This window comes from Actinomadura coerulea (genome assembly GCF_014208105.1).
Lineage (GTDB): Bacteria > Actinomycetota > Actinomycetes > Streptosporangiales > Streptosporangiaceae > Spirillospora > Spirillospora coerulea.
Genome location: NZ_JACHMQ010000001.1, coordinates 2,145,911 through 2,598,604, shown reverse-complemented (window position 1 = coordinate 2,598,604; position 452,694 = coordinate 2,145,911). Strand labels below are relative to the sequence as shown.

Sequence of the window (452,694 nt, the reverse complement as noted above, 5' to 3'; positions counted from 1 at the left end):
CCGAGGGTCGCGTGGAAGGCGCGCGACGGCTCGAACGGGACGCTGTGGATCTGCTTCCACGGCCCGCCGAAGTCGCGGTCCACGCCCGCCCGCGCGGCGCCCTCGTCCACGGCGGCGTCGGTGACGTGGCTGTGCCGCCCGTTGCCGGGGACCGGTGTGGCGCGCAGGGCGGCGGCCAGGACGCCGCGGAGCGGATCGTCCGGCCGGGCGGCGTCCCCGTCGTGGCGGTGGTCGGCGATGCGGGCGAGCGTGATGCGGCCCTCGGTCAGGGTGCCGGTCTTGTCGAAGCACAGCACGTCGACCCGTCCGAGCGTCTCGATGGTCCGCGGGTCGCGGACGAAGACGCCCCGGTCGGCGAGCCGCTTGATCGCGGCCACCTGGGCGGCGCTGACCAGCAGCGGAAGCCCTTCCGGGACGGACGCGACGGCCAGGTTGACGCCTTCGGACAGCGCTCGGCGCAGCGGGCCGCCGCGCAGCAGGCCCGAGGTGACGACGCCGACGGCCGCGCCGACCGCCATCGGCGTCGTGGCCTCGGTGATCTGCTTGAGGCGGGCCTCCACGCCGCTGGAGGGGGAGCCCGAGGCCAGTGCCGCGGCCATGGCCCGCCCGGTCTCGGTCGCGTCGCCGAGCGCGACGACCGCGGCGGTGCAGTTCCCGGCGGCGATCGTGGTGCCCTCGTAGAGCATGCAGCCGCGCTCGGCGACGTGCCGGGCCAGCGTCGGCGCCGTGCCCTTGGGCGTCGGCAGGGACTCGCCGGTGAGCGAGGACTCGTCGGCCTCCAGCCCGTTCGCGGTGACGATCCGGCAGTCGGCCGGGACCGCGTCTCCCGCGGCGAGCACCAGGACGTCGCCGCGGAGGAGCCGGTCCGCCGGCACCCGCGTCTCCTCGCCGTCCCGCAGGACCCCGACCGGCTCGCCGGACCTGGCCGAGATCCTCGCGATGACCTCGTCGGCGGAGACCCGCTGCCGGCCGCCGACCAGGCCCGACAGGCCGATGGTCGCGGCGACGAGCGCGGCGTCGACCGGTGAGCCGACCGCCGCCGCACCGGCCGCGCCCGCGGCCAGCACCGCCGTCAGCGGGTTGGCCAGCTCCTGGACCACGGCCCGCGCCAGCGTCCGGCGGTCTCCGCCGCGGTCCGCGCGGTCCGCGCCGCGCGCGCCGCGGTCGCGCGCCTCGGCGTCGGACAGGCCCCCGGCACGGCTGCCGAGCCGCTCCAGGACCGCCTCCACGGGCATGGAATGCCACGGCGTGGACGGTAGAGTCGGCGCGGCAACGCGCCGCATCACCTCGCGGGCCGACCAGGCGCCGTAGGCCATCCCCAGGGCCGCCGCGCCGTTGACGGCGGACAGGGCGCGGTCCGCCGCCTTTCCGGGCGGCCCGGTGAGGGCGAGCAGAGCGGCCACTCCGGTGCCCGACCATGCGAGCGTGACGCCCCGCTCGCTGACGCGGCGGGCGGCGGCGACCGCCTGGAGGACGTGCGCGGCCGCCGCCGGATCCCGCAGGACCAGCAGGTGCGCGCCCCATGGCGGCGTCCCGCCCGTGCCGTCCGCCCAGGCCGCCACACCGACATCGGCGGCGGCGAGCGCCACCGGATCGAGCGAGACCAGCAGGACGCCCGCGCCGTCCTCCTGCAGCGCGCGGACGGAGGCGGCGAGATCCGGGCCGCCGGGGGCGGTCTCGTCCGGAGGCAGCGGCAGGTCGACGCCGGAGCCGGCGAGTACGAGCTTCACGCCGGCCTCCCGCGCGGCGGTCACCCAGGCGTTCGTCTCCTCCCGCAGGGAGCGGCGCATGCGGATCAGGGCGCGGGGCCGTCCTCCCTCGGCCAGGGCCAGCACCGGCCCCGAACCGCGGAGGTCCCGGCCCTCGGCCGGCACCTCCCCGCCGGGCAGCACGCTCGCGGCGGGACCGAGGGACCACCCGTCGGCCTCCCTGACCTCCTCCAGCGCCCCGGGCGCCGACAGCGCGTGAACGCGCTCGGCCACCTCGGCCTCCGACGCGTCCCCGAGCACGGCGACCTCGTCCACCACCAGGTCTGCGGCCTGCAGGACGTCGGCGTCCAGCACCACCGTGTCGATCCGGTCCAGGTGGCGCAGCGCCGCCGGGTCCAGCGGCAGCACTCCCCGTTCCGCCAGCCGGGTGGAGAGCTCGGCCGCGAAGATCTCGCGGGCGGCGTGGGGCGCCTTCGGCACCGCCGCGACCCCGACGTCCAGCGCGCGGCGCGCGCTGCCGGTCAGCAGCCCCCCGAGGACGAGGCCGCCGAGGCCGACGGAGAGCATCCGGCCCGCGTGCCGTTCCGGCGGCCCGTCGCGCAGGTCGTGGGAGCGCCCGCCGGAGACGCCGGTGCAGCCGGCTCGCTCGGGCGCGCCGGTCAGGTCCGCTTCGGCGACCCGCCACAGCCGGCCGGTGGCGGCGGCCTCGCGGCGCTGCCAGAGCCGCTGCGCCACGTCGACGACGAGCCCCGTCCCGCCGGGCGCGAACGCCTGCGCGGCCGCCTGCGTCAGGGGCAGCCACCGCTCCACCGGCGCGCCCGGGACCACCCCGGCCAGAACGCCGCGCAGGACGGGCACCGCGTCCGCGAACGCGACCAGCCCCGCGACCTCGGACGGCAGCAGGGCCCGCCCGAGCATCCACTGCGCCCCCGTGATCGTGAGCCCCACCAGGTCGGCGCCGAGGGCCAGCGCCGTCGGCGGCGCGGCGAACCGGCCCGCCTCCGGCTCCTCGCCCTCCAGGACCGCGTCCAGCGCCTCCACGACCTCCAGGACGGCCTCCGGCGGGACCTCCTCGGACACGTGGACGATCAACCGTCCCAGAGCGGCGTTGACGCGCGCCCAGCGGACGGCGGGAAGTCCTTCGATGGCGCGCTCCAAGGCTTGCGCCTCGGACCGCCTCCCCGCCTTGTGCAGGTGACGCAGCTCTATGTGCAGCCGCTCCGGGTACCGGTGGACGGTCCGCGCCGGGCGCAGGGCCCGCGCCGCCGCGCTTCCGACTCCGCCGAGGACGCGTCCCGTCCGCCGGACCGGCACGGCGGCCGCCCGGACGCCCGAGGCCCCCGCGTGGCCCGCCGCGCGGACGACGGTTCCCCCGCCCGGGAGACCACCGGCCGCCGCCGCGCCGCGCCGCAGGAGTTCAAGGACCATGAAGCTGCCCTAACCCCTCAAGCAGGGCCTAAGCGCGTGTCGAACCCTGTTTGCGGAAGTCGGCCGCTCGCATGACCTGGCGGCGGGCGGACCGGCCGGGTCATCCGCCGTCGGTCCCGCGGACGATCCAGACGTGGCCGAACGGGTCGCGGAGCCGGCCCATGCGGCCGTACGGGTGGTCCTCGACAGGGAAGATCACCGTCGCTCCTCCCGCCTCCATGCGGGCACCGACCGCGTCGGGGTCGGGCGCCTCGAGATTGATGATCACGGGTGGACCGTCGAGGCCCGGGGCGGCGTCGACGGAGTCCTCGTCCTTGAGTGTGAAGTCGAGGTCCCCGAGGACCAGCCGGACGTTGACGATCTTCCCGTCCGGGGTCTCGAAGAGCTCGCTCTCCTTGACGCCGAACGCCGTCGTGTAGAACTCGATGGCACGGCGCGCGTCGTTGACGACGAGTTTCGGAAAGAGGTTCATGACCCCATCGTGCGGGCCGCCCGCGCGCCCCGTATTGGACGAATTTCCCTCAGAGCGGCACGTGGTTGGGCTGGTCGGGGGAGCGGGGCCGGTACTCGGTCGGCCGTAGCCCGGCGAAGTCGCGAAAGTCCCGGATCAGATGCGACTGGTCGGCGTATCCGCAGGTGACCGCGAGTTCCGCCCAATCGACCGGCCGGTCGTACGGTATCCGCCGGAGCGTGCGCTGGAACCGCCGCACGCGGGCGAAGCGCTTGGGCGTCAGGCCGACGCGATCGTGGAAGAGCCCGATGAGGCGCTTGCGGGTGAAGCCGAGCCGGTCGGTCACCTCGCCGACGGGGACGCCCCGGTCGAGCGCCGAGATCGCGGCCTCCAGAGCGAGGTCGCGGTCCAGGTCGCCCGCCTCGAGAAGGACCGACTCCAGCGCGTCCAGGATCTCGGCGGGACCGCCGGCCTCCAGGAGCCGTTCCCGTACGACCGCCCCGCCGCGGCCCCAGAGGTCCTTCAGGACGACCAGCCCGCCCACCGGCGGGAAGAAGGGAAACGCGCCGCCCGGCTTGAACGCGACCCAGGCGATGGCACGCTGGTCCGCCGTGTCGATCACGGAGGGCCGGGACGCGGCGCCGAGGAAGGCGGCCCCGTCGGCGCCGCCGGTGAACGCGTCGGCGTGCAGGTTGACGAACAGTTGGGCGCAGCCGGTCGGGATGGACTGCTCGCGAACGGACGGGCCGTGCGACTCGGAATAGCCGAGGCACGCGACGAACGGATCGAGGGCCGGGTGGAGAGGCCCGCGCTGGAACAGCACACCTCCAGCCTAAGGCGTACGTCGCGGCGCCCCAACTGGGCCGCCCGTGGGCGTCACAGCATGACCGCTCCGGCGACGGCCGCCGACGCGGCGGCGAGAAGGCCCACGACGTTCACCGCGATGTCCGATTTCAGGGAGCGCTGCCGGGCCGCGCGGTCCAGGGTGAAGACGGCCGGGTCGGCCGGTGTGTAGTGGACCGTGACCTCCCGGCCGTGCGCGCCGGACGGGTCCGGCAGTTCCTGGGGGCAGTGGGCGGTGACGGCCGCGCCCTCCCTCGTGGTGAACGCCACGACCGGCGTGATGGTGGTGGCGGTGCTGCCTTCCTCGTCGGTGGTGACGTCCTTGAGCACCGCGATGATCCTGCCCGGGACGGCGACCATGGAGGCCGGCGTCTCGCGGCGGCGGCGCGTGTCGCGGATGTTCCCGGGCAGGTGGAAGGCGCCGAAGACGGCCCACGGTCCGCAGAAGCCGACCAGCGCCCAGGGCCAGCCCCGGTCGATCGCGGCGACGACCACCACCCCGGCGTAGACGAGGAAGAGCGCGAGATTCGGCCATCCCAGTCCGCGGCCGCCCTGCTCCGGGCGGTCGGTGAGCCGGAAGGCGTGCGGCCGCCCGCGCGGGTGGTGGACCCCTATCTCCCGGCCCGGCCACGCGGCGGTGATCATCTCGCCCCGGTCACCGTCGTTCGTCACGATGACCTCCTGCCCGCTGGACGGGTCGCGGTAGGAGACGACGACCGACACCCCGCCCTTCCGGGAGCCGCCGTGCCGGGGCTCCCGCACCTGCTCGATCCGCCCCGTGAGCCGGACCGTCCGCTGCGCCCGGGTCATCCCGGCCAGCGACAGCCCGTAGCCGACCAGCGCGAACGTCCCCAGCACCGCGCACCACAGCGCGAGATATCCGTGCCAGCCCATATGCCCTCCTTCTGCTGTTTCGGACCGGTCTGCCGGGCACTACGGCGCCCGGTGTCACCGCACCGGACTGCGCCGCACCACCCTGCCGCGTCCGTCCGCCTCCAACGAGGCCGTGCCTTCGGAGCCGGCCACGGTGACCCTGAGCGTGAGGGCGCCGGTGACGCGATGGGCAGTGAGATGCCAGGTCCGTGGGGACTTGACGCCGAGGGTGGTCCTGGCCGCCTCGACCAGGCCGGGGACGCGGTCGTAGGGCAGGGAGCGCAGGTCGAAGTGCGGGACAGCGGACGCGCTGGAGACGAAGATGACCGTCAGCCGGCGTTCCTGCGCGACGAGGGTGACCGCATGGTGCGTCTTCCTGCCCTTCAGGAGCAGGTCGACGGCTCGGCGCAGCTCTCCCTCGTCGAGCATCGACCGGTCCGAGCCGAGGGCGACCGTGCCGGACGCCGACGTCACGGTGGTGGTGGACGACGTCGAGGAGACGGACGGCTTCGCGGAGGGCCGCCGCACTTCGCCGCCCTGGTCGAACAGTTCGGCGCGGAAGAGCAGGACCACGGCGGCGGCCCCGAGCAGCAGGCCGAGGAGGGTGAGGAAACCGGCGGCGCTCCCCTCGGGAGGATCGCTCACCAGAGCCGGCCCCGGTGCGGAGTCGATGCGGGCCTCGGCCGCCCTTTCCTCCCACTCGGGGGTCGGCCGCTTCACGATCCTCACCTGCGTCGGCCGGTCCGGCGGGTACTGGACCACCAGGACGCCCTGCGGCCGATGGTCGGGGAGGTCGGAGACGTGGACATGCTGCGTGGTCTCGACGCGGTACGCCGGCGCGCCGTCCGGCGCGACGGTGAGATCGAACCGCACCGGGACGTCGGTGTCCTCACTCCTGATGACCTTCCGGCTCTCGATCACCGCCAGAGCCGTGCGGGGCGCGACCGCCGCCTCCCGGAGCCGTCGCGGCACACCGGCGAGGAAGACGAGCAGGCCGTAGACCGAGGCCAGCCCCAGCCCCGTGACGACCGGCGGCATCCTTCCGATCACGATGCCGACGACGACGGCGGCCAGCGACGTCCCCAGAACGCCGCCCGTCAGGAACCCCCGTGCGAGGTCGACGGAAGCCCGTCGCGCCGGCGGCGTCGCCGTCGTGATCGTCATGGGGGAATTGTGTCGGCCCCGGCCGACGACCGACAGGCCCACAGCCGATCTTCGACAACGCCGGCACCGCCCACGCCGCCGCGACTGCGAGCACGGGCGCGCAATGGAAAGAGCGCGGCCGGAGGCCGCGCTCAGCTCAGGCTCCGGCCGGCGTCAGCCGGCCGAGGTCAGAGTGTGCCGTTGTCGATGTCCTCCGCCACGCTCCTGTAGGCGCCGGCGGCGATCTCGGCCTCCTCGGCCGCTTCCGGGGTCTCCGCCCGCTCGGCGTTCTGCGCCGACAGGTCAGCGGCTCCCCGGAACATGTCGCGGGCGAACGCCCTCTCCTGTGGGGTCGGGTCAGCCATCATGGCTCCTTCGCTCAGGTTGTCCCTGCACTCGCAGGGTCCCCCCTTCCATAGGGGGACAAGGAAACCGTTCACGAGGCGGCCGGGTTGGCAACTCTCGATGAGGCCCAGCGCCGTCCGGGTCAGAGCGGGCGGCTCCTGCTCGTGTGCTTAGCCAGGACTTGACGGATTCGGCGACTGGTCGAGAGCCCCGGGTGCCGCTTTCCATGGCCGCCCGGATGGAGAATTCCTTTTGTCGCCAGGCTGTGACGGCAAGCGGCCCTGGAGGAACGGACGCCCCGGCTCGGGGGTGGCACCCGCGAGATGGAGGAGACCGAATGCCGGACCACGGCGGCCTTCCGGCGCCGAGCCAGGGGCTCGTGCTGACGCATTTCCTGACCGTCCGGGACGTGGCCGTCTCCAGGGAGTTCTATGCGAATGTCCTTGGCGGCCAGGTGGTGCTCCCGGAGAACCCGGCCATCGTGCAGGTGGCCAACACCTGGATCATCATGAACCCCGGCGGCGGCCCCACACCGGACAAGCCCGGCATCGTTCTCAGGCCGCCCGAACCCGGCGATCCGGTGTCGACGTTCCTCAACGTCCGGGTGGCCGACATCGAGGCGTTCTACGCGGCGGCCACCGCCCAGGGTGCGGAATTCCTGACCGAGCCCCTGGACCGCAAGGCGGAGATCCGCTGCTACATGCGCGACCCGGACGGCTATCTCATCGAGGTCGGGCAGGCCACGGGCATGCTCCACGGCGTCTTCGCCGACCGTCCCGCACCCGGCTAGGAGCGGCGGCCGGGCGTCACGGCGCGGAGGCGCCCCTTGCCCGCGCGGGGGACAGAAGACGGCGGATGCGCTCGTACTCGGCGGCCATCTCGGGGGCGGCGAGGAAGTCGCCGAGATCGGCGGAGACCTCGTGGTCGACGTCCTCGACGGAGCGGATGGCGAGTTCGTAGAGCTCGCCGCGGCGGCCCTGCTCCAGGTAGCTCTGCCAATGCCCGAGCGCCCTGATGACGGTGAGGACGCCGGTGTCCAGATCGTCGTCGACCAGGATGCCGTCATGGATAGTCGCGAGCTCGTCCTGCAACTCGGCGGCGCTGATCGTCAGGACGTTCGCGGAGGCGGAGGCGAGTGCCGCCCGGGCGTCCCCGGTGAGTTCGTCGTCGGCGGCACCGCGCAGCAGCTCGGGCCGGACCAGACGGGTGACCGTATCCTCTCCGAAAGCGCGAACGTCGTCCTCGGCGGCTTCGATGACCATGCGGAGGATGTCCGCCTCAAGTTCGCTGTAGTTCACGGCCGCAGCCTATGGCCGCCGGAGATCGGGGAGGGGCGGTGTCGTCAGAGGTCGAGGCACGGTCCCACGGGTGGCGGATCGAGCCCCGGGAGTATGCCCGCCACGAACGCCGCAGAGGTCGCCGTTTCGCGTTCACGCGTCTCGTTCCCGCCCGCACGGCGCTGGTGGTGATCGACATGGTCCCGTTCTTCGTGGGCGGCAACCCCTACTGCCTGGGGATCGTGCCCAACATCCACCGCCTTGCCGAGGCTCTGCGGGCGGCGGGCGGAACGGTCGCCTGGGTACTGCCCGCGGTGGGCGAGCGCACGGCGGTCGCCGACGAGTTCTTCGGACCGGAGGCGGCCGAGACGTACCGCACGTCCGGCGGTACCGGGACGATGACCGAGCGCCTGTGGCGCGACCTCGAGGTCCATGCCGACGATCTGCTGGTGGAGAAGTCGGCGGCCAGCGCCTTCTTCCCGGGGCGGTGTCCCCTTCCGGAACTGCTGGAACGGCGCGGGATCGACACCGTGCTGATCACCGGCACCGTCACCAACGTGTGCTGCGAGTCGTCGGCACGCGATGCGAGCACCCTCGGGTTCCGGGTCATCATGGTCGCCGACGCGAACGCGGCACGCCGCGACCAGGACCACAACGCCACCCTGCACACCGTCTACCGGTCCTTCGGCGACGTGCGCCCGACGTCCGAGGTGCTCACGATGATCGGGTCCTGATCCGCGCCCGCGGGCGGCCGCGAAGGCGGCCGGTTCGCCCGCGGGACCGCGCTTTCCGAAGTGCGCGTTGCCCCTCTCGTTCCACCCCGGACAGTACTTAGTGTCCAGATCAATTCCGTTCTTGGACCGTTCGTGACCAGGTCACGGGCGTATGCAAACGGAGGAAAAATGAATAAAGATCAAACTGACCACGCAGCTCATGTGGGTTCGCACACCAATCTGCTAACGGACTTATCCGAGGTCGTCGGCAGCGCGAAAAGCGGCACGGTGGACGCCATTGTCGTCCCCACGATCGCTCCACAACGGGTGGGGTCCGCAATCGCCTTGGCTGAGGCGCTGAAGTGCACGATCGTCCTGTTGTGCAGCACATCTTCGCAGGTACGGGACATTGGTAAGAGCTACGATCTTCCCTCGAACGCACTCTGCCTGGAAGCCCCGCCAGGGTACGGTCACCCGCTGCTCGACTTCGAGCAGCGGGCGATGGAGAAGCATACGGACATCGCGATGAAGAGGAACATCGGGCTTCTGCTGGCCCGCCTGTGCGGCTGGCGGACGATCCTGTTCCTCGACGACGACATCCGGGGCATGAAGCCTTCTCTGATCCTGAGGGCCGCCGCCCTGACCGAGCAGTATCGGGTGGTCGGATTCCAGATTCCCGATTTCCCTGATAACTCGGTCGTCTGTCACGCCAACCGGGTTTCCGGGGGAGCCCAGTCGACCTTCGTGGGGGGTAATGCGATCCTCGTCGACACGAGTCGCGCGGATACGTACTTCCCCGCCATCTACAATGAGGACTGGCTGTTCCTCTACGATGCGGTCGCCGATCGCTCGGTGGGCGTCGCGGGCAGGCTGCGGCAGTTGGCGTACGACCCGTTCGCCCGGAACGCCGCACCGGAGGAGTTCGGCGAACTCGTCGCCGAAGGCCTGGTCCGGGCGCTGCATTTTGGATCGGATGTGTCCACGCTCTCCTTCTGGGCGGACGCGATCAAGAAGCGCTCGCGTTTCATCGATGAAGTGGCGGACCGGCTGCACGGGTCCGCTCGCGCGAAGGACGAGCGGATTCCGGATCGCGACCGGATCCTGCTGCGCCTCGACGAGGCGAAGAAGCGTCTGCTGGAGATCTCCCCGGTCACCTGCCTGTCGTTCTACCGAACATGGCGAAAGAACGTGGACATCTGGCAGCGGCAGCTTCTGGACCTTCCCACCTCCCTCACCCCTCAACAGGCGGTGCGTTACCTGCGGCTTTCTAGCGAGTAGGGCTCGCCAGCGGGGGAGAGGCGAAGTCTCCAATGGCGGTCAGGGCCCGGCCGAGTAGGCCGGGCCCATCCGCAACGGTCCGACCGGTCCCGGGGCTCAGGGCCCCGGGACCACTGACTACGGCTCGACCGCGCGACACTGCGATTCGTGGTGCTCTGCCTGTCGGTGGTCGCTGGGGGAGGTCCCGTAGGCGGCGCGGAACGCTCGGGTGAAGGCCGAATGGTGGGTGAAACCCCAGCGGGCGGCGATCTCATGGACCGGGACCCCGTGCTGGGCCGGATCGGCCAGGTCCCGGCGTGCGCGGTCCAGGCGTTCGCGGCGGATCAGTGCGCCGACGGTGGCGTCCTCCTCCTGGAAGAGGCGGTACAGGTGGCTGGTGGAGATGTGGTGCGCGGCCGCGACGACTGACGGGGTCAGCTCCGGGTCGTGCAGGTTCCGGGCGATGAAGGAGCGGATGCTCAGAGTCAGCGTCCGCCGGTGGGCTTCGGGGGAGAGGTCGCGGGCGGACTCGAGGGCGTGGGCGAACAGGGCCGAGACCAGATCGGTCAGGACGGCGCCGAGCCGGGGACCGTCGGTGGCACGGTAGGCGGCGGTGTCGCTGCTGAGGCGGACGAGGAAGTCGCCCAGCAGCGCCCCCACGCCCTCCCGCGCCGACAGCGGCCGGCCGATCGCGCGATCGGCGCTCCTCCGCGGGAGCGCGAGGAGGTCCCTGGGGATCTCGACTCCCACGCACCTGACGGATTGGTCATGCTGCCCCACCTGGACCGCGCAGGGCCGCCAGGAATTCTGGCTGTGCAGGTCGTAGGGACGGTATTCCGCGTCCCGGTCGCCCCAGTCGGCGTGTGCCGTCCCTTCGAGGACGAGTGTGAGGTTGTAGGTCTCGGGGTCGGAGCGTCTGATGAGTTTCGCCGTCCGCCGGGAAAGCAGAGGCTGGACGGTCGACGGCCACACGGTCACCGCACCGAGCATCAGGGTGCGCTGGCGGGCGCGGAAATCCGCGGCATATTCGCTGCTCAGCTCCACGGGAGCGTGCGTACGCCCCATCCATTCCCGCCAGCGGTCGAATCTCTCGGCCGGGGGGAAGTCCTCGGTTCTGTGCACCGTTTCGATCATTGGCTTCCCCAAGTCCGCTCGTTATGCCCAGGAGATTACTAGGACCTTCCCGGGCGGGCCCTTCGAAGCCCTTCGGCGCCGTGCTCGGGCACCGCCGCACGGACGGGCGAGCGAGGTATGGCACTGGAAGCACTGTCAAGGGATCGTGGAGGCATCGTCAAAGACGCGCGGGCGTGTCCCGTGATCGTGTACGGACGACGAACAACGGAAGATGAGGAGTGCGGTGGACGCTCTACGGCCCGGTGACCCTCGTGCGATCGGCCGGTACACCCTTTCGGCCCGCCTCGGCGCCGGCGGAATGGGGCAGGTGTTCCTCGGCTCGTCTCCCGGCGGCCGGCCGGTCGCCGTGAAGCTGGTCCATCCGGGTTTCGCCGCCGACGCCGAGTTCCGCCGGCGCTTCAAACGCGAGGTGGAGGCCGCACGCCAGGTGGGCGGCTTCCACACCGCGCCCGTCGTCGACGCGGATCCCGAGGCGGAGATCCCCTGGCTGGTCACGGCATACGTGGCCGGGCCCTCGCTCGCCGCCGCGGTCGCCGAGCACGGGCCGTTCCCGCCGGTCTCGGCGCTCGCGCTGGGAGCGGGGCTGGCGGAGGCGCTGGATGCCGTCCACGGTGCCGGCGTCGTTCACCGCGATCTCAAGCCCTCGAACGTGCTGCTCGCCGCCGACGGGCCGCGCGTCATCGATTTCGGCATCGCCCGGGCGGTCGACGCCTCCGGGGTCACCGCGCTCGCCGGGACCCCCGGCTTCATGGCACCGGAGTTGATCTCCGAAGGATCGATCACCCCGGCGTGCGACGTGTTCGCCCTCGGCGCCGTCCTCGCCTACTCCCTGGGAGTCCGCCCGTTCGGGGAAGGGCCGGCGGCTGCGCTGACCTACCGGGTGGTGCACAAGTCCCCGGCTCTGGACGCTCTGCCGCCCCCCTTGAAAGGCGTGGTCGCGGACTGCCTCGCCAAAGATCCCGCTGCCCGGCCGAGTCCGGCGGAACTGGTGGAGGTGCTCTCCTCGGCCGGCGACACCGGTGCGTGGCTTCCCTCGCCCGTGCAGGACATGCTGACGCGGTTCCACGTCACCGGCGCCACCACCACCGGCACCACCACCACCACCACCGGCACGCCGATCGACTACCCGACGAGCACCTTCGAGGACCACCGGGCGCGACCGGCGTCGCTGCCCGGCCGCCACCAGACCGTGCGGTTCGAGGCCAGCGCCGGGCCCGTGGTCCTCGCGCTCGTCGGGCACACTCTCCGCCTCCTCACGGGGATCGCATTCGCCATGTTGACCGTGGCCACCGCGGCCGGGTCGGGGGACTCGACCGGCGCGTTCTTCGCTCTGGTGCTCGCGGTGATGTCCGTGCTGAGCTTCTGGCTCGTGCGTGAACCGGTGAAATGGATGCTTCCGCTCCTCAACGCGCTCTGGAAGCCGTGCGAACTGCAGGTCGGCGCCGAAGGCCTCGAACTGCGGTACGGCGGCCGCCGGGTCCACTACGGATGGCACGAGATCAGCAGGGTCGTGGTGCGCCGCGCGAAGGAGGCCGGGTGGGCGGTCAGCGTCTTCCCGCTGCCGGGTACGCCCCTGCCTGCGGCTCGGGGAGCGCGGACGCCGCTGTGCTATCTGGAGAAAGGAACCGGCTGGATCACGGTCGTGCCCGTCCACCGGCTCAAAGGCTCCCGCAAGGAGATCGAGATGACTCTCGCCCGGTACGCGGGCGCCCGCTGGGGAGGCAACGCCTGACCGCCGCGGCGCAACGGCTTCGCGCGGTGACCTGCGTCCGCACCACCAAGGGATACGCCCCCCGGCCGCCTCCAGGCCACCCGCCCGGCGAGGGCCCGGGCGGGTGGCCTGGTGCCCGCCCTTGAGCCGGGAACGGCCGAGCGCGGTGATGCTTCACGCCCGCCGTTCCCGGCCGGTCAGGCGATCAGTCTCAGACCGGGGGTCGCCAGCGTCAGGGGGCCGTCGTAGGACTCGCGAGCCTCCCGCAGAGCGGTCATGGGGTCCGCCCAGGGGCGCAGGTGGGTGAGGACGAGGTGGGCGGCGCCCGCTTCCTCGGCCAGGTGCGCCGCCTGCGTCGGGGTGAGGTGGGCGGCGGCGGAGCCGGGGGTGTCGACGGCCGCCGCCGCCTCGCAGAGGAGGACGTCCGTCCCCCGGGCCAGTTCCAGGAGCTCGGCGCATTCGCCGGAGTCGCCGGAGTAGGTGAGGCTCGCGGATCCGGCGGTGACCCGGACGGCCTGCGCCGGCACCGAGTGCCGCACCGGAGCCGTCTCGATCGTCAGCGGCCCGAGCCCGGACGGCCCCGCGGGCGGCTCCCGCCAGTCGAGGGCCCGTGCGTAGCCGGACGGGGCGGCGACGTGCGCCTCGGTGCCCGCCGGGGCGATCACGGGCAGCGGGGCGGTGACGCCCCTGCGGTCCCGCAGGTAGGCGAGGGGCACCAGGTCCGAGCAGTGGTCGCGGTGCCGGTGGCTGATGACCACGGCGTCGATCGCGCACGGGTCGGCGAAGCGCTGCAGCGGTCCGAGCGCGCCCGTCCCGGCGTCCAGCAGGAGCCGGAAGCCGCCGTGTTCCAGCAGGTAGCAGGAGCAGGCGGCCTCCGGCCCCGGGACGGTGCCCGCGCAGCCGACGACGGTCAGGATCACGGCAGGACGCGGGCCACGAGGTCGGCGACGGCGCCCTCGACGCAGGGGCCCACCACCACGTCGGCGGCGGCCCGGACGGCCTCGGCGCCGTCCCCGACGGCGGCGCCGAGGCCGGCGGCCTGGATCATGTCCAGGTCGTTGGGGTTGTCGCCGATCGCCGCGACGGCGCTCAGGGCCACGCCCTGGGACGAGGCCAGCTCGCGCAGCGCCGTGCCCTTGGTCGCGCCCTCGGGCAGCGCCTCCAGGTAGGTGCTCTCGGACCTGACGAGGGTGACGCCGGGCACGGCCGCCGACACCGCCTCCTCGGTCGGATCCATCAGCTCGGGGCCGTCGCAGACGAACATGACCTTGACGATGTCGTCCAGCGGCAGGTCGCCCCAGGAGCTGATCTCCTCGACCTCGATCCCGTCGCGGCGGGCGTACTCCAGCAGCGCCGGCGACGATCGCGCGGCGTGGGCGCGGCCCTTGGCGAAGGCGACCGGCCAGACACCGGCGGGCAGCTCGGCGAACAGCAGGGTGAGCTTCGCCCAGGCGGCGACGCCGAGGCAGCGCCGGTAGAGGACGGCGCCGGTGCTGAGGTCGACCACGCGCGCCCCGTTGTACAGGATCGCGGGGGTGGTCAGGCCGAGCGTCCGGTAGTACGGAAGCGCGGCCTCCTCGCTGCGCCCGGTGGCGATGACGACGGTGCCGCCGGAGGCCATGAAGCGGCGCAGCGCGGTCAGGCTCGGCTCGACGATCTTCAGGTCGCGCCCGACGAGGGTCCCGTCGAGGTCGGTGACGATCCAGTCGGCGGTCCGCGGTCCGGTCGCGCTCATGCGGGCTCACCGGCGTTCACGAGCCCCGCGACGTCGGCGATGACGGAGCCGTCCAGATCGAAGCCGCCCACGCACGCCAGGTAGCCGGGGGCCTCCCAGTCGTGGCCGCCGGGCTCCCCGTTCAGCGGCAGGTAGGTGCCGCCGGCCTGCCGGACCAGCAGCACGGCCGCCGCGACGTCCCACGCGTTGACGGACGTCCCGTAGGCCACGTCCGCCCAGCCGGCGGCGACGTGCGCGAGGGTGAGGGCCGCGCTGCCCGGGCGGCGCACGGTGGCGAACGCGTTCACCAGCGAGCCGAACCGCCGCAGCGACTCCTCTCCGCGGCGGTGCATCTCCCGCGCGTTGGGGTAGCCGGTGACGAGCACCGCGGTCTCGTCGCAGGTCGCCCCGCGGCTGCGCATCGGCTCGCCGTTGCAGGTGGCGCCGTCGAGCGAGGCGGTGAACATGTCGTCGCGCACCGGGTCGTAGACCACGCCCGCGACCAGCTCATCGCCCACGGCCGCGCCGATGGACACGCAGAAGAACGGAAGGCCGACGGCGAAGTTGGCCGTGCCGTCGATGGGGTCGACGAACCAGCGCAGGTCGCCGTCGCCGCCGCCCACGCCGCCCTCCTCACCGACGACCACGCTGCCGGGGGTGTGTTCGGCGAGCACCGCCCGGATCGTCTCCTCCGCCGCCCGGTCGTGCTCGGTGACCGGGTCGTGGAAGTCGCGCTTGAGATCGACCTCGGGACGCGACCGGAACGCCGTCCGCAGACGGTCCCCGGTGGCGCGGGCGGCGAGCTCGGCGATCCCGGCGAGCTCGCGCGAGGCGGGGACAGCGACGCTCATTGTTCTCCTTCGATCGTGGCGGTGAGCAGGTCGAGCAGTCCGTGCCCGTCGTCGACGACGGCGTCGGGACGGCATCGCACCTCGTACGGGACGTCGTGGGTGCCCTTGGCCACCATCAGCACGTTCCCGCCGACGCCGGCGCGGTGCCCGCACAGGACGTCCCGGTCGAAGTTGTCGCCGACGTACCAGGCGTCCGACGGCTCGACCCCGAGTGCGCGGGTCGCGATCCAGATCATCTCCGGGTTGGGTTTGCGGATCCCGACCTCGTCGCTGTAGACCTCCAGGGCCAGCCTGCCCGCCAGCCCCGTCGAGGCCGTGTAGTCCCGGTGCACCGCACCGGACAGCGCGTTGCTGACGACCGCGCAGGGGATGCCGAGCCCGGCGGCGGCGTCGAGCAGTTCGGGGATGCCCGGACGGGTGCGGCGGTCCTGCCGCAGTTCGCCCATCCGTTTGCACAGCGGGGTGGCGTGGGCGACGACGAGCTGCCGCGCGGGCGCGGGCCAGTCCGCCGCCACGTAGTCGCCCCAGAACGCGGCGTGGGTCATCTCGCGCGGCGCGTACGGGCGGGACATCGCGTCCTTCCAGCACTTGTCCGCGGCCGCGCCCGCTCTGATGTCGGTCTCGACCGCGGCGGCGTCCAGCTCGCGGGAGCCGGCGCCGGAGAGGAGGGCGTGCACCTCCTTGGCCATGGCCGCCTGCCAGCCGTCCCGCTTGGAGGTCTCGACCAGCACGCCGCCGAAGTCCAGCAGCAGCGCCCGCGGCCGGCGCAGGGACGCGGTCACAGGGCGGCCTTCCCGGCGGGCGCGACGGCGTCGTCCCAGGCGCCCGTCCGGGAGCCGTCCTCGGCGAACACGTGCAGCCGCCCGGGAGGCGCCCAGCAGTGGAGCCGGTCGCCCGGCGCCGCCTCCGGGTCCTCGTGGGTGACGGCGAACAGGTCGGTGTCCAGGACGCGCAGCTGCACGGTCCAGCTCGACCCGGTCGGCAGGACGGTCTCGACGACGGCCTCGTCCGTCCAGGCCGTGCCCGGGACCTCGTCCCGCGACCGCGCCAGCTTCAGCGCCTCGGGCCGGACGCCCGCGCACGCGCACGCGGACCCGCTCAGGCCGGCGTGCTTCTCCACGAAGCGCAGCAGCGACCCGGCCAGCCCGCCGGGCTCGTCGCCGAGGGGGACGATGTTCATCGGCGGGCTTCCCACGAACTCGGCGACGAACCGGTTCGCCGGCCGCTCGTACATCTCCATCGGCGGCGCCACCTGCTGGAGCTCCCCGTCCGCCATGACGGCGATGTGGGTGGCCATCGTCATGGCCTCCATCTGGTCGTGGGTGACGAACACGACCGTGGCGCCCGTCTCGTCGTGGATGCGCTTCAGCTCCGTCCGCATCTCCAGGCGCAGCCGCGCGTCGAGGTTGGACAGCGGCTCGTCCAGCAGCAGGACGTCGGGGTCGACCGCGAGCATCCGCGCCAGCGCGACGCGCTGCTGCTGGCCGCCGGACAGCTGGGACGGGTACCGGTCCATGCAGTCGGCGACGCGCACCTTCTCCAGTGCCTCCTGAGCGCGGGCCCTGCGGCGCTCGGCCGGCACCCTGCGCATCCGGAGCCCGAACTCGGTGTTGCCGCGGACGGTGAGGTGCGGCCAGAGCGCGTAGTTCTGGAACACCAGGCCCATGTCGCGCTTCTCCGGCGGGACGTAGACGCCGCGCTCGACCGAGTCCAGGACCCGGTCGCCCACCCTGATCTCGCCCAGGGTCGGCTGCTCCAGCCCGGCGATCATGCGCAGGGTGGTGGTCTTGCCGCAGCCGGACGGCCCGAGCAGGCAGGTGAAGGACCCGTCCGGGATGACGAGGTCGAGGTCCTTCACCGCGGCGCGGCCGCCGCTGACGTAGTTCTTGACCACTCCGCTGAGGGTGATGGCCGGCATGGTCAACCTCCGATGCCCGAGGCCAGGCTGCTCTTGGTGAGCCGCTGGGCCAGGTAGGTCATGGTGAACGAGAGCAGGGCGATGACGAGCACGACGCCGTTGGCGAGCTGGGTGTAGCCGTAGTCGACGAGCCCGATGGACAGGGTGGTGAGCAGCTGCGTCCCGGACGTGGTCAGCATGATGACGATGCTGAGCTCCTTCAGCCCGGAGATGAACGGCAGGACGACGCCGGTGACGAGCGCGCCCCGCTGGATCGGGATGATGATGCGGACCATCCGGGTCGGCCAGCGCGCCCCGCTGATCTGCGCGGCCTCCTCCGGCTCCCGGCCGAGCTGCATCATCGCCGAGATCCCCGACCGGGACGAGTACGGCAGGTGCGTCACCACCATCACCAGGACGAGCAGCGTGATCGTCCCGTAGAGGGCGGGCACGGGGCCGCGCCGGACGGCGAACAGCGACAGGCACGCGGCGGCGAACGCGATGCCGGGCACCAGGTACGGCAGGAACGACACCTGCCGCAGGAAGGCCGAGACGCGGCTCCCGGCGCCGCGCACCACCACGTAGCCGATGAGGAGCCCGGCGAAGCCGCAGACCAGCGCGGCCAGCCCGACGATCCGCACGCTGTTCCAGGCCGCCTCCCACAGCTCGCCTCCGCGCAGCACGCCGTGCGGGAACCCGACCGCGCCCTCGATGTCGGAGCCGAACCAGTACCTCAGCGTGAAGTTGCCGGGGCTGAACACGCCGGGCGTCTTGGTGATCGTGGACAGCAGCAGCGTCAGGACCGGGATGACGACGCTCGCGGCGAACACCGCCATCGCCAGCCCGAACGCGGGCCACCGCCAGCGGCGCAGGTCGCCGCGGCGGTCCATGGCGCCCTTCCCGCCGACGGTGACGAACTTGCGCTGCTCGCGCACCAGCCGGGTGTCGACCAGGACGACGAGCACTCCGATGAGCACGATCACGCTGGCGATCGTCGAGGCGACGCCGGTGCTGCGGTCGCGGATCGCGTGGTACAGGCTCGTGGACAGGACGTTGTAGTCGCTCGGCAGCCCGAGGATGTAGGGGGTGCCGAACGTGCCGAGGACGCGGCCGAGGACGAGCAGCACCGCCGACGACAGCGCCGGCAGCATCAGCGGCAGCGTGATGCGGCGCAGGACCGTCCGGCCGCCGGCGCCGAGGATGCGCGCCGAGTCCTCCAGCTGCGAGTCGATGCGGCGCAGCGCGTTGCCGAACAGCAGCAGCACGAAGGGGTAGTAGTGCAGGCCGAGCGTCACGATGATCGGCACCGGCCCGTAGGCGAGCCAGTCGGGGGTGTGCATCCCGGCCCCCTGCAGGTAGCCGACCTGCCCGCCGGATCGCTCGTTCTTGAACAGCGACAGCCACGCCAGCGCGAACGTCCAGGACGGCAGCATGTACGGCACGACCAGCGCGCCGGCCAGGAACGTGCGGCCCGGGACGTTCGTGCGGGTCACGAGCCACGCCATCGACCCGCCGACGGCGAGCGCGAACGCGATGACGCCGACCGCGACCGTGAGGGTGTGCAGAAGCGGTTCCCAGAACAGCAGCCTGCTGACCGGGGAGCGGAACACCCGCCACAGGTAGTAGCTCGTCCACGAGCCGGCGCCCTGGCCGGAGCGGGCCTCGTCGCCGTACTGGACGCGGCCGGCGTCCGAGACGACCGAGACGAGGGGGGCGATGACGAGGTAGAGCAGCGCGGCGCTCAGCACGAGGCCGAGCAGCACGGTGGGGTTGCGCAGCAGGACGCGGGACCGGTACAGCACGCGCCGGCCGCGTGACACGGGCCGTGCGGAGGCGGCGACCGCCATGGGTTCTTCCTCCGGGGTGGAGCCCGGCGGGCCGCTCGTGCGGCCCGCCGGGGGTCGGGCAGTGCTCAGGAGTGGTTGACGCGCCAGAAGTCCTTGATGTCCTGGCGGTTGCGGAAGTCGGCGAGCAGCTTGTCGGAGGAGAACCAGTACAGCTGGGTGTTCCAGTCGGTGAGGCCGGGCGGGTTGTGCGGGCTCACCCCGACCGCGTCGTTGCCGGACACGCCGCCGGAGTGGGCCTCGAGGTCGAAGCCCTCCTTCGACATGGCGAAGTGGACGAACAGCTTGGCGGCGTTGGGGTGCTTGGACTTCGCCGCGATCGTCGCGAACTTGGGGTAGGCGAAGCCGGTCCAGGGGTTCAGGCCCTCGCAGACCTTCATGTTGAAGCCCTTGCCCTCCAGGTCGCGGAACTTCGCGATCGAGAACAGCCCGATCGTCGTCCGGGTCTGGTTGGGGGCCCCGACGGCGGTCGCGACGTCCTCGTCCTCGGTGGTCAGCACCGGGTCGTTCTTCGCCAGCCGCTTCACCCACTCGTGGGCGGCGTCGTCCTCCCCGGTCTTGAGCTTGCCCTTGCCGAGCTGCTCGTAGGCGGCCGCGAGCTTGTCGGAGCTCCGCTCCGACAGCTGGGTGAACCACTGGGTGAAGACCTCCTTGCCCAGCGGGTCCTGCATCATGACCTTGCCCTTCCACTGGGGATCGGTCAGGTCCCAGACGTTCTTCACCGGGCAGCCGCCGGGGTTGAGCTTGGGGTTGTAGGCGAACACGTACGCCTTCGAGATCATCATCAGCGGGTTCCGGTTCTTCTCACCGATGGTCTTGGCGAGGTCCGGCGGGATCCAGGTGGTGACGATCTTCTGGGGGAGGAGCTGGCCGACGAGCATCGGGCCGTCCTCGAACAGGCTGACGTCGATGGTGACGTTGCCGGCCTGCGCCTCGCGCGTCATCTTCTCCGCGGTCGCGGCGGCCTTGGACTTCTCGCCCTCGGCCTTGATGCCGTACTTCTTCTCGAACGCGGCGGCCATGTCCTTGACGTCGCCGCTGCCGTCGTAGGCGAGGACGCTCCCCTCCTTCTTCGCCGCGGCGATCAGCGCGTTCAGGTCGAAGGACGCCGCGTCCTCCACGGTCACGGAGGGCAGGGGCTGGTCGGCCCCCGCCTGGCCCTCGCTGGACGGCGCGCAGGCGCTCAGCGCCGCGGTGGCGAGGGCGGCCGCGACGGCGGCCCCGGCCCGTGCCCGGCGCCCGGTCATCATGGTGCGGATCATGTCGGTCTCTCTCCTTGCGCTGTGCCCGCAGCCCCGACCTGCGGCTTCATGGTTCGATCAGTGACTGCGTTTGAGCATCGCGTCCGACAGCGCGTCGGCCGCCTCGCCGAGCCGCCGCCCCACCGCGTCCAGGCGGTCGAGCAGCTCGCGCCTGCGCAGGACGTCGATGTCCAGCGGGCCGGCGAACAGGCGGGTCAGCGCCGCCTGCCGGGTCTCCCGGACGCGGTTTCCGGCCTTGCGCGCGCCGAGCGCCGCGACGGTGACCGCGGCGGGCTCGGCGAGGACCTTCCGGACGGCGGTGTCGAGGGAGGTCAGCCCCTCCAGCACCGCGTCCAGCGGCGGGACGGCGAAGCCGAGTCCGGGCGGCCCGAACAGGTCGGCCTCGCGGACGAAGTCGCGGAGGTTGTCCAGGACGTCGTCGACGGAGCGGGAGAGCCGGTACAGGTCCTCCCGGTCGATGGGGGTGGCGAGGACGCCGCGCAGCATCGCGGCGAGCGCCGCGCGCTCGGCGTCCCCGGCGTGCTCGATCTCGGCCATCCGGGCGCGGGCCTCCCCGGAGGGGACGCGACCGGCGGCCATCTCCCGGGCCAGCTCGGCGCCGTCGCGGACGGCCCGGATCTGCCGGGCGACCTGCCCGACGACCCGGTCCCCGGAGCGTCCTCGCAGGTCGTCCCAGATGAGCCGGACGCGGCGGACGGGCCGCACGGCGGCGCTCACAGGGTCCTCACCGCGACGCCGCCGAGCGTCCCGGCGGCGAACGCGAACGGCAGCGTGAACAGCCACGCGGCGCCGATGCCGACGACGTTCTGCCAGCGCACCCGGGAGGCGCCCTCGCTGGCGGCGACGCCGACGACCCCGGCGGTGACCGACTGCGTCATGCTGACCGGCGCGCCCGCGAGGGAGCTGGCCGCGACCGACGCGGCCGCCGCCGCCTCCGTGGACACCACGTGCAGCGGCCTGGCCAGCACGAGCCCGCGCCCCAGCCGCTCGCCGACCCGGTTGACGGCGCTCAGCGCGCCGGCGCAGAAGACGACGGCGATCGCGATGAGCACGAGCGGGGTCGGCTGGACGGGGCCGACCCCGCCGAGCCGCCGCGTGGACACCACGTGCCGCGCCACGCTGACGACGGCGAGCATCTTCTGCCCGTCGTTGGCGGCGTAGGCGGCGCACTGGGCGGTGTAGGCGAGGACGTGGGCGGTCCGGACGGCTCCGGGCATCCCGGTGAAGGACGGCACGCGCCGCGACGCGAGCCCGAGCCCGAACCCGACGGACGTGCCGACCAGCGGGGCGGCGGCGCCGACGGCCAGGACGAGGCCGAGCCCGCCCCAGGCCACGTCCAGGCCCATGCCGAGCCCCGCGCCGCCGATGCCGCCGACGATCGCGAGGGTCAGGCTGGTCGGCAGCCCGCGCCTGGTGAGCCCGGCGACGACGGCGAGCGCGACGGTCACGCCGAGCAGGAAGGCGAGCGCGCCGCGCCGGTCGCCGAGGTCGGTGAGGCCCTCGGTGAACGTCCGCGCGACCGTGACCGTCACCTGCGGGACCAGGACGAGGGGGACGAGCACCAGCGCGGTCAGCAGCAGCCCGGACGAGCGGGGGTAGCGTCCGCTGAGGCCGAGCAGAGCCGCCCCGTCGTTGACGCCGGTCACCCAGACGAAGGCGAGCGCGACGGTGCCGAACGCCACCGCCCAGATCATCGGATCTCCGCGAGCGGGACGCGGCGGCCCTCGCGCAGCGAGAGCGTGGCGGCCTCGGCGACGAGGAACGCCTCCAGCGCGTCGTCGATGGTGCAGGGGCTGCCGGTGCGGCCCCTGGCCATTTCCAGGAACGTTCCAATCTCGTTCGCGTACGCGGGCTCGAAGCGTTCCTGGAAGTCCGTCCACGGATCGCCGGGAGGCCAGTCCACGCCGGGCTCGGCCGACCGGAGCGGGGCGCGCTCGTCGAGCCCGACCACCCAGGTGCCGGCGGTGCCCGACAGCTCCATGCGCACGTCGTACCCGGCGCCGTTGTACCGCGAGCCCTGCAGCGTGGCGAGCGTCCCGTCGTCCATGACCAGGACGGCGGCGCTGGTGTCCACGTCCCCGGCGGCCGAGAAGTAGGCGTCGCCCCGGTTGGCGCCGACGGCGGTGACCGAGTCGACCTCCCGCCCGGTGACCCAGCGCAGGATGTCGAAGTCGTGGATGTGGCAGTCGCGGAAGATGCCGCCGGACGAGCGGACGTACTCGGCCGGCGGCGGCGCCGGGTCGGCGGTGACCAGGTGGACGCGGTGGAGCGCTCCAATACGTCCGTCGAGGACGGCCTGCCGCGCCGCCGAGTATCCCGCGTCGAACCGGCGCTGGAAGCCCACGTGCACGGGCACGCCCGTCTTGGCGGCCCGGTCGCGGACCTCCAGCGTCGTGCGCAGGTCGGGGGCGACCGGCTTCTCGCAGAACACCGGGACGCCCGCGTCGCAGGCGCGGACGAGCAGCTCGGCGTGCGTGGACGTCGGCGTGGCGATGACGACCGCGTCGAGCCCGGCGGCGAGCACGGTCTCCGGGTCCCCGGCCCGGGCGCCGATCGGCCCCGCCAGCGCCGCGGCGCGGCGGACGTCGGCGTCTCCGATCAGCAGGGTGTCGACCTGGGGATGGCCGCCCAGGAACCGGGCGTGCGACGCCCCGATCCGCCCCGCGCCCAACAGTCCGACCCGCATGGTGCCTCCCATGGCTGTCCGATCGGATGGCGAGTTCATCTGATGGACCGGCGGCGGACACCGGTTGTTCATCTGCTCGTCATCTTCGTGTGGCTTGCGGCACATTTGTAGCCCGAGCCCGAACGGCAGTCAAGACTTTGTACTTACATCTTGACGTTCTTACTTGGACTGGAGTCTTCCTCGCGCCGGCCGAGGGGCGGGCGGAGCTGCGGGAACGGCGGGGCGCGACCCGGCCACGATCGGCCGCCTCCGGCCAGAAGCGGCGCGCGAGGGGCGGCACGACGGATCCGCGTGCCGCGGGCAGGGCGGATCAGCCGTGCCGCGGGCATGGCTGAAGGGCGTGCCGCGCGATCGGCCGGAGCCGGGAGGGCACGCCCGTCGAGGGCCGCTTCCGGGGCCGGGCTACCGGGTGGTGCCGCGCTCGTCGAGGACGGGCGGGACGGTGACGCGCCGGGTCGCCGCCGGCGCGCCGTCCCCGATCCGGTCCAGCAGGAGCGCCGCGGCCTCGCGGCCCATCTCCGCGGGCGGCGAGGCGACGGTCGTCACCCCCGCGGCCCGCGCCCCCGGCGGGTCGCCGTGGACGATCAGCGAGACGTCGTCCGGCACGCGCCTCCCGGCGCGCAGCAGCGCGGTGAGCGCGGCGGTGCCCGTCGCGTCGCCGAGCGCGAGGACGGCCGCCGGCGGTTCGGGCCGCCGCCACAGCTCGTCCGGATGGGCGGCGACGGACCCGGGCGGGCACGCGCGGCGCAGGGGCGAGGGGCGGGGCCCGAGGTCGAGGCAGGCGACGCGGTGGTGGCCGAGGTCCGCCAGGTGCCCGAGCGCCCGCTCGACGGCCGCGGCCCCGTCGCCGGTCACGCAGTCGACGCGGTCGGAGCGCACGGAGCGCCCGACCACGGACACGGCGCATCCGGCGGCGGCGCGCTCGATGTCGGCGGCGGCCAGCCTCGGCCCGGCCAGGACGACACCGTCCGGACGCAGGTCGAGCAGGTCGTCCAGGGCGGCCCGCTCGCGCGCCGGGCCGCCGCGCCCGGTGGCCAGCAGGAGCCGGACGCCGCGCCGGGCGGCCTCGTCGGCGAGCCCGTCGTAGACCGCGCCGGACCAGGGGTCGTGGAGGTCGGAGAGGAGGACGCCGATCATGCCCGTCCGGCCGGCCGCGAGGCCCCGCGCCATCATGTTGGGCCGGTAGCCGAGCTCCCGGGCCGCCCGGAGCACCGCCTCGCGGCGCTCCTTGCCGACCTTGGGGGAGCCGCGCATCACCAGCGACACGAGCGCGCGCGACACTCCGGCTCGCGCGGCCACGTCCTCCAGGGTCGGGTGGGTCATGCGGTGTTCTCCCGGGTACGGCGAGTCGCCGCCATGGGGGCATGGCGGCGACTGGCGTCGGTGCGGTCCGTGCTGTGGTCGCTAGTCGCGCGGGTCCCAGTCGCCGGGCGTGACGTCCAGGTCGAGCGGGTCCGCCACATCCTCCCAGTCGACGAGCTTGAAGTTGGTGTTCTCCCGGACCTCGCCGTTGCCGTCCGTGACGGTGGGGGTGTTGACGCCGTCGTGGACGACGAGGAGGCCGTTCTCGAATCCGCCGATGGGGGCGCTGGTCACCATCGCCCCGTCGCAGACCTCCGAGCCGTCGACCGTGGTGCCGGGGGCGACGCGGAAGTGGCCGAGGTACTGGGCCGGGTTCTCGCGGTCGTAGACCACGAAGGTGTTGTCGCCCTGGCTGGAGGCGAGCAGGTAGCCCTCGCCGTCGTCCTGCCGGTAGATGGACAGGCCCTCGGCGTCGGCGGTGAGGTGCCTGCCTCCGACACCGGGGTCGGGTCCGCTCGGAGCGCACTCCTCTGTCTCGGGGTCGTAGGCGGCGGGCACGCCGTACTCCCTGACCTTGTCGACGAGCTGCGGCGTACCGCTGCCCAGCGGGATGCGCCAGATGCCGACGTCCTCCTGGGCGGCGAAGAGCACCCCGTTCTCGGGGTCGGCGACCATGCCCTCGACCTGCGGTCCCTCGCCGGGGTCCTCGCAGGGCGCCCAGGTGCCGCCGCCCGGCAGGGCGAACGAGGTGGGCAGGTCGACGTCGCGGACGTGCCGGTAGGTGACGGTGCCCGCGGCGGTGGCCTCCAGCCGGACGGTGCCGATCCGGGAGGTGTGCCGGCGGCTGAGCGCGACGTAGGAGGTGCCGCGGGCATCCTTCCAGGACGCCAGCCCGTACGCCGTCGCCTGCTCGTTGATCTCGTCGAGCGAGGACGAGAAGACGGGCGGGGCCGCGGGGTCGGTGACGTCGGTGAGCGGGGCCCGGTGGTCCTCGGCCTTCGCCGGGTCGATCGCGTAGGTGCGGACGGTGTCGCGGCCGCGGTCGGACACGACGGCCAGGTCGACCTTGCGGCGGCCGAGCTGGAAGCCGTAGATCAGGTCGACGTTGTTGAAGCGTCCGGCCTCGTCGCCGGGCCGGGGCGGGGTGGGGGCGGCGAGCCGCTGGATCTCCCGGCCGGCGGTGTCGTACACCGCGAGGCCGCCCTTCTTCAGGGTCGCGACGATCAGGTCGCCGTCGCGGTCGTCCGGGTGGCTCCAGATGGCCGGGTCGTCGGCGTTGGCGTTGCCGCCCGCGTCGTCGTCGAGGTTCGCGGGCGTCTCCAGCGCGGCGCGGACCTGGGCGAGCTCGTCGCCGTCGGCGGCCGCGGGGGCGGCCGACAGGAAGGCCGCGGCGAGCGCGGCGGTCGTCGCCGCGGCCGCCAGGCGGACGCCCTGGGGGGTGGGTCGCAACTGCATCGGGTTCCTCCTGATGCGTGGGGGATGCCTGAACCGTAAGCATTAGAGCGCTCTAATTCAATAGAGCGCTCTAATTGATCACGAGGATTTCCCCGGGCGTTCGCCGCCCGGCCCCGGGGCCGGGCGGCTAGCGCTCGACGAGGGTCAGGGCGAAGGAGTACCGGTCGGCGCGGTAGACGTGGCAGCCGTACTCGATCGCGCCGCCCTTGTCGTCGTAGGCGGTGCGGGTCATGGTCAGCAGCGGGACGCCGCGCCGCTCGTCCAGCAGCCGGGCCTCGGCCGCCGTCGCGCCGCGGGCGCCGATCGTCTGGTTCGCGATGCGCAGGTTGATGCCCGTCGCGCGCAGCAGCTCGTACAGGCCGTGCTCGACGAGGTCGGCCTCGCTGATCCTGAGCAGGTCGGGCGGCAGGTAGTTGGTGAGCAGGGCGAGCGGCTCGTCGCCGGTGAACCGGATGCGGCGCATCCTCGTGACCTCGGTGCCGGGCGTGACGCCGAGCTCCTTGGCCACCTGGTCCTCGGCGGGGACGGGCCCGAGCTCCAGGACCTCGGTGCGCGGCTCGCGCCCCGCCGCCGCGAGGTCGTCGTGCAGGCTGGTGAGCTCGATCGGGCGGCGGATCTCCGACTGGACCACCTGGGTGCCGACGCCGCGCTTGCGCACCAGCAGTCCCCGGTCCACCAGGTGCTGGATCGCCTGCCGGACGGTCGGGCGCGACAGCCCGCACCGGTCGGCCAGCTCGACCTCGTTCTCCAGGCGGGTGCCCGGGGACAGCTCGCCCTCCCGTATCGCCGCCTCCAGCTGCTGTGCGAGCTGGTAGTACAGCGGGACGGGGCTACTGCGGTCCACGGTCACGCGCGGTCGGTACACCCGGCGCCTCCTCTCGTCGGGACGATCGTACCCGCCGCCGTCCTTTAGCTTATTACCTCATAATGTCATAACAAACTATTGACATACCTTCCCGGCCTTCAGCAGACTCGGCGAGGCCGATGCCGAGTACGGAGCCGGGCCCGTCCCAGGGAGATGGTGAGCCGATGATCAACGACCGCGTCGCGGGAGCCCCGATCTCGTGGGGGGTGTGCGAGGTGCCCGGCTGGGGGCACCAGATGGACCCCGGACGGGTGCTGGGGGAGATGCGCGGCCTCGGGCTGGCCGCCACGGAGTTCGGGCCGGACGGCTTCCTGCCGGCCGGGGCCGGGGAGCGCGCCGCCCTGCTGGCCGAGTACGGACTCCGCGCGGTGGGCGGCTTCGCGCCCGTCGTGCTGCACGACCCGGACCGCGACCCGCTGCCCGAGGTGCGGCGGGTCCTGGCCGGCTTTGGGGTGGAACGCTCCAAGTCGGAACTGACGCTGGTGCTGGCCGCCGTGCACGGGCTGGAGGGCTACGACGAGCGTCCCTCGCTCGGCGCGGCCGGGTGGACGGCGCTGCTGACCAATCTCGACCGGATCGCCTCGCTGGCCGCGGAGGCCGGCGTGCGGGCCGTGCTCCACCCGCATGTCGGGACCATGGTGGAACGATCCAACGAGGTGCGGCGCGTCCTCGACGGGTCGGGGGTGCCCCTGTGCCTGGACACCGGCCACCTGCTGATCGGCGGCACCGACCCGGTCGAGCTGGCGGCGGACGCCGCCGGGCGGATCGCGCACGTCCACCTGAAGGACGTCGACGCCGAGCTCGCCGAGAGCGTCCGGCAGGGCCGGACGCCCTACACCGAGGCCGTCCGCGCGGGCCTCTACCGCTCCCTCGGCGCGGGGGACGTCGACATCGCCGCGATCGTCGGTTCCCTCGAAGGCGCCGGGTACGACGGCTGGTACGTCCTGGAGCAGGACACCGTCCTCGACCGCGAACCCGACCCCGGCGCCGGTCCGCTGGCCGACGTCCGCGCCTGCGTCGAGTACCTCACCGGGATCGGCTCATGAGCGGCGCCGCGTCCTTCGACGTCATCACCATGGGCCGCGTCGGCGTCGACCTCTACCCGCTGGCCTCCGGTGTCGGGCTGGAGGAGGTCGAGACGTTCGCGCGGTTCCTCGGCGGAAGCGCCACCAACGTCGCGGTCGCCGCCGCCCGGCACGGCCGCCGCGCCGCCGTGGTCACCCGGACCGGCGCCGACCCGTTCGGCCGCTTCGTCCGCCGCGCGCTCGCCGAGTACGGCGTCGACGACCGGTACGTCGCCGACGTCCCCGGCCTGCCGACGCCGGTGACCTTCTGCGAGCTGTTCCCGCCCGACGACTTCCCGCTGTACTTCTACCGCTTCCCGAAGGCGCCCGACCTGGAGATCCGCGCGGACGAGCTCGACCGGTCCGCGATCGAGGGCGCCGGGGTGCTGTGGGTCACGATGACGGGGCTGTGCGCCGAACCGTCCCGGACGGCGACGCTCGCGGCGCTCGGCGCCCGCCGCCGGTCCGCTCTCACCGTCCTCGACCTCGACCACCGGCCCATGTTCTGGGAGTCGCGGGAGGAGGCGCGGCGCTGGGCGGGCGAGGCCCTCGAACACGCCACCGTCGCGGTCGGCAACATCGCCGAATGCGAGGTGGCCGTGGGGGAGGGCGACCCTCTCCTGGCCGCCCGCGCGCTCCTCGACCGGGGCGTCCGGCTCGCCGTCGTGAAGCGCGGACCGGACGGCGTCCTCGCCGTCGACGCCGAGGGGCGGACCGCCGAGGCGCCGCCGGTGCCGGTCGAGGTCGTCAACGGCCTCGGCGCGGGCGACGCGTTCGGCGGTGCCCTCTGCCACGGGCTGCTGTCCGGCTGGGACCTGCCGCGCGTCCTGGGCTTCGCCAACGCGGCCGGCGCGATCGTCGCGTCCCGGCTGGCGTGCTCCGCGGCGATGCCCGCGACGGACGAGGTACTGGCACTGGCTGAGCAGGTGGCCGCATGACGCTCGACATTCCGGTGCCGCCCGCCGACGCGCGGGCGGAGAGGATCGCGGGGCTGACCGAGACGCGGGTGATGCGTCCGGAGGCGATCGCCGAGGCGGCGGAGCGCAGGACCAGGCAGGACTCGCTGGTCGGGGAGTCGGGGCGGTTGATGCTGCTGGCCGCCGATCACCCGGCGCGTGGCGCCCTGGCGGCCGGTGGCGATCCACTGGCGATGGGCGATCGGGGTGAGCTGCTGGACCGGTTGTGCGTCGCCTTGGAGCGGCCGGGTGTGGACGGCGTGATGGGTACGGCGGATGTGATCGAGGATCTGCTGCTGCTGGGCGTGCTGGAGGGCAAGGTCGTGATCGGTTCGATGAACCGGGGCGGCCTGATGGGTTCGGCGTTTGAGATCGATGACCGCTTCACCGCCTACAGCGCGGATGCGATCGCGGCGTCGGGACTGGACGGCGGCAAGATGCTGGTTCGGGTGGACGATGACGACCCGGCGACTGTGCGCACGTTGGAGGCGTGCGCTCGGGCGGTGTCGGAGCTGGCCGGGCATGGGCTGATGGCGATGGTGGAGCCGTTCATCTCCCGGCGGGTGGACGGGCGGGTCCGCAATGACCTGTCGCCGGAGGCGATGACGCGTGCGGTCGCGATCGCGTCGGGGTTGGGGACGACGTCGGCGTACACGTGGCTGAAGGTGCCGGTGGTGGCGGACATGGAGCGGGTGATGGCCGCGTCCACGCTGCCCGCGCTGCTGCTGGGCGGGGAGGTGGCCGCCGATCCCGTCGCCGCGCGGGAGGGCTGGCGCCGTGCCCTGCGGCTGCCGACCGTGCGGGGTCTGGTGGTGGGCCGGTCCCTGCTGTATCCGCCGGATGGCGATGTCGCCGCGGCCGTCGACGCCGCGGTGGAACTGCTGTGAACGTGGTGGCCGGACCGTCGCGGGAGCGCGCGTGGCGCATCTGCGGTGACCCGGCGCACACCTGGATCCGGAAGAGCCGGGGAGGGCGGCCGGTCGGTTCGCGGCCGCCCCTGCCCCGGGCACGTGGTGTGGAGGAGCGGTCATGAGGTTGACGGTGGCGCAGGCGCTGGTGCGTTTCCTGGCTGCGCAGTACAGCGAGCGGGATGGTGAGGAGCGGCGGTTCTTCGCGGGGTGTTTCGGGATTTTCGGGCATGGCAATGTGGCGGGGATGGGGCAGGCGCTGCTGGAGCATGGTGGTGAGCTGCCGTATTTCATGGCGCGTAATGAGCAGGCGATGGTGCATGCGGCTGCCGGGTTCGCGCGGATGAGTGATCGGTTGTCGACGTTGGCGTGTACGACGTCGATCGGGCCGGGTGCGACGAACATGGTGACGGGTGCGGCGTTGGCGACGGTGAACCGGTTGCCGGTGCTGCTGCTGCCGGGTGACATCTTCGCGACGCGGGCGGCCAGTCCGGTGTTGCAGGAGTTGGAGGATTCGCGGTCGCTGGATGTGTCGGTGAACGACTGCTTCAAGCCGGTGTCGCGGTACTGGGATCGGGTCAATCGGGCGGAGCAGTTGCCGGGGGCGTTGCTGGCGGCGATGCGGGTGCTGACCGATCCCGCTGAGACGGGTGCGGTGACGTTGGCGTTGCCGCAGGATGTGCAGGCCGAGGCGTTCGATTGGCCGGAGGAGTTGTTCGCGCGGCGGGTGTGGCGGGTCGCGCGTGCGGTGCCCGAGCCGGCCGCGCTGGGGGAGGCGGTGGAGCTGCTGCGGGGGGCGGAGCGTCCGTTGATCGTGGCGGGTGGCGGGGTGATCTACTCGGGTGCGGCGGCGGAGTTGGGGGTGCTGGCGGGGCGGACGGGGGTTCCGGTCGCCGAGACCCAGGCGGGTAAGGGTTCGCTGCCGTGGGATCACCCTTCGTCGGTGGGGGCGGTCGGTGCGACGGGGACCACGGCGGCCAACGCGTTGGCGCGTGAGGCCGATGTGGTGGTGGGGATCGGGACCCGGTACAGCGATTTCACGACCGCGTCGCACAGTTTGTTCGCTCATCCGTCGGTGAGGTTCGTCAACATCAATGTCGCTCGTGCCGATGCGGTGAAGCTGGGGGGAGTGCCGGTCGTGGCCGACGCCCGCGAGGCGATCCGGGCGCTGGACGAGGCGCTGGACGGCTGGTCGGTGCCCGAGTCGTATCGCGGTGAGGCGCGCGAGCGGACCGAGCACTGGAACGGTGTCGTCGACGCCGCGTTCGAGGAGCGGCAGGGGACGCCGCCGGCGCAGACCGAGATCATCGGGATCGTCAACGCCGAGGCCGGGCCGCGGGACGTGGTGGTGTGCGCGGCGGGGTCGATGCCCGGTGACCTGCACAAGCTGTGGCGGACCCGGGACCCCAAGGGCTACCACGTGGAGTACGGGTACTCCTGCATGGGGTACGAGATCGCCGGGGGTCTCGGCGTGAAGATGGCCGCGCCCGACCGGGAGGTGTTCGTCCTGGTCGGTGACGGGTCCTACCTGATGATGGCCCAGGAGCTCACCACGGCCGCCGCCGAGGGGGTCAAGCTGGTGGTGGTCCTGGTCCAGAACCACGGGTACGCCTCCATCGGCAACCTCTCCGAGAGCGTGGGCGCCCAGCGGTTCGGCACCCGCCACCGCCTGCGCACCCCCACCGGCCTGGACGGCGACCCCATCCCGGTCGACCTGGCCGCCAACGCCGCCAGCCTCGGCGCCGACGTCATCCGCGCGGAAGGCGCCGACGGCTTCAGGAAGGCGCTCCGCCAGGCGATCGCGTCGCCCCGCACGACGGTCGTGCACGTGGAGACCGACCCCCTCGCCGCGGGCCCGGGCAGCGAGGCGTGGTGGGACGTCCCGGTCGCCGAGGTCTCCGAACTGGACGACACCCGGCGGGCGCGCGCCCACTACGACGACAGCAAGAAGTCCCAGCGCCGTTACCTCTGAACCCGCCGGCTGGCCACCAACCCAGGAGTCTGCCGGATGGCTTACTCCCAGAACTGATTAGGAACCCGATGCGTTCTATCCAGCACTGGATCGGTGGTGTCCCGGTGGGCGGGAGCACCTCGGCCGCCGTCCACGACCCGGCGACGGGCCTTCAGTCGGGCGAGGTCGTCCTCGGGCGGCGCGCCGAGGTGGACCTGGCGGTGGGGACCGCCGCGCGGGCGTTCGAGTCGTGGTCGGAGGTGTCGCTGAGCCGGCGGGCGCGGATCATGTTCGCGCTGCGCGACCTGCTGGAGCGGCACGAGGACGAGCTGGCCCGCCTGGTCACCGCCGAGCACGGCAAGGTCCTGGACGACGCGCGCGGCGAGGTCGTGCGGGGGCGGGAGGTCGTCGAGTTCGCCTGCGGGATCGCGCAGGTGCTCAAGGGCGAGTACTCCGACCAGGTGTCGTCCGGGGTGGACGCCTTCTCGTTCCGGCAGCCGCTCGGCGTGTGCGCGGGCGTCGTCCCGTTCAACTTCCCGGTCATGGTCCCGCTGTGGATGCACCCGATCGCCATCGCGTGCGGCAACACGTTCGTGCTGAAGCCGAGCGAGCGAGTGCCGTCGGCGTCCAACCTCGTCGCCGAGCTGTACGCGCAGGCCGGGCTGCCGGACGGGGTGTTCAACGTGCTGCACGGCGACCGCGAGACCGCCGACGCGCTGATCACGCACCCGGGCGTGGCGGCGGTGTCGTTCGTCGGGTCCACGCCCGTCGCGCGGCACGTCCACGAGGCGGCGGGCTCCGCCGGGAAGCGGGTGCAGGCCCTCGGCGGCGCGAAGAACCACGCGGTGGTCCTGCCCGACGCCGACCTCGACCTGGCCGCGGACCAGATCACGGCGGCGGCGTACGGCTCGGCGGGCCAGCGCTGCATGGCGGTCTCCGTCGCGGTCGCCGTCGGGGCCGCCGCGGACCCGCTGATCGAGCGGCTCGCCGTCCGGGCGCGCGCGATCAAGGTCGGGCCGGGCGCCGACCCGGCGAGCGAGATGGGGCCGCTGATCAGCGAGGCGGCGCGGGAGCGCGTCACCGGCCACGTCGGGGACGCCGAGCGGGCCGGCGCCAAGCTCGTCGTGGACGGCCGCGGAGCCGCCGGCCCCGGGTTCTTCGTCGGCCCCTGCCTGCTCGACGGCGTCGCCACCGAGATGGCGGCCTACCAGGAGGAGATCTTCGGGCCGGTCCTGCTGGTGCTGCGCGCCGAGACCCTCGACGAGGCGATCGAGCTGATCAACGCCAACCCCTACGGCAACGGGACGGCGATCTTCACCTCGTCCGGGGAGGCCGCGCGGCGGTTCCAGCGCGCCGTGCACGTCGGGATGATCGGGGTGAACGTCCCCATCCCGGTGCCGATGGCGTTCTACTCCTTCGGCGGCTGGAAGGCGTCCCTGTTCGGCGACACCCACATCCATGGGGCCGAAGGGGTGCGCTTCTACACACGCGCCAAGGCCGTCACGTCCCGCTGGCCCGCTCCCGTCGCGGCCGACGGGGCGTCCTCAATGGCCTTCCCCACGGCCCAATGAGGATTCGCGCACGGTCCTGAGCGCCTCGTCGAGGGACAAGGACGTCGGCGGCGTACTGCTCGGTCACCCGGTCTCACCGGGGCCGGGGGGCCGCCCCCTCGGCGAAGTCGCCGAGGGGGCCGCCCTCCTCGAACACGCGGAGCGCGGGGATCTTGCGGCGGAACAGGCCGCCGTCCGCGCCTCCCGGCTGGTACCTGACCCGGGTGAACAGCACGGGCAGTCCGGCCGCCCGGGTGGACGCCGTCTTGGCGCGGTGGCTGACGCCGGTCCGCTCGTCGACCAGCAGCACGTCGGTGAACACGCCGCCCGCGTCGACGCCCAGTCGAGAACCCATCCGCTCTCCCGGTAGCTGGGCTCAGATGACGCCGCGCTGCGCCAGCGCGGCGATCCCGTCTTCTGGTAGGTCCAGGAGGCCGCCGTAGACCTCCCGGTTGTGCTCGCCGAGCCCGGGTCCGGGCCGGCGGACCGATCCCGGGGTCTCGCTGAGCCGGGGGAACGCGTTGTGCATCGGGAGCTCGCCGAAGTCCGGGTGGACGAGGCGCACGATCGCCTCGCGGGCGGCGAAGTGGGGATCGTCGAACATGTCCTTGGCGGTGTAGATGCGGCCGGCCGGGACGCCGCCGGCGTGCAGCCGCTCCAGCAGGTCCGCGGTCTCGATCCGGGCCGACCAGGCCGAGATGATGTCGTCCAGCTCGGCCATGTTCCGGCCCCGGTCGGCGTGCCCGGCGAACCGGGGGTCGGCGCCCAGTCCGGGCCGCCCCATCGCCGCGGCGAGCCGTCCGAAGACGGTGTCCTGGTTGGCGGCGATGAGGATCATCTCGCCCGAGGCGGTCGGGTAGACGTTGCTGGGCGAGACGTTGGGCAGCACGGACCCGGTCCGCTCGCGCTGGTACCCGGCGACCGCCCACTCGGGCAGCAGCGACTCCATCATCGCCAGCACCGCCTCGTAGATCGCCGAGTCGACGACCTGGCCGCGTCCGGTGGAGTGCCGGTGGTGGACGGCGACGAGCGCGCCGATGGTGGCGAACACCGCCGCCAGCGAGTCGCCCAGCGAGATCCCGGCGCGGGCGGGAGCGCCGCCCGGGTCGCCGGTGACGTGGCGGATGCCGCCCATCGCCTCGCCGATCGACCCGTACCCGGCCCGGGGCGCGTAGGGGCCGGTCTGCCCGAACCCGGACACGCGCACGAGGATCAGGCCGGGGTTCGTCTCACGGAGCCGGTCGAAGTCCATCCCCCAGCGCTCCAGCGTGCCGGGCCGGAAGTTCTCGACCACGATGTCCGCGCGCTCGATGACGCGCCGGGCCAGGTCCTGCCCCTCGGCGGTGCGCAGGTCGCAGGTGACCGACTTCTTGTTGCGGGCGACCACGGGCCACCACAGGGACTTGCCGTGCGGCTTCTCGCGTCCCCACTGGCGCATCGGGTCGCCGGCGCCGGGCGGCTCCAGCTTGATGACCTCCGCGCCGAAGTCGCCGAGCAGCTGCCCGCAGAACGGTCCGGCGAGCAGCTGCCCCATCTCCACGACGCGCAGGTCGGCAAGGGGGCCCCTGGCGTCCGGCGCGGCGCCGTCGTGCGTTGACATCTAGCCGGTCCTCGTTTCCGTGTGGTCGTTCCGCTCGCCCGGGGTACGGGCGGCGCGCAGCAGGACCGCCTTCGCGGCGAGCACGTGCGCCCGCATCACCGACTCGGCCCACGTTCCGTCGCGGGCGCGCAGCGCGGCGGCCAGCTCCCGGTGGTGGGCGGAGCTGCGGGCCAGGTCGGCGGGGGAGTAGCGATTGAATGTGCGCATCACGAGCGGGAGCTGCACCACCGCGTTCAGCATGGACACGAGCCGGCCGCTGGCGGCGGCGGCGCGGACGATGTCGTGGAACTCGGCGTTGAGCGCCGCGACGCGGTCCAGGTCCTGGCCGGCGCCGGGCTCGACGGCCGCCTCCATCAGGCGGCACAGCTCGTCCATCCGGTCCAGGTCCGCGGTGGTGGCGCGGGTGGCGGCGCGCCGCGCGGCGGCGCTCTCCAGCAGCATCCGCAGGTCGTAGATCTCCTCCAGGTCCTCGGCCGTCCAGTCCGGGACCCGCGCGCCGCGGTGCGGCAGCACCTCCACCAGCCCCTCGACCTCCAGCCGCCGCAGCGCCTCCCGGACGGGTGTCCGGCTGGAGCCGGTGGCCTCGGCCAGCTCGGCCTCGCCGAGCCGGGCCCCGGGCGGGTGGACGCCGTCCAGGATGTCGGCGCGCAGCCGTGTGTAGACACGGTCCACGGCACGGACCATCCGAACCCCCTCGGTCGATTGCATGCAAGATAGACAGACGTGAGCCTTGACACAAGAGACTTACCAGGGCAACCCTGCATTCGGCTCTGGATTGCATACAAAGGATGCTCATGGTCGAAGTCATCGAGGTGGCGCCCCGGGACGGGCTGCAGAACGAGTCCGCGATCCTCTCCACCGCCGACAAGGTGCGGCTCATCGGACGCAGCGTCGCGGCGGGCCTGCGGCGGATCGAGGCGGTCAGCTTCGTGAACCCGAGGCGGGTCCCGCAGATGGCCGACGCCGAGGCGGTGATGGAGCGGCTCCCGAGGCCGGACGGCGTCGGCTACGCGGGGCTCGTCCTCAACCGGCGCGGGCTCGACCGCGCGCTCGCCGCCGGAGTGGACGAGGTCAACGTCGTCGTGGTCGCCACCGACGAGTTCAGCCGCCGCAACCAGGGCTGCACGACCGAGGAGGGGGCCGCCGCCTGGGCGGCCGTCGCCGCGGACGCCCGCGCCGCCGGCGTCCGCCGCACCGTCACGATCGCCGCCGCCTTCGGCTGCCCCTTCGAGGGCGAGGTCGCCGAGGCCCGCGTGCTGGACCTCGTCCGGCGGGTCGCCGAGAGCGAACCCGACGAGATCGCCCTGGCCGACACGATAGGTGTCGGCGTCCCCGCCCAGGTCCGCGCGCTGCTCGCGGGCGCCGCCGGGATCGCCCCGGGCGTCCCGCTGCGCTGCCACTTCCACAACACCCGCAACACCGGCTACGCCAACGCCCTGACCGCGCTCGACTGCGGGGCGAGCGCGCTGGACGCCAGCACCGGCGGCTTCGGCGGCTGCCCGTTCGCACCCGCCGCCACCGGCAACATCGCCACCGAGGACCTGCTGTACGCCCTGGACCGCTCGGGCGCCGGCACCGGCGTCCGGATGTCCGCGGTCGCCGAGACGGCGGCCTGGCTCGGCGAACGGCTCGGCAGGCCGGTCCCGGCCCTCCTCGGCCGCGCCGGCCCGTTCCCGGCCCTCCTCGGCCGCGCCGGCCCGTTCCCGGCCGCCCCCTGATCCGCCGCGCGGGACGGAGCCCGGCCCCGCGGAGCCGCGCGGGGCGAGGTCCTCCGGGCGGGCGTCACAGCGATTCGATGAGGCGCAGGGACGCCTTGATCTCCTCGTCGGTGGGCGCGACGTCGACGGTCTCTCCGGCCAGGTGGCTCTCGTAGGCGCCGAGGTCCAGGAGGCCATGGCCGCTGAGACCCACCAGGATGACCCGCTCCGCGCCCTCTTCGCGCGCTCGTGCCGCCTCGTCGATCGCGGCGGCGACGGCGTGGGCCGACTCGGGGGCGGGAACGAGCCCCTCGGCCTTCGCGAACGCGGCGCCGCTTTCGAAGACGCGGGTCTGCGAGTAGGAGGTCGCCTCCACCATCCCGTGGTCGTACATGGCGCTGACGATCGGAGCGGCGCCGTGGTAGCGCAGCCCCCCGGCGTGGATGTGGTACGCCGTGAACGTGTGCCCCAGGGTGTACATCTTGACCGCGGGGGTCACACCGGAGTAGTCGGTGTAGTCCAGCATGTAGCTGCCCCTGGTCATCTTTGGGCACGCGTCGGGCTCCACCGCCAGGAAGCGCGTACCGGTGTTCTCTGCCAGCGCCGCCCGGTAGAAGGGGAAGGTCAGTCCGGCGAAGTTGCTGCCCGCTCCCATCGCGCCGATCACGACATCGGGGAACTCGCCGGCCAGCTCCATCTGCAGCAGGGCCTCCTCGCCGATGACCGTCTGGTGCATGAGGACGTGGTTCTCCCCGCTGCCGATCGAGAACCGCGCCTCCTTCCGGCCGTTCGCGTACTCGATCGCCTCGGCGTTCGCGATCCCGAGAGTGCCCGGCGAGTCGGGGTCGGCGCGCAGGGCGGCCCTGCCCACCTCCGTCCTCGTGCTGGGACTCGGGACGACCTCCGCCCCGTTCAACCGCATCAGCGTGCCCCGGTACGGCTTCTGCTCGTAGCTGGACCGCACCATGAAGACGGTGCACGCCATGCCGTACGGGTGGCATGCCATCGCCAGCGCGGTGCCCCACTGGCCGGCGCCGGTTCCCGTCACCATCTCCCTGACGCCGGACCTGGCGTAGTAATAGGCCTGTGCCAGCGCGGTGTTTATCTTGTGGCTGCCGGACGGGCTGGTGCCTTCGTACTTGAAATAGATGTGCGCCGGGGTGTCGAGGGCGCTCTCCAGTCTGGATGCGCGGAAAAGGGGCGTCGGGCGCCAGCGCTGGTACTCCGATCGGACGGGACCGGGAATCTCGACGTAGCGCTCGCGGCCGATGCTCTGGCGGTACATCGACAACGGCAGTTGCGGCTGGAGCGGTTCCGCGTCGCCGTTCCTCGGCGGTGCCGGCCGCGCCGGGGGCACCTCGACCGGAAGGTCCGCGAGGATGTTGTACCAGTGCGTGGGAACCCGGTCCCTGTCCAGCTCGAAAACCTCGCGCATGTTACGCTTATCCGTCCTCCGCGCCGATGATTCCGCTGATCATTTCGACAAGGCTTCCCACGTTCCTCAGTTCCGCGAGCATCACGTCCTCGTCGTCGATCTCGATGTCGAACTCTTTCTCGATCTCCACGAGGGTGTGCAGCAGGCTCAGCGAGTCCATGCCCACGACCGGCGAGTAGAGCGAGACCTTCTCGTCGAGTCGCCCGGGGGCGATGTCCAAATCGAGAACGCGGATCATGATGCTTTTGATCTGCGCCGCCAGGTCCACGTTGCTGGCACGATCCATGGCATGCACCTCGTCTGCGGCGTCGGCCGGGGAAAGGCGAAGGGGGATTCGGCTCGGCGGGAAATGGATACCCGCGGATCGGGGGCGCCCGTTACGGGGAACGGCGCATCGCTTACCGGCGCCTGGCCGTCCGAGCCCCGGTTCTCGCCGACGAACCGGTGGCGGGCCGTCCATGGCCGGAACGTTTTCCGCTTCGATTGGTTGACGGTCCGTACCGTACGACAGGCGTCCGGGGGGCGCAAGAGGCCGTACGGAGCCCTCCGCCGGCGCCCATTTGGCAGAAGTTGGGCTTCTCAAGATCGCTTCACGGATGCACAATGGCAGCGATCGGTGCGGCGCGGCCGGGTTTCCCGTGGCCGCCTGGCGGACCGGAAGGGTGACGCTTGCGATTCCGCGCGGTGGTGGCACCGTCCCACCGCCGGTGATTCTCGATATGGCATGACATCCCGCTCGGGGGATTGGAGAGCCATGCGGTTCGAATGGGACGGCGACCGGGACGGCCTGTACCGCGTTTTCCGCGCGTTCGGCGAAGAGGCGCTGAGCAAGGACGTGACCGAGCGGGACAGGGCCGGGGTCTTCGGCCGCGACGACTGGTCGCGCTGCGCCGAACAGGGCGTGCTCGGCCTGATCCTGCCGTCCGAGTACGGGGGATCCGGGTGCGGTCCCGTCGACTACGCGCACGCGATGGAGGGGCTCGGCCACGGCTGCCTCGACAACGGCCTCATGATGGCGATCGGCGCCCACGTCCTCGCCGTCGAGGTGCCGGTCTGGAAGTTCGGCGACGAGCGTCAGCGGCGCGCGTACCTGCCCGGGCTCGCCGCGGGCCGCCTCGTCGGGGCCAACGCGATGACCGAGCCGGAAAGCGGGTCGGACGCGCTGTCGCTCGCCACCACGGCCGAACGCGACGGCGACTCCTACGTCCTGACCGGGCGCAAGCGCTACGTGACGAACGCGCCGGTCGCCGACGTGTTCGTCGTCTACGCGACCGTCGACCCGGAGCTCGGGTTCACCGGGGTCACCGCCTTCCTGGTGGAGCGGGACGATCCCGGCGTCTCGGTGAAGGAGCAGGCCGAGAAGATGGGCCTTCGCACCGCCCGCTGGGGTGAGGTCGAACTGGACGCGTGCCGCGTTCCCGCCTCCCGGCGGCTCGGTGCCGAGAAGCAGGGATCGGCCGTGTTCGCGCGGACGATGGCGTGGGAGCGGGCGCTTCTCCTGGCGCCGTGGCTCGGCGTCATGGAGCGGGAGATCGAGGAGTGCACGCGCTTCTGCCGGCGGCGCCGCCAGTTCGGCAGGCACATCGGGCGTTACCAGTCGGTCTCCAACCGGATCGTCGACATGCGGATCCGCTGGGAGATCTCCCGCATGCTCCTGCGCCGCGCCGCGGCGGAACTCGACGGCCCGGAGGCGAGCATCTTCCCCGAGGTCGGCAAGTTGTACGTGAGCGAGGCGGCGGCGGAGATCTTCACCAGCGCGATGCAGGTGTACGGGGCGCTCGGCTACTCCTCCGACGGGCGCGCCGAACGCAACCTCCGGGACGCCCTCGGCATGACGATCTCGTCGGGCACCTCGGACATGCAGCGTGTGATCATCTCCGGGAAGCTCGGCCTCGCCTGGCCGGACACCGGGGGGAGCGGGGAGGGAAGGTGAACGGTCCGAGCGACTGCCTGCGCCACTGGGCCGCGAAGCGTCCGGAGGCCCCGGCCGTGGAGTTCCAGGGCGAGGCGATGACCTACGGCGAGCTGGATCGGCGCAGTTCGGCCCTGGCCCGCACGCTGGTCGAAGGCGGTGTCGTCCCCGGCGACAGGGTCGTTCTGTGGCTGCACAAGTCGATCGAGGCGGTCATCGCCGTGCACGGGGTGCTGAAGGCCGGCGCGGCGTACGTGCCCATCGACCCGAGCGCGCCCTTCAGAAGGGCCGGCCACATCATCGCCCACTGCGAGGCCGCCTGTGTGATCGCCCAGGACGACCGGGTCGCATGGCTGCGGAAGAACTCCTCCTGCCGGATCGTGTCCGTCGGTCCCGCCGCGGACGCGTCCGTCACAAGCTGGGAGGAGGCGCTCGCCGCCGCTCCGGCGGACGACGGGCCAGGTCCTCTCTCCGACCTCGGCAGCCCGGCCTTCATCCTGCACACCTCGGGATCGAAGGGCGTCCCCAAGGGGGTCGTGCTCTCCCACGGCAATGCTCGCGCGTTCGTGGAGTGGGCGGTCGCCGAGTTCGGTCTGGGTCCGGCCGACAGGGTCTCCAGCCATGCGCCCTTCCACTTCGACCTCTCCGTGCTCGACCTGTTCGCGACGTGCATGGCGGGCGGCTGCGTGGTGCTCGTCCCGGAGAGCCAGGTCGGCCTTGGAGGCGCGCTCAACAAGTTCGTCGCCGAGAAGCGCATCACCGTCTGGTACTCGGTCCCCGGCGCGCTGACCCGGATGCTCGCCGCGAAGAACAGCGGACTGCTGGCCGGGTCGCGGCTGCGGGTCGTCCTGTTCGCCGGTGAGACGTTCCCGATCGCCCCGCTCCGGCGACTGCGCTCGCTCGTCCCCGAGGCCGACTTCTACAACCTCTACGGCCCGACGGAGACCAACGTCTGCGTCTTCCACCGCGTCCGCGAGCCGGACGTCGCGGACCACCGCCGGCACCCGGTGCCGATCGGACGCGCCTGCCCGTACGCGGCGACGTTCATCATCGACGGGGCCGGGCGTCCGGTGGAGCACCGGCCGGGGGCATCCGGGGAGCTGTGCGTCGCCGGGGACTCGGTGATGCTCGGCTACTGGCGCGACGACGACTTCACGGCGTCGCGAACGGTGTCGATCGCGCAGGCCGACGGGAAGACGCTGGACGCGTACCGGACCGGGGACCTGGTCCGGCTCGACGACGAGCTGAACTACGTGTTCTGCGGGCGTGAGGACGACATGGTGAAGATACGGGGCCACCGTGTCGAGATCGGCGAGATCGAGGCGGTCCTGTCGGCCGCGGACAACGTCAGGGAGGCCGCGTGCGTGGCGGTCGACGACGGAACGGGGGAACGGGTCGTCGAGGCGTACGTGGTGCCCGAGGCGCACCCGCTCGACATCTCCGGGCTGCGCCGGCACTGCCTGGCCGAGATCCCGCGCTACATGGTCCCCGAGCGGTTCCACGTCAGGACCGCGTTCCCGGTCACCGGTACCGGGAAGATCGACCGGAGGCGGCTGGGCGAGACCGGGGCGGATCCGGAATGAAGGTCCTGACCGAGACCTGGCGGAGCGCGTCGATCGGCCGGGAGAAGTCGGTGAACGTCCTTCTGCCGTCCAGGTACTCGCCGACCGGCCGCGCCTTTCCAGTGCTGTACCTCCTGCACGGCTTCGGCGGCAACCGGAACACCTGGCTCCAGTGCGCCGAACTCTCCACACTCGTGGACTCGGCCGGGCTCGTCGTGGTCCTCCCCGAGTCCGGACGCTCATGGTTCATCAACGACGCCCGGGGGCGGCGCTACGAGGACTACCTCGTGGGAGAGGTCGTCGGCCGTGTCGATGACGCCTTCAACACCGTGGCGTCCCGGGACGGGCGAGGCATCGGCGGGTTCTCCATGGGCGGGGCCGCCGCCCTCTACCAGGCGTTGCGGCACGGCGAAGTGTTCTCGGTCGTGTGCAGCAGCGCCGGCGCGTTCGAGGCGCCCTTGCGCGAAGGCGACCCCTACGAGCACCTGCGGGACGGGCAGAGGCTGGCCATGCCGACCACGAGGGACCACGAGCGCGTCTGGGGGCCGGTCGGCAGCGAGGTCCGGCGCGAGTACGACCCCTACCGCGCGGTCCGGGACCGGGACGCGAAGTACCCGATCGAAGTGCATCTCGACGTCGGGCTGGACGACCATCCCCGGATGATCGGCATGAACCGGAGAATGCGCGAGGCGCTCGCGGCCGGCTCCGTCCCCCACCGTTACCGGGAACGGCCCGGCGGGCACGACTGGGAGTTCGTCGACGCCGGTCTCCCCGATCTCTTCGCGTTCGCGCGGAGCCGTCTCCTTTCCGCCTGACCTGCGCGCACCCCCAAGAGGACGACCGAAGGAGCCCACGTGTGCGGCATAACCGGATGGGCCGACTGGACGCGGGACCTCTCCCGGCAGGGTCCCGTCGTGACCGCGATGACGCGGACGCAGGCGCTGCGGGGCCCGGACGACGAGGGGACGTGGCTCTCCCGCCACGCCGCACTGGGCCACCGGCGGCTCGCCGTCATCGACATCGAGGGCGGGCGGCAGCCCATGCTGCGGAACGGGCACGACGGCGATCCGGTCGTCATCACGTTCAGCGGAGAGATCTACAACTTCCACGAGCTCCGGGCGGAGCTGCGCTCGGCCGGCTGGTCGTTCAGCACCCGGTCGGACACCGAGGTGCTGCTGACGGCCTACCTCCAGTGGGGCGCGGATCTCGTTACGCGGCTCAACGGGATGTACGCCTTCGCCATCTGGGACGAAGGGGCGCGGCAACTGCTCCTGGTGAGGGACCGGCTCGGCATCAAGCCGCTCTACTATGCCCGGCTGGGCGACGGGATCATCTTCGGCTCGGAGCCCAAGGCGCTGCTGGCCCACCCCGAGATGGAGGCGGAGGTGGATCTGGAGGGCCTCGCCGAGCTGACGGCCGTCCCGCGCGCGAGGACGCCCGGCCACGCCGTCTACCGCGGGATGCGGGAGCTGAGGCCGGGGTGCCTCCTCGTCGCCGACGCCTCCGGATGTCGCGAGAGCCGGTACTGGCAGGTGGAGGCCCGCCCCCACACCGAGGACTTCCGCGCGACGACGGCCCGGGTGCGCTCCCTGCTCACCGACGTCGTCCGGCGCCAGATCGTGGCGGACGTGCCGGTCGGCACGCTGCTGTCCGGGGGGATCGACTCCAGCGCGATCACGGCCCTGGCCGCCCGGGAGTTCGCGGGGGAGCTGACCAGCTATTCGGTGAGCGTCCCGGCGCCGGCCGCGCCGGGCAGCGACCTGTGGCGGCCCAGCCCGGACGAGCCGTACGCGCGCCTGGTCGCCGAACGGCTGGGGCTCGATCACTCGGTGGTCCAGGTCGGCACCGACAGCCTCGTCGCGGGGCTCGACCGCGGTCTGCGAGCGCGGGACCTCCCCGGATGGGGCGATCTCGACGTCTCGATGTACCACCTGTTCCGCGGGGTCCGGGAGGACTGCACGGTGGCGCTGTCGGGGGAGTCGGCCGACGAGATGTTCGGCGGCTACACCTGGCAGGTCGACGACCGGTACGTCCGGCACACGTCGTTTCCCTGGATGTACGCGCGGCGCCAGCCGCAGTCCCTGCTCCGCGAGGAGGTGAGGCGCGCGATCCGGCCGGCGGACTACGAGGCCGACCGCTACCGGGAGGCGCTGGCGGAGGTCCCGCACCTGGACGGCGAGGACCGCGCCGCGCGCAGGCAGCGGGAGGTCTTCCACCTCGGGCTGACCCGCTGGCTGGGCGCGCTGCTGGACCGCAAGGACCGGATGAGCATGGCCGTCGGCCTGGAGGTGCGGGTGCCCTTCGCCGACCACCGGCTCGCCGAGTACCTGTTCAACGTGCCCGCGGGCATGAAGGCCGACGGGGGGACGGAGAAGGCGCTGCTGCGCCGGGCCTGCGCCGACCTGCTCCCGGAGGAGATCGTGAACAGGCCCAAGAGCGCCTACCCGGCCAGCCGGGACCCCGGCTACGTCGAGACGCTGAAGAACCTGGTCGTCGACATGATCGGCGAGCCGGGCGCCCCGCTCTTCGACCTCATGGACCGGGAGCGGGTCCGCCGGGCGGTCACCTCCGAGCTCGACTCGCTGCCGGGCCCGATCACCGCCCGGACCTCGGCGATCGGCCTGTCCTACCTCCTCGAACTGAACCGGTGGCTCACCCGGGTCCGCGTCGTGGCGTGACCCCGCGCGGCCCCCGTCACCGCCGCGTGCCCTCCGGTCGCGCGTAGCGCCGGCGCAGGTCCTCTTTCCGGATCTTCCCCGTCGCGGTCGTGGGCAGGACCTCCAGGAGTTCCAGCCGCCGGGGCCAGTACGCCTTGGTCATCCCGGCTTCGTCCAGCGAGCTCTGCAGCTCCTCGAGCGTGACGGGCGAGGACGCGGAGACCGGCGCCACCACGGCGCAGATCGTCTCGTCCTCGTGCTCGTCGGGGAGGCCGATGACCGCGACGTCGCGCACGCCGGGATGCCGGCCGATGATCGACTCCAGGTCGGCGACCGGCGCGATGTTCGCGTTGCGCAGGATCATGTCCTTGGCCCGGCCAGTGATCCGGATGCCGCCGCGGCCGTCCGGCCGGGCCAGGTCGCCGGTGTCGAACCACCCGTCCTCGTCGAGGTCGGCCGCGTACAGCTCGTCCCGCCGGTAGTAGCCGAGACACTGGGTCGGCCCCCGCACCCACAGCACGCCCTCGCCCCCGGTCCGGTCCGACACGGGGTCGATCCGCAGCTCCATGTCCGCGATGGGGCTCCCGTCGCTGTGGGCGGCCCAGTCCTCCGGGTCGTCCGGACGGGTGATCGTAACCGGGCCGTTCTCGGTCATGCCCCACAGCGAGTGCAGCCGGAGCCCGAAGACGCTCGCGGTCTCGCCGATGAAGTACGGGGGGATCGGCGCCGAGCCGCTGACCAGCCACTTCAGTGCGGGCAGCGCGCGCGGCGCGGACCGCTGCTCCTTGATCAGGCTCAGCAGGTAGAAGGGTGCGCAGTAGAAGAACGTGACTCCGTGCCGGGCCATGAGATCGAGGGCGTCGCCGGGGTCCTTGGCGTCCTGGAACGCCATGGTGCCGCCCAGGGCCAGCGGCATCAGCATGCCCTGCACGACACCGGTGTAATGCGTGTAGAGGGCGGTGGTGTACATGACGAGCGTCTCGTCGAGGCCGAAGGTCTCCGCCTCCCCGCGAATGGCGGCGTAAAGCGTGTTCTGGCTGTGCAGGACCCCTTTGGGATCGCTCGTCGTACCCGAGGTGAACAGCACCAGATACGGGTCGTCGGGGCCGAGTTCCCGCTCGTCCAGCAGATGGCCGTGCCGTTCCTCCCAGGCGGTTCCGAAGAAGAACGACTCGAATTCCTCGGTGCCTTCCGGCCCTTGGCCGTCCGCGACGAACACGCGCTCCAGGGACGGCAGTTCCGCGGCCAGGTCGGCGCCCAGTTCGCCCAGCCGGTCGCCGTTGTCCTCCCGCATGGTGACGAGGACCCGCGCCTCGGTGACGCGCAGCATGACGTCGAGCTCGCGGCGCCGGTAGGTCTTCATGAGGGGGCAGTACACGACCCCGGCCCGGATGCAGCCGAGCGTGATCGCGGCGAGTTCCCACCGGTCGGTGAGCTGGGCCGCGAACACGTCCCCGGGACGCAGCCCGAGCTCGACCAGGGCGCCGGCGCACCTGTCGGCGGCGGCGGCGAGCCGCTCGTAGTCGAGCCGGTGCGTCCGCCCGTCGGACTGGCGCCTGGTGACCACCGCCGCCTTTCCCGGCCTTTCGCGCACGTGCCGCCGGAGGTCGTCGGCAAAGGTCTCGTCCCGCCACCAGCCGCGGTCACGGTAGTTCGCAGAGGTCGGGGTCATGCCTGCACCACCATCACATCTTCGGGAAGGGTGGACCGGTCCGCGCGGAATTGGAGATCAACATAACCCGGATTCCTCCTCCGGTCACCACCCTCGAAGCCGCGCCTGAATTCCGGTCAGGCGCGGTCGCGGACCAATGAGCACCGGTGCTCGACGGACCCTAGGGGAAGGCGCGGGAGCCGAGCCCGCCTCGACGCGAGGTGACCGCCGACGAGAGTGATGTTCGGGGTTTCCTCGACCGAGCGGCACCATCCGGCCACCGGAAGTAGTGGTTGCCGCGATGTAGTTCCGCGACTACTCAGCGCACTCCGCGGTGAGTTCCGCGAGATGCCCGCCCTCGTCGACCGCTGGCGGGCCGAGTATCCCCACCGGCGGGCGGAGGGCCGGTAGTACCCCCGTTAAGGACGCGTTAAGCGCCGCTTCCCGGGCGCTAAGAACGCGTCAACGCCTCGTGGATATGCCAGGTAAGTGACATTTACTGCCTGATGCACCCCCGAAGCGGGTGCGGGTGCGACGAGCACCCGGCGCTCCGTGGCGGCCTTCGACCGCCCTAAGGAATCGAGAAATGTCAGATCTGGCGTTCATCCTGCTGACGGTGGCGGTCTTCGCCCTGTTCGCGCTGGTCGTGAAGGCGGTCGAGCGACTGTGACCGCAGAGAACGGAATCGGCCTGGCGCTGGCCGTGCTCCTGGTCGCCTTCCTGGTCGCGGCCCTTCTTTTCCCGGAGCGTTTCTAGTGGGCCCGACGTCCGCCGGGATCCTTTTCCTCGGCTCGCTTCTGCTCGCCCTCGTCCTGACCCACAGGCCGCTGGGCGACTACATGTACAAGGTCTATTCCGGGACGCGGCATTCGCGCGTGGAGAGGGTGCTCTACCGGCTCATCGGGGTCGATCCCGGGGGCGAGCAGCGCTGGGGCGTGTACGCGCGCAGCGTCCTGGCGTTCTCGGTCGTCAGCGTGCTGTTCCTCTACGGCTTCCAGCGGGTGCAGGACCGCCTCCTTCTCAGCCTGGGGTTCGACCCGGTCAAGCCCGACCAGGCCTGGAACACCGCGGTCAGCTTCGTGACCAACACCAACTGGCAGTCGTACGCGGGCGAGTCGACGATGGGCCATCTGGTGCAGATGGCCGGGCTCGCGGTGCAGAACTTCGTTTCGGCCGCCGTGGGCATGGCCGTGGCCGTCGCGCTCGTCCGCGGGTTCGCGCGCCGCAAGAGCGATCACCTCGGCAACTTCTGGGTCGACCTGACCAGGGGATCGCTGCGGATCCTGCTGCCCATCGCCTTCGCCGGCGCGGTCGTGCTGGTGTCCGGCGGGCTGGTGCAGAACTTCTGGGACCCCGCCCACCACACGGTGGACACGGTCGCGGGCGGCACCCAGACGCTGACGGGCGGCCCGGTGGCGTCCCAGGAAGCGATCAAGGAACTCGGGACGAACGGCGGCGGCTTCTTCAACGCCAACTCCGCGCACCCCTTCGAGAACGCCGCGGCGTGGACGAACTGGCTGGAGATCTTCCTGATCCTTCTCATCCCGTTCGCGCTGCCCCGGACCTTCGGCCGCATGGTGGACCAGGTGCGGCAGGGGTACGCGATCACCGCGGTGATGGGCGTCCTCGCCCTGGTGAGCGTCTCGCTCACGATGATCTTCCAGGGCATGCACCACGGCACGGTGCCGACCGCGGTCGGCGCTGCGACGGAGGGCACCGAAGCGCGCTTCGGGGTGCTGAACTCGGCGGTGTTCGCCGCGGCGACCACGCTGACGTCGACCGGCGCCGTGGACTCCTTCCACGACTCCTACACGAGCCTCGGCGGCATGATGACGATGGTCGACATGATGCTCGGCGAGGTGGCGCCCGGCGGCGTCGGCTCGGGCCTGTACGGGATGCTGGTCCTCGCCGTGATCACGGTGTTCGTGGCCGGGCTGATGGTGGGCCGCACGCCCGAGTACCTCGGCAAGAGGATCGGCGCGCGGGAGATCAAGTTCGCGGCGATGTACTTCCTCGTCACGCCCGCGCTCGTGCTGGCCGGCAGCGCCGCGGCGATGGCGACCGGGAGCGGCCGCGCGGGCCTGCTGAACTCCGGCCCGCACGGCCTGTCGGAGGTCCTGTACGCGTTCACCTCGGCGTCCAACAACAACGGCTCGGCGTTCGCCGGCCTCACGGTCGACACGGTCTGGTACGACACGGCGCTGGGGCTGTGCATGGCCTTCGGCCGGTTCCTGCCGATCATCTTCGTGCTCGCCCTGGCCGGCTCCCTGGCCCGCCAGGGGCACACCCCCGAATCGGACGGCACGCTGCCCACGCACCGGCCCCTGTTCGTCGGGCTGGTCGCGGGCGTCACCGTCGTCCTCGTCGCGCTCACGTTCCTGCCCGCGCTCGCGCTCGGGCCGCTGGCAGAGGGAATCCACTGATGTCCACGACGCATACCGCGCGGGGGCCCGCGCAGTCACCCGCCTCCGAACCCTCGGACCGCGGCCGGGGCGCCCTGCTCGACCCGCGGCAGATGCTGCGGTCCCTGCCGGACGCGCTCCGGAAACTCGACCCCCGGACGCTGTGGCGGAACCCGGTCATGCTGATCGTCGAGATCGGCGCCGTGTGGTCCACGGTCCTGGCGGTCACCGATCCGACCTGGTTCGCCTGGCTGGTCGTCGTCTGGCTGTGGCTCACGGTGGTCTTCGCCAACCTGGCCGAGGCGGTGGCCGAGGGCCGCGGCAAGGCCCAGGCGGACACGCTCCGGCGGGCCAGACGCGACATGACGGCCCGGCGCCTGGTCGGCTGGCGGCCCGGGGCGGTGGACGTCCGGGAGGAGCCGGTCCCCGCGCCGCGGCTCGCGCCGGGCGACGTCGTGGTCGTCGAGGCGGGGCAGACCATCCCGGCGGACGGCGACGTCGTGGACGGCATCGCGAGCGTGGACGAGTCGGCGATCACGGGGGAGTCGGCCCCGGTGATCCGGGAGTCCGGCGGCGACCGCAGCGCGGTGACCGGCGGCACCCGGGTGCTGTCGGACCGGATCGTGGTGCGGGTGACCCAGCGGCCGGGGGAGTCGTTCATCGACCGGATGATCGCGCTGGTGGAGGGGTCGAGCCGGCAGCGGACGCCGAACGAGATCGCGCTGAACATCCTGCTCGCCGCGCTGACGATCGTCTTCCTGCTCGCCACCGCGACGCTCCAGCCCCTGGCGATCTACTCCCGGGACACCAGTCCCGGAGTACCGGACTCGCCGGCCCTGGGCGCGGACGGTGTCACGGGGATCGTGCTGGTGTCGCTGCTGGTGTGCCTGATCCCGACGACGATCGGGGCGCTGCTGTCGGCGATCGGCATCGCGGGGATGGACCGGCTCGTCCAGCGCAACGTCCTGGCGATGTCAGGGCGCGCCGTCGAAGCCGCGGGCGACGTGAGCACCCTGCTGCTGGACAAGACCGGCACGATCACCCTCGGCAACCGGCAGGCGGCCGAGTTCCTCCCGCTCGGCGGGGTGCCTGAGGAAGAGCTGGCCGACGCGGCGCAGCTGTCCAGCCTCGCCGACGAGACGCCCGAGGGCCGCTCGGTGGTGGTCCTGGCCAAGCAGCGGTACGGACTCCGCGAGCGCGCGCCCGGGGAACTCTCCCACGCCGAGTGGGTTCCGTTCACCGCCCAGACCCGCATGTCGGGCGTCGACCTGGACGAGAGGACGAAGCGGTCGCTGCGCAAGGGCGCGGCCGGCGCGGTCACCGACTGGGTCCGCGGGGAGGGCGGCAGCGTGCCGCCGATGCTCGGCCAGATCGTGGACGGCATCTCCGCGTCCGGCGGGACACCGCTCGTGGTCGGCGAGTCCGGCGGCGGGGAAGCGCGCGTCCTGGGGGTGATCCATCTCAAGGACGTGGTCAAGCAGGGCATGCGCGAGCGGTTCGCCGCGATGCGGGCGATGGGCATCCGCACCGTGATGATCACCGGTGACAACCCGCTGACCGCCAGGGCGATCGCCGACGAGGCGGGGGTCGACGACTTCCTCGCCGAGGCCAGGCCGGAGGACAAGCTCGCCCTGATCAAGAAGGAGCAGGAGGGGGGACGGCTCGTCGCCATGACCGGGGACGGCACCAACGACGCCCCGGCGCTCGCCCAGGCCGACGTCGGAGTGGCGATGAACACCGGCACCTCCGCCGCCAAGGAGGCCGGGAACATGGTGGACCTGGACTCCGACCCCACCAAGCTCATCGAGATCGTCAAGATCGGCAAGCAACTTCTCATCACGCGCGGGGCGCTGACCACGTTCTCCATCGCCAACGACATCGCCAAGTACTTCGCCATCATCCCGGCGCTGTTCGTGACGCTCTTCCCGGGCCTGGACGCGCTCAACGTCATGCGGCTGTCCAGCCCGCAGTCGGCGGTCCTGTCGGCCGTGGTGTTCAACGCGCTGATCATCGTCGCGCTGATCCCGCTGGCACTGCGCGGGGTGAAGTACCGGCCGAGCAACGCCTCCCGGCTGCTGTCGCGCAACCTCGGCGTCTACGGACTCGGCGGCATCGTCGCGCCGTTCGCCGGCATCAAGCTCATCGACCTCATCGTCCAGTTCCTTCCAGGGATGTCTTGACATGCGTATGCCCACCTGGATCCGCCGGCACCTGGCCGCGGTCCGAGCGCTGCTCGTCCTCACCGCCGTGCTCGGCGTCGCCTACCCGCTCGTCGTCTTCGCGGTCGCCCAGCTCCCGGGACTGGAGGGCAGGGCCGGCGGGAGCATCGTGAGGACCGCCGCCGGCAGGGCCGCGGGCAGCGCGCTCATCGGCCAGTCCTTCACCGGCGAGGACGGGACGCCGCTCAGGTGGTACTTCCAGAGCCGCCCGTCCGAGGCCGGCGACGGATACGACCCGACCTCGACGGGCGCGAGCAACCTCGGGCCCGAGGACGTCCTGGACACTCTCGCCGACCCGGCGACCGGGGGCGGGGCCGAGCAGAGCCTCCTCACCCGGGTCTGCTCCCGGAGCAAGGCCGTCGGCGATCTCGAGGGCGTGGACGGCGGACGGCCGTACTGCACGCCCGACGGGGTGGGCGCGGTGCTCAAGGTGTTCGGGACGCGGGCGCCCGGCGGCACCGTCCCGAAGCCCTCCCGGGTCGTCAGCGCCAACCAGGCCTGCCCCGCCGTGCCCTTCGTGGCGGCCTACAGGGGAGTCCGGGTCGAGTGCGCCCGGCCGGGCGAGGACCTCGCCTCGGGCCTGACCGTCCCGGTCAGGGGCGACGCGCCCGCGGAACCGCGGGTGCCGGCCGACGCGGTCACCGCGAGCGGCAGCGGCCTGGACCCGCACATCACGCCCGCCTACGCGAGGCTCCAGGCGCCGCGCGTCGCCAAGGCGCGCGGCGTCTCCGAGGCGCGGGTGCTGGCGGCCGTCCGGCACAACCAGACCGGCCGGGCGCTCGGGTTCATGGGGGAGCCGGTGGTGAACGTCGTCCGACTCAACCTCGAACTGGACCGCGACCACCCGCTCGGCGCCGGAAGGAGCTGATCATGAAGCGCGGGCGGCTCCGCGTCTACCTGGGGGCCGCCCCGGGCGTGGGCAAGACGTACGCGATGCTCGCCGAGGCGCACCGGCGGCGGGCCCGCGGCACCGACGTCGTCGTGGGGTACGTGGAGACGCACGGCCGGCCCCTGACCGTGGAGCGGCTCGCCGGGCTGGAGACGGTGCCCCGCAGGACGGTGGAGTACCGCGGGACGGCGTTCACCGAGCTCGACACCGGGGCGGTGATCGCCCGGCGCCCGCTGGTCGTGCTGGTCGACGAGCTCGCGCACACCAATGTGCCCGGCTCCCGCCACGCCAGGCGGTGGCAGGACGTCGAAGAGATCCTTGACGCCGGGATCGACGTCATCTCCACCGTCAACGTCCAGCACCTGGAGTCGGTGAACGACGTCGTCGAGCAGATCACCGGCGTGCCGCAGCGCGAGACCGTCCCGGACGAGGTGGTCCGCCGCGCCGACCAGGTCGAGCTGGTCGACATGACGCCCGAGGCCCTGCGCCGCCGGATGGCGCACGGCAACGTGTACGCCCCCGAGAAGATCGACGCCGCGCTCGGCAACTACTTCCGCGTCGGCAACCTGACCGCGCTCCGTGAGCTGGCGCTGCTGTGGCTGGCCGGCAAGGTCGACGACCAGCTCGACCGCTACCGCGCCGACCACGGCATCCACGGCGCCTGGGAGACGCGGGAACGCGTCGTGGTCGCGCTCACCGGCGGCCCCGAAGGCGACACGCTCGTGCGCAGGGCCGCCCGCGTCGCCGCCAAGTCCAAGGGCGCCGACCTGCTGGCCGTCCACGTCCTTCCCGGCGACGGCCTCACCGGCACCGACCCCGCGCACCTCGTGCGGCAGAGGGCCCTCGTGGAGGACCTCGGCGGCACCTACCACCAGGTCGTCGGCGACGACATCCCGACCGCCCTGCTGGACTTCGCCCGCGGCGTCAACGCGACCCAGCTGGTGCTGGGCGCCTCCCGCCGGGGCCGGGCCGCCCAGATCTTCTCCCGGGGCGTCGGCGTGACGACGACCGCCCTCTCCGGCCCCATCGACGTCCACCTGGTCACGCACGAGGAGGTCAGCAAGGGGCGCCGGGCCCGGCCGGCGCGCGGCGGCCTCACCCGGTGGCGGCGCGCCGCGGGCTTCGCGCTGGCCGCAGCGCTCCTTCCGCTGCTCACCCTGGTGCTCCACCATCTGCAGGGGGAGTTCTCCCTGCCCAGCGACATCCTGCTGTTCCTCGTCGTGGTCATCGGCGTGGCGCTGGTCGGAGGCCTGTACCCCGCGCTGCCCACCGCGGTGTCCGGGTCCCTCCTGCTGAACTTCTACTTCACGCCGCCGCTCGAAAGGTTCACGATCTCCGAGCGGGAGAACCTGCTGGCCCTGGTGGTCTACGTCGTCGTGGCCGTCGTGGTCAGCGCCGTGGTCGACCTGAACTACCGGCGCAGCCGCGAGGCGGCCCGGACCCGGACCGAGGCCGAGGTCCTGTCCGCCCTCGCGGGCGGGGTGCTGCGAGGCCACAGCACGCCGCGCGACATCCTGGACGACCTGCGGCGGACCTTCGGCCTCACTGCGGTGACCCTGCTGGAGCGCGGGCCGGAGGCCGCCGGGACGCTCGGAACGCACGGCGATCCGGATCGCTGGCGCATCGTGTCGACGGCCGGGGGCCCGCCCTGCACGGCCCCGAAGGCGGGGGAGACGGAGATCCCGCTCGACGAGCACCTCGTCCTGGTGCTGCGCGGCCGGACGCTGCGGGCCGAGGACCGCCGGGTGCTGGAGGCCTTCGCGGCCCATGCCGCGGTGGCGCTGCGGCAGCAGCGGCTGACCGCCGAGGCCGAGCGGGCGCGCCCGCTGGCCGAGGCGGACCGTGTCCGCACCGCCCTGCTCAACGCGGTCGGCCACGACCTGCGGACGCCGCTGTCCTCGGCCAAGGCGGCCGTCGACAGCCTGCGCAGCCCCGACGTCACCTGGATCGAGGAGGACCGGAACGAACTGGTCGACACCGCCGCCGAGTCCCTGACGCGGCTCGACCGGCTCGTGACCGACCTCCTCGACCTCAGCCGGTTGCAGGCCGGCGCGCTCGGCGTCGCGTCGCGGCCCCTGGCGGTCGAGGACGTCGTGCCCCGCGCCCTGGCCTCTCTCGAACACCTCGACGCGGCCGGCGTGCGCGTCCGGATCTCCGGCGGACTGCCCGAGGTGTCGGCCGATCCGGCCCTGCTCCAGCGGGTGGTGGCGAACCTGGTCGCCAACGCCGTCCGCCACAACCCGCCCGGGGAGCCCGTCACGGTGACCGCGAGCGTCCACGCGGACCGGGTCGAGCTGCGCGTGATCGACCGCGGCCCGGGGATCCCCGCGTCCGAGAGGGACGCGGTCTTCGCGCCCTTCCAGCGGCTGGACGACCGCGACAACACCACGGGCGTCGGCCTCGGCCTGGCGCTGTCGCGGGGGCTGACCGAGGCGATGGGCGGGACCCTCCTCCCCGAGGAGACCCCCGGCGGCGGCCTGACCATGGTGGTCACCCTGCGGACCGGCGGGTCGCGCGATCCGGAGCCGCGTCGAAGCGTTCTCGAAGGACACGGAAAGCCCGGCGGCCGTTAAGAAAACGTCAATTCTCGATTCGCGGGGCCGGACCGTACAGGGGCTCTCACCAGGCTTTGCTAGATTTCGCCACGCCCCATAAAGGGACGATTCAGGCGAGGGGAGGCGGCGCTCGGCATGGGCAGGCGGGGCACATGGCGCATCTATCTGGGCGCGGCGCCCGGGGTCGGCAAGACCTACGCCATGCTGAACGAGGGCCGGAGGCGCGCCGCGCGCGGCACGGACGTGGTCGTCGGACTCGTCGAGACCCACGGGCGCTCCCGGACCGCCGAGCAGATCGGCGACCTGGAGGTCGTCCCGGCGCGCCGGACGCACCACCGGGGGGAGCCGTCCGCCGAGCTGGACGTGGACGCCCTGCTGGCCCGCCGCCCGGAGGTGGCGCTGGTCGACGAACCGGCCCGCGCCAACGCGCCGGGAAGCCGCAACGCCCACCGGTGGCAGGACATCGAGGAACTCCTGCGGGCGGGCATCGACGTGATCTCCACTCTCAACGTCCAGCACCTGGAGTCGCTCAGCGACGTCGTGGAGAGCATCACCGGGGTCCGGCAGGGCGAGACCGTCCCGGACGCGGTCGTCCGGCGGGCGGACCAGATCGAGCTGGTCGACATGACCGCCGAGGCGCTCCGCAGGCGGCTCGCGCACGGGAACGTCCACGCACCCGACGAGGCCGGCGCCGAACCGGCCGGCTATTTCAGGACCGGGAACCTCAGCGCCCTCCGTGAGGTGGCGCTGCTGTGGGTGGCGGACCGCGTCGACGAGGGACTGGCCCGCTACCGCGACCAGCACGGCATCACCGAGCCCTGGGAGGCGCGCGAGCGCATCGTGGTGGCGCTGGGCGGCGGCCCGGAGGGCGACGCGCTGATCCGCCGCGCGGCCCGCATGGGGGCCCGGACCGGGCGCGCGGACCTGCTGGCCGTCCGGGTGGTGCGCAGTGACGGCCTCGACGGGGGCTCCACCGGCGCGCCGGCCCGCCAGCGCGCCCTGGTGGAGAGCATGAACGGGACGTTCCACCAGGTGGTGGGCGACGATGTGGCGACGGCGCTGCTGGAGTTCGCCCGCGGTGTCAACGCCACGCAGCTCGTCGTGGGGGCCGGGCGCCCCTCCGGCCGCAGGCGGATCCTCGGAACCGGCGTCGGGACCTCCGTGACCCGGCGGTCCGGCGACTTCGACGTCCACATCGTCGGGCACCAGCACGCCGGGGAGCGCGCCGGCGCCGCCCGCGCGAGCGGCCCGGCGCTCAGCCGCCGGCGCAGGGCGGCCGGCTGGGCGCTCGCCGTCGCGGGCCCGCCGGCCCTGACCGGTCTGCTGGCCGGTACGGGTCTGGAGTTCGGCCTGGTCATCGACATCCTGTCCTACCTGGCGCTGACCGTCGGCGTCGCCCTCGCGGGAGGGCTGTGGCCGGCCGTCGTCGCCGCGGTGCTGGGCAGCCTGCTCGCCAACTGGTTCTTCACCCCTCCCTTCCACACCCTCACCATCGGCGACCGCGACAACGCCCTCGCGCTTGTGATCTTCGTCGGGGTGGCGGCGGCGGTCGCCTCGGTGGTCGACCTGGCCGCCCGCCGCTCCCGGCAGGCGGCGCAGAGCGGCGCGGAGGCCGAGACGCTGAGCATGCTGGCGACCAGCGTGCTGCGCGGCGAGAAGGCGCTGCCCGCCCTGCTGGAACGCGTCCGCGAGACCTTCGGCGTGACCTCGGTCGCGCTGCTGGAGAGGACGGGCGACGGCTGGACGGTCCTGGGCTCGACCGGCTCCGGCGCGTGCACCGACCCCGACCGGGCCGACGCTCAGGCCAGGGTGGGGGCGGGCGAGGGGGCGGAGCGGCGCGGCGAGACCGTGCTGGCCCTGCGCGGACGCGTCCTGCCCGCCGCGGACCGCCGGGTGCTGTCGGCCTTCGCGGCCCAGGCCGCCGCCGCGCTGGAGTGGCGGCGGCTGGCCGAGGAGGCGGGGCGGGCCCGGCGGCTCGCCGAGGGCAACAGGATCCGCACCGCCCTGCTCGCCGCCGTCTCGCACGACCTGCGCACCCCGCTCGCCTCGATCAAGGCCGGCGTGAGCAGTCTGCGCCAGACCGACGTCGACTGGGATCCGCGCGACGAGGCCGAACTGCTGGCCACCGTCGAGGAGTCGGCCGACAGGCTCGACGGCCTCATCGGCAACCTGCTCGACATGAGCCGCCTGCAGACGGGCGCCGTCTCCCCGCTGACCCAGCCGGTGTCCCTGGAGCAGGTGGTGGCACCCGCCCTCCAGGGCGTCCCGGCCGGCCGGGTCGAGGTGGACGTCCCGGAGACGCTCCCGCCGGTCCTGGCCGACCCCGGGCTGCTGGAGCGGGCGCTGGCCAACGTGGTCGAGAACGCCGTCCGGCACGGGGCCGGCGCCGTCACCCTGTCGGCCGCCGGCCTGCGGAGGGACCGGCTCGAGATCAGGGTCGCGGACCGGGGTCCCGGAGTGCCGGAGGCGGCCAAGGCACAGATCTTCGCGCCGTTCCAGCGCCTCGGGGACTCCCCCCGGGGCGCCGGGGTGGGGCTGGGCCTGGCCGTGGCCCGGGGCTTCACCGAGGCGATGGGCGGCACCCTGCGGGCCGAGGACACCCCGGGAGGCGGTCTCACCATGGTCTTCGCGCTGCCCGCCGCCGCCGCGCGCGGGGACGGTCCCGCGCCCGGCGACGAGGGCGGGGGACCGCTGTGACCCGCGTCCTCCTCGTCGAGGACGAGGAGCAGCTCGTCCGGGCCCTGCGGATCAACCTGAGGACGCGCGGCTACGAGGTGGACACCGCGCCCGACGGCCGCACCGCCCTGGACCTGGCCGCCCGGCACCGGCCGGACGTGGTGGTGCTCGACCTCGGGCTGCCGGACATGGACGGGGTCGAGGTGATCCAGGGGCTGCGCGGCTGGCTGAACGCCCCCATCATCGTCCTCTCCGCGCGGCACGCCTCCCAGGAGAAGGTCCGGGCCCTGGACACCGGGGCCGACGACTACGTCACCAAGCCGTTCGGCATGGACGAGCTCCTGGCCCGGCTGCGCGCGGCCGTCCGGCGGGCCGCCCCTGCGGAGCAGGCCTCCGCCGTGGTGGAGACGGCGGCCTTCACGATCGACCTGGGGGCCAAGCGGGTGACGCGGGCGGGGCAGGAGATCCGCCTGACCCCCACCGAGTGGAACATCCTGGAGGTCCTGGTCCGCAACACCGGCGCCCTCGTCGGCCAGCGGCAGCTCCTCCAGGAGGTGTGGGGCCCCGCCTACGACAAGGAGACGAACTACCTGCGCGTCTACCTCGCCCACCTGCGCCGCAAGCTGGAGCCGGACCCGTCCCGCCCCCGGCACCTGATCACCGAGCCGGGCATGGGCTACCGCTTCGAGCCCTGACCCGCGCCGCCGCCGCGATCCGGCTCCCTCCGCTCCTCACTCCCGCTGCCTGCCGACGGCCCTGCGGATCGCGTCCCGGGTGCGGTCGGCGACGGCGGCGAACGGCCCGGCGACCAGGTTGGCGGGGGCGGACTCGAACCCGACGTGCGGGCGGGTGGGGGCCACGGCCTCGGCGGCCTTCACCGCGGTGGCCATCCTGCGCAGATCCTTCTCGCCGGCATGCCGCCGGATCTCGGGGAACTCCTCTTCCTCCTCGTGCCGGGCGTGGTCCAAGACGGACAGGCGCAGGTCGCCGAGCCGCTGGAGGAAGTCGGAACTCCTCGGGCCGAAGTAGTCGGCGTCCGACAGGAGCTGCTTGGCCTGGTTCTCCTCGGCCAGGCGAGCGTCGACCACCTCCTGGCCCCGGTCGATGTGACGGCGGGCGTAGGGGTGCAGGACCTCCTCCTCGGCGGTCTCGTGCACGGCCAGCAACCGGCGCAGCCGGTCGAAGGCCTCGGCCCGCTCGTGCCCGGCGGCGGCCTCGACCCGGTCGAACAGCTGCCGGATCTCCGCGTGCTGCCTCAGCAGGAGGTCGACGACGTCGCCGGGCGCGGCTTCTGATCGCTCACTCATCTTCCCCCCCGGGAGAGTCGACAGCGATGGTTGGCTCCTGCCCCTCCTGCGCTGCCGAAACATCCTCCCCGGTGCGCCGGGCGCCGAGCGCGCACGGTCAGAGAGCAGGGCCGGGCGGGGTCCAGCGGGCGTTCTTCGAGGGCACCCCGAAGTCGGACTTGAGTTCCTGGGGGATGGCGTAGTGCATGACGCGCCCCCGCGTCAGGGACGACAGTTCCAGCATGGTGACCAGGTGGCCGAGCCGGTCGGAGATGTACTCGGCCCACGGCCCGCGGTCCTCGACCCATTCCAGCGCGCCCAGCAGGGCCGGGGCGAGCCCGATGAGGGAGTCGAACCGCGTGCGCGGCACCTGGAGCCAGTCCGCGGACGTGTCGCCGACGAGGTAGCGGATGAGCGCGGGCACGATCGGGTCGAGCAGCGTCCCGGGCACGACCTGCTCATACATGTCGATCAGCTGCCGCGTCAGGTGCGCCCCCTCGGGGGAGGGGCCCATGTGGCGCACCATGTACCGGTCGGAGAACTCCCGGGCCGCCGGGAGGTCCGGGGGGATGGTGCCGAGGTCGATCCCGAGGATGGTGCCGACGACGCGCCAGGCGTAGTAGTAGGCGTCCGCGCCTTCGGCGGTGATGTGGACGCCCATGCGGTGCAGGGCGTCCAGGACCTGGATGCTGAACATCATCAGCCCGCCGAGCATGTCCTCCTGGCAGATCGCGACGGGCTCGGGCCAGCGGCCCTCCTCCTTCAGGTGCCGGCGGATGGAGGCGTGCAGCAGCCGGACCTTCTGCGCCGCGGGGAGGAACCGCCCGCCGGCCTGGAACGCGTCGGGCTGCATGAGGTAGACGGTGAACTGCCCCGTCTCGGCCATCCGGCGCGAGGGGTAGGCCAGCGAGTGCGTGGCCGACAGCAGCTTGGCCACGTGCGGGACGACGTAGCAGGCCGGCATCGCCGCGAACGACAGGGCGGTGGAGACGTGGACGTCGTTGTCGAGGAAGAACTGCCGCGCCTGTTCCATGACGCCCCAGTCGATCCAGTCCGGCGGGGTCGCGGTGGCGTGCAGGTAGTCGCGCGCCGCGTCGGGCAGGCCCTCGGGGAGCGCCTGCCCGGAGGTCGTGAACCAGCGCATGAGGGTGTTGTACCTGCCCACCTCCCCCGTGCCGAACAGGGCTTCGACGGTCGCGTCGGCGAGCGGGTCGCCCTTCAGCCGCAGAGCGTCCATGTACCGGTCGGTGTACTCAGTCATCGGCGGTCACCTCGCAGATCAGTCGGGCCAGGGCGTCGGCGGCGTCCGGCCGGGTGCCGGCGAGGGCCGCGTGCGCGGCGTGCGCGCGCTCGTCGATCATCTGCCGGACGCGGGCCGGCGCCCGGGCGCGGAGCATGATCTCCCGGATCTCCGCGGCGCCGTCCGGGGTGAGCGGTCCGTCCAGCAGGTCCCGCAGGCGCCGGCGGTCGGGCTCGGCGGCGTCGGTCAGGGTCAGCGCGAGCAGGGCGGTGGGCTTGCGGCCCGCCAGGTCGTCCAGGGACGACTTGCCCGTCCGGCCCGGGTCGCCGAACACGCCCCACAGGTCGTCCCGCAACTGGAAGGCCTCTCCGAGCGGACGGGCGTAGGCGGCCAGCGCGTCCAGGGTCGGCGCGGCGGCCCCGCCCAGCACCGCGCCGATCCGCAGGGGCCCCTCGACGGTGTAGGAGCCGGTCTTGAACCGCACGATCGCCAGCGACCGGGCCACGTCCGGCGCCGCCCCGGTCCGCAGGATCTCCAGGCACTCGCCCGCCACGAGCTCGCGCCCCATCGCCGTCCACAGCGGCATCGCCCGGCCGAGGAAGGTGCGCGGCAGGCCGCAGGAGTGGAACAGCTCCGCGGCCCACGCCACCAGCAGGTCGCCGACCATGATGGCGAGGGCGTCGCCGAGCCGCTCGTGCGCGCTCGGCCGCCCGCGCCGCATCGGGCTGCGGTCGATGACGTCGTCGTGGACGATCGCCGCGGCGTGCACCAGTTCCAGCGCCGCCGCCGCGCGGACCACGGCGTCGGTGTCGGGCTGCCCCGCCGCGCGCCACCCCCAGTAGCAGAACGCCGGGCGGATCCGCTTCCCGCCGCCGACCGAGATCCGCAACTGGTCGGCGACGGGCGCGAGCTCGCCGTCCAGGGCCAGCAGCTCGGCGGTCTCCGCCTCGACGAACTCCTCCAGCGCCCGGTCGACCCGGGTCCGCAGGTCAGCCATCGCGGAGCCGCGCGGCGGCCCGGCGGGCCAGGACCTCCATGTGCGCCTCCGGGGCCGCGCCGCTGCGCCGCAGCGCCAGCTCACCGCGTGCGCGGAGCTCCTGCCGCACCTCGGCCGGGCCGGGCACGCGCCGGGTCAGGCCCCGCAGCCCCTCCGCCACCACGTCGGCGAACCCGGCGGCCAGGCAGAGCACTTCACTCCGTGAGCCGACTCTTCCGTCAGACTGCCCCATCATCACTTTCCGCTCCTTTGTCGTCGCAGTCAGTGATATCAGGAAAGCGGCGGTTCACAACTGAAACGGGGTGGCAGGTCTGCCTCGCCGCCGCACGACGGAATAGTCACTCTCCGACTGTTGCGGGCGATGCGCGGCAGCATGGACGGGCGCCGTCTGGTTATGAGTGACCAGGTGACGTCCTTGCGGAGTGGACCTCGTGGTCGCGTAGCGGGCCGACGGCCAGGCCGGTGGCGCGGCAGGCCGCCACCACGCCGGGGAGGGCGCCGAGAGACGCTTTCCACGCGCCCGGCGCCGAGGTGGCGTCGCTGTCGTGCAGGAGGAGCGTCGCGCCCCCGTCCAGGCCCGGGGAAAGCGTGGCCAGCACCGAACGGGGCGTCGCGGATGCCGTCCAGTCCTTGCCCCACGCCGTCCACAGAACGGGCCTCAGATCGTCGCGGTGGGCCGCGAAGAGGGCTTCGGCGGTGAGGACACCGTACGGGGGGCGGTACCAGGCGGGGGTCGTGCCGCAGACGTCCTCGATGAGGCGGACGGTGCGGCGCACCTCGGCCGAGACGCGGCCGGGGCGGGCCAACAGGGCGTTGCCGTGGTGCCACCCATGGACGGCGATCTCGTGGCCGTCGGCGACGATGCGCCGGCCGAGGGACGGGTCGCGCTGGAGCATCGCGCCGAGGACGAAGAAGGTCGCATGGCAGCCGAGCCGGGCCAGCTCGTCCAGGAAGAGGGGCGTGGAGCGCGGGTCGGGCCCGTCGTCCAGCGTGAGCGCGACATGGCGGGCCCCGCCGCGGCCGGCGAGGCGGGGCGTCAGGAGGCGGACGGGCGGAAGCCAGGTCGCGGCGGGCAGGGCGTGCGCCAGCAGGACCCCGGCGAGAGCCCGCGTCAGATGCGACATGGGACCAGTTTCACAGGGGGATCGATCGCATGGGCAAACGACTCCTCATCCTCTCGGCCGCGATGGGGGCGGGCCATGACGCCGTCGCCGGGGAGCTGGCGCGCCGGATCGCGCCGCGGGGCGTGGAGGTGTGCGTCGTCGACGTGCTGGACCTGGTGCCGCTGCGCCTCGGGCACGGACTCCGGCGGATGTACGGGGCGATGCTCCGCGGGGCGCCGTGGCTGTACGAGTGGGTCTACCAGGAGTTCTTCGTGGCGCCGGGCCCGCCGCCGGCCTCGCCGCTCACCGTCCTGATCGCCAGGGGGCTGGAGCGGCGGACGGGGGAGCTGCCGCCGGACGCGGTGGTGTCCACCTTCCATGTCGCGGCGCAGGCCGCGGGGTGGATGCGCCTGCGCGGGCGGCTGGAGGCGCCGTCGCTCGTGCTGGTGACCGACTTCGCCGCCCACCGGATGTGGGCCCACCCGGGCAACGACCGCTACCTGTGCCCGGACGAGGCCTCGGCGCGCGCGGTCGCGGAGCGGACGGGACGTCCGGCCGCCCGCGTGGCGCCCGTGGTGCGGCCCGGGTTCCGGCGCGCCGGCGACGGCGGACGGCTGCGCCGCGCGGTCGGCGCGCGGCCCGGGGAGCGGATCGTGCTGGTCTCCGCGGGCGCCTGGGGCATCGGCGGGGTGACCGAGACGGCCCGCGGGCTCGCGGCGTCCGGCCGGTACGTGCCGGTCGTGCTGTGCGGGCGGAACGGGCGGCTGCGCGCCCGGCTCCGCGAGGACGGGATCGGGCACGCCCTCGGCTGGCGGGACGACATGCCCGCCCTGATGCCGGGCGCGTACGCCCTGGTCGACAACGCGGCGGGGCAGACGTGCCGGGAGGCGTTCGCGTGCGGGCTGCCGGTCGTCTCCCACCGCCCCATCCCCGGCCACGGACGCGACGGAGCCGAGGCGATGGCGCGGGCGGGCCTGAGCGCCCTCGCGCGGTCGCCCGCCGAACTCCTCGAGATCCTGGACGGGCTCGGGGGCGAGCGGGCGCGCAGGGCCCGGCAACGCCGGGTGGACCTGCTGTTCGACGCAGCTCAGGCCGACCACGTCATTCGCGCCGCGCTGGGGTGACGGCGCGCTCGTCGTGCAGCAGGGGGGACCGGGCGATGACGGCGCTGCCGAGCAGGATCAGCACGATGCCCAGGACCTCCGCGGCGATCCACGGACCGGTCCGGATGCTCTCGTCGAAGAGGCCGACGCCCAGCAGGATGCTGGCGGCCGGGTCCGTGACCGTCAGGGCGGGCTGCACCGCCACCAGGCTGCCGCTCTGGAGCGCGTTCTGGAGCAGGAAGAGGCTCGCCGTCCCCGCCACGGCCATCGCGTAGAGCTCCCAGGAGGTCAGGACGGCGACGAACCCGTCGGAGAAGGCGCGCGTGGCCGTCCTCATGAACGCCGCCGTCAGCGCGAAGCCCAGGGACGTCGTCACTCCCAGCAGCACGCCGCGGAAGGGTCCGCGGATGGACCACGCCGCCGCGACCAGGGCGGCGGCGCATCCCACCGTGGCGGCCGTCGCGATGATCCACTCGCCGGCCCCCGGCGTGCCCAGGCCCTCGCTGGGGGAGGCGGCGACGAGCAGCGCGGCCAGGCCCACGGTGAGGACGACGACGCCCGTCCACGGCACCTGGCGCAGCCCGCGCGGCGGAAACCAGGCGATGAGGATCATGGTGAACGGCAGTTCGGAGGCCAGCAGCGGCTGGACGAGCGCGAGGCCCGCCATCGACAGCGCCGCGGCCTGCAGGGCGAACGCGGCGATGAGAGCGCCCACCCCGCCGAGCCAGAGCGGCTGCCGCAGCAGGTCGAGGATGAGGGACGGCTTGAAGGCGTCGGCCTCGGGCGCGCCCCGGGCGGCCCGGCGCTGGAGCACCGAGGCCAGGGCGTTGGCGGCTCCGCCCAGCAGGCCGAGGATGACGGCGATCACTGGCCCCCGCCCCCGTCCCGGGACGCCAGCTCGCCCGGCTTGCCGAGATACGGCGACCGGCCGAGGACGACGATGCCCGCCACCATGCCCGCCAGCCCCAGCGCCTCGAGGGCCAGGTCACGGGGGGACAGCCGGATCCGCTCGCCGAAGATCGCGACACCCAGCGCGATCGCGGTCAGCGGCTCGGCCGCCGTGCTGGCGGGCAGCGAGATGCGCAGCGGCGCCGCGTCGAAGGCGCTCTGCGCGAAGAGCAGGGCGAGCGCCCCGATGCACACCAGGCCGTAGGGCTGCCAGGTCCTGAAGGCGTCGGCCACGCCCGTGCCGAACAGCAGCACGACGCTGCGGGTCAGCGTGTCCTGGAGCCCGAACAGCAGCCCGGCGGCCGAGGCGAGCAGCATCGCGCGGACGCGCAGGTCCCGATGGCCTCCCGCCACCCCGACCAGCGCGGCGAGGACCAGCACGACCGCTCCGCTCAACCAGCGGAACGACAGCGTGCCGGGCGGTGCGCCTCCGTGCGGCTGCCCGACCCCGAGGAACAGCGCCACCCCGCCGGTCAGCATCAGCGATCCCAGCAGCGCCCTGGCGCCGAACGGCTCCCGGTAGATCACGTGCGCGGCGATCAGAGCGAAGACGAGGTTGACGGTGAGCACCGGCGTGGCCTGGGAGACGCCGACGAGGTCGAGCGCGAACGCGAAGACGAGCTGGCCGGCGACCATCAGGGCTATGCCGGCCAGCCACAGCCGGCTGTGCAGCAGGTCCAGCAGCAGGCGCGGATGCAGAATCCGTCCCAACGGCTCCTGGAACGCCGCGTGCTGCTGGGCCACGAACCCCAGGCCGATGAGGCAGGCCGCCACCACCGCGACGCCCATCCCGAGAAGGCTCATCCTCGTCCACGATTTCCCGCCGTGACTCTCGCGCCGGACCCCTACCCGGGTCCGGGTGCCCGAATCCGACCCATAGGGATGACCGAAAGGCGGGGAGGTGGCCCCTCCCGATGCGGGCGGCCACCGGCGGGCGCGACATCGCCGCACGTCACGGCCATCGCGGCGGAACTGTGGGGATCCCCACAAGGATTAATAGGACTTTGAGATTCCGATTCAAATTATGATCAAGTCGTGCACCTGACCCAGTCGACCGACCTGGCCCTGCGCGTGCTCATGCTGCTGGGGGCGCGCGACGAGCGGCGCTCCGCCGCCGAACTGGCCGAGAGCCTGCGGGTGGCGCCGCAGCACATGGCCAAGATCGTCCAGCGGCTCCGCAGGGACGGGTTCGTCAGCACGACCCGTGGCCGCGGGGGCGGCGTCGTCCTCGCCGGCGGGGTGACCGACCTCCCGGTCGGTGAGATCGTCCGCGTGCTGGAAGGCCCCGGCGAAGCGGTCGAATGCGACAGCCCGCCCTGCCCGCTGCGCGGCGACTGCCGCCTGCGCGGAGCGCTGCGGGCGGCGCAGGAGGGCTTCCTGGCGTCGCTGAACCGGGTGCGGCTGCGCGAACTGGTGGCCGATCCGACCGGACCGGTCCTGCTGTCCCTGGCGCCGCCGGCGTCCGCCGGCGCGCCGTCCCCCGTAGAGGAGGGTCTCTGATGCTCTCGACCGACCACGCCGAGACCGTGCGGGCCACGCTGCCCGCCGTCGCCGCCAACGGCACCGCGATCACCGGCGAGTTCTACGCCGCGATGTTCGCCGCGCACCCCGAGCTGCGGCACCTGTTCAACCAGGGCAACCAGGCCAACGGCGAGCAGCGCCGCGCCCTGGCCGGCTCGGTGGCCGCGTTCGCCGGGCACCTGGTGACGGAGCGGTCGTCCATTCCCTTCCAGCAGATCCTCTCGCGGATCGCGCACAAGCACGCCTCGCTCGGCATCCGCCCCGAGCAGTACACGATCGTGGGCCGGCACCTGATGGACGCGGTCGCCAAGGTGCTCGGCGACGCGGTGACGCCGCAGGTGCACGCGGCCTGGTCCGAGGTGTACTGGCTCTTCGCGACGCTGCTGATCGCGGAGGAGGCCCGCCTGTACCAGGACGCCTCCTGCGACCCGGCGGCGCCGTTCCGGCCGTGGCACGTCACCGAGCGGCGGGACGAGGCCGAGGACACCGTCTCCCTCGTTCTCGCCCCCGCCGACGGCGGCACGGTGCCCGCGCACCGGCCGGGCCAGTACGTCTCCCTCGCGGTCACGCTGCCGGACGGGTTGCGCCAGCCCCGCCAGTACACGCTGTCGCGAGCGGCCGGGGGCACCGTGCAGATCACGCTGCGGCGGGTGCGGGGCGACGGCGCGGCCCCCGACGGCGCCGTCTCGACGTTCCTGTTCGAGCACGTCGGCGCCGGCGACGTGGTGGAGCTCTCCCCGCCCTTCGGTGACGTGGTGGTGGAGGACGACGACGCCCCTCTCGTCCTGGTCAGCGCGGGGATCGGCATCACCCCGGTCGCCGCGATGATCGACCACCTGGCCGCCGAGCGGCCGGACCGCCCCGTCCTCGCCGTGCACGCCGACCGGAGCGTCCGCACCCACGCCCTGCGGCGCCAGATCGCGGAGGCGGGCGCCAGGATGACCGACTTCCGGCAGCTGACCTGGTACGAGGACGTGGACGGGAGCCGGGACGCCAGGCCAGGCCGGATCGAGGTCGCTCGGCTGCCGCTGCCGCCCAAGGCCCGTGTCTTCATGTGCGGTCCGATCCCGTTCATGCGCGAGGTCCGGCGCGGACTGGCCGAAGCCGGAGTCTCGGACGAACGCGTCCACTACGAGGTCTTCGGGCCCGACCTGTGGAACACAGGCGGCTGAAAGCGGCTTGCCAAGACGGCTTATTGATAGGAAACTTAACTATCAATAGTCCCCCCGCCCCAAGGACTCCCCATGTCCGTAGAGACCCCCCTGCGGCCCCCGTCGGCCGTGGCGACCGAACACCCGGCCCGTTACGCCCTCGCGACAGGACGGCTCTTTCTGGGCTGGACCTTTCTCTGGGCCTTCGTCGACAAGCTCTTCGGTCTCGGCAAGCCCACGGAGAAGGGCTGGCTGGCCGGCGTCTCGCCGTCCGAGGGCTTTCTCAGCCACGCCGAGGGCCCGTTCAAGGAGGTCTTCCACGCGATGGCGGGGAAGGTCTGGGTCGACGCCCTGTTCATGTTCGGGCTCGGCGGCCTCGGCGCCGCGCTGCTCCTCGGGATCTGCCTCCGCCTCGCCGCGATCGGCGGCACCGTCCTCCTCGTCATGCTGTGGGCGGCGTCCCTGTGGCCGGACGCCAATCCCTTCATGGACATGCACTGGATCTACGCCGCCATGCTGATCTCCGCCGCGCTCGCCGACGCCGGAAGGACGTTCGGGCTCGGACGGCTCTGGGAACGGCTGCCGGTGATCCGACGCCATCCCCTCCTCCGCTGAAGGCGGAGGACGTGCCAGGAGCGCCTTTCGAGGGACCGGTCCGTTCCGGCCCCTCGGAAGGCGCCCGCGTGTGCCCCACCCGGGCCTTCTGGGAGACCTGACCCGCATCGCGTGAGGACCCCCGTGCCGGCCGCGGCGCCGGCGCCACATTCTCTGAAAGGGGTTCCGGCCGTGGTCGGGCCCCCTTTTCTCCGGTGCCCAGGGCGACGGTCACGCCGGCCATCAGGGCGCAGACGGCGGCGATGCCCGCGACGACCGGGACGGTACCGGCCCGCGGCGCCGCGAGCGGCAGGAGCAGGACGGCGGCGGCCCCGCACAGCGCCACCGCCGGACGCGGGACCGGCTCGGCCAGCAGGGGCCTGTGGACGATCCAGAGCAGCAGGACGAACACCGCGGTCGGGACCGCCACGGCGTAGCAGATCGCGAGGGGCGACGCCCGTAGACCGTGCCCCGTCTGCTCGACGGCCACCTCCAGCCCGGCGCCGAGGACGGCCAGGCCGGCGAAGATCCCGTAGTGGCCGTAGCCCCAGAGGTAGGAGAGGTGGCGGCGGCCGTCGAGCCCGTCGCCCGCGGGCGCGAGGAAGTACAGCCACCAGAGGGAGAACAGCAGGACGAGGCCCGATCCGGCGACGACGATGAGAGGCCGGCCGGGCCCGGCCTCGTCGAGCGCACTGCCGACGCCGCTGGACGCGGCGAGGACGCTCTCCCCGAAGAGGATGAGCGTGAACAGGCCGTAGCGCTCGGCGATGTGGTGCGGGTGCCAGGCGGTGGGCGCGGCCCGTTCCGCCCACCGCGGCACCGCGAGCTCCAGGACGGCCAGGAGAGCGAAGCACGACACCTGCGCCGAGGAGGGCAGGGCGCCCGCCTCCGCCGCGACGATCCAGAGGATCCATCCCGCCTGCGCGACGGCGATGCCGAGGGCGTAGCGCAGCGCGGTGCGGCGGCCAGCCGGGTCCTCGGCCCCCGCCCGCAGCCACTGCGCGACGAGGGCGGTCCGCATGACCAGGTAGCCGATCGCGACGGCGCGGTAGTCGGAGCGGCCGTCCGCCGCCGGCACGCCCGCGGCGATGACCAGGACCCCGGCCATCTGCACCATGGTCAGCAGCCGGTAGGGGACGTCGTCGGTGTCGTACGACGAGGCGAACCAGGTGAAGTTCATCCACGCCCACCACACCGCGAAGAAGACCTGGAGGAACGGCACGAGCCCGGTGAGGGCGTGCCCGTCGGCCACGTGGTGGGCGTACCGCGCCGTGACGGCCGCCACCGCCACCACGAACGTCAGGTCGAACAGCAGCTCCAGCGGGCTCGCGGAACGGTGCGGCTCGTCGATCGCCCGAGCGGTCATCCGGACCCGGATCCGGCACCGAGCACCTTCTGGGGGCACTGTCTCTCTCCCGTCTCTCCATGAGTCCGTTTCCGCTGAGAAAGACAAGCGAGACGGTCCGGCCGTGACAGTGATCGCGATATTCGGCCGGTTCCGCCGTTTCTCCCGGAGCTGTCACAGGCCGGACGAGTTCCCTGTCTTAGCTGGTGACCGGGCGGAACCGGCGTCCGGGGATAAGGAAGGCATTCCATGAAGATCGTGATCGTTGGCGGTACCGGACTGATCGGGGCCAAGGTCGTGGCGAGACCCCGCGAGGTGCTCGCCGACCCGCCCGCGCACTACTTCGGGGCCGAGATGCGGGAGCGCGACCTCGTCCCGGACGACGGCGCCGCGACCCTCGGCGAGATCGAGTACGCCGACCGGCCGGCCGGCGACGCCGCGTGAACCGCCCGAGGGCGACGCGCTGACCTGGCAGACCGGCGACGCCATGGCCACCGAGGACACCTACGCGCTGTGCCGCTGCGGCCGTTCGGCGGCCAAGCCGCTGTGCGACGGAACCCACCGAGAGATCGGCTTCCGTGAGGCCGGGCCCGGCGCAGAGCCCCGCCCGGCCGGTGACGGGGGCACCACCGAGAAGGGGAGGAAAGCATGAGCAGGCACGTTCTGGAACCGGCGGCGCAGGAGTTCGCCGAAGCCGCCGCCAAGCCGCCGCTGCTGTACGAGCGGGGTGTGGAGGGCGCGCGCAAGCTGCTGGACGACGTCCAGTCCGGCCCGGTCGAGATGCCCGAAGTGCAAGAGAAGTGGCTGACGGTCCCAGCCGGGGCGGGGGACGTGCGGGTGCGCCTGGTCAGGCCGCCTGACACGCCCGGGACGCTGCCGGTGGTCCTTTACGTCCATGGTGGCGGATGGGTCCTGGGCAATGCGGGCACCCACGACCGCCTGGTCCGCGAACTGGCGACCGGCGCCGGTGTCGCTGTGGCGTTCGTGGAGTACGACCGCTCGCCCGAGGCCCGCTACCCGGTGGCGATCGAGCAGGCCTACGCCGCCGCGCAGTGGATCACCGGCGACGGCGCGGCCGAAGGACTCGACGCGTCCCGCATGGCGGTGGCGGGTGACTCGGTGGGCGGCAACATGGCCGCCGCCCTGGCGATCCTGGCCAAACGGCGCCGCGACGTCCACTTCGTGCACCAGTCGCTGTACTACCCGGTCACCGACGCCGCCCAGGACACCGCCAGCTACCGCGAGTTCGCGGACGGACCGCACCTGACCGCCAAGGCCATGGCCTGGTTCTGGGACGCCTACACCACCAGCCCGGAGGAGCGCGACGAGATCACAGCCTCACCTCTGCGCGCCACCCTGGGCGACCTGGCCGGCCTGCCGCCCGCCCTGGTCATCGTGGACGAGAACGACGTCCTGCGCGACGAGGGCGAGGCCTACGCCCGCCGCCTCACCGAGGCGGGCGTCCCCACCACCAGCGTCCGCTACAACGGCACGCTCCACGACTTCATGATGCTCGACCCCGTCCGCGATACCCACGCCGCCCGGGCGGCCACCGCCCAAGCCATCGCGGTCGTCAGGACCGCTGTGCACACCGGAAAGGGAACATCATGAGCACCTCCGAGAAGCCCGTCGTCGTCCTCGTCCACGGAGCCTTCGCCGAGTCGGCCAGCTGGAACCGCGTCATCCAGCGCCTGCACGGCCGCGGGCTGCGCGCCGTCGCGGCGGCCAACCCGCTGCGCGACCTGGCGGGCGACGCCGTCTATGTCCGGGACGTGATCCGCGCCGTCGACCGGCCGGTCGTCCTCGTCGGCCACTCCTACGCCGGCATGGTGATCAGCCAGGCGGCGGCCGGCGAGCCGGCCGTCCGCTCCCTGGTCTACGTCGGCGCCTTCACCCCCGACCCCGGTGAGAGCGCCCTCCAGCTGTCGGGCAAGTTCGAGGGCAGCACGCTCGGTGAGGCGCTGGTGGCCTACCCGGTCGGGTCCGGCGGCAACGAGTTCCGGATCGACGAGGAGAAGTACCACCACCAGTTCTGCGCCGACCTGGACGCCGACGAGGCCGCCCTGATGGCGGCGACCCAGCGCCCGGTGACCGAGAAGGCGCTGACCGACGGGCTGGAGACGGACGAGCCGGCCTGGCGGACCCGGCCGTCGTGGTTCGTCTTCGGCGGGAGCGACCGCAACATCCCGGCCGAGGCGATCCGGTTCATGGCCGACCGCGCCTCCTCGCGCGGCACCCGGGAGATCCCCGGCGCGTCGCACGCCGTCGCCGCCTCCCAGCCCGACGCCGTGGCCGCCACCATCATCGAGGCCGCCGACCACGAGCAGGGCTGAGCGCCGGCCCGCGAGGGAGCCGCGCGGCGCCGGGCCGCCCCCGGTGCCGCGCGGCGGCTCGGCGAAGCCCGGCAGGCGGCGACGACCTGCCATTCCAGAAACTAAAAAGCGGAACTGTTGCACAGTGCAGGTCCGGCCTTTTCGGCTAACTGGGAATCTCCGCTGCCGTTACCCGTGATTTAGGTGCCTGGCTGGGCTTTCCTAGTATCGTTCCGTGGTGTCATGCACTGTTAGACGCGACACGCGAGATGGTGAATGCATGAGAACCGCGCGGCACGGCGATCACCCGCCTGACCGGGGATCGGCGCGCGAAATGCCGCCACCGCTTGGGCTGGAATGAGCATTCTTCTTGGAGAACGAGACCGGGCGGGCTCGCTCGACCGGGCCGCCGCCGCGTTCGTCGAGGTGAGGGGACGCCTGTTCGGCATCGCCCACCGGACGCTCGCCGACCCCGCCGAGGCCGAGGACGTCGTCCAGGAGACCTGGCTGCGCTGGCAGCGGACCGAGCGTTCGGAGATCGGCAACCCGGCGGCCTTCCTGGCTCTGATCACGACCCGGCTGGCCCTCAACATCGCGCGGTCCGCCCGCGTCCGCAGCGTGACGCCCCTGGGGGCCGGGCTGCCCGAGCCCGTCGACCCCGGCGCCGATCCCGCCGTCGGGGTCGAACGGGAGGAGGCGCTCGGACACGCCCTGCTGATGCTGGTGGAGAAGCTCACCCCGGCTCAGCGGGCGGCCTACGTCCTGCGCGAGGCCTTCGTCTACCCCTACGAGCGGATCGCCGAGATCATCCAGGTCAGCCCGGTCTGCGTCCGCCAGTTGGTGAGCCGCGGCCGCAGGCACCTGGGCACCGCCCGGCACGAGCCGATCGGCGCCGGCGAGCACCGGCGGCTCCTCGCGGCCTTCCTCGACGCCGCCCGGAAGGGGAACCTGGTGGTGCTGGAAGAGCTCCTCGCGGCGGACGTCGCAGGCGCCTCGGACCATCCCGCCGGCTCCAGGGCGGCCTGAACCCGGAGGCGGGGCCGCGCGGACCTGACGGTCGCTCATCGTGATCGACCGATCACTTCTTGTGTGACGGCGTGGAGGGGACTCGTCCTGCGAAGGGGGCACCCGGCCGTGTCGGCTCGCGACGCCTTCACCGGGGATGAGGGGACCGAGCGGGCGAGTCCAGGGTGAGGCACGGTGCCAGCACTCCACGACCTTCTCCAGCGCTTCCGCCCTGCCGGGGCGTCGCGGCCGCCGTCCCCTCGGAGCACCGGGCCGCGGAGGACGAGCTGGAACCGGTCTTCGCCCGGCTGGAGGAGGCGGAGCAGGAGCGGCGGCGCACCGTGGCGGCGGCGCACGACCTGGCGCGGACCCTCACGGGGTCGGCTCGCGAGCAGGCGGTCGGCCTGGCTCGGGCGGGTCTGCGACGGGATGGGGCAGCCGCTCGACGGCGGCCCGCCGGTGCTGGGCGGCGCCGCCGCCCCCGTCGCCGGGGTCCCCCTCAACCCGTGCACCGCGAGCCGCCCGCCGAGCCGGTGCTGACCGGGATCTCCGCCATCGACGCGCTCACCACGCTCGCCCGGGGCCAGAAGCTGCAGGTCTTCTCCCGCGCGGGCCTCCCGCACCTGGAAACCTCTACAGCGACCTGGCCTCCCTCTACGAGCGCCGCGGCCGCGTCCGCGGACGCCCCGGATCGGTCACCCTCGTCCCCGTGCTGACCATGCCCGGCGGCGACATCACCCGCCCCGTGCCCGACCTCACGTGCTACATCACCGAGGGGCAGATCGTCCTGTCCGCCGACCTGCACGCGCTCGGCGCCTACCCGCCCGTCGACGCGCTGGAGTCGCTGTCGCGGCTCATGCGCAAGGCCGCCGGGCCCGGCCGCACGCGCGCCGACCACCTCGACGTCGCCGCGCAGACGACGGCCGCGCTCGCCGGAGCCCGCCGCGCCCGCGAACTCGGCGAGTTCATCGGGGCCGGCGCCTCGGGCGGCACCGACCGCCTCTACCTCGACTTCGAGCGCGCCTGCCGGCAACCCCTCATCTCCAGGGCAGGACGGAGTCCCGCCTGTTGAGCAGACCTTGGACTGAGCAGACCTTGGACAGGGCCTGGCAGGCGCTCGCGACGTCAAGTTCCGCCAAAACTCCCCGAGCAGGCGCTTTGCTCCATGCGCTCCTGGAAGGAAGACGACCATGGGCGACGTCGCTTTCGTTCTGCTGACGGTGGCGGTCTTCGTCCTGCTCGCCCTCGTGGTGAAGGGGCTGGAGAAGCTGTGACGGCCGAGAACGCGATCGGTCTCGTGCTGGCCGCGCTGCTGACCGTTCTCCTGATCATCGCCCTGCTTTTTCCGGAGCGTTTCTAGATGAGCCCGACCGCCGCCGGAATCATCTTCCTCGCCTCCCTCCTCCTCGCCCTGGCGGCGGTGCACCGGCCGCTGGGCGACTACATGTACCGGGTCTACACGGGCACGGGGCACGCACGCGTCGAGCGGATCATCTACCGGCTGACCGGGGTCGCGCCGGACGCCGAGCAGACCTGGCCCGTCTACGCGCGCAGCGTCCTGGCGTTCTCGGTCGTCAGCGTGCTGTTCCTCTACGGGCTCCAGCGGGTGCAGGACCGCCTCCTTCTCAGCCTGGGGTTCGACCCGGTCAAGCCCGGCCAGGCCTGGAACACCGCGGTCAGCTTCGTGACCAACACCAACTGGCAGTCGTACGCGGGCGGGTCGACGATGGGCGACCTGGTGCAGATGGCCGGCCTGGCGGTGCAGAACTTCGCGTCCGCCTCCGTCGGCATGGCGGTCGCCGTCGCGCTGGTGCGTGGCTTCGCCCGCAGGCGGACCGGCCACCTCGGCAACTTCTGGGTCGACCTGGTCCGCGGCACCCTGCGCATCCTGCTGCCCGCCGCGTTCGCCGCCGCCCTCGTGCTGGTGGCGGGCGGGGCGGTGCAGAACTTCTGGGATCCGGCCCACCACGTGGTGCGCACGATCGCCGGCGGCGCCCAGACGCTGACGGGCGGGCCGGTGGCGAGCCAGGAGGCGATCAAGCTGCTCGGGACGAACGGCGGCGGCTTCACCAACGTCAACTCCGCGCATCCGTTCGAGAACCCCGCCGCCTGGACGAACTGGCTGGAGATCCTCCTGCTCCTGGTCATCGCGTTCTCGCTGCCGCGCACCTTCGGCCGGATGGTCGGCGACAACGGGCAGGGCCACGCCCTCGTCGCGGTGATGGCGACGCTGGCGATCGTCAGCGCCGTGCTGATGCAGGTCTTCCAGCTCATGCACCACGGCACGGTCCCGACGGCGGTCGGCGTCGCGACGGAGGGGGTGGAGACCCGGTTCGGGGTGCCGGACTCCGGCGCGTTCGCCACCGGCACGACGATGACGTCGGCGGGCGCGACGGACTCCTCGCACGACTCCTACACCAGTCTCGGCGGCATGGTGGCGATGGTCGGCATGATGCTCGGCGAGGTGGCGCCCGGCGGCGTCGGCTCGGGCCTGTACGGGATCCTGATCCTGGCGGTCGTCACCGTGTTCGTGGCGGGGCTGATGGTGGGCCGCACCCCCGAGTACCTGGGCAAGAAGATCGGATCCCGGGAGATCAGGTTCGCCGCGCTGTACTTCCTGAGCACACCGATCCTGGTACTGGCCGGGACGGGAGCGGCGATGGCGACCGGCGACGGCAGGGCCGCGATCCTGAACCCCGGGCCCCACGGCCTGTCGGAGGTGCTGTACGCGTTCACCTCGGCGTCCAACAACAACGGCTCGGCGTTCGCCGGCCTGACGTCCGGCACCCTCTGGTACGAGACGGCGCTGGGACTGTGCATGGCCTTCGGCCGGTTCCTCCCCATGATCTTCGTACTGGCGCTGGCGGGGTCGCTGGCACGCCAGGGCCGCGCCCCCGTCTCGGAGGGCACGCTGCCCACGCACCGGCCGCAGTTCGTCGGGCTGGTCGTCGGCGTCACCGTCGTCCTCGTCGCCCTGACCTTCCTGCCCGCGCTGGCGCTGGGACCGCTCGCCGAAGGCCTCCACACATGACCGCGCGGGTCCGCCGATCGGCAGGCCCCCCGCCGCGGGCGCCGGAACGGCGCGGCGGCAGGGACCGGGGCGGCCTGCTCGACTGGAGGCAGGTGCTGAGGTCCCTCCCGGGCGCCGCGGCCAAGCTCGACCCGCGCACGCTGTGGCGCAACCCCGTCATGCTGATCGTCGAGGTCGGCGCGGTGTGGACCACGGTCCTGGCGGGCCTGCGCCCGAGCGCCTTCGCCTGGCTGACCGCGGTGTGGCTGTGGCTGACCGTGCTCTTCGCCAACCTCGCGGAGGCGGTGGCCGAGGGCCGCGGCAAGGCGCAGGCGGATTCGCTGCGCAGGGCGAAGACCGACGCCGTGGCCCGCCGCCTGCTCGACTGGACGCCCGGTCAGGAGCGGGTCAGGGAGGAGGCGGTCACCGCCCCGGAGCTGAGGGAGGGCGACCACGTCGTCGTCGAGGCGGGGCAGGTCGTTCCCGGCGACGGGGACGTGGTCGAGGGCATCGCGAGCGTGGACGAGTCGGCGATCACCGGGGAGTCGGCGCCGGTGATCCGGGAGTCGGGCGGGGACCGCTCGGCGGTGACGGGCGGGACGAGGGTGCTGTCGGACCGCGTCGTCGTGAGGATCACCCAGCGGCCGGGGGAGTCGTTCATCGACCGGATGATCGCGCTGGTGGAGGGGTCGAGCCGGCAGCGGACGCCGAACGAGATCGCGCTGAACATCCTGCTCGCCGCGCTGACGATCGTCTTCCTGCTGGCGGTGGCGACGCTCCAGCCTCTGGCGATCTTCTCCAAGGCCGTCAACCCCGGCGTCGCCGACACCCTCGCCCTGGACGCCCACGGTGTCACGGGGATCGTGCTGGTGTCGCTGCTGGTGTGCCTGATCCCGACGACGATCGGGGCGCTGCTGTCGGCGATCGGCATCGCGGGGATGGACCGGCTCGTCCAGCGCAACGTCCTGGCGATGTCAGGGCGCGCCGTCGAAGCCGCGGGCGACGTGAGCACCCTGCTGCTGGACAAGACCGGCACGATCACCCTCGGGAACCGGGAGGCGGCGGCGTTCCTGCCCGTCCAGGGCGTCGGCGAGGACGAGCTGGCCGACGCGGCGCAGCTGTCGAGCCTCGCCGACCAGACCCCCGAGGGCCGCTCGGTGGTCGTGCTGGCGAAGCGGCGCTACGGCCTGCGGGAGCGCTCGCCGGGGGAGCTGTCGCAGGCGCGGTGGGTCCCGTTCTCGGCCCAGACCCGGATGAGCGGCGTCGATCTGGGCGAGCCGGGGGACCGGGGGCCGGACCGGATGCTGCGCAAGGGCGCGGCCGGGGCGGTCGCCGACTGGGTCCGCCGGCGGGGCGGGACCGTGCCCGCCGAGCTGAGCCGCGTCGTGGACGGAATCTCCGCCTCCGGCGGCACTCCGCTGGTCGTCGGCGAGGTCGCCGTCGGCGCGGCGAGGGTCCTCGGCGTCATCCACCTCAAGGACGTGGTCAAGGCGGGGATGCGGGAGCGGTTCGAGGAGATGCGCCGGATGGGCATCCGGACGGTCATGATCACCGGTGACAACCCGCTGACCGCCAGGGCGATCGCCGACGAGGCCGGCGTGGACGACTTCCTCGCCGAGGCCAGGCCGGAGGACAAGCTCGCCTTGATCAAGAAGGAGCAGGAGGGGGGACGGCTCGTCGCCATGACCGGGGACGGCACCAACGACGCCCCGGCGCTCGCCCAGGCCGACGTCGGAGTGGCGATGAACACCGGCACCTCCGCCGCCAAGGAGGCCGGGAACATGGTGGACCTGGACTCCGACCCCACCAAGCTCATCGAGATCGTGATGATCGGCAAGCAGTTGCTGATCACGCGCGGGGCGCTGACCACGTTCTCCATCGCCAACGACATCGCCAAGTACTTCGCGATCATCCCGGCGATGTTCGCCGGGCTCTACCCGGGACTGGAGGCGCTCAACGTCATGCGGCTGCCCAGCCCGCAGTCGGCGGTCCTGTCGGCCGTGGTGTTCAACGCGCTGATCATCCTCGCGCTGATCCCGCTGGCACTGCGCGGGGTGAAGTACCGGCCGAGCAGCGCCTCCCGGCTGCTGTCGCGCAACCTCCGCGTCTACGGACTCGGCGGCATCGTCGCGCCGTTCGCCGGCATCAAGCTCATCGACCTCGTCATACGGCTACTACCGGGGATGGCGTGACATGTCATATCCGACCTGGGCCCGGCAGCACCTGGCCGCGCTGCGCGCCTTGCTCGTCCTGACGGCCGTGTGCGGCGTCGCCTACCCGCTCGCGGTGTTCGCGGTCGCGCAGGCGCCCGGCCTCCGGAGCCGCGCCGGCGGCTCGACCGTCACCCTGCGCGGCCGGACGGTCGGCAGCGCCCTGATCGGCCAGTCCTTCACCGGCAAGGACGGGACACCGCTCAGGTGGTACTTCCAGAGCCGCCCGTCCGAGGCCGGCGACGGATACGACCCGACCTCGACGGCCGCGAGTAACCTGGGTCCCGAGGACATCGTGGACACCCTGCCCGGCCCGGAGGCGGCCACGGCGGGGGAGAGCGGCAGGCGGAGCCTGCTCACCCGGGTCTGCTCGCGCAGCAAGGCGGTCGGCGACCTCGAAGGCGTCAGCGGTGCCCGCCCGTTCTGCACTCCGGGCGGGGTCGGAGCGGTGCTGGCGGTGTTCGGGCGCCGTACGGCCGACGGCACCGTCCCGCGCCCGACCCGGGTGGTCAGCCTGAACGAGGAGCAGGGCGTGGTGAAGACGCCGTTCATCGCCGCCTACAAGGGCGTTCCCGTGCGGCCGGCCCGGTCTGGCGAAGACTACGCCGACGGCCTGGTCGTCCCCGTGAGGGGAGGCGCCCCCGCCGATCCGCCCGTCCCGGCCGACGCGGTCACCGCCAGTGGCAGCGGCCTGGACCCGCACATCTCGCCCGCCTACGCCGCCCTCCAGACCGGCAGGGTCGCCCGGGCCCGCGGCGTCGACTCCGGCCAGGTGAGGTGGCTGGTCGAGGACAGCACCGACGGCCGCGACCTCGGCTTCATGGGCGAGCCCCGGGTGAACGTCCTCAGGCTGAACATCGCGCTGGACCGGCGGTACCCGGTCCGCGGCTGACCCCGCGAGGGGCCCCGGCGACTGGAGGTGTGATGGGACGCGGCAGGTTGCGCGTCTACCTGGGCTCGGCGCCCGGGGTGGGCAAGACCTACGCGATGCTCGCCGAAGGCGGCCGCCGCGCCGGTCGCGGGACCGACGTGGTGGTCGGCTTCGTGGAGACCCACGGCCGGCCCCGCACCGCCGCGCTCCTGGAGGGGCTGGAGATCGTCCCGCGCGCCGCCGTCTCCTACCGCGGCGCGAGCTTCACCGAGATGGACACCGGCGCCGTCATCGCCCGGCGCCCGCAGGTCGCGCTCATCGACGAGCTGGCCCACACCAACGTGCCCGGCTCCCGGCACGCCAAGCGCTGGCAGGACATCGAGGGGATCCTGGACGCCGGCATCGACGTGGTCACCAACGTCAACATCCAGCATCTGGAGTCGGTGAACGACGTCGTCGAGCAGATCACCGGCGTGCCGCAGCGCGAGACCGTCCCGGACGAGGTGGTCCGCCGCGCCGACCAGGTCGAACTCGTCGACATGACGCCCGAGGCCCTGCGCCGCAGGATGGCCCACGGCAACATCTACCCGCCCGAGAAGATCGACGCCGCGCTCGGCAACTACTTCCGGGCAGGCAACCTCATCGCCCTGCGCGAGCTGGCGCTGCTGTGGCTGGCCGGCAAGGTCGACGACCAGCTCGACCGCTACCGCGCCGACCACGGCATCGCCGGCACGTGGGAGACGCGCGAACGCGTCGTCGTGGCGCTCACCGGCGGGCCGGAGGGCGACACCCTGATCCGCCGCGCCGCCCGCGTCGCGGCCCGCACCAAGGGCGCCGACCTGCTGGCCGTCCACGTCGCCCGCAGCGACGGGCTGGCCGGCGTGAGCCCGGCGAACCTGACCCGGCAGCGCGCCCTGGTGGAGAGCCTCGGCGGCGGCTACCACCAGGTCGTCGGCGCGAACGTGCCGGACGCGCTGCTGGACTTCGCCCGCGGCGTCAACGCCACCCAGCTCGTCCTCGGCGCGTCCCGGCGCGGAAGGATCGCGCAGCTGTTCTCGCCGGGCGTCGGCGTCACGACGACGGCGCGGTCCGGGTCCATCGACGTGCACCTCGTCACGCACGAGGAGATCGGCCAGGGGCGCCGCTGGAGGGCGCTGCGGGCGGCGGGCCTTCCGTCCGTCCGCCGCTACGCCGGGTTCGCGCTGGCCGCGGCCGGGCTGCCGCTGATGGCGCTCCTGCTGGTGCGGCTGCGCGGGCAGGTGCCGCTGGCCAGCGACATCCTGCTCTTCCAGGCCGCGGTGGTCGGGGTGGCGCTGGTGGGCGGGCTGTATCCCGCGCTGTTCGCCGCGATCGGCGGCTCCCTGCTGCTGAACTACCTCTTCACCCCGCCGACCGGGCATTTCACCGTCGACCGGCCCCAGGGTCTGCTCCAGCTCGTCGTCTTCGTCGTGGTGGGAGTGACGGTCAGCACGGTCGTGGACGTCACCGCCCGCCGCGGCAGGGAGGTGGCCGGGGCCCGCGCCGACGCGGAGGTGCTGTCCACCCTCGCGGGGGACATCCTGCGCGGGGAGCGCGGCGCGGTCACCGCCCGCGGGGGCCCCTATGACGCGCTCGGCGGCATCCTCGAACGGCTCCGCGAGACGTTCGCGCTGACCACGGTCACGCTGCTGGAGCGCGACCCCGCCGCGCCGGTGACCCCCGACAGCCTCCGCGACCCGGACTGCTGGGACATCGTCGCCAGCACCGGCGGCGAGCCCTGCGCCTGCCCGGACGCCGGAGAGGCCGACATCCTGGTCGAGGACGGCACGCTCGCCCTCGTCCTGCGGGGACGGACCATGCCCGCCTCGGACCGGCGCGTCCTGGAGGCGTTCGCCGCCCAGGCCGCCGTCGCGCTGCACCACGGGCGGCTCGCCGAGCGGGCCCGGCGGGTCCGGCCGCTGGAGGCCGCCGAGGAGATGCGCACCGCGCTGCTCACCACCGTCAGCCGCGACCTGCGCGCCCAGCTCGCGTCCGCGAGGGCCGCCGTCGAGAGCCTGCGCGGCCCGGACGCGTCCCGGGCCGGCGGGCGCCGCGGCGAAGCGGCCGACACGGCCGCCGACTCCCTGGCCCGGCTCGACCATCTGGTGGCCGACCTGCTGGACATGAGCCGCCTGCGATCCGGCTCGCTCGGCATCTCCCCGCGCCGGGTCGCCGCCGGGGAGGCCGTCCCCGGCGCCGTCGGCGGCGGCGACCGGGAGGCCGTCGAACTCCGCATCCCCGAGGGCCTGCCCGAGATGGTCGCCGACCCGGCCCTGCTGCGACGCGTCCTGGCCAACGTCATCGCGAACGCCGTCCGTTTCAACCCGCCGGGCGCGCCCGTACTCGTCACCGCCAGCGCCCTCGGCGACCGCCTGGAGATCCGCGTCGTCGACCGCGGGCCCGGCGTCCGGCCCGGCGACCGCGACCGCCTCTTCCAGCCGCTCCAGCGCGCCGGCGGCCGGGACGACGAGGCCGGCGTCGACCTGGCCCTCGCCCGCGGCCTCGCCGAGGCCATGGGCGGCGACCTCACCCCCGAGGAGACCCCGGGCGGGGGCCTGACCATGGTCCTCACCATGCCGACCCGCCCGCCGCGGCCGTCCGGGCGGCCACCCGGTGAGCCGGTAGATGAGCGGGCCGGGGACGTCTCCGGATCCGACCTGGCCGACCCTGTGATCGTCGACCGGGTCGCCGCCTGGCGCGACCGCATCGGCCACGGCAAGGACCGCCCGCCCCCACCGGACGGTCCCCGGCAGGGCTGACGGCGCGGCCCTACAGGCCAGGACCCGCCGATCTGGGGGGTCGCACCCGATGGCAAGGCAGCTCGCTGGCTGAGCGGCGAGGCCGCCCGCTGACCACGGCCGCCACCATGACGATCGCGGTGGCTCCGCCCAGCATCATGACCGCCGAGGGGGAGGTGCGGTCCATGACGACTCCTCCGGCCAGGGCACCGGTCGACAGCGTCGCCTGGAACGAGGCCGTGAACAGGACGGAGGCCGCCTCCGGGGCATGGGGGGCCGCTCTGGCGAACCAGGCCTGCGAGCAGACCGGGACGGCGCCGTAGCCGGCACCCCACAGGACGAGCAGCGCGACGGCGCCCAGGTCCCATCGCCCCAGGAAGGGAAGCGCCAGGGTGGCGAAGGCGATCAGGCCTCCGGCCACGCCGACGGCGGCCCGCGGATGGCGGGCCAGAGCCGTCCCCGCCAGGAAGTTGCCCAGGATGCCCGCGGCGCCGTAGGCCAGCAGGAACACCGTGATCAGCCCCGAGGACACGTGCGTCACGCGTTCGAGGAAGGGCGTGACGTAGGTGTAGGCGCCGAAATGCGCGAGGACGACCAGGACGGTCACCAGGAGCGCGAATCGCGTGTCGGGGCTCCGCGCCATGCCGCGCAGCGCGGTCAGGCGGGTGGCGTTCTCGGCGGGCAGCGGGGGAACGAGCACGGCGAGCGCGACGAGCACCGCCACCGACAGCAGGCCCATGACCGCGAAGCTGGTCCGCCAGCCCGCGAGGTCTCCGACCAGCGTCCCCAGCGGCACGCCGAGGACCGACCCCAGCGGGACGGCCGAGAAGACCACCGCCGTCGCCCGGCGCGTCGACCGTGCCGGGACCAGCCGGTCGGCCAGCCCCGCGCCGATCGACCAGAAGCCGCCGATGACCAGCCCCACGAGGACGCGCGAGACGAGCATCGCCCAGTAACCCGGAGCCGCGGCGGCGATGAAGTTCGCCGACGCCAGAAGGATCATGCAGGCGCACAGCATGAACCGCCGGTCGACCCGCGCCGTCGCGACGGTGACCGTGGGCGCGGCGGCGGCCGCGAGGTATCCGGGCATGGTCATCATCAGCCCGGCGGTCCCGTCGGAGACGGTGAAGCTGGTGCCGACGGACGTCAGCAGTCCGATCGGCAGGATCTCGGTGGTGACGATCGCGAAGATCCCCATCATCACCGAGACCACCGCAGGCCAGTTGGTCGCGGCCGACCGCGCTGACGTGGGAGAGCCGCCGGCCGAAGTGGCCACTGTGGACATCGGGTTCCGTCCTGTGAGGGGCATTCGTCGTGTGCGCCCACTCAACAGGCGTCATCCGCGCAGGTCTGGCAGGTTCGCGACGCCATGGTCCCGCCGCCGCTGGCCGACGACATCGTCTCCGGCCGGTCCACGCGGAGAACGGTCGCGGCGGACGGAGGGGGCGTCCAGGGCGTCGGTGCCGACGACCTTCCATCGCGGACGGCGGCGCGGACGCTTCTGTACCTATCGGTATGTACACTGGCCGGGTGAGTGCGAGGGAACGGCTGGTCGAGAGCGCGCGCGAACTGCTGTGGGAGCGCGGCTACGTGGGGACCAGCCCCAAGACGATCCAGCAGCGGGCCGAGGCCGGCCAGGGCAGCATGTACCACCACTTCGCGGGCAAGGAGGAACTCGCTCGCGCCGCCATCGACCGGACCGCCGAGGAGATGCGCGCCTCCGCCGAAGCGCGGTTGGCCGGTCCGGGCACGGCCGTCGAGCGCATCGCCGCCTACCTGCGCCGCGAGCGGGACGTCCTACGGGGCTGCCCCATCGGAAGGCTCACCCAGGACCCCGACGTCATCGCCGCGCCCGCGCTGCGCGAGCCCGTCGAGGAGACCTTCGCCTGGCTGAGCGCCCGGCTCGCGGCGGTGGTGCGGGAGGGAGTGGAGCGCGGAGAGCTGGAGCGTTCGGTCGACCCCGCCTCCACCGCGGCCGCGATCGTCGCCGCGCTCCAAGGCGGCTACGTCCTCGCCCGCGCCGCGGACGCCACGGAGCCCTTCGACCAGGCGATCGCGGGAATCATCGCGCTGCTGGACGCGCGCACCGTCCGCTGACCATCGGAGAAACGCATGCAGATATCCCGCGGACCCTTCGATGGCGTCCCTGCTCCGCCTGAGTGGTTCACCGGTGACGCCTGGATCGCGCCGGTGGTCGAACCCGGGGGAGGGGCGCGGACCCAGGTCGACAGTGTCCGCTTCGCTCCGGGGTGCCGCACCGTGTGGCACCGCCATCCGCTCGGGCAGGTACTGGTCGTCACCGAAGGCGCCGGGCGCGTTCAGCGTCGCGGCGGGCCGGTCGAGGCGATCCGGGCCGGAGACACCGTGCACATCGCGCCCGGTGAATGGCACTGGCACGGCGCTGCTCCCGACCGTCCCATGACGCATCTGGCCATCGAGCCGGTGCCGGACGACGGGAGTTCCACCGAGGCCGGCGAACCGGTCGGCGACGGTGAGTATCACGGGGGTCACGTGGAGGACGTCCAGCCGGTCGCCCGTAGGGTGCTGCTCGACCAGCTGCTGTCGCCACCCCGCGGCACGCACCGGGTCGAGGTCCGTCGCATCACCATCGCGCCCCGCCACGCGGCCGGACCCCATGTGCACAACGGGCCGGTGTTCGGCAGCATCGAGGCCGGGTCGGCCGTCTACCAGGTCGAAGGCGAAGCGGCGGCCGTCCTGCGGCCCGGCGACGTGTTCCACGAGCCCGAGGGCGTCCGGATCGCGCGCTTCGACGCCGAGGGGGACGGCGTGACGTTCCTCGGCTACTTCCTGCTCGGCGCCGGCGAGGCCGCCGAGATCGAGTTCCCCGGCCGCTGAGCGAGGGGCTCAGGCGTCCAGGCGCCTCAGCGCGGCGGCGAGCCGCTCCGCCGCCTCGTCGGCGACGGGCCCGAGGTCGGGGCGGTCGCTGACCGACACCATGACCTGCGGGTCCAGCGCCTCCACGACGGTGTCGTCGCCGTCGCCGCGCACCACGACGTTGCAGGGCAGCAGCAGGCCGATCCGCCGGTCGACGCCGAGCGCCCGGTGCGCGAGCCGCGGGTTGCAGGCTCCCAGGATGAGGTAGTCCTCCATCGTCTCGCCGAGCTTCTCGCGCAGGGTGGCCCGCACGTCGATCTCGGTCAGCACGCCGAAGCCCTGGTCCTTCAGGACGGCGCGCACCTGCTCGACCGTCTCGCCGAACGGCCGGCGCAGCCGGACGCTGATCGCGTAACCCATGATGCTCCCCCCTTGAAAATGCCTTCCCCCGGGCGGCACGGCCGACGCATCGACCCTCTGTATGCCCCTACCCGTATGACTCTCGGTCACGTTCGCAAGATGATCGAGGAGGGGCGGGACTGCGCCGATCTGGTCACCCAGCTGGCCGCGGTCTCCCGGGCCCTCGACCGGGCCGGCTTCAAGATCATCGCTACCGGGCTGGAACGCTGCGCCGCGCCGGAGAGGGCGGGCACCGCGCAGGCCGCCGCGGACCGCGCGCAGCTGGAGAGGCTGTTCCTCGCGCTCGCGTGAGACCGGCCGGCGCGCCGGGAGCGGTACCCGCCGGCGGGCCGTCAGTCCTCGATGGTGATGCCGAGTTCCGCGGCGAACGCGTCCAGGAGGCTCATGGCGTCGCCGCTCGCGACGATCGCCCCCTGGAAGGAGTCCAGGCCGGCGACGCCGCGCAGGTCGCAGCCGCGGAAGCGGACCGTCCTCATCGTGGCCCCGGAGAACTGGGCGCCGCCGAGCCGGCAGTTCTCGAACCGCACGTCGGTCATCTCGGCGGACTGGAACGTCGCCTCGGCCAGGTTGCAGTCGCGGAACACCACGTCCCGCAGGTGCGCGAACCTGAAGCCGGTGAGGTCGGCGCGGCATCCGTCGACCAGTACGTCCCGTAGCCCGCACTCGGCGAGCTGCATCCCCGTCATGCGCGCGTTGACGATCCGCGAGTTGAACATCCGCGAGTTGAACGCCCGCAGGTTCGCCAGGTCCGCGTCGCCGAACGCGCAGTCGGCGAACCCCGCCCGGTGCAGGACCAGCCCGGAGAAGCCGGTCTGAGTGAACCGGCAGCGCTCGAACTCGACGTCCTCGACACCGTCCGGGTCGTCCATGGAAAGGGCTTCCGGGCCGTACTCCAGCGACAGGTACTTCCCGTCGTGCCGGATATGCCGCTCCACCTTCCCCGCAGGCGTGAGCCTGCGGGGGATCTGCGGTGGCTTGGGCTCTCTCAACGGCGAGGCGGGGGTACGAGCGGGCATGCGGCCGACCCTACTAGCCGACGGCGCCGCGAATACGCCCGCCGGTGACGGCGGCCGGGTCCGGGCGGCCGCGCGTCAGCCCTGGGCGGTGGGACGATGATCAGCTCGTTGACGTCGACGCCGGCCGGCCCTCGGCGGGGTCGCCCGTGCACTGCACCATCGGCCACTCGGCGGTCGACTGGCAGATCACCACACTGCTTCGGTACGTGGCAGGCCGGACCATGGGGACGTTTCGGGCGGAGCGTGCGGGTAGCAGAGCGGCGGCAAGATCTGGATCCCGACGCCGGCGTGCGCGCGGCGGACGTGGTCGGAGGGGAGAACCGTGCAGGGAGCGTTGCAGGCCGGAGGATGGGGCCTGCTGGCCGGGTCGGCGCTGGTGATGGGGGCCCTGGTCGGCTTCCTCGTGCCGGTACCGGCCCCCATCGTGGCGAGTGTGATGGCGTTCGGCAGCGGCGTGCTGCTGTCGGCGGTCTCGTTCGATCTCATCGCCGAGGCGCACGAGAAGGGCGGGCTGACCCCGACGGCGATCGGTGCGGTGATCGGTGCGGTGCTCTACGCCGGCGCCAACGCCGTCCTGGCCTGGAGGGGCGCGCGGCACCGCAAGCGCTCGGGCGGGCAGCAGCCGTCGGAGGAGCAGCAGCCCGGATCGGGGAGTGCGATCGCGCTGGGCGCGCTGCTGGACGGCGTGCCCGAGTCCATCGTGATCGGCACGAGCCTGCTGGGCGGCGGCGCGGTCAGCCTGGTCACCGTGGTCGCGGTGTTCATCAGCAACGTGCCCGAGGGCCTCTCCAGCGCCTCGGGGATGCGCCGCGCGGGCCGCGGCCGCGGGTACGTCTTCGGGCTGTGGACCGGGATCGCGGTGATCAGCGCCCTGGCGGCGGTCTCGGGCTACACGGTGCTCGGCGGCGCCTCCGCCGGCGTCCTGGCCGGCATCACCGCGCTGGCCGGCGGCGCCATCCTCACCATGATCGCCGACACGATGATCCCCGAGGCCTACGAGGACACCCACCTGCTCACCGGCCTGATCATGGTGGTGGGGTTCCTGGCGGCGTTCGCCCTGTCGCACGCCTGACCCGCGCGGCCGCCTCAGGCCGCCGCGAGGGGACCGCCGGGCGCCTCCTCGGGCGGCCCGGCGGAGGCGTCCTCGGGCGGCCCGGCGGCCGGGGCCTCGTCGTGGACGACGACCTCGACCCCCGGCGCCAGGACCGCCGACCGCCCGGCGGCCAGGGCGCGGGCCGCGCGGTGGGAGGAGGCGACGTTCAGCCCCGCGCCGTGGAGGCGGACCATCAGCGCGGCCACGCGGACCTCCTCGGCGCTGTAGTCGCGGGCGTGGCCGGCGCCTTCGCCCGCCTGCGTCGCGCGCAGGTAGCCGGCGCTGGTCCACCGGTCGAGCTGCCGGTACGTCAGCCCGGGGAGCCGGTCGAGCAGTTCACCTGCGTTCACATGGACCTCCTGCAAGGGAGGTGTTCCCGCCCGGCGGGGTTCATGCGCGGCGGTGTTTCACGGGCGGCGGGGCCGGGTGTGAGGGGCCCCGCCTCGTGACCGGCGGTGTCGGGAGGCCCGGCCGCGGACGGGCATGTCGAGCGTCCCGGCCAGCGTGAGCAGGTCGGTGTCGCCGGCCACCGCGTAGTCACCCCCGGTCAGCAGCTCGCGCATGGCGGCCGGTGTCCAGGCGGACCGCCACGGTTCGTGCGCCATCGGGTCGGGCTGCCGGGACAGCCGCCTCAGCGCACGGGCTTCGGGTGCCAGGCGGCCGTGCGCGAAGGCCCGGGCCTGGCAGACCAGCACGGCGGTACGGCTTCCCTCGGTCCTGTCCACGTCGAGCGTCCCTCCGTTCACCGGCCGCCTGGCCGCCTGGACGACCGCGGTGCGCCGTACCCTCATGACGGTGCTGATCGATCTCATCACGATCGTCGTGGACGATTACGACGAAGCCGTCGAATTCTTCACCGGGGCCCTCGGGTTCGACCTGGTCGAGGACTCGCCCTCCCTCACGAACGACGGGCGCCCCAAGCGGTGGGTGGTCGTCCGGCCGCCGGGCGCCCGGACGGGCGTCCTGCTCGCCCGCGCCGACGGCCCGCGGCAGGCCGCCGTGGTCGGCGAGCAGGTCGCCGGGCGCGTGGGGTTCTTCCTGCGGGTGGCGGACTTCGACGCCGCCCGCGAACGCATGACGGCCGCGGGCGTCGAGTTCGTCACGCCGCCCCGCTCCGAGCCCTACGGACGGGTCGCCGTGTTCCTCGACATCGCCGGCAACCGCTGGGACCTGCTCGGTCCCGTGGAGGACCCGCCGCGGACCTAGCGGCCGGAACCGCGGGTGCGGAGGGCCGACAGCTCCTCGTTCATCGCGCGGAGGAAGCGCAGGACGAGCCGCAGCTCCTCCTCGCTGAACCCGCTCCGCGCCGCGTCGGTGCTCTCCGCCAGGGGGCGGAAGTACTCGCGTCCCATGGCCATCGCGGACGGCTCGTAGCGCAGGTGGACGACCCGCCGGTCGGCCGGGTCGCGCGTCCGGGTGATGTGGCCGAGGCGTTCGAGGCGGTCGAGGCAGGCGGTGACCGCGCCGGAGGTGACGTTCAGCTCCTCGCGCAGCCGCCCCGGCGTCATCGGCCGGCCGGGGGCGCGCAGCGGCGCGTCCATGATCGCGACCAGGGCCTGGACGTCGGTGGGGTGCAGGCCGCTGGCGTGGGCGAACTCGTGCGCGATCCGGTTGAACTCGGCGTTCATCCGGCGCAGCTCGACGGCGAACGTCCGGAGGCCGGCGGGACCCTCCGTCTCCTCCGCTCCCTCGGACATGCGGATAGATTACATTAACTCAATCATTGAGATAGTTAATGATTGAGCTATTTGTGGGTATGGCCGCCGCAGGCCGAACTCGCTGGAGGAACCGATGCGTACACCGCCGCGCCCCGTCCGCTGGGCGATCCCGGCCGTGCTGCTCCTGGTCTGGCTCGCCGTCGGTGGCGCCTTCGGCCCCTACGCGGGGAAGCTCGGCGAGGTCTCCACCAACGACCAGGCCGCCTTCCTGCCGCGCAGCGCCGAGTCCACCCAGGTCCTGCGGGCCCAGCAGGCCTTCGCCGAGAAGGAGACCATCCCCGCCATCGTCGTGTGGACGGTGAACGGCCGGGTCTCCGACGCCCAGCGGGACGCGGCGACCCGCGCGCTCGCCGGCCTGCGGGGCGCGCCCGGCACGCTCGGGACGCCGTCGCCGGCCCTGCGATCGGACGACGGCCGGGCGCTGGAGGGCGTGGTCCCGCTCAGGCCCGACCTCGGCGACGAGCTGCCGGCCGTGCTGGACGACGTCCGCGCGGCGGCGAAGACCGTCCCCGGGACGAAGGCGCAGATCAGCGGGCCCGCCGCCACCCAGGCCGACCTGTCGGACGCGTTCGCCGGGATCGACGGGCTGCTGCTGGGCGTCGCGCTCGTCGCCGTCCTGCTCATCCTCCTGCTGGTCTACCGCAGCGTTCTGCTCCCACTGGTGATCATCCTCGGGGCGGTGTTCGCGCTGGGCCTGGCATGCGCGGTGGTCTACGCCCTCGCCAAGAACGACATCGTCAGGGTCGACGGGCAGGTCCAGGGCATCCTGTCGATCCTGGTCATCGGCGCCGCCACCGACTACGCGCTGCTGCTGGCGGCCCGCTTCCGGGAGGAGGCGGCGGCGGGCCGGGACCGCTTCGCCGCCGGATGGGCGGCCGTGCGCGGATCGTTCGGCGCCATCGTCGCGAGCGGCGCCACCGTCGCGCTCGGACTGCTCGCGCTGCTGCTCAGCAACCTCACCAACAACCGGGCCCTCGGGCCGGTCGGCGCGATCGGCATCGCCTGCGCCGTCCTCAGCGCGCTGACGTTCCTCCCGGCGGTCCTCGTCGTGCTCGGCCGGGTCGCGTTCTGGCCCGCGAAGCCGAGGCCCCCGGCCGAAGGCGCCCATGGGGGGAGGGGCCTGTGGGCCCGCGTCGCCCGCCTGGTCGACCTGCACCCGCGCCGCGTCGTCGCCGCGACGGGCATCGCCCTCGTCGCCTGCGCCGCGTTCGCGCCGGGGCTGCGCGCCCACGGCGTCCCCCTGGACGAGACGTTCATCAACGACGCGCCCTCGGTCGCCGCGCAGCGGACGCTGTCCCAGCACTTCCCCGGCGGGTCCGGCCAGCCGGCGATCATCATCGCCGACGCGGCGCGGGCCCGGGCCGTGACCGAGGCCGCCGCCCGCACCGAGGGCGTCGCGGACGCCGCGCCCGTAGGCGCGTCCGGCCGCCCCGGCGGGCCGCCGAAGGTCGTGGACGGGCGGATCCGGATCGACGCGACGCTGAAGGCGGCCGCCGACAGCGACGCCGCGAAGGCCGCCCTCAAGCGCCTGCGCGCCGCCGTGCACGGCGTCCCCGGGGCGGACGCGCTGGTCGGCGGCTACACCGCGCAGCAGTACGACACCCAGCAGACCGCCGCCCACGACCGGACCGTCATCATCCCGGTCGTACTGGCGATCATTCTGGTCATCCTGGTGGTGCTGCTGCGCTCGCTGCCGCTGCCCGTCCTGCTCATCGCGACCGTCGCGCTCAACTACGTCGCCACGCTCGGCGTCGCGGCCCTGGTGTTCCGCCATGTGTTCGGCTTCACCGGCCTGGACGCCTCGGTGCCCCTCTACGGTTTCGTCTTCCTGGTGGCGCTCGGCGTCGACTACAACATCTTCCTGATGTCGCGGGTCCGGGAGGAGACGCGGCGCTGGGGCGTGCGCGAGGGCGTCCTGCGCGGTCTGACGGCGACCGGCGGAGTGATCACCTCGGCGGGAGTCGTGCTGGCCGCCACGTTCGCCGCCCTGGTCGTCATCCCGTTGTCGTTCCTGGCGCAGATCGCGTTCATCGTCGCGTTCGGCGTGCTGCTGGACACGCTCGTGGTGCGGTCCCTGCTGGTCCCGGCGCTCGTCCGTATGATCGGTCCCAAGGTGTGGTGGCCCGCCCGTTTCGCGCACCATCCGCAGGACGCGGGAACGGCCGAGACCGTGCGCTCCACCCCGGGAGACAGGTGACGAGGCGTGAGCAACACCTTCAAAGCCCTGGGGACGCCGGTGGGAAATCTCAACCTGTCCAACGGCGGGACCGACGTCTTCTTCGACGTGCTCACTCTCGCCGGGTGCGCCCTCGCGGAATCCGCCTGGGAGAGCAATCTCGTGCTGCTCTTCGCGGATGGGCATCGCATCGGCCGCGGTACGGACGGGTTCGATCTGAACGAGCTGCCGTGGACGGCGAACTGGCCGGCCGAGAAGGCGTTCCTGCTGCGCGTCGTCGACCTGGCGATGACACGTCACGGCTGGGACCTCCTCGCCTACCAGCCTCCGTTCGCGCCCGACTACCTGCGCCGGTACCGCGCGATGGTGGACGGATGGCGCGCGCCCATCCCGGTGAGGACTCCGGCGACGCGGCCCGACTGGACCGTCCCGCCGCCCCCCGAATACCTTGAGCGCTGCCCGAAGCACGCCCTCTACAACGGCATGCTGGGCTGCCGCCTCTGCGACCTGACCATCCAGCCCCTGCCCGAGTGACGGCCGGGGGAGTGGTCGGCGGAAACCGCCCGTTCAGTCGTCGGCGGGCCCGGGAGCGCCTGGCGAAGGAGTACAGGAAGGCCTTGGACGCCGCGTACCCGCCGGTCCGCCTGGACCGCCTCGGCCAGCGCCACCACCCCCGGGCGGTGCGCCAGCACGCCCCGGGCGAGCGTCGGGACGAACACCGCCGCGCCGATCCGGAGCGTGTCGGCGACCGTGGCCCTGGCCGGCGGCGCCTCGGTGGCCTGCGAACTCAGCTGGACAGCCGGCACATCGCTCCCTTCCGCCCCCGCGAGGCTCCCCGCCGAGGCACGGAGGACACCGGATCCGGGTACTTCTCAGGACTCGGTGAAGTCGTCCCGCGACAGCCCCTTCTCCGCCATCTTGTCCTCAAGCTCGGCGCCCAACTCGGTGCGCACGTCAGGCTTCGTCTTGCGCTCCTGCTCGGGCTTCACCTGGTCGGTGTCCTCGGTCTTCGGAGCGTTCTCCTCCGGCGTGGTCAACTCCGCCCCCTCGGTGTCGATCGAGTCGCCGGCTCCTCCGGCCACCGCATACGGCTACCCGGCCACACCCGGCTCTAACGACCACGGCCGCCGACCCTCGTCACAGGGCGGCGCCCAGGCGGCGCCAGGCGGCTCCCGCGAGCCGGGCGTGTTCGCCGCCCCGGCGCACCGGCGGCGGAGGAAGTGTCACGGCCGGACGCCACGATGGGCCGGACAGTCGAAGAGGAGGCCGGAATGTCGTACCCGAAAGAGCTCTACCACGGTGACGAGGGCGAGGTCAGCGGCACGATGTGGAAGGGCGGCTCCGCGCCCGACCTGCTGATCGGCACGCGCTCGAAGGTGCACTACCTGGCCACGGGCGAATCCACCGGCGGCCAGTACGGGCTCTACCGGTGGGACATGGCGGCCGAGCCCGGTCGCGGCGCGGGCGCGCACTTCCACAGGACGATGTCGGAGTCGTTCTTCGTCCTGTCCGGCACCGTCGCCCTCTACGACGGGGACCGCTGGGCCGACGCCTCGCCCGGCGACTTCCTGTTCGTCCCTCCGGGCGGTATCCACGCGTTCGACAACCCGCACGGGGCGGCTTCGATGCTGGTCCTGTTCGCCCCGGGTGCTCCGCGCGAGGCCTACTTCGAGGAACTGGCGGAGATCGTGGGGAGCGGGCGGCGGCTCAGCGAGGAGGAGTGGGCCGACCTCTACCACCGCCACGACCAGTACATGGTCTGAGGCGGGAGGCGAATCCGGGGAGGGGCGCGGAGGGCGGAAAGACTTCCCCCTCCATTCTCAACGTATAGCGCACCGGGGGGCTTGCGGCAAGACCCGGGTCGTGCCGCAGAATCGTCGGCCGAGGCCGGAACCTGCGGAGACCGGGGGCGCAGCGCGGGGGCCGTCGTCGTCGTGCGAGTGGCGCGGGGACGGCGGTCCGCCGGCCGGCCCCCGGCGTCCGCGGGAACCGGCCGCGAAGACGACCAGCGACCACGAGCCGGAGCCGATACGTGAATCCTCTGACCGCCAGCGTGTTCGACCTGCCCGAACGGCTGTCCGCCAAGGCCGACCCGGTGCTGATCGAGCGTGACGAGCGGCATTTCGCGGCCATCGCGGAGAGCCTCGACCAGACCGTCTCCGAGCTGTCCGACCGCCTCGAAGCCGAGCGCAGGGCGCCGGGCGGGATCGGCCAGGGGGCGATGGACCGGGACATGGAGATCCATCGCCTGACCTCCCGCCTGCGCACGCTGCGCCGCTTCGGCCTGGACCTCTGCCTCGGGCACATGGTCGGCGCGGACGGCTCCGACCCCGTGTACATCGGGCGGCTCGGTCTCACCGACAGCGCGGGCCGCCGGCTGCTGCTCGACTGGCGCTCGCCGGCGGCCGAACCGTTCTTCGGGGCGACCCACGCCAACCCGATGGGGCTCGCGAGCCGCCGCAGGTACCGCTGGACCCGCGGCCGGATCAGCGACTACTGGGACGAGGTGTTCACCGCGGACGGGTTCGCCGGGCACGCGGCGCTGGACGACCAGTCCGCGTTCATCGCGAGCCTGGGGAGCGACCGCTCGGACCGGATGCGCGACGTGCTCGGCACCATCCAGGCCGACCAGGACGCGATCATCCGCGCGGGGTCGCGCGGCGCCCTCGTCGTCGACGGCGGACCGGGGACGGGCAAGACGGTCGTCGCCCTGCACCGCTCCGCCTACCTGCTGTACTCCGACCCCCGCCTCGGCCGCCACCGGGGCGGCGTCCTGTTCGTCGGCCCGCACCAGCCCTACCTGGCCTACGTGTCCGACGTGCTCCCCAGCCTCGGGGAGGAGGGCGTGCAGATCTGCACCCTGCGCGACCTCGTCGCCGAGGGGGCCGGCGCGGGGGCCGAGGCCGACCCGGAGGTGGCCCGGCTGAAGTCGTCCGCGGACCTGGTGAAGGCGATCGAGAAGGCCGTCGCGTTCTACGAGAACCCGCCCGCGGAGGGCATGGAGGTCACCACCCACTGGGGCGACGTGTGGCTGAGCCCCGCCGACTGGGCCGAGGCGTTCCAGGCGCCGGAGCCCGGCACGCCGCACAACGAGGCGCGCGACCAGATCTGGGAGGAGCTGCTCACGATCCTCGCGGACAAGCACGCGGGGCCGGACGAGGGCGAGGGCGCGGCGTCGCCCGACCTGCTCCGCAGGTCGCTCCGGCAGGACCGGGAGCTGCGCACCGCCTTCAACCGGGCGTGGCCGCTGATCGAGGCGGCCGACCTCGTCGCGGACCTGTGGTCGGTGCCCGCCTACCTGCGGCTGTGCGCTCCCTGGCTCGGCCGGGACGAGATCCGCAGGCTGCAGCGCGAGGACGCCCAGGCCTGGACGGTCGCGGACCTGCCGCTCCTGGACGCGGCGCGGCAGTGCCTCGGCGACCCGGGGGCCTCGCTGCGCAGGCGCCGCCACGAGGCCGCCGTCGCCGCCGAGCGCGAGCGCATGGAGAGGGTCGTGGACGACCTCATCGAGGTGGCCGACGACGAGTACGGGACGGGGCTGGTGACGATGCTGCGCGGCGAGGACTTCCACGACGCCCTCGTCGACGAGAGCGCACTGACCGGTGCCGACCCCGACATGCTCGCCGGCCCGTTCGCGCACGTCGTCGTGGACGAGGCGCAGGAGCTGACCGACGCGGAATGGCAGATGCTGCTGCTGCGCTGCCCGTCGCGGAGCTTCACCGTCGTCGGGGACCGCGCGCAGGCCAGGCACGGGTTCACCGAGTCGTGGCGCGAGCGGCTCGAACGGGTCGGGCTCGACCGGATCGAGGAGGCGTCCCTCGGCGTCAACTACCGGACGCCGGAGGAGATCATGGCGGAGGCCGAGCCGGTCATCCGGGCCGCCCTCCCGGACGCCAACGTGCCGGCCTCGATCCGCCGCACCGGTGTTCCCGTCGTCCGCGGACCGCTCGCGGACCTGGACCGGGTCCTCGACGCCTGGCTCGACGCCCACGACGACGGAGTCGCCTGCGTCATCGGCGACCCCGCGTTCCCGGGAAGGCCCCGCGTCCGGTCGCTGACCCCCGAGCTGGCCAAGGGGCTGGAGTTCGACCTCGTCGTGCTCGTGGACCCGGACGGGTTCGGCGAGGGCATCGAAGGAGCGGTCGACCGCTATGTCGCGATGACCCGGGCGACCCAGGAGCTCGTCATCCTCACGAGTCCCTGACGCCGGCCGGGCGGACGCCCCGGCCGGCCGGGCCCCGAGGGGTCAGTCCCCGACCTGCCCCGCCATGCTCGGGCCGCCGAGCCCGGCGAGCAGTTCGCGCAGGAGGCCGGCGAGCTGATCGCGGCGGTCGGGGGCGAGGTGGCCGATGAGCCGGTCCTCGGCCGCGAGCAGGTCGGCGACGACGCGGTCGAGCAGGGCGCGGCCCTCCCCGGTGAGGGCGACCGCGCGCGCGTGGTACCCGGAGCCGGCGGTGGTCCGCTCGACCAGCCCGGCCCCGGCGGCGCGCTCCACCCGCTGGGTGATCGCCCCGCGCGTCACCATGCAGGCGTCGGCCAGCTCGCCGGGGCTCATCCGGTACGGCGGGCCGGAGCGCCGCAGGGTGGACAGCAGGTCCAGCGTCGCGACGTCCACCCCGAGGCCCGCCAGGAGGCGGCGGCGCTCGTCGCCGAAGATCTTGGCTGCCCACCAGATCCGGGTGACGACCCCGATCGACTCCACCGGGACGCCCGGCAGCTCCCGCCGCCAGGCGTCCTGGATGGCGTCGGCGCCGTCGCGCGGCGGCTCAGCGGCCACGCTCGGCACCGCCGTTGACCTGGACGATCTGCGCGGTGACGTGCCCGGCGCCGGGTGAGGCGAGCCAGTGCACGGTCTCGGCGACGTCCCCCGGCGTCCCGGCCCGCCCGGTGTGGGTCTGCGCGACCAGCGCCGCGCGGCGCTCGTCGCTCATGGAGCCGCCGAAGAACTCGGTGTCCTCGATGTATCCCGGTGCGACCACGTTGACCGTGATGCCGCGCGGCCCGAGGGCGGCGGCGAGATCGAAGGCGTACGGGTGCAGGGCGGCCTTCATCGGGCCGTAGGACGTGCCGCGGGAGCCGCGCAGCGCCGCGACCGAGGAGATGAACACGACCCGCCCCGATGGGTTCAGCAGGTCGCGCAGCGCCTCGGTCGGCAGGACCGACGTCAGCACGTTGGTGCGGAAGTTGCTCGTCCACTGTTCCAGGACGCCGCCGGGGCCGCCGTGGTACTCGGCGTTGCCGCCCGCGGCGTTGACCAGCACGTCGATCCCTCCGAAGCGCTCGGCCAGCCCGGCGCGGACGCGCTCGACCTCGGCGGGGTCGGCCAGGTCCGCCGGCAGCGCCGTGCCGCCGATCTCCCCGGCCGCCTTCTCCAGCACCCCGGCGCGGCGGCCGACGACGGCCACCCGGTCCCCGCCGGCCGCGAAGCGCGCCGCCACCGCCCTGCCGATGCCGGTGCCGCCGCCGCTGACCACGATCGTGCGCGCCATGTCGGAACCCTCCTTGAGTTTAGGTCTAAACTCAGGCTAGCAGGCCCCGGGGCGCCGCCCGCCGCGCCCTCAGCCCGCGGCCCGCCCCACCAGCTCGGCGATGCGCTCCTCGCCCTCGGCGGTCAGCTCCGGCAGGGCGAAGGAGGTCGGCCACATGGCGCTCTCGTCGAGGGCCGCCACGTCGCTGAACCCGAGGGTCGGGTACCTCGTCTTGAACTTGGCCCTGGCCTGGAAGAAGCACAGCACCTTGCCGTCCTTGGAGTAGGCCGGCTGGCCGTACCAGAGCCTCGGCACGAGGTCCGGCGCGGCGGCCCGGACGATCTCGTGCAGCCGCCCGGCGATGGCGCGGTCCGCCTCCTCCATCTCGGCGATCTTGGCGAGGACGTCGCTCTCCCCGTCGGCCGTGGCCCTGGCCGGGCCGCGGCGCGCGGCCTTCTTCAGCTCCTGGGCGTGGTCCTTCATCGCCGCCCGCTCCTCGGCGGTGAAGCCGTCGAACTTCTCGCCGGACGCCGTGGTCCCGCTGGTCTTCTTCGTCTCGCTCATGGCTGGATCCTCCTGGTCGGTGAGGGGTCGTCGCTGGACCGGGCCTGCTCAGCCCCACGCGCCGGCGATCTGCCGGGTCGTGGCGTTGAGCCGGTTGAACAGGTTGGTGACGCCGATCATGAGGACGATCGCGGCCAGCTGCTTCTCGTCGAAGTAGGTGGCGGCCGTGTCCCAGACGTCGTCACTCACGGCGTCGGCGCGGTCGGCCAGCCGCGTCGCGGCCTCGGCCAGGGCCAACGCCGCGCGCTCCTCGTCGGTGAAGTAGGGGGCCTCCCTCCAGGCGGCGACGGTGGCCAGCCGCTCGTCGGTCACCCCCGCCTTGCGCGCCGTCTTGGCGCCGGCGTCGACGCAGGCGCTGCAGCCGTTGATCTGGCTGACCCGCAGGTGCACCAGCTCCAGGGTCTCCTCCGGGACTCCGCCGGTGTGCACGGCCTTGAAGAGCTCCTGGATCGGCTGCATCGCGCCGGACAGGACCATGGCGGGGTTCTTCATACGGGACTGCATCTGCGTTCTCCTCCGCGGTCGTGCCCCCGTCCCTCGGGGGCATGTCCCGATTCCAGCCCGGACGGCCTACGATGACGACGTCGATGGGACGCCGTGGGACAGCCGCAACGCCTCTGAGCAGCGGCGACGCGCCCGCGGGAGTTTCGCCGCGGTGGGACGGGAGGCGGGGGGACGGTGGTCGTGCAGCGGCGTCGGGCGGAGAAGGCCGATCCCCAGGACGAGCTCGCGGCCCGGCTGCGCATGCTCCAGGAGCTGTCCGGACGCGGCGTCCGGGCCCTCGCGCGGGACGCCGGGCTCAGCTCGTCCTCGCTGTCGCGGTACCTCAGCGGCCAGACGGTGCCGCCGTGGACGGCGGTGATCGCGCTCTGCCGGCTCCTCAAGCGCGACCCCCGCCCGCTGCGCCCCCTCTGGGAGCGGGCCTCCAGCCCGCTGCCCGCGCCGCCGAAGACCAGCCGGCAGGTCCAGCCCCCGGCGCCGCCCGCCGGCGCGCCGCGCCCGCCCCGCAACGACCTGCCGCGCGACGTCCCCGACTTCACCGGACGCGAGGCCGAGCTCGCGGCCGTGCTCGCCGCGGTGGGCGCCGGCGGCGTGGTCGCCGTGGACGGCATGGCGGGCGTCGGCAAGACGTGCCTCGCGGTGCACGCCGCGCACCGGCTCGCCGCCGCGTATCCCGACGCCCAGCTCTACATCGACCTGCACGGCTTCACCGCCGGGCGGGAGCCGCTCGGCCCCGACCCCGCGCTGCGGGCCCTGCTCGCCGCCCTGGACGTGCCGTCGGAGAAGATCCCGCAGGAGGGCGGCATCGAGCCGCTGGCCGCCTGCTGGCGCTCGGAACTGGCGCACCGGCGGGCCGTGGTGGTGCTCGACAACGCCGCGGACGCCGACCAGGTCCGCCCGCTGCTGCCCGGCGCCGGCCCGTCCGTCGCGCTGGTCACCAGCCGCAACCGGCTGCTGGGCCTGGAGGAGGTGCCCCCGGTGTCGCTGGACGTGCTGACGCCGCTGGAGGGCGCCGAGCTGCTGGCCCGCGCCAGCGGCGACCCGGGCGGACCCGACGGCCGGCTGGCCCGCGAGCCGGAGGCCGCCGCCGAGGTGCTGCGGCGGTGCGGCCACCTGCCGCTGGCGCTGCGGCTGGCGGCGGCGCGGCTGCGGCACCGGCCGGGCTGGACCGTGGGCATCCTCGTCGAGCGGATGGCCGAGGGGGCCACGGAGTTCGACACGGCGTTCGCGATGTCCGTGAGGCAGCTGGACCGGGGGCGGCGCCGCTTCTTCCGCCTGCTGGGCCTGGTGCCCGGATCGACCTTCGACGAGCACGTGGCCGCGGCGCTGGCGGACGTGCCGCCGCGCGCCGCCCGGGCGATGCTGGAGGACCTTCTCGACGCGCACCTCGTCCAGCAGCCGGCGGCCGGGCGCTACCGGCTGCACGACCTGGTGCGCCAGCACGCGCGCCGGGCCGCCGCCGAGCAGGACCCGCCCGCCGAGCGGGAGCGGGCGCTCGGCCGGGTGCTCGACTACTACGTGCACGCGGCGGCCGCCGCCGACGCCGCGGTGTCGTACCTGTCCCCGGCCCTGGAGACCTCCGCGGGCCGGCCGCCGGCCGACCTGCCCGAGTTCACGGGCAAGCACGCGGCGCTCCTCTGGTTCGCCACCGAGTACACCAACCTGATGGCCGTCTTCGATGCGGCGGTCGCCGCCGGAGCCGACGCGCACGTGTGCGAGCTTCCCCGCCGCATGCGGGCCTTCTTCGCCCGGCGCTGCGGCACGACGCACCTGAACGTCCTCTTCGAGCATTCGCTGGCCGCCGCGCGGCGCCTGGACGACCCGCTGCGACTGGCGGAGGCGCACAGCGACCTCGGCTTCGCCCGCTACAACGCGGGACGGATGGCGGAGGCGGACGCCGCGTACGAGGCGGCGGAACCGCTGGTGTCCCGGGCCGGGAACGTCAGGACCGAGGCCGAGCTGACCATGCGCCGGGGCTACCTGAAGTGGGACGAGGGCCGGGTCGAGGAGCCCCTCGACCTCTTCCGGCGGGCGGGCGGGCTGTACCGCGACGCGGGCTGCCCGACGGGCACCGCCCACGCGACCGCGTACGAGGCGTGGGCGATGCTCCAGCTCGGGCACCGCGAGGAGGCGGCGCGGCTCGCCCGCACCGTGCTGGAGATCCCGCACGCCGACCCGGCCTGGCCGCCCGCGCTGACGGCCCGGATCACCCTCGGCGTCGCCATCGCCGCCGAGGAGCCCGGTGAGGCGACGGGGCACCTGGAAGGGGCGCTCGCGCTGGCCCGCGAGGACGGCCACCGGCACAACGAGGCCTGGTGCCTGAACTGCCTGGGCGTCGCCCTGCGGCAGGCGGGCCGGTACGAGGAGGCGCTGGACGCGCACCGCCGGGCCTTCGCCCTGCTGGACGAGCTGTTCGAGGAGCACTGGAAGATCCACTTCCTCTACGGCCATGCCGAGACGTGCCGGCTGGCGGGTCAGCCGGAGGAGGCCCTGCGCCTGCACCGGCAGGCGCTGGAACTGGCCCCGAGGCTGGGGTACCGCCACGCCGAGGCGCTGGCCCGCGAGGGGATCGCCGCCGTCCTCGACGGGACGGACCCGGCCGCGGCCGCCGAGCACCGCGCGGCCGCGCTGGCCGTCCGGCGGGACCTCGATCCCGGCGCCCGACCGGACTGACGCCCCCGCGGCCACCGCCGCGGCCCCCCGAGGCTCGATGCGGAACGTCCCGTCCCGCACTGTTGCGGAAGCCCGATCCGGGGCATGACCCGGATGTTCCGGCTGGAAGGGGGGCCTGGTGGAACAGCAGCCCTGGCCGCGGCTGCGCGTCGCCGACTGGACGGCGACGCGCGACACGCTGCACATGTGGACGCAGATCGTCGGCAAGGTGCGTCTGGCCCACGCGCCGCTGGTGAACCACTGGTGGAACGTGACGCTGTACGTCAGCCCGCGCGGGCTGACCACGTCCGCGATCCCGTACGGGGGCGGCGCGTTCGACGTCGAGTTCGACTTCGTCGACCACCGGCTGCGGCTGCGCACGTCGGACGGCAGCCTCCGGGAGTTCGAGCTCGCGCCCATGCCGGTGTCGCGGTTCTACACCCGGACGATGGCCGCCCTGCACGAGCTGGGGATCGAGACGCACATCCAGGCACGCCCGAACGAGGTCGAACCGGCGATCCCGTTCGAGGAGGACGACCAGCACGCCTCCTACGATCCCGAGGCGGCTCACCTGTTCTGGCGCCAACTGCTCCAGGCCGCGCGCGTGCTGGGGGAGTTCCGGTCCCAGTACATCGGCAAGGTCAGCCCCGTGCACTTCTTCTGGGGCGCCATGGACCTCGCCTGCACGCGCTTCTCCGGGCGGGACGCGCCCGAGCACCCCGGAGGCGCCCCGAACTGCGGAGACTGGGTGATGGTCGAGGGCTACTCGCGGGAGCTCAGCAGCTGCGGGTTCTGGCCCGGCGGCGGCGAGGAGGGAGCCTTCTACGCCTACGCCTACCCCGAGCCCGACGGGTTCGCCGACCGCCCGGTGGGCCCGTCCGCCGCCTTCTACAGCAGGGAGAACGGCCAGTTCCTGCTCCCGTACGAGGCGGTGCGGGAGGATCCCGACCCCGACCGGGCCCTACTGGAGTTCCTGCAGGGCACCTACGAGGCGGCGGCCGACCTCGCAGGCTGGGACCGCTCCGCGCTGGAGGCCGACCCGGCGCGATGGGACCACAAGACCCGCGAAGGGTCCTGAGCCGAGGCGCCGCCGCGGACGCGTGACCGGGATGTCGGACGCCGCCGCTAGCTTGCGGTGCCATGGGCGAGACGGTGGAGATCCCGGTCGAGTGGCGCGAGCACATCCATCCGAGGCGCGGCGGCATCCCCGGCCCGCCGGTCGCCGTGGACGAGGGCGCGGCGCGGAGCGCCCGCGCGTGGGACCTCGCGGCCCGGCCGATCGCCGGAGAGATGCTGGAGCACGAGCGCACCGACCCGGAGCTCGGCCGGGCCCTGCGGGCATGGCTGGGCGGGGAGGCCGATCCGGCGGGCGCGGCGGCCGCGGCCGCCGTCGCGGTCAAGTACCTCGAAGAGGTCGACGGCACGGCGTTCCTGGACGCATGGGTGCTGGACCACGGCCTCGCCTTCGCCGCCTGCGCGGTCACCGAGGCGTTCTCGGTCGAGCCCGGCCCGGTGCCGCGGCCCGCGACGCCCGGTTCCGGCTTCGTCGCCCGGCTCGTCGCCTACGGCGACGGCGCCCCCGGAGGATGGCGCGGCGAGATCCGGCGCGTCACCTTCCACGACCACTTCCCGGTCGGCCGGTGGGTCGCCGGGGACGCGGCGGCCAAACGGCTCCGCACGCTGCTGGCCGCCGCGCCCGACGACGGGTACGCCGACGCCGTCGCGCGCCTGTCGAACCATCGCGGCGACGCCTGGAGGCAGCGCGTGGCGTCCTACCTCGCGCCCACGGAGACGGCCTGGCTGGACGGTTCCCCCGGCAGCTCCTTCGGGTCCGCGGACCTCGACTACGAGTTCCTGCTCTGCTCCCTGTCCAGCGCGGCGCAGATCGGGAAGGTGAGGTGGGTGCCGGTCACCCCCGCGGTGATCGGGACGCTGCTCGACGGGCTGGGCACCGACGCGCTTCCCCTGCTCGACCTCGCCTTCCGGCACGGTCACGACGCCGAGGCGACGCGCGCGGTCGTGCTGCGGGCGCTCGCGGGGATCGCCGACGAGGCGGTCTTCCCGCTCCTGCTCGACCACCTGGGCGAGAAGGGGGTGCCCGCCGCCTTGCAGGAGGCGGCGGACCGGTACCCGGAGCACGCGCTCCGGGCGCTGGCCCCGTTGATCGACGAGGGCACGACCAGGGGCCTGCAAGCCGCGGGCACGGTGCGCCGGCTGCTGCACGCCAGGCCCGGCCTGGCCGAGGCGGTGCCTGCGGGGAGTGTCGAGGCGCTCCTGCCGCGTCCGGCCGTTCCGGACTGCGCCGACCTGCCCGAGGTGCTCACCGGCAGGCCCGCCCGCGGCGCGAAGTCCGACTGGGCCGATCCGGCGCTGCTTCCGCGGATCCTCACGCGCGACCGCGACCGGGCCCTTCCCGCGGGCGCGACCCGGCACCTGCTGGGCCTGCTCGCCAGGAAGGCGCCCGAGGCCGCGCGGGTCCGCGCGTTCTGCGACCCGCACTCGCTGGCCGAGTTCTCCTGGGCGGTGTTCGAACGCTGGCAGGCGCTCGGCGCGCCGACCCGGCACAACTGGGCGCTGGCGCAGCTCGGCCTGGTCGGCGACGACACGACGGTGCGGCGGCTCAGCCCGCTGATCAAGGCCTGGCCGGGCCAGGGGCTCGCCGCCCGGGCCGCGGCCGCGCTGGACGTCCTGGCCGCGATCGGCTCCGACGTGGCCCTCACCCACCTGTTCGAGCTGACACGCCGCGGCAGGTACAAGGGGCTGAAGGCCCGGGCCGCCCTCAAGATCGACGAGATCGCCGCGGCGCGCGGCATGACGCGCGACGCCCTCGCCGACCGGGCCGTCCCCGGCTTCGGGCTGGACGAGCGGGGCACGCTCGTCCTGGACTACGGCCCCCGCCGGTTCACCGTGGCCTTCGACGAGCAGCTCGTCCCGCTGGTGCGGGAGCCGGGCGGCAGGGTGCGCAGGAGCGCGCCGAAGCCCGGCCCGAAGGACGACCCCGCCCTCGCCCCGGCCGCGCACGCCCTGTTCACCGGCCTCAGGAAGGACCTGAGGACGATCGCCGACCAGGAGATCAGGCGCCTGGAGCTCGCCATGACCACCCGGCGGAGCTGGACGCCGGAGGACTTCCGGACCCTGTTCGTCGCCCACCCGCTGCTGGGGCACATCGTCCGCCGGCTGGTGTGGACCACCGCCTCCGGGACGGCCTTCCGCGTGGACGAGGGCCGCGACTACGCCGACGTCCGCGACGATCCGTTCACCCCCGCGCCGGGCGACCGCGTCGGCGTCGCCCATCCGGTCCTGCTGGGCGACGAGCTGCGCGCCTGGGCCGAGCTGTTCGCCGACTACGAGATCCTCCAGCCGTTCGAGCAGCTCGGGCGGCCCGTCCACCGGCTCACCGAAGGCGAGCGCGCCGCGCACCGGCTCGCCCGGGTCGAGGGGCTCGTGCTGCCCTACGGCAAGGCCAAGGGCCACTCGCAGGGGCGCTGGGAGTCCGTGGACGCCGACGGCGGCTTCGCGGGCGGGTGGCTCGCCCGGCGCGACCCGGCCGGCCTGTACGTCGTGGCCGTCCTGAGCCCCGGCCTGGGCCACTACATGTACGGGGAGGGCGAGGACCAGAAGATCACCGCTCTGTGGGCGGGCCCGGCCCCGGGGCGCGCGCCCGAGGACACGGTCCCGCTGGGCCGGGTCGATCCGGTCACCATGAGCGAGGCCGTCCACGACCTCGTCCGCAGCGCGTACTAGCCGGACGGGGCGGGGATGCCGGGCTCGGGATCCGGCCGGTCCCGAGCCCGGCGACGACGCGGTGCGCGCGGCCCGCGAGGGCGCCGCCGGCGCCCCGGCTCAGTAGTGCGGGTTGTTGGTCTGCGGGATCTCGATGCTGATCGGCGTCGTGAACCCGGACAGGTAGAGCAGGGCGCCCTGGCGGAGGATCTCGTCGAAGGCCCAGTAGAGCTGCCGCAGCTCCTTCGGCGCCTTCGTGAGGTCGAGCAGGCCTTCGCGGACGGCGACGAAGGGCGGCCACAGGGTCCGGATGAGCGGGTCCCACAGCGGGTCCCGCGGGATCTTCAGCCATCCGGCGATCTCGTCGCCGAGCATGAAGCGGGTGAGCGAGCCGAGGATGGGCTTGGTGAGGATCCCGCCGTCGATCGTGGAGCCGAGGTTGAGCAGGATGTCGGCCAGCTTGACCCCCTCGGGGGTCGGCGCGAGCACCGGGGTCAGCACCTGCTCGGCCTGGGAGTTCGCCTCGGCCCACGACTTCGGGATGTACTCGTCCCGGATCCCGAGCATGTGGCCGGCGAGCTGCCAGGACAGCAGGAACGCCTCGGACTCGGCGTCCGGGATCGGCACCTTCCACCTGACCAGGTTCTGCATGACGGTCGTGGGCAGGCTGTGCCAGGTGACCATCATGTCCGCCTGGCTGATCGGGATCTTCTCGTCGGCCGCCTTGGTCCAGTACGGGGACTTCGGCAGCAGGTGGCGCACGGCGGCGTGCACCAGCCGCGTCTTGACGCAGGTGACGATCATCTCGCCGTCGGGCTCGAAGGCCTTCTCGGAGCCGATGTCGTAGCCGAGCTTGGCGGTCTTGGTGATGCGGTCCCTCATGTCCGCGCCGCCCTTGGAGTAGTAGACCGCGCGCGCCTCCTTGGGGATGGCCGTGCTCATCATCCCGCTGGCGAAGCCGTAGGTGACGCCGAGGTAGAGGCCGCGCTTCTCGTTGAACTCGAACGCGGTGGCCAGCTTGCCCGGGTCGGCCCAAGGAGGCAGCCGGCGGGCGCGTTCCATGAAGTCGCGCAGGTCGGTCGGCAGCCCGTCCGGCAGCGGCTGGCCGTTCTTGGTCCACGTGCGGAGCAGCTCGTTGACCCTGGGGACGTCTCCCCGGTCGATCAGCGAGGCGACCAGCGCGTCGGCCTCCGGGTCCCACACCCACCGCGGGTCGGCGCCCCTGCCCGCTCCCGCCACCGAGCCCTCGGGCGACCACGTCCACCGAGGGGACGCCTGCGCGGGCGAGGCGACGCCGAGGGCGCCGAGCGCTCCGAGCGCCCCACCGGTCATCAACACGTTGCGTCTGCTGGGTCTGTCCATGCCCTGCTCCTCCTGGGGGCCGGAGGCGTCCGCCGGTCGCGGCGCCGGGCACCCCCGGGTTTCCTGAGCTGACCGGAACACTAGACCCTTATTGGCGCTCTGCCAATAGCCGTCGGCGCGTTCGGGACGGCCCGGCGGCGCGGCGGTGCGGTGGGCCGCGGGGGCCGGGGCCGTCAGCGGAGCGGGAAGCCGAGCTCGCGGCCCTGCTCGCGCAGCTCGTCGCGGGCGGAGGGGTGGGCGACGTTGTCGATGATCTGCTGGGCCTGGGAGGCGGCGTCGTTCCCCCACACGGTGGCGGCGCCCCGCTCGCTGACGATGTAGCTGTGCTGGAACGAGGTGACCGGGCCGGCGAGGCGCGGGATGACGGTCGAGACGTCCGCGCGCGGATGCCACGACGGCAGGGCGATGACGGCGTGCCCGCCGGGGGAGTGCAGCGCGCCGACGACGAAGTCGGTCTGCCCGCCGAAGCCGGAGTAGATGACCCCGCGGACGCGGCTGGCGTTGGCCTGGGCGAACAGGTCGACCTGGAGCGCCGAGTTCACCGAGACCATCCGGGGCCGGCGGGCGATGAGGCTCGGGTCGTTGGTCTTCTCGGTGCGCAGCATCCGGATCCGCTCGTTGCGGTCGGCCCAGGCGTACAGCTCAGGGCTTCCGAAGGCGAAGGACGCGGTGATCGGGGTGTCGGCGTCGAGCGCGCCCGCCTTCTCCAGCGCCAGCACCCCGTCGCTGAACATCTCCGACCACACGCGCAGCCCCCGCCGGTCGAGGAGCGAGGAGAGCACGGCGTCCGGTATGGCGCCGATGCCGAGCTGGAGGGTGGCGTCCTGCGGGACGAGCCGGGCCACCCGCTCGCCGATCTCGTGGGCGACCTCGCCGGGCGGCCGGGGGACCGGGGTGGCGAGCGCCTCGTCGTCCTCGATCGCCAGGTCGATCTCGTCGGTCGCGAGGACGGCGTCGCCGAACGTGTAGGGCATGCGGGGGTTGATCTGGGCGACGACCAGGCCGCCGCGCGCGCGGACCGCCTCGATGGCAGCGGGCAGGATGTTGACCTCGATGCCGAGGGAGACGGTCCCGGCGACCGGCGTGGAGGTCTGCACGATCACCACGTCCGGCGGCAGCGAGTCCTTCAGCAGGTTCGGCACCAGTGACAGCCGCGACGGGAAGTAGCGCAGGTTCGCGCGGCCGCGCATCCCGGCGCCGACGAAGGGCGTCTCCAGGTCGACCCCCTCGCGCTCCGGCAGCTCCGTCTGGGCGTTGAGCATGAACAGGCGGTACTCGCCGACCGCCGCGTCCAGGATCTGCAGGGCCCGGCGGGGCGCGGCGAAGTTGCCGCCGGCCACGATCCGGGGCCGCCCCGGCAGTCCGGCCAGCACCCGTGCCAGATCCTCCTGGGAGACAACGCGCATCGAGAGCCCTTTCCGAAAGACGTGGGTGACCAGGTCGCGGTGGTCCGCGTGGCCAGTCTGCCCGACTGGCCGCAACGGAGCCGACGCCGAGGGCGGAGCGCCGGGGGGCGATGAGTTCGCGGCCCCGCCGGGGTCATCATCTGTGACGCATCCTGACGCACGAGGAGCGACATGTCACTCGATCTCTTCGCCGGCATCCCCGTCACCGACTACGGGGAGGCGCTGCCGTGGTACGAGCGGTTCTTCGGCGCGAAGCCGTCGTTCCTGCCCAACGACATCGAGGCCGTGTGGGAGGTGGCCGAGCACCGCTACGTCTACATCGTGCAGGACCCGGAGCGGGCGGGCCGCGCTCTGGTCCTCGCGTTCGTCGACGATCTCGCCGACCGGGTCGCGGGGGTCGCGCGGCGGGGCATCCCGCCGGCGGGACGCGAGGAGTACGGCAACGGCGTGACCAAGGTGGTCTTCCGCGACCCGGAGGGCAACGAGATCGCCTTCGGCGGCGCCGGCCCGGCCCGCTAGGCCGCCCGCCTCCCGGCGAGGTGCCGCAGCTCGGCGGCGCACATCATGAGCCTGCGCACCGGAAGGTGCCGCGCGTAGTGGTCCAGGTCGGCGCCCAGCGCGAACACGTGGACCGGCGCGCCGGCGCCGCGTCCGGACTCGACGGCCTGGCGCAGCGCGGCCAGGACCGCCGGATGCCGTGTCTGGTAGGCGGCCGAGACCAGGTGGTTGCCGCGGTCGGCGGCGAGGTAGAACTGGATCAGGTCCTTGGTGCCGACGAACAGCTCGCCCGCCCCGGAGGCGCAGAAGTCGGCCGCCGAATGCACCGCGGCCGGCGTCTCGACGAAGACGGCGAGCGGCGTCTCGTCCCCGAGTCCGAGGTGCCGCCGCAGCCGCACGTACTCGTCGCGGTCGTTGATGAACGGAACGGCGAAGCGCACCCGGTCCGCGTCCGCGCCGAGCCGGTCCCGCAGGTGGACGCGCAGCGCCCGGAAGGCGTGCGGGTAGCCGCGCTCCCGCAGCAGCCACCGGGCGCCGTGCCGGCCGAGCTCGGGGTTCGGCTCGTCGTCGACGTGGGCGCCTGAGGTGATCTTGGCGGCGTCGTCGGAGCGCAGGTCGAGCAGTCTCATGATCAGGCGCTGGCCGGGAAGGAGCTCGCGCACCATCGGGCACAGCCGCGACGCCACCGCGGCGCCGTAGCGCTCGGCTTCAGCGACGCCCTCCCGGAGCGAGTCGATCGGGCTCAGCCCGGCGGAGAAGCAGACGAACTCCTCGCGGATGAAGAACGAGTCGGCGTGCTCGACGCGGGGTGCGAGGGCGTTGGTCGCCCGGATGTCGGCGGTGCCGGCGACGACGACGCAGATCGACTCGATGTCGCCGAAGGCGGCGGCCCGCCGCCGGCGGGCGGGCGCCGCCGGTGCGGCCTCGCCGAGGACGACCGACGCGCGGTCGAGCAGGACCGTGGCCTGCCCGGCGAGCGAGTCCAGTTCGGACGGGGCGACGCGCAGCACGGGTATTCCGCGCGAGCGGCAAAGGGATTGCATGTGGCCGGTCCGGCCGCCTTTCGCGCAGATCACGGCGGCGCAGGAGACGATGGCGTCGTAGAGTTCGGGGCCGAGTGCATCGACGACGAGAATGGCGCCCTCGACCGGTTTCCTGCTGCGGTTGCAGGTCCCCTGGACGGATCGCTTGTGCGAATCGACGAGCACGACCCCTGGTACTTCGCGAGGGCTCACGGATGTCCTCTCTCTCGCCGGTCCCGGTTGGCGACGCGGGCCCGGCCGCGCCAAGGCGATCCGCGGTCCGGCCCGTCCCGGGCAGAGCATGAATAGAGAGTGCAACCGCGGATGAGAAAACGCACCTTTCCGAATGCCGATATGGCTTTTCGGACTATGCCGGCTCCGGTGATCCGTCGAGTTCGAGCAGCGCACGGAGCTCCCGCGGCGTTACGGACAGGTCGTTGAGCCTCGCCGTGGCGGCGGCGTTCACGACGAAGCGCAGCGCCCCGTCCGGCACGGGGGCCTCGCCGCCGGCGGTCATGGCGCCGCGCAGGGCGCGCAGTCCGCTCGCGAGGCTCGCCGCGCGGGCCCGGCGTTCCCGGCGGCGCCGGGCGGCCATCCGGTGCACGTCGAGGCGGACCGCGCGGGCGAACGCCGCGCGCACCTCGTCGTCCGCGCCGTGGGCCACGGCCTTGGACACGGTCTCGGCCGGCTCGTCGTAGCAGGATTCGAGGTCGCGCAGCACGGCCGCGGCGACGCCGACCGAGTGGTTCTTGATAGCGGCGAGGTTGAACGTGAACGCGCCCATCCGCCCGTACCGGGTGATCTCGTCGCCCTCCCGGGGGCAGCCGACCACGGTGACCGGAGCGGTGCGCACGCCGGCCGCTCCGAGCAGGAAGCCGTGGCCGTCCACCTCGACGCCGCGCCCGGTCCGCCGGTGCGGTACTGCGGTCCCCCTGCGCAGCAGGTTCCTCCAGAGCGCCGAACCGACTCGCCCGTAGTCGGTCTCCCGTCCGAAGTTGGAGATCACCAGGTCGGCCTCGATGGTCCGCGCCGGCACGGGCCCGGACACCGCCACCCGCAGGGTGCCGGCCTCGGTGGCGGTGATCCCGCCGACGGTGCCGGTGGTGAGGGCGACGGGCCCGCCCTCCGCCATCGCGGCGTCGACGAACTCGGTGATGTAGGGGACGGCGCTCACGCGCAGCGTGGCCAGCAGGCTCCCGTACCGGTCGAGGAGCGCGCGGAGATCGGCCGAGGGGATCCGGGCCAGGACCTCGGGCAGGCGGGGCTCCCAGGACTTGGCGATGCGCTCGCTCACGACCGCGGGCGCCACGCCGGGATGCCGGCGGGCGAGGTGGGCGCAGGCGCGTTCCCACTCGTCCCTGAAGCGCCGGACGAGCTCGTCGCACCCCTCGTAGCCGTCGGTGTGCAGCCGCGGAGCCGGCAGGTCGAGGACGTGGTGGCGGTGGCCGGAGGGATAGGTGCGCGGCGTCAGCCCGGAGCGCGAGATCATGTGGATCTTGCCGGTGTGGCCGTGCCGCAGCAGGAGCGACGCCGAGTCGTACGCGCTGAGCAGCGTGCCGATGACGGCGACCTCGGCGTCGCGCCGCACGCCGAGGATCCGCTCGATCCCCTGCTCGGAGTAGGGGTGCCGTACGAAGCAGGGGTGGTCCTCCACACCGGCCGCGAACGGGAGTTTCCGTTCCTCCAGCCCCGTGGCGAGGACGGCGTGGTCGGCGTCGATCGTCATGGGGCCAGGCGCGGCGCCGGGCCGCTTCGATGAGCGCTCCTCGACGACGACGCGCACGCGGCCGGTTCCGCCCGCGGTGCGGGCCGTCATGTCGACCGCCTCGCCGTCGACTCCGAGCAGCTCCACGCCGTCGGGCGCCTCCTGCGCGGCTTCGGCCAGGCGGGCCCGGAGGTAGTCGGCGTAGAGCCTGCGGGGCGCCGGCCCGGACTCGGTGAAGGTGAAGCCGCTCCACCCGGGAGGCCAGCCGGTCCGGTCGGCCTCGGTGTTGGCCCAGTCCACGAAATCGTCGACGTCCTCGCGGAACATCGACATGCGGCCCGCCTGAATATTGAAGACGTGGTGCCAGTGGTTGCCCGAAGGATGATAGGCGACGCCCGCACTGCGATATTCGGGTCGCCGCTCTATGAGCACTACTTGTAAAGGTTCCCGGGCGAACTGCATGAGCCGTATGGCGGTGGCGGTTCCGGCTAAGCCCGCTCCGACGATGACGACCCGTCGGGTCTCTGGAAAGCCCACGTGACGACCCCTGCCCGCACCGAACGGCTACAAAGCAATCACTGTTGAGCGTAGCGCATTGCCAACCACACTCAATGGTTCTGCGGCCGGGCGGTGGCGCATTCTCGTGCGGCGGCGGCCTGTCCGGGGCCGGGGCCGATGCGCCGGTGTCCAAGCCGGGAAGTCGGCCCCGTGAATGGCCTTCGGAAGCAATTCGCTATATGAATTGTTAGCAATTGCCCGAGGGGTGGGCGGCGTGCCGCGCGTCCGGGAGCAGTCTCACGTGGGCAGGTCCCTCCCTGCCCGCGCCCGTCCCGGCTTCAGGGCGCTATCGGTTTTCAGCCCGGCCGCGCCGCCCGCGTCTCAGACGGTGAGGGGGCGCCAGACCTCGTCGAGGTCCAGGTGCAGGTGAGCGCCTACGGCGCTCCGGCCGGGTGACGGATCAGGGCTTGCGCCCGACGCCCCCGACGCTCCAGATCGGCCTGGACGACTCGATCGTCTCGTGCTCGGGACGCCACAGGGGGAGGTAGACGACGCCGGGCTCGATCAGGTCCCAGCCGGAGAAGAGCTTCTCCACCTCGGCCCTGCTGCGGATGTTCGAGCGCGGCGTGCCGCGGATCGCGTGGGTCTCCTGCTGGTAGAGGAAGGCGAGCCTGGCGGTGACCTCCGGGCACAGGTCGCTGACCGGATGCGAGATCGCGACATGGCTGCCCGGCGCCATCAGGTCGCTCAGCCGCCGGACGGTCCGCGCCGCTTCCTCGTCGTCGGGGACGGTGTAGAGCACGTGGAAGAACAGCAGCGCCGTCGGCTGGTCGAGGTCGATCAGGCGGCGCAGGTTGGGGTGGCTCGCGATGCCCTCGGCGTCCCGCATGTCGGCCTCGACGACCGTGGTGCGGGGGTCCCCTCCCAGCAGCGCCTGCGCGTGGACGCGGACCACCGGGTCGTTGTCCACGTAGACGACCCGGCAGTCGGGCGCCACCGCCTGGGCGATCTGGTGGACGCTTCCCTGGGTGGGCAGGCCGGTCCCGATGTCGAGGAACTGGCGTATCCCGGCGGCGGCGAGGAAACGCACGACGCGGTCCAGGAACTTGCGCCCCTCGCGCGCCAGGACCGGCAGTTCCGGCGCCAGTTCGATCGCCTGGAGCGCCGCCTGCCGGTCCGCGGCGTAGTTGTCCTTGCCGCCGAGGAAGTAGTCGTGCATCCGGCTCTCGTTGGGCGCCGTCGGATCGAAAGCCTGCGGCTCGTGCCCCGCGGGGAAGGGCATGGCTTCTCCATTCAGCCGACGTCCGAGCGGTGACGCGCGGTCGCCGCGAGGAATCGCCCAGTATGGCACGCTACTTTCTGGTACGTCCGACGTACCGGAGGCGGGCGCCGCCACCGGGCGAGCCGATCGTCAGCGCCGCGCGGCGGCGCGGAGGGCGTCCAGTCCCCGCGCGATCGGCGGCTGCGTCTCGCTGCCCCGGCGGACGATCGCGATGATGCGCCGGGACGGTGCCGCCGCGCCCCGCAGCGGCACCCGGACGACGTCGTCCTCCGGCGGCAGCGGCGCCAGCCGGGGCACCAGGCCGATGCCGAAACCGCGGGCGACGAGCGCCGAGACGGCGAACCACTCGTTGGCCTCGTGGGCGAGGCGCGGCGTGAACCCGGCGGCGGCGCAGGCGGCGAGCATGAGCTGGTGCTGGTCGAACCGGTCCGGCGAGCCGATCCACGGCTCGCCGGCGGCGTCGGCGAGCCGGGCCGGCCCGCGCGAGGCGAGCGGGTGCCCGGCCGGGACCAGCAGGTCCTGCGGCTCGTCGAGCACGGGCCACTGCGCGAACCGCGCGTCGTCCGGGGCCGGGGTCTGCTCGCTGGGGATGACCACGGCGATGTCGCACCGCCGGGCGAGGAGCAGGTGGGCGGCGTCCTCGCTCTCCTTCTCGCTCATGTGGACGGCGAGCGCCGGATGGTCCTCGCGCAGCCGCGCGGCGGCCGGCGCCACCAGAGCGGCGAGGGCGCTGGAGACGGCGCAGAACCGCACCTGCCCGGCCGTCCCGGCGCGGTGCCCGGCGAGGTCGGCGCGGGCCCGCTCCCACTGCGCGGCCAGGACGTCGGCGTGCCGCAGCACCGTGTGCGCCGCGGCGGTGAGCCGCACCCGCCGCCCCTGCGCCTCCAGGAGGTCGACGCCGAGGTCGTGCCCGAGCCGCCGGAGCTGCTGCGACACCGTCGAGGGCGTCAGGTGCAGCGCCTCGGCGGTCGCGGTGACCGTGCCCCGCTCCCGCAGCACCCGCAGCGTCTCCAGGCGATGGTCGATCATGTGGCAATTCAACACGATGATGTGCGGAATCTTTCGATAGACCCGAAAGGTCGCCGCTTCCCAGACTGTCCCCATGGCGATCAGAACGACCGGCCCCGGCGTCCCCGCGCCGCTGCTGGTCCTCGGCAGCGTGACGTCGGTCCAGTCCGGCCAGGCCTGCGGCAAGGCGATGCTGGCGGTGGCCGGGCCCGCCGGCGTGGTCGCGCTCCGGCTGACGTTCGCGGCCCTCGTCCTGCTGCTCGCCCGCCGCCCCGGCCCGCCGGCCCGGGACTCGCTGGGCCTGGTCGCGGCCCTCGGGACCGCGATCGCCGGGATGCACCTGATCTACCCGGCGATGGCGCTGCTGCCGGTCGGCGTCGCCTCCACGCTGCAGTTCCTCGGCCCGCTCACGCTGGCCCTCGTCGGGGCGCGCGGTCCCGCCGACCTGCTGTGGGCCGCCCTCGCGGGCACCGGCGTGATCCTGCTGGCCGCCCCGTCCGGCTCGCCGATGCCCGCGGCCGGGGTCCTGCTCGCGCTGGCCTCCGGCGCCTGCATGGCCGCCTACCTGGTCCTCAACCAGCGGGCCGGGACGCGGGACGGCGCTCCGCTGGCCTGGGCGGTGGCGTTAGCGGCGCTGCTCGTCCTGCCCCTCGCGCCCCTGGCCGGCGGGGCGGCGCTGCGGCCGCGGGTGCTGCTCGCGGGCCTCGGCCTCGCGCTGCTGTCCGCCGTCATCCCGTGGTCGCTGGACATGGCGGCCCTGCGCCGGCTCCCCGCCCGCGCGGTCGCCGTGATGGTCAGCCTGGAGCCGGCCGCCGGGGCGCTCGCCGGGCTCGTCCTCCTGCACGAGCACCTGACCTGGCGCGCCTGGCTCGCCATCGCCTGCGTCTCCGCGGCGGCCGCCGGCGCGGCCCTGGGCCGCGCCGGCGGGAGCGCGCCCTCAGGGCCGCCCCGGGCGGGACCGCCCGCCGGACCGAATCGTGATCGGTCGTTCTCGTGGACCGGTCCGGCGGCGCGATCCCAGCCCGTAGAGTGGGACGCGAAGATGATCAGCGTGGGCGGCCGGCAGGGAGGCACGGTGGCAGACGAGCGGTTTGGGCCAGGCGGATTCGACCCGAGCGTGCCGAACATCGCTCGCATGTACGACTACTACCTCGGCGGCAAGGACCATTACGAGGCCGACCGCCTCCGCGCCGAGGAGGCCAAGGCCGCCGACCCCACCCTGATCACTCTGATCAAGGAGAACCGGGCGTTCATGGGGCGCGCCGTCCGGTACATGGCCGAGCAGGGCATCGACCAGTTCCTCGACATCGGCACCGGGCTTCCCACCCAGCAGAACGTCCACCAGATCGCCCAGGCGGTGAACCCCGCCGCCCGCGTCGCCTACGCCGACTACGACGGCCAGGTCGTCGCGCACGGACGGGCGATCCTCGCGGACTCGCCCGGCACCCGGATGGTCCAGGCCGACATCCGCCGCCCCCGCGAGATCCTGGAGCATCCCGAGATCACCCGCCTGCTGGACTTCGGGAAGCCGATCGCGCTGCTGACGATCGCCACCCTGCACTTCATCCCGGACGAGGACGACCCGCCCGGCGTCATGGCCGAGCTGCGCGAGGCGCTCGCCCCCGGCAGCCACATGGCGATCACCCACGCCTCCGCCGACGGCGTCCCCGACATCGTGGCGAAGGTCGTCGAGGTCTACAAGAGGACGAACGCGCCCGGCACCCCGCGCACCCTGGACCAGGTGACGGGCCTGTTCGGCGACTTCGAACTGGTCGATCCCGGCCTGGTGTGGGCACCGCTGTGGCGGCCCGAACGCCCGGTCACCCTGGAGGAGGCCCTGCCGATCTGGTTCTACGCCGGAGTCGGCCGCAAGCTCTGAGGTGTGCGTGCACGACCGCTCCCTGACGAATGCCACCGGAACGAGGGAAGGCGACATGCGGGCAGTGACGGTCGGAGGGGCGCTCGAGGCCGCGGCGACGCGGGACGAGGCGTTCCTCCACGACGGCGACGACACCATCACGTTCTCCGGTTTCGACGAGCTGGCGGACCGTGTCGCGGCGGGCCTGCTCGCCCGCGGCGTGGAACGGGGCGACCGGATCGGCCTGCTCGGCCCCAACACCGCGCAGTGGCTCGCGGTGTTCTTCGGCGCGGCCCGGATCGGCGCCGTCGTCGTCCCGCTCAACGTCCGCTACCGGGAGCGGGAGCTGTCCTTCATGCTCGGACAGAGCGGCGCCCGGCTGGTCGTCGGCGTCGACTCCGTGCCCGGCTTCGACTTCGCCGCGTACTTCGAGTCGGCCGGAGTCCCCGCCGTGTACTTCGGCGCGGGCTTCGACGCCCTGGCCTCGGCCCCGGCCCCGCCGTCCCCGGCCGCGGCCCGTGCCGCGGTGGACCCGGACGACCCGCTGATGATCCTCTACACGTCCGGCACCACGGGGCGCCCCAAGGGCGCCGTCATCACCCACCGGAGCATCCTGGCCTCGGCCTCCGCCCAGGCCGGCCACTTCGGGATGACCCGCGACGACGTCCTGCTCGGCCATCTCCCGTTCAACCACGTCGGCGGCATCACCTGCACGATCATGGCCGCCCTGGTCAGCGGCGGCTCGGTCGCGCTGCTGCCCGCCTTCTCCCCGGACGCCGCGCTGCGCGCCGTCGAACGCCACCGGGTGACCTTCCTCGGCGCCGTCCCCACGATGTACGTGCTGATGCTCGGCCGCCCCGACTTCGCCGAGCACGACGTCTCGTCCGTCCGGCTGTGCATGGCGGGCGGCTCCAACGTGGAGCCGGCGCTCGCCGACGCGGTCCGCCGCGGCTTCCCCGGAGCGCCTCTCTACGGTCTCTACGGCCTGTCCGAATCCTCGGGCGCCTGCGTGCTGTCCCCGGTGGACGACGACCCCGAGACCGTCTCCCGGACCCTCGGCGCGGTCATCGGCGACTTCGAGGCGCGCGTGACGGCCCCGGACGGGACCGTGCTGCCACCGGGCGAGACCGGCGAGCTCCAGATCCGCGGCGCCTGCGTCGCCGCCGGCTACTGGAACATGCCGGAAGAGACCGCCGAGGTCTTCCTGCCGGACGGCTGGCTCGCCACCGGGGACATGGTCGCCATGGAGCCCGACGGGCACCTCGTCCTGCGCGGACGCAAGAAGGAGATGTACATCCAGGGCGGCTTCAACGTCTACCCGGTGGAGATCGAGAACGTCCTGACCGCCCACCCGAAGGTCGCGATGGCCGCCGGGATCGGCGTCCCCGACGCGGTCCTCGGCGAGGTCGGCCGCTTCTACGTCGTCCCGCGCCCGGACGCCGAGCCCCCCACCGCCGACGAACTGACCGCCTACTGCCGCGACCGCCTGGCCGACTACAAGGTGCCCCGCCAGTTCGTCATCACCCAGGACGTGCCCCTGACGCCGGTAGGCAAGATTCACAAAGCCCTCCTCAAGGAGCGCGACGACTCCGTGGCTCGCTGAGCCCGGCCGCGGGGGAGGAGGGGCCTCACCCGCGGCCGGGATCTAGCTGTGCGCGTGGACGTCGAGGATGGCCTGGGCGAGGGTCTCCGAGGCGGGCGCGTTGACGAGCCTCCACTGCGCGGCGCAGGGGATGAGGGCCCACCATTCCTTGGTGTGGGTGCCCCACCAGCACAGGACACCGAATCGGGCATGGAGGTAGGCGATCGTGTCCGTGTCGGGCGCGCCGGGGCCGGGCGGCGGGATCGGGAGCGCGGTGCCGTCCCTCACCGGCCGCCGCGCCCGCGCGGCGAGCGCGGCCGCCACGTAGGGGGTGAGGATCCGGGTGATCCTCTCCGCCGCGCGCACCGGGTCGGTGTGCGGGGCCAGATCCTCGCCGGTGCTCGACCGGTACCACCAGGCGTCGGTGGCCGATTCGGAGGCGAGTGTGACGCTCTCCCCGAATCCCGGGACGGCCGGGTCGAAGACGCGCAGGAGCGGCAGGGGCCCGCCGTAGTGCGGCACGGCCTTCCAGCCCTCCCGGACGACTTCCTGTGCAAGTCGGTCAAGAAGGCTTGTAATGGAGGAAGTCGAGGCTCCGGCGTGCAGATTCTTCGGTTCGATCCATCCCATTACCGGCGCACCCACTTACGCGGGTCGGGCGTCGGGCGGCAGGCCGCGCGACTGAGCTCGTTCGTGAGGGCCTTGCGGAGCTCGTCGGCGGTGCTGCATATAACGGTCGGGTCAATGCCGGCCTTTGGGTCGTGCAGGGTGGCGACCCAGTCGCCGAGCCTCCCGTCGTAGCGCGTGGCGCGCCAGATTCGGTGGCCTTGGAAGTCCTCGCGGAGTCGGGCTAACGCCTGGTCAGCGGGGTTGACGGGCGTGTCCATGATCAGTTCAAGCTTCCGTTGGTGTGGTTGCTCTTCGTTACCTTCCCCAATCCTCCCGTGACCGGGTCGGCTTTTGGAAGAGCGGGGAGGCCGACAGATGGAAAGCTCTCGGCGCCGTTAGAAAACACTTCGCTTTCGGGGTGCCCGGGTTTCCTGTCCCCGCCGTCCCGCAACGCAGGGGTTCCGCGTACCTCCGACTGCTTTGGCGGTGAACGCCTGTTTGCCGAACCGACTCCATCTCGTTTCCCTCCGTTCCGTGCAATCCGGTGCAACCGGACAATTCCCCGTCGGACGTCGGCGCGTTGACGATCACGGGAGTGGGGCCGGGGGTCGGACTGGATCCGCAATGGAACGCCTCCTCCGCTCGTGCGACCGGCTTCCGGCAGCGCCATGAACCAGGGAACGCGAGGTCGCGCGGAATGTGAGGCGAACGGCCACAAGCGGCCATTCTCAGGTTTCGGAATGGCGCATTACGGTCATTCCCCATTCCGGAGTGAAACTTGCGCGGCAAGTGTTGGTGTCACGATCGATGATTATTAACCGGCATCAAGGATCTGCTTCCGGGGGAACGAATGGGCGGCGAATGACGCTTCCCGTATTGGGCCTTGAGGCCGTGCGGCTTCGCGTACTTGCGTCCACGACCGCTGCCCTGGTACGGGGAACCGTGAAAACCGATTGATCTGCACATGCGAAACCGATGCGAACTCAGAGGTGGGGGATTGGACGGTGCCTTTGGGGCATGCTGATGCGGCCGGCCTGCGGAGGTGGGGGGCGATTCGCCGGGCGGGAAACATGATGACCGCTGGTCAAGCCCTTTCAGTCGAGGCTCGGTGCGAGGAGTTCGGTGCTTGGAGGTGCGGCGCCTCTTTCGCCGTCCGGGCCGCGGTCGACCGGGGTCCCCGCCGCTCGCCGAGGCGCCCTGGGGTGGGCGCGAGGGCCGCGTTGCATGTTCATGCAAGAGCGTGCATACTTGTGCTCATGTCCAAAGTGCTGACCTCCCTGCCCGTCGGTGAGCGCGTCGGGATCGCCTTCTCCGGTGGCCTCGACACTTCGGTGGCGGTCGCGTGGATGCGCGACAAGGGCGCGGTGCCCTGCGCCTACACCGCCGACATCGGGCAGTACGACGAGCCCGACATCGCCTCCGTGCCCGGCCGCGCCGCCAAGTACGGGGCGGAGGTCGCGCGCCTGGTCGACTGCCGCGCCGCCCTCGTGGAGGAGGGGCTCGCCGCCCTGGCGTGTGGCGCGTTCCACATCCGGTCCGGCGGCCGCAGCTACTTCAACACCACCCCGCTCGGACGGGCCGTGACGGGAACGCTCCTGGTCCGCGCCATGCTGGAGGACGACGTCCAGATCTGGGGCGACGGCTCGACGTTCAAGGGCAACGACATCGAGCGGTTCTACCGCTACGGGCTGCTGGCCAACCCGTCCCTGCTGGTCTACAAGCCCTGGCTCGACGCCGACTTCGTCACCGAGCTCGGCGGCCGCACGGAGATGTCGCAGTGGCTGCTGGCCCGCGGCCTGCCGTACCGGGACAGCACGGAGAAGGCCTACTCCACCGACGCCAACATCTGGGGCGCGACCCACGAGGCCAAGGCGCTGGAGCACCTCGACGCCGGCATCGAGACCGTCGAGCCGATCATGGGCGTGCGGTTCTGGGACCCCGCCGTGGAGATCCCCGCCGAGGACGTCACGATCGGCTTCGAGCAGGGCCGCCCGGTGACGATCAACGGGAAGGAGTTCGGGTCCGCCGTCGACCTGGTGCTGGAGGCCAACGCCATCGGCGGGCGGCACGGCCTCGGGATGTCCGACCAGATCGAGAACCGCGTCATCGAGGCCAAGAGCCGCGGCATCTACGAGGCGCCCGGCATGGCGCTGCTGCACGCGGCCTACGAGCGGCTCGTCAACGCGATCCACAACGAGGACACCCTCGCCACCTACCACAGCGAGGGCCGGCGGCTCGGCCGGCTCATGTACGAGGGGCGCTGGCTGGACCCGCAGGCGCTGATGCTGCGCGAGTCGCTGCAGCGCTGGGTCGGCACGGCCGTCACCGGCGAGGTGACCCTGCGGCTGCGGCGCGGCGAGGACTACTCCGTCCTCGACACCTCCGGTCCCGCCTTCAGCTACCACCCCGACAAGCTGTCCATGGAGCGCACCGAGGACTCCGCCTTCGGCCCCGTGGACCGGATCGGCCAGCTGACCATGCGCAACCTCGACATCGCCGACTCGCGCGCCAAGCTGGAGCAGTACGCCGGGCTCGGCATGGTCGGCAGCTCGCACCCGGCCCTGATCGGCGCCGCGCAGGCGGCCTCGACCGGGCTGATCGGCGCGATGCCGGCGGGCGGCGCCGAGGCGATCGCCTCCCGCGGCAAGGACTCCCGGGACGCCGAGGTCCTCGACCGCGCCGCCATGGAGTTCGGCACCGACTGAGGCGCGCCTGCCGGGAGGCCCCCGAGAGCTAGGGGGCCTCCTCCTCCACGGGCGGGAGCGGGGTCTCCTTCTCCGGCGGCCCGACGAAGCCGTGCAGCGCCGCGGCGACCACGGCCCCCACCAGGGGCGCGACGATGAACAGCCACACCTGCGAGAGGGCGGTCCCGCCCAGGACGACGGCGGGACCGAGGCTGCGGGCCGGGTTGACCGACGTCCCCGTGATCGGGATGCCGATCAGGTGCACGGTCGTGAGGGCGAGGCCGATGCCGACCCCGGCGACCGACGGGATGGCCGCCGTGCTCGTCATGGACAGCACGATGAACACGAACAGCGCGGTCAGCACGACCTCCGTGAGGAACGCGCCGCCCATGTCGATGCGGATGAGGCTGGCGGCGCCCCACCCGTCGGCGCCGAGCCCGGTCACGGAGCGGGCGTACAGCGGCGAACCGGAGAAGGTCGCCCACAGCAGGAGCGCGCCCAGGATGCCGCCGGCGAACTGGGCGATCCAGTAGCCGACGGCGTCGAGCGGCGGGATCCGGCGGGCGAGCAGCACGCCGAGCGTGACGGCCGGGTTGACGTGGCAGCCCGAGATCGGCCCGATCGCGTAGACCAGGACGAGGAGCACGAGGCCGAAGGCCAGCGCCGTCGCGACGACGCCCGCCGACAGGCTGCGCCCGGCGACGCCGAACCCGAACGACAGGGTCGCCACGCCCACCGCGAAGTAGACCAGGAGCAGCGTGCCCACGAGCTCCGCCGCGATCCTCCTGAACACACGCGCCCCTTCCCCCGAGGACCTGATGCCCTCGGCCTACCCCCGGGGCCCGGGAAGATCGTCTCGGCGTGGTCGCCGTTACCCGGAAATGGGGGCGGCTTGGGGAGCCGATCAGGCGTGCTGGGCCAGGCTCGTCCAGCTCTCGTCCCAGTGGGCGGCGCGGCGGCGGTCGCAGCGGCGGCGGACCAGGAGGTAGCCGGTCAGCAGGGGGATCCCCACGGCGACGGCGGCGGTCGCCGCGGCCACGGCGGTGGTGGCCAGGGTGGCGGCCCGGGTCTGGGGGTGCTGGATCGGGTTGCCCGCCGTGTCCACCCAGATGCGCTGCTCCATGCCCGGCCTGACGGACTTGTCGGCCGGGACGACGGTGGTCCGCGTCCGGCCGTCGCGGGACGTCCAGGCCAGCTCGGCGTAGGTGTGCCGCACGCCGGCGCCGCCCTGCGAGTCGGTGTGGACGACCTGCGCCGTGACGCGGTGGACGTTGCGGTGCTCGGCCCGGACGCCGCTGCGGTAGGCGTCGACGGCCAGGAGCGCGGACGCGGGCGGGGCGAGCACCGTGAACAGCACGGCGGCGGCGACGCCGACAGCCCACTGGCGGCGGTCGACGGCGCGTCGCAGGTCGTTGCGGTCGAAGCCGAAACGGCGGCGGACCCGTCCTAGCCTTCTCATTGCCTCCTCCTTCGTCCGTGACAGTAATCGCTCCGGGAAGCGGTCGGGCACGCGCCTCTTCTGGTGCGCCGGCAAAGCGCGCAAACTGGCAGGAGGAGGGCAGCACATGACGGGAGCGGAGAGCGGCGAGCAGGCGCACGTCCTGTTCGGCTACGACGGGACGGCGGAGAACGACACGGCGCTGCGCTGGGCGATCGAGGAGGCCCGGCTGCGCGGCCTCGACCTGGTGATGTGCCACTGCTGGCACTGGCCCTACCCCGAAGGGCACGAAGACCCGCGCGGCGAGACGGTCATGAGGCGGGCGGGATGGAACCTGCTGGAGCGCGGCAGGCGGCGCGCCCGCGAACTGGGGGCGACCGGCGCGGTGCGCGGCCGCCTGGTCCGCGGTCCGGCCCGCGACGCGCTGCTGCGCGAGTCCGGCGGGGCGGAGCTGATGGTGGTCGGGGCCCCCGAGCGGCTGGCCGAGGGCGCGGGGGTGCTGGAACTCGCCGCGGGCGCCGACCGCCCGGTGGTCGTCGTGAAGGACGGCATGGGCCCCCGCCGGGTCGTGGCGGGCGCCGACGGGTCGACCTGGTGCGACCCGGCGCTGGGCTTCGCCGCCGCCGAGGCGGCGCTGCGCCGGTGGGAGCTGCGCGTGGTGTACGCGTGCTGGGAGCCCGCCGCGGTCGACGCCGACGAGCTGGCGCTGTTCCACGACAGGGAGCTGCTGGAGAAGACGCGCGCCGCCGAGCTGGAGGCGGCCGTGGCGCCGTGGCGCGAGCGGTACCCGACGCTCGACATCCGGGTCTCGCTGCTGCTGGAGCGCCCCTTGGAGGCGTTGTTCGACGCCGCGGACGACGCCGGGCTGCTGGTGCTGGGCGACCGGGGCGGCGGGATCGCGGCGCTGGGCTCGACCAGCACGGCGGTGCTCCGGCATGCCCGCCGCGCCGTCGCGATCGTCCCCGCGCGTCCGGACTGAGCGCCGGTCAGGGCTCCCCGGCCCAGGCCTCGGTCGCGTGCAGGGCGGGGTCGGCCGGAAGGTCGGGGTCGAGGATCAGCTGGAGCATCAGGCCGTCCAGCACCGCGGTGAAGAGCATGGCGGTCCCCTCCCGGCGCTCGGCGGGCCACCCGGGGCGCAGGTGCTCCAGCCGCGCGGCGACGCGGGCCCGCACGTCCCGCGACCAGTCCCGCCGCTCGGCGCCCATCCGCGGGTCGCGCAGCGCCCGGACCAGGAGTTCGGCGGCGAGCCTGAGGTTGCGCTCCCCGGCGAGCATGTCCAGGACGCGCTCGCGCAGCGCCCGCAGCGCGGCCGCCGTGTCCGGCGCGGCGACCAGCGCGTCCACCACCGGGTCGACGATCGTCTCGCTGGCCCGCTGCGCGACGGCCACGTGCAGCCCCGGCAGCCCGTTGAAGTAGTGGTGCAGCAGCCCCGGCCGGATCCGGGCCCGGTCCGCGACGGCCCGGGCCGTGAGCGCGGCCCACCCGCCCTCGGCGAGCAGGTCGAGACCGATCGCCACGAGCTGCTCCCGGCGTGCCCGGCCGCGGGGGGTCGACGCGCGGGGCTCCTCGTGGGTCATCACGCCACGCTATCCCAACGCTTGCACCGTGCAACCGATCGCGATCATCGCGGGCCCCGGTTCCCGCGGCGCGGACGGGGTAGGGCCGCCGCATGATCGATGCGGTCCTCTTCGACGTCGACGGCACATTGGTCGACACCAACTACCTGCACGCGGCCACCTGGTGGCAGGCGTTCCTCCAGCACGGGCACACCGTCCCCATGGCGGACGTGCACCGGGCGGTCGGCATGGGCTCGGACAAGCTGCTCGACCACCTGCTGCCCGGCGACCGGGACCGGGACGCCGACGACGGGATCCGCACCGCGCACACGGCCCTGTACGCCCAGTACTGGTCGCGCCTCCAGGCCTTCGACGGCGCCGCCGACCTGCTGCGGGCGTGCTCCGGGCGAGAGAACCGCGTCGTGCTCGCCAGCTCCGCCGCCGAGCCCGAGCTCAAGGCGCTGCGCGCGGCGCTGGACGCCGACGACGCCATCGACGAGGCCACCTCCGGCTCGGAGGTGGACGCGACCAAGCCGGCACCGGACCTCGTCGAACTCGCCCTGGAACGCGCCGCGGTGCCCGCGGCCCGGGCCGTGTTCGTCGGCGACACCCGCTGGGACGTCGAGGCCGCCCGGCGCGCGGGCATGCCGTGCGTGTGCGTGCTCACCGGCGGCTGGAGCCGCGCCGAGCTGGAGGACGCGGGCGCGGCGGCCGTCTACGACGACCTCCGCGCCCTCCTGGACGACCTGGACCGCGGCCCGCTCGCGCTATGAGGCGCGGTCGCGCTCGGCGGCGAGTTGGAGCGCCACGTCGATGATCATGTCCTCCTGGCCGCCCACGTAGCCGGCCTCGCCGACCTTCTGCAGGATCTCGTGCGCCGGGACGCCGTAGCGCTCGGCGGCCCGCTCGGCGTGCAGCAGGAAGCTGGAGTACACGCCCGCGTACCCCTGCGTGATCGCGCCGCGGTCGGCGAACGGCAGCCGGTGAAGGAACGGCTTCACCACGTCGTCGGCCGCCGCCAGCGCGCCCTGGACGTCCACGCCCGTCGGGACGCCGAGCCGCTCGAACGTCGCGACCAGCACCTCGGTGGGGGAGTTGCCCGCCCCCGCGCCGAGCGCGCACAGCGCGCCGTCGATCTGCCGGGCGCCGTTCTGCTGCGCCAGGACGGAGTTGGCGACTCCGAGGGAGAGGTTCTGGTGGCCGTGGAAACCGACCTGCGCCTCGTGGCCGATCTCCTTGACCAGCGCGCTGATCCGCTCCTGCGCCTCGCCGAGGACGAGGGCGCCGGCGGAGTCGACGACGTAGACGCACTGCGCGCCGCCGTCCACCATGATCCGGGCCTGCCGCGCCAGCTCGTCCGGGCCCACCCGGTGCGACAGCATGAGGAACCCGACGGTCTCCATGCCGAGGTCGCGGGCGGCGGCGAAGTGCTGGAGCGACACGTCCGCCTCGGTGCAGTGCGTGGCGACCCGGGCGACGGACGCGCCCGCGTCGTGCGCCATCTTCAGGTCGTGGACCGTGCCGAGGCCCGGCAGCAGCAGGACGGCGATCTTGGCCCGGGTCGCCTCGTCCACGGCGGCGGCGACGAGCTTGACGTCGTCCTCCAGCGAGAAGCCGTAGTTGAAGGACGACCCGCCGAGGCCGTCGCCGTGGGTGACCTCGATGACCTCGACCCCGGCGGAGTCCAGGGCGTGCACGACGCCGCGGACCTGCTCCTCGGTGAAGCGGTGCGCCATCGCGTGGCTGCCGTCCCGCAGCGTGGAGTCGGTGATCCGGATCTTCTCGTTGACGTCGCTCATACCTGTTCCCTGTCGGGGGGCGGCCCCCCGCACCCCCCGGTTCGCTTCGCTCATTTCGAGGCCTTCCTGCGCGCGATCTGCTCGCCCACCCGGGCGGCGGCCGCGGTCATGATGTCGAGGTTGCCGGCCCAGGGCGGCAGGTAGTCGCCGTTGCCGCGGACCTCCAGGAACACCGCGACGCGGGCCATCCCGTTCCAGATGTCGCGGGGCTCGTCGAACTGCGGCTCGACCCGCAGCGTGTAGCCGGGGACGTAGGCGGCGACCTCCGCCACCATCTTCTCGATCGACTCCGAGATCGCCCCGGTGTCGGCGTCGGACGGGATCGCGCAGAACACCGTGTCCCGCATGATCATCGGCGGGTCCACCGGGTTGAGGATGATGATCGCCTTGCCCCGCCCGGCGCCGCCGACCTGCTCGATCGCGCGCGCCGTGGTCTCGGTGAACTCGTCGATGTTCGCGCGGGTGCCGGGCCCGGCCGAGCGGGACGCGATCGACGCGACGATCTCGGCGTACGGCACCGGCACCACCGAGGACACCGCGTGCACGATCGGGATCGTCGCCTGCCCGCCGCAGGTGATCATGTTCAGGTTGGGGGCGTCCGACAGCGAGTCCAGGTTCACCGGCGGGCACACCAGGGGGCCCGTCGCGGCCGGCGTCAGGTCGATCGCCGTGATCCCCGCCTCCTCGTAGCGGGGCGCGTTGGCCAGGTGCGCCTTCGCCGACGTCGCCTCGAACACCAGGTCGGGCAGCGTGGGCTGCTTCAGCAGCCAGTCCACGCCCTCCGCCGACGCCTCGACGCCCATCCTGCGGGCGCGCTCCAGGCCGTCGGACTCCGGCACCACCCCGACCATCGAGTGGACGTCGATCAGCTCGCTGCGCCGGAGCTTGACCAGCAGGTCGGTGCCGATGTTGCCCGGCCCGACGATCGCCGCCGTCAACTTGCTCATGCCTGTTCCCTGCGAGGGGGCGACCCCCCGCGCCCCCCGGTTCGCTTCGCTCATGCCTGTTCCCTGCGAGGGGGCGACCCCCCGCGCCCCCCGGTTCGCTTCGCTCATGCCTGTTCCCTGCGAGGGGGCGACCCCCCGCGCCCCCCGGTTCGCTTCGCTCATGCCTGTTCCCTGCGAGGGGGCGACCCCCCGCGCCCCCCGGTTCGCTTCGCTCATGCCGAGTCCTCCCTTCCGAACCGAGCGGTAACGGAACCGATCCCGGCGAACGTCGCCGTCAGTGTCTCCCCGGGCGCGACCGGCACGGCCGCGGTGATCGAGCCGGGCAGCACCACGTGCCCGGCCTCCAGGCTCACGCCGCGCTCGCCGAGGACGTTGGCCAGCCAGACCAGCGCGTTGATCGGCGATCCGAGGACCGCGCCGCCCGCGCCGGTGTCGATCAGGTCGCCGTCGCGGCGCAGCAGGCAGCCCATCAGCGACAGGTCCTGGTCGTCGAGCCGGACCGGGCGGGTGCCGAGCACGACGCCGCCGCTGGAGGCGTTGTCCGCGATCGTGTCCGGCAGGGTGATCTTCCAGTCCGCGATGCGGGAGTCGATCACCTCCAGCGCGGGCAGCACGTACTCGACGGCCGCGACGGCGTCCGCCGTCGTGGCGCCGGGACCGGCCAGCGGGCGGCCCAGCACGAACGCGATCTCCGGCTCGATCCGGGGCTGCAGGAACCGCCCGGTGTCGATCGGGGCGCTCTCCGGCAGGAACATCGTGTCCAGCAGCACGCCGAAGTCCGGCTGGTCCACGCCCATCTGGCGCTGCATCGCGGCCGAGGTCAGGCCGACCTTGTGGCCCTTGATCCGCGCGCCGGCGGACGTCCACGCCTCGACCTGGGCGAGCTGGACCGCGTAGGCGTCGGCCACCGACATGTTCGGATGGTCCTTCGTCAGCGGCGAGATGGGAGTGCCGGTGGCGTACGCGTCGAGCAGCGCGGCCGCGGCCTTCTCCACGGAACCCGGGTCCATGGGGCCGTCCTTTCGTTCGTGGGCAGACCGAGCCTCTCCCGCTGCGCCCCCCGCGGGCAACGAGGCCGTCCCGCGTGGTGGGACACTTCTTCCATGGCGTCCGTCCCGTCCGAGGAGAGCTTCCTGCGCCGCGTCGTCGCGGTGCTGTCGGCGTTCCGCCCGGAGGACGACGGCCTGGGCGCGGCCGAGCTGGCCCGCCGCAGCGGCCTGCCGAAGTCGACCGCGCACCGCATCGCCCTGGACCTGGTGGACGCCGGGCTGCTGGAGCGCCGGGGCCCGCGGGTGCGGCTCGGGCTGCGGCTGTTCGAGATCGGGCAGCGGGTGCCGCGCCAGCGGGTGCTGCGGGACGCCGCCGTCCCGTACATGTCGGACCTGCGGGAGGCGACCCGGCAGACCGTCCACCTCGCGGTGCTGGAGGGCGGCGAGGTCGTCTACGTGGAGATCCTCGGCTCCGCCGGCGGGCCGCGGCTGCCGTCGCAGGTGGGCGGGCGGCTGCCCGCGCACGTGACCGGGGTGGGCAAGGCGATCCTCGCGTTCTCCCCGCCGGAGGTGGTCAAGGGCGTGCTGGAGTCGGAGCTGGTGAAGGTCGGCGAGCGCAGCGTGACCGCGCCGGGCCTGCTCGCCCGGGAGCTGGAGACGATCAGGCGCGAGGGCGTCGCCTACGACCGGGAGGAGTCCGGGCACGGGATCGTCTGCGCCGCCAGCCCCGTCCTCGGCCCGGACGGCCTGGTCCTCGGCGCGCTGTCGGTGTCGGGCTGGGCCACCCGGATGCGGCTCGCCGCGGTCGCCCCGGCCGTCCACACCGCGGCGCTCACCCTCTCGCGCACGCTGGGCGGTTAGCCGCGCCGGGCGTTCACCGCCCCGGCAGGCGGCGGGCCAGGAGCTGGGCGAGGTGCTCGCCGTCGCGGTGCGCCAGCTCGCGCAGCTGCGTGCGGCAGCTGAACCCGTCGGCCAGGACCACCGCGTCCTCCCCGGCCGCGCGGACCGCCGGGAGCAGCCGGTGCTCGGCGACGGCGACCGACACCTCGTGGTGGCCCTTCTCGACGCCGAAGTTGCCGGCCAGGCCGCAGCAGTCGCCGAGCCGCCCGACGTCCGCGCCCGCCTTCCGCAGCAGCTCGGCGTCCTTCGCCCAGCCCATGACGGCGTGGTGGTGGCAGTGCGGCTGCGCGATCCCGGTGACGCCGGACAGGTCGGGCGGCGTCCAGTCCGGGGTCTCGGCGAGCAGCTCGGCCAGGGTGCGGGTCGCGGCGGCGACCTCGCGGGCGGCGGCCGCGTCCACGCCCCTCAGCAGCTCCTCGGCGTCGGACCGCAGCACCCCGGTGCAGGACGGCTCCATCCCGACGACCCTCGCGCCGCGCCGGACGTGGGGGAGCAGCGCGCGGACGGCGCGGCGCGCCTGCGCCCGCGCCCCGTCCAGCTGCCCGGTGGAGATCCACGTGATCCCGCAGCACACGGGGCGCTCGGTCACCGTGACGCGGTAGCCGGCGTGCTCCAGCACCCGTACGGTCGCCCGGCCCACCTCCGGGGAGAACGCGTCGGTGAAGCTGTCCACGAACAGCACGACGTCGCCGTTGCGGCCCTCCGGGCTGCGGTGGGAGGCGAACCAGCGCCGGAACGTCACGGGCGCGAGCGCGGGGAGCGTGCGCCGCCGGTCGATGCCCGCGCCCCAGGCCAGCAGCGGCTTCAGCGCGCGCGACCGCATCGCCGCGTTGACCACCCTGATCATCGCGGGCGCCCGGGCGGCGAGCCGGGTCCAGCGCGGGAGCCGGCCGAGCGCGTAGTGGGAGCGCGGCCGGATCCGCCCCCGGTACCGCCGGTGCAGCGCCTCCGCCTTGTAGGAGGCCATGTCGACGCCGGTCGGGCAGTCGGACGCGCAGCCCTTGCAGGCCAGGCAGAGGTCGAGGACGTCGTGCAGGGCCTCGGACTTCCAGCCGTCCGGGCCGAGCTTGCCGCTGACGACCTCCTGCAGGACCCGGGCCCGTCCGCGCGTGGAGTCCTTCTCCTCCCGGGTCGCCAGGTAGGACGGGCACATCACGCCGCCCGTCCCGGTGTTGTCGGCGCGGCACTTGCCCACGCCGGTGCAGCGGTGCACGGCCCGGGACAGGTCGCCGCGGTCGTCCCGGTAGGCGAGACCGAGCCCCCGGTTCAGCGGGATCGTCTGCACGGCGCGCAGGTCGGCGTCCACGGCGGCCGGGCGGACGATGATGCCGGGGTTGAGCACGTCGTCGGGATCGAGGACGTCCTTGACGGCCGAGCACAGCGCCAGCGCCTCGGCCGAGTACATGTGCGGCAGCAGTTCGCCGCGGGCCCGCCCGTCGCCGTGCTCGCCGGACATGGTGCCGCCGTGCCGGGCCGCCAGCGCGGCCGCTTCGTTCAGGAAGTCGCGGAAGACGCGCGTCCCGCCGGCCCGCCCGAAGGGGAAGTCGATCCGGACGTGGATGCACCCGTCGCCGAAATGCCCGTACGGCACGCCGAACAGGTCGTAGCCGGCCAGCAGCGCCTCGAACTCCCGCAGGTACGCGCCGAGCCGCTCGGGCGGGACGGCCGCGTCCTCCCACCCGGCGTGCGCCTGCTCGCCGGCGGGCGTGCGGGCGACGAGCCCGGAGCCGTCCTCGCGGATCCGCCACAGCGCGTCGGCGAGCGCCACGTCATCCACGAGCGCCGAGTCGGCGCAGCCGGACGCGGCGACGAGCCCGCGCGCCGCGGAACGCAGCGCCCCGGCCTCGGGCCCGGCGAGTTCCACCAGCAGCCATCCCGACCCGGACGGCAGCGGCGGCACCGCCCCGGCGCCCCGCCGCTCCCGCACGACGTTCACGATCCGCGAGTCGAGCCCCTCGCAGGCGACCGGGCCGTGCGGCAGGATCGCCGGGACGGCGTCGGCGGCCTCGGCCATCGACCCGTACCCGAGGACGACCAGCACCCGGTGCGCGGGTTCCCGGACCATCCGCACCCGCGCCGCGAGGGTCACCGCGAGCGTCCCCTCGCTTCCCACCAGCGCGCGGGCGACGTCGAAGCCCTTCTCCGGCAGGAGGTGCTCCAGCGAGTAGCCGGAGACCTGCCGGCCGAACCGCCCGAACTCCGTCCGGACGAGGGCCAGGTTCTCGCCGACCAGCCCCCGGAGCCGCTCCAGCAGGACGCTGCCGGTCCGCGCCCCCGGCACGTCGCCGAGCCGCAGCCGCTCCCCGGATCCGGCGACGACGTCGAGGCCGAGCACGTTGTCGCTCGTGCGCCCGTAGCCGAGCGCCCGCGACCCGCACGCGTTGTTGCCGATCATCCCGCCGAGCGTGGCCCGCGTCCGGGTGGACGGGTCGGGCCCGAACCGCAGCCCGTGCCCGGCCGCCCTGCGGTGCAGGTGCTCCTGCACGATGCCGGGCTCGACCAGCGCCGTCCCCGCCTCCGGGTCGATCTCCAGGACGCGGTTCAGATGCCGGCTCACGTCCACGACGACGCCGGGCCCGACCGCGTTGCCCGCGATGGACGTCCCGGCGCCCCGCATCGTGAGCGGCACCCCGGCCTCCCGGCACACCGCGAGGACGGCGGGCAGCTCGCCCGCCTCACGGGGCGTCACCACGACCCGCGGCGGCACCCGGTACAGGGAGGCGTCCGAGGAGTACAGGGACCGCGCGAGCGCCGAGTCGTCCACCCCGCTGACCCCGGCCGCCCGCAGCGCCTCCACCAGTTCGCCGTGCTCACGATGGTCGGTCACGGTGACCACGGTAGGTCATGGCGCGGCCCGCCGGCCGCCCGGCGGCCCGCGGCCTCGCGGGGCCTCCGTCGGGACCAAGGTCCCTACCGCGCGTCACCGTGCTCCGCGAGGGTGGTGCGGCGGAAACCGATCATGGTTACCGCGGGACGTACCGGGAAGGGCCCTCGAAACGGGCTGACGGAGGCAGAGGCACGGTGACTGGGACACGTCGGGCGGCGGAAGCGACGCCCGCAGAGACCGGGGCGGGCGGCGCGCGGCCGATGGTCATGCTGGCGGTGGCCACGATCGGGTTCGCGGTGAACTTCTGGGCGTGGGCGCTGCTGAGCCCGCTCGGCCCGCGGTTCAAGGACTCGCTGGAGCTGTCGTCGTTCGAGCAGTCCCTGCTCGTGGCCGTGCCCGTGGTCGTGGGCTCGCTGGGACGCATCCCCGTCGGCGCGCTGACCGACCGGTTCGGCGGCCGCGTGATGTTCCCCGCGGTCTCGCTGTTCACCATCGTGCCCGTCCTCTACCTGGGCCTGGCCGGGCACTCCTCGCTGGCGTCGCTGCTGGCGGGCGGGTTCTTCCTCGGCATCGCCGGGACGACGTTCGCCGTCGGGGTCCCCTTCGTCAACGCCTGGTTCCCGCCCCGGCGGCGCGGGCTGGCGGTCGGGGTCTTCGGCGCCGGGATGGGCGGCACCGCGATCAGCGCGCTGACGACCGTCAAGGAGGTCGACAGGTACGGGATGCGGTTCCCGTTCGTGGTGATGGCCGTGCTGCTCGCCGTGTACGCGGCCGTCGCGTGGCTCGTCCTGCGGGAGGCCCCGGGGCGGACGGCGCCGACCGAGCCGCTCGCGAAGCGGCTGGCCGCGACGGCCCGGATGGGCGTGACGTGGCAGATGTCGGCGCTGTACGCGGTCGCCTTCGGCGGCTACGTCGCCTTCTCGGTGTACCTGCCCACGTATCTGAAGACGGAGTACGGGCTTTCGCAGTCGGACGCCGCGAACCGGATGGCGGGATTCGTCCTGCTGGCCGTCGTGATGCGCCCGATCGGCGGATGGCTGTCGGACCGGGTGGGCGCCCCCCGGGTGATGGTGACGGTCCTGGCGGTGACGGTGGCGGGCGCGGCGGCGCAGGCGTTCTCGCCGCCGCTGATGCCGCTCGGGACGATCGCGTTCCTCGCCATGGCCGCCGCGCTCGGCGCCGGCAGCGGGGCGACGTTCGCGCTGGTCGCGCAGCTCACCCCGGTGAGCAAGGTCGGCGCGGTCACCGGCGTCGTCGGTGCCGCGGGCGGCCTCGGCGGGTTCGTCCCTCCGCTGGTCATGGGCTTCGTCTACGGCGCCTACGGCTCCTACGCCGCCGGACTGGTGCTGCTCGCGCTCGTGGCCGCGGCCGCCGCGCTGTTCACCGCCACGGTCGTCCGGCGCGCCGCGCTGGACCGCCAAGCCGCATAGGGAAGGAAATCTCGTGAGCTCGACCGATGGCCGGCCCGGACTGGACGGCCCGCTGGAAGACGCACTGGTGAGCACGCGGAGGTACTTCACCCGCGCGCGGGTCTCCCCGGATCTGCGGACCATGACCAAGAAGGGCGGGCGGCAGGCGGACGCCTTCTACCGGGACCGCTGGTCGCACGACAAGGTCGTGCGCTCCACGCACGGCGTGAACTGCACCGGCTCGTGCTCCTGGAAGGTGTACGTCAAGGACGGCATCATCACCTGGGAGGCGCAGCAGACCGACTACCCATCGGTGGGCCCGGACCGCCCCGAGTACGAGCCGCGCGGCTGCCCCCGGGGCGCGTCGTTCTCCTGGTACACCTACTCGCCGACCCGCGTGCGGTACCCGTACGTGCGCGGCGTCCTGCTGGAGATGTACCGGGAGGCCAAGGCCCGCACGGGCGACCCGGTGACCGCGTGGCGCGAGATCGTCTCCGACCCGGAGAGGGCCCGCGCCTACAAGGGCGCGCGGGGGCGGGGCGGCCTGGTGCGGGCGTCGTGGGACGAGGCGACCGAGATGATCGCCGCCGCCCACGTCCACACGATCGCCGAGTACGGCCCCGACCGGGTCGCCGGGTTCTCCCCGATCCCGGCGATGTCGATGGTGTCGCACGCGTCGGGGGCCCGGTTCGTGTCACTGATCGGCGGGACGATGCTGTCGTTCTACGACTGGTACGCCGACCTGCCGGTGGCGTCCCCGCAGGTGTTCGGCGACCAGACCGACGTCCCGGAGTCGGGCGACTGGTGGGACGCCGGCTACCTGATCATGTGGGGCTCGAACCTGCCGGTGACCCGCACCCCGGACGCGCACTGGATGACCGAGGCCCGCTACCGGGGCCAGAAGGTCGTGGCCGTCTCCCCGGACTACGCCGACAACGTCAAGTTCGCCGACGAGTGGCTGGCCGCCCAGCCCGGCACGGACGGCGCCCTGGCGATGGCGATGGGGCACGTCATCCTCAAGGAGTTCTTCGTCGACCGGCGGGTGCCATACTTCACCGATTACGTCAAGCGCTACAGCGACCTGCCGTTCCTCGTCCGGCTGGAGGAGCGCGACGGCGCCCACGTCCCCGGCAAGTTCCTCACCGCGGCCGACCTGCCGGGCGCCGAGGCCGGGTCCGAGTACGCCGCGTTCAAGACCGTGATCCTGGACGCGAACACCGGGCATCCGCTGGTGCCGAACGGGTCGCTCGGATTCCGGTACGGCGACGCCGGCGTGGGCAAGTGGAACCTGGACCTGGGCGACGCCGACCCGCTGCTGTCGGTCGAGGGCGGCGAGACGGCCGAGGTGGAACTGGCCCGGTTCGACGGCGTTGACGGCGCGCCGGGAACGCTCCGCCGGGGCGTGCCGGTGCGGAACGTCGGCGGCCACCTGGTCACGACCGTGTTCGACCTGCTGCTCGCCCAGTACGGAGTGGGACGGGACGGGCTGCCGGGTTCGTGGCCGTCCGGCTACGACGACGCGTCGGAGCCGGGCACCCCGGCCTGGCAGGAGACGATCACCGGCGTGCCCGCGCGGGCGGCCGAGCGGATCGGGCGCGAGTTCGCGGCGAACGCCGAGGAGTCCCGCGGCCGGTCGATGATCATCATGGGCGCGGGCACCAACCACTGGTTCCACTCCGACACCATCTACCGGACGTTCCTCGCGCTGACCACGCTGACCGGCGGGCAGGGCGTGAACGGCGGCGGCTGGGCGCACTACGTCGGGCAGGAGAAGTGCCGTCCGGTGACCGGGTGGGCGCAGCTGGCGTTCGGGCTGGACTGGTCCCGCCCGCCCCGCCAGATGATCGGCACCGCCTTCTGGTACCTGCATTCCGACCAGTTCCGCTACGACCAGTTCGACGCGGGCACCCTGTCGGCGGCGACGGGCGGCGGGCGGCTCGCCGGCCGGTCCACGGCCGACGTGATCGCGCAGGCGGCCCGGCTGGGCTGGATGCCGTCCTACCCGACCTTCGACCGCAACCCGCTCACCCTCGCCGACGAGGCGGAGGCCGCCGGGAGGCCGGCCGGCGAGCACATCGTGGACGAGCTGAAGGCCGGCCGGCTGAGGTTCGCCTGCCAGGACCCCGACGCCCCGGAGAACTTCCCCCGCGTCCTCACCGTGTGGCGGTCCAACCTGCTGGGCTCGTCCGCCAAGGGCAACGAGTACTTCCTCAAGCACCTGCTCGGCGCCGCCGACGCCGTACGGGCGGAGGAGACGCCGCCGGGCGAGCGCCCCAAGGAGGTCGTCTGGCGGGACGAGGCCCCGGCCGGCAAGCTCGACCTGCTGCTGTCGCTGGACTTCCGGATGACCAGCACCACGGTGTACTCCGACATCGTGCTGCCTGCCGCGACCTGGTACGAGAAGCACGATCTCAACACCACCGACATGCACCCGTTCGTGCACTCGTTCAACCCGGCGATCGCGCCGCCGTGGCAGACCCGGAGCGACTGGCGGGCCTTCCAGGACATCGCCGTCCAGTTCAGCCGGCTCGCCGAGCGGCATCTGGGCGTCCGCAAGGACGTCGTCGCCGTGCCGCTGCTGCACGACACCCCCGACGAGATGGCGACGCCCCACGGACGCGTCGCCGACTGGGCCGAGGGCGAGTGCGAGCCCGTCCCCGGCGTGACGATGCCGAAGCTGGTGACGGTGGAGCGCGACTACCCGGCCGTCGCCGCGAAGATGACCGCGCTCGGCCCGCTCGCCGAGCGGCTCGGCGGGACCACCAAGGGCGTCACGTTCGACATGGAGGGCGCGGTCGAGTACCTGAGGCACAAGAACGGCGTGGTGCGGGGAGGCCCCGCGGACGGGCGCCCCTCGCTGCGGCGGGACGTGCACGCCTGCGAGGCGATCCTGGCGATGTCGGGGACCACGAACGGGCAGCTGGCCGTCCAGGGCTTCCGGGCGGTGGAGAGGCGCACCGGGCGGCGCCTGGCCGACCTGGCCGCCGAGCACGAGGGCAAGCAGATCACGTTCGCCGACACCCAGGCGCGCCCCGTGCCCGTCATCACCTCCCCGGAGTGGTCGGGCTCGGAGGCCGGCGGGCGCCGGTACTCGCCGTTCACGATCAACGTGGAGCGGCTCAAGCCGTGGCACACCCTGACGGGGCGGCAGCACTTCTACCTCGACCACGACTGGATGGCCGAACTGGGCGAGCAGCTGCCGACGTTCCGTCCGCCGCTCAACATGTCCGCCCTGTTCGGCGAGCCCGAGCTCGGCGAGACCGGCGAGCTCGGCCTGGCCGTCCGGTACCTCACCCCGCACAACAAGTGGTCGATCCACTCGGAGTACCAGGACAACCTGTTCATGCTGTCGCTGTCGCGCGGCGGCCCGGTGGTCTGGATGAGCGGGGAGGACGCCGCGAAGATCGGCGTGCGCGACAACGACTGGATCGAGGCGGTGAACCGCAACGGCGTCGTCGTCGCCCGGGCGATCGTCTCGCACCGGATGCCCGAGGGCACCGTGTACATGTACCACGCGCAGGACAAGCTGATCGACGTCCCGCGTTCGGAGACCTCCGGCCGCCGCGGCGGCATCCACAACTCGCTGACCCGGCTGCTGATCAAGCCGAGCCATCTCATCGGCGGGTACGCGCAGCTGTCGTTCGCGTTCAACTACCTCGGCCCGACGGGCAACCAGCGCGACGAGGTCACCGTCATCCGCCGCCGCTCACAGGAGGTGCAGTACTAGTGCGCGTCATGGCGCAGATGTCGATGGTGATGAACCTCGACAAGTGCATCGGCTGCCACACCTGCTCGGTCACCTGCAAGCAGGCCTGGACGAACCGCAGCGGCGTCGAGTACGTGTGGTTCAACAACGTCGAGACCCGGCCCGGGCAGGGCTACCCCCGGCGGTACGAGGACCAGGAGCGCTGGCGCGGCGGCTGGACGCTGAACCGGCGCGGCCGGCTCGCCCTCAGGGGCGGCGGCCGGCTCCGCAAGCTCCTGACGATCTTCTCCAACCCCAAGCTGCCCGGGATCGACGACTACTACGAGCCCTGGACCTACGACTACGAGACCCTCACCGACGCGCCCCTGCAGGAGCACACGCCGGTCGCGCGGCCGAAGTCGCTGCTGTCCGGCGAGGACATGAAGATCTCCTGGTCGGCGAACTGGGACGACGACCTCGGCGGCTCGGTCGAGCACGGAGACAAGGACGTCCTGCTCAAGGAGATCTCCGACAAGGTGAAGATGGAGTTCGACAAGACCTTCATGTTCTACCTGCCGCGGATCTGCGAGCACTGCCTCAACCCCAGCTGCGCGGCGTCCTGCCCGTCCGGTGCGATCTACAAGCGGACCGAGGACGGCATCGTGCTGGTCGACCAGGACCGCTGCCGCGGCTGGCGGATGTGCGTGTCGGGCTGCCCGTACAAGAAGGTCTACTTCAACCACCGCACCGGCAAGGCCGAGAAGTGCACGTTCTGCTTCCCGCGCGTCGAGGTCGGCATCCCCACCGTCTGCTCCGAGACGTGCGTCGGGCGGCTGCGCTACATCGGGCTGGTGCTCTACGACGCCGACAAGGTGCTGGAGGCCGCCTCCACGCCGGAGGACACCGACCTGTACGAGGCGCAGCGCCGGGTGTTCCTCGACCCGCACGACCCGGCCGTCGTCGCGGCGGCCGAGCGGGAGGGGATCCCGCAGGACTGGATCGAGGCCGCGCAGCGCTCCCCGATCCACGCCCTGATCAACACCTACAAGGTGGCGCTGCCGCTGCACCCGGAGTACCGGACGATGCCGATGGTCTGGTACATCCCGCCGCTGTCGCCGGTCGTGGACGTCGTCCGCGACACCGGCCACGACGCCGAGGACCGCGGCAACCTGTTCGCCGCGATCGACGCGCTGCGCATCCCGGTGGAGTACCTCGCCGAACTGTTCACCGCCGGGGACACCGCCCCGGTGGACGCCGTGCTGCGGCGGCTGGCCGCGATGCGCTCCTACATGCGCGACATCAACCTCGGCCGCGAGCCCGACGAGACGATCCCGCAGGGGGTCGGGATGTCGGGGGAGGCGATGTACGACATGTACCGGCTGCTGGCGCTGGCCAAGTACGACGAGCGGTACGTGATCCCACCCGCGCACGCCGAGCAGGCCCACGGCCTGGAGGAACTGGCGACCGAGTGCGCGCTCGACTACGAGGGCGGGCCGGGGATGGGCGGGGCCGGGGCGGGCGGCGGCTCGGGGCCGTTCGGCGAGGCCTCCGGCGGTGCCAGCCCGATCGCGGTGGAGAACTTCCACATGCTCAGGGAGCGGCAGACGTCCGACAACCCGGTCGACCCGGCCGACAAGCACAAGCGCGTCAACCTGCTCAACTGGGACGGCAAGGGCGCCCCTGCCGGACTGTTCCCCGCCCGCGAGGACGAGGGCCCGGGCCCGGACGGCGCCAACCCGCCCGCGGACTCGGGCGACGCCGAAACGGAGCCCCGGCCGTGAAGATCCGACCCGTGAACAAGGCCGGCCTGACCGACACCGAGCTCGCCACCGCCTGGCAGGTCGCCTCGCTGCTGCTCGGCTACCCCGACGAGGAACTGCTCGGACGGCTGCCGCTGCTGCGCCGGGCCGTGGCGAGCCTGCCCCCGCCCGTCGCGGAGCCGCTGGGCCGCGTCCTCGACCATCTGGACGCGGCCCCGCCGCGCGAGCTGGCGGCCGACTACGTCGCCACGTTCGACCACCGCAAACGCTGCTGCCTCTACCTCACGTACTACGCCTACGGGGACACCCGCAAACGCGGCATGGCCCTGGTGCGCTTCAAGCAGGCGTACCAGGCGGCCGGGCTCGACCTCGACGAAGGCGAGCTCCCCGACCACCTGGCCGTCGTGCTGGAGTTCGCCGCCACCGGCGACCTCGCGCAGGGACGCCGGCTGCTCCTGGAGCACCGCGCCGGCCTGGAGCTCCTGCGCCTGTCCCTCACCGAGTCCGGGTCGCCGTGGAAGGCCGTCCTGGACGCAGTCACGGCCACGCTTCCGCCGCTGACCGGGCGGGGCGAGGAGGCCGTCGCCCGGCTCATCGCCGAGGGCCCGCCCGAAGAGGAGGTCGGCCTCGCCCCCTACGGCGCCGACGCGACCGCCATGGGGCCCGTCTTCCTGCCCGATCCCGCCATTGGAGGCCGCTCGTGACCCGTGACCTGCCCGTTCTCGCCGCTGAGAACGGCGGCGATCCCGGCGTGGCCGGCATCCTGCTGTGGGTCGCCCTGCCCTACGTCGCGGTGGCGGTGTTCGTCCTCGGGCACATCTGGCGCTACCGCTACGACAAGTTCGGCTGGACGACCCGCTCGTCCCAGCTCTACGAACGCCGGCTGCTGCGCATCGGCAGCCCGCTGTTCCACTTCGGCATCCTCGTCGTCGCGCTCGGCCACGTCGGCGGGCTGCTGATCCCCGACACCTGGACGCGGGCCGCCGGCGTGACCGAGGACATGTACCACGTCGTCGCCGTGGTGCTCGGCACCATCGCCGGCTTCTGCACCCTGGCCGGGCTGGCGATCCTGATCTACCGGCGGCGCACGGTCGGACCGGTGTTCTCCGCGACCACCCGCAACGACAAGCTCATGTACGCCGTCCTGGCGCTGACCATCGTCCTCGGCCTGTCCGCGACCGTCGTCGCGAACATCGTCGGCGGCGGCTACGACTACCGGGAGACGGTCTCCCCCTGGTTCCGGTCGATCTTCTACCTGCGGCCCGACCCCGGGCTGATGACCGGTGTGCCGATCCTGTTCCAGCTCCATGCGCTCAGCGCGCTCGTCCTGTTCGGCATCTGGCCGTTCACCCGGCTGGTGCACATGCTCACCGCCCCGATCGGCTACCTGACCCGCCCCTACATCGTCTACCGCAGCCGCGACGAGCAGCTCGGCATGCACCGTCCCCGCCGGGGGTGGGAGCGGGCCACCTGAGAGCCCGGGGTGCCGCCGGACGCCGCCGGGGCGGGCGGTAACGTCCGGTGGCGACCCGTCCCGCCACCCGGCCCGCCACCCGCCCGGTACGCCCTCGGAGGCCCCTCGTGCTCGCCGTCACCACCGCCGACGTGCGGATCTTCCTGCATGTGCTCGCCGCGACGATCTGGGTCGGCGGCCAGATCACCCTCGGCGCGCTCGTGCCCGCGCTGCGCGGATACGAGGGCGTCACCAAGGCCGCCGCCCGCCGGTTCAACGCGATCGCCTGGCCCGCGTTCGCCGTCCTCGTCCTCACCGGAGGCTGGAACATCGCCGCGGACGACCTGGGCGGCGCCGCCCAGCGCACCCTGGAGGTGAAGCTGGTGTTCGTCGTGCTGTCCGGTGCGGCCGCCTTCCTGCACGCCCGCGCCAGATCCAAGGCCGGGCTCGCCGTCTGGGGCGCGCTCGGGGCCCTGGGCGCGCTCCTCGCGCTGTTCTTCGGCGTCCAGCTCGGCTGACGCCCGCCGCCCGCCGCCCGCCGCGCGTTGCGCCGGGAAGCTGGTAGATCGTCTAGGTTTGTCCCATGAGCGATTCCGTGGCGGTGGGGCTGGTCGGGGCGGGACCCTGGGCGGGGATGGTGCACGCGCCCGCGCTGGCGGCGGGCCCGGCCACGCGGCTCGCGGGAGTGTGGGCGCGGCGGCCCGAGGCGTCCGCCGCGCTGGCCGGCGAGCACGGCGCCCCCTCGTTCGAGCGGATCGAGGAGCTGTTCGACGCCTGCGAGGCCGTGGCGTTCTCCGTCCCGCCGGACGTCCAGGCCGACCTCGCCGCCCGGGCCGCCCGCGCGGGCAAGGCCGTCCTGCTGGAGAAGCCCCTCGGCATGGACCTGGACGGCGCCCGCCGCCTCGCCGGCGCGATCGCCGAGGCCGGCGTCGTCTCGCAGATGGTCCTCACGCTGCGCTACTCGCGCGCCGCCCGCGACTTCCTCGACCGGACGCGCGGGCTGGAGCCGTTCGGCGGCTACGGCTCGTTCGTCTCGTCCGTGCTGAGCGGGGGCCCCTTCGCCACCCCGTGGCGGCTGGAGAAGGGGGCGCTGCTCGACCTCGGCCCCCACATCGTCGACATGCTGGACGCCGCGCTCGGCCGGGTCACCGGCGTGCGCGCGCACGGCGACCCGCTCGGCTGGCTGGGGCTGACGCTGGAGCACGAGGGCGGCGCGATCAGCCAGGCGTCGGTGTCGATGGCGGGCACGGGGGAGCTCCCGCCCGCCCACGTCGAGGTGTTCGGGCGGGGCGGCCACGCGCGGCTCGACTGGTCGCAGCTCGGCGACGACGCGTTCGCCACGATGGTGGCCGAGTTCGCCGCCGCCGTCCGCGGCGGGACGGGCCCGGCGCTGGACGCCGCCCACGGCCTGCGGATCCAGGAGGTGCTCGCCTCGGCCGAGGCGCAGCTCGCCTGACGCGCCTGCCATGCTTGGGGCATGGCACGCACCATCGATGACATCCTCGCAGCGGCGCGCGACCGGCTCGCGCGCGTCCATCCCGACCAGGCCCACGCCGAGACGAGCGACGGGGCGGTGCTGGTGGACATCCGCCCGGCCGCCCAGCGCGCGGAGGAGGGCGAGATCCCGGGCGCGCTGATCGTGGAGCGCAACGTCCTGGAGTGGCGCTTCGACCCCGCCTCGGGCGCCCGGTTGCCCGAGGCCACCGGCCACGATCTGCGCGTCATCGTGTTCTGCTCGGAGGGCTACACCTCCAGCCTGGCCGCCGCGTCCCTGCACGACCTCGGGCTGACCCGCGCCACCGACGTCGTGGGCGGGTTCAAGGCGTGGCGCGCCGCGGGCCTGCCGACGACCGGGGGCGCCGACCGGGTGAGTTGAGCTCTTAACATTCCTGGTGTTAACTTCTGGCCTGGCGTCCGGACGGAGGAGCGGGGCATGAGCGACCGGCAGCGGCGGGGGCCCGCGCAGCGGCAGGACGCGATCGCCGAGGCGGTGCTCGCCGCGGGGTCGGGGACGGCCGCCGAGCTCGCCGGGCGGTTCGGGGTCAGCCTCATGACGATCCACCGCGACCTGGACGAGCTGGAGCGCCAGGGCATCGTCCGCAAGTACCGCGGCGGGGTCACCGCGCAGCGGTCCGGGGTCTTCGAGAGCAGCGTCGCCTACCGGGCCAAGACGATGCGCGAGGAGAAGGAGTCCGTCGCCGCGAGGGCGGTCGAGCTGGTCGAGCCCGGCATGGCGATCATGCTCGACGACTCGACGACGGCCCTCGCCCTCGCCCGGCGGCTCCCGGACGTCGGCCCGCTGACGATCGTCACCAACTTCCTCGACGGCCTGAACCTGCTGGCCCCGGTGCAGGGCATCCGGCTGATCGCGCTCGGCGGCGACTACGACCCGCTGCACAACTCGTTCATGGGCGTCTCGTGCGTCGAGATGATCGAGTCCCTCCAGGTCGACCTGTGCTTCGTGTCGACCTCGGCGGTGTCGGCGGGCAACGCCGGCCACCAGGAGCAGCGGGTCGTGGTCGTCAAGCGGGCCATGCTGCGCAGCGCCGTCCGCAACGTCCTGCTGGTGGACCACACGAAACTGGGCCGCACCGCGCTGCACCGGGTCGCGCCGCTGAGCGACTTCGAGCGGGTCGTCGTGGACGACGGGGCGGCGCCGGAGGCGCTGGCCGAGCTGGCGAAGCACAAGGTCGACTACGACGTCGCCGCGCGCCCGCGCCGCTGACCTCCGTGTGAGCACGGACGTTATAACTAACATCGTCTGACCCGTGCGTGCCTAGAGCCCTCACGGGATCGATGCTGAGCTGTGACCAGGCTTTTCCGACTCTGTGGACGATCTTCTTCACGATCATCTGTGTTAGTTAACGCCCATGTATTGACACTTCTAACGTTCGTGATGTTACGTTCTCCCCGCGGTGGCCGCCGACCCCGGTCGCGCGGACGCCGCATCGGCTCCATCGCCCCCTTCACGGGCGTACCCCCGAGGAGAACGTTGTGAAGAAGCCCTCCCTCAGGACGGTCGCCGCGGCCGCCGCGGCGCTCGCCGTGCTCGCCCCCGCCGCGGCGTGCTCCTCCGAGAGCGCGGGGTCCGGCGGCGGCGACGCGAAGAACGCCAAGATCGCGTTCCTGATGCCCGACATCGCCTCGACCCGCTACGAGCTCTACGACGCCCCGCTGTTCAAGGCCAAGATGAAGCAGCTGTGCGGCGGCTGCACCGTGCTCTACCAGAACGCCGGCGCCGACGCCTCCAAGCAGCAGCAGCAGGCCAGCTCGGTGCTCGCCCAGGGCGTCAAGGCCATCGTGATCGACCCGGTCGACTCGGCCGCGGCGGCGTCGATCGTCCGGATGGCGCAGTCCCGGAACGTGAAGGTGATCGCCTACGACCGCCCCATCCCGGCGGCCAAGGCCGACTACTACGTCTCGTTCGACAACGAGAAGATCGGCGCGATGATCGGCCAGTCGCTGGTCGAGCACCTCAAGCAGGAGAAGGCCGAGGGCGGCATCCTGGAGGTCAACGGCTCGCCCACGGACGCCGCCGCGAACCTGATCAAGAAGGGCATCCACAGCTCCGTCGACCCGAGCGGCTTCAAGCTGCTCGCCGAGTACGACACGCCCGGCTGGGAGCCCGCGAAGGCCCAGCAGTGGGTCAGCGGCCAGATCAGCAAGTTCCGCGGCCAGATCGCGGGCGTCGTCGCCGCGAACGACGGCACCGGCGGCGCCGCCGTCGCCGCGTTCAAGGCCGCCGGCGCCGACGTCCCGCCGGTGACCGGCAACGACGCCGAGCTCGCCGCCGCGCAGCGCATCATCGCCGGCGACCAGTACAACACGATCTCCAAGCCGATCAAGATCGTGGCGGAGGCCGCCGCCGACGCGGCCCACAAGTTCGTGCAGGGCGAGACTCCCAAGGGCAACACGACGCTGTTCGGCACGCCCTCGGAGCTGTTCACGCCGACCGTCGTCACGCAGGACAACATCGGCAAGGTCCTGCTCGGTCCGGACGGCGCCCTCAAGGCCGACAAGGTCTGCACCGCCGAGTACGCGGCCGCCTGCGCCAAGCTCGGCCTCAAGTAGCGATCTCCCGAGGTTCGTCATGTCACCAACGCCCACCCCGGCCGCCGGCGCGGCGGGCCCGCTGCTGTCGCTGCGCGGCGTCAGCAAGTCGTTCGGCGCGGTCGCCGCGCTCACCGGCGTCGACCTGGACGTCGCCGCGGGCCAGGTCGTCGCCCTCGTCGGCGACAACGGCGCCGGCAAGTCCACCCTCGTGAAGGTCCTGTCCGGCGTGCACGCCCCGGACGCGGGGACCATCACCTTCGAGTCGCGGGAGGTGAGCATCCCCACCCCGGCCGCGGCGCAGCAGCTCGGCATCGCGACCGTCTTCCAGGACCTCGCCCTCTGCGAGAACCTCAACGTGATCGAGAACCTGTTCCTCGGCCGCGAGATGCGGGCGCTGCGCCTGGACGACGTCGCGATGGAGGTCCGCTCCCGCGAGCTGCTCGGCCAGCTCTCGGCGAAGATCCCCTCGGTGGGGGTCCCGGTCGCGGCGCTGTCGGGAGGCCAGCGGCAGACGGTGGCGATCGCCCGGTCGCTGCTCGGCGACCCGAAGGTCATCATCCTGGACGAGCCGACCGCCGCGCTCGGCGTGGCGCAGACCGCCGAGGTGCTGAACCTGATCGAGCGGCTCAGGGAGCGCGGCCACGGCGTCCTCATGATCAGCCACAACATGGCCGACGTGCAGGCCGTCGCCGACACCGTCGCCGTACTGCGCCTCGGCCGCAACAACGGCGTGTTCGACGCGCGGACGACCTCCGCCGAGGAACTGGTCGCCGCCATCACCGGCGCGACCGACAACGTGGTGAGCCGCCGCGCCGGCAGGCTCCGTCCCGAGGCGGGGGACGCCCCCGCGGACACCGGCGGGGACACCGGGACCCCGCAGGCACAGGACGCCGCCGCCGGCGGCGCGGACGAGCCGGACGGCGACCGGCCCGAGCGGGTCGCGCCGGGCGGCCTGAGGAAGGGAGCGGGCGATGAGTGACCTCATGGCGCCCCCGCGGACCGGGACCGGTCTGCCGGGCGAGCCCGGGGACCGGGGCGTGCGCGCCGCGCTGGCAGCGGCCGCCGACCGGGTCCGCGGCGGCGACCTCGGCGTCGCGCCGGTCGTCGGCGGGCTGATCGTGATCTGGACCGTGATGCAGATCCTCAACCCGGTCTTCCTGTCCAGCGCGAACCTCGTCAACCTGGCGCTGGAGTGCGTGCCGGTCGGCGTGATCGCGCTCGGCGTGGTGTTCATGCTGCTGGTCGGGCAGATCGACCTGTCGGTGGGTTCCGTGAGCGGGCTCAGCGCCGCCGTGGTCGCGGTGCTGTTCGTCGACCACGGCTGGCCGTTCTGGCTGGCGATCGTCGCGGCGGTGGCGCTGGCCGTCGTGCTCGGCTGGTTCTACGCGAAGGTGTTCAACCGGCTCGGCGTGCCCAGCTTCGTCATCACCCTGTCCGGGCTGCTCGGCTGGCTCGGCCTGCAACTGTGGGTCCTCGGGCCCAAGGGCTCGATCAACCTGCCGTTCGACTCGCGGCTGGTGACGTTCGCCCAGCTCGACTTCCTCCCGGCGTGGCTGGCGTACGCACTGGCCGCCGCGGGCGCGGCCGGGCTGTACCTGACGGGCCGCAACCGGGCGGTGCAGCGCCGCAGGGCGGGCCTGCCCGCGACGGCGGAGCGCACGCTCGTCCTGCGCAGCGTCGCCCTGCTGGCCGGCCTCGTCCTGGCGGTCTGGTATCTCAACCGGGACCGCGGCGTCGGCTGGATGTTCGTGCTGTTCCTGGCGCTCGTGCTGGCCACGCACTACGTCCTCTCCCGGACGAAGTACGGCAAGTCCGTGTACGCGGTCGGCGGCAACGTCGAGGCGGCACGGCGGGCGGGCATCAACGTCAAGACCGTCTACGCCTCGGCGTTCGTCATGTGCACCACGCTCGCCGCGATCGGCGGCATCCTCGCCGCGGCGCGCCTCGCGGCGTCCAACCAGAGCAGCGGCGGCGGCGACGTCAACCTGAACGCGATCGCGGCGGCCGTGATCGGCGGGACCAGCCTGTTCGGCGGGCGCGGCAACGCCTTCGCGGCCCTGCTCGGCATCCTGGTCATCCAGTCGATCTCCAGCGGGCTGACGCTGCTGAACCTCGACTCGTCCTACCGTTTCATGGTCACCGGCGCGGTGCTGCTGCTCGCCGTGGCGCTGGACTCGGTCGCCCGCCGCTCGCGCGCCTCGCACGGCCGCGCCTGACCGGCACGGGTTGGATGGGACCACTACGCAACGGACGGGGGAGCCGATGACGGTCGTCTGCGTCGACGCGGGCACCACGATGATCAAGGCGGTGGGGTACGCCGGGGACGGCGCCGAACTGGCCGTCGCCCGGCGGCCCACCGAGGTCGCCCGGCCCGCGCCGGGGCACGCCGAGCAGGACATGGCCGCGGTGTGGCGGGCCGTCGCCGACGCCGTCCGGGAGGTGCTCGGGAAGATCGGCGGCGGCGCCGACTTCCTGGCGCTCACCGCGCAGGGCGACGGCTGCTGGCTGGTGGACGGCGACGGCGCCCCCACCGGCCCGGCGATCCTGTGGAACGACGGCCGCGCCGCCCCGGCCGTCGAGCGCTGGGCGGCCTCCGGCGTGCTGGAGCGGGCGTTCCGCGTCAACGGGTCGCTGCACTTCGCGGGCCTGCCGAACGCGATCCTCACCTGGCTGCGCGAGCACGACCCCGACCGGCTCGCCCGGTCGGCGGCGTCCCTGACCTGCGGCGGCTGGATCTTCTCCCGCCTCACCGGGCAGATCGCGGTGGACGGCTCGGACGCGTCCGCGCCGTTCCTGGACATCGCCGCGCTGCGCTATTCCGACGACCTGCTCCGCGCCTACGACATGGAGTGGGCGCGGCGGCTCCTGCCCGACGTGCGCGGCGACGCCCGGCGCGCCGCGCCCCTGACCCGGGCCGCGGCGGACGAGCTGGGGCTGCCGGAGGGGCTGCCGGTCGTCCTCGCCCCCTACGACATCGCGTCCACCGCGATCGGCGTCGGCGCGGTCGACACCGGCCAGGCCTGCACGATCCTCGGGACGACGCTGTGCACGGAGACGGTCGTGGACGGCCCGCGGCTGGGCGGCGACCCGTCCGGCCTCACGGTCGCGATGGGCCTGCCGGGCCGCTACCTGCGGGCCTTCCCGACCCTCGCAGGCGGCCAGGTCGTCGACTGGGCGTGCCGCGTGCTCGGCCTCGCCGCGCCCGCGGCGCTCGCCGAGCTGGCCGCCTCGGCGGCGCCGGGCGCCGACGGGCTGGTCTTCCTGCCGTACCTGTCGCCCGCCGGCGAACGCGCGCCGTTCCTGGACTCCCGGGCGCGCGGCGCGTTCCACGGCCTCACCGTCCACCACGAGCGCGAGCACATCGCCCGCGCCGTCCTGGAAGGGCTGAGCCTGGTCGTGCGCGACTGCCTGACGGCGGCCGAGACCCGCCCCACCGAGCTGCGGGTCAGCGGCGGCGGCTCGGCCAGCCCCGTGTGGCTGGGCATGCTGGCCGACGTCACGGGCGTCCCGGTCGTCCGGTCCGCCGACAGCGAGGCCGGGGCGCGCGGCGCGTTCATCACCGGCCTGCTGGCCACCGGGCGGGCCGCCGGCGCCCGCGAGGCCGCCGACGCCCACGTCCGTCCCGGCGACACCCACGCGCCCGACCCGGACCGCGCCGCCCACTACGCCCAGGCATATGAGGACTTCTTGACGATCCGCTCCGCCACGGCGCCCGCCTGGCCGGCGCTCGCGGCCGCCCGCGCCCGCACCGGCCTGGACGGCGGCGCCCGGTGACCGGACAGAACGAGGCCGTGTGGATCGGGGTCGACCTCGGGACGCAGAGCGTGCGCGCGCTCGCCGTCACCGCGTCGGGCGACGTGGCCGGCGCCGGGAGCCGGGCGCTGACCGGGCGGCGGGACGGCCCCCGGCACGAGCAGGACCCCGAGGACTGGTGGACGGCGGTCGGCGCCGCCTGCCGTGAGGCGCTGCGCGACGTCCCGGCGCCGGCGGTGCAGGCCGTCGCGGTCGACGCCACGTCCGGGACGATCCTGCTCACCGACGACGCCGGGCGGCCGCTGACCCCGGCGCTCATGTACGACGACACCCGCGCGGCCGGCCACGTCCAGCGCGTCAACGAGGCCGGCGGCGAGGTGTGGCGCAGCCTCGGCTACCAGCGCATGCAGCCCGCCTGGGCGCTGCCGAAGCTGCTGTGGCTCCTGGAGCACCACCCGCACGAGGGCGCCCGCCTCGCCCACCAGGCCGACTTCGTCAACCGGCGGCTGACCGGGCACCCGGTGGCCGCGGACCTCAGCAACGCGCTGAAGACCGGGGCGGACCTCGTCGCCGAGGACTGGCCCGCGGACGTCCTCGACGCGCTGGGCGTCCCCGCCGGCCTGCTCCCGCCCTTGGAGCGGTCCGGAACCCCGCTCGGGACGGTCTGCGCGGCGGCCGCCGAGGCGACCGGCCTCCCCGAAGGGACCCCGGTCGTCGCGGGCGCCACCGACGGGTGCGCCGCGCAGCTCGGGACCGGGCGCCTCACCGTCGGGTCGTGGAACTCCGTCCTCGGCACGACCCTCGTCCTCAAGGGCGTCAGCGACGACCTCCTCCAGGACCCGTTCGGCGTCGTCTACTCCCACAAGGCCCCGGACGGGCGGTGGCTGCCCGGCGGCGCGTCCAGCACCGGCGCCGGCGCGATCTCCCGCGACTTCCCCGGCCGCGACCTGGCCGACCTGGACCGGCGCGCCGCCCGGCACGAACCGGCGGCGGCGCTCGCCTACCCGCTCGTCCCGGCGGGGGAGCGGTTCCCGTTCCTCGCCCCGGACGCCCGCGGGTTCCGGCTGGACGGGACGGGCGACGAGGCCGACGACTTCGCCGCCGTCCTGCAGGGCGTCGGCTACCTGGAGCGGCTCTGCTTCGACCACCTCGACCTGCTCGGCGCGCCCACCGGCGGCGACCTGACGCTGACGGGCGGGGCCGCGCGCAGCCGGTACTGGTGCCAGCTGCGCGCCGACATCCTCGGCCGCCCCGTCGTGCTGCCCCGGCAGGCCGAGCCCGCGCTCGGCTCCGCCGTCCTCGCCGCCGCGCCGGGACGCGACATCGCCGAGACCGCCGGGCGGATGGTCGCCGTCAGGGCGGTGGTCGACCCGCGTTCGGAGAAGACCGGCGTGTTCGACGCGCCCTACCTGCGCCTGGTCGGTGAGCTGGAACGGCGCGGATGGCTGCCCGCCGAGACCGCCGCGCACGCACGCGAGAGGACATCACGATGACGCGCCTCATCCTCGTCCGGCACGGGGAGACCGAATGGCACGCCGACAACCGCTACGCGGGGATCAGCGACGTCGCGCTGACGCCGCGCGGCCTGGACCAGGCCCGCGCCCTGGCCGCGTGGGCGGGCACGGCCCGGCCCGACGCGGTGTGGTGCTCGGACCTGTCGCGGTCCCGGCTGACCGCGGCGCCGTCCGCCGCGGCGATCGGCGCGCGGCTCCACGTCGACGAGCGGCTCCGGGAACTGGACTTCGGGCACGGCGAGGGGCTCACCCGCGCGGAGATGGAACGCAAGTTCCCCGAGGAGCTGCGCGCCTTCCTGGCCGACCCCGTCGCCGCGCACCTCCCCGGCGGGGAGGACCCGGCCGCCGCCGCCCGCCGCTTCACCGCCTGCCTGGACGACATCGCCCGCCTGCACGAGGGCGGCCGCGTCCTGGTCGTCGGGCACTCCACGGCGATCCGGCTCGCGCTGTGCCGGCTGCTGGGGATGCCGCTCAAGGACTACCGGCGGCGGTTCCCGTCGCTCGGCAACTGCGCACTGACCGAGATCCGGCTCCGGGACGGCGAGGCCGCCCTCCTGGAGTTCAACACCCCACTGGAGCGATGAATGACAACCCGCGTGCTCGCGGCCGGTGACCTTTTCGTCCGCAACGAGCTGCTCATCGACGCCCTGCGCGCCGAGGCGCCGGGCGACCTGGCGTTCTCGGAGGTCACCCTGCCGTGGCCGGTGGAGCCGTTCGGGCGCGTCGCGGAGGTGGACGAGGCGTCGGGGACCGAGGAGCAGCTCATCGAGGCGCTGCGCGGCGCCGAGGTCTGCGTCACCCAGATGGCCCCGCTGACCCGGCGGATCCTGGAGGCCTCGCCGGACCTGCGGCTGTTCGGGATCAGTCGCGGCGGGCCCGTCAACGCCAACCTGGAGGCGGCGACCGAGCACGGCGTGGCCGTCTGCTTCGCGCCGGGCCGCAACGCCGGCGCCACCGCCGAGCACACCCTCGGTCTGATCCTCGCGGCGGTGCGGCGCATCCCGCAGACGCACGTCGACCTGATGGCGGGGCAGTGGCGCGGCGACTACTACCGCTACGACGACGTCGGCATCGAGATCCACGGCAGCACGGCCGGGCTCGTCGGCTGCGGCGCCGTCGGCCGCCGCGTCGCCCGGGCCCTGGCCGCGCTCGGCGCCCGCGTCCTCGTCCACGACCCGTACCTGGACGACCTCGGCGACCTGTCCGGCATCGCCGAACTCGTCCCGCTCGACGAGCTGCTGGCGCGCGCGCAGATCGTCTCCCTGCACGCCCGCGCGACGCCGCAGACCACGGGGATGATCGGCGCCGCGCAGATCGCCGCGATGCCGCCCGGCTCCATCATCGTCAACTGCGCGCGCGGGTCGCTGCTGGACTACGAGGCCGTCTGCGACGCCGCCGAGTCCGGGCACCTGTTCGCCGCCGCGTTCGACGTCTTCCCCGAGGAGCCGATCCCCGCCGGGTCGCGGCTGCTGACCACCCCGAACATCATCGTCACGCCCCACCTGGCCGGGGCCAGCAAGCAGACGGCCGCCAACGCGGCCCGCATCCTCGCCGCCGACGTCGGCCGCCACCTGCGCGGCGAGGCCCTCCTGCACTGCGCGAACCCCGAGGTGCTGGAGGCCGCCCGCCCGGCCCGCCCCTGACCTCCCTCCCCACCACCCCCACCACGAGGAGGCACGATGCACGGACCCGGACTCGGCGAGACCGCTCCCACCCGCCGCAGAGTCCTCGGCTTCGCGGGCGCCGCCACGCTCGCCGGAGCCGCCGCCCTGGCCGGCGCCCGCCCCGCCGCGGCCGCCGGACGCTCCTTCACGTTCGACCCGCTGTTCAACGTCCCCCACACCGACAACATGCAGGGCCTGGCCTACCGCCGCGGCCGCTTCTACGTCGGCTTCGACGTGGGCGGCGGCCGCGGCGTCATCCGCGAGTACGACCGCGACGGCAACACCCTCAAGGAGAGCGCGCCGCTCGCCGTCGGGCACGCCGCCGAGATCAGCGTCCGCGACCGCGACGGGCTCCTCTACGTCGCCACCGGCGGCGGCACGAACCCGACCAAGATCAACGTTGTGGACTGGAGCGGGGAGCCGGAGGTCGTGCGCACCATCGACTTCGGCTCCCTCGGCAACTCCGGCCTGGTCGCGGTCGACAACAGGCGCGACGGCCTGCTCGTGCACGCCGGACCGGGCGACCAGGGCCCGTTCGTGTTCGCGTTCACCGACCTCGACGGCACCGTCCGCTCGACCTTCGACCTCGGCTACCAGGGCGTCCCGCAGGGCCTGGAGATGGCCGGCGACAAGGTCCTCTACTACACCAACAACGCCATCACCGTGCTGGACCGAGCGGGAAGGATCCTGGAGGCGATCCACATCCCGCTGACCGGTGAGAGCGAGGGGCTGGCGGTCGCGCCCGCCGGCCGCGGCACCCGCGTCTTCTTCGGCTACAACAAGCCGAACCGCGTCTATGCGATGAAGCCCGTGTTCCGCTGACAGGCCAGGCGCGCGGCCGGGTTCCGTCCATACCTCCCGTCCCGGCCGCGCGCCATCCCATTTTTTTGCGCACAAGATGCTTGACTCGGCGGTTGATATCACGGTCGTCTTAGTGTTCCGCCGCACTCGTTTAGCGGAATTCTCTAGACTGTGGATCTCCGGCTGGAAGGGCCTTGCTTTTCACGGCCACTCGGGTAGAAAAAATCAAATCCCTTTCCCCGAGGAGGAAACCCCCGTGAAGGCTCCCATCAGGCTGGCCGCACCCCTGGCGGCCGCCTCCGCCGCGCTGGCCCTGACGGCCCCCGCAGCGTCCGCCGCCACCACCACGATCCGCCAGGAGACCGCCACCGGAGCGCCCTACTCCGGCAACTGGCAGGTCGCCACCGTCGGGGCGCTCACGTTCTCCGTCGACTACCTGGGCGCGAAGGTGACCGGCTCCTGCGACGGCGCCGAACTGCGCGGCACCGTCCAGTCCACCGGCCCGGGCGAGCTGACCGCCGCGTCGATCGGCGCGTGCCGGACCTCCAACGGCCTCAGCTCCCCGCCCACCGACCTCGACCTCGGCGAGATGCCCGACAAGAGCGGCAGCGTCGCCTACGACCCGGTCTCCGGCGGCAGGGACGGCGTCCTGTCCATCAACGGAGGCCTCCGCTTCAAGATGGAGGGCAAGATCCTCGGGTTCACCGTGACCTGCTACTACGGATTCCGGACGGGAGGCACCGACGGCCTGCGCTTCGACGTCTACAACCGCGACAACCCGAACCGTCCGCTGCCGGACCGGGACGACGCGCAGGGCAGGTCCGAGAACATCACGCTCGTGCGGCAGTCGGGAAGCAGCGGCCTCTGCCCGTCCAACGGCACCGGCAGCGGCTCCGCCATCGCCCGCGGTGAGAGCACGCCGGGCTCCGGGGTCTTCGACCGCAAGCTCTACCTGACCTCCTAGCCCGGGCGGAGCGTGCGGAGAGGCGGCCGGGTCCGGGGCCGGTGCAAGGGAGTGATCATCCTCCTCGGGCCCGGCCGCCCTCACTGCGCCCTCGCGGTGCTGGGTCGCCGTGTCGGGAAGAACGACCGGGGGCGTACGGCCGAATCCTTCTGGACGATCGCGAGGAACTCGAGCGTAACTCCGCAGTTCGGCCCGCAGTAATGACTGCGTGCTTACAGTTGTTTCCCACGCGTGTCCGAGGCTCGCTGTGGCAAAATCACCCGCCCTTTTCCCGCCGGCGGCGCCCCGCAGGGGCGGCCGCGTCGCCGGCCCAGCACTCCCACGTCCGGCTCGGGGCGCGCTCACGTCCGAGCGGCCGCCGTGCTGCCGATCCGCATCCTGCCCGTTGTGTCCCCTGGGGAAGAATGGGCCTCATGAGAGCGGTGGCCATCTCCGACACCCACGCGCCCCGGCGCTGGAAGTCGTGCCCGCCGCGGGTGGCCGAGCACCTGCGGGACGCCGACGTGATTCTGCACGCCGGCGACGTCTGCGTCGCGTCCGTCCTGGACGAGCTGGCCGAGTACGCGCCCGTCCACGCCGTCCTCGGCAACAACGACGGGCCGGACGTGGCCGAGTGGGGCGCGCCCGAACGCCTCGAACTCGACCTGGACGGCCTCGCCGTCGCGATGGTCCACGACAGCGGACAGGCCAAGGGCCGCACCGCCCGGATGCGGCGCTGGTTTCCCGGCGCCGATCTCGTCGTGTTCGGGCACTCCCACATCCCCCTGGACGAGACCGGCGACGGCGTCCGCATCTTCAACCCCGGGTCGCCGACCGACCGGCGCCGCCAGCCGCACGGCACCCTCGGCCTCCTGGACATCGACGACGGCCGGCTCACCACGGCGCGGATCGTCCCCGTGACCTGACCCTCGCCCTCGACCTGCCGGGCGCCGCATGGAATCGTCCCCCCGGAGACGACCGCGAGGACGAGAGGGACTCCGCCATGACCGACCGCGTCACCGTGCACGTCCGCGAAGGGGTCGCCGACGTGCGGCTCAACCGTCCCGACAAGCTGAACGCCCTCGACCTGGCCACGTTCGAGGCGCTCGCCCGCACCGGGGACGCCCTCGCCGCGGACGGCTCGGTCCGGGCCGTGATCCTGTCGGGGGAGGGCCGCGCGTTCTGCGCCGGCCTGGACTTCGCGAACTTCGCCGCCATGGCCGGCGACGGCGCCGGGCGGCGCGCCGGCGACATCACCGCGCGCGAGCCGGGACGCATCACCAACCTCGGACAGCAGGCCGTGCACGTGTGGCGGGAGCTGCCGCAGCCCGTCATCGCCGCCGTCCACGGGCACGCCCTCGGCGGCGGACTGCAGATCGCGCTCGGTGCCGACATCCGGATCGTCGCCCCGGACGCGCGCCTGTCGGTCCTGGAGATCCGCTGGGGCCTGGTGCCCGATATGACCGGCACCGCCGCACTGATCCGCCTCGTCGGGGAGGACGTCGCGAAGGAGCTCACCTTCACCGGCCGCATGATCTCCGGCGCGGACGCCGTCCGCATCGGCCTGGCCACCCGAACCGCCGACGACCCGCACGCCGCCGCCGCGGAGCTCGCCCGCGAGATCGCCGCCAACAGTCCCGACGCCGTCCGCGGAGCCAAGCGCCTGCTCAACCGCGCCGCCGACACCGATCTGGCCGGCCAGTTCCTGGAGGAGTCCCGCGCGCTCGGCGCCCTGCGAGGAAGCCCCAACCAGGTGGAGGCCGTCCGCGCCTACTTCGACAAGCGCCCGCCCGCCTTCACCGACCCGGCCTGACCGGCCCGTCGACGCTTGGTGAACCGGGCAGCCGGGCCACAGCCGGACGCCCCATCAACGCGTTGACCGCCCCGTACAGGAGCACCGCCGGACGCCGCCGGGCGGACAACCTCTCATCTTTCAAAAGAATGCGCTCACACTGTGAAGGCGGATTCTTTTCGTATCTCTGGCGGCGCCGCGCTGCCGCCGTTCGTGATGCCCGAGCAACCCGCCGACGCCGCTTCGATGATCACGTCAGCCGCCCAGGCGCACGTGACCGTGAACGCGGCCCGCCAGCCAAGCCACACCACCACCGCTGGGCGACGGTAGTTCCTCCGTGGGGCCGTGAGGTTCGTGTGCCAGCCGGGACAGGACATCGTGCAGCAGCGGACACCGCCGCATACGGGACGCGTCCATCTCCGGTCGCCGTCGCCGTCGCCGTCTCGCCGACCCGAACGAGCGCACCAACGTGGCGCGTCCGAGTCGAATGGCGATCGCCGAGGTGCGGTCCCGCCTCTGGCGGAAGTCTCTTGAGTCCTCTTCGCGGTCGGGAGTGGACGCATGCTTAGGGGCCGACAGGAGATCGGCTTCAGCCGAGCGCAAGCTCGGCGGTCACCTCGTCCCCTTCAGTGGTGAGCACGGCGCCCGCGCTCGCCAGCAACGCGCGGGCGCCGTGGTTGCCGGTCGTCGTCGAGGCGAGGAACCTTGCCGCTCCGGTCGACCGGGCCTCAGCCAGCAGCAACGCCGTGACTCGTGAGCCGATCCCGCGGCCCCGAGAAGCGCGGCTCAACCAGATGCCCGCCTCCACGGCGTCCCCGCGGGGCTGCAAGCGCGCCGCCCCGACCGCTTCGCCGTCCACATCGACCACCCACGTGCGCTCCACCGCCGTCGCAGGGTTCAGGCATCTCGCACGGTGGAACTCCACGAACGCCGTCCGGCGCTCAGGCGTCCAGCCGGGCGCGCCGATGACCGGAGGCATGACCTCCAGGGGATCCGCGCCGGCCACGGCCGCGTCGAGCAGCCGCGCCAGTGCGGGCTCGTCCAGGGGACTCAGAGCTACTTCCATCACGTACAGAGTCTGAACTCCGAACGAGGACCCGGGCGAGCGGATTTCGGCCCAGCACGCTCCACCCGCCTCACATGGGCGAGTGGCCGCGTCGGGCTCGCGGCTGATGCTGGGCGACCCTTGACCTAACTGTCAGCGGGCGCGGGGCGGTGCCTGTCCTGGTCGCGGGGACGGGAGCGACCGGTCCTTGGCCGCTGGTGGTCAGGCGGCGAGGGCCGATCCGACCGGGAGGTTTCTGATCAGCCAGAAGAGGAGGATGGCGCCGAACAGTGCCCAGATCAGCGCGGGGTGTGCCACCTTCGTCCTCACCGGACGATCCAGGGCGCGGGCTCTCGCCCAGCGGAGCCAGAAGAACGCCAGGACCGGGAGCATCACGACGGTCAGCACGTTCAGGCCGAACGCCTCCCGGAGATGACCGTGGGCGAGCGCGTGGACGGTGCGCATCGATCCGCAACCCGGGCACTGGAACCCGGTGAGCGCGAGGAACGGGCATGTCGGATAGTGCCCTGCCTCATTGGGGTCGACCGCGGCGACGTACAAGACGGCCGCGACGCTGAGGACCAGTACCCCACCGGGCCTCAGCAGCCGGACGGCGAGGGGCTGCCGAGCCTCGTCCGGCGTTTCGGGAACCAGCCCGCCCCGCGAGAGCGGGACGGGCTGGGACTCGTTCGTCATCGGTCAGCTGCCGCTGTTCCCGGCCATGGCGACGAAGAAGTAGATGGCACCGACGATCACGCCGAGGACCGCGGACACGATCGCCCAGGTCTTGGCGTTGTTGGAGGACTTGATCGCACCGGCCTGGTCGCCTGCCGACCACTTGGAGTTGACCTGGGCGGCATAGACGATGGACACGACGCCCGCGGGCAGGCAGCACAGGATCGTGGTCGCGATCGCCCACGGGAGGTGGTTCGGCGGCGGAGATCCGGCGCCGGAGCTCGGGGGCGGCGGCGGGGCGGGTGGGTAGGCCATGGGGGCACCTCTCCTGCTTGGGCTGGGTGATCTACTTAGATAGATGGTGACAGGCCACACCGGGTTCCCCCAATCCGTCGCAACCTGGTGGGAGAGCATCTCGCCGGGGCGCCGGTTTGACTCCGGAGCTCCGGCCGCGTAAGTTATCTCCTCGTCCCCTCACGGATGCAGGACGCCCGCATGGCGGCCGGCCGAAGCACGGGGAAACCACCACCGAACCAGCCGACACGGCTCAGTCGTGTCGGCCGTGCCGTGGTGATCGGAAAAGGTTCGATTTGACAATCGGACCGGATCTGATGAAATAGCACCACTGCCGGGAAGGAACCGCGCAAGCGGAACCGGAATGGCAGATCGGAAAAGCCCGGAATTGACAGTCCGAGCGGATCTGATAAAGTAAGACAAGTCGCCCCGGGGCGGGAAACGCGAAAGCGGGTCCGGCGCGGTGGGTGTCCGTTTCTTGAGAACTCAACAGCGTGTTAAAAGCCAGTGCCTTTATCGGCTCGGCCATGTTTTGGCCGGGTCGCCCCGTGCCGCTCCACTTTGTGGGGTGGTGGGGATTTCTTTGAGGCAATGCCATCCCGTTGGGGATGGTGATGCCGGGATTGTTTCCTGAGGTTTGGCCGGCTGGGGTTCGCCCCCTGGTTGGTCGTTGGACCTTGATGGAGAGTTTGATCCTGGCTCAGGACGAACGCTGGCGGCGTGCTTAACACATGCAAGTCGAGCGGAAAGGCCCCTTCGGGGGTACTCGAGCGGCGAACGGGTGAGTAACACGTGAGCAACCTGCCCCTGACTCTGGGATAAGCCCGGGAAACTGGGTCTAATACCGGATATGACCACTGGTCGCATGATCGTGTGGTGGAAAGTTTTTCGGTTGGGGATGGGCTCGCGGCCTATCAGCTTGTTGGTGGGGTGATGGCCTACCAAGGCGACGACGGGTAACCGGCCTGAGAGGGCGACCGGTCACACTGGGACTGAGACACGGCCCAGACTCCTACGGGAGGCAGCAGTGGGGAATATTGCGCAATGGGCGGAAGCCTGACGCAGCGACGCCGCGTGAGGGATGACGGCCTTCGGGTTGTAAACCTCTTTCAGCAGGGACGAAGCTAACGTGACGGTACCTGCAGAAGAAGCGCCGGCTAACTACGTGCCAGCAGCCGCGGTAATACGTAGGGCGCAAGCGTTGTCCGGAATTATTGGGCGTAAAGAGCTCGTAGGCGGTTTGTCGCGTCTGTCGTGAAAGCCCACGGCTTAACCGTGGGTCTGCGGTGGATACGGGCAGACTAGAGGCAGGTAGGGGAGAATGGAATTCCCGGTGTAGCGGTGAAATGCGCAGATATCGGGAGGAACACCGGTGGCGAAGGCGGTTCTCTGGGCCTGTACTGACGCTGAGGAGCGAAAGCGTGGGGAGCGAACAGGATTAGATACCCTGGTAGTCCACGCCGTAAACGTTGGGCGCTAGGTGTGGGGTCCTTCCACGGATTCCGCGCCGCAGCTAACGCATTAAGCGCCCCGCCTGGGGAGTACGGCCGCAAGGCTAAAACTCAAAGGAATTGACGGGGGCCCGCACAAGCGGCGGAGCATGTTGCTTAATTCGACGCAACGCGAAGAACCTTACCAAGGCTTGACATCGCCGGAAAACCATCAGAGATGGTGGGTCCTTTTGGGCCGGTGACAGGTGGTGCATGGCTGTCGTCAGCTCGTGTCGTGAGATGTTGGGTTAAGTCCCGCAACGAGCGCAACCCTCGTTCCATGTTGCCAGCACTTCGGGTGGGGACTCATGGGAGACCGCCGGGGTCAACTCGGAGGAAGGTGGGGATGACGTCAAGTCATCATGCCCCTTATGTCTTGGGCTGCAAACATGCTACAATGGCCGGTACAGAGGGCTGCGATACCGTGAGGTGGAGCGAATCCCTTAAAGCCGGTCTCAGTTCGGATCGAAGTCTGCAACTCGACTTCGTGAAGTCGGAGTCGCTAGTAATCGCAGATCAGCAACGCTGCGGTGAATACGTTCCCGGGCCTTGTACACACCGCCCGTCACGTCACGAAAGTCGGCAACACCCGAAGCCCGTGGCCCAACCACCTTGTGTGGGGGGAGCGGTCGAAGGTGGGGCCGGCGATTGGGACGAAGTCGTAACAAGGTAGCCGTACCGGAAGGTGCGGCTGGATCACCTCCTTTCTAAGGAGCACCAACTGGCCGGAGCTGCTTCCTCTCGGGGAAGGCTCAGGTCGGTGGCTGCCGTTGACAGCGAATGTCTGTCAGGTGGCTGCTCATAGATGTGGAGCACTGGCTACTCAGTCTGCTGGCCGTGCGGCTCAGCTAGTACCGCTTCGAGGGTGACCTCGGGGAGTGGGAAAGGTGAGCTCCGGGCGGTTGGGAGGCTGAACACGCTGTTGAGTCCTGAGGGAACGGGCGCGAGCCCGGGTGACCTCGGACTGCGGGACCAGGACCGCATCACCGGAAGGTGGTGGGGTTTTGGTGGGCCCGGTTGTTTTTTGAGAACTGCACAGTGGACGCGAGCATCTCTGGTGAACGATGAGAGCCGCTTTGAAGGGACCCTTCTTCGGGAGGGTGTCTTCGGGTTGGTCTTGTTGTTTATCTGCGATTTGTTCTGATCGTTTTGTGTGTTCAAGTTTTTAAGGGCATACGGTGGATGCCTTGGCATCAGGAGCCGATGAAGGACGTGGGAGCCTGCGATATGCCTCGGGGAGTCGGCAACCAGACTTTGATCCGGGGATTTCCGAATGGGGAAACCTGGCACCCGTCATGGGGTGTCGCCGCCTGCTGAATGTATAGGCAGGTTGGTGGGAACGCGGGGAAGTGAAACATCTCAGTACCCGCAGGAAGAGAAAACAATAGTGATTCCGTGAGTAGTGGTGAGCGAAAGCGGAGGAGCCTAAACCGTGCGCGTGTGATAGCCGGCAGGCGTTGCGTGTGCGGGGTTGTGGGATCACCCGGTCGTCTCTGCCGAGACGGCGAGGAGTTATAAACCGCTGGGATAGTCGAATGGCTTGGGATGGCCGACCGTAGACGGTGAGAGTCCGGTAGACGAAATTTCAGTGGCTTCTGGGTGTGTTCCCGAGTAGCACGGGGCCCGTGAAATCCCGTGTGAATCTGCCACGACCACGTGGTAAGGCTGAATACTTCCTGATGACCGATAGCGGACCAGTACCGTGAGGGAAAGGTGAAAAGTGCCCCGGTGAGGGGTCGTGAAATAGTACCTGAAACCGTGTGCCTACAAGCCGTCAGAGCCTCCTCAGTTACCTTTCGGGGTTTCTGTTGGTGATGGCGTGCCTTTTGAAGAATGAGCCTGCGAGTTATGGTGTGTGGCGAGGTTAACCGGTGGCGGGTAGCCGTAGCGAAAGCGAGTCTGAATAGGGCGTTTTTAGTCGCATGCTGTAGACCCGAAGCGGAGTGATCTAGCCATGGGCAGGGTGAAGCGCCGGTAAGACGGTGTGGAGGCCCGAACCCACCAGGGTTGAAAACCTGGGGGATGACCTGTGGTTAGGGGTGAAAGGCCAATCAAACTCCGTGATAGCTGGTTCTCCCCGAAATGCATTTAGGTGCAGCGTCGCGTGTTTCTTGCCGGAGGTAGAGCTACTGGATGGCTGATGGGCCCTACCAGGTTACTGACGTCAGCCAAACTCCGAATGCCGGTAAGTGAGAGCGCGGCAGTGAGACTGCGGGGGATAAGCTTCGTAGTCGAGAGGGAAACAGCCCAGATCATCGGCTAAGGCCCCTAAGCGTGTGCTAAGTGGGAAAGGATGTGGAGTTGCTGTGACAACCAGGAGGTTGGCTTAGAAGCAGCCACCCTTGAAAGAGTGCGTAATAGCTCACTGGTCAAGTGATTCCGCGCCGACAATGTAGCGGGGCTCAAGCACACCGCCGAAGCCGTGGCATTGACACGTAAGTGTTGATGGGTAGGGGAGCGTCCTGTATCCGGTGAAGCCTCGGGGTGACCCAGGGGTGGAGGGTGCGGGAGTGAGAATGCAGGCATGAGTAGCGAATCACACGTGAGAAACGTGTGCGCCGGATGACCAAGGGTTCCTGGGGCAGGCTAATCCGCCCAGGGTAAGTCGGGACCTAAGGCGAGGCCGACAGGCGTAGTCGATGGACAACGGGTTGATATTCCCGTACCCGCTGGTATGCGCCAACGCTGAATCCTCTGATGCTAACCACCCGAACCATTCTTGAGGCCTTCGGGCCTGTTGGATGGGGAGCGTGGGACCCGAGGGGGTAGTAGGTGAGTGATGGGGTGACGCAGGAGGGTAGCTCAGCCCGGGCGATGGTTGTCCCGGGGTAAGGCTGTAGGGAGAGAGACAGGTAAATCCGTCTCTCGCGTATCCTGAGAGCTGATGCCGAGCCGTTTTAGGTGAAGTGAGTGATCCCATGCTGCCGAGAAAAGCCTCTAGCGAGTGTACCGGCGGCCCGTACCCCAAACCGACTCAGGTGGTCAGGTAGAGAATACCAAGGCGATCGGGTGAACTGTGGTTAAGGAACTCGGCAAATTGCCCCCGTAACTTTGGGAGAAGGGGGACCTCGCTCGGTGATGGCACTTGCTGCCTGAGCTGGGTGGGGTCGCAGAGGCCAGGGGGAAGCGACTGTTTACTAAAAACACAGGTCCGTGCGAAGTCGTAAGACGCTGTATACGGACTGACGCCTGCCCGGTGCCGGAACGTTAAGAGGACCGGTTAGGGGGACTTGTTCCTTCGAAGCTGAGAATCTAAGCGCCGGTAAACGGCGGTGGTAACTATAACCATCCTAAGGTAGCGAAATTCCTTGTCGGGTAAGTTCCGACCTGCACGAATGGCGTAACGACTTCCCCGCTGTCTCAACCACAGGCCCGGCGAAATTGCAGTACGAGTAAAGATGCTCGTTTCGCGCAGCAGGACGGAAAGACCCCGGGACCTTCACTATAGCTTGGCATTGGCGCTTGGAGCGTCTTGTGTAGGATAGGTGGGAGACTGTGAAGCTCAGACGCCAGTCTGGGTGGAGTCGTTGGTGAAATACCACTCTGGTCGTTTTGAGCGTCTAACCCGCACCCGTGTATCCGGGTGGGGGACAGTGCCTGGTGGGTAGTTTAACTGGGGCGGTTGCCTCCCAAAATGTAACGGAGGCGCCCAAAGGTTCCCTCAGCCTGGTTGGCAATCAGGTGGCGAGTGCAAGGGCACAAGGGAGCTTGACTGTGAGACGGACGTGTCGAGCAGGTGCGAAAGCAGGGCCTAGTGATCCGGCACCTACGTGTGGAAGTGGTGTCGCTCAACGGCTAAAAGGTACCCCGGGGATAACAGGCTGATCTTCCCCAAGAGTCCATATCGACGGGATGGTTTGGCACCTCGATGTCGGCTCGTCGCATCCTGGGGCTGGAGTAGGTCCCAAGGGTTGGGCTGTTCGCCCATTAAAGCGGCACGCGAGCTGGGTTTAGAACGTCGCGAGACAGTTCGGTCCCTATCCGCTGTGCGCGTAGGAGAATTGTGAGGGTCTGTCCCTAGTACGAGAGGACCGGGACGGACGAACCTCTGGTGTGCCAGTTGTCCCGCCAGGGGCACGGCTGGTTGGCTACGTTCGGTCGGGATAACCGCTGAAAGCATCTAAGCGGGAAGCCTTCCTCGAGATGAGTTCTCCCACCCCTTTGTGGGTGTAAGGCCCCCGGTAGACGACCGGGTTGATAGGCCGGAGATGGAAGCGCGGTAACGTGTGGAGTCGACCGGTACTAATAGGCCGAGTGGCTTGAACACACTGAACGTTCAGAGTGAGTCGCTGCGAGACGATGTTCGCGTCCCTGTGTGGTTCCCAGGAAACAACTGGGTGACCGCTGTTTTGATAAGTGAATTCTGAGCCGAATGGTTCGGACGTGGATTTGCACACCCTCCTGGTGTTTGTGGGGGTGGTGCGTTGAGACGTTCGGTGGTTTTGGCGAGGGGGAAACACCCGGTCCCATCCCGAACCCGGAAGTTAAGCCCTTCAGCGCCGATGGTACTGCATGGGAGACCGTGTGGGAGAGTAGGACACCGCCGGACTTGAATTGGTCGAGGGTCGCCCTGGAATTTTTTTTTTCGGGGCGGCCCTCGACGCATGTCATGGGCCCGGCCGAAGTAGGCTGAAGACTCCACCGAACCATCAAGAACAGTGACGGACGTGATGAGCGCGGAAGAGGACGGCCGCAGCGACGACAGCCGCGAGCGGCGGGGCGGCAACGGGCGGCGTGATACACCGGCCCGCCGTGGGGGCGATCCCCGTGGCGGCCAGGGAGGCCCTGGGGCCCGCAAGAGCGCCGGCCCCCGCGGCGGGGGGTTCCGCGCCGGCGGCCCCCAGGGCGGACGCGGTCGTCCGGGAGACAGGCAGGAGCGGGACACGCGGGGTAAGCGCGATGACCGCAAGCCCGGCCGTCCCTTCAAGCGCTCCGACGACAACCGCGACGATCGGCGTCCCGAATCCCGCGGAGGTCGCTCGGAAGGTCGTTTCGGCGGCCAGGGCGGCGAGCGGAAGGACGGCCGCTTCTCAGGGCCGCGCGGTGAGCGCAAGGAAGGCCGTTTTTCTGGTCCGCGTGGTGAGCGTAGGGACGATTGCTCCTCCGGTCAGGGTGGCGAGCGTCGCGACAACCGCTTCTCGGGTCCGCGTGGCGAGCGTAGGGACGACCGCTTCTCCGGCCAGCGCGGCGAGCGTAAAGAGGGCCGTTTCTCGGGGGAGAGCGGCGAGCGCCGGGACAACCGGTTCTCTGGCCCGCGTGGCGAGCGTAAAGAAGGCCGTTTCTCCGGCCAGGGTGGCGAGCGTCGCGATAACCGGTTCTCGGGTCAGGGTGGCGAGCGTAGGGACGACCGTTCCTCCGGTCAGGGTGGCGAGCGCCGGGACAACCGGTCCTCGGGTCAGGGTGGCGAGCGTCGCGATAACCGTTTCTCCGGTCCGCGTGGTGAGCGTAGGGACGATCGCTTCTCTGGTGGGGGCGGCGAGCGTCGTGAAGGCCGTCCCTTCGAGAACCGTGCGCCTCGTGCGGGGCAGGGGGGCGGCGGGCCGCGCCGGGAAGGGCGGCCTGGGGGGTTCCAGGGACGTGGCGGCCAGGGTGAGCGTCGCTCCCAGGGGCGTCCGCAGGATCGCCCCTTCAAGGGGCGCCGTGATGAGCGCGATGAGCGTGGCCAGGCCGGGCGGCGGTTCGAAGGCAAGCGCGAAGGACGTCCAGGGGAGCGCGACAGGCCGTTCAAGGGCCGTGGTGGGCCGAGACGCCCTCAGGACGGCGAACGCTCCTACGGGCCGCCTCGCGATCGCGGGGACCGGTCGGCGCGGTACGAGGAGCGTGAGCGTCCGGCGCCGAAGCATGACGATCCGCTGCTGCCCGAGGACGTCACCGGCGACGAGCTGGACGTCGAGGCGCGCGAGGAGCTGCGCACGCTGCCGAAGGACCTGGCGGTGAAGGTCGCCCGGCACCTGGTGATGGCGGGCCGCCTCGCCGAGGACGAGCCCGAGCAGGCCTACCGGCACGCGAAGGCGGCGCGGCGGCTCGCGTCCCGCGTCGGCATCGTGCGGGAGGCCGCCGGAATCGCGGCCTACCACGCGGGGGAGTGGGCGGAGGCGATCGCCGAACTGCGGGCCGCGCGCCGGCTGGGCGGCGGCGACTCGTCCTACCTGGCCGTCATGGCCGACTGCGAGCGCGGTCTCGGGCGGCCCGAACGCGCCCTCGACCTGATCAAGTCGCCGGAGGCGGAGAAGCTCGACCCGGCGGAGCGCGTCGAACTGCGCATCGTGGAGTCCGGCGTGCGGCGCGACATGGGCCAGAACGACGCGGCCGTGGTCACCCTGCAGATCCCGGAGCTGCGCGACCGGCGGCTCCGGCCGTGGTCGGTGCGGCTGTTCTACGCGTACGCGGACGCACTGGTCGAGGCCGGACGCGAGGACGAGGCGTCCGACTGGTTCGCGCGGGCCTCCGCCGCCGACCGCGACGGGGACACCGACGCGGCCGAACGGTACGCCGAGCTCGAAGGCCTCCAGATCCTCGACACGGAAGAGGACGAGGAGGAGGCCGGCGAGGTCCAGGTGAAGGAGCCCATCGAAGCGCCGGTGGAGGAGTCCGCCGAGGTCGAGGCGCCGGAGCCCGTCGAGGAGCCCGAAGCCGCCGAGGAGCCGGAGCCCGCCGAGGAGCCGGAGCCCGCCGAGGAGCCGGAGCCCGTCGAGGCGTCGGCGACCGACATCGCGTTCAGGCCCGCCGAGCCCGAGGTGCTGGACTCGCCGGACGAGGGCGCGCACCAGGCCCCGGCGGTGTTCCTGGAGCCGAAGCAGACCGGCGAGGAGCGGCCGCAGGCGGACTGACCTCCGCTACTTGACTGGCGGGTAGGTTTCCCGGATATTCACGGGACCGTGCCGTTCGGGGGGCCGCCGGATGCGTCCGGCGGAGACCGACTCTTTGGAGTTGCCATGCCCCTCGACCGACGCACGTTCCTGCGCGCCGCCGCCGTCGCGGGCGGGACGACCGCCTTCTCGGGAGCCCTGTGGCAGCGGGCCTTCGCATCGGGGCCCGCGCAGCCCGGCCCGAGCCCGTACGGGCCGCCGCTGGCCGCGGACGCCAACGGGGTGCAGCTGCCGCAGGGGTTCACCAGCCGCGTCGTGGCGCGCTCGCTCCAGCGCGTCGAGGGGACGAGGTACACGTGGCATCCGGCCCCCGACGGGGGTGCGTGCTTCCGCGACGGGGACGGCTGGATCTACGTCAGCAACTCGGAGGTGCCCGCCGTCGGCGGGGTGTCGGCGATGCGGTTCGACGCCGCCGGGAAGGTCACGTCGGCGTACCGGATCCTCAACGGCACCTCGCTGAACTGCTCCGGAGGCGCGACGCCGTGGGGGACGTGGCTGTCGTGCGAGGAGCACGACCTCGGCCTCGTCCACGAGACGGACCCGCGCGGGCAGAAGGGGGCCGTGTCCCGCCCGGCGCTGGGCCGGTTCAAGCACGAGGCGGCGGCCTCCGACCCCGAGCGCAAGGTCGTCTACCTCACCGAGGACCAGTCGGACGGGTGCTTCTACCGGTTCCGGCCGCAGACCTGGGGTGACCTGTCTTCCGGGACGCTCGAAGTGCTGGTCGGCTCCGGTACGGGCCCCGTCCAGTGGGCGAAGGTACCGAACCCGCAGGTGTGGCTCACGCCCACCCGGGACCAGGTGGACGGCGCCATGCGCTTCCACGGCGGTGAGGGCTGCTACTACACGCGCGGCGTCTGCTACTTCACCACCAAGGGCGACAACCGCGTCTGGGCGTACGACGCGGCCGCCGCGCGGCTGGACATCACCTACGACGACGACCTCGTCACCAGCGGCGAGGCGCCCCTGCACGGGGTCGACGCGGTGACCGCCGCGGCGACCGGCGACCTCTACGTCGCCGAGGACGGCGACAACATGGAGATCAACCTCATCACCGCCCAGGGGATCGTGACGCCGTTCCTGCGCGTGCTGGGCCACGACGAGTCGGAGATCACTGGGACGGCGTTCAGCCCGGACGGGTCGCGCCTGTACTTCTCGTCCCAGCGCGGCAAGAGCGGGTTCATCGCGGGGACGGACGGCTATACCTTCGAGGTGACCGGCCCGTTCCGCCGCTGAACCCCTAGGCGTGCCGGCCGAGGGCGTGCATGATGCCGGCGACGTTGCTCTCGGCGCTGTTGAGCAGCTCGTACTTGGCTGCCAGTTCCGGATCGACGTCGTCGCCCATGGACGCGTAGCGGCCCCTGGTGCGGTCGACGACCATCGCGACGGCGTGGTCGAGGTCCAGGCCCTGGTCGCGGGCGTCCCGGACGGCGTCCACCCAGATCCGCAGCTCCTCCGCCGAGCGCTCCAGCGTTTCCTCGACCTCCCGCACGGGCCCGTAGTGCGCGAACAGCAGCCGCTGCGGGCCCAGTGACCGGAACCTGCCGATCGACTCCAGCGCCGTGCCGAGGTCGAAGTCCGGGGGCGGCGTGGCGGGCCGCACGTCCGCCGTCTCCGGGATGTAGATGCCGGCGGCGTCGCCCACGTACAGGTCGCCGGTCTGCGAGTCGACCAGCCCGACGTGGTGCTTGGCGTGGCCGGGGGAGTAGTGCGACTCCAGCCGCCGCCCGCCGCCGAGGTCGACGACGCCGGTGTCCTCGACGGCGCGGATCCGCGCCGCGTCCGTCGGCTTCAGCTCGCCGAACAGGGTGTCGAGGGCGTCGCCGTAGACCATGCGCGCGCTGCGCATGAGGCGGGACGGGTCCGCCAGGTGCCGGGCGCCCTTCTCGTGGACGACGACCTCCGCGCCCGGGTACATGCCGGCGATGTCGCCGACGCCGCCCGCGTGGTCGAGGTGGATGTGCGTCACGACGACGCTCGCCAGGTCGTCCGGGCCCACGCCCATCTCGCGCAGGGCGGCCTGGACGACGGGCGCCGAACCGGCCGTGCCCGGCTCCACCAGGCATGGCCGGTCGGAGAGGATCAGGTATCCGGCGGTGATGCCGGTGTGGCCGGCCATCCGGGTGTCGATCTCGTAGACGTCCCCGCCGAGCGGCGTGATCGTGGTCGTGGTGTCCATCCCCCGATCATGGCTCCCGCGGGCCGTCCGGGTCGAGAAGGCGCAGGACGAGGCCGGTGCGGGGCTTGGGTCCGAACGAGGTGGACTTGCGCGGCACGCGCTCGCCCCCGCCCGCGACCGCCAGCACGTCCTCGACCTTGAGGGGGTTCAGGATCACGGCCGTCCCGCCGCTGCGCCGGGCGCGGGCGATGGCCGCGGACGGGTCGTCGTGCACCACCTCGACGGCGTTCTCGTTCTCCGGGACGCCCCACACTCCGCGGATCAGCAGATGGTCGAGGACGGCGGTGCCGAGCGCGCGCCAGCGGGGGGAGTGCTCGGACGGCATGGCCTCGCGCAGGGCGTCCGGATCGGGGCCGGTGAGCAGGTGCAGGGAGTCGCCGCCGCCGAGAAGGAACGCGGGGCCCTCCGCGCGGGCGAGCGCCTCCAGAGCCGCGTCCTCGGCCGTGAATCCGGTCACGCCGAAGACCTGGCCGGCCTTGTCCAGCGCGGCGTCCGGGCGGAGCCCGGGGAGCACGCGGTGGATGGCGCCGAGGTGCGGCGGGTAGCGCGTCGAGTCGACCAGCAGCGCCAGCCCGGCGTCCCAGGGGCCGGGGCCGTCGCCGGCCGCGTGGCGGCGCGCCTGGAGGGCGCGGTAGGTGGCGTAGCGGTGGTGGCCGTCGGCGATGAGGGCCTGCTTGCCGCGCAGGTCGGCGGCCACCCGCGCGTGCAGGGCCGGGTCGGTGACGCGCCACAGCCGGTGGGTCAGCCCGTCGTCGGCGTCGAACTCCGTCAGGGGCGTCCCGGCCGCGGCCTCGTCGACGACGCCCGCCGCGTCCCCGCCGCCCTCGTACACCAGGAAGATCGGCTCCAGGTTGGCGTTCGCCGCCGCCATCAGCGCGAGCCGGTCGCGGACCGGGCCGGGGAAGACGTTCTCGTGCGGCAGCACGACGCCGTCGGACTCCGCGCGCAGTCCGAGGCCGCCGATCAGCCCGCGCTGCAGGACGGTCCCGCCGCGGGCCGCCTCGTAGACGTAGAGGGCCGGTTCGGGGTCGACCGCGAGCGCGCCGCGCTCCAGCCAGCGGCGCAGCCGCCGGCCGGCGGCGTCGTAGGTCTCCCCGGCGGCGCGCGGGAGATTGAGCCGGATGATGTTGTGGCCGCCCTCCGCGAGCAGCCGCAGCGCCGCCGCCTCGTCGATCAGGTCGTACGGCGGCATGGTCACCGACGCCGGGTCGCCGGCCACCTCGGGGACGAAGCGGACGCCGCGGAACGGGGCCAGTTCCAGGCCCGCGCCCGTGCGCGTGGCCCGCGTCCCGAAGACGCGCGCGCTGAACTCCTCCGGGTCGAGACCGGAGGAGAGGTCGTCGTCCACGCTGGGCATGCTATTCAGCGGAGGGCGCCCGGTGCCGCGGCGGGTACGGTCGTAGCGATCGATGTCCGAGGGGAGGTCCACATGAGTACTCAAGGACCCGGACGGCCCGAGGATTCCCCAGGCGCGGACCCGGGCGAGCATGCGGACCCGCCGCAGGGCGGGGTCTACGAGTGGTACACGCGGGGCCTGGAGCTGCTGCGGGCGGGCAGCGCCGCGGCGGCGCTCCAGCTGCTGACCAGGGCGGCCGAGGCCGAGCCGCAGTCGCACAGCATCCGCGAGGCGCTCGCCCGCGCCCAGTTCGGGGCGCGGCAGTTCGGCGCGGCCGCCGAGAGCTTCCGCGGGATCGTGGAGGCCGAGCCCGCCGAGGACTACGCCCGGTTCGGGCTCGGGCTGTCGCTCAGCCGGATGGGCGACTTCGAGGGCGCCGTCGAGCATCTCGCCCTCGCCGCGGCCATGCGCCCGGAGAACCAGGACTACGCGCGGGCGTTGCGGCACGCCAGGGCCACCCTCGCGGCCCGGCGCTGACCCGCCCTTACCCACCGGTAACAATCCCCGTACGATCACAGTCATGAGGAGCGCGATGAAAGGCAGCGACCGTCCCCTGAGCGAGGCGTACGACGTCGCCCTGCTCGACCTGGACGGGGTCGTGTACGTCGGCCGCCGCCCCGTCCCCGCGGCGGCCGAGTCGCTCGCCAAGGCGCGCGCGGCGGGGCAGCGGCTGGCGTTCGTGACCAACAACGCGTCGCGGACGCCGTCGGCGGTGGCGGCGCTGCTCACCGAGGTCGGCGTCCCCGCCGAGGCGTCGGACGTGGTGACGTCCGCGCAGGCCGCCGCCCGCCTGCTCGCCGAACGCCTGCCCGCCGGGTCGGAGGTGCTCGTGGTGGGCGGCATGGGGCTGCGCCACGCACTCTACCAGCGGGGTCTGCGCCCGGTGTCGACGGCGTCCGGGCGTCCCCCCGCCGTCGTGCAGGGCTACCACCCCGACCTCGGCTACGGGCTGCTGTCCGAGGGCGCCCAGGCGGTCGCCCAGGGCGCGCTGTTCGTCGGTTCCAACGGCGACCTGACCATCCCCGGGGGCGACGGGCCTCCCCATCCCGGCAACGGGGCCCTCCTCCGCGTGATCAGCGGTGCCACCGGCGTGGAGCCGATCGTCACCGGCAAGCCCGAGCGGCCGCTGCACCAGGAGTCGATCCTGCGCACCGGCGCCGAGCGCCCGCTGGTGGTCGGCGACCGCCTCGACACCGACATCGAGGGCGCCCGCAACGGCGGCGCCGACAGCCTCCTCGTCTTCACCGGAGTCACCGGCCACCTCCAGGCGCTCACCGCCCCGCCCCACCAGCGCCCCACCTACCTCGCGGCCGACCTGTCCGGCCTGCTCGTCCCGCATCCGGAGACCGCCCGGGAGGACGGCGCCCACCGCTGCGGCGGCTGGACCGCGCGCCGCGACGGCGACGCGTTCGCCCTCAGCGGATCCGGCGACCCCTACGACGGCCTCCGCGCCCTCGCGTCCGCCGCCTGGGAGACCGAGGAGCCGCCGCCTCCGGAGACCCTCGCCGCGGCCCTGGAGACGCTCGGGCTCTGAGGACCGGGCCCCGAGCCCGAGGGTCGGCGAGGCGGCCGGACGGCGGTCAGAGCAGCTTGCGCAGCCGGAGGAGGTCGAAGATGCTCGCCTCGATCTTCAGGCGGCCCGCGGCCCACGCCTTGGCCGGGTTCAGCTCGTCGAAGGCCATCGCGACGAGGTCGTCGCTGTCCACGGTGAGGCGCACCTGCGCGGCCCCCGGGTCCTCGTCGCGCTCGAACGGGTCGAGGCCGCCCCCGTGCAGCCGGCTGCGGAAGGCGAGCCCGAGGTCCGCGACCCGGCAGCTGATCGTGCGCTCGACGACGTGCTCGGCGAGCCGGTCGGCGTCCACCTCCGCCAGGCGCGCCGCGACGCGCTCCAGCGCCGCACGGCACTCCTCCTCGTTCGCCATGGTCAGGCCGTTCCCCGTTCGTCCGGCATCGATGTCGTCCAGGGACGGTAGCGTTCATGGTGAGCCGGAGGCGACTCGTCGCGTGCGCTCCGGGAGCACTGGGAGGTAAACGTGATGTCCGACGAGGCCGCGGAGGAGCCGGAGTTCCCGGCGGCGCCGCCGCCCGATCCGACCGGCGACCCGCGCGTGGACGCCGCCGTCGCCCTCCTCGGCGGGCTCGGCGGACGGCCCGTCGCCGCGCACGTGGAGGTCTTCGAGGACGTCCACCAGCGGCTCCAGGAGCTCCTCGCGGCCGCCGGCCAGGACGAGCGGCGCCCCGCGCCGCCCCGGCCCGCCTTCCCCGACGCCCTGCGCCCCCGTGAGTAGCCGGCGCCGCCTGGACGCCGAACTGGTGCGCCGGGGGCTGGCCCGGTCGCGGGAGCAGGCCGGGCAGCTCATCGGCGACGGCCGGGTCCGCGTCGGCGGGCAGACCGCGGCGAAGGCGGCCACCCAGGTCGAGGCCGGCGCCGCGATCGTCGTGGCCGACGACGGCGGCGGCCCGGAGTACGTCTCGCGCGGCGGCCACAAGCTCGCCGGCGCGCTGGAGGCGTTCGCGGGCCTGGACGTCCGGGGCCGGGTCTGCCTGGACGCGGGCGCCTCGACCGGCGGGTTCACCGACGTCCTGCTGCGCGCGGGCGCCGAGCAGGTGTACGCGGTCGACGTCGGGTACGGGCAGATCGCCTGGTCGCTGCGCACCGACGACCGGGTCACCGTCCTGGAGCGGGTCAACATCCGCGACCTGGAGCCGGGGACGCTCGACGGCCCGCCGCCGAGCATCGTCGTCGGCGACCTGTCGTTCATCTCGCTCAAGCTCGTCCTCGGGCCGGTCCAGCGGTGCGCGACCCCCGAGGCCGACTACGCGGTCATGGTGAAACCGCAGTTCGAGGTAGGCAAGGACCGGGTCGGCGCGGGCGGAGTCGTCCGCGACCCGGCGCTGCGCGCCGACGCGGTGCGCGGCGTCGCGGAGCACGCGGCGACGCTCGGCCTCGGCGTCCTCGGGGTGGCGGCGAGCCCCCTGCCGGGGCCGTCCGGCAACGTGGAGTACTTCCTGTGGCTGCGCGCGGGGGCCCCGCCGCTGGAGGAGGAGGCCCTCGCCAAGGCCATCGCGGAGGGCCCGCAGTGAGCGACGCACCGCGCGTACAGGGCGCACCGCTACAGGGCGCACCGCGCGTGCAGAGGGTTGCGTCGAAACCGGGAACGTCCCGCGCGGGGACGTTCGTCCAGACGTCCGTACGCCGGAGCGCGTGGGGGAGTGGGGCGGGAGCATGAGCACAAGGTCGGTGCTGGTCGTGGCGCACACCGGGCGGCCCGAGGCGGTCCGCAGCGCGCAGCTGGTGATCGAGCGGCTCAGCGAGGCCGGGATCTGCGTGCGGGTCCTGGAGGGCGAGGCCGACGACATCGGCTGCGCGGGCGTGGAGGTCATGCCCGGCACCGCCGCGGCCGCCGACGGCGCCGAGGTCGTCATGGTCCTCGGCGGAGACGGGACGCTGCTGCGCGCCGCCGATCTCACCCGCGGCTCCGGCGCGCCGCTGCTCGGGGTCAACCTCGGCCACGTCGGGTTCCTCGCCGAGGCCGAGCGGGAGGACCTCGCCGCCACCGTCGACCGGGTCGTGACCCGCCGCTACGACGTCGAGGAGCGCATGACCATCGACGTCACCGCCCGCCGCAACGGCACCGTCCTCGGCACGACGTGGGCGCTCAACGAGGCCAGCATCGAGAAGGCCGAGCGGGAGCGGATGCTGGAGGTCGTCGCCGAGATCGACGGTCGGCCGCTGTCCAACTGGGGCTGCGACGGTGTGGTGTGCGCCACCCCGACGGGCTCCACCGCGTACGCGTTCTCCGCCGGGGGCCCGGTCGTGTGGCCGGAGGTGGAGGCGATGCTCGTCGTGCCGCTCAGCGCGCACTCGCTGTTCGCGCGCCCGCTGGTGGTCTCGCCGCGCTCGTCGGTCGCGGTGGAGGTGCTGCCCGACACGCCCCGCGCGGTGCTGTGGTGCGACGGGCGCCGCACGCTCGACCTGCCGCCGGGCGCGCGGGTGGAGGTCCGCCGCGGCGCGGAGCCGGTGCGGCTCGCGCGGCTGCACCTCACCCCGTTCACCGACCGGCTGGTCACCAAGTTCGGGCTGCCGGTGACGGGCTGGCGCGGGCGGGTCCGCCAACCGTCCCGGCCGTCCCCGCCGCTCGGGGACTCCCAGGTCGGGGACGCCCCGGCGGCTGGCGGCATCGCTGGCTACCCGGGCCCCGGCTTCCCGCCGCAGGGCGGTCCCCCGGGGCCGGACGGGGAGGCGGCTGGCGGTCAGAGGGGATAATCTCCACAGGCGCTGATCGGGGATCTGGTTGCGGAGGGTTGTGACGCTGGTGCGTCCGATGGTCGATGAGGTGCGGATCCAGGGCCTCGGCGTGATCGACGAGGCCGTGCTCGATCTGTCGCCGGGCTTCAACGTGGTGACGGGGGAGACCGGGGCGGGCAAGACCATGGTGGTCACCAGCCTCGGGCTGATGTTCGGCGGCCGCGCCGACCCGCAGCGGGTCAGGCCCGGCGCCGGACGCGCCACGGTGGAGGGCCGGATCGTCGTCGATCCGGGCGGCCGCGTGGTCGAGCGGGTCGAGGACGCCGGCGGCGAGCTGGACGACGGCGCTCTGATCGTCACGCGCTCGGTGTCGGCGGAGGGCCGCTCCCGCGCGTTCCTCGGCGGCCGGTCCGTCCCCGTCAGCGTGCTGATCACCCTGGCGGACGACCTGGTCGCCGTGCACGGGCAGTCCGACCAGCAGCGGCTGCTGCAGTCGTCGCGGCAGCGCGGCGCCCTCGACCGGTACGCGGGCGGCGCGCTGACCAAGCCGATGCGCGCCTACACCAAGGCCTACCAGCGGCACCGCCAGGTCAGCGCGCTGCTGGAGGAGCTGACCACGCGGGCGCGCGAGCGGGCCCAGGAGGCCGAGATGCTCCGCTTCGGCCTGGAGGAGATCGAGAAGATCGACCCCAAGGACGGCGAGGACACCGACCTCGCCGCCGAGGAGGAGCGCCTCGGGCACGCCGACGCGCTGCGCGGCGCGGCCGACACCGCCCACGAGGCCCTGCTCGGCGACCCCGCCGCCGCGTTCGAGGCCGCGAACGTCACCGGCCTGCTCGGCCAGGCCCGCAACGCGCTGGACGCCGTCCGCGACCACGACCCGGAGCTCGCGGCGCTCGCCGACCGGCTCGCCGAGGCCGGCTACCTCGTCACCGACGTCGGCACCGACCTGGCGTCCTACGCCGAGTCCGTGGACGCCGACCCGGCGCGGCTCGCGGCCGTCCAGGAGCGCCGCGCCGAGCTGACCGCCCTGACCCGCAAGTACGGCGGGACGGACGGCACGGTCACCGAGGTCCTGGAGTGGGCGCGCAGGTCCGCGTCCCGCCTCGCGGAGCTGGAGGGCGACGACGACCGCATCGACGAGCTGCGCTCCGAGCACGCCGAGCTCACCGAGCGGCTCGCCGCCGACGCCGCGGAGCTGACCGCGGTGCGCACCCGGGCCGCCGAGCGGTTCTCCGAGGCCGTCACCGAGGAGCTGACCGCCCTGGCGATGCCGCACGCCCGCGTCGTGGTCACCGTCAACCCGGCCGGCGACTACGGCCCGCACGGCGTCGACGAGGTCGAGGTCCGGCTCGCCCCGCACCCGGGGTCGCCGCCGCTGCCGCTGCACAAGGGCGCCTCGGGCGGCGAGCTGTCCCGCGTGATGCTGGCGATCGAGGTCGTCTTCGCGGGCGCCGACCCCGTCCCGACGTTCGTCTTCGACGAGGTCGACGCCGGCGTCGGCGGCAAGGCCGCGGTGGAGATCGGGCGGCGGCTGGCGCGGCTGGCCCGCAACGCCCAGGTGATCGTCGTCACGCACCTGCCTCAGGTCGCCGCGTTCGCCGACCAGCACCTGCTGGTGGAGAAGTCCGACGACGGAACCGTCACCAGCAGCGGCGTCACCGCCCTGGACCGGGAGGGGCGGGTCCGGGAGCTGTCGCGGATGCTGGCCGGCCTGGAGGACTCCGAGCTTGGCCGCGCGCACGCCGAGGAACTGCTCGCCATGGCCGCCGAGGAGCGGTAGCCGCGGACCGCGCCCGCCCCTCGGGCCGCACGTCAGCCCGCACGCCGGCGCCGCGGCGGGCCGCCGCCCGCTCCGGCAAAGACTACAGAGAGTGCGCGAACGGACACGCCTGGACTGTCGGCCTTTCCGGCGTCCGCTCCCGTGCTCTGGCAGGATGGCAGTTGATGAACGAGTCGTCACCCACCGCAGAGCGACGCGTCCGGCTGGCCCAGAGGCTGCCCCGGCGCGTGCTCACGCTGGGCCGCGGCCGCGACGACGGGCGGCCCGGGGTCAGCGCCACGGTCAGGCTCGACCGCCGCACCAAGGACCTGACCAAGCGGCTCCAGCCCGGCGAGGTCGCGGTGATCGACCACGTCGACCTCGACCGCGTCAGCGCCGAGGCGCTGGTCTCGCGCGAGGTCGGCGCCGTCGTCAACGTCGCGCCCAGCATCTCGGGCCGGTACCCGAACCTCGGGCCGCAGATCCTGATCGAGGCCGGCATCCCGCTGATCGACGACGTCGGCCCGGAGATCTTCAGCAAGCTGCAGGAGGGCGACCAGGTCCGCGTCGAGGGGCCCGCCGTGCACCGGGGCGAGGAGGTCGTCGCCAAGGGCACCGAGCAGAGCGCCGAGTCCGTCGAGGAGGCGCTGACCGAGGCCAAGGCCGGTCTCGCCTCCCAGCTGGAGGCGTTCGTCGCCAACACGATGGAGTACGTCAAGCGCGAGCGCGACCTGCTCATCGACGGCGTCGGCGTCCCGGAGGTGGCGACCAGGATCTCCGGGCGGCACGCACTGATCGTCGTGCGCGGCTACCACTACCGCGAGGACATCGCGACCCTGCGCCCCTACATCCGCGAGTACCGCCCCGTGCTGATCGGGGTGGACGGCGGCGCCGACGCGCTGCTGGAGGCCGGCTACCGCCCCGACATGATCGTCGGCGACATGGACTCGGTCTCCGACGACGCGCTCACCTGCGGCGCCGAACTCGTCGTGCACGCCTACCGGGACGGCCGCGCGCCGGGCCTGAAGCGCGTGCACGAGCTCGGCAAGGACGCCGTGGTGTTCCCCGCCGCCGCCACCAGCGAGGACATCGCGATGCTCCTCGCCGACGACAAGGGGGCCACCCTGATCGTCGCGGTCGGCACGCACGCCAACATGGAGGAGTTCTTCGACAAGGGGCGCGCCGGCATGGCCAGCACGTTCCTCACCCGGCTCCGCGTCGGCAGCAAGCTCGTCGACGCCAAGGGCGTCAGCAGGCTCTACCGCAGCCGGATCTCCACCTGGTCGCTGCTGTTCCTCGTCCTCGGCGCGTTCATCGCCATCGTCACCGCCGTCGCCATGTCCCCGGCGGGGGACGTCATCAGTCCCCTGCTCGCCGACCGCTGGCACGCCTTCCTCTTCTGGCTGACCGGACTCTTCACGTGATCGATTTCCGCTACCACCTCGTCTCCATCGTCGCGATCTTCCTCGCGCTGGCGCTCGGCATCGTGCTGGGCTCCACCACGCTGTCCAACTCGGTGAGCGACACCCTGCGCCAGCAGGCGAACTCCGCCGCCAAGACGGCCCAGCAGGCGCGGCTGGCGCAGCGCGACCTGCGGCACCAGCTGGACGGCGAGGAGCAGTTCACCAAGGCGCTCTCGCCGCAGATCGTCGCCGAGCGGCTCAAGGGCCAGTCCGTGGTGCTGATCGAGACGCCCGGCGCCGGCAACGACAGCATCGAGCAGATCAGCCGGCTGGCGAAGGACTCCGGCGCCGCGGTCACCGGGCGCGTCACGATCCAGAAGAAGCTCCTGGACGACGACCAGCAGACCACCGTCGACGAGCTCGCCACGCAGCTCAAGGCCGAGGACGTGAAGTTCCCGGAGAACGCGGGCGCCTACGGCAAGGCCGGCGCCGTCCTCGCGGGAGCCCTCGTCACCAGGGACCCCGCCAAGTCCGGCCGCGAGGACGCCGCCGGAGGCGCCGTCCTCAACGGCTTCAAGCAGGCCGGATACGTCACCACCAGCGGCAAGCCCGGACAGCACGCCACCCTCGCCGTCATGGTCGCCCCCGCCGCCGCCTACGCCTATGCCGGCGGAGGCGACGACAACAAGGCACTGATCTCACTGGCCACCGCACTCGACGGCGCCGGGCGCGGTAGCGTCGTCGGTGGCCCGCCGACCTCCGCGCAGGAGGGCGGGCTGATCGCGGCGCTGCGCGACTCCGACGCCGCCGACTCGGTCTCCACCGTCGACGTGGTGGACACCGCGGCCGGCCAGGTCGTCACGATCCTGGCGCTGCAGAACGAGATCGGCGGCAAGTCCGGGCAGTACGGCACGGGCGCCGGCGCGAGCGGCTACCTGCCCTCGCCCGCCCCCACGGCGAAGAACGGGTGACCTGATGAGACGAGGCATCGCCAGGAGCGCGCGGCTGGCGACCGGCGCCGGCCTCGGCGCGGTGGCGGCACGCGCCGCCTACACCGCGCTGACGCGGCGCCCGCCCGGCCTGAACGGGCTGCCCGGCGAGCAGGTCTGGGGCCGCACCAACCACCGCGGCGAGCCGGTCACGCTGCTGGAGGGCCCCGCGTTCGTCGCGGGCGCCGCCGCGGCCGGGCTGCTCGTCCCCGGCGCCGCCGCCCGGCTGCGCGCGGCCGCGCTGCTCGCCGGCGCAGGGTCCGGCGCCCTAGGCGGCTACGACGACCTCGCCGGGTCGGCGTCCTCCCGCGGCTACAAGGGCCACCTGACCGCGCTCGCGCGCGGCGAGGTGACCAGCGGCGCGGTGAAGATCCTCGGCATCGGCGCGACCGGGCTGGCCGCCGCCGCCGTGGCCGGCTCGCCCGCCCCGACCCGCACGGGCCGCGCGTTCGACACCCTCGTCAACGGCGCCCTCATCGCCGGGTCGGCGAACCTGATGAACCTGTTCGACCTGCGCCCCGGGCGCGCCGTGAAGGTCGGCCTCATCACCGGGACGCCGCTGGCGCTGACCCGCTCCGGCTCCGCCGTGGTCGCCGCGCCGCTCGGCGCCGCCGCCGCGCTGCTCCCCGAGGACCTCGGGGAGCGCGCCATGCTCGGCGACACCGGCGCCAACGCGCTCGGCGCGCTGCTCGGCCTCGCCGCGTCGCGCCTCGGCCGGGGGCCGAGGCTCGCCGTCCTGGCCGGGGTCGCCGGGCTGAACGCCGCCAGCGAGTTCGTCAGCTTCACCAAGGTCATCGCGGGCAACCCGGTGCTGAACCGCGTCGACATGCTCGGCCGCCGCCCCGTCGCCGCCCCCGTCCCGGCCCCCGCCGAGGCGGCGGAGCGGGAGACCGGGGAGCGGGAGACCGGCAGGTCCGGCACCGAGGACGCGTACCGCCCGGCCGTCCCGCCGCAGCCCGGCCCGGCGGGCGACGGCGTCGCCGACCCCGCCTAGCCCGCCGGACGCCCCCCAGTCCCACACGAGCGTGCCTCCGCCTACCGTGCCCCCATCCGAAGCGCCGCCGCCGGCCCGGCGGCGGCCCGGCCTGCGCCGGCTGACCGGCGGGCTGGCCGGCGCCGCCGTCGTCATCGCGGTCATCACCGTGCTGGCGCGGCTCGCCGGGTTCGGGCGCACCTACGCCTTCTCCCAGACCGTCACCACCTCGTGCCTCAGCCAGGCGTACTTCAGCGCCACCCAGCTCCCGAGCAGCATCTACGAGATCGTCGCGGGCGGCGCGCTCGCCAGCATGGTCGTCCCGGTGCTGGCCGGGCCCGCCGAGCGCGGCGACCGCGAGGAGGTCCGGCGGACCGGGTCGGCGCTGCTCACCTGGATCGTCGTGCTGATGGTGCCGCTGTCGGCGCTGATGGCGCTGTTCGCCCACCCCCTCATGGAGCTGGCGGTGGCCGAGGACCCGCAGGGGTGCTCGCGCGGCGAGGTCGTGCGGGTCGGCGGCGACATGCTGGCGATCCAGTCCGTGCAGATGGTGATGTACGGGATCGCGGTCGTGCTGTACGGGCTGCTGCAGTCGCACCGCCGGTTCGTCGCACCCGCCCTCGCGCCGCTGGTGTCGAGCCTCGTGGTGATCGGCGCCTACGTCGTCTACGCGCCGCTCGGCAGGGGCTTCGAGAACGACCTGGCCGGGCTCCCGCTGGGGGCCGAGCTGACGCTGGCGGTCGGCACGGCGCTCGGCGGCGTCGCGATGGCCGCCACGGCCGCGGTCGCCGCGTGGCGGCTGCGCCTGCGGCTGCGGCCCACCCTGCGCTTCCCCGACGGGGTGGCGCGGCGGGTGCGGCGGCTCGCGGCGGCCGGGATCGCGACGGTCGCGGCGCAGCAGCTGGCGACGCTGCTGATCGTCCGGCTCAGCTCGCAGGGCACCCGGGGCGCGCTGGCCAACTACCAGTACGCGTGGGCGATCTACCTGCTGCCGTGGGCGATCCTCGCGGTGCCGATCGCGACCAGCGCGTTCCCGCTGCTGTCGGCGCGGATGAGCGCGGGGGACCACGACCGGTTCGACCGGGTCACCGCGTCCACCACGCGCGCGGTGATCCTGGTGTCCTGCGCGGGGGCGGCCGCGCTGGCCGCCGTCGCCGTGCCCGTCGCGGCGGTGTTCAACCCCGGCCACCCCGACCAGCAGGAGGTGCTGTCGCGCGCGGTGCTCGCGTTCGCGCCCGGCCTCCTCGGCTACGGTCTCGTCGCGCACCTCGGCCGCGTCCTGTACGCGTGCCACCGGGGGCGGATGGGCGCGGCGGCCGTGGTCGCCGGCTGGATCGTCGTCATGGTCGCGGAGGTCGCGCTGGTGCTGTCGGTCGACCGGCAGTGGGTCGTCGCGGCGCTCGGCGTCGGCAACGCCGCCGGGATGACCGTCGCCGGCGCCCTGCTGCTCGTGACGCTGGTGCGCGCGAGGGGCGCCGCGGCCGTGCGCGGCGTGCCGCGGGCCCTGGCCGCCGGGCTGCTCGGCGCCGCCGCGGGCGGCGCCGCCGGGTACGCGGCGGCGGCGCTGCTCGGCCTCGGCGGGACGGGCCCGGCCGGGGAGCTGCGCAACGTCGGGACCGGGGCGCTCGCCGCGCTGGTCGCCGGCGCCGTCTTCCTGATCATCGCATTCGTGATCGACGGCCGGGACCTGCGGGCCGTCCTCACCCGGAAGGTGACCCGCAATGTCTGACAGGCAGGATCTGGACGGGCTGCGCGTCGCGCTCGTCCTCGGCACCGCCGCCGGCGGCGTCGGCCGGCACGTCCGTTCCGTCGCCGACGGCCTGGTCGAGCGCGGCGCCCGCGTCGTGGTGTGCGGGCCCGCCGCCACCGGCGAGCTGTTCGGGTTCGCCGCCGGCGGTGCCCGGTTCGCCGAGGTCGACCTCGCCGACCGGCCCCGCCCGGCGAGCGACGCCAGAGCCGTCGCCCGGCTGCGGCGGCTGCTGCGCGACGCCGACGTCGTCCACGCCCACGGCCTGCGCGCCGGGGCCCTCGCGGTGGCGGCGTGCGCGCGCGTCGTGCCGGGCCCGCTGCGTCTCGGCCGCGGCGGCCCGCCCCTGGTCGTCACGCTCCACAACGCCGTCATCACCGGCGGCCGGACCGCCGCGGTCTACGGGGTGCTGGAACGCGTCGTGGCGCGCGGCGCCACCCGGGTCCTCGGTGTCTCGCCCGATCTGGAGGAGCGGATGCGGGCCCTCGGCGCCCGGTCGGTCGGGCACGCGATCGTCCCGGCGCCCGCGCCGCAGGCGCCGCCCGGCCCCGCCGTTCGCGCCGACCTGCGGGCCGAGTTCGGCGCCGGGGAGCGGCCGCTGGTCGTCGCCGTCGGCCGGCTCGCCGAGCAGAAGGGCCTGCCGACGCTGCTGGACGCCGCGGCGGGATGGGCGGGACGGACCCCGCCGCCGCTCGTCGCGATCGCCGGCGACGGGCCGCTGGAGGGCGCGCTGCGCGCCCGGATCGAGGCCGAGGACCTGCCCGTCCGGCTGCTCGGCCGCCGATCCGACGTCGCCGGGCTGCTGGCCGCCTGCGACGTGGCGGTCGTGCCGAGCGTGTGGGAGGGGCAGCCGCTGATCGTCCAGGAGATCCTGCGGGCGGGCCGGCCGCTCGTCGCGACCCGCGTGGGCGGGATCCCCGGGATGGTGGGCGCCGAGGAGCGCGGCGAGGGGGCCTCGCTGCTGCAGGGGCCCGAGTCGGACGCGGCGCTGCTGGTGCCGCCGAACGACGCGGAGGCGCTCGGGCGCGCGGTGAGCCGCGTCCTGGACGACCCGGCGCTCGCGGCGCGCCTGGGCTCGGCCGCCGCGCGGCGGTCGGCGATGCTGCCCGGCGAGGACGACGCCGTCGACCAGCTGGCGGAGCTGTACCTGGAGCTGACCGGACCTTAGACGCGGCCTCCGGCGCTCCGGTTCGGAGACGGGCCGGAAAAATCGCGGCGGAGGGGAACCGGCCCGGTGCGGCCCGCGTTGAAGCAGGTAACGGAGGGGAGTATCCCCGCGCGCGGTTCTCGTCAGTACGGTCGGCCCATGCCGGCCCGGGTTCCGCGGCCCGTACCCGATAGCAGGGCGGGAGAGACCTCCGGCGCTCGTCTCATGTCCGCCGGAGGTGTTCACGTTGTCGGTCTCACCCCTCGTCTGGGGTCTCACCATCGCGGCGATCCTTGCGATCATCGCCGCCGACCTGTTCCTGATCCATCGCAACGACACGCGGGAGTTCACCCCCCGCCGCGCCGCGTTCTGGTCGGTGGTCTACATCGGCCTGGCCGTGCTGTTCGGGCTCGGCGTCTGGCTGTTCTCCGGCGGGGAGTACGCCGCGCAGTACTTCGGCGGCTTCGTCATGGAGAAGAGCCTCAGCGTCGACAACCTCTTCGTCTTCATGGTGATCCTCGCCCGGTTCGCCGTGCCGAAGCAGGCCCAGCACACGGTGCTGATGGCGGGCATCGTGATCGCGCTGGTGCTGCGCGGCGCGTTCATCGCGGTAGGCGCCGCCGCCATCGCGACCTTCACCTGGGTGTTCTTCCTCTTCGGCGCGTTCCTCATCTGGACGGCGATCGGCCTGGTCCGCGGCGGCGACGAGGACGACTTCAACGAGAACGCGCTGCTGCGCTGGGCCAAGCGCGTCATCCCGACCTCCGACGAGTACGACGGCAGCCGGTTCCTCACCCGGCGGGGCGGGCGCCGGCTGGTCACCCCGATGGCCATCGTCATGATCGCGATCGGCTCGACCGACGTGCTGTTCGCGCTGGACTCCATCCCCGCGATCTTCGGGCTGACGACCGAGCCGTACCTGGTCTTCACCGCCAACGCCTTCGCGCTGATGGGCCTCGTCCAGCTGTACTTCCTGCTCGGCGGCCTCGCCGACCGCCTCGTCTACCTCGGGCACGGGCTGGCGTTCATCCTCGGGTTCATCGGCGTCAAGCTGATCCTGCACGCGCTGCACGAGTACGGCGTCGGCTGGGCCCCCGACATCCCGATCTGGCTGTCGCTCGCCGTGATCGCCGGGACGCTGACCGCCACCGCGGTGGCGAGCCTCGCCGCGGGCCGCAGGCCGTCCCGCGAGCCGCTCGGGGAGGCCGGGCCCGCCGCCGAGGCGGAGACCGGCGCGACACGCGAGGGCTGAGCGGGACCGCGTCCCCACGTCTTCCGAATGCTGTTCTAGAATCTCGGTCAAAAGGGTCGAGAGAGGGTTGACGCATGGCCATCGGGCTGACCGAGGAGCATGAGGCGCTCGCCGAATCGGTGCGCGGCTTCGCCGAGCGCAACATTCCGGCGGCGGCCGTCCGGGCCGCGCTGGACGCGGAGGAGGAGACCAGGCCCGGATTCTGGCCGGCCCTCGCCGAGCAGGGCCTGCTGGGCCTGCACCTGGACGAGGAGCACGGAGGGCAGGGCTTCGGCCTGCTGGAGCTGTCGGTCGTGCTGGAGGAGCTGGGCCGCGCGGCCGCGCCCGGGCCGTTCCTGCCGACCGTGCTCGCCAGCACGGTGATCGACGCCTCCAGCAACGCCAAGCTGCGCGCCGAGCTGCTCCCGGGCCTCGCCGACGGGTCGCGGACGGCCGCCGTCGCGCTGGACGGCGAGCTGACCGGCCGCCGCGAGGGCGACGCGCTGGTGGTGTCGGGGACGTCGGCCACGGTGCTCGGCGCCGCGCTCGCCGACGTGCTCGTGCTGCCGGTCGCCGTCGACGACGGCGAGCAGTGGGTCGCGCTGGACGCGGCCGACCTCGCCGTCACCCCGGTGCCGAGCCTGGACCGGGTCCGGCGCGTCGCCTCCGTCGAGGTCTCCGGTGCCTCCGTCGCCGCCGACCGCGTCCTGGACGGCCTCACCACCGGCCGGGTCCGGGACCTGGCCGCCGCGCTGTTCGGCGCCGAGGCCGCGGGCCTCGCGGACTGGCTGGTGACGACCGCCGCCGAGTACGCCAAGGTCCGCGAGCAGTTCGGCCGCCCGATCGGGCAGTTCCAGGGCGTCAAGCACAAGGCCGCCCGCAGCCTCATCGCCCTGGAGCAGGCCCGCGCCGCCGCCTGGGACGCCGCGCGCGCCCTGGACGAGGGCACCGAGGAGGCCGGGTTCGCGTCCGCCGTCGCGGCCGTCATCGCGCTGGACGCCGGGGTGCAGACGGCCCGCGACGCCATCCAGATCCTCGGCGGCATCGGCTTCACGTGGGAGCACGACGCCCACGTCTACCTGCGCCGCGCCCTGACGCTGCGGGCGCTGCTCGGCTCTTCCAAGGAGTGGGCCGCCAAGGTCGCCGCGCTCGCGCTGGACGGCGGGCGCCGCGAGGTCGTGCTGGAGCTGGACGAGGACGCGCAGCCGCTGCGCGAGCGGATCCGCGCCGAGATCGCCGAGCTGGCCGCGGTCGAGGACAAGGACGCGCTGGCCGAGCGCCTCGGCGACGAGGGCTGGACCGTCCCGCACTTCCCTCGGCCCTGGGGACGCGAGGCCGGGCCGGTCGAGCAGATCCTCATCCAGCAGGAGCTGCGGGCCGCCAAGGTCAGGACGCCGAACCTCGGGATCGGCGCCTGGCTGGTGCCCTCGCTCGTCCGCTACGGGACCGACGAGCAGAAGGAGCGGTTCCTGCGGCCGACGCTGCGCGGGAAGATCGTGTGGTGCCAGCTGTTCTCCGAGCCGGGCGCCGGGTCGGACCTGGCGTCGCTGTCGATGAAGGCCGAGCGGGTCGAGGGCGGCTGGAGGCTCACCGGGCAGAAGATCTGGACGTCGCTCGCCCAGCACGCCCAGTGGGGCTTCTGCATCGCCCGCACCGACCCCGCCGCGGCCAAGCACGACGGCATCACCTACTTCCTCGTGGACATGGCGTCCGAGGGTGTGGACGTCCGGCCTCTGCGGGAGCTGACCGGCGACGCCCTGTTCAACGAGGTCTTCCTGGACGGCGTCTTCGTCCCCGACGACCGCGTGGTGGGCGAGGTGAACCAGGGCTGGCAGGTCGCGCGCAACACGCTGTCCAACGAGCGGGTGTCGCTGTCGACGGGCGGCGGCCTCGGCATGGGCGTCCCCGAGCTGCTGCGGTTCTTCGCGAACCGGGACCTGGACGCGGTCGCGGCCGCCGAGGCCGGCAGGCTCGTCGCCCAGGGCCAGTCGATCGACCTGCTCGGCCTGCGCACCACGCTCAAACAGCTGAACGGCGTGGAGCCGGGCGCGGAGGCCAGCGTCCGCAAGCTGCTCGGCGTCCAGTTCAACCAGGACGTCGCCGACCACTGCTGGGCGGCGCAGGGCGCGGCGGCGGCCACCGAGGTCCCGATGGCCGAGAGCGGCATCGTGGGCCGCGCCATGCTGTTCAGCCGCGCGATGACCATCTACGGCGGCACCACCGAGGTGCAGCTCAACATCATCGGCGAACGCATCCTGGGCCTCCCCCGAGACCCCGAACCAGGAAAGTAACCCCACCGGGCACACCCCCCGGCCGGGCAGGAACTCCAGCCCTCGGCCAAGGGCAGGCGCGTGGAGCGAGCGCAGCGAGCGCAACGCGCCTGCCCGTCGAGCCGGGCGACCGGAGCGACACCGGCCCACCCGCACGGGCACGACAAGCCGCACAGTGGCGTGAGGATCGCCCGGCTCGCAACGGGGGTTCCAGGGGGTCGTCCCCCTGGGTCAGCGCGGCCGGAAGGTGTAGGTGAAGTTGACGAGGACGATGCCGGTCAGGGCGATGAGGAGGCCGGGGAGGCCGGCGTTGACGACGCCGATCGCGCTCAGCGGGATCGCGGCGAGCAGCGACAGGATCGCCATGGCCAGGCTGTGGTCGCGGTCGCCGTGCCGCGGCTCGGGCGCCGGGGCGCGGCGGCGGCGGGGGCTCGGCGCGGCGCGGGCGTCGAGGGTCTCCTCGATGCGGTCGACGACCGTCTCGATGAAGGCGTCGTCATAGTCGGGCCCCAGTTCGCGCCGGGCCGCCATGGCCGCCGTGAGGTCCTCGCGCGGCAGTCGTGGGGTCGTCATGACACCGTTATAGGCGGGCGGCGCGGGCGTCCGCGTCACTCCCCGGTGCCATGTGGCGGCTACCCCTCAGGTGTGAGCGGACGCGCAGGTAGGATTCCGCTCTTGTCCCAGGAAATCCGGAGGTCTCCGTGAGAGTGCGGGCCCGTTCGACCATCCTCGCCGCCTGGGCCGCCGCGGCCGGGCTGGCCCTCGCGGGCTGCGGCGGCGGTGACAAGCAGGCCGCGGACGCGGCGCCGTCCGCGCCGCCCACCACGCTGGCGCCGCTCCCGGCGGTGAAGCCCGCCGACGTCAAGCCGCTGGTGGGACGATGGGTCGGCGCGGCCAAGGACTACTTCCAGTTCAAGGCCAACGGCAGCGGCGTGTGGGTGCGGGGACGGCAGAAGCTGTGGAGTGGTACGGCCATCCCGGAGGGCGGCGGCAAGTACCGCTTCTCGTGGAACGGCGGCGACCCCAAGGCCGCGTCCTACTGGGGAGTCGCGCTCAGCGAGGACAAGGCGTCCCTCGTCTTCGCCGGGACCAACCAGACCTACAAGAAGGCCGCCGCTCGGAAGGGCACGGGATGACCGACGCGATGTTCGCCTCACCCGCCGACGCCGGGCGCAGGCTCGCCGGCGTCCGCTACCTCGCCGACGACGAGATCGCCACGACGGTGTTCCTGGCCCAGGCGCTCGGCAAGCCGCTGCTGGTGGAGGGCCCGGCGGGCGTGGGCAAGACGGAGCTGGCGAAGGCCGTGGCGGCGGCGACCGGCGCGGAGCTGATCCGGTTGCAGTGCTACGAGGGCCTGGACGAGGCCCGCGCGCTCTACGAGTTCAACTACAAGAAGCAGCTCCTCGCGATCCAGGCCGCGCCCGCCGACCGCGCCTGGCAGGAGACCCACGACGACATCTTCTCCGAGGAGTTCCTGCTGGAGCGGCCGCTGCTGGCGGCGATCCGCCGCAGCGACCCGACCGTCCTGCTCATCGACGAGGCGGACAAGGCCGACGTCGAGGTCGAGGGCATGCTGCTGGAGGTCCTGTCGGACTTCCAGGTGACGATCCCCGAGCTCGGGACGGTGGCGGCGGTCCGCCGCCCCTTCGTGGTGATCACCTCGAACGCGGCGCGGGAGCTGTCGGAGGCGCTGAAGCGCCGCTGCCTCTACCTGCACCTGGGCTATCCGGCACCCGACCGGGAGCGCGACATCGTCCTCGCGCAGGTGCCGGGCATCGAGGCGGAGCTGGCCGAGCGGCTGGTCCGCACCGTCGGCACGCTGCGCGACCTGGAGATCAAGAAGGCGCCGTCGATCGCGGAGACCGTCGACTGGGCGCGCACCCTGCTGGCCCTCGGCCTGGACGACCTGGACGAGGCCGCCGTGGGCCGCACGCTCGGCGTCGTCCTCAAGCACGTCTCCGACCAGGAGCGCGCCGCCAAGGAACTCGGGCTGAGCGGCTGACATGGTCTCACTCGTCGACCGGCACACCGGGTTCGTCGCGGAGCTGCGGCGGGCCGGTCTGCCGGTGTCGGTCGCCGAGGGGCTGGACGCGGTGCGCGCCGTGCGGGCCGTCGACCTGCTCGACCGCGAGTCGCTGCGCGCCGCCTACGCCGCGACGGTCGTCAAGCGGCCCCAGCACCGCGCGACGTTCGACACGCTCTTCGACCTGTGGTTTCCGGCGGCCGTCGGGGACGGCGCCGGAGCGGCGCGCGACCCCGGGCGCCCGGCGAGGACGGTCGACGACGAGGGCAGGCCCGTCCCCGCGGCGCTCGACCCGCGGGTGCAGCGGCGCCGGGAGGAGCTCGCCGACCTGCTCTTGTCCGGGGACGACGCAGGGCTCCGCCGGTTCGCCCGGCTGGCCGTCGCCGAGTACGGCCGGACGCCCGGGCAGGAGTCGTGGTTCTCCTCCGGCGTGCTGAGCGCGCTGTCGCCGGAGACCCTGATGGCGCGGCTGCTGGAGTCGGTGCTGACCGGGCGGGAGCGCGGCGGCATGGCCGAGCGCGTCGCGCGCCGGACGTTCCGCGACCGCATCGCCCGGTTCTCCGGCCTCGTCGCGGGCGAGGTGCGGCGCCGCATCGCCGAGGACACCGGGGTCGAGCGGACCGCCCGCATCGCCGTGCGCCCCCCGCTGGAGCGGCTCGACTTCGCCGGCGCGACCCGCGCCGAGATGGAGGCGCTGCGCCGCGAGGTGTATCCGCTGGCGCGCAGGCTGGCGTCCCGGCTGGTGCAGAGGCAGCGGCACGGGCGGCGGGGCCGGCTCGACTTCCGGCGGACGGTGCGCGCGTCCCTGGCCAGCGGGGGAGTGCCGCTCACCACCCACCACCGGCCGCGGCGCCCGCACCGGCCCGAGCTGGTGGTGCTGTGCGACGCCAGCGACTCGGTGTCGGCGTTCGCGCACTTCACGCTGCTGCTGACGTTCGCGCTGCGGGAGCAGTTCAGCAAGGTCCGCGCGTTCGCCTTCATCGACGCCACCGACGAGATCACCAAGTACTTCGCGCCGGGCGCGGACGTCACGAGCGCGATGACCCGCCTCGCCGCCGAGGCCGACCTCGTGTGGATCACGGGCCGGTCCAACTACGGCCACGCCTTCAAGGTGTTCGACGACAGGTACCGCGACGCCGTCACCCCGAGGACGTCCCTGCTGATCCTCGGCGACGCGCGGTCCAACTACGGGGAGCTGTCCCTGCCGATCGTGCGGTCGATGGCGGACCGGGCCCGGCACGCGTACTGGCTCAACCCGGAGCCGCGCGCCCAGTGGGACACCGGCGACTCCGCCGCGTCCCGCTACGGGGAGCTGGTCCCCATGTACGAGTGCCGGAACCTGACGCAGCTGGCCGCCTTCATCGAGGAGCTCGCCTAGCGGGGTCAGGCCGCCCGGTCCCGGATCACCAGGGCGAGGACGGCGTAGGCGAGCGCGGCGACGGCCGAGACGACCATCGCGACGTTCGTGCCGTGCGCGAGCGAGGCCGCGTCGTGGCCGAAACCCGTCGCGACGGCCCCGACGATCGCCACGCCCAGCGACGCCCCGATGTAGCGGGCGGTGTTGTTGGCGCCGGCCCCCATGCTCGCGCGGTCGGCCGGGACGCTCTCCACGGCGAGCCGGGCGAGCATCGCGTTGGTCAGTCCGCTCGCGACGCCGGCGGCGGCGAGCCCGGGGACGAGCCGCCACCAGTGCGCGTCCGGGGCCAGGGCCGCCAGCGCGAGCTCGCTGACGCCGGCGAGCGCGAACCCGGCGGCGAGCAGGCGCCGGACGGGCACCCGCGCCGGGAGGCGGTGGGCCTGCAGGGCGACGAGGAACGACAGCCCGGACCAGATCGCCAGGACCAGCGCCGCCGCGATCGCGGACAGGCCCATCACCAGGCTCATCATCGTCGCCAGGTAGGTCATGACGCCGATCACGGCGAGCCCGGTGACGAGCGCCCCGGTCACCGACAGCAGGAACGCCGGCCGCCGGAACAGCGCCAGGTCGACCATCGGCTCCCGCCGCCGCGACTCCACGAGGACGAACGCCGCCAGCAGGACCGCCGCGGCGGCGAAGAGCGCGAGGACGCCCGGGGACGTCCAGCCGGTGCGGCCCCAGGTGATCGCGGCCACCAGCGCCGCCACGCCGAGGCTCATGGTGGCCAGTCCCGGCACGTCCACGCCGCGCGGACGCTCGGCCCGCGACTCGGTGAGCGCGCGGGACGCCGCCGCGGCGAGCACCGCGGACGCGGCGACCGTGGCCCAGTACCAGAGCCGCCAGCCGCCGGCCGCGGTCAGCCCGGCCGCCGCGATGGGGCCGAGCGCGATGCCGAGGCCGACCATCGCGCCCCACATGCCGGTGGCCCGCGCCCGCCGCGGGCCCGGCGCGAACGAGGCGCCGACGATGCCGAGCCCGGTCACCAGCAGGGCGGCGCTGGCCGCGCCCTGCGCGACGCGGCCGGCGATGAACACCGCGGCGTTGGGCGCGAGCGCGCAGGCGACGCTGGAGACGGCGAGCGCCCCCGCGCCGATCACGAAGACGCGCCTGCGGCCGTGGTCGTCGGCGAGGCTGCCCGCGGCCAGCAGCGCCGCCGCGAGGCCGAGGCTGATCGAGCTCATCAGCCAGATCTGCGCGGTCGCCCCGGCGCGCAGCCCGCGCGCGGTGTCGGCCAGCGTCGCCGCGGGCGCGCAGTAGTTCATCAGGGCCAGGAGGGTGGCGGCGGCCGGCAGTGTCAGCGCGGCGGCGGTGCCCGGCGCGCTCTGCGCGGCGCGGGGGGTCGCCAGGGTCGTCATACGGTCTCCAAGTTCATTGAACGAACTGACGGCCCGACCGTAGCACGATCGGGTTCAGTCAATGAACCCCCGGGTGGGTACTGTGGTGGCATGGCACTCGGCAAGGACTACGCGGCGCAGGACTGCTCGCTGGCCCGCGCGCTGGAGGTCGTGGGGGAGCGCTGGACGCTGCTGATCGTCCGGGACGCCTTCTACGGCGTCCGCCGCTTCAGCGACTTCCTCGTCCACCTGGACATCCCCCGCGCGGTGCTGTCGGCGCGGCTCCAGTCCCTGGTCGACGCCGGCGTCCTCGTCAAGGACGGCCACGACTACGTGCTGACGGAGATGGGCAAGGAGCTGTGGCCGGTCGTCCACACCCTCGCCCGCTGGGCGGAGGACCACCTGTCCGCCGAGCCGTGCCGCGTCTTCGTCCACCTCGCCTGCGGCACCGAGATCGGCCCGGACGGGCGGTGCGCGTCCTGCGGGCGGCACGTCGCCCCGGACGAGCTGGAGATCCACGCCGGGCCCGGCGTCCGCCGCCGCACCGACCCGGTCAGCATGGTGCTGCGCAGACCGCACCGGCTGCTGGAGCCGATCCGCACCTGACTGAGCGATCCCTCGGCGACGTCGCTCACCTGCGGTGGGGTCCGGGGGGATCCGACCAGATAACCTCCTCGCTCATGAAGACCGAAAGGGCCGAGACCGCCCCCCGTGCCCGGCTTCGGCCGGGCAGCGTTCTCGGCCCCCTGTGGCGGCTGATCGACGGTGGCCCGGACGACACCCGGGCTCAGATCGCCCACCGGGCCCGGGTGCTGGTGCGGATCGCCACCGGGCTGGCCAACCTCGGCGGCGCGCTGGTCGTGCTCGCGTTCGCCGTCGTCGTCCCCGACCCCGTCGGCGCGGTGTCCGAGCGGCTCCGGCTCATCAACCTGATCGTCTTCACCCTCTACGTCACCGCCGCGGTGCCGGTCGGCCTCGTCCTCGGCGAACGGTTCTTCCGCCGCGTCCGCCGCATGGTCGAGCGGCACGACGAGCCCGACCGGCACGAACGCTCCCTGCTGCTGTACGGGCCGCTGCGCCTGATGGCCCTGCACCTGACGCTGTGGGGGATCGGGACGGTCGGCTGGGTCGTCATCAACGCCCCCTTCTCGGGCCTGCTCGCCGTCAAGCTGGGCCTGACGAGCCTGCTCGGCGGCCTCACCACCTGCACGGTCGTCTACCTGCTGACCGAGCGGCTGCTGCGGCGCGCGGTGACGACCGCGCTGCGCAGCGAGATGCCGCGCCGGACCGGGCTGCCCGGCGTCGTCGCCCGGTCCGTGCTGGCCTGGGGCCTCGGGACCGCCGTCCCGATCCTCGGGCTGATGACCCTCGCGATCGGCTCCTTCGTCATCGCCCGGATCACCGTGCGGGAGTTCGCCGTCGCGGTCCTCGCGCTCGGCGGCATCGCGCTGGTCGTCGGGCTCGGCGTCACCTACGGCGCCGCGCGCGCCATCGCCGACCCCGTCGAGTCGGTGCGGCTCGGCCTCGCCCGGATCGAGCGCGGCGACCTCGACGTCGAGGTCCCCGTCTACGACGCCAGCGAGGTCGGGCTGCTGCAGGCCGGGTTCAACCACATGGCCGCCGGGCTGCGCGAGCACGAGCGGCTGCGCGACCTGTTCGGCCGCCAGGTCGGCGCGGACGTCGCGCGCGTCGCGCTGGAGCGCGGCATCGACCTCGGCGGCGAGCTGCGCGAGGTCGCGGTGATCTTCGTGGACATCATCGGCTCCACCCGGCTCGCGGCCGACCGGCCGCCCGCCGAGGTCGTCCGGCTGCTGAACGACTTCTTCGCCGTGGTCGTCGAGGTGGTCGGCGCGCACGGCGGCTGGATCAACAAGTTCGAGGGCGACGCCGCGCTGGCGATCTTCGGGGCGCCGCTCGCGCTGGACGGCGCGCCCGCCCGCGCGCTCGCCGCGTCCCGCGAGCTGGCCCGCAGGCTGCGCGAGGACGTCCCGGCGCTGAGCGCCGCCGTCGGCGTCTCGGCGGGCGAGGCCGTCGCCGGGCACATCGGGGCCGAGGAGCGGTTCGAGTACACCGTGATCGGCGACCCGGTGAACGAGGCGGCACGCCTCACCGACATGGCCAAGACCACCCCCGGGCGGGTGCTCGCGGCGGGCTCGCTCCTCGCCGGGGTGGGGCCGGAGGAGGCGGCGCAGTGGTCGCTCGGCGACGAGGTCACCCTGCGGGGCCGGACGCAGCCGACCCGCCTCGCCTCACCGTGCCCGGCCGAGCGCGTCCCGTCCTAGCCGCGCTCCGCTCCGGGCACGTCTCAGGACGTCGTCTCAGGACGTCGCGAGCGTGGCGCCGCGCAGTGTCGTGTAGAACGGCGACCCGGCCAGCCGTGAGCCCTTCTCCTCGCCGATGTAGACGTCGGCGTGGTTCTCGCCGCCGTATCCGGGACGGAACAGGTCGGTGACCGTCCAGCGGGCCTTCCGGAACGCCGCGCACACCTCGTCCTCGACGGGGCGGCCGTTGCCCTCCCTGCCGCAGGCGACGATCGCGAACCGCCGGCCCCGCGCCAGGACGGACTTGTCGGCCGCCGCCGACGCCCACGCCCGCAGCGGGCGCCCCCGCGAGTCGCGGGTGGTGTCGTCCAGCCAGAAGCCGACGCTGTGCGACCAGTTCAGGTACCGGCCCCGCTCGGGCCCCTCGGTGATGCGCCCGCTGCCCTCGGTCTGGACGACCTTGAGGAAGTCCTTCGGGTAGGAGCCGAGCGGGGTCCTCCCGTGCGAGCAGTGGAAGCGGGCACAGCCGCGCACCGCTTTCCGCTTGCCGTGGTACAGGCTTTCCAGCGCCGTGTAGTACGTGGTGATGCGCCACCCCGCGACCCGCCCGAGCGGCACGGGCTCGCCGCTCGCGGGCGTGGGGACCCCGATCGTGGGAGCCGGGCTCGGGGCGGGGGCGGGGGCCGACACGGGCGGCGCGGTCGGCGGCGGCACGCTCGCGCCGCGCGCGCTCTGGCCGCAGCCCGCGACGGCCCCGCACAGCAGAAGGGCCAGCGGTGCCCTGCGCCGCATCGCACCCTCCCGGCCGTGGACGGCTGTCCGCCACCGGGGACACTATCCCGGTCAGTGGCCGCGGGCTATCCATTCCTCGAGATGCGGGGCCTCCGCGCCGACGGTGGTGGACTCGCCGTGCCCGGTGCGGACGGTCGTCTCCGGCGGGAGCGTCAGCAGCCGCTCCCGGATCGAGGCGATGATCGTCGGGAAGTCGGAGAACGACCGGCCGGTCGCGCCGGGTCCGCCGCTGAACAGGGTGTCACCGGAGAAGACCGTCGCCAGGGCGGGCGCGTGAAGGCACACCGCGCCGGGGCTGTGGCCGGGCGTGTGCAGGACCGTAAGATCCGTGCCCGCGACCGTGATGACCTGCCCGTCGGCCAGGTCGCCGTCGGGCGAGGTGTCCGGGTGACGCTGCTTCCACAGCATCAGGTCGGCCGGGTGCAGCAGGACGGGGGCGCCCGTGCGGGCCCGCAGGGCGGGCGCCGCGTCGACGTGGTCGTCGTGCCCGTGCGTGGACACGATCGCCACCAGCCGGCGGCCGCCGAGCGCCGCCGCGATGGCCTCGGCGTCGTGCGCGGCGTCGATGACGATCGCCTCGCTGTCGTCACCGACGATCCAGACGTTGTTGTCGACGTCCCAGGTCCCTCCGTCCAGCGAGAACGTCCCGGACGTGACGAGGTGGCCGACGCGCGGTTCCGCGGATCCGCGGGCCATCAGAGCACCACCACCGAGCGCAGCACGTCGCCGCGGTGCATCTTCTCGAACGCGGCCTCGACGCCGTCCAGCTGGATCGTCTCGGAGACGAACGCGTCCAGGTCCAAGCGCCCCTGGAGGTAGAGGTCGATGAGCATGGGGAAGTCGCGGGACGGCAGGCAGTCGCCGTACCAGGACGACTTGAGCGACCCTCCGCGCCCGAACACGTCCAGCAGCGGCAGCTCCAGCCTCATCTCCGGGGTCGGCACCCCGACCAGCACCACCGTCCCGGCGAGGTCGCGGGCGTAGAAGGCCTGCTCGTAGGTCTCGGGACGGCCGACCGCGTCGATGACGACGTCCGCGCCGAACCCGCCGGTCAGCTCCCGCACCGTCGCGACGACGTCCTTCTCCGCGCCGTTCACGGTGTGCGTGGCCCCGAGGGAGGAGGCGGTGGCGAGCTTGCGCTCGTCCAGGTCGACGGCGATGATCCGGGCTGCCCCGGCCAGCCGGGCGCCGAGCACGGCCGCCGCGCCGACGCCGCCGCAGCCGATGACCGCGACCGAGTCGCCGCGCCCGACCCCGCCGGTGTTGATCGCCGCGCCGAGCCCCGCCATCACCCCGCACCCGAGCAGCCCGGCGACCTCGGGCCGCGCCGCGGGGTCGACCCTGGTGCACTGCCCGGCCGCGACGAGGGTCTTGTCGGCGAACGCGCCGATGCCGAGCGCGGGCGACAGCTCCGTCCCGTCCTCGAGGGTCATCTTCTGGGCGGCGTTGTGGGTGTCGAAGCAGTACCAGGGGCGTCCGCGCGAGCAGGCGCGGCACTGCCCGCACACCGCGCGCCAGTTCAGGACCACGAAGTCGCCGGGCGCCACCTCGGTCACGCCCTCGCCGACCGACTCGACGATCCCGGCGGCCTCGTGCCCGAGCAGGAACGGGAACTCGTCGTTGATCCCGCCCTCGCGGTAGTGCAGGTCGGTGTGGCAGACCCCGCACGCCTGGACGTCGACGACCGCCTCGCCGGGCCCGGGGTCCGGAACGACGATCGTCTCGATCCGCACCGGCTGCCCCTTGCCCGGTGCGACGACCCCGCGTACCTGCTGCGCCATGCTGCCGCCTTTCGTCGTCTCGGCCTCCCCCGACCCTACCCACGCCCCGCCCGCCTTCCCCGTCCCCTCCGGCCGGGGGACCCTCTCAGGTACCGGACGCGAGATCACCTGCGGGCGTGATGCGGGCCCGGGCGGCCCGGCGCGAGGCTCATTCGCATGACAAGCACCATCACCCGCCTCGCCACCGGCGTGCTCGCCGCCGCCGCGATCACGGCCGCCTGCGCCACCGCCGCGTCCGCCGGGGCGTCCGGGCGCCCGGCCGCCGAGCACCGGGCGGGGGCCGTGGCCCAGCTGGGCGCCGCACGCGGGCACCTGGTCTCCGCCACCCACCTCACCACCATGTCCGCCGACCAGGTCCGCACCTGGCTCGCGTCCGAGGGCTTCGACACCGCGTCCGTCCGCCACGGCGTGGACACCTACCGGCTCGTCTACCGGACGGTCGACGCGCGGGGCCGCGCGACGACCGCCAGCGGTCTGGTCGTGCTGCCGCGCAGCCGGGACCGCCGCCTCGCCACCGTCTCCTACACGCACGGCACCACGAGCTACAAGCCGGATGCTCCCTCGACGTCGGACGACGTCTGGGGCCCCGGCGCCGCCGTCACCTACGCCGCGGCCGGGTTCGCGGCGGTCGCGCCCGACTACCTCGGTCTGGGCCTGGGCCCCGGAGTCCATCCGTGGAAGGACGTGCCGTCCGAGACGAGCGCGTCCCTCGACATGCTCCGAGCCGCTCGCCACTTCGCGCCGCGCGCGGGACGCGTCCTGGACGGCCGGGTCTTCGTCACCGGCTTCTCCCAGGGCGCCTCGTCCGCCCTCGGCCTCGCCCGGACTCTGCAGGGCGGCGCCGACCCGCACTTCCGCCTGCGCGCGGTGGCGCCGATCAGCGGGGCCTACGACTTCCGGGGCGCGGAACTGCCCGCCCTGCTGAACGGGGACGTCGCCTCCAAGATGGCGGTCGCCTACACGACGTACCTGCTCACCTCCTGGAACCGCACTCACGGGGGCATCTACCAGAACCCCTCGGAGCTGTTCCGCAAGCCCTACGCCGACCACGTCGAGAAGTACTTCGACGGGACGACGCCCGGGCCCGTCATGCTCGACGGCCTCCCGGACACGCTGGACGACCTGCTCACCCCGCGCGGCTTCGAGGTGCTGCGCCACCCGTCGGGCACGTTCGCCGAGGCCCTGCGCGTGGACGCGGAGGTCTGCACGGCCTGGACGCCGCGCGTCCCGGTCCGCCTCTACAAGATGGCCGGGGACGAGCAGGCCGTCACGGCCAACACCGACCACTGCGCCGCGGGGTTCCGGGACCGCGGCGCCACCGTGCCCGTCGTCGAGGTGGGCGACCGCCTCTACGGCGGATCCCGCCACCTCGGGTCCAATCTCGCGGGCACCGCCCAGATCGTCCGCTGGTTCGGCGAGCTCAGCTGAAGTGGATGGCCTGCAACCTGTCGGCGGCGTCACGGTCCAGGACGGTGACGCCGGCGGCGGGCGGCAGGGGGGCGCCGCTGCGCGCCCGGGCGATCAGGGGGCGCCAGCGGCGGCAGTGGCGGGCCCACAGGGCGGCGGCGACGACGCGGCCGCGCGCGTACTGGCCGGCGCGGGCGGTCTCCGGCGCGACGTCGATGAGGATCAGGTGCAGCCGCCCCCCGCGGCGGCGCGCCAGCCAGGCGAAGCCGTGCAGGATGTGCGGCCAGGTGCCGCGCGTGTGGGCGACGACGCCGTGCCCGGCGACGATCGCGCGGCCGATGCGCCACACGTGGGTGCTCTGGACGATCGGGGTCCGCAGCCGGACGGGCAGCGGCCCGAGGAACCGCGCCCACCAGTTGCGCGACTGGCGCGAGTCGATCACTCGGACGTTCCCGGCGCGCACCGGGGCCGTCTCGTCGCCGCGCAGCCCGTACAGGCGGTTGAGCAGGGTGCTCTTACCGGAGCCGGGCAGGCCGGCGACCAGCACCAGCGAACCCGCCGGGTAGCGCAGCGCGGGTCCCGGATCCGCCTTGTGAGGTGGGGGGATGGTCGACTCCTGGTCTTGGGCCGGAGGTGTGTTGGGGGAACGAACGTCCCCCGCCACTTGTTCCGGCCGAGCCGGAGGCGTCACCAGCCGCGGGCGCGCCACTCCGGGAGCGAGGGGCGTTCCCGGCCGAGCGTCGAGTCCTTGCCGTGGCCCGGGTAGAACCAGGTGGCGTCGGGGAGCCGGTCGAAGACGCGCTCCTCCACGTCCGAGAGCAGTTGCCGGAAGCGGGTCGGGTCGCCCCAGGTGTTGCCGACGCCGCCGGGGAAGAGGCTGTCGCCGGTGAACAGGTGCGGGCGGTCGGCCAGCTCGCCGCCCGCGTCGTAGAGCAGCGCGATCGAGCCCGGCGTATGGCCGCGCAGGTGGATGACGTCGAGGGACACCTGCCCGACCGTGACGGTGTCGCCCTGCTCCACGGGCTCGGCGACCGGCTCGGGCAGGGGCCCGGCGTCGCGCGGGTGGGCGACGACCGGCGCGCCGGTGGCGCGCGCCACCTCGCTCAGCGCCATCCAGTGGTCCTCGTGGCGGTGCGTGGTGACGATCCGCGCGAGGGGGCCGTCGCCGATCAGCTCCAGCAGCCGGGGCGCCTCGTTCGCCGCGTCGATCAGGAGCTGCTCGCCGGTCGCGGTGCACCGCAGCAGGTAGGCGTTGTTGTCGTACGGGCCGACCGCCACCTTCGTCACCCGTAGCCCGGGCAGCTCCCGGACGTCCGGACGCCCGCCGGCCTCGACGTTACCGGTGTAGGTCATGCGTCCTCCCCGTCGATTGTTCGAAGACCATCTTCCATCATCGGCTCCCGCGATCACCCGTGCCCCGGGCGCGCGCCTGGAATGAGCCACCAGACGCAGCCGAACCGTGCGCCACCGGACGGACTTTCCCCCCTTCCCGCCGCACCATGGGAACTGGAAGATCAGGTTCTACCCTCCGGAGGGCGGTGAGGCGGTGGCGACCGCGTTCCGTCCCGCGCGGCCGCGCGGGCCGCTGCCGGGGGCGCGCCGCGGCGGGAGGACGACCGGATGATCGGCGACGGGCCGGGCATCCGGCCGGGCAGCTTCTGGGAGCGGCTGGCCCCCACCGACCGGCAGGCCTTGCGCGCCATGGGCCGGCGCGCCGACATCCCGCCCGGCGGCATGCTGTGCCACCAGGGGACGGTCGCGCCGGCCGTCTACGTCGTGTTCAAGGCGTCGCCGAGGGCCGCGAGCAACGCGGTGGCCAAGGAGTTCGTGGACTCCAGCGACGGCGACGAGTCGATCATCGACCTGTTCGGGGCGGGCGACCTGGTCGGCGTCCTCGGGCCGTGGGGGCATCCGCAGCGCGCCACGGTCGCCGCGCTGGACCACGTCACGGCGCTGCGCGTGGACCGCCGCAAGTTCCGCAGCCTCCTGGCGGCGAGCCCGCAGGTCGCCGAGGCGATGATGCACGCCGTCTCCGAGAGCGTCACCTACGGCGGTCGCCGGCACGCGGTGCGGGCCGCCGACCATCCCCAGCGGCTCGCCTTCCACCTGCTGGAGCTGGCGCACCGGTTCGGCGAGCCCGCCCCCGGCCAGGGCACGCGGATCCCCCTGCGGCTCAGCCAGGCGGAGCTGGCGAACTGGGCGGGGATCTCCCGCGAGACGCTGGTGCGCTGGTTCCGGGCGTGGCGGGCCAAGGGCATCCTCGACCGGCGGGCCCGCCCGCTGACCGTCCTCGACGTCGAGCGGCTCCGCCGCGCCGCGAGCCCCTGGGGCGACGACTGGCCGGCCGCCGAGGCCGAACGGCCGCCCGAGGAGGCGCGGGGGCAGGACGAGGGCGCCGGGATCGCGGCGCGCGAACCGGTGCGCCTGGGGGCGCCGGCCCGGCCGCCCGCCGTCCGCCTGCCCGCCGACAACCCCTACTTCGCCGGGCGCGTGGTCAGCCTCGGCAAGCTCGACCTGCTGGTCGGCCAGTCCGTGTGGCCGCGCGCCGTCGTGGTCCAGGGCATGGCGGGCGTCGGCAAGACCACGCTGGCGCTGCACTGGGCGCACCGGGTCGTCGACCGCTTCCCCGACGGCGTCCTGTTCGCCGACCTGCGCGGCACGTCCCGCAGCCCCGTCACCCCGGCGGAGGCGATGGGGCAGGTGCTGCGCGCGGCGGGCGTGCCCGGCGACCAGGTCCCGCGGACGGAGGCGGAGCTGGCGGCGCAGTGCCGGTCCTTTCTCGGCGACCGCCGGATGCTGCTGATCCTGGACAACGCCGCCCGGCCCGAGCAGATCAGGCCGCTGCTGGCGGCGACGGCCTCCGGGCTGGTGGTCGTGACGAGCCGGCGGCGGCTGCCGGCCCTGCTCGAAGGCGCCGACGTGCGGACGCTGGAGCTGCGGGAGATGGCGACGCAGGAGGCCGTGGACCTGATCTCCAACGTCCTCGGGGCGGGCGACCCCCGCCTCCGGGAGGAGGACAAGGCGGTCGAGCGGCTCGCGCGCGAGTGCGGCCACCTGCCGCTCGCGCTCGGCGTCATGGCCGGGCGGCTCGCCGAGAACCCCGGCGAGTCGGTCGCCGGGACCGTCCGGGAACTGGCGGCCCGGGACGTCCGGGACGCCGCGCCGTACGGGCCGGGCCTCGCGGGGGCGGGCCTGGGCGACGGCGCGGCACCCGGGACGTCCGGGACGGCGCTGCTGGCCGTCCTCAGCCCGACGTTCGACGTCGCCTACCGGAGCCTGCGGCGGGGGCAGCGCGAGGCGTTCCGCAGGCTCGGACTGGTCGCCGGCCCCGACTTCACGCCCGCCGCCCTCGCCGCCCTCCAGGACGGCACGGTCGGCGAGGCGCGCGAATGCCTGGAGGGCCTGCGCCAGGCGTACCTGGTGCACGACGTGGGGCCCGACCGCTACCGGATGCACGACCTGCTGCGCGACTTCGCCCGCGAACGGGGGCTGCGCGAGGACTCCGACGGCGAGCTCCAGGCGGCCCAGCGGCGGCTGCTCGCCGGCTACCTCGCCGAGGCGCGCCGCGCCGGGGACGCCATGGCGGCGCGGTCCCGTCCGAGGGCGCACCCGGGGGAGGCGCACGGACGTCCGTCCAGCGCCGCGGAGCGCGCCGCCGGGCTCGCCTGGTTCGAGGCCGAGCGCCGCAACCTGGTCGCCGCGGTGCACCAGGCCGCCCGGCTCGGCCTGCACCGCACGTGCTGGGAGCTCGCCGACGCGCTGTTCGACTTCCAGGAGTTCCGCCGCTACAGCGAGGACAGCATCGCCGTCCACCAGGCGGGCCTGCACGCCGCCCGCACCGAGGAGGACTGGGCGGCCGCGGCCGTCATGCTCCACAACCTGGCGATGGCGCACTTCGAGCTGGGCGACTCCGTCCAGGCCATCGGTTACGGCGAGGACGCGCGGCGCGGGTTCCGGGCCGCCGACCCGCCCGACCGCTACGGGGAGGCCGCGACTCTGGCCACCCTGGCCGACGTCCACGTGGCGCTGGGCCGCTACCTGACGGCGATCGACCACGCGCGGCGCTCCCTCGCCATCCACGGGGAGCTGCGAGACGACGCGGGAACGGCCAAGGGCCACGACATCCTGGCCCGGGCACACCTGGGCCTCGGCGACTACGAGACGGCTCTGGACAACGCCGCCAGGGCGCTCGACGTCCGCCGACGGACGCACGACCAACCGGGCGTGGCGGAGACCCTGCTCACCGTGGCGCAGGTACACCGCCGCCAGGGCAATGTCCACGGCGCGGTCTCGCACGCGCTGGAAGCGCTCGCCATCCGGCAGGAACTCGCCGACATGCACGGCGCCGCGCAGGCGCTGACCGAGCTCGCGCGGATGAACGCCGCGCTCGGCCTGCGCGACCTGGCGCAGCAGGACGCCGAGCAGGCGCTGCGCACCTACCGCGCCCTGGGCGCCCGCCACGGGGAGGCGCGCGCGCTGGCCACGCTCGGCATGCTCATGTGCGAGGCGACGCGGTTCGCCGAGGCGTTCACCTACTGCGGGCAGGCGCTGCGGCTGCACCGCGACACCAGCGACCGGCACGGCGAGGCCGAGGCGCTCGCGCAGATCGGGATCGTCCACTGGCGCCTCGGACGGTACCGCGAGGCGCGCGAGCACCTGCTGCGCGCCCTGGAGATCCGCCGCGAGATCGGCGACCAGCACGGCGAGGCGAACGACCTGGAGCACCTGTCGGTGGTGATGCGGCGCCTCGGCCGCCACCAGGAGGCGTTCGTCCTCGGCCTGGAGGCGCTTGACCTGTGGCACCGGCTCGGCGCGCGGGGCGGGATGGCCGGGACGCTCGGCAGCCTGGCCCGCACCTACTCGCGGCTCGGCCTGCCCGAGGAGGCCGAGCGCGCCGCCCGGCAGGCGCTGGGCATCCGCGAGTCGGGGGGCGACTGGTACGGCCTCGGCGTCGGCATGGACACCCTCGCCGCCGTGCTGCGCCGCGCCGGCCGTCCCGAGGAGGCCCTGGAGCGGGAGCTGGAGGCGCTGCGCATCCTCGGCGAGGTCGGCGACCGGCACAGCGAGGCCGTCGGCCTCGGCCACCTCGCCGCCATCCACCTCGACCTCGGCCGCGCCGGCGACGCCCTGGCGGCCGGGCGGCGCGCCCTCGACCTCGCCGCCGAGCTCGGCGCCACCCGCGAGCAGGCCCACGCCCTGCACGGCCTGGCCCGCGCGTCCCAGCTGACCGGCGCGCACGACCGCGCGGTGGAGCACGTCACCGCCGAGATCGCCATCCGCCGCGAGACCGACGACCAGCGGGGGCTGCGGCGGGCGCTGGAGCTGCTGCGCGACTCCCGCCTGGCCCTCGGCGACCACGCGGCGGCCGCGGACTGCGTCCGCCGCGTCCGCGCCCTGGACGGCCTGCTCGCCCCGGAAGGACCATCCGACGTGTGACCGATGACGTGGTCGGCCGGCCCCGGGACGCGTTCACTGGACCGCGACGCACGCGATCATGAAGCCGGGGCCCGGCCGGATCCGGGTCCGGTGAGGAGGCGAGATGCAGACCCCCCGGTTCTGGAACGCGCTGCCCCCCCGCGCCCAGGAGGCCCTGCGGCGGGCGGGCGCGCCGGTGGTGATCAGGCCCGGCGCGTTCCTCACGCGCGAGCACACCCGCGCGGCCCAGGTCTTCGTCCTGCGGTCCGGGGCGGTGAAGGTCTGGGTGGACCGCGACGGCGAGACCGCCATCCTCGACGTCCTCGGCCCCGGCGACCTGGTGGGGGAGCTGGAGGCGGTGGACGGCGGCGTCCGGCACGCCAACGCCGAGGCGCTGACGCGGGTCGAGGCCATCGTGCTGCCCGCCGCGCGCTTCCGCGGCGTCCTGGACGCCGAGCCCGGCTCGGTGTGGGCGGTCGCCGCCGTCCTGGCCGAGCGGCTCCGCGACGCCAACGAGCTGCGCGTCGCGCACTTCCCCGACGACCCCGAGCGCCGCCTCGCCGGCCGCCTCCTGCGCCTGGCGGCGCGGTTCGGCTCCCCGGTCAAGCGGGAGCGCCCGGACGGCGTGGTCGAGGAGGGCGTCCTCGTCCAGGTCCCGGTCACCCAGCAGGACCTCGGCCGCTGGGCCGGGATGGGCCGCCGCAAGGTCGCGCAGATCCTCGCGGCCGAGCCCGTGCGCGGCCGCGTGACCGTCGCCCGCAGCGCGATCGCCGTCCGTTCCGCGGAAGCCCTGCACCGGCTCGCGGGCGACGACCCTCCCTAGGCCCCCGGCCCGCTCACAGGCCTGGTCCCCGCCGGAACCGGGCGGGCTCGTGCGGCCAGGGCGGCGGGACGGGCAGCGGGCCGTCCGGGCGGACGTGCACGCCCGCGCCGTCCGAGCGTCCGCTCAGCCAGCCCAGCAGCGCCCGGCCGGAGCCGGCCGCCTCGGGGCCGCCGGGCGTCCAGCCGAGCTCGGCGGTCTCGCCGGAGTCGGTCGCGGTGATCCGCAGACCGGCCAGCTCCCCGAGGAGCCGGTCCGGCAGGGCCGCCAGGTCCGCCAGCGTGGCCGCCGCGGACCACCGGACGTAGGGCTCCGGCCAGTCGGCCGGGCCGTACCCGGCGGCCAGGTCGACGTGGTGGGCCTCCACCTCGTTCCAGCGGCGGAACACCGTGTACCAGGCCGGGTGGGGTCAGCCCGCCATCGCCCGCACCGGGGCGTCGGCGGCGCCGTCCGGCAGCGACCGGGCCTGCTCGGAGAACCGCGCCTGCGTCGCCCGGACGTCGGCGACCAGCTCGTCGCGGCCACGGTCCGCGCCCGCGGCGATGTCGGCGTCGCGCCGCTCCAGGCTCGGGTACTGCGGGATCTCCGTCCCCGTGCGCGCCCCTTCCAGCAGGTTCCACAGGGAGTCGGCGTTGCGCGCGATGTGCGTCGCCACGTGCCCGCGGCTCCACCCCGGCAGCGCCGACGCGCCCCGCAGGGCGTCGCCGGACAGCCCCTCCAGCGTCGCGGCGACGCGCTCCACGCCCGCGTCCAGCTCGTCGATCACGTCGCGCCAGTCCATGACCCCTCCTCGGCGAAAGGACGCTCCATCCTGTCGCACCGGCCCGGCCCGCGCCAGACAATGGTGATCATGGACTTTCCGATCTGCGTCACCTGCGGCGTCCAGTACGCCGGGCCCCGCCCGGACTGCCCGATCTGCGAGGACGAGCGGCAGTACGTCGGCTGGGAGGGCCAGCGGTGGACGACCCTGGAGGAACTGCGCGGCGGCCACCGCGGCCGCGTCGCCGAGGAGGGCCCGGGGGTCGTCGGGATCGGCACCGAGCCGTCCGTCGCCATCGGCCAGCGCGCCCTCCTCCTGCGCGCCCCGACGGGCAACGTCCTGTGGGACATGGTCACCCACATCGACGACGACCTGGTCCGCCGGGTGAACGACCTCGGCGGCGTCTCCGCGATCGCGATCAGCCACCCGCACTACTACGGCACCATGATCGAGTGGGCGCGGGCGTTCGACGCCACCGTCCACATCCACGAGGCCGACCGCCGGTGGGTGGCCCGCCCGGACGACGCGGTCGCCTTCTGGTCGGGCGACACCCTCGAACTGGCCGACGGCCTCACGCTGATCAACGCGGGCGTCCACTTCGCGGGCGGCCAGGTCCTGCACTGGCGCGACGCGCGCGCCCTCTTCTCGGGCGACATCGTGCAGGTGGTCGACGACCGCGACTGGGTGAGCTTCATGTACTCCTACCCGAACTACATCCCCGAGCGCCCCCGCACCGTCCGCCGCGCCCTGCGCCTCCTGGAGCCCTACGACTTCGACCGCGTCTACGGCGCCTGGTGGAACAAGATCGTCTACAGCGGCGGGAAGGAGGCCGTCCGCCGCTCCGCCGAGCGCTACCTCTCCCACGCGCTCGACGACGAGTGACCGGGGCGGCGCGGCCGCCGGGCGGAGCGCGTTCCGGGTGGTCGGAGGGGGCGCCGCGCCCTGGTCGCGGGTGGTGGCGGCGTTCCGGTGGCGGGCGGCGTTCGAACACGTGTACGGTGCGATGGTGCCGTCCCGACCGCTCGGACCGGCCGGGTAGCGTCATGAAATGCAGCGGCGAGCGCCGCTGTTGAGAAGCCGGGGGATGCTGTCGCTCCCCGTGACTAGCCTTGGTACCGAGCCGTATACGCAGATCGCCGCGCCCAGAAGAGGAACCGGAAGAACGTGCATGACCGACTCATCGTGCGTGGAGCACGCGAGCACAACCTGAAGGACGTCTCGCTCGACCTCCCGCGGGACGCCATGATCGTGTTCACCGGTCTGTCGGGTTCCGGGAAGTCCAGCCTGGCCTTCGACACGATCTTCGCCGAGGGGCAGCGCCGGTACGTGGAGTCGCTGTCGGCCTACGCCCGGCAGTTCCTCGGGCAGATGGACAAGCCCGACGTCGACTTCATCGAGGGGCTCTCCCCGGCGGTCTCGATCGACCAGAAGTCGACCAGCAAGAACCCCCGTTCCACGGTCGGGACGATCACCGAGGTGTACGACTATCTGCGGCTGCTCTACGCCCGGATCGGGCACCCGCACTGCCCCGAGTGCGGCCGGCCGATCAGCCGGCAGGCGCCGCAGCAGATCGTCGACCGGGTGCTGGAACTGGAGCAGGGCGCCCGGTTCCAGGTGCTGGCGCCGGTGATCCGCGGACGCAAGGGCGAGTACCTGGAGCTGTTCCGCGAGCTCCAGTCCAAGGGCTACTCGCGGGCGCTGGTCGACGGGCAGATGGTCCGCCTGGACGAGCCGCCCCAGCTGAAGAAGCAGGAGAAGCACGACATCTCCGTCGTGGTCGACAGGCTCTCGGTGAAGGACTCCGCCCGCCAGCGCCTCGCCGACTCGGTCGAGACCGCGCTCGGCCTGGCGGGCGGCACGATCGTCCTCGACTTCGTCGACCTGCCCGAGGACGACGAGCACCGCACCCGGATGTACTCCGAGCACCTCTACTGCCCCTACGACGACCTGTCGTTCGAGGAGCTGGAGCCGCGCTCGTTCTCGTTCAACTCGCCGTACGGCGCCTGCCCCGACTGCACCGGCCTCGGGACGCGCATGGAGGTCGACGCCGAGCTCGTCGTCCCCGACGGGGAGCTCTCGCTCGGCGAGGGCGCGATCCAGCCCTGGTCGGGCGGGCACGTCAGCGACTACTTCCTGCGGCTGCTGTCGGCGCTGGGCGACGCGATGGGCTTCGACCTGAACACGCCGTGGGACAAGCTGCCCGCCAAGGCGCGCAAGGCCATCCTGAACGGGCACGAGACGCAGGTCCACGTCCGCTACAAGAACCGCTACGGCCGGACGAGGTCGTACTACACCGCCTACGAGGGCGTCGTCCCCTACATCCAGCGGCGCCACGCCGAGTCCGAGAGCGACTCCAGCCGGGAGCGGTTCGAGGGCTACATGCGGGAGATCCCGTGCCCGACATGCGAGGGCGCCCGGCTGAAGCCTGTCGTGCTGGCCGTCACCATGGGCGGGATGTCGATCGCCGAGGTCGCCGCGATGCCGATCGGCGAGGCCGCGAAGTTCCTGCTCGCGCTCGAGCTGAACGAGCGCGAGACGCACATCGCCGAACGCGTCCTGAAGGAGATCAACGCCCGGCTCGGCTTCCTGCTGGACGTCGGCCTCGACTACCTGACCCTCGACCGGGCGTCGGCCACGCTGGCCGGCGGGGAGGCCCAGCGCATCCGGCTGGCGACGCAGATCGGCTCCGGCCTGGTCGGCGTCCTGTACGTGCTGGACGAGCCGTCCATCGGCCTGCACCAGCGCGACAACCACCGGCTGCTGGAGACGCTGCTCCGGCTGCGCGACATGGGCAACACCCTGATCGTCGTCGAGCACGACGAGGACACCATCGCCGCCGCCGACTGGATCGTCGACATCGGCCCGCGCGCGGGCGAGCACGGGGGTGAGATCGTCGTCTCCGGCACCGTCGAGGACCTGAAGAAGTCCGAGCGCTCCCTCACCGGCGCCTACCTGGACGGGCGCCGCGAGATCGCCGTCCCGCAGATCCGGCGGCCCCGCACCCGGGGCCGCGAGGTCACCGTCAAGGGCGCGCAGCAGAACAACCTGCGCGACGTCGACGTGGCGTTCCCGCTCGGCGTCCTCACCGCCGTCACCGGCGTGTCGGGGTCGGGCAAGTCGACGCTGGTCAACGACATCCTCTACAACTCGCTGGCGAAGAAGCTGAACGGGGCGAAGACCGTCCCCGGCAAGCACAAGCGCGTCAACGGCGTCGACCAGCTCGACAAGGTCGTGCACGTCGACCAGTCGCCGATCGGCCGCACCCCGCGGTCGAACCCGGCGACCTACACGGGCGTGTTCGACCACATCCGCAAGCTGTTCGCACAGACCACCGAGGCGAAGGTGCGCGGCTACCAGCCCGGCCGGTTCTCCTTCAACGTCAAGGGCGGCCGCTGCGAGAACTGCTCCGGCGACGGCACCATCAAGATCGAGATGAACTTCCTGCCGGACGTCTACGTCCCGTGCGAGGTCTGCCACGGCGCCCGCTACAACCGGGAGACCCTGGAGGTCCACTACAAGGGCAAGACGATCTCCGAGGTGCTCGACATGCCGATCGAGCAGGCCACCGAGTTCTTCGAGCCGATCACGGCGATCCACCGGCACCTGAAGACGCTGAACGACGTCGGCCTCGGCTACGTCCGGCTCGGCCAGCCCGCCCCGACCCTGTCGGGGGGCGAGGCGCAGCGTGTCAAGCTGGCGTCGGAGCTGCAGAAGCGCTCCACCGGCCGCACCATCTACGTGCTGGACGAGCCGACCACCGGCCTGCACTTCGAGGACATCCGCAAGCTCCTCGGCGTGCTGAACGGCCTGGTCGACAAGGGCAACACGGTCCTGGTCATCGAGCACAACCTCGACGTCATCAAGACCGCCGACTGGATCATCGACATGGGCCCCGAGGGCGGCTCGCGCGGCGGCACGGTCGTCGCCACCGGCACCCCCGAGGAGGTCGCCGAGGTCGAGGCCAGCCACACCGGCCAGTTCCTCAAGAAGATCCTCGCCTGAGCCCGGAGGCGGGCCGGTGCGGGACGGGTGAGGCCGTCCACCAAGATGGAGCCATGGGAGACGAAGTGATGCCCGGGGCCGCCGAGGCCGCCGGGAGCGGGGGAGTCGGCCGGCGCGCGGTGCTGTGCGGGGCGGGGGCGCTCGGCGCCGCCGCCCTCGCGGGGTGCGCGTCCGGAGGCGGGAGCAAGCCTGCCGAGGACCTCAGGGGCAAGCAGATCGCGAAGGCCGCCGACATCCCGGTCGGCGGCGGAAAGATCTACGGCGACCAGAAGGTCGTGGTGACCCAGCCCAGCCAGGGCGCCTACAAGGCGTTCACGGCCGTGTGCACCCACCAGGGCTGCACGGTCGGCGGGGTCTCGAACGGGCTGATCAAGTGCCACTGCCACGGCAGCGAGTTCAAGATCACTGACGGCTCGGTGGAGCGCGGTCCGGCCAAGGCGCCGCTCAAGGAGTACCCCGTGCGGGTCGAGGGCGGCGGCATCGTCGTCACCTGATCGCCGGTCGGTTCCGTTTGGACCGATCCGCTCGCGCATCCGTGCTCTCCGGTGACGGACCGGAACCGACAGAGGTCACCGGAGGAGCGAGAATGCCACACAGGTCCGAGACGCAGGCGGAGAAGAAGGTCACCGTCCAGGACGGGAAGATCATGCTCGCCTGAGCGACTTCGCGCGCGCCGGGCCGTCCTCGCGGGGGACGGCCCGCGCGCCGTCGGCGTGCCGCCCCTCCGCCACCTCGTCCTCGGTGGCCGGTGCCGGGTCGTCCACCCCCGCCCCGGCGCCGTCCACGACCGGTTCGGGGCCGACGCGCAGCCGGGGGAGGGCCTCCGGGTGCTTGTCGCGGATGTAGGAGACCAGGTGCTCGCGCACGTCGCAGCGCAGGTCCCAGGTGCTCGCCGAGTCGGCGGCGCTCATCAGCGCGCGCACCGTGACGAGGCCGCTCGGCAGCACGTCCACCACCTGCAGCATCCACTCCCGCCGGTCCCACAGCGGGTTGTCCTTCAGCGCCGAGTACAGCTCGGCGCGCAGGTCCTCGACCGGGACCGTCCAGTCCACGTGCAGCTCGACCGAGCCGAGCAGCCGGCTGGAGTGCCGGGTCCAGTTCTCGAACGGCTGCTCGGTGAAGTGCGACACCGGGAAGATCATGCGGCGGTCGTCCCAGAGCTGCAGGACGACGTAGGACAGCGTCAGCTCCTCGACCCTGCCCCAGATGCCCTGCGTGACGACGACGTCGTCCAGGCGCAGCGCGTCGCTGAACGCCAGCTGGAGCCCGGCCAGCAGGTTGCCGAGGGTGGGCCGCGCCGCGATGCCGACCACCAGGCCGGCGACGCCCGCCGAGGCCAGCACCCCGGCCCCGACCGCCCGCACGGCGGGGAAGGTGAACAGCGCCGCGCCGACGGCGAGCACCACGATGATGACGGCGGCGATGCGGCGCAGCAGCATCATCTGCGTGCGGGCCCGCCTGGCCCGCCGGTTGCGCTCGCCCTCGATCCGCATCAGCCGCGCCAGCGGCGGGTCGCTCAGCGCGTACCCGATCCGCAGCACCAGCCACGTGGAGGCGCCGATCGCCGCGATCCGCATCGCGTGCCGGACCGCGTCCTCGGCGTGCCCGCCGATGAACTGGTACGGCATCGCGGTGCTGGAGCTCACCACCACCGCGAACGCGAACGCGGGCGCCGTGCAGCGCCGGGCGACCCGGCCGGCGCCGGGCCAGCGGTGCGACATCCGGCCCGCGACGAGCCGGCGGCCCCCCTCCACGACGATCACGGACGTGCCGACGACGGCGGCCAGGATGATCCAAGCCCAGAGCGCGGACACGTGCGCAACGACCCCCCTTCCGGATCCGTGGAACCTTTTGACCCTCCCTTTCCGCATGGTTTGCGAACATCCGGGCGGGAGGGAGAGATCTACGTCACCCCTCCGGTGCGGCGGCGGCGACGGCCGCGCGGGGGCACGGCGTGTCGGTGCCGCCCATTAGGCTTTCGAGCGTGGCAGATCCGGCGACCTACCGACCCGCACCCGGCTCCATCCCGGAATCCCCGGGGGTGTACCGGTTCCGCGACGAGCACGGCCGGGTCATCTACGTGGGCAAGGCCAAGAACCTGCGCTCGCGGCTGAACTCCTACTTCGCCGACTTCTCCGCCCTGCACCCCCGCACCCAGACGATGGTGCAGACCGCCGCGCGCGTCGACTGGACGGTCGTCGGCACCGAGGTCGAGGCCCTCCAGCTGGAGTACTCCTGGATCAAGGAGTTCGACCCCAGGTTCAACGTCCGCTACCGCGACGACAAGTCCTATCCCTACCTCGCCGTCACCCTGAACGAGGACTTCCCGAGGGTGATGGTGATGCGGGGCGCCAAACGCAAGGGCGTGCGCTACTTCGGGCCGTACTCCCACGCGTGGGCGATCCGGGAGACGGTCGACCAGCTGCTGCGCGTGTTCCCCGTCCGGACGTGCAGCGCCGGCGTGTTCAAACGGCAGCACCAGCTCGACCGGCCCTGCCTGCTCGGCTACATCGGCAAGTGCTCGGCGCCGTGCGTCGGCCGCGTCTCGCCCGAGGAGCACCGCCTGCTCGCCGAGGACTTCTGCGACTTCATGGCGGGCGACACGACCCGGTTCACCAAACGCCTCGAACGCGACATGCGCGAGGCCGCCGCGTCCCAGGAGTACGAGCGCGCCGCCCGGATCCGCGACGACATCCGGGCCCTGGAGCGCGCCCTGGAGAAGCAGGCGGTCGTGCTGCCCGACCGCACCGACTGCGACATGATCGCCTTCGCCGAGGACGAGCTGGAGGCCGCCGTCCAGGTGTTCTACGTGCGCGGCGGCCGCATCCGCGGGCAGCGCGGCTGGGTCGTCGACAAGGTCGAGGACGTCACCACCGCCGACCTGGTCGAGCACTTCCTCATCCAGATCTACGGCGAGAGCGAGTCGGTGCCCCGCGAGGTCTTCGTCCCGGCCCTGCCGCCGGAGGAGGAGGCCATGACCGAGCTGCTGTCGGAGCAGCGCGGCGCCCCCGTCCGGCTGCGCGTCCCCCAGCGCGGCGACAAGCGGACCCTTCTGGAGACGGTCGCGCGCAACGCCCACGAGGCGCTCAAGCAGCACAAGACGCGCCGCGCGTCCGACCTCACCACCCGCAGCCGCGCGCTCCAGGAGCTCCAGGAGGCCCTGGAGCTCGACGACGCGCCCCTGCGCATCGAGTGCTACGACGTGTCCAACCTCCAGGGCACCGAGGTGGTCGCGTCCATGGTCGTCTTCGAGGACGGCCTGGCCCGCAAGAGCGAGTACCGCCGGTTCACGATCAAGGGCGTGGAGGGGCAGGACGACGTCCGCTCCATCCACGAGGTCATCACCCGCCGGTTCAGGCGCTACCTGGCCGAGAGCGAGAGGACCGGCGAGCTCGACTCCCTCGGCGACCCGGAGGAGGGCGCGCACCAGCCGATCGACCCCGAGACCGGAAGGCCGCGCAAGTTCGCCTACCCGCCCAACCTGGTCCTCGTCGACGGCGGCCCACCGCAGGTCGCGGCGGCGCAGCGCGCCCTCGACGAGCTCGGCGTCGACGACATCGCGGTGTGCGGGATCGCCAAGCGGCTGGAGGAGCTCTGGCTCCCCGGCGAGGGCGACCCGGTCATCCTGCCGCGCAACAGCGAGGGCATGTTCCTCGTCCAGCGGGTCCGCGACGAGGCGCACCGGTTCGCCATCACCTTCCACCGGCAGCGGCGTTCCCGGTCCATGACGGTCAGCGAACTCGATAACGTTCCTGGCCTGGGCCCGGCGCGCCGCGCGGCGCTGCTGAAGCACTTCGGTTCGCTGAAGCGGCTGAAGGACGCGACGCCCGCGCAGGTCGCCGAGGTCCCGGGGATCGGCATGCGCAGCGCCGAGAGCATCGTGGCGGCGCTGCACGGCGGCGCCGCGCCGCCGGCGGGCGGCGGGGGCGAAGGTCCCCGCGGGGACGAGGGTCCCGGCGGGGACGACGGGGAGCACAGGGGGAGAAGCGCATGACCAGCGAGACCAAGATCCCGGACATCGTGATCGTCACCGGAATGTCCGGGGCGGGGCGCAGCACCGCGGCCAAGTCGCTCGAGGACCTCGACTGGTTCGTGGTCGACAACCTGCCGCCCGGGCTGCTGGCCACGATGGCCGACCTCGGCGGCCGGGTGAAGGACGCGGTGCCGCGCATCGCCGTCGTCGTGGACGTCCGCAGCCGCGCGTTCACCGACGACCTGCACTCCTCGATCGCCGAGCTGGAGGCCCGCGGCGTCCACCCGCGCGTGGTGTTCCTGGAGGCCGGCGACGCCGACCTCGTGCGCCGGTTCGAGAGCGTCCGCCGCCCCCACCCGCTGCAGGGCGACGGCCGCCTGGTGGACGGCATCGCCCGCGAGCGCGACCTGGTCCGCGAGGTCCGCGCCGAGGCGGACCTGGTGATCGACACCAGCGGCCTCAACGTGCACGAGCTGCGCAACAAGATCATCGGTTTCTTCGGCACGGACAGCGGCGAGTCCAGCCTGCGGGCCACCGTCGTGTCGTTCGGCTACAAGTACGGCCTGCCGGTCGACGCCGACCTCGTCGTCGACTGCCGGTTCCTGCCGAACCCGCACTGGGTGCCCGAGCTGCGGCCGAAGACGGGCCGCGACGCCGCCGTCCGCGACTACGTCCTCGGGCAGCACGGCGCGAAGGAGTTCCTGGAGGCCTACTCCGAGGTGCTGCGGCTCCTCGCCGACGGGTATGAACGTGAGGGCAAGCACTACGTGACGCTTGCCGTGGGATGTACCGGTGGAAAACACCGTAGTGTTGCCATGGCGGAACAGATCGCCGCCCGGCTGCGGGACGAGGGCATCGAGGTGCAGGTCGCCCATCGTGACCTCGGCCGCGAATGACGGACCGCGCCGGGACCCGGCGGGAGTCCCGGACGAGGAGAGAAACGGCACGGTGAAGCCCCTCGGCCCGAAGGTCGTCGCGCTCGGCGGGGGCCACGGCCTCTACGCGTCGTTGTCGGCGCTGCGCCGCGTCACCGACCGGCTGACCGCGATCGTCACCGTCGCCGACGACGGCGGTTCCAGCGGCCGGCTGCGCCGCGAGCTCGGCGTCCTGCCGCCCGGCGACCTGCGGATGGCGCTCGCCGCCCTCTGCGGCGACGACGAGTGGGGCCAGACCTGGCGGGACGTCGTCCAGCACCGCTTCCGCAACGAGGGCGACCTGCAGGGCCACGCCGTCGGCAACCTGCTCATCGTCGCGCTGTGGGAGCTGCTCGGCGGCGACGACGCCTCGCCCGGCTCCACGGTCGCCGGGCTCGACTGGGTCGGCCGGCTGCTCGGCGCCCACGGCCGCGTGCTGCCGATGGCGGCCGTCCCCATGGACATCGTCGCCGAGGTGCGCGGCGCCGACCCCGCCAGGCCCGACGAGGTCACCCAGGTCAAGGGCCAGGTGGCGTGCGCCAGGACGCCCGGCAGCGTGCTCGGCGTGTCGCTGGTGCCGGCCGACCCGCCCGCCTGCCCGGAGACGCTCGCCGCCGTCGAGGACGCCGACTGGATCGTGTTCGGCCCCGGCTCGTGGTTCACCAGCGTCCTGCCGCACCTGAAGGTGCCCGCGCTGGCCCGCGCCCTCACCACCTCCCGCGCCCGCCGCGTCGTCGCGCTGAACCTCGCGCAGCAGCCCGGCGAGACCGACGACTTCTCGCCGCAGACCCATTTGGAGGTGCTGCAGGCGCACGCGCCCGACCTGCGCGTGGACGTCGTCCTCGCCGACCGCGCCGTGGTGGACGACCCGGACGCCCTCGACAAGGCGGTCAAGGACCTCGGCGGACGCCTCGTGCTCGCCGACGTCGCCGCCGACGACGGATCGCCGCGTCATGAACCCGCCCGTCTGGCCCAAGCCTTCGTACAGATATTCACCGAGTGACGACCGGCGCGGCCGGGATCGGCCAGACTGCTGGAAGTCCGATAGGGGGAGGGTTCATCAGATGGCGATGACCGGTGTGGTCAAGGACGAGCTGAGCAGGCTCACGGTGCTGAAGCCGTGCTGCCGCAAGGCCGAGGTCTCGACGCTGCTGCGGTTCGCGGGCGGCCTGCACCTGGTCAGCGGCCGCATCGTGATCGAGGCCGAGATCGACACCGGTGTGGCGGCGCGACGGCTGATCAAGGACATCTCGGAGGTGTTCGGGCACACCTCCGAGGTCGTCGTGCTCGCGCCGAGCGGCCTGCGCAAGGGCAACCGCTACGTCGTGCGCGTCTTCCGGGACGGCGAGTCGCTCGCCCGGCAGACCGGCCTCATCGACAACAACGGCCGGCCCGTCCGCGGCCTGCCCCGGCACGTGGTCGCCGGCGCCGCCTGCGACGCCGAGTCGGCCTGGCGCGGGGCGTTCCTCGCGCACGGCTCCCTCACCGAACCCGGCCGCTCCATGTCGCTGGAGGTGACCTGCCCCGGCCCCGAGGCCGCCCTCGCCCTCGTCGGCGCCGCCCGCCGCCTGAAGATCCACGCCAAGGCCCGCGAGGTCCGCGGCGTCGACCGCGTCGTCGTCCGCGACGGCGACGCGATCAGCGCCCTGCTCACCCGGCTCGGCGCCCACGACAGCGTCCTCGCCTGGGAGGAGCGCCGGATGCGCCGCGAGGTCCGCGCCACCGCCAACCGCCTCGCCAACTTCGACGACGCCAACCTGCGCCGCTCCGCCCGCGCCGCCGTCGCCGCCGGCGCCCGCGTCGCCCGCGCCCTGGAGATCCTCGGCGACGACGCCCCCGAGCACCTCGTCAACGCCGGCCGCCTCCGCCTGGAGCACAAGCAGGCCTCCCTGGAGGAGCTCGGCCAGCTCGCCGACCCGCCCCTCACCAAGGACGCCATCGCCGGCCGCATCCGCCGCCTCCTCGCCATGGCCGACAAGCGGGCCGGCGACCAGGGCATCCCCGGCACCGAGGCCAACCTCACCGCCGACATGCTCGCGCAGTGATTCCCAGGGGGCCGACCCCCTGGAACCCCGTTGCGAGCCGGGCGATCCTCACGCCACGGTGCGGGTGTGTTGTGCCCGTGCGGTTTCGTGACGTGTCGCTGCGGTCGCCCGGCTCGGCGGGTCGGGCGGCCTCCAGGCGCTTGGAGCGCCTTCCGGCCGCCCGACCCGCGGCCTCGCTCAGGTCGACTCCAAGAATGTCCGGGCGTGGCACGTCCGAGTGCGCTGAACGTGGATGCTGGTCAGGGGAGGCGGTGGAGGGTGCCGTCGGGGGTGGCCTCGAAGGTCAGGTTGTGGGCGGAGAAGGTCGCCTCCACGTGGAGTGTTCCGTCCGGGAGTGCGCGGGTTCGAATTCTCGGGGATCCCTCACCGCGGACGGGGGCGATCAGGGTCAGTATGCGAAGGTGCCGGGTCCTTCCATGGGCGGGGATCTTCACCACCGGGGCGGGGAGCCGCTTGCCGGCGGAGGGGACGATCCAGCCCTGCGGCGGGTCGAGGGCGCCCCTGGTGACCCTGGCGGGCGCGCGTGCCGTACCGGGGAGCGGTAACCGGATGAAGTGGACGCGGAGGGAGCCTGCGGTGGCGACGGCGCCGGTCCCGGCCGGGACGGCGGTGAACGCGGCGGGCAGGTGCCAGAGCTGCTCGACGGAACGGGGCGTGGCGGAGCGCACCTCGTCCAGCACGGCGACGGCGTCGGGGTCGGACGCCGCGAGCACCGAGCGGGAGCGGGTCGTTCCGGCGAAGGCGGTGTCGGAGAACCGGAACGTGTCGGCGCCGCGCCGGAACTCGTGCGCGACCAGCGCCGTCGCCGCGCTCTCGCGGAACGGCGCGCCCCGCACCACGAGCGCGTTGTGCGCCTCCGGCGCGGCCAGCCACCTCCGCCAGGCCGGGTCGCTGTAGCCGATGTGGCCGCTCGGAACGAGGATGTCGCGGCCGAGCGCATGGAAGGTGAGCGCCATGTGGTCGTTCTGCCCGTGCGCGTACCGGCCCGGGCCGAAGCGCGCCGTGTAGGCCGTCTCCTCGGCGAACGAGCGGCCCTCCCGCCCCCAGCCGGATCTGCCCACCACGTACCCGGCGCGGTAGACGCGGGCCCTCTCCTTCGGTGGGACGCCCTGCGCGCCCTGCGTCGCCACATATCTGAGCGGGCCCGTTCCGAGTGAATCGATCGCGGAGGCTCTGGACGCGTCCGACTCACCTATCTGGAGCAGGTCTCCGCCGGGCGTGGTCTGGAAGGCGATGAACTCGTCCATCAACCGGTGCCGGCGGACGAGTTCGGCGGGGACGGGACGGCCGCACTCGCGCATCACCCGGAAGGCGAGCCGCCACCGGTTCCGGGTGTAGACGGCGTAGTGCGCGGACTGCTCGTTCCCGGCACCCTCGTCGTCGATGGCCGGCCGCGCGCCGCCGGACGGGGCGAGGACCGCGTCGAGCAGGCGCCGGTGGCCGAGCCCGGCGAGGTCCGCCCGGCCGATGCCGCAGCCCGCCGTCATGAGCGTCATCGACTCGTCGGTTCCGTGGTTCCAGGGCCCCGAGTAGTGCTCGGGGCGGGCCAGCCACTGCGCGTGAGCGGCGATGGCCTCGTCCAGCCACCGCCCGGTCAGGTGCCTGCGGAGGCAGACGAGGGTGGCGAGGCGGAACTTGGCGGCCTGGCCGATCGCCTCGCGCCGGTGCCCGGAGAACCGCCCGGGTCGGGCGTTGTCGGCGAGCCAGTCCCGGGTGACGCCCGCGGCGGTCCGCAGCGCGGCCCGGTCTCCCGTCCGCTCGTACTCCCTGACGAGGCCGCCGAGCCATTCGAGGGAGTGGAACCACAGCTGCCACGACCGGTCGCCGTAGGGGTCCCGGCTCCAGTCCACGTCCGTCCCGTCGGCGACGCGGGTGGGAGCGGACTTCGGGGTGGCGAACCGGCCCGCGCGCACCTGCGCCGCCGGGTTCAGCTTGTCCAGGCCGTTGTAGCCGAGGCAGACCGCCCGCGCCGCGGCGCGGGCCGTCACGGGCGCGGCGGGCGGGGCGGCGCCGTGGCAGCCGCACGGCAGCGACAGCAGGAGCGCGGCGCACGCCGCGCCGCGGGCGCCTCTCCAAGATCGAAGGGCCACAGTCCCACCACACACGTGAGGTGCCCTGCCGCCGGACCGCCACCGGTGAAGGGACGGCAAACAATCGGGGGCTCGTGGTCAGCGGGGGGTGTTGTCGCCGCGCAGCACGCGCTCGATGAGGTCGTCGCGGAGCTGTCCGTAGCCGGTCTCGGCCCACACGCTGCTGGACGGATCGACCTCGTAGTAAGGGACCTCCCGGCCGTCGCGGCGGTCGGTGAGGACCTCGGGGGCCCGCTTGTCGCGGGCCGCGCGGGCGCACGTCCGGCAGGTCCGGACGCTCAGCCGCCTGCGGGAGCCGACGGGCCGCCAGTCGAGTTCGCCGGTCGCGTCGCCGTGGAGCGGGTTGAAGAAGCACAGCGGGACGGGCGGGATCTCGGACCCGCCCTTCGCGACCGCCTGCGCGGAGGCCAGGGCGTCGCGGCCCTGGTCGAGCAGCACCAGGACGCCGGCCAGGTCCGGGACGCCCCGCGCCGCGTCGAGGGTCTTCCCCGCGGCCTGGTAGGCGTCCAGGGCGCGGGCCATCAGGGCGCGGGTCCGCTCGCCGGAGGTCGGGACGGTGCTGTCGTCCAGCAGCTCCCCGAACGCGATGACCTCGCGGGACGCCTGCTCGCGGAGCTGGTCCTCGGTGGCGCGGTGCGCCGTGGCGAACACCGTGCGGGGCATCAGCAGCCCTTCGCCCTCGCGGCGGACGGAGGCCATCCGGCGCCGCCGCCACAGCAGGAGCCCGGCGACCCCGGCCGCGGCCGCCGCGCCCGCGCCGAGGGGCAGCGCGAGCCCGCCCCCGTCCCCTCCGCCCCCGTCCCCTCCGCTCCCGTCCGCGCCGCGCTCGCCCGGCGCGGTGCCGTGCCGGGCCTTGTAGCGCTTGTCGATCTCGGCGGAGACCCGGTCGTACTCCTGCTGGCCGGTCCCGGCGACGATCAGGTCGGCGACGCGGGACAGCCGGGCGGCGAGCGGCGCGTCGTCCATGGCGCGGTCCAGGGCGACCGCCCAGGCGGCGCGGTCGGCTTGGTGGTCGCCTCCCCACTCGCGCGCCCTCAGGTCCTGGGAGTCGTCGTCGAAGGTGATGAAGATCCCGTCGCGGCCGAGGCGGTCGTGCACGACGGTCGCGAGCTGTTCGTCGTCCGTCCACGTGCCGCCCTTGACGATGGGGACCAGCACGACGAACACGGGCGCGGGGGCCCGGCGGAACTTGGCGATGAGCTCGCGGCGGGCCGCCGCGGGCAGCGCGGACGCCAGGGACGGGTCGACGTGGATCGGGGAGCGGCGCAGGGCGGCGGCCAGCCGCTCGCCGGGGGACGGTTCAGTCAACACCGAGGTACCTCATCACACGGGGGAGGAAGGTCTTGCCGTGGGCGCCCCACGCCGTCTCGCGCCATACGCCCGCGACGAGGGTGTGCGGGCGGTGGCCGTCCGGACCGGGGATCCGCAGGAGGCGCCGCTCGTCGAGTGCGTGCCTGCCGTCGAGGTCCCGGCAGGTCACGCAGAGCGGGCACTGCCTCGGCAGGGCGCCGCCGTGCTCCTTCTCCAGCTTCCGGACGCGCTTGCGCACGACCGAGTTGCCGTGCAGCGGGTTCACCAGGCACGGGGCCGGCGGTGACGCGACGTCCCGGACCAGGGCGATCTGCCCCTGGCGGGCCAGCACGATGGCGCCGACGAGGTCGATCGCCTTGCTCTCGTCGTCCTTGGCGTCGTCGTAGAGGATCTGCGCGGCGTCGTAGGCGGAGACGGCGTAGTCGCGTCCCCGCTCGCCGCCGGCCGCGGCGAGCAGGCGGCGCAGCGCCTCCAGTTCCTTGGCCGCGTGCCGGCGCAGCCAGCGCATGCTCGGCCTCGTGCGCGCCCGGGCGTACACCCTGGCCTGCCGCGGCTCGGGGGAGCGCGACGTCCTGCCCCGGCGCAGCGCCAGCACGCCGAGGCCCAGCCAGTAGAGGACCGCGGCCGCCGCGGGCCCGGCGAGCAGGAGCCCGGTCAGCAGGGGCGCCTTGATCTCGGGTTCGGCGGGCGTCAGCGTGGTCTCCTGCCCGAACGGGTCCGGGCTGGAGTACAGCCGGGGCATGGTGGGGGACGCCGAGGGCGCCGCAGCGTAGCCGTCGAGCCGCCGGACGATCCGGTCGGCGAGCCCGTCGAACGGGCGCTCGGAGTCGGCGGGCCTCGCGGCGCCCGGCGCGTCCTCCTCGTCCAGTTCGTCCCACGGGGACCGGCCCCGGCGCGGGACGTTGAACGCCTCGGACTCCAGGTTCCCGTGCCCGTCGGCCATCACGTAGAGGCCGTCGCGGCGCGAGCGTTCGTGCAGCATGAACAGGAACGCGTCGTCGCGGCCCTGCGACTCCGACTGGCTCGGGTTCGGGATCACCACGACGTACGCCGGCGTGCCGAGCCGTTTCGCCGCCGCGGTGAGGGCCGCGCGGAGGCGGGCGCGGTCGGGCGCGCCGAGCGCCTGCGCCACGTCCGGGTCGACGAACAGCGGATCCTTGGCCAGGGCGGCGCCCACCCGGTCGAGCCGGTGGTAGGCGTGCGGGGGCGGCTCGTCGGCCGCGGCGGCGCCGGGGAGCACCGCGAGCGCGAGCACGGCGAGCACCGCCGAGAACCGCGGCAATGTGGAGAGCCGCCTCATCCGCGCGCCTTCCTGGTGCTCTTCTTGGTGCTCTTGCGCGGCGGCCTTCTCGGCGCCGCCGCCTTTCTCGCCGACCGGACGCGGCGTCCGACCAGCAGGCCGAGGATCGAGCCGCCGCTCAGCGCGGTGCCGGCGGCGAAGACGCCCCACTCGATGCGGCCCGCCCGCCGGTCGGCCGCGTCGTCGGCGTCCAGGGCCTTGCGGACCTTCGACTCCGGTTTCGGGCGCGGGTGGTCGCGGCGCTCCCTTGCGCGCCCCGACAGGGCGATGTCCACGAAGCGCGCGATCATCTCCGGAGCGCCGGCGTCGTAGGCGGTCTCGGATCCCGCGGCCGACCAGGCGTCGTCGAGCGGGAGGCCGCGGACGCCGCCGAACTGGCGGATCTCACCGCCGCCCCCGGACGGGGGGACGACGATGTAGACGCCGTCCTTGCCCAGCCGGTCGCGCAGCAGCGCCGCGAAGGACTCGGACGGGTTCTCCGGGCCGAGGCCGGAAACCGGCGTCACCACCACGTACACGGGGACGCCGAGCCGGGCGACGGACGCCCTGATCCGCGCGGCGGCGTCCGGGGGCAGCGCGCGGGGCGCGTGGTCGGTGACGTACACGGGGTCGCGGCGGAGCGCGGCGGCGACGGCGTCGGCGCGGCCCGCCGGCTCGGCCCGCTCCGTCACGGGCGCGGCCCCGGCCGGGGCGCCGAGAAGCACGGCCCCCACGAGCCCCGCCAACAGCACCGACCACGTACGCCACATGGCCCGGAGTGTAGTGATGATCGTGCTATGTCGTGACAGGGGGCGTCTCCCCCGACCGGGGGAGACGGGCTCACCCGTGAATCCCACGAAACCGGTGTCCGGCTACTCGCAAGTCATTGGATAGGGTCTGAGGTGGGGGTGAACCCCGGATCGACCGTAGGTGAGCCCGGCTGCCACCGGGCGATACGACGTACGAGGAGAGCGGTTCCGTGACCATCCGAGTAGGCATCAACGGGTTCGGCCGGATCGGCCGCAACTTCTACCGCGCGGTGAAGGCGTCCGGGGCCGACATCGAGGTCGTGGCGGTCAACGACCTGACCGACAACGCGACGCTCGCCCAGTTGCTCAAGTACGACAGCATCCTCGGCCGCTTCCCCGAGGACGTGCGCGCCACCGAGAACGAGATCGTCGTGGGCGGCAAGGCCATCAGGGCCTTCGAGGAGCGCGACCCCGCGAACCTCAAGTGGAGCGAGGTCGGCGCCGACATCGTCGTCGAGTCGACGGGCTTCTTCACCGACGCGAACAAGGCCCGGGTGCACGCCGACAACGGCGCCAAGAAGGTCATCATCTCCGCGCCGGCCAAGAACGAGGACCTCACCGTCGTCCTCGGCGTCAACGAGGACAAGTACGACCCGGCGAACCACACGGTGATCTCCAACGCGTCCTGCACCACCAACTGCCTGGCCCCGCTGGCCAAGGTGCTGCACGACAACTTCGTCATCGAGAAGGGCCTGATGACGACGATCCACGCCTACACGCAGGACCAGAACCTGCAGGACGCGCCGCACAAGGACCTGCGCCGCGCCCGCGCCGCCGCGCTGAACGTGGTCCCCACCTCCACCGGCGCCGCCAAGGCGATCGGCCTGGTGCTGCCCGAGCTGAAGGGCCGGCTTGACGGCTACGCCCTGCGCGTCCCGGTGCCGACGGGGTCGGCCACCGACCTCACCGTCGAGCTGTCCCGTGACGTGACGGTCGAGGAGGTCAACGAGGCGTTCCGGGCCGCGGCCGACGGCCCGCTGAAGGGCTACCTCACCTACACCGAGGACCCGATCGTCTCCAGCGACATCGTCACCGACCCGTCGTCCTGCATCTTCGACTCCGGGCTGACCAAGGTCATCGGCGACCAGGTGAAGGTCGTCGGCTGGTACGACAACGAGTGGGGCTACTCCAACCGCCTCGTCGACCTCGTCAAGCTCGTCGGCTCGCAGCTGTAACCGAAGCCCGTCACCGCCGTGGCCGCGCGACGCGCGGCCACGGCGCGGCCGTGTACGGAAGGACACCGCATCCCGATGCGCACCATTGACGATCTCGACGTCGCCGGACGGCGCGTCCTGCTGCGGGCGGACCTGAACGTTCCGCTGCAAGACGGCCGGATCACCGATGACGGGCGGATCCGGGCCAGCCTGCCGACGATCGAGGCGCTGCGGGCCCGGGGCGCCAAGGTCATCGTCTGCGCCCACCTCGGCCGCCCCAAGGGGCAGGTCAAGCCCGAGCTCTCGCTCGCGCCGGTCGCCCTCCGCCTGGGCGAGCTGCTGGGCGCGGAGGTGGCGTCCGCGGCGGACGTCGTGGGCGACTCCGCCCGCGCCGCGGCCGGCGGCCTCGCCGACGGTGGCGTCGCGCTGCTGGAGAACCTGCGCTTCGAGCCGGGCGAGACCAGCAAGGACGACGCCGAGCGCGGCGCCTTCGCCGACCGGCTGGCCGCCCTCGCCGAGCTCTACGTCGGGGACGGGTTCGGCGCGGTGCACCGCAGGCACGCGTCCGTCTTCGACGTGCCGAAGCGGCTCCCGCACGCCGCGGGCGGGCTGATCGCCACCGAGGTCGAGGTGCTCAGGAAGCTCACCGAGGACGTCGAGCGCCCCTACGCGGTCGCGCTCGGCGGATCCAAGGTGTCCGACAAGCTCGGCGTCATCGACAACCTGCTCGGCAAGGCCGACCGCATCCTGATCGGCGGCGGCATGGTGTTCACCTTCCTCAAGGCGCAGGGCCACGAGGTCGGCGAGAGCCTGCTCGAGGAGGACCAGCTCGGCACCGTCCGCGAGTACCTGCGCCGCGCCGAGGAGACCGGCGTCGAGTTCGTGCTGCCGGTCGACATCGTCGCGGCGACCGCGTTCGCCGCGGACGCCGACCACGGCGTCGTGCCCGCCGACGCGATCCCGGCCGACCGGCTCGGCCTGGACATCGGGCCCGAGTCCGGCAAGCTGTTCGCCGCGCGCCTCGCCGACGCCCGGACGGTCTTCTGGAACGGCCCGATGGGCGTGTTCGAGATGGAGCCCTACTCGCACGGCACCCGCGCCGTCGCGCAGGGCCTCATCGACTCCGGCGCGTTCACCGTGGTCGGCGGCGGCGACTCGGCCGCCGCGGTCCGGCTGCTCGGCTTCGACGAGGCGGCCTTCTCCCACATCTCTACCGGCGGCGGCGCGAGCCTCGAGTACCTCGAGGGCAAGACGCTGCCCGGCCTGCAAGCCCTGGAGGACTGACGATGGCCCGCGCGACCCCTTCCGGCGCCCGGAGCGGCCGCAAGCCGCTCATGGCCGGCAACTGGAAGATGAACAACAACCACCTCGAGGCGATCGCGCTCGTCCAGAAGATGGCGTTCGCGCTCAAGGACGCCGACTACGACGCCGTCGACGTCGCGGTGATCCCGCCGTTCACCGCGCTCCGCTCGGTGCAGACCCTGATCGAGGCCGACAAGTACGGGATCCAGTACGGAGCGCAGGACGTCTCCCAGTACGGGTCCGGCGCCTACACCGGCGAGATCTCCGCGGCGATGCTGGCCAAGCTCGGCTGCACCTACGCCGTCGTCGGGCACTCCGAGCGCCGCCAGTACCACGCCGAGGACGACGCGGTCGTCAACGCCAAGGCCAGGGCCGCCCTCGCCGCCGACCTCACCCCGATCCTGTGCGTGGGCGAGGGGCTGGAGGTCCGCAAGGCCGGCGGGCACGTCCCGCACGTGCTCGCGCAGGTCGACGGCGGGCTGGAGAAGATCACCGCCGAGCAGGTGCGGCGCACGGTGATCGCCTACGAGCCGGTCTGGGCGATCGGCACCGGTGAGACCGCCACGCCGCAGGACGCGCAGGAGGTCTGCGGGGCCATCCGCACGCGGCTCGCCGAGCTGTACGACGGCGGTGTGGCCGACGAGGCGCGTATCCTGTACGGCGGTTCGGTGAAGGGCGGCAACGTCGCCGGGATCATGGCGCAGGCCGACGTGGACGGCGCCTTGGTCGGAGGTGCCAGCCTGGACCCGGGAGAGTTCGTCAAGATCTGCCGTTACCGGGACCTGCCGGGCTGATCACATCTGATCAATTCCGCGTGAACCGGGGGTTCTTGCCGAACCAGCGGGGACTTCGTCGTACCCTTCGTAGCTGACGGGTAAACGCCCGGTCCGGCTCGACCTCCGTCCTGAACTACAGACAAGGCGCTGAAGAAACGTGATCATCGCAACGTCCATCGTGCTCATCGTCACGAGCCTGCTGATGGTGGTCCTCGTCCTGATGCACAAGGGCAAGGGCGGCGGCCTGTCCGACATGTTCGGCGGGGGCGTCTCGTCGTCCCTCGGGGGGTCGTCGGTGGTCGAGCGCAACCTCGACCGGCTGACCATCGGCGTCGGGGTGGTCTGGTTCGCCTCGATCGTCGTGCTCGGGCTGCTGTTCAAGCACAAGGGCGTCGGCTGAGCCTGCCCGTCCAACACATGCGAGCGCCGCGCCGTCCTCGAAGGTCACGGGCGGCGGCGGCACACCAAGCGAGGAGTATTCCGTGGGTAGTGGCAACGCGATTCGGGGCAGCCGTGTCGGGGCCGGTCCGATGGGTGAGGCGGAGCGCGGCGACGCCGCCCCCCGCGTCTGGGTGACCTTCTACTGCGCCAACCGGCACGAGACCCGCCCCAGCTTCGCGACGGACGTCGCGGTCCCCGAGACGTGGGACTGCCCGCGCTGCGGGTTCCCCGCCGGCCAGGACTCCGAGAACCCCCCGGCACCGCCGAAGACGGAGCCGTACAAGACCCACCTCGCGTACGTGAAGGAGCGGCGCAGCGACGAGGACGGCGAGGCCATCCTGGAGGAGGCGCTCGCCAAGCTCCGGCAGAAGCGCGCCGCCGTCAAGCGGGCCATGGAGGCCGCGGCCCGCTGACGCCTCCCAAGCCGCACCGTGTGGCCCGGCCCCGAGGAGGGGCCGGGCCACACGCCTTTTCCCGCCCGTAGGCCCCTGCGCCCCGCCCGTCGTCGGGACGACGCATGCGACACGCGGGCACCGGCGGAATCGCCGCCCCCGGGAGGGCGCCCGATCGGACCCTCCCTGACCAGCTTTGATATGCGCCCGCGTATGGCGGTGCGAGCGATACCCATATTGGACGTCACGAGCGCGGCTCTGATCTGCTGGGCGGCGTCCGCCCTCCGCCCCGGAAAGCAGGTGCCTCCGCATGCCGTTCGAGCAGTCCGGGACTTCCCGGCGGACGCTGCTGGCCGCCGGGGCCCTGCTGCCGCTGGCGGGATGCGGAGAGAGGGAGCGCCCGACGTCCGCGGCGGCGCCCACGCCCGCCCTGCGCCCGGCCGCGCCCGCCGACCTGTCGCGGTTCGCGGCGCTCGAACGCCGGCACGGAGCCCGCCTCGGGGTGTACGCGCTGGCGACCGGGACCGGAGCCGAGGTGGCCTACCGCGCCGACGAGCGCTTCGCGTTCTGCTCCACGTTCAAGACGCTCGCCGCGGCGGCGATCCTGCACCGGAACCCGCTCGGCCACCTGGACGAGCGCGTCACCTACACCCGGGCCGACGTGAACTCCATCTCACCGATCACCGAGGACCGCGTCGCCACCGGGATGACCATCCGGGAGCTGTGCGACGCCGCCGTCCGCTTCAGCGACGGCACGGCGGGCAACCTGCTGATGCGCGACGCCGGCGGACCGGCGGGGCTGACCGCCTACCTGCGGGGGCTCGGCGACACCGTCGGCCGCATGGACGACTACGAGCCCGAGCTGAACAGGGTGCGCCCGGACGACCCCCGGGACACCACGAGTCCCCGGGCGATCGCCGCCGACTACCGCGCGATCGTCCTCGGGGACGCGCTGGAGCCCGCCAAGCGCGCTCTGCTCCGCGGCTGGCTCGAACGCGGCGCCACCGCCGTCGGGGCGAAACGCGTCAGGGCGGGGCTGCCCCAGGGGTGGAAGGCGGCGAGCAAGACCGGGACCGGCGACTACGGCCGGGCCAACGACATCGCCGTCGTGCGGCCTCCCCGGGGCGCCCCGGTGATGCTGGCCGTCATGTCCGACCGTCCGGGATACGGCACCCCGCCGAAGAACGCCCTGATCGCGGAGGCCGCGGCGCTGGTCGTCTCCCACCTGTCCCGGGCAGGGCTGTGACCGCCGTCTCCGCTCCGACGACCGCCCCCGCGCCGCCCGGCCCGCCGCCCGTCCCCGCCGCGGGCGCGTCCGACCGCCGGGTGGTCGTGGCGGTCGTGGCGACCCAGCTCGCCGCCAGCCTCGGCTTCTTCGCGGTGATGGCGCACCTCGTCGCCCACCTCCGCCACGACCTCGGGCTGCTGGCCGGCACGGTCGGGCTGGTCCTCGGCGTCCGGGTGGGCCTGCAGTTCGCGCTGCTCCTGCCGGTCGGCACGCTCACCGACCTGCTCGGCGCGCGCCGGACCGGAATGATCTCCTGCGCCGTGCGCGCGCTGGGGTTCGTGATGCTCGGGTCCGCCGAGAGCGTGGGCGCGCTGCTCTGCGCGGCCGTCGCGCTCGCGGTCGGCGGCGCGCTCTACAACCCCGCGGGCCACAGCCTGCTCGCGTCCGTCGGCCCCGGGAGCCGGTCCGGCGGCTTCGCCGCCTACGTCGCCGCCCAGCACCTGGCGACGGTCGCGGGACCGCCGATGGGGCTCCTCCTGCTGGGCACGGGTTCCGGGTTCGCGCTCCTGACGGCGGCGGCCGCCGCCCTCTGGGTGGTCGCCGGCGTCCTGTTCCTGCTCGTGCCCCGATCCCGCGGGAAGGGTGCGCCGGCGCGTCCGCGCGACGTCGTCGCGGGCGTGCGGGCGGTGCTCGGCGACCGGGCGTTCCTGTACTTCGCGCTGCTGACCGCGCCCACGACGCTGCTCGCCAACCACATCATGACGGCGGTGCCCCTCCTCGGCTTCAAGCCCGCGGTGGCGACGCTGTGCTTCTCCCTCCTGGCCATGGTCGCGGCGGCGGTCCAGCCCTTCGTCGCCGTCCGGCGCCGCGGCGAGCGGCCGTGGGTGCTGCGGACCGGCCTGCTGTGCGCCGCGGCGGGGTTCTTCCTGCTCGCGGCGCTGGACGGCACGCGGCCCGGCCCGCTGATGATCGCGGCCGTCCTCAACGGGGTCGCCAACGGCCTCGTCCAGCCGTCGGTCTTCCAGCGCACCGCCCGGCGCGCCCCGCCGGAGCGCTTCGGGTCGTACTACGGCGTCATGGCGTTCTGCGCGGGCATGTTCTCCTTCGCGGGCGACCTGGTCATCGGCCGTCTCTTCGACCTCGGCCCGGCGGGCGCGGCGTGGGCCCTGACCGGGGTCGGCGCCTGCGCGCTCGTCGCGGCGGCGTGCACCGCGGCGGGCGGCATGGCGGGCCCTGCGGCGGGGCCGGCCCGGTATGATGGCGCCCACGCGACTGGCGCAGTCAAGGTGGAGACGACCACCGGGGAGCGAAAGTAGTCCGCACACCGCGCGCCTGGGTGTACGGGTCCCCTTCGCCGGGGCGCCCGAAGCCCCGGCGCGAGCAGCGCGGAGGCTCACGATGCACGAACCGGCCGTACCCCATCTGCAGGGCCAGGACCCCGAGATCGCCGCGCTGGTGGAGGCCGAGGCCCGCCGCCAGTATGAGAAGATCCGCCTGATCGCCTCGGAGAACTACGTCTCGGAGGCGGTGCTGGAGGCCGCCGGAACGGTCCTGACCAACAAGTACTCCGAGGGCTACGCGGGCAGGCGCTACTACGAGGGCCAGCAGAACGTCGACCCCATCGAGCTGCTCGCCATCGAGCGGGCGAAGGGCGTGTTCGGCGCCGAGCACGCCAACGTCCAGCCCTACTCGGGCTCGCCCGCCAACCTCGCCGTCTACATGGCGTTCCTGGAGCCCGGCGACCCGGTCATGGGCCTGTCGCTGCCCATGGGCGGCCACCTGACGCACGGCTGGTCGGTGTCGGCCACCGGCAAGTGGTTCCGGCCCGTCCGCTACGACGTGCGCGCCGACACCGGCCGGGTCGACATGGACCAGGTGCGCGACCTGGCCCTCAAGGAGCGGCCGAAGCTGATCTGGTGCGGCGGCACCGCGGTCCCGCGGACGATCGACTTCCCGGCGTTCGCCGAGATCGCCCGGGAGACCGGCGCGATCCTGGCCGCCGACATCGCGCACATCGCGGGCCTGGTCGCCGGCGGCGCGCACCCGTCCCCGATCGGGCACGCCGACGTCGTCACCACCACCACCCACAAGACGCTGCGCGGCCCCCGCGGCGCGATGATCCTGTCGACGGCCGAGCACGCGAAGGCGGTCGACAAGGCCGTCTTCCCGGGCCTGCAGGGCGGGCCGCACAACCACACGACGGCCGCGATCGCCGTCGCGCTGAAGGAGGCGGCGCGGCCGGACTTCGCCGGGTACGCGCGGCAGGTCGTCGCGAACGCCAAGGTGCTGGCCGCCGCGCTGCTGGACCGCGGCTACGACCTGATCTCCGGCGGGACCGACAACCACCTCATCCTCATCGACCTGACCGGCAAGGGCGTCGCGGGCAAGCCCGCCGCGCAGGCCCTCGACCGCGCCGGCATCGAGCTGAACTACAACGCCGTCCCGTTCGACCCGCGCAAGCCCTTCGACCCGTCCGGGCTGCGGCTCGGCACCGCCGCGATCACCACCCGGGGGATCGGCGAGGAGCACATGCCGCGGCTCGCCGAATGGATCGACGAGGTCGTGCAGGCCACCGCCAAGCAGGACGAGGCGGTCCTGGACCGGGTCGCCGGGCAGGTCCGCGACCTGCTCGCGTCCTTCCCGATGCCCGGCTGGCGGTCCGCGCCCTGACCCTCAGGGCCGTGCCGCCGGGCGCGGGCGCAGCAGCGTGATCATGCGCCAGGCCGCGGGGTCGGCGAGGGGCACCGCCTCCTCGCCGGCCCCGAAGTCGCCGTACTGCGCGACCGCCTCCAGCCCGCCCGCGAGGCGGACCGCGGCGTCGAGCTCGGTGGCGCTCCAGAACCGGTAGGGCACGACGTCGCGGAGGACACGCGGCTCCGCGCCCTCCCCGGTGATGGTCATCGTGACGCGGTCGTCAGCGATCTGGGTGACGGGGTCCAGCCGGTCGGACGGCTCGCCCCAGCGCACGCTCGCCCGGACGCCGTCCCGTTCGACGGTCCAGCCGGTGCTGACGCTCGGGTCGTCGCCCAGCCGGTCCCGGGGGTGCGACATCTCGACGACGTAGAGGCCGCCGGGGGACAGGTGCGCGGCGGCGCACCGCAGGTGCGCGACGAACGCGTCCAGCGTCATGAGGTGGGACGTGGAGTCCAGCATGGTCGCGACGAGGTCGAAGCGGCGGCCCAGCGCGAACCGCGTCATGTCGCCCTCGACGACCTCCAGTTCGACGCCGGCGCGTTCGGCCTCACGCGCCGCGTAGGCGCACATGCGCGGGTTCAGGTCGAGCGCCGTGGCAGCCAGCCCGCGGCGGGCGAGCTCGCGGGCGTGCTCGGCGGGCCCGGCGGCCAGCTCCAGCGCCGTGCCGGGGGCGAGGCCCCGCTCGGCGCACCAGCCGAGCAGCACGTCCACCTCGGCCGGCACGTCGCGGAACGAGCACGCCAGCTCGTAGGCCCAGGGGTCGTCATATACGCCGCTCACCCGCCCATCCTGCCAGCGCGCCCGGCCCGGCGGGACGGCCGTCCAGCCGCAGCCTGACCTCCACGATGGCGGCGTCCCCGGTGCGCCGCGTCCGCCCGCCGAGGGAGGTCAGCAGCCGGCGCATCCGGGCGTTCTCGCTCAGCGCGGTCGCGCGCACCTCCACCAGGCCGCGGTCCCTGGCCAGCGCGAGCAGCAGCCCGGCGAGGGCGCGGCCGAGCCCGCGGCCCTGCCAGGCGTCCTCGACCAGGAACGCGACCTCCGCGGCTCCCGGGTCGCGGACGAGGACCAGGTGCGCGAGCGCCAGCAGCGACCCGTCCGGGCCCTCGGCGACCAGCGTCAGGCCCCGCGAGGGGTCGCAGAACCCCTCGAACGACCGGCGCGGCGGATACGGCTTGGGGCTGAAATAGCGCATCCGGCGGCTTTCCAGCGAGCAGCGCTCGTGAAGGGCCCGCACGGCGTCGCCGTCGCGGGGCTCGACCGGCCGGACGACCACCTGCGTGCCGTCGCGCAGAGCGATCCGCCTGGACGCCGACGGGCGCGCAACCGCCGGGAGCGCGGCCCGCACCAGCGCGTCCGCCCGCGCCGCCTCCGTCGCGGTGAACGGCAGCCCGGCGCGCCGGAGCCGCACCGAGCGCCCCCGCACCGGGACGAGGAGGTCGCGGGGGCCGGGGTCCTCGCCGCCGGGAGCGTCCCAGCGGGCCTCGTCGGCGCGCAGCAGCTCCGCGAGGATCTCGGGCACCGCGTCCGGCTCGGCCCGGAGCCGGGCCGCCAGGGCGAGGGCGCGGGTCGGCTCGTCCACCAGGTCGTGGGGGCGCGCGGGGAGGACGGCGGTCCGGGTGCCGCCCGCCGCGCCCAGCGCCTCGGCGAGGGCGCGGGCGTCCGGGCCGCCGCGCGGGACGTCGACGATGAACTCGTCGACCACCCCGTCGGCGTCGAGCTGGACCGACAGCCCGAGGATGTTGGCGCCGCGCCGGGCGAGTTCGGCCGTGAGGGAGGCGAGGCGGCCGGGACGGTCCTCGATCTCGGTGCGGATGCGCAGCAGCGGCATGTCACGTTCCCTCCGGGGGCGGGGGCCCCGTTCGTGTCCGGTGCGGTCGCCGACAAGGTTCGCCGACGCGTGTTACGCGGCCGCTACGTCATCGTGTGCCAGGGGTTTCACATTCCGGACGGGGGTTGAGCCGCCCGCCTCGAGCGCCTAGCGTGCGGTGAGTGATCGACCCCGTGACCGGTGAGCGTGTCAACGACCGACCGCGGCGCGGCCCGTCCCCGACGAGGCTCCCGCTGCTCCTCCCCGGTTCGCTCAGCGAAGAGCAGCGAGCCGTCTACGAGGCGGTGACGGGCGGGCCCCGTGCCGGCGACAGCAATCCCCCCTTCTCCCTGGCCGACGACATCGGGCGCCTGCAGGGCCCGTTCAACGCGATGCTCTACAGCCCTTCCGTCGGGCTGCCGCTGCAGGACCTCGGCGCCGCGCTGCGCTTCCGCACCGGGTTCACCAAGCGCGAGCGGGAGATCGCGACCCTCGTCGTGGCCGCGCACCTGCGCTCCGACTTCGAGTGGTACGCCCACGAGCGGATCGGGCGCCGGCAGGGCCTGGCCGACGAGGAGACGGACGCGCTGCGCGAGGGCCGCGCGCCGATGCTCGCCGACGTCCGCGAGCGCGTCGTGTACGAGGCGGCGCGCCAGCTCGCGGCCGAGGGCGACCTCGCCGACGCCGTGTACACCGAGGCGGTGGCCACGCTCGGCCGCACGGCCCTCGTCGAGCTGGTCGCGCTCGTCGGCTACTACCAGGCGCTCGCGCTGCAGTTGCGCGTGTTCCGCGTCGGCGTCCCCGACGGGGAGGCCGCGCCCGAGTGGCCCGCCGCGGGGGACGGGTATGAGTGAGGTGCTGCGCACGGTCCGGCTCGACCTGCACCCGGTGTCGATGCGCGACCACGGGGCCCTGCTGACGCACTGGACGGGCCCCCTCGTCCGCCGCCACCTGTTCGACGACCGAGTGGTCACGCCCGTGCAGGTCAGCGAGATCATCGAGGCGAGCGAGCGGGACTTCGCCACCGAGGGCTACGGGCTGTGGGCCCTGCGCCCCGTCCCCGCGTCACCCGGCGGCGGCGCGGCGGCGCCCGGCGGTCCGCTGGCGGGCGTGGCCGGGCTCAGCCACCACGAGGGGCCGCTCGGCCACGGCGTGGACGTCGAGATCCTCTACAGCCTGGAGCCCGACCACTGGGGGCGGGGCCTGGCCGCCGAGGCGTCCCGCGCCGTCCTCGACTACGCGTTCGGGGTGGTCGGCGTGCACCGGATCACCGCCGAGATCGACACGGCCAACCCGGCGTCGTCGCAGATCGCTCTCCAGCTCGGCATGCGCCGGTGGCGGGAGGGCCCCGCCGGGCCCGACGGCGCCGCATACTACGCGGCCGAACGCTCCCGCTGGATCGGATCCCGTCGAGTTCCCGACGTCGTACCCTAGAATCCGTTGCTGCCTGTTGATTTTGCTGCGGAATGCAGCAGGATGAGCGCATGAGCTCCTCCCCGGGCCGGGCGCCCCTGGCTCCCGGCTTCGCCAACGGCGGCGTCTCCCACTGGTACCGGGCGGCCGGGCGCCCCGCCCCCGGCCCCCGCCTCCCGGGCCCGCGCACCGCCGACGTGTGCGTCGTCGGCGCCGGCTACACCGGGCTCTGGACCGCCTACTACCTCAAGCGCGCCCGCCCCGACCTGCGGGTCGTGGTGCTGGAGCGCGAGTTCGCGGGGTTCGGCGCGTCCGGGCGCAACGGCGGCTGGGTGCTCGGGGAGATCGCGGGATCCCGGGAGCGCTACGCCGCCCGGCACGGGCGCCCCGCCGCGATCGCGCTGCAGCACGCCATGTTCCGGGCGGTGGACGAGGTCGTGCGCGTCGCGGGCGCTGAGGACATCGACGCCGGCCTGGTCAAGGGCGGCGTCCTGCACGTGGCCCGGAACGCCGCCCAGCGCGCCCGCCTCGCCGCCATGGTCGACGAGGCGCGCGAGTGGGGCTGGAGCGACGACGACCTCGTCCCGCTGCCCGCCGCCGAACGCGACGAGCGGCTGCGCGTCGAGGGCGCGACCGGCGCCGCGTGGAGCCCGCACGCCGCGCGCGTGCAGCCCGCCGCGCTCGTCCGGGGCCTCGCCGCGGCGGTCCGGCGGCTCGGCGTGCGGATCTACGAGCGGACGCCGGTCGTGCGGATCGACCCGCGCCGGGCGGGCGGGCCGGCCGCCGCCGTCACCCCGTTCGGGACCGTCACCGCCGAGTACGTGCTGCGGGCCACCGAAGGCTTCACCGCCGCGCTGCCCGGCCACCGCCGCGACTGGCTTCCGATGAACAGCTCCATGATCGTCACGACGCCGCTGCCCGCCCGCGCCTGGAAGGCGATCGGATGGGAGCGCCGCGAGCTCCTCGGCGACATGGCGCACTACTACATGTACGCCCAGCGGACCGCCGACGACCGCATCGCCTTCGGCGGCCGGGGCCGCCCCTACCGGTACGGGTCGCGCGTCGACGACGGCGGGCGGACCGAGCCGTCCACCGTCGACGCGCTCTGGACGATGCTCACCGGGATGCTGCCCGCCGTCGCCGAGGAGGGGGCGGTGGAGCACGCCTGGTCGGGCGTCCTCGGCGTCCCCCGCGACTGGTGCGCGACGGTCGTCCTCGACCGCGCGACCGGCCTCGGCCACGCCGGCGGCTACACCGGCCACGGCGTCGCCACCGCGAATCTCGCCGGCCGAACCCTCCGCGACCTCGTCCTCGGCCGCGACACCGGCCTGACGGCGCTGCCGTGGGTGGACCGCCGCGTCCGCCGCTGGGAGCCCGAACCCCTGCGCTGGCTCGGCGTCCACGCGATGTACGCCCTCTACCGCGCCGCCGACGCCCGCGAGTCGTCCGCACCGTCCGCGCGGACCTCGGGCCTGGCCCGCCTCGCCGACCGGATCACCGGTCACTGACGAGTCGCTGGACGTCCCCGTACGACGGCACGCGAGGGGCGTCGCCCTCCCCGGTCACGTCGAGGGCCGCGGCGACCGCCGCGCGCAGCGCCGCGCGGAACGGCAGCGACCCGGTGCTCACCCGGTGCACGCCGAGCCGGGCGAGCCGCGGGTAGTCGGTCCCGCCCGGCAGGTGGAGCACGTTCAGCGGCAGGCCGGTGACCTCCAGAACCGCCCGGATGTCGGCGTCGGCGGCGATTCCGGGGACGAAGATCCCGTCCGCTCCCGCCCGCGCGTACGCCCGCGCCCTCCGCAGCGTCTCCTCCAGGTCCGGCGCGCCCAGCCAGAACGTGTCGGTGCGGGCGTTGAGGAAAACCTCCGGTGCGGCCTCCTTGACGGCCGCGATGACGGCCGCCTGGTGGCGGGCGGGCGCGAGGGTGCCGTCGGCGCGGCCGTCCTCCAGATTGAGCCCGGCGATCCCGTACGAGGCGAGCTCGGCGGCGAGCGCGGCCACGTCGCCGGGCCGGTCGGAGAACCCGCCCTCGACGTCGACGGTCACCGGGACGGGCAGCCGCGCCAGCGTCCGGGCGAGCGCGACCGTCTCCGCGCGCGTGCCGCCGGCCCCGTCGGCCTTTCCGGCCGCCGCGGCGACGCCGAGGCTCGTCGTGCCGATCGCCGGGAACCCGGCCTCGGCCAGCGCCGCGCCGCTCGCGAAGTCCCACGCGTTCGGCAGTACCAGCGGACGGTCGCCGTGGTGGAGCCGCCGGAAGCGGCTCGCCTTCTCCGCGTCCCCGAGCCCCGTGCCCCCGAGTTCCAATCCCCCGAACTCCATGTCCCCGAATCCCATGCCGCCAATCTAGGGGCGGGTCGTTTCAACGGGCTTCGAAGCGTCCGCCGCGCCAGGTCGGGACGGGGCGGCGGTCCGCGGCCACGTCGAAGGCGGCGCGGGCCAGCAGGCGGGTGGAGTCGAGCGTGGGCAGCGGCGAGGCCTCGGGCGTGACCAGGAGCGGGATCTCGGTGCACACCAGCGCGACCGCGTCGCACCCGCGCCCGGCCAGGCGCTCGATGATCCGGACGTACTCGCGGCGCGAGTCCTCGGTGAAGACCCCGTTGACCAGCTCGTCGAAGATGATCCGGTCGACGGTCTCCCGGTCGGCCGGGTCCGGGACCACGGCGGCGATGCCGCGCGCGGCCAGCTCGCGCGGGTAGAGCGGCCCGTCCATGGTGAAGCGGGTGCCGAGCACGCCGACGCGCGTTCGGCCGTCACGGGCGGCCTGGTCGGCGACGACCTGGACGATGTGGAGGCCGGGAAGCGCCAGCTCGTCACCGGGGTGTTCGAGGGCCAGGTGCGCGGTGTTGTCGGGGCAGACGAAGAAGTCCGCGCCCGCCGCCGCGAGACGCCCGGCGCTCTCGGCCAGGATCTCCCGGATCCGGGCGTGGTCCCCGGCCTCCCACGCGGGCATGCTGCGCGCGAGCGCGATGAGGTCGAGCGTCACGTCCGGGTGGTCGTCGGGGCCCAGCTCGCGGAAGCCCTCCTGGCAGAAGGTCCGGAAGCACAGCGCGGCGCCTTCCGCGCTGTGGGCGAGGATGCCGAGGTGCCTCATGCTCAGTCCTGTTCGTTGTGGCGAACGGTCGTCCAGTACAGTGAACACTACCTTCTGAGGACGGGAGCGGGCGAGTGGATGTGATCGCGACGGTCGCGGCGTCGATCCGGCGGGAGCGCGAGCGCGCCGGGATCTCCCAGACGGAGCTGGCCAGGCGCGCGGGCCTGGCCAAGTCGACGCTCTCCCAGCTGGAGTCGGGCGCCGGGAACCCGAGCGTGGAGACGCTGTGGGCCCTGGCGACGGCCCTGGAGGTGCCCTTCAGCCGCCTGGTGGACCCGCCGCGCCCGGCCGTCCGGGTGGTCCGGGCGGGGGAGGGGCCGGCCGCGCACTCCGACCGGGCCGACTACACGGCGACGCTGCTGGCGTCGTCCCCGCCGCACGCGCGCCGCGACCTCTACCGCGTCACGGCGGAACCGGGCGAGGCGAGGGTCTCCGACCCCCACCCGCCGGGCACCGCCGAGCACGTCGTCCTCGGCGCCGGCCGAGCCCTGGCCGGGCCCGCCTCAGAGCCGGTGGAACTGGGGCCCGGCGACTACCTCTCCTACCCCGGCGACGCCCCGCACGTCTTCGAGGCCCTGGTGCCCGGCACGGCCGCGGTCTTCCTGATGGAGCACCTCTAGCCCCGGCCCCGCACCGCTAGAAGGTGCGGTAGTGCGTGCTCAGCCGGCCCTCGTCGTCCAGGACGTGGAAGGCGACGCCCGGGGGAGCGGCCAGGTCGGCGATGTCGCCCCGCTGCCACGGCAGCCGGAGGGTGGACACGACGCCGGGGGCGACGAGCAGCGGCCGTCCCGCGAAGGTCGTGGCAGCCGCCGTGTGGGCGTGCCCGCACAGCAGAGCCACGACCTGCGGGTGGCGCAGGACCACCTCGGCGAGGCGCCGCTCGCCGAACTGCCGGATCCCGTCCACGTACGGGATCTGGAGCCTCGCGGGCGGGTGGTGGAAGCAGACGAACGCCGGCGCGTCCGGTGCCGCGGCGAGCCGCCGGTCGAGCCACCCGATCGTCTCGTCGTCGAGCCGCCCGTGGTCCTCGCCGGGGACGGTCGAGTCGCACATCAGGAAGGTGGCCCCGCCGATCTCGTGGACGCGGTTGACCGGGCCGCCGCCGGGCGGCTCGTCCAGCAGGAACTCCCGGTAGGGGCCGCGCCTGTCGTGGTTGCCGGGGCAGGTCAGCACCGGGTGGCCCGACGCGAGGACCTTGCGGGCCTGCTCGTACTCGGCGGGCTCGCCGTGGTCGGCGATGTCCCCGGTGACGAGGACGGCGTCGACCGGCACGCCGTTCAGATGGTCCATGACGCGGGCCGCGCGTTCGGCCCGGGCGTCGCCGCCGTCCAGATGGGTGTCGCTGAGCTGCGCGAAAACAATCATGTGAGAAACCTAGGCGCGGACCGGACCAGTATTAAGATCCGGTTCCATGCGCAAAGACTGGGCCGGTTCGGTGGACCTGCATCTGGACGTCGACGCCTCAGGCGGCCGCCGCGCCGGTCTCGAACGCGCGCTCCGCGACGCCGTCAGGTCCCGGCGCCTGGCCCCCGGCGACGTCGTCCCCTCGACCCGCGCGCTGGCCGCCGAGCTGGGCCTGGCGCGCGGGACGGTCAGCGCCGCCTACGACCAGCTGACGGCCGAGGGCTACCTCACGGCCGTCCCCGGCGGGCGGACGCGGGTCGCGGCGGGGCCCGCCCCGGCGCCCGCGCCCGCCGAACCGGCGTCCGCCGATGCCCCGGCGCATGACCTGCTGCCCGGGCGGCCCGACCTGAGCACGTTCCCCTCCACGGCGTGGCTGCGCTCGACGCGGCGCGTCCTGGCGTCCGCCCCGCCCGACGTGCACGCGCTCGGCGACCCGCGCGGACGCCGCGAGCTCCGCGAGGCGCTGGCCGGATACCTCGGCCGGGCGCGGGGCGTGCACGCCGACCCGTCCCGGATCGTGGTCACCTCCGGCTACGCCCAGTCCCTCGGCCTCCTCGCCTCCGTCCTGCGGGACCTGGGAACGGAGTCGATGGCGATGGAGGAGCCGGGGCACCCCTTCCACCGCGCGATCGTCCGGCGCGCCGGGCTCGCCGTCGTCCCGCTGCCCGTCGACGAGCGCGGCGCGCGTCCGGACCAGCTCGGTCCGGGGGGCGCGGCCGTGCTCACGCCGGCGCACCAGTACCCCACCGGCGCGACCCTCCGCCCGGACCGCCGCCGCGCCTTCGCCGCCTGGGCCCGCGATGCCGGCGGCACGATCGTCGAGGACGACTACGACGGCGAGTTCCGCTACGACCGCCAGCCGGTCGGGGCTCTGCAGGGCACGGCGCCCGACCACGTCGTCTACGGCGGCACCACGTCCAAGACCCTGGCCCCGGCGCTGCGCCTGGCCTGGCTGGTCCTGCCCGCGCACCTGGTCGAGCCCTTCGCCGAGGCCAAGCGCCTCGCCGACGCCCACACACCCTCGCTCGCCCAGCTCGTCCTCGCCGACCTCATCGGCACCCACGCCTACGACCGGCACGTCCGCGCCGCCCGCCTGCGCTACCGGCGCCGACGCGACCTCCTGGTCGAGACGCTGCGCGGCCGCGCCCCGCGGGTCCGGGTGCAGGGGGTCGCCGCCGGGCTGCACGCCCTGGTCCTGCTCCCGGACGGCGGGGACGGTGAGGGCGAGGCCATGCGCCGCGCCGCGTTCCATGACCTCGCCCTCATGCCTCTGCGCGACCACTGGCAGGATCCCGGCGAACGCCCGCAGGGCCTCGTCGTCGGCTACAGCACCCCCCTCGGCGCCGCCTACCCGGCCGCTCTGGACGCCCTCTGCGCAGTGCTCGCCCAGGCGTGACCCGCGCCGCTCACATGTTCGTGCGCGGCTCGGGTGCCGCTCCCTAGTCCTCGCCGACGAGCCAGGCGTCCTCCTCGTCGATGTCCCCCGCCGGGATGGTGGTGGGGACGGCCGACCACGCGTGGACGAGCGTCGGAGGCCCGCCCCAGGTCGGGGTCGGCACCCATCAGATAGACGGAGGGGCCGCCGCGCAACCTGATCTCGTACAGCCGCCACTGCACCGTCTTGTCGGCGGGCAGTGGACCAGGCGCTGAGCTGGCATCTGCGGTTCCTCCCGGGGATCGACGCCATGAGCCCCCATTCCCGAGCGCGACACTTCGACCACTGACCGTGAGGATCCGCATGCCTGACGTCCCCGCGACCCACTTCTGACCCCCCGACCGCCGCCCTCCGCGAACCGGCATGGCGACGGCCGTCCGCCGCTAGGGTGATCATGTGGGCGAGGACGCCGCCGGTACCGAGGCCCGGGTCGCCGAGGCCTTCGCCTCCGGCCGCCAGCGGTTGCGCTTCCAGGGGCGGCGGCCGGGACCGTTCCAGCCGCCCGGCGGCATTTCGCTCGACGCCCGGCACCGGTCTCTGAGAACGTGGGGGCCGAATATCCGATCTTCCTTGGTGGAGGCCGACCGTGGCGTGCCGGGTGAGCGAGCTGGTGCTCGACTGCCGCGATCCGGAGAGGCTCGCGGAGTTCTGGTGCGAGGTGCTCGGGTTCGTGGAGCTGGACAGGGAGGGCGACGACATCGAGATCGGCCCGCCCGAGGGGTTCGGCGGGCTCCAGCCGACGCTGATCCTCAGCCGCAGCGACGACCCGAAGAACGGCAAGCTGCGGCTGCACTTCGACGTCAACGCCACGGACCGGGACCAGGACGCCGAGCTCGAGCGGCTCCTGGCCGCGGGGGCGCGGCCGGTGGACGTCGGGCAGACCGGCGAGGAGAGCTGGGTGCCCCTGGCGGATCCGGAGGGCAACGAGTTCTGCCTGCTCCGGGCCCGCCTGGCCTGACCGCCGGGGCCGGGCTCACCGGCCGGTCCTGAACCGGGAGCCGGCGAAGGCGCCGACGAGCGCGGACAGGATCGGCACGACGACGAAGGCGGCCAGCAGGACGGGTGTGCCGTCGACGTCGAGCGTGCGGTCCAGGACGAAGGTGAAGAACGCTCCCACGGTCTCGGTCAGCAGGAAGCCCGCGGCTCCGCCGACCACGAACCCGATCATGGCGCCGGTGTGGTTCATGGTCCCAGCATCGGGACGCGGCCGCCCCCGGCGCATCGGCCCGCGGCGGGCTTGCGCGCTACACCACCGGTTGCGGGCCGGCGGCGCGCCTACTTCCGTGGTCGCATCCAGCGCGGGCTGACCATGCCGGACTCGTAGGCGAGGATGACCAGTTGCGAGCGGTCCCGCACGTCCAGCTTGGACATGATGCGGCTGACGTGGGTCTTGGCGGTGGCGGGGCTGAGCACGAGGCGCGCGGCGATCTCGTCGTTGCTGAGCCCGGCCGCGACGAGCAGCATCACCTCCCGCTCCCGGACGGTGAGGGAGCCGAGCCGCGGGCCGGGCACGGGCGCCTGCGCCCGCCCGGCGAACTCGCCGATGAGGCGGCGGGTGACGGACGGGGTGATCAGCGCGTCCCCGCGCGCCGCCACCCGCACCGCGTGGATCAGCTCCGCCGGCTCGGTGTCCTTGAGCAGGAAACCGGTGGCCCCGGCGCGCAGCGCCCCGTACACGTACTCGTCGAGGTCGAAGGTCGTCAGGATCACCACCCGCACGCCGTCCAGGCGCGGGTCGGCGGTGATCCGGCGGGCGGCCTCCAGGCCGTCCATGCCGGGCATCCGCACGTCCAGCAGCGCCACGTCCGGACGCAGCTCGCGGCAGGCGGAGACCGCCCGCGCGCCGTCCGCGGCCTCGCCGGTGACGGTGATGTCGTCCTCGTCGTCGAGGATGGAGCGGAACCCGGCCCGGACCAGGCCCTGGTCGTCGGCCAGCAGAACTTTGATCATCGCGTGCGCGCCTCGTTCCCGTAGGGCAGCCGGGCCCGGACGAGGAAGCCGCCGCCCGGCCGCGGTCCCGCCGTCAGCTCGCCGCCGAGCGCGCGGGCCCGTTCGCGCATCCCCTCGACGCCGCTTCCCGGACCCGCCGGCGGCGGCCCGGCGCCCCGGCCGTCGTCGGCGACCTCGACGAGCAGCGCGCCCGGCCCCCGCTCGACGCTGACCGTGACCTCCGCGGCGGCGGCGTGCCGCGAGACGTTGGTGAGCGACTCCTGGACGATGCGGTAGGCGGCCAGGCCGACCTCGGTGGGCGGGTCCGCCTCGCCGGTGACGCCGCCGTGCACGGTGAGGCCGGCCGCCCGGGCCGTCCCGATCAGCCCGCCGATCCCGTCCAGGGTGGGCGGGGGCGCGGTCGGCGCCTCCTCGTCGGCCTGCCGCAGCACCCCGAGGGTGGCGCGCAGGTCGCGCAGGGCCTCCCGGCTCGACGCCTTGATCGCGGCGAGGGCCGCCTCGCCCTGCGCCGGGTCCCGGTGGAAGCGGTGCAGCGACGTCCCGGCCTGGACGTTGATCAGCGAGAGGTGGTGGCCGACGACGTCGTGCAGCTCGCGGGCGATGCGCAGCCGCTCCTCGCCCGCGGCGCGCCGCTCGGCCTCGCGCAGGTAGGCGAGCCGGCTGTGCCGCACCCACCCGAGCGCCACCACGGCCACCAGCCACCCGGTCAGCATGAACAGGGCGACGCCGTTGACGTCGCGGTTGCCGAGCAGGGTCCCGGCGCCGGTGGCGATCACGGTCAGCGCCGACAGGACGACGGCGGCCTGGAGCCGGCCGCCGGCCGCGACCGCGTACAGTGCCGCGATGACCGCGATCATCAGCCCGCCGTCGTGCAGGCTGGCGACGTAGTAGGCGCCGGTGGTCACCAGGACGAGGGCCGCGACGGCCACCGGCCGCCCGCGGGCGAAGAACAGCGACCCGCAGGCGAGGAGGATCAGCGCCCAGTCGAACGCGGTCGCCGCCCACGGCTCCTCGCGCGGGCCGACGAGCGACTTCAGACTGCTGACGGCCACCACGGCGAGCACTCCGCCCGCCAGGGCCGCGTCCCGTGCGCGCCCCGGCGGCGGGATCAGGCGACCACCCATCCCGTCAGCCTAGACGCCGGTCGACCGGGGCTCCGTCCTCCGTGAGGCCGAGCGCTCCGCACCGGACCCGCGACCGTGGTCGTAGGCGCGCGCCGTCCGACCGCAACCGGGGGAGGACGCGAGGCGCCCCGCGCCGGCCGCCGGGGCGGTCAGTCCTCGTAGGTGTGGACGAAGCGGGACAGGAGGCGGGCGAACGCGGAGCGCTCCTCGTCCGTCCAGCCGCTCATGGCCTTGGCGAAGTGCTCCTGCCGGGTGCGGCGGGTGGCGTCGACGACGGCCCTGCCCGCGTCGGTGAGCTCCAGGTGGATGCGCCGGCCGTCCTCCTGCGAGGCGACCCGCCGGACATAGCCCGACTTGACCGCCTCGGCGACGATGCGGCTGCCGCGCGAGGCGTCGACGCCGAGGCGGGCGGCCACCAGGCCGACGCTCATCTCCTCGCCGGGCCGGTCGGGGCCCTCGTCCACGATGTCCACGACGTGCAGGACCTGCACGTCCACCGGGAGGTTGTGGTCCCTGATCGCCGCCTTGCCCAGCCGCTGCCGCGACATGCCCCGGCGCAGCCTGACCATGCTCCGCTCGACGGCGTCCAGCGCCTCGTCGCTCATGGCGCCCAGTCTAGATGGATTGCGCGACTCATCTATCTGTGTCTAGCATCTATATGTCCAACGCATAGAATTGGGAGGTGCGCGTGATCGAGACGACCGCGCCCATGACCGGCCGGCACCGCCGGCTGGTGTTCGGCGGGCTCATGCTCGCCGGGCTCATGTCCTCGCTGGACGCGACGGTGCTCGGCACCGCGCTGCCGACGATCGTGGGGGACCTCGGCGGGCTCGACCGGCTCGCCTGGGTGTCGACGGCGTACGTGCTGGCCACCAGCGTCACCGTCCCCCTGTCGGGGCGGCTCGGGGACCTGTTCGGGCGCCGCCGCGTCCTGCTGACCGGCCTGCTGGGGTTCCTCGCCGGATCGGCGGCGTGCGGGGCGGCGCCCACCATGACCTGGCTGATCGTGTTCCGCGCCGTCCAGGGCGCCGCGGCCGGCTGCCTGATGAGCTCGATGTTCGCGCTCACCGGCGAGCTGTTCGAGCCGCGCGAGCGCGCCCGGTACCAGGGCTACTCGGCGATCGTCTTCGCCGTCTCCAGCATCGCGGGACCGCTGGCCGGAGGCGTCCTCACCGACCACGCGTCGTGGAGGTGGGTGTTCTACCTCAACCTGCCGCTCGGTGCCGCCGCCACCGCCGTGATCGTGCCGTTCCTGCGGCTGCCGGCGCCGAAGGGCAGGCCGCGGATCGACTACCCGGGGATCGTCCTGCTCGGGGCCGCCGTCACCTGCTTCACCCTGTTCACCAGCTGGGCCGGGACGCGGTACGCGTGGGGCTCGCCCGTCGTCCTCTCGCTGGCGGCGGCCTCGGCCGTGCTGTTCACCGTGTGGGTGCTCGCCGAGCGGACGGCCGCCGAGCCGATCATCCCGCCGCGGCTGTTCCGCGACCGGTCGTTCAGCGTGGCCTGCGCCGTCGCGGCCGTCGGCGGCGCGACGGGATTCGGGCTCGCCACCTACCTGCCGATGTTCTTCCAGGTCGTCGGGGGAGTGGGCGCGACCAGGTCGGGTCTGCTCCTGCTGCCGATGATGCTCGCTCTCCTGGCGTCGTCCGTGGCGGCGGGGAAGTACATCCACCGGACCGGCCGCTACCACCGGCTGCCGGCGGCGAGCATGGCGGTCAGCGCGGCGGGGATCGCGCTGCTGGCGACGATGGACGCCCGCACCGGCCTGGTCGCCGCGGGCTGCTCCATGGCGGTGCTCGGCTTCGGCGCCGGGCTGTCCCAGCAGGTCGTCATGCTGATCGCGCAGCAGGCGGCGCCGCACCGCGACCTCGGCGCGGCGAGCTCGGGCGTGTTCGCGAGCCGGATGCTCGGCACCGCCGCCGGGATGGCGGTCTTCGGCGCCGTCGTGTCGAACCGGTTCGCCGAGGAGGTCGTCCGGCGGGTCCCGGACGGGCGGGTCCCGGCGTTCGGCGACGCCGTCCGCCCCGAGGTGCTGGAGACGCTTCCGGCGCCGGTGCGCGACGGTGTCGCCGAAGCCTTCGCCGACGCGTACTCCACCCTGTTCGTCGCGGCGCTGCCCGTCGCCGCGGCGGGCCTGGCGGCGGCCCTGCTGCTCCGCCACGTCCCGCTGGCGCGGCGCGGCCCGGAGGACTAGTCGTCGAGGGCGGCGTCGTGGACGAGCAGGGCGATCTGGACGCGGTTGTTCAGTTCCAGCTTGGCCAGCAGCCGCGACACGTACGCCTTCACGGTGGCGACGCTGAGCGAGAGCTCCTTGCCGATCTCGCTGTTGGTCAGGCCGCGCCCGACGAGCGCGGCCACGGCCCGCTCGCCCTCGCTCAGCCGGGCCAGCAGACCGCGGGCGCGGGCGCGGCGCGGATCGGCGCCGCTCTCGGCCACGTACGCCATCATCCTGCGCAGCACCGCGGGCGACATCATCGGCTCGCCGGCGGCGACCTGGCGGATCGCCCGGACGATCTCCGGCGGCGGGGTGTGCTTCAGCAGGAAGCCGCTCGCGCCCGCGCGCATCGCCCGCAGGATGTGGTCGTCGCTGTCGAACGTGGTCAAGATGATGATCTCGGGCGGCTCGCGGCGGCCGCGCAGCAGCGCGGTCGCCGCGAGCCCGTCCATCCGCGGCATCCGGATGTCCATCAGCACGACGTCGGGCCGGTGCTGGTTCACGGCGCCGACGACCTCGGCGCCGTCGGCGACGTCCGCGACGACCTCCAGGTCGCCGGCGCTCGCCAGCATCATCGACAGGCCGGTCCGGACGAGCGCGTCGTCGTCGACGATCAGGACGCGGACGGGAGGAGAGTCCATCCGGCCACCCTAAGGGCGGCTCAGCCGCGGCGCAGGCGGCGCCCGGTGACGCTCGAGGCCGCCAGCCGGAACCACGCCTCCCGGTCGCCGCCCGGCCACGGCCGGACCTGCGCGACCTCGGCCTTCTCCGCCTCGGACAGGGGGTGGGCGCCGCCGCGCAGCAGCACGCTCCACCCCTCGTGGTGGGCCTCCTCGAACCGGTCGACCTCGAAGGCCGCCCGGACCTCCCCGCCGGTCACCGCCGACAGCAGGTTGCGGTTCAGCCGGCCCGACGCCGACGTGCGGAAGATCACCGAGTCGCCCTCGACGGCGTAGTTCACCGGGACGACCGTCGGTCCCTCGCCGTCGTCGAACGCCACCCGGCCGATGGTGCCGCCGGCGAGGAGCTTCATGCACTCGGCGCGGTCGAGTTCTTCGAGCACGGGCTCGTCAGAGGAGTTCGCTGCCATGAGTATCACCCTTCCCACCGGTACCGGCGCCATGCGCGGCCCGCAGCGGAAGGCGGGCGCGCAGCCGGAACCGCCCGTCGCCGCCGCGGCCGTGCTCCAGGGTCCCGCCGAGCAGCGCCACGCGCTCGGCGAGGCCGACCAGCCCCGTGCCGGAGCCGGGCAGGGGCCGGGCGGGCGGGCCGGGGGGCAACGCGTTGACGATCTCGATGTCCAGTTCGGCGCCCGCGGCCAGGGACACCCGGACCTCCGCGCCCGGCGCGTGCTTGCGGGCGTTCGTCAGCCCCTCCTGGACGATCCGGTAGGCGTGCCGCCCGACGCGGGAGGGGACCAGCCCTGGGTCGGGGACGTCCTGCTCCAGCGTGACGCGGCCCCCGGCCAGCCGCGACTCCTCGACCAGCCCGGGGACGTCCGCGAGGGTCGGCTGCGGACGCTCGGGATCGGCGCCGGGCGCGTCGTCCCGCAGGACGCCGATCACCTCGCGCAGGTCCTCCATCGCCTCGTAGGCGCTGCGCCGGATGATCCCGGCGGCCTCGCGCTGCCCGTCCGGCGTGCCCGGGCCGAACTCCAGCGCCCCCGCGTGCACGGCCAGCAGCGAGATGCGGTGCGCGAGGACGTCGTGCATCTCGCGCGCGAGCCGCTCGCGCTCCAGCAGCCGGGCCTCCTCGACCCGCAGCCGCTGCTCGGTCCCGGCGGCGCGGGCCCGCTCCTCCAGTGAGGCGATGAGCTGCCGCCGGGACCGCACCAGCATGCCCGTCGTGACGAGGACCGCGTAGATCAGCGCGAAGATGACGCTGCCCTGGAGGAACTCCTTCTCGGGCGCCGTGACCCGGAACAGCCCGATGATCAGAGCCAGGCTGGCGCCGGCGATCGGCAGCGCGATCCGCCAGGGGCGCAGCATCGCCAGCGAGTACATCGCGATCGCCGCCGTGCCGAGCGTCGTCGTCGCCGCCCACTGCGCGAACACCATCACGACCGCGAGGGCCACCGGGTGGCGGCGCCGGAAGAGAACGAGGAACACGCAGGCGACGGCGCCGATCAGCACGTCCCGCCGGATCACGATCGTCTCTCCCGGGGGCAGGTCGTCCACCGTGCCCTGGAGCAGCACCCAGCCGAGCAGCATCGCGGCGCCGGCGGCGCCGAGGTCGCCGAGCCAGTCGCGCCACGGCCGGCGCAGAAGGTCCATCCGCCCAACGGTAGCCATGGCGCCCGGCACGGTCAGCGGCCGCAGGTCGGCGGCGCCATCGACTTTGGTCGCGGGGCGCGTCCTGGGGCTGTCCCCACCCCGCGGCCGCCCGCTGCCCGCAGTGTGCCCGCGCCTTCGCGTGCTTAGCGTCGGACACCATGACGACGACACGACCGATGCGGCGCCGGGCCGCCAGGCGGGCGGTCGCGGTGCTGGCGGCGGGGGCCGCGATCGCCGCGGCCGCCGCCGTCCCGGCGCCCGCGCGAGCCGAGCCAGCGCCGGCCGGCTGCACCGACCGCACGGCGACCCTGGCGGCACTGGAGCGGATGACCGGGACGCACGGGCTCACCGGCGCCGCCGTCCGCGTCGACGATCCCGCGTGCGGGACGTGGAAGGCCGGCAGCGGGGTGGCCGACCGGCGCACGCGGCGGCCGATGACCGCGGACCTGCGGGTGCGGATCGCCAGCGTCACCAAGACGTTCACGGCCGTCACGGTGCTCCAGCTGGCACGGGAGGGCCGCGTCTCGCTGGACGCCCCCGTCGAGCGCTACCTGCCCGGTCTTCTCGACCGGGGCGGCTACGACGGCCGGAAGATCACCGTGCGGAGCCTGCTGCGGCACACCAGCGGCCTGCCCGACTACACCGACACGTTCTCCAGCCCCGACGAGTACCGCTTCCGGCACTTCGAGCCCGGTGAACTGATCGATCGGGCGCTGAAGCTCCCGCCCCCGCGCCCCGGTTGGCACTACTCGACCACGAACTACATCATCGCGGGGCTCATCGCGGAGAAGGCGAGCGGGCACAGCCTGGAGGAGGAGGTCCAGCGCCGGATCATCCGGCCGCTGCGGCTGCGCGACACCTACTGGCCGGGCGACGAGACGCGGATCAGGGGAGCGCACGCGCACGGCTACCTGCGTGAGGAGCGCGACGGGACCGTCCGCTGGCGCGACTACACCGAGATGAACACGACGGTGGCCTGGGCCGGCGGCGCGCTGGTCTCCAGCCCCCGGGACCTGAACGTCTTCTTCGGCGCGCTGACGGGCGGCCGCCTGCTGAGCCCCGCGATGCTCGCGCAGATGAAGCAGACGGTCCCCGCCGACCCCGACCGCGTCTGGGACGGCGCGGCCTACGGCCTCGGCCTGATCGGGACCCCGCTGCGCTGCGGCGGCACCTGGTGGGGGCACGCCGGCGGCATCGAGAGCTACATCACCGTCTCGGGCGTCGCCCCGTCCGGGCGCCGCGTGGCGGTCGCCCTCAACGAGAACCCGCCCACCAAGGAGGCGTTCGACGACCAGATGAGGCTCGTCGAGACGGCCTTCTGCGACGGGGCGGCCGCACCGGCCGCCTCACCGGCGGCCGCACGGACCGGTGGGCTGACCGCCGCACCGGCCGCCGCCGCGTCCGGGAAGGGCGGTCTCTCCCGCTTCTACGACCAGCGGCCGAACTGGAAGAAGTGCGCCCTCGACGCCGGCGACGAGGTCGGCAGGGAGCTCGACGAGGCCGGCGCCCGGTGCGCGGACGTCACCGTCCCGCTCGACTACCGCCGTCCGGAGGGCCGCACCATCACCGTCGCGATCTCCCGGCTGGCGGCGTCCGACGGCGACCACCGCATCGGGACGATGATCCTCAACGGCGGCGGCCCGGGACCGGCCATCGACATGCCGCCCTACATGCGCTCCATCATGGGGAAGGCGGGCCCGCGCTACGACCTGGTGGGGATGGACCCGCGCTCGCTCGGCCGCAGCGCCCCGGTCGACTGCCGCGGGCCCTCCGGGACCTGGATCCGGTCGGCGGGGGAGAGCCGCGCCTCATTCGACCGGTCCGCCGCGTTCGCCAAGGATCTCGCCGACCGGTGCGCGCGGACGAACACCGGCGTCCTGCCGCACATCAGCACTCGCAACATCGCTCGCGACATGGACATCGTCCGCGGCGTCCTCGGGGAGCGGAAGGTCTCCTACAACGGCGCGTCCTACGGCACCTACCTCGGGTCGGTGTACGCGGCGATGTTCCCCGGGCGCCTCGACCGCGTCGTCCTCGACAGCTCGGTCGACCCGACCCGCTTCGGGCCGCGCCTGCTGGCCGGCACCGAGGGCGCCAACGACCACGCGCTCGGCGCGTGGGCCGCGTGGGCCGCGAAGCGCGACTCGGCCTACGGCCTCGGCGGCACCCGCGCCGACGTCCTCGAAACAGTGCGCGGGCTCGTCAAGGCGGCCGCAAGGACGCCTCTCGCCGTCGGCCGGTACCGCGTGGACGACACCATGCTGCCGGTCGTGCTGTTCGACAACCTCGGCACCGACGAGGACCGGGCACGGGCAGTCCTGGCGGAGTCGCTGGGGGTCTTCGCCAAGGCCGCGGCGGGGAAGAGCATCCAGCCGACCAAGGAGCTGGACGAGGAACTGGCGTTCCTGCTCACCGGAGCCGAGTCGGTGTACGGGAGCGGGCAGACCGCCATCATCTGCGGGGACGCGGCGGCGCCGCGCGACCCGGAGTTCTACCGGCGCGACATCGAGCGCAACCGGGAGGCGAGCCCGCTGTTCGCGCCCCTGACCCGCAACGTCAACCCGTGCGCGTTCTGGCCGGCGCGGCCCGCCGAGCGGCCGGCCGAGGTCGGCGGGCGGCTGCCCGCGCTGATGGTCGCCGCGACCGGCGACACCCGCACGACCTATCCGGCCAACCGGGCACTGCACGGGCTGCTGCGCGGATCGCGGATGGTCACGCTGGACGCCGACGTCCACGCGCCCTACCAGCGCGGCTACCCGAACACCTGCGTCAGCGAGACGGTGAACGGCTACCTGCTGACCGGCCGCCTGCCCGAGCGCGACTTCACCTGCGCCTGAGGCGGCACGTCCTCCCGCCGGAGGCGCCGGGCCCGGCCGACCCGACATCGGGCGGCCGGGCCCGGCGCCTTTCCCCGCCCGTCAGCCGGACTTGGCCACGGTGAGCAGCACCGCGGCGTCCTCCAGCGCCTCCAGGCTGTGCCGCGCGTCCGGGATGATCAGCAGGTCGCCGGCGAGGCCGTCCCAGGAGTTCTCACCGGCCACCAGCCGGACGCGGCCCTGCATCACCAGGACCGTCGCCTCGCCGGGGCTCTCGTGCTCCGCCAGCTCCGTCCCCGCCGTCATGGCGATCAGCGTCTGGCGCAGGACGTGCTCGTGCCCGCCGTACACCGTCGCGGCGCCGCGCCCGGTCGAGGCCGAGGCTGCGCGCTTCATCAGGTCCCGTACCTGTGCGTCCAACGAGAGCTTCTGCATGGCACCAAGTGTGCCAGTGGGGCCGCGGACGGCGCCGGTGACCTCAGTCGAGGGGCGCGCCCATGACGGGCTCGCCCACGGCGCCGCCCTTCAGCCAGGCGTCCCAGGACTTCGCCCACGGCGTCGGCCCGTTCCCGAACCGGAGCTGCCGCGACGTGCCCGTCACCTTCACCACGTCGCCCCGGTTCGTGAAGTCGAAGAACCACTTGGCGTCGCCCGGGGACGCGTTCACGCATCCGTGGCTGACGTTGTCGTTGCCCTGCGCGTCGGTCGACCACGGCGCCGAGTGGACGAACGTGCCGCTGTAGGTGAGGCGGACGTTCCACTTGGTCGGGATCCGGTACTCGCCGGGGTCGCCGGTGGTGGCCGAGTCCATGACGATGTGCGCCGCCTTCTCCTGCGCGATCATGGTGCCGCTGTAGCTGTCGTGGCCCGGCTTGCCGAGGCTCACCTTCATCGTCCGCACCGTCCGGCCGCCGTCGGTGACCGTCGCGCGGTGCTCCTTGGCGTCGACGGTGGTGATGTGCCGCGGCCCGACGGTGAAGCCGATGCTGCGGTCCTTCATCCCGTACATGCCCCCGCCGGCGTTCAGCCCCGCCAGGTGCGCGACGACCTTCACCTTCTGCCCGGACGGCCAGTAGTCGCGGGGCCGGAAGTCGACCTCCTTGTCGCTGACCCAGGACCAGGCGCCCTGGACCGGCTTTGACATGCGGACCTCAAGGGCCTTCTCCACCGCCACCCTGCCGGCCTTGGTGGTCACCGGCTTGGACAGCAGCAGCTGGACGGGCATGCCGACGCCGACGGTCTCGCCGTCCAGCGGCGACATGCCGCTCTCCAGCTTCTTGCGCGGCGTCAGTGTCGTGAACGTGGACGTCGTTGTGGCCTGCTTGCCGCCGTCCCCGGTGGCCTTGGCCGTGACCGTGTACGTCGTGGACGGCCGCAGGGTCCACGACGACCTCCACGACTTCCCGTCGGGGGCGAGCTTCCCGTCGGCCCTCGTGCCCTTCTTGCCGTAGGTGAGGGTCACGCTCGTGAGCTTGCCCTTGTCCGCCGTGACGGTGACCGGTTCGTCGGGGGCCGCCTGCCGCGTCCCGGTGGCGGGCGTGACGGCGAGCTTCACCGCGTCCTCGGCCCTGCCGCCGCCATCGCCGCCGCCCCCGGAGGAGCAGCCCGCGGCGGCGATCACCACCGCCCCGGCGACCGCCGCTCCCACCGTCCCGGTCCGACCCTTGAGCACCTGAGAACTCCTCACGCTCGACGCGGGTTTTCCCTTGGTCAGGGTATGCACGCTTTCGGGCGAGGCATGCGGGAGCACCGCCACTGTTCAGTGTTCTCCCAGGTGTACGGGCCTTTCCTCAGGCGGGGTTCAAGGGGAGGTGACGCGCCCCGTACCCGGCGGAAGCTCGGACGCGGCGGCGCGGTCGAGCAGGAACAGGGTCCGGCCGCGGCCGCGGGCCCCGGCGCACGGGACGAGGAACGGGTCCGCGTCCGGCGCCAGCCCGAGCCCGATGGCCTTCGCCTTGGACTCGCCCGCCGCCAGCAGCCACACCTCGTCGGCGGCGCGCAGAGACGGGAACGTCAGCGAGATCCGCGTCGGGGGCGGCTTCGGGGCGCCCCGCACCGCCGCCACCGCTCCCTCGTCGCGCAGCGCCGGCAGCTCCGGGAACAGCGACGCCACGTGCGCGTCGGGCCCGACGCCCAGCATCAGCACGTCGAAGGCCGGGACCGGCCCGCCGCCGGCCCCGGCGGCGGACCGCAGCTCGGCGGCGTACCGCCGCGCCGCGGCCTCCGGGTCGTCGCCGTCCGGGCCGTCCGCCGCCGGCATCGCGTGGACCCGCGACGGGTCGAGCGGGACGCGGTCGAGCAGCGCCTCCCGCGCCCCGGTCTCGTTGCGCTCGGGGTCTCCGGCTGGCAGGAAGCGCTCGTCGCCCCACCACACGTCGAGCCGCCCCCAGTCGACCGCGTCGCGGGCGCCGGAGGCGGCCAGCGCGGCGAGCACCGCGGTGCCGACGCCGCCGCCGGTGAGCACCACCGACGCCGTGCCCCGCGCCGCCTGGGCGTCGGCGATCCGCGTCACCAGCCTGGCCGCGGCGGCCTCGGCGAGCAGGGCCTGGTCGCGGTGGACCAGGACGGCCGGGGAAGTCACGCGTCCCCCGTCCGGCCGCGCCCCTTGCGCGCCGGCTGCTTGGACGCGGGCTGCTTGGACTCGGCCTGCTTGGACTCGGCCTGCTTGGACTCGGCCTGCTTCTTGGCGGGGCCCGTCGTGGCCGCGCCGGACGTCGCCGACACCGGCTCGCTCGCCACGCCCGGCCGCTGCGTCCCGCCCGCCAGGTCCTTGGCGAACCGGGCGGCGGCGTCGCGGTAGACCTCGTCGGGGTCGAGGCGCCGCAGCTCCTCGGCCAGCAGCTCCGCCATCGGCCGCCGCATCAGCGACACCTGCCGGTCGGGCTGGCCGGGGCGGCCCAGCGTCGCGACCCGCCCGTCCGGGCGGTCGATCACCAGGTCGCCGCCCGTCGTCGCCAGCCGGACGCCGGTGATGCCGGGGCCCTCGGAGACCGTCCGGTTCACCGCGACGCCCAGCCGGACCGACAGCCACGCCGCCAGCAGCTCCGCGCTGGGGGAGTCGGGCTCCGCCAACACCTCGCCCGAGGTGATCTCGTCGTGGTCCTGGTCGAGCGCGGCGGCCAGCAGCGACCGCCAGGAGGTCAGCCGGGTCCAGGTGAAGTCGGTGTCGCCCGGCCGGTAGCCCTCGGCGAGCTGGGCCAGGGTGCCGAGCCGGTCGCGCGCCGCGTAGGCGTCGGTCACCCGGCGCTGCGCCAGCCGGCCGAGCGGGTCCTTGGCGGGCACCTTCGGCACCTTGCCGCCGGGCCACCACGTCACCACCGGCGTGTCGGGCATCAGCAGCGGCACCACGACGGAGTCGGCGTGCTCGGCGAGCGGCCCGTACATGCGCAGCAGCACCGTCTCGCCCGGGCCCGTCTCGCCCATCCGGATCTCGGCGTCGAGCCGCGAGGAGTTGCCCCGGGGGTCGCGGGAGATGACGGTCAGCACCCGGCAGGGGTGCTCGCGCGCCGCCTCGGTCGCGGCGCGCACCGCGTCGTACTGCGCCGACTCGTCCGTCACGATGATCAGTGTGAGCACCATGCCGACGGCCGGGCCGCCCATCAGATGCCGGGACTGCGTGAGCGCGTCCTGGATCTTGCGGGTCGTCGTGCCGGTCAGATCGATGTTCATCTAGAGCCGCCTCCAGGTTCGGCCGTCCCGCGCCATCAGCTCGTCGGCGCTGTCGGGCCCGTAGCCGCCGGACTTGTACTGGTCGAGGCCGCCGCGGCTCGCCCAGTACTCCTCGATCGGGTCGAGGATCTTCCAGGACAGCTCGACCTCCTCCTGGCGGGGGAACAGCGGCGGGTCGCCGATCAGCACGTCCAGCAGCAGCCGCTCGTAGGCCTCGGGCGAGGCCTCGGTGAAGGACTCGCCGTAGGCGAAGTCCATGTTGACGTCGCGGATCTCCATCGAGGTGCCGGGCACCTTCGAGCCGAACCGGACCGTGATGCCCTCGTCCGGCTGGACCCGCATCACCAGGGCGTTCTGCCCGAGCTCCTCGGTGTCGGTGTGCGAGAACGGCAGGTGCGGCGCCTGCTGGAACACCATCGCCACCTCCGTCACCCGGCGGCTCAGCCGCTTGCCGGTGCGCAGGTAGAACGGGACGCCCGCCCAGCGGCGGTTGTCGATCTCCAGCTTGACCGCCGCGTAGGTCTCGGTGCGCGAGTCGGCGGGGATGCCCTCCTCCTCCAGGTACCCCTGGACGCTCACGCCGCCCTGCCAGCCCGCCGCGTACTGCCCGCGCGCGGTCGACTGGGCGAGGTCGCCCCGCACCCGCACCGCGGAGAGGATCTTTGCCTTCTCGGCGCGGACGGCGTCGGCGCTGAACGAGGTCGGCTCCTCCATCGCGGTGAGCGCCAGCAGCTGCAGCAGGTGGTTCTGGATGACGTCGCGGGCGGCGCCTATGCCGTCGTAGTACCCGGCCCGGCCGCCGATCCCGATGTCCTCGGCCATCGTGATCTGCACGTGGTCGACGAAGGAGCGGTTCCAGATCGGCTCGAACATCGTGTTGGCGAACCGCAGGGCCAGGATGTTCTGCACCGTCTCCTTGCCGAGGTAGTGGTCGATCCGGAAGATCGCCTCCTCGGGGAACACGCGGTGCACGGTGTCGTTCAGCTCCACCGCGGTCTTCAGGTCGCGGCCGAAGGGCTTCTCGATGACGACCCGGCGCCACGAGCCCTCCTCGCGGTCGGCGAGGCCGCTGCGCTGCAGCTGCTCGACGACCTGCGGGAAGAACTTCGGGGGGATCGACAGGTAGAACGCGTAGTTGCCGCCCGTGCCGCGGCTCTCGTCCAGCTCCTTGACCGCCATCGCCAGCGCGTCGAACGCGCCCGGGTCGCTGAACTCACCGGGAACGAAGTGCATGCCCTCCATCAGGTGCGTCCACACGTCCTCGCGGAACGGGGTCCGCGCGTGGGCCTTGACGGACTCGTAGGCGATCTGGCGGAAGTCCTCGTTCTCCCAGTCGCGCCGCGCGAATCCCACCAGGGAGAAGCCCGGCGGCAGCAGCCCCCGGTTCGCCAGGTCGTAGATCGCCGGGAGGAGCTTCTTGCGCGACAGGTCCCCGGTGACCCCGAACAGCACGAGCACGCACGGCCCGGCCACCCGCGGCAGGCGCTTGTCCCGCGGGTCGCGGAGCGGATTGGCTGTGTTGGTCACGTGGCCCCCTCTGATCGCACTGCGCCTTCTTCGACTACTGCTGCAAGCATCCTGCCCCAACTCGTATCGCGGGCCCCAACTCGGAATCGCCCCCTGTCCGGCCACGGTCCCGGCCGGTCCCCGGTGTGAGCGCTCATATGTCCCCTCTGGCGGCGTCGAGCAGCCGCGCCAGCCCCGCCCAGCGGTTCTGCAGATGGAGCCGGACCACGGGGCGGCCCGCCGCGCGCGCGTCGCGGGCGTCCCCGAGCGCCCGCGCGAGCTGCAGCATGCCGAGCCTGTGGTGCCGGCCGGGGACCGGCACGTCGCGGACGACGTTCCCGGTCACCAGAAGGTAAACGCATCCGTCCGGGTGATCATTTCCGCCGGCGGGCGGCCGCGTGCCCCAGTCCACCCGCACCGGCCGCCCGAGGCGGGCGGCGAGCAGCGCGGCGAGCCGGCGCACCTGCGCGCCCTGGCCGCGCGCCTCGTCCGGGTCGAGGTGGGCGACCAGCGCGAGGTGCTCGCCCCGCCCGACCCGGCCGGCCAGCGCGTCCAGCAGCCCGGGCAGGCCCGACGCGCCGGCCAGCGCCGGGACGGTCGTGCGGGCCTCGACCGCCCGGCCGGGGTCGCCGTCGGCGAACAGCGGCTCGCCGGTCCCGTCGTCCAGCGTCATCGGGGCGGGACGCTCCGCCTCCGCCAGCGGATCGGCCTCCAGCAGGTAGGACGCCACGGCGGCGGCGTACTCCCAGACGACGAGTTGCGCGGCGAGCGGCCCGGACACCGTGGCGTCGTCCTGGTGCGGGCGGCCGTCGAACGTCAGCAGGAACAGGTCGTCGTCGGGCAGCAGCGGCAGGCCGCCGTCCTGCACCACCGGCGCCAGCCGGCCGCGGGCGGCCTCCCGCAGCAGCAGCGCCGCCCACCCGGCGATGCCCGGCAGCGCCGCCGGATAGCCGCCGAGCACGGCCGTCCGCCGCCCGGCCCGGGCCGCGCCGCCGAGGATGGCGCCGAGCACGAGCCCCGGATTGTGCTCCGGCCGCGTGAGCGACGGCAGGACGGCGGTGGCCTCCTCCAGCAGCGCCCCGACGTCGGCGCCCGCGAGCGCGGCGGGCACCAGCGCGTAGGGCGACAGCGCGCCGAACGCGGTGGGCGCCGGAGCCTCGACCAGCGCGTGCCCCGCCTTCGCCGCGTGCTCGGCCGCCGCCGCGCGCGGCTCGGCGACCGTCACGAACCGCCGCGCGATCCCGGCGGGGGACAGGCCCTCCCCCCGCAGCGCCTCCGCGAACACCTCGCGCAGCGCCTCGGTCGCCGGGTCGGCGCCGGTCACCACGAACGCCGTCCGGTTCAGCCGCTCCGGGTCCTCCCGCAGGCGCAGCGGCGGCCCCGGGTCCGGGCCGTCCAGCACCGTCAGGGACCCGCGGCCGTCCGGCGCGGGCCGCCCCCGGGCGGCGACGATCAGCTCGGCGGCACGGGCCGGGGAGCCGCCGCCGAGCAGTACCACGTCGGTCAGCCCGTCCTCGCGGGCCCGCGCGCGCAGCTGTTCGGCACGGTCCAGAACAGCGCGGCCGGGACCGGGCTGCCCCGGCCAGCACAGCGGGCGGCCCGCCACGCCGGCGGTGGCCGCCGACGGCCACAGCGACGCGTCCTCCGAGGCGAGCCGGACCGGCACCTGGTCGATCCACAACCGGCCCAGGACCCGCTCGGCGGCCTCCTTCAGCGGGCCGCGCGCGGTGATGGCCGTCTCCCCCGAGACGACGGCGGTGAAGCTCACGGTCTGCGCGCCCCCGCCACCGCGCGGACCGCCTCGATCAGCCGCCCCGCGCCGTCCACCGGGTTGCGCAGGTGAAGCCGGATGACCGGCAGCCGCCGCGCGCGCAGTGCCCGCAGCTCCCCGAGGGCCCGCGCGATCTGCAGCTGCGCCAGGCTGTAGGGGCGTCCGGGGACGGGGTGCGCGGCCAGCGCGTCCCCCGGTGCGGGATCGCCGGTGATGATCAGGAACGCGCCGTTGCCCGGACCGTCCTTGTGCACCGGGCCCGTCGCGTGCGGGTAGCCGGGCCCCGGGCCGTAGGCGACCGGGCGTCCGGACGCGCGGGCCAGCGACGGCGCCAGGTAGCGCCCGGAGAAGTCGCCCGACAGGTACGTCATCACCGCCAGGTAGCCGTCGGACGGCACCGAGGCGACCAGGCCGCCGAGGACGGTCTGCAGCTCGGCGCCGGGCGGCCACGGGAAGTCGGCGTGCACCTCGATGTCGTCCTCGACGTACACCGGCCGCTCCGCCGTGAGCGACCCGTCCGCGACGGTGCGCAGCAGCGTGGCGGCGTCGTCCTCGGCTTCCTGGACGACCGTGCTGCCCGCCTCGAAGGGGTTCACGCCGAGCAGCCACCCGGCGACCGCCGTCGCGTACTCCCACATCAGGAACTGGGCGCCGAGCGGCGCCCACACCGAGGTGTCGGACTCGTCCTGCGCCGCCGAGCGCGGGTTGACCGACACGCCGTGCACGTCGGGGAAGTCGCCCCGCCCGCCGGGCGGCTCGAAGGCCAGCACCCCGCGCCCGCGCTTGCCGGTGCCGACCGCGAGCAGCTGGGAGATCCACGCGCTCAGCGCGCCCGGCCCGCCCGGCTCGCGCAGCAGCAGCTTGTCGCGGGCCAGGCCGCCCGGCCCCTGCTGCGCGCAGCCGCCGATGACGGCGCCGAGCAGCAGTCCCGGGTTGTCCTCGTCCTTGGACAGCGACGGCACCAGCGACGCCGCCTCCTCCAGGAGCCGGTCGGCGTCCGCGCCCGCCAGCACGGCGGGGACGAGCCCGTAGGCGGACAGGGCGCCGAAGTGTCCGGGCAGGTAGGGGTCGGTCAGCCCGATCCGGTAGCCGCACTGGCGGGCGAAGTCGTGCAGGGGGCTGCCGTGGTCGGTGATGACGAGGAACCGGCTCGCGATCTCCCGCTCCGACAGGCCCCGCTCCCGGAACGCGGCCGCGAAGATCCGGCGGTAGGCGTCACCCTCCAGGGACACGCCCGCCTTGCTGGCCAGCACGACCAGCGTCCGGTCGAGCCGCTCCATCGCGAACGCGAGCGCCGCGGTGTCGCCGCCGTCCAGGACGGTCAGCTCGCCGGACGGCCGCTCGGCGGAGCCGCCGGCGCCCGCCATCGCGGGCTCCTGCGCCTCCACGATGGCCTGCGCGGCGAGGCTCTCCGCGCCGACGCCGATCAGCACGACATGGTCGAGGCCCGAGTACCGCGCCTCCGCCACCAGTCCGCCGACCTGGTTCAGCAGGCCGCGGGAGGCGAACGGCAGGTCGAGCCAGCCGAGGCGGCTGTGGTCGACCGCCCGCCGCCCCCACAGCTGCGGGTCCTTGGCGGCCAGCGCGCCGGGGACGCCGCAGCTCACGAGGTAGTCCCGCGCCTGCAGCGCCGAGTCCAGCACATCACCGCGCGTGAGTACGTCGAATCCTGACACCGTTCCCTCCCGGCCCCCATCGTTTCAGGAGAGAAAGGGCATTCGCGACCATCTCCGTCGATCTTCTTGGTCGCGTCCCGGATCCGGCCGGTCGCGTTGCGTCGACACGGCCGGACCCGGTCGGTCAGCCCAGTGCCGCCACGAGCCGGTCGAGGCCCTCGGCGCGGTCGCGCAAGTGGATCCGGAAGGCGGGACGGCCGAGCGAGCGCAGCACCCGCAGGTCGCCGAACGCCTGCGCGAGTTGCAGCTCGCCCAGGCTGTAGGGCTTGCCCGGCACCGCGACGTCGCCGACGACGGCCCCGGTGACCAGCAGGAACGCGCCGTTCGCCGGGCCGCCCTTGTGGTACTGCCCGGCCGCGTGCAGGTAGCGGGGCCCCCAGCCGAACGTGACGGGGGCGGGACTGCGGCGGACCTTGGCGGCCCGCGCCGCCAGCAGCGGCCTCAGCTCCGCCGCCGCGGCGTCACCGGACCGGTCCAGGTAGGCCAGGATCGCGAGGTAGCCGCCGTCCTGGACGTCCTCCAGGAGGACGTCGAGCGCCTCGGTGAGGGTTCGGGCGCCCCGCAGCGCGTCCTCGGGGGCGTGCACCTCGACGGCGCCCTCGACCAGCTCGGGGGGCCGGTGCACCACCGTCGGCGCCGCGCCCTCCTCCGAGCGCAGCAGCGCCGCCGTGCTCTCCCGCGACTCGCCGGTGTCCGGCTCGGTGAACGGGTCGACCCCGATCACCCGGCACGCCACCGCGACCGCGTACTCCCACAGCAGGAACTGCCCGCCGAGCGGCCCGGCGACGCTCACCCCGGCCTCGCGCCCGGGGCCCGGCTCGTCCGGGCGGCGGCCGAGGATGACGCGCCGCAGGTCGCCGGTCAGCTCGAAGCCGGGCGCGTCGACGCCCTCCACCACGACCGGGAGCAGGCCCTTGCCGTCCTTGCCCATCGCCCCCGCGACCAGCTGCTCCGCCCACGCGGCGAAGCCGTCCAGGCCGGAGCCGAGGTCGGCGATCACCAGCTTGTCGCGGGAGCCGAGCGCCGAGGAGGCCAGCGCCGCGCCGAGCGCCAGCGCGGGGTTGTCGTAGGGCTGCCGCAGCACCGCCGCGAGCCGGGCCGCGTCGTCCAGCAGGCCCCCGACGTCCACGCCCGCGAGCGCCGCCGGGACCAGCGCCCGTGCGCCGAGCGCGCCGAACCGGCCGTCGACGTCCGGCTCGGCGGGGACGAGGTGGTGCCCGACGTCGCGGGCCGCCCGCTCGAGGCCGGAGCCCTCCTCGGCCACCACGACGAACCGGCGCGCCAGCTCGGCGCCCTTCAGCCCGGCCTCGGAGAAGGCGCGCCCGAAGACGCGCCGCAGCGACTCGGCCTCGACGCCCTCGTCCGCCACGACGACGACGGTCCGGTCCAGGCCGGCGGCCAGGACGGCGGACACCTCGTGCGGGTCGGTGGTGTCGAGGACGGTGAGGTCCGCGCCCGCCGTCCGGCAGATCGCCTCCGCCGCCGGCGCCGCGCCTCCGGACGCGACCAGCACGACCCGGTCGAGCCCGGCGGAGCGGACCTCGCCCACGAGCTCCGACAGCCGGTCGTTCAGGTACCGGGAGGTCTCCGGCAGTCGCAGCCAGCCGAGCCGGCGCGCGGCGAGCGGGGCCGCGTCCGGCCCCCACAGCTTGGCGTTGCGGGACGCGAGCGAGCCGGGCACGCCGTCGGAGACGAGACGGTCCAGGACCGTCTCGCTCTCGTCGACGACGGCGCCGCGGATGGTGACCGAGATCCCCCCGGCGGTCACCACCGAGGTCACGCGCCGGCCTTCTTGGACTCCAGCTCGCCGGTGATGGTGTCGAGGAGCTCCTTCCAGGACGCCTCGAACTTCTCGACGCCCTCCTCCTCCAGCACCCGTACGACGTCGTCGTAGTCGACGCCGGCGTCCTTCAGCGCCGCCATGTGCGCGCGGGCGTCGTCGTAGGCGCCCCGGACGGTGTCGCCGCGGACCTGGCCGTGGTCGGCCTCGGCCACCAGCGTCGCCTCCGGCATCGTGTTGACGGTGCCCGGCGCGACCAGCTCGTCCACGTACAGGGTGTCGTTGAGGTCGGGGTCCTTCACGCCGGTCGAGGCCCACAGCGGCCGCTGGGGGCGCGCCCCGGCGTCCTTGAGCGCCTTCCACCGGTCGGTGCCGGACTTCTCCTCGTACAGCGCGTAGGCGAGCCGGGCGTTGGCGAGGCCCGCCTTGGAGCGCAGCGCCTTCGCCTCGTCCGAGCCGATCTTGTCGAGCCGCTTGTCGATCTCGGTGTCCACCCGGCTGACGAAGAACGAGGCCACCGAGGCGATCTTCGACAGGTCGTGGCCGTTCTCCCGGGCCTTCTCCAGCCCGGCGAAGTACGCGTCGATGACCTTGCCGTAGCGCTCCAGCGAGAAGATCAGCGTCACGTTCACGCTGATGCCCTCGGCCAGCACCGCCGTGATCGCCGGCAGGCCCTCCTCCGTCGCCGGGATCTTGATGAACAGGTTGGGCCGGTCCACCATCCACCACAGCGCCCGCGCCTCGGCGATGGTGCGGCGGGTGTCGCGGGCCACCCGCGGGTCGACCTCGATCGACACGCGGCCGTCCAGGCCCTCCGTCCGGTCGTAGACCGGGCGCAGCACGTCGCAGCCCCACCGGATGTCGTAGGTGGTGATCGCGCGGGACGCCTCCTCGACGTCCACGCCGCGCACCGCGAGGTCGCGGACCTGCTCGTCGTAGGCGTCGCCCTTGCTCAGCGCCTTCGCGAAGATCGTCGGGTTGGACGTGACGCCGACGACGTGCTTGTCCTTGACCAGCTCCGCCAGGTTGCCCGTGCGCAGCCGCTCGCGGCTGATGTCGTCCAGCCAGATCGACACGCCCTCGCCCGAGAGCTCCTTCAGAATGTCGCTCATCGTTCTCTCCTCGTCATCGTCTTCATCGCCCGCCGGGGCGGGCGGGCGGCGCCCAGGGGTGCGCGGACGCCGCCCGCCTCGCGGGCCGTGACTCAGTTGCCGGTCGTCTCGCCCTGCCCGGCGTTGCGCACGCCGGCCCTGATGAGGCTGGCCTTGGCCGCCGCCACCACCCGCTCGGGCGTGATGCCGAACTGCAGGAACAGGGTCTTGTAGTCGGCCGAGGCGCCGAAGTGCTCCAGGCTCACCGACTCGCCGGCGTCGCCGACGTAGCCGCGCCAGCCGAGCGCCACGCCGGCCTCGACCGACACCCGGGCGCGCACGCCCGGCGGCAGCACCTCCTGCCGGTAGGCGTCGGTCTGCTCCTCGAACCACTCCACGCACGGCATCGACACCACGCGGGTGGGGGTGCCCTCGGACTGCAGCGTCTCGCGCGCCTGCAGCGCCAGCTCCACCTCGCTGCCGGTCGCGATGATGATCACCTCGGGGTGCCCGCCGTCGGCGTCGGCCAGCACGTAACCGCCCCGGGCGGCGCCCTCCGCGGACGCGATCTCGCCGCCGCGCTCCAGCGTCGCCAGCTTCTGCCGGGTCAGCGCCAGGCCGGCCGGGCGGTCGGTGTGCTGCAGGACCGTCCGCCACGCCACCGCCGTCTCGTTGGCGTCGGCGGGGCGCACGACGTCCAGGCCGGGGATCGCCCGCAGCGCCCACAGGTGCTCGACGGGCTGGTGGGTCGGGCCGTCCTCGCCGAGCCCGATCGAGTCGTGCGTCCAGACGAAGGTGACCGGCAGCTTCATCAGCGCCGCCAGCCGGACCGCCGGGCGCATGTAGTCACTGAAGATCAGGAACGTGCCGCCGTAGGGGCGGGTCCCGCCGTGCAGCGCGATGCCGTTGCAGATCGCGGCCATCGCGTGCTCGCGGACGCCGAAGTGCAGCGTGCGGCCGTAGCGGTGGCCGGGGAACTCCTTGGTCTGGAACTCCTCCGGGACGAAGGACGGCTCGCCCTTCATCGTCGTGTTGTTGCTCTCCGCGAGGTCGGCCGAGCCGCCCCACAGCTCCGGCAGCACCGGCGCGAGCGACGCCAGCACCTCCCCGGACGCCGCGCGGGTCGCGATGGACTTGCCCGCCTCGAACCGCGGCAGCGCGCTCTCCCAGCCGGCCGGCAGCGTCCGCGAGGAGATCCGGTCGTACTCCGCGGCCCGCTCCGGGTTCGCCGAGCGCCACGCCTCGAACGCCTTGTTCCACTCGGCGTGGTCGGCGCGGCCCCGGTCGGACACGGCGCGGGCGTGGGCCAGCACGTCCTCGGGAACCTGGAAGCTCTCGGCCGGGTCCATGCCGAGGATCTGCTTGGTCGCGGCGACCTCGTCCGCGCCGAGCGCCGAACCGTGGATCTTGCCGGTGTTCTTCTTGTTCGGCGCCGGCCAGCCGATGATCGTGCGCAGCGCGATGAAGGACGGGCGGGACGTGTCGGCCTTGGCCGCGGCGAGCGCCTTCGCCAGCGCGGCGACGTTCTCCTCGTAGTCGCCGTCCTGGGTCCAGTCGACGTGGTGGACGTCCCAGCCGTAGGCGGCGTACCGGGCGCGCACGTCCTCCGACAGCGCGATCGCCGTGTCGTCCTCGATGGAGATGTGGTTGTCGTCATAGAGCAGGACCAGGTTGCCCAGGCGCTGGTGGGCCGCGAGCGCGCTCGCCTCGTGGCTGATGCCCTCCTCGATGTCGCCGTCGGACGCGAAGGCCCAGACGGTGTGGTCGAAGGGGGACTCGCCCTCCGGCGCGTCCGGGTCGAACAGGCCGCGCTCGCGGCGGGCCGCCATCGCCATGCCCACGGCGTTGGCGATGCCCTGCCCGAGGGGCCCGGTGGTGGTCTCCACGCCCGCGGTGTGGCCGTACTCGGGGTGGCCGGGCGTGAGGCTGCCCCACTTGCGCAGCGACTTCAGGTCGTCCAGCGTCATCGGGTAGCCCGACAGGTACAGCTGGATGTAAAGGGTCAGGCTGGAGTGTCCGCAGGACAACACGAACCTGTCCCGCCCGGCCCAGTGCGGGTCCGTCGGGTCGTGCCGCAGGAACCGCTGGAAGAGAAGGTAGGCGGCCGGCGCGAGGCTCATCGCCGTCCCTGGGTGACCCGAGCCCGCCTCCTCGACCGCGTCCATGGCGAGGGCGCGGATCACGTCCACCGCGCGCCGGTCCTGGTCGGACCACTCAAACGTGCTGTTGTCCCTGCTCACGGAAACGCCAGGCTCCTCTCGAACCGATGTCAAAGAACCACTCTGTAATGTTGTGCGCCGGCGGCCCCGCAGACGACCCCCGCTCAGGACAACGCCCGGCGGTGCGGCGCCTCTTCCCCCCGCCCCGCACGGCCGCACGGGCGCGGTCGCGAAGATCATGCCCGCGCCCAGCCGCGAGCCTATCGCGCGGGAGGGCGGCAGCAGGCGGGGGCGGAGGACCGCTGCCCCCGAGCCGGGCATCGGGCCGCGACGCTTCATGCACCCTTGCCCGAACGCCCGGCGGACTAACCCCCCGCACGGGTGATCCGGCGGGTGATCCGAGGTCGCCCCGGGTCCGGGCGGTCCGGCCGGACCCGCTCGGGGCGCGTCCGGTCCGCCGCGCGGGGCGCGTCCCGCCGGTCGCGCACGGCGCGTCCGGCGACCCGGTGCGCGCACCCCCGAGGGGGCGGACTACAGTGATTGCGCGGCTGACGCCAGCGGCCGCGGCAAGACGACCCAGCCGAAGTCGCACCCAGCCGAGGCCGGCCCGATCGCGGGGCACCGCCAGGGTGGTACCGATTTCTCATCCCTAGTCAGACGTGGACCCGATTGTGACGGTGCTCAGTAACAAGCGCGGGATCGACCTGGACGAGCAGGTGCCGGAGGCGCCCGCGTCCGGGCTCGCGCCGTCCCCCGCCGAGGGGGCCGCCAGGCGCACGCCCGGCGCGAGCGTGCGCGCCTATGTGGCGCTGACCAAGCCGCGCGTGATCGAGCTGCTCCTGATCACGACCATCCCGGTGATGTTCCTGGCGGACCGGGGCGTCCCGCCGCTGTCCACGGTGCTGCTGACGCTGGCGTTCGGCACGATGTCCGCCGGCGCCGCCAACGCGATCAACTGCTACATCGACCGCGACATCGACGCCAAGATGCGCCGCACCCGGCGCCGGCCGCTGGCCCGCCACCAGGTGACCCCGGCCCGCGCCCTGATCTTCGGAGTGACGCTCGCGGTCCTGTCCACGGTGGGGTTCCTGCTCGCGGTCAACCCGGTCGCCGCGGCCGGCTCGCTGTTCGCGATCCTGTTCTACGTCTTCGTCTACTCCCTCCTGCTCAAGCGGCGCACCTCGCAGAACGTCGTGTGGGGCGGCATCGCCGGGTGCATGCCCGTCCTCATCGGCTGGGCCGCCATCACCGGGAGCGTCGCGTGGACGCCGCTCGTCCTGTTCGGCGTGGTGTTCCTCTGGACGCCGCCGCACACCTGGACGCTCGCGATGCGCTACCGCGAGGACTACGCCGTCGCCAAGGTCCCGATGCTGCCGGTCGTGGCGTCCGAGCGCCGCGTCATCGTCGAGAGCCTCGTGTACACCTACGCGACCGTCGCCTGCTCCCTGCTGCTGTGGCCCGTCGCCGGGATGGGCCCGGTGTACGGCGCCGTCGCCGTGGTGCTCGGCCTGGTCTTCCTGGCCGAGGGGCACCGGCTGCTGAAGGCCGTGCGCGCCGGGGTCACCGGCGTCCACCTGCGGCCGATGCGCTTCTTCCACCTGTCGAACGTCTACCTGGCGCTGCTGTTCACCGCCGTGGCGGTCGACCCGCTCCTGTACTGACCGGCGCCGCACTGGCCGGCGCGCTCCCGCGCGCGGGAGCGCGGGCGCCTTAGCGATCGGTGCGACCTGCCGTTACGCTTCGCGGTATGGCGAGCATGGATCCCAAGGCGGTGCTCGAAGGCCGTGTCCCCGGGCGGCCCCCGGTAGGCCTGATCCTCGGCATGACCGTGTCCGGGCTGTGCGCGGTCGTCGCGCTCGGCACGGACGCCGCGCTCGGCGGGGCCGGCTTCTGGGTCGGGGTGCTCCTCGCCATCCTGCCGATCCCCGTGCTGATCGCCCTGTCCCTCACCCTCGACCGGCTGGAGCCCGAGCCGCCGCGCGCCCTGGCCTTCTCGTTCATGTGGGGCGCGGGGGTCGCCGTGCTGGGCGCCCTCGTGCTCAACACCGCCGGGATGCTGTACGTGACCGTGCCCATCTTCGGCGAGACGGAGGGCCACTTCGTCAGCGCCGCCATCGGCGCGCCGATCATCGAGGAGACGCTCAAGGGCGCCGTCCTGTTCGGCATGCTGTGGTTCCGCCGCAACGAGATCGACGGGTTCGCCGACGGGATCATGTACGCCGCCATGGTCGGGCTCGGCTTCGCCATGATGGAGAACATCACCTACTACATGCGGGCGTTCGAGGACGGCGGCGCGCAGCAGCTCCAGGCGGTGTTCATCCTGCGCGGCCTCATCGCGCCGCTCAGCCACCCGCTGTTCACCTCGATGACCGGTCTCGGCGTCGCCTACGCCGCCACGCACCGGCGCGGCCAGATCGTCGCGCCGCTCGCCGGGCTGCTCGGCGCGATGGTGCTGCACGGGCTCTGGAACGGCGCCGCCGCGTTCGGGCTCGCCGGTCTCGGCGTCGTCTACCTGCTCGACTTCTGCGTCCTGGTCGCGCTGATCGTCATCGTGTTCGTCGAGCGGCGCGGCACCGTGCGCCGCATCGAGGCCTACCTGCCGATGTACGGGGGGACGGGCCTGGTGACGCCGCAGGACGTGCGGATGCTGCGCTCCATCCCCTCCCGCCGCGCCGCCCGCCGCTGGGCCCGCTCGGTCGGCGGCGCCCCCGCCGCACGCGCGATGGTCGACTACCAGCTCGCCGCGACGGAGCTGGCGCTGCTGCACAAGCGCGCCGACCGGGGCGTCGCGGACCAGCGCTGGTTCGTGACCCGCCGCGACTCGCTGCTCGAACTGATGTCGCTGGCCAGGCAGGCGTTCCTGCGCACCCCGCCGCGTCCCGGCGCGGGGCTGCGGTCCGGGCCGCCGTGGGCGCACCAGGGCCCCTCGGGCTTCCTGCCGCCGCGGCCGCCGGGCCCGTACGGCACCTGATCCGCGGGCGCGGCCGGAGCGTGGCAAGAGCGGGGCGGGCGCGGGCGGGGCGGGCGCGGGCGGGGGCCGGGTCACGGCCACGGGGACCCGGCCATACGATTGATGCCGTGGCAGAGCGAGAGTCGTCCAACCCCCTGGTCCGGACCTGGAACGCCGTGTGGCGCCCGACGCCCGCGTCCCTGCGGCTGCTCGCGCTGATCGGCGTCATCGGCAACGTGGTGATCGTCGTCAGCGGCGGCGCCGTCCGCGTCACCAAGTCCGGGCTCGGCTGCCCCGACTGGCCGCGCTGCTCCGGCGACAGCCTCGTGCCGACCCACAACCCCGAGCACCACGTGCTCAACATGTCGATCGAGTTCGGCAACCGGCTGATCACCTTCGTGGTGCTGGGCGTGGGCGTGCTGGTGTTCGTCGCCGCGCTGCGGCTGCGGCCGCGCCGCCGGAGCCTGGTGTGGTGGGCGCTGGCCCAGCCGATGAGCGTGGTCGCCCAGGCGGTGATCGGCGGCATCGTCGTGCTGACCAAGCTGCACCCGGCGGCCGTCTCGCTGCACTTCCTGGTCTCGCCGGCCCTGCTGGTGTTCTGCGTCGCGCTGTGGATCCGCGCGGGGGAGGGCGACGCGCCGCCCCGGCCGCTCGCCGGGCCCTGGACCCGCCGCCTCGCCGCCGCGCTGCTGGTCTCCTGCGCCGCCGTGCTCGTCGCGGGCACCGTCGTCACCGGCACCGGCCCGCACGCGGGCGACGCCGAGTCGCGCCGCTACGGCTTCGACATCACCGATGTCGCCCGGATCCACGGCGAGCTGGCATGGCTCACGATCGCGCTGACGGTGCTGGCCATCGTGGTCCTGCACCGCACGGGGGCGCCCGCCGCCGCCCGCCGCCGCGCCCACGAGCTGGCGGTGCTGATCGTGCTGCAGGGCGCCGTCGGCTACGTCCAGTACTTCCTCGGTGTCCCCGCCGGGCTGGTGCTGCTGCACATGCTCGGCGCGGTGCTGATGTGGCTAGCGGCGTTCCGCCTGTTCTTCGCGCTGCGCGACCGGGGCCACGCCCCCGCCGCCGCGGAGCCGGCCCCGGCGGCCCCGCGGCCCGCCGAGGCGGCCCAGCCCGCCTGACCCTCAGGTCTTGCGCAGGAACTCGCGGAGGCGCTCCAGCGGCCAGGTGTTGATGACGTCGTCGGGGGTCAGCCAGCCCCGCTGGGCGGTGCCGATGCCGTAGCGGATGTTGCGGTGGTGGCCGACGGAGTGGGCGTCGGTGTCGACGGCGAACTTCACGCCGAACCGCTTCGCGCGCCGGACCAGGTCGGCGGGCAGGTCGAGGCGGTCGGGGAAGGAGTCGATCTCCATCGCGGTGCCGGTGCGGGCGGCGGCGCGGAACACCTCGTCCCAGTCGGCGTTCACCGGCGCCCGTCGGCCGATGCTGCGGGCGGTGGGATGGCCGATCACGTGGACGTGGGGGTTCTCGCACGCGCGGACGAGCCGCCGCGTCATGCTCGCCTCGTCCTGCGTGAAGTGGGAGTGGACGGAGGCGACGCAGACGTCGAAGCCCGACAGGAAGTCGGCGTCCCAGTCGACGCCGCCGTCGGGGTCGATGTTGAGCTCGGTGCCGTGCAGCAGCGTGAGGCCGGGGAACCGCTCCCGCAGCTCGGCGATCCGCGCGCGCTGGGCGAGCATCTTCTCGTCGGTCATGCGCTGCATGACCAGGTTCGGCGCGTGGTCGGTGATCGCGTAGTACTCCAGGCCGCGGTCCCGCGCGGCGGCGGCCATGTCCTCCAGGGAGGCGACGCCGTCGGTCAGGTCGGTGTGGCTGTGCAGGTCGCCGCGCAGGTCCTCGACGGTCACCAGGCGGGGCAGCTCGTCCTTCAGCGCGGCCTCGATCTCGCCGGCGTCCTCGCGGAGGGCGGGGTGGACCCAGGGCAGGCCGAGGCGCTCGTAGACCTCCTCCTCGGTTCGGGACACGATCAGCTCGTCGGTGCGGGCGTCGAACAGCCCGTACTCCGAGAGCCTGAGCCCCGCCTTCACGGCGATCTCCCGGGTGCGGATGTTGTGGGCCTGCGAGCCGGTGAAGTACTGGAGCGCGGCGCCCCACGACTCGGGCGGGACGACGCGCAGGTCGACCTGGAGCCCCTGGGCGGTGCGGATCGAGGTCTTCTTGTCGCCGCCCGCGACCACCTCCGCGGCGAACGGGAGCGCGGTGAACGCCTCCATGATCGGGCGCGGGTCGCGGGAGGCCGCCAGCACGTCCACGTCGCCGATCGTCTCGCGCATCCGGCGCAGCGAGCCGGCGTGGGCGCAGCGCTCCACCTGGGGGAGCGCGGACAGGGCGGCGACGACCTCGTCGGCGACGCCCGCCGCGGCGTCGACCAGGACGCGCTCGCCGGCGCCGCGCATCAGCTCGATGCCGTGGCGGATGTTCTCCTCGGTCTTGGCGCCGAAGCCCTTGAGCCCGCGGAGCCGGCCCTCATCGACGGCGGCGGCCAGCTCGTCGACCGAGGAGACGCCGAGCGCCTCGTAGACGGCGAGGGCCTTCTTCGGGCCGAGCGTGGGGATGGCGGTCAGGGCGCGGACCCCGGCCGGGATCTGCGTGCGCAGCTCCTCCACCTGCCGGATCGTGCCGGTGGTGTTGTAGTCGAGGAGCTTCTTGGCGATCGCGTCCCCCACCCCCGGGATCTCGCGCAGCCCGGTCAGGCCGAGCCCGGCGATGTCGCCCGGGTGGCCCGCGACCGCCCGCGCCGCCCTCTCGTACGCCCTGATCTTGAACGCGTCGCCGCCCGTGATGGCCAGCAGGTCGGCCAGTTCCTGGATGAGTGCCGCAGCCTCGTCGTTCGCCCGTGCCATGGGGTGAGTCTAGAAGCCGGGTACGACGGTTTCGGGCGCTCAGCGCAGGGGCGCGACGGGCCCGCCGGGACGCTCGGTCCGGCCGCGCACGACCTCCTCGGAGATCGCCGCCACCTGCTCGTCGGGCAGCCTCCGGTAGCCGTCGGCGGTGACGACCGCGATCGTCGGGTAGATGCGCCGCGCCGGGTCGGGGCCGCCGGTGGCGGTGTCGTCGTCGGCCGCGTCGTAGAGGGCCTGGACGCACGCGGTGGCGGCGTCCTCCAGGGACAGGTCGTCCCGGTAGAGCTTCTTCAGCGCGCCGGCCGCGTACGGGGAGCCGGAGCCGTCCGCGTGGAAGCCGCGGGCCTCCTGCGGGGCGCCGGTGATGTCGTAGGTGAAGATCCGCCCCTCGCCGGATTCGGGGTCGAGGCCCGCGAACAGCGGGACGACCGCGAGGCCCTGCAGGGCCTGCGCGAGGTTGGCCTGGATCACGGCGCCGAGGCGTCGGGCCTTGCCCGGCAGCGACAGCGGGACGGTCTCCATCTTCTCGTAGTGCTCCAGCTCCACCTGGAACAGCCGGACCATCTCCAGCGCCAGCCCGACCGTTCCCGCGAAGGCGACGGCGGAGTACTCGTCGGCGCGCTGCACCTTGGCGAGCTCGCGGTAGGCGATGCGGTGGCCCTGGGTGGCGCGCCGGTCGCCGGCCATCATCACGCCGCCGGGGAACGTCAGCGCCAGGACCGTCGTCCCGTGCGGCAGCTCGGGCGCGTCCCCCTCGGGCACCCGGTTGACGGGCAGCAGCTCAGGGGAGTGCAGGCGCAGGAAGTCGACGAACGACGCCGACCCCGCCTCGAAGAACTCGGGCGGAATCCCCTGGTCCTCGCTCCGGCCGATCACGGCGGCTCCTCTCCGGCTTGATGATCGCGACGTCCCGATCCTTCCACGCTGCCACACGGGCCGCCACCGTTCAGGCCTCGGGGGCCTCGGGCGGCTCCTTCTGGCCGCGGGTCGCGCCCGCGCAGGCGACGATGACGCAGCAGATCGCGGCCCACTGGCGCGCCGTGAGGATCTCGCCGAGCAGCGCCGTCCCGACGAGCGCCGCCACGGCGGGCTCCAGGCTCATGAGGATCCCGAAGACGCGGGCGGGCATCCGCCGCAGCGCCTCCAGTTCGAGCGAGTACGGGATCACCGACGACAGCAGGCCCACTCCGAGGCCGATCAGCAGCAGCCGCGGGTCCAGCAGGGCGGTGCCCGCGGACGCGACGCCGAGCGGAAGGATGGCGACGGTCCCGACGACGCTGGCGAGCGCCAGGCCGGTGGAGCCGGGGAACCGCTTACCGGTCGCGGCGGTGAGCAGGATGTAGCCCGCCCAGCACACCCCCGCCAGCAGCGCGAACGCGATGCCGACCGGGTCGAGGGCGCCGTTGCCGCCCCTGGCCAGCAGGACGACGCCGGCCCCCGCCAGCACGACCCACAGCACGTCGCGGGGGCGCCGGGAGGCGGCGATCGAGACCAGCAGCGGCCCGAGGAACTCGATCGTCACCGCGACGCCCAGCGGGATCCGCGAGAACGACTGGTAGATCGAGAAGTTCATCAGCGCCAGCGCCAGCCCGAAGCCCGCGGCGATCGCGAGGCTGGAGCGCGAGTGGTCGCGCAGGACGGTCCGCAGCGCCTTGCGGGCCAGGAAGCCCAGCACGATCGCCGAGGTCAGCAGCCGCATCGTGACCACGGCGCTCGGCGGCAGCCGGTCGAACAGGTGCTTGGCGAGGCCCGCCCCGACCTGCAGGGAAACGATGCCGAGCAGGATCAGCGCGGGCGGCGGCACCGACCCGAGCGACAGGGTCCGCGATGACCGCGCCCGCGCCCGGGAGGGCCGGGCGGGGCCGGACGCGCCGCCGAACGAGCCGGGTGCCTCGGACAGGGCCATGCTCTACTCCCACTTGAAGAAGCGTGCGGCGAGGACGAGGCCCGCGGCGGCCCACACGGCGAGGACCGCCAGCGGCCTGCCGGGGAACGCCGCGCCGTGCTGGAGGACCTGGCGCAGCCCGTCGGAGAGCGCCGAGATCGGCAGCAGCTCCAGGGCGGACCGCACCCCCGCGGGGAACCGGTCCAGCGGGAAGACGACGCCGCCCAGGGCCAGGAGCAGGATGTAGACGAGGTTGGCGGCCGCGAGGGTGGCCTCGGCGCGCAGCGTCCCGGCCATGAGCAGCCCGAACCCGCTGAACGCGGCGGTGCCGAGCAGCAGCAGGACGATCACCGAGGCGGGGTCGCCGTGCGGGTGCCAGCCGAGGGCCAGCGCCACCGCGCAGACCGCGGCGGCCTGCACGGCCTCCACCGCGACCACGCTGAGCGTCTTGGCGGCGATGAGCCCGCCGCGCGGCAGGGGGGTCGCGCCCAGCCGCTTGAGCACGCCGTAGCGCCGCTCGAAGCCGGTGCCGATGGCCTGGCCGGTGAACGCGGTGGACATCACCGCGAGGGCGAGGATGCCGGGGGCGAGGAAGTCGACGCGGCGGCCCGCGCCGAGGTCGACCAGGGACGTGGCGCTGAACAGCGCGAGCAGCACCACCGGGATGATCAGCGTGAGCAGCAGCTGCTCACCGTTGCGCAGCACGGCGCGGAACTCGTAGCCGGCCTGGGAGAGGATCATCCGCGGCAAGGGCGCGGCGCCCGGCGCGGGGGCTAGGTCCAGCGGGGTGGTCACGAGCGCAGCTCCCGTCCGGTGAGTTCGAGGAAGACGTCCTCCAGCGTGCGCCGCTCGATCCGGAGGTCCTCGGTCATGACGCCGTGCGAGGCGCACCAGGCGGTGACCGTGGCCAGCAGCTCGGGCCGGACGTCGGCCTCGATCAGGTAGTGCCCGGCGGGCGACTCCTTGGCGGCGCTCCCGGCGGGCAGGGCCGCGAGCAGCTCCTCCAGGCCGAGGCCGGGACGGGCGCGGAAGCGCAGCTGCCGCTCGGCGCCGGTCAGCTCCTCGGGGGCGCCCTCGGCGACGACCCTGCCGCCGTCGACGATCACGACGTGGTCGGAGAGGCGCTCGGCCTCCTCCATGTTGTGCGTGGTGAGCACGACCGACACCCCGGCGGAGCGCAGCTCGCCGATCAGCTCCCAGGTGGCGTGCCTGGCCTGCGGGTCGAGCCCGGTGGTGGGCTCGTCGAGGAAGACCAGCTCGGGCCGCCCGACCAGGGCGACGGCGAGGGAGAGCCGCTGCTGCTGACCGCCCGACATGCGCCGGAACGGGGTGCGGGCGTGCGCGGTGAGGCCGAGCCGCTCCAGCAGGGCGGAGGCGTCGAGCGGGACGGTGTGGAACGAGGCGACGAGCCGCAGGAACTCGCCGGCCCGCGCGGTGCCCGGCACGCCGCCGGACTGCGGCATCACCCCGACCCGCGGGCGCAGGGCGCGCCCGTCGGAGGCGGGGTCCAGGCCGAGGACGCGGACGGTGCCCGCGTCGGCCCGCCGGAACCCCTCGCAGATCTCGATCGTGGTGGTCTTGCCGGCGCCGTTCGGGCCGAGCAACGCGGTGACCGCGCCCCGGGCGGCGCTGAGCGACAGGCCGTCCACGGCCGTCACCGCGCCGTAGCGCTTGGCGAGCGAGCGCAGTTCGACCGCGCCGTCTCCGGGGGTTGTCATGGTGACGAGTTTAGGTCCGGGCCGCGACAGCTCCGCGCCCGGTCCCGGCCGCCCGCGCGAGAACCCGCGGTCAGGCCGGCCGGTGGAAGTCGATCTAGTTTCGCGGCCGTGCCCCGGGGAATCCGCGATCTGGGGGAGTGCGGCGCCGCGGCCGGGCTCCGGGGAGGTGGGGATGGCGTTCCACGTCGATTCGGAGGTCGGACGGCTCCGCGAGGTACTGCTGCACCGGCCCGAGCTGTCGCTGAAGCGGCTCACCCCCTCCAACGCCGCCGGGCTGCTGTTCGACGACGTCCTGTGGGTCCGGCGGGCGGTGGAGGAGCACGAGGAGTTCGAGGACGTCCTGCGCGCCCAGGGGGTGCGCACGCACCTGCTGATCGACCTGCTGGGCGAGACAGTCACGATCCCCGAGGCGCGCCGGCACATCCTCGACAGGGTGGTGGACCCGCACTGGTTCGGCCCGCTGGCCACCGACGCCATCCGCAACTGCTTCGACGCCATGGACGTGGTGGAGCTGGCCGCGTTCCTGATCGGGGGCATCACCAAGCGGGAGATGCTGGAGCGGATGCCGGAGCCGGCGTCCATCGCGTTCCACTCCATCGGCATGGACGGGTTCGTCCTGCCGCCGCTGCCCAACCACCTGTTCACCCGCGACACGTCCTGCTGGATCTACGACGGCGTGTCGATCAACACGATGCGTATGAAGGCCCGGATGCGCGAGACGGTGAACATGGAGGCGATCTACCGCTGGCACCCGCTGTTCGCCGCCGGGTACGACCGGCCCGCCGAGGGCGGGTACCACGTGTGGAACCGCGGCACCGCCATGGCGCCGGCGACGCTGGAGGGCGGCGACGTGCTGGTCCTCGGCAACGGCGCGGTGCTGGTGGGGATGAGCGAGCGCACGCAGCCGCAGGCCGTGGAGATGCTGGCCCAGTCGCTGTTCGCCGCGGGGTCCTGCGATCGGATCGTCGCCCTGCGGATGCCGCGCAAGCGGGCGTTCATGCACCTGGACACGGTCATGACGATGGTCGACCGCGGGGTGTTCACCGAGTACGGGGGGATGGGCATGCTGCCGTCCCACACCGTGGAGCCCGGCGACAACGAGAAGGAACTCAAGATCACCGACCATCCGGCGGAGGACATGCACCGGGCCGTCGCCGCCGCGCTCGGGCTGGACGACATCAAGGTCCTCACCCCGACCCAGGACGTGTTCGCCGCCGAGCGCGAGCAGTGGGACGACGGCGCGAACGTCCTGGCCGTCGCGCCCGGCGTGGTGATCGCCTACGAGCGCAACGCCACGAGCAACAACCATCTCGCCCGCAACGAAATCGAGGTCATCACGATCCGGGGAAGCGAGCTCGGCCGGGGCCGCGGGGGCCCGCGCTGCATGAGCTGCCCGCTCGTCCGGGACGCCTGATGGCGGCCGGTCTGCGCGGGCGCAGCCTGCTCAGGGAGCTCGACTTCACGCCGGACGAGTTCGCGCACCTCATCGACCTGGCGGCCGAGCTGAAGGCCGCCAAGCGCGCCGGGACGGAGACGCGGGCGCTGGCGGGCAGGAACATCGCGCTCATCTTCGAGAAGACCTCCACCCGCACCCGCTGCGCGTTCGAGGTCGCCGCGCACGACCAGGGCGCCCACGTCACCTACCTCGACCCCGCCGGCACGCAGATCGGCCACAAGGAGTCGATCAAGGACACGGCGCGCGTCCTCGGGCGGATGTACGACGGCATCGAGTACCGGGGGGCCAGCCAGAGGCGCGTCGAGGAACTGGCCGCGCACGCGGGCGTCCCGGTGTGGAACGGCCTGACCGACGAGTGGCACCCGACGCAGATGCTCGCCGACATGCTCACCATGCGCGAGCACGGCGGCAGGCCGCTGCACCAGGTCGCCTACGCGTACCTGGGCGACGCGCGCAACAACATGGGGCACTCCTACGTGGCGGCCGGGGCGCTGCTCGGTATGGACGTCCGCATCGTCGCCCCCCGCGCCCTCTGGCCCGACGAGGAGACAGTGGTCGGGCCGTCCCGCGCGGTCGCGGCCGGGACGGGCGCGACCATCACCCTCACCGAGGGCGTCGCGGACGGAGTGCGCGGCGCCGACTTCGTCATCACCGACGTGTGGGTGTCGATGGGCGAGCCGGCCGAGGTGTGGGACGAGCGGATCGCGCTGCTCACGCCCTACCAGGTCAACGCCGAGGTCATGCGCGCGACCGGCAACCCCGCCGCCAGGTTCATGCACTGCCTGCCGGCCTTCCATGACCGGGGGACCGCCGTGGGGGAGGAGATCTACCGCAGGACCGGCCTGGACGCACTGGAGGTCACCGACGAGGTGTTCGAGTCCGAGTCGTCGATCGTCTTCGACGAGGCCGAGAACAGGATGCACACGATCAAGGCGGTCATGGTGGCGACGCTCGGCTGAGCCGGGACCGCCGGGGAGGAGGAGGACGCATGCGCGTGGTCGTCGCGCTCGGGGGGAACGCGCTGGTCAAGCGGGGGGAGACGCCCGACGCCGAGCTCCAGCGCGGCAACGTGGACCGGGCCGTGCGGTCGCTGGCGCCGCTGGCCGAGCGGCACGAGCTGATCATCACGCACGGGAACGGGCCGCAGGTCGGGGTGCTGGCGCTGGAGAGCGTCAACGACCCGAACCTGACCCGGCCCTACCCGCTGGACACGATCGGCGCCGAGACCCAGGGCATGATCGGCTACTGGATGCTCCAGTCGCTGCAGAACGCGCTGCCCGGCCGCCAGGTGATGGCGATGATCAACCAGACGCTGGTGTCGGCGGTGGACCCGGCGTTCGAGGACCCCACCAAGTTCGTCGGCCAGGTCTACGAGCGGGAGGAGGCGGAGAAGCTCGCCGCCGAGTATGGCTGGACCGTCCGGCCCGACGGGGACCGCTGGCGCCGCGTGGTGCCGTCCCCGCGGCCGCAGCGGGTGATCGAGACCCGGCTGATCCGGGAGCTGGTCCGGCTCGGCACGGTGGTGGTGTGCGCGGGCGGCGGCGGCATCCCGGTCTTCCGCAACGACGTGGGGCGCCTGGAGGGCGTCGAGGCGGTGGTCGACAAGGACCTCACCGCGGCCGTCCTCGCCGAGAGCATGGACGCCGACGCGCTGCTCATCCTCACCGACGTGCCCCGCGTGATGCGCGGCTTCGGCACCCCGGACCAGCAGGAGATCACCCACACGACGCCGTACGAGCTGCGCGGCGAGGACTTCCCCGCCGGGTCGATGGGCCCGAAGGTCGAGGCGGCGGTGAGCTTCGTCGAGCGGACGGGCGACATGGCCGCCATCGGGACGCTCGACCAGTGCGAGCGCATCCTGGAGGGGACCGCGGGGACGATCGTCACCCCCAACGCCACCTGGCCGCTGGCGAGCACCCTGTGACCCCCGGGACCGCGCCCGGGGCCTTCGCGCGGAGCCTGCTGCGCACCAAGCCCGTCGACCTGATCGTCGCCGAGGGCGGGCACGGCGAGGGCGGCGAGCTGAAACGCACGATGAGCCTGCTGCAGCTCACCCTGTTCAGCGTCGGCGCGACCCTCGGCACCGGCATCTTCGTCGTGCTCGGCGAGGCGGTCCCGCTGGCCGGGCCCGCGGTCGTGCTGTCGTTCGTCCTCGCCGCCGTCACCGCCCTGTTCTCGGCCCTGTCGTACGCCGAGCTGGCCGGGACGATCCCCGTCTCCGGCTCGTCCTACTCCTACGCCTACGCGACGCTGGGCGAGCTGGTCGCCTGGGTCTGCGGCTGGTGCCTGCTGCTGGAGTACGCCGTGTCGGTGTCGGCCGTGGCGGTCGGCTGGGGCTCCTACCTCAACGCCTTCCTCGACGGCGCGGCGGGCTTCACGATCCCGGCGCAGATCAGCAACCCGCCGGGCGAGGGCGGCCTCGTCAACGTCCCGGCCATGATCGTGGTGCTGTTCGCCACGGCGCTGCTGCTGCGCGGCACGTCCGAGAGCGCCGCCGCGAACACGGTCATGGTGTTCCTCAAGATCGGCGTGCTGCTGTTCTTCTGCGCGATCGCCTTCACGGCGTTCCGGGCGGGGAACATGGCCCCGTTCGCGCCGATGGGCTGGGCGGGCATCAGCGCGGCGGGCTCGAAGGTGTTCTTCTCCTACATCGGCTTCGACGCCGCCTCCACCGCCGGCGAGGAGGCCAGGAACCCGCGCCGCGACCTGCCTCTCGCGATCATCCTCTCGCTGGCCATCGTGACCGCGGTCTACGTGCTGGTCGGGCTCGCCGCGGTGGGCGCCATGCACTGGACGAGGTTCTCGCTCAGCGGCTCGGAGGCCTCGCTGGCGCAGGTGCTGGACTCGGTGAGCGGGCGGACGTGGCCGTCGGTGGTCCTGTCGCTCGGCGCCGTGATCGCCATCGCCAGCGTCGTGCTCACCGTCATGTACGGGCAGACCCGCATCCTGTTCGCGATGTCGCGGGACGGCCTCGTCCCGCACGTCTTCCAGAAGGTGAGCCCGCGGCGGCGCGTGCCGGTCGCCAACACCGTCATCGTGGCGGCGTTCATCGCGGTCCTCGCCGCCGTGGTCCCCCTCGGCCGGCTCGTCGACGCCACCAGCATCGGGACGCTGTTCGCGTTCGCCCTCGTGAGCGTCGGTGTGATCGTCCTGCGCCGCACCCGCCCGGAGCTGCCGCGCAGCTTCCGCGCGCCGCTGTACCCGGTGACGCCGCTACTCGGCGTCGCCCTCTGCGTGTATCTGATGGTCGGACTCGGCGGCGTCACCTGGACCGTCTTCGCGATCTGGACCGCCGTCGGCCTGGCCGCCTACTTCCTGTACGGCCGCCGCCACTCGCGCCTGGCCGCCGGGACCGGAGGGCCCATCGGAGGGAGCCCGCATGAGTGAACCGAAAGGCAGTACCCCGAACGGCGGTACCTCGGACGGCGGGGGACCGGACGGGCTGCGCGTGCTGGTCGGGTACTCGCCCGACGAGCGCGGCGACGACGCCCTCGCCCTGGCCGCGATGGTCCGGTCGGCGGACCGGTCGAGCCGGCTCGCGCGGTTGACGGTCGTCAACCTCTATCCGCCCGCCTGGCCCGCGCACGGCCCCGCGTCGGTGGACGCCGAATGGGTCGCCTACCTCAGGGGCCAGGCCGAGGAGGCGCTGGCGCGGGCCGTCGCGCGGCTCGGCGAGCTCCAGGTGCCGCGGCCGGAGCTGGACCTGCGGGCGCGCGCCCACCGGGGGACCGGGCGCGGCCTCATCGAGGCCGCGAAGGAGGCGGACGCCGATCTCGTCGTGATCGGCTCGGCGCCGGGCGGCCGCCGCGGCCGGATCGCCATCGGCAGCACCGCCGACCAGCTCCTGCACGACTCGCCGGTGCCGGTGATGCTGGCGCCGCGCGGATACGCCGAGGAGTCGCTGGGCCACCACCGGACGCTCGGGCCCGACCGCTCGGCGCGGCGGCTGGAGCGGATGACCGTGGCGTTCTGGCCGCGCCGCGATGTCGAGGGCCCGCTGCTGGCCGCCGCCGCGCTCGCGCGGACGCTGGGGCTGCCGATGCGGCTGCTGACGCTGGTGTTGCGGCCGGCCGCGCTCGCGGCCGGGCTCGGCGGCGTCGGCGGCGCGCTGGACCGCCAGGTCGCCCGGGCCGACGAGGAGCTGCGGGAGGCCGCGGGCCTGCTCGGGGCGCGCCTGGGGGACGGGATGCCGGTGGAGCGGCTCGCGGAGGTCGGGACCGGGGTGGCCGCCACTCTCGGCGCCGTCGATATGCTGCCCGGTGAGATCGTCGCCTGCCTGCCGGGCCGTCATGGGCCGCTGCGCAAGGTGTTCCTCGGGGAGGGCTCGGGCAAGATCGTCCGGGCCGCGCCGTGCCCGGTGCTGGTGCTGCCGCGCGGGACGGGCTCGGGCCGGGGCGGGGACCCCTCCGGCGACGACGCTCCGACTTAGGTAAGGCTTACCTGCGTGAGCTACGACATCGGCGTTCCGGTGTTTCGCGGGAAGTAATTACGGCACACTGATGTTGTGAAAAACGTGGGCGAGGATCAGACGAGCACCGGAGGCGCCGCCGCGCGCCTCGTCGGCGTGCCGTCCGGCCAGCCCGAGCGCGACACCCGCGCCCGGGTGGCCAGGCTGATCCTCGAACACGGCCCCGTCACCGCGTCCACGCTCGGAGAGCGCGTCGGCCTCACGCCGGCGGCGATCCGGCGGCACCTGGACGCGCTGCTGGCCGAGGGCATGATCGAGGTTCGCCAGGCACGGGTGCCGCAGTCCCGGCGCGGCCGGGGCCGTCCCGCCAAGTGGTTCGCCATCACCGACGCCGGGCGCAGCGCCTTCGTGCACGCCTACGACGACCTGGCGACCAGCGCCCTGCGGTTCCTCGCCGAGACGGCCGGCGACCACGCGGTCGCCGAGTTCGCCCGGCGGCAGATCGCCGACCTGGAGCGCCGGTACCGGCCCGTCGTGCAGGACGCGCCGCCTAACCAGCGGGTCCGCACGCTCGCCGAGGCCCTGTCGGGGGACGGCTACGCGGCCGCCGCCGCCAAGGCGCCCCAGCCGGGCGGCGGCGAGCAGCTGTGCCAGCACCACTGCCCGGTCGCGCACGTGGCCGCGGAGTTCCCCCAGTTGTGCGAGGCCGAGACCGAGGCGTTCAGCCGGCTGCTGGGCACACCCGTGCAGCGGCTCGCCACGATCGCCCACGGCGACGGCATCTGCACCACCCACGTCAGCTCCCGCTCGCTGTGCGGGACCGGCGACACCGGCGAGGGCGGCGCCCGCGCCGCGCACGCCGCCCCTGGCGGGGACACGGCGGACGCGGGGGCGTCCGCCGGAACGCATCTGATCAGTGACGAGGAGTCCGGAGGGACCTCCCTATGACTACGGCTGCCCACCCGGAGCTCGAAGGGCTCGACAGGTACAAGTTCGGCTGGGCCGACTCGGACGCCGCCGGAGCCTCGGCGCGCCGCGGCCTGAACGAGGACGTCGTCCGCGACATCTCGGGCAAGAAGAGCGAGCCCGAATGGATGCTGGACCTGCGCCTCAAGGGGCTGCGGCTGTTCAGGAAGAAGCCGATGCCCACCTGGGGCTCGGACCTCACGGGCATCGACTTCGAGAACATCAAGTACTTCGTCCGCTCGACCGAGCAGCAGGCCACGTCCTGGGAGGAGCTCCCCGAGGACATCAAGAACACCTACGACAAGCTCGGCATCCCCGAGGCGGAGAAGCAGCGCCTCATCGCCGGCGTCGCCGCCCAGTACGAGTCGGAGGTCGTCTACCACAAGATCCGTGAGGACCTTGAGGAGAAGGGCGTCATCTTCGTCGACACCGACACCGGCCTGCGCGAGCACCCGGAGATCTTCCAGGAGTACTTCGGCTCGGTGATCCCGGTCGGCGACAACAAGTTCGCCGCGCTCAACACCGCCGTGTGGTCGGGCGGCTCGTTCATCTACGTCCCGCCGGGCGTGCACGTGGAGATCCCGCTCCAGGCCTACTTCCGGATCAACACCGAGAACATGGGCCAGTTCGAGCGGACGCTGATCATCGCCGACGAGGGCTCCTACGTCCACTACGTCGAGGGCTGCACCGCCCCGATCTACAAGTCCGACTCGCTGCACTCGGCCGTCGTGGAGATCGTCGTGAAGAAGGACGCCCGCGTCCGCTACACGACGATCCAGAACTGGTCCAACAACGTCTACAACCTGGTGACCAAGCGCGCCGTCGCCTACGAGGGCGCCACCATGGAGTGGGTCGACGGCAACATCGGCTCCAAGGTCACCATGAAGTACCCGGCGATCTACCTGCTCGGCGAGCACGCCAAGGGCGAGACCCTGTCGATCGCGTTCGCGGGGGAGGACCAGCACCAGGACGCCGGCGCGAAGATGGTGCACGCCGCGCCGAACACCTCCAGCAGCATCATCTCCAAGTCGGTGGCGCGCGGCGGCGGCCGCACGTCCTACCGCGGGCTGGTGCAGATCCAGGAGGGCGCCGAGCACAGCAAGTCCACGGTCAAGTGCGACGCGCTGCTGGTCGACCAGATCAGCCGGTCCGACACCTACCCCTACGTCGACGTCCGCGAGGACGACGTGGAGATGGGCCACGAGGCCACCGTCTCCAAGGTGTCCGAGCAGCAGCTGTTCTACCTGATGAGCCGCGGCCTCACCGAGGACGAGGCGATGGCGATGATCGTGCGCGGGTTCGTCGAGCCGATCGCGCGCGAGCTGCCGATGGAGTACGCCCTGGAGCTGAACCGGCTCATCGAGCTGCAGATGGAAGGAGCCGTCGGCTGATGGGGCTGGAGCAGAAGCCTCTCTCGACGCTGCACGAGAAGGCGTCCTACGATGTCGCCGACTTCGACGTGCCCACGGGCCGCGAGGAGGAGTGGCGGTTCACCCCGCTGCGCCGCCTGCGCGGCCTGCACAACGGCACGGCCCAGGACGGCGGCAAGGTGCTGCTGGAGGTCGAGGCGGCGCCGGAGGTGACCGTCGAGAGCGTCGGCCGCGACGACGAGCGCATCGGCCGGGCGCACGTCCCCGCCGACCGGGTCAGCGCCCAGGCGTGGACCTCTTTCACGCAGGCCACGGTCGTGACCGTTCCGAAGGAGACCGCGGCCTCGGTGCCGACCGTGCTGCGGCTGCGCGGCGAGGACGCCTCGGCCGCCGCCTACGGGCACACCACGGTCGTCCTGGAGCCCTTCGCCGAGGCCACCGTCGTGCTGGCGCACCGGGGGTCGGCGACCTATGCCGACAACGTCGAGTTCGTCGTCGGCGACGGCGCCCGCCTGTCGGTGATCAGCCTGCAGGACTGGGCGGACGACGGTGTCCACGTCTCCCACCAGCACGCCCGGCTCGGCCGCGACGCCCGGTTCGTCTCGCACAACGTCTCGCTCGGCGGCGACGTCGTGCGGATCTCCCCGTCCGTCTCCTACGAGGGGCCCGGCGGCGACGCGGAGCTGTACGGGGTGTACTTCGCCGACGGCGGCCAGCACCTGGAGCACCGCCTCCTGGTCGACCACGCCGTCCCGCACTGCCGCAGCCGCGTCGACTACCGCGGCGCCCTGCAGGACCGGGACGCGCACGTCGTCTGGATCGGCGACGTGATCATCCGCGCCGAGGCCGAGGGCACCGACACCTACGAGCTGAACCGCAACCTCGTCCTCACCGACGGGACGCGGGTCGACTCCGTGCCGAACCTGGAGATCCTCACCGGCGAGGTCGCCGGTGCGGGGCACGCCTCGGCGTCCGGGCGGCTCGACGACGAGCACCTGTTCTACCTGCAGGCGCGCGGCATCTCCTTCGACGAGGCGCGCCGCATGGTGGTCCGGGGCTTCCTGGGCCAGCTGATCGAGCGCATCGAGGTCGCCGAGGTGCGCGAGAAGGTGCGCGAGGCGATCGAGGCGGAGCTGGACCGGGGAGCGGCCAGGTGACCTACGTGAAGGTGTGCGCGCTGGACGAGGTCCCCGCCGACGGGGCGCTCGGCGTGGAGGTCGACGGCACGCCCGTCGCCATCGCGCGGAGCGGCGGCGACGTGTTCGCGCTGAACGACATCTGCTCGCACGCCGAGGTCTCGCTCTCCGAGGGCGAGGTCTACAACGGCACGATCGAGTGCTGGCTGCACGGGTCCTGCTTCGACCTGCGCAGCGGCAAGCCCACCAACCCGCCGGCCACGCAGCCGGTCGCCATCTACAAGGTCAGGGTCGAGGACGGCGAGGTCTACGTCTCGCTCGCCGGCGACGACTGACCGCCCGACGAAGGACTACACGCACTATGGCCACGCTTGAGATCCGCGACCTCCACGTCTCCGTCGGCGACGGCTCCGACGGCGCGAAGGAGATCCTGCGCGGGGTCGACCTGACCGTGAAGGCCGGCGAGACCCACGCGATCATGGGGCCGAACGGCTCCGGCAAGTCCACCCTCGCCTACGCGGTCGCCGGCCACCCGAAGTACGAGGTGACGTCCGGCTCCGTCACGCTGGACGGCGAGGACGTCCTGGCCATGTCGGTCGACGAGCGCGCCCGCGCCGGGCTGTTCCTGGCGATGCAGTACCCGGTCGAGGTGCCCGGGGTCTCGGTGTCGAACTTCCTGCGCTCGGCCGTCACCGCCGTGCGCGGCGAGGCCCCGAAGCTGCGCGAGTTCTCCAAGGAGATGAAGGCCGCGATGGACGCCCTGTCCATCGACCCGGCGTTCGCGCAGCGCAGCCTGAACGAGGGCTTCTCCGGCGGCGAGAAGAAGCGGCACGAGATCCTGCAGCTGGAGATGCTGAAGCCGAAGGTCGCCGTGCTGGACGAGACCGACTCCGGCCTCGACGTCGACGCGCTCAAGGTCGTCTCCGAGGGCGTCAACCGGTTCGCCTCCGGCGACACCGGGGTCCTGCTCATCACGCACTACACGCGCATCCTGCGCTACGTGAAGCCCGACTTCGTGCACGTTTTCGCCGGCGGCCGCGTCGTCGCCGAGGGCGGGCCCGAGCTGGCCGACGAGCTGGAGAACGAGGGCTACGAGAAGTACGTGAAGGCGAGCGCGGCCCTATGAGCGGAACAGGGAGCCTTCTGCCCGAGGAGCTGAAGAAGGACTTCCCGCTGCTGCGGCGCACCGTCCGCGGCGGGCGCCCGCTGGTGTACCTCGACTCGGGGGCGACGTCGCAGAAGCCCGTCCGGGTGCTGGACGCCGAGCGGGAGTTCTACGAGCGGCACAACGCGGCGCCGCACCGCGGGGCGCACCTGCTCGCCGAGGAGGCGACGGAGGCCTACGAGAACGCCCGCGCCTCGATCGCCCGGTTCGTCGGCGCCGTGCCCGCCGAGATCGTGTTCACCAAGAACGCCACCGAGGGCATCAACCTGGTCGCCTACGCGATGAGCAACGCGGCCACCGCCGGCCCGGAGGCCGAGCGGTTCGCCGTCGGCCCCGGCGACGAGGTCGTCGTGTCGGAGATGGAGCACCACGCCAACCTCGTCCCGTGGCAGCAGCTCTGCCGGCGGACGGGCGCGACCCTGCGCTGGTTCGGCATCACCGACGAGGGCCGCCTCGACCTGGACGACCTCGACGGCATCGTCAACGAGCGCACGAAGATCGTCGCGCTGACGCACCAGTCGAACGTGCTCGGGACCGTCCCGCCGATCGAGCGGATCGTGGAGCGCGCCCACGCCGTCGGCGCGCTCGTCCTGCTGGACGCCGCCCAGTCGGTGCCGCACCAGCCCGTGGACGTGGCGCGGCTCGGCGCCGACTTCCTGGTCTTCTCCGGCCACAAGATGCTCGGCCCGACCGGCATCGGCGTGCTGTGGGGGCGCGGCGAGCTGCTGGAGGCCATGCCGCCGTTCATCACCGGCGGCTCCATGATCGAGGTCGTCCACATGGAGGAGACCACGTTCATGCCGCCGCCGCAGCGGTTCGAGGCGGGCGTCCCGATGACCGCGCAGGCGGTCGGGCTGGGCGTGGCCTGCGACTACCTCGCCGAGCTCGGCATGGACCGCGTGCAGGCCCACGAGGAGGCCCTGGTCGGCTACTCGCTGGAGCGGCTCGGCGAGATCCCCGGCGTCCGCGTCATCGGCCCCGGCACCACCGAGGCCCGCGGCGGCGCCGTGTCGTTCACCGTCGACGACATCCACCCGCACGACGTCGGGCAGGTCCTGGACGAGCTCGGCGTCGAGGTCCGCGTCGGCCACCACTGCGCGTGGCCGATCTGCCGCCGCTTCGGCATCCCGGCGACCACCCGCGCGACGTTCTACCTCTACAACACCCTCGGCGACGTGGACGCGCTCGTCGACGGGGTACGGCAGGCGCAGAAGTTCTTCGGCACCGCCTGAGGAACAGGCCCCGCCGCGCCCGGGTTGTAGCGAGAAAGGCTTGGAAAGGACGCCATGCAGCTGGAGGCGATGTACCAGGAGGTCATCCTGGACCACTACCGCAACCCCCTGCACAAGGGGCTGCGGGAGCCGTTCGAGGGGGAGGCGCACCACGTCAACCCCACGTGCGGCGACGAGGTGACGCTGCGCGTCCACCTGGAGGGCGAGGGCCAGGACGCCACCGTCGCCGACGTGTCCTACGACGCCATGGGCTGCTCGATCAGCCAGGCCAGCGCCTCGGTGATGTCCGACCTGCTGATCGGCAGGTCCGTCAAGGACGGCATGGCGGTCGGCGAGGAGTTCCTGGCGCTGATGCAGTCCCGCGGCCAGGACGTCGCGCCCGACGAGGACCTCCTGGAGGACGCCGTCGCCTTCGCCGGGGTCTCGAAGTACCCCGCCCGGATCAAATGCGCCCTGCTCGCCTGGATGGCGTGGAAGGACGCGACCGCCCGCGCACTCGGAGAGGCATCATGACCGACACGCCCGCGACCGACACTCCCGCCCAGGAGTCGCCCGACGCCGAGGCGCCCGCGACCGCCGCCTCCCCCCAGGAGGAGGAGATCCTCGAGGCCCTCAAGGACGTCGTGGACCCCGAGCTCGGCATCAACGTCGTCGATCTCGGCCTGGTGTACGGCGTCGACCTGACCGACGAGGTCGCGACCCTGGACATGACGCTCACCAGCGCCGCCTGCCCGCTCACCGACGTGATCGAGGACCAGGCCCACAGCGCGCTGGAGGGCCTCGCCAAGGACGTCAAGATCAACTGGGTCTGGCTCCCGCCGTGGGGCCCGGACAAGATCACTGACGAGGGCCGCGACCAGCTCCGCGCCCTCGGCTTCAACGTCTGACCCGCGCCGCGCCATGAGGCCGCGCCCCGCCGGGCGCGGCCTCAGGCGTCCCGGAGCCCCGGCGATTCCACGGAGGCCGCCGCGGCCGGCGCCGGCCGCCGTCACTCCGGCCGCGCGTGCTCGGTGCGGTTCTGGGCGGTGCCTTCGCGCGGCTTCGGCGGCCAGAGGGTCGTCGTGATCGGCCACAGGGACCAGACCGCCAGGACGAATCCGAGCCGCCCCAGCCAGGCGTCGAGGGCCCGCGTGCGGTCGGCGTCCCCGACCAGGGCGATCATCGCCAGGAGCAGGGCGCAGGCGATGGCGGTGGCGAGGGCGGCCTTGCCGAACTCGCGCCACTCGTGGCGGACGCGCGCCGCCCCGTACTTCGGGCTGCGGGTGGGCGGCGGTCCGCCGGCGAAGCGGTGGGCGAAGCGCTCGTCCGCCCACCGCACCATGCCGTGGCCGAACGCGACCGAGTAGCCGAGGTAGGCCGCCGCCAGCCCGTGCGCGGCCCCGGCGGGGGCGCCGCCGCGCAGGTCGATCACCGTGGCCGCCAGCAGGACCAGGTCGACCAGCGGGACGCAGATCAGGAGCACCGCGCCGGTGCGGCGCATGCGCAGCGCGTAGCGGGCGAGGAGGCCCGCGGCCAGCAGGACCCAGAAGCCGATCTCGCATCCCGCGATCACCGCTGGCAGCATGGGGACCCCTCTCTCGACGGCCGGGATCCCATCGTCCGCCCCGCCACGGGGGCGGATCGTCGTCTGCGGTGAGGTTCCGCGGGTCGTCCGAAGGATGTACGCGAGCTCCTCAGCAGGGCGGACGAGGCACCCCGGGCGGGATGCTGAGATGGACCCGTGCACAGGCTCCGACGTCTCACCACGCGCCAGGACGCGCTGATCGCCGTCGCCGCGCTCGCGGGCGGCCTCGTGGTGCTCGCGGCGCACGGGTACACGGTGTGGTCCCCCGGCTGGAATCCCTCCTTCGGGCTGCGCCTGATCCCCCTGCTCGGGCTGTGCGCGGCGATACCGCTGCGGCGGACGGCCCCGCTCGCCGGGCTGCTGCTGGCGACGCCGTTCAACTTCGCCGACGTCGCGTTCGGGCCGAGCCTCGCCACCGCGATGATCTACGGGGACGTGCTGTACGCGGCCAGCCTGTACGGGCGGCGCCGGACGGCGGAGTGGCTGCTCGGGGCGACGCTCGCGGCGAGCGCGGCGGTGGCGCTCGCGACGGCGGCGGCGCTGCGGGGTGTGGCGGTCGGGGTGCTCGCCGCGTCGGTCGCCGGGGTGGTGTGGGTGACGCCGGTGCTGACCGCGATGGCGGTTCGGGAGCACCGGTCCCGCGCCGAGGCCGAGCGTGCGCGAGCCGAGGCCGAGCGGGAGCGCGCCGAGCAGGTGGCGCGGCTGGCCGAGATGGACCGGCGGGCCGCCGTGACCGCCGAGCGCGCCCGGATGGCCCGCGAGCTGCACGACGTGATCGCCAACCACCTGAGCGCGGTCGCGCTGCACTCCTCGGCCGTGCTGAAGGTGCGGAGCCTGGACCGCGAGGCGGTGGACCGGGCGATGGAGGTCATCCGGGAGAACAGCGTGCAGGGACTCGCCGAGATGCGGCGGATGATCGGGTTGCTGCGCGAGGGCGACGGGGCGGACCCGGCGGCGCGGCCGCGGCTGGCCGAGCTGGACCGGCTCGTCCGGCACACCGCGCGGTCCGACCTGTCGGCGCGGCTGGAGGTCGCCGGGGAGCAGCCGGAGCTGCCGGCGGCGGTCGAGCTGGCCGCCTACCGGATCGTCCAGGAGGCGCTGACGAACGCGCTGAAGCACGCCGGACCGGGGCGCGCCGACGTGCGGTTGGAGTACGCGCGCGGGAACGTGGTGATCGACGTGCTGAGCCCGCTCGGCCAGGACGGCTCCCGGCTGCCCGGCACCGGCAGCGGCCTGGTCGGGATGCGCGAGCGGGCCGCGATGCTCGCCGGGAGGTTCGCCGCCGGGCCGGACGGCAGCCGGTGGCGGGTGCACGCCGAGCTGCCCGTCGACTCGCTGGGCGGGGCGGCGTGAGCGCGGCGGGGGACGGCGTGATCGACGTGCTGGTCGCCGACGACCAGGCGGCGGTGCGGGCGGGGCTGGTGCTGATCCTCGGCGCCGCGCCGGGCGTGCGGGTGGTCGGCGAGGCCGCCGACGGGGCGCGGGCGGTGGAGCTGGCCGGCGAGCTGCGGCCCGACGTGGTGCTCATGGACGTCCGCATGCCCCGCCTGGACGGCATCGCCGCCACCCGGCTGATCTCCGCGTTCACCGACGTCCTGGTGCTGACGACGTTCGACATGGACGAGTACGTGTTCGGGGCGCTGCGGGCGGGGGCCGCCGGGTTCCTGCTCAAGGACGTCGACGCCGACAGGCTGGTGGAGGCCGTGCGGACGGTCGCCGCGGGCGAGGGGATCATCGCCCCCCGGGTCACCCGCCGGCTGATCGGCGCCTTCGCGGCGCGTCCGGCGGCCGCGGCGGAGCTGCCGGGGCTGGCGGAGCTGACGCCGCGCGAGCGCGAGGTGTTCGCCTGCCTCGGGGAGGGGCTGTCGAACGGGCAGATCGCGGCCCGGCTCGCCATGGCCGAGACGACCACCAAGACGCACGTGAGCAGGATTCTCGCCAAACTGGGGCTCGGCAGCCGCGTCCAGGCGGCCATCCTCGCCCAGGAGACCGCCGTGACGGAACTTTCCGGCCTTGATCCACATAAGGGATCACCCGGGACGGGCTAGGCCTCCAGCGGCGGTCTCAGCGCGACATGGCCCGGATCAGGTCGGCCACCCGGACGATGCCGAGGCAGCGGCCGACCTCGTCCACCACGACCAGGTCGTCGTAGACGCGCTCGTCCTCGGCGCCGGCGGCCCGCAGCGCGGCGATCGCCGGGACGGTGCGCGGGACCGGCCGCGGCGGGTCGGCGAGCCGCGCGGCGGGGCGGCGCGCGTGCAGCGCGTGCCCGTAGGCGCCCGACAGCCGGAGCAGGAAGCGCGTCCGGTCCACGGTGAGGCTCGGCCGCTGCCGCTCGTCCACCAGGACGACGCTGGTGGCGCCGGTCTCGGCGTTGAGCACGGTGAGGACCTCGCCGGCGGTCGCCGTCAGCGGCAGCGTCACGGCGGGGAGGGTGAACTCCGACACCCGCGGCCCGAGCCCGGCGCCGGGCCGGGCGGGCGGCTCGCGCCCGCCCGTGACGGGGATGCTCACCGGCATCCCCGGGCGCCAGTCCGGCGGCGCGAGGGCCGGGCCCTGGACGAGCCGGACGCCGGCCTCCCGCAGGTGCAGCACCTGGTCGGGCGTCGCCATGCCGGGCGCGAGCACGTGCGTCTCCAGCCGGTGCGCCAGCTCGACGAGGCTCGCCACGAGCGCCGCGCGGCGCGGGTCGGCGGCCGCCGTCCGGGCCAGCCCGGGATCGAGCTTGAGCAGGTAGGAGGCCCCGTCGACCAGCAGGTCGAGCGGGGTGTGGGCGGAGCCGAGGCCGGACAGCCCGACGAGGTACCCGGCGCGGCGCAGCGCCGAGAGGGCGGCGGCGAGGGCCGGGCGCCGCGCGGGCGGGAAGCCCCCGCCGACGCACAGGATGATCTCCTGCGGGCGCCGTCCGGTCTCGCCGAGGCCGCGGTGCAGGCCGTCCAGCAGGTCCGCGCCGCTCGCGAGGGTGTCGGCGCGCAGCCCGATCTGCAGCGGCAGCGGGGTGCGCAGTTCGGCGGCCGCGCGGGCCGCCTCGACCGCGCGCCGCACGTCCCCGGACGCCGGGTCGGGCCGCACGGGGCCGCCCGCCGGACCGGACCCGCCGGCCGGGGCGGCGTGCGCCTCCACGGCGACGACGGCGCCCGTGCCGAGGTCGACCACGGGGTGGAACACGGCCCGGGCCGGGACGAGCGCATCGAGGGTGTCGGGGGCGGACACAGGCGCATCATGCCGCCCGCGGACCGGCGAAACCGCTGTTGTCAGGAGAAGTTAACCCACTATTCCCGCAGCTCACCCGGCCGGACGGCCGCCGGTCACAGCCCGCGGCCGCCGACGACCGCCGACAGCAGGTACGTCACGCCGGCGACGGCCGCCAGCCACACGTAGGCGGTGATGTCGGCGCCGCGCAGGGCCTGCACCACGAGCCCGCCGACGACCGCGACGGTCAGCACGTCGCCCGTCATGGCGGCGGCCCGCAGGTGCGCGCGGGCCCGGGTGCCCGACCCGAACCCCTCGCTGAGCGGCAGCGCCGGCTCGTTGCGCCGGTAGGCGAGGTACGCCGCGTACGCGGCCAGCGCGGCCAGCGCGATGAGGGCCGTACCGGACCGCCCGTCTGCGGCCAGCACGGCCCCGACCACCACACCGGCGCCCAGGACGAGCCCTGGGACGGCCCACCGGCTGAGACTGCGGCGTTCGGGAGCGATCCACATGTGCTCATCCTTCCCGATCGGCGCACCGGGCGGACCGGCAACGCGCCGGGCTGTATCTTCTCGCTTCGTGGCGCAATTTCGAATGAACGGCTCGAAGATGCTCGCCGTCGACCTCGGCGGCGAGACGGTCCGGGCGCTGAACGGCTCGATGGTGGCCTACGAGGGCCAGATGGCGTTCAAGCGGCAGGGCATGACGGGCGGCGAGGGACTGCGCGGCGCCCTCAAGCGCAGGATCGCCGGCGAGGGCATGACCCTCATGGAGATCACGGGACAGGGGACGGTCTACCTGGCGAGCGAGGCGACGGAGGTGACGCTCGTCCAGCTCACGGGCGACACCCTTTTCGTGGAGTCGGAGAGCCTGCTGGCGCTCGACGGCAGCCTGAGCACGGGCGTGCAGTTCGTGGGGCTGCGCGGGATGGGCACCGGGCAGGGCCTCGCCACCACCAAGGTCGACGGGCACGGGACGGTGGCGGTCCTGTCGCAGGGGCCGGCCATCGCGCTGGAGGTGACGCCGCAGACGCCGCTGTGCGTCGACCCGCACGCCTACGTCTGCCACCACGGGCAGCTTCAGCAGGACGTGGTCACCGACGTCAACTGGCGGACGGTGATCGGCCAGGGATCGGGGGAGAGCGTGCAGTTCCGGTACCAGGGGCACGGGCTGGTCTACGTCCAGCCGGCCGAGCGCGGCGGGATTCTGGAGATCTGATGCCCGGCTACGAGTCGATCAACTCCAAGATGCTCCAGGTCCGGATCGGACCGGGGCAGGAGGTCTACAGCAAGCGCGGCGCCATGCTCGCCTACACCGGCGCGGTGTCGTTCGCCCCGACCGCCACGGCGGGGCAGGGCATCGGCGGCGCGCTCGGGCGCGCCGTCGCCGGCGAGCACAGCGCGATGATGCACGTCACCGGCCAGGGCAGCGTCATGTTCGGCCACGGCGGCCTGCACGTGTCCGTCGTCGAGCTGAACGGCGCCGACACCCTGTACGCCGAGGCCGACCGGCTGCTGGTGCACGACGCGACCCTCCAGGTCGGAACGATGTTCATGGGCGAGCAGGGCGGCGTGCGCGGCATCGTGCGCGGCGCGGTCACCGGGCAGGGCCTGTTCACCACGACGCTCACCGGGCACGGCGCGTGCGCGCTGCTGTCGCACGGCGGCGTGATGGAGCTGCCGATCACCCCGCAGCGCCCCGTCCACGTCGACCCGCAGGCGTACGTGGCCCACCGCGGCCAGGTGCAGAACAAGCTCACCACGGCGGTGGGGCTGCGCGACCTGATCGGGCGCGGCTCCGGCGAGGGCTTCCAGTTGGAGCTGAGCGGCTCCGGCGTCGTCTACGTCCAGGCCAGCGAGAGGAAGATCTGACCGTGAGCACGTTCGGGACGCGGACCTGGAACCCCACGACCCTGCCGTCCAACGACAACGTCAACCCCTACGCCTTCAGCGTCGACCTCAACGGGCAGTGGTTCGCGCAGAAGGGCAAGATGATCGCCTACTACGGGCAGATCAAGTTCGAGGCGCTGTCGGCCGGCCCGCTGGACTCCCTCGTCGCGCACACGTTCAACTCCCCGCTGTACGCGCAGGACTGGATCGTCGCGCAGGGGCAGGGCAAGCTCGTCCTCGCCGACCGCGGGTTCGACGTCAACTCCTTCGACCTGGAGGAGGGCAACCTCACCGTCCGTGCGGGGAACCTGCTCGCCTTCGAACCGGGCCTGGAGCTGAAGCAGTCGATCATCCCCGGGTTCCTGACCCTGATCGGCACGGGGCGGTTCGTCGCCGCCTCCAACGGGCCCGTGCACTTCGTCGAACCGCCCATCCGCGTCGACCCGCAGGCGCTGCTCGGCTGGGCCGACTGCCCCTCGCCCTGCCACCACTACGACCACTCCTACATGCGCGGCGCGTTCGGCGCCGCCCGGATGGTCTTCGGGATCGGCGGCACGTCCGGCGAGGAGCACCAGTTCGACTTCACCGGCCAGGGCACCGTGATGATGCAGTCGTCGGAGGTCGTGATGAACGAGGACGTCCTGCTGCGCGACCTCGAAGGCCAGATCGGGCTGGTCGGCACGTCCGGCCTCCAGCGCCTCCAGCACACGATCACGCAGCGGCTCGCCTCCGAACGCCAGGGCTGACCGCGGCCGGGGACCGGACGGAGCGCGTCCGGCCCCCGGCCGGCCGGGTCAGGACTGCGGCTCCTGCGCCGGCTTCATCACGTGGAGCGGGACGCCGAAGGGGTCGCGGACGTCCGCCGACCGCCCGTACGGGGTGTCCTGCGGCTCGGAGTCGACGGTGCCGCCGCCCGCGCGGACCCTGCGCACCGCCTCGTCCGCGTCGTCGACCGCGAAGTACGTCGTCCAGGACGAGGCGGGCCGGTCGCCGCCGCCGAGGACGATCTCGGATCCGCCGAGGATGCCGCCGATGTAGCGCCCGTCGCCCGCCCGCTTCAGGACGGTGTAGTCCATGTCGCCCGGCATCGGCTCCAGCTCGTAGCCGAACACCGCCTTGTAGAACTCGCCGGCCGCGGCCGAGTCACGCGTGACGAGCTCGTTCCAGACGAACGAGCCCGGGACGTTGACGATCCGCGAGCCGAAGTGGGAGCGGCCCTGCCACAGGCCGAAGTGCGCGCCCTGCGGGTCGCGCAGGACCGCCATGCGGCCGAGGTCCATCACGTCCATGGGCGCGACCACGACCTCCCCGCCCCCGTCGGTGGCGCGCTTGACCAGCGCGTCGCAGTCGTCCGCGGCGAAGTAGACGCTCCACCAGAACACGTCGGGCTCGCCCTCGGGGTTCTGCATCATCCCGGCGACGGGCTCGCCGCGCAGGTTGCACATGTTGTAGTGGCCCGCCTCCGCCCCGGCGTCCTGGAACTGCCAGCCCAGCAGGGTCCCGTAGAACGTCCTGGCCCGGTCGAGATCGGGGACGCCGATGTCCAGCCAGTTGGGCGTCCCTTCCGGCGCATTGCCCGTGACGTGGGTCATCTGCCTCACACTCCTCCGTGCTGGGGACCGTGGCCCCGGTGTCGTCCTGTCGCACGCGCCGCCACTTCCCATCCTGGCCCCGCACCCTCCGCGTCCACACATCGGGGGGCGGGCGCGCTCCGCGATGGCCGGGAGCGGCCCGGCTTCACGTACACTGGGCGAATGGTTCCGCTCCCGAACTGACAGGCCGCCCAGCGCGCCCCGGTCACAGGACCGCGCGGCGCGCTTCTTCGTGCCTGTCCACCGAGCCGTCCGTCAGGGGAGCCCTGCACTGTGATCATCGCGAAAGACATCGAGCTGCGCGCCGGGGCCCGGCTGCTGATCGAGGCCGCCAGCTTCCGGGTCAACCCCGGCGACCGGGTCGGCTTCGTCGGCCGCAACGGCGCCGGCAAGACCACCCTCACCAAGGTCCTGGCGGGTGAGGCGCTGCCCGCGCAGGGCGCCGTGACCTCCTCCGGGACCATCGGCTACCTGCCGCAGGACCCCCGCGGCGTCGACCTGGACGAGCTGGCCCGCGACCGGATCCTGTCGGCCCGCGGGCTGGACGAGGTGATCCGCGAGCTGCGCGCCGCCGAGGAGGCGATGGCGACCGCGACCGGCGCCGGGCGCGACAAGGCCGTCCGCCGGTACGGGCGGCTGGAGGAGCGGCTGCACGTCCTCGGCGGCTACAGCGCGGAGGCCGAGGCCGCCTCGATCGCCTCCAGCCTCGGCCTGCCGGACCGGGTGCTGACCCAGCCGCTCGGCACGCTGTCGGGCGGCCAGCGGCGGCGCGTCGAGCTGGCGCGCATCCTGTTCTCCGGCGCCGACACCCTGCTGCTGGACGAGCCCACCAACCACCTGGACGCCGACTCGATCGTCTGGCTGCGCGACTTCCTCAAGGGCCACCAGGGCGGCCTCGTCGTGATCAGCCACGACGTGGAACTGCTGGACGCGGTGGTCAACCGGGTGTTCCACCTGGACGCCAACCGCAGCGTGATCGACATCTACAACGTCGGCTGGAAGAAGTACCTCGACCAGCGCGAGACCGACGAGCGGCGCCGCAAGCGCGAGTCGGCGAACGCGCAGCGGCAGGCGTCGACGCTGCTCTCGCAGGCCGACAAGATGCGGGCCAAGGCCACCAAGGCCAAGGCGGCCCAGCAGATGGACCGGCGGGCCCGGCAGCTGCTGGCGGGCGTCGAGGGCGAGCGTCAGGCCGACAAGGTGGCCAAAATTCGCTTCCCGGACCCGGCTCCCTGTGGCAAAACCCCCCTCACCGCGGAGGGTTTGTCGAAATCGTACGGATCTTTGGAGATATTCACCGACGTGGACCTGGCCATCGACCGCGGCAGCCGGGTCGTCATCCTGGGCCTGAACGGCGCCGGGAAGACCACTCTCCTGCGCCTGCTGGCAGGGGTCGACAAGGCCGACACCGGGACGGTCGTGGCCGGGCACGGGCTGCGGATCGGCTACTACGCGCAGGAGCACGAGACGCTGGAGGTCGAACGCTCCGTCCTGGAGAACATGCAGTCCGCGGCCCCCGGCATGGCGCCCGTCGAGGTCCGCAAGATCCTCGGCTCCTTCCTGTTCTCCGGCGACGACGTCGACAAGCCCGCCGGGGTGCTGTCCGGCGGCGAGAAGACCCGGCTGGCACTGGCGATGCTCGTGGTCTCCAGCGCCAACGTGCTGCTGCTGGACGAGCCCACCAACAACCTCGACCCGGCGAGCCGCGAGGAGATCCTCGCGGCGCTGCGGACGTTCGCCGGAGCGATCGTCCTGGTGACCCACGACGAGGGTGCGGTGGAGGCGCTCGCGCCGGAAAGAGTGATTTTGCTGCCAGATGGTGTGGAAGACATCTGGAGTGACGAGTTTGCCGATCTGGTGGCCCTCGCGTGACCTGCGGAGTGACTTCCGCAGATCTTTTCTGGCCGAGTGGGTAGCCGAACCGGCGGGAATGACTGATCATGGCGGGGGATAACGCAGCGGTCACCACATCACTACGGGAGGTACTCGTGGCCGAGACCCTGAAGAAGGGCACCCGCGTGACCGGTGCCGAGCGCGACAAGCTGGCGGCGGACCTGAAGAAGAGGTACGACTCCGGCGAGAGCATCCGCGCCCTGGCAGCCGCCACCGGCCGCTCGTACGGTTTCATCCACCGGATTCTGACCGAGTCCGGCGTCAACCTGCGCGGTCGCGGTGGCGCGACCCGGGGCAAGAAGTCCTGACCGGACACCGGCCCCCGGATGAGCGCACCGCCTGACCCGGCGCCGCGACCGACCGAGTAAGGTTCGGTCGCGGCGACGGACAGGTGCGGGTCCCGCCCCGTGGACGGCGGGACGAAACCCGAACGCTCATCGAAGGGATGACCCATGGGGGACGCGACCACGGCCGGCAGGCCGGAAACGGCCACGGTGCCGGAGGCGGCGGAGTCCGCCCCGCCCGGCCTCGACGAGGCGGGCCTGCGGCTGGACGTGGCCGGCGCGGTCGCGACCGTCACCCTGAACCGGCCCGAGCGGCGCAACGCCATGACGTTCGCGACCTGGCGCGGGCTCGCCGCGATCGGGCGCTCCCTTCCCGCGGACGTGCGCGTCGTCGTCCTTCGGGGCGAGGGCCCCTCGTTCTCGGCGGGCATCGACCTCGGCATGTTCTCCGGCGGCGGAGGCGGCGAGGGGTTCACCGACGGCTCCGACGCCGAGGGCACCGACCGCTTCATCGCCGAGCTGCAGGAGGGCTACACCTGGCTGCGGCGCCCCGACATCGTCTCCGTCGCCTCGGTGCACGGCCACGCCATCGGCGCCGGCTTCCAGCTCGCGCTGGCCTGCGACATCCGCGTGGTCGCCGAGGACGCCAAGTTCTGCATGAAGGAGCCCGCGCTCGGGCTCGTCCCCGACCTGACCGGCACCAAGCCGCTGGTCGAGATCGTGGGCGTCGGGCGCGCCCTGGAGCTGTGCCTCACCGCCCGGACGGTCCTCGCCGACGAGGCGGCCCGGATCGGCCTCGCCGAGATTCTCGTCCCGCGCGACGGCCTGGACGCCGCCGTCCGCGACCTGGCGGACGCCCTGCTCGCGGTGAACCCGGGCGCGGCCGCGGCCACCAAGCGCCTGCTGTGGCAGGCCGCGGAGAACACCCTCGACGAGCAGTGCGCCGCCGAGCGCCGCGAGCAGATCGGCCGCCTCCGCGAGGTCTTCGGCTCGTGAGCCGGCGGGCCGGGGGCGAGGCGCCCCTCGCCCCCGGCCCGCCGCGCCGCGCTACCCGAGCGACTCCCGGCCGCCCCGCGCCAGCGGCAGCAGCACCCTGCTGACGCCCGGCCGCACCGCGACCCTCGTCCCCGCCGGGTGGCGGAGCGTGTAGTCGTGGTCGGTCGACAGCAGGATCACGCCGAGCCGGTGGCCCGCCTTCACCGTGTAGTCGGTCGGTTCGAGGTCCCAGCGGAACGCGTAGGTCCGGCCCGCCTCGATCGGCTCGGTCCGGGCGAGGTCGTGCCGGTTCCGCGCGTCCAGCCACCCTCTCGTGATGATCTTGTAGGGGGCCGTCGCGGTGTGCAGCGCCTGCCGGATCGTGCAGCCGGAGTCGCCCGGCACGCTCTGGCCGTAGCAGACCTCCTCGCCGGTGCCGACCCGCGCGCCCGTGGGACGCGTGTCGGTCCCGTAGTCGACCAGCAGCGCCGTCAGGTACGGCGAGCGGCCGTCGAGCGAGGCACGCAGCGACATCGAGGGGATGCCGTCGATCCTGACGGGCTTCGCGAGCGGACCGGTCAGGTAGGCGAGCCGGTTCGGGTCGGCCTGGTCCTGGTTCGAGAGGAGCTCCTCGGCCGTCCGGGTCTTGCCCGCGTCCGTGAACGGCTGCGCCGCGCCGGGCCGGGGGGCGAGGCCGAGGGCGCCCGGCTGCCCGGACGGGCCGGCGTTGAGGCTGACGGGGACGGTGCGGGTGCCGGGGACGGGCCAGTCCCTCGCCGTCTCCCACGTCCCGTCCGCGTGCTGCACGTCGACGCGAGGCTCGCGCTCGATCCCGTTGCGGACGCCGTACAGGTAGCGGTCGAACCAGTGCAGCGTCTGGCGCAGCCACTCCTCGACCCGCCAGCGGAACGGCGTCGAGTGGTTGCCCTGGTGGAGCCACAGTTTGCGCGGCACGCCCGCTTCCTGCAGCGCGTTCCACCACTGCACGGAGTTCTTGGTCTTGACGTTCCAGTCGTTGAGCCCGTGCACCACCATCACGGCGGCCCGCACCCTCCGCGCCTGCCCGACGTAGTCGCGCTGGGCCCACACCTCGGAGTAGTCGCCGGTCTCGCGGTCCTGGGCGGCCTCGATGTCCTCGATGACCTTCGCGCAGACCCCCGGGTCCCGGCGGGTCAGCACGGCCTTGGCCAGGACGTCCAGGTCCTCGCCCTGGTATCCGCCGGGCGCGACCACGCCCCCGCCCGCGCGGTAGTAGTCGTACCAGCTGGAGATGCCCGCGATCGGGACGATCGCCTTGAGGCCCTCGACCCCGGTGGTGGCGGCCATGTTCGGCAGCGTCCCGTTGTAGGACTGGCCGATCATGCCGACGTTCCCGGTGGACCAGGTCGCCCTCACCGGCGAGCCGTCCGGCGACCATCCCCGGGCCCGCCCGTTCAGCCAGTCCACGGCGGCCTTCGCGCCCGCCTGCTCGCTGCGGTCACCGGAGGTCGGGCAGCCGGTCGAGCCGCCCGTCCCGATGCTGTCCAGGTCGGCGACGGCGTAGCCGCGCGGCAGGAAGTAGTTGTCGTAGTAGCCGGGGAAGACCTCGGCCAGGTCGCGCCGCGTGCCGGTGAGGGAGCGCGCCGCGGCGTCGCCGACGTCGACCGGGTGGTTCGGGACGTCGTTGATCCCGGCCCAGTACGGGCTCGCCTCCAGGATCGTCGGGACCCTCAGGCCGGCGGCGTCGGTCTCCTTCGGGCGCATGATCCGCAGTTGCACGCGGTCCCGCACGCCGTCGCGGTCGCTGTCGGCCGTGGTCTCGATGTTCACGGTCTGGGTGACGGCGTCGGCGCGGGAGAACACCGGCTGCGTCTCCCCGTCCCGGACCGTGACCTGGTGGGCGCCCGGTGGCCGGGGCGCGGACCTGGTGGGTCCGGCCGCCGCGGCGGGCAGCGCGGTGGTGCTGGCGGCGAGCGCGGCGGTGAGGGTGATCACGCCGGCGCCGCCGGTGAGGCGTCGTCTCATCGGGGCTCCTGGGGGGTGTGAGCCGGGAAGTGGAGATCACGGTTACACCCGCGGGGCGGCTTGTCCAGAGGCGTGTTACGCCGTGAGCGGAGCCGGGAAGACGGGCGGGCGGGCGCGCGTTGGCCACGGCGGATACTGAGATGCTTACTTGATTACGTACGTGGTTACGTCGACGCTCTACCGGAGGCGCTCGTGGGTATGCCGGGAATGCCGGGCAACGGCTGGCAGGTGATGGCGTCCTTCCGCAAGGACAGCTCCGTCACCCGGCAGAAACTGGCGCCCGGCACCGTGGGGCGGATCGCGGGCTACGCCCGGCCCTACGTCCGCGAGCTGGTGGTGTTCCTCACCCTGAACTCGCTGGCCGCGCTGATCGTCGTCGCCAACCCGCTCCTGCTCAAGGGGATCATCGACCGCGGCATCGTGCCGGGCCGGTCGGGCGTGGTGCTCTGGCTCGCCGCCGCCGTCGCCGGGCTCGCCCTGGTGGAGGCCGTGCTCGGCCTCGCGCAACGCTGGTACTCGGCGCGCATCGGCGAGGGGCTCATCTACGACCTGCGCAGCCAGGTGTTCGCGCACGTCCAGCGGCAGCCCGTCGCGTTCTTCATGCGGGCGCAGACGGGCTCGCTCGTCAGCCGCCTCAACAACGACGTCATCGGCGCGCAGCGCGCCCTCACCACCACCCTGTCGTCGGTGGTGTCCAACGTGATCAGCCTGGTCCTGGTGCTGGTGACGATGCTCATCCTGTCCTGGCAGGTCACGCTGATCGCGCTGCTGCTGCTCCCGATCTTCATCCTGCCGGCCAAGTGGGTCGGCAAGCGGCTGCAGCGGGTCAGCCGCGAGCAGATGGTGCTGGACGCCGAGATGGGCTCGCTGATGACCGAGCGGTTCAACGTCGCCGGGGCCATGCTCGCCAAGCTCTACGGGCGTCCGGCCGAGGAGGAGGAGAACTTCTCCGGCCGCGCCGCCCGCGTCCGCGACGTCGGCGTCGTCGCCGCCATGTACGGTCGGGTCTTCTTCACCGCGCTGACCCTGGTGGCCGCGCTGGCCACCGCCATGGTCTACGGCGTCGGCGGCTACCTGGTGGTGGACGGCAGCTTCCAGCTCGGCACGCTCGTCGCGCTCGCCACCCTGCTGACCCGGATGTACGGGCCGCTGACCGCGCTGTCCAACGTGCACGTGGACGTGATGACCGCGCTCGTCAGCTTCGACCGCGTGTTCGAGGTGCTCGACCTGAAGCCGCTGGTCCGCGACCGCGAGGGCGCCCGGGAGCTGACCGAGGCCCGCGCGCCGTCCGGCAACGGCTCGGGCTCGGCGCCCTCGAAGGCGCCGTCGATCGAGTTCGACCACGTCCGGTTCGCCTACCCGGCGGCGGACGAGGTCTCGCTCGCCTCGCTGGAGTCGATCGCCCGCACCGACACCGCGCCCGGCCGGGAGGTGCTGCACGACGTCGACTTCACCGCCGCGCCGGGGCAGCTGGTCGCGCTCGTGGGGCCGTCCGGCGCGGGCAAGTCGACGATCACGCATCTGGTGTCGCGGCTGTACGACGTGTCCGCCGGCGCGGTCCGCATCGGCGGCGTCGACGTCCGCGACGTCACGCTCGAGTCGCTGCGCGCCGAGATCGGCGTCGTCAGCCAGGACGCGCACCTGTTCCACGACTCGATCCGCGAGAACATGCGCTACGCCCGCCCGGACGCCACCGACGAGGAGATCCTCGCCGCGCTGGAGGCCGCGCACATCGGCGGCCTCGTCGCCGAGATGCCCGAAGGCCTGGACACCGTCGTCGGCGACCGCGGCTACCGGCTGTCGGGCGGGGAGAAGCAGCGGCTCGCGATCGCCCGGCTGCTGCTCAAGGCCCCGGCGGTGGTCGTGCTGGACGAGGCGACCGCCCACCTGGACTCCGAGTCCGAGGCGGCCGTCCAGCGGGCCCTGCGCACCGCCCTCGCCGGCCGGACGTCACTGGTGATCGCGCACCGGCTGTCCACGATCCGGGAGGCCGACCAGATCCTGGTGGTCGAGGGCGGCCGGGTCGCCGAGCGCGGCCGGCACGAGGAGCTGCTGCTGGAGGGCGGCCTGTACGCCGAGCTCTACCGCACGCAGTTCTCGCACCAGCGCGGACCGGGCCCCGAGGAGGAGCGGCGGGCCGAGCCGCTGGGCGCCGAGTAGCGGCCGCTCAGTCCTCGGAGCCGAGCGGGTAGCCGAGCCGCCGCAGCTCGGTGCCCGCGACCTTCTCGACCTGGGCGGCCTGCCGCGGGGTGAGGCGCTCGCGCCACACCCCGACGCCCGGTTCGGCGGCGTCCCGCGCCCCGGCGCGCACCAGTCCCGACAGCGCCGACTTCGACAGCGGCGCGTCCAGGTACTCCGCCAGCTCGGCGCCGACGCGGCGCGGCCGGGCGACCAGCTCCTCGTAGCGGACCGTGGCCAGCTGCTCCTCGGGGACCTGGAGGCGGAGCCTCGCGCTCAGCCGCACCGACCCCCGCCACCGCAGGGCGCACTTCACGGCGGCCGCCGCGCGCGGCCACCGGCTCCGGTCCGTGTGGTCCTCGACGCCGAAGAACGGGTTGGGGAACACCGTGTCGAGGTTGGCCAGGCCCGGCTTGAACCAGGCCAGGCAGCGCTCGTCGCCGAGCATGTCGGCGACCACGTCCCGGCCGTCCCGGATCACCTGGACGAGCTGGGCGTCGGGGAAGGCGTCCAGCAGCACGTCGGCGCTGTAGATCAGGTCGGGGGAGGCGTCGGCGTAGCGGGCGAGCCCCTGCGCTCCCACGCACGGGCCGGGCGGTTCGGCGGCGGGGGCGGGCCCCTCCGGCCGGCCGGGCGGGCGCGGCGGCAGCCCGCCCATCTCGCGGCACTCGTCCGGGCACTCCCCGCACGCCCGCGCCGACACCTGCCACGCCTGCGCGTAGGCGTCCCGCAGCACGCGGGCGGCGCCCTCCCCGCGCTCGGCGATCGAGGGCTGCCGGGCGAAGGCGTAGGTGACGCGCAGGACGTCCGGCCGGCCGGTGGTCAGGTGGAAGCCGGGGGAGCGCTTGACCGCGCGCGCCAGCAGCTCCGCACCCGAGTGCGGCGCGCCCAGGATGAACACCGGGCGGTGGACCTTGGTGCCGTTGATCACCAGGATGTGCGGCGTCGACCTCATAACCGGGCCAAGTTTGTCACCTTTTGAGGGCCGGGCGGTCCGTGACCCTCCGTAGGGGCCCGCCCGATACCCATCCGTTAACCGGCGCGGGCCGTCCCGTCACCGGGACGCGCGGTGCGGCGCTGGTCCTACCATGGTCCGGTGGACGCTCCCATCACGCTGGCCCGCCTCCTGCCCGAGGCAGAGGCGATCACGGTGCTCACCGGCGCCGGCATCTCCACCGACAGCGGGATCCCCGACTTCCGCGGCCCGAACGGCGTCTGGACGCGCGACCCGTCGGCCGAGGCGATGTCCACGATCGGCTCCTACCTCGCCGATCCCGAGGTGCGGCGCCGCGCCTGGCGGGCCCGGCGCGACGACCCCGTCTGGGAGGCCGAGCCCAACCCCGCGCACGCGGCGCTGGTCGAGCTGGAGCGGGCCGGACGGCTGCGCGCCCTGATCACCCAGAACATCGACGGCCTGCACCAGCGCGCCGGATCCTCCGAGCGCGCCGTCATCGAGATCCACGGGACCGCGCGCGAGGCCGTGTGCCTGGCCTGCGGGCTGCGCACCCCCATGCCGGAGATCATCGCGCGCGTCGAGGCGGGGGAGGCCGACCCGCCCTGCGCCGAGTGCGGCGGCATCCAGAAGTCCGCGACGATCTCCTTCGGCCAGGCGCTGGACCAGGACGTCCTGGACGCGGCGACCGCCGCCGCGCGGTCCTGCGACCTGTTCCTGGCCGTCGGCACCTCGCTCACGGTGCAGCCCGCCGCCGGGCTGTGCCTGGAGGCGGTCGACCACGGCGCCCGCCTGGTGATCATCAACGCGGAGGAGACGCCGTACGATGGGCTGGCCGACGCGGTGCTGCGCCGGCCGATCGGCGAGACGCTGCCGCGTCTCGCCGGCCTCGCGCTCGGCACGGGGCGATGATCTGTTGGCGGGTCGTGACCGGTCGCCCCTTCCACTGGCGTCCGGATCCTGACAAGCTCTATCCGTCGCGGTGCGAGGAGGGATCGGGTTGAACAGCGGGGGCGCCCGCGCGGTGGCGGCCCACGGGTCGCCGGACGCGCCCGCGGCCGGCACGCCCGGCGGCGCGGAGCGCGCGCGGAAGGCCCGCAGGTTCGCGAGGCTGCGGCCCGGCGACCGCGTCGCGGTGGTCGCGCCCAGCGGGCCCGCCGACCCCGCGCGGCTGGAGGCGGGCTGCGCCGTCCTGCGCGACCTCGGCCTTGACGTCGTGGTCGGCAAGCACGCGCTCGACCGCGTCAACCTGGGTTCCGCGGGTCCGGTGCGCGGCGACTGGCACCGGCTTGCCGGGACCGACGCCGACCGCGCCGCCGACCTGCAGGCCGCCTGGTGCGACCCGCGGGTCCGCGCGGTGGTCTGCGCGCGGGGCGGCTACGGCGGCACCCGCGTCCTGGACCGCCTCGACTGGGACGCGCTGCGCGCCGCGACCGAGGCGTCCGCCGCCTCCGGCGGCGGGCCGAAGATCCTGCACGGGTCCAGCGACATCACCGCGCTGCACGGCGCTTTTGGAACGCGCCTGGGGATCACGACGTCCTTCGGCCCCATGCCCGCTGGAGTGATCGCCGATCTCGACCCGGCGGCGCCGGACGCCTCCCTGGAGGCGCTGCGCACCGCCCTGTTCGGCGGCGCCGCGACGTCATCGGGCATGGCGCCCGCCGTGCTGCCCGGCACGCGCACGCTGCTGCCCGGGCGCGCGGAGGGCCCGCTGACCGGTGGCACCCTCTCGCTCCTGGCGGCCGTGCTCGGCACCCCCTACGCCCCGCCGCCCGCCGCGGGCCGCATCGTCTTCCTGGAGGACGTGACCGAGGCGCCCTACCGGATCGACCGGATGCTCGTCCAGCTGCTCCAGGCCGGCTGGTTCGACGGCGCCGCCGGGTTCGCGCTCGGCTCCTGGAAGGACTGCGGCGACCCCGCCGAGCTCGACGCGGTGTTCGCCGCGAGGCTCGGCCCCCTCGGCGTCCCGATCCTCGCCGGCCTTCCGGCCGGGCACGGGCCGCGCCAGCACACCCTGGAGCTCGGCGCCCCCGCCGCGCTGCACGCCCCGGCCCCCCCGGGCCACGACCCCGCACATCCGCACCCCGCCGTGCCGGACACCGGCGCGCTCACCCTCGAAGCGCCCCCGGGAGGTGCGCGATGAGCGGCCGCCACGCCCGTCCCGATCCATGGGACGACGGGACCCTCGACTCCCTGCTCGTTCTTGTGGCCGAGAGCCTCGGCTACCGGTGCAGCCGGGTGCCCGGCGAGGTCATGCTGCTGGAGGGCGCCAACAGGCTGCACGTCAGCCTGCGCGACCTGCGGCAGCTCGCGCGGCTGGTGCCGCGCGACGACTGGCCCGCGCTGGTCTCCGACCACGTCACCACGATCGTCACCGCGATCGAGGAGCCGCTGGACCTCAGCGACTTCGACCTCGCCCAGCACCTGCTGCGCACCCGCATCTACCCGGCGGAGGCCGACAACGGGGTGCTCGCGTCCCGGCCGTTCGCGCCCGGCCTGATCGAGGTGGTGGTCGTCGACACGCCCACCACCGTCCGGACGGTCACCACCGAGGAGATGGGCGGCTGGCCGGTGTCGGGCGACGCGCTGTTCATGCTCGGCCGCTCCAACGTCCGCGCCGACGGCCCGCTCCAGATGGACGAGCAGGACCTCGGCGGCGTCCGCGTCTCCGTCCTGCACGGGTGGACGTTCTACGCCGTCACGCACCTGGCGTGGCTGGAGGAGTACCTGCCGATCGGCCCGTACGGCGCCCTGGTCATCGCGCCCAACCGCAGCCTCATCGTCGCCCACCCGCTCCGGATCGCCGACCGCCACCCGAGGGCGCGCTACCGCGCGGCCGTGGCCGCGGCGACCGAGCTGCAGGCGCAGGCGCACCGCGCCTACGAGGAGGGCCCCGGATCGCTCAGCCCGCACCTGTACTGGTGGCGCGCCGGCGAGCTGACCCTCCTGGAGACCCGCTACGAGGGCGACACGCTGGTCCTGCCGGAGGAGTTCGCCTCCGTGCTCGCGACGCTGGCGGCGGAGCGCTGATGAAGGTCGTCGTCGCCCCCGACTCGTTCAAGGGCAGCCTGTCCGCCGCCCAGGTGTGCGCCGCGGTCGAGGCGGGCGTCCTGCGCGCCGTGCCCGGCGCGCGTGTCGCCGCCGTGCCGATGGCCGACGGCGGCGAGGGCACCCTCGACTGCTTCCTCGGCGCCCGCGGCGGTGACGCGGTCGAGGTCGCCGCCACCGACCCGGTGGGGCGCCCGGTCAAGGCGCGCTACGCGCTGTCGGGCGACGGGCGCTCGGCGGTGGTGGAGCTGGCCGCGGCGTCCGGGCTGCCGCTGGTCGAGGACGTCCCGCCCGACCCGATGAACGCCGGCACCACCGGCACCGGCGAGCTGATCGCCGACGCGGTGCGCCGGGGCGCCCGCGAGGTGCTGGTCTGCATCGGCGGCAGCGCCAGCACCGACGGCGGCGCCGGGCTGCTGCGCGCCCTCGGCGTCCGCTTCCTGGACGCCGCCGGCGTGGAGCTGCCGCCGGGCGGCGCCGCGCTCGCCCGGCTGGCGTCGATCGACGACTCCGGGCTGCCGCGGGAGGTCCGCGAGACCCGGTTCCGGGTGGCCTGCGACGTGACCAACCCGCTCCTCGGCCCGGACGGCGCCGCAGCCGTGTTCGGCCCGCAGAAGGGCGCGTCCCCCGGCCAGGTCGCCGAGCTGGACGCCGCCCTCGCCGTCTTCGCCGACGCGGTCGCCGCGCGCGGCGGCCCCCGCGTGCACGACCTGCCCGGGGCCGGTGCGGCCGGCGGCACCTGCGGCGGGCTCGTCGGCCTCCTCGGCGCCGAGCCGTCCGGCGGCGCCCTCCTGGTCGCCGAGGCCGTGGGCCTTCCCGCCGCACTCGACGGCGCCGACCTCGTCGTCACGGGCGAGGGCCGGGTGGACGGGCAGAGCGCCGGCGGCAAGGTGGTGTCCGCGGTCGCGGCGCTCGCCCGGGACCGCGGCGTCCCGTGCGTCGCCCTGGCCGGCGGCGTCTCCGGCCCGCTGGAGGAGCTGCACGCGCTCGGCCTGACCGCCGCGTTCAGCCTCGCCGACGGCCCCCGCACCCTGGAGGAGCTGAAGGCGGGCGCCGCGCCCCTGCTCACCGCCGTCGCCGAGCAGGCGGTCCGCCTGTTCCGCCGCTAGCAGGCGCCCGCGGGTTCGGGCTCCGGGTCGGCGGCGGGCGCGGGCGTGCGGGCCCCGACGGTCAGCCGGGGCAGCAGGACGTGGGTGAGCGGCCCGATCGCCACGGCGTAGAGGACCGTTCCAACGCCGACGGTGCCGCCGAGCAGCCAGCCGACGGCCAGCACCGCCAGCTCGATCGCCGTCCGCACCACCCGGATCGAGTGGCCGCGCGCCGCGAGCCCGGTCATCAGCCCGTCCCGGGGGCCCGGGCCGAGGCCGGCGCCGATGTAGCAGCCGGTGGCGAAGCCGCCCACGAGCACGGCGGCGATCAGGTAGGCCCAGCGACCCGCGAGCGCGTCCGGGGCGGGCAGGAGCCACAGGAAGAGGTCGGCGAAGACGCCGACGAGGACGACGTTGCTGACGGTCCCGATGCCGGGCCGCTGCCGCATCGGGATCCACGCGAGCATCACGACCGCGCCCGCGATGATGATCCAGGCGCCCATCGACAGGCCGAAGCGCCGCGAGAGGCCCTGGTGGAAGACGTCCCAGGGGTCGTTGCCCAGGCCGGACGACACCTGGAGGGCGATTCCCAGCCCGTACAAGGCCAATCCGACGTAGAGCTGCACCAGACGGCGCACCATCAAGGCCATTTCACGCTTCCCATCCACTATCGCCCATCGTTCCGGACCACTCTGCCGTCGAGTGGACTGGTGTCAGTAGAGCCAATGTGCGAAAGTGGCTTGTATGAGCACGCGTTATGTGAGCGGACCGCACCTGGCCCGGCTGCTCGGGGACGTGTCGGGGGAGCGCCCCGTCTACGCGGCGGTGGCCCGGTCGCTGCGCGCCCTCGTCTTGGACGGCAGGATCGCGCTGCGCACCCGGCTGCCCGCCGAACGCGACCTGGCCGCCGCCCTCGGCGTCAGCCGCACCACCGTGACGACCGCCTACGACCGGCTCCGCGACGAGGGCTACGTCCAGAGCAGGCAGGGCGCGGGCAGCTGGACGGCGCTGCCGCCGGTGCGCATGTCGTCGGCCGAGCCGCCCGCCGTGCCGCACGGCGACGCCGTCCCCGCCGGGCACCGGTACGGCATGGCCCACCCCGCGCCGGACGACCCCTCGTTCGTCGACCTCGGCTGCGCCGCCCCCGGCGCCCCCGCCGTCTTCGAGCAGGCCGTCGCCGCCGCGGTCGCCGAGCTGCCCCGCTACAGCCGCGGCCCCGGCTACGAGCCCGCCGGGCTGGCGAGCCTGCGGCAGGTCATCGCCGACGGCTACACCGCCCGCGGCGTCGCGACCCGCGCCGACCAGATCGTCGTCACCACCGGCGCGCAGCACGCGTTCACGCTGCTGACCCAGCTGCTGGTGGAGCCGGGCGACGCCGTGATGGTCGAGCGCCCCACCTACCCGCACGCGCTCGGCGCGCTGCGCCGCCGCGGGGCCCGGCTCGTCCCCGTCGGCGTCAACGAGGGCTGGGACGTCGAGCTCGCCGCCGGCGCCATGCGGCAGGCCGCCGTCCGGATGGCGTACCTGATCCCCGACTTCCAGAACCCGACCGGGTATCTGATGGGAGCGGACGACCGGGCCGGGATCGTCGACGCCGGGCGGCGCGCGGACGCGTTCCTCGTCGCCGACGAGACCTTCGCCGAGCTCGCCCACGACCCCGAGGCGCCGCGCGAGCCGCCGCTGGCCGCCTTCGACGCGGGCGGCCGGGTCGTCACGGTCGGCTCGGCCTCCAAACTGCTGTGGGGCGGGCTGCGCATCGGGTGGATCCGCGCCACCGCCCCGCTGGCCCGCCGCCTGGTGCTGGCCCGCGAGCCCTTCGACATGGCGAGCCCCGTCCTGGACCAGCTGATCGTCCGGGAGCTGCTGCTGCGGGTCGAGGAGGTCCGCGCCGAGCGCGCCGCGAGCCTGCTGCGCGGCCGCGACGCGCTCGCCGCGGCGGTGCGCGAGCAGCTGCCGGGCTGGGAGTTCAGGCTTCCCGACGGGGGCATGTCGCTGTGGGCGAGGATCGGCGCGCCGATCGCCTCCCGGCTCGCCGAGGCCTCCGAGCGGCTCGGCGTCCGCGTCGTCGCGGGCCCGGTGTTCGGGGCCGACGGCGTGCTGGAGGACTACGTGCGCCTTCCGTACGTGCTGCCGCCGGACACGCTGCGCCTGGCGGTGCGGCGGCTGGCCCTGGCCCAGCGCGAGGCCGAGGCGGCGCCGGCGGCCCGGCCGCTGCCCGCCTACGTCTGACGCGGCGCCGGCGCCGCGCGGACGGGCGTCAGGGAGCGCGCTGGATGTAGTCGACCAGGTGCTCGCGCTCGCTCTCCAGCTCGTCGATGGCGCTCTTGACGACGTCGCCGATGCTGACGATCCCGGTGAGCCCGCCGTCCTCGACGACGGGCACGTGCCGGAACCGGTGCTCGGTCATGGCGCGGCGGAGGTCGTCCACCTGGTCGCCCGGGCCGCAGGTGCGGACCTCGGCGGTCATGATCTCCGAGACGGGGCGGTCGAGCAGCGCCGCGCCGTGCTCGTGCAGCCGCCGCACCACGTCCCGCTCGGACACGATGCCGGAGATCGAGGCGCCGTCGGGCGAGACCACCGCCGCCCCGATGTTGTGCTCCGCCAGGACGGCGAGGAGCTCCCGCACGGTGGCCTCGGGCCGCACCGTGGCCACCGTGTCTCCCTTCCTCCGCAGGATGTCGCGAATCCGCATGCCTCACGCTCCGGTGCCGGTTTCGGACCCGGGGACGGCGCCCGCCGGGGGCGGGGGCCGCTGGCCGGGCCTTGGTCCTGCCAAAATCGCATGTTCCGGCCTCCAGGGAAACCCCCGGTCCCCGAACCCTCCCGGTCAGGCGAGGGCATAAAGGCGGCATAAACGCCGTAGATCGGGAACCAAGGGATGCATGTCGATGACGGCGGAGCGAACCATCGAAACGGATGTCCCGGCACGGCTCGACCGGTTGCCGTGGTCGCGCTGGCACTGGACGGTCCTGATCGGCCTCGGCGCGGTCTGGATCCTGGACGGCCTGGAGGTGACCGTCGTCGGCGTCATCGGCCCGCGGCTCACCGACGCCTCCGGGGGGCTCGGGCTGACCGACGGGCAGGTCGGGCTGGCCGCGTCCATCTACGTGATCGGCGCCTGCCTGGGCGCCCTGTTCTTCGGGCACCTGACCGACCGGTTCGGGCGCAAGAAGCTCTTCATCGCCACCCTCGCGCTGTACCTGGCGGCGACGGTCGCGACCGCGTTCTCGTTCAACCCGATGTGGTTCTACGCCTGCCGGTTCCTCACCGGGGCCGGCATCGGCGGCGAGTACGCCGCCATCAACTCGGCGATCGACGAGCTGATCCCCGCGCGGGTCCGGGGCCGGGTCGACGTGGTGGTGAACGGCTCGTTCTGGATCGGAACGTCCATCGCGGCGGCGCTGTCGATCCCGGTGCTGAACGGCGACCTCGTCCCCGAGGACCTCGGCTGGCGGGCCCTGTTCGCGCTCGGCGCCCTCCTCGGCCTCGGCGTGCTGTTCGTCCGCCGGATGGTGCCGGAGAGCCCCCGCTGGCTGTTCATCCACGGGCACGAGGACGAGGCCGAGCGCGTGGTGGGCGGCATCGAACGCGAGATCACCGAGGAGACCGGCGAGCCGCTGGAGGAGCCCCGCAAGAGCATCCGGGTCCGGCAGCGCCGCGTCGTCTCGTTCGGGGAGATCGCCTCGACGGCCGTGCGCCGCTACCCGCGCCGGACGGTCCTCGGCCTCTCCCTCTTCATCGGGCAGGCGTTCCTCTACAACGCCGTCTACTTCACCTACGCGCTCGTGCTCAGCACGTTCTTCGACGTCCCCGACGCCAAGGTCGGCTACTACCTGATCCCGATCGGCATCGGGAACTTCCTGGGCGCGCTCTTCCTCGGCAAGCTGTTCGACACGGTGGGCCGCAGGACGATGGTCACGGCGTCCTACGTGGTCTCCGGCGTGCTGCTGATCGGGACCGGGCTGCTGTTCCGCGCGGACCTGCTCGACGCCTGGACGCTGACGGCCTGCTGGTGCGCGGTGTTCTTCTTCGCCTCCGCCGGCGCGTCCTCGGCCTACCTCACGGTCAGCGAGATCTTCCCGATGGAGACCCGGGCGATGGCGATCGCCGCGTTCTACGCGGTCGGGACGGGCCTCGGCGGCGTGATCGGGCCGGCGCTGTTCGGCCGCCTGGTGGAGACCGAGAAGGTGGCGAACGTCGTGAACGGCTACTACCTGGGCGCCGGGCTGATGATCGCCGCGGGGCTGGTCGAGCTGGCCATCGGAGTCGAGGCCGCGCAGCGGTCCCTGGAGGACGTGGCGGAGCCGCTGTCGGCGGAGAAGGCCGCGGCCGCCTGACGTCCCCCGTCCCCGTCGCGCCTCCTCGCCCCGCTCAGGGGGCGACGAGGCGCGAAAGCGCGCCGAGCGCCGGGGTGAGCAGGCGCCCCGCCGGACCGGCGTGGGCGAGGGCCGCCCGGGCCGCGTTGGCGCCGCACGCGCCGTGCACGCCGCCGCCCGGGTGCGCGGAGGCCGATGCCAGGTACAGGCCCGCGACCGGCGTCTCGGCGCGCCCGAGGCCGGGGACGGGCCGGAACACCAGCTGCTGGTGGAGCATCGCGGTGCCGCCGTTGAGCGCGCCGCCGCGCAGGTTGGCGTCGTGGTCCTGGAACGCGGGCGGCGCGGTGACGCGCCGGTCGAGGACGCGGGAGCGGAAGCCGGGGGCGAGGCGCTCCACGATGTCCTCGAGGCGTCGCGCCATGGCGTCGCGCTCGCGCCCGTCCCAGGCGCCGGTGATCCCGTCCGGCCCGGCGTCGGCCTTCACCCGGTGCGGGACGTGGGTGTACGCCCAGACCGACTCGGTCCCGGCGGGGGAGCGGGCGGGGTCGGCGGTCGTCATCTGGCCGAGGAGCGCGAAGGGCTCGGACGGGACGCGCCCGGTGGCGAGCTGCGCGCTGTAGTCGGTCATCGCGTCCAGGCCGGGGGACAGGTGGACGGTCCCGGCGCGCCCGGCGCCGTCCGCCGCCCAGGGGATCGGCCCGGAGAGCGCCCAGTCGACCTTGAAGGTGGCGTGGTCCCAGACGAAGCGGCGCATGTCGGCGCGCAGCGAGGCCGGCAGGTCGGCCCAGCCGACCAGGCCTCCGTAGAGGGCGGGGGCCGACACGTCGGCGAGGACGGCCTTCGCGGCGCGCACCGGTTCGCCGGACGCGGTGCGGACGCCGAGCGCGCGCCCGTCCCGCACGACGACCGAGGCGACCGGGGTGTCGCAGCGCACACGCCCGCCGCGCGACTCCAGCCGCCGCACGAGCGCCGCCGTCAGCTCGCCCGCGCCGCCCTCGGGGACCGGCCACCCGTACCGCTGCCCGGCCATGGCGAGCAGCCAGCCGAACAGCGCCCCGGCGGTCGACTCGGGGAACATGTCGGTGTGCAGCGTCGACCCGGCGAGCAGCAGCGGGCCGCCGGAACCGGCGAACTCCTGCTCGCCGAGCGTGCGGACGGGCGCCAGCAGCGTGCGCAGGGCCCGGAGCCCGCCCGCCCGGCGCGCCGACGCCAGCAGCGGGAGCGCGGCCCGCACCGGCGGGAACGGGCCGAGCAGGGCGCGCAGGACGTCCTCCCCCATCTCGTCCCACAGGCCGCAGAGCCGCAGCCACGCCTCGCCGTCGCCCGCGCCGAGCGCGTCGAGGCCCGCGGCGGTCGCGTCGCGGTCGCGCTCCAGGACGGCGCAGCGCCCGTCCTGGAGCGGGTGGGCGAGGACGGCGGGCGCGTGCCGCCAGCGAAGCCCGTGCCGCTCCAGCTCCAGCGCCCGCATCGCGGGCGACGCGACGCCGAGCGGGTAGAACGCGCTGCACAGGTCGCTCACGTGGTCGGGGTGCACGCCCCGGTCGCTGCGCACCGCGCCGCCGGGTTCGGGCTGCGCTTCGAGCACCTCCACGTCCCAGCCGGCGTCGGCCAGCATGTTCGCGGCGACGAGGCCGTTGTGCCCCGCGCCGACGACGACGGCGTCGGCCATGCGGCATCCCTCCCCGTGATCACCTTACGGGCCGACGCGGGCGGGCGGCGGTCAGCCCACGTCGAGCCGGGCCAGCAGCCGCATCACGCCCGGAGCCACGCGCGACCCGAGGTAGCCGAGGCGCGCCTCCGGGGTCACCGGGACGACCGCGCGGTCGCGGCGGACGGCCGCGACGATCTGCTCCGCCACGCGGTCCGGCCCGTAGCCGCGGCGCGCGTAGGCGCGCGCGACGCGCTCCCGGCTGAGCGCCTCGTCCTCTTCGCCGCGGCCGACGAAGCGGGACGTGCGGGTGATGTTGGTGTTGACGATCCCCGGGCACACGGCGCTGACCCCGATGCCCTCGCCCTTCAACTCGGCGCGCATGCACTCCGACAGCATCAGCACGGCCGCCTTGCTGGTCGCGTAGGCGGGCAGCGCGCGGGACGGCGTGAACGCCGCCGCAGAGGAGGTGTTGACGATATGGCCGCCCTGCCCCCGCTCCACCATCTGCCTGGCGAAGAGCCGTGAGCCGTGGAGGACGCCCCACAGGTTGACGTCCAGGACTCTGCGCCAGTCGTCGGCGCCGTGCTCCAGGAACGGGCCGGCCATGCCGATCCCGGCGTTGTTGACCACGACGTCCGGTACGCCGTGCTCGTGCATGACCGCCTTGGCGAAGTCCCCCATCGCGCCGCGGTCGGACACGTCCACCTGGAAGGCGTGCCCCGCCGGGCCGAGGAGGCCGGCGAGTTCGGCGGTGCGCTCGGCGGAGGCGCCGTCGAGGTCGGCGGCGACCACCTCGGCGCCGCGTTCGGCGAAGGCCAGCGCGGTCGCGCGGCCGATTCCGCTCCCCGCGCCCGTGACGACGACGAGCGACCCGTCGAAGGACCGGCGGCCCCGGGTCACCCTGGCCCGCTTGAGCGCGCGCGACTCGGCGGCGGCGAGCGGGCCTCCCTGGACGCCGGTGATGTGCTCGGTGACCCAGCGGGCGACGACCTCGGGGTGGCTGCGCGGCACCCAGTGCCCGGCCTTGAGCGTCCGCAGCGACAGGTTCGGGACGCGCCCGGCCAGCCCGCCGACCAGGTGCGGCGACACGAACAGGTCCCTGGTCGGGACGATGACCTGCGTCGGGACGTCCGTCCGCCGGTCGCGCGGGCGGCGCAGCCGCTGGAGCATGTTCGCCCGGTACAGCCCGACCCCCGCCGCGGCGTCGCGCGCCATCGTCGCTGCCGGGTGGCCCTGCCGGGGCGGGACGCCCTCTCCGAGTTCCAGGGCCTTGGCGAACGGCTTCGCCATCCCGGCCCGCCACAGCAGTTCCGGCAGCACCGGCGTCTGGAAGAAGTAGATGTACCAGGAGCGGAAGGCCTGCCCGGCCGCCCGCCGCAGGTTGGCCGGGGTGGGGCGCGCCAGGTTCCGCCGCGTCCAGTGCGCGACGTGGTCCAGGCACGGGCCGGAGATCGAGGTGAAGGAGGCGAAGCGGTCCGGCATCGTGCAGACCGCCTCCCACGACTGGATGGAGCCCCAGTCGTGCCCCACCAGGTGCACCTTGCGCTCGGGCGCGGTCGCGTCCAGGACGGCCTCCATGTCGGCCATCAGGTACTCGAACGTGTAGCGCCTGCTCCCGCGCGGACGGGACGAGGCGCCCGCGCCGCGCACGTCGTACCGGACGACGTGGAACCGCTCGGCGAGCCGCGCGGCCGTCTCGTCCCAGACGGCGTGGGTGTCGGGGTAGCCGTGGACCAGCAGGACGGTCGGGCGCGACGGGTCGCCCTGCTCGTAGACGGCGAGGTCGACGCCGTCGCCGCGGACGTGCCGCCGCGCGACGGGTGGGGCGGGGTGTGTCATGCGGTCGTCTCCCGTCGGGCCCACCGGTGCACGTGGGGCAGGTCGTCGTCGAGCCAGTACGCGTCGTCCTCGGTGACCACGAGGATCTCCTCGAACTTCACGCCGACGCCGCGGAACCCGATGTGGGGCTCGACCGCCCACAGCCCGGGCGTCGGGGGATGCTGGGACTGCGCGGCCCCGTTCCAGAGCGGGGAGCGCCCTTCCAGGCGCTCCTTGACCAGTTCGCGGCCGATGGTCTGGAGGAACCGTACACCGAATGGGAATCCCACGCGCTTCGGGAGAATCCCGCCGATGACGCCGATCTGATGGCCGATGACGCGCCCCGGATACACGCGGTGGCGGCTGTCGTATCCCTGGCGCTCGATGAGCGCGTCGACCTCGGCGTAGACGTCCGCGAACGTGCGCCGTTCGCGGACGAGGCGCAGGATGAGCGTCCGGTATCCGGCGAGGTCGGCGTCGAGCCGCTCCCAGATCCTGTTCTGGCCGAGGACGCCGCCGTACCCGATGTCGGCGGAGTAGCCGTCCCTCACCGGGGCCATGTCCAGGATGTAGGGCATGCCCTCCTCCAGGCGCGTCCGGCCGGGCAGGAACTGCGTGGGCGCGCGGAAGCCGCGGAACGCCGTCCGGTCGCCGAACCAGGCGAACGGGGTGTGCAGCCAGTCGTCGACGCCGCGTGCGCGCAGCCACCGGCGCATGCGGCGGCACGCCTCGCGCTCCGTCACGCCGGGTTCGAGCGTGCCGGCGACCTCCTCGGCGCACCGGTAGCACAGGCGCTGGACGGCACGGAACCGCTCGAGCTCGGCGGCGTCGTGCACGCGGGCGAGCGGCACTTTATTGGACATTCTGTTAATAAATCGCCGATCCGCGTCCGGGTCAAGGACCCGCGGCAGTGACGCCCGCCACCGCGCGGTATGCGAGAGGCGACACCGCGGAGCGCGAGAGGCGGCACCGCGGAGCGCGAGGCGGCGGGTCTAGCAGGGGGCGTGGCCGGCGGCCCTGGCGGCGGGCGACTGCTCGAGGTACTCCAGCGCGCGGGGCGTGGAGCACACCTTGGAGGGGTGGTGGTCCGGCCTGAGGTAGACGGGCGCCTCGCCGAGCAGGAGCCGGAAGACGCCGGGCACGTGGCCGAGCCGGACGGACCGCCGGTAGGAGCGGTAGACGCGCAGCGGGGTCACCCGCCGCTTGATCGTGGGGTCCTGCTTGAGCAGGTAGAGCGAGCCGCCGATGAGGGCCCAGTACAGGAAGAACAGCGACACCACCCACGCGGCGACGCGGGTCGGGTAGCGGCCGCCCATGGCCTTGTAGACGTCGAAGACGACCGAGCGGTGCTCGACCTCCTCGGCGCCGTGCCAGCGCAGCAGGTCCAGCATCGTGGGGTCGACGCCGGCCTTGTCGAGCCGGTCGTTGTCCATGATCCACTGCCCGAGGACGGCGGTGTAGTGCTCGATCGAGGCGACCGCGGCCAGCTCGAAGCGAAGCCGGCGCCGCCACGCCCGCGGGTTGCGCTCCTTCAGCGCCGCCATCTGCGCGGGGCGCTCGGCGTTGCCCCGGCCCGCCGCGTCGGTGATCTTCGAGACGTCGATGCCGGCGCGCTGCAGGATCTGGTCGAGGACGCCCTGGTGGGAGCGGGCGTGCACCATCTCCTGCCCGATGAAGCCCTTGATCTCCTCCAGCAGCCGCTCGTCCCGGATGTGCGGGCGGGCGTCCTTGACGCACTGGATGAACCACTTCTCGCCCTCGGGCAGGACGATGTGGAACGAGTTGATGATGTGGGTGGCGACCGGGTCGTCCGGGACCCAGTGCAGCGGGGTCCGCGACCAGTCGAAGGAGACGCGCCGCGGCTTGATCGGCGGATGGCGCTCGTCGATGGGCGCCGTGCCGCCGCTCGCCTGGGGCCTCGTCATGCGGTCCTCGCCTTCCACGCGTCCGGGTCGGCCGCGACGTGCCCCCGCGCCGCGCGTATGCCATTGGCAGTGCAGTCAACTCCTGCGGCGCCCGCGGTTTCTTGAGGCGAGGCCAACAAGTTACCGCTTGGTTTTCGATCCGGGGTGACAAGTAGCGCCGCTCAGAGGTCGATACGCTCAGCACCCGCGTAGACGTTCATGGTCTCGCCGCGCAGGAAGCCGACGAGCGTCATCCCCGCGTCCTCGGCGAGGTCCACCGCCAGCGAGGACGGCGCCGACACCGCCGCGAGGACCGGGACGCCGGCCGTCATCGCCTTCTGCGTCAGCTCGAACGACGCGCGCCCGCTCACCATGAGGACCGTCCCGGTCAGGGGCAGCCGCCCCTGCCGCAGGGCCCACCCGATCACCTTGTCGACGGCGTTGTGGCGGCCGACGTCCTCGCGCAGGGCGAGGAGCCCGCCCTCGGCGTCGAACAGCCCGGCGGCGTGCAGGCCGCCCGTCCGGTCGAACACCCGCTGCGCCGCGCGCAGCCGCTCCGGCATGGCCGCCAGCACGTCCGGGGTGAGCCGCACCGGGTCGCCGGCCACCTCGTAGGGCCGGTCGGCGCGCAGCGCCTCGATGCTCGACTTGCCGCACACCCCGCAGGCGCTGGTGGTGGTGAACGCCCGCGTCATGGAGTCGTCCGGAGGCGGCACGCCGGGGGAGAGCACGACGTCGAGGGTGTTCTGCTCCTCGGTGTCGGCGCAGTACCGCATCGCCGCGATGTCGCCGGCCCCGCCGACCACGCCCTCGGCCGCCAGGAACCCGGCGACCAGGTCGAAGTCGTGCCCGGGCGTGCGCATCGTGATCGTCAGCGGCTTGCCGGCGACGCGGATCTCCAGCGGCTCCTCCGCCGCGAGCGTGTCGGGCCGGCGTACCGGCGACCCGGACGCGCTCAGCCGCAGCACGGGCCTGCGCACGGTGATCCGCCCCATGACCGTTGACGGTACCCCGGGAACCGGTCCCAAACGAAGTCCCGGCCGGGGCGTCCGCCGCACCGGCTAGTCGGGCACCCCGCGCGGGCGGGGCGCCCGCCACCCCCGGCGCATCGCGAGGACGCGCAACCCGAACGCCATCACGGCGGCGCCGGCGGTGACGGCGCCGCCGTGCAGGCCCGCGCTCTCGGCGCCGGCGGTCACGGCCGCGCCGAGCAGCGCGGGCACCGCGTACAGCTGCCGGTCGTACAGCACCGCCGGGATGCGGCCCGCCAGCACGTCGCGCAGGATGCCGCCGCCCACCGCCGTCACGATGCCGAGCAGCACCGCGTGCACGGGCGAGAGCCCGTACTCCAGCGCCTTGACCGTCCCCGTCGCGCAGAACAGCCCGAGCCCGGCCGCGTCGAACAGCAGCACCGCCGGCAGCAGCCGCGTGACCTGCGGATGCCAGAAGAACACCAGTGCCGACGCCCCCATCGGCACCAGCACGTATCCGAGGTCGGTGAACGCCGCCGGGGGGACGGCCCCGATGAGCAGGTCGCGCAGGATCCCGCCGCCGAGCGCGGTGATCTCGGCCAGCACCACCATGCCGACGACGTCCAACCGCTGCCGGACGGCCGCGAGCGCGCCCGACACGGCGAAGACGAAGATCCCGGCGAGGTCCAGCAGCCACGCGGCCCCGTGGCCGCTCACCTACGGCGGTCCGTCCGGTCGATGTTCCAGTTGGCCACCACCGCCGCGAAGGGCGGGATGACCAGCGCCACCACCGTCATGGCGATCGCGGCCGGGTGCGAGTACAGCCGGACCACCGCCCAGGCGAGCACGAAGAGCGTGAGGCACGTGCCCATCATGATCCCGTAGGCCAGCTTGCGACGCCTCATGCCCTCACGTTACGTCGCGCCCGCTCCCCGCCCCGCACGGAGCGAGGTGGCGGAGGCGTACGGGAATCGAACCCGCCGTCCCGAGATCCTCGGGACCGTCGGCTTTGAAGGCCGGGGAGGCCACCAGGCGCTCACACGCCTCCGGCGGCGATCTTAGCCTGTGTACAGGGAGTCGATGTCGGCGGCGTACTTGGTGTGCACGACGCGCCGCTTCAGCTTGAGGGTCGGGGTGAGCTCCTCGCTCTCGGCGGTCCACTCGGCGGTGAGCAGGCGCCACCGCTTGACCTGCTGGACGCGGGCGAGCCGGGCGTTGGCGTCCTCGACCGCGCGGGCGACCTCCTCCAGGACGAGGGGGTGGTCGGCGAGGGCGGCGAGGTCGGTGGTGTCGACGCCGTGGGCGGCCGCCCAGACGGGCGCGACCTCGCCGTCGAGCGTGATGAGCGCGACGACGTAGGGGCGGCGGTCGCCGAAGGCGAGCGCCTGCCCGACGAGCGGGTGCTCCTTGAGGTGGTTCTCCACCAGGGAGGGGGCGATGTTCTCGCCGCCCGCGGTGATGATCAGCTCCTTCTTGCGGTCGACGACGGTGAGGAAGCCGTCCTCGTCCAGGCGGCCGATGTCGCCGGTGTGCACCCAGCCGTCGCCGTCGATGAGGTCCGCGGTGGCGTCGGGGCGGTTCAGGTAGCCGGGGGTGCAGGTGGCGCCGCGGACGAGGATCTCGCCGTCGTCCGCGAGCCTCAGCTCGACGCCGGGGAACGGGCGGCCGACGGTGCCGAGCTTGAAGGAGTCGGCGAGGTTGGCGGTGATGGCGCCGGTCGTCTCCGTCATCCCGTAGGCGTCGAAGATCTTCAGGCCGAGCCCGGCGAAGAACCGGGCCACCTCGACGGGCAGCGGCGCGGCGGCGCTGGAGGCCTGGCGGACGCGGTCGAGGCCGAGCAGGGCGCGCATCGGGGTGAGGACGGCCTGGTCGGCCCGCTCGAAGGCCTCGGCGATCGGCGGGGTGAGGGTGCTGCCGTGCTCCTGCGCCGTCACGTACGCGCGGCCGGCGTCCAGGGCGGCGGCGACCGCCCGCTTCCTCGCCTCGTCCCGCTCGGCCGACAGCACCGCCTGGATGCCGGCCATGATCTTCTCCCAGACGCGCGGGACGCCGAAGAAGGAGTGCGGCCGCACCTCGCCGAGGACGGTCGTGAGCTGGGCCGGGTCGGGGCAGAAGTGGACGTGGGAGGCCAGCCGGACCGGCAGGTAGTAGCTGAGGACGCGGTCGGCGATGTGCGCGAACGGCAGGTAGGAGATGCCGGCCGGGTGCTCGGGCAGGACGGAGCTGCGCTCGACCATCTCCGCCTCGTGCAGCGCCATCGAGTGCGTGATCAGGACGCCCTTGGGGTCGCCGGTGGTGCCGGAGGTGTACAGGAGGGTGGCGGTGTCCCCGGGCCCGACCGCCTGCCAGCGCCGGTCGGTGGCGAGCGGGTCGGCGGCGAGCTCGCGGCGGCCGAGCTCGGTGAAGTCGTCCCAGGCGAGGAAGCGGTCGCCGGGCGGGCAGGCGCCGGAGTCCACCACGATGATCTTGCGGAGGTGCTGGAGGCGGTCCAGGACGGGCAGCCAGCGGCCGAGCTGGTCCGCGCCGTCCAGCACGGCGTACCTGGCCGAGCAGTGCCCGGCGACGAACGCGACCTGGTCGGGCGCGAGCGTCGCGTAGACCGTCGTGGGGACGCCGCCGGCGTGCACGGCGCCGAGGTCGGCCAGCACGTGCTCGGAGCGGTTCGGCATCATCAGCGCGACGACGTCGCCGGCCTCCAGGCCGAGGGCGGCGAATCCGGCGGCGGTCTCCAGCGCGCGGGTCCGGGTGTCCGCCCAGGTGAGCGTGCGCCACTCGCCGTCGATCCGGTCGGAGTAGGCGGGCCTGCCGCCGTGCCGCGCGGCGGTCGCGGCGAGGGCGGTGCAGATGGTCTGCCCCGCGACGGCCCGGTCGAGGTCGGCCCGCTGTTCCTGGATCCCCATGTCGTCCCTCGTGGTAGGTGACGGTAGTAAGTGATGACTTGCAGAACTGAGATCGCATCACGCCGAACCTGGTTCGGACAAGGGGTTCGCCGGTTTTCGGTGCTGGTCGGGGGCCCGGTCGGCGATCGGTGACCGGGCGCGTACCGTCCGTTTGTTGATCATTTGAGATAGTTGTGCGTTAAATTCAGCGGTGACCCGACCCGCCCCCGTGGCCCGCCTGACGCAGTACGCACGCGGCGGCGGCTCCAGCAAGATCCCGCCCGGGGAGCTGGAGCGGGTCGTGGCCGGCCTCACCGGCGGGGACGACGCCCTCCTCGTCGGCGGTCCCGACGGCGACGGCGCCGCCGTGCTGCGTCTCGACGGCGGGCGGGCCGTGGTCTCCACCGCCGACTTCCGCACCCCCGTCGTCGACGACGCCTACGACTGGGGGCGGATCGCCGCCGCCAACGCGCTGTCCGACGTCTACGCCGTCGGGGGAGTGCCGCTGATGGCCCTGAACCTGCTCGGCTGGCCCGCCGACGCGCTGCCCGCCGAGCTGGCCCGCGAGGTGCTGCGCGGCGGCCGGGACATGGCGGCCCGGGCCGGCGTCGCGATCGCCGGCGGGCACAGCATCGAGGACCCCGAGCCGAAGTACGGCCTCGCGGTCACCGGGACCGCCGACCCGGACCGGCTGCTGCGGCTGGACGCGGGCCGCCCCGGCGTCCCGCTCACGCTGACCAAGCCGCTCGGGGTCGGCGCGCTCAACGCCCGGCACCGGGCGACCGGGGAGGTGTTCCCGCACGCGGTCGCGGCCATGACGGAGCTGAACGCGGCGGCGGGCGCGGCCGCCCTCGCACGCGGCGCCGCGTGCGCCACCGCCGTCTCCGGCTTCGGCCTGCTCGGCCACCTGTACAAGCTGGCGCGGGCGAGCGGCGTCACCGCCGTCGTGGACGCCTCCGCCGTCCCCTACCTCGACGGCGCGCGCGCCGCGGTGCGCGACGGGTTCGTGCCCGGCGGCACCCGCCGCAACCTCGCGTGGGTGTCGCCGCACACCCTCTTCCGCCGGATCGCCGAGGAGGAGCGGCTGCTGCTGGCCGACGCCCAGACCTCCGGCGGCCTGCTGGTGGCCGGAGAGATCCCGGGCGCGCCGATAGTAGGCGAACTAACCCCCAAGGCTCGCCACCCCGTCATCATCCGCTGAGAACTTGAATCGTCGACTTGCGGCGTGTCGCCCTTATCGGCGCCGGCGGTGTCAAGCGGTTGTTGCAACGAGGTATTCGTTGAGTGCTTGGGCTGGGGTTTTCCAGTTCAGGGTTTGGCGGGGTCGTCCGTTGAGCTGGCGGGCGACTTCGTCGAGGTCGTGCTGGGTGTAGTTGCGGAAGTCGGTGGAGGAGCGGGGGAAGTACTGGCGCAGCAGCCCGTTGGTGTTCTCGTTGGAGCCGCGCTGCCAGGGCGCGTGCGGGTCGCAGAAGTAGACCCGGCACCCGGTGGCCAGGGTGAAGTCGGCGTGCTGGGCCATCTCCGATCCCTGGTCCCAGGTCAAGGTCGCGGCCAGCTCGGCCGGCAACCGCCGCATCAAAGTGGTCAGCACGCCGGTGACCTGCTCGGACACGCGTGAGTGCGGCAACGCGCCGAGCATCACGAACCGGGTGGTGCGCTCGACCAGGGTGATGATGGCGCTGGATCCGCGGGCCCCGATCACCAGGTCGCCCTCCCAGTGCCCCGGCACCGCCCGGTCGGCCGCCTGGGCGGGCCGGGCCGAGATGTGCAGGCCCTGGATCCAGGGCCGGCGGCTGCGCGCCGCGCTCTCGGCGCGGGCCAGACGCGAGGGCGGACGGCGGGCGGCGCGGCCGCTGCGCAGCACCGACCCCTCCCCCGGCCGCAACTGCAGCTGCCGGGCCAGCTCGGCCCGCATCCGGCCCCGGGCCTGGTAGTAGATCGCCTGATAAATCGTCTCGTGCGACACTCGCATCTCCGGCTGGTCAGGATAGGCGGCGCGCAGGTGCGCCGCGATCTGCTGCGGCGACCACCGCCGCACCAGCAGATCACGCACCACCGGCCACAACCGGCCCTGGCACCAGGCCCGGCCCTTGTTCCCGCTGTTGCCGATCAACTTGCCCGGCCGGTGCCGACGCGCCCGCTCATCGGCCTTGCGCTGCGCGGCCACATGCGAGTACGTCCACCGGTACAGCCCGCCCAGCCCGCCCGGACACGCGGTGGTCGCCCGGCCCGGATACCGCGCCCCGCCCCCACCGGCGTCCGACCGCCGATAGGAGTGGTTACGGCGCACCTCCCGCCACACAGTTGACCGGTCCCGGCCGATCGCCTCCGCGATCTGCGGAAACGACCGGCCCGCACCGAACAACACCTCGATCTGCGCGCGCTCAGCAGCTGTCAGACGTCTTCCCGGCACAACAAGATCCTTCCAGGGATCTCGTTGCAACAGACACTAGAGACCGCCGCCCCCATAAGGGCAACACGCCGCAAGTCGACGTGGCCGTGTCGCCGGTCGGGGCGGCGGGTAGGTTCCCGGCACGGCCTCATCGGGGACGGGGGAGGCGAGGCATGACCATCGGCGGGCTCGTGGCCGCCGTCGTCCTGGGCGCCGCCGTCGGGGTCCTGGGCAGGTTCGTCGTGCCGGGCCGCGAGAGGATGCCGGCGTGGCTGCTGATGGCGGTCGGCGTCGTCGCGGCGTTCGGCGGGACGGGTCTGGTCCACCTGTCCAGCCTCGGCGACGGAGGCTGGAACCTGTGGGAGGCGCTCTTCCAGATCATCCTCCCGGTGGCCGCCGTCGTCCTGGTGGCGACGTTCTGGCCCAAGCGAACCGGCCGCTGACGCGGGCCGCCCCTCTTTGCGGCGGTTCCCTGCGCGCGGACCGGTCGCTGACGGGGGCCGGCGCCTTTGCGTCGGCCTCCTACGCGCGCGGATTGCCCGCTGACGCGGGCCGCCGCCTTTGGGGCGGTTCCCTGCGCGCGGATTGCCCGCTGACGCGGGCCGTCCCCTTCGCGGCGGGCTCCTACGTGCGGCGCAGGACGGGGCGCAGGCCGTCCAGCACGTCCGGGTCCTCGATCGTGGACGGGACGGCCACCTCCTGCCCGTCGGCGATGCCCCGCATCACGCCCCGCAGGATCTTGCCCGAGCGCGTCTTCGGCAGCGCGGGCACGACGGTGATCTCCTTGAGCGCGGCGACGGGCCCGATCTGCTCGCGCACCATCGCGACCAGTTCGGCGCACACCTCGCCCGGCTCGGCCAGGATCCCGCTCTTCAGCACGACCAGCCCGCGCGGCACCTGCCCCTTGAGCGCGTCCTGGACGCCGATGACGGCGCATTCGGCGACGGCCGGGTGGGAGGAGATGACCTCCTCCATCGTCCCGGTGGACAGCCGGTGCCCGGCCACGTTGATCACGTCGTCGGTGCGCCCCATCACCCAGACGTAGCCGTCCTCGTCGACGTGCCCGCCGTCGCCGGTCAGGTAGTGGCCGGGGAACCTGGTCAGGTACGACTCGACGAAGCGCTCGTCGTCCTGCCACAGCGTGGGCAGCGTGCCGGGCGGCAGCGGCAGCCGGATCGCGATGTCGCCGTCGGCGCCCGGCGGGACGGGGGAGCCGTCCGGGCCGAGGACGCGCACGTCGTACCCCGGCACCGGCACCGACGGCGACCCCGCCTTGACCGGCATCGGCTCCAGCCCGCGCAGGTTCGCCACGATCGGCCAGCCGGTCTCGGTCTGCCACCAGTGGTCGATCACCGGGCGGTCCAGGACGCGCGAGGCCCACCGGTAGGTGTCGGGGTCGAGGCGCTCGCCGGCGAGGAACAGCGTCTCCAGGGCGGACAGGTCGTGCCCGGCGAGGAGCGTGCCCTCGGGGTCCTCCTTCTTGATGGCGCGGATCGCGGTCGGCGCGGTGAACAGCGCCTTCACCCGGTGCTGCGCGGCCACCCGCCAGAACGCGCCCGCGTCCGGCGTCCCGACCGGCTTGCCCTCGTACAGCACGGTCGTGCAGCCGGTGAGCAGCGGCGCGTACACGATGTAGGAGTGCCCGACGACCCAGCCGACGTCGGAGGCCGCCCAGAAGACGTCGCCCCGCCCCACGCCGAACACGTTCTCCATCGACCAGCGCAGCGCCACCGCGTGGCCGCCGTTGTCGCGCACGACGCCCTTCGGCCGCCCGGTCGTGCCGGAGGTGTAGAGGATGTAGAGCGGGTCGGTGGCGGCGACGGGCACGCACCCGGCGGGCTCGGCGGCCGCGACGGCCTCGTCCCACTCCACGTCCCGCGGCCGGACGAGGTCGGCGTGCAGCTGCTCGCGCTGCCGGATGACGCACCGCTCGACCTTGTGCCGGGCCAGCTCCAGCGCCCGGTCGAGCAGCGGCTTGTAGGGGACCACCCGGCCCGCCTCGATCCCGCAGGACGCCGACACGACCGCCTTCGGGCGGGCGTCGTCGATGCGCACCGCCAGCTCCCGCGCCGCGAACCCGCCGAAGACCACCGAGTGCACGGCGCCGAGCCGCGCGCACGCCAGCATCGCGATGACGGCCTCGGGCACCATCGGCAGGTAGATGACCACGCGGTCGCCCCGGTCGACGCCCAGCGCGCGCAGCGCCCCGGCGAACCCCGCGACGAGGCCGGTCAGCTCCCGGTAGGTGTAGGTCCGCACGGTCCCGGTGACGGGGCTGTCGTAGATCAAAGCGGCCTGCTCGCCGCGGCCCTCCTCGACGTGCCGGTCCAGCGCGTTGTCGCAGGTGTTGAGCTCACCGCCGGTGAACCACCGGTAGAAGGGCGGCGCCCCGTCGTCCAGCACCCGGTCCGGCGGGACGAGCCACCGCACGTCCCGTGCCGCCAGCCCCCAGAAGCGGGTCGGATCGGCGATGCTGCGTTCGTACGCGGCCGCGTAGGCGCCCATGTCGTCCTCCCGGTGACGGGTCCTGGCCCGGATCTGCGCGGAGGCCCGGACCGGCGTCGCCGCGGTTCGGGCCGCACCCCTATAGGGCATGGCGCGGGGCCGGTTCGTCAAGGGCCCGCGCCGCCGGGCGGGGTCTACCCGGGGTGGCGCAGGGCGTGCGCGACGGCGATGACGGCGGCCAGCGCCGCCCCCGCGGAGACCACCCAGAAGCACAGCTCGTAGGCGCCGAGTGAGGGGACGCCGGGGCCCGCGGCCCGCCCGGCCAGGATCGACGCCGTGACGGCGCCCGCGACGCTGCCGCCCGTGGTGCGGACGAGCGAGTTGATGCCGCTGGCGATGCCGCTCTGGTCCATCGGGACGTGCCGGACGGCGAGGGTGCCGAGCGCGGCGTAGGCGATCCCGAACCCGACGCCCTGGATGGCGCTGAACGCGAGCATGTCGTACCCGTGCGAGTTCGACACCGCGAGCCACGCGTAGCACAGCCCGGCGAACGCCGACCCGATCGCGAGGGTGTACGCGGGGCCGAGGCGCGCCGCGACCCGCCCGGCCATCGCCGAGAACACCAGCATCGTCGCGGTGCTCGGCAGCATGTAGAGCCCGACGTCCAGCACCGAGCCGCCGAGCCCGTAGCCGACCTCCTCCGGCCGCGCCTGGACGAAGCCGGCGATCAGCGTGAACGCGGCGAACATCGAGAAGCCGAGCAGCGCCGAGACGACGTTGGCCGACAGCGACCGGGGGCCGACCAGCAGGTTCAGTCGCACCATGGGCGCGCGGACCCGCATTTCGACCGCCACCCAGACCGCGCAGAGGGCGACCGCGGCGCCGAACAGGGCGAGGACCCCGCCGGACGTCCAGCCCCACGCGTTGCCCTGGCTGATGCCGAGCAGCAGGCAGACCAGCCAGCAGGCGAGCAGGACCGCGCCCGGCAGGTCGGGCCGCCCGCCGGTGCGGACGCCGACGTCGCGCGCCGTCGCGGCGACCAGCGCCAGCCCGGCCGCCGCCAGCGCGGCGGCGATCCAGAACACCGGGTGGTGGCTGCCGGTGCGGGTGGCGATCAGCCCGGTCACGATCATGCCGGCGCTGCCGCCGACGCCCATGGTGGCGCTGACGATGCCGATCGCCGTGGTCACCCGCTCGGCCGGGAACGTGTCGCGGATCATGCCGATGGCGAGCGGGATCATCGCCGCCGAGACGCCCTGCAGGGCGCGCCCGGCGATCAGCACCGGCAGCGAGCCGGACACCGCGCACACCACCGAGCCGGCCAGCAGCAGCACGAGGGCCAGCAGGATCATCCGCTTCTTGCCGTACATGTCGCCGAACCGCGTCAGCAGCGGGGTGGCGACGGCGCCGGCCAGCAGGGACGCGGTGAACACCCACGTCACGTCCGTGATGGGGGCCTGGAACCGGGTCATGAGCTGCGGCAGCAGCGGCAGCACGAGCGTCTGCTGCACCGACACGACCATCCCGGCGACGGCGAGCGCGAGCAGGGTGGGGCCGGTGGGCCGGGCCGCCGGGGCGCCGGCTCCGGGGGCCGCGGGGGAGCCGGCCGCGCCGGCCGGGGCGCCTGTCCTGCGAGCCGCCGGGACGCCGGTCATGCGTACCTCCCGCATCGGCCGGTCGCCGGAGCCCCGGCGCGCGGCATGTAGTTACTTAACCTAAATAAGTGTAGAGCGGGTGAATCGCCCGTCGATGTCCGCCGGTGCCGCGCGACGCGCCAGCGCGTCGGCGTTTTGCGCGGGGGCCGGGCGTCCCTAGGGTTGCCTTCCGTGGACCTCCGTCTGCGCAACCCCCGCACCGCCTTCCGAAACGCCACTCCCCGCACCGAGACCTCCCGCACCGCCACTCCCCGCACGGCCCGTTCGCGCGCGGCCATCGGCGTTCAGCCCTGGAAAGGACGCTGATGCACGTCGTCACCACCGCCGGACACGGTGGGCACGGCAAGTCGGCGCTCGTACGAGCCCTCACGGGCATGCGGCCCGGTGAGACGGGCGCCTGGACGGAGCTGCCCTCGGGGCGGCGCGTCGCGTTCGTCGACGCGCCCGGGGACGAGCGGTCCGTCCCGGACTGGCTCGCCGGGGCGGCGCCCGCGTCCGCGGTCCTGCTCACCGTCGCCGCCGACGAGGGGTGGATGCCGCAGACCCGCGAGCACCTGGAGGCCCTCGCCGCGCTCGGCGTCCGGTCCGGCGTCCTCGCGGTCACCAAGGCCGACGCCGCCGACCCCAGGCCCGCGCTGCGCCAGATCCGCGAACGGCTGACCGGTACCGCGCTGCGCGGCGCGGAGGCCGTCGCGGTGAGCGCCGACACCGGCGCCGGGGTGGCCGAGCTGGCCGCCGCGCTCGACCGCCTCGCCGGCCGGCTGCCCGTGCCCGACCCCGCCGCCCCGGTGCGCCTGTGGGCGGACCGCGCGTTCACCGCCGGGCGGCAGGCCGTCATCGCCGGCACCCTCACCGCCGGGACGGTCGCCGTGGGGGACGAGCTGCTCCTCATGCCCGCGGGCGAGCGGGTCCGCGTCCGGACGATCGGCTGCGCCGGCGAGCCCCGCGAGTCGGTCGGCGGCGTCTCCCGCGTCGTGGTGACGCTGCGCGACGCCGGGCGCGTCGACCCCGGCATGGCCCTGGTCACACCGGGCGCCTGGACGCACACCACCTCCGTCGACGTCCGCACACGCTTCGGCGAGGCGTCCGGCAGGCTCGCGCGGCGGATGACGCTGCACATCGGGTCGGCCGCCGTCGCGGTCGGGCTGCGGCCCCTCGGCCCCGACACCGCGCGCCTGACCCTGAACGCCCGGCTCGCCCTGCACCTCGGCGACGCCGGGCTCCTGCGCGACCCCGACCGCCGCTCCATCGCCGGGGTGAGCGTCCTGGACGTCCGGCCGCCGACCCTCGTGCGCCGCGGCGCGGGCGCCGCCCGCGCCCGCGAGCTGGCGACCTGGCCCGACCGTCCGGACGGCGCCGTCGTGCTCCGCCGGCACGGCGTGCTGCGGCGCTCGGAGCTGTCGCTCATGGGCTGCGCGCCGCCGCCCGGCGCCGTCGCCCTGGACGGCGAGTGGATCGCCGACCCGGCGCACTGGAGGTCGCTGTTCGACCGGCTCGCCGAGGAGGCGGCCCGGCACGCCGCCGAGAGCCCCGGCGCCCCCGGCGTCCCGCTGGAGGCCGTCCGGCTCCGCCTCGGCCTGCCCTCCCGCCAGGCCGCCGCGGCGCTCGTCCGGCCCCCGCTGCGCCTGGAGGCGGGACGCGTCTACGGCCCGTCCCCGGACCCCGCCCCGGAGCCGGCCGCCGAGCCCGCCCCGACGGCGGTCGCCGCGGAACCGCCCCCGCCCTGGGCCGAGGCCGTGCGGCGGCTCCGCGACGACCTCGCCGGCGCCCCGTTCGACCCGCCCAGCGCCGAGCGCCTCGAGGAACTGGGCCTCACCGGCGACACCCTCGCCGGCGCGGAACGCGCGGGCGAGGTCCTGCGGATCGACGACGGCGTCGTGCTGCTCCCGGGCGCCGACCGGGAGGCGCTGCGCGTCCTGTCGGGCCTCCCGCAGCCGTTCACGCCCGCCCAGGCCGGCGACGCCCTCGGGACCGGACGCGACGTCGCCACGGCGCTGCTGCGCCACCTCGACCGGCTCGGCCTCACCGAGCGCCGCCAGGGCGAAAACCGGTTGAACCCGGACGGGTGACTCTGGCGTCATAGATCGCGGTCCGGTTCCGTCGATCAAGGAGTGGGAATGCCGTACCAGACCCTGAAGGGCGGCCGCGTCCCGATCCGGATGTGGACCGACCCCGAGACCGTCGAGGACCTCGCCCTCGACCAGCTGCGCAACGTCTCCGCCCTGCCGTGGGTGGAGGGCCTCGCGGTGATGCCCGACGTCCACTACGGCAAGGGCGCCACCGTCGGCTCGGTGATCGCGATGAGGGACGCGGTGTCCCCGGCCGCCGTCGGCGTCGACATCGGCTGCGGCATGACGGCCGTCAGGTCGTCCCTCACCGTCGAGGACATGCCCGACGACCTGGCGGGGCTGCGCGGCCGCCTGGAGAAGGCGATCCCGGTGGGCCGCGGCTCGCACAAGAACGCCGTCGACCCGTCCGCGCTTCCGGGCCTCAGGGAACGCGGCTGGTACGACTTCTGGAAGGGGTTCGACGACCTGCACCCGGCGGTGCGCTCCCGGCACGGACGCGCCCGCTCGCAGATGGGCACGCTCGGCGGCGGCAACCACTTCCTGGAGCTGTGCGCGGACGACGAGGGCGCGATCTGGCTCGTCCTGCACTCGGGGTCGCGCAACATCGGCAACGAGCTCGCCGAGCACCACATCGAGGCCGCCCGCAAGCTGCCGCACAACCAGGACCTGCCGGACGGCGACCTCGCCGTGTTCCTCAAGGGGACCGCGAAGATGGACGCCTACCGCCACGACCTGTTCTGGGCGCAGGAGTACGCGCGCCGCAACCGCGCCGTCATGACCGCGCTCGCGCAGAACGTCGTCACCAGGCAGTTCGGCGAGAAGCGCTGCAGGTGGGGCGAGGCCATCTCCTGCCACCACAACTACGTGGCGGAGGAGGAGTACGGCGGCGTCGAGCTGCTCGTCACCCGCAAGGGCGCGATCCGCGCCGGCCGCGGCGACCTCGGGATCATCCCGGGCTCCATGGCGACCGGCACCTACATCGTGCGCGGCCTCGGCAACGAGACCGCCTACAACTCGGCCTCCCACGGCGCGGGCCGCAGGATGAGCCGCACCAAGGCCCGCAAGCACTTCACGGTCGAGGACCTGGTCGAGCAGACCAGGGGCGTCGAGTGCCGCAAGGACGGCGGCGTCGTGGACGAGATCCCCGGCGCCTACAAGGACCTCGACGCGGTGATCGAGGCCCAGTCCGACCTCGTCGAGGTCGTGGCGCACCTCCGCCAGCTCATCTGCGTGAAGGGCTGACCCCGGCAGGGCGGCCGTGCCCGGCGGCCCGCCCCCCGCGGGCCGCCGGGCCGCGGTCGCCCGCTACTTCAGCAGCTGGGCCGTGTCGCCGTAGGCGTCGAGGTGCTCGGGGCGCGTCAGCCGGTAGTCCCCGCCGACGTCGGAGTGGAAGTAGCTCGCCCACCGGAGCGGGTGGCCGAGGTTCGCGCGGGCCCGGCCCCAGTCGGTGACCGACCGCATCCACCGCTCGGACTTGATGACGTCCCAGGAGGCGTCCACGCCGTACTCGGCCAGGCCCAGCGGAATGCCGTGGGCGTCGGCGAACTGGCAGACCCGCCGCGTGCGGACGTCCATCGGGGTGGCGTCGCCGGTGGAGGTGATCTCGCCGATCGGGTACTCGTCGATCGCGATGAAGTCGACCAGGCCCTGGTCCGGCCAGTAGTTGCGCAGCGCCGACTGCGGATCGGAGTAGGGCAGGTTGCACGAGTAGTTGGTGAAGCAGATCCCCACCTTCACCCCGACCGCGCGGAACGGTGGCGCCGACCGCCGGTAGAGGCTGATGAAGGCGTCGCCGGACATGTTGTCGACCGGTTCGTGGTAGATGATCACATCGCACTGGGCGCCCTTGGCGACGATGTCGGACGCGAGCGCCTGGAGCGTCGACAGCGGCGTCGACATCGTCGGCTTGACGCTGTAGACGCTCCGCCGCACGCCCACGTCGTAGCGGAGCTGGGAGGCGCCCACCGAGGACGGCGGGGCCCCGTCGTAGCAGCGGCGGACCGGCAGGGGGCGCCCGGTGAGCGTCTCGAAGGCGCTGATCGCCGCCGTCCACGACTGGCCGCTCAGGGGGGTGACGGCCGCCCCGACCAGTGTCATGCTCCACCGCGCTCGCGGAGGGCGGCGCGCCGGCGCTCCCCGGTCCCGACCGCCCGGTGGTCGATCCTCGTACGGCTCATGTCCGCGTCCCCCTTGGTTCGCGAGATGCTTCCTCTCGGTAAAAAGAATGCTACGTAGCGCGATATTGACTCGGCGGCCTTCTTTGTGTGGCCAAAGCAGTCAGAATGTGGTGGCGCGTCAGGTGCCGGAGCGCGGCGCCGCCGCCAGGACGCGGTCGATGAAGGCGGTGACGTCGGAGAGGACCTCGTCGCGGTTGGTCTCGTTGAAGACCTCGTGGCGGGCGCCCGGGTAGAGGCGCTCGGTGAGGTCGTCCCCGCGGATCGCCTCGATGCCGACGCGGGTGTCCCGCGGGCGGACGAGCTCGTCGGCCTCGCCGTGGACGTAGAAGGTCGGCAGCGGCCCCAGGGAGCCGTGCTCGTCGACGCGGCGCAGGGCGGCGTCCAGCGCCCGGACGGTGGGCTTCTTGAACGGGCCGTGCCAGATCAGCGGGTCCCCGGTGTAGGCCCGGCCGACGGCGGGGTCGCGCGAGAGCGTGGAGGTGTCGATCGGCTCGTCCGGCATCGTGCCGAGGGGCAGCAGCTCCTCGACGACGTGCCAGCGGCCGAGGACCGGCCCCGACAGCACGAGCGCGGCGAGGGCGCCGCCGTGGAGCTGGGCGTACCGCGTGGCGATCAGCCCGCCCATGGAATGGCCGATCATGACGACGGGCAGGCCCGGGTGGTCGCCGCGGGCGGCGTCCACGACCGTGCGCAGGTCGGCGACGACGTCCTCGAAGTCCTCGACCAGCACGCGCTCGCCGGCCGAGCGGCCGTGGCCCGCGTGGTCCGGGCCGCAGACGACGGCCCCGTGCCGGACCAGGACGTCCGCGACGTGGCCGTAGCGGCCGAGGTGCTCGCCGTAGCCGTGCACGAGCACCGCGACGTAGCGCGGCTCGCCGTCCGCCCAGATCCGGGCGGTGACCGCCCCCCGCGTGCCCGCGAACTCCCACTCCCGCGACGTCGCCACTCCGGCCTCCCCGATCCCCGCTGGAAGATCACCGTCTCCCGAGGGGGAACGGATCGTCAACCACCGCAATAGGCTGGAGATCCAGACCGCCAGAGGAAAGGGGTGCCCGTGCTGGTCGACACCTTCGGCCGTACCGCGACGGACCTGCGGGTCTCCCTCACCGACCGGTGCAACCTGCGCTGCTCGTACTGCATGCCGCCCGAGGGGCTGGACTGGCTGCCGAAGCCGGAACTGCTCACCGACGACGAGGTCGTCCGGCTGGTCGGGCTCGCCGTGCGCGACCTCGGCGTCACCGAGGTCCGCTACACGGGCGGCGAACCGCTGCTGCGCCGCGGGCTCGCCGAGATCGTACGGCGCACGGCCGAGCAGGCGCCGCGCCCCCAGATCTCGCTCACCACCAACGGGATCGGGCTCGACCGGCTGGCCGCGCCGCTGGCCGGGGCGGGGCTCGACCGGGTGAACGTCTCCCTCGACACCCTCGACCGCGAGACCTTCCGGCGCCTCGCGCACCGCGACCGGCTCGCCGACGTGCTGGAGGGGCTGGCGGCGGCGCGCCGGGCGGGCCTGGCCCCGATCAAGATCAACACCGTGCTGATGCGCGGGATCAACGACCACGAGGCCGTCCCGCTGCTGCGCTACTGCCTGGAGCACGGCTACCGGCTGCGGTTCATCGAGCAGATGCCGCTGGACGCCCAGCACGGCTGGACCCGCGAGAACATGATCACCGCGGACGAGATCCTGGACCGGCTGTCCGCCGAGTTCGACCTCGTCCCCGACACCGGGCACGAGCGCGGCAGCGCCCCCGCCGAGTCGTTCCTGGTCGGCGGCGGCCCCGAGACGGTCGGCGTGATCGGCTCGGTCACCCGGCCGTTCTGCGGTGCCTGCGACCGGGTGCGGCTCACCGCCGACGGACAGGTCCGCAACTGCCTGTTCGCCACCGAGGAGTCCAACCTGCGGGACGCGATGCGCGGCGGCGCCGCCGACGCCGAGCTCGCCGAACGCTGGCGCCGGGCCGTGCGGACCAAGCGCGCCGGGCACGGCATCGACGACCCGGCGTTCCTGCAGCCCGCCCGGCCCATGTCGGCGATCGGCGGCTGAGCCGCGTGGACGCCGGCACGTCCTTCGACGCCGTGCTGCTCGCGGGCGGGCGCGCCCGGCGGTTCGGCGCCGACAAGCCCGCCGCCCCCGCGGGGGGACGCCGGCTGATCGAGTGGGCGGCGGCCGCCGCGTCCGGGGCGTCCCGGCTGATCGTGGTCGGGCCGCGCCGCGACGTCCTGCCGGGCGCCGTCGTCGTCCGCGAGGACCCGCCCGGCGCCGGGCCGGTGCCCGCGCTGCGCGCCGGGCTCGCCGAGGTCCGCGCGCCGAGGCTCGCGCTGCTGGCCGCCGACCTGCCGTTCCTCCGCCCCGTCCACGTCGCGGCGCTCCTGGAGGCGGCGGCGGAGCGGGACGGTGCCGTCCTGGTGGACGGGGACGGCCGCGAGCAGTGGCTCGCTGGCTGCTGGCGCGCCGGCGCCCTGCGGACGGCGCTGGCCGGCTACGACGGCGCGTCCCTGCGCGGCCTCCTCGGCCCGCTGGACCCCGTGCCGGTGGCGCTGCCCCCGGACGTCCGCCCCGCGTGGTACGACTGCGACACCCCCGAGCAACTGGCCGCCGCCGAGCGCCTGCTTTGATCGTGCGAGAGTGGGCACACCACCAGCACCATGCTCGAAGGGGGAACCCATGTCCGTCCTTGAGGACTGGCTCAGCGCGGCGTGCCTCGAACTGGGGCTGGAACGCGGAGACGTCGACCAGGGCCTCGTCCTGGACCTCGCGCGCGACGTCGCCCACAACGTCGCCCGGCCCGGCGCGCCGCTGACCGCCTACCTGCTCGGCCTCGCGGTCGCCCGCGGCGTGCCCGCGCGGGACGCCGCCGCGCGGCTGACCGAGATGGCCGAGGGCTGGCGGGCCGAGGTGCCCGAGCAGGGCGGCGAGCCGGTCCTCGACGACGCCTAACCGCGCCCGGCGGCCTCGTCGCGTTCGGCGACCGGCACCACGTCCTTCAGGAAGTCGCGGCGGGACAGGAACGCCGACAGGCTCTCGCGGTGCTCGTCGCAGGCGAGCCAGACCTTCCGCCGGTCCGGCGTGTGGATCTTCGGGTTGTTCCACCGCAGCGCCCACACCGCGTCGGCACGGCAGCCCTTGGCGGAGCACTGCAGTTCCTCAGGGCCGTTCCCTGAGCCGGATTCGCTCACCCGAAAAACCTATTGCATCCGCTGTGTCCATTGCAGTGCGCTCCTCGTTCGGGCCTGGCGGCCGGCAACCGGAGGCAACCCATCCGCACCGACAGCAGCCAACGCCGCAACCCGCAACGACCTCAATGGTTGCGATCGCGTCCGAAGGCAGGTTCGAGCGAAGCGAGAACCTGATCGCGCAGCGAGCCGCCAAGGCGAGTCGGAGCGATGCCAGCGATCGCCGCGTTTTCGACGATGGAGGGCCCTCCGGGCCCGAAGGAGGAGAACAAGGCAATGAACACGCGGTGGCAGGCGCTTTCGGTATGCCTTGTCGCGGCCTTCATGACGCTGCTGGACGTCAGCATCGTCAACGTGGCGCTGCCGTCGATCCGGGCGGGTCTGCACGCGTCCGACGCCGAGCTGCAGTGGATCCTGTCGGGGTACGCGCTGACGTTCGGGCTCGTCCTCGTCCCGGCCGGGCGGCTCGGCGACGCCCGCAGCCGCAGGGCGGTGTTCATGTCCGGGCTCGCGCTGTTCACGGCGGCGAGCGCGGCGGCGGGCCTCGCGCCGACGATCCTGCTGCTCGTCATCGCCCGGCTCGTGCAGGGCGTCGCGGGCGGCATCCTCAACCCGCAGGTCGCGGGTCTCATCCAGCAGCTGTTCCGGGGCGCCGAGCGGGGACGGGCGTTCGGGGCGCTCGGCGCCGTCATCGGGGTCGCCACCGCCGTCGGGCCGCTGCTCGGCGGCGGGCTGATCGCGATCGCCGGGTCCGCGGAGGGCTGGCGGTGGGTGTTCTACGTCAACATCCCGGTCGGGATCGCGGCGCTGTTCCTGGCGTGGCGGCTGCTGCCCGCCCCGGTCTACGGGCAGCGGCAGGGCCTGGACCCGCTCGGGGTGCTGCTGCTGGGCGCGGGTGTCCTGTGCGTGCTCCTGCCGCTCGTCCAGGAGCAGCAGTGGAAGGGCGACCTGAAGTGGCTGCTGATCCCCGCGGGCGCGGCGCTGCTGGCGGCCTTCGCGGGCTGGGAGCGCCGGGCGCGGACGCCGATGGTCGTCCTCGCCCTGTTCCGGCTCCGCTCCTACACGCTGGGCTCGGCGATCGCCCTGCTGTACTTCGCCGGGTTCACCGCGGTGTTCTTCATCTTCACCCTCTACCTGCAGAACGGCCTCGGCTACAGCGCGCTCGGCGCGGGCCTCGCCATCACCCCCTTCGCGGTCGGGTCCGGTGTGGCGTCCGCGCTCGGCGGCCGGGTCGTCTCCCGCTTCGGCCGCCCCCTCGTCGCCGCCGGCCTGTGCCTGGTGCTGGTGGGGCTCGGCGCGGCGTGGCTCGCCGTCGAGCTGAGGCCCGGCGGCGGCGTGGCCTGGGCGACCGCGGCGCCGCTGCTGCTGGCCGGGATCGGCAGCGGCCTGGTGATCTCGCCGAACCAGACGATCACTCTGTCGGAGGTGGACTACACCGAGGGCGGCAGCGCGGCGGGCGTCCTGCAGACCGGCCAGCGGGTCGGTACCGCGATGGGCGTCGCCGCCGTCGGTTCGGCGTTCTTCGCCACGATCGCCGGGACGGGCGGGGACTGGGCCGCCGCGTTCCGGCGCGGGCTGATCGTCGTGCTGGGGTTCGTACTGGCGGCGCTGGCGGCGGCCGTCGCCGATCTGGTCGCCGGCCGCCGCGAGGCGTCAGCGCCGCCGGGCGAGGGCGCGCAGGCCGAGGCCGAGGGCCGCCGCGGAGCCGAGGGCGGCCGCGGCTAGCACCCGGTTCTGCCGCCTGATCCGCGCCGGGATCCGCGCGTACGGGATCGTGGAGAACGACACCAGTTCGTAGCGGGAGACGTAGCGTCCGGCCAGGCGGCGCTCCAGCGCGTGCGTCGCCGCCTGCTTCGCCCGGTACACCGGCGAGGACACCCGGTCGCGCATCTCGACGAAGTTGTCCAGCGCCATCTCGGCGATCGCGTCGGTGTTGGCCTTGCGGCGCTCCTGGTAGAGCGACAGCGCGCGGGCCCAGTCGCCGCCGGTCTCGGTCAGGCAGCGGTCGATCTCGATGCAGTCCTCGAACGCGCAGTTCGCGCCCTGCCCGAAGAACGGGACGATCGCGTGCGCGGCGTCGCCCAGCAGCGCCACCAGGGCGCCCTTGCCGTACCGGGTCCACGGCCAGCACCGGACGGTCACCAGCGACCCGACCGGATTGCGCTCGTAGTCGTCCGCGAGGTCCGGCATCAGGTCCGCCACGTCGGGATAGTGCCGCTCGAAGTAGGCGGTGACCTTCTCCGGGGTGTCGAGGGCGGCGAAGTCGTCCTTCGGCCAGAACAGCGTGCAGGTGAACGAGCGGTCCAGGTTCGGCAGCGCGATCATCATCGAGGTCCCGCGCGGCCAGATGTGCAGCGCGTCCGGGTCGAGCGCGAACCCGCCGTCCCTCGGCGGGACGGTCAGCTCCTTGTAGCCGTGCTCCAGGAAGTCGGCGTCCTCGTCCAGCCGCAGCGACCGGCGGACCGCGCTGTAGGCGCCGTCCCCGGCCAGGACGACGTCGGCGGGCTCGGGGGCCGCGTCCTCCAGCAGGAGGGCGCCGGCCTCGACGTCCACGCCGGTGACGCGCTGGGAGAACCGCAGCGTGACCCCCGGCGTGCTCTCGGCCGTGTCCAGCAGCGACCGGTTCAGTTCGGCGCGGCTGATGGAGTTGATGGCGCGTGCCCCGTCGGCGCTGTAGGGCTGGAAGTTCCGCGCGCCCGACAGGGGATGCACCATCCGCCCGTGCATGGGCAGCGCCTGCTTGAGCGACTGGTCGCGCAGGCCGACCTGCTCCAGCGCGGCCAGGCCCCGCGCCGAGACCGCCAGGTTGATCGAGCGTCCCCGCTCGGCGCCCGCGACGCGCGGGTCGGCGCGCCGCTCGTACACCGTCACCGCGATGCCGCGGCGGCCGAGCAGCACCGCGAGCAGGCAGCCCGCCAGGCCCGCGCCGACGATCGCGACCCGCTCGCCGCCCTCAGCCGCCATGGACGGGGACCTCCTCGGTCTGCGAGCGGACCTCCCACAGGTCGGGGAAGGCGGGGGCGAACAGGGTGCTGCGCAGGTAGTCGGCGCCGGCCGACCCGCCCGTGCCGATCTTCGCGCCGATCGTCCGCTCGACCATCTTCAGGTGCCGGTACCGCCACTCCTGGACGCCCTCGTCCACGTCGACGAGCGCCTCGCAGACCTCGGCGGCGGGCCCGGACTCGTCCGCGTAGACGGCGAGCAGGACCTTCTGCACCCCGGGGTCGGGCTCCCACGGACGGGAGAGGTCGCGCTCCAGGGCCTCGCGCGGGACCGGGTGGCCGCGCCCGGCGAGGTAGCGCAGCAGCGAGTCGAACACCGACGGGCGGGACACCGCCGCCTGGAGCCGCTCGTCGCCGCGCAGGTCGGAGGCCGGGAAGGAGCGCCGCCCGAGGACGGCCTCGATCTCGCGGAACTGCTCGCTCTGGAAGCCGCTGGAGTTGCCGAGCGCGTCGCGGAACGAGGCGAACTGCCGGGGCGTCATCGTCTCCAGGACGTCCAGCTGCCCGACGACGGTCTTGAGGATCTTGGCGATGCGGCGGGCGGTGTGCAGCGACCCGGCGCTGTTGCCCTCCTCCAGCCGGCGCTGCAGCAGCGCGGCCTCGTGCAGGATCTGCTTGAACCACAGCTCGTAGACCTGATGGATGATCACGAAGAGCAGCTCGTCGTGCGCCCGGGTCTTCGGCTCCTGGCACGACAGCAGGTCGTCGAGCCTCAGATAGCCGCCGTACGTCATCGTCGGCGAATCCGCCATCACGCCTCCTTGCGACACAACGGATGTGATTCGCAGCATATGGGATGGATCAGCACGTCCAGGCGGTGGGTGGCCGTGGGGTGGCCATACCCCCATAGGTGAAGACCGTCTCGCTCGCCATCTCACCAAGGTGCAGCCCCCGGCGGGGGCGGTCAGTCCAGGTCGCCGGTCGCCAGGCGGACGCGGCGCAGCGCGGTGGTGATGTCGGCGGCCTCGGCGGCGGGGAGGCCGGCGATGCCGAAGCCGGACTCGTTGAGGGCGAGCGTGGCCTCCTCGGCCAGGTCGCGGCCCGCGGGGGTGATGGTGGCGAGGACGACGCGGCGGTCGTCGGGGGAGGGGCGGCGGCCGACCAGGCCCCGCTGCTCCAGGCGGCCGATCACGTTGGTCACGGACGCCGGGTGCACCATGAGGCGGGCGCCCATCTTGCCCATGGGCAGGGTCCCGGTGCGGGCGAAGGCGAGCAGGCGCAGGGCCTCGTAGGCGGCGAACGTCAGCCCGAACGGCTTGAGGACGGCCTCGATCCGGCTGAGCAGGATCTGCTGGGCCCGCATCACCGAGGTGACGGCCGCCATGCGGTCGGCGTGCTCGGGCCAGCGGCCGCTCCACTGGCGGTGGGCCTCGGCGATGGGATCGGGCATGTCGGACACCGGGCCACCGTATTCGGTCTTGACTGCGTCGCGCACGGAAACTATTTTAACTTCCAAATATTGGATGTCCAAGGGTTGAGGTGGAGACGGTGACGGGGGAGCTGCACGCGCCGGTGCACCCGGTGCGGTTCGTGACGGCGGCGGCGCTGTTCGACGGCCACGACGCGGCCATCAACATCATGCGGCGCATCCTGCAGTCACAGGGCGCCGAGGTGGTCCACCTCGGGCACGACCGCTCCGTCCGGGAGGTCGTCGACGCGGTCCTGGAGGAGGACGCGCAGGGCGTGGCGATCAGCTCCTACCAGGGCGGCCACGTCGAGTACTTCGAGTACCTGTCGCGCAGCCTGAAGGAGGCCGGCGCCGAGCACGTGAAGGTGTTCGGCGGGGGCGGCGGCGTCATCGTGCACGAGGAGATCGCGCGGCTGTCGGACGCCGGCGTGCGGATCTTCTCCCCGGAGGACGGGCAGCGGCTCGGCCTGCCCGGCATGATCAACGAACTGGTCCGCGAGTGCGACGTCGACCTGGCCGCCGAGCCCGTGCCGGCCGACGCCGTGGTGGCGGGGGAGCGGCGCGCCCTCGCCCGGGCCATCACCTGCCTTCAGGCCGGCGGCCTGCCCGGGGACGCCCGCGCGCGGCTCGCCGAGGCGGCGGCCGGGCGGCGGGTCCCCGTGCTGGGCATCACCGGGACGGGCGGGTCCGGGAAGTCGTCGCTGACCGACGAGCTGGTGCGGCGCCTGCGCGTCGACCAGGGCGACCGGCTGCGCGTCGCCGTGCTGGCCGTGGACCCGACGCGGCGGCGCGGCGGCGGCGCGCTGCTCGGCGACCGGATCAGGATGAACTCCCTGGACGGCGACCGCGTGTTCTTCCGCTCGCTGGCGACCCGGGGCGCGCGGGAGCTGCCGGAGAACGTCGAGGACATCATCACCGCCTGCAAGGCCGCCGGGTACGACCTGGTGGTCCTGGAGACGCCCGGCATCGGGCAGGGCGACGCCGCGATCGTCCCGCTGGTCGACGTGTCGCTGTACGTGATGACGCCGGAGTTCGGCGCCGCGTCCCAGCTCGAGAAGATCGACATGCTCGACTTCGCGGACGTGGTCGCGATCAACAAGTTCGAGCGGCGCGGCGCCGCCGACGCGCTGCGCGACGTGGGCCGCCAGCTGGTGCGCAACCGGGAGGCGTTCGGGCAGCGGCCCGAGGACATGCCGGTGTTCGGCACGAGCGCCGCCACGTTCAACGACGACGGCGTCACGGCCCTCTACCAGCACCTCGGCGGGCTGCTGGGCGAGCACGGCCTGCGCCTGGAGGACGGCGCCCTCCCCGAGGTCGAGACCAAGGTGTCCACCGGCGCCGCGATCGTCATCCCGCCGAACCGGGTGCGGTACCTGTCCGACATCGCCGAGACCGTCCGGGGCTACCACGCCGACACGGTCCGGCAGATGGAGGCGGTGCGGCGCGTCCAGCGGCTGGACGAGGTGCGCGCCGAGCTGACCGACGCCTCCGAGGTGGAGAGCCTGCTGGAGAAGGCGCGCCGGGAGGTGGAGCCCGGGAACGCGGAGCTGGTCGCGGGATGGCCCGCCGTCGTGGAGTCCTACTCCGGCGACGAGCAGGTCGTGAGGATCCGCGACCGGGAGCTGCGCACCACCCTCACGCGCGAGTCGCTGTCGGGCAGCCGGATCCCCCGCGTCGCCCTGCCGCGCTACACCGACCACGGCGAGCTGCTGCGGTTCCTCCGCAACGAGAACCTGCCCGGCCGGTTCCCGTTCACCGCCGGGGTGTTCCCCTTCAAGCGCGACAACGAGGACCCCGCCCGCATGTTCGCGGGCGAGGGCGACCCCTTCCGCACCAACCGCCGCTTCAAGCTGCTGTCGGAGGGCCAGCCCGCGACGCGCCTGTCCACCGCGTTCGACTCGGTCACCCTGTACGGGCGCGACCCCGACGAGCGCCCCGACGTGTACGGCAAGGTCGGCACGTCCGGGGTGTCGATCGCCACGCTGGACGACATGAAGGCGCTGTACGACGGGTTCGACCTGGCGTCCCCGACCACCTCGGTGTCGATGACCATCAACGGTCCCGCGCCCACGATCCTGGCGTTCTTCCTCAACACGGCCCTCGACCAGGGGCTGGACGCCTTCTACGAGGAGAACGGGCGGGAGCCGTCCGAAGAGGAGGCCGCGCAGATCCGCGCGCGCGTGCTGTCGACCGTGCGCGGCACGGTGCAGGCAGACATCCTCAAGGAGGACCAGGGGCAGAACACCTGCATCTTCTCCACCGAGTTCTCGCTGCGGATGATGGGCGACATCCAGGAGTGGTTCATCGCCAACAAGGTCCGCAACTTCTACTCGGTGTCCATCTCCGGCTACCACATCGCCGAGGCCGGGGCGAACCCCATCAGCCAGCTCGCGTTCACCCTCGCCAACGGCTTCACCTACGTCGAGTCCTACCTGGCGCGCGGCATGGACATCGACGACTTCGCGCCCAACCTGTCGTTCTTCTTCTCCAACGGCATGGACCCCGAGTACAACGTGCTCGGACGCGTGGCCCGCCGCATCTGGGCCGTCGCCATGCGCGACCGGTACGGCGCCAACGAGCGCAGCCAGAAGCTGAAGTACCACGTGCAGACGTCCGGGCGCTCCCTGCACGCGCAGGAGATGCACTTCAACGACATCCGCACGACGCTCCAGGCGCTCATCGCCATCTACGACAACTGCAACAGCCTGCACACCAACGCCTACGACGAGGCCGTCACCACGCCGACGGCCGAGTCGGTGCGGCGGGCCCTGGCGATCCAGCTCATCATCAACCGCGAGTGGGGCCTGGCGATGAACGAGAACCCGCTGCAGGGGTCGTTCGTCATCGACGAGCTGACCGACCTGGTCGAGGAGGCGGTGCTGGCGGAGTTCGACCGCATCAGCGAGCGCGGCGGCGTCCTCGGCGCCATGGAGACCGGCTACCAGCGCGGCCGCATCCAGGACGAGTCGATGCTGTACGAGCAGCGCAAGCACGACGGCTCGCTGCCGATCATCGGCGTCAACACCTTCCGCGGCCCCGAGGCCGGCGACGGGACGCCGAAGACGATCGAGCTCGCCCGCGCGACCGAGGAGGAGAAGCGCTCCCAGCTCGACCGCGTCCACGCCTACCAGGGGGCGCACCGGGACGAGGCGCGGGCCGCCCTCGCCGCGCTCAAGGACGCGGCCCGGTCCGGCGGGAACGTCTTCGCGGTGCTGATGGACGCGGCGCGCGTGTGCAGCCTCCAGCAGATCACCGACGCGTTCTTCGAGGTCGGCGGCCAGTACCGCCGCAACGTCTGACGCCCCGCCGCCGATGGCCGTCCACGACGACACCGGCGCCCCGGCCGATGTCCCGGACCGGGTGCGCCGCGTCGTGTCGATCGTCCCGTCCCTGACCGAGGCGGTCGCGGAGACCGCGCCGGAGCTGCTCGCCGGCGCCACCGACTGGTGCACCCGCCCCGAGGGCCTGGACGTGCCGCGCGTGCGGGGCACCAAGAACCCCGACCTGGAGAAGATCATCGGGCTGCGGCCCGACGTCGTCGTCGGCAACGCCGAGGAGAACAGGCCCGCCGACGTCGCGGCGCTGCGCGCGGCCGGGGTGCCGGTGTGGATGACGCGGATCCGCACGGTCGAGGAGGCGCTGGCGTCGCTGCGGCGCATGCTCGCCGAGGCCTGCCGGGTGCCGGAGCCCGGCTGGCTGCGGGAGGCCTCCCGCGTCTGGGCGGACGTCGCACCGGGCGAGCCCCGGACGGCGGTGATCCCGATCTGGCGGCGGCCGTGGATGGTCGTCGGGCGCGACACCTTCGCCGGCGACGTCCTGTCCCGGCTCGGCGTGTCCAACGTCTACGCCGGGCATCCCGAGCGCTACCCGAAGATCCCTCTCGACGAGCTGAACGCGGCGGGCGCGGACCTGGTGGTCCTGCCGGACGAGCCGTACCGCTTCACCGAGGACGACGGCCCCGAGTCCTTCCCCGGGATCGACGCCGCGCTCGTCAGCGGCCGGCTCCTCACCTGGTACGGCCCGTCCCTGACCGAGGCCCCGGCCGCCCTCGCGGAAGGGCTCGCCGCGGCCCGCCCCCGCTAGCCGGGGCGGCGCGCGAACATGGCCTCCACGCAGCGGGCCATGCGCTCGTCGAGCTCCTCGGCGGGCACGCCGATCTCCCGTGCGAGGTGCTCGCGCAGCAGCGTGTACCCGTAGACCGTGGACGCGATGGCCGCCTGCACGGCCGCCACGTCCTCGATCGGCAGCTCGCCGCGCGCCGCCTCCGCCGCGAGGTCCTCGCGGCCCGCGCCCCGGTTGAGCAGGACCCGGGGCCGGTCGTCGCCGTCCAGGACGAGCAGCGTCGCCAGACGGACCGGCTCGGGGTGGCGCAGGCTCGTCCAGAAGAGCCGCGACAGCCGCTCGCGCAGCGGCAGCCCGGCCGCGTCCACCGCGTCCTCGGCGTTCGGGCGCGAGCGGTGGAACAGCGCCGAGCGCAGCAGCGCCCGCCGGGAACCGAAGTACTGGTAGACCAGCCCGCGGTTGACCCCGGCCTCGTCGGCGACCTGGCGCAGGTTCAGCCCGGCCAGGACGCCGCCGCGCCGCAGCAGCGCGACCGCCGCCGCGCGCAGCGACTCCTCCGTCCTGTCCCGGTCGCGCGCCCGGGGCGCCCCGTCACGCGCGGGGACCACCGGCCACATAGATGACCTGCCCGGACACGAAGGACGCGTCGTCGCTCACCAGGAACGCGACGGTCCCGGCGATGTCCTCGGGCACGCCGACGCGCCGGACCGGGATCTCCTTGGCCGCGGCGGCCTTGAAGTCCTCGAAGTCGACGCCGACGCGGGCGGCGGTCGCGGCGGTCATCTCGGTGGCGATGAATCCGGGCGCGATCGCGTTGGCCGTCACCCCGAACCTGCCCAGCTCGATCGCCAGCGTCTTGGTGAACCCCTGGAGGCCCGCCTTGGCCGCCGAGTAGTTGGCCTGGCCCCGGTTGCCGAGGGCCGACACCGACGACAGGTTCACGATCCGGCCCCACCCGGCCTTCGTCATGTGCTCCTGCGCGGCGCGGGTCATCACGAACGAGCCGCGCAGGTGCACCGACATGACCGAGTCCCAGTCGTCGTCGGACATCTTGAACAGCAGGTTGTCGCGGGTGATGCCGGCGTTGTTCACCAGGACGACGGGCGGGCCGAGCTCCGCGGCGACGCGGGCGACGGCGGCGTTCGCCCGCGCGGTGTCGGCGACGTCCACGCCGACGGCGAGCGCGGTGCCGCCCTCATCGGCGATCGTGCCGACCGTGCCGGCGCAGGCCGCCTCGTCGAGGTCGCAGACCGCGACGGCGAAGCCCTCCCTGGCGAGGCGGACGGCGGTGGCGGCGCCGATGCCGCGCGCGGCGCCGGTGACGATGGCCACCCGGGTGTCGGTCATGTGCGCAGCCCTTCCGTCAGACCTGGATGTCCTTGGCGATGATGGTCTTGAGCACCTCGCTGGTGCCGCCGTAGATCCGGGCGACCCGGGCGTCGGCGTACAGGCGCGCGATCGGGTACTCCAGGATGTAGCCGTAGCCGCCGTGCAGCTGGAGGCACTTGTCGACGACGCGGGCCTGCACCTCGGTGCAGAACAGCTTGCAGACGGCGGCGTCGGCGGGGGTGAGCTCGCCGGCGTCGAGCGCCTCGATGCAGCGGTCGACCAGCGAGCGGGCGGCCTCGACCTCGGTGGCGCACTCGGCCAGCACGAACTTGGTGTTCTGGAACGACGACACGGTCTTGCCGAAGACGGTGCGCTCCTGCACGTACCTGCGGGCGAACTCCACGGCGGCGGCCGCCGAGGCGTAGGAGCTGGTGGCGATGCCGAGGCGCTCCTCGGCGAGGTTGTGGGTCAGGTACTCGAACCCGCGGCCCTCCTCGCCGAGCAGGTCCTCCACGGGCACCCGGACGTCGGTGAACGACAGCTCGGCGGTGTCGGAGCTGCGCAGCCCGATCTTCTCCAGCTTGCGGCCGACCGCGTAGCCCTCGCTCCGGGTGTCCACGGCGAGGATCGACAGGCCCGCCCGGCGGTTCTCCGGCGTGGCCGGGGACGTCCGGGCCACCACGAGCACCCGGTCGGCGAGGACGCCGCCGGTGATGAACGTCTTGGCGCCGTTGAGGACGTAGTGGTCGCCGTCCCGCTTCGCGGTGGTCTGCATGCCGGCGAGGTCGGAGCCGGTGCCGGGCTCGGTCATCGCGATCGCCGTCATCATCTCGCCGGACACGAACGGCGGCAGCCAGCGCTTCTTCTGCTCCTGCGAGCCGTACTTCAGCAGGTAGGGCAGGACGAGGTTGACGTGCACCCCGTAGCCGCCGAAGCCCACCCCGGCGCGGGCGCACTCCTCGGACACCACGGCCTGGTACTTGAAGCTGGTCTCGCCCGCGCCGCCGTACTCCTCGGGCACCTGGATGCCGAACACGCCCAGCTCGCCGAGCTTGCGGTAGAACTCGCGCGGCGGGTGGCCCGCGTTCTCCCACTCCTCGTAGACCGGGACCACCTCGGCCTCGATGAAGGCCCGGATCGTCTCCCGGAAGGCCTCGTGGTCCTCGTTGAAAACGGTGCGGCGCACGCGGTGCCCCTCTCGCCGGCGTAGTTAACAGAACGCTAAGTTAACTCGAATGTAGTTCTAGAATCAAATGCGAGAGGGGCTCGGGGGCAGGTCAGCAGTCGGGTTCGCAGACCCGGCGCGAGACGGCCCTGAGGAAGATCGCCTGGATCTGGCCGGGCGTCCGGGCCACGTAGGCGTCGCCGTGCGTCACCCGCGCGATCCGCCGCAGCTCGTTGACGTCCACGTCCGATCCGTAGCCCAGCATGTTGACCTGGACGGGCCGCTCCGGGTCGTACTCGCGCCGCATGTGGTCGAGGGTCTCCTCCAGGGACGGGCCGCCCGGGTCCTCGTTCCGCCCGTCCGTCCACAGCAGCACCGAGTTCACGTACTCCGGCTTGTAGGTCCGCTTCATGTAGTCGAACGCCGCCATGACCGTGTCGTACAGGCCGGTGTCGCCGTGCTCCTTCACCCGGATCCGCGCGAACGCGCTCAGCACGAGCTGCCGCCGGGTCGCCGAGCCCAGCCGCTGGTCGAGCGGCCCGACGCCGACCAGCTCCCGCCAGTCCCGGTCGCCCTGAAGGCCCGTGGAGAAGATCCACTGGCCGAGCTCGCTGTCGTCCGGCAGCAGCGCGAGCCCGCCCTGGGCCGTGCGCACCGTGGACTGCAGCCGCGTCACGCCGGGCACGACCTCCTCGTCCATGGAGCCCGACACGTCGATGATGCTCAGCATCCGGATGCTCAGCGACAGCTGGGCCCACGACTGCATGGTGCGCCGGACCTCCGCGGCAGGCGTGCCGGGGAGCGCCCTCGGGGGCCGCGGATCCAGACCGGTCCGCGGGGAGAACGAGGCGGGCGCGGCTCCGCCGGGCGCCCGGAACCCCAGCCGCCGGAGGTCCTCGCGGGTCTCGCCGTCCGCGAGCGCCGCCTCCAGTAACCGCGCCGCGCCCGCCTTGGCCCGGTCCCGCGCCAGGACGGCGACCGGGTGGTCGAGGTAGACCGTCCCCTCGGCCGGGTACACGGCGACCGCCGCCTCCGCCGGGCGCCGCGCGTTGTAGGCGAACACCGCCTGCTCGGGCGCCATCGCGACCGGGTAGCGGTCGGCCTCGCCCCGGCCGGACGAGGCGGACGTCGCGAAGGCGGCGAACTGGGCGTCCACGGAGACGGCGACGCCCTCCCGGATCGTGCGGACGGCCCCGGTGAACGGCGCCTCGCCGCCGGGGGCGCCGCCCAGCAGCGCCCCGGCCAGCAGCAGCGCGCCCATGCCGGTCGCGCTGCGGGCCGGATCGGGGACCTGGAGCCGGAGCAGCCGCGGAGGGATCACCCCGGCGCCGTCCCCGGCGGCCGGGTCTCCTCCGGTGCCCGGGGCGGTCCCGGCCGCGGCGAGCAGATCCTTCCAGGACGGCCGCTCCGGGGCGCCGAGGTTGCGCAGTCGCGTCGCCAGGCCGCGCGGCACGGCCAGGACGATCGGAGTCGAGGCGATCCCGGCGGACCGTCCCGAGGCGCCGGCGGCCTGCGCGGGGCCGCCGGCGAGCCCGGTCCACAGCGAGGAGTCGGGGATCCAGACGTCCGGCCGGCGGGCGACGCCCGCCACGCCCTTGCCGGACAGCAGCGTCGCGACCGCGGCGGGGTCGGCGGCGCGCACCCGGGCGCGGGCGCAGCGCCCGCCCACCTCGTGGGCCGCGTCGTTGAAGCGCCCCGCCGTCCGCGTGACCGCGGGCTCGACGTCCGGCGCCGCCGCCACGTCGAGCGTCACCGCGCCGCCGCCGGAGCAGCCGACGCCCGGCGAGGCGATCGCGTACGCGCCGAACCCGGTGAGCAGCACCAGGCCGATCGCGCCCGCCAGCGGCCCGAGCAGGACGCCGCCGACCCGCCGGGGCGGGCGGCCCCCGCCCAGAGGCCACGGCCCCCGCGGCGGTTTGTCGGCGGCGTGGGCCGGACCCGCTGGACGGGGAGCGCGGTCGGGCCTGCTGAAGGCGTCGAAGGGCTCGCCGTCGTGCCCGCTCGGCGCGCCGCGCGGCGGGAGCCCGGTCGGCTGCGAGGCGCCGAGGAAGGGGGAGGGGGACTCGGGGCCGCCCGGCTCCGGCGGGTTCCGGGGCGCCCACTCGGGCACGTCGTCGAAAGCGCTCATGGCCGATCTCCGTTTCCCGGGCGGGGCTGCGGGCCGTGGTGCGCCGTGGGGGGACGGCCCGCCCCTGAGACACATGGACGATATGTCTCAGGTGAGGCAGCTGTGATGTTCGTCTCCACAGCCGCCTCCGTCAAGGGGGCGCCGCTCAGCAGTACGCGGCGGGCGCCGGGAAGGATCGGTCCGCGACCGGGCCGCCCTGCGGGAGGATGCCCGCGTCGGATATTCCGCCCCCTGTTGATCTGGGTGCCAGAAGTGTGGAATGACCGGCTTTCGGGTCATGGCCGGACCAGGACAGCGGGGAGGGCTTGCGTTCTCGCGGGGATGTGCCCGGCTCTGAGCGGGCGGTCAAGCGAGGGAGCGGGAAAGGTCACGCGCGGGCCCGCGAAGCTTCAGCGGGAACCCGGGGAAATGAAAAGCGGCGCCGGGTGGATACGGGGGCAATCCACCCGGCGCCGCATCATCGGTGTTCCGACGGGGGCCCGGAACACCGGCACGGGCGCCCCGACGGGGGACCAGAGCGCCGGTACAAATCGTACACCGAAACCCCCCGCGGTTAGTCAAGAGAATGTCACGACCGGATTTCCGGTCGCTGTCCGGAAACCGGCTTCTGTTCCCTGCGGTGGCGGTCGTCGAACGCCGCCGGGGCGGTCGGCTCGCGCCCCCCGTTGGCGAAGATCACGGCGACGTAGGGGAGCACCGCGGCGCCGGCCACCATGAGCAGCGCGAGCCACCACGGCGCGCCCGCCACGGCGGCCACCACCGCCCCCACGAAGCAGATCGTGCGGACGCCCATGGACATCAGGTACCGGCGCTGGCGGTGGCCGATGTCCTCCGACATGGGACGGGGAGCGTCGGTGACCGTGTAGACCGCCGGATCGCGGTGGTGCCGGTGATTGACCTTCACCATTCCACGGTAAGCCCATGGAGTCCGACCTGCACCGGCAGTACCGGGTCAACATCTGGAGGAGTCGATGACCGACCGCACGTACCGCGTGACCGAGATCGTGGGGACCTCGCCGGAGTCCGTCGAGGCCGCGATACGCAACGGCGTCCGGCGCGCCTCGCAGACCCTGCGGCACCTGGACTGGTTCGAGGTGACCGAGGTCCGCGGCCATATCGAGGACGGTGAGGTGGGCCACTTCCAGGTCACCATGAAGGTCGGCTTCCGCCTGGAGGACGCCTGACGCGCCGGGCCCGGCGCCGGGCCGCCCGGCGCCCGGCCCGCCCGGCGGCGGTGGGGCGGCGGACCCGGCCGGGCCTCCGGCCACGCCCTCCCGCCGCCCCCCGGCCGCGACCGCTCAGGTGGCCTGGCTCACCGTCGACATGTGGAAGTCGGGGACCCGGATCGCCGGCATGGCGGTGCGGGTGAAGTAGTCCGACCACTCGCGCGGCAGCGTCGGCCCGGTCTCGCCGACCTCGGCGATCCGCGACAGCAGGTCGACCGGGCTCTCGTTGAACCGGAAGTTGTTCACGGCCCCGACGACCTCGCCGTCCTCGACGAGGTAGACGCCGTCACGGGTGAGGCCGGTCAGCAGCAGGCTCTGCGTGTCGACCTCCCGGATGTACCACAGGCACGTCAGCAGCAGCCCGCGCTCGGTGCGGGCGACCATCTCCTCCAGGGACGCGCCTCCGTCCGGCCCCCTCATCGCCAGGTTGTCGACGGCGGGCGTGAGCGGCAGCCCGGTGCGCTCGGCGGAGTGCCGGGTCTGGGCGAGGGACGCGAGGGTCCCCTCGCGGATCCAGTCGGTGGCGGCGAGCGGGAGCCCGTTGTCGAACACCGAGGACTCGCGGCTGGAGGCGTGCGCGATAACGAACGGGGCGCACTGCATGCCCGGCGCCGCCGGATCGCTGGACAGGGTGATCGGCAGGTCGCTGAGCCGCTCCCCGACGCGGGTGCCGCCGCCGGGGGCGCTGAACACCGTCCGGCCGTCCTGCGCGTCCTGGGCGCCCGCCGACCAGTACAGGTAGATCATCAGGTCGGCGACGGCGGAGGGCGGCAGGATCGTCTCGTACCGCCCGGCCGGCAGGTCCACGCGCCGCTCGCCCCACTCCAGCCGCCGGGCGAGGCCGCCGGTGAGGCCGGCGACGTCGACGTCGGTGAAGTCGCGGGTGCCCACGCCCGCCCACGCCGAGCCGCCCGCGCCCTTGGCGTTCAGCTCCAGCAGCCCCGTGGGTTGGTCGTGGCGCAGCCGCAGCCCCGCCGAGGAGCCGAGGAACGTCGAGGTGAGGACGTGGTTGGCGAACCCGTACAGGCGCCGGTCATCGGCCTGCGCGGCGGCGAACGCCTCGCCCAGCGCGGGGGCGAAGCCCTCGAACACCCCGATCCCGGTCTCGGCCGGCTCGTCGTCCCACCCGGCCGCACCCGAGGGCGGCCCCTCGGCGACCAGCGGCCGGGCGTCCTCGGCGGCCTCGTTGCCCGCGGCGTCGGCCTCGGCGGCGCGCACGAGCTCCTCGATCCCGTCGGCGCCGACGGCAGAGCGCGACACCACGCCCGCCGCCACGCCGTCCGCCGTGTTCCGCAGCGCGATGACGGTGAGGCGGCTGGAGCGGGTCACGCCGTTGGTGGTGAGGGTGTTGCCCGCCCACCGCAGGTTCGCGGTGCTCGCCTCGTCGGCGATGACGACGCAGTCGTCGGCCCGCGACAGCGACAGGGCCCGCTCGACGGCCTCCTGCGGCCTGATCGTGCTCACTGGCCGGCCTCCTTCAGCGCGTTGAGGATGTTGACGCCCCGGAACAGCGCCGAGGGGCAGCCGTGGCTGACCGGCGCGACCTGCCCCGGCTGGCCCTTGCCGCAGTTGAACGCGCCGCCGAGCACGTAGGTCTGCGGCCCGCCGACGGCCTCCATCGAGTTCCAGAAGTCGGTGGTGCTCGCCTGGTAGGCGACGTCGCGCAGCTGACCGGCGAGGCGGCCGTTCTCGATGCGGAAGAACCGCTGCCCGGTGAACTGGAAGTTGTGGCGCTGCATGTCGATCGACCAGCTCTTGTCACCGAGGATGTAGATGCCGCGCTCGACGCCGGAGATCAGCTCCTCGGTGGACGGGCCGCCTTCGGCCGGCCGCAGTGAGACGTTCGCCATCCGCTGGATCGGCATGCTGGACGAGGAGTCGGCGAACGCGCAGCCGTTGGAGCGCTCGGCGCCGGTGAGGCGGGCGATGCGCCGGTCGGTCTGGTAGCCGGTGAACAGGCCCTCGGAGACGATGTCGAACGACTGGGCCTGCACGCCCTCGTCGTCGTAGCCGATGGTGGCCAGGCCGTGCTCGGCCGTCCGGTCCCCGGTGATGTTCATGACCTTGGAGCCGTACTGCAGCGTCCCGAGCTTGTCGGGGGTGGCGAAGGAGGTGCCCGCGTAGGCGGCCTCGTAGCCGAGCGCCCGGTCCAGCTCGGTCGCGTGCCCGACCGACTCGTGGATCGTCAGCCACAGGTTGGACGGGTCGACGACGACGTCGTACACGCCCGGCTCCACCGACGGCGCGGCGAGCTTCTCGGCGAGCAGCTCGGGGATGCGGGCGAGCTCCCCGTCCCAGTCCCAGTGCTCGCCCGACAGCCACTCCCACCCGTATCCGGCGGGCGGCGCCAGCGTGCGCATCGTGTCGAACAGGCCGCCGGAGATGCCCACGGCGTTGACGACGGGGTGCAGCCGGACGCGCTGCTGGGTGGTGACCGTGCCGGCGAGGTCGGCGAAGAACTTGTTCTCCTTGACCTGCAGCAGGGTCGCGTCGACGTGGTCGACGCGGTCGTCGCCGAGCAGCAGGCGGCTCCAGCCCGCCAGCAGCGCGACCTTGTCGGCGGTCGGCACCTCGAAGGGGTCGGTCTCGTAGGCGGAGACCCAGGTGCGCTCCCCGTGGACGGGCTCGGGCGCCAGCTCGATGGGCTCGCGGTTGACGGCCCTGGCGACGGCGGCGACCTCCACCGCCCGTTCGGCGACGCGGGCGGCGCCCTCGGGCGTCAGGTCGATGCCGGCGGCGAAGCCCCAGGTGCCGTCCTTGACGACCCGGACCGACAGCCCGACGTCGTCGGCGTCCAGGGCGGTCTCCAGGGCGGCGTCGTGGAGGCGGAGCGTCTGGCTGCGGATGCGCTCGAGGCGGAAGTCGGCGTGCTGCGCGCCCAGCTCCCTGGCGCGGGACAGCGCCGCGTCGGCCAGCGCGCGAAGCGGCAGCGCGGTGAAGGCGGGATCGATGTCATGCACCCTCCGCAACCTACCGTCCGCGCCCGTCCCGGCAAGGGCCCGCGCGCCGTGCGAACAAAGGGAGGTGAGCGGATCTTGTCGGTTGGGCACATCCGCAGCGGGCGCGCGGGCCGCTAGTGTCGTGCAGCAGCCAACGAGCAGTACAACGAGAGGGTCGTGATGAGTCGCTCTGTCCTCGTGACCGGCGGTAACCGGGGCATCGGCCTCGCCATCGCCCGCGAGCTGGCCGCGGCGGGCGACGCGGTCGCGGTCACCTACCGGTCCGGAGAGCCGCCCGAGGGGCTGTTCGGCGTCCGGTGCGACGTGACGAGCGCCGAGGACGTCGACGCGGCCTTCGGCAAGGTGGAGGCGGAGCAGGGGCCCGTCGAGGTGGTCGTCGCCAACGCGGGGATCACCAAGGACACGCTTCTGGCGATCATGAGCGAGGAGTCGTTCACCTCGGTCCTGGACACCAACCTGACCGGGTCGTTCCGGGTGGCCAAGCGCGCGGTGCGGGGCATGATGCGCAAGCGCTCGGGGCGGATCGTGCTGGTCTCCTCGGTCGTGGGGCTGCTGGGCTCGCCGGGGCAGTCCAACTACGCCGCGTCCAAGGCCGGCATGGTCGGGTTCGCGCGCTCGCTCGCCCGCGAGCTCGGGTCCCGGGGCATCACGGTCAACGTGGTGGCGCCCGGGTTCGTCGACACCGACATGACGGCGGTGCTGACCGAGGACCAGCAGAAGGCCATCACCGCCGCGGTGCCGCTCGGCCGCATCGCGAAGCCGGAGGAGATCGCCAAGGCCGTGCGGTTCGTGGCCAGTGAGGACGCCGCCTACATCACCGGGGCCGTGATCCCGGTCGACGGCGGCCTGGGAATGGGGCACTGACAGTCATGGGAATCCTCGAAGGCAAGCGCATCCTGGTCACCGGCGTCCTCACCGACGCCTCCATCGGCTTCCACGTCGCGCGGATCGCGCAGGAGCAGGGCGCCGAGGTGGTGCTGACCGCCTACCCGCGTCCGACCCTCACGCAGCGGACCGCCAAGCGGCTGCCGTCCGGCCCCGACAACCCGCCGCCGGTGCTGGAACTCGACGTGACCGACGCCGACCAACTGGACGCCCTCGCCGGGAACCTGCGCGACAGCGGCTTCGACCACCTCGACGGCGTGGTCCACGCGATCGGCTTCGCGCCGCAGAGCGCGCTCGGCGGCAACTTCCTCGAGACGCCGTGGGAGGACGTCGCCATCGCGGTACACGCCTCCGCGTACTCGCTGAAGTCGCTGACGATGGCGTGCCTGCCGCTGATGAAGGACGGCGGCTCGGTCGTCGGCCTCGACTTCGACGCCACCAAGGCGTGGCCCGTGTACGACTGGATGGGCGTGGCGAAGGCGGGCCTGGAGTCGTGCGCCCGCTACCTGGCCAAGTACCTCGGCCCGCAGGGCATCCGGGTGAACCTCGTCGCCGCGGGCCCGCTCGCGACGATGGCGGCCAAGAGCATCCCCGGCTTCGAGGGCATGACCGACATGTGGCCGAAGGTGGCCCCCCTCGGCTGGGACATCAAGGACAGCGAGCCCACCGCCCGCGCCTGCGCGGCCCTGCTGTCGGACTGGTTCCCCGCGACGACGGGCGAGATCGTCCACGTCGACGGCGGCCTGCACTCCATCGGCGGCCCGTCCGCGTGACCTCCGCCGGCCGCGCCGGGTTCCGGCGCGGCCGCGCTCCCGTGCTCAGCGGGCCTCGCGCCGGCGCCGGAGGGCGCGGCCCGCGACGCTGATGTTGAGCGCGCCCACCGCCCCGGCGGCCCCGGCCGCGGCGGCGACCAGCATCATCTGGCCGTCGTCCTGGCCGGTGGCGGCGACGGGCGAGATGAGGCGGGTCTGCGGCATCGCGGCCGTCCCGCCGGAGGCGTTCCGGTAGGCGTTCGGGTCGGCCGCGATCTGAGGGGTGGGCAGGACGCCGGGGAGCCCCGCCCCGGTCGCGGGCGCCTGGCCGGAGTACGGCTTGAGACCGCCCGGCCCCGTCATGGGGGCCGGGCCGGGCGCCGCCGCCCGGCCGCCGCTCGGCGCCGAGGAGGTCTTGCGCGGGGCCCTGGCGGGCGCCTTGGCCGGCGTCCTCGTCTTCTTCGTGGTCTTCTCGGGGACGGTCTTCACGGGCTTGGTCGGCGCGGGCGTCGGCGCGGGGGTCTTCGGGGTGAGCGCCTCGCGCAGGTTGCCGAGGTTGCACTTCCAGTTCTCGACCGTGCTCTCGGGGTCGACGCCCTTCCTGCACGTCTCCGCCGCCTCGGCCGCCGGGGCGGCGAGGACCAGGACGAGCGCCCCCGCCGAGACCGCCGCCGACGTCGTTCCGAGCCGCCTGAGCCGCTGGGGCATGTCGCTCCTCCACCCGATGCCGTGCCTGACCCTTGTTGACATCGTGTCCCATACGGGGTCGTCCGTAAACCGCGACACGGGGGTTTCTTTACCCATCAGTACCTCACTGGGCCACCAGACGCGCGAGCCTGGTGCGCCGCGCGGGGGCCCCGTCCTCGCGGACGGCCCTGGCCAGCGCCGGCCCGGCCGCCTGCACGACGGACAGGTGGCGGCGCGCGAGGCCGAACGCGGTGGCCACCAGCGGCCGTGACAGGCCGTCCGCGCCCAGGACCGCCACCACGGCGGGCCGCCGCGTTCCGCGCGCGAGCGCCACGGGAACCGCCCAGCCGTGCCGCAGCCGCGACGCGTCCGCCGGGGCGACGACCGCCGCGCCGCCCGGGAAGCCGACCTCCAGCCCGTGCGGGCCGCCACCGGTCACCACGCCCGTCTCGCCGAGCGGCGCCTGCGGGAGCGGCGCCGCGACGACGACGCGGTCGCCGGGGTCCATGCCGCCGAACGCGCCGGGGCCGGGGTTCAGCCGGGCCTTGAGCGCGGCGTTGAGGGCGCCCGCGCCCGCGTCGCCGCCCGCCGCCGGGGCGACGACCTGGACGTCCTCGACGGGGATCCCGAGCGCACGGGGGATCGAGTCGGTGACGAGCTGGACGGCGCGGTGCACCGCCTCGCCGGCGTCCTCGGCGGGCACGATGACGACCTCGCGGCCGGGGGCGTCCACGGCCGTCAGCTCTCCGCCGCGCACCGCCTCGGTCAGAACGCCGAGCGGACCGGACGGCGGCTCGGGGTCCAGCGCCACCACGGGCACGGTCTCCGAGGCCTCCAGGTCGTGCAGCGGCCGGCCCGGCCCGGCGGGCGGCGGGGCGCCGGGCTCGCGGCACAGCACGAGGTGCGCGCCGTCGGGGCACGCCTCGGCCAGCACCGCGCACAGCTCGACGTCGAGCGCCGCGGCGTCCGCCACGATGAGCAGGTCGAGGTCGAAGGGCCGCTGCTCGCCGCGCCCGTAGACGACGGCGCCGGGCGCGGCCGAGGTGTCCTCGAGCGGCTCCAGCAGCCGGTGCAGGCTGGTGACCGCGACGCCCTCCGCCGCCCCGCCGGGGACGGCGGCCGCGAGATCGGCGGCGGCGCGGTCGGTGGGCGCCGCCACGGCCGTCCGCAGGCCCTGCGAGGCCGCGGCCGAGGCGATCCCGGCGATCGTGCGCGCGAGGCCGTCCGGCGCGCCGCACAGGATGCTCACGCCCGTGCGCAGCGCGGCGGTGAGGGCCAGGGAGCGGTCCTCGGGGAGCCCGTCGCGCAGGCCCTTCAGGGCCGCGTCGTCCAGCAGCGGCGCGGCGGTGAGCGTCAGGCGCTGGAACCCCTCGGCGGCCGCCTCCTCCGCGAGCGCCCACCGCGCCGGGCCGAGCGTCTCCTCCGGCTCCGGCGGCTCGGCGCCCTCCTCGAAGGCCTCCTCGTCGAACTCGGGCTCCTCGGTGAGCGACAGGACCTCCGCCTCGTCCAGCGCCGCGTCGACGGCGCCCCGCGGGTCGGGGAAGCCCAGGCGCTCCAGCGCGGACAGCACCTCGGCGGCGGGCGTGACCGTGTGGCCCTGGCGGGCCGCCTCCGTCAGCAGGTGCAGGACGAGGGCCCCGCCGCGGCGGGGATCGCCGGCGCGGGCGTCCTCGCCGAGCAGGGCGCGGGCGAAGTGGTCGGCCTGACCGGGCCGGACGCCGGGGACGCTCAGCAGGCGCCACGGGTCCTCGCGCAGCCGCCCGGCGGCGCCCGGCCCGAGCCGCGCCGCGGCGCGGGGGGCGAGCGCGGCGGGCACGCCCGTCTCGGCGAACAGCCCGCCGAGGGCGCGCGGGCCCTCCTCCGGGCCGCCGGCGGGCTCGGGCGGCGGCGCGGGCTCCGGCGCGGGCCCGGGGGCGTCCCGCCCGTCGAGCGCGCCGGCGGCGGCCTCGGCCGCGCGCATGGCCGCCTCGGCGCGCGCCTTGCGCTCGGCGGGGGTGGGGGTGTGGTCAGGGGTGTCGGTCACGGGCTTCCCGTCACGGCTGATCTCGGTTGGCGGTGGACCGTCCAGAGCGTGCCACGGACGGCCCCGGGGTTCACGGACGAATCACGGGTGGGAGGTCGTGTCGGAGAGGTCGGAGACGTCGTCCAGCGCGCCGCGGATCTCGTGCGGCAGCGTGACCTCCTCGCTCTCCAGGATCGCGCCGAGCTGCGCCGCGGTCCGCGCGCCGACGATCGGCGCGGCGACGCCCTCCCGGTCGCGGACCCACGCGAGCGCGACGGCGAGCGGGGAGCACCCGAGGCCCTCGGCGGCGGTCACCACCGACTCCACGATGCGGGCGCACTCCTCGTCCAGGTACGGCTGGACGAAGTCGGCGAAGTGCGGCGCCGCGGCGCGCGACCCGGCGGGGATGCCGGTGCGGTACTTGCCGGTGAGCACGCCGCGGCCGAGCGGCGACCACGGCAGCAGCCCCGCCCCGGCGTCCAGCGCGGCGGGCACGACCTCCCGCTCGATGTCGCGGCGCAGCAGCGAGTACTCCAGCTGCGCCGACACGACCGGCGCGCGGCCCGGCCAGGCCCGCTGCCAGGCGGCGGCCTTGGAGACCTGCCACCCCGCGTAGTTGGAGACCCCGACGTACCGGGCACGGCCCGAGGAGACCGCCTCGTCCAGCGCCGAGAGCGTCTCCTCCAGCGGCGTGTTCGGGTCGTAGACGTGCAGCTGCCACAGGTCGACGTGGTCGAGGTCCATGCGGTCGAGGGAGGCGTCGAGGGCGTGCAGCAGGTGCCGGCGCGAGCCGTCGTAGCGCCCGTTCGGCCGGATCGCGGCCTTGGTCGCGACGACGAGGTCGTCGCGGTCGACCGTCTCGCGCAGCAGGTGGCCGAGGATGCGCTCGCTGTCGCCGTCGCTGTAGACGTCGGCGGTGTCGACCAGGGTGCCCCCGGCCTCGACGAAGGCGATGAGCTGCGCGGCCGCCTCGTCCGGGGCGGTGTCCTGGCCCCAGGTCATGGTGCCGAGTCCCAGCCGGGACACCAGCAGCCCGCTCCGCCCGAGGTGACGCTCCTTCATAGGCGGCCAATCTAGCGGTCCGGGCGAGGCGTGCGGAAAGCGAGCGGCCGCTCCGGCGGGCGGGCGCGCGCCGTGAAGAACCTGGTGAGGATCTATTGCGGCCGGGCGCCGCCGGGCTAGAGTTCGCAGCCATGGCGCCACCCCCGTTCTCGATGTACTCGCCGAAGACGCCGGAGGGCGACGGCGGGCCGCACGTGGCGCCGGTGTTCGGCGCCGGCCCCGGCGACGACCCCGGCTACCTCGCCTCGCTGCGCGGCGGCACCGAGCTCGGCCGGACGCGCCTGATGATGCTGGCGCTGCTGGCCGCCCCCGTCCTGATCCTGGCGATCATGCCGCTGATCGTCGAGGACGGCCGCGGGGACGGGCCGGCGTGGGTCTACCTGCCGCTCGCGGCCGCCGCGCTGCCCGCCCTGCTCGCGGGTCCCCGCGTCCCGCGCCCGATGGTTCCGGGCGCCGAGCCGGCCGCGGCGGCGCGGACCGCGCTGATGATGTTCCGGCAGGCGGTCCTGCTGCGGTTCGCGCTGGCCGAGGGCGTGATCCTGCTGGGACTCCCGCTGGCGATGGTCGCCCACAGCGAGCTGGTCTTCGTCGCGGGGTTCGTTCTCGGCTACCCCCTGCTGGTCTGGCTGGCGCTGCCCACGCGCTCCGGCGTGGAGCGGATCCGCCGCCGCCTGGAGTCGGGGGACGCCGAGTCGCACCTGTGGGCGGTGCTCCTGGCCGGGCCCGCGTTCCCCCGCGACTCCGGCGCCTAGCTAGAGCCAGCCGCTCTTGCGCAGGCGGCGGAACAGGACCACGCAGACGACGGCCATCACCGCGATGACCAGCGGGTACCCGATGGTCCAGTGCAGCTCGGGCATGTGGTCGAAGTTCATCCCGTAGATCCCGGCGATCGCGGTGGGCACGGCGATGATCGCGGCCCACGCCGAGATCTTGCGCATGTCCTCGTTCTGCCGCTTGCCGAGCAGGGCCAGGTGCGCGGTCAGCACGCTGTTGAGCAGCTCGTTGTGCGCGTCGACCTGGCCGTCGACGCGCAGCAGGTGGTCCAGGACGTCGCGGAAGTACTCGCGGGTGGAGCCGCACTCGGCGACGCGGCCCTTCACGATCTCCTGGAGCACGGGCACGAGCGGGTCCTCGGCGCTGCGGAACTCCAGCACCTCCCGCTTGAGCGAGTAGATGTCGGCGGTGACGTCCCGGGCGTTCGGGTCGAACACGGCCCGCTCCAGCCCGATGATGTCGACCTCGACCTCGTGGGCGACGACGCCGTACCGGTCGACGACCTCGTCGCACACCGCGTACAGGACCGCGGTGGCGCCGTGCCCGAGCAGCTCGGGGTTGTCCTCCAGCCGCTTGCGGACCGGCCCGAGCGGGTTCCCGGCGCCGTGCCGGACGGTGACCACGAAGTCCCGGCCGAGGAAGACCATGATCTCGCCGACCTCGATGTCGGAGGTCTTGTCGACGTAGGCGAGCGTCTTCAGCACCACGAACAGCGTGTCGTCGTAGCGCTCCATCTTGGGCCGCTGGTGCGCGGACACCGCGTCCTCGGCCGCCAGGGGGTGCAGGTTCAGCTCGTCCTTGACGAGCTCGAACTCGTCCTCGTCGGGCTCGAAGAGGCCGATCCACAGGAAGCACTCGCCGTCCTCGCGGGCGAGGTCGAAGGCGTCGCTGATGTCGCCCTCGATGTCGCGGCGCTTCCCGCCGGCGTAGATGGCCTTGTCGACGATCACACCACGCATTGTCGCGCATCCGGGGCGTCGGGATGCCCGATTGATCTCCTAGAGTGGCCGGTGTGACGACGCTTCTGCTGGTTCGGCATGGCCTGACCGCTATGACCGGCCCCGTGCTGGCCGGATGGACGCCCGGGGTGCGCCTGGACGAGCGCGGCCGCGCGCAGGCGGCGGCGCTCGCCGCCCGTCTGGCGCCCCTGCCGCTCGCCGCCGTCGTGTCCAGCCCGCTCGAACGCTGCGTCGAGACCGCCGAGGCCGTCGCCGCGGGGCGCGCCGAGCCGGTCGAGAAGGTCGGGACCGACGACCGGTTCGGCGAGGTCCGCTACGGCGACTGGACGGGCCGCCCCCTCAAGGAGCTGGCCGAGGAGCCGCTCTGGCGCGTCGTGCAGGCCCATCCGAGCGCCGCCCGGTTCCCCGGGGAGGAGGGGGAGGCCCTGGCGGACGCGCAGCACCGCGCGGTCGCCGCCGTCCGCGACTGGAACGAGCGGATCGCCGCCGCCCGCGGGCCCGGCGCGCTCTACGCGGTGTGCAGCCACGGCGACATCATCAAGTCGATCGTCGCCGACGCCCTCGGCCTGCACCTGGACCAGTTCCAGCGCATCCAGGCCGACCCGGCGTCGCTCACCGTGATCCGCTACACCGAGACGCGTCCGTTCGTCGTCCGGCTCAACGACACCGGAGGCGATGTCGCCGGGCTGATCCCGGAACCGCCGGAGGAACGTTCCGGGAAAGACGGACTCGGGTCGAGTGACGCGGTCGTGGGCGGCGGCGCGTAGGGTCATTGTCATGCCCGTCATCTCCTACGATCCGCCGGAGCGCTTCGTCGCCGGCGCCGTCGGGCGCCCCGGCGACCGCGCGTTCTACCTGCAGGCGCGCTCCGGCCGCCGCGTCACCAGCGTGGGCCTGGAGAAGTTCCAGGTGACGCTGCTGGCCGAGCGGCTGGAGGAGCTGCTGGACGAGGTCCTGCGGCGCGGCGGCGGGGACGCCGAGGTGCCCGCGGCCGCCCCGTCCGAGCTCAAGGACGACGGGCCCCTCGACCAGCCCGTCGAGGAGGAGTTCAAGGTCGGCACGATGGCGCTCGCCTGGGACCCGGCCGACGAGCAGGTGGTCATCGAGGCCCAGGAGGCGACCGAGTCCGACGACGAGCCCGAGGTCGGCGTGGACGACCCCGCCGTCGCGGTGCTGCGCGTGCGGATCAGCGCGGCGCAGGCCCGCGCGTTCGCCGAGCGCGCCCTGAAGGTCGTCGCGGCGGGACGGCCGCCGTGCCCGCTGTGCGGCCTGCCGCTCGACAGCGAGGGGCACGTGTGCCCCCGCCAGAACGGATACCTCGGCTGAGATGACACCCCGCTGTGCTGGATCATGGACGACGTGGCCGGGAGAATGAACGCATGACGCAGTCCTCCCGGGGCCGGGCCCCCGCCGGCGACGCGGGCGGGCAGGGCGAGGCCGGGCGCGAGGTGTCCCCGCGCGACGCGGCCGCCGCCGAACGGCTGCTGTCGGCCGGCCGCCTCGCCGTGGAGGGCCGGCTCGTCCAGGCGTCCAACGCCACCCTCTACTGCGCGATCGAGCACGACGGGGTGTCGGCCAACTGCGTCTACAAGCCGGTCGCGGGGGAGCGGCCCCTGTGGGACTTCCCCGACGGGACCCTCGCCGAGCGGGAGGTCGCCGCCTACGAGGTCTCCAAGGCGATGGGCCTGGAGACCGTCCCGCCGACCGTCCACCGCGACGGCCCCTACGGGCCCGGCATGGTGCAGCTGTGGGTGGAGCCCGACCCCGAAGTCGACCTGGTCGGCCTGTCGCGCTCCGACGACGAGGCCGTCCGCCGGATGGCCGTCTTCGACGCCGTCGTCAACAACGCCGACCGCAAGATCGGCCACCTGCTGCCGCCCGGCGACGGCCACGTCTACGGCTGCGACCACGGCGTCTGCTTCTCCGTCGAGTACAAGCTGCGCACCGTCCTGTGGCAGTGGCGCGGCAAGCCCCTCACCGCCGAGGCCGTCGAGGCGCTCGGCCGGGTCGAGGCGGGCCTGCGCGGCGCCCTCGGCGCGCGGCTCGCCGAGCTGCTCACCGCCGAGGAGGTCGACGCCACCCGGCGCCGCGTCGAGCTGATGCTCAAGCACCGCATCCACCCCTACCCGCCCGAGGACTGGCCCGCCATCCCCTGGCCGCCGCTGTAGCCCGCCCCCGCCGGATACGGCATAACGGGGGAATGCTCCAATTGGGGCATGTGCACGGCGATCATCAGTGTCGACCCGACCTCCCCGGTCCCGGTGCTCCTCGCGGGCGTGCGCGACGAGTTCACCGCCCGCGCGTGGGAGCCCCCCGGCCGGCACTGGCCGGACCGCCCCGGCCTCGTCGGCGGCCGCGACCTGCGCGCCGGAGGCACCTGGCTCGCGGTGGACCCCGCCGCCCCCCGGGCCGCCGTCGTGCTGAACGGCCGCGGCGCGATGGCGCCCGAGGCGGGCCGCGCCTCGCGCGGGGAACTGCCGCTGCGGGTCGCCGCCGGCGGCGGGCTCGGCCGGCCCGGCCTCGCCGCGTTCGACCCGTTCCACCTCGTCGGCGCGGAGCCCGACCGGGTGCGGCTGTGGAGCTGGGACGGCGCGGCCCTGACCGAGCGCGTGCTCGGCCCCGGCCTGCACATGATCGTCAACAGCGGGCTGGAGGGGCGGGACCAGCCGGAGGGCGAGACCGAGGACGCCTACATGGCGGCGCGGCTCGCGCACTTCCGTCCGCTTCTGGCCGCCGCGCCGCGCCCCGGTCCGCGCTCCGAGGACCCGGTGGAGCGGGCGTGGGGCGCGTGGCTGCCGCTGGTGGACGGCGGCGGCCTGCCCCGCGCCGACCACCGCGCCCTGCTCCCCCTGCTGGACCTGGGCGACGGCCGCGTCTGGGGCACCACCTCCGTCAGTCTCGTCGCCCTCGGCCGGACCGGCGTCCGGTACGACTTCTCCGCCGTCCCGGGGGACCCGGGCGCCTGGACCCGCGTGCGCTGACGGACGCCGTCCCTCCCACTTGCCGGCTCCGGCTGCGGAAGATGACGCTCGGTGCTAGTTTGACTACCTAATGCGATCTTCGTCGGGGCGGGGCCGCCCGCGAAGGGTCATCGGCAGACGGGGAGTGCGGATGGCAGCGGTGGCACGCGCGGCGGCGCGATGAGCAGCTACGCCGAGGTCGAGACCCGCAGGCCGCGGACGGCGCCGGACGAGGCCCTGCCCGTGGAGGGCCGCACCCCCTGCCAGCTCGCCTGGACCCGGTTCCGCCGCGACCGGCTCGCGGTCGCGGCGCTCGCCGTCCTCGCGCTGATCCTGGCGTTCGCGGCGCTGGCGCCGCTGTGGGCGCACCTGACCGGCCACCCCTACGACGCGACCTTCCCCGGCACCGGCCTGGACGCCGGAGGGCAGCCGCGCGGGCCGGGCGCGCGGTTCCCGCTCGGCGCCGACCAGCTCGGCCGCGACGTGCTCGTCCGCGCCGCCTACGGGGCGCGGATCTCCCTGGCCGTCGGGATCCTCGCGGCCCTGCTCGCCTCCGCCGCCGGGACCGCGGTCGGGACGCTCGCCGGGTTCGCGGGCGGCGCCCTCGACGCGCTGCTCGCCCGGCTCATGGACATGATGCTCGCCCTGCCGTACCTGCTGGTGGCCATCGTGCTGGCGACCACGTTCCAGATCACCTCGGCCGCCGCCAGCCTGACGATGACGATCCTGATCGTCGCGTTCTTCTCGTTCGCCGCGGTCGCCCGCGTCGTCCGCGGCCAGGTGATCATGCTGAGGGGGCGGGAGTTCATCGAGGCGGCCCGCGCCCTCGGCGCCTCCGACGCACGGATCATGTTCGGCGAGGTCCTGCCGAACCTGTCCGCGCACGTCACCGTGCTGACCTCGCTGCTGGTCCCGGCCTCGATCGTGTTCGAGGCGACGCTGTCGTTCCTCGGCGTCGGGGTGCGCCCGCCGATGCCGAGCTGGGGGTCGATGCTCGGCGAGGGCGGCGACGTGTTCCGGACCGCCTGGTGGCTGCTGGCCGTCCCGGGCCTCCTGCTGCTGGCGACGACGCTGGCGTTCAACCTGCTCGGTGAGGGCATCCGCGACGCCTTCGGCCCGCGCGGCGACCGCGCGTCCGGGGGGCGGTGAGGCGCGTGGCGCGGTTCGTCCTCCGCCGCCTGCTCTACGCGGCCGTGGTGCTGTGGCTGGCGGCCACGCTGGTCTTCGTCTTCCTGCACGTCTCGCCGGTCCCGGTGGAGCGCATCATCGGCGGGCCCCGCGCCACCGCCGACACCCTCGGCCAGATCCGCCGCAACCTCGGGCTGGACCGCCCCGTCCTCGTCCAGTACTGGCGGTTCGCCGGGCGGCTGCTGCGCGGCGACCTCGGCGACTCCTACATCAACGACACGCCGGTCACCACCCTGATCGGCCAGCGCCTCCCCACGACGCTGTGCCTGGTGGCGGGCGCCGCCGTCCTGTGGTTCACCGGCGGCGTGCTGCTCGGCGTCCTCGGCGCGGCGAGGCCGCGCGGCCCGGCCGACCGGGCCGCGACCGTGTTCGTCCTGGTCGGCCTGTCCACCCCGCCGTTCGTGATGGCGCTGGCGCTGCTGCACGTGTTCTCCGCCGGGCTCGGCGGGGGGGCCGTCCACCTGTTCGAGGCGGGCCCCCCGCTGCAGGAGCACTTCCTGCGCCGGATGGTCCTGCCGTGGATCGCGCTGGCGTTCCTCATGATCGCCACCTACACGCGCCTCACCCGCGGGGCGATGCTGGACGTGCTCGGCGAGGACTACGTGCGGACGGCGCGGGCCAAGGGCCTGCCCGAACGCCGCGTCGTCGGCCGGCACGCCCTGCGGACGGCGCTGGCCCCCGTCGTCACCCAGCTCGGCATCGACCTCGGCGCGCTGATCGGCTCCACGATCGTCACCGAGAAGGTGTTCGGGCTGCAGGGCGTGGGGCAGCTGGTCTACCAGTCCATCACGCTCGGCGACACCCCGGTCGTCATCGGCGTGACGATGCTCGTGACGTCGTTCGTCGTGGTCGCGAACCTGCTGGTCGACATCGGCTACTCGGTGCTGGACCCGCGCGTCCGGCTCCGCTGAGGGCGCCGGGGGAGCCGTCCGGCGGAAGCCGTGATCTCGGATTCATGCCGCGAAGTACGCATGGATAAGCTTTCCGTATGCGATCGTGGCCCGCCTCCGAAGTCCCCAGCCTCTCCGACGCGGGACTGCCCGCCGCGACCCGGCCCCTCAGCCTGCACGACACCGGCACCGGGACGACGCGCCCCACGTCCCCCGGCGACACCGCCCGGATGTACGTGTGCGGGATCACCCCCTACGACGCGACGCACCTCGGCCACGCCAGCACCTACCTGGCCTTCGACCTCGTCAACCGGGTGTGGCGGGACCTCGGCCACCGGGTCCACTACGTCCAGAACGCCACCGACGTCGACGACCCGCTTCTGGAACGTGCCCGGCAGACCGGGGAGGACTGGCGCGAGCTCGCCGACCGGGAGATCCAGCTCTTCCGCGACGACATGACCGCGCTGCGCGTCCTGCCGCCCGACCGCTACGTCGGCGCGGTCGAGTCGATCCCGCTGATCATCGAGATGATCGAGAAGCTGCGCGGCCGGGACGCCGCCTACGAGGTGGACGGCGACGTCTACTTCCCCATCGCCTCAGACCCGGCGTTCGGCCAGGTCAGCCGGCTCACCCGGGAGGAGATGGCGCCGCTGTTCGCCGAGCGCGGCGGCGATCCGGACCGGCCCGGCAAGCGCGACCCCCTCGACGCGCTGCTGTGGATGGCGCGGCGGCCCGGCGAGCCCGGCTGGGACTCGCCGTTCGGAGAGGGCCGCCCCGGCTGGCACGTGGAGTGCTCGGCGATCTCCATCGAGTACCTCGGCATGGCGTTCGACGTCGAGGGCGGCGGCTCGGACCTGGCCTTCCCGCACCACGAGATGGGCGCCTCGCACGCGCAGGTCGCCACGGGGGAGCGGCCGCACGCCCGCGCCTACGTGCACGCCGGCATGGTCGGGCTGGACGGCGAGAAGATGTCCAAGTCGCGCGGGAACCTCGTGTTCGTGTCGAGGCTGCGGGAGTCCGGCGCCGACCCGATGGCGATCCGCGCGGCGCTGCTGGCCCACCACTACCGCTCCGACTGGGAGTGGACCCCGGACGCCCTCGGCGAGGCGGCCGCCCGGCTCGGCCGCTGGCGCGCCGCCGCGGCCCGCCCGTCCGGCCCGCCCGCGGCCCCGCTGGCCGCCGCGGTCCGCGCCGCCCTGGCCGACGACCTGGACGCCCCGGCCGCGCTGGCGGCCGTGGACGACTGGGCCTCCGCCGACGGCGCCGACGAGGCCGCGCCGGCCCAGGCCGCCGCCGTCGTCGACGCCCTCCTCGGCATCGCGCTCTGACCGGAGCCCCCTGGCTCCTCCCCGCGCCGGCGGGCCTGCCGCGGCGGGCTCACCGGCCCGCGCCGGTGGAGGACAGCGTGGTCAACGCACCCGGCGGGCACGCGCACGCCGCCGCCGGGCACACGGGCGGCCCGCGCGCGCCCCGCCGCCGCGATCAGCCCGGGTCGCGGCGGCGCAGGTAGCGCTCGAACTCCCGGGCGATGGCGTCGCCGCTCGCCTCGGGCAGCTCCGTGGCGTCCTTCTGCTCCTCCAGGGTGCGGACGTACTCGGCGACCTCCGAGTCCTCCTCGGCGAGCTCGTTGACGCCGTGCTCCCAGGCGCGGGCCTCCTCGGGCAGCTCGCCGAGCGGGACGGTGACGTCGAGGAGGTCCTCGACGCGGCGCAGCAGCGCGAGGGTCGCCTTGGGGGAGGGCGGCTGGGCGACGTAGTGCGGGACGGCCGCCCACAGCGACACGGTGTCGAGGTCGGCCTTGGCGCAGGCGTCCTGGAGCACGCCGAGGATGCCGGTCGGGCCCTCGTAGCGGGCCGGCTCCAGGTTCAGGGTGTTGACCAGGCCGGCCTCGGACGCGGCGCCGGTGACCGGCACCGGCCGGGTGTGGGGGGCGTCGGCGAGCAGCGCGCCGAGCAGCACGACGTTGCGGATCTCCAGCTCCAGCATCAGACCGACGAGCTCGCGGCAGAACGACCGCCACCGCATGTTGGGCTCGATCCCGTGCAGCAGCACGACGTCCTTGCCGTTCGGGAGCCGCGCCCACGACACGCGGGTCGTCGGCCAGGTGATGCCGCGGGTCTCGCCGTCGGCCATCTCGACGATGGGGCGGGTGACCTGGAAGTCGTAGTAGTCGTCCGGATCGAGCTCGGCGATGGGCACCGCCTCCCAGCTCGACTCCAGATGCGCGATCACCCCGCTGGCGGCCTCCCCGGCGTCGTTCCACCCCTCAAAGGCGGCCACGAGCACCGGATCGACGAGTTCCGGCACGCTTTCGAGCTCGACCACGCGCTGCCTCCTTTCGACGCCCAGGTACAGCGTCACCGACGGGGGCCGTCATTCCCGGGGGTCGGGGGCCCCGCTCATGATCGGTGGCTGTCAGCCTACGTCCTGACGGTGACGTACCCCACCCCTCCGGAAGCCAGACCCCGCCCTGTACGCCCGCGGCGGAACCGGGTCACGATCGGGTCACCGGCGCGGGGGGACCGGCGTCACTTGCCGCGCGGAGTGGTGTGCACGATGAGCACGTCGCAGGGGGCGCGGTGCGACAGGTTCGCCGGCACGGAGCCGAGGATGCGGCCCGCGAGGCTGTTGAGCCCCCGGTTGCCGATGACCATGAGGTCCACGGGGCGCTCCCTGGCCAGCTTCGACAGCACGTCCACGGCGTCGCCCTCGACGGCCTCCTGCTCGATGGCGGTGGCGCCGGCGGCGACGGCCCGCTCCCGCGCGGCCCGCAGCGCGTCGTCGGCGGGCGTGGAGCCCTGCACCTTGTAGGCCAGGTCGCCGAGCCGGTCGGCGGCGCTCGCGCGCTCGCGCTCGGGCATCGGGCTGTAGGCGGAGGCGAGCAGGAGGGTGGCGCCCGTGGCGGCGGCCAGCTGGGCGGCCCTGTCGACCGCGCGGAACGAGGAGTCGGAGCCGTCGGTGCCGACGAGGATGGTGCGGTACGCGCTCATGACGTTCCTTACCCGTTGGTAGTCAACTGCTGGCACGGTATCGGTCCGATGTCCCATCCGTCACCGTCTCCTTGCACACCCCGTCCAAGAGGCGCCGGCCCCGGCGGGGGACTGGCCGGGGTGTCCCTTGATCGCATGGATAGGGTGGTTTCCCCCGATCTTCGTGACTGTGAGGAGAGTTGTGACTGGTGGCGGCCCGCACGCCGTGCTGTTCGACATGGACGGCCTTCTCATCGACTCCGAGAGCGTCTGGCTGGAGGTGGAGTCGGAGGTCATGGCGTGGCTCGGCGGCGAGTGGAGCCCCGCGCACCAGGAGCGGCTGGTCGGCGGCTCCCTGTACCTCGCCGTCGACTACATGCTGGAGCTGACCGGGGCGGACGCCCCGCGCGAGGAGGTCGGCCGGCGGATGCTGGACGGCATGGCCGAGCGGCTCGGCGCCTGCGTCCCGTTGATGCCCGGCGCGAAGGACCTGCTCGCCGAGCTCCGCGCCGCCGGGATGACGACGGCACTGGTCTCCTCCAGCCACCGGCGGCTGATCGAGCCGGTGCTGGACGCCGTCGGCCGGGAGCACTTCGCGCTCAGTGTCGCCGGGGACGAGGTCGCCCGGACCAAGCCCCATCCCGAGCCGTACCTGACCGCCGCCGCCCGGCTCGGCGCCGACCCGGCCCGCTGCGTGGTCCTGGAGGACTCTCCGAACGGCGTCGCGGCGGCGGAGGCGGCGGGCTGCGTCACGGTCGCGGTCCCCGGCCTCCTGCCGATCCCGCCCGCGCCGGGGCGGACGGTGGTCGCCTCGCTGCGCGAGGTGGACCTCGAGCGGCTCCGCTCGCTGGTCGCCTGACCGGGGAGCCCGTCCCGTACCGTCCCGCCGCCGGGCCGTTGCCCGGCCGTGACCTGATACCCGGGAGCCGGTACCCCGGGGCGATCCCTGGGGGACGGGTCCCGCCGCAGGAGGAGAACGCCCCCGGGGCAAACCGTCCGCCAGAAGGAGCAGGTCCGGCGGTTCGCGTGTGACGATGGAGAGAGCACCGCCGCACGGAATGAGGGGCCGGCATGAGCGACGCAGCCATATTCGCCATCAGTCTCGGGGTGACCCTGGTCGGGTTGGTGATCAGCTGGGGCGCCTACCGCCGCCGGGGGGCGGGCACCGGGCTGCGCGGGGCGGCCCTGTCGCTGGTGCCGCTCGCGGCGGCGATGACGGGCGTGACCGAGTTCCTCGTCGACCTGGCGTTCAGCCCGGTGAAGTGGGCGGGCGTCGCGGTGGCGGGCCTGGCCGTGGTGCTCTACCTGGCGTCAGGGGCGATGCTGAGCCGCCGCGGGGGCGCCGGCGACGCGGGGGCGGCCAAGGCCGGCGACGGGCGCCGCTCCGCGGGCCGCGCCGGCAAGCCGCGGCGCGGGGTCGAGGGGCCCGCGCCGGGCGGCGGCGACCCGGAGATGGCGGAGATCGAGAGGATCCTCCGCGACCGCGGCATCTCCTGACGCCGCGGGGCCCGCACACGTCGGTGACGGCGGGCCGGGACGCCCCGGAGCGGGCGTCCCGGCCCGCCGTTTCTGCGCGTCCCGGCCCTGACCTGCGGACGATCAGTCTCAGATCGGACTCAGTACGGTAAAGCTTGCCGTTCCCGACCCGTGGGGAGTTGCCGGGCACGTCTGGGCTGAACGTACTATTCGGGCGATTTGTCCGACGTAGTGCGTGGACGCATGTTGCCCAGATGACGACGAGATCACAAGTCAGATACGGGTACTTCCGAAGCACGCCCCACGGATGGACAGTCGTGCCCGAAGGACTACGTTTCCCTTCAGCAAACGCGGCGTAACGGGCACGGGGGCAGCGGATGATCTCCGCGGCCGCCGGTCACTCGCCGGCGGCAGGGCCGAACCAGTGGCCGGACGGTAGGAGGTATCGAGCGTGGCCGCACCCATAGAGGTGACCGGGTCCGACAGCGAGGCGCAGCCAGAGGCTGTCCTCGTCGGCGTCGACAGGAAGAAGATCCAGGGACGCTCGCTCGGGCAGATCGCCTGGATGCGGCTGAAGCGCGACAAAGTCGCCCTCACCGGCGCGGTCATCGTGCTCGTGCTCATCCTGATCGCGATCTTCGGGCCGTACTTCGTGCAGGACCCGTTGACGTACCACCAGAACCTGATCGACCCGACCTACAACAGGCCGAAGTCGGGGATCTGGCACACGGGCATCAGCGGCGACCACTGGCTGGGCGTGGAGCCCGGCACCGGCCGCGACCTGCTGGCCCGCATCGTGCACGGAGCCCGGATCTCGCTCCTGGTGTCGTTCCTCGCCACCCTGCTGTCGGTGGTCATCGGGACGGTCATGGGCATCGTGGCCGGCTACTTCGGCGGCTGGGTCGACTACCTGATCAGCCGGGCCATGGACGCCTTCCTGGCGTTCCCCCTGCTGCTGTTCGCGATCGCCCTGGTCGGCGTCGTCTCCGACGGCGCGTTCGGAATGAACGGCAACGGCCTGCGGATCTCGGTGCTGGTCGTCGTCATCGGCTTCTTCAACTGGCCCTACATCGGCCGCATCATCCGCGGCCAGACGCTGTCGCTGCGCGAGCGCGAGTTCGTCGACGCCGCGCGCAGCCTGGGAGCCCGCAACTCCTACGTGCTCTTCAAGGAGATCCTGCCGAACCTGGTCGCCCCGATCCTGGTCTACTCGACCCTGCTGATCCCGACCAACATCCTGTTCGAGGCGGCGCTGTCGTTCCTCGGCGTCGGAGTGATCCCGCCGACGCCCTCGTGGGGCGCCATGCTGACGCTCGCGGTACCGATCTACTCCTCGGACCCCGCGTACATGATCATCCCTGGTATGGCCATCTTCATCACCGTCCTCGCCTTCAACCTCTTCGGTGACGGGCTGCGGGACGCTCTCGACCCTCGGGCCAAGTGACTCGGGTTCAACCGACCCGTCTAATTGAAGGGGTGCGCCTGCACATGAACAAGATGAGACCAATTGCGGTCTTCGCGGCCGGTGTGGTCGCGGCCGCAGGGCTCGCCGCCTGCGGCGGCGGTGAATCCGGAGGCTCGGGGAGCGGTCCCGGGTACAACGCCGGCGTGAACGAGGTCGTCAACAAGTCGGACAAGAAGGGCGGCACGCTCAAGCTGGCCGACTCCGACGACTGGGACTCGCCGGACCCGGGCAACACCTACTACGCGTTCTCCCAGAACTTCGCCCGTCTCTACGGCCGCGGCCTGACCACGGCCAAGGCGGCCGCGGGCAAGGCGAGCCTCGAGATCGTCCCTGACCTGGCCACCGACATGGGCCAGTCCAGCGACGGCGGCAAGACCTGGACGTACAAGCTGCGGACCGGCGTCAAGTACGACGACGGCACCACGGTCACGTCCAAGGACGTCAAGTACGCGATCGAGCGCAGCAACTACACCAAGGAGCTGCAGCTCGGGCCGAAGTACTTCAAGCAGTACCTCGTCGACAACAAGCCCGCCTACAAGGGCCCGTACGACGACAAGAGCGACGAGGGTCTGAAGTCCATCGAGACCCCCGACGACCAGACGATCATCTTCCACCTGAACGAGCCGTTCCAGGAGTTCGACTACCTGGTCTCGATGTCGCAGTCGATCCCTGTGCCAAAGGCCAAGGACACCGGCACGAAGTACGAGACCGCGATCGTCTCCAGCGGGCCGTACAAGATCGACAACTACACGCGCGGCAAGTCGATGTCGCTGTCGCGCAACCCGAACTGGAACCAGAGCACCGACCCGCTCCGCAAGGCGCTGCCGGACAAGATCGAAGTCCAGATCAAGCAGAACGCGGACGACATCGACCAGCGGATGCTGGCCGGCGCGCTCGACATGGACATCACCGGCGTCGGCGTCCAGGCGGGCACCCAGCCGAAGGTGCTGACCCCCGAGCAGAAGCCGTACGTCGACAACCCCGTCCAGGGCTTCCTGCGGTTCATGTCGCTGAACGTGAACGTCAAGCCCCTCGACAACATCCACTGCCGGACGGCCGTGCAGTACGCGACAGACAAGGTCGCCGCGCAGACCGCCTACGGAGGCCCGCTGGCCGGCGGCGACGTCGCCACCACCGTGCTGCCCCCGTCGGTGGACGGCTACACCAAGTTCGACCTGTACCCGCAGAAGCAGGCCGAGGGCGGCGGCCTCGACCAGGCCACGCTCGCCAAGGCCAAGTCGGAGCTGCAGGCGTGCGGCCAGCCGAACGGCTTCAGCACCAAGATCTCGGCGCGGTCGGACCGGCCGAAGGAAGTCGCGATGGCCGAGGCGATCCAGCAGAGCCTCGCCAAGGTCGGCATCAAGGTCAGCATCGTCCAGTTCCCGGCCGGCGACTACTTCAACAAGTACGTCGGCGTGCCGAAGTACGTTCACGACCACGGCGTCGGCATGATGATCATGGCGTGGGCGGCCGACTGGCCCACCGGCTACGGCTTCCTCTCGCAGATCGTGCACGGTGCGGCGATCAAGCCGTCCGGTGGCAACAACCTCGCCGAGCTCAACGACCCGAAGGTCAACAAGGGTCTCGACGACGCGATCTCCACCTCGGACAAGGCCGCACGTCTGAAGGCCTATGGTGAGGTCGACAAGGCGGTCATGGCGACCGCCGCCGAGGTCCCGCTGATCTACGCCAAGGCCCTGATGTACCGGCCGAAGCGCGTGACGAACGCGGGCATCACGTACTACTACGGCGGAATGTACGACTACCTCAACATGGGCGTGGAGTGACACTCCGCTTCGTCCGTGCGTCCAGCTGAAGGCAGGTGAAGGCGACGCCCGCCGGCCGTGCCGGGACCCACAGGTCCCGCCGGCCGGCGGGTCGGGCCGAGCATTGTGTTCGCATACATCATCCGGCGCCTCATCGGTGCCGTCGTCATGTTGCTGGTGGTCAGCATGGTGACCTTCGGCATCTTCTTCTGGTTGCCCAAGATCGCCGGGCAGACGACCGACCAGATCGCGGCGTCCTATGTGGGCAAGGCGCCGACCGCCGAGGCCATCCAGGACACCAAGGAGCGGCTCGGCCTCGACAAGCCGGTCGTGGTGCAGTACGGCAACTACGTCAAGGCGATCGTCGTCGGCAAGGACTACAAGGCCGGCCCCGTGACCGACCACTGCCCGGCACCCTGTCTCGGCTATTCGTTCCGCAGCAGCCAGCCGGTCCTGGAGACGCTGGTCGACCGGGCCCCGGCGACCCTGTCGCTGGCACTCGGCGCCGCCCTGGTCTGGCTCGTGGGCGGCATCGCCACCGGTGTGCTGTCGGCGCTGCGCAGAGGCTCGCTCTGGGACCGGGCGGCGATGATCATCGCGCTGAGCGGCGTGTCGCTGCCCATCTACTTCACCGGCCTGGTCTCGCTCGCGCTGTTCTCCTACACGCTCAAGATCTTCCCGGGCGGCGGCAGCTACACCCCGTTCACCTCCAATCCGGTGAGCTGGTTCCAGGCGCTGGTCCTGCCGTGGGTGACGCTCGCGTTCCTCTACGCGGCGATGTACGCGCGGCTCACCAGAGCGGGCATGCTGGAGACGATGAACGAGGACTACATCCGCACCGCCCGCGCCAAGGGCCTGTCGGAGGGGACCGTCGTCACCAAGCACGCGCTGCGCGCCTCGCTCACGCCGATCCTCACCATCTTCGGCCTCGACCTCGGCCTGCTGCTCGGCGGCGCGGTCCTGACCGAGAACACCTTCGGCATCCCGGGCCTGGGCCAGTTGGCGATCAGCTCGATCCGGGGCGGCGACCTGCCCATGGTGCTCGGCGTGACCCTGCTCACGGCGACCTCCATCATCGTGATCAACCTGATCGTCGACATGCTGTACGCGATCGTCGACCCGAGAGTGAGGCTTGGCTGATGACCGGCACCGCGCCCGCCGCGGAGACCGCGGGCACCGGCGGGGCCCCGAGCGCGTTCCTCGAGGTCCGCGATCTCAAGATCCACTTCCCGACGGACGACGGCCTGGTCAAGTCCGTCGACGGCCTGTCGTTCCAGCTGGAGCGCGGCCGCACGCTCGGGATCGTGGGCGAGTCGGGCTCCGGCAAGAGCGTGACCAGCCTCGGCATCCTCGGCCTGCACAACCGGCGCAACGCCGACGTGTCCGGGGAGATCTGGCTGGACGGCAAGGAGCTCGTCGGCGCCTCGCAGGCCGAGGTGCGCCGGCTCCGCGGCCGCGACATGGCGATGATCTTCCAGGACCCGCTGTCGTCGATGCACCCCTTCTACACGGTCGGCCACCAGATCGTCGAGGCCTACCGGGTGCACAACGACGTGTCCAAGTCGGTGGCCCGCAAGCACGCCATCGACATGCTCGGCAAGGTCGGCATCCCCAAGCCCGACAAGCGGGTGGACGACTACCCGCACCAGTTCTCCGGCGGCATGCGGCAGCGCGCGATGATCGCGATGGCGCTGTCCTGCGACCCCGAGCTGCTGATCGCCGACGAGCCGACCACGGCGCTGGACGTGACCGTCCAGGCGCAGATCCTGGACCTGATCCGGGACCTCCAGCAGGAGTTCAACTCCGCGGTCATCATGATCACTCACGACCTCGGAGTGGTCGCCGAGCTGGCCGACGACATCCTGGTGATGTACGCGGGCCGCGCGGTGGAGTACGCCTCCGTCGACGACGCCTTCCACAGGCCGCTGCACCCCTACACCTGGGGGCTGCTCGGCTCGATGCCGAGGCTGGACCGGGAGCGCTCGGAGCGGCTGATGCCGATCGAGGGGTCGCCGCCGAGCCTGATCAACGTGCCGTCGGGATGCGCGTTCCATCCGCGCTGCCCCTACAGTGACCTCAACGGGGACAAGAGCACGACCGAGCGGCCCGAGCTGATCGAGGCCGAACCCGGGCACAAGGCGGCGTGCCATCTCCCGCTGGAGAAGAAGCGGCAGATCTGGAACGACGAGATCCGGGCGAAGCTGTGACGAGCACGGGTGGGAACGAGACTGTGAACACAACGAAGACCCCGGCCGACGAGACCCGTCCGGCCGCGGAGACCCGCCCCGCGCGGGACGGCGAGCCGCTGCTGGAGGTGGACAACCTCGGCAAGCACTTCCCCGTCACCGCGGGGCTGCTGCGCCGGCAGGTCGCGGCGGTCAAGGCCGTCGACGGCGTGTCGTTCTCGGTCCGCAAGGGCGAGACGCTCGGGCTGGTGGGCGAGTCGGGCTGCGGCAAGTCCACCACCGGCCGGATGATCATGCGGCTGCTGGACCCCAGCTTCGGCAAGATCACCTTCGAGGGCCAGGACATCACCACGATGTCACAGGGGCGGCTCCGGCCGCTCCGCCGCGACATCCAGATGATCTTCCAGGACCCGTACTCGTCGCTGAACCCGCGCAAGACGGTCGGCGCGATCGTCGGGGCGCCCTTCCGGCTGCAGAACCTCGAGGCCAAGCAGGGCGTCAAGAAGGCCGTCCAGGAGATCCTGGAGCTGGTCGGGCTGAACCCCGAGCACTACAACCGCTACCCGCACGAGTTCTCCGGCGGTCAGCGGCAGCGCATCGGCATCGCCCGCACCCTGGCCCTCAAGCCGAAGCTGATCGTCGCGGACGAGCCGGTGTCGGCGCTGGACGTGTCGGTGCAGGCGCAGGTCGTCAACCTGCTGGAGGACCTGCAGAACGAGCTCGACCTCACCTACGTGGTGATCGCGCACGACCTGTCGGTCGTCCGGCACATCTCCGACCGCGTCGCCGTCATGTACCTCGGCAAGATCGTCGAGGTGGCGGACCGGGCGGACCTGTACGAGCGGCCCATGCACCCCTACACCAACGCGCTGCTGTCGGCGGTGCCGATCCCCGACCCGAGCGAGCGCGGGGACCGCAAGCGGATCCGGCTGCAGGGCGACGTGCCGAGCCCGCTCGACCCGCCGCCCGCCTGCCGCTTCCACACCCGCTGCTGGAAGGCGCAGGACATCTGCAAGCAGGTCGAGCCGCCGCTGGTGGAGCTCAGCCCGGGCCACGAGGCGGCCTGCCACTTCCCGGAGAACACCACGGTCAGCGCCACCGACGCGGTCGCCAAGGCCGCGGTGGCGCCCGCCGCGCCGGCCGCCGACCCGGCCCCGGCCGACGGCCCGGACCCCGTGGAGTAGCGCCGCCAGGCGCGCCTCGCGCATGAAGAAGGCCCGGCCCCCGCGAGGGGGACCGGGCCTTCTTCATGGCCGCGCGCCCGGGGCTACTCGGTGGAGATGGCCTTGAGGACGTCCATGCGGCCCGCGCGCCACGCCGGCCAGAGGGCGGCCAGCACGCCGATGACCGCGGCAACCACCAGGTAGATCCCCAGGGTCCCGTACGGCACGGCGAGGACCCCGAGTCCCTTGTCCGCGAGGGCGTTCTGCAGCGCCGCGCCGAACGCCACCCCGATGCCCATGCCGAGCACCGCGCCGAAGACCGCGATCATGATGGATTCCAGCCGGATCATGCGCCGCAGCTGCCGCCGGGAGATCCCGATCGCGCGCAGCAGCCCGATCTCCCGGGTCCGCTCGATCACCGACAGCGCCAGGGTGTTGACCACTCCGACGGCCGCGATGATGACGGACATCACCAGCAGGATCGTCAGGAACGTCACGAACCCGTCGACCTGCTTGCGGGCGTCGGCCTTCAGGGACGCCTGATCGGACACCTTCAGGTTCGGGTAGTCCTTCAGCGACGACTCCAGTGCCCCCTTCGTCGCCGCGGACGGTGCCGAGGCGTCCACCACGACAGTGGTCACGGTCGGCTTCAGCGTGTGCCGCAGGTGCGCCTGCGGGGAGATGAGGCGGGGACCGATCAGATTGCTCTTGGCGTACACGCCCGCCAGCCTCAACTGCTCGGTGCGTCCGTCGGCGAACTGCACCGGGACCGCCGCCCCGACCTTCCAACCGCGGGCCTTCGCGGTGCCCTCGTCCACCATGATCCCGGCGTCGCCGATGCCCGTGCCACCAGAGGTGATCTTCAGCTTCGCGGCCTTGGCGATCACCGCCGCGTCGCCGGACATGTACCACGCCTTCTTGTTCTCGACGAGGGCGTTGCCCTCGTAGGTGGGGGACGCGGAGGCCACCCCGGGCGTCGTCCGGATCCTCTGCGCGGCCTCGGCGTCGATGCCGCCCGCGCCCTGCACCTCGACGAGGTAGTCGGCGCCGAACTGCGCGTCGACCTGCTCGTCCACCGAGGCCCGCGTCGTCGCGCCCAGCACGTTGACCGTCGTGATCAGCGCCAGGCCGATCATCAGCGCGGCGGCCGTCGCGGCGGTGCGGCGCGGGTTGCGCAGCGCGTTCTGCCGCGCGAGGCGTCCGGGCGGGCCCATCAGCAGCGCGAACGGCGCGCCGAGCACCTTCATCACCGGCACGCTGATCACCGGGGCGAGCATGGCGACGCCGACGAAGACCGCGAACGCGCCCACGCCCACCGGGACCGGCGGGTTGCCGCCCTTCCCGGCGAGGCCGGTGCCGATGAGCCCCGCGCCCACGAGGGTGAGCAGGGAGCCGAGCGCGATCCGGATCCGCAGCGACCGCTGGGGCAGCGCGACGTCGTCGCGCATCGCCGCCACTGGCGGGACCTTCGCGGCGCGGCGGGCCGGGAAGTAGGCCGACACGACCGTCACCACGATGCCCACCACGTACGACCAGATCACCGGGGTCGCGGTGAAGGTCAGCCCGCCCTGCCCGGCGTCGCCCATCTGCGTCTGCAGCAGGGAGGCCAGGCCCGCGCCGGCCGCGAGGCCGAGGGTGGAGCCGACCACGCCGACCGCGACGGCCTCGCCGATCACCGCCCGCGTCACCTGGCCGCGGGCCGCGCCGATCGCGCGCAGCAGCGCCAGCTCGCGGGTCCGCTGCGCGACCAGCATCGAGAACGTGTTGAAGATGATGAACGACCCGACGAAGATCGAGATGAGCGCGAACACGAGCAGGAACGTGCGGAAGAAGCTCATCATCGCGGCGATGTCGCTCTTGGACTCCTCGCGGAGCTTCTCGCCGGTGACGGCCTCCAGGTTCTGCGGCAGCGCCTTGGCGACGCGGTCGCGCAGCTCGCTCTGGGACGGGCCGGTGGAGCCCATCTCGATGTCGCTGAAGTAGCCGGGCTTGAGCATCAGCCGCTGCGCGGTCGGGGTGTCGAACCCGGTGAGGGTCGCGCCCATCAGGTTCCCGGCGTCGACCAGCCCGACGATCCGCATGCGGGCGGGCGGCCCGGCGGTGATGACCCGGGTGGTGTCGCCGACGGCGAGCTTGCCCTTCTCCGCGGTTTTGGCGTCGATGACGACCTCGTCCGGTCCCCGCGGGGCGCGGCCCGACGCCAGGTCGTAGGTCCCGCCCGTCGACCAGTTCGTCCCGATCTGGGGAGGCCCGTCCTGCGCGGTCCCGACGATCTTGCCGTCCTTGCCGACGACGGCCGCGTACCCGTTGACGTTGCCCTGGGGGTCCTTGACGCCGTCGATGCCCTGGAGGGTCTTCAGCACGGTCGCCGGGACCGGCTGCGCCGCCATCCCGTCGTCGTCGCCCTCGACGACCTTCTTCGCCCGCACGTCGACGGCCACGTTCGTGCCGATCCTGCCGAACAGGTCGTCGAACTGCTTGTTCATGCTGTCGGTGAAGATCAGCGTGCCGGCCACGAACGCGACGCCGAGGATCACCGCCACGGCCGTCAGCACCAGCCTGATCTTGTGCGCCGCGAGGTTGCGGAGCGTGACCTTGCCCATCATCGCGCCGACACCCCGGAACCGGCCGCGCCCGCGGGACGGGTGTTGTGGCCGCCGGCGTCGAAGCCCTTCATGCGCTCCAGCACCCGCTCGGCGGTGGGCTCGGTCATGGTGTCGACGATCTGCCCGTCGGACAGGAACAGCACCTGGTCGGCGTAGGCGGCGGCGGACGGGTCGTGGGTGACCATCACGATGGTCTGCCCCATCCGCCGCACCGAGTCGCGCAGGAAGCCGAGGACCTCGGCGCCCGAGCGCGAGTCCAGGTTCCCCGTCGGCTCGTCCGCGAAGATGATCTCCGGGCGGGACGCCAGGGCGCGGGCGCACGCCACGCGCTGCTGCTGGCCGCCCGACAGCTCGGTGGGGCGGTGCTTGAGCCGCGGCCGCAGCCCCACCGTGTCGATCACCGCGTCCAGCCACTCCTGGTCGGCCCTGCGGCCCGCGATGTCCATCGGCAGCGTGATGTTCTCCAGCGCGGTCAGGGTCGGCACCAGGTTGAACGCCTGGAAGATGAAGCCGATCTTGTCGCGGCGCAGCCGGGTCAGCTGCTTGTCCTTCAGCCGGGTCAGTTCGGTCTCGCCGATGTAGACCTGCCCGGAGTCCACCGAGTCCAGCCCCGCCATGCAGTGCATCAGCGTGGACTTGCCGGATCCGGAGGGGCCCATGATCGCGGTGAACCGGCCGCGGGGGATGCCGACGGTGACCCCGTCGAGCGCGACGACCTGGGCGTCGCCGCGCCCGTACACCTTCGCGATCTGCTGGGTTCGAGCGGCGAAGTCGCCCGCCCCGGGCGCGTGCTCCGCGCCGGCGGTCGATGGGGCGGTGTTCGTCACGTGTACTCCCGTGGGTGAGTGAGCAGGATGCGTCCGGACCGCGCCGTGCCCCCGGCGATCCGACTCACAAAACCCTAGAAGCCGAACAAACCGGTTTCCTGGACCCCAGGAACGGACTTGCCCGTCCACCCACGGCAGGAGAAGCCCCACCACAGTCGTCCTACCGGAGTAGTCCTCCGCCGACGAAAGCCAGGGGTACCTCAGGGGCCGACCCCGAGGCCGGCCCCAAGGCCCCGCGCGTCAGCTCTGGCCGGGCCTGCTCAACCCGGTCTCGTATGCGTACACCACGGCTTGCACGCGGTCGCGCAGGCCGAGCTTGGCCAGGACGTTACCGACGTGCGTCTTCACCGTCGTCTCGCTCACCACGAGTTCCGCCGCGATCTCGGCGTTGGACTGGCCGCGGGCCACGTGCGACAGCACCTCGCGCTCCCGCTGGGTCAGGGTGTCCAGCCCCGGCGGGGGCGACGCGTCGCGGACGGCGGGCAGCCGATTGGCGAACTTGTCCAGCAGGCGCCGCGTCACCGACGGCGCCACGATCGCGTCGCCCTCCGCCACGATGCGGATCGCCTGCACCAGGTCCTCCGGCGGGGAGTCCTTGAGCAGGAAGCCGCTGGCGCCCGCCCGGACCGCCTCGATGACGTACTCGTCCAGGTCGAACGTCGTCAGGATCAGCACCCTGGGGTCGTGCGAGGCCGCGCCCTCCCGGATGATCCGGCGGGTCGCCTCGATGCCGTCCACCCCCGGCATCCGGATGTCCATCAGCACCACGTCCGGCAGCAGCGAGCGGGTCAGCTCCACCGCCGCCGCGCCGTCCCCGGCCTCCCCGACGACGGCGATGTCGGCCTCCGCCTCCAGGATGAGCCGGAACCCCGTCCGCAGCAGCGGCTGGTCGTCGACGAGCAGCACCCGCACCGTGGTCATCGGGCCGCCACCGCCGGCCGCCGTCCCGGACCGTTCATCGTCGCGCTCCTCGCCCTCGCCGGACCGCCGCGTCCGCGGCGCTCCTGCCCCAACCTACGGCCTCGCACGGGCTCACGGCTCCAGCGGGAACCGGGCCCGCACGCCGAATCCGCCGCCGACCCTCGGCCCGATCTTCAACTCGCCACCGTACAGCGCGACCCGTTCGTACATCCCGACCAGACCGTGCCCGGGGTTGTCCCCGCTGTCGGCCATGAACGTCGACGTGCCGCGCCCGTCGTCCTCGATCTCCACCGTCAGGTCGCTGTCGCCGTAGTACAGCCGGACCCAGGCCCGCGCCTGCGGCCCCGCGTGCTTGAGCGTGTTCGTCAGCGCCTCCTGGATCAGCCGGAAGGCGGCCACGTCCACGCCGGGGGACGGCGGCCGCGCCTCGCCCTCCATCCACAGCTGCACCGACAGGCCCGTCTCCCGCACGTGCTCCAGCAGCTCGCCGAGGTCGCCGAGACCCGGCTGCGGCGCCAGCTCCCGGCCCGCCCGCTCGGGATCGCGGTCCGTGCGCAGCACGCCGACGATCCGCCGCATCTCGCTCAGCGCGGTCCGGCCGACCTCCTCGATCGTCGACATCGCCTCGCGCGCGCTGCCGGGGTCCCGGTCGATGATCCGCCGCGCGGCGCCCGCCTGCACGGTCATCACGCTCACGTGGTGCGCCACGACGTCGTGCAGCTCCCGCGCGATCCGGGACCGCTCCTCGACGCGCGCGGCCCGCGCGTCGGTGCCGCGCGCCCGCTCCAGCCGGGCCGCCCGGTCCTCCAGCTCGGTGAAGTACGCCCGGCGCAGCCGCAGGTTGCGGCCCAGCACCCACACGCCGATCACCAGCGCGCAGTCGGTGATCAGCACCTCCGGCGCCACCGAGACCGGCAGCAACAGCAGGTAGGCGAGGAAGTAGACGAACGCCGTTGCGCCGCCGAGCGCGCTCTGCGCCAGCCCCCGGTGCGCCGCCACGCTGTACACGGCCACGAGGAACGCCACGACGTCCGGCACCGACGGCGGATAGTGCGCCAGCGCCATCACCAGCTCGCCGCCGATGATGAAGAGCAGCACCGGCATCGGATGGCGGCGGCGCCACGTCAGCGCCATCGTCACCGCGGTGACCACCAGCCCGTCCCAGATGTCCGGCGACCGGAAGTGATCGTAGCCGTGGCCGGCGGGCAGCTCCTCCAGGAAGAGCTGAGGCAGCCCCACCGCCAGCAGGCCCAGCGCGAGCAGCGCGTCGGCCGCCGTCGGGCGCGCGTGCAGCCAGGCGCGGACGGCGTGGAGACCACGGATGCGGGGTGACACGACACTCACCCTAGGAGGCCGCAGCAGGCCCTGAGCCCTCCTGGACGTGGATCCGCGGTCCTCCCCAAGGATGACCCGGCCGCGCCGGAGGCGCTACTAGAGATCGTCGTGCTCCCGGGCCCCGGCACCGGCGCTCGCGTCCGCCCGCCGGGCCTCCTCCAGATCGGCGGGGGAGGGCCGGTCGACGGGCGCCGCGGGCAGCGGCGGGGGAGTGCCGCCGAACTCGGGGCAGCGCTCCTTGTGGTCGCACCAGTCGCACAGCCGTCCCGCGCGCGCCCGCCACTCGCCGGTCTCCATCGCCCGGCGGATCGCCTGCCACAGCGCCTCCACCTTGCGCTGCGTGGCGCGCAGGTCGGCCTCGTCCGGCTCGTAGCGCAGGATCTCGCCGTTGCCCAGGTACATCAGCTGCAGCAGCCGCGGCACCCGGCCGCGCAGCCGCCACAGCACCAGCGCGTAGAACTTCATCTGGAACAGGGCCCGCGCCTCGAAGTCGGCCCGCGGAGCCGTCCCGGTCTTGTAGTCCACGATCCGCACGTCGCCGGTGGGCGCCACGTCGACGCGGTCGATGTACCCGCGCAGCTTCAGCCCCGAGTCGAGGACCGTCTCCACGAACAGCTCGCGCTCGGCCGGCTCCAGCCGGCGCGGGTCCTCGAGGGTGAAGTACCGCTCCACCATCCGCCGCGCCTGCCCCAGCCACTCGGCGTGCTCGGCCTCGCCCTCGGCGCCGCCGTCGAACAGCTCCGCCAGCTCCGGCTCGGCCTCCAGCAGGCGGTCCCACTCCGGCGCCAGCATCTCCAGCGCCGCCTCCGGGGTGCGCGCCCCGGTCGGCAGGTCGAACAGCCGCTCCAGCACGGCGTGCACCAGCGTGCCCCGCACGGCCGCGGCGCTCGGCCGCTCCGGGATCCGGTCGATGACCCGGAACCGGTACAGCAGCGGGCACGTCATGAAGTCGCCCGCCCGCGACGGCGACAACGACCCGACCACCACCGCCGCGCCGCCCGCGCCCCCGCCCGCCTCGGCCGTGCGCGCGGACGGCACCGACGCCCCGCTCCCGGCCCCGATGCTCCCCGGCTCGATGCCACCCGCCTCGGTGCTGCCCGCCTCGGTCGTCGTCATGGCACAGCAGCGTAGGTGACACCCCCGACGGAAATCCCGCACCCGCCGCCGCGCGCCCGGCGGGGACCGGCACCGCCGCCGGGGCCGTAGCATCGGTGGCGTGACTCACAGCGCGCCCCCGACCGAGGACAGGACCCCGGCCGGCGGCCGCGGTCCCGACGACGACCGCTCCGCACGCCCCGGCCTGCTCATGGGCCGCCTTTTCGGCGTGCCCGTCTACGTGTCGCCCAGCTGGTTCCTGGTCGCGGTCCTCGTCACCGTCATGTTCGAGGGCCAGGTCGACGGCGTCGTCAGCCGCCCGCTCAGCTACCTCGTGGCCTTCACCTACGCCGTCCTGCTCTACGGCTCGGTGTTCGTCCACGAGCTGAGCCACGCCGTCACCGCGCGCGCCTTCGGCCTGCCCGTCCGGTCCGTCACCCTCCACATCCTCGGCGGGGAGACCTCCATCGAGCGCGAGGCCCCCACCCCCGGCCGCGAGTTCCTCATCGCCTTCGCCGGGCCGCTGGTCAACCTCGTCCTCGCCGGGCTCGGGCTGCTCGTCCACGCCGTCGTCCCCATGCCCGACGTCGCGCTGCTGCTCCTCGAGGCCCTCACCTTCGCCAACCTCCTCGTCGGGCTGTTCAACCTGCTGCCCGGCCTCCCTCTGGACGGCGGCCGCCTGGTGCGCGCCGTCGTCTGGAAGGTCACCGGACGCAGCCGCAGCGGCGGCGTCTTCGCGGGCTGGGTGGGGCGCGGCGTCGCCATCGCCTGCCTCGTCACCGGTGCCTACCTGGCCACCTACAGCACCGGGGAGGGCGGCGGCATCGGCTGGCTCGCCCTGCTCTGGTCGGCCCTCGTCGCCTCCTTCATCTGGGTCGGCGCCACGCAGTCCATCCGCGCCGAGCGCGTCCGCGACCGCATCCCGCAGCTGTCGGCCCGCCGCCTCGCCCGCCGCGCCACCCTCGTCACCGCCGACGTCCCGCTCGCCGAGGCCGTCCGCCGCGCCCGCGAGGACCACGCCGGCGCCATCGTCATCGCCGACCACGACGGCAGGCCCCTCGGCCTGGTCAGCGAGAAGGCCGTCACCGCGACCCCCGAGCACCGCCGCCCCTGGGTCAGCGCGGGCGATCTGTCGCGGGGCATCGACGACGGGCTCAAGCTGGCCGCCGACCTGTCCGGCGAGGAGCTCGTCGAGGCGCTGCGCCGCGCCCCCGCGTCGGAGTACCTGCTCGTGGAGCCCGACGGGGGCGTCTACGGCGTCCTCGCGGTCGCCGACGTCGACCGCGCCTTCGCCGGCATCTGACCGCCCCGCGGGCCGCCGCGGCGGCCCGACCTGCCCGCGCCCGCCGCTAGCCTTGACCACCATGAGCGAACCCCGACCCGACGGTCCCGCCCCCTCGCCCGGCCGCGTCCCGCACGGCCCGTTCCGCCCCGGCGACCAGGTTCAGCTCACCGACCCCAAGGGCCGGATCAACACCATCACCCTCCAGCCCGGCAAGGTGTACCACTCGCACAAGGGCTCGATCCCCCACGACGACATGATCGGCAGCCCCGAGGGGAGCGTCTTCCGCTCCAGCGGCGGCATCGAGTACCTGGCCTTCCGCCCGCTGCTCGCCGACTTCACCCTCCGCATGCCGCGCGGCGCCGCCGTCGTCTACCCCAAGGACGCCGCCCAGATCATCGCGATGGCCGACATCTTCCCGGGGGCCCGCGTCGTCGAGGCCGGCGCCGGGTCCGGGGCCCTCACCTGCTTCCTGCTGCGCGCCGTCGGCGAGCACGGCCTCGTCTCCTCCTACGAGCGCAGGCCCGACTTCGCCGACATCGCCCGCGCCAACGTCGAGAAGTTCTTCGGCGGGCCCCACCCCGCCTGGCGCCTCACCGTCGGCTCCCTGGAGGACGCCCTCGCCGAGGCCGACGTCGACCGCGTCGTCCTCGACATGCTCGCGCCCTGGGAGACCCTCGACGCCGTCGCCAAGGCCCTGGTCCCCGGCGGCATGGTCTGCGTCTACATCGCCACCACCACCCAGATGTCGCGGGTCGTCGAGGACCTGCGCTCCCACGGCCGGTTCGCCGAGCCCTACGCCTTCGAGACGATGCTGCGGTCCTGGCACGTCGACGGGCTCGCCGTCCGCCCCGACCACCGCATGGTCGGCCACACCGGCTTCCTCGTCACCGCGCGCCGCCTCGCCGACGGGGTGACCCCGCCCGCCCGGCGCCGCCGCCCCGCGAAGGGCGCCCACCCCGCGCCCGGCGACGCCGCGGCCCCCTCCGACGCCGCGCCCGTGCCGGGCGCCGCGCCCGGGGATCTCGCCGAGGCCTAGATCACATTACTCCGGCGCCCCTCCACCGGACTCGGCAAACGCCGTGCCACGACACGCCCGGGATGCCGAAGCCGCAGGTCCGGACGTCGTAAGCCCACGACCCGTGCCACCTCCACGGCACCCCTGCCAACCCTCCCGGAAGACCCCCGCACGACACGAACACCGAATGGGCAGGTTACGGAAGCCCTCCAGATAGGTAGGGTCTCAGTAGGTCGTCGGCTCTCTTCGTGAGGAGGTGGCGGGGCGTGGCCGCTCGTGACGATGCAGGGGCGCGCAGGGCGCAGCACGAAAAGGAGGTCCGGGACCTCCAGACGCAGATCTCCTTCCTGGAGGAGGAGATCTCCGTGCTGCGCCGTAAGCTCGCGGAGTCCCCGCGCCAAGTACGTGTGCTGGAAGAACGCCTCCATGAGGCGCAGGCCAACCTGGCCGCCGTAACCGGTCAGAACGAGCGTCTCGTAGCGACCCTCAAAGAGGCTCGCGAACAGATCGTGGCGCTCAAGGAGGAGGTCGACAGGCTCGCACAACCACCCTCCGGATTCGGCGTCTTCCTGGACGCCCGAGACGACGGAACGGTCGACATCTTCACCGGCGGGCGCAAGCTGCGCGTCAACGTCAGCCCGGCCGTCGACGTCGAGGAACTGCAGCGCGGCCAGGAGGTCATGCTCAACGAGGCCCTCAACGTCGTCGAGGCGCTGAGGTTCGAGGAGCAGGGCGAGGTCGTCATGCTCAAGGAGCTCTTCGACGACGGCGAGCGCGCGCTGGTCATCGCGCACGCCGACGAGGAGCGCGTGGTCAAGCTCGCCGAGCCGCTGCGCGGCGTCCCGCTGCGGGCGGGCGACTCCCTCATGCTCGAACCGAGGTCCGGCTACGCCTACGAGAAGATCCACAAGGCGGAGGTCGAGGAGCTCGTCCTCGAAGAGGTCCCCGACATCTCCTACAACGAGATCGGCGGCCTCGGATCGCAGATCGAGATGATCCGCGACGCGGTGGAGCTGCCCTACCTGCACGCCGACCTGTTCCGCGAGCACCAGCTCCGGCCGCCCAAGGGCGTGCTGCTCTACGGTCCGCCCGGCTGCGGCAAGACGCTCATCGCCAAGGCCGTCGCGAACTCGCTCGCCAAGCAGGTCGCGGAGAAGACGGGCCAGGAGGGGAAGAGCTTCTTCCTCAACATCAAGGGCCCCGAGCTGCTGAACAAGTACGTCGGCGAGACCGAGCGGCACATCCGCCTGGTCTTCCAGCGGGCCCGCGAGAAGGCGTCCGCCGGGACGCCGGTCATCGTGTTCTTCGACGAGATGGACTCCATCTTCCGCACCCGCGGCTCGGGGGTCTCCTCCGACGTCGAGAACACCATCGTCCCTCAGCTGCTCAGCGAGATCGACGGCGTCGAGGGCCTGGAGAACGTCATCGTGATCGGCGCGTCCAACCGCGAGGACATGATCGACCCCGCGATCCTGCGGCCCGGGCGGCTGGACGTCAAGATCAAGATCGAGCGGCCGGACGCCGAGGCCGCCAAGGACATCTTCTCCAAGTACATCCTGCACGGGCTTCCGCTGCACCCCGACGACGTCAAGGAGCACGGCGGCTCCACCGAGGCCACCGTCGAGGCGATGATCCAGCGCACCGTCGAGCGGATGTACACCGAGAGCGAGGAGAACCGCTTCCTGGAGGTCACCTACGCCAACGGGGACAAGGAAGTCCTGTTCTTCAAGGACTTCAACTCCGGCGCGATGATCCAGAACATCGTCGACCGCGCCAAGAAGATGGCCATCAAGCAGTTCCTCGACACCGGCCAGAAGGGCATGCGGGTCAACCACCTGCTGGCCGCCTGCGTCGACGAGTTCAGTGAGAACGAGGACCTGCCCAACACCACCAACCCCGACGACTGGGCCCGCATCTCCGGCAAGAAGGGCGAGCGGATCGTCTACATCCGCACGCTGGTCTCCGGGACCAAGGGCTCCGAGGCCGGACGCTCCATCGACACCGTCGCCAACACCGGCCAGTACCTGTAGCCCCCGGCGATGACGCACCCGCGCGGCGGCCCCTGCACCCAGGGGCCGCCGCGTGGGCGTGCCGCGCCACGCGCGCCGCTAACAGCGGGCCCCATGGCTCCACTCTCCCGGCCCCGATAGGCTCGACGATATGAGTGTTCGGCGGGTGATGGGCATCGAGACCGAGTACGGCATCTCCGTACCCGGGCAGCCAGGGGCCAACGCGATGGTGACCTCGTCCCAGGTCGTCAACGCCTACCTGGCGGCGTCGGCGGCACGGGCCCGCAGGGCCCGCTGGGACTTCGAGGAGGAGAATCCGCTCCGGGACGCCCGCGGCTTCGACCTCGCCCGCGAGGTCGCCGACCCGACGCAGCTCACCGACGAGGACCTCGGCCTCGCCAATGTCATCCTCACCAACGGCGCCCGGCTGTACGTCGACCACGCGCACCCCGAGTACTCGGCGCCCGAGTGCACCAACCCGCTCGACGCCGTCATCTGGGACAAGGCGGGCGAGCGCGTGATGGCCGACGCCGCGCGCCGCGCCGCGCTCGTCCCCGGCACCCACCCCATCCAGCTCTACAAGAACAACACCGACAACAAGGGCGCCTCCTACGGCTGCCATGAGAACTACCTCATGCGCCGCGAGACGCCCTTCGCCGACATCGTCCGGCACCTCACCCCGTTCTTCGTCTCCCGCCAGGTCGTCTGCGGCGCCGGCCGCGTCGGCATCGGCGTGGACGGCCGCGGCGACGGCTTCCAGATCAGCCAGCGCGCCGACTTCTTCGAGGTGGAGGTGGGGCTGGAGACCACCCTCAAGCGGCCGATCATCAACACCCGCGACGAGCCGCACGCCGACCCCGAGAAGTACCGGCGCCTGCACGTCATCATCGGCGACGCCAACATGGCCGAGCTGTCGACCTACCTCAAGCTCGGCACCACCTCGCTCGTCCTCGCCATGATCGAGGACGGCTTCCTCACCGTCGACCTCTCGGTCGACATGCCCGTCGCCGCGCTCCGGGCGGTCTCCCACGACCCGTCCTGCAAGCACCTGCTCACGCTGCGCGACGGCCGGAAGATGACGGCGGTCCAGCTCCAGATGGAGTACCTGGAGCAGTCGCGCAAGTACGTCGAGGACCGGTTCGGCGCCGACGTGGACGAGATGACCAGGGACGTCCTCGACCGCTGGGAGTCCGTCCTGCACCGCCTCGGCGACGACCCGATGCAGCTGTCCCGCGAGCTCGACTGGGTCGCCAAGCTGTCCCTGCTGGAGGGGTACCGCAGCCGCGACAGCCTCGACTGGTCCCATCCGCGCCTGCAGCTCGTCGACCTGCAGTACACCGACATCAGGCCGGACAAGGGCCTCTACAACCGCCTGGTGGACCGCGGCCGCGTCGACCGGGTCGTCACCGAGGCGCAGGTCGAGGCCGCCGTGGAGGACCCGCCGGAGGACACCCGGGCCTACTTCCGGGGCCGCTGCCTGCGCCAGTACGCCGAGTCCGTCGCCGCGGCCTCCTGGGACTCGGTCATCTTCGACGTCCCCGGCCGGGAGTCGCTGCAGCGCGTGCCCACCCTGGAGCCCCTGCGGGGCACCAAGCAGCACGTGGGCGCCCTGCTGGACCGCTGCCGCACCGCCGCGGACCTCGTGGCCACCCTGACCGGCCAGAGCTGAACGGCGGCGAGGGCGCGCCACGCGGGCGTGGGGGCCCGGCCGCGCACCGGCCGGGCGCGGCCTCGCCGGGCACGGCCGGCGGGCGGTCGGCCCCGCGGCCCGGCCGTGCCGTGTAACGGGCCGGTTTCGTGGCTGGTTCGCCCGTTTCGCTGGGCGGCGGACCGGCGATAACCCGAGCATGCCCCCGGCCCCCGGGCGGAGACGGCGAAACGGACCCGAGAGTTCCGCGCACCGTCGAAGATCGGAGATAGGGTCGGAGGCACCGGCAGAGCGGAGGTACGGAATGGCCACGAAGGACACCGGCGGTCAGAAGCAGACCACCCGGCGCACGGAAGAGGTCGAGGAGACCGAGGCCACGACCACCGAGGACGTGCAGGAGCGCCAGGACAAGCTCACCGACGACGTGGACTCGATCCTGGACGAAATAGACGAGGTGCTGGAAGAGAACGCCGAGGACTTCGTCCGCGCGTATATCCAAAAGGGCGGACAGTGAACCCCGTATCGGGCGGATCGGCCACATAGCGAATCGCCGTTTCTCCGGGGACGGAACTCCAACTTGACACGGTAGTGAGGACATGGGTGGGCCGTGCGGGCCCGCCCATGTCCGTGTGTGCGCGCCCCGTGCGGTCCGCGGGCCGGCGGGGCGGGTTCGCCGTGGGCTGATCGGACCGGTGATCGGGCGGCATGCGCGCGGGCGACCTTGAACAGTAGGGTCGTAGAGTCCGCGCCGGTGAGATTGCCGAAACCGGCGCCATGGTGGAGGGGAAGGGAGTCGCGTGGCGTCCCACGATTCGCACACCGGACGTCTGCCGGGGTTGTTCGCGAGCCCGGATACGTCGTCGTTCACGGAGTTCCTCGGGGCGTACTCCCCGGACCTGCTGCCCGGCCGGCGGACGCCGCCGTCCGCGCGGGCGGGCGAGGACATCCCGCACGGGACGACGATCGTCGCGGTCGCCTTCCCCGGCGGGGTGGTGATGGCGGGCGACCGGCGGGCGACGGCGGGCAACGTCATCGCGCAGCGCGACATCGAGAAGGTCTTCCGGGCCGACGAGTTCTCGGCGATCGCGATCGCCGGCACGGCCGGGATCGGGATCGAGATGGTCCGGCTGTTCCAGGTCGAGCTGGAGCACTACGAGAAGCGCGAGGGCCGGACGCTGTCGGTCGAGGGCAAGGCCAACCGCCTGGCGACGATGGTCCGGCAGAACCTCGGGATGGCGATGCAGGGGCTGGCGGTGGTGCCGCTGTTCGCGGGCTTCGACGAGGAGCGGGACGGGGGGCGGATCTTCTCCTACGACCCGGCGGGCGGCCGCTACGAGGAGCGCGACTTCCACTCGATCGGCTCGGGGTCGGTCTTCGCGCGCGGCGCCCTGAAGAAGCTCTACCGGCCCGACCTGTCGGCGCGGGACGCGGCGCTGGTGTGCGTCCAGTCGCTGTACGACGCGGCCGACGACGACTCGGCGACGGGCGGGCCCGACCTGACGCGCCGGATCTTCCCCGTGGTGGCGTCGGTGACGGCGGACGGGTACCGCCGGCTCGGCGAGGACGAGGTGGGCGCCCTGGCGCAGGCCGTCGTCGACGCACGTTACGACTCGCCGGGCGGTCCTACCGCCCCGCTGCGATAGAAGGGATCCAGACCGGTGTCCATGCCGTTCTACGTGTCGCCCGAACAGCAGATGAAGGACAAGGCGGACTACGCGCGCAAGGGCATCGCGCGCGGCCGCAGTGTCGTGGTGCTGCAGTACGACGACGGCATCCTGTTCGTGGCGGACAACCCGTCGCGGGCGCTGCACAAGATCAGCGAGATCTACGACCGGATCGCGTTCGCGGCGGTGGGGAAGTACAACGAGTTCGAGAACCTGCGGCTCGGGGGCGTCCGCTACGCCGACATCAACGGCTACCAGTACGACCGCCGCGACGTGACGGCGCGGGGCCTGGCGAACGTGTACGCGCAGTCGCTCGGCACGATCTTCACCGAGACCAACAAGCCGTACGAGGTGGAGCTGGTCGTCGCGGAGGTGGGCGAGGACGCCGACACCGACCAGATCTACCGGCTGACGTTCGACGGCTCGGTCGCCGACGAGCACGGCTACGTCGCCATGGGCGGGCAGGCCGAGGCGGTGGCGCAGTCGCTGAAGGACGGCTACCGGGAGGGCTCCTCGCTGGAGGACGCCCTGCGCACGGCGGTGCGGGCGCTGGAGGCCCAGGACTCCGACCGGCACCTGGAGGCGACCTCGCTGGAGGTCGCGGTGCTGGACCGCAACCGCGAGCACCGGCTGTTCAAGCGGCTGTCGGCGGCGCGCATCGGGGACCTGCTGGCGGCGCAGGACTCCGGCTCCGGCGGCGAGGACGCCGTCGGCGGGACGGCGTCCTCCTCCGGAGCGGACGAGGACTGACGCGCGGGCGGGCCGCCGGGACGGCGCCCCGCCCGCCGGGACGGGCCCGCGGCGTGCCGGGACGGCGACCACCGTCCCGGCCGCCGCGGGCCCGCGGCGTGCCGGGCGCCTTGGGCGCCTTCGGGGGCGGCGGCCGCGTTCGCCGGAAACGGTGGGTCGAGAGACTGCCAAGTGACGGCCGCGCCGCATAGGGTCTTGGTGTGGACAGGCGCATCTTCGGGCTTGAGAACGAGTACGGCGTCACCTGCACCTTCCGCGGGCAGCGGCGGTTGTCACCGGACGAGGTGGCGCGCTATCTGTTCCGCAGGGTCGTGTCGTGGGGCCGCAGCAGCAACGTGTTCCTTCGCAACGGGGCCCGGCTCTACCTGGACGTGGGGAGCCATCCGGAGTACGCGACGCCGGAGTGCGACAGCGTCGTCGACCTGGTGACGCATGACAAGGCGGGCGAGCGGATCCTGGAGGGTCTTCTGGTCGACGCCGAGCGGCGCCTCCGCGAGGAGGGCATCGCCGGCGACATCTACCTGTTCAAGAACAACACCGACTCGGCCGGCAACTCCTACGGCTGCCACGAGAACTACCTGGTCGGGAGGCACGGCGAGTTCGGGCGGCTCGCGGACGTGCTGATCCCGTACCTGGTGACGCGGCAGATCATCTGCGGCGCCGGAAAGGTCCTGCAGACGCCCCGCGGCGCGGTGTACTGCGTGTCGCAGCGGGCGGAGCACATCTGGGAGGGCGTGTCGTCGGCGACGACGCGGTCCCGTCCGATCATCAACACCCGCGACGAGCCGCACGCGGACGCCGAGCGGTTCCGCCGCCTGCACGTGATCGTCGGCGACTCGAACATGAGCGAGACGACGATGCTGCTCAAGGTCGGGGCGACCGACCTCGTGCTGCGGATGATCGAGGCCGGGGTGGTGATGCGCGACCTCACCCTGGAGAACCCGATCCGGGCGATCCGCGAGGTCAGCCACGACATGACGGGCCGCCGGAAGGTGCGGCTGGCCAACGGCCGCGAGGCCAGCTCCCTGGAGATCCAGAAGGAGTACTACGGCAAGGCGCGCGACTTCGTGGACGCGCGGGGCGGCGACGCGACGGCCAAGCGGGTGCTGGAGCTGTGGGAGCGGACCCTGCGCGCGGTGGAGACCGGCGACCTCGACCTGGTCTCGCGCGAGATCGACTGGGTGATCAAGTACAAGCTGATCGAGCGGTACCGGCGCAAGTACGACCTGCCGCTGTCGTCGCCGCGCGTGGCCCAGCTCGACCTCACCTACCACGACGTCCACCGCGACCGCGGGCTGTACTACCTGCTGGAGAAGCGGGGCTCGGTCGACCGGGTGTCGCGCGACCTCGACATCTTCGAGGCGAAGTCGGTTCCGCCGCAGACGACGCGGGCGCGGCTGCGGGGCGAGTTCATCCGCAAGGCGCAGGAGAAGCGGCGCGACTTCACGGTGGACTGGGTCCATCTGAAGCTGAACGACCAGGCGCAGCGGACGGTGCTGTGCAAGGACCCGTTCCGCTCCGTGGACGAGCGCGTGGACAAGCTCATCGCCGGCATGTAGGCGCGGGGCGCGGCGGTCTCGGGCGAGCGTTCCGGACCGCGCGGGATGACACGGGCACGGCAGGTTACCGGCAGGTCACCAGGGCGGTAGGGTGAGCGCGCAGTAGCGCTCACCACCCCCCGAAGGACCCCGTATGCGCCGTCGTGTTCGGTTCCTCCCCGCGGCCGTCGTGCTCGCCCTGCCGCTCGCGCTGTCCGCCGCCTGCTCGGGCGGCGGCGTGGACGTCGAGGTGGGCGGGGAGTTCGGGAAGCTGCCGCAGGTGAAGTTCCCCAAGGGGGCGCCCGGTGACTCCTTCGCGGTGAGGACCGTGAAGAAGGGCCGGGGGACGGCGGCGCGCAAGGGCGACCTCGTCGTGGCCGACTACGTCGGCTACCGGTGGAACAAGGGCGGGCGCAAGCTGCTGGCGAGCAGCTACTCCAAGGGCGAGCCGGGCGCGTTCCCCACGGGCCGGCTGGTGCCCGGCCTGACGAAGGCGTTCGACGGGGTGCGGCCGGGAACGCGGGTGGTGACCCGGATCCCGCCGAAGGACGGCTTCGGCGACAAGGGCGACCCGAAGCACCAGGTGGGCGGCGGCGACACGCTGGTGTACGTCCTGGACGTCCGGGCGGTGTACCCGCGGACGGCGGGGCCGCACGGCGCGCGCCAGGCGCCGCTGGACGAGCCCGGGCTGCCGAAGGTGGCGGACGCGGCGGCCGGGCAGGCGCCCGCGGTGACGATGCCGCGCTCCGCCCCGCCGAAGCGCCTCCAGGTCCGGACCCTGGTCAAGGGGGACGGCCCGGCCGTGCGCAAGGGCCAGCTGGTGGCGCTGCAGTACGGCGGCTACTTCTGGCGCGACGGGAAGGTGTTCAACTCCTCCTGGTCGGAGGGCCACCCGTTCGGGGCCATGATCGGGACCGGCCAGGTCATGAAGGGCTGGGACCAGGGCCTGGTGGGCCAGCGGGTCGGCAGCCGTGTCCTGCTGGTGGTGCCGCCGGCCCTCGGGTACGGGGCGAAGGGGCTGGCGCAGTTCGGCATCAAGGGGAACGACACGCTGGTGTTCGTCGTGGACCTGCTCGGCGCGCACTGAGCCGCGGACTCTAAGTCGAGTCCCCGTCGTTCTTAGAATGGCGGGATGGAGGACATCGACGCGATCGCGCTGCTGCAGGATCCGGTGCGGCGGCGGCTGTACGAGTTCGTCGCGGCGCAGGGCCGGGAGGTGGGGCGGGGCGAGGCCGCCGAGGCGGCCGGGGTCGCGCGGACCCTGGCGGCGTTCCACCTGGACAAGCTGGTCGACGCCGGGCTCCTGGAGGCCGGCAGCAGGCGGCTGACGGGCCGGTCGGGGCCGGGGGCGGGGCGACCGGCGAAGGTGTACCGGCGCTCGGCGGCGGAGCGGGACGTGTCGCTGCCCGCCCGCGACTACCGGACGGCGGCGGGCCTGCTGGCGGAGGCGGCCGAGACGGCCGGCCTCGACATGGAGCTCCAGGACGCGGCCCGCCGCAGGGGCAGGGCGATGCGCGGCCCGGGCGCCCCGATCGGGGGCCTGGAGGAGCTGGCGGACGTGCTGGCCGGCCGCGGCTACGAACCGGTCGCGGACGAGGGCGGCGCCGTCCTGCGCATGCGCAACTGCCCCTTCCACGCGGTCGCCGAGCAGTTCCCGCCGCTCGTCTGCGGGATGAACCTGGCGCTGCTCGAAGGGCTGGTCGAGGGCTCGCGGGTCCGGGTCCGGATGGATCCGCGGCCCGGCTGGTGCTGCGTCGCCGCGGCCGCCGCTTCTAAAGACAATGAGCATTGACATAGAAGTGGCGGGCGTGGTGGGGTGAGCTCATGAGCACACGGACCCGGTACCACCTCGCGCAGTTCAACCTCGCCACGCTCCGCTTCCCCCTCGGTGACCCGCGCATGGCGGACTTCGTCGCGCTGGTGGAGCCGGTGAACGCGCTCGCCGACGGGACGCCGGGGTTCGTCTGGCGGCTGGTGGAGGAGGGGGAGGCCGACGCGACCGGGATGCGCCCCGCCGGCGAGGACGTCATCGTCAACTTCTCGGTATGGGAGTCGGCGGAGGCGCTGTGGGACTTCGTCTACCGCAGCGGCCACCTGGAGACGATGCGACGCCGCCGCGAGTGGTTCCAGCGGCACGCGGACGCGCATCTGGTGCTGTGGTGGGTTCCGGCGGGGCATGTCCCGAGCGTCGGCGAGGCCCTGGAGCGCCTCGCGCTGCTCCGCGCGAACGGCCCTTCGCCGCGGGCGTTCACGTTCACCTCGTCCTACACCGCCGAGGAGGCCGCGGGCGCGGGCGCCGAGCCCGCGGCGCTCTAGGGGTCAGCCGAGCAGGGCGGCCGTGTGGCGGCCGGCGGCGGCGGCCGCCAGGAAGTAGGGGAGGTCCTCGTCCAGCCGGCGCCCCATGGTCGACAGCCGGACGCCCCAGTCCTTCTCGGCGGCCCTGAGGACCTCGTGGAGGCCGTCCACGGGGACGGGGACGAGCCGGTGCCGGTCGCCCAGCGGCGCGGCCCCGGCGGCGACGCGGGCGCCGAAGGGGCCCCCGAGCTCGGGGACGGGGATGTCGGCGCGGGCGAGCGCCACGCGCCCGTAGGCGGTGACGGAATGGTGCGAGACGCCGATGTGGCGCTCGCGCCTGTCGCCCTCGCTGACCCGCAGCGACCCCACCGGCCGGCCGCCGAGCACGGACGCGGCGTTGACGGCCTCGCCCGCCGAGACGCCCGAGAACCCCCACCTGGTGCCCGTCCCCAGATTCCCCGGGCCCTGGGCGAGGACCACCGCGTCGGCCTCGAGGACGAGCCGCGCGGCCAGCAGCCCGGTGTGGACGGTGACGGCCTCCAGGTCGCCGCCGAACGCCTGCCCCACGGTGACGGTCGCGGCGAGCGCCCCGGCGTCCTTCAGTCTGGCGATCGACATCGAGAACCACGACGGCAGCGCGCCGCCGTCCGGCATCACGTAGACGACCCGGGCGCCCGGGCGCCCGGCCAGCAGGGCGGCCAGGATCGGCGGCAGCGCGGAGTGCAGGTCGGCGACGACGACGGGCATCGCGTCCAGCGAGTCGGCGTCGCGCAGGGCCTCGTGGTGGGGCGAGTCCTGCTCGTCGGCGCCGAGGACGGTGGCCTGCAGCGGGGTGTAGCGGGCCTTGACCAGGTGGCCCGGCCCCTCCGGGTCGGGCGGGAGCCGGTCCGGGACCGCGACGACCATCGCGTAGCCGCCGGTGCCGAGCCCCATCGCCAAGGCCGTAGTGTTGAGCAGGACGGTGTCGCCCGGTTCGGGCCTTCCCACCAGGGCGGGATAGGCCAGGGCCCGGTGCGTCCCTTCGCCCCCGATCGAGACGTCCAGCTCGACCGCCCCCGGCCATTCGCGGCGGATGTCCTCGACTGTGCCTTTGCGCCATCGGATCACACCGGGAAACGGTAGCGTCCTGCACGACGGCACGTGGGGACGATCGGCACGCCGGCCGGGGTTCGGGGCTCACGGAGGAACGAGGTGGTGGCGAAGTGTCGCGGCGCAAGACCGAGCGGCTGCTGAACCTGGTGGTCTGCCTGCTCGCCACCCGGCGCTATCTGACGGCCGAGCAGATCCGCCGGGCGGTGCCCGGCTACCCCGACTCCGACGAGGCGTTCAAGCGCATGTTCGAGCGGGACAAGGAGGAGCTGCGCGAGCTCGGCGTCCCGCTGGAGGTCGGCAGCGACCAGCAGGGCGGCGGCGGCGAGGAGATCGGCTACCGGATCCCCCCGCAGGCCTACGAGCTGCCCGAGATCCACCTGAGCCCGGACGAGGCGGCGGTGCTGGGCCTGGCGGCGCGGGTGTGGCAGCGCGCCAGCATGGCCGAGGCGGCGTCGGGGGCGCTGCTGAAGCTGCGCGCGGCCGGGGTGGAGACCGACGTGGCCGCCGCGACCGGCATCGAGCCGCGGGTGAACACCCAGGACCCGTCCTTCCCCGCCCTGTGGGAGGCGGTGCGCGACGGCCGCCCGGTCGCCTTCGACTACCAGGGCATCGGGCGCACGTCGGTGGCGCGCCGCCACCTGGACCCGTGGGGCGTGGTGAGCCGGCGGGGCCGCTGGTACGTGGTCGGGTTCGACCGCGACCGCGACGAGCAGCGGGTGTTCCGGCTGAGCCGCATCGTCGGGGACGTCGCGCCGGACGGCCCGCCCGGGTCGGTGACGGTCCCGGACGGGGTGGACGTGCGGCGCATCGCGTTCGACTGGAGCGAGCCGCTCGGCGAGCCCCGCCCGGCGGCCGTCCGGCTGCGCCGCGGCGCGGCGCAGGGCCCGCGGCGCTGGGCCCGCGACGTCCGCCCGGCCGAGGAGCCGGCCTGGGACGGGGAGTGGGACGAGGCGGTCCTGACCTTCCGGGACGTCGACCGGTTCGCGCCCTACCTCGCGCGGTTCGCCGACGACGTGGTGGTCCTCGACCCGCCCGACCTGCGCGAGGCGGTGATCCAGCACCTGAAGTCGGTGCTGGCGGCGGACGGCGCGCACCCGGCGGCGCACGGCGAGCATGGGGAGATGAGCGGCCGATGACGGCGAAGACGGCGGCCAAGGCGGCCACGACGTCCACCGACCGGCTGGCGCGCCTGCTGGCGCTCGTGCCGTACGTGGTGAACCGCGACTCGGTCGCGCTCGGCGAGGCCGCCGCCGCGTTCGGGGTGACCGAGAAGCAGCTGATCGACGACCTGAACCTGCTGTGGTGCGTGGAGCTGCGCGCGCCCGACCCCTACTGCCCGATCGACCTGTCCTACGAGGGCGGGGAGATCACGGTGGCGGAGGCGGAGTCGATCGCCCGGCCGCTGCGGCTGAAGGTCGACGAGGCGAGCGCGCTGCTGGTGGCCCTGCGGATGCTGGCGGAGATCCCCGAGCTGCACGACCGGGACGCGCTCAGCCGCGTGATCGCCAAGCTGGAGGGCGCGGCGGGCGCGGCCGCGGCGGTGTCCAGCAAGGTCGCCGTGGAGGTGGACTCCCGGGGCGGTTCCGCCGATTCGGCCCGCACCGCGGTCGGCGTGCTGCGCGAGGCGATCGCGGCGAAGCGCCGCGTCCACCTGACCTACTACGTCCCGGCGCGCGACGAGAACACCGAGCGCGACGTCGACCCGATGCGGCTGCTGGTCGTGGAGGGCACCACCTACCTCGAGGGCTGGTGCCGCCGGGCCGAGGGGGTGCGGCTGTTCAAGCTGGACCGGATCGCCGACCTGTCGGTGCTGGACGTGCCCGCCGAGGTTCCGGACGACGCGGAGCCGATCGACGTGGACGCCGGCCTGTTCCGCCCCTCGCCGCAGGACCAGGCGGTCACCCTGGAGCTGTCCCCGCGCGGCCGGTGGGTCGCCGACTACTACCCGTGCGAGACCGTGGAGGAACTGGGGGAGGGGCGGCTCCGGGTCGTCCTGCGCACCCCGGACGCCCGCTGGGTGCGGGGCCTGGCGCTGCGGCTCGGCGACCAGGGCCGGGTCGTGGCCCCGGAGGCGGTCGCGGCCGGGGTGCGGGACGACGCGGCGCGGGCGCTGGCCCGGTACGGCCTGGCGTGAGCGGATCGGATAGCGTGGCGGGCGTGGCGTGGGTTTCGGTGTCGGTGTCGCTCGGGTTCGCCGGGCTGGCCGTGCTCGCCTGGTGCGCGTTCAAGGTGTGGCTGGGCGTGCGGCGCTTCGGACGTGAACTGGAACGCACCAGGCGCCGGCTGGAACCGGAACGGTCGGCGCTGCGCGATGAACTCTCCCGGCTCGAGGACGATCGATCGCCACAACCGCCCGGGGACGGCGTACGATCGTCCTGATTGTCACCTGTCGAAGAGGACTGCACATGCCGAACATCGGGACCCCCGAACTGCTCATCATCCTGCTGGTCGTCGTCCTGATCTTCGGGTCGGCGAAGCTGCCCCAGCTCGCCCGTTCGCTGGGCAAGTCGGCGCGCATCCTGAAGGCCGAGACCAAGGGCCTGCGCGAGGACGATGACGACGCGCCCGCCGACCGGCCCGCCAAGACCATGCCGTCCTCGCAGGGCGACGACGCGCGCGACAGGGCGGCGCGGCTGCGCGAGGAGGCGGCCCGGCTGGAGCGCGAGGCGGCGGCCACCGAGGGCGGTCAGCGCTCCCGCGGCGCGCTGGGCTCGGGCGAGCCGATCCAGGGCGTGCCGGTCTCGGACCCCGGCCAGGCGCGCAAGGCCTGACCCGGCCCCTCGCCCCGACCCGCCACCCCCGAGCCGAATGCCGACGATGAAGCTGAACAGGCGCGACGCCGCCCCCGACGGCCGCATGCCCCTCATGGACCACCTCCGTGAGCTGCGGAACAGGCTGATCAAGGCCGTGCTGGCCTTCATGGTGGGCGCGATCCTCGGCTGGCTGCTGTTCGACCCGGTCTGGGACTTCCTCAAGCAGCCGTACTGCTCCCTGCCCCAGTCCCACGTGGTCGACAAGGACGAGTGCTCCCTCTTCGTCAACGGGATCTTCTCCTCGTTCTTCCTGAAGCTGAAGATCTCCTGCATCATCGGCGGGGTCATCTCCGCGCCGGTCTGGCTGTACCAGCTCTGGGGGTTCGTGGCGCCCGGCCTGTACCAGCGGGAGCGCCGCTGGACGTACGTGTTCCTGGGCGCGGCCGTCCCGCTGTTCTTCGTCGGCACCGGCCTGGCGTACCTGACCGTCGACAAGGGCCTGGCGATCTTCCTGGGGTTCGTCGCCGACGACGTCAAGCCCCTGATCACGGTCGACAGCTATCTCAGCTACGTGCTGACGATGCTCCTGGTGTTCGGGCTGACGTTCGAGCTCCCGCTGTTCGTGATCGTGCTGAACATGGCGGGCGTGCTGAGCTCGTCGCGGATCCGCCGGTCCCAGCGGCTGATCCTGTTCGGCATCTTCGTCTTCGCGGCGGTCGCCACGCCGAGCGCCGACCCGTTCACGATGCTCGCGCTCGCGCTGCCGACCGTCCTGCTGTTCGAGATCGCCGCGCTGCTGGCCTTCCTCAACGACCGCAGGCGGGCCCGCCGTCCCGACCCGTACGCGGGCCTGTCCGACGACGAGGTCTCCCCCCTCGACCTCGAATCGATCGACGCGGAGCTGGAGAAGGGCGACCGGGCCCGCTGATTGGGTATCGGGCCTGTCGAAACCGTAGGCTCGAAGGTATGACCACCCCCGACACCACGTCGGCCGGACAGAGCCCGGCCCAGCGCTACGCCGCCTACCGCAGGCGCACCGGCGGGCACGGCCCGGCCCTGCTGGACTTCCGGACGCTGTACGACTTCGAGCTCGACGCGTTCCAGCTGGAGGCGTGCCAGGCCCTGGAGGGCGGCAGCGGCGTGCTGGTCGCCGCCCCGACCGGTTCCGGCAAGACGGTGGTGGGGGAGTTCGCGGTCCACCTCGCCCTGACCGGCGGCACCAAGTGCTTCTACACCACGCCGATCAAGGCGCTGTCGAACCAGAAGTACGCCGACCTCGTCCGCCGCTACGGGCCGGAGAAGGTGGGCCTGCTGACCGGCGACAACAGCGTCAACGGGGAGGCCCCGATCGTCGTCATGACGACCGAGGTCCTGCGGAACATGCTGTACGCGGGCTCCCAGACCCTCGCGGGTCTGGCGTTCGTCGTGATGGACGAGGTGCACTACCTCGCCGACCGGTTCCGCGGCGCCGTCTGGGAAGAAGTGATCATCCACGTCCCGGACTCGGTGCGGATCGTGGCGCTGTCGGCGACCGTCAGCAACGCCGAGGAGTTCGGCGAGTGGCTGCACGAGGTCCGCGGCGACACCGCCGTGATCGTGGACGAGCACCGCCCCGTCCCGCTGTTCCAGCACATGCTGGTGGGGACGCGGCTGTACGACCTGTTCGTCGACACCGGCAAGGGCGGGGACCGGCAGGCCAGGCTGAACCCGCAGCTGACCCGGATGGCGGTGGAGGAGGTCCGGCGCGCCAAGGTCAACCAGGGGCGACGCACCGGCCGCCGCCGGGCCCCGCGCCCGCAGCGGTTCCGGCCGCCCGCCCGGCCGGAGGTGATCGAGCGGCTGGATCGCGCCGGGCTGCTCCCGGCGATCACGTTCATCTTCAGCCGCGCGGGCTGCGACGCCGCCGTCCTGCAGTGCCTGCACGCCGGGATCCGGCTGACCTCCCGGGAGGAGGCCGAGGAGATCCGCGCGCACGCCGACCTGCGCACCGCCGACATCGCCCCGGAGGACCTGCGGATCCTCGGCTACGGCGACTTCCGGGAGGCGCTGGAGCGCGGCGTCGCCGCCCACCACGCCGGGATGCTCCCCACGTTCAAGGAGATCGTCGAGGAGCTGTTCACCCGCGGGCTGATCAAGGCGGTGTTCGCGACCGAGACGCTCGCGCTCGGCATCAACATGCCCGCCCGCACCGTGGTGATCGAGAAGCTGGACAAGTGGAACGGCGAAGCCCACGTCGACCTCACCCCGGGCGAGTACACGCAGCTCACCGGGCGCGCCGGGCGGCGCGGCATCGACGTCGAGGGCCACGCCGTCGTGGTGTGGGGCCCGAACGTCGAGCCCGCGTCCGTGGCCGGGCTGGCCGGCACCCGCACCTACCCGCTGAACTCCAGTTTCCGGCCGTCCTACAACATGGCCGTCAACCTGGTCGGCGCCGTCGGCGTCGAGCGGGCCCGCACGCTCCTGGAGGAGTCGTTCGCGCAGTTCCAGGCCGACCGCGCCGTCGTCGGCCTGGCCCGCCAGGTGCACAAGAACGAGGAGGCCCTCCAGGGCTACGCCAAGGCCGCCGAGTGCCACCTGGGCGACTTCATGGAGTACGCCGCGATGCGGCGGCGGCTGTCGGACCGCGAGTCCGAGCTGTCGCGCGAGCGGGCCGGGGCCCGCCGCGCCGAGGCCGCCCGTTCCCTGGAGCGGCTGCGTCCGGGCGATGTCATCCTCGTCCCGTCCGGGCGGCGCTCGGGCCTGGCCGTCGTCCTGGACCCCGGCGTCGGCCGCCGCTCCGACGGGCCCGCGCCGCTCGTGCTGACCGTGAACCGGTCCGTGCAGCGCCTGTCGATCCAGGACTTCCCGCGCGCCGTCGAGCCCGTCGAGCGGATCCGCGTCCCGAAGTCCTTCAGCCCCCGCAACCCCCAGGACCGCCGCGACCTGGCGTCCACGCTGCGCAACAAGGTCCCCGACGACGTGCGCGAGCGGCGGCGCTCGCGCGGCGACTCGCCCGCCACCGACGACGCCGAGATCGCCCGGCTGCGCGGCGAGCTGCGCCGGCATCCGGTGCACGGCTGCGACAAGCGCGAGGACCATGCCCGCTGGGCCGAGCGCTACCACCGCCTCGACCGCGAGACCGAGCAGCTCCGGCGCCGTGTCGAGGGCCGCTCCCAGGTCATCGCCCGCACCTTCGACCGCGTCTGCGCCGTCCTGCAGCAGCTCGGCTACCTCGACGGCGACGACGTCACCGCCGAGGGCCGGCGCCTGGGCCGCATCTACAACGAGCTGGACCTGCTCACGGCCGAGAGCCTGCGCGAGGGCCTGTGGGAGAAGCTCGGCCCGGCCGAGCTGGCCGCGTGCGTGTCCGCCCTCGTCTACGAGTCGCGGCAGCCCGACGACGCCACGCCGCCCCGAACGCCCCCCGGCCCGGCCCAGGACGCCCTGGCGGCCATGGTGCGGCTCTGGGGCGTGCTGGAGGGCGTCGAGCGGGACAACCGCGTCTCGTTCCTGCGCGAGCCCGACCTCGGCTTCGCGTGGACCGCCTACCGGTGGGCCAAGGGCGACGACCTCGACGAGGTGCTGATGGAGAGCGACCTCACCGCGGGCGACTTCGTGCGGGCCGTCAAGCAGCTCCTCGACCTCCTCGGCCAGGTCACCGACGCCGCCCCCGCCAACAGCCACATCCGCAAGACCGCCCGCCGCGCCATGGACGCCATGCGCCGCGGGGTCGTCGCCTACTCGTCCGTCGCCTAGGAGGCCCGGCGCCGCGCCCGCCGGGCCGACAGCGTCCGGTCCACGCGGTAGGCGGCCAGCCGGACCAGCAGGGGCTCCGGCGGGCGCCTCAGCCAGGCGGGGGACAGGCGGTGGCCGAGGCCGGCCGTCCGCAGGAGCGCGTGGGCCGTCCGGCGGCGCGCCGGGGTCCACGGCAGGCCGAACTGGTCCCGCAGCTCGTCCGGCAGGAGCGCGGCCGTCAGGAGGCGGAAGACGGCGAGCGCGGGGGCCAGGGCGCGCAGGCGGCGGGGCCGCAGGACGGCGGAGGCGACCTCGCGGGCGGTGCCGGTGACCTCCAGGGCGGCGAGCGTGTCGGCCATGTAGGCGCGGAACGCGGCGAGGTCGGGGGGCTGCGACTCCAGGGGGCAGCCGAGGACCTCGGCGACCACCCGCGCCTGCCGGTAGTAGGCCTCGGCCAGGCCGGGATCGCCGCCCCGCATGACGTGCTCGTAGACGTGCAGGGCCGAGTCGATGAGGGTCGCGTTGACCCAGAGCTGGAGGTCCGGGTCGTTGCCCGAGTAGCCCTCGCCGCGCACGGCCGTGTGGATGCCGCGCACCTTCGCCGCGATGCGCGCGACCTGCTCCGGCGTGCCGAAGGTGGCGATCAGCAGGAAGTCGAGGGTGCCGAACAGCCGGGCCAGGGGCCGCTCGGCGAAGTCGCTGTGCTCGGCGACGCCGCGCGCCACGGCCGGGTGGGCGAGCTGCATGAGCAGGGCGCGGCCGGCCGCGAGCCCGACCAGCGGCTCGGCTGCCAGGGTCCGCAGCACGTCGCGCTCCTCGAGGCGGTCGGGAGTGATCTCGGACGGGGCGGTCACGGCGCCTCCCGGCGGTCGGATCGTGCCCGGCCATCCTCGCGCAACTATTGGCAGATGGTCAATAAGGGTCGCGGCGCGGCGCGTCCGGTCCCGCGGCGCGGGATCATCGGCACTGAGGAGGATCCGGTCGCCGCGCCGGGGCGCTAGTGTGATTCCGGTCACGGAACCACTACCGAGAGACGCCGGGAGAGGCATGATCGAGGCGGAGAACCTCACCAAGCGCTACGGCGACAGGACGGCCGTGGACGACCTGTCGTTCACGGTGGTCCCCGGGCGGGTCACCGGGTTCCTCGGCCCCAACGGCGCCGGGAAGTCGACCACCATGCGGCTGCTGCTCGGCCTGGACCGGCCGGACCGCGGGGACGCCCGGATCCACGGCCGCCACTACCGCGACCTGCACGCGCCGCTGCGCGTCGTCGGGGCGCTGCTGGAGGCGCGGGCCGTGCACACCGGCCGCAGCGCCTACAACCACCTGCTGTGCCTCGCGCAGACGCAGGGCATCGGCAGGAAGCGCGTCGACGAGGTGGTCGAGCTCGTCGGCCTCACCGGCGTGGCCCGCAAGCGCGCCGGCGGCTTCTCGCTCGGCATGGGGCAGCGGCTCGGCATCGCCGCCGCGCTGCTCGGCGACCCGTCGGTGCTCGTCCTGGACGAGCCCGTCAACGGCCTCGACCCCGAGGGCATCGTCTGGATCCGCACGCTCATGCAGCGGCTCGCCGCCGAGGGGCGCACGGTGTTCGTCTCCAGCCACCTGATGAACGAGATGGCCGTCACCGCCGAGCACCTCATCGTCATCGGCCGCGGCCGGCTGATCGCGGACTGCTCCACCGAGGAGTTCATCGAGCGCAGCACCGAGAAGGCGGTGATCGTCCGCAGTCCGGACGCGGCCCGCCTGGCCGACCTCGTCACCGCCGAGGGCGGCAAGGCCTTCCCGGACGGGGACGGCCTGCTCAACGTGACCCACATGGAGGCCCCCCGCGTCGGCGAGCTCGCCGCGGCCGAGGGCATCGTCCTGCACGAGCTCACCCCGACCCGCGGCTCGCTGGAGTCGGCGTTCATGGAACTGACCCGCGACAGCGTCGAGTACGGCGGGGGCGGCGCCCCCGCCCCCGCCCCGGACTCGGTCCCGGCTCCGAGCGCCGTCCCCGTCGAGGAGGGGGAGACCCGATGACCACCGCCACCGCCACGCCCGCCGCCGACCCCGCGGCCCACCCGCGGCCCGGCTTCGGCCGGCTGCTGCTCTCGGAGTGGACGAAGATCCGCACCGTGCGGTCCACGCTGTGGACGCTGATCCTGCTCGTCGTCGTGGACCTCGGCTTCACCGCGCTGCTGGTGGGCCTCACCGTCGCGCAGTGGGACAAGACCGCCCCCGCCGACCGCGCCTCGGTCGTCGCGGACCCGACCGGCTTCATCCTCGGCAGCGGGTTCTTCCTCGGTCAGCTGACCATCTGCGTGCTCGGCGTGCTGGTCATCGCCTCGGAGTACTCCACCGGCATGATCCGCGCGAGCCTGCTCGCGGTGCCGCGCCGGCTGCCCGTGCTGTGGGCCAAGGCCCTGGTGTTCGCCGCGGTCGTGCTCGTCCTCGGCGTCGCGGTGTCGTTCGTCTCGTTCTTCATCGGCTCGGCCTTCATCGGGGACAAGGTGCAGGTGTCGCTGGGCGATGACGGCGTGCTGCGCGCCGTCATCGGCGGCGGCCTGTACCTGGCGATGCTCGGGCTGTTCGCCCTGGCGATCGGCGCCATCGTGCGGCACCCCGCCGGGGGCATCACCGGGGTCATCGGGTTCGTGCTGGTGCTGGCGCCGCTGGCCACGCTGCTGCCCGGCAGCGTCGGCGACCACATCCACGCCTACCTGCCGTCCGAGGCCGGCCAGCTGATCGCCAAGTCCCGCCAGGGCCCCGACGACCTGCTGACCCCCTGGCAGGGGTACGGGGTCTTCGCGATCTGGACCGGAGTGCTGCTGGCCGTCGCCGCCGTCCTGCTCAAGCGCCGCGACGCCTAGCTGCGTTTCAATGACCCGGCCCACTTCGCTCGCCTTGCGGCTCGCAACGTGACCGGGCCTGGGTGAACGCGCCATCGCTTCACGGCCTGCCCGGTTCCGCTCGCCTCCGGCTTCGCGGCACCGGGCAGGCCACGCGTTCGCGCGCGTGGCCGAGGTCACTTCGAGACAGGACCTGGCCGGGGCGTCGTCCGAGCCGTCCGGCAGCCCGCGAGGCGGCCCGGACGGGCAGCCCGGGGCAGTAGGATCGCCCCTCCGCTCGACTCCGAGTAACGGCAGGTCCCGGGGTAGTGGAAGGGCATGCTGGACGACCTCGGAGCCAAGGACTCCCGCCCCAAGGCCCTCCGCGACTACGCTCTCATAGCCGACGGTGAACGCGGCGTTCTCGTGGGCCCGCACGGGGAGTACGCGTGGATGTGCTTCCCGGCCTGGGACTCGCCGCCCGTCTTCGCGGGACTGCTCGGCGGCGGAGGCGCGTACGTGGTGCAGCCCGCTCCCGGGCGGTGGGTCTGGGGCGGCTACTACGAGGACCGCGGGCTCATCTGGCACAGCCGGTGGGTGACCGGCGGCGGCGCGATCCTGGAGTGCCGCGAGGCCCTCGCCCGTCCGGCGGAGCCTGACCGGGTGGTCATTTTGCGAACGTGCCGGGCCGTCCGCGGCCGCTCCCGCGTCCGGGCCCTGCTGGACGTCCGCACCGGTCCCGGCGCGCCCCGCATGCGCGACCCGCGCCGGGACGGCCCGGACTGGACGGCCGGCGGCGGAGGCGCCTCGCTGCGCTGGCGCGGAGCGGAGGAGGCCGCCGTACGGGAGGGCGCCGACGGCGGGCCCGCGCTCGAACTCGCCTTCGACCTGGACGAGGGGGAGACCCGCGACCTGGTCCTGGAGATCGCCGAAGGCGGGGCCCGCGGCCCGCTGGACGCCGCCGGCCTGTGGGAGGCCACGGAGCGGGACTGGCGCGGGGCCGTGCCGGACTGCCGCGACACCATCGCCCCGCGCGACGCCCGCCTCGCCTACTCCGTCCTCACCGGGCTCACCTCCTCCGGCGGCGGGATGGTCGCCGCCGCCACGACGGCGCTGCCGGAACGCTCCAACGAGGGACGCAACTTCGACTACCGCTACGCCTGGATCCGCGACCAGTGCTTCGCCGGGCGCGCCGTCGCCCTCCACGGCGGCCCGCCCCGCCTGCTGCGCGACGCCGTGGAGTTCGTGTCGGCCCGCGTCCTCGCCGACGGGGAGCGGCTGAAACCCGCCTACACCGTCACCGGCGGGCCGGTGCCGGCCGAGAGCACCAGCGGCCTGCCCGGCTACCCCGGCGCCCAGGCGGTCTTCGGGAACAAGGCGGGCGAGCAGTTCCAGCTGGACGCGCTGGGGGAGGCGCTGCTGCTGCTGTCCGCCGCCGCCGAGCACGACCGCCGTGACCCGGAGGCGGTGGAGGCCGCCCGCGTCGCGGCCGGGGCGGTCGCGCGCCGCTGGACCGCGCCCGAGGCGGGGATCTGGGAGATCCACGACGACCTGTGGACGCACTCGCGCCTGACCTGCGTCGCGGGCCTGCGCCAGGCGGCCCGGACGCTGGCCGGGCGCGCGGACGCCGGCCGGTGGACCGCGCTCGCCGACGCCATCCTCGCCGAGACGTCCCGGACCTCGCTGGCCCCGGAGGGCCGGTGGAGGCGCGCGCCCGGCGACGACCGCGTGGACGCGGCGCTGCTCATCCCGCCGCTGCGGGGGGCGCTCCCGAGCGACGACCCGCGCACCGCCGCCACGCTTCGGGCGGTGCGCGAGGACCTCGTCGACGAGGGGTTCGTCTACCGGTACCGGGTCGGGGACGAGCCGCTCGGCGTGGCCGAGGGCGCCTTCATCCTCTGCGGCTTCTTCCTCGCCCTCGCCGAGGAGCGCCAGGGCGACACCGCCCGCGCCCTCGCCGCCTTCGAGCGGACCCGGTCGGGCTGCGCGACCAGCGGCCTGTTCTCCGAGGAGTACGACGTCAGGCAGCGGCAGCTGCGCGGCAACATGCCCCAGGCGTTCGTGCACGCCCTGCTGCTGGAGGCCGCCTCCCGCCTCGCCGCCTGACCGCGGGCGGGCGTCGGGCCCGGAGGAGTGAACCGCGGTGGGCGGGTTAGTCGTCCTGACATGGCTGTTTCGACGGAGGGAACCAGGCGGGAGCAGAGGCGAGCGGCCGAAGCACCGCGGGGGGAGGCCGCGCTGCGGCGCGCGCTCGCCGCGAGGGTGGACGGCGAGGTCCGGTTCGATCCCGGCTCCCGGGCCGCCTACTCCCACGACTCGTCCAACTACCAGCAGCCGCCCATCGGGGTGGTGGTCCCGCGGACGGTCGAGGCCGGAGCGGAGGCCGTCCGGGTCTGCGCCGAGCACGACGTGCCGGTCCTGTCCCGGGGCGGCGGGACGAGCCTGGCCGGGCAGTGCGTCAACCACGCGGTGGTCGTCGACTGGTCCAAGTACTGCCGCGCGCTGGTGTCGGTCGACCCGCGGGCCCGCCGTGCCGTCGTGGAGCCCGGCGCGTGCCTGGACGACCTGAACGAGCGGCTGGCGGAGCACCGCCTCATGGTGGGGCCCAAGCCCTCCACCCACGACACCTGCACGATCGGCGGGATGATCGGCAACAACTCGTGCGGCGCGTCGGCGCAGGCCTACGGGAAGATGGTCGACTCCGTCGTGCGGCTGGAGGTGCTGACCTACGACGGGCTGCGGATGTGGGTCGGCGAGACCTCGCAGGAGGAGTACGAGCGGATCCAGGCCGAGGGCGGCCGGCGCGCCGAGATCTACCGGGCGCTGCGCGACCTGCGCGACGAGGGCATGGAGCTGATCCGCACCCGCTACCCCGACATCCCGCGCCGCGTGTCCGGCTACAACCTGGACTCGCTGCTGCCGGAGAAGGGCTTCGACGTGGCCCGCGCCCTCGTCGGCTCGGAGGGCACGCTCGTGGCCGTGCTGCGCGCGGAGATATGCCTGGTGCCGGTCCCGGCGTTCGAGTCGCTCGCCGTCCTCGGCTACGACGGCATCGCGGAGGCCGGCGACGCCGTGCCGCGCGTCCTGCCGTCGCGGCCCCTCGCGCTGGAGGGCATGGATGAGCGGCTCCTCGGCCTGGCCAAGCGCGACCACCTCGCCGCGCCCCGGGTGGTGAAGGACATGCCGGAGGGAGCGGGCTGGCTCATGGTCCGCTTCGGCGGCGACACCAAGGACGAGGCCGACGGCAGGGCCCGGTCGCTCATCGAGGACCTGGAGAACGGCCCGAACCCGCCGCGCTGCACCTTCGTGCACGACCCGCGCGAGGAGGAGCTGCTCTGGAAGGTGCGCGAGGCGGGCCTCGGCGCGACCGCCTATCCGCCGGGACGGTCCGACACGCACGAGGGCTGGGAGGACGCCGCCGTCCCGCCCGGCCGGCTCGGCGACTACCTGCGCGACTTCCGCGCCCTCATCGAGGAGTTCGGCTACGGCCCCGTCTCCCTGTACGGGCACTTCGGGCAGGGCTGCGTGCACACCCGCATCCCGTTCGACCTGGAGGACGACCGCGGCGCCGGCGGGTACCGGCGCTTCGCCGAGCGCGCCGCCCGCCTCGTCGCGGACTACGGCGGGTCGCTGTCGGGCGAGCACGGCGACGGGCAGTCCCGCGGCGAGCTGCTGCCGATCATGTTCGGGGACGAGGTGGTCCGCCTGTTCGAGCGGTTCAAGGCGGTCTTCGACCCGGGGAACCGGATGAACCCCGGCAAGGTCGTCCACCCGTACCGGCTGGACGACGACCTCGACCATGTCTCCTACGACCCGGCCGAGCCGCGCACCCACTTCTCCTTCCCCGACGACCACCACCGCTTCACCCACGCCGCGGCCCGCTGCGTCGGGATCGGCAAGTGCCGGGCGTCCTCGGGCGGCGTCATGTGCCCGAGCTACCGGGTGACGGGGGAGGAGGAGCACTCCACCCGCGGCCGGGCCCGCCTGCTGATGGAGATGATGCGCGGGATGCCCGGCGGCGCCGTGCCGGACCCGGCGGTGCCGGGCCCGGGCGGCGCGGCCGTCATCACCGACGGATGGCGGTCGCGGGACGTCCGCGACGCCCTCGACCTGTGCCTGGCGTGCAAGGGGTGCCGCAGCGAATGCCCCGTGAACGTGGACATGGCCACCTACAAGGCCGAGTTCCTCGCCCACCACTACAAGGGACGCGTCCGGCCGCCCGCGCACTACACCATGGGGTGGCTGCCGCTGTGGGCCCGCGTCGCCGCGCTCGCGCCGGGCGCCGCGAACGCCGCGCTGCACGCCCCCGTCCTGGGCCGCGCCGCCAAGCGGATCGGCGGCGTCGACCCGCGCCGGGAGATGCCGCGCTTCGCCGCCGAGCGGTTCACCGACTGGTTCAGGCGCCGGCCCGCGGGCGGCGGCGGCCGGCGGGTGGTGCTGTGGCCCGACACCTTCACCGACAACTTCCACCCGCACATCGGCAAGGCGGCGGTCCGCGTCCTGGAGGCGTCCGGCTACCGGGTCGAGGTGCCGCCGGTACCGCTGTGCTGCGGCCTGACCTGGATCTCCACGGGGCAGCTCGGCACGGCCGCCCGCGTGCTGCGCCGCACCGTGCGGGCGCTCGCGCCGCGGCTGCGCGACGGCGTCCCCGTGATCGGGCTGGAGCCCAGCTGCACCGCGGTCTTCCGGGCCGACGCCCCGGAGCTGATGGAGGGCGACGCGGTGGAGGACGACGTCAAGCGGCTCCGCGACCAGACCCGGACCCTCGCCGAGCTGCTCGACGAGCACCAGCGGGAGTCAGGCGGCGTCTCGCCCGGCGCGTCGCACGACGTGGTCGCAGGGCTCGACCGGCCGAAGGTCCGCGCGATCGCCCAGCCGCACTGCCACCAGCACGCCGTCATGGGGTTCGGCGCCGACGAGCGCGTGCTGGCGCGCGCCGGGGTCGACGTGCGGACGCTGGACGCCGGATGCTGCGGTCTCGCCGGGAACTTCGGCTTCGAGGCGGGCCACTACGAGGTCTCCACCGCCGTCGCCGAGCGGGGCGTGTGGCCCGCGGTGCGGGACGCCGGTGAGGAGACGGCGGTCCTCGCCGACGGGTTCTCCTGCCGGACGCAGATCGAGGCGGGCACCGCCGCCCGGCCGCGCCATCTCGCCGAACTCCTCGCCGACCTCCTCCCGGACGGGGGAGGGCCGGTGACCGGTGGCGGAGGGGTCCCGGCCCGCGTTGGCGGGCGCGGGACGGGCCCCTGGAGAAAGTCGTCATGAACGAGCTGCACGACGACGGCGTCGACGCGGTGACCTCGGCGCTGCTGACCGCGTCCCGCCTGCTGGTGGCGGTCTCGGTGCGCTCGCTGGCCGCGGTGGAGGGTGCCGTCACGCTGCCGCAGTTCCGGCTCCTGGTGGTGCTGTCCTCGCAGGGGCCGGCCAAGCTCGTGACGCTCGCCGGGCTCCTGGAGGTCAACTCCTCGACCGCGATGCGGATGGTGGACCGGCTGGCCGCCGCCGGGCTGGTGGACCGGCAGGCCAGCCCCGACAGCGGCCGCGAGGTCCGCATCCAGCTCACCCCGGCCGGGCGCGGCATCGTCGACGACGTGACCGCCCGCCGCCGCGCCGACATCGCCGCCGTGGTCGCCCGGATGCCGGCCGGGCAGCGGCGCGCCCTCGTCGAGACCCTGCGCGCCTTCACCGAGGCCGGCGGCGAACCGCCCGTCACCTCGCTGGCCCAGCTCGGCTGGACCTGAGGCCCGGCCCGTTCCGGTCCGCGCCGGGTCGAACCTTCCCGCCCCGGCGCGCGTACTGCGCGACGACGCCCCTCTCCCCGACCCGAAAGGCGGCGGCGGATGCGAGAACCCCGACCGGTCGCCGCCGCGGCGTGCGCGCTCGCCGCGGCGCTGGTCCTCGGCGCCTGCGCGCCGATCGGCCGCCAGGCCGCCGACGGCGGCGCCGTGGCCCCGCAGGCGAACGCCCGGAACGCGGCCCAGGCCACCGTCGACACCCCGTGGGGGCCGCTCGGCCCCGCCGACCGCGACCTGGTCGTGCGGGTCCGGCAGGCGGGGCTGTGGGAGATCCCCGTCGGCCGGGAGGCCGAGCGCCGCGCCGCGCGGGCCGCGACCCGCCGCAACCTCGGCGAGATCGCCCGCCAGCACGCCCGGCTGGACGAGCTGGACCGCGCGGTCGCCGCCAAGCTGAACGTCCCGCTGCCGAACGAGCCCAGCCCGGACCAGCAGAGCTGGATGTCGGAGATCACCGGAAAGTCGGGGAACGACTACGACCGGACCGCCGTCGCCCGCCTGCGGATGGCGCACGGGCAGATCTACCCGGCGATCGCCGCCGTCCGCGGCAGCACCCGCAACACGCTCGTGCGCGGCTTCTCCGAGCAGTGCGAGACGTTCGTCCGCACCCACATGCGGCTGCTGGAGGACACCGGTTTCGTCACCGGCGACATGTTGCCCGACCCGCCCCGGGCCACCGGCGCGCCCCCGCCCGGGGCCCCCGGGCACTCGCACGCCCCGGCGCCGGCCGCGACCTCGCTGCTGGGCGGGTAGGCCGGGGCGGCCCGGCCGAGGTCAGGCGGGCAGCCCGGCGACCAGCGCGTCCAGGGTGGCGCCGAGCGGGGCGTCCAGCGTGAGCAGGGCGTGCGGGTCGCCCCGGGTCGCGCCGCGGTTGACGATCGCCACCGGGACGCCGTGCCGCGCCGCGTGCCGGACGAACCGGTAGCCAGACAGCACGGTCAGCGACGACCCCAGCACCAGCAGCGCCCCCGCCCGCTCCGTCAGCGCGTAGCAGTCCCCGACGCGGGCCGGGGGCACGTTCTCCCCGAAGAAGATCACATCGGGCTTGAGCACGCCGCCGCACCGCTCGCAGCCCACGGTCCGGAACGCCTCGACGGCCTCGTCGCGCAGGACGGCGTCGCCGTCGGGGTTGATCGTCTCGGCGCGGGCGCTCCAGCCGGGGTTGGCCGCGCGCAGCCGCTCCTCCAGCCGCTCGCGCGCGGACCGCTCGCCGCACGCCAGGCACAGGACGCGGTCCAGCGCGCCGTGCAGCTCGATCACGCCGCGCGCGCCCGCGGCCTGCTGGAGCCCGTCGACGTTCTGGGTGATGATCCCCGTCAGCAGGCCGCGCCGCTGCAGCTCCGCGACCGCGCGGTGCCCGGCGTTCGGGCGGGCCCGCGCGATGTGCCGCCAGCCGAGGTGGCTGCGCGCCCAGTAGCGGCGCCGCGCCGCCTCGCTCCCGGTGAACGCCTGGTAGGTCATCGGCTCCGCGCGCCGCCGCCGGCCCGTCTCCCCGCGGTAGTCGGGAATGCCCGACTCCGTGGACAGCCCCGCGCCGCTCAGCACCACCACGTCGCCGTCCGAGACGAGGTCGGCCAGCATCGGCAGGCCGGTCCGGGTCCCGTTCCCCGCGAGCTCCGTCACCCTTCCATGGTGCACGACCGGCGCGGGTGCGGGACGGGCGGCCCGCCCGGCATCGCGGGCCGGGCGGCTGTGAGGGCCACTTAACGCGGGGGTGACAGGGAAGATCCCCGCAAGAAATACGGGCCGCCGAGGATCGGTCCCATGGGAGCCGACAGCAGACCGGACAAGCGCCTGGTCGTCGCCGGCCACGGGCCGGCCGCGCACCGCCTGGTGGAGGCGGTGCGCGAGCGCGACGCCGCCGGCACGTGGACGATCACGGTGATCGGCGAGGAGCCCCGCACCGCCTACGACCGCGTGGCGCTCACGACGCATCTGGAGGGCGCCGACCTCGCCTACCCGGCGCACGACGGCGCGGTCACCGTGCGGACCGGGGAGCGGGTCACCGGGATCGACCGCGCCGCCCGGACGGTCGCCACCTCGGCGGGGAGCGCCGTCCCCTACGACGCGCTCGTCCTGGCAACGGGGTCCGCGCCGTTCGTCCCGCCGGTCCAGGGCCGGGACCTGCCGGGAGTGTTCGTGTACCGCACGATCGACGACCTGAACGCGATCCGCGCGTACGCGCGGGGCAGGGCCACCGGCGCCGTCGTCGGCGGCGGCCTGCTCGGGCTGGAGGCGGCCCGCGCGATCCAGGGCCTCGGCCTGCGCAGCGGCGTCGTCGAGGTGGCGCCGTGGCTGATGCCGCGCCAGCTGGACGAGGGCGGCGGCGCGATGCTGCGCCGCCACATCGAGGCGCTCGGCATGGCCGTGCACGCGGGAACCCCCATGCGCGCCCTGGAGGCGGGGGAGGACGGCTCGGTCCGGCGCGTCGTCCTGGAGGACGGCACGGTCCTCGACGCCGAGGTCGTGGTGTTCTCCGCCGGGATCCGCCCGCGCGACGAGCTGGCCCGCGGCTGCGGCCTGCCGGTGGGGGAGCGCGGCGGGATCGTGGTGGACTCCTCCTGCCGCACCGAGGACCCCGCCGTCTTCGCGATCGGCGAGTGCGCCCTGGTCGGCGGCACGGTGTACGGGCTCGTCGGGCCCTGCTTCTCGATGGCCGAGGTGGTCGCCGACCGGCTGCTGTCCCCCGCGAGCACGGCGGTGTTCGAGGGCGCGGACATGTCCACCAAGCTCAAGCTGATGGGCGTCGACGTCGCCAGCTTCGGCGACCCGTTCGCCGGTCCCGAGCAGGGCGCGCTCGGCGTCACCTACACCGACCCGGTCGCCGGGGTCTACAAGCGGCTCGTCGTCAGCGACGACGCGCGGACCCTGCTCGGCGGCGTCCTCGTCGGCGACGCCGAGTCCTACGGCACGCTCCGCGCCCACGTCGGCGGCGGCCTGCCGGGCGCCCCCGAGCAGATGCTGTTCGGCGGCACCGAGGCGGCGGGCGGCGACCTGCCGGGTGCGACGGTCATCTGCTCCTGCAACAACGTCACCGCCGAGGGCATCCGGTGCGCGGTCGCCGAGTGCTCCCTGACCGATGTCGCGGGCGTGAAGGACCGCACCAGGGCCGGGACGAGCTGCGGCAGCTGCGTCCCGCTGGTGAAGCGGATCCTGGACGCCGAGCTGACCGCCGCGGGGATCGAGGTCAGCAGGGCGATCTGCGAGCACTTCGACTACAGCCGCGCCGAGCTGTTCGACATCGTCCGGGCCGGGCGGGTCGAGAGCTTCACCCGGCTCGTCCAGGAGCACGGGAAGGGCCGCGGCTGCGACATCTGCAAGCCCGCCGTGGCCTCCATCCTCGCCAGCCTGGGCAACGGCCACATCCTGGAGGGCGAGCAGGCGGCGCTGCAGGACACCAACGACCACTTCCTGGCCAACCTGCAGAAGAACGGCACGTACTCGGTGGTCCCGCGTGTCCCCGGCGGTGAGATCACCCCGGAGAGGCTCATCGTGATCGGGGAGGTGGCGCGCGACTTCGGCCTCTACACCAAGATCACCGGCGGCCAGCGGATCGACCTGTTCGGCGCCCGCGTCGAGCAGCTGCCCGAGATCTGGCGGCGGCTCGTCGAGGCCGGGTTCGAGTCCGGCCACGCCTACGGCAAGGCCCTGCGCACGGTGAAGTCGTGCGTGGGCTCCACCTGGTGCCGCTACGGCGTCCAGGACTCGGCCGCGATGGCGATCCGGCTGGAGATGCGCTACCGGGGGCTGCGCGCCCCGCACAAGCTGAAGTCGGCCGTGTCCGGCTGCGCCCGCGAGTGCGCCGAGGCGCAGAGCAAGGACTTCGGCGTCATCGCCACCGAGAACGGCTGGAACCTCTACCTCGCCGGGAACGGCGGCATGCGGCCCCGGCACGCGGACCTGTTCGCCACCGACCTCACCGACGATGAGCTGCTGACCTGCATCGACCGGTTCCTGATGTTCTACATCCGCACCGCTGACCGGCTCCAGCGCACAGCGAGCTGGCTGGAGTCCCTCGACGGCGGCCTGGACTACCTGCGCGAGGTCATCGTGGACGACCGGCTCGGCATCTGCGCCGACCTCGACGCGGCCATGGCCCGCCACGTCGCGACCTACTCCGACGAGTGGCGGGACACCCTGGAGGACCCCGAGCGGCTCCGCCGGTTCGTCTCGTTCGTCAACGCGCCGCAGACACCCGACCCGAGCATCGCCTTCGGGGTCGAGCGCGACCAGATCAAGCCCCTCCCCCTGGAGGTGAAGCGGTGAGCGCCGCCGGTGCGGCGGGAGTGGTCGTCGTCGGCAACGGCATGGCCGGCTCCCGGTTCGTGGACGAGCTGCGGTCCCGGGACGCCGCGACGCCGGTGACGGTGTTCGGCGCGGAGGCCCAGCGCCCCTACAACCGGATCCTGCTGTCGAACGTCCTCGCCGGGAAGACGCGGCCCGACCACATCAGTCTGGTCGACGCCGCCTGGTACGCCTCGCACGGCGTGGACGCCCGGCTCGGCGTCGAGGTCACCCGCGTCGACCGCGAGGCCCAGGCCGTGCACGCCTCCGACGGGACCGTCACGCCCTACGGCACGCTCGTCCTCGCGACCGGCAGCACCGCGTTCGTGCCGCCGATGCCGGGCCTGGAGGACGGCCTGCCGGACGGCGCGCAGGTGTTCCGCACCCTGGAGGACTGCCGCCGCATCTCCGTCCTGGCCGAGTCGGCGCGCCGCGCGGTGGTCGTCGGCGGCGGCCTGCTCGGCATCGAGGCCGCGCGCGGCCTCACCGGGCGGGGCCTGGAGGTGACCGTCCTGCACCTGGCCGGGCACCTCATGGAACGCCAGCTCGACCCCGCCGCGGGGAAGGTCCTGGCCCGCACGCTGGGGGCCCTCGGCATCGGCACGCGGCTGCAGGCCGCCGTCACGGGGCTGCGCACGGCCGGCGGCGCGGTGACCGGCGTCGAGCTGGCCCTGCCCGGCGGCGGCACGGAGGTCGTCGAGGCCGACCTGGTCGTGCTGTCCTGCGGCGTCCGGCCCGAGGTGGGCCTGGCCCGGGACGCGGGCCTGGCCGTCGGCCGGGCCGTGATCGTCGACGACGAGCTGCGGTCGGTCACCGACCCGTCCGTCCGCGCCATCGGCGAGTGCTCCGAGCACCGCGACGAGGTGTACGGGCTGGTGGCGCCCGCGTGGGAGCAGGCGGCGGTGCTCGCGGGGCTGCTCGCCGGCACCGACCCCGCGGCGCGGTTCACCGGCGCCCGCCAGATCACCCGGCTCAAGGCCGCCGGGATCGAGCTGGCGTCGATGGGGGAGACGCACTTCGGCGACGACGACGAGGACGTGGAGGTCGTCCGGTTCACCGACGCGGCGCGCGGCACCTACAAGAAGGCCGTGATCCGGGACGGGCGGCTGATCGGCGCGATCCTGCTCGGCGAGACCTCCACCGCCGGGACGCTCACCCAGCTCTACGACCGGGCCTCGCCGCTGCCCGCCGAGCGCCTCGGACTGCTGTTCCCCGGCGCCGGCGCGGCGCCCGAGGCCGGGTCGCCGGTGCGGATGCCGGACGCGGCGACCGTCTGCCAGTGCAACAACGTCAGCAAGGGCCATATCCGCGCCTGCTGGCAGGGCGGCGCCCGCACGGCCGAGGCCGTCGCGCGCGCCACCCGGGCGAGCACCGGCTGCGGAAGCTGCCGCTCCGCCGTCGAGGGCATCGTCGCCTGGCTGGAGGAGCAGGACACCGTGGACGTCGCCTGAGAGGGCGGCGGGTAGGCTCCGCCGCATGCTCGACGGACGCCCGCTGATCGACGCGCACGTGCACGCCGCCCGGCTGCCCACGCTCCGCCCGGCCTGGCGGCGCTGGGCCGAGGAGTTCGGCTCGTCCCACCCATGGCAGGACCTCTACGACGGGGACGGCGCGCTCGTGCCCGAGCGGGTGGACGCCTACTTCGAGGCCGAGGGCGTCGACGTCGCCCTGCTGCTGTGCGAGTACAGCCCGCGGACCACCGGCACCCAGCCCATCGAGGACCTGCTGCCCCTGCTGGAGCACAACCCGCGGCGCTTCAGGCCGGTCGCCAACGTCAACCCGCACCTGCACCACCCGATCGGCGCCGAGGTCGAGCGGCAGCTCCGGCTCGGCGCCGTCGCGCTCAAGCTTCACCCGGTGCACGGCGGGTTCAGCGTCGCCGACCCCGAGCTCTACCCCGCCTACCAGGTGTGCCGCGACGCGGGCGTCCCCGTCGTCGTGCACTGCGGGACCAGCTCGTTCCCCGGCTCGGTCAACCGGTACGCCGACCCCACCGCGGTCGACGACGTGCTGCGGCTGTTCCCCGGCCTGACGTTCGTCCTCGCCCACGGCGGCCGCGGCTGGTGGTACGACGCCGCCGCGTTCCTCGCGCTGTCCCGCGAGGAGGTGTGGATCGAGCTGTCCGGGCTGCCGCCCCGCCGGCTCCCCGAGTACTACGCCGGGCACGACCTGCGGCGCCTGGCCCGCAGATTCGTCTTCGGCACCGACTGGCCCGGCGTCCCCGGCATCGCCCGCAACGCCCGCGCCGTCGCCGCCCTCGGCCTGGACGAGGAGACCCTCGCGCTCGTCCTGGCCGGCAACGCCCTCCAGGTCTACAAGGGCCTGACCGTCCCGCCGCCCGGCGGAGAGGACCATCGCATGCCCGACGCGGGACCCTTCACCGACGACGTGGTCAGGCAGATCGCCCGGCACATGAACGAGGACCACGCCGCCGACTGCCTGACCATCTGCCGCGCGCTCGGCGGGCGCCCGGGCGCGACCGCGGCCCGGATGACCGGCCTGGACGCGGAGGGCATCGAGTTCGCCGTCGCCGACGGCGGCGTGGAGCACCCGGTCCGGATCCCGTTCGGCGAGCGGCTCACCGAGCGCCCGCAGGTGCGCCGCGAGGTCGTCCGCATGACCGAGCGCGCCCGAGCCGTGCTCGCGGGCGGACGGGACGCTCCCGGCGGGCCGTAGGGGGCACGCCGCGTGACCGGCCGCTGACCGGCGGAAACGCTTGTTCCGCCGGAAATGCGAGTATCGGACGGCCGGAAAGGGGCCGCGGTTTCGGGAGCCGGCCCGAGGAGATCCGGTAGGCAGCCGAGGGGCCCGCCGTGGGCCCCCCGACCCCCACGGAGGCCGACATGCTCGCGATCGTCGCCGCGATCGTCTTCGCCCTTGCCCTGCTGTTCGACCTGGCCGACATCTCCTCGGACGCCATCAACAACAGCACCCTGACCGTCCTCGGCCTGCTGCTGATCGCCCTGCACCTCGGCGGCGTCGGCACCGGCGCCTCCGCGAGCTGGCGGCCGCGCCGCCGCGGCCGCCGGTGACCGCCCGCCCCGGCCGCCGGGCGCGGCGGGCGGGGCTCACGACGCACGCGAGAAGCGGACCCGGCGGCGCGCCGGGTCCGCCTCCTCCAGCCGCACCCTGACCTGCTCGCCGAGCGGCAGCCCCTCCCCGTCGCAGCGGCCGAACACCGGCGGCGCCACCAGCTGGACGCGCCCGCCGGCGCGGTCGCCGTTCACGTCCACCACCACCGCGTCGAACACGTCCCCGACGTGGTCGCGCAGGAGCAGCGCCTCGACCAGGTCGACGCACGCGCGGTCGACGTCCGCGCCGCGGCGCAGCGCCCGCTGCATCGCCTCGGGCAGCAGCGGCAGCGCCTCGCGCGTCCAGTGCGGGACGGGGCGGTCCGCCGCCAGCGCCAGGCACACCTCCGTGGCGTACCGGTCGGCCAGCCGCCGGATCGGCGCGGTGACATGCGCGTACGGGGCGGCGACGGCGGCGTGCGCGGCCTGCCGCGGCGGGGCCCCGTCGAAGGCGGTGTAGCCGGCGCCGCGCATCAGCCCCGCCGCGTCGTGCAGGAACGCCGCGTGCCGGGGCAGCGCCGGGTCCAGGGCGCGGACGATGTCCCCGTAGGAGGCGTCCCCGGGCCAGCAGACCCCGAGGGCCCGGGCCGCCAGCCGCAGCCGCTCGACCGCCTCGGCGGGCGCGGGCGGCATGGTGCGCAGCAGCCCGACGCCGCCCTCCAGCATGAGCCGGGCCGCGGCCCGCCCCGTCAGCAGCGAGATCTGCGCGTTCCACGCCTCGGTCGCCAGGTCGCCGCGCAGCTTGAGCGCCCAGCCGCCGCCCGCGTGCACGACCTCCTGCTCGGGCAGCGGCAGGCTCACGCCGCCGCGCGCCGCCTCCGCCGCGACGAGCCGCTCGCCGATCTCGCCGAGCAGCGCGATCCGCGGGTCGCCTCCGCCGCGGCGGGCGGTGGCGTAGTCGAGCCGTGCGCGGCTGCGCACGAGGGCGCGCCGCACGTCCACGCCGGTGATACGGCCCGCGTCGTCGATGTCGATCGTCCAGGCCACGGCGGGGCGCTCCCGGCCGGGCAGCAGGCTCGCGCTCCCCTCCGACAGGGGGCGCGGATGCAGCGGCGAGTTCGCGTCCGGCAGGTAGAGCGTGACGCCGCGGGCGCGCGCCTCGGTGTCGAGCGCGCCGCCCGGGCGGACGAACCCGGCCACGTCGGCGATCGCGTACCGCACCCGGTGACCGGACCCGCGCCGCTCCAGGTGCATCGCCTGGTCGAGATCGAGCGAGCCGGGCGGGTCCAGGGTGAAGAACGGGACGTCGCGCAGGTCCGCCCGGCCGTTCAGGGGCGGCGCGGACGCGGCGGCCTCGGCGAGGGCGGCGGGCGGGAACGCGCCGGGCACCGAGAACTCGGCGCGGATCCGGTCGAGCCCCGCGCGGACCTCGGCGTCGGCCTCGGCGGTACGCAGTCGCAGCGTTCGGCGCGGCACACGACCGAGCGTACGGGACGAACCCCCCGATTCCGCTGCGGATCTACAATGTAAAGGCACCGGGCCCGCCGGCCCGGTGCCGGCCTCACTCGTCCGGGGAGTCCGCGAACGCGCGCAGCCCCGGCGGATCCTCCACGGTGATCCTGCGCCAGCCGGTGCTGACCAGCCCCTCGCGCCGCAGCGTGGACAGCGCCCGCGCGACGGTCTCCCGGGAGGCGTCCATCCAGCTGCCGAGCTCCTCCTGCGACAGCGGCGGCCCGATCGCGATCGCCCCGCCGGCGGCGGGCGGGGCGTGCCGGGCCGACAGCTCGGCCAGGCCCGCCAGCAGGATCGCCAGCCGCCGGGCGCCCTGCGCCGACACGTGCGCCCGCAGCCTGCGGTCGGCGTCGTCGAGCCGCCGCACGAACGTGCCGCTGACCAGCCGCCACACCCGGGGGTGGGCGTCCAGGAAGGCGGTGAACCGGGCCGCCGGGACGATCAGCGCCCGGACGTGGTCGAGCGCCTGCACGGTCGCCGACCGCTCGCGGCCGCCGAGCACCGCGCTCTCGCAGACGAGGTCGCCGGGGCCGCGCACGGCGAGCACCACCGCCCGGCCGTCCTCGCCGGCGCAGGCGACCTTCGCCCAGCCCGACTCGATGACGATGATGTGGTCGGAGTCGTCGCCCTGGTAGCACAGGGGCGTCCTCGGCTGGTAGCTCCGCGCCCGCCCGGCGGACCGCAGCGCCGCGCGCTCCGGTCCGTCCAGCGCGGCCCAGAATCCGCCGCCGGGGCCCGCGGCGGGGCCGCCGCGGGTTCGGGTCCGCTCGGTCACGGCACGTCCGTCTCCGGTCCGGGGTTCGGATGAACCGGCACCCACGGCAATTGGGGGGAGTGGGGCGTGGAGGCCCAAGTGCCGCGGATACCGGTCGCCTGCATGTGCCAATGAGAAACCCTCACCGCTGAGCATGCTGCACGCCGGAGACCGCGCTGTCTGTGTCATCTGACACTCTCGGCGCAAATTGCAGCGAAAACGGCGCTCAGCGCGAGAGCGCGTTCAGGAGGCGGTTGACCGGGCTGGAAAGGTTCCAGGTGTCGGCGAGCCGGACGAGCGCCTCGGCGTCGCGCGGCTCGGCGGGCAGCCGGTCGTCCAGGCCCGCCAGCTCAGGGGCGTCGATGTCGGTGACGACCCGCACCACCGTCTCGGCGGCGGCCAGGTACTCGCGGGCCGCCTCCATCCTGCGGCGCGCGCCCGCCGGGAACCCCTCGTCGGTTCCGGCGTCGAGCGCGGCGAGGATCCCCTCGACCGATCCGAACCGGGTGACGAGCGCGGCGGCGGTCTTGTCGCCGACCCCGGGCACCCCGGGCAGCCCGTCGCTCGGGTCGCCGCGCAGCGTGGCGTAGTCGCCGTAGCCCCGGCCCGGGATGCCGTACTTGTCCGCGACCTCCTTCTCGCCCATCACCTGCAGGTTCCGGATTCCCCGCGCGGTGTACAGCACGCGGACGGGGGCGCGGTCGTCGACGAGCTGGAACAGGTCGCGGTCGCCGGTCACGATGTCGACCGGCCCGTCGGCCGCGCCCCGCACCGCGAGCGTCCCGATGACGTCGTCGGCCTCGTAGCCGGGGACGCCGGCGCGCGCCAGCCCGAAGGCGTCCAGCACCTGGTCGATGACCGGGAGCTGGGCCTCCAGCGCGTCGGGCGTCTGGTCGCCGCCGTCCTCGGCCACCCGGTGCGCCTTGTAGGAGGGCAGCGCCTCCACCCGGAACGCCGGGCGCCAGTCGGCGTCCATGCAGCACACGAGCCGCTCCGGCCGCCGGTCCTGGACGAGGCGGGCGATCATGTCGACGAGCCCGCGCACCGCGTTCACCGGGGTCCCGTCGGGTGCCTTCACCGACTCGGGCACCCCGAAGAAGGCGCGGAAGTACAACGACGGCGTGTCCAGCAGCATCAGCCCGCTCATGGGGCACATGCTGCCACGCGGGCCGGGTCGGGGGCGCCCGGACGCTGCTGCGATGCTGGTGGCGGCCACGGGAAAGGATCGAAGATATGGAGACGGATGTGACAACGGAGTTGTATCCGCGCGAGCGTGTCGGGCTGGTGCGCGAGGCGACGGCGAAGGCGGGCCTCGGGGCGGTGCTGCTGACGCCCGGCCCCGACCTGCGGTACGTGACCGGGTACGACGCCAAGCAGCTGGAACGGCTCACCTGCCTGGTGGTCCCGGTCGGCGCCGAGCCGTTCCTGGTCGTCCCCCGGCTGGAGCTGCCCGCCGCGCAGGAGTCGCCCGCGGGGTCCCTCGGCGTGGAGCTGGTGCCGTGGGACGAGACCGACGACCCCTACGCGCTGGTGGCCGGCCGTCTCCCGCGGGACGTGGGAACCGTCGGCGTGGCCGACCGGATGTGGGCGGTGATGGCGCTGCGGTTCCGCGGCGCGATGCCCGGCGCCGAGCAGGTCGCGGCCGGGAGCGTGCTGCGTGAGCTGCGGATGCGCAAGAGCGCGGCGGAGGTGGCGGCGCTGCGCGAGGCGGGGGAGGCGATCGACCGGGTGCACCGCCTGGTCCCCGGCCTGCTGCGGGCCGGGCGCACCGAGCGCGAGGTCGGCCGCGACATCGCCGACGCGATCATCGCCGAGGGTCACGCGCAGGTCGACTTCGTCATCGTCGGCTCGGGCCCGAACGGCGCCAACCCGCACGCCGAGCTGTCGGACCGGGTCATCCGCCCCGGCGAGCCCGTGGTGGTCGACATCGGCGGGACGATGCCGAGCGGCTACTGCTCGGACTCGACCCGCAACTACTGCGTGGGCGAGCCGCCCGCCGACTACCGCGCGTACTTCGCGGTCCTGGAGGAGGCGCAGCGGGCGTCCTGCGAGGCCGTGCGGCCGGGGGCGACGCCGGAGGAGGTGGACGCGGCGGGCCGCGACATCATCGCCGCCGCCGGGCACGGCCGGCACTTCTTCCATCGCACGGGCCACGGCATCGGTCTGGAGTCGCACGAGGACCCCTACATCGTCGCCGGCAACCGCGAGCCGCTGGAGCCCGGGATGGCCTTCTCGATCGAGCCCGGCATCTACCCCGGCCCGCACGGCGCGCGCATCGAGGACATCGTCGTGTGCACCGAGGAGGGCTACGCGCCGATGAACGTCACCGAGCGCGGGCTGGTGATCGTGGACTGACGTCCTTCCGGGGCGTCCAGGCGCCCGGACGACCGTGGGCATGAACGGGTTTGCGTTCATGCCCACGAGCCGTTTTCGGGCAGCGCAAATTGAGACGGAAACGACTCGGTAACGATCTCTGTATCAAATCCGCCGGACCGCGCCTCCGCCGGTTGCGATCCGGGTGTCCGGCCCTGTACCTCCTTGTTGCACTGTTACGCGGGAGTAAGTCGAATTCCTTCCGTATCGCCGTGCCGTGACGAAGAGGAGACGCCGTGGCAGAGGTCGACCTGACCAGCGTCGGGAAGGTCTATCCCGACGGCACGCGGGCCGTGACCGACCTGGACCTCCACATCGCCGACGGGGAGTTCCTCGTCCTGGTGGGCCCGTCGGGCTGCGGCAAGACCACCGCGCTGCGGATGGTCGCCGGGCTGGAGGACATCTCCGAGGGCGAGGTCACGATCGGCGGGCGGGTCGTCAACCGGGTGCCGTCCCGGGACCGCGACGTCGCGATGGTGTTCCAGAGCTACGCCCTCTACCCGCACCTGTCGGTGCGCGACAACATCGGCTTCGGGCTGTCGCTGCGCAAGCTGCCGAAGGCCGAGATCCGGGAGAAGGTCGACCGGGCCGCGCGGACCCTGGGCCTGACCGACTACCTGGACAAGAAGCCCCGCAACCTGTCGGGCGGGCAGCGCCAGCGCGTCGCGATGGGCCGCGCGATCGTCCGGGAGCCGCAGGCGTTCCTGATGGACGAGCCGCTGTCCAACCTCGACGCCAAGCTGCGCGTCCAGATGCGCGCCGAGATCGCCCGCATCCAGCGCGACCTCGGCGTCACCACGATCTACGTGACCCACGACCAGACCGAGGCGATGACGCTCGGCGACCGGGTCGCGGTCATGAAGAAGGGGCGCCTGCAGCAGGTCGCCGCGCCGCAGGAGCTCTACGACCGGCCGGCGAACCTGTTCGTCGCCGGATTCATCGGCTCACCGGCCATGAACCTGGTCCAGGGCACGCTGTCCGGCGACGCGGCGAACCCGCGCCTGGAGATCGGCGGCCAGACCCTGACGCTCCCGGCCGAGGTGCTGACCGAGCGCCCGGCCCTGGCGTCCCGCCTCGGGGGCGACGTCGTCGTCGGCATCCGGCCCGAGGACATGGAGGACTCCGAGCTCGTGGAGACGCCCGAGGGGTCCGGGCTCGCCTCCACCGCCGACCTCGTGGAGGCGATGGGCTCGGACGTGCTGGTGCACTTCGCGATCGAGGCGTCCCAGGTCGTCACCGAGGACACCAAGGAGCTCGCGCGCGACGCGGGGACCGACGTGCTGGGGCACCTGGAGAGCCCTCGCACGGACCTGGTCGCGCGGTTCAGCCCGCGCACCCGCGTGAAGGTGGGCGACCCGGTGACGATCCGCGTCGACACCGGCCGCCTGCACTTCTTCGATATCGAGTCCGGCGCGTCGATCTGGGGAACAGACGACGCCGCTCCGGCCAGGGAGGATGAGGAATGACGGTCAGCATTGCCGGCGGGGGGGCCTCCCCCCGCACCCCCCGACCCCGTTCCGCGGGCTTCGGCAGGCGCGTGGCGGGAGCCGCCGTGGCGGCGGGACTGCTCGTGTCCGCGGCCGCCGCGTGCGGCGGCGACGACAAGGACGGCGACGGGTCGTCCTCCGGCGGCGGTGAGCTGAAGGGCACCACCATCGAGGTCGCGGCCAAGTGGACCGGTCCGGAGGAGGCGAACTTCCGCAAGGTCCTCCAGGCGTTCGAGAAGAAGACCGGCGCGAAGGTCAACTACGCGTCCACCGGTGAGAACACCGACGCCTACCTCGGCCCGCGCATCGAGGCCAAGAACCCGCCGGACGTGGCGATCCTGCCGCAGCCGGGCCTCATGCAGCAGTACGCCGGCAAGGGGGCGCTCAAGCCCCTGGGCGACGACGCGGTGACGCAGGTCGGCCAGAACTTCGCGCCGTACTGGAAGGAGCTCGGCTCCTCCGACGGCAAGACCTACGGCGTGATCGTCAAGGCCGCCTACAAGTCGATCCTGTGGTACCGGCCGGAGGCGTTCGACGAGGCCGGCGTCCAGCCGCCCGCGGCGTGGGCCGACCTGACCAAGGCGGCGGGCACGCTGCAGGACGCGGGCACCACCCCGTTCACGCTCGCCGCGGGCCCGCAGGACTCCTGGACGCTCACCGACTGGTTCGAGAACGTCTACCTGTCGCAGGCCGGGCCGGACAACTACGACAAGCTCGCCAAGCACGAGATCAAGTGGACCGACCCGAGCGTCGGCAAGGCGCTGCAGACGCTCGCCGAGGTCTGGGGCAAGCCCGACTACCTGAACGGCGGCGTCGCGGCCGCGACCAAGACCAAGTTCGACGAGTCGGTCACCCAGGTGTTCGGCCAGCAGAAGGCCGCGATGGTCTACGGCGGCGACTTCGCCGCCGCCAACATCGGCACCACCAAGGCCAAGGTCGGCACGGACGCCAAGGTGTTCGCGTTCCCGAAGGCCGGCGGCACCGCCCCGGCGATCCTCGGCGGCGACGTCGCGGTCGCGCTGAAGGACGGCAAGGGCGCGCAGGAGCTGATGAAGTACCTCGCCTCGCCCGAGGCGGGCACGGTGTGGGCCGGGCTCGGCGGCTACCTGACGCCGAACAAGAACGTCAAGCCCGACGCCTACTCCGACCCGATCGCCAAGCAGCTGATCACCCAGCTGCAGCAGGCCGGCGACGCCGCCCGCTACGACATGTCCGACCTGGCGCCCGCCGCGTTCGGCGCGACGCCCGGCAAGGGCGAGTGGGAGGCGCTGCGCCAGTTCGTGCAGAACCCGACCGACGTCAAGGGCACGCAGGCCAAGCTGGAGGCCGAGGCGGCCAAGGCGTACAAGTAGGGCCTACAAGTAGGGAAACCCTTGATGAAGGCTCCGAATGAGGAGGTGCCGCCGGCCGCGACGGCCGGCGGCGCCGCCGCCATCGACGCGCCGCCCGCCCGCCCGGGCGCCCGCGGCACGCGCGAGCGGCTGACCCCGCCGTCGTGGCTGGCCCTGACGTTCCTGCTGCCGGCGCTGCTGCTGCTCGGCTTCCTCGTCGTGTACCCGATCGTCTACTCGGTGATCCGCAGCTTCTTCGACGCCTCGGGCGGCTCGTTCGTCGGCGTCGACAACTACACCGGGGTCTTCAAGGGGCACGACAACCTCGTGGCGGTGCGCAACACCGCCATCTGGGTCGTCGTGGCGCCGACCGTGGTGACCATCATCGGCCTGGTGTTCGCCGTGCTCACCGAGCGGATCCGGTGGGCGACGGTGTTCAAGCTCGTGGTGTTCATGCCCATGGCGATCTCCTTCCTCGCCTCCGGGGTGATCTTCCGGCTGGTGTACCAGCAGGACCCGGACAAGGGCGTGGCGAACGCGGCGATGGTCGCGGTCCACGACATGTTCCGGCAGGACACCACCTATCCGGGGGCCGGGCCCCGCAGCGGCGGGAGCGCGCCGGTCCGGCAGGACGGCGGCGCCGTGGTCTCGGTGCGGCAGTACTCGGCCGGCCAGAGCGCCCTCGTCCCGCTGCTGAAGATCAAGCCCGAGTACGTCCCGAAGGACGCCGAGCCCGCCGCGCCGCCTCCGGCGGCCGGGCCGGGCCGGCTGACCGGCACGGTCTGGTTCGACTTCACCCGGGGCGGGGGCGGGCAGCAGAACGCCCCGAACTCCGGCGAGTCCGGCCTGCCGGGCATCCGGGTGGAGGCGGTCCAGGGCGGCAGGGTCGTCGCCAGGGCCACCACGGAGGCCGACGGAACGTTCACCATGCGGAAGGTGCCGGCCGGGACCTACACGATCCGGCTGCCCAAGGACAACTTCACCACCGCCTACCAGGGCGCCGAGTGGCTCGGCGACACCCTCATCACCCCGGCGATCATCGGGTCGTACCTGTGGGTGTGGTCGGGCTTCGCGATGGTGCTCATCGCCGCCGGGCTCGCCGCCATCCCGCGCGACGCCCTGGAGGCGGCGCGGGTGGACGGCGCCACCGAGTGGCAGGTGTTCCGGCGGGTGACGATCCCGCTGCTCGCGCCCGTCCTGATGGTGGTGCTGGTGACGCTGGTCATCAACGTCCTGAAGGTCTTCGACCTCGTCTACATCATCGGCGGCGGCGATCCGAACGCCAGCGTGCTGGCGCTGCAGATGTGGACCGAGTCGTTCGGCGGCGGCAACGACCAGGGCGCCGGCAGCGCCATCGCCGTGCTGCTTTTCCTCCTGGTGCTGCCCGCCATGCTGTTCAACATCCGGAGAATGCGGCAGGAGCGCAAATGAGCACCGCGGAGAAGGCAGCGCAGGCGCCCTCCGGGGCGGAGGGCGGCGGCGCGGCGGGAGCGCCGCGGCGCGGCCTGGCCGCGCGGGTCGTGGGCAGGGCGGGCGGCGGCGCCGCGCAGGCGCTGCTGGTCCTGGTCGCGCTGTTCTGGCTGGTGCCGACCCTCGGCCTGCTGGTCGCCTCGCTGCGCTCCAACGAGGACAACAGCGCCGACGGCTGGTGGAACGTCTTCGCCAAGCCGGCGCAGCTGACCACCGAGTCCTACAGCGCGCTGCTGGACAAGGGCGACTTCGTCGACTCGTTCTGGAACACGGTGCTGATCACCGTCCCGGCGACGCTGCTGGTGGTCGCGATCGCCTCGCTGGCCGCCTACGCGTTCGCCTGGATGGAGTTCCCCGGCCGGGACTGGCTGTTCCTCGGCGTCGTGGCGCTGCTGGTGGTCCCGGTCCAGGTCGCGCTCATCCCGGTCGCCAAGCTGTACGGCCGTATCGAGTTCGGAAGCTTCCACATGTTCGGCTCGGTCACCGGCGTGGTGCTGTTCCACGTCGCCTTCGGGCTGCCGTTCGCCATCTTCCTGCTCCGCAACTTCTTCGCGGCGATCCCCCGGGACCTGCTGGAGGCGGCGCGGATGGACGGCGGCTCGGAGTGGACGATCTTCCGGCGGGTGATCTTCCCGCTGGGCGGCCCGGCGATCGCCTCGCTCGGCATCTTCCAGTTCCTGTGGGTGTGGAACGACCTGCTGGTCGCGCTGGTGTTCGCCGACACCGGGTCGCAGCCGATGACCAAGTGGCTGCAGTCGCAGATGCGGCAGTTCACCGGCAACATCGACATCCTCGCGCCCGGCGCGTTCCTGTCGCTGGTCGTCCCGCTGGTGGTGTTCTTCGCCTTCCAGCGCTACTTCGTCCAGGGGGTCCTCGCCGGCTCGGTGAAGTGACGGCCCGGGAAGACGACGGTGCCCACGGCCTGGCCCAGGCCGTGGGCACCGCCCTTTCCGCTTCGCTCGATCCCGCTCAGCCGGACTTGCGCAGGTCCGCGGCGCCGTCCTGTGCGGCGAGGTCGGAGTGCCCGATGGCCAGGCCGCTGGACGGGTCGAAGAAGTGCAGGCGGCGCGTGTCGACGGCGAGGTCCACGTCCTGCCCCGGGCGCACGTGCGAGCGGGAGTTGACGCGGGCCGTCCACAGCGCCTTGTTGTCGATCAGCGGGATCGCCTCGGTCTCGCCCTCCGCGGCGTCCTCGGCCAGGTCGGCGGTGTCCTTGTGCTCGACCGGCGGCGCGTCGATCGTGAAGATCACGTTGATCTCGCTGCCGAGCTCCTCGGTGACGCTGCTGCGCACCGCCATCGGCGCCCAGCCGGGCTGGGCGTGCGCGGAGTCCTCGAAGTCCGACGGGCGGATGCCGAGGATGACCTTCTTCCCGACGTAGTCGCCCAGCCCCGGCTTGCCGTCCATGACCGAGGACGGGACCGGCAGCGTGTAGCCGGCGAAGGAGACCCGCGCCCCGCCGTCGCCGGTCTCGAGGTCGGCGAGCACGAAGTTCATCGCGGGCGAGCCGATGAACCCGGCCACGAAGAGGTTGACGGGGTTGTCGAACAGCCGCTGCGGGGTGTCGACCTGCTGGAGCTTGCCCTCGCGCAGCACGCACACCCGCGATCCCAGCGTCATCGCCTCGACCTGGTCGTGCGTGACGTACACGGTGGTGACGCCGAGCCGCTCGTGCAGCTGGCTGAGGGAGGCGCGCATGGACACGCGGAGCTTGGCGTCGAGGTTGGACAGCGGCTCGTCCATCAGGAACGCCTGCGGCTGGCGGACGATGGCGCGGCCCATCGCGACGCGCTGCCGCTGACCGCCCGACAGCGCGGCCGGCTTGCGGGACAGGTACTGCTCCAGCCCGAGCATCTTGGCGGCGTCGCGGACCTTCTGCTTGATCTCCGCCTTCGGCGTGCCGCGCAGCTTGAGGCCGAACGCGAGGTTCTGCTCGACCGTCATGTGCGGGTAGAGGGCGTAGTTCTGGAACACCATCGCGATGTCGCGGTCCTTCGGCGCGAGGTCGTTGACGACCTGGTCGCCGATGGAGATCTTCCCGCCGGAGATCTCCTCCAGCCCGGCGATCATCCGCAGCGCGGTGGACTTGCCGCAACCGGACGGCCCGACCAGCACCATGAACTCGCCGTCGCGGATCTCCAGGTCGAGCCCGTCGACGGCCTTGACGCCGCCGCCGTACACCTTGTCCACCCCGTCCAGCACGATCTTGGCCATCCGAACCCCTTTGGAAACGTTTCCGCCGTTCCCCCGCCGAGCAGGGGATATGTCGTATTGGCTGAAGTAAACATCATGGAATCGTTTCCAGGGGAGACGTCATCGTGAGAAGATGATCGAAACGGGCCGAAAGGGACGGTGCGCGGGTGGCGGAACGGCGATCGGCGACGATCAAGGACGTGGCCGCGGCGGCGGGCGTCGGCATCGCCACGGTGTCGCGGGTGTTCTCCGGGACGGGCTCGGCGAGCGCCGCGACCCGCGAGCGCGTGCTGGCCGCGGCCCGCGAGCTGGACTACCGGCCGAGCGCCCTCGGCCGGGGGCTGAAGCTGCGCCGCAGCGGCGGCATCGGCCTGGTCGTCCCCGACGTCACCGACCCGTTCTGCGCCGAGGTGGTCGCGGGCGTGCTGGCCTGCGCCCGCACCCTCGGCGAGCACGTCATCGTGGACGCCGCCCATGGCGACCCCTCCCGCGAGGCCGAGATCGTCGACCGGCTCGTCGAGCAGCGGGTCGACGGGATCATCGCGCTGCCCGCCGGGGACGAGGCCGACTGGCGCGTCGCGGCGCGGGTGTGCTCCAGCGTCGTGTTCGCCGACCGCGTCCTGCCCGGGCTGCCGGACATCCCGTCCGTCCAGGCCGACGACGCGGGGGGCGTGCGGTCCCTCACCGAGTACCTCGCCGGGCTCGGGCACCGCCGCATCGGGTTCCTCGGCGGCGCGCCGGGCCGTCCCGCGGGCGTGCGCGAGCGCGCGTTCCGCGACACCCTGGCGCAGCTGGGCGTGCCCGTGGAGGAGGACCTGGTCGTCGCCGCCCGCCCCGCCCGCGACGCCGCCTACGCGGCCGCCGCGGGGCTGCTGCAGCGCCGCGCGGACGTCACCGCCGTCCTGGCCGCCGGGCACCTGCTCGGCGAGGCCGCCGTCCTGGTCGCGCGCGAGCTGGACCTGCGGGTCCCGGCCGACGTGTCCATCGCGATGGTGGACGACGTCGCGTGGGCGGAGCTGTGCGACCCGCCGCTGACCGCCGTGGCCAGGCCCGGCCACGACATCGGCTACCGCGCCTGCGAGCTGCTGCTGCGCGAGCCGGCCCGGCGCGGCAGGGGAGGCCCCGTCCTCCTGCCGACGGAGCTGGTGGTGCGCGGCAGCTGCGGGCCGCTGCGCTCCGCGCGCCGGTAGCGCCGCCGCCGGGTCCCGAGCGGCGCTCCGCCTTCGCCGGAAAGCCGATCCGTGATCGAACGGGGGCCCATGCACGGGCCCGGCGCGCTAGATTTCCCGCGTGGAGGAGATCGATCGTCAGATCATGGCCCTGCTGGCCGACGACGGGCGGATGAGTTTCACCGACCTGGCCAAGGAGACGGGGCTGTCGGTGTCGGCGGTGCACCAGCGCGTCCGGCGGCTGCAGAAGCGCGGCGTCATCAAGGGCTTCACCGCCCAGCTCGACAACCGGGAGATCGGCCTGCCGCTGACCGCCTTCGTGTCGATCAAGCCGATCGACCCGGCGGCCCCCGACGACGCCCCCGACCGGCTGGCGCACCTGCAGGCGATCGAGGCGTGCCACTCGGTGGCGGGGGAGGAGAGCTACATCCTCAAGGTCCGGGTCGCCTCGCCGAACGAGCTGGAGGACCTGCTGCAGAAGATCCGCGCCGCGGCGAACGTCGCGACGCGCACCACGGTCGTGCTCAGCACCCCCTGGGAGGCGCGGCGCCCGCCCCTGTAGTCAGGTTCCGGGCGCGAACTCCTCCAGCGCCTCCAGGGCGCGGTCCAGCGACGCGTCCGGGTCGGCGTCCGGCCCGGTGATCGCGGGGTCGAAGTTCAGATCGAGGAACAGCTCGGTGACGCCCTGCCGCGCCAGCGCCCCGAAGTCGCCGCGGATCTCCTCGAAGGAGCCGGTGAGCGGGCGCCGCTCCGCGCGCCCCGCGGGGCGGACCCGGACCGCGCCCCGGCACACGAACCGCAGCGCGGACGCGTCCCGCCCGGCCTCCTCGGCCGCCTCCCGCACCACCTCCACGGAGCGGCCGATCCCGGCGAGGTCGGCGCGGCTGGAGCTGACCCAGCCCTCGGCCAGCCGGCCCGCGCGCCGCAGCGCGGGCTCGGCCCCGCCGCCCAGCAGGATCGGCGGCCCGGACGGCTGGAGCGGACGCGGGTCCATCGTCACGGGCGGGATGTCGTAGAACTCGCCGTGGAAACGCGCCGGCCCGCCGCCCCACAGGGCGCGCAGCGCGGCGATGAACTCCTCGGCGCGGGCGCCGCGGCGCTCCATGGGGGCGCCGACCGCCGCGAACTCCTCGCGCATCCAGCCGATCCCGAGCCCGAGGTCGAGGCGCCCCGCGCTGACGTGGTCGAGGGTGGCGGCCTGCTTGGCGAGGATCGGCGGCGCGTAGAACGGCAGGTTCACGACGGCGACGCCGAGCCGCGCCCGGGTGGTGTGGGCGGCGAGGTAGGCCAGGGTGATCAGCGGGTCGGGGACGTTGCGATAGGTACGGTCGGTCGACCCGGCGGGGTTGAGGACCCGCTGCAGCGTCCACAGCGAGCGGTAGCCGAGCTCCTCGGCCCGCCGCGCCACCGCCACCTGGTTGCGCGGGGTCGCCCACGCCCCCGACCCCGGCACCGCGAACCCGATCTCCACGGCGTCCTCCTCCCCGCACCGGCGGAACCTTACAACGTCAAGGGCGGTGCTCGTCCGATCGGTCGAGGCCTTCGGGACCGCCCGTCCATCGCCATGGTAGGCACCCGGACGCCGGCGGCCCGAGCGCGGGTCAGCGGCGGCGGAACGCGGTGCGCAGGGCCGCGTGGGCGGACGGCGGGGCGGCGACGTGGTCGAGGGCGAGGAGCGCCGCGCCGAGGAGCGGGGGGTCCTCGGGGACGAGCAGGCGGGCGCGGGGGGCGAGGTCGGCGTAGCGGTCCGCGACGGCGTCCATCAGCAGCGGCCGGCGGGCCGCCAGGACGCCCCCGCCGAGGACGACCTCGGCGGGGGTGCCCAGCAGGTCCAGGCGGCGCAGCGCGACCGAGCCCAGGACCGCCACCTCCTCGGCGAGCCGGAGCACCACGCCGCGGGCCACCTCGTCGCCGTCCTCGGCGGTGTCCAGCAGGACGGGGGCGAGGGCGGTGAGACGCCCCGGGTCGATCTCGCCGAGATGGAGGGCGAGGCCCACGTCGATGGCGCGGGCCACACCGAAGTGGGCGGCGACCGCGGCGGTCAGCGCCGTCTCCGGTCCCCGGCCGTCCTCGCCGCGGATGGCGTGCCACAGCGCCGAGCGGCCGAGCTCCCCGCCTCCGCCCCAGTCGCCGGTGTGGGGGCCGAGGGAGGGGAACCGCGCGGTGCGCCCGTCGGGGGCGACGCCCGCGCAGTTGATCCCGGCGCCGCAGACCACCGCGACGCCCCAGCCGTCGGTGACGGCACTGCGCAGCAGCGCGAAGGTGTCGTTGCCGACCCTCACGCTCGGCGCGGCGCCCCGGGCGAGCAGGAGCTTCTCCAGCCGCTCCTCCTCGCCCGGCAGGTCGACGTTGGCCAGGTAGGCGGCCAGGTGGACGACGCCGCCGGCCCGGACGCCGGCGGCGCGCAGCGCCCTGCCGATATCCGCGGTCAGGGCGTCGAGCGCGGCGTCGAGCCCGGCGGCCTGCGGGCGGAACCCCTCGCCGCGCACGGTGGCCAGCAGGTCCCCGGCGGTGGTGGCGACGGCCGCGTCGGTCTTGCTGTTGCCGCCGTCGACGGCGACCAGCACGCCTGCGGCCATCAGGCCGCCCACGGCAGGTGGGCGCGGTTGGCGGCGACAAGGTCGCGGGCGAGGCGCTCGGCGACGTCCCACTGCCCCACGAGGGGATGCGCGAGCAGCGCGGCGGCGACCCGGTGCACGCCGCCGCGCAGCGACGCGTCCAGGGCCAGCTCCTCGTACGCCGACACGTGCGCGACCAGACCGGCGAGCAGCGGCTCCATGGGAGGCACGGGCAGCGGCACCGCGCCGGACGCGGTGATCCGCGCCGGCACCTCGATGACCGCGCGGTCGTCCAGGAACGGCAGCGTGCGGTGGTTGCGCACGTTGACGACCTGCGCGTCGCCGCGGCCGCCGACCAGGGACGCGGCCAGCTGCACGGCCGCCTCGGAGTAGAACGCGCCGCCGCGCTCGGCGAGCCGGGCGGGCCGGGTGTCCAGCGCGGGGTCGGCGTAGGCCTCCAGCAGGTCCCGCTCGAGCGCGGCGACCTCCTCGGCCCGCGACGGCGCGCCCCGCTGCTCCTCGACGACGCGGTCGTGCTCGTAGAAGTAGCGCAGGTAGTACGACGGGACGGCGCCGAGCGCCCGCAGGAACGGGGCGGGCAGGCCGGAGACGGCGGCGAGGTCGCCGGGATGCCGGTCGAGCAGGTCCGGCAGGACGTCGTGCCCGTCCAGCAGGACCGACCGCACCCAGGTGAGGTGGTTGAGCCCGGCGTGGCCGACGCCGATCCGGTCGGGCGCGACGCCCAGCAGCGCCGCCGCGCGCCGCTGGAAACCGATCGCGACGTTGCACAGGCCGACCGCGCGGTGCCCCGCGTCCAGCAGGGCGCGGGTGACGATGCCGACGGGGTTGGTGAAGTCGATGATCCAGGCGTGCGGGGCGCGGGCGGCGACGCGCCCGGCGATGTCCAGCACGACCGGGACGGTGCGCAGCGCCTTGGCGAGGCCGCCGGCGCCGGTGGTCTCCTGCCCGACGCAGCCGTGGGCCGGCGGGAGCGTCTCGTCGACGTGCCGGGCGGCCTGCCCGCCGACGCGCAGCTGGATCACGACGATCGTCGCGTCCGCGACCGCCGCGTCCAGGTCGCCGGTCGTGGCGACGCGGGCGGGGTGGCCCGCGCGGGCGAGCATCCGCGCGGCGAGCCCGCCGACGAGCTCCAGCCGCCGGGCGTCGGGGTCGGCGAGCACCAGCTCCGACACCGGCAGCGCCGCGTGCGCCCGCGCGAGCCCGTCGACCAGTTCCGGGGTGTAGGTGGACCCGCCCCCGATCACCGTCAGCTTCAACCCTTCACTCCCGTCAAGGTCACACCCTGGATGAACACGCGCTGGGCGAGGAAGAACACCACCAGCACCGGCAGGATCGTCAGCAGCGTGGCGGCCATGGTGAGGTTCCACTCGACGTGGTGGGCGGCGCGGAACGTGGCGACGCCGATGGCCAGCGTCCAGTGGTCGGGGTCGGCGTACACCAGGGGCCGGAAGTAGTCGTTCCAGCAGTAGAAGAACTGGAACAGCGCCACCGCGGCCAGGGCGGGCTTGGCCATCGGCAGGATGACGCGCAGCATCGTGCGCAGCTCGCCGCAGCCGTCCACGCGGGCGGCGTCGGCGTACTCGCGGGGGATCGTCACCAGGAACTGGCGCAGCAGGAAGATGGAGAACGCGTCCCCGAACAGCTGCGGGACGATCAGCGGCCACAGCGTGCCGGTCAGCCCGAGCCGGGCCCACACGATGTACAGCGGCACCATGGTGACCTGCGGCGGCAGCATCATCGCCGAGATCACCACGACGAGCGCCGGGCCCCGGCCGCGGAACCGGAAGCGGGCCAGCGCGTACGCCACCGGGACGCTGGAGACCAGCATGAACAGCGTGGACAGGCCCGCGTACACGGTGCTGTTGACGGTCCAGCGGACCATGTCGCCGCCGAAAACCTCCGCGAAGTTGGCGAGGTGCCAGCCGCGCGGCCACAGCTCGCCGCTGAGCGCCTGCCGGTCGGTCATCACGGCGGTCAGCAGCATGAACGCCAGGGGCGCCAGGAACATCACGCCGATCGCGACGGCGGTGGCGTGCACGGCGAGCCACAGCAGCGCGCGGCGGGCGCGCCCTCCCGGGATCATCGCGCCTCCTCTCCGGCGAACGCGCGGAACCGGCGGAGCAGGAAAACGGTGAACGCCATCGCGGTGGCGAACATGACGAGTGCCAGCACGCACGCGTAGCCCATGTTGAACTGGCGGAACCCCTGGTCGTAGAGCCACTGCGGGAACGTCAGGGTGGAGCCGTCGGGATAGCCGGGGGAGTACTGGACGCCGGGCAGGTCGGCGCGCCCGGAGGCCACCTTGCCCGCCACCATCGGCTGCGTGAAGTACTGCAGCGTCTCGATGACGCCGGTGACGGCGGAGAACGCCAGGACGGGGGACACGGTCGGCAGCGTGATGTGCCGGAACCGCGCCCAGGCGCCGGCGCCGTCGATCGCGGCGGCCTCGTACAGCGAGGCGGGCACGTTCAGCAGGGCCGCCAGCATGATGATCATGACGTCGCCGACCGCCCACAGGCCGAGCAGGGTGAGGCCGGGCTTGGCCCAGGCGGCGTCGTTGAAGAAGTCGGGCAGCGGGATCCCGAGCCGAGCGGACAGGGCCGGGAGGGGGCCGGTCCCGGGGTTCAGCAGGAACACGAACGCGACCGTGGCCGAGACGGGCGGGACCAGGTACGGCAGGTAGAGGACCGAGCGCAGCACGCCCGCGCCCCGCTTGATCCTGGTGAGCAGCTGGGCGGCGCCGAGGCCGAACAGCACCCGCAGCGGGACGAGCACGGCGACCAGCCACAGCGTGTTGCGCATCGCCGTCCAGGCGTCGCGGTCGTGCAGCAGGTAGGCGTAGTTGTCGAGGCCGACGTACTCCAGGGTGAACAGGTTGTAGCGGGTGAAGGAGAAGTAGACGGTGGCGGCGAGGGGGTAGACGAAGAACAGGCCGAACCCGGCGAGCCAGGGCGACAGGAACGCCAGGATCCGGAGCCGCCTGCGCCGGCGCGCCCGCGCGGCCGCCGTCCCGCCCCGCGCCCCGGGCAGCGGCAGGCGCGCTGATAGGGATGCCACGGTCAGCCTCCGGCGAGCTTGAGGGAGTCGTCGACCTCGCCGTCCAGCCTCTTCAGCGCCTGGCCGAGGTCGCTCACCTTGCCGGGCTCCCACTCCTCCTGGGTGAACTTCTCGAACCGGACGACGTAGTCGTTGCCGTTCGGCGTCGGCGGCGTCGTGGAGCTGTTGGGGTTCTTGAAGACGTCGAGGAACGTGCGGAACTGCGGCGGCAGCCTCAGCCCCGGCGACGACAGGGCCGGGATCGTGGAGGGCACGTTGCCGAGCGCGTTGGCGAAGGTGACCAGCGCGCCGGTGTCCGTGGTGAGGTAGCGGACGAACTCCCAGGCCGCAGGGGCGTGCCTGGCACCGCGCGGGATCCCGATGACGGTGCCGGTGACGAACCCGCCGCCGTAGGCGCTCGCCCTGTCGTCGGAGACGGGGACGGGCGCCGTGCCGTAGTCGAGCCCGGGCGCCTCCTTCTGGATGAACCTGGTGCGCCACTCGCCGTCCACGGCCATCGCCGTCCTCCCCTTCTCGAAGGGGTTGGACGACTCGAACTCCTGGCCCATCGAGCGCAGGAACTTCTTGACGTTGTCGTAGCCGTACCAGTCGATGAGGCTCTTGTTCCACTTCAGGTAGGCCTGGAAGGCGGGGTCGCCGGAGAAGTTGGCCCTGCCGTCGTCGGTCAGCCACCTGACGCCGAACTGCGGTGCCAGGTGCTGGACCTGGTGCTCGTAGTACTGGACGGACGGCATGAACCCGGCGACCTTGATGGTGCCGTCGGGGGAGCGGACGGTGAGCTTCCTGGCGAGCGCGGTCAGCTCGCTCATCGTCTTCGGCGGCTGCTCGCCCTTCATGAGCTTCTTGTTGTAGTAGAGGCCGTAGGCGTCGGCCAGCAGCGGCATCGCGCAGCGGGTGCCCTTGTACTCGGTGTAGCTCCGCACCGCCCGGGGGAACTGGTTCAGGTCCAGCCCGGACTTGGCGATGCGGGGCGAGAGGTCCTGCCACGCGCCGCTCTGGCACCACTGCCCGACGCTGTCGGTGGTGAAGGACGACACCACGTCCGGCGGGTTCCCGCCGCGGATGGCGTTGGTGATCCGGTCGTCGGTCTGGCCGTTGACGAGCTTGACCGTGATGTTGGGGTGGGCCTTGTTGAAGCCGGCGACGGCGTCCTGGAAGGCCTTCACCTCGTGCGGGGCGCTCCAGCCGTGCCAGACCTCGATGGTCTGCTTCTCGCCGGACGCGGGGCCCTTGCCGGACTGGTCGCCGCCGGCCGTGCACCCGGCCGCGAGGGCCAGCCCGGCGGCGGCCGCGGCCGCCGCGAGGCGGCGTGTTGTGGTGGTGGGCACTCCGGTTCTCCTTCGGGGGGTGGGGAACGGGCGTGGTGGAGGACGGCTGGGTCAGGGGATGGTGGTGGTGAAGACCTCGTCGCGGGTCTCCCGGAGCGCCTGCTGCAGGGCCCCGGCCAGGACGGGGTTGCCCTCGACGGTGCTGAGCCGCACCTCGGGCCGCGGGATCGTCAGGCTGTGCAGGTGCTGCTCGACGCGTGCGCGCAGTGGTTCCCCGCCGGCGCGCAGGACGTCGCCGGTGAGGACGACGAGCGCGGGGTCGATGACGGCCACGACCGTGGCGAGCGTGGCGCCGAGCCTGGTGGCGAGCTCGGTGAGGGCGCGTTCCGCGCGGGCGCCCGCGTCCGTGGCCGTGCGCCGGCCCGCGGTCTGCACGTCGGCGGCGGCGCGGCTGAGCGCGGTGGCGGCGTCGCGTCCGCGGAAGCCGTGCTCGCGCATCAGCCTCAGCACGGCCGCGCCGCCGGTGAGGCTGTGCACGCCGCCGGTGTGGGTGCGCCGCACGTCCCGCATGAGCGGGGCGCCGACGGCGGGCATGTACCCGATCTCCCCGGCGCCGCCGGTCGCGCCCCGGTGCAGGGTGCCGTTCAGCACGACGGCCATGCCGACGCCGTCGGCGACCCACAGCAGGACGAAGTCCGCCGCGCCCTCGGCCCGCCCGCCGGCCCGCTCGGCGAGCGCGGCGAGGTTGACGTCGTTCTCGATCGCGACGCGCACGCCGAGCCCGCCGCTCAGGGTGTCCACCAGGTCGGGGATGTGCCAGCCGGGGATGTGCGAGGCGTAGCCGAGGCGGCCGGTGGCGGGGTCGACGGCGCCCTGGATGCCGACGACGGCGCGGTCGAGGCGGTCCCGGGTGAGGCCGGCCGCGGCGGCGGCCCCGTCGAGCGCGGCGGCCATCCGGGCGACGACGTCCACGCCGGTGCGGCCGGGGGTGGGCAGCGTGTGCTCGCCGACGACCGTCCCGGCGAGGTCGGCGACGCTGGCGCGGATCCGCGCGGGGGTGACGTCGGCGCCGGCGACGTGGGCGGCGGCGCCGTTGATCCGGTACAGCTCGGCGGTGCGGCCGGGCAGGCCCTCGCGGACGCCGTCGCGGACGACGAGCCCGGCCTGTTCCAGCCGCGCGAGCAGCTGGGAGGCGGTGGGCTTGGACAGGCCGGTGAGGCCCGAGATCTGCGGCCGGGTCAGCGGCCCCCGGGCCAGCAGCGCCTCCAGCGCGGCGCGGTCGTTGATCGCCCGAAGCAGGCTGGGCGTTCCGGGGACGGGCACGGACACGGCGGCTCCTCCGAGTTAAGAAGGTTTCCTAACTTGGAGGGAAACGTAAGTACCGGCTTCCGGTTCCGTCAAGACCCGGGACGGCTCAGGGGGCGGTGACGATGAAGGCGGAGTTGCCGAAGCCGACCTCGTCGCCGGGCCGGACGCGGGCCGGGCCGGTCAGCCGGTACCCGTTCACGCGGGTGCCGTTCATCGACCCCAGATCGGAGATGATCCAGCCCTCGTCCGCGCGGTGGATCTCGGCGTGGAAGCGGGACACGGTGAGGTCGGTGAGGACGAACTGGCAGGCGGGGGCGCGGCCGACGACGATGCGGCCGAGCTCGCGCGGCGGAAGCATGAACTTGGGCAGCCGCGGGGCCCGCCACGCCGCCTCGATCCGCGCGGTCGCCTCCGAGACCGAGGAGATGAGCCCGGTCAGCCGGTTCACGACGCGGTTGGAGGTCGGCAGGTCGTGCACGATGCCGGCCAGCTCGGCCTGGCTGCGCGCCTGCAGCACCTGGTCGACACGGCGCTCGAACGTCTCGTTCGACATCCGGCCCTCGGCCACGCGCTCGCTGAGGACGCGCAGCACCCGGTCCCGTTCCGTGTCGGACGCTCTCACCGGGAATGAGGGCTGACCGTCCATAGCTGTGAGTATCCAGTCCCCGTCGTCGGCTGTCCAGAAAGGCCCGTCGGGCCGAGGGCGGGCGATCGCCCTCACCCGCCCTCCACCTTTCGACGCCGCCCCGGCCCCGGAAGTTCGCCCCGGGACGGCGACCGGCGGACGCCGCGGCCGGCCGGACGGGGCCTCAGCGCGACAGCAGGTCGCGGGCGATGTGGGTGACCTGGATCTCGTCCGTGCCGGCGTAGATCTGGAAGGACTTGGCGTCGCGGGCGAGCTGCTCCACGCGGTACTCGCTCATGTAGCCGTTGCCGCCGAACAGCTGCACGGCCTCCTGGGCGACCTCGCTGGCGGCCTGCGCGGCGTACAGCTTCATCGCCGACGCCTCGGCCAGGGTCGGGGCGCGCCCGGCGCGCTGCATCTCGATGTGCCGGAACACCAGGTTCTGGACGTTGAGGCGCGCGACCTCCATCTTCGCCAGCTTGAGCTGGATGAGCTGGAAGTCGCCGATGCGCTGCCCCCACAGCTCGCGGGTCTTGGCGTACTCGACCGACAGCCGCAGGCACTCCTCGATGACGCCGAGGGCCATCGCGGCGACGCCGGCGCGCTCGGTGACGAAGTTCTGGCGGGCCGACTCCTTGCCGCCCTGCGAGCCGGAGGCCAGGAGCCGGTCGGCGCCGGCGCGCACGTCGTTCAGGAACAGCTCGCCGGTGGGGGAGGAGTGCAGCCCCATCTTGCGCAGCGGCTTGCTCTGCTCCAGGCCGGGCATGCCCCGGTCGAGGACGAAGGTGAGGATCTCCCGGTCGCGCGGAGCGTCACCGTTGTCGAGCTTGCAGTAGAAGACGATGGTGTCGGCGTAGGGGCCGTTGGTGATGAAGGTCTTGCCGCCGTTGATGACGTACTCGTCGCCGTCCTTGCGCGCGGTGGCCTGCATCCCGCCGAACGCGTCCGATCCGGAGTTCGGCTCGGTGATCGCCCAGGCGCCGACCTTCTCCATGGTGAGCAGCGGGAGGGCCCAGCGCTCCTTCTGCTCGGGCGTGCCGCGCTTCATGATCGTCCCGGCGGCGAGGCCGAGCCCGACGCCCATCGCCGAGACCAGGCCGGGCGCGACCTTGCACAGCTCGATGACCGGGATCATCGACATCGCCGCGTTGCCGCCGCCGGGCCGGTCGTCGCCGGAGCCCCCGGCGGAGGCGGAGTCCCCACCCTCGCGCTCCTTGGCGAGCCGGGCGTGGAAGGACGAGCGGGCCATCTCGTCCATGCCGAACGTCTTGTAGAGGTTGCGGAGCAGGTCGTAGGGAGGCAGCTCGCCCGACTCCAGCGCGTCCAGGTTCGGGCGGACCTCCGCGTCGATCCAGCCGCGCACCGCGTCCCGGATCATCAGGTCTTCCTCGGACCATTCGATCATGCTCTGTTCCCGCCCTCTCGACTCCCGCCGGGTACCGGGGCCCATCAAAGCAGAGTCTGAAAGCGATCGCTTATTCGGGGCCCGCTAGCCGAGATCGACCACGTCGGCGAGGACGCCGTCCGCCGTGAGCCGGTCGGGGGCGGGGCTGTCGTACACGACCAGGAGCCGGGTGCCCGGCTCGTCCAGCACGGCGATGCCCTCGGCGTGGTCGTCGCCGTCGCCGTGGGGCAGCTCGCCCAGCACCTCGAGCTCGCCGGCCGGGACGATCGACCCGGCGTCGGCGCGGGCCGCGCCCCGCCACCGCAGGAGCCGCACCGGGCCGTCCAGGTCCATGCTCGGCCCGGTGAGGACGAGCAGGTCGTCGCCGTGCGGGCACAGGTCGCGGACGCCGAGGCCGCCGAGGTCCAGGAAGTGGGTGCGGTAGGGCTCGCCTTCGTCGCCGACCGGCAGCGCCCGCAGGCGACGCGGGTCCCGCGGGTGGGAGCCCGGGTGGATCTCCACCAGCACCGCCCAGCCGCGCAGGACGGGGCCGCGCAGCCCGATGTAGAGGCGGTCGCCGTGCACGGCGAGGCCCTCGATGTCCAGGCCGTTGTCCTTGCTCGGGATGGAGAGGAACGGCGCGAGGTGCGGGTCGTCGGCCAGCAGGTCGGCGATGGAGTCGCCGTCCAGGCCGAGGACGGCCGCCGTCCGCCCGCCGTCCTCGGCGACGGCGCGGGGCAGCCCGTCGTCACCGGTGACCAGGGGGATGCGCGCGAGGATGAAGCGGTTGTCCTCCCGGACGACGGTGGCGAGGCGCTTGCGGGCCTTGGCGTCGCCGTTCCCCGGCTTGATCTTCTTGCGCTTGAGGCTGTGGGAGCCGATCGCCCACAGCCAGCCGTCGGCGCGGGCGAGGCCCTCGATGTCGGCCTCCTCGTCGGCGCCGGCGGGCAGCGGGACGAGGTCGGCGAGCGCGATCGTGGCCTGCGCGTCGTAGCCGGTGACGCGCCCGTCCTCGCCGGTGACGGCGGTGAGCCGCTCGACGGTGGCCGTCTCGTCGCCCGCCACCCACAGGCAGCGGCCGTCCTGGCGCACGGCGGACAGGTTGACGTGCGTCTGCGCCTCGCGGCTCTCCTGGCGAAAGCGCAGCTCGACGCGGCGTTCCACGATCATTGGGGAATGCTCCCACAGCGGCGCGGGGGAGGCGACGCCGGGAACGGTCCAGAACCGGTCCTCAGGCGTCCCAGAGGACGTCCAGCCGCGCGGGCTTGCGGAACACCAGCCCGTGCGGCCGCGCGGGGCGGGCGGGATCGAGCCGCAGCCCGGGCAGGCGGTCCAGCAGCGCGGCGAGCGCGGTGCGGGCCTCCAGCCGGGCCAGGTGGGCGCCGAAGCAGAAGTGCGGCCCGTGCGCGAACGCCAGGTGCTCGGCGGCGTTGCGGCGCCGCACGTCGAACCGGTCGGGGGCGGGGAACACCGAGGGGTCGCGGTTGGCGCCGGCGATCGACACCCGCACGAGGTCGCCCGCCCGGACGGCCGCGCCGCCGAGTTCGGCGTCGCGGACGGCGTACCGGTCGACGACCGAGGCCGCGGGCTCCAGCCGCAGCGACTCCTCGATCGCGGCGGGCAGCAGTTCCGGATCGTCCAGGACGAGCCGGAGCTGGTCGGGGTGCCCGAGCAGGTGCAGCGCGGCGTTGACGATCATTCCTTCGGTGGTGTCGATGCCGCCGAACATCAGGATCGCGGCGTCGGCGACGACCTCGGCGGTGCTCAGGTCGCCGCGGGCGGCCCCGGCCAGCAGGGACCCGGGGCGGGCGGCGGCGATCGCCTCCTCGACCGCCGCGCGCAGCAGCCGGTACGCCTCGTCCGCGCCTGCGGGCGCCGCGCCGCCGGCGGTGATGGCGGACACGGCCTCCACGAAGGCGCCGTACCAGGAGCGGACGGTCGCGGCGTCCACGCCGTCCAGCCCGAGGGCCTCGGTGACGACCCCGACGGCGAGCGGCCCGGCCAGCTCGCCGCGCAGCTCGGCGCGGCCCGCCGGCGCCAGGGCGCCGACGAGCCGGTCGGTCTCGGCCTCGACGAACGCGGTGAACCGCTCCCGGGTCCGCGCGGGGCGGAACGGCCGGGCGAACGCGTCGCGGTGCCGGGTGTGGACGGGGCCGTCCAGCGACAGCATGCTCGGCCCGACGACCTGGGCGGTGGAGAAGCGCGGGTCGTCCACGGTGTACGCGGCCGCGTCGCGCATGACCTGCAGCGCCGGGCCGCGGGCGGTCACCAGCCAGCCGCCCAGCGCGGGGAGCCAGGAGACCGGTTCGCGCTCGCGGAGCCGGGCCAGGTGCGGGTGCGGGTCGTCCTCCAGGGCGGCGGCCGTCACCGAGGCGCCGAGCGGGAAACGGGAGGTCAGGTCGAGGGTCACCCGTCCCAGCCTAATCCGACATGTTTCGGATCTACAACGTAAAGGCGTCGGCCATGGCGGCTCAGGCCGTCTGCGACCGCTGCCGCCACCACTCCCGGCCCTCCTCCGGTAGCGTGTAGATCGGGTCGTGGTACTCGTAGCGGCGGGTCAGCGCCTCGGGGTCCGACAGCTCCAGGCCGGTGCGGTAGTTCTTGGTCCAGTAGGAGATGCCGCGCTCGCGGTCGTAGTCGGCGAGCTGGTGCACCCACCGCTTGCCGACGTAGGGGACGTCGCAGACGATCCGCGGGGTGGCGAAGCCGGGCAGGTATCCCATGATCGCGTGCTGGAGATCCTGCGCCTCCCAGACCGCGAGCCGCCAGTGCTCGCTGCTCGGGATCATGTCGCACATGTAGAGGTAGTACGGCAGGATTCCGGCCTCGTCGAGCAGCGCGAACGACAGGTCGAGCAGCGCCTCGGGCGTGTCGTTCACGCCGCGCAGCAGCACGCCCTGGTTGCGCACGTCGCGGATGCCGGTGTCGAGCATGGCGCGGGCCGCCCTGGCGACCAGCGGCGTCACCGACTGGGCGGCGTTGACGTGGGTGTGGATCGCGATCTGCACGCCGCGCGCGTTCGCCTTGGCCGCCAGGCGCTCCATCCCGGCGCGGACGTCGTCCTGCAGCCAGTGCTGCGGCAGTCCCATGAGCGCCTTGCTGGCCAGCCGGATGTCGCGGATGTTGTCGATGTCCAGCAGCGAGTCGACGAACGACTCCAGGCGCGCCCACGGCATGTTGGCGACGTCGCCGCCGGAGACGACCACGTCGCGGACGCCGGGGGAGCGGCGCAGGTAGTCCAGCATGGCGCCGAGCCGGTCCGGCGGCTTGATGGTGAACTTGTGCTTGTCGACGGTCGGCGTGGAGTTGCCGACCAGGTCCATGCGGGTGCAGTGGCCGCAGTACTGCGGGCAGGTCGGCAGGAGCTCGGCCAGGACCTTGGTGGGGTAGCGGTGGGTGAGGCCCTCCACGGCCCACATCTCGGCCTCGTGGAGGGAGTCCCGGGAGGCGTGCGGATGGGACGGCCAGTCGGTGCGCCGGTCGCTGAACACCGGCAGCATGTAGCGGCGCACGGGATCTGCGTAGAAGGCCTCGGTGGAGGAGGCGTCCATCGTGTTCAGCATCTGCGGCGGCAGCAGCATCGACATGGTGGCGCGCTCGGCCTGGTCGCGTTCCAGGTCGGCGTAGAAGCGCTCGTCGAGCAGGTCGCCCATGACCCGCCGCAACTGCCGCACGTTCTTGACGCAGTGGGCGCGCTGCCACTGCGCCGACTCCCACTCGGCCTCCGTGACGTCCCGCCAGCCCGGCAGGCGCCGCCAGTCGGGCTCGGCCAGCGGCCGGCGCCGGTAGGCGTAGGGCTGGCGCGCGGCCTCCTCGGACTGGAGGGCGTCCGGGTGCAGGGCAGTGGTCATCGTCGACCGCCTCCTCGCCTCACATTGATCGCATAAAAGTCTTGTGTGCCGCCGACGTTACGGGAAGACTTTCGATGAAACCAGGGGTGTCCTGGATATCTTGCGTAAATCACCTCGATGTTGGGAGAAGGGCGGCATGGCGATGACCGGAGGCGGGACGGGCACGGCGGTCGGGCTGCACCGGGTGCTGGAGCCCGCGGGCGTCCTGCCGCAGGCCGCGCTGCGGCTGGATCCCGACCCGCGGATCCGGCCGGACGAGGTGCGGATCGGCGTCGAGCGCCTCAACCTGGACGCCGCGTCCTACCGCCAGTTGCACACCGCGCACGGCGGCGACCCGGACGCGATCCGCGCCGAGGTGCTGCGGATCATCGGCCGGCGCGGCAAGATGCACAACCCGGTGACCGGATCGGGCGGCATGCTCGTCGGCGTGGTCGAGGAGGCCGGGCCGGACTCGCCGCTCGGCCTGAAGCCCGGCGACCGCGTCGCCACCCTGGTGTCCCTCACCCTCACCCCGCTGGCCGTCACCGACGGGCTCGCGGAGTGGGACGGTCGGTCCGAGCAGGTGCCGGCGCGGGGCCACGCGATCCTGTTCGCGCGCTCCATCGCCGCCGTCCTGCCCGACGACCTGCCGGTTCCGCTGGCCCTCGCCGTCATGGACGTGTGCGGCGCGCCCGCCCTCACCCACCGCGTCGTGTCGGCGCGCGAGGACGGCCCCGTCGTGCTGGTGCTGGGCGCGGCCGGCAAGAGCGGCTGCCTGTCGATGGCCGCCGCCCGCCGCGCCGGCGCGTCCCGCGTGATCGGGCTGGTGCCCACCGCGGAGGAGGAGGAGCGGCTGGCGGCCTCGGGCCTGGCCGACGCCGTCGTGCGCGCCGACGCCCGCGACCCGGTGGCGGTCGCGGCGGCCGTCGGCGAGCCGGCCGACGTCACCGTCGTGTGCGTGGACGTGCCGGGCTGCGAGCACGGCGCGATCCTCGCCACCGCGCCCGGCGGCACCGTGGTGTTCTTCTCGATGGCGACCTCGTTCCCGGCCGCCGCGCTCGGCGCCGAGGGGCTGGCCGCCGACGTCACGATGCTCATCGGGAACGGCTACGTCCCCGGGCACGCCGAGACCGCCCTCGGCCTGGTGCGGTCGGAACCCGCCGTGCGTGCGCTGTTCACCTCCCGGACCGGTGCCGATTCGGCAGAATGACCGGAACCATCCCGGCCGCGGCGGGGACCCGTCCGATCATCGAGGGAGAGAGCATGGCGATCATCACCGAGGAACTGCGCGGGCGGGATCCCAAGGAGCGCCAGGCGCAGATCGTCGACGTCCTGGTCGACGCGTTCTCGGACCTGATGGAGCGCAGCCCCGCCGAGTTCCGCCGCCGCTTCCGCAAGATGGCCTCCGACCCGTTCGCGTTCTACCGGGGCAGCGCCTGCCTGTTCTACGCCGACATCGTGCACGACGACGACCCGTGGGCCGACGAGCGCACGTCCCGCGTGTGGATCCAGGGCGACCTGCACGCGCAGAACTTCGGCACCTACATGAACGACGACGGCGTCTTCGTCTTCGACGTCAACGACTACGACGAGGCCTACGTCGGCCACTTCACCTGGGACGTCAAGCGGCTGGTCGCCAGCCTGGCGCTGCTGGCGTGGCAGAAGGCGATCTCCGACGCCGACATCCGCCGGCTCATCGAGACCTACGTGCGCGCCTACGTCGACCAGGTCCGCAGGTTCGCCGCGCACGAGGGCGACGAGAAGTTCGCGCTGACGCTCGACACCACCGACGGCTACGTCCGCGACGTGCTGGTCGCCGCGATGGGCGGCACCCGGACCGGGCTGCTGGAGGGCATGACCGTCGTGTCCGGTGCCGAACGCCGGTTCCGCGACCGCCCCGGCGTCCGCCGGCTGGACGACGCCGAGCGCGCCGAGGTCGAGGCCGCCTACGCCGAGTACCTCAAGACGATCCCGCACGAGAAGCGCTTCGGCAGCCTCACCTATGAGATCAAGGACATCGTCGGCGCGTCCGGGTTCGGCATCGGCTCCGCGGGCCTGTCGGCCTACAACATCCTCGTCGAGGGCAACACCCAGGCGCTGGAGAACGATGTCGTCCTGTCGATGAAGCAGGGCAACGTCGCCGCCGCCAGCCGGGTCGTCGACGACCCCCGCATCCGCGAGTACTTCCAGCACCACGGGCACCGCACCGCCGTGTCGCGGCGCGCGCTGCAGGCCAACAGCGACCCGTGGCTCGGCCACACCCGCATCGGCGGCGTCGGCTACGTCGTGCAGGAGCTGTCGCCCTACGAGGAGGACCTGGACTGGAGCGGCCTCACCGAGCCCGAGGACATGCTGTCGGTGCTGGACGACCTGGGCCGCGCCACCGCCAAGGTGCACTGCGTGTCCGACACCGACTCCGACCACACCCTGGTCGGGTTCCAGGTCGAGGACGCCATCGACGCGGTGATCGGCCCGGACGAGTCGGCGTTCGTGGAGGCGATGGTGGCGTTCGGCACCGAGTACGCCGAGATCGTCCGGGAGGACCACACCTACTTCGTGGACGCGTTCCGCAACCACGAGATCCCCGGCCTGTAGGGCGGGTCAGGGCCCGCCGGGGCGGATCAGGAGCAGCGCGATGTCGTCGTGGCCCCGCTGGTCGGACAGCAGGGCCATGACTCCGTCGGCGGTGTCCTCCAGCGTCCCGTGCTGGGAGGCGACCAGCGCGGAGGCGAGCCGGGCGACGCCGTGCGCGATCCGCGGGCCGGGCGGCGGTCGGGCTCAGTGGGCGAAGGCGATGGCGGTGCCGGCGCTGATGACGACGGCGATGACGACCAGCACGAGTGAGGAGCGCAGCGGGTCGCGGCGCTGCGGGGGTGCCTTCTTCGGGCGGGGTGCCGCGTGCGCCCGCACCGGTGCGGGCTTCTTGGCCTTCTTGGGCGGTGCCGGTTCGGGGCGCGTGCGCGGAGGCGGGACCGGCGCGCGGGGCGCGTCGGGCGCGGGCCGCGGCTTCGGGGCCGCCGCCGGCGGCGGGGCCGGGGCCGGCGGTTCGGGCGCCGGGGGAGCGGGAGGCGCTGGTTTCGGCGGCGGCTCCGGCGGAGCCTGTGGAGGCGGCGGCGGCTCCGGCGGTTCGGGGGTGCCGGGGGGCGGCTCCTGCGGGGGCGGTGGCGGGGCGGTGTCCGGGGGCTCGCAGCCGTCGGCGGAACCGGTGCCGATCTCGATGTCGACGCACAGGCTGATCAGGGGCGTCGGCGTCGGGTCGGCGTGCGCGGCGGCGGGGAGGCCGAGCAGCACGGTGGGCAGTGTCAGCGCGGGCAGGGCGAGGCCCGGCAGCGTCCGGCGCGTCGGCCTGCGGAGCGCCGGTGCGCGCACCGGCAGGGCGCGGGCCCGCCGGGCCCCGGCGGTCGGGGCGGGGCGGCGGCGCATCAGCCGCCTCCCGCGATGCGCAGCAGGTCGGCGTGCAGGCCGGTGAACGCCTCGGGCCCGACGGCGAGGGCGCCGGTGAAGACGTGGGAGACGTCGACGGTGAGGTAGGCCCCGGCGGCGAGCAGCGCCGCCATCAGCGACAGCGGCACCAGCGCCATGCCGCGCGGGCGCGCGCCCGCGAGGAAGGGCAGCAGCAGGACGACGACACCGGTGACGAGGGTGACGCCGAGCAGGCCGGCGGGCGGCGTCGTCCGGGCGTCCATGGCGCGCTGCCTCCGCGCCGCGGAGATCTCGCCGAGGTGGTCCAGGACGGCGCTGCGGGCGTCCTTGGCCTCGTCGGTGCCGGCCTGGACGGCGATGACCTCGCGGCGCAGCCGGTCGAGGTCGGCCCAGCCGCGGGAGGTGAGGCGGCCGTTCTTCATCAGCCGCCACTCGGGGCCGCGCACGAGTTCGACGTAGGCGATGAGCCCGTCCTGGACGCGCCGCGCGTCGGCCGCCGGGAGGCGCTGGGCGGCCCAGTACGCCTCGGCGATCGCCTGGCTCTCGGTGTAGGTGTTGGAGCGGGCGGCGTCCGACGTGGTCCACGGCACGACGATGGCGATGGCGAACGCCAGCAGGAACAGCGCGGACAGCATCGCCCCGGTATGGGAGGAGGTGGCGCCGTCGGGGGCGGCGTCGTCCACGGTCCCGCGCGTGTTCCGTACCAGCCGGCTCGCCACGATGACCACGCCGACGGCGCAGGCCGCGGCCGCGAAATAAAAGATCATGCCCCTCCCGGAATCGGTCCGTCCATGACCAGCGGTGAGCATAGCTTTACTCAGAGTCGTTGCGGGATGGGTTTTCGCAGACCGTCACCTGGCGGTGAGGTGACCGCTCGGAGAGGGAAGATGGGGCTGCCCGCCGACGGAAGGTGGGGAGATCTGGTGGTAGTTCTTGTGGAATACGGTGTCCGTACCGGAAGATCTCCCGTAGAGAACTCGGTATGAAGGATGATTGTTAGGACCGGCCTGAGAGGGGCGGCCGCGTGAGGGGAGACGGCAATGGCGCCGCAGGGAAAGCTGGACCTCGACCCGGAGGCGGTGCGCACCGCCCGGCGCCTGGCCGCCCGGGCCGCCGAACCCATCATCGACATGGCCCGCTCCCACACCACCGTCTCGGTCGAGCGGGCGCTGCTGCGGCTGGCGGGACTGACCGGCGCCGACGATGAGGGGCGGCCCTGGGCCAACCACCTCGCCGACGCCGTCCGCGACCAGGTCGGCCTGGAGCACGGGCTCGCCCTGCCGGTGTGGGACGCGCTGCTGGCCGGCCCGCACGGCTCCCTGGACGACCTGGCCCGCGCCGCGGCCCGGGGGCGGGTGTCGTTCCGGCTGCCGGCGGGCACCGAGGCCGAGCACGCCCGCAAGGCCGCGGGCGAGGCGGCCCGCGGCGGCATGGCGCGCATCGACCGGCGCCGCGCCGAGCGCGACCGGCTGCTGGCCGAACTGCCCACCCCCGACCGGGCCGACCCGCCGCGGCCGCTGGTCTACCTGATCGTGGCGACCGGCGACATCTACGAGGACATCCCGCAGGCGCAGGCCGCCGCGCGCGAGGGCGCCGACGTCGTCGCGGTGATCCGCTCCACCGGGCAGTCGCTGCTGGACTTCGTGCCCGAGGGCGCCACCCGGGAGGGCTACGCCGGCACCTACGCCACCCGGGAGAACTTCCGGCTGATGCGCGCGGCCCTGGACGACGTCTCCCGCGAGCTCGGCCGGTACGTGCGGCTGACGAACTACGCCTCCGGGCTGTGCATGCCGGAGATCGCGACGCTGGCCGGGCTGGAGCGCCTGGACATGATGCTGAACGACTGCATGTACGGCATCATCTTCCGCGACATCAACCCCCGCCGCACCTTCATCGACCAGCGGTTCTCCCGGCAGATCCACGCCCGCGCCGGCATCGTCATCAACACCGGCGAGGACAACTACCTCACCACCGCCGACGCCGTCGACGCCGCGCACACCGTGGTGGTCAGCCAGCTGCTGAACGAGCGGTTCGGGCACGAGGCGGGCCTGGCCGACGACCAGCTCGGCCTCGGCCACGCCTTCGAGATCAACCCGGCGATCCCCGAGTCGTTCCGGATGGAGCTGGCGCACGCCCAGCTCGTCCGGGAGCTGTTCCCAGGCGCGCCGCTGAAGTACATGCCGCCGACCAAGCACATGACCGGCAACATCTTCGCCGGCTACCTGCTGGACGCGTTCTTCAACCTCGCCGGCGTGCTGACCGGGCAGTCGATCATCCTGATCGGGATGATGACCGAGGGCATCCACACCCCCTGGCTGTCGGACCGCGACCTGGCGCTGGAGAACGTCCGCTACGTCCGGGACGCCTGCGGGAACCTCTCCGAGGACTTCATGCCCCGCCCGGACGGGATGCTCGTCCAGCGCGCCAAGCAGGTGCTGTCGGAGTCGGTGGAGCTGCTGGAGCGCATCGCCGACGACGGACTGCTCGAGGCCATCGCCGAGGGCACGTTCGGCGTCACCCGCCGCCCCGCCGACGGCGGCAAGGGCCTGGACGGCGTCGTCACGCGCGCCGACGGGTACTTCAATCCCGCCATCGAGATCCTCGACACCGAGGACCCCCACGCCGCCCGATCCATCGCCGCCGACCAGGAGGTGCCCGCATGACGGTCGAGAGCCCCGGAACCGGTACCGGGACCCAGGCCCCCGCCGAGCCCGCCGACACCCGGCAGGTGATCCGCCCCTACGGCGACACCACGGGCGACGGCATGGTGCAGATGTCGTTCACGCTTCCCGTCCCCGCCGGCAAGCGCGCCGAGGCGGCCGCGTTGCAGCTCGCCGGGAAGATGGGCCTGGACCCGGCCAGCGTCGTCCACGCCAAGCCGATGGGGCCCGACTTCACCTTCTTCATCGTGTACGGCAAGGTGCGGCACCTCATCGACTACGCCTCCATCCCCGTCCCGGAGGAGCGCGCCTACCCGCTGCTGTCGTCGCAGGAGGTGAACCTGGCGATCCGCGAGGCGCTGAACCGGCGGCTGGTCGTCGTCGGGGCGTGCATCGGTACCGACGCGCACACCGTCGGGATCGACGCGATCCTCAACGTCAAGGGCTTCGCGGGGGAGAAGGGCCTGGAGTACTACCGGGAGATCCAGGTCGTCAACATGGGCGCCCAGGTCACGGTCGAGGAGCTGGTGGAGCGCGCCAAGGCCGAGAACGCCGACGCGGTCCTGGTGTCACAGGTCGTCACCCAGCGCAACGCCCACCTGCACAACACCAAGCAGATGGCCGCGGCGTTCCACGCCGAGTACCCGACCGCGGTGGCCGGGGGCATGGGGCGGCCCCTGCTGGTCGTCGGCGGCCCCCGCTTCGACACCGTCACCGAGGACGACCTCGGCGTCGACCGCATCTTCGGCAAGGGCACGACGCCCGCCGAGGTCGCCAGCTACCTCGTGCACGCCCTGCTGCCCGGCGAGCACGGGTCCACGACCATGGAGGAAGAGTGAGCGACCCCCGTGAGGGACTGACCGTCACCCACCGCCGCTACATCCCCTACTCGCACGCCCACTACGCCGGCGACCTGGTCGACGGCGCCTACGTGCTGGGCCTCTTCGGGGACGTCGCCACGGAGCTGTGCGTCCGTACCGACGGCGACGAGGGCCTGTTCGCGTCCTACTCCGACGTGCAGTTCCGCGCGCCGGTCCGGGCCGGGGACGTCCTGGAGACCACCGCCGTGCTGGCCCGCGCCGGCACCCGCAGCCGCGTGATGGACTTCGAGGCCCGCGTGGTGTGCCGGGGCCGCCCCGACAAGGGCGAGTCGGCGGCCGAGGCGCTGCCCGAGCCGATCGTCGCGGTCACCGCGACCGGGACCGTCGTGGTCCCGGCCCCGGGAGGCTGACCGGCGCCCCGCGGCGGAACCGTGATCGGCAGGGCGTCAGGCGAAATCGCCGAACGCCCTGATCATGGTTTTGAGCTGGGACGACATGGAGTCGCCGCAGAACATGCGGCGGTTGACAAGGTGGCGGAAGCCGGTAGTTTTGCTGCAGTCCAGCACGGGACTCACCGATCGGCCGCCTGAGGGGCCGCCGGGCGCCGCGCCGCGACGGGAACGGGGGACCACGCGAGTGGTCGGCCACCGTGCCCGCCCGAGCCAGCGCGGTGATCCGCGGCCGTGTCCGGGCGGAGCCGTCCGATCGTGCGGGGGGTTGGACCCGGGAAGGGCCCGGACATCCAGTAGAAAACGGAGCCTCGTTCTCACCGCCTGTGGGACGACTCCGGCCCGACGGATGTCGCGGGCCCTCCTCCGTGTCCGGCCCCCGTGCAGCCCAGTGCGGCCCAATGCGGCCCCGTGCCCGGGCCCTCCACGGCCTCCGCCCCGCAGCGGGTGAGCCGTCCGCTTCCGCCGCGACCTGGGCCCATGGTCGCCGCGGGCGCCCGGGGCCGGTAGCGTTCCGGAAGAGACCCGAGTGAACGAGGTGGGACGTGGCCCAGGAGACCCTCCCGGACCGGTCGCCGGCGGCGGGGCCGGGCGACGGCCCGGGCGGCGAGCCCGGCGCCGGGGCGCCGAGCGGGCGGCTCGGCCGCCTGCGGCGCGGCCTGCGCTCCGGCGGCCGCGCGGGCTGGCCCCGCACGCTGCTGGCCGCGGCGGCCGGGCTGCTGATGTGGCCGGCCCTCCCCCCGTTCGACCTCACGCCCCTCGCGCCGGTCGGCGTCGCGCTGCTGACCCTCGTGCTGATCGGCCGGACCGCCCGCACCGGCGCCTGGCTCGCCTTCCTCGCCGGCGCGGCGTTCTTCATCCCCGCGCTGGAGGGGATCTCCCGGATCGGCCCGGACGGCTGGATCATCCTCAGCCTCGTCGAGGCCGCCTACTTCCTGCCCCTCGGCGCGGGGATCGCGGTGGTCACCCGGCTTCCCGGCTGGCCGGTCTGGACGGCCGCGCTGTGGGTCGCGGAGGAGCTCGTCCGCGGCCGCGTGCCCTTCGGGGGCTTCCCGTGGGCGCGGCTGGCGTTCAGCCAGACGGCCACGCCTCTCACCCCCTACGCGTCCTTCGGCGGCGCGCCGCTGGTCACGTTCCTGACGGCCCTGATCGGCGGGCTCCTCGCCTGCGCCGCGGTGGCCGTCCACCGCGCCCGCTCCGAGGGCGCCGTCCACCAGGGCGGGGACGCGGGTAAGCCGCCTCGGCCCCGCCGGGCGCTGCTGCCCGCGGCGGTCTGCCTGGCCGCGGTCGGCGCCGTCGTCGGCGGAGGCCTGCTGATCCCCACGCCCGCCGACGGCCGCCCGGTCACGGTCGCGGTCGTCCAGGGCAACGTGCCGCGCCTCGGCCTGGACTTCCTCGGCCAGCGCAAGGCCGTGCTGGACAACCACGTCAAGGCCACCCACGATCTGGCCGCGCGGGTCCGCGCGGGGCGGCTCGCCAAGCCGGAGCTGGTGGTGTGGCCGGAGAACGCCAGCGACCTGGACCCCTACACCGAGCCCGACGCCTACAACGCCATCGACGGCGCGGTGAAGGACATCGGCGTCCCCGTCCTCGTCGGCGCCCTCACCGACACCCCCGACGGGGAGAAGGTCGAGAACCGCGGCATCGTCTGGGACCCCTGGACCGGCCCGGGCGACTACTACGTCAAGCGGCATCCCGTCCCGTTCGGCGAGTACCTGCCGTTCCGCGACGTCCTGACCAAGCTGATCACCCGGTTCGAGCGGATCCCCCGCGACTTCGCCAAGGGCGACCGCTCCGGAGTGATGGAGCTCGGGCCGGTGGACATCGGCGACGTGATCTGCTTCGAGGTCGCCTACGACAAGGAGGTCCGCGACGTCTCGCGCGGGAACCTGCTGGTCGTGCAGACCAACAACGCCACCTACGGCAAGACCAGCCTGCCGCCCCAGCAGATCGCCATGTCGCGGCTGCGGGCGGTCGAACATGGCCGTACGATCTTGGTAGCCGCGACGAGCGGGATCAGCGCCATCGTCGCCCCCGACGGCCGGATGGTCGACCGGTCCCGGGAGTTCGTCCCGGCCGTCCAGGTCGCGTCCGTCCCGGCGCGCACGTCGCGGACGGCGTCGGACCGGCTGGGGGAGGCGCCGGAGTGGGCGCTGGCGCTGCTCGGACTCGGCGCGGTCTGCGCGGCGGCATGGACAGCCAGGAAGAACGAGGGGAATTGACGCCGATGGAGATCCCAGCCGGGCTCGGCCGGGTGCTCGTGATCATCCCGACGTACAACGAGCGGGACAACATCGAGCGCATCGCCGGGCGGGTGCGCGAGGCCGTCCCGTCGGTGGACGTCCTCGTGGTGGACGACGCGAGCCCCGACGGAACCGGCGAGGCCGCCGACGCGATGGCGGCCGCGGACGAGCAGATCAAGGTGCTGCACCGGCAGGGCAAGGAGGGCCTCGGCCCCGCCTACATCGCCGGGTTCCGATGGGCCGCCGAGCACGGCTACGACGTCATGGTCGAGATGGACGCCGACGGCTCCCACCAGCCCGAGGAGCTGCCGCGGCTGCTGGCGGCGCTGGAGGACGCCGACCTGGTCATCGGCGCCCGCTGGGTGCCCGGCGGCCGGGTCCGCAACTGGCCGAAGCGGCGCGAGGCGCTGTCGCGCGGCGCCAACACCTACGCCCGCGTGATGCTCGGCATCCCGCTGCACGACTCCACCGGCGGCTACCGCGCCTTCCGCGCCGCGACCCTGGAGAAGATCGGGCTGGAGGGCGTCGACTCGCGCGGCTACTGCTTCCAGATCGACCTGGCGCTGCGGGCCCTGCGGCAGGGGCTGCGCGTGGTCGAGGTGCCGATCACCTTCGTCGAGCGGGTCCACGGGACCAGCAAGATGAGCCGGGACGTGATGGCAGAGGCGGCGCTGCGCATCACCCAGTGGGGGATGAGCGACCGCATCGGCAAGATCCGCGGCCCGGGCTGAGACGCTCCGGGCCGGGCGCGGGGAAACGAACGGGGCCGTCCCGGCGTTGAACCGGGGGAGAGGCTTTCGACGAACCCGAAGATGGAGCCATGCTGCCGCTGCTGATCGTCCTGGCGCTCCTGCTGGTGCCGGTCCTGGAGATCTTCGTGCTGATCCAGGTCGGCGAGGTGATCGGCGCCTGGCCCACGGTCGGCCTGCTGATCGCCGAGACCGCGCTCGGCGCGTGGATCGTCCGCCGGGAGGGCCGCCGCGCGTGGCGGGCCCTGCAGGAGACGGCGCGGCGCGGGGTGCTGCCCGACCGGGAGGTCGCGGACGCGGCGCTGGTCATGGCCGGTGGCGTGCTGCTGCTGGTCCCCGGCTTCGTCACCGACGTGATCGGGCTCGTGTTCGTGCTGCCGTTCACCCGCCCGCTCGTCCGCCGCGCCCTGTCGGCGTTCGCGGCGCGGCGGATGCGGGCCGCCGAGGAGCGCGCCGCCACCATGTTCCCGCCCGGCGCGGCCGGGTTCGACCCCTTCGGAGGGCGGCCCGGGCCCGAACGCGTCGAGACCCCGCCGGGACCGGTGGTCCGCGGCGAGGTCCTCCACGACGACGAGGCCGCCGACGGGCACGGCGACCGGAAGTCGCGCGCCTGACCCTCAGGCGTCGCGGACGGCGAGCGCGGCGCCGCCCGCCACCAGCGCCGCGGCCGTGTAGGCGGCCAGCACTCCGAGGCCCTCCCACGGCCCGATCGGCAGCCGGTCCACGCCCCGCGTCGCCTGGACGGCCAGGCCCGCCGTCATCGGGGAGACCCTCTCCAGCCGCTCCCGCCACTCCTCGTCCCCGACCAGCCGGACGAGGACCGGCACGATCCACAGCAGCGCCAGCACCGCGCTGATCGCCACCGCCTGCTCGCGCAGCACCGTCCCCGCCCCCAGGGCCAGCAGCGCCACCAGCACCAGGTAGAGGACGGTTCCGGCGGCCGCGCGGGCGGTGGGCCCGTCGGCGAGCGACAGCGGCGGGTAGCCGTTCGCGGCCGTGAAGCCGTTGCCGGGCAGGACGCCCCGCCCGGCCGCCAGCGACGCCAGCACCCCGGCCGTCCCGCCCGCGGCGACGAGCCCCGCGACCACGGCGGCCTTGGCGGCCAGCACGGTGGTCCGCCCCGGTACCGCCGCCAGCGTCGCGGCGATCGTCCCCGCGGCGTACTCGCCTCCGACCGCCAGGACCCCGAGGACCACCGCGGCCACCTGCCCGACCTGCACACCCGACAGCGCCAGCTTCGGCGTGTCCTCCACGCATCCGGCGGGGGCCGTGCAGTGCGCGGTGTCCACCGTCCCGGTCACCGCCGCGCCGACCGCGGCGACCAGCACCGCCAGCGCCGGCGCGAGCCACGCGGTGCTGGGCACCGTGCGCAGCTTCGTCCACTCGGCGCGCAGCGCGTGCAGGCCCGTCCACGCCCGGCCGGTCATGCGTCGCGCCTCCCGACCAGCCACGCGGCGGCGGCCAGCGCGGCCGCCGTGTACGCGCACAGCACCCCGAGCCCGGCCCACGGGCCGATCGACTGGCCGGCGCGGTCGACGGTCTGCTGGACCGCGAACCCGGCCGCCGGGGTGAGGCGCTCCAGCCACCGGGCCGCCGACAGCGGCAGCCCGGTCGCCACGATCTGCGGGACGATCAGAAGCAGCAGCACGATCGTGATCGCGGGCGCGCCGCGCCGCACGATCACCGCGACCGCCAGCGAGAACACGGCGATCAGGGCGAACAGGGCCCCCGTCCCGGTGACCGCGCGCAGCACCGCGCCGTGGGCCAGGGACGGCGCCGCGAGGCCGTGCGCGTGCTCCACCGGCCCGGCGAGCAGCACCGAACCGAACGCGGCGACCAGCCCCGCCGCCAGCGACGCCAGGCCCACCACGACCGCCTTGGCCGCCAGTACCCGGCCGCGCCGCGGGGCTGCCGCGAACGTGGTCCGCAGCATCCCGCGCCGGTACTCGGCCGTCACGAACAGCACCGCCAGCGTCACGATCGCGACCTGCCCGACCAGCGCGCCGGACAGGGTGGTCCTGGTGACGTCGTCGGCGAACAGGTTGGGCCCGATGTCGCCCACGCCCCTGAGCGCCAGCGTTCCCGCGGACCCGGTGCGGCCGTCCAGGGACGGGTCGGCCGCCGGGCCGCCCGGGGCGGCGCGGTCCTGCCAGGCGGCGTCCGGTCTCTCGGGCGACACCGCCACCTGGTCGAACGTCGCGCGCGTGGAGGAGGGCCGTCCTGAGATGCTCTCCCCGCCGAACATGCGCCGCACTTCGACGTCGTCGGGGGCGGCCACGAACACGCCCGCCAGGGCCGTGCGCGGCAGTCCCTTCAGCCGGACGGAACCGACGCGGCTCCAGCCGCGGCCGTCGGCCGAGGCGTAGCCCGTGACGTCGGTCCCGGCGCGGGTCAGCTTCAGCCAGCGCGGCACGGTGACCGTCCCGCCGCCGGCGCCGCCGCTCTTGTAGCCGCTGAGGAGGCGGACGCCGTGCCCCGGCGTCACCGCCAGCGCCGCATACGGGGTGCCCCCCTTGGTGCTCCCCCTGACCATCAGGCCCGCCTTGGCCCACGCGCCGCCGCCCTCCTGGGAGGTGACGCGCGCGACGACCGAGCCGTCTCCCGCCAGCGGCCGGTAGGTGTAGTGGCCCAGGTCGTTGATCTGCAGGAGTTCCGGGTCGGACGGCCCGCCGCCCGAGCCGGTGGACTGGCTCCCGGCCGCCGCGAGCAGCGCCACCAGCACGGTCAGCAGCACCGCCGCCGGCAGGGCCAGCATCCAGCGGCGGACGGTGCGCAGCTTGGTCCACTCGGCGGCCAGCAGCCGCCCGAACCCGTCGCGGGCCCTGTCCTGGACCGTGCTGCGGTACGACGCCGCCGCGGCGGTCTCCGCGGCGCTCACCGGGGCTCCCGCCCCTGCGCCGCCTGGAACTCCACCGCGTCCCGGGTCAGCTCCATGTAGGCCTCCTCCAGCGACGCGCGGTGCTCACCGACACCGCTGAACCCCACCCCGGCCTCGGTGAGCACCGCCACGACCCGCTCGGCGGCCAGTCCCGTGACGGTGACGGCGTCGGGGCCGGACGCCGCCACCGTCGCGCCCGCGCGGGCCAGGACGGTCATGGCGTCCCGGCGCTCGGCCGTGCGCACCTCCACCCGGCCGCCGGACGCGGCCTCCAGAAGGTCCGCGACCCTGGTGTCGGCGATCAGCCGGCCCCGCCCGATCACCACGAGGTGGTCCGCGCCGCCCTCCAGCTCGCCCATCAGGTGGCTGGAGACCAGGACGGCGCGCCCCTCGGCCGCCAGCGACCGCAGCAGCCCCCGGATCCAGGTGACGCCCTCGGGGTCCAGGCCGTTGACCGGCTCGTCGAACATCAGCACCGGCGGGTCCCCGAGCAGCGCCGCGGCGATCCCGAGCCGCTGCCGCATGCCGAGGGAGAACCCGCCCGCCCGGCGGCGGGCCGCGCTCGCCAGCCCGGTCAGCCCGATCACCTCGTCCACCCGCCGGACCGGCAGCCCGTTGGCGTGCGCGAGCCACAACAGGTGGTCGCGGGCGCGGCGGGCCGGATGGACCGCGGACGCGTCCAGCATCGCCCCGAGCCGGCACAGCGGCGCCCGCAGCGACCGGTAGGGCCGGCCGCCGACCAGCGCCGTCCCGCCGTCCGGCCGGTCCAACCCCATGATCATCCGCATGGTGGTGGACTTGCCGGCGCCGTTCGGGCCGACGAACCCGGTGACCTGCCCGGGGCCGACGGTGAACGACAGGCCGTCCACGGCGAGGGTGGGCCCGTACCGCTTGCGCAGAGCCCGGACTTCGATGGTTGCTTCCATGGACCGGGACACTACGGAGCGCCGCCGCCGCGGGTCGTCACGCCCGGGAGGCGTCTTGGCGGGCGGGGGCGGGGGACCGGGCGTCCCCCGGGGGAGGGACGCCGCCGCGGCGCCGTCCGCGCCACAATGGCGTTCGTGGGCGACAGCGACGGGACCGCGGAGCGGGCGCGGTGGCCGGTGGCCGGCGGCTGCCTGGCCGCGGCCGCCGCCGCCGAGGCCGTCTACCGCACCCACGGCTCGGGCGTGGTCCTGGCGCTGGCACTGGTGGTGGACGTGTGCGCGACGCTCCCCCTGGCGGCCGTCCGCGACCGGGGCCCGGCGGCCGCCGCCGTGATCACCGCCGCCGCGGCCGCGGCGTGCGTCCTGCACCGGGGGCCGGCCGTCGCCGCCCTCGCCGCCCTCGCCACGGTCTGGACGGTCCTGGCGCGCCGCCGCGTCCTGCGGCGCCGCGCCGAGGCGGCCGCGCGCGACGCCTCCCGGCGGGCGTTCGAGACCACCCTGCTGGAGCACACGGCGCGCGGCGAGCGCGCCCGCATCGCCCGAGAGCTGCACGACGTCGTCGCCCACCACATCTCGATGATCTCCGTGCAGGCCGAGACGGCCCGGCTCGCGGTCCCCGGCATGCCGGAGGAGGGGGCGAAGCGGCTGCTGGCCATCGGCGACACCGCCCGCACCGCGCTCACCGAGATGCGGCGGCTGCTCGGCGTGCTGCGCGAGGACGCCGGCGCCGAGCCGACCCGCCGTCCCCAGCCGGGCCTGCAGGAGCTCCTCGACCTGGTCGACCAGACCCGCGAGTCGGGCGCCGCGGGCGTCCGCCTGATCGTCGGCGGGCACGTCGCGGCCCTGGATCCCGGGCTGGAGCTGGCCGCCTTCCGGATCGTCCAGGAGGCCCTGACCAACGCCCGCAGGCACGCGGCCGGCGCCGCCGTCGACGTGGAGCTCGACTACGCCCCGGACGCGCTGCGCGTCAGCGTCCGCGACAACGGCCCCGGCCCAGGCGGCCCCGGCGGGAGCCCGGCCGGGCACGGGCTGCTCGGCATGCGCGAGCGCGCCGCCGCCGTCGGCGGCGACCTGCGCACCGGCCCGGGGCCCGCCGGCGGGTTCCTGGTGGAGGCGACGCTGCCGCTGGGGGAGGAGCCGTGAGCGTCCGCGTCGTGGTGGCCGACGACCAGGAGGTCGTCCGCGCCGGGTTCGGGGCCCTGCTGGGCACCCAGCCGGACCTGGAGGTGGTGGCGTCGGCGGCCGACGGCTCCGCCGCGGTGCGGGTGTGCCGCGACCATCGTCCCGACGTCGTGCTGATGGACGTGCGGATGCCGGTCATGGACGGCATCGAGGCCACGCGCCGCGTCACCGCCGAGCCCGACCCGCCGCGGGTGCTGATGCTGACCACGTTCGACCTCGACGAGCACGTCTACGACGCTCTGGTCGCCGGCGCCAGCGGGTTCCTGCTCAAGGACGTCACGGCCGAGCGGCTGTTCGACGCCGTCCGCGTCGTCGCCGCCGGGGAGGCGCTGCTGGCCCCGGCCGTCACCCGCCGCCTCATCGGGGAGTTCGCGCGGCTGCGGCCGCGCCCGCCGTCGCCTGGGCCGGCACTGGGCGAGCTGACCCCGCGCGAGACCGAGGTGCTGCGGCTGGTCGCGGCGGGCCTGTCCAACGCGGAGATCGCCGGCCGGCTGGTCGTGGGGGAGGAGACGGTCAAGACCCACGTCAGCCGGATCCTGCGCAAGCTCGGGCTGCGCGACCGCGTCCAGGCGGTCGTGGCCGCCTACGAGAGCGGCCTGGTGCTGCCCCGCGCGGGCCGGTGACCGGGCGGGACGGGCCCGGCGGGTCGTCAGGCCGCGGGCATGGCGAAGGCCCGCACCCCCGCCGGTACGGGCCCTCGCGTCGAGAACTGTCAGCCGCTCACGCGGACTTCCTGCGCCCCGCGCGCAAGATCTCCAGGCGTTCGGCCAGGACCTCCTCCAGGTCTTCCAGGGTCCGGCGCTCCATGAGCATGTCCCAGTGGGTCCTCGGCGGCTTTCCCTTCTTGGTTTGGGGCAGCTCGCCGTCGACCCGCAGGGCCGTGGCGCCGCAGCTGCGGCATTCCCAGGTGATCGGCACCTCGGCCTCGGCTGCGAGCGTCACGGTGAACCGGTGGCCCTTGGTACAGGTGTAGTCCACCTCTTGGCGAGGGGCCAGATCGGTGTTGCGATCGTTCTCGTAGCTCGTGGCTCCGAGTCGGGTGCCGCGAAGTGCGCGCTCGGCCATCGTCACGTGCCTCCCAGACGGCTTGCGGTCTTGCCCTGACCAACGCTGAACACCGTGACAAGATTCCCCCGCCCGAGGTGATCCAACCCTGCTGTTTGCGGCCGTCCCCCGCCGCCGGCGGGGAACACGCGGCTGGCGCGCTAGTGACGGGACGCGAGCACCTCGTCGATGAGGCCGTAGTCCTTGGCCTCGGCGGCGGTGAAGTAGCGGTCGCGGTCCAGGTCGCGGCGGACGGTCGCGGGGTCGCGGCCGGTGGCCTCGGCGAGGATCCCCTCGGTCTGCTCGCGCAGCCGCAGCACCTCCCGCGCCTGGATCTCCAGGTCGGTCGCGGCTCCCCGGGCGACATCGATCTCCGGCTCGTGCAGCAGGATCCGGGCGCGCGGCAGCGCCTGCCTGCGCCCCGGCGAGCCCGCCGCCAGCAGGATCGCCGCGGCCGACCCCGCCTGCCCGACGCAGGTCGTCTCGATCTCGGGCCGCACGTAGCGCATGGTGTCGCAGATCGCCAGCATCGCGGTGATCGACCCGCCCGGCGAGTTGATGTAGAGGGCGATGGGCCGGTCGGCGTCCATGCCCTCCAGCGCCAGCATCTGCGCGGTGACGTCGCCCGCGCTGATGTCGTCCACCGGCGCGCCGAGGAACACGATGCGCTCCTCGAACAGCTTGCTGTAGGGGTCGGTCTCCTTGCGGCCCTGGCCGGTGTGCTCCTCGAACTGGGGGACGAGGGAGCGCCGTTCCGCGCGTGTCATGTGCCCACCCTGTCGGTGCCGTCGATGACGTGGTCGACGAAGCCGTAGTCGCGGGCCTGCTCGGCCGTGAACCACGCGTCGCGGTCCCCGTCGGCCTCGATCCGCTCCAGCGGCTGCCCGGTGTGGAACGCCGTCCGCTCCGCCAGGGTCCGCTTGAGGTACAGCGACTGCTCCGCCTGGATCCTGATGTCGGACGCCGTGCCGCCGATGCCGCCGTGCGGCTGGTGCATCATCACGCGCGCGTGCCGCAGGGCATACCGCTTGCCCCGGGTGCCCGCGCACAGCAGCGTCTGTCCCATGGAGGCGGCCATGCCCATCGCGACCGTGGATATGTCGTTCGGGACGAACTGCATCATGTCGTAGATCGCCATCCCGGCGTCCACGACGCCGCCGGGGGAGTTGATGTAGATCGTGATGTCGCGCCGGGCGTCCCGCGCCGCGAGCAGCAGCAGTTGCGCGTTGATCCGGTTGGCGACCCCGTCGTCGATCTCGCTGCCGAGGAACACGATCCGCTGCGCCAGCAGCCGCTCGAACAGCTGCGCGTCCGCCGGTCGCGTCACCTCGTCCACGCGCGCCCGCGACCTGCCGGTGAACGTCTCCACCGGCCGCCCGCCGTCCTGTCGCCACGGTCCGCCGTCCATCGCGCCTCCCTGATCATCTGTACGTTTCGTACACTACGTACGGACAGTATTCCAGGGCCCGTGGGAGGGCCAGAGGGGGCGGGGTGTTTCGCTATACGATGAATCGCGTGGATGTTCCGGTGACCGAAGCACGCGCCCAGTTCGCGGACCTGGTGAACCGGGTCGCCTACACCGGTGAGCCCGTCAAGCTCACGCGGCGGGGCAGGGTGATGGCCGCCCTGGTCTCTCCAGAAGATCTGGAAC

Annotated in this window: 400 protein-coding genes, 1 tRNA gene, 3 rRNA genes, 4 pseudogenes and 1 riboswitch (2 of these 409 only partly in view); of the genes and pseudogenes, 229 read left to right on the top strand and 179 right to left on the bottom strand. The window is 73.6% G+C overall.

Going from position 1 to position 452,694, the window contains the following annotated elements:
* From BKA00_RS12010 to BKA00_RS11985, 6 genes are all read right to left on the bottom strand, one after another.
* Positions 1-3,137 carry the 5' portion of a cation-translocating P-type ATPase gene (locus tag BKA00_RS12010; protein WP_185024984.1) on the bottom strand. Its footprint begins 1,336 nt before the window's first position, so only the first 3,137 of its 4,473 coding nucleotides appear in the window; its start codon is at positions 3,135-3,137; its stop codon lies off the left edge, out of view.
* Between the two features lie 100 nt (positions 3,138-3,237).
* Positions 3,238-3,609: a VOC family protein gene (locus tag BKA00_RS12005; RefSeq protein ID WP_185024983.1), complete on the bottom strand. Its 372-nt coding sequence runs from the start codon at positions 3,607-3,609 to the stop codon at positions 3,238-3,240.
* A 49-nt stretch (positions 3,610-3,658) separates the two neighbouring features.
* Positions 3,659-4,411, bottom strand: coding sequence for a helix-turn-helix domain-containing protein (locus tag BKA00_RS12000; RefSeq protein ID WP_185024982.1), 753 nt, complete (start codon positions 4,409-4,411; stop codon positions 3,659-3,661).
* A 53-nt stretch (positions 4,412-4,464) separates the two neighbouring features.
* Positions 4,465-5,325, bottom strand: coding sequence for a DUF3592 domain-containing protein (locus BKA00_RS11995; RefSeq protein ID WP_185024981.1), 861 nt, complete (start codon positions 5,323-5,325; stop codon positions 4,465-4,467).
* Positions 5,326-5,379: 54 nt separating this feature from the next.
* Positions 5,380-6,468, bottom strand: coding sequence for a hypothetical protein (locus BKA00_RS11990; RefSeq protein ID WP_185024980.1), 1,089 nt, complete (start codon positions 6,466-6,468; stop codon positions 5,380-5,382).
* A 167-nt stretch (positions 6,469-6,635) separates the two neighbouring features.
* Positions 6,636-6,812, bottom strand: a complete 177-nt coding sequence (locus BKA00_RS11985; RefSeq protein WP_185024979.1) for a hypothetical protein — start codon at positions 6,810-6,812, stop codon at positions 6,636-6,638.
* A 317-nt stretch (positions 6,813-7,129) separates the two neighbouring features.
* On the opposite strand from BKA00_RS11985, the gene BKA00_RS11980 reads away from it, so the two are divergent.
* Positions 7,130-7,582, top strand: a complete 453-nt coding sequence (locus tag BKA00_RS11980) for a VOC family protein (RefSeq protein WP_185024978.1) — start codon at positions 7,130-7,132, stop codon at positions 7,580-7,582.
* 16 nt (positions 7,583-7,598) lie between these two features.
* Here the strand turns inward: BKA00_RS11980 and BKA00_RS11975 are convergent, their stop codons facing one another.
* Positions 7,599-8,090: a hypothetical protein gene (locus BKA00_RS11975; RefSeq protein ID WP_185024977.1), complete on the bottom strand. Its 492-nt coding sequence runs from the start codon at positions 8,088-8,090 to the stop codon at positions 7,599-7,601.
* Between the two features lie 38 nt (positions 8,091-8,128).
* Between BKA00_RS11975 and BKA00_RS11970 the strand changes: the two genes are divergently transcribed.
* Both BKA00_RS11970 and BKA00_RS11965 read left to right on the top strand, forming a co-directional pair.
* A complete protein-coding gene (locus BKA00_RS11970; RefSeq protein WP_221493113.1) occupies positions 8,129-8,803 on the top strand; it encodes a cysteine hydrolase family protein in 675 nt (224 codons plus the stop codon).
* Positions 8,804-8,971: 168 nt separating this feature from the next.
* Entirely contained in the window at positions 8,972-10,060 is a 1,089-nt protein-coding gene (locus BKA00_RS11965) for a hypothetical protein (RefSeq protein ID WP_185024975.1), read from the top strand.
* Between the two features lie 117 nt (positions 10,061-10,177).
* Here the strand turns inward: BKA00_RS11965 and BKA00_RS11960 are convergent, their stop codons facing one another.
* Complete coding sequence (locus BKA00_RS11960) at positions 10,178-11,161, bottom strand: helix-turn-helix domain-containing protein (RefSeq protein WP_221493112.1); 984 nt, start codon at positions 11,159-11,161, stop codon at positions 10,178-10,180.
* Positions 11,162-11,396: 235 nt separating this feature from the next.
* Between BKA00_RS11960 and BKA00_RS11955 the strand changes: the two genes are divergently transcribed.
* The gene (locus BKA00_RS11955) at positions 11,397-12,905 is read left to right on the top strand and encodes a serine/threonine-protein kinase (RefSeq protein ID WP_185024973.1); all 1,509 of its coding nucleotides are present in this window, start codon (positions 11,397-11,399) and stop codon (positions 12,903-12,905) included.
* 176 nt (positions 12,906-13,081) lie between these two features.
* On the opposite strand, the gene BKA00_RS11950 is transcribed toward BKA00_RS11955, so the two are convergent.
* The 13 genes from BKA00_RS11950 to BKA00_RS11890 form a co-directional block, all read right to left on the bottom strand.
* Positions 13,082-13,804: an MBL fold metallo-hydrolase gene (locus BKA00_RS11950; RefSeq protein WP_185024972.1), complete on the bottom strand. Its 723-nt coding sequence runs from the start codon at positions 13,802-13,804 to the stop codon at positions 13,082-13,084.
* Complete coding sequence (locus BKA00_RS11945) at positions 13,801-14,619, bottom strand: Cof-type HAD-IIB family hydrolase (protein WP_185024971.1); 819 nt, start codon at positions 14,617-14,619, stop codon at positions 13,801-13,803. Before BKA00_RS11945 ends, BKA00_RS11950 begins: the two co-directional genes overlap by 4 nt.
* On the bottom strand, positions 14,616-15,449 hold the full coding sequence (locus tag BKA00_RS11940) for an inositol monophosphatase family protein (protein ID WP_185024970.1): 834 nt from the start codon (positions 15,447-15,449) through the stop codon (positions 14,616-14,618). Before BKA00_RS11940 ends, BKA00_RS11945 begins: the two co-directional genes overlap by 4 nt.
* Positions 15,446-16,231 (bottom strand): HAD family hydrolase, encoded by a 786-nt coding sequence (locus BKA00_RS11935; RefSeq protein WP_230299009.1) that lies wholly within the window; start codon positions 16,229-16,231, stop codon positions 15,446-15,448. Before BKA00_RS11935 ends, BKA00_RS11940 begins: the two co-directional genes overlap by 4 nt.
* Complete coding sequence (locus BKA00_RS11930) at positions 16,228-17,367, bottom strand: ABC transporter ATP-binding protein (RefSeq protein ID WP_185024969.1); 1,140 nt, start codon at positions 17,365-17,367, stop codon at positions 16,228-16,230. The genes BKA00_RS11935 and BKA00_RS11930 overlap by 4 nt, the downstream gene beginning before the upstream one ends.
* 2 nt (positions 17,368-17,369) lie before the next feature.
* Positions 17,370-19,193 carry an ABC transporter permease gene (locus BKA00_RS11925; RefSeq protein ID WP_185024968.1) on the bottom strand — a complete coding sequence of 608 codons (1,824 nt, stop codon included), beginning with the start codon at positions 19,191-19,193 and terminating at the stop codon, positions 17,370-17,372.
* A 65-nt stretch (positions 19,194-19,258) separates the two neighbouring features.
* On the bottom strand, positions 19,259-20,452 hold the full coding sequence (locus tag BKA00_RS11920) for an ABC transporter substrate-binding protein (RefSeq protein ID WP_185024967.1): 1,194 nt from the start codon (positions 20,450-20,452) through the stop codon (positions 19,259-19,261).
* Positions 20,453-20,509: 57 nt separating this feature from the next.
* The gene (locus BKA00_RS11915; protein ID WP_221493111.1) at positions 20,510-21,169 is read right to left on the bottom strand and encodes a DUF47 domain-containing protein; all 660 of its coding nucleotides are present in this window, start codon (positions 21,167-21,169) and stop codon (positions 20,510-20,512) included.
* Positions 21,166-22,146, bottom strand: a complete 981-nt coding sequence (locus BKA00_RS11910) for an inorganic phosphate transporter (RefSeq protein ID WP_185024966.1) — start codon at positions 22,144-22,146, stop codon at positions 21,166-21,168. The genes BKA00_RS11915 and BKA00_RS11910 overlap by 4 nt, the downstream gene beginning before the upstream one ends.
* A complete protein-coding gene (locus BKA00_RS11905) occupies positions 22,143-23,138 on the bottom strand; it encodes a Gfo/Idh/MocA family protein (RefSeq protein WP_185024965.1) in 996 nt (331 codons plus the stop codon). The genes BKA00_RS11910 and BKA00_RS11905 overlap by 4 nt, the downstream gene beginning before the upstream one ends.
* Before the next feature lie 402 nt (positions 23,139-23,540).
* Complete coding sequence (locus BKA00_RS11900; protein WP_185024964.1) at positions 23,541-24,461, bottom strand: LacI family DNA-binding transcriptional regulator; 921 nt, start codon at positions 24,459-24,461, stop codon at positions 23,541-23,543.
* A gap of 81 nt (positions 24,462-24,542) precedes the next feature.
* The gene (locus BKA00_RS11895) at positions 24,543-25,895 is read right to left on the bottom strand and encodes a phytase (RefSeq protein WP_185024963.1); all 1,353 of its coding nucleotides are present in this window, start codon (positions 25,893-25,895) and stop codon (positions 24,543-24,545) included.
* Positions 25,896-26,022: 127 nt separating this feature from the next.
* Positions 26,023-26,760 carry a GntR family transcriptional regulator gene (locus BKA00_RS11890; protein ID WP_185024962.1) on the bottom strand — a complete coding sequence of 246 codons (738 nt, stop codon included), beginning with the start codon at positions 26,758-26,760 and terminating at the stop codon, positions 26,023-26,025.
* Positions 26,761-26,924: 164 nt separating this feature from the next.
* Between BKA00_RS11890 and BKA00_RS11885 the strand changes: the two genes are divergently transcribed.
* From BKA00_RS11885 to BKA00_RS11865, 5 genes are all read left to right on the top strand, one after another.
* Complete coding sequence (locus BKA00_RS11885; RefSeq protein WP_185024961.1) at positions 26,925-27,806, top strand: TIM barrel protein; 882 nt, start codon at positions 26,925-26,927, stop codon at positions 27,804-27,806.
* A complete protein-coding gene (gene iolC, locus BKA00_RS11880; RefSeq protein ID WP_185024960.1) occupies positions 27,803-28,762 on the top strand; it encodes a 5-dehydro-2-deoxygluconokinase in 960 nt (319 codons plus the stop codon). The genes BKA00_RS11885 and iolC overlap by 4 nt, the downstream gene beginning before the upstream one ends.
* Positions 28,759-29,667, top strand: coding sequence for a Cgl0159 family (beta/alpha)8-fold protein (locus BKA00_RS11875; RefSeq protein ID WP_230299010.1), 909 nt, complete (start codon positions 28,759-28,761; stop codon positions 29,665-29,667). Before iolC ends, BKA00_RS11875 begins: the two co-directional genes overlap by 4 nt.
* 142 nt (positions 29,668-29,809) lie before the next feature.
* Positions 29,810-31,660 (top strand): 3D-(3,5/4)-trihydroxycyclohexane-1,2-dione acylhydrolase (decyclizing), encoded by a 1,851-nt coding sequence (gene iolD / locus BKA00_RS11870; protein WP_185024959.1) that lies wholly within the window; start codon positions 29,810-29,812, stop codon positions 31,658-31,660.
* 68 nt (positions 31,661-31,728) lie between these two features.
* Positions 31,729-33,210 (top strand): CoA-acylating methylmalonate-semialdehyde dehydrogenase, encoded by a 1,482-nt coding sequence (locus BKA00_RS11865; protein WP_185024958.1) that lies wholly within the window; start codon positions 31,729-31,731, stop codon positions 33,208-33,210.
* Positions 33,211-33,283: 73 nt separating this feature from the next.
* Here the strand turns inward: BKA00_RS11865 and BKA00_RS11860 are convergent, their stop codons facing one another.
* From BKA00_RS11860 to BKA00_RS11850, 3 genes are read right to left on the bottom strand one after another with little or no spacing between them, the layout of a single operon-like run.
* Complete coding sequence (locus tag BKA00_RS11860) at positions 33,284-33,544, bottom strand: cysteine hydrolase family protein (RefSeq protein WP_185024957.1); 261 nt, start codon at positions 33,542-33,544, stop codon at positions 33,284-33,286.
* 21 nt (positions 33,545-33,565) lie between these two features.
* Positions 33,566-34,789 carry a CaiB/BaiF CoA transferase family protein gene (locus BKA00_RS11855; RefSeq protein ID WP_185024956.1) on the bottom strand — a complete coding sequence of 408 codons (1,224 nt, stop codon included), beginning with the start codon at positions 34,787-34,789 and terminating at the stop codon, positions 33,566-33,568.
* Positions 34,790-35,461: an FCD domain-containing protein gene (locus BKA00_RS11850; protein WP_221493110.1), complete on the bottom strand. Its 672-nt coding sequence runs from the start codon at positions 35,459-35,461 to the stop codon at positions 34,790-34,792.
* Between the two features lie 122 nt (positions 35,462-35,583).
* Here BKA00_RS11850 and BKA00_RS11845 point away from each other — a divergent pair, with 122 nt between their 5' ends.
* Entirely contained in the window at positions 35,584-36,507 is a 924-nt protein-coding gene (locus BKA00_RS11845; protein WP_420829680.1) for a hydroxymethylglutaryl-CoA lyase, read from the top strand.
* Between the two features lie 64 nt (positions 36,508-36,571).
* Here the strand turns inward: BKA00_RS11845 and BKA00_RS11840 are convergent, their stop codons facing one another.
* A complete protein-coding gene (locus BKA00_RS11840) occupies positions 36,572-37,921 on the bottom strand; it encodes a TrpB-like pyridoxal phosphate-dependent enzyme (RefSeq protein ID WP_185024953.1) in 1,350 nt (449 codons plus the stop codon).
* 7 nt (positions 37,922-37,928) lie between these two features.
* Positions 37,929-38,207: an acyl carrier protein gene (locus BKA00_RS11835; protein WP_185024952.1), complete on the bottom strand. Its 279-nt coding sequence runs from the start codon at positions 38,205-38,207 to the stop codon at positions 37,929-37,931.
* 468 nt (positions 38,208-38,675) lie between these two features.
* Between BKA00_RS11835 and BKA00_RS11830 the strand changes: the two genes are divergently transcribed.
* From BKA00_RS11830 to asnB, 4 genes are read left to right on the top strand one after another with little or no spacing between them, the layout of a single operon-like run.
* On the top strand, positions 38,676-39,854 hold the full coding sequence (locus BKA00_RS11830; RefSeq protein ID WP_185024951.1) for an acyl-CoA dehydrogenase family protein: 1,179 nt from the start codon (positions 38,676-38,678) through the stop codon (positions 39,852-39,854).
* Complete coding sequence (locus tag BKA00_RS11825) at positions 39,851-41,416, top strand: amino acid adenylation domain-containing protein (RefSeq protein ID WP_185024950.1); 1,566 nt, start codon at positions 39,851-39,853, stop codon at positions 41,414-41,416. The genes BKA00_RS11830 and BKA00_RS11825 overlap by 4 nt, the downstream gene beginning before the upstream one ends.
* Complete coding sequence (locus tag BKA00_RS11820) at positions 41,413-42,210, top strand: alpha/beta hydrolase (RefSeq protein WP_185024949.1); 798 nt, start codon at positions 41,413-41,415, stop codon at positions 42,208-42,210. Before BKA00_RS11825 ends, BKA00_RS11820 begins: the two co-directional genes overlap by 4 nt.
* Before the next feature lie 39 nt (positions 42,211-42,249).
* A complete protein-coding gene (gene asnB, locus BKA00_RS11815) occupies positions 42,250-44,073 on the top strand; it encodes an asparagine synthase (glutamine-hydrolyzing) (RefSeq protein ID WP_185024947.1) in 1,824 nt (607 codons plus the stop codon).
* A gap of 16 nt (positions 44,074-44,089) precedes the next feature.
* Here the strand turns inward: asnB and BKA00_RS11810 are convergent, their stop codons facing one another.
* A complete protein-coding gene (locus BKA00_RS11810; RefSeq protein ID WP_185024945.1) occupies positions 44,090-45,724 on the bottom strand; it encodes an AMP-binding protein in 1,635 nt (544 codons plus the stop codon).
* Positions 45,725-46,369: 645 nt separating this feature from the next.
* Here BKA00_RS11810 and kdpF point away from each other — a divergent pair.
* The 7 genes from kdpF to BKA00_RS11775 all read left to right on the top strand — a co-directional run bounded on the left by kdpF (position 46,370) and on the right by BKA00_RS11775 (position 57,139).
* The gene (kdpF, locus tag BKA00_RS38805; RefSeq protein WP_185024944.1) at positions 46,370-46,459 is read left to right on the top strand and encodes a K(+)-transporting ATPase subunit F; all 90 of its coding nucleotides are present in this window, start codon (positions 46,370-46,372) and stop codon (positions 46,457-46,459) included.
* Complete coding sequence (gene kdpA, locus BKA00_RS11800; RefSeq protein WP_185024942.1) at positions 46,459-48,126, top strand: potassium-transporting ATPase subunit KdpA; 1,668 nt, start codon at positions 46,459-46,461, stop codon at positions 48,124-48,126. Before kdpF ends, kdpA (BKA00_RS11800) begins: the two co-directional genes overlap by 1 nt.
* A complete protein-coding gene (gene kdpB / locus BKA00_RS11795; RefSeq protein ID WP_185024941.1) occupies positions 48,126-50,285 on the top strand; it encodes a potassium-transporting ATPase subunit KdpB in 2,160 nt (719 codons plus the stop codon). The genes kdpA (BKA00_RS11800) and kdpB (BKA00_RS11795) overlap by 1 nt, the downstream gene beginning before the upstream one ends.
* A 7-nt stretch (positions 50,286-50,292) precedes the next feature.
* A complete protein-coding gene (locus BKA00_RS11790; RefSeq protein ID WP_221493829.1) occupies positions 50,293-51,192 on the top strand; it encodes a potassium-transporting ATPase subunit C in 900 nt (299 codons plus the stop codon).
* Positions 51,193-51,194: 2 nt separating this feature from the next.
* Positions 51,195-53,786: an ATP-binding protein gene (locus BKA00_RS11785; protein ID WP_185024939.1), complete on the top strand. Its 2,592-nt coding sequence runs from the start codon at positions 51,195-51,197 to the stop codon at positions 53,784-53,786.
* A 117-nt stretch (positions 53,787-53,903) separates the two neighbouring features.
* Complete coding sequence (locus tag BKA00_RS11780; RefSeq protein ID WP_185024938.1) at positions 53,904-56,465, top strand: DUF4118 domain-containing protein; 2,562 nt, start codon at positions 53,904-53,906, stop codon at positions 56,463-56,465.
* Entirely contained in the window at positions 56,462-57,139 is a 678-nt protein-coding gene (locus tag BKA00_RS11775) for a response regulator (protein ID WP_185024937.1), read from the top strand. Before BKA00_RS11780 ends, BKA00_RS11775 begins: the two co-directional genes overlap by 4 nt.
* 36 nt (positions 57,140-57,175) lie before the next feature.
* On the opposite strand, the gene BKA00_RS11770 is transcribed toward BKA00_RS11775, so the two are convergent.
* The 5 genes from BKA00_RS11770 to BKA00_RS11750 form a co-directional block, all read right to left on the bottom strand.
* Entirely contained in the window at positions 57,176-57,751 is a 576-nt protein-coding gene (locus tag BKA00_RS11770; RefSeq protein WP_185024936.1) for a hemerythrin domain-containing protein, read from the bottom strand.
* A gap of 97 nt (positions 57,752-57,848) precedes the next feature.
* Positions 57,849-58,991: an oxygenase MpaB family protein gene (locus BKA00_RS11765; RefSeq protein ID WP_185024931.1), complete on the bottom strand. Its 1,143-nt coding sequence runs from the start codon at positions 58,989-58,991 to the stop codon at positions 57,849-57,851.
* The gene (locus BKA00_RS11760; protein ID WP_185024929.1) at positions 58,984-59,967 is read right to left on the bottom strand and encodes a polyprenyl synthetase family protein; all 984 of its coding nucleotides are present in this window, start codon (positions 59,965-59,967) and stop codon (positions 58,984-58,986) included. Before BKA00_RS11760 ends, BKA00_RS11765 begins: the two co-directional genes overlap by 8 nt.
* Positions 59,960-60,160, bottom strand: a complete 201-nt coding sequence (locus BKA00_RS11755; RefSeq protein ID WP_230299337.1) for a hypothetical protein — start codon at positions 60,158-60,160, stop codon at positions 59,960-59,962. The genes BKA00_RS11760 and BKA00_RS11755 overlap by 8 nt, the downstream gene beginning before the upstream one ends.
* Positions 60,161-60,359: 199 nt before the next feature.
* Positions 60,360-61,091, bottom strand: coding sequence for a polysaccharide deacetylase family protein (locus BKA00_RS11750; RefSeq protein ID WP_185024928.1), 732 nt, complete (start codon positions 61,089-61,091; stop codon positions 60,360-60,362).
* 29 nt (positions 61,092-61,120) lie between these two features.
* On the opposite strand from BKA00_RS11750, the gene BKA00_RS11745 reads away from it, so the two are divergent.
* Positions 61,121-62,194, top strand: coding sequence for an MGDG synthase family glycosyltransferase (locus BKA00_RS11745; protein ID WP_185024926.1), 1,074 nt, complete (start codon positions 61,121-61,123; stop codon positions 62,192-62,194).
* On the opposite strand, the gene BKA00_RS11740 is transcribed toward BKA00_RS11745, so the two are convergent.
* Both BKA00_RS11740 and BKA00_RS11735 read right to left on the bottom strand, forming a co-directional pair.
* Positions 62,172-63,041, bottom strand: coding sequence for a DMT family transporter (locus BKA00_RS11740; RefSeq protein ID WP_185024925.1), 870 nt, complete (start codon positions 63,039-63,041; stop codon positions 62,172-62,174). The two genes, BKA00_RS11745 and BKA00_RS11740, sit on opposite strands and share 23 nt — an antisense overlap.
* Positions 63,038-63,925 (bottom strand): DMT family transporter, encoded by an 888-nt coding sequence (locus BKA00_RS11735; protein ID WP_185024924.1) that lies wholly within the window; start codon positions 63,923-63,925, stop codon positions 63,038-63,040. Before BKA00_RS11735 ends, BKA00_RS11740 begins: the two co-directional genes overlap by 4 nt.
* Positions 63,926-64,156: 231 nt before the next feature.
* Here BKA00_RS11735 and BKA00_RS11730 point away from each other — a divergent pair, with 231 nt between their 5' ends.
* The 3 genes from BKA00_RS11730 to BKA00_RS40800 all read left to right on the top strand — a co-directional run bounded on the left by BKA00_RS11730 (position 64,157) and on the right by BKA00_RS40800 (position 66,408).
* Positions 64,157-64,621 (top strand): RrF2 family transcriptional regulator, encoded by a 465-nt coding sequence (locus BKA00_RS11730; RefSeq protein WP_185024923.1) that lies wholly within the window; start codon positions 64,157-64,159, stop codon positions 64,619-64,621.
* Positions 64,621-65,814, top strand: coding sequence for a globin domain-containing protein (locus BKA00_RS11725; RefSeq protein ID WP_185024922.1), 1,194 nt, complete (start codon positions 64,621-64,623; stop codon positions 65,812-65,814). The genes BKA00_RS11730 and BKA00_RS11725 overlap by 1 nt, the downstream gene beginning before the upstream one ends.
* 72 nt (positions 65,815-65,886) lie before the next feature.
* Positions 65,887-66,408, top strand: coding sequence for a hypothetical protein (locus tag BKA00_RS40800; protein WP_420829679.1), 522 nt, complete (start codon positions 65,887-65,889; stop codon positions 66,406-66,408).
* A 253-nt stretch (positions 66,409-66,661) separates the two neighbouring features.
* Here the strand turns inward: BKA00_RS40800 and BKA00_RS11715 are convergent.
* Positions 66,662-67,753 (bottom strand): annotated as a pseudogene (locus tag BKA00_RS11715) (low temperature requirement protein A); the annotation flags it as partial.
* 228 nt (positions 67,754-67,981) lie between these two features.
* On the opposite strand from BKA00_RS11715, the gene BKA00_RS11710 reads away from it, so the two are divergent.
* The 12 genes from BKA00_RS11710 (at position 67,982) to BKA00_RS11660 (ending at position 79,917) form a co-directional block, all read left to right on the top strand.
* The gene (locus tag BKA00_RS11710; protein WP_185024921.1) at positions 67,982-68,176 is read left to right on the top strand and encodes a hypothetical protein; all 195 of its coding nucleotides are present in this window, start codon (positions 67,982-67,984) and stop codon (positions 68,174-68,176) included.
* A 19-nt stretch (positions 68,177-68,195) separates the two neighbouring features.
* Complete coding sequence (locus tag BKA00_RS40795) at positions 68,196-68,384, top strand: CDGSH iron-sulfur domain-containing protein (RefSeq protein WP_420829715.1); 189 nt, start codon at positions 68,196-68,198, stop codon at positions 68,382-68,384.
* Complete coding sequence (locus BKA00_RS11700; RefSeq protein WP_185024920.1) at positions 68,381-69,343, top strand: alpha/beta hydrolase; 963 nt, start codon at positions 68,381-68,383, stop codon at positions 69,341-69,343. The genes BKA00_RS40795 and BKA00_RS11700 overlap by 4 nt, the downstream gene beginning before the upstream one ends.
* Positions 69,340-70,065, top strand: coding sequence for an alpha/beta fold hydrolase (locus BKA00_RS11695; protein WP_185024919.1), 726 nt, complete (start codon positions 69,340-69,342; stop codon positions 70,063-70,065). The genes BKA00_RS11700 and BKA00_RS11695 overlap by 4 nt, the downstream gene beginning before the upstream one ends.
* A 336-nt stretch (positions 70,066-70,401) precedes the next feature.
* Positions 70,402-71,070: a sigma-70 family RNA polymerase sigma factor gene (locus tag BKA00_RS11690; RefSeq protein WP_185024918.1), complete on the top strand. Its 669-nt coding sequence runs from the start codon at positions 70,402-70,404 to the stop codon at positions 71,068-71,070.
* Between the two features lie 485 nt (positions 71,071-71,555).
* Entirely contained in the window at positions 71,556-71,765 is a 210-nt protein-coding gene (locus BKA00_RS40385; protein ID WP_338072203.1) for a hypothetical protein, read from the top strand.
* Positions 71,693-72,121, top strand: coding sequence for an ATP synthase beta subunit C-terminal domain-containing protein (locus BKA00_RS40380; RefSeq protein WP_230299338.1), 429 nt, complete (start codon positions 71,693-71,695; stop codon positions 72,119-72,121). The genes BKA00_RS40385 and BKA00_RS40380 overlap by 73 nt, the downstream gene beginning before the upstream one ends.
* A 198-nt stretch (positions 72,122-72,319) precedes the next feature.
* Positions 72,320-72,409 carry a potassium-transporting ATPase subunit F gene (locus BKA00_RS11680; protein ID WP_185024917.1) on the top strand — a complete coding sequence of 30 codons (90 nt, stop codon included), beginning with the start codon at positions 72,320-72,322 and terminating at the stop codon, positions 72,407-72,409.
* Entirely contained in the window at positions 72,410-74,080 is a 1,671-nt protein-coding gene (gene kdpA / locus BKA00_RS11675; protein WP_185024916.1) for a potassium-transporting ATPase subunit KdpA, read from the top strand.
* Positions 74,077-76,251, top strand: coding sequence for a potassium-transporting ATPase subunit KdpB (kdpB, locus tag BKA00_RS11670; protein WP_185024915.1), 2,175 nt, complete (start codon positions 74,077-74,079; stop codon positions 76,249-76,251). The genes kdpA (BKA00_RS11675) and kdpB (BKA00_RS11670) overlap by 4 nt, the downstream gene beginning before the upstream one ends.
* Position 76,252: 1 nt before the next feature.
* Positions 76,253-77,161: a potassium-transporting ATPase subunit C gene (locus BKA00_RS11665; RefSeq protein WP_185024914.1), complete on the top strand. Its 909-nt coding sequence runs from the start codon at positions 76,253-76,255 to the stop codon at positions 77,159-77,161.
* A 32-nt stretch (positions 77,162-77,193) separates the two neighbouring features.
* A complete protein-coding gene (locus BKA00_RS11660; protein WP_185024913.1) occupies positions 77,194-79,917 on the top strand; it encodes a sensor histidine kinase in 2,724 nt (907 codons plus the stop codon).
* Positions 79,918-79,927: 10 nt separating this feature from the next.
* Here the strand turns inward: BKA00_RS11660 and BKA00_RS11655 are convergent, their stop codons facing one another.
* Entirely contained in the window at positions 79,928-81,097 is a 1,170-nt protein-coding gene (locus tag BKA00_RS11655) for an MFS transporter (protein ID WP_230299309.1), read from the bottom strand.
* 329 nt (positions 81,098-81,426) lie between these two features.
* On the opposite strand from BKA00_RS11655, the gene BKA00_RS11650 reads away from it, so the two are divergent.
* Complete coding sequence (locus tag BKA00_RS11650; protein WP_230299301.1) at positions 81,427-81,993, top strand: TetR family transcriptional regulator C-terminal domain-containing protein; 567 nt, start codon at positions 81,427-81,429, stop codon at positions 81,991-81,993.
* A gap of 15 nt (positions 81,994-82,008) precedes the next feature.
* Positions 82,009-82,752: a (R)-mandelonitrile lyase gene (locus BKA00_RS11645; RefSeq protein ID WP_185024910.1), complete on the top strand. Its 744-nt coding sequence runs from the start codon at positions 82,009-82,011 to the stop codon at positions 82,750-82,752.
* Positions 82,753-82,761: 9 nt separating this feature from the next.
* On the opposite strand, the gene BKA00_RS11640 is transcribed toward BKA00_RS11645, so the two are convergent.
* The gene (locus BKA00_RS11640) at positions 82,762-83,151 is read right to left on the bottom strand and encodes a DUF302 domain-containing protein (RefSeq protein ID WP_185024909.1); all 390 of its coding nucleotides are present in this window, start codon (positions 83,149-83,151) and stop codon (positions 82,762-82,764) included.
* A 99-nt stretch (positions 83,152-83,250) separates the two neighbouring features.
* Here BKA00_RS11640 and BKA00_RS11635 point away from each other — a divergent pair, with 99 nt between their 5' ends.
* Entirely contained in the window at positions 83,251-83,442 is a 192-nt protein-coding gene (locus tag BKA00_RS11635; RefSeq protein WP_244993786.1) for a metal-sensing transcriptional repressor, read from the top strand.
* A 41-nt stretch (positions 83,443-83,483) separates the two neighbouring features.
* Here the strand turns inward: BKA00_RS11635 and BKA00_RS11630 are convergent, their stop codons facing one another.
* Positions 83,484-84,167, bottom strand: a complete 684-nt coding sequence (locus BKA00_RS11630) for a pentapeptide repeat-containing protein (RefSeq protein ID WP_185024908.1) — start codon at positions 84,165-84,167, stop codon at positions 83,484-83,486.
* Positions 84,168-84,489: 322 nt separating this feature from the next.
* On the opposite strand from BKA00_RS11630, the gene BKA00_RS11625 reads away from it, so the two are divergent.
* Complete coding sequence (locus BKA00_RS11625; protein ID WP_185024907.1) at positions 84,490-85,239, top strand: ZIP family metal transporter; 750 nt, start codon at positions 84,490-84,492, stop codon at positions 85,237-85,239.
* A 14-nt stretch (positions 85,240-85,253) separates the two neighbouring features.
* On the opposite strand, the gene BKA00_RS11620 is transcribed toward BKA00_RS11625, so the two are convergent.
* Both BKA00_RS11620 and BKA00_RS11615 read right to left on the bottom strand, forming a co-directional pair.
* Complete coding sequence (locus tag BKA00_RS11620; RefSeq protein ID WP_185024906.1) at positions 85,254-85,610, bottom strand: MerR family transcriptional regulator; 357 nt, start codon at positions 85,608-85,610, stop codon at positions 85,254-85,256.
* A 57-nt stretch (positions 85,611-85,667) separates the two neighbouring features.
* Positions 85,668-86,051 carry a hypothetical protein gene (locus BKA00_RS11615; RefSeq protein WP_185024905.1) on the bottom strand — a complete coding sequence of 128 codons (384 nt, stop codon included), beginning with the start codon at positions 86,049-86,051 and terminating at the stop codon, positions 85,668-85,670.
* 4 nt (positions 86,052-86,055) lie between these two features.
* Here BKA00_RS11615 and BKA00_RS11610 point away from each other — a divergent pair, with 4 nt between their 5' ends.
* Complete coding sequence (locus BKA00_RS11610) at positions 86,056-86,466, top strand: VOC family protein (RefSeq protein WP_185024904.1); 411 nt, start codon at positions 86,056-86,058, stop codon at positions 86,464-86,466.
* Here the strand turns inward: BKA00_RS11610 and BKA00_RS11605 are convergent.
* Positions 86,463-86,957 (bottom strand): MarR family winged helix-turn-helix transcriptional regulator, encoded by a 495-nt coding sequence (locus BKA00_RS11605; protein WP_185024903.1) that lies wholly within the window; start codon positions 86,955-86,957, stop codon positions 86,463-86,465. The two genes, BKA00_RS11610 and BKA00_RS11605, sit on opposite strands and share 4 nt — an antisense overlap.
* A gap of 94 nt (positions 86,958-87,051) precedes the next feature.
* Here BKA00_RS11605 and BKA00_RS11600 point away from each other — a divergent pair, with 94 nt between their 5' ends.
* Both BKA00_RS11600 and BKA00_RS11595 read left to right on the top strand, forming a co-directional pair.
* Positions 87,052-89,175 (top strand): MMPL family transporter, encoded by a 2,124-nt coding sequence (locus tag BKA00_RS11600; RefSeq protein WP_185024902.1) that lies wholly within the window; start codon positions 87,052-87,054, stop codon positions 89,173-89,175.
* Between the two features lie 6 nt (positions 89,176-89,181).
* Positions 89,182-89,688: a hypothetical protein gene (locus BKA00_RS11595; RefSeq protein WP_185024901.1), complete on the top strand. Its 507-nt coding sequence runs from the start codon at positions 89,182-89,184 to the stop codon at positions 89,686-89,688.
* A gap of 338 nt (positions 89,689-90,026) precedes the next feature.
* Here the strand turns inward: BKA00_RS11595 and BKA00_RS11590 are convergent, their stop codons facing one another.
* A complete protein-coding gene (locus BKA00_RS11590; protein WP_185035381.1) occupies positions 90,027-90,236 on the bottom strand; it encodes a hypothetical protein in 210 nt (69 codons plus the stop codon).
* Between the two features lie 189 nt (positions 90,237-90,425).
* Between BKA00_RS11590 and BKA00_RS11585 the strand changes: the two genes are divergently transcribed.
* The gene (locus tag BKA00_RS11585; protein WP_185024900.1) at positions 90,426-90,917 is read left to right on the top strand and encodes a cupin domain-containing protein; all 492 of its coding nucleotides are present in this window, start codon (positions 90,426-90,428) and stop codon (positions 90,915-90,917) included.
* Positions 90,918-91,186: 269 nt separating this feature from the next.
* On the top strand, positions 91,187-93,358 hold the full coding sequence (gene helR / locus BKA00_RS11580; protein WP_185024899.1) for an RNA polymerase recycling motor ATPase HelR: 2,172 nt from the start codon (positions 91,187-91,189) through the stop codon (positions 93,356-93,358).
* A gap of 42 nt (positions 93,359-93,400) precedes the next feature.
* On the opposite strand, the gene BKA00_RS11575 is transcribed toward helR, so the two are convergent.
* The 4 genes from BKA00_RS11575 to BKA00_RS11560 all read right to left on the bottom strand — a co-directional run bounded on the left by BKA00_RS11575 (position 93,401) and on the right by BKA00_RS11560 (position 95,690).
* Positions 93,401-93,931, bottom strand: coding sequence for a MarR family winged helix-turn-helix transcriptional regulator (locus BKA00_RS11575; protein ID WP_185024898.1), 531 nt, complete (start codon positions 93,929-93,931; stop codon positions 93,401-93,403).
* Positions 93,921-94,643 (bottom strand): SDR family NAD(P)-dependent oxidoreductase, encoded by a 723-nt coding sequence (locus BKA00_RS11570; RefSeq protein WP_185024897.1) that lies wholly within the window; start codon positions 94,641-94,643, stop codon positions 93,921-93,923. The genes BKA00_RS11575 and BKA00_RS11570 overlap by 11 nt, the downstream gene beginning before the upstream one ends.
* Positions 94,644-94,712: 69 nt before the next feature.
* Complete coding sequence (locus tag BKA00_RS11565; protein WP_185024896.1) at positions 94,713-95,186, bottom strand: iron chaperone; 474 nt, start codon at positions 95,184-95,186, stop codon at positions 94,713-94,715.
* Between the two features lie 48 nt (positions 95,187-95,234).
* Entirely contained in the window at positions 95,235-95,690 is a 456-nt protein-coding gene (locus BKA00_RS11560; protein WP_185024895.1) for a carboxymuconolactone decarboxylase family protein, read from the bottom strand.
* 180 nt (positions 95,691-95,870) lie between these two features.
* Between BKA00_RS11560 and BKA00_RS11555 the strand changes: the two genes are divergently transcribed.
* The 3 genes from BKA00_RS11555 (at position 95,871) to BKA00_RS11545 (ending at position 102,083) form a co-directional block, all read left to right on the top strand.
* The gene (locus BKA00_RS11555; RefSeq protein ID WP_230299303.1) at positions 95,871-98,360 is read left to right on the top strand and encodes a tetratricopeptide repeat protein; all 2,490 of its coding nucleotides are present in this window, start codon (positions 95,871-95,873) and stop codon (positions 98,358-98,360) included.
* 118 nt (positions 98,361-98,478) lie between these two features.
* Positions 98,479-99,417 carry a DUF5996 family protein gene (locus BKA00_RS11550; RefSeq protein ID WP_230299304.1) on the top strand — a complete coding sequence of 313 codons (939 nt, stop codon included), beginning with the start codon at positions 98,479-98,481 and terminating at the stop codon, positions 99,415-99,417.
* A gap of 62 nt (positions 99,418-99,479) precedes the next feature.
* Positions 99,480-102,083 carry a DUF4132 domain-containing protein gene (locus BKA00_RS11545; protein ID WP_185024893.1) on the top strand — a complete coding sequence of 868 codons (2,604 nt, stop codon included), beginning with the start codon at positions 99,480-99,482 and terminating at the stop codon, positions 102,081-102,083.
* Between the two features lie 99 nt (positions 102,084-102,182).
* Here the strand turns inward: BKA00_RS11545 and BKA00_RS11540 are convergent, their stop codons facing one another.
* Together BKA00_RS11540 and BKA00_RS11535 are read right to left on the bottom strand one after the other, a co-directional pair.
* A complete protein-coding gene (locus BKA00_RS11540) occupies positions 102,183-103,424 on the bottom strand; it encodes an oxygenase MpaB family protein (protein ID WP_185024892.1) in 1,242 nt (413 codons plus the stop codon).
* Between the two features lie 173 nt (positions 103,425-103,597).
* Positions 103,598-104,830, bottom strand: coding sequence for an acetyl-CoA hydrolase/transferase family protein (locus BKA00_RS11535; RefSeq protein ID WP_185024891.1), 1,233 nt, complete (start codon positions 104,828-104,830; stop codon positions 103,598-103,600).
* Between the two features lie 171 nt (positions 104,831-105,001).
* Between BKA00_RS11535 and BKA00_RS11530 the strand changes: the two genes are divergently transcribed.
* Positions 105,002-105,349 (top strand): VOC family protein, encoded by a 348-nt coding sequence (locus BKA00_RS11530; RefSeq protein WP_185024890.1) that lies wholly within the window; start codon positions 105,002-105,004, stop codon positions 105,347-105,349.
* Here the strand turns inward: BKA00_RS11530 and BKA00_RS11525 are convergent.
* The 4 genes from BKA00_RS11525 to BKA00_RS11510 all read right to left on the bottom strand — a co-directional run bounded on the left by BKA00_RS11525 (position 105,346) and on the right by BKA00_RS11510 (position 110,864).
* Positions 105,346-106,653: a putative PEP-binding protein gene (locus BKA00_RS11525; protein ID WP_185024889.1), complete on the bottom strand. Its 1,308-nt coding sequence runs from the start codon at positions 106,651-106,653 to the stop codon at positions 105,346-105,348. The genes BKA00_RS11530 and BKA00_RS11525 overlap by 4 nt on opposite strands.
* A 64-nt stretch (positions 106,654-106,717) precedes the next feature.
* Positions 106,718-108,592 (bottom strand): FAD/NAD(P)-binding protein, encoded by a 1,875-nt coding sequence (locus tag BKA00_RS11520; RefSeq protein ID WP_185024888.1) that lies wholly within the window; start codon positions 108,590-108,592, stop codon positions 106,718-106,720.
* 421 nt (positions 108,593-109,013) lie between these two features.
* Positions 109,014-109,835: an SAM-dependent methyltransferase gene (locus BKA00_RS11515; RefSeq protein WP_185024887.1), complete on the bottom strand. Its 822-nt coding sequence runs from the start codon at positions 109,833-109,835 to the stop codon at positions 109,014-109,016.
* A gap of 129 nt (positions 109,836-109,964) precedes the next feature.
* A complete protein-coding gene (locus tag BKA00_RS11510) occupies positions 109,965-110,864 on the bottom strand; it encodes a LysR family transcriptional regulator (protein WP_185024886.1) in 900 nt (299 codons plus the stop codon).
* Between the two features lie 73 nt (positions 110,865-110,937).
* Between BKA00_RS11510 and BKA00_RS38230 the strand changes: the two genes are divergently transcribed.
* Both BKA00_RS38230 and BKA00_RS11495 read left to right on the top strand, forming a co-directional pair.
* Complete coding sequence (locus BKA00_RS38230; protein WP_221493103.1) at positions 110,938-112,722, top strand: SAM-dependent methyltransferase; 1,785 nt, start codon at positions 110,938-110,940, stop codon at positions 112,720-112,722.
* A gap of 55 nt (positions 112,723-112,777) precedes the next feature.
* A complete protein-coding gene (locus BKA00_RS11495) occupies positions 112,778-114,304 on the top strand; it encodes a class I adenylate-forming enzyme family protein (protein ID WP_185024885.1) in 1,527 nt (508 codons plus the stop codon).
* Positions 114,305-114,346: 42 nt separating this feature from the next.
* Here BKA00_RS11495 and BKA00_RS11490 read toward each other — a convergent pair whose 3' ends face one another.
* Positions 114,347-114,805 carry a hypothetical protein gene (locus BKA00_RS11490; protein ID WP_185024884.1) on the bottom strand — a complete coding sequence of 153 codons (459 nt, stop codon included), beginning with the start codon at positions 114,803-114,805 and terminating at the stop codon, positions 114,347-114,349.
* 1,343 nt (positions 114,806-116,148) lie between these two features.
* Here BKA00_RS11490 and argG point away from each other — a divergent pair.
* Entirely contained in the window at positions 116,149-117,597 is a 1,449-nt protein-coding gene (argG, locus tag BKA00_RS11485; protein ID WP_185024883.1) for an argininosuccinate synthase, read from the top strand.
* Between the two features lie 28 nt (positions 117,598-117,625).
* On the opposite strand, the gene BKA00_RS11480 is transcribed toward argG, so the two are convergent.
* Together BKA00_RS11480 and BKA00_RS11475 are read right to left on the bottom strand one after the other, a co-directional pair.
* Positions 117,626-118,369 carry an aquaporin gene (locus tag BKA00_RS11480; protein WP_185024882.1) on the bottom strand — a complete coding sequence of 248 codons (744 nt, stop codon included), beginning with the start codon at positions 118,367-118,369 and terminating at the stop codon, positions 117,626-117,628.
* Positions 118,370-118,480: 111 nt separating this feature from the next.
* The gene (locus BKA00_RS11475; RefSeq protein WP_185024881.1) at positions 118,481-119,035 is read right to left on the bottom strand and encodes an Rv1733c family protein; all 555 of its coding nucleotides are present in this window, start codon (positions 119,033-119,035) and stop codon (positions 118,481-118,483) included.
* A gap of 106 nt (positions 119,036-119,141) precedes the next feature.
* Here BKA00_RS11475 and BKA00_RS11470 point away from each other — a divergent pair, with 106 nt between their 5' ends.
* The gene (locus BKA00_RS11470; protein ID WP_185024880.1) at positions 119,142-119,993 is read left to right on the top strand and encodes a universal stress protein; all 852 of its coding nucleotides are present in this window, start codon (positions 119,142-119,144) and stop codon (positions 119,991-119,993) included.
* Between the two features lie 7 nt (positions 119,994-120,000).
* Here the strand turns inward: BKA00_RS11470 and BKA00_RS11465 are convergent, their stop codons facing one another.
* Positions 120,001-120,591, bottom strand: a complete 591-nt coding sequence (locus tag BKA00_RS11465; protein ID WP_221493102.1) for a TetR/AcrR family transcriptional regulator — start codon at positions 120,589-120,591, stop codon at positions 120,001-120,003.
* A 92-nt stretch (positions 120,592-120,683) separates the two neighbouring features.
* Here BKA00_RS11465 and BKA00_RS11460 point away from each other — a divergent pair, with 92 nt between their 5' ends.
* Positions 120,684-121,343, top strand: a complete 660-nt coding sequence (locus tag BKA00_RS11460; protein ID WP_185024879.1) for an HAD family hydrolase — start codon at positions 120,684-120,686, stop codon at positions 121,341-121,343.
* On the opposite strand, the gene dmpG is transcribed toward BKA00_RS11460, so the two are convergent.
* The 3 genes from dmpG to BKA00_RS11445 form a co-directional block, all read right to left on the bottom strand.
* Positions 121,338-122,369, bottom strand: coding sequence for a 4-hydroxy-2-oxovalerate aldolase (gene dmpG, locus BKA00_RS11455; RefSeq protein WP_185024878.1), 1,032 nt, complete (start codon positions 122,367-122,369; stop codon positions 121,338-121,340). The genes BKA00_RS11460 and dmpG overlap by 6 nt on opposite strands.
* A 50-nt stretch (positions 122,370-122,419) precedes the next feature.
* Positions 122,420-123,316, bottom strand: a complete 897-nt coding sequence (locus BKA00_RS11450) for an acetaldehyde dehydrogenase (acetylating) (RefSeq protein WP_185024877.1) — start codon at positions 123,314-123,316, stop codon at positions 122,420-122,422.
* A gap of 212 nt (positions 123,317-123,528) precedes the next feature.
* Positions 123,529-124,326, bottom strand: a complete 798-nt coding sequence (locus BKA00_RS11445; RefSeq protein ID WP_185024876.1) for a 2-keto-4-pentenoate hydratase — start codon at positions 124,324-124,326, stop codon at positions 123,529-123,531.
* A 93-nt stretch (positions 124,327-124,419) separates the two neighbouring features.
* Between BKA00_RS11445 and BKA00_RS11440 the strand changes: the two genes are divergently transcribed.
* Positions 124,420-125,166 carry an IclR family transcriptional regulator gene (locus BKA00_RS11440; protein WP_185024875.1) on the top strand — a complete coding sequence of 249 codons (747 nt, stop codon included), beginning with the start codon at positions 124,420-124,422 and terminating at the stop codon, positions 125,164-125,166.
* A gap of 13 nt (positions 125,167-125,179) precedes the next feature.
* On the opposite strand, the gene BKA00_RS11435 is transcribed toward BKA00_RS11440, so the two are convergent.
* The gene (locus tag BKA00_RS11435; RefSeq protein WP_185024874.1) at positions 125,180-128,032 is read right to left on the bottom strand and encodes an FAD-linked oxidase C-terminal domain-containing protein; all 2,853 of its coding nucleotides are present in this window, start codon (positions 128,030-128,032) and stop codon (positions 125,180-125,182) included.
* Between the two features lie 194 nt (positions 128,033-128,226).
* Between BKA00_RS11435 and BKA00_RS11430 the strand changes: the two genes are divergently transcribed.
* From BKA00_RS11430 to BKA00_RS11335, 20 genes and pseudogenes are all read left to right on the top strand, one after another.
* Positions 128,227-129,462, top strand: a complete 1,236-nt coding sequence (locus BKA00_RS11430) for a nitrate/nitrite transporter (RefSeq protein WP_338072115.1) — start codon at positions 128,227-128,229, stop codon at positions 129,460-129,462.
* Positions 129,463-129,475: 13 nt separating this feature from the next.
* Positions 129,476-133,168: a nitrate reductase subunit alpha gene (locus BKA00_RS11425; RefSeq protein WP_185024873.1), complete on the top strand. Its 3,693-nt coding sequence runs from the start codon at positions 129,476-129,478 to the stop codon at positions 133,166-133,168.
* An 8-nt stretch (positions 133,169-133,176) separates the two neighbouring features.
* Positions 133,177-134,907, top strand: a complete 1,731-nt coding sequence (gene narH, locus BKA00_RS11420) for a nitrate reductase subunit beta (protein WP_221493818.1) — start codon at positions 133,177-133,179, stop codon at positions 134,905-134,907.
* Entirely contained in the window at positions 134,904-135,590 is a 687-nt protein-coding gene (narJ, locus tag BKA00_RS11415) for a nitrate reductase molybdenum cofactor assembly chaperone (protein ID WP_230299305.1), read from the top strand. Before narH ends, narJ begins: the two co-directional genes overlap by 4 nt.
* Complete coding sequence (gene narI, locus BKA00_RS11410; protein ID WP_230299306.1) at positions 135,587-136,360, top strand: respiratory nitrate reductase subunit gamma; 774 nt, start codon at positions 135,587-135,589, stop codon at positions 136,358-136,360. Before narJ ends, narI begins: the two co-directional genes overlap by 4 nt.
* Positions 136,361-136,467: 107 nt before the next feature.
* Positions 136,468-136,857 carry a hypothetical protein gene (locus tag BKA00_RS11405; RefSeq protein ID WP_185024871.1) on the top strand — a complete coding sequence of 130 codons (390 nt, stop codon included), beginning with the start codon at positions 136,468-136,470 and terminating at the stop codon, positions 136,855-136,857.
* Positions 136,858-136,922: 65 nt separating this feature from the next.
* Positions 136,923-137,795, top strand: a complete 873-nt coding sequence (locus tag BKA00_RS11400) for a Gfo/Idh/MocA family protein (protein ID WP_185024870.1) — start codon at positions 136,923-136,925, stop codon at positions 137,793-137,795.
* 21 nt (positions 137,796-137,816) lie between these two features.
* Positions 137,817-138,215: a rhodanese-like domain-containing protein gene (locus BKA00_RS11395; RefSeq protein ID WP_185024869.1), complete on the top strand. Its 399-nt coding sequence runs from the start codon at positions 137,817-137,819 to the stop codon at positions 138,213-138,215.
* Positions 138,216-138,272: 57 nt separating this feature from the next.
* Entirely contained in the window at positions 138,273-139,064 is a 792-nt protein-coding gene (locus tag BKA00_RS11390) for a DeoR/GlpR family DNA-binding transcription regulator (RefSeq protein WP_185024868.1), read from the top strand.
* A 269-nt stretch (positions 139,065-139,333) separates the two neighbouring features.
* A complete protein-coding gene (locus tag BKA00_RS11385; protein WP_185024867.1) occupies positions 139,334-140,410 on the top strand; it encodes a substrate-binding domain-containing protein in 1,077 nt (358 codons plus the stop codon).
* Positions 140,411-140,429: 19 nt separating this feature from the next.
* Positions 140,430-141,212, top strand: a pseudogene (locus tag BKA00_RS11380) (ATP-binding cassette domain-containing protein); the annotation flags it as partial.
* 151 nt (positions 141,213-141,363) lie between these two features.
* On the top strand, positions 141,364-142,608 hold the full coding sequence (locus BKA00_RS11375) for a sugar ABC transporter permease (RefSeq protein WP_221493101.1): 1,245 nt from the start codon (positions 141,364-141,366) through the stop codon (positions 142,606-142,608).
* Between the two features lie 46 nt (positions 142,609-142,654).
* Complete coding sequence (locus BKA00_RS11370; RefSeq protein ID WP_185024865.1) at positions 142,655-144,166, top strand: FGGY-family carbohydrate kinase; 1,512 nt, start codon at positions 142,655-142,657, stop codon at positions 144,164-144,166.
* Entirely contained in the window at positions 144,163-145,638 is a 1,476-nt protein-coding gene (locus BKA00_RS11365; RefSeq protein ID WP_230299307.1) for an FGGY-family carbohydrate kinase, read from the top strand. Before BKA00_RS11370 ends, BKA00_RS11365 begins: the two co-directional genes overlap by 4 nt.
* Positions 145,635-146,243 (top strand): histidine phosphatase family protein, encoded by a 609-nt coding sequence (locus BKA00_RS11360; RefSeq protein WP_185024864.1) that lies wholly within the window; start codon positions 145,635-145,637, stop codon positions 146,241-146,243. The genes BKA00_RS11365 and BKA00_RS11360 overlap by 4 nt, the downstream gene beginning before the upstream one ends.
* Entirely contained in the window at positions 146,244-147,302 is a 1,059-nt protein-coding gene (locus tag BKA00_RS11355; RefSeq protein ID WP_185024863.1) for a 2-hydroxyacid dehydrogenase, read from the top strand.
* Positions 147,303-147,338: 36 nt separating this feature from the next.
* Complete coding sequence (locus tag BKA00_RS11350) at positions 147,339-148,145, top strand: hypothetical protein (RefSeq protein ID WP_185024862.1); 807 nt, start codon at positions 147,339-147,341, stop codon at positions 148,143-148,145.
* 235 nt (positions 148,146-148,380) lie between these two features.
* The gene (locus BKA00_RS11345) at positions 148,381-149,088 is read left to right on the top strand and encodes a hypothetical protein (protein ID WP_185024861.1); all 708 of its coding nucleotides are present in this window, start codon (positions 148,381-148,383) and stop codon (positions 149,086-149,088) included.
* Positions 149,089-149,501: 413 nt separating this feature from the next.
* On the top strand, positions 149,502-149,993 hold the full coding sequence (locus tag BKA00_RS11340; RefSeq protein WP_185024860.1) for a metallophosphoesterase family protein: 492 nt from the start codon (positions 149,502-149,504) through the stop codon (positions 149,991-149,993).
* 77 nt (positions 149,994-150,070) lie between these two features.
* Entirely contained in the window at positions 150,071-150,880 is an 810-nt protein-coding gene (locus tag BKA00_RS11335) for a crotonase/enoyl-CoA hydratase family protein (RefSeq protein WP_185024859.1), read from the top strand.
* Between the two features lie 568 nt (positions 150,881-151,448).
* Here the strand turns inward: BKA00_RS11335 and BKA00_RS11330 are convergent.
* From BKA00_RS11330 to BKA00_RS11320, 3 genes are all read right to left on the bottom strand, one after another.
* On the bottom strand, positions 151,449-151,925 hold the full coding sequence (locus BKA00_RS11330) for a GNAT family N-acetyltransferase (protein WP_185024858.1): 477 nt from the start codon (positions 151,923-151,925) through the stop codon (positions 151,449-151,451).
* A gap of 201 nt (positions 151,926-152,126) precedes the next feature.
* Positions 152,127-152,600 (bottom strand): DUF2752 domain-containing protein, encoded by a 474-nt coding sequence (locus BKA00_RS11325; RefSeq protein ID WP_230299308.1) that lies wholly within the window; start codon positions 152,598-152,600, stop codon positions 152,127-152,129.
* Between the two features lie 3 nt (positions 152,601-152,603).
* On the bottom strand, positions 152,604-152,894 hold the full coding sequence (locus tag BKA00_RS11320; protein ID WP_185024857.1) for a CD225/dispanin family protein: 291 nt from the start codon (positions 152,892-152,894) through the stop codon (positions 152,604-152,606).
* 656 nt (positions 152,895-153,550) lie between these two features.
* Here BKA00_RS11320 and BKA00_RS11315 point away from each other — a divergent pair.
* From BKA00_RS11315 to rrf, 3 genes are all read left to right on the top strand, one after another.
* A 16S ribosomal RNA gene (locus BKA00_RS11315) occupies positions 153,551-155,070 on the top strand.
* Between the two features lie 448 nt (positions 155,071-155,518).
* Positions 155,519-158,630: ribosomal RNA gene (locus tag BKA00_RS11310) — 23S ribosomal RNA — on the top strand.
* A 165-nt stretch (positions 158,631-158,795) separates the two neighbouring features.
* Positions 158,796-158,912: ribosomal RNA gene (gene rrf / locus BKA00_RS11305) — 5S ribosomal RNA — on the top strand.
* Together the 16S, 23S and 5S rRNA genes form the textbook arrangement of a ribosomal RNA operon.
* 481 nt (positions 158,913-159,393) lie before the next feature.
* Here the strand turns inward: rrf and BKA00_RS11300 are convergent.
* Positions 159,394-160,314, bottom strand: a complete 921-nt coding sequence (locus BKA00_RS11300; RefSeq protein WP_185035379.1) for a hypothetical protein — start codon at positions 160,312-160,314, stop codon at positions 159,394-159,396.
* Here BKA00_RS11300 and BKA00_RS11295 point away from each other — a divergent pair.
* Both BKA00_RS11295 and BKA00_RS11290 read left to right on the top strand, forming a co-directional pair.
* The gene (locus BKA00_RS11295; RefSeq protein WP_230299154.1) at positions 160,297-161,193 is read left to right on the top strand and encodes a tetratricopeptide repeat protein; all 897 of its coding nucleotides are present in this window, start codon (positions 160,297-160,299) and stop codon (positions 161,191-161,193) included. The genes BKA00_RS11300 and BKA00_RS11295 overlap by 18 nt on opposite strands.
* Positions 161,194-161,298: 105 nt before the next feature.
* Complete coding sequence (locus tag BKA00_RS11290; RefSeq protein WP_185024856.1) at positions 161,299-162,465, top strand: alkaline phosphatase PhoX; 1,167 nt, start codon at positions 161,299-161,301, stop codon at positions 162,463-162,465.
* 4 nt (positions 162,466-162,469) lie between these two features.
* Here BKA00_RS11290 and BKA00_RS11285 read toward each other — a convergent pair whose 3' ends face one another.
* Positions 162,470-163,408, bottom strand: a complete 939-nt coding sequence (locus BKA00_RS11285) for an MBL fold metallo-hydrolase (RefSeq protein ID WP_185024855.1) — start codon at positions 163,406-163,408, stop codon at positions 162,470-162,472.
* A gap of 7 nt (positions 163,409-163,415) precedes the next feature.
* A complete protein-coding gene (locus BKA00_RS11280; RefSeq protein WP_185024854.1) occupies positions 163,416-164,765 on the bottom strand; it encodes a DUF1015 family protein in 1,350 nt (449 codons plus the stop codon).
* Between the two features lie 72 nt (positions 164,766-164,837).
* On the opposite strand from BKA00_RS11280, the gene BKA00_RS11275 reads away from it, so the two are divergent.
* Both BKA00_RS11275 and BKA00_RS11270 read left to right on the top strand, forming a co-directional pair.
* A complete protein-coding gene (locus BKA00_RS11275; RefSeq protein ID WP_185024853.1) occupies positions 164,838-165,281 on the top strand; it encodes a tetratricopeptide repeat protein in 444 nt (147 codons plus the stop codon).
* A 55-nt stretch (positions 165,282-165,336) separates the two neighbouring features.
* Positions 165,337-166,338 (top strand): HAD-IIA family hydrolase, encoded by a 1,002-nt coding sequence (locus BKA00_RS11270; RefSeq protein ID WP_185034035.1) that lies wholly within the window; start codon positions 165,337-165,339, stop codon positions 166,336-166,338.
* 46 nt (positions 166,339-166,384) lie between these two features.
* Here the strand turns inward: BKA00_RS11270 and BKA00_RS11265 are convergent, their stop codons facing one another.
* A complete protein-coding gene (locus BKA00_RS11265; RefSeq protein WP_185024852.1) occupies positions 166,385-166,726 on the bottom strand; it encodes an SCP2 sterol-binding domain-containing protein in 342 nt (113 codons plus the stop codon).
* 114 nt (positions 166,727-166,840) lie between these two features.
* On the opposite strand from BKA00_RS11265, the gene BKA00_RS11260 reads away from it, so the two are divergent.
* The 11 genes and pseudogenes from BKA00_RS11260 to BKA00_RS11210 all read left to right on the top strand — a co-directional run bounded on the left by BKA00_RS11260 (position 166,841) and on the right by BKA00_RS11210 (position 180,596).
* Complete coding sequence (locus BKA00_RS11260) at positions 166,841-167,092, top strand: hypothetical protein (RefSeq protein WP_185024851.1); 252 nt, start codon at positions 166,841-166,843, stop codon at positions 167,090-167,092.
* Positions 167,085-167,888, top strand: a complete 804-nt coding sequence (locus BKA00_RS11255) for a TlyA family RNA methyltransferase (RefSeq protein ID WP_185024850.1) — start codon at positions 167,085-167,087, stop codon at positions 167,886-167,888. The genes BKA00_RS11260 and BKA00_RS11255 overlap by 8 nt, the downstream gene beginning before the upstream one ends.
* A gap of 142 nt (positions 167,889-168,030) precedes the next feature.
* Positions 168,031-168,921, top strand: a pseudogene (locus BKA00_RS11250) (NAD kinase); the annotation flags it as partial.
* 208 nt (positions 168,922-169,129) lie between these two features.
* Positions 169,130-170,836 (top strand): DNA repair protein RecN, encoded by a 1,707-nt coding sequence (recN, locus tag BKA00_RS11245; protein WP_185024849.1) that lies wholly within the window; start codon positions 169,130-169,132, stop codon positions 170,834-170,836.
* Positions 170,837-171,000: 164 nt separating this feature from the next.
* Complete coding sequence (gene steA / locus BKA00_RS11240; RefSeq protein ID WP_185024848.1) at positions 171,001-172,239, top strand: putative cytokinetic ring protein SteA; 1,239 nt, start codon at positions 171,001-171,003, stop codon at positions 172,237-172,239.
* Entirely contained in the window at positions 172,236-173,189 is a 954-nt protein-coding gene (locus BKA00_RS11235; RefSeq protein ID WP_185024847.1) for a copper transporter, read from the top strand. Before steA ends, BKA00_RS11235 begins: the two co-directional genes overlap by 4 nt.
* Before the next feature lie 4 nt (positions 173,190-173,193).
* Entirely contained in the window at positions 173,194-174,201 is a 1,008-nt protein-coding gene (locus tag BKA00_RS11230) for a hypothetical protein (RefSeq protein ID WP_230299153.1), read from the top strand.
* A gap of 46 nt (positions 174,202-174,247) precedes the next feature.
* Positions 174,248-175,909 (top strand): murein biosynthesis integral membrane protein MurJ, encoded by a 1,662-nt coding sequence (gene murJ / locus BKA00_RS11225; protein ID WP_230299152.1) that lies wholly within the window; start codon positions 174,248-174,250, stop codon positions 175,907-175,909.
* Positions 175,902-177,095 (top strand): glycosyltransferase family 4 protein, encoded by a 1,194-nt coding sequence (locus BKA00_RS11220; protein WP_185024846.1) that lies wholly within the window; start codon positions 175,902-175,904, stop codon positions 177,093-177,095. The genes murJ and BKA00_RS11220 overlap by 8 nt, the downstream gene beginning before the upstream one ends.
* Before the next feature lie 226 nt (positions 177,096-177,321).
* Complete coding sequence (locus tag BKA00_RS11215) at positions 177,322-178,326, top strand: TerC family protein (protein ID WP_185024845.1); 1,005 nt, start codon at positions 177,322-177,324, stop codon at positions 178,324-178,326.
* A 74-nt stretch (positions 178,327-178,400) separates the two neighbouring features.
* Positions 178,401-180,596, top strand: a complete 2,196-nt coding sequence (locus BKA00_RS11210; protein WP_185024844.1) for an acyl-CoA dehydrogenase family protein — start codon at positions 178,401-178,403, stop codon at positions 180,594-180,596.
* Between the two features lie 210 nt (positions 180,597-180,806).
* On the opposite strand, the gene BKA00_RS11205 is transcribed toward BKA00_RS11210, so the two are convergent.
* The gene (locus tag BKA00_RS11205; RefSeq protein ID WP_185024843.1) at positions 180,807-181,148 is read right to left on the bottom strand and encodes a hypothetical protein; all 342 of its coding nucleotides are present in this window, start codon (positions 181,146-181,148) and stop codon (positions 180,807-180,809) included.
* Positions 181,149-181,276: 128 nt separating this feature from the next.
* On the opposite strand from BKA00_RS11205, the gene BKA00_RS11200 reads away from it, so the two are divergent.
* Genes BKA00_RS11200 through BKA00_RS11190 form a run of 3 tightly spaced genes read left to right on the top strand, consistent with a single transcriptional unit; the run spans position 181,277 to position 183,976 of the window.
* A complete protein-coding gene (locus tag BKA00_RS11200; protein WP_185024842.1) occupies positions 181,277-181,711 on the top strand; it encodes a hypothetical protein in 435 nt (144 codons plus the stop codon).
* Positions 181,708-182,577, top strand: a complete 870-nt coding sequence (locus BKA00_RS11195; RefSeq protein ID WP_185024841.1) for an AAA family ATPase — start codon at positions 181,708-181,710, stop codon at positions 182,575-182,577. The genes BKA00_RS11200 and BKA00_RS11195 overlap by 4 nt, the downstream gene beginning before the upstream one ends.
* 1 nt (position 182,578) lies before the next feature.
* A complete protein-coding gene (locus tag BKA00_RS11190; RefSeq protein WP_185024840.1) occupies positions 182,579-183,976 on the top strand; it encodes a VWA domain-containing protein in 1,398 nt (465 codons plus the stop codon).
* Positions 183,977-183,981: 5 nt separating this feature from the next.
* Here BKA00_RS11190 and BKA00_RS11185 read toward each other — a convergent pair whose 3' ends face one another.
* A complete protein-coding gene (locus BKA00_RS11185) occupies positions 183,982-185,370 on the bottom strand; it encodes an MFS transporter (protein WP_185024839.1) in 1,389 nt (462 codons plus the stop codon).
* A gap of 90 nt (positions 185,371-185,460) precedes the next feature.
* Here BKA00_RS11185 and BKA00_RS11180 point away from each other — a divergent pair, with 90 nt between their 5' ends.
* Together BKA00_RS11180 and BKA00_RS11175 are read left to right on the top strand one after the other, a co-directional pair.
* The gene (locus BKA00_RS11180) at positions 185,461-185,955 is read left to right on the top strand and encodes a winged helix-turn-helix transcriptional regulator (RefSeq protein WP_185024838.1); all 495 of its coding nucleotides are present in this window, start codon (positions 185,461-185,463) and stop codon (positions 185,953-185,955) included.
* A 74-nt stretch (positions 185,956-186,029) separates the two neighbouring features.
* Complete coding sequence (locus BKA00_RS11175; protein WP_185024837.1) at positions 186,030-187,631, top strand: adenylate/guanylate cyclase domain-containing protein; 1,602 nt, start codon at positions 186,030-186,032, stop codon at positions 187,629-187,631.
* A 36-nt stretch (positions 187,632-187,667) separates the two neighbouring features.
* On the opposite strand, the gene BKA00_RS11170 is transcribed toward BKA00_RS11175, so the two are convergent.
* Genes BKA00_RS11170 through BKA00_RS11160 form a run of 3 tightly spaced genes read right to left on the bottom strand, consistent with a single transcriptional unit; the run spans position 187,668 to position 190,183 of the window.
* On the bottom strand, positions 187,668-188,402 hold the full coding sequence (locus BKA00_RS11170; protein WP_230299151.1) for a hypothetical protein: 735 nt from the start codon (positions 188,400-188,402) through the stop codon (positions 187,668-187,670).
* 51 nt (positions 188,403-188,453) lie between these two features.
* Positions 188,454-189,098, bottom strand: coding sequence for an MBL fold metallo-hydrolase (locus BKA00_RS11165; RefSeq protein WP_185024836.1), 645 nt, complete (start codon positions 189,096-189,098; stop codon positions 188,454-188,456).
* Complete coding sequence (locus BKA00_RS11160) at positions 189,098-190,183, bottom strand: S-(hydroxymethyl)mycothiol dehydrogenase (RefSeq protein WP_185024835.1); 1,086 nt, start codon at positions 190,181-190,183, stop codon at positions 189,098-189,100. The genes BKA00_RS11165 and BKA00_RS11160 overlap by 1 nt, the downstream gene beginning before the upstream one ends.
* A 156-nt stretch (positions 190,184-190,339) precedes the next feature.
* Here BKA00_RS11160 and BKA00_RS11155 point away from each other — a divergent pair, with 156 nt between their 5' ends.
* Positions 190,340-191,611, top strand: a complete 1,272-nt coding sequence (locus tag BKA00_RS11155; protein ID WP_221493100.1) for a hypothetical protein — start codon at positions 190,340-190,342, stop codon at positions 191,609-191,611.
* Here the strand turns inward: BKA00_RS11155 and BKA00_RS11150 are convergent.
* Positions 191,604-192,137, bottom strand: coding sequence for an ATP-binding protein (locus tag BKA00_RS11150; RefSeq protein ID WP_230299150.1), 534 nt, complete (start codon positions 192,135-192,137; stop codon positions 191,604-191,606). The two genes, BKA00_RS11155 and BKA00_RS11150, sit on opposite strands and share 8 nt — an antisense overlap.
* Before the next feature lie 140 nt (positions 192,138-192,277).
* A complete protein-coding gene (locus BKA00_RS11145; RefSeq protein WP_185024834.1) occupies positions 192,278-192,943 on the bottom strand; it encodes an MBL fold metallo-hydrolase in 666 nt (221 codons plus the stop codon).
* A 267-nt stretch (positions 192,944-193,210) separates the two neighbouring features.
* Between BKA00_RS11145 and BKA00_RS11140 the strand changes: the two genes are divergently transcribed.
* Entirely contained in the window at positions 193,211-197,026 is a 3,816-nt protein-coding gene (locus tag BKA00_RS11140) for a tetratricopeptide repeat protein (protein ID WP_185024833.1), read from the top strand.
* A 103-nt stretch (positions 197,027-197,129) separates the two neighbouring features.
* A complete protein-coding gene (locus BKA00_RS11135) occupies positions 197,130-197,828 on the top strand; it encodes a Crp/Fnr family transcriptional regulator (protein ID WP_185024832.1) in 699 nt (232 codons plus the stop codon).
* Between the two features lie 13 nt (positions 197,829-197,841).
* On the opposite strand, the gene BKA00_RS11130 is transcribed toward BKA00_RS11135, so the two are convergent.
* Positions 197,842-198,213, bottom strand: coding sequence for a DinB family protein (locus BKA00_RS11130; protein ID WP_185024831.1), 372 nt, complete (start codon positions 198,211-198,213; stop codon positions 197,842-197,844).
* A gap of 21 nt (positions 198,214-198,234) precedes the next feature.
* Positions 198,235-198,606: a maleylpyruvate isomerase N-terminal domain-containing protein gene (locus BKA00_RS11125; protein ID WP_185024830.1), complete on the bottom strand. Its 372-nt coding sequence runs from the start codon at positions 198,604-198,606 to the stop codon at positions 198,235-198,237.
* A 69-nt stretch (positions 198,607-198,675) separates the two neighbouring features.
* On the opposite strand from BKA00_RS11125, the gene BKA00_RS11120 reads away from it, so the two are divergent.
* The 3 genes from BKA00_RS11120 (at position 198,676) to BKA00_RS11110 (ending at position 203,081) form a co-directional block, all read left to right on the top strand.
* Entirely contained in the window at positions 198,676-199,467 is a 792-nt protein-coding gene (locus BKA00_RS11120) for an MBL fold metallo-hydrolase (protein ID WP_221493099.1), read from the top strand.
* Between the two features lie 282 nt (positions 199,468-199,749).
* Positions 199,750-202,587, top strand: coding sequence for an excinuclease ABC subunit UvrA (gene uvrA / locus BKA00_RS11115; RefSeq protein WP_185024828.1), 2,838 nt, complete (start codon positions 199,750-199,752; stop codon positions 202,585-202,587).
* 53 nt (positions 202,588-202,640) lie between these two features.
* Positions 202,641-203,081 (top strand): Rieske (2Fe-2S) protein, encoded by a 441-nt coding sequence (locus BKA00_RS11110; RefSeq protein WP_230299149.1) that lies wholly within the window; start codon positions 202,641-202,643, stop codon positions 203,079-203,081.
* A 150-nt stretch (positions 203,082-203,231) separates the two neighbouring features.
* Here BKA00_RS11110 and BKA00_RS11105 read toward each other — a convergent pair whose 3' ends face one another.
* The gene (locus BKA00_RS11105) at positions 203,232-204,401 is read right to left on the bottom strand and encodes a mechanosensitive ion channel family protein (RefSeq protein ID WP_230299148.1); all 1,170 of its coding nucleotides are present in this window, start codon (positions 204,399-204,401) and stop codon (positions 203,232-203,234) included.
* A gap of 170 nt (positions 204,402-204,571) precedes the next feature.
* On the opposite strand from BKA00_RS11105, the gene uvrC reads away from it, so the two are divergent.
* The 4 genes from uvrC to whiA all read left to right on the top strand — a co-directional run bounded on the left by uvrC (position 204,572) and on the right by whiA (position 209,519).
* Positions 204,572-206,581 (top strand): excinuclease ABC subunit UvrC, encoded by a 2,010-nt coding sequence (uvrC, locus tag BKA00_RS11100; RefSeq protein WP_185024827.1) that lies wholly within the window; start codon positions 204,572-204,574, stop codon positions 206,579-206,581.
* Entirely contained in the window at positions 206,578-207,456 is an 879-nt protein-coding gene (gene rapZ / locus BKA00_RS11095) for an RNase adapter RapZ (RefSeq protein WP_185024826.1), read from the top strand. The genes uvrC and rapZ overlap by 4 nt, the downstream gene beginning before the upstream one ends.
* Positions 207,457-207,508: 52 nt before the next feature.
* The gene (locus BKA00_RS11090; protein ID WP_185024825.1) at positions 207,509-208,477 is read left to right on the top strand and encodes a gluconeogenesis factor YvcK family protein; all 969 of its coding nucleotides are present in this window, start codon (positions 207,509-207,511) and stop codon (positions 208,475-208,477) included.
* Positions 208,478-208,538: 61 nt separating this feature from the next.
* Positions 208,539-209,519: a DNA-binding protein WhiA gene (whiA, locus tag BKA00_RS11085; protein ID WP_179835305.1), complete on the top strand. Its 981-nt coding sequence runs from the start codon at positions 208,539-208,541 to the stop codon at positions 209,517-209,519.
* A gap of 239 nt (positions 209,520-209,758) precedes the next feature.
* On the opposite strand, the gene BKA00_RS40375 is transcribed toward whiA, so the two are convergent.
* The 4 genes from BKA00_RS40375 to BKA00_RS11065 all read right to left on the bottom strand — a co-directional run bounded on the left by BKA00_RS40375 (position 209,759) and on the right by BKA00_RS11065 (position 214,969).
* Positions 209,759-211,609 (bottom strand): heparinase II/III domain-containing protein, encoded by a 1,851-nt coding sequence (locus tag BKA00_RS40375; protein ID WP_185024824.1) that lies wholly within the window; start codon positions 211,607-211,609, stop codon positions 209,759-209,761.
* Positions 211,610-211,687: 78 nt separating this feature from the next.
* Positions 211,688-212,920, bottom strand: a complete 1,233-nt coding sequence (locus BKA00_RS11075; RefSeq protein ID WP_185024823.1) for a hypothetical protein — start codon at positions 212,918-212,920, stop codon at positions 211,688-211,690.
* On the bottom strand, positions 212,910-214,220 hold the full coding sequence (locus tag BKA00_RS11070; protein ID WP_185024822.1) for a hypothetical protein: 1,311 nt from the start codon (positions 214,218-214,220) through the stop codon (positions 212,910-212,912). Before BKA00_RS11070 ends, BKA00_RS11075 begins: the two co-directional genes overlap by 11 nt.
* On the bottom strand, positions 214,217-214,969 hold the full coding sequence (locus BKA00_RS11065; protein ID WP_185024821.1) for a hypothetical protein: 753 nt from the start codon (positions 214,967-214,969) through the stop codon (positions 214,217-214,219). The genes BKA00_RS11070 and BKA00_RS11065 overlap by 4 nt, the downstream gene beginning before the upstream one ends.
* A 209-nt stretch (positions 214,970-215,178) precedes the next feature.
* Between BKA00_RS11065 and gap the strand changes: the two genes are divergently transcribed.
* The 8 genes and pseudogenes from gap to BKA00_RS11025 all read left to right on the top strand — a co-directional run bounded on the left by gap (position 215,179) and on the right by BKA00_RS11025 (position 222,971).
* Positions 215,179-216,183, top strand: a complete 1,005-nt coding sequence (gene gap, locus BKA00_RS11060; RefSeq protein ID WP_185024820.1) for a type I glyceraldehyde-3-phosphate dehydrogenase — start codon at positions 215,179-215,181, stop codon at positions 216,181-216,183.
* A gap of 75 nt (positions 216,184-216,258) precedes the next feature.
* Positions 216,259-217,446 carry a phosphoglycerate kinase gene (locus BKA00_RS11055; RefSeq protein WP_185024819.1) on the top strand — a complete coding sequence of 396 codons (1,188 nt, stop codon included), beginning with the start codon at positions 216,259-216,261 and terminating at the stop codon, positions 217,444-217,446.
* 2 nt (positions 217,447-217,448) lie between these two features.
* On the top strand, positions 217,449-218,258 hold the full coding sequence (gene tpiA, locus BKA00_RS11050) for a triose-phosphate isomerase (RefSeq protein ID WP_185024818.1): 810 nt from the start codon (positions 217,449-217,451) through the stop codon (positions 218,256-218,258).
* Between the two features lie 139 nt (positions 218,259-218,397).
* Complete coding sequence (gene secG / locus BKA00_RS11045; protein WP_089313386.1) at positions 218,398-218,640, top strand: preprotein translocase subunit SecG; 243 nt, start codon at positions 218,398-218,400, stop codon at positions 218,638-218,640.
* A gap of 82 nt (positions 218,641-218,722) precedes the next feature.
* A complete protein-coding gene (locus tag BKA00_RS11040) occupies positions 218,723-219,094 on the top strand; it encodes an RNA polymerase-binding protein RbpA (RefSeq protein ID WP_185024817.1) in 372 nt (123 codons plus the stop codon).
* A 289-nt stretch (positions 219,095-219,383) separates the two neighbouring features.
* Positions 219,384-220,319 (top strand): class A beta-lactamase, encoded by a 936-nt coding sequence (gene bla, locus BKA00_RS11035; protein WP_185024816.1) that lies wholly within the window; start codon positions 219,384-219,386, stop codon positions 220,317-220,319.
* Between the two features lie 137 nt (positions 220,320-220,456).
* Positions 220,457-221,350, top strand: a pseudogene (locus BKA00_RS40790) (MFS transporter); the annotation flags it as partial.
* A gap of 209 nt (positions 221,351-221,559) precedes the next feature.
* A riboswitch (ZMP/ZTP riboswitch) is annotated at positions 221,560-221,646 on the top strand.
* A gap of 53 nt (positions 221,647-221,699) precedes the next feature.
* On the top strand, positions 221,700-222,971 hold the full coding sequence (locus BKA00_RS11025; RefSeq protein ID WP_185024814.1) for a serine hydroxymethyltransferase: 1,272 nt from the start codon (positions 221,700-221,702) through the stop codon (positions 222,969-222,971).
* Positions 222,972-222,974: 3 nt separating this feature from the next.
* Here BKA00_RS11025 and BKA00_RS11020 read toward each other — a convergent pair whose 3' ends face one another.
* Positions 222,975-223,775, bottom strand: coding sequence for a class I SAM-dependent methyltransferase (locus BKA00_RS11020; protein ID WP_185024813.1), 801 nt, complete (start codon positions 223,773-223,775; stop codon positions 222,975-222,977).
* Positions 223,759-224,823: a GNAT family N-acetyltransferase gene (locus BKA00_RS11015; protein WP_185024812.1), complete on the bottom strand. Its 1,065-nt coding sequence runs from the start codon at positions 224,821-224,823 to the stop codon at positions 223,759-223,761. Before BKA00_RS11015 ends, BKA00_RS11020 begins: the two co-directional genes overlap by 17 nt.
* Before the next feature lie 161 nt (positions 224,824-224,984).
* Here BKA00_RS11015 and BKA00_RS11010 point away from each other — a divergent pair, with 161 nt between their 5' ends.
* Genes BKA00_RS11010 through BKA00_RS11000 form a run of 3 tightly spaced genes read left to right on the top strand, consistent with a single transcriptional unit; the run spans position 224,985 to position 227,723 of the window.
* On the top strand, positions 224,985-225,656 hold the full coding sequence (locus BKA00_RS11010; RefSeq protein WP_185024811.1) for a carboxymuconolactone decarboxylase family protein: 672 nt from the start codon (positions 224,985-224,987) through the stop codon (positions 225,654-225,656).
* Positions 225,649-226,236, top strand: a complete 588-nt coding sequence (locus BKA00_RS11005) for a GNAT family N-acetyltransferase (protein WP_185024810.1) — start codon at positions 225,649-225,651, stop codon at positions 226,234-226,236. Before BKA00_RS11010 ends, BKA00_RS11005 begins: the two co-directional genes overlap by 8 nt.
* Before the next feature lie 50 nt (positions 226,237-226,286).
* The gene (locus BKA00_RS11000; RefSeq protein ID WP_185024809.1) at positions 226,287-227,723 is read left to right on the top strand and encodes an NAD(P)/FAD-dependent oxidoreductase; all 1,437 of its coding nucleotides are present in this window, start codon (positions 226,287-226,289) and stop codon (positions 227,721-227,723) included.
* Here BKA00_RS11000 and BKA00_RS10995 read toward each other — a convergent pair.
* Positions 227,710-228,549, bottom strand: a complete 840-nt coding sequence (locus BKA00_RS10995) for an isocitrate lyase/PEP mutase family protein (RefSeq protein ID WP_420829676.1) — start codon at positions 228,547-228,549, stop codon at positions 227,710-227,712. The two genes, BKA00_RS11000 and BKA00_RS10995, sit on opposite strands and share 14 nt — an antisense overlap.
* Before the next feature lie 25 nt (positions 228,550-228,574).
* On the bottom strand, positions 228,575-229,306 hold the full coding sequence (locus tag BKA00_RS10990; protein ID WP_185024808.1) for an aspartate/glutamate racemase family protein: 732 nt from the start codon (positions 229,304-229,306) through the stop codon (positions 228,575-228,577).
* A gap of 74 nt (positions 229,307-229,380) precedes the next feature.
* Between BKA00_RS10990 and BKA00_RS10985 the strand changes: the two genes are divergently transcribed.
* The gene (locus BKA00_RS10985; RefSeq protein ID WP_185024807.1) at positions 229,381-229,926 is read left to right on the top strand and encodes a helix-turn-helix domain-containing protein; all 546 of its coding nucleotides are present in this window, start codon (positions 229,381-229,383) and stop codon (positions 229,924-229,926) included.
* A gap of 16 nt (positions 229,927-229,942) precedes the next feature.
* On the opposite strand, the gene BKA00_RS10980 is transcribed toward BKA00_RS10985, so the two are convergent.
* Complete coding sequence (locus BKA00_RS10980) at positions 229,943-230,671, bottom strand: phosphodiesterase (protein ID WP_185024806.1); 729 nt, start codon at positions 230,669-230,671, stop codon at positions 229,943-229,945.
* Positions 230,672-230,717: 46 nt separating this feature from the next.
* Between BKA00_RS10980 and pdxR the strand changes: the two genes are divergently transcribed.
* Together pdxR and BKA00_RS10970 are read left to right on the top strand one after the other, a co-directional pair.
* Positions 230,718-232,106: a MocR-like pyridoxine biosynthesis transcription factor PdxR gene (gene pdxR / locus BKA00_RS10975; RefSeq protein WP_185024805.1), complete on the top strand. Its 1,389-nt coding sequence runs from the start codon at positions 230,718-230,720 to the stop codon at positions 232,104-232,106.
* A gap of 625 nt (positions 232,107-232,731) precedes the next feature.
* A complete protein-coding gene (locus BKA00_RS10970) occupies positions 232,732-233,103 on the top strand; it encodes a VOC family protein (protein WP_185024804.1) in 372 nt (123 codons plus the stop codon).
* Between the two features lie 15 nt (positions 233,104-233,118).
* Here BKA00_RS10970 and BKA00_RS10965 read toward each other — a convergent pair whose 3' ends face one another.
* The 4 genes from BKA00_RS10965 to BKA00_RS10950 all read right to left on the bottom strand — a co-directional run bounded on the left by BKA00_RS10965 (position 233,119) and on the right by BKA00_RS10950 (position 235,824).
* On the bottom strand, positions 233,119-233,331 hold the full coding sequence (locus BKA00_RS10965; RefSeq protein WP_185024803.1) for a hypothetical protein: 213 nt from the start codon (positions 233,329-233,331) through the stop codon (positions 233,119-233,121).
* An 89-nt stretch (positions 233,332-233,420) separates the two neighbouring features.
* Positions 233,421-234,095, bottom strand: a complete 675-nt coding sequence (locus BKA00_RS10960) for a response regulator (RefSeq protein WP_185024802.1) — start codon at positions 234,093-234,095, stop codon at positions 233,421-233,423.
* Positions 234,092-235,219 carry a sensor histidine kinase gene (locus BKA00_RS10955; protein WP_185024801.1) on the bottom strand — a complete coding sequence of 376 codons (1,128 nt, stop codon included), beginning with the start codon at positions 235,217-235,219 and terminating at the stop codon, positions 234,092-234,094. Before BKA00_RS10955 ends, BKA00_RS10960 begins: the two co-directional genes overlap by 4 nt.
* A gap of 149 nt (positions 235,220-235,368) precedes the next feature.
* Complete coding sequence (locus BKA00_RS10950; RefSeq protein WP_185024800.1) at positions 235,369-235,824, bottom strand: MarR family winged helix-turn-helix transcriptional regulator; 456 nt, start codon at positions 235,822-235,824, stop codon at positions 235,369-235,371.
* 77 nt (positions 235,825-235,901) lie between these two features.
* Here BKA00_RS10950 and BKA00_RS10945 point away from each other — a divergent pair, with 77 nt between their 5' ends.
* Positions 235,902-237,413 (top strand): DHA2 family efflux MFS transporter permease subunit, encoded by a 1,512-nt coding sequence (locus tag BKA00_RS10945; RefSeq protein WP_185024799.1) that lies wholly within the window; start codon positions 235,902-235,904, stop codon positions 237,411-237,413.
* Here BKA00_RS10945 and BKA00_RS10940 read toward each other — a convergent pair.
* From BKA00_RS10940 to BKA00_RS10930, 3 genes are read right to left on the bottom strand one after another with little or no spacing between them, the layout of a single operon-like run.
* Positions 237,410-238,075: a response regulator transcription factor gene (locus BKA00_RS10940; protein ID WP_185024798.1), complete on the bottom strand. Its 666-nt coding sequence runs from the start codon at positions 238,073-238,075 to the stop codon at positions 237,410-237,412. The two genes, BKA00_RS10945 and BKA00_RS10940, sit on opposite strands and share 4 nt — an antisense overlap.
* Positions 238,076-238,095: 20 nt before the next feature.
* A complete protein-coding gene (locus BKA00_RS10935) occupies positions 238,096-238,524 on the bottom strand; it encodes a pyridoxamine 5'-phosphate oxidase family protein (protein ID WP_185024797.1) in 429 nt (142 codons plus the stop codon).
* A complete protein-coding gene (locus tag BKA00_RS10930; protein ID WP_230299147.1) occupies positions 238,505-239,707 on the bottom strand; it encodes a sensor histidine kinase in 1,203 nt (400 codons plus the stop codon). The genes BKA00_RS10935 and BKA00_RS10930 overlap by 20 nt, the downstream gene beginning before the upstream one ends.
* A gap of 158 nt (positions 239,708-239,865) precedes the next feature.
* Between BKA00_RS10930 and BKA00_RS38225 the strand changes: the two genes are divergently transcribed.
* The gene (locus BKA00_RS38225; protein ID WP_221493097.1) at positions 239,866-242,544 is read left to right on the top strand and encodes an alpha/beta fold hydrolase; all 2,679 of its coding nucleotides are present in this window, start codon (positions 239,866-239,868) and stop codon (positions 242,542-242,544) included.
* Between the two features lie 81 nt (positions 242,545-242,625).
* Here the strand turns inward: BKA00_RS38225 and BKA00_RS10915 are convergent, their stop codons facing one another.
* The 10 genes from BKA00_RS10915 to tkt form a co-directional block, all read right to left on the bottom strand.
* Positions 242,626-242,958, bottom strand: a complete 333-nt coding sequence (locus BKA00_RS10915) for a cupin domain-containing protein (protein WP_185024795.1) — start codon at positions 242,956-242,958, stop codon at positions 242,626-242,628.
* Between the two features lie 43 nt (positions 242,959-243,001).
* Positions 243,002-244,195, bottom strand: a complete 1,194-nt coding sequence (locus BKA00_RS10910) for a L,D-transpeptidase (protein ID WP_230299146.1) — start codon at positions 244,193-244,195, stop codon at positions 243,002-243,004.
* A gap of 129 nt (positions 244,196-244,324) precedes the next feature.
* Positions 244,325-245,104, bottom strand: a complete 780-nt coding sequence (gene pgl / locus BKA00_RS10905) for a 6-phosphogluconolactonase (RefSeq protein WP_185024794.1) — start codon at positions 245,102-245,104, stop codon at positions 244,325-244,327.
* Positions 245,101-246,192, bottom strand: a complete 1,092-nt coding sequence (locus BKA00_RS10900) for a glucose-6-phosphate dehydrogenase assembly protein OpcA (protein WP_185024793.1) — start codon at positions 246,190-246,192, stop codon at positions 245,101-245,103. Before BKA00_RS10900 ends, pgl begins: the two co-directional genes overlap by 4 nt.
* On the bottom strand, positions 246,193-247,719 hold the full coding sequence (gene zwf / locus BKA00_RS10895; RefSeq protein ID WP_179841824.1) for a glucose-6-phosphate dehydrogenase: 1,527 nt from the start codon (positions 247,717-247,719) through the stop codon (positions 246,193-246,195). It abuts the gene before it with no gap.
* Between the two features lie 133 nt (positions 247,720-247,852).
* Positions 247,853-249,466 carry a hypothetical protein gene (locus tag BKA00_RS10890; protein WP_185024792.1) on the bottom strand — a complete coding sequence of 538 codons (1,614 nt, stop codon included), beginning with the start codon at positions 249,464-249,466 and terminating at the stop codon, positions 247,853-247,855.
* A complete protein-coding gene (locus BKA00_RS10885) occupies positions 249,463-251,145 on the bottom strand; it encodes a phosphoheptose isomerase (RefSeq protein WP_185024791.1) in 1,683 nt (560 codons plus the stop codon). Before BKA00_RS10885 ends, BKA00_RS10890 begins: the two co-directional genes overlap by 4 nt.
* Positions 251,146-251,269: 124 nt before the next feature.
* Positions 251,270-252,925: a glucose-6-phosphate isomerase gene (locus tag BKA00_RS10880; RefSeq protein WP_185024790.1), complete on the bottom strand. Its 1,656-nt coding sequence runs from the start codon at positions 252,923-252,925 to the stop codon at positions 251,270-251,272.
* A complete protein-coding gene (gene tal / locus BKA00_RS10875; protein WP_185024789.1) occupies positions 252,922-254,037 on the bottom strand; it encodes a transaldolase in 1,116 nt (371 codons plus the stop codon). The genes BKA00_RS10880 and tal overlap by 4 nt, the downstream gene beginning before the upstream one ends.
* Positions 254,038-254,129: 92 nt before the next feature.
* Positions 254,130-256,256, bottom strand: coding sequence for a transketolase (gene tkt, locus BKA00_RS10870; RefSeq protein WP_185024788.1), 2,127 nt, complete (start codon positions 256,254-256,256; stop codon positions 254,130-254,132).
* Positions 256,257-256,846: 590 nt separating this feature from the next.
* Between tkt and BKA00_RS10865 the strand changes: the two genes are divergently transcribed.
* The 3 genes from BKA00_RS10865 (at position 256,847) to BKA00_RS10855 (ending at position 260,252) form a co-directional block, all read left to right on the top strand.
* Complete coding sequence (locus BKA00_RS10865; RefSeq protein WP_185024787.1) at positions 256,847-257,836, top strand: heme o synthase; 990 nt, start codon at positions 256,847-256,849, stop codon at positions 257,834-257,836.
* A gap of 86 nt (positions 257,837-257,922) precedes the next feature.
* Complete coding sequence (locus BKA00_RS10860; RefSeq protein WP_185024786.1) at positions 257,923-259,146, top strand: PrsW family intramembrane metalloprotease; 1,224 nt, start codon at positions 257,923-257,925, stop codon at positions 259,144-259,146.
* A gap of 107 nt (positions 259,147-259,253) precedes the next feature.
* Positions 259,254-260,252, top strand: coding sequence for a COX15/CtaA family protein (locus BKA00_RS10855; protein WP_185024785.1), 999 nt, complete (start codon positions 259,254-259,256; stop codon positions 260,250-260,252).
* Between the two features lie 3 nt (positions 260,253-260,255).
* On the opposite strand, the gene polX is transcribed toward BKA00_RS10855, so the two are convergent.
* The 5 genes from polX to BKA00_RS10830 form a co-directional block, all read right to left on the bottom strand.
* Positions 260,256-261,974, bottom strand: coding sequence for a DNA polymerase/3'-5' exonuclease PolX (gene polX, locus BKA00_RS10850; RefSeq protein WP_185024784.1), 1,719 nt, complete (start codon positions 261,972-261,974; stop codon positions 260,256-260,258).
* A 39-nt stretch (positions 261,975-262,013) separates the two neighbouring features.
* Positions 262,014-262,850 carry a proteasome subunit beta gene (gene prcB / locus BKA00_RS10845; RefSeq protein WP_185024783.1) on the bottom strand — a complete coding sequence of 279 codons (837 nt, stop codon included), beginning with the start codon at positions 262,848-262,850 and terminating at the stop codon, positions 262,014-262,016.
* A 70-nt stretch (positions 262,851-262,920) separates the two neighbouring features.
* The gene (locus tag BKA00_RS10840) at positions 262,921-263,880 is read right to left on the bottom strand and encodes an EamA family transporter (RefSeq protein ID WP_185024782.1); all 960 of its coding nucleotides are present in this window, start codon (positions 263,878-263,880) and stop codon (positions 262,921-262,923) included.
* 3 nt (positions 263,881-263,883) lie between these two features.
* A complete protein-coding gene (locus tag BKA00_RS10835) occupies positions 263,884-264,600 on the bottom strand; it encodes an ABC transporter permease (RefSeq protein WP_185034009.1) in 717 nt (238 codons plus the stop codon).
* Positions 264,601-264,650: 50 nt separating this feature from the next.
* Positions 264,651-265,577, bottom strand: a complete 927-nt coding sequence (locus BKA00_RS10830; RefSeq protein ID WP_185024781.1) for an ABC transporter ATP-binding protein — start codon at positions 265,575-265,577, stop codon at positions 264,651-264,653.
* Between the two features lie 172 nt (positions 265,578-265,749).
* Here BKA00_RS10830 and BKA00_RS10825 point away from each other — a divergent pair, with 172 nt between their 5' ends.
* From BKA00_RS10825 to BKA00_RS10765, 13 genes are all read left to right on the top strand, one after another.
* Positions 265,750-266,991 carry an arginine deiminase gene (locus tag BKA00_RS10825; protein ID WP_185024780.1) on the top strand — a complete coding sequence of 414 codons (1,242 nt, stop codon included), beginning with the start codon at positions 265,750-265,752 and terminating at the stop codon, positions 266,989-266,991.
* A complete protein-coding gene (argF, locus tag BKA00_RS10820; protein WP_185024779.1) occupies positions 266,991-267,992 on the top strand; it encodes an ornithine carbamoyltransferase in 1,002 nt (333 codons plus the stop codon). Before BKA00_RS10825 ends, argF begins: the two co-directional genes overlap by 1 nt.
* A 29-nt stretch (positions 267,993-268,021) precedes the next feature.
* Positions 268,022-268,957: a carbamate kinase gene (gene arcC / locus BKA00_RS10815; protein WP_185024778.1), complete on the top strand. Its 936-nt coding sequence runs from the start codon at positions 268,022-268,024 to the stop codon at positions 268,955-268,957.
* The gene (locus tag BKA00_RS10810) at positions 268,954-270,420 is read left to right on the top strand and encodes an amino acid permease (RefSeq protein ID WP_230299145.1); all 1,467 of its coding nucleotides are present in this window, start codon (positions 268,954-268,956) and stop codon (positions 270,418-270,420) included. The genes arcC and BKA00_RS10810 overlap by 4 nt, the downstream gene beginning before the upstream one ends.
* Complete coding sequence (locus tag BKA00_RS10805; protein ID WP_185024777.1) at positions 270,413-271,462, top strand: universal stress protein; 1,050 nt, start codon at positions 270,413-270,415, stop codon at positions 271,460-271,462. Before BKA00_RS10810 ends, BKA00_RS10805 begins: the two co-directional genes overlap by 8 nt.
* An 84-nt stretch (positions 271,463-271,546) precedes the next feature.
* The gene (locus BKA00_RS10800; RefSeq protein ID WP_420829675.1) at positions 271,547-272,389 is read left to right on the top strand and encodes a helix-turn-helix transcriptional regulator; all 843 of its coding nucleotides are present in this window, start codon (positions 271,547-271,549) and stop codon (positions 272,387-272,389) included.
* Complete coding sequence (gene sufB, locus BKA00_RS10795) at positions 272,386-273,798, top strand: Fe-S cluster assembly protein SufB (RefSeq protein WP_185024776.1); 1,413 nt, start codon at positions 272,386-272,388, stop codon at positions 273,796-273,798. The genes BKA00_RS10800 and sufB overlap by 4 nt, the downstream gene beginning before the upstream one ends.
* Positions 273,798-274,934 (top strand): Fe-S cluster assembly protein SufD, encoded by a 1,137-nt coding sequence (gene sufD, locus BKA00_RS10790; RefSeq protein WP_185024775.1) that lies wholly within the window; start codon positions 273,798-273,800, stop codon positions 274,932-274,934. Before sufB ends, sufD begins: the two co-directional genes overlap by 1 nt.
* Positions 274,931-275,248, top strand: coding sequence for a non-heme iron oxygenase ferredoxin subunit (locus BKA00_RS10785; protein WP_185024774.1), 318 nt, complete (start codon positions 274,931-274,933; stop codon positions 275,246-275,248). The genes sufD and BKA00_RS10785 overlap by 4 nt, the downstream gene beginning before the upstream one ends.
* A gap of 26 nt (positions 275,249-275,274) precedes the next feature.
* On the top strand, positions 275,275-276,039 hold the full coding sequence (gene sufC, locus BKA00_RS10780; protein ID WP_185024773.1) for a Fe-S cluster assembly ATPase SufC: 765 nt from the start codon (positions 275,275-275,277) through the stop codon (positions 276,037-276,039).
* On the top strand, positions 276,036-277,310 hold the full coding sequence (locus BKA00_RS10775; protein WP_185024772.1) for a cysteine desulfurase: 1,275 nt from the start codon (positions 276,036-276,038) through the stop codon (positions 277,308-277,310). Before sufC ends, BKA00_RS10775 begins: the two co-directional genes overlap by 4 nt.
* 54 nt (positions 277,311-277,364) lie before the next feature.
* The gene (gene sufU, locus BKA00_RS10770; RefSeq protein WP_185024771.1) at positions 277,365-277,823 is read left to right on the top strand and encodes a Fe-S cluster assembly sulfur transfer protein SufU; all 459 of its coding nucleotides are present in this window, start codon (positions 277,365-277,367) and stop codon (positions 277,821-277,823) included.
* Complete coding sequence (locus tag BKA00_RS10765) at positions 277,820-278,197, top strand: metal-sulfur cluster assembly factor (protein ID WP_185024770.1); 378 nt, start codon at positions 277,820-277,822, stop codon at positions 278,195-278,197. Before sufU ends, BKA00_RS10765 begins: the two co-directional genes overlap by 4 nt.
* Positions 278,198-278,298: 101 nt before the next feature.
* On the opposite strand, the gene BKA00_RS10760 is transcribed toward BKA00_RS10765, so the two are convergent.
* On the bottom strand, positions 278,299-278,874 hold the full coding sequence (locus BKA00_RS10760; protein ID WP_185024769.1) for a hypothetical protein: 576 nt from the start codon (positions 278,872-278,874) through the stop codon (positions 278,299-278,301).
* A gap of 156 nt (positions 278,875-279,030) precedes the next feature.
* Between BKA00_RS10760 and BKA00_RS10755 the strand changes: the two genes are divergently transcribed.
* Both BKA00_RS10755 and BKA00_RS10750 read left to right on the top strand, forming a co-directional pair.
* On the top strand, positions 279,031-280,227 hold the full coding sequence (locus tag BKA00_RS10755; RefSeq protein WP_185024768.1) for a sensor histidine kinase: 1,197 nt from the start codon (positions 279,031-279,033) through the stop codon (positions 280,225-280,227).
* A gap of 17 nt (positions 280,228-280,244) precedes the next feature.
* Positions 280,245-280,922 (top strand): response regulator, encoded by a 678-nt coding sequence (locus BKA00_RS10750; RefSeq protein ID WP_185034005.1) that lies wholly within the window; start codon positions 280,245-280,247, stop codon positions 280,920-280,922.
* 16 nt (positions 280,923-280,938) lie between these two features.
* Here the strand turns inward: BKA00_RS10750 and BKA00_RS10745 are convergent, their stop codons facing one another.
* Both BKA00_RS10745 and BKA00_RS10740 read right to left on the bottom strand, forming a co-directional pair.
* On the bottom strand, positions 280,939-282,087 hold the full coding sequence (locus BKA00_RS10745; RefSeq protein WP_230299144.1) for an EAL domain-containing protein: 1,149 nt from the start codon (positions 282,085-282,087) through the stop codon (positions 280,939-280,941).
* A gap of 95 nt (positions 282,088-282,182) precedes the next feature.
* Positions 282,183-282,578: an ABC transporter permease gene (locus BKA00_RS10740; protein WP_185024767.1), complete on the bottom strand. Its 396-nt coding sequence runs from the start codon at positions 282,576-282,578 to the stop codon at positions 282,183-282,185.
* Positions 282,579-282,645: 67 nt separating this feature from the next.
* Here BKA00_RS10740 and BKA00_RS10735 point away from each other — a divergent pair, with 67 nt between their 5' ends.
* From BKA00_RS10735 to BKA00_RS10725, 3 genes are read left to right on the top strand one after another with little or no spacing between them, the layout of a single operon-like run.
* A complete protein-coding gene (locus BKA00_RS10735; protein ID WP_230299143.1) occupies positions 282,646-283,284 on the top strand; it encodes an AIM24 family protein in 639 nt (212 codons plus the stop codon).
* On the top strand, positions 283,284-283,937 hold the full coding sequence (locus tag BKA00_RS10730; protein WP_185024766.1) for an AIM24 family protein: 654 nt from the start codon (positions 283,284-283,286) through the stop codon (positions 283,935-283,937). The genes BKA00_RS10735 and BKA00_RS10730 overlap by 1 nt, the downstream gene beginning before the upstream one ends.
* A gap of 2 nt (positions 283,938-283,939) precedes the next feature.
* On the top strand, positions 283,940-284,701 hold the full coding sequence (locus BKA00_RS10725; RefSeq protein WP_185024765.1) for an AIM24 family protein: 762 nt from the start codon (positions 283,940-283,942) through the stop codon (positions 284,699-284,701).
* A 48-nt stretch (positions 284,702-284,749) separates the two neighbouring features.
* On the opposite strand, the gene BKA00_RS10720 is transcribed toward BKA00_RS10725, so the two are convergent.
* Positions 284,750-285,547: a VOC family protein gene (locus BKA00_RS10720; protein WP_185024764.1), complete on the bottom strand. Its 798-nt coding sequence runs from the start codon at positions 285,545-285,547 to the stop codon at positions 284,750-284,752.
* A 273-nt stretch (positions 285,548-285,820) separates the two neighbouring features.
* On the opposite strand from BKA00_RS10720, the gene BKA00_RS10715 reads away from it, so the two are divergent.
* The 3 genes from BKA00_RS10715 to BKA00_RS10705 all read left to right on the top strand — a co-directional run bounded on the left by BKA00_RS10715 (position 285,821) and on the right by BKA00_RS10705 (position 288,720).
* Positions 285,821-287,419, top strand: coding sequence for an ABC-F family ATP-binding cassette domain-containing protein (locus tag BKA00_RS10715; protein ID WP_185024763.1), 1,599 nt, complete (start codon positions 285,821-285,823; stop codon positions 287,417-287,419).
* Positions 287,420-287,535: 116 nt separating this feature from the next.
* Positions 287,536-287,748, top strand: a complete 213-nt coding sequence (locus BKA00_RS10710; RefSeq protein ID WP_021596738.1) for a helix-turn-helix domain-containing protein — start codon at positions 287,536-287,538, stop codon at positions 287,746-287,748.
* Between the two features lie 144 nt (positions 287,749-287,892).
* Positions 287,893-288,720 (top strand): enoyl-CoA hydratase/isomerase family protein, encoded by an 828-nt coding sequence (locus tag BKA00_RS10705; protein WP_185024762.1) that lies wholly within the window; start codon positions 287,893-287,895, stop codon positions 288,718-288,720.
* A gap of 51 nt (positions 288,721-288,771) precedes the next feature.
* Here the strand turns inward: BKA00_RS10705 and BKA00_RS10700 are convergent, their stop codons facing one another.
* On the bottom strand, positions 288,772-290,703 hold the full coding sequence (locus BKA00_RS10700; protein WP_185024761.1) for a Xaa-Pro dipeptidyl-peptidase: 1,932 nt from the start codon (positions 290,701-290,703) through the stop codon (positions 288,772-288,774).
* A gap of 198 nt (positions 290,704-290,901) precedes the next feature.
* Between BKA00_RS10700 and BKA00_RS10695 the strand changes: the two genes are divergently transcribed.
* Complete coding sequence (locus BKA00_RS10695; RefSeq protein WP_420829714.1) at positions 290,902-292,863, top strand: ABC transporter ATP-binding protein; 1,962 nt, start codon at positions 290,902-290,904, stop codon at positions 292,861-292,863.
* A gap of 7 nt (positions 292,864-292,870) precedes the next feature.
* On the opposite strand, the gene BKA00_RS10690 is transcribed toward BKA00_RS10695, so the two are convergent.
* A complete protein-coding gene (locus BKA00_RS10690; protein WP_185024760.1) occupies positions 292,871-293,836 on the bottom strand; it encodes a sulfotransferase family protein in 966 nt (321 codons plus the stop codon).
* A gap of 141 nt (positions 293,837-293,977) precedes the next feature.
* Between BKA00_RS10690 and BKA00_RS10685 the strand changes: the two genes are divergently transcribed.
* The 4 genes from BKA00_RS10685 (at position 293,978) to BKA00_RS10670 (ending at position 297,990) form a co-directional block, all read left to right on the top strand.
* Positions 293,978-294,745 (top strand): Sir2 family NAD-dependent protein deacetylase, encoded by a 768-nt coding sequence (locus BKA00_RS10685; RefSeq protein WP_185024759.1) that lies wholly within the window; start codon positions 293,978-293,980, stop codon positions 294,743-294,745.
* An 88-nt stretch (positions 294,746-294,833) separates the two neighbouring features.
* Positions 294,834-295,976, top strand: a complete 1,143-nt coding sequence (locus BKA00_RS10680; protein ID WP_230299142.1) for a S66 peptidase family protein — start codon at positions 294,834-294,836, stop codon at positions 295,974-295,976.
* On the top strand, positions 295,973-296,863 hold the full coding sequence (locus BKA00_RS10675; RefSeq protein ID WP_185024758.1) for a hypothetical protein: 891 nt from the start codon (positions 295,973-295,975) through the stop codon (positions 296,861-296,863). Before BKA00_RS10680 ends, BKA00_RS10675 begins: the two co-directional genes overlap by 4 nt.
* Positions 296,863-297,990: a glycerate kinase gene (locus BKA00_RS10670; protein ID WP_185024757.1), complete on the top strand. Its 1,128-nt coding sequence runs from the start codon at positions 296,863-296,865 to the stop codon at positions 297,988-297,990. Before BKA00_RS10675 ends, BKA00_RS10670 begins: the two co-directional genes overlap by 1 nt.
* Here the strand turns inward: BKA00_RS10670 and yczE are convergent.
* On the bottom strand, positions 297,987-298,619 hold the full coding sequence (gene yczE, locus BKA00_RS10665) for a membrane protein YczE (RefSeq protein ID WP_185024756.1): 633 nt from the start codon (positions 298,617-298,619) through the stop codon (positions 297,987-297,989). The two genes, BKA00_RS10670 and yczE, sit on opposite strands and share 4 nt — an antisense overlap.
* A gap of 94 nt (positions 298,620-298,713) precedes the next feature.
* On the opposite strand from yczE, the gene yczR reads away from it, so the two are divergent.
* A complete protein-coding gene (gene yczR, locus BKA00_RS10660) occupies positions 298,714-300,198 on the top strand; it encodes a MocR-like transcription factor YczR (protein WP_185024755.1) in 1,485 nt (494 codons plus the stop codon).
* Positions 300,199-300,226: 28 nt separating this feature from the next.
* Here the strand turns inward: yczR and BKA00_RS10655 are convergent, their stop codons facing one another.
* The gene (locus BKA00_RS10655; protein ID WP_185024754.1) at positions 300,227-300,661 is read right to left on the bottom strand and encodes a CBS domain-containing protein; all 435 of its coding nucleotides are present in this window, start codon (positions 300,659-300,661) and stop codon (positions 300,227-300,229) included.
* Between the two features lie 196 nt (positions 300,662-300,857).
* Here BKA00_RS10655 and BKA00_RS10650 point away from each other — a divergent pair, with 196 nt between their 5' ends.
* Complete coding sequence (locus BKA00_RS10650) at positions 300,858-302,306, top strand: MFS transporter (protein WP_230299141.1); 1,449 nt, start codon at positions 300,858-300,860, stop codon at positions 302,304-302,306.
* 34 nt (positions 302,307-302,340) lie between these two features.
* On the opposite strand, the gene BKA00_RS10645 is transcribed toward BKA00_RS10650, so the two are convergent.
* The 9 genes from BKA00_RS10645 to BKA00_RS10605 all read right to left on the bottom strand — a co-directional run bounded on the left by BKA00_RS10645 (position 302,341) and on the right by BKA00_RS10605 (position 311,529).
* Entirely contained in the window at positions 302,341-303,954 is a 1,614-nt protein-coding gene (locus tag BKA00_RS10645; RefSeq protein ID WP_185024752.1) for a phytoene desaturase family protein, read from the bottom strand.
* A 51-nt stretch (positions 303,955-304,005) separates the two neighbouring features.
* On the bottom strand, positions 304,006-305,775 hold the full coding sequence (locus BKA00_RS10640; RefSeq protein WP_185024751.1) for an SDR family oxidoreductase: 1,770 nt from the start codon (positions 305,773-305,775) through the stop codon (positions 304,006-304,008).
* The gene (locus BKA00_RS10635; protein ID WP_185024750.1) at positions 305,772-306,617 is read right to left on the bottom strand and encodes a M24 family metallopeptidase; all 846 of its coding nucleotides are present in this window, start codon (positions 306,615-306,617) and stop codon (positions 305,772-305,774) included. Before BKA00_RS10635 ends, BKA00_RS10640 begins: the two co-directional genes overlap by 4 nt.
* Positions 306,618-306,746: 129 nt before the next feature.
* Positions 306,747-307,679 (bottom strand): metal-dependent hydrolase, encoded by a 933-nt coding sequence (locus BKA00_RS10630; protein ID WP_185024749.1) that lies wholly within the window; start codon positions 307,677-307,679, stop codon positions 306,747-306,749.
* A gap of 161 nt (positions 307,680-307,840) precedes the next feature.
* Positions 307,841-308,653, bottom strand: a complete 813-nt coding sequence (gene fdhD, locus BKA00_RS10625; protein ID WP_185024748.1) for a formate dehydrogenase accessory sulfurtransferase FdhD — start codon at positions 308,651-308,653, stop codon at positions 307,841-307,843.
* A gap of 66 nt (positions 308,654-308,719) precedes the next feature.
* Positions 308,720-309,346 (bottom strand): trimeric intracellular cation channel family protein, encoded by a 627-nt coding sequence (locus BKA00_RS10620; protein WP_185024747.1) that lies wholly within the window; start codon positions 309,344-309,346, stop codon positions 308,720-308,722.
* Positions 309,343-309,534: a DUF3099 domain-containing protein gene (locus BKA00_RS10615; RefSeq protein WP_185024746.1), complete on the bottom strand. Its 192-nt coding sequence runs from the start codon at positions 309,532-309,534 to the stop codon at positions 309,343-309,345. Before BKA00_RS10615 ends, BKA00_RS10620 begins: the two co-directional genes overlap by 4 nt.
* A 47-nt stretch (positions 309,535-309,581) precedes the next feature.
* Positions 309,582-309,677, bottom strand: a tRNA-Sec gene (locus BKA00_RS10610).
* A gap of 10 nt (positions 309,678-309,687) precedes the next feature.
* Positions 309,688-311,529 (bottom strand): AMP-dependent synthetase/ligase, encoded by a 1,842-nt coding sequence (locus tag BKA00_RS10605; RefSeq protein WP_185024745.1) that lies wholly within the window; start codon positions 311,527-311,529, stop codon positions 309,688-309,690.
* Between the two features lie 190 nt (positions 311,530-311,719).
* Between BKA00_RS10605 and selD the strand changes: the two genes are divergently transcribed.
* A complete protein-coding gene (gene selD, locus BKA00_RS10600; protein ID WP_230299140.1) occupies positions 311,720-312,709 on the top strand; it encodes a selenide, water dikinase SelD in 990 nt (329 codons plus the stop codon).
* Between the two features lie 51 nt (positions 312,710-312,760).
* Here the strand turns inward: selD and BKA00_RS10595 are convergent, their stop codons facing one another.
* Positions 312,761-313,921: an IS30 family transposase gene (locus tag BKA00_RS10595; protein WP_221493078.1), complete on the bottom strand. Its 1,161-nt coding sequence runs from the start codon at positions 313,919-313,921 to the stop codon at positions 312,761-312,763.
* Positions 313,922-314,073: 152 nt separating this feature from the next.
* Between BKA00_RS10595 and BKA00_RS10590 the strand changes: the two genes are divergently transcribed.
* Positions 314,074-314,343 (top strand): GlsB/YeaQ/YmgE family stress response membrane protein, encoded by a 270-nt coding sequence (locus BKA00_RS10590; protein WP_185024744.1) that lies wholly within the window; start codon positions 314,074-314,076, stop codon positions 314,341-314,343.
* Positions 314,344-314,524: 181 nt separating this feature from the next.
* On the opposite strand, the gene BKA00_RS10585 is transcribed toward BKA00_RS10590, so the two are convergent.
* Positions 314,525-316,618 (bottom strand): propionyl-CoA synthetase, encoded by a 2,094-nt coding sequence (locus BKA00_RS10585; RefSeq protein WP_420829674.1) that lies wholly within the window; start codon positions 316,616-316,618, stop codon positions 314,525-314,527.
* The gene (locus BKA00_RS10580) at positions 316,540-318,000 is read right to left on the bottom strand and encodes an MFS transporter (RefSeq protein ID WP_185024742.1); all 1,461 of its coding nucleotides are present in this window, start codon (positions 317,998-318,000) and stop codon (positions 316,540-316,542) included. Before BKA00_RS10580 ends, BKA00_RS10585 begins: the two co-directional genes overlap by 79 nt.
* Before the next feature lie 305 nt (positions 318,001-318,305).
* On the opposite strand from BKA00_RS10580, the gene BKA00_RS10575 reads away from it, so the two are divergent.
* Entirely contained in the window at positions 318,306-320,069 is a 1,764-nt protein-coding gene (locus tag BKA00_RS10575; protein WP_185024741.1) for a SelB domain-containing protein, read from the top strand.
* A gap of 48 nt (positions 320,070-320,117) precedes the next feature.
* Entirely contained in the window at positions 320,118-321,311 is a 1,194-nt protein-coding gene (locus BKA00_RS10570) for an RtcB family protein (RefSeq protein ID WP_185024740.1), read from the top strand.
* Positions 321,312-321,374: 63 nt separating this feature from the next.
* Here the strand turns inward: BKA00_RS10570 and BKA00_RS10565 are convergent, their stop codons facing one another.
* The gene (locus BKA00_RS10565) at positions 321,375-322,166 is read right to left on the bottom strand and encodes a hypothetical protein (protein WP_185024739.1); all 792 of its coding nucleotides are present in this window, start codon (positions 322,164-322,166) and stop codon (positions 321,375-321,377) included.
* Positions 322,167-322,364: 198 nt separating this feature from the next.
* Entirely contained in the window at positions 322,365-323,192 is an 828-nt protein-coding gene (locus BKA00_RS10560; protein ID WP_185024738.1) for an alpha/beta hydrolase, read from the bottom strand.
* A gap of 108 nt (positions 323,193-323,300) precedes the next feature.
* Here BKA00_RS10560 and moaA point away from each other — a divergent pair, with 108 nt between their 5' ends.
* From moaA to BKA00_RS10545, 3 genes are read left to right on the top strand one after another with little or no spacing between them, the layout of a single operon-like run.
* Complete coding sequence (moaA, locus tag BKA00_RS10555) at positions 323,301-324,290, top strand: GTP 3',8-cyclase MoaA (protein WP_230298866.1); 990 nt, start codon at positions 323,301-323,303, stop codon at positions 324,288-324,290.
* Positions 324,291-324,295: 5 nt separating this feature from the next.
* Entirely contained in the window at positions 324,296-324,862 is a 567-nt protein-coding gene (gene mobA, locus BKA00_RS10550; RefSeq protein ID WP_185024736.1) for a molybdenum cofactor guanylyltransferase, read from the top strand.
* A 49-nt stretch (positions 324,863-324,911) separates the two neighbouring features.
* Entirely contained in the window at positions 324,912-325,184 is a 273-nt protein-coding gene (locus BKA00_RS10545; protein WP_185024735.1) for a DUF6457 domain-containing protein, read from the top strand.
* Here the strand turns inward: BKA00_RS10545 and BKA00_RS10540 are convergent.
* Positions 325,181-325,423, bottom strand: coding sequence for a hypothetical protein (locus BKA00_RS10540; RefSeq protein WP_185024734.1), 243 nt, complete (start codon positions 325,421-325,423; stop codon positions 325,181-325,183). The two genes, BKA00_RS10545 and BKA00_RS10540, sit on opposite strands and share 4 nt — an antisense overlap.
* A 273-nt stretch (positions 325,424-325,696) precedes the next feature.
* Here BKA00_RS10540 and BKA00_RS10535 point away from each other — a divergent pair, with 273 nt between their 5' ends.
* Entirely contained in the window at positions 325,697-327,145 is a 1,449-nt protein-coding gene (locus BKA00_RS10535) for an MFS transporter (RefSeq protein ID WP_230298865.1), read from the top strand.
* On the opposite strand, the gene BKA00_RS10530 is transcribed toward BKA00_RS10535, so the two are convergent.
* The 3 genes from BKA00_RS10530 to BKA00_RS10520 all read right to left on the bottom strand — a co-directional run bounded on the left by BKA00_RS10530 (position 327,074) and on the right by BKA00_RS10520 (position 329,812).
* Positions 327,074-328,384 (bottom strand): FAD-dependent oxidoreductase, encoded by a 1,311-nt coding sequence (locus BKA00_RS10530; protein WP_185024733.1) that lies wholly within the window; start codon positions 328,382-328,384, stop codon positions 327,074-327,076. The genes BKA00_RS10535 and BKA00_RS10530 overlap by 72 nt on opposite strands.
* Positions 328,374-329,174: a tryptophan 2,3-dioxygenase gene (locus tag BKA00_RS10525; RefSeq protein WP_185024732.1), complete on the bottom strand. Its 801-nt coding sequence runs from the start codon at positions 329,172-329,174 to the stop codon at positions 328,374-328,376. Before BKA00_RS10525 ends, BKA00_RS10530 begins: the two co-directional genes overlap by 11 nt.
* A gap of 152 nt (positions 329,175-329,326) precedes the next feature.
* Complete coding sequence (locus tag BKA00_RS10520) at positions 329,327-329,812, bottom strand: MarR family winged helix-turn-helix transcriptional regulator (protein WP_185033991.1); 486 nt, start codon at positions 329,810-329,812, stop codon at positions 329,327-329,329.
* Between the two features lie 89 nt (positions 329,813-329,901).
* On the opposite strand from BKA00_RS10520, the gene icmF reads away from it, so the two are divergent.
* Both icmF and BKA00_RS10510 read left to right on the top strand, forming a co-directional pair.
* The gene (gene icmF, locus BKA00_RS10515; protein WP_230298864.1) at positions 329,902-333,129 is read left to right on the top strand and encodes a fused isobutyryl-CoA mutase/GTPase IcmF; all 3,228 of its coding nucleotides are present in this window, start codon (positions 329,902-329,904) and stop codon (positions 333,127-333,129) included.
* A gap of 13 nt (positions 333,130-333,142) precedes the next feature.
* Entirely contained in the window at positions 333,143-333,913 is a 771-nt protein-coding gene (locus BKA00_RS10510; RefSeq protein ID WP_185024731.1) for a helical backbone metal receptor, read from the top strand.
* Here BKA00_RS10510 and BKA00_RS10505 read toward each other — a convergent pair.
* The 5 genes from BKA00_RS10505 to BKA00_RS10485 form a co-directional block, all read right to left on the bottom strand.
* Complete coding sequence (locus BKA00_RS10505; RefSeq protein ID WP_185024730.1) at positions 333,910-334,500, bottom strand: TetR family transcriptional regulator; 591 nt, start codon at positions 334,498-334,500, stop codon at positions 333,910-333,912. The two genes, BKA00_RS10510 and BKA00_RS10505, sit on opposite strands and share 4 nt — an antisense overlap.
* Positions 334,484-335,224 carry a 3-oxoacyl-ACP reductase FabG gene (gene fabG / locus BKA00_RS10500; protein ID WP_435869115.1) on the bottom strand — a complete coding sequence of 247 codons (741 nt, stop codon included), beginning with the start codon at positions 335,222-335,224 and terminating at the stop codon, positions 334,484-334,486. The genes BKA00_RS10505 and fabG overlap by 17 nt, the downstream gene beginning before the upstream one ends.
* A 31-nt stretch (positions 335,225-335,255) precedes the next feature.
* Positions 335,256-336,407, bottom strand: a complete 1,152-nt coding sequence (locus tag BKA00_RS10495) for an acyl-CoA dehydrogenase family protein (RefSeq protein WP_185024728.1) — start codon at positions 336,405-336,407, stop codon at positions 335,256-335,258.
* Between the two features lie 91 nt (positions 336,408-336,498).
* Positions 336,499-338,514, bottom strand: a complete 2,016-nt coding sequence (locus tag BKA00_RS10490) for a substrate-binding domain-containing protein (RefSeq protein WP_185024727.1) — start codon at positions 338,512-338,514, stop codon at positions 336,499-336,501.
* A 568-nt stretch (positions 338,515-339,082) separates the two neighbouring features.
* Positions 339,083-339,421 carry a DUF3099 domain-containing protein gene (locus tag BKA00_RS10485; protein WP_221493094.1) on the bottom strand — a complete coding sequence of 113 codons (339 nt, stop codon included), beginning with the start codon at positions 339,419-339,421 and terminating at the stop codon, positions 339,083-339,085.
* 64 nt (positions 339,422-339,485) lie between these two features.
* On the opposite strand from BKA00_RS10485, the gene BKA00_RS10480 reads away from it, so the two are divergent.
* The gene (locus BKA00_RS10480; protein ID WP_185024725.1) at positions 339,486-339,698 is read left to right on the top strand and encodes a dodecin; all 213 of its coding nucleotides are present in this window, start codon (positions 339,486-339,488) and stop codon (positions 339,696-339,698) included.
* A 114-nt stretch (positions 339,699-339,812) separates the two neighbouring features.
* Here BKA00_RS10480 and BKA00_RS10475 read toward each other — a convergent pair whose 3' ends face one another.
* Together BKA00_RS10475 and BKA00_RS10470 are read right to left on the bottom strand one after the other, a co-directional pair.
* Entirely contained in the window at positions 339,813-341,195 is a 1,383-nt protein-coding gene (locus BKA00_RS10475; RefSeq protein ID WP_185033987.1) for a metallopeptidase TldD-related protein, read from the bottom strand.
* Between the two features lie 5 nt (positions 341,196-341,200).
* The gene (locus BKA00_RS10470) at positions 341,201-342,700 is read right to left on the bottom strand and encodes a TldD/PmbA family protein (RefSeq protein WP_185024724.1); all 1,500 of its coding nucleotides are present in this window, start codon (positions 342,698-342,700) and stop codon (positions 341,201-341,203) included.
* A 159-nt stretch (positions 342,701-342,859) separates the two neighbouring features.
* On the opposite strand from BKA00_RS10470, the gene BKA00_RS10465 reads away from it, so the two are divergent.
* Together BKA00_RS10465 and fabI are read left to right on the top strand one after the other, a co-directional pair.
* Positions 342,860-343,564 carry a beta-ketoacyl-ACP reductase gene (locus tag BKA00_RS10465; protein ID WP_185024723.1) on the top strand — a complete coding sequence of 235 codons (705 nt, stop codon included), beginning with the start codon at positions 342,860-342,862 and terminating at the stop codon, positions 343,562-343,564.
* 5 nt (positions 343,565-343,569) lie between these two features.
* Complete coding sequence (gene fabI / locus BKA00_RS10460; RefSeq protein ID WP_185024722.1) at positions 343,570-344,358, top strand: enoyl-ACP reductase FabI; 789 nt, start codon at positions 343,570-343,572, stop codon at positions 344,356-344,358.
* Positions 344,359-344,403: 45 nt separating this feature from the next.
* On the opposite strand, the gene BKA00_RS10455 is transcribed toward fabI, so the two are convergent.
* The 3 genes from BKA00_RS10455 to BKA00_RS10445 all read right to left on the bottom strand — a co-directional run bounded on the left by BKA00_RS10455 (position 344,404) and on the right by BKA00_RS10445 (position 348,088).
* Positions 344,404-345,045 (bottom strand): hypothetical protein, encoded by a 642-nt coding sequence (locus BKA00_RS10455; RefSeq protein ID WP_185024721.1) that lies wholly within the window; start codon positions 345,043-345,045, stop codon positions 344,404-344,406.
* Between the two features lie 103 nt (positions 345,046-345,148).
* Complete coding sequence (locus tag BKA00_RS10450) at positions 345,149-347,047, bottom strand: helix-hairpin-helix domain-containing protein (RefSeq protein WP_230298863.1); 1,899 nt, start codon at positions 347,045-347,047, stop codon at positions 345,149-345,151.
* 81 nt (positions 347,048-347,128) lie between these two features.
* Positions 347,129-348,088, bottom strand: a complete 960-nt coding sequence (locus tag BKA00_RS10445) for an aldo/keto reductase (protein ID WP_185024720.1) — start codon at positions 348,086-348,088, stop codon at positions 347,129-347,131.
* A 131-nt stretch (positions 348,089-348,219) separates the two neighbouring features.
* On the opposite strand from BKA00_RS10445, the gene BKA00_RS10440 reads away from it, so the two are divergent.
* Entirely contained in the window at positions 348,220-348,840 is a 621-nt protein-coding gene (locus BKA00_RS10440; RefSeq protein ID WP_185024719.1) for a hypothetical protein, read from the top strand.
* Here the strand turns inward: BKA00_RS10440 and corA are convergent, their stop codons facing one another.
* Positions 348,841-349,812, bottom strand: a complete 972-nt coding sequence (gene corA, locus BKA00_RS10435; RefSeq protein ID WP_185024718.1) for a magnesium/cobalt transporter CorA — start codon at positions 349,810-349,812, stop codon at positions 348,841-348,843.
* A gap of 62 nt (positions 349,813-349,874) precedes the next feature.
* On the opposite strand from corA, the gene BKA00_RS10430 reads away from it, so the two are divergent.
* The 7 genes from BKA00_RS10430 to mshC all read left to right on the top strand — a co-directional run bounded on the left by BKA00_RS10430 (position 349,875) and on the right by mshC (position 356,187).
* Complete coding sequence (locus BKA00_RS10430; RefSeq protein ID WP_185024717.1) at positions 349,875-350,588, top strand: MSMEG_4193 family putative phosphomutase; 714 nt, start codon at positions 349,875-349,877, stop codon at positions 350,586-350,588.
* Positions 350,589-350,598: 10 nt separating this feature from the next.
* A complete protein-coding gene (locus BKA00_RS10425; RefSeq protein ID WP_185024716.1) occupies positions 350,599-351,147 on the top strand; it encodes a DUF3090 domain-containing protein in 549 nt (182 codons plus the stop codon).
* A gap of 53 nt (positions 351,148-351,200) precedes the next feature.
* Positions 351,201-351,989, top strand: coding sequence for an SCO1664 family protein (locus BKA00_RS10420; RefSeq protein ID WP_185024715.1), 789 nt, complete (start codon positions 351,201-351,203; stop codon positions 351,987-351,989).
* A gap of 48 nt (positions 351,990-352,037) precedes the next feature.
* Complete coding sequence (locus tag BKA00_RS10415) at positions 352,038-352,802, top strand: NRDE family protein (RefSeq protein ID WP_185024714.1); 765 nt, start codon at positions 352,038-352,040, stop codon at positions 352,800-352,802.
* Positions 352,803-352,961: 159 nt separating this feature from the next.
* The gene (locus tag BKA00_RS10410; protein ID WP_185024713.1) at positions 352,962-353,930 is read left to right on the top strand and encodes an ABC transporter permease; all 969 of its coding nucleotides are present in this window, start codon (positions 352,962-352,964) and stop codon (positions 353,928-353,930) included.
* Positions 353,931-353,935: 5 nt separating this feature from the next.
* Positions 353,936-354,880, top strand: coding sequence for an ABC transporter permease (locus tag BKA00_RS40370; RefSeq protein ID WP_185024712.1), 945 nt, complete (start codon positions 353,936-353,938; stop codon positions 354,878-354,880).
* A 77-nt stretch (positions 354,881-354,957) separates the two neighbouring features.
* Positions 354,958-356,187, top strand: coding sequence for a cysteine--1-D-myo-inosityl 2-amino-2-deoxy-alpha-D-glucopyranoside ligase (mshC, locus tag BKA00_RS10400; protein ID WP_185024711.1), 1,230 nt, complete (start codon positions 354,958-354,960; stop codon positions 356,185-356,187).
* 154 nt (positions 356,188-356,341) lie between these two features.
* On the opposite strand, the gene BKA00_RS10395 is transcribed toward mshC, so the two are convergent.
* Both BKA00_RS10395 and BKA00_RS10390 read right to left on the bottom strand, forming a co-directional pair.
* Positions 356,342-357,184, bottom strand: coding sequence for a PAC2 family protein (locus tag BKA00_RS10395; RefSeq protein ID WP_185024710.1), 843 nt, complete (start codon positions 357,182-357,184; stop codon positions 356,342-356,344).
* A gap of 203 nt (positions 357,185-357,387) precedes the next feature.
* Complete coding sequence (locus BKA00_RS10390; RefSeq protein ID WP_185024709.1) at positions 357,388-357,849, bottom strand: universal stress protein; 462 nt, start codon at positions 357,847-357,849, stop codon at positions 357,388-357,390.
* A gap of 181 nt (positions 357,850-358,030) precedes the next feature.
* On the opposite strand from BKA00_RS10390, the gene BKA00_RS10385 reads away from it, so the two are divergent.
* The 7 genes from BKA00_RS10385 to BKA00_RS10355 all read left to right on the top strand — a co-directional run bounded on the left by BKA00_RS10385 (position 358,031) and on the right by BKA00_RS10355 (position 365,905).
* Positions 358,031-358,687, top strand: a complete 657-nt coding sequence (locus BKA00_RS10385; protein WP_230298862.1) for an HAD family hydrolase — start codon at positions 358,031-358,033, stop codon at positions 358,685-358,687.
* 212 nt (positions 358,688-358,899) lie between these two features.
* Complete coding sequence (locus BKA00_RS10380; protein ID WP_185024708.1) at positions 358,900-359,325, top strand: hypothetical protein; 426 nt, start codon at positions 358,900-358,902, stop codon at positions 359,323-359,325.
* Between the two features lie 430 nt (positions 359,326-359,755).
* Complete coding sequence (locus BKA00_RS10375; protein WP_185024707.1) at positions 359,756-360,748, top strand: ABC transporter permease; 993 nt, start codon at positions 359,756-359,758, stop codon at positions 360,746-360,748.
* Between the two features lie 164 nt (positions 360,749-360,912).
* A complete protein-coding gene (locus tag BKA00_RS10370) occupies positions 360,913-362,556 on the top strand; it encodes an ABC transporter substrate-binding protein (protein ID WP_221493091.1) in 1,644 nt (547 codons plus the stop codon).
* A gap of 105 nt (positions 362,557-362,661) precedes the next feature.
* Entirely contained in the window at positions 362,662-363,675 is a 1,014-nt protein-coding gene (locus BKA00_RS10365; protein WP_185024705.1) for an ABC transporter permease subunit, read from the top strand.
* Positions 363,675-364,742 (top strand): ABC transporter ATP-binding protein, encoded by a 1,068-nt coding sequence (locus tag BKA00_RS10360; protein ID WP_185024704.1) that lies wholly within the window; start codon positions 363,675-363,677, stop codon positions 364,740-364,742. Before BKA00_RS10365 ends, BKA00_RS10360 begins: the two co-directional genes overlap by 1 nt.
* A 23-nt stretch (positions 364,743-364,765) precedes the next feature.
* Positions 364,766-365,905: an ABC transporter ATP-binding protein gene (locus BKA00_RS10355; protein ID WP_420829673.1), complete on the top strand. Its 1,140-nt coding sequence runs from the start codon at positions 364,766-364,768 to the stop codon at positions 365,903-365,905.
* Between the two features lie 83 nt (positions 365,906-365,988).
* Here the strand turns inward: BKA00_RS10355 and BKA00_RS10350 are convergent, their stop codons facing one another.
* The 5 genes from BKA00_RS10350 to BKA00_RS10330 all read right to left on the bottom strand — a co-directional run bounded on the left by BKA00_RS10350 (position 365,989) and on the right by BKA00_RS10330 (position 372,689).
* Entirely contained in the window at positions 365,989-368,490 is a 2,502-nt protein-coding gene (locus BKA00_RS10350) for an ABC transporter permease (RefSeq protein WP_230298860.1), read from the bottom strand.
* A complete protein-coding gene (locus tag BKA00_RS10345; protein ID WP_185024703.1) occupies positions 368,487-369,317 on the bottom strand; it encodes an ABC transporter ATP-binding protein in 831 nt (276 codons plus the stop codon). Before BKA00_RS10345 ends, BKA00_RS10350 begins: the two co-directional genes overlap by 4 nt.
* A gap of 240 nt (positions 369,318-369,557) precedes the next feature.
* On the bottom strand, positions 369,558-370,238 hold the full coding sequence (locus BKA00_RS10340; protein ID WP_185024702.1) for a response regulator: 681 nt from the start codon (positions 370,236-370,238) through the stop codon (positions 369,558-369,560).
* Positions 370,239-370,349: 111 nt separating this feature from the next.
* The gene (locus BKA00_RS10335) at positions 370,350-371,573 is read right to left on the bottom strand and encodes a sensor histidine kinase (protein WP_185024701.1); all 1,224 of its coding nucleotides are present in this window, start codon (positions 371,571-371,573) and stop codon (positions 370,350-370,352) included.
* A gap of 96 nt (positions 371,574-371,669) precedes the next feature.
* Entirely contained in the window at positions 371,670-372,689 is a 1,020-nt protein-coding gene (locus BKA00_RS10330) for a RecB family exonuclease (RefSeq protein ID WP_185024700.1), read from the bottom strand.
* A 100-nt stretch (positions 372,690-372,789) separates the two neighbouring features.
* On the opposite strand from BKA00_RS10330, the gene BKA00_RS10325 reads away from it, so the two are divergent.
* The 11 genes from BKA00_RS10325 (at position 372,790) to BKA00_RS10275 (ending at position 384,893) form a co-directional block, all read left to right on the top strand.
* Positions 372,790-373,971 carry a site-2 protease family protein gene (locus BKA00_RS10325; protein ID WP_230298859.1) on the top strand — a complete coding sequence of 394 codons (1,182 nt, stop codon included), beginning with the start codon at positions 372,790-372,792 and terminating at the stop codon, positions 373,969-373,971.
* Between the two features lie 61 nt (positions 373,972-374,032).
* On the top strand, positions 374,033-374,989 hold the full coding sequence (locus BKA00_RS10320; RefSeq protein WP_185024699.1) for a tRNA (adenine-N1)-methyltransferase: 957 nt from the start codon (positions 374,033-374,035) through the stop codon (positions 374,987-374,989).
* Positions 374,990-375,234: 245 nt separating this feature from the next.
* On the top strand, positions 375,235-376,998 hold the full coding sequence (gene arc, locus BKA00_RS10315; protein WP_185024698.1) for a proteasome ATPase: 1,764 nt from the start codon (positions 375,235-375,237) through the stop codon (positions 376,996-376,998).
* Between the two features lie 130 nt (positions 376,999-377,128).
* Positions 377,129-378,646: a depupylase/deamidase Dop gene (gene dop, locus BKA00_RS10310; protein ID WP_185024697.1), complete on the top strand. Its 1,518-nt coding sequence runs from the start codon at positions 377,129-377,131 to the stop codon at positions 378,644-378,646.
* Between the two features lie 283 nt (positions 378,647-378,929).
* Positions 378,930-379,139 (top strand): ubiquitin-like protein Pup, encoded by a 210-nt coding sequence (locus BKA00_RS10305; RefSeq protein ID WP_185024696.1) that lies wholly within the window; start codon positions 378,930-378,932, stop codon positions 379,137-379,139.
* Positions 379,140-379,422: 283 nt separating this feature from the next.
* The gene (prcB, locus tag BKA00_RS10300; protein ID WP_185024695.1) at positions 379,423-380,268 is read left to right on the top strand and encodes a proteasome subunit beta; all 846 of its coding nucleotides are present in this window, start codon (positions 379,423-379,425) and stop codon (positions 380,266-380,268) included.
* A gap of 21 nt (positions 380,269-380,289) precedes the next feature.
* Positions 380,290-381,039, top strand: coding sequence for a proteasome subunit alpha (gene prcA, locus BKA00_RS10295; protein WP_185033978.1), 750 nt, complete (start codon positions 380,290-380,292; stop codon positions 381,037-381,039).
* Positions 381,040-381,239: 200 nt separating this feature from the next.
* Positions 381,240-382,598, top strand: coding sequence for a Pup--protein ligase (gene pafA / locus BKA00_RS10290; protein WP_089313247.1), 1,359 nt, complete (start codon positions 381,240-381,242; stop codon positions 382,596-382,598).
* A 133-nt stretch (positions 382,599-382,731) separates the two neighbouring features.
* Positions 382,732-383,664 carry an FKBP-type peptidyl-prolyl cis-trans isomerase gene (locus BKA00_RS10285; protein ID WP_185024694.1) on the top strand — a complete coding sequence of 311 codons (933 nt, stop codon included), beginning with the start codon at positions 382,732-382,734 and terminating at the stop codon, positions 383,662-383,664.
* A 45-nt stretch (positions 383,665-383,709) separates the two neighbouring features.
* Positions 383,710-384,369: a helix-turn-helix transcriptional regulator gene (locus BKA00_RS10280; protein ID WP_185024693.1), complete on the top strand. Its 660-nt coding sequence runs from the start codon at positions 383,710-383,712 to the stop codon at positions 384,367-384,369.
* A gap of 32 nt (positions 384,370-384,401) precedes the next feature.
* Positions 384,402-384,893 (top strand): DUF3291 domain-containing protein, encoded by a 492-nt coding sequence (locus tag BKA00_RS10275; RefSeq protein WP_185024692.1) that lies wholly within the window; start codon positions 384,402-384,404, stop codon positions 384,891-384,893.
* Positions 384,894-384,896: 3 nt separating this feature from the next.
* On the opposite strand, the gene BKA00_RS10270 is transcribed toward BKA00_RS10275, so the two are convergent.
* A complete protein-coding gene (locus tag BKA00_RS10270) occupies positions 384,897-385,979 on the bottom strand; it encodes a DUF3866 family protein (RefSeq protein WP_185024691.1) in 1,083 nt (360 codons plus the stop codon).
* A 95-nt stretch (positions 385,980-386,074) separates the two neighbouring features.
* On the opposite strand from BKA00_RS10270, the gene BKA00_RS10265 reads away from it, so the two are divergent.
* The 6 genes from BKA00_RS10265 to BKA00_RS10240 are packed head-to-tail and all read left to right on the top strand — an operon-like array spanning position 386,075 to position 392,452.
* Positions 386,075-387,100 carry a helix-turn-helix transcriptional regulator gene (locus tag BKA00_RS10265; RefSeq protein WP_185024690.1) on the top strand — a complete coding sequence of 342 codons (1,026 nt, stop codon included), beginning with the start codon at positions 386,075-386,077 and terminating at the stop codon, positions 387,098-387,100.
* A complete protein-coding gene (locus BKA00_RS10260; RefSeq protein WP_185024689.1) occupies positions 387,097-388,098 on the top strand; it encodes a helix-turn-helix transcriptional regulator in 1,002 nt (333 codons plus the stop codon). The genes BKA00_RS10265 and BKA00_RS10260 overlap by 4 nt, the downstream gene beginning before the upstream one ends.
* A gap of 23 nt (positions 388,099-388,121) precedes the next feature.
* Entirely contained in the window at positions 388,122-388,343 is a 222-nt protein-coding gene (locus BKA00_RS10255; protein ID WP_229810316.1) for a hypothetical protein, read from the top strand.
* Positions 388,344-388,369: 26 nt separating this feature from the next.
* Entirely contained in the window at positions 388,370-388,735 is a 366-nt protein-coding gene (gene tatA / locus BKA00_RS10250) for a twin-arginine translocase TatA/TatE family subunit (protein WP_185024688.1), read from the top strand.
* A gap of 46 nt (positions 388,736-388,781) precedes the next feature.
* Positions 388,782-389,645, top strand: coding sequence for a twin-arginine translocase subunit TatC (gene tatC, locus BKA00_RS10245; protein WP_185024687.1), 864 nt, complete (start codon positions 388,782-388,784; stop codon positions 389,643-389,645).
* A 38-nt stretch (positions 389,646-389,683) separates the two neighbouring features.
* A complete protein-coding gene (locus BKA00_RS10240; protein WP_185024686.1) occupies positions 389,684-392,452 on the top strand; it encodes a DEAD/DEAH box helicase in 2,769 nt (922 codons plus the stop codon).
* On the opposite strand, the gene BKA00_RS10235 is transcribed toward BKA00_RS10240, so the two are convergent.
* A complete protein-coding gene (locus BKA00_RS10235) occupies positions 392,449-393,285 on the bottom strand; it encodes an oxygenase MpaB family protein (RefSeq protein ID WP_230298858.1) in 837 nt (278 codons plus the stop codon). The two genes, BKA00_RS10240 and BKA00_RS10235, sit on opposite strands and share 4 nt — an antisense overlap.
* A 193-nt stretch (positions 393,286-393,478) precedes the next feature.
* Between BKA00_RS10235 and BKA00_RS10230 the strand changes: the two genes are divergently transcribed.
* The 6 genes from BKA00_RS10230 to BKA00_RS10205 all read left to right on the top strand — a co-directional run bounded on the left by BKA00_RS10230 (position 393,479) and on the right by BKA00_RS10205 (position 401,786).
* Positions 393,479-394,453, top strand: a complete 975-nt coding sequence (locus BKA00_RS10230; protein ID WP_185024684.1) for an ABC transporter ATP-binding protein — start codon at positions 393,479-393,481, stop codon at positions 394,451-394,453.
* A complete protein-coding gene (locus tag BKA00_RS10225; protein ID WP_185024683.1) occupies positions 394,450-395,283 on the top strand; it encodes an ABC transporter permease in 834 nt (277 codons plus the stop codon). The genes BKA00_RS10230 and BKA00_RS10225 overlap by 4 nt, the downstream gene beginning before the upstream one ends.
* Before the next feature lie 297 nt (positions 395,284-395,580).
* Positions 395,581-397,347, top strand: a complete 1,767-nt coding sequence (locus BKA00_RS10220; protein WP_185024682.1) for a glycoside hydrolase family 15 protein — start codon at positions 395,581-395,583, stop codon at positions 397,345-397,347.
* Positions 397,348-397,407: 60 nt separating this feature from the next.
* Positions 397,408-400,506 (top strand): FAD-binding and (Fe-S)-binding domain-containing protein, encoded by a 3,099-nt coding sequence (locus BKA00_RS10215; protein ID WP_185024681.1) that lies wholly within the window; start codon positions 397,408-397,410, stop codon positions 400,504-400,506.
* Entirely contained in the window at positions 400,503-400,982 is a 480-nt protein-coding gene (locus tag BKA00_RS10210) for a MarR family winged helix-turn-helix transcriptional regulator (protein ID WP_185024680.1), read from the top strand. Before BKA00_RS10215 ends, BKA00_RS10210 begins: the two co-directional genes overlap by 4 nt.
* A 99-nt stretch (positions 400,983-401,081) precedes the next feature.
* Entirely contained in the window at positions 401,082-401,786 is a 705-nt protein-coding gene (locus BKA00_RS10205) for a DUF4142 domain-containing protein (protein ID WP_185024679.1), read from the top strand.
* Positions 401,787-401,807: 21 nt separating this feature from the next.
* On the opposite strand, the gene BKA00_RS10200 is transcribed toward BKA00_RS10205, so the two are convergent.
* On the bottom strand, positions 401,808-402,614 hold the full coding sequence (locus tag BKA00_RS10200; protein WP_185033976.1) for an NAD-dependent protein deacetylase: 807 nt from the start codon (positions 402,612-402,614) through the stop codon (positions 401,808-401,810).
* 183 nt (positions 402,615-402,797) lie between these two features.
* Here BKA00_RS10200 and nirB point away from each other — a divergent pair, with 183 nt between their 5' ends.
* The 4 genes from nirB to BKA00_RS10175 all read left to right on the top strand — a co-directional run bounded on the left by nirB (position 402,798) and on the right by BKA00_RS10175 (position 408,349).
* Positions 402,798-405,299: a nitrite reductase large subunit NirB gene (gene nirB, locus BKA00_RS10195; protein WP_185024678.1), complete on the top strand. Its 2,502-nt coding sequence runs from the start codon at positions 402,798-402,800 to the stop codon at positions 405,297-405,299.
* On the top strand, positions 405,296-406,768 hold the full coding sequence (locus tag BKA00_RS10190; protein ID WP_230298856.1) for an FAD-dependent oxidoreductase: 1,473 nt from the start codon (positions 405,296-405,298) through the stop codon (positions 406,766-406,768). Before nirB ends, BKA00_RS10190 begins: the two co-directional genes overlap by 4 nt.
* Before the next feature lie 25 nt (positions 406,769-406,793).
* Positions 406,794-407,993, top strand: a complete 1,200-nt coding sequence (locus BKA00_RS10185; RefSeq protein WP_221493089.1) for an amidohydrolase family protein — start codon at positions 406,794-406,796, stop codon at positions 407,991-407,993.
* Positions 407,994-408,130: 137 nt separating this feature from the next.
* Complete coding sequence (locus BKA00_RS10175) at positions 408,131-408,349, top strand: hypothetical protein (RefSeq protein ID WP_230298855.1); 219 nt, start codon at positions 408,131-408,133, stop codon at positions 408,347-408,349.
* A 36-nt stretch (positions 408,350-408,385) separates the two neighbouring features.
* On the opposite strand, the gene BKA00_RS10170 is transcribed toward BKA00_RS10175, so the two are convergent.
* The 3 genes from BKA00_RS10170 to BKA00_RS10160 form a co-directional block, all read right to left on the bottom strand.
* Complete coding sequence (locus tag BKA00_RS10170) at positions 408,386-409,804, bottom strand: RNB domain-containing ribonuclease (protein ID WP_185024677.1); 1,419 nt, start codon at positions 409,802-409,804, stop codon at positions 408,386-408,388.
* An 85-nt stretch (positions 409,805-409,889) separates the two neighbouring features.
* Positions 409,890-410,615 carry a Crp/Fnr family transcriptional regulator gene (locus tag BKA00_RS10165; protein WP_230298854.1) on the bottom strand — a complete coding sequence of 242 codons (726 nt, stop codon included), beginning with the start codon at positions 410,613-410,615 and terminating at the stop codon, positions 409,890-409,892.
* A gap of 205 nt (positions 410,616-410,820) precedes the next feature.
* The gene (locus tag BKA00_RS10160) at positions 410,821-411,741 is read right to left on the bottom strand and encodes a 5'-3' exonuclease (RefSeq protein ID WP_185024676.1); all 921 of its coding nucleotides are present in this window, start codon (positions 411,739-411,741) and stop codon (positions 410,821-410,823) included.
* Positions 411,742-411,827: 86 nt separating this feature from the next.
* Between BKA00_RS10160 and BKA00_RS10155 the strand changes: the two genes are divergently transcribed.
* The 5 genes from BKA00_RS10155 (at position 411,828) to BKA00_RS10135 (ending at position 418,148) form a co-directional block, all read left to right on the top strand.
* Entirely contained in the window at positions 411,828-412,949 is a 1,122-nt protein-coding gene (locus BKA00_RS10155; protein ID WP_185024675.1) for a M24 family metallopeptidase, read from the top strand.
* Positions 412,950-413,203: 254 nt separating this feature from the next.
* Entirely contained in the window at positions 413,204-414,433 is a 1,230-nt protein-coding gene (locus tag BKA00_RS10150; RefSeq protein ID WP_185024674.1) for an ABC transporter ATP-binding protein, read from the top strand.
* Positions 414,430-415,806 (top strand): ABC transporter substrate-binding protein, encoded by a 1,377-nt coding sequence (locus BKA00_RS10145; RefSeq protein WP_185024673.1) that lies wholly within the window; start codon positions 414,430-414,432, stop codon positions 415,804-415,806. The genes BKA00_RS10150 and BKA00_RS10145 overlap by 4 nt, the downstream gene beginning before the upstream one ends.
* A 24-nt stretch (positions 415,807-415,830) precedes the next feature.
* Positions 415,831-417,216, top strand: coding sequence for an ABC transporter permease subunit (locus BKA00_RS10140; RefSeq protein WP_185024672.1), 1,386 nt, complete (start codon positions 415,831-415,833; stop codon positions 417,214-417,216).
* Positions 417,213-418,148: a carbohydrate ABC transporter permease gene (locus BKA00_RS10135; protein ID WP_185024671.1), complete on the top strand. Its 936-nt coding sequence runs from the start codon at positions 417,213-417,215 to the stop codon at positions 418,146-418,148. Before BKA00_RS10140 ends, BKA00_RS10135 begins: the two co-directional genes overlap by 4 nt.
* A 76-nt stretch (positions 418,149-418,224) precedes the next feature.
* Here the strand turns inward: BKA00_RS10135 and BKA00_RS10130 are convergent, their stop codons facing one another.
* Entirely contained in the window at positions 418,225-419,469 is a 1,245-nt protein-coding gene (locus BKA00_RS10130) for an ABC transporter ATP-binding protein (protein WP_185024670.1), read from the bottom strand.
* Between the two features lie 146 nt (positions 419,470-419,615).
* On the opposite strand from BKA00_RS10130, the gene BKA00_RS10125 reads away from it, so the two are divergent.
* Both BKA00_RS10125 and BKA00_RS10120 read left to right on the top strand, forming a co-directional pair.
* Positions 419,616-420,638, top strand: coding sequence for a LacI family DNA-binding transcriptional regulator (locus tag BKA00_RS10125; protein WP_185024669.1), 1,023 nt, complete (start codon positions 419,616-419,618; stop codon positions 420,636-420,638).
* 100 nt (positions 420,639-420,738) lie between these two features.
* A complete protein-coding gene (locus BKA00_RS10120) occupies positions 420,739-421,179 on the top strand; it encodes an Lrp/AsnC family transcriptional regulator (RefSeq protein WP_185024668.1) in 441 nt (146 codons plus the stop codon).
* Here BKA00_RS10120 and BKA00_RS10115 read toward each other — a convergent pair whose 3' ends face one another.
* The 12 genes from BKA00_RS10115 to BKA00_RS10060 form a co-directional block, all read right to left on the bottom strand.
* On the bottom strand, positions 421,180-422,088 hold the full coding sequence (locus BKA00_RS10115; RefSeq protein ID WP_185024667.1) for a TIGR03619 family F420-dependent LLM class oxidoreductase: 909 nt from the start codon (positions 422,086-422,088) through the stop codon (positions 421,180-421,182).
* Between the two features lie 130 nt (positions 422,089-422,218).
* On the bottom strand, positions 422,219-423,196 hold the full coding sequence (locus BKA00_RS10110; RefSeq protein ID WP_185024666.1) for an N-acetylglucosamine kinase: 978 nt from the start codon (positions 423,194-423,196) through the stop codon (positions 422,219-422,221).
* Positions 423,196-424,452 (bottom strand): 6-phospho-beta-glucosidase, encoded by a 1,257-nt coding sequence (locus tag BKA00_RS10105; RefSeq protein WP_185024665.1) that lies wholly within the window; start codon positions 424,450-424,452, stop codon positions 423,196-423,198. Before BKA00_RS10105 ends, BKA00_RS10110 begins: the two co-directional genes overlap by 1 nt.
* Positions 424,449-425,279 carry a carbohydrate ABC transporter permease gene (locus tag BKA00_RS10100; protein ID WP_185024664.1) on the bottom strand — a complete coding sequence of 277 codons (831 nt, stop codon included), beginning with the start codon at positions 425,277-425,279 and terminating at the stop codon, positions 424,449-424,451. The genes BKA00_RS10105 and BKA00_RS10100 overlap by 4 nt, the downstream gene beginning before the upstream one ends.
* The gene (locus BKA00_RS10095) at positions 425,276-426,253 is read right to left on the bottom strand and encodes a carbohydrate ABC transporter permease (RefSeq protein ID WP_230298853.1); all 978 of its coding nucleotides are present in this window, start codon (positions 426,251-426,253) and stop codon (positions 425,276-425,278) included. Before BKA00_RS10095 ends, BKA00_RS10100 begins: the two co-directional genes overlap by 4 nt.
* A gap of 2 nt (positions 426,254-426,255) precedes the next feature.
* Complete coding sequence (locus tag BKA00_RS10090) at positions 426,256-427,581, bottom strand: ABC transporter substrate-binding protein (protein ID WP_185024663.1); 1,326 nt, start codon at positions 427,579-427,581, stop codon at positions 426,256-426,258.
* Between the two features lie 51 nt (positions 427,582-427,632).
* The gene (locus BKA00_RS10085; RefSeq protein ID WP_185024662.1) at positions 427,633-428,850 is read right to left on the bottom strand and encodes an ROK family transcriptional regulator; all 1,218 of its coding nucleotides are present in this window, start codon (positions 428,848-428,850) and stop codon (positions 427,633-427,635) included.
* Positions 428,851-428,935: 85 nt separating this feature from the next.
* The gene (locus tag BKA00_RS10080) at positions 428,936-429,451 is read right to left on the bottom strand and encodes an FHA domain-containing protein (protein ID WP_338072113.1); all 516 of its coding nucleotides are present in this window, start codon (positions 429,449-429,451) and stop codon (positions 428,936-428,938) included.
* A gap of 187 nt (positions 429,452-429,638) precedes the next feature.
* A complete protein-coding gene (locus BKA00_RS10075) occupies positions 429,639-430,859 on the bottom strand; it encodes an acyl-CoA dehydrogenase family protein (RefSeq protein WP_185024660.1) in 1,221 nt (406 codons plus the stop codon).
* A gap of 84 nt (positions 430,860-430,943) precedes the next feature.
* On the bottom strand, positions 430,944-432,008 hold the full coding sequence (locus BKA00_RS10070) for a DUF3616 domain-containing protein (protein ID WP_185024659.1): 1,065 nt from the start codon (positions 432,006-432,008) through the stop codon (positions 430,944-430,946).
* 61 nt (positions 432,009-432,069) lie between these two features.
* Positions 432,070-433,248 (bottom strand): cytochrome P450, encoded by a 1,179-nt coding sequence (locus BKA00_RS10065; protein ID WP_185024658.1) that lies wholly within the window; start codon positions 433,246-433,248, stop codon positions 432,070-432,072.
* Positions 433,249-433,309: 61 nt separating this feature from the next.
* Positions 433,310-434,689: a KamA family radical SAM protein gene (locus BKA00_RS10060; protein WP_185024657.1), complete on the bottom strand. Its 1,380-nt coding sequence runs from the start codon at positions 434,687-434,689 to the stop codon at positions 433,310-433,312.
* A 136-nt stretch (positions 434,690-434,825) separates the two neighbouring features.
* Between BKA00_RS10060 and kdd the strand changes: the two genes are divergently transcribed.
* Together kdd and BKA00_RS10050 are read left to right on the top strand one after the other, a co-directional pair.
* A complete protein-coding gene (gene kdd, locus BKA00_RS10055) occupies positions 434,826-435,878 on the top strand; it encodes an L-erythro-3,5-diaminohexanoate dehydrogenase (RefSeq protein ID WP_230298852.1) in 1,053 nt (350 codons plus the stop codon).
* 53 nt (positions 435,879-435,931) lie between these two features.
* Positions 435,932-437,263, top strand: a complete 1,332-nt coding sequence (locus BKA00_RS10050; RefSeq protein WP_185033959.1) for a DUF2252 domain-containing protein — start codon at positions 435,932-435,934, stop codon at positions 437,261-437,263.
* A 183-nt stretch (positions 437,264-437,446) separates the two neighbouring features.
* Here the strand turns inward: BKA00_RS10050 and BKA00_RS10045 are convergent, their stop codons facing one another.
* Together BKA00_RS10045 and BKA00_RS10040 are read right to left on the bottom strand one after the other, a co-directional pair.
* Positions 437,447-438,091, bottom strand: a complete 645-nt coding sequence (locus BKA00_RS10045) for a hypothetical protein (RefSeq protein WP_185024656.1) — start codon at positions 438,089-438,091, stop codon at positions 437,447-437,449.
* The gene (locus BKA00_RS10040) at positions 438,091-438,858 is read right to left on the bottom strand and encodes a bestrophin-like domain (RefSeq protein WP_185024655.1); all 768 of its coding nucleotides are present in this window, start codon (positions 438,856-438,858) and stop codon (positions 438,091-438,093) included. The genes BKA00_RS10045 and BKA00_RS10040 overlap by 1 nt, the downstream gene beginning before the upstream one ends.
* Positions 438,859-439,131: 273 nt before the next feature.
* Here BKA00_RS10040 and kamD point away from each other — a divergent pair, with 273 nt between their 5' ends.
* The 6 genes from kamD (at position 439,132) to BKA00_RS10010 (ending at position 445,627) form a co-directional block, all read left to right on the top strand.
* Complete coding sequence (kamD, locus tag BKA00_RS10035; RefSeq protein WP_185024654.1) at positions 439,132-440,754, top strand: lysine 5,6-aminomutase subunit alpha; 1,623 nt, start codon at positions 439,132-439,134, stop codon at positions 440,752-440,754.
* A complete protein-coding gene (gene kamE, locus BKA00_RS10030; RefSeq protein ID WP_185024653.1) occupies positions 440,751-441,590 on the top strand; it encodes a lysine 5,6-aminomutase subunit beta in 840 nt (279 codons plus the stop codon). The genes kamD and kamE overlap by 4 nt, the downstream gene beginning before the upstream one ends.
* Entirely contained in the window at positions 441,587-441,982 is a 396-nt protein-coding gene (gene kal / locus BKA00_RS10025) for a 3-aminobutyryl-CoA ammonia lyase (RefSeq protein ID WP_185024652.1), read from the top strand. Before kamE ends, kal begins: the two co-directional genes overlap by 4 nt.
* 584 nt (positions 441,983-442,566) lie before the next feature.
* Positions 442,567-444,243 (top strand): apolipoprotein N-acyltransferase, encoded by a 1,677-nt coding sequence (gene lnt, locus BKA00_RS10020; RefSeq protein WP_230298851.1) that lies wholly within the window; start codon positions 442,567-442,569, stop codon positions 444,241-444,243.
* A 5-nt stretch (positions 444,244-444,248) separates the two neighbouring features.
* Positions 444,249-444,995, top strand: a complete 747-nt coding sequence (locus BKA00_RS10015; protein ID WP_185024651.1) for a polyprenol monophosphomannose synthase — start codon at positions 444,249-444,251, stop codon at positions 444,993-444,995.
* 89 nt (positions 444,996-445,084) lie between these two features.
* Complete coding sequence (locus tag BKA00_RS10010; RefSeq protein WP_230298850.1) at positions 445,085-445,627, top strand: FxsA family protein; 543 nt, start codon at positions 445,085-445,087, stop codon at positions 445,625-445,627.
* A 3-nt stretch (positions 445,628-445,630) separates the two neighbouring features.
* Here BKA00_RS10010 and BKA00_RS40365 read toward each other — a convergent pair whose 3' ends face one another.
* Genes BKA00_RS40365 through BKA00_RS09995 form a run of 3 tightly spaced genes read right to left on the bottom strand, consistent with a single transcriptional unit; the run spans position 445,631 to position 448,817 of the window.
* Positions 445,631-446,440 carry an ABC transporter permease subunit gene (locus BKA00_RS40365; protein WP_185024650.1) on the bottom strand — a complete coding sequence of 270 codons (810 nt, stop codon included), beginning with the start codon at positions 446,438-446,440 and terminating at the stop codon, positions 445,631-445,633.
* Positions 446,437-447,891 carry a DUF1349 domain-containing protein gene (locus tag BKA00_RS40360; RefSeq protein ID WP_185024649.1) on the bottom strand — a complete coding sequence of 485 codons (1,455 nt, stop codon included), beginning with the start codon at positions 447,889-447,891 and terminating at the stop codon, positions 446,437-446,439. Before BKA00_RS40360 ends, BKA00_RS40365 begins: the two co-directional genes overlap by 4 nt.
* Positions 447,888-448,817: an ABC transporter ATP-binding protein gene (locus BKA00_RS09995; RefSeq protein ID WP_185024648.1), complete on the bottom strand. Its 930-nt coding sequence runs from the start codon at positions 448,815-448,817 to the stop codon at positions 447,888-447,890. The genes BKA00_RS40360 and BKA00_RS09995 overlap by 4 nt, the downstream gene beginning before the upstream one ends.
* Before the next feature lie 135 nt (positions 448,818-448,952).
* On the opposite strand from BKA00_RS09995, the gene BKA00_RS39785 reads away from it, so the two are divergent.
* Together BKA00_RS39785 and BKA00_RS09985 are read left to right on the top strand one after the other, a co-directional pair.
* A complete protein-coding gene (locus tag BKA00_RS39785; RefSeq protein ID WP_221493088.1) occupies positions 448,953-449,960 on the top strand; it encodes a histidine kinase in 1,008 nt (335 codons plus the stop codon).
* Positions 449,957-450,622: a response regulator gene (locus BKA00_RS09985; protein ID WP_185024646.1), complete on the top strand. Its 666-nt coding sequence runs from the start codon at positions 449,957-449,959 to the stop codon at positions 450,620-450,622. Before BKA00_RS39785 ends, BKA00_RS09985 begins: the two co-directional genes overlap by 4 nt.
* Before the next feature lie 97 nt (positions 450,623-450,719).
* On the opposite strand, the gene BKA00_RS09980 is transcribed toward BKA00_RS09985, so the two are convergent.
* The 3 genes from BKA00_RS09980 to BKA00_RS09970 form a co-directional block, all read right to left on the bottom strand.
* On the bottom strand, positions 450,720-451,064 hold the full coding sequence (locus tag BKA00_RS09980) for an RNA polymerase-binding protein RbpA (RefSeq protein ID WP_185033953.1): 345 nt from the start codon (positions 451,062-451,064) through the stop codon (positions 450,720-450,722).
* Between the two features lie 140 nt (positions 451,065-451,204).
* Positions 451,205-451,810 (bottom strand): ATP-dependent Clp protease proteolytic subunit, encoded by a 606-nt coding sequence (locus BKA00_RS09975; RefSeq protein WP_185024645.1) that lies wholly within the window; start codon positions 451,808-451,810, stop codon positions 451,205-451,207.
* The gene (locus tag BKA00_RS09970; RefSeq protein WP_185024644.1) at positions 451,807-452,451 is read right to left on the bottom strand and encodes a ClpP family protease; all 645 of its coding nucleotides are present in this window, start codon (positions 452,449-452,451) and stop codon (positions 451,807-451,809) included. The genes BKA00_RS09975 and BKA00_RS09970 overlap by 4 nt, the downstream gene beginning before the upstream one ends.
* 119 nt (positions 452,452-452,570) lie before the next feature.
* Between BKA00_RS09970 and BKA00_RS09965 the strand changes: the two genes are divergently transcribed.
* Positions 452,571-452,694 carry the start of a type II toxin-antitoxin system prevent-host-death family antitoxin gene (locus BKA00_RS09965; protein ID WP_230298848.1) on the top strand. Its footprint extends 155 nt past the window's final position, so 124 of the gene's 279 nt are visible here — the first part of the coding sequence; its start codon is at positions 452,571-452,573; its stop codon lies off the right edge, out of view.

What these genes read in the sequence shown, in the direction of transcription:
- BKA00_RS10440 (WP_185024719.1), top strand. Translation starts at nt 348,220, where the DNA reads ATGGCGCCACCCCCGTTCTCGATGTACTCGCCGAAGACGCCGGAGGGC.
- BKA00_RS10740 (WP_185024767.1), bottom strand. Translation starts at nt 282,578, where the DNA reads ATGTGGATCGCTCCCGAACGCCGCAGTCTCAGCCGGTGGGCCGTCCCA.
- BKA00_RS10015 (WP_185024651.1), top strand. Translation starts at nt 444,249, where the DNA reads ATGGAGATCCCAGCCGGGCTCGGCCGGGTGCTCGTGATCATCCCGACG.
- BKA00_RS11985 (WP_185024979.1), bottom strand. Translation starts at nt 6,812, where the DNA reads ATGGCTGACCCGACCCCACAGGAGAGGGCGTTCGCCCGCGACATGTTC.
- BKA00_RS10185 (WP_221493089.1), top strand. Translation starts at nt 406,794, where the DNA reads ATGCTCGACGGACGCCCGCTGATCGACGCGCACGTGCACGCCGCCCGG.
- BKA00_RS10480 (WP_185024725.1), top strand. Translation starts at nt 339,486, where the DNA reads ATGACCGACCGCACGTACCGCGTGACCGAGATCGTGGGGACCTCGCCG.
- BKA00_RS11995 (WP_185024981.1), bottom strand. Translation starts at nt 5,325, where the DNA reads ATGGGCTGGCACGGATATCTCGCGCTGTGGTGCGCGGTGCTGGGGACG.
- BKA00_RS11340 (WP_185024860.1), top strand. Translation starts at nt 149,502, where the DNA reads ATGAGAGCGGTGGCCATCTCCGACACCCACGCGCCCCGGCGCTGGAAG.
- BKA00_RS10010 (WP_230298850.1), top strand. Translation starts at nt 445,085, where the DNA reads ATGCTGCCGCTGCTGATCGTCCTGGCGCTCCTGCTGGTGCCGGTCCTG.
- BKA00_RS11605 (WP_185024903.1), bottom strand. Translation starts at nt 86,957, where the DNA reads ATGTCCGAGGGAGCGGAGGAGACGGAGGGTCCCGCCGGCCTCCGGACG.
- BKA00_RS10230 (WP_185024684.1), top strand. Translation starts at nt 393,479, where the DNA reads ATGATCGAGGCGGAGAACCTCACCAAGCGCTACGGCGACAGGACGGCC.
- BKA00_RS10695 (WP_420829714.1), top strand. Translation starts at nt 290,902, where the DNA reads ATGCCGGGAATGCCGGGCAACGGCTGGCAGGTGATGGCGTCCTTCCGC.
- BKA00_RS11260 (WP_185024851.1), top strand. Translation starts at nt 166,841, where the DNA reads ATGTCCGACGAGGCCGCGGAGGAGCCGGAGTTCCCGGCGGCGCCGCCG.
- arcC (WP_185024778.1), top strand. Translation starts at nt 268,022, where the DNA reads ATGCGCGTGGTCGTCGCGCTCGGGGGGAACGCGCTGGTCAAGCGGGGG.
- BKA00_RS10590 (WP_185024744.1), top strand. Translation starts at nt 314,074, where the DNA reads ATGACCATCGGCGGGCTCGTGGCCGCCGTCGTCCTGGGCGCCGCCGTC.
- BKA00_RS10240 (WP_185024686.1), top strand. Translation starts at nt 389,684, where the DNA reads ATGACCACCCCCGACACCACGTCGGCCGGACAGAGCCCGGCCCAGCGC.
- BKA00_RS11220 (WP_185024846.1), top strand. Translation starts at nt 175,902, where the DNA reads ATGTCTGACAGGCAGGATCTGGACGGGCTGCGCGTCGCGCTCGTCCTC.
- BKA00_RS11690 (WP_185024918.1), top strand. Translation starts at nt 70,402, where the DNA reads ATGAGCATTCTTCTTGGAGAACGAGACCGGGCGGGCTCGCTCGACCGG.
- BKA00_RS11525 (WP_185024889.1), bottom strand. Translation starts at nt 106,653, where the DNA reads ATGCTCTGCCCGGGACGGGCCGGACCGCGGATCGCCTTGGCGCGGCCG.
- BKA00_RS11735 (WP_185024924.1), bottom strand. Translation starts at nt 63,925, where the DNA reads ATGAGCCTTCTCGGGATGGGCGTCGCGGTGGTGGCGGCCTGCCTCATC.
- BKA00_RS11370 (WP_185024865.1), top strand. Translation starts at nt 142,655, where the DNA reads ATGACGGTCGTCTGCGTCGACGCGGGCACCACGATGATCAAGGCGGTG.
- BKA00_RS10990 (WP_185024808.1), bottom strand. Translation starts at nt 229,306, where the DNA reads ATGAGGCACCTCGGCATCCTCGCCCACAGCGCGGAAGGCGCCGCGCTG.
- BKA00_RS10210 (WP_185024680.1), top strand. Translation starts at nt 400,503, where the DNA reads ATGAACGAGCTGCACGACGACGGCGTCGACGCGGTGACCTCGGCGCTG.
- BKA00_RS11140 (WP_185024833.1), top strand. Translation starts at nt 193,211, where the DNA reads ATGATCGGCGACGGGCCGGGCATCCGGCCGGGCAGCTTCTGGGAGCGG.
- BKA00_RS10530 (WP_185024733.1), bottom strand. Translation starts at nt 328,384, where the DNA reads ATGGCGGCTGAGGGCGGCGAGCGGGTCGCGATCGTCGGCGCGGGCCTG.
- BKA00_RS10840 (WP_185024782.1), bottom strand. Translation starts at nt 263,880, where the DNA reads ATGGCCCTGTCCGAGGCACCCGGCTCGTTCGGCGGCGCGTCCGGCCCC.
- iolD (WP_185024959.1), top strand. Translation starts at nt 29,810, where the DNA reads ATGAGGTTGACGGTGGCGCAGGCGCTGGTGCGTTTCCTGGCTGCGCAG.
- BKA00_RS11840 (WP_185024953.1), bottom strand. Translation starts at nt 37,921, where the DNA reads ATGCGCGAGGTTTTCGAGCTGGACAGGGACCGGGTTCCCACGCACTGG.
- whiA (WP_179835305.1), top strand. Translation starts at nt 208,539, where the DNA reads ATGGCGATGACCGGTGTGGTCAAGGACGAGCTGAGCAGGCTCACGGTG.
- BKA00_RS11710 (WP_185024921.1), top strand. Translation starts at nt 67,982, where the DNA reads ATGAAGATCGTGATCGTTGGCGGTACCGGACTGATCGGGGCCAAGGTC.
- BKA00_RS10605 (WP_185024745.1), bottom strand. Translation starts at nt 311,529, where the DNA reads ATGGGGATCCAGGAACAGCGGGCCGACCTCGACCGGGCCGTCGCGGGG.
- BKA00_RS11530 (WP_185024890.1), top strand. Translation starts at nt 105,002, where the DNA reads ATGTCACTCGATCTCTTCGCCGGCATCCCCGTCACCGACTACGGGGAG.
- BKA00_RS11155 (WP_221493100.1), top strand. Translation starts at nt 190,340, where the DNA reads ATGACAAGCACCATCACCCGCCTCGCCACCGGCGTGCTCGCCGCCGCC.
- BKA00_RS12005 (WP_185024983.1), bottom strand. Translation starts at nt 3,609, where the DNA reads ATGAACCTCTTTCCGAAACTCGTCGTCAACGACGCGCGCCGTGCCATC.
- BKA00_RS10200 (WP_185033976.1), bottom strand. Translation starts at nt 402,614, where the DNA reads ATGCTGGCCGACCTCGTCTCGGACGGCGACGTGGTGGTGCTGAGCGGC.
- BKA00_RS11230 (WP_230299153.1), top strand. Translation starts at nt 173,194, where the DNA reads ATGAGACGAGGCATCGCCAGGAGCGCGCGGCTGGCGACCGGCGCCGGC.
- dop (WP_185024697.1), top strand. Translation starts at nt 377,129, where the DNA reads ATGAGTGTTCGGCGGGTGATGGGCATCGAGACCGAGTACGGCATCTCC.
- BKA00_RS11570 (WP_185024897.1), bottom strand. Translation starts at nt 94,643, where the DNA reads ATGGCGCGCACGATCGTGGTCAGCGGCGGCGGCACCGGCATCGGCAGG.
- BKA00_RS10640 (WP_185024751.1), bottom strand. Translation starts at nt 305,775, where the DNA reads ATGACACACCCCGCCCCACCCGTCGCGCGGCGGCACGTCCGCGGCGAC.
- BKA00_RS10455 (WP_185024721.1), bottom strand. Translation starts at nt 345,045, where the DNA reads ATGCCCCAGCGGCTCAGGCGGCTCGGAACGACGTCGGCGGCGGTCTCG.
- BKA00_RS10700 (WP_185024761.1), bottom strand. Translation starts at nt 290,703, where the DNA reads ATGAGACGACGCCTCACCGGCGGCGCCGGCGTGATCACCCTCACCGCC.
- sufU (WP_185024771.1), top strand. Translation starts at nt 277,365, where the DNA reads ATGCAGCTGGAGGCGATGTACCAGGAGGTCATCCTGGACCACTACCGC.
- BKA00_RS11065 (WP_185024821.1), bottom strand. Translation starts at nt 214,969, where the DNA reads ATGTGGCGTACGTGGTCGGTGCTGTTGGCGGGGCTCGTGGGGGCCGTG.
- BKA00_RS11930 (WP_185024969.1), bottom strand. Translation starts at nt 17,367, where the DNA reads ATGCCGGCCATCACCCTCAGCGGAGTGGTCAAGAACTACGTCAGCGGC.
- BKA00_RS10935 (WP_185024797.1), bottom strand. Translation starts at nt 238,524, where the DNA reads ATGGCAGCGAACTCCTCTGACGAGCCCGTGCTCGAAGAACTCGACCGC.
- BKA00_RS10765 (WP_185024770.1), top strand. Translation starts at nt 277,820, where the DNA reads ATGACCGACACGCCCGCGACCGACACTCCCGCCCAGGAGTCGCCCGAC.
- BKA00_RS11185 (WP_185024839.1), bottom strand. Translation starts at nt 185,370, where the DNA reads ATGACGACCCTGGCGACCCCCCGCGCCGCGCAGAGCGCGCCGGGCACC.
- BKA00_RS10100 (WP_185024664.1), bottom strand. Translation starts at nt 425,279, where the DNA reads ATGATCCCGGGAGGGCGCGCCCGCCGCGCGCTGCTGTGGCTCGCCGTG.
- BKA00_RS09970 (WP_185024644.1), bottom strand. Translation starts at nt 452,451, where the DNA reads ATGGACGGCGGACCGTGGCGACAGGACGGCGGGCGGCCGGTGGAGACG.
- BKA00_RS11660 (WP_185024913.1), top strand. Translation starts at nt 77,194, where the DNA reads ATGGGACGCGGCAGGTTGCGCGTCTACCTGGGCTCGGCGCCCGGGGTG.
- BKA00_RS10050 (WP_185033959.1), top strand. Translation starts at nt 435,932, where the DNA reads ATGGCGATCATCACCGAGGAACTGCGCGGGCGGGATCCCAAGGAGCGC.
- BKA00_RS11790 (WP_221493829.1), top strand. Translation starts at nt 50,293, where the DNA reads ATGCCCACCTGGATCCGCCGGCACCTGGCCGCGGTCCGAGCGCTGCTC.
- sufB (WP_185024776.1), top strand. Translation starts at nt 272,386, where the DNA reads ATGACTACGGCTGCCCACCCGGAGCTCGAAGGGCTCGACAGGTACAAG.
- BKA00_RS10045 (WP_185024656.1), bottom strand. Translation starts at nt 438,091, where the DNA reads ATGCGCCGCCGCCCCGCCCCGACCGCCGGGGCCCGGCGGGCCCGCGCC.
- BKA00_RS11125 (WP_185024830.1), bottom strand. Translation starts at nt 198,606, where the DNA reads ATGGACTGGCGCGACGTGATCGACGAGCTGGACGCGGGCGTGGAGCGC.
- BKA00_RS10380 (WP_185024708.1), top strand. Translation starts at nt 358,900, where the DNA reads ATGAGCGACGCAGCCATATTCGCCATCAGTCTCGGGGTGACCCTGGTC.
- kamE (WP_185024653.1), top strand. Translation starts at nt 440,751, where the DNA reads ATGACGGTCGAGAGCCCCGGAACCGGTACCGGGACCCAGGCCCCCGCC.
- BKA00_RS09995 (WP_185024648.1), bottom strand. Translation starts at nt 448,817, where the DNA reads ATGGAAGCAACCATCGAAGTCCGGGCTCTGCGCAAGCGGTACGGGCCC.
- BKA00_RS11190 (WP_185024840.1), top strand. Translation starts at nt 182,579, where the DNA reads ATGGTCTCACTCGTCGACCGGCACACCGGGTTCGTCGCGGAGCTGCGG.
- BKA00_RS11665 (WP_185024914.1), top strand. Translation starts at nt 76,253, where the DNA reads ATGTCATATCCGACCTGGGCCCGGCAGCACCTGGCCGCGCTGCGCGCC.
- polX (WP_185024784.1), bottom strand. Translation starts at nt 261,974, where the DNA reads ATGGCACGGGCGAACGACGAGGCTGCGGCACTCATCCAGGAACTGGCC.
- BKA00_RS10280 (WP_185024693.1), top strand. Translation starts at nt 383,710, where the DNA reads ATGGAGGACATCGACGCGATCGCGCTGCTGCAGGATCCGGTGCGGCGG.
- BKA00_RS10670 (WP_185024757.1), top strand. Translation starts at nt 296,863, where the DNA reads ATGAAGGTCGTCGTCGCCCCCGACTCGTTCAAGGGCAGCCTGTCCGCC.
- tpiA (WP_185024818.1), top strand. Translation starts at nt 217,449, where the DNA reads ATGGCCCGCGCGACCCCTTCCGGCGCCCGGAGCGGCCGCAAGCCGCTC.
- BKA00_RS11280 (WP_185024854.1), bottom strand. Translation starts at nt 164,765, where the DNA reads ATGCCCAGCGTGGACGACGACCTCTCCTCCGGTCTCGACCCGGAGGAG.
- BKA00_RS11055 (WP_185024819.1), top strand. Translation starts at nt 216,259, where the DNA reads ATGCGCACCATTGACGATCTCGACGTCGCCGGACGGCGCGTCCTGCTG.
- BKA00_RS11845 (WP_420829680.1), top strand. Translation starts at nt 35,584, where the DNA reads ATGGTCGAAGTCATCGAGGTGGCGCCCCGGGACGGGCTGCAGAACGAG.
- BKA00_RS11205 (WP_185024843.1), bottom strand. Translation starts at nt 181,148, where the DNA reads ATGACGACCCCACGACTGCCGCGCGAGGACCTCACGGCGGCCATGGCG.
- kdpB (WP_185024941.1), top strand. Translation starts at nt 48,126, where the DNA reads ATGTCCACGACGCATACCGCGCGGGGGCCCGCGCAGTCACCCGCCTCC.
- BKA00_RS10040 (WP_185024655.1), bottom strand. Translation starts at nt 438,858, where the DNA reads ATGATCTTTTATTTCGCGGCCGCGGCCTGCGCCGTCGGCGTGGTCATC.
- BKA00_RS11025 (WP_185024814.1), top strand. Translation starts at nt 221,700, where the DNA reads ATGCACGAACCGGCCGTACCCCATCTGCAGGGCCAGGACCCCGAGATC.
- BKA00_RS10510 (WP_185024731.1), top strand. Translation starts at nt 333,143, where the DNA reads ATGGCCGTCCACGACGACACCGGCGCCCCGGCCGATGTCCCGGACCGG.
- BKA00_RS11765 (WP_185024931.1), bottom strand. Translation starts at nt 58,991, where the DNA reads ATGACTGAGTACACCGACCGGTACATGGACGCTCTGCGGCTGAAGGGC.
- BKA00_RS10965 (WP_185024803.1), bottom strand. Translation starts at nt 233,331, where the DNA reads ATGAACCACACCGGCGCCATGATCGGGTTCGTGGTCGGCGGAGCCGCG.
- BKA00_RS11325 (WP_230299308.1), bottom strand. Translation starts at nt 152,600, where the DNA reads ATGACGAACGAGTCCCAGCCCGTCCCGCTCTCGCGGGGCGGGCTGGTT.
- BKA00_RS10445 (WP_185024720.1), bottom strand. Translation starts at nt 348,088, where the DNA reads ATGAAGGAGCGTCACCTCGGGCGGAGCGGGCTGCTGGTGTCCCGGCTG.
- BKA00_RS11270 (WP_185034035.1), top strand. Translation starts at nt 165,337, where the DNA reads ATGAAAGGCAGCGACCGTCCCCTGAGCGAGGCGTACGACGTCGCCCTG.
- BKA00_RS11180 (WP_185024838.1), top strand. Translation starts at nt 185,461, where the DNA reads ATGGCACTCGGCAAGGACTACGCGGCGCAGGACTGCTCGCTGGCCCGC.
- BKA00_RS10140 (WP_185024672.1), top strand. Translation starts at nt 415,831, where the DNA reads ATGAAGGCTCCGAATGAGGAGGTGCCGCCGGCCGCGACGGCCGGCGGC.
- BKA00_RS11135 (WP_185024832.1), top strand. Translation starts at nt 197,130, where the DNA reads ATGCAGACCCCCCGGTTCTGGAACGCGCTGCCCCCCCGCGCCCAGGAG.
- BKA00_RS11745 (WP_185024926.1), top strand. Translation starts at nt 61,121, where the DNA reads ATGGGCAAACGACTCCTCATCCTCTCGGCCGCGATGGGGGCGGGCCAT.
- BKA00_RS11350 (WP_185024862.1), top strand. Translation starts at nt 147,339, where the DNA reads ATGCACGGACCCGGACTCGGCGAGACCGCTCCCACCCGCCGCAGAGTC.
- BKA00_RS11635 (WP_244993786.1), top strand. Translation starts at nt 83,251, where the DNA reads ATGATCGAGGAGGGGCGGGACTGCGCCGATCTGGTCACCCAGCTGGCC.
- BKA00_RS10465 (WP_185024723.1), top strand. Translation starts at nt 342,860, where the DNA reads ATGAGTCGCTCTGTCCTCGTGACCGGCGGTAACCGGGGCATCGGCCTC.
- BKA00_RS11330 (WP_185024858.1), bottom strand. Translation starts at nt 151,925, where the DNA reads ATGGAAGTAGCTCTGAGTCCCCTGGACGAGCCCGCACTGGCGCGGCTG.
- BKA00_RS38225 (WP_221493097.1), top strand. Translation starts at nt 239,866, where the DNA reads ATGACGACGACACGACCGATGCGGCGCCGGGCCGCCAGGCGGGCGGTC.
- BKA00_RS10305 (WP_185024696.1), top strand. Translation starts at nt 378,930, where the DNA reads ATGGCCACGAAGGACACCGGCGGTCAGAAGCAGACCACCCGGCGCACG.
- sufD (WP_185024775.1), top strand. Translation starts at nt 273,798, where the DNA reads ATGGGGCTGGAGCAGAAGCCTCTCTCGACGCTGCACGAGAAGGCGTCC.
- BKA00_RS10760 (WP_185024769.1), bottom strand. Translation starts at nt 278,874, where the DNA reads ATGCTGCCAGCGGTGATCGCGGGATGCGAGATCGGCTTCTGGGTCCTG.
- tatC (WP_185024687.1), top strand. Translation starts at nt 388,782, where the DNA reads ATGAAGCTGAACAGGCGCGACGCCGCCCCCGACGGCCGCATGCCCCTC.
- BKA00_RS11785 (WP_185024939.1), top strand. Translation starts at nt 51,195, where the DNA reads ATGAAGCGCGGGCGGCTCCGCGTCTACCTGGGGGCCGCCCCGGGCGTG.
- BKA00_RS11355 (WP_185024863.1), top strand. Translation starts at nt 146,244, where the DNA reads ATGACAACCCGCGTGCTCGCGGCCGGTGACCTTTTCGTCCGCAACGAG.
- BKA00_RS11885 (WP_185024961.1), top strand. Translation starts at nt 26,925, where the DNA reads ATGATCAACGACCGCGTCGCGGGAGCCCCGATCTCGTGGGGGGTGTGC.
- fabI (WP_185024722.1), top strand. Translation starts at nt 343,570, where the DNA reads ATGGGAATCCTCGAAGGCAAGCGCATCCTGGTCACCGGCGTCCTCACC.
- BKA00_RS11630 (WP_185024908.1), bottom strand. Translation starts at nt 84,167, where the DNA reads ATGCCCGCTCGTACCCCCGCCTCGCCGTTGAGAGAGCCCAAGCCACCG.
- BKA00_RS10730 (WP_185024766.1), top strand. Translation starts at nt 283,284, where the DNA reads ATGCCCGGCTACGAGTCGATCAACTCCAAGATGCTCCAGGTCCGGATC.
- BKA00_RS11275 (WP_185024853.1), top strand. Translation starts at nt 164,838, where the DNA reads ATGAGTACTCAAGGACCCGGACGGCCCGAGGATTCCCCAGGCGCGGAC.
- BKA00_RS10635 (WP_185024750.1), bottom strand. Translation starts at nt 306,617, where the DNA reads ATGTCCAATAAAGTGCCGCTCGCCCGCGTGCACGACGCCGCCGAGCTC.
- BKA00_RS10615 (WP_185024746.1), bottom strand. Translation starts at nt 309,534, where the DNA reads ATGAGGCGTCGCAAGCTGGCCTACGGGATCATGATGGGCACGTGCCTC.
- BKA00_RS10275 (WP_185024692.1), top strand. Translation starts at nt 384,402, where the DNA reads ATGAGCACACGGACCCGGTACCACCTCGCGCAGTTCAACCTCGCCACG.
- BKA00_RS10130 (WP_185024670.1), bottom strand. Translation starts at nt 419,469, where the DNA reads ATGGCCAAGATCGTGCTGGACGGGGTGGACAAGGTGTACGGCGGCGGC.
- recN (WP_185024849.1), top strand. Translation starts at nt 169,130, where the DNA reads ATGGTCGATGAGGTGCGGATCCAGGGCCTCGGCGTGATCGACGAGGCC.
- BKA00_RS11375 (WP_221493101.1), top strand. Translation starts at nt 141,364, where the DNA reads ATGAGTGACCTCATGGCGCCCCCGCGGACCGGGACCGGTCTGCCGGGC.
- BKA00_RS10805 (WP_185024777.1), top strand. Translation starts at nt 270,413, where the DNA reads ATGAGTGAACCGAAAGGCAGTACCCCGAACGGCGGTACCTCGGACGGC.
- BKA00_RS11175 (WP_185024837.1), top strand. Translation starts at nt 186,030, where the DNA reads ATGAAGACCGAAAGGGCCGAGACCGCCCCCCGTGCCCGGCTTCGGCCG.
- dmpG (WP_185024878.1), bottom strand. Translation starts at nt 122,369, where the DNA reads ATGAGCGACGTCAACGAGAAGATCCGGATCACCGACTCCACGCTGCGG.
- BKA00_RS11285 (WP_185024855.1), bottom strand. Translation starts at nt 163,408, where the DNA reads ATGGACACCACGACCACGATCACGCCGCTCGGCGGGGACGTCTACGAG.
- BKA00_RS10830 (WP_185024781.1), bottom strand. Translation starts at nt 265,577, where the DNA reads ATGACAACCCCCGGAGACGGCGCGGTCGAACTGCGCTCGCTCGCCAAG.
- BKA00_RS11470 (WP_185024880.1), top strand. Translation starts at nt 119,142, where the DNA reads ATGACGGGAGCGGAGAGCGGCGAGCAGGCGCACGTCCTGTTCGGCTAC.
- BKA00_RS10075 (WP_185024660.1), bottom strand. Translation starts at nt 430,859, where the DNA reads ATGATCGAATGGTCCGAGGAAGACCTGATGATCCGGGACGCGGTGCGC.
- BKA00_RS11980 (WP_185024978.1), top strand. Translation starts at nt 7,130, where the DNA reads ATGCCGGACCACGGCGGCCTTCCGGCGCCGAGCCAGGGGCTCGTGCTG.
- BKA00_RS10775 (WP_185024772.1), top strand. Translation starts at nt 276,036, where the DNA reads ATGAGCGGAACAGGGAGCCTTCTGCCCGAGGAGCTGAAGAAGGACTTC.
- BKA00_RS11360 (WP_185024864.1), top strand. Translation starts at nt 145,635, where the DNA reads ATGACGCGCCTCATCCTCGTCCGGCACGGGGAGACCGAATGGCACGCC.
- BKA00_RS11495 (WP_185024885.1), top strand. Translation starts at nt 112,778, where the DNA reads ATGCGGGCAGTGACGGTCGGAGGGGCGCTCGAGGCCGCGGCGACGCGG.
- BKA00_RS10260 (WP_185024689.1), top strand. Translation starts at nt 387,097, where the DNA reads ATGACGGCGAAGACGGCGGCCAAGGCGGCCACGACGTCCACCGACCGG.
- BKA00_RS11760 (WP_185024929.1), bottom strand. Translation starts at nt 59,967, where the DNA reads ATGGCTGACCTGCGGACCCGGGTCGACCGGGCGCTGGAGGAGTTCGTC.
- BKA00_RS11900 (WP_185024964.1), bottom strand. Translation starts at nt 24,461, where the DNA reads ATGACCCACCCGACCCTGGAGGACGTGGCCGCGCGAGCCGGAGTGTCG.
- BKA00_RS10425 (WP_185024716.1), top strand. Translation starts at nt 350,599, where the DNA reads ATGCCCGTCATCTCCTACGATCCGCCGGAGCGCTTCGTCGCCGGCGCC.
- BKA00_RS10525 (WP_185024732.1), bottom strand. Translation starts at nt 329,174, where the DNA reads ATGGCGGATTCGCCGACGATGACGTACGGCGGCTATCTGAGGCTCGAC.
- argG (WP_185024883.1), top strand. Translation starts at nt 116,149, where the DNA reads ATGTCCAAAGTGCTGACCTCCCTGCCCGTCGGTGAGCGCGTCGGGATC.
- BKA00_RS11920 (WP_185024967.1), bottom strand. Translation starts at nt 20,452, where the DNA reads ATGATCCGCACCATGATGACCGGGCGCCGGGCACGGGCCGGGGCCGCC.
- BKA00_RS11565 (WP_185024896.1), bottom strand. Translation starts at nt 95,186, where the DNA reads ATGAGCGAGACGAAGAAGACCAGCGGGACCACGGCGTCCGGCGAGAAG.
- BKA00_RS11390 (WP_185024868.1), top strand. Translation starts at nt 138,273, where the DNA reads ATGAGCGACCGGCAGCGGCGGGGGCCCGCGCAGCGGCAGGACGCGATC.
- BKA00_RS10145 (WP_185024673.1), top strand. Translation starts at nt 414,430, where the DNA reads ATGACGGTCAGCATTGCCGGCGGGGGGGCCTCCCCCCGCACCCCCCGA.
- BKA00_RS10980 (WP_185024806.1), bottom strand. Translation starts at nt 230,671, where the DNA reads ATGATTGTTTTCGCGCAGCTCAGCGACACCCATCTGGACGGCGGCGAC.
- BKA00_RS11615 (WP_185024905.1), bottom strand. Translation starts at nt 86,051, where the DNA reads ATGAGGGTACGGCGCACCGCGGTCGTCCAGGCGGCCAGGCGGCCGGTG.
- BKA00_RS11770 (WP_185024936.1), bottom strand. Translation starts at nt 57,751, where the DNA reads ATGAGTGAGCGATCAGAAGCCGCGCCCGGCGACGTCGTCGACCTCCTG.
- BKA00_RS10490 (WP_185024727.1), bottom strand. Translation starts at nt 338,514, where the DNA reads ATGAGCGCTTTCGACGACGTGCCCGAGTGGGCGCCCCGGAACCCGCCG.
- BKA00_RS10860 (WP_185024786.1), top strand. Translation starts at nt 257,923, where the DNA reads ATGGCGAGCATGGATCCCAAGGCGGTGCTCGAAGGCCGTGTCCCCGGG.
- BKA00_RS10160 (WP_185024676.1), bottom strand. Translation starts at nt 411,741, where the DNA reads ATGAGCGGGCTGATGCTGCTGGACACGCCGTCGTTGTACTTCCGCGCC.
- tatA (WP_185024688.1), top strand. Translation starts at nt 388,370, where the DNA reads ATGCCGAACATCGGGACCCCCGAACTGCTCATCATCCTGCTGGTCGTC.
- BKA00_RS11810 (WP_185024945.1), bottom strand. Translation starts at nt 45,724, where the DNA reads ATGACCCCGACCTCTGCGAACTACCGTGACCGCGGCTGGTGGCGGGAC.
- BKA00_RS10535 (WP_230298865.1), top strand. Translation starts at nt 325,697, where the DNA reads ATGAACACGCGGTGGCAGGCGCTTTCGGTATGCCTTGTCGCGGCCTTC.
- BKA00_RS10135 (WP_185024671.1), top strand. Translation starts at nt 417,213, where the DNA reads ATGAGCACCGCGGAGAAGGCAGCGCAGGCGCCCTCCGGGGCGGAGGGC.
- BKA00_RS10565 (WP_185024739.1), bottom strand. Translation starts at nt 322,166, where the DNA reads ATGACACTGGTCGGGGCGGCCGTCACCCCCCTGAGCGGCCAGTCGTGG.
- BKA00_RS11835 (WP_185024952.1), bottom strand. Translation starts at nt 38,207, where the DNA reads ATGGATCGTGCCAGCAACGTGGACCTGGCGGCGCAGATCAAAAGCATC.
- BKA00_RS11475 (WP_185024881.1), bottom strand. Translation starts at nt 119,035, where the DNA reads ATGAGAAGGCTAGGACGGGTCCGCCGCCGTTTCGGCTTCGACCGCAAC.
- BKA00_RS11170 (WP_230299151.1), bottom strand. Translation starts at nt 188,402, where the DNA reads ATGCGGCGCAGGGCACCGCTGGCCCTTCTGCTGTGCGGGGCCGTCGCG.
- BKA00_RS11965 (WP_185024975.1), top strand. Translation starts at nt 8,972, where the DNA reads ATGAATAAAGATCAAACTGACCACGCAGCTCATGTGGGTTCGCACACC.
- BKA00_RS11290 (WP_185024856.1), top strand. Translation starts at nt 161,299, where the DNA reads ATGCCCCTCGACCGACGCACGTTCCTGCGCGCCGCCGCCGTCGCGGGC.
- tal (WP_185024789.1), bottom strand. Translation starts at nt 254,037, where the DNA reads ATGAGCGACATTCTGAAGGAGCTCTCGGGCGAGGGCGTGTCGATCTGG.
- BKA00_RS11510 (WP_185024886.1), bottom strand. Translation starts at nt 110,864, where the DNA reads ATGATCGACCATCGCCTGGAGACGCTGCGGGTGCTGCGGGAGCGGGGC.
- BKA00_RS11195 (WP_185024841.1), top strand. Translation starts at nt 181,708, where the DNA reads ATGACCGACGCGATGTTCGCCTCACCCGCCGACGCCGGGCGCAGGCTC.
- BKA00_RS11820 (WP_185024949.1), top strand. Translation starts at nt 41,413, where the DNA reads ATGAAGGTCCTGACCGAGACCTGGCGGAGCGCGTCGATCGGCCGGGAG.
- BKA00_RS10835 (WP_185034009.1), bottom strand. Translation starts at nt 264,600, where the DNA reads ATGATCCTCTCCCAGGCCGGCTACGAGTTCCGCGCCGTGCTGCGCAAC.
- BKA00_RS10225 (WP_185024683.1), top strand. Translation starts at nt 394,450, where the DNA reads ATGACCACCGCCACCGCCACGCCCGCCGCCGACCCCGCGGCCCACCCG.
- yczE (WP_185024756.1), bottom strand. Translation starts at nt 298,619, where the DNA reads ATGGCCTTGATGGTGCGCCGTCTGGTGCAGCTCTACGTCGGATTGGCC.
- steA (WP_185024848.1), top strand. Translation starts at nt 171,001, where the DNA reads ATGAACGAGTCGTCACCCACCGCAGAGCGACGCGTCCGGCTGGCCCAG.
- BKA00_RS11000 (WP_185024809.1), top strand. Translation starts at nt 226,287, where the DNA reads ATGAGCTCCTCCCCGGGCCGGGCGCCCCTGGCTCCCGGCTTCGCCAAC.
- BKA00_RS11865 (WP_185024958.1), top strand. Translation starts at nt 31,729, where the DNA reads ATGCGTTCTATCCAGCACTGGATCGGTGGTGTCCCGGTGGGCGGGAGC.
- BKA00_RS11015 (WP_185024812.1), bottom strand. Translation starts at nt 224,823, where the DNA reads ATGCCGCTGCTGCGCATCCGCACCGAGATCGAGGACCGTCCCGGCCGC.
- BKA00_RS10110 (WP_185024666.1), bottom strand. Translation starts at nt 423,196, where the DNA reads ATGGCCGCAGGCGTGCTGGTCGCCGTCGACGGCGGCAACAGCAAGACC.
- BKA00_RS10360 (WP_185024704.1), top strand. Translation starts at nt 363,675, where the DNA reads ATGACCGGCACCGCGCCCGCCGCGGAGACCGCGGGCACCGGCGGGGCC.
- mshC (WP_185024711.1), top strand. Translation starts at nt 354,958, where the DNA reads ATGCGATCGTGGCCCGCCTCCGAAGTCCCCAGCCTCTCCGACGCGGGA.
- yczR (WP_185024755.1), top strand. Translation starts at nt 298,714, where the DNA reads ATGAGCACGCGTTATGTGAGCGGACCGCACCTGGCCCGGCTGCTCGGG.
- BKA00_RS11450 (WP_185024877.1), bottom strand. Translation starts at nt 123,316, where the DNA reads ATGAGCAAGTTGACGGCGGCGATCGTCGGGCCGGGCAACATCGGCACC.
- BKA00_RS10955 (WP_185024801.1), bottom strand. Translation starts at nt 235,219, where the DNA reads ATGGGTGGTCGCCTGATCCCGCCGCCGGGGCGCGCACGGGACGCGGCC.
- BKA00_RS10995 (WP_420829676.1), bottom strand. Translation starts at nt 228,549, where the DNA reads ATGGGATTCGGGGACATGGAGTTCGGGGGATTGGAACTCGGGGGCACG.
- pdxR (WP_185024805.1), top strand. Translation starts at nt 230,718, where the DNA reads ATGCGCAAAGACTGGGCCGGTTCGGTGGACCTGCATCTGGACGTCGAC.
- BKA00_RS11515 (WP_185024887.1), bottom strand. Translation starts at nt 109,835, where the DNA reads ATGCCCTTCCCCGCGGGGCACGAGCCGCAGGCTTTCGATCCGACGGCG.
- BKA00_RS10645 (WP_185024752.1), bottom strand. Translation starts at nt 303,954, where the DNA reads ATGGCCGACGCCGTCGTCGTCGGCGCGGGGCACAACGGCCTCGTCGCC.
- BKA00_RS10960 (WP_185024802.1), bottom strand. Translation starts at nt 234,095, where the DNA reads ATGATCAAAGTTCTGCTGGCCGACGACCAGGGCCTGGTCCGGGCCGGG.
- BKA00_RS11695 (WP_185024919.1), top strand. Translation starts at nt 69,340, where the DNA reads ATGAGCACCTCCGAGAAGCCCGTCGTCGTCCTCGTCCACGGAGCCTTC.
- BKA00_RS11855 (WP_185024956.1), bottom strand. Translation starts at nt 34,789, where the DNA reads ATGTCAACGCACGACGGCGCCGCGCCGGACGCCAGGGGCCCCCTTGCC.
- BKA00_RS11645 (WP_185024910.1), top strand. Translation starts at nt 82,009, where the DNA reads ATGCAGATATCCCGCGGACCCTTCGATGGCGTCCCTGCTCCGCCTGAG.
- BKA00_RS09980 (WP_185033953.1), bottom strand. Translation starts at nt 451,064, where the DNA reads ATGGCCGAGCGCGCACTTCGCGGCACCCGACTCGGAGCCACGAGCTAC.
- BKA00_RS10340 (WP_185024702.1), bottom strand. Translation starts at nt 370,238, where the DNA reads ATGACCACGGTGCGGGTGCTGCTCGTCGACGACCAGCCGCTGCTGCGG.
- BKA00_RS10155 (WP_185024675.1), top strand. Translation starts at nt 411,828, where the DNA reads ATGGAGACGGATGTGACAACGGAGTTGTATCCGCGCGAGCGTGTCGGG.
- BKA00_RS10915 (WP_185024795.1), bottom strand. Translation starts at nt 242,958, where the DNA reads ATGCAGAAGCTCTCGTTGGACGCACAGGTACGGGACCTGATGAAGCGC.
- sufC (WP_185024773.1), top strand. Translation starts at nt 275,275, where the DNA reads ATGGCCACGCTTGAGATCCGCGACCTCCACGTCTCCGTCGGCGACGGC.
- BKA00_RS10650 (WP_230299141.1), top strand. Translation starts at nt 300,858, where the DNA reads ATGACGGCGGAGCGAACCATCGAAACGGATGTCCCGGCACGGCTCGAC.
- BKA00_RS11160 (WP_185024835.1), bottom strand. Translation starts at nt 190,183, where the DNA reads ATGGCGCAGCAGGTACGCGGGGTCGTCGCACCGGGCAAGGGGCAGCCG.
- BKA00_RS10950 (WP_185024800.1), bottom strand. Translation starts at nt 235,824, where the DNA reads ATGAGCGACGAGGCGCTGGACGCCGTCGAGCGGAGCATGGTCAGGCTG.
- iolC (WP_185024960.1), top strand. Translation starts at nt 27,803, where the DNA reads ATGAGCGGCGCCGCGTCCTTCGACGTCATCACCATGGGCCGCGTCGGC.
- BKA00_RS10825 (WP_185024780.1), top strand. Translation starts at nt 265,750, where the DNA reads ATGGCGTTCCACGTCGATTCGGAGGTCGGACGGCTCCGCGAGGTACTG.
- BKA00_RS11940 (WP_185024970.1), bottom strand. Translation starts at nt 15,449, where the DNA reads ATGAGCGTCGCTGTCCCCGCCTCGCGCGAGCTCGCCGGGATCGCCGAG.
- BKA00_RS10420 (WP_185024715.1), top strand. Translation starts at nt 351,201, where the DNA reads ATGACGCAGTCCTCCCGGGGCCGGGCCCCCGCCGGCGACGCGGGCGGG.
- BKA00_RS10220 (WP_185024682.1), top strand. Translation starts at nt 395,581, where the DNA reads ATGCTGGACGACCTCGGAGCCAAGGACTCCCGCCCCAAGGCCCTCCGC.
- BKA00_RS10070 (WP_185024659.1), bottom strand. Translation starts at nt 432,008, where the DNA reads ATGATCGTGGAACGCCGCGTCGAGCTGCGCTTTCGCCAGGAGAGCCGC.
- BKA00_RS10720 (WP_185024764.1), bottom strand. Translation starts at nt 285,547, where the DNA reads ATGACCCACGTCACGGGCAATGCGCCGGAAGGGACGCCCAACTGGCTG.
- bla (WP_185024816.1), top strand. Translation starts at nt 219,384, where the DNA reads ATGCCGTTCGAGCAGTCCGGGACTTCCCGGCGGACGCTGCTGGCCGCC.
- BKA00_RS11400 (WP_185024870.1), top strand. Translation starts at nt 136,923, where the DNA reads ATGAGCGATTCCGTGGCGGTGGGGCTGGTCGGGGCGGGACCCTGGGCG.
- argF (WP_185024779.1), top strand. Translation starts at nt 266,991, where the DNA reads ATGGCGGCCGGTCTGCGCGGGCGCAGCCTGCTCAGGGAGCTCGACTTC.
- BKA00_RS11445 (WP_185024876.1), bottom strand. Translation starts at nt 124,326, where the DNA reads ATGGACCCGGGTTCCGTGGAGAAGGCCGCGGCCGCGCTGCTCGACGCG.
- BKA00_RS11465 (WP_221493102.1), bottom strand. Translation starts at nt 120,591, where the DNA reads ATGACCCACGAGGAGCCCCGCGCGTCGACCCCCCGCGGCCGGGCACGC.
- BKA00_RS11910 (WP_185024966.1), bottom strand. Translation starts at nt 22,146, where the DNA reads ATGATCTGGGCGGTGGCGTTCGGCACCGTCGCGCTCGCCTTCGTCTGG.
- BKA00_RS10655 (WP_185024754.1), bottom strand. Translation starts at nt 300,661, where the DNA reads ATGCGGATTCGCGACATCCTGCGGAGGAAGGGAGACACGGTGGCCACG.
- BKA00_RS11945 (WP_185024971.1), bottom strand. Translation starts at nt 14,619, where the DNA reads ATGAGCGCGACCGGACCGCGGACCGCCGACTGGATCGTCACCGACCTC.
- BKA00_RS11830 (WP_185024951.1), top strand. Translation starts at nt 38,676, where the DNA reads ATGCGGTTCGAATGGGACGGCGACCGGGACGGCCTGTACCGCGTTTTC.
- BKA00_RS10570 (WP_185024740.1), top strand. Translation starts at nt 320,118, where the DNA reads ATGCCGTACCAGACCCTGAAGGGCGGCCGCGTCCCGATCCGGATGTGG.
- BKA00_RS10575 (WP_185024741.1), top strand. Translation starts at nt 318,306, where the DNA reads ATGCACGTCGTCACCACCGCCGGACACGGTGGGCACGGCAAGTCGGCG.
- BKA00_RS11600 (WP_185024902.1), top strand. Translation starts at nt 87,052, where the DNA reads ATGCGTACACCGCCGCGCCCCGTCCGCTGGGCGATCCCGGCCGTGCTG.
- BKA00_RS11335 (WP_185024859.1), top strand. Translation starts at nt 150,071, where the DNA reads ATGACCGACCGCGTCACCGTGCACGTCCGCGAAGGGGTCGCCGACGTG.
- narH (WP_221493818.1), top strand. Translation starts at nt 133,177, where the DNA reads ATGGCGCAGATGTCGATGGTGATGAACCTCGACAAGTGCATCGGCTGC.
- rapZ (WP_185024826.1), top strand. Translation starts at nt 206,578, where the DNA reads ATGACCAGCGAGACCAAGATCCCGGACATCGTGATCGTCACCGGAATG.
- BKA00_RS09975 (WP_185024645.1), bottom strand. Translation starts at nt 451,810, where the DNA reads ATGACACGCGCGGAACGGCGCTCCCTCGTCCCCCAGTTCGAGGAGCAC.
- BKA00_RS11780 (WP_185024938.1), top strand. Translation starts at nt 53,904, where the DNA reads ATGGGCAGGCGGGGCACATGGCGCATCTATCTGGGCGCGGCGCCCGGG.
- BKA00_RS11320 (WP_185024857.1), bottom strand. Translation starts at nt 152,894, where the DNA reads ATGGCCTACCCACCCGCCCCGCCGCCGCCCCCGAGCTCCGGCGCCGGA.
- BKA00_RS10410 (WP_185024713.1), top strand. Translation starts at nt 352,962, where the DNA reads ATGAGCAGCTACGCCGAGGTCGAGACCCGCAGGCCGCGGACGGCGCCG.
- BKA00_RS40800 (WP_420829679.1), top strand. Translation starts at nt 65,887, where the DNA reads ATGTCCGTAGAGACCCCCCTGCGGCCCCCGTCGGCCGTGGCGACCGAA.
- BKA00_RS10205 (WP_185024679.1), top strand. Translation starts at nt 401,082, where the DNA reads ATGCGAGAACCCCGACCGGTCGCCGCCGCGGCGTGCGCGCTCGCCGCG.
- BKA00_RS11265 (WP_185024852.1), bottom strand. Translation starts at nt 166,726, where the DNA reads ATGGCGAACGAGGAGGAGTGCCGTGCGGCGCTGGAGCGCGTCGCGGCG.
- BKA00_RS10520 (WP_185033991.1), bottom strand. Translation starts at nt 329,812, where the DNA reads ATGCCCGATCCCATCGCCGAGGCCCACCGCCAGTGGAGCGGCCGCTGG.
- BKA00_RS10580 (WP_185024742.1), bottom strand. Translation starts at nt 318,000, where the DNA reads ATGACCGGCGTCCCGGCGGCTCGCAGGACAGGCGCCCCGGCCGGCGCG.
- BKA00_RS11395 (WP_185024869.1), top strand. Translation starts at nt 137,817, where the DNA reads ATGGCACGCACCATCGATGACATCCTCGCAGCGGCGCGCGACCGGCTC.
- BKA00_RS10675 (WP_185024758.1), top strand. Translation starts at nt 295,973, where the DNA reads ATGAGCGGCCGCCACGCCCGTCCCGATCCATGGGACGACGGGACCCTC.
- BKA00_RS10215 (WP_185024681.1), top strand. Translation starts at nt 397,408, where the DNA reads ATGGCTGTTTCGACGGAGGGAACCAGGCGGGAGCAGAGGCGAGCGGCC.
- BKA00_RS11460 (WP_185024879.1), top strand. Translation starts at nt 120,684, where the DNA reads ATGATCGATGCGGTCCTCTTCGACGTCGACGGCACATTGGTCGACACC.
- BKA00_RS11560 (WP_185024895.1), bottom strand. Translation starts at nt 95,690, where the DNA reads ATGCAGTCCCGTATGAAGAACCCCGCCATGGTCCTGTCCGGCGCGATG.
- BKA00_RS11070 (WP_185024822.1), bottom strand. Translation starts at nt 214,220, where the DNA reads ATGAGGCGGCTCTCCACATTGCCGCGGTTCTCGGCGGTGCTCGCCGTG.
- kamD (WP_185024654.1), top strand. Translation starts at nt 439,132, where the DNA reads ATGGCGCCGCAGGGAAAGCTGGACCTCGACCCGGAGGCGGTGCGCACC.
- BKA00_RS10350 (WP_230298860.1), bottom strand. Translation starts at nt 368,490, where the DNA reads ATGATGGGCAAGGTCACGCTCCGCAACCTCGCGGCGCACAAGATCAGG.
- BKA00_RS11725 (WP_185024922.1), top strand. Translation starts at nt 64,621, where the DNA reads ATGCTCTCGACCGACCACGCCGAGACCGTGCGGGCCACGCTGCCCGCC.
- BKA00_RS11925 (WP_185024968.1), bottom strand. Translation starts at nt 19,193, where the DNA reads ATGGCGGTCGCCGCCTCCGCACGGCCCGTGTCACGCGGCCGGCGCGTG.
- BKA00_RS11585 (WP_185024900.1), top strand. Translation starts at nt 90,426, where the DNA reads ATGTCGTACCCGAAAGAGCTCTACCACGGTGACGAGGGCGAGGTCAGC.
- BKA00_RS10545 (WP_185024735.1), top strand. Translation starts at nt 324,912, where the DNA reads ATGTCCGTCCTTGAGGACTGGCTCAGCGCGGCGTGCCTCGAACTGGGG.
- BKA00_RS10320 (WP_185024699.1), top strand. Translation starts at nt 374,033, where the DNA reads ATGAGCGAACCCCGACCCGACGGTCCCGCCCCCTCGCCCGGCCGCGTC.
- BKA00_RS10390 (WP_185024709.1), bottom strand. Translation starts at nt 357,849, where the DNA reads ATGAGCGCGTACCGCACCATCCTCGTCGGCACCGACGGCTCCGACTCC.
- BKA00_RS10630 (WP_185024749.1), bottom strand. Translation starts at nt 307,679, where the DNA reads ATGACGAGGCCCCAGGCGAGCGGCGGCACGGCGCCCATCGACGAGCGC.
- fdhD (WP_185024748.1), bottom strand. Translation starts at nt 308,653, where the DNA reads ATGGGGCGGATCACCGTGCGCAGGCCCGTGCTGCGGCTGAGCGCGTCC.
- BKA00_RS11860 (WP_185024957.1), bottom strand. Translation starts at nt 33,544, where the DNA reads ATGGGTTCTCGACTGGGCGTCGACGCGGGCGGCGTGTTCACCGACGTG.
- BKA00_RS11905 (WP_185024965.1), bottom strand. Translation starts at nt 23,138, where the DNA reads ATGCGGGTCGGACTGTTGGGCGCGGGGCGGATCGGGGCGTCGCACGCC.
- BKA00_RS11875 (WP_230299010.1), top strand. Translation starts at nt 28,759, where the DNA reads ATGACGCTCGACATTCCGGTGCCGCCCGCCGACGCGCGGGCGGAGAGG.
- BKA00_RS10940 (WP_185024798.1), bottom strand. Translation starts at nt 238,075, where the DNA reads ATGGACTCTCCTCCCGTCCGCGTCCTGATCGTCGACGACGACGCGCTC.
- BKA00_RS10690 (WP_185024760.1), bottom strand. Translation starts at nt 293,836, where the DNA reads ATGAGGTCGACGCCGCACATCCTGGTGATCAACGGCACCAAGGTCCAC.
- BKA00_RS11165 (WP_185024836.1), bottom strand. Translation starts at nt 189,098, where the DNA reads ATGGCCCGCGGATCCGCGGAACCGCGCGTCGGCCACCTCGTCACGTCC.
- BKA00_RS11535 (WP_185024891.1), bottom strand. Translation starts at nt 104,830, where the DNA reads ATGCGCGTTGTCTCCCAGGAGGATCTGGCACGGGTGCTGGCCGGACTG.
- BKA00_RS11750 (WP_185024928.1), bottom strand. Translation starts at nt 61,091, where the DNA reads ATGTCGCATCTGACGCGGGCTCTCGCCGGGGTCCTGCTGGCGCACGCC.
- BKA00_RS10485 (WP_221493094.1), bottom strand. Translation starts at nt 339,421, where the DNA reads ATGGTGAAGGTCAATCACCGGCACCACCGCGATCCGGCGGTCTACACG.
- BKA00_RS10900 (WP_185024793.1), bottom strand. Translation starts at nt 246,192, where the DNA reads ATGAACATCGATCTGACCGGCACGACGACCCGCAAGATCCAGGACGCG.
- nirB (WP_185024678.1), top strand. Translation starts at nt 402,798, where the DNA reads ATGGGAGCCGACAGCAGACCGGACAAGCGCCTGGTCGTCGCCGGCCAC.
- BKA00_RS10930 (WP_230299147.1), bottom strand. Translation starts at nt 239,707, where the DNA reads ATGGACCTTCTGCGCCGGCCGTGGCGCGACTGGCTCGGCGACCTCGGC.
- BKA00_RS11005 (WP_185024810.1), top strand. Translation starts at nt 225,649, where the DNA reads ATGAGTGAGGTGCTGCGCACGGTCCGGCTCGACCTGCACCCGGTGTCG.
- BKA00_RS11110 (WP_230299149.1), top strand. Translation starts at nt 202,641, where the DNA reads ATGGGAGACGAAGTGATGCCCGGGGCCGCCGAGGCCGCCGGGAGCGGG.
- BKA00_RS11210 (WP_185024844.1), top strand. Translation starts at nt 178,401, where the DNA reads ATGGCCATCGGGCTGACCGAGGAGCATGAGGCGCTCGCCGAATCGGTG.
- BKA00_RS40365 (WP_185024650.1), bottom strand. Translation starts at nt 446,440, where the DNA reads ATGACCGGCCGGGCGTGGACGGGCCTGCACGCGCTGCGCGCCGAGTGG.
- kdpA (WP_185024916.1), top strand. Translation starts at nt 72,410, where the DNA reads ATGAGCCCGACCGCCGCCGGAATCATCTTCCTCGCCTCCCTCCTCCTC.
- kdd (WP_230298852.1), top strand. Translation starts at nt 434,826, where the DNA reads ATGGCGATGACCGGAGGCGGGACGGGCACGGCGGTCGGGCTGCACCGG.
- BKA00_RS11990 (WP_185024980.1), bottom strand. Translation starts at nt 6,468, where the DNA reads ATGACGATCACGACGGCGACGCCGCCGGCGCGACGGGCTTCCGTCGAC.
- prcA (WP_185033978.1), top strand. Translation starts at nt 380,290, where the DNA reads ATGCCGTTCTACGTGTCGCCCGAACAGCAGATGAAGGACAAGGCGGAC.
- BKA00_RS11655 (WP_230299309.1), bottom strand. Translation starts at nt 81,097, where the DNA reads ATGATGGGGATCTTCGCGATCGTCACCACCGAGATCCTGCCGATCGGA.
- BKA00_RS11540 (WP_185024892.1), bottom strand. Translation starts at nt 103,424, where the DNA reads ATGGACAGACCCAGCAGACGCAACGTGTTGATGACCGGTGGGGCGCTC.
- BKA00_RS11700 (WP_185024920.1), top strand. Translation starts at nt 68,381, where the DNA reads ATGAGCAGGCACGTTCTGGAACCGGCGGCGCAGGAGTTCGCCGAAGCC.
- BKA00_RS11120 (WP_221493099.1), top strand. Translation starts at nt 198,676, where the DNA reads ATGGACTTTCCGATCTGCGTCACCTGCGGCGTCCAGTACGCCGGGCCC.
- BKA00_RS11145 (WP_185024834.1), bottom strand. Translation starts at nt 192,943, where the DNA reads ATGACCTACACCGGTAACGTCGAGGCCGGCGGGCGTCCGGACGTCCGG.
- BKA00_RS10415 (WP_185024714.1), top strand. Translation starts at nt 352,038, where the DNA reads ATGTGCACGGCGATCATCAGTGTCGACCCGACCTCCCCGGTCCCGGTG.
- kdpB (WP_185024915.1), top strand. Translation starts at nt 74,077, where the DNA reads ATGACCGCGCGGGTCCGCCGATCGGCAGGCCCCCCGCCGCGGGCGCCG.
- BKA00_RS10705 (WP_185024762.1), top strand. Translation starts at nt 287,893, where the DNA reads ATGGGGGACGCGACCACGGCCGGCAGGCCGGAAACGGCCACGGTGCCG.
- BKA00_RS38230 (WP_221493103.1), top strand. Translation starts at nt 110,938, where the DNA reads ATGGCGATCAGAACGACCGGCCCCGGCGTCCCCGCGCCGCTGCTGGTC.
- BKA00_RS11440 (WP_185024875.1), top strand. Translation starts at nt 124,420, where the DNA reads ATGGCGTCCGTCCCGTCCGAGGAGAGCTTCCTGCGCCGCGTCGTCGCG.
- BKA00_RS10330 (WP_185024700.1), bottom strand. Translation starts at nt 372,689, where the DNA reads ATGACGACGACCGAGGCGGGCAGCACCGAGGCGGGTGGCATCGAGCCG.
- BKA00_RS11545 (WP_185024893.1), top strand. Translation starts at nt 99,480, where the DNA reads ATGGGCGAGACGGTGGAGATCCCGGTCGAGTGGCGCGAGCACATCCAT.
- BKA00_RS11640 (WP_185024909.1), bottom strand. Translation starts at nt 83,151, where the DNA reads ATGGGTTACGCGATCAGCGTCCGGCTGCGCCGGCCGTTCGGCGAGACG.
- BKA00_RS10285 (WP_185024694.1), top strand. Translation starts at nt 382,732, where the DNA reads ATGCGCCGTCGTGTTCGGTTCCTCCCCGCGGCCGTCGTGCTCGCCCTG.
- BKA00_RS11895 (WP_185024963.1), bottom strand. Translation starts at nt 25,895, where the DNA reads ATGCAGTTGCGACCCACCCCCCAGGGCGTCCGCCTGGCGGCCGCGGCG.
- BKA00_RS10060 (WP_185024657.1), bottom strand. Translation starts at nt 434,689, where the DNA reads ATGACCACTGCCCTGCACCCGGACGCCCTCCAGTCCGAGGAGGCCGCG.